This is a genomic window from Paenibacillus sp. A3M_27_13 (genome assembly GCF_024213315.1).
Taxonomy (GTDB): Bacteria; Bacillota; Bacilli; order Paenibacillales; family Paenibacillaceae; genus Paenibacillus; species Paenibacillus polymyxa_B.
This window is the reverse complement of sequence record NZ_JANAVE010000002.1, coordinates 1-461,373: the sequence shown is the minus strand read 5'-3', so window position 1 is coordinate 461,373 and position 461,373 is coordinate 1. Positions and strand designations below refer to the sequence as shown.

The 461,373-nt window shown below is 47.0% G+C and carries 367 protein-coding genes, 11 tRNA genes, 5 pseudogenes, 5 riboswitches and 1 other annotated feature (1 of these 389 only partly in view); of the genes and pseudogenes, 85 read left to right on the top strand and 298 right to left on the bottom strand.

Annotated elements, in window-relative coordinates; all coding sequences use genetic code 11:
• The 10 genes from NLX82_RS08585 to cobD form a co-directional block, all read right to left on the bottom strand.
• A protein-coding gene (locus NLX82_RS08585; RefSeq protein ID WP_254347808.1) for a cobyric acid synthase crosses the window boundary here: on the bottom strand, nucleotides 1–298 show its 5' end (the start). 1,316 nt of this gene lie to the left of the window's left edge; 298 of the gene's 1,614 nt are visible here — the first part of the coding sequence; it begins with the start codon at nucleotides 296–298; its stop codon lies off the left edge, out of view.
• Nucleotides 299–336: 38 nt separating this feature from the next.
• Nucleotides 337–1,206 (bottom strand): adenosylcobinamide-GDP ribazoletransferase, encoded by an 870-nt coding sequence (gene cobS, locus NLX82_RS08580; RefSeq protein ID WP_023987652.1) that lies wholly within the window; start codon nucleotides 1,204–1,206, stop codon nucleotides 337–339.
• Nucleotides 1,203–1,769: a bifunctional adenosylcobinamide kinase/adenosylcobinamide-phosphate guanylyltransferase gene (gene cobU, locus NLX82_RS08575; RefSeq protein ID WP_053324914.1), complete on the bottom strand. Its 567-nt coding sequence runs from the start codon at nucleotides 1,767–1,769 to the stop codon at nucleotides 1,203–1,205. The genes cobS and cobU overlap by 4 nt, the downstream gene beginning before the upstream one ends.
• Entirely contained in the window at nucleotides 1,766–2,836 is a 1,071-nt protein-coding gene (gene cobT / locus NLX82_RS08570; RefSeq protein WP_068939920.1) for a nicotinate-nucleotide--dimethylbenzimidazole phosphoribosyltransferase, read from the bottom strand. The genes cobU and cobT overlap by 4 nt, the downstream gene beginning before the upstream one ends.
• Nucleotides 2,837–2,879: 43 nt before the next feature.
• Nucleotides 2,880–3,713, bottom strand: coding sequence for an ABC transporter ATP-binding protein (locus tag NLX82_RS08565; RefSeq protein ID WP_053324912.1), 834 nt, complete (start codon nucleotides 3,711–3,713; stop codon nucleotides 2,880–2,882).
• On the bottom strand, nucleotides 3,710–4,756 hold the full coding sequence (locus NLX82_RS08560) for a FecCD family ABC transporter permease (RefSeq protein ID WP_023987648.1): 1,047 nt from the start codon (nucleotides 4,754–4,756) through the stop codon (nucleotides 3,710–3,712). Before NLX82_RS08560 ends, NLX82_RS08565 begins: the two co-directional genes overlap by 4 nt.
• Complete coding sequence (locus NLX82_RS08555; protein WP_023987647.1) at nucleotides 4,753–5,760, bottom strand: ABC transporter substrate-binding protein; 1,008 nt, start codon at nucleotides 5,758–5,760, stop codon at nucleotides 4,753–4,755. Before NLX82_RS08555 ends, NLX82_RS08560 begins: the two co-directional genes overlap by 4 nt.
• A gap of 207 nt (nucleotides 5,761–5,967) precedes the next feature.
• A riboswitch (cobalamin riboswitch) is annotated at nucleotides 5,968–6,161 on the bottom strand.
• 121 nt (nucleotides 6,162–6,282) lie between these two features.
• On the bottom strand, nucleotides 6,283–7,041 hold the full coding sequence (locus NLX82_RS08550; protein WP_370671146.1) for a histidine phosphatase family protein: 759 nt from the start codon (nucleotides 7,039–7,041) through the stop codon (nucleotides 6,283–6,285).
• Between the two features lie 38 nt (nucleotides 7,042–7,079).
• Nucleotides 7,080–8,051: an adenosylcobinamide-phosphate synthase CbiB gene (gene cbiB, locus NLX82_RS08545; protein WP_254347797.1), complete on the bottom strand. Its 972-nt coding sequence runs from the start codon at nucleotides 8,049–8,051 to the stop codon at nucleotides 7,080–7,082.
• Nucleotides 8,041–9,144 carry a threonine-phosphate decarboxylase CobD gene (gene cobD, locus NLX82_RS08540; RefSeq protein WP_053324909.1) on the bottom strand — a complete coding sequence of 368 codons (1,104 nt, stop codon included), beginning with the start codon at nucleotides 9,142–9,144 and terminating at the stop codon, nucleotides 8,041–8,043. The genes cbiB and cobD overlap by 11 nt, the downstream gene beginning before the upstream one ends.
• Before the next feature lie 159 nt (nucleotides 9,145–9,303).
• On the opposite strand from cobD, the gene lplA reads away from it, so the two are divergent.
• Both lplA and NLX82_RS08530 read left to right on the top strand, forming a co-directional pair.
• Nucleotides 9,304–10,305 carry a lipoate--protein ligase gene (lplA, locus tag NLX82_RS08535; protein WP_023987643.1) on the top strand — a complete coding sequence of 334 codons (1,002 nt, stop codon included), beginning with the start codon at nucleotides 9,304–9,306 and terminating at the stop codon, nucleotides 10,303–10,305.
• Between the two features lie 162 nt (nucleotides 10,306–10,467).
• Nucleotides 10,468–11,268: a Cof-type HAD-IIB family hydrolase gene (locus NLX82_RS08530; protein ID WP_023987642.1), complete on the top strand. Its 801-nt coding sequence runs from the start codon at nucleotides 10,468–10,470 to the stop codon at nucleotides 11,266–11,268.
• A 138-nt stretch (nucleotides 11,269–11,406) separates the two neighbouring features.
• On the opposite strand, the gene NLX82_RS08525 is transcribed toward NLX82_RS08530, so the two are convergent.
• Nucleotides 11,407–12,318 (bottom strand): DMT family transporter, encoded by a 912-nt coding sequence (locus NLX82_RS08525; protein ID WP_254347789.1) that lies wholly within the window; start codon nucleotides 12,316–12,318, stop codon nucleotides 11,407–11,409.
• 132 nt (nucleotides 12,319–12,450) lie between these two features.
• Here NLX82_RS08525 and NLX82_RS08520 point away from each other — a divergent pair, with 132 nt between their 5' ends.
• On the top strand, nucleotides 12,451–13,944 hold the full coding sequence (locus NLX82_RS08520) for an aminotransferase-like domain-containing protein (protein WP_254347787.1): 1,494 nt from the start codon (nucleotides 12,451–12,453) through the stop codon (nucleotides 13,942–13,944).
• Between the two features lie 14 nt (nucleotides 13,945–13,958).
• On the opposite strand, the gene NLX82_RS08515 is transcribed toward NLX82_RS08520, so the two are convergent.
• Together NLX82_RS08515 and NLX82_RS08510 are read right to left on the bottom strand one after the other, a co-directional pair.
• Nucleotides 13,959–14,729 (bottom strand): MBL fold metallo-hydrolase, encoded by a 771-nt coding sequence (locus NLX82_RS08515; protein WP_028543019.1) that lies wholly within the window; start codon nucleotides 14,727–14,729, stop codon nucleotides 13,959–13,961.
• A gap of 165 nt (nucleotides 14,730–14,894) precedes the next feature.
• A complete protein-coding gene (locus tag NLX82_RS08510) occupies nucleotides 14,895–15,956 on the bottom strand; it encodes a sulfate/molybdate ABC transporter ATP-binding protein (RefSeq protein ID WP_023987638.1) in 1,062 nt (353 codons plus the stop codon).
• Nucleotides 15,957–16,176: 220 nt separating this feature from the next.
• Between NLX82_RS08510 and NLX82_RS08505 the strand changes: the two genes are divergently transcribed.
• Nucleotides 16,177–16,578, top strand: coding sequence for a secondary thiamine-phosphate synthase enzyme YjbQ (locus NLX82_RS08505; RefSeq protein WP_023987637.1), 402 nt, complete (start codon nucleotides 16,177–16,179; stop codon nucleotides 16,576–16,578).
• 173 nt (nucleotides 16,579–16,751) lie between these two features.
• Here the strand turns inward: NLX82_RS08505 and NLX82_RS08500 are convergent, their stop codons facing one another.
• From NLX82_RS08500 to NLX82_RS08490, 3 genes are all read right to left on the bottom strand, one after another.
• Nucleotides 16,752–17,333: a TetR/AcrR family transcriptional regulator gene (locus NLX82_RS08500; RefSeq protein ID WP_023987636.1), complete on the bottom strand. Its 582-nt coding sequence runs from the start codon at nucleotides 17,331–17,333 to the stop codon at nucleotides 16,752–16,754.
• A 5-nt stretch (nucleotides 17,334–17,338) separates the two neighbouring features.
• Complete coding sequence (locus tag NLX82_RS08495) at nucleotides 17,339–17,971, bottom strand: YigZ family protein (protein WP_023987635.1); 633 nt, start codon at nucleotides 17,969–17,971, stop codon at nucleotides 17,339–17,341.
• A 148-nt stretch (nucleotides 17,972–18,119) separates the two neighbouring features.
• A complete protein-coding gene (locus tag NLX82_RS08490; RefSeq protein WP_068939914.1) occupies nucleotides 18,120–19,475 on the bottom strand; it encodes a glucose-6-phosphate isomerase in 1,356 nt (451 codons plus the stop codon).
• Between the two features lie 251 nt (nucleotides 19,476–19,726).
• Between NLX82_RS08490 and NLX82_RS08485 the strand changes: the two genes are divergently transcribed.
• Nucleotides 19,727–20,626 carry an NAD(P)-dependent oxidoreductase gene (locus tag NLX82_RS08485; RefSeq protein WP_068939912.1) on the top strand — a complete coding sequence of 300 codons (900 nt, stop codon included), beginning with the start codon at nucleotides 19,727–19,729 and terminating at the stop codon, nucleotides 20,624–20,626.
• Nucleotides 20,627–20,734: 108 nt separating this feature from the next.
• Here the strand turns inward: NLX82_RS08485 and ppnP are convergent, their stop codons facing one another.
• The 4 genes from ppnP to NLX82_RS08465 form a co-directional block, all read right to left on the bottom strand.
• A complete protein-coding gene (gene ppnP / locus NLX82_RS08480; protein ID WP_023987633.1) occupies nucleotides 20,735–21,049 on the bottom strand; it encodes a pyrimidine/purine nucleoside phosphorylase in 315 nt (104 codons plus the stop codon).
• Between the two features lie 214 nt (nucleotides 21,050–21,263).
• A complete protein-coding gene (tkt, locus tag NLX82_RS08475; protein ID WP_254347779.1) occupies nucleotides 21,264–23,309 on the bottom strand; it encodes a transketolase in 2,046 nt (681 codons plus the stop codon).
• A gap of 417 nt (nucleotides 23,310–23,726) precedes the next feature.
• Nucleotides 23,727–24,626 carry a formyltetrahydrofolate deformylase gene (purU, locus tag NLX82_RS08470; protein ID WP_023987631.1) on the bottom strand — a complete coding sequence of 300 codons (900 nt, stop codon included), beginning with the start codon at nucleotides 24,624–24,626 and terminating at the stop codon, nucleotides 23,727–23,729.
• A gap of 22 nt (nucleotides 24,627–24,648) precedes the next feature.
• Nucleotides 24,649–25,776 (bottom strand): deoxyribonuclease IV, encoded by a 1,128-nt coding sequence (locus tag NLX82_RS08465; RefSeq protein WP_023987630.1) that lies wholly within the window; start codon nucleotides 25,774–25,776, stop codon nucleotides 24,649–24,651.
• A 297-nt stretch (nucleotides 25,777–26,073) separates the two neighbouring features.
• Between NLX82_RS08465 and NLX82_RS08460 the strand changes: the two genes are divergently transcribed.
• Entirely contained in the window at nucleotides 26,074–26,988 is a 915-nt protein-coding gene (locus NLX82_RS08460) for a TIGR01777 family oxidoreductase (RefSeq protein WP_076294980.1), read from the top strand.
• A gap of 201 nt (nucleotides 26,989–27,189) precedes the next feature.
• Here NLX82_RS08460 and NLX82_RS08455 read toward each other — a convergent pair whose 3' ends face one another.
• The 15 genes and pseudogenes from NLX82_RS08455 to NLX82_RS08380 form a co-directional block, all read right to left on the bottom strand.
• On the bottom strand, nucleotides 27,190–28,992 hold the full coding sequence (locus NLX82_RS08455) for a DUF6382 domain-containing protein (protein ID WP_076294981.1): 1,803 nt from the start codon (nucleotides 28,990–28,992) through the stop codon (nucleotides 27,190–27,192).
• A 63-nt stretch (nucleotides 28,993–29,055) separates the two neighbouring features.
• Complete coding sequence (locus tag NLX82_RS08450) at nucleotides 29,056–29,568, bottom strand: A24 family peptidase (protein ID WP_028543024.1); 513 nt, start codon at nucleotides 29,566–29,568, stop codon at nucleotides 29,056–29,058.
• Nucleotides 29,569–29,662: 94 nt separating this feature from the next.
• Entirely contained in the window at nucleotides 29,663–30,658 is a 996-nt protein-coding gene (locus NLX82_RS08445) for a TadE/TadG family type IV pilus assembly protein (protein ID WP_254347778.1), read from the bottom strand.
• Nucleotides 30,627–32,843, bottom strand: a pseudogene (locus NLX82_RS27905) (hypothetical protein). Before NLX82_RS27905 ends, NLX82_RS08445 begins: the two are co-directional and overlap by 32 nt.
• A 40-nt stretch (nucleotides 32,844–32,883) precedes the next feature.
• Nucleotides 32,884–33,552: a TadE family protein gene (locus NLX82_RS08430; protein ID WP_023987624.1), complete on the bottom strand. Its 669-nt coding sequence runs from the start codon at nucleotides 33,550–33,552 to the stop codon at nucleotides 32,884–32,886.
• Nucleotides 33,552–33,743, bottom strand: coding sequence for a Flp1 family type IVb pilin (locus NLX82_RS08425; RefSeq protein ID WP_023987623.1), 192 nt, complete (start codon nucleotides 33,741–33,743; stop codon nucleotides 33,552–33,554). Before NLX82_RS08425 ends, NLX82_RS08430 begins: the two co-directional genes overlap by 1 nt.
• Nucleotides 33,744–33,756: 13 nt before the next feature.
• Nucleotides 33,757–34,641, bottom strand: a complete 885-nt coding sequence (locus NLX82_RS08420) for a type II secretion system F family protein (RefSeq protein ID WP_081326375.1) — start codon at nucleotides 34,639–34,641, stop codon at nucleotides 33,757–33,759.
• A gap of 6 nt (nucleotides 34,642–34,647) precedes the next feature.
• A complete protein-coding gene (locus NLX82_RS08415; RefSeq protein WP_053324906.1) occupies nucleotides 34,648–35,439 on the bottom strand; it encodes a type II secretion system F family protein in 792 nt (263 codons plus the stop codon).
• Nucleotides 35,436–36,683 carry a TadA family conjugal transfer-associated ATPase gene (locus tag NLX82_RS08410; protein WP_076158172.1) on the bottom strand — a complete coding sequence of 416 codons (1,248 nt, stop codon included), beginning with the start codon at nucleotides 36,681–36,683 and terminating at the stop codon, nucleotides 35,436–35,438. The genes NLX82_RS08415 and NLX82_RS08410 overlap by 4 nt, the downstream gene beginning before the upstream one ends.
• Nucleotides 36,684–36,698: 15 nt before the next feature.
• A complete protein-coding gene (locus NLX82_RS08405) occupies nucleotides 36,699–37,865 on the bottom strand; it encodes a P-loop NTPase family protein (protein ID WP_076158175.1) in 1,167 nt (388 codons plus the stop codon).
• A gap of 517 nt (nucleotides 37,866–38,382) precedes the next feature.
• Nucleotides 38,383–40,710 carry a histidine kinase gene (locus NLX82_RS08400; RefSeq protein ID WP_076158179.1) on the bottom strand — a complete coding sequence of 776 codons (2,328 nt, stop codon included), beginning with the start codon at nucleotides 40,708–40,710 and terminating at the stop codon, nucleotides 38,383–38,385.
• A gap of 219 nt (nucleotides 40,711–40,929) precedes the next feature.
• Nucleotides 40,930–41,817: a metal ABC transporter permease gene (locus NLX82_RS08395; protein WP_023987616.1), complete on the bottom strand. Its 888-nt coding sequence runs from the start codon at nucleotides 41,815–41,817 to the stop codon at nucleotides 40,930–40,932.
• Nucleotides 41,814–42,743, bottom strand: a complete 930-nt coding sequence (locus NLX82_RS08390; protein ID WP_023987615.1) for a metal ABC transporter permease — start codon at nucleotides 42,741–42,743, stop codon at nucleotides 41,814–41,816. The genes NLX82_RS08395 and NLX82_RS08390 overlap by 4 nt, the downstream gene beginning before the upstream one ends.
• Nucleotides 42,744–42,748: 5 nt before the next feature.
• On the bottom strand, nucleotides 42,749–43,513 hold the full coding sequence (locus NLX82_RS08385) for a metal ABC transporter ATP-binding protein (protein ID WP_023987614.1): 765 nt from the start codon (nucleotides 43,511–43,513) through the stop codon (nucleotides 42,749–42,751).
• A 14-nt stretch (nucleotides 43,514–43,527) separates the two neighbouring features.
• Nucleotides 43,528–44,499 carry a metal ABC transporter solute-binding protein, Zn/Mn family gene (locus NLX82_RS08380; protein ID WP_076158184.1) on the bottom strand — a complete coding sequence of 324 codons (972 nt, stop codon included), beginning with the start codon at nucleotides 44,497–44,499 and terminating at the stop codon, nucleotides 43,528–43,530.
• 236 nt (nucleotides 44,500–44,735) lie between these two features.
• Here NLX82_RS08380 and NLX82_RS08375 point away from each other — a divergent pair, with 236 nt between their 5' ends.
• Nucleotides 44,736–45,512 carry a DUF3153 domain-containing protein gene (locus tag NLX82_RS08375; protein WP_075153921.1) on the top strand — a complete coding sequence of 259 codons (777 nt, stop codon included), beginning with the start codon at nucleotides 44,736–44,738 and terminating at the stop codon, nucleotides 45,510–45,512.
• 192 nt (nucleotides 45,513–45,704) lie between these two features.
• On the opposite strand, the gene NLX82_RS08370 is transcribed toward NLX82_RS08375, so the two are convergent.
• The 3 genes from NLX82_RS08370 to NLX82_RS08360 all read right to left on the bottom strand — a co-directional run bounded on the left by NLX82_RS08370 (nucleotide 45,705) and on the right by NLX82_RS08360 (nucleotide 47,130).
• Nucleotides 45,705–46,130: a thiol-disulfide oxidoreductase DCC family protein gene (locus tag NLX82_RS08370; protein WP_023987611.1), complete on the bottom strand. Its 426-nt coding sequence runs from the start codon at nucleotides 46,128–46,130 to the stop codon at nucleotides 45,705–45,707.
• A gap of 130 nt (nucleotides 46,131–46,260) precedes the next feature.
• Nucleotides 46,261–46,587, bottom strand: coding sequence for a hypothetical protein (locus NLX82_RS08365; protein ID WP_025722703.1), 327 nt, complete (start codon nucleotides 46,585–46,587; stop codon nucleotides 46,261–46,263).
• Between the two features lie 123 nt (nucleotides 46,588–46,710).
• A complete protein-coding gene (locus tag NLX82_RS08360; RefSeq protein WP_013309264.1) occupies nucleotides 46,711–47,130 on the bottom strand; it encodes an organic hydroperoxide resistance protein in 420 nt (139 codons plus the stop codon).
• Between the two features lie 642 nt (nucleotides 47,131–47,772).
• Here NLX82_RS08360 and NLX82_RS08355 point away from each other — a divergent pair.
• Nucleotides 47,773–49,092, top strand: coding sequence for an Nramp family divalent metal transporter (locus NLX82_RS08355; protein WP_023987609.1), 1,320 nt, complete (start codon nucleotides 47,773–47,775; stop codon nucleotides 49,090–49,092).
• 79 nt (nucleotides 49,093–49,171) lie between these two features.
• Here NLX82_RS08355 and NLX82_RS08350 read toward each other — a convergent pair whose 3' ends face one another.
• The 6 genes from NLX82_RS08350 to NLX82_RS08330 form a co-directional block, all read right to left on the bottom strand.
• Nucleotides 49,172–50,062 carry a GNAT family N-acetyltransferase gene (locus NLX82_RS08350; RefSeq protein ID WP_053324900.1) on the bottom strand — a complete coding sequence of 297 codons (891 nt, stop codon included), beginning with the start codon at nucleotides 50,060–50,062 and terminating at the stop codon, nucleotides 49,172–49,174.
• 166 nt (nucleotides 50,063–50,228) lie between these two features.
• Entirely contained in the window at nucleotides 50,229–50,957 is a 729-nt protein-coding gene (kdpC, locus tag NLX82_RS08345) for a potassium-transporting ATPase subunit KdpC (RefSeq protein ID WP_254347772.1), read from the bottom strand.
• A gap of 19 nt (nucleotides 50,958–50,976) precedes the next feature.
• The gene (gene kdpB, locus NLX82_RS08340) at nucleotides 50,977–53,007 is read right to left on the bottom strand and encodes a potassium-transporting ATPase subunit KdpB (protein WP_254347770.1); all 2,031 of its coding nucleotides are present in this window, start codon (nucleotides 53,005–53,007) and stop codon (nucleotides 50,977–50,979) included.
• A 37-nt stretch (nucleotides 53,008–53,044) separates the two neighbouring features.
• Nucleotides 53,045–54,721 (bottom strand): potassium-transporting ATPase subunit KdpA, encoded by a 1,677-nt coding sequence (kdpA, locus tag NLX82_RS08335; protein ID WP_254347768.1) that lies wholly within the window; start codon nucleotides 54,719–54,721, stop codon nucleotides 53,045–53,047.
• Between the two features lie 151 nt (nucleotides 54,722–54,872).
• Nucleotides 54,873–54,950 carry a potassium-transporting ATPase subunit F gene (locus NLX82_RS27705; RefSeq protein ID WP_071559652.1) on the bottom strand — a complete coding sequence of 26 codons (78 nt, stop codon included), beginning with the start codon at nucleotides 54,948–54,950 and terminating at the stop codon, nucleotides 54,873–54,875.
• A 183-nt stretch (nucleotides 54,951–55,133) separates the two neighbouring features.
• Nucleotides 55,134–55,529, bottom strand: a complete 396-nt coding sequence (locus NLX82_RS08330) for a hypothetical protein (RefSeq protein ID WP_023987603.1) — start codon at nucleotides 55,527–55,529, stop codon at nucleotides 55,134–55,136.
• A gap of 115 nt (nucleotides 55,530–55,644) precedes the next feature.
• Nucleotides 55,645–55,817: riboswitch (cyclic di-AMP (ydaO/yuaA leader) on the bottom strand.
• Between the two features lie 466 nt (nucleotides 55,818–56,283).
• Here NLX82_RS08330 and NLX82_RS08325 point away from each other — a divergent pair.
• The gene (locus NLX82_RS08325; RefSeq protein ID WP_254347766.1) at nucleotides 56,284–56,769 is read left to right on the top strand and encodes a glutathione peroxidase; all 486 of its coding nucleotides are present in this window, start codon (nucleotides 56,284–56,286) and stop codon (nucleotides 56,767–56,769) included.
• Between the two features lie 145 nt (nucleotides 56,770–56,914).
• On the opposite strand, the gene NLX82_RS08320 is transcribed toward NLX82_RS08325, so the two are convergent.
• Nucleotides 56,915–56,997 (bottom strand) — tRNA-Leu (locus NLX82_RS08320).
• A 268-nt stretch (nucleotides 56,998–57,265) separates the two neighbouring features.
• Here NLX82_RS08320 and NLX82_RS08315 point away from each other — a divergent pair.
• Together NLX82_RS08315 and NLX82_RS08310 are read left to right on the top strand one after the other, a co-directional pair.
• The gene (locus NLX82_RS08315) at nucleotides 57,266–58,003 is read left to right on the top strand and encodes an urease accessory protein UreF (protein WP_028543043.1); all 738 of its coding nucleotides are present in this window, start codon (nucleotides 57,266–57,268) and stop codon (nucleotides 58,001–58,003) included.
• 296 nt (nucleotides 58,004–58,299) lie between these two features.
• On the top strand, nucleotides 58,300–58,548 hold the full coding sequence (locus tag NLX82_RS08310) for a hypothetical protein (protein WP_013309254.1): 249 nt from the start codon (nucleotides 58,300–58,302) through the stop codon (nucleotides 58,546–58,548).
• A 95-nt stretch (nucleotides 58,549–58,643) separates the two neighbouring features.
• Here the strand turns inward: NLX82_RS08310 and NLX82_RS08305 are convergent, their stop codons facing one another.
• The 6 genes from NLX82_RS08305 to NLX82_RS08280 form a co-directional block, all read right to left on the bottom strand.
• On the bottom strand, nucleotides 58,644–59,027 hold the full coding sequence (locus NLX82_RS08305) for a helix-turn-helix domain-containing protein (protein WP_013309253.1): 384 nt from the start codon (nucleotides 59,025–59,027) through the stop codon (nucleotides 58,644–58,646).
• A gap of 94 nt (nucleotides 59,028–59,121) precedes the next feature.
• Nucleotides 59,122–59,496: a helix-turn-helix domain-containing protein gene (locus NLX82_RS08300; protein ID WP_069079636.1), complete on the bottom strand. Its 375-nt coding sequence runs from the start codon at nucleotides 59,494–59,496 to the stop codon at nucleotides 59,122–59,124.
• A 185-nt stretch (nucleotides 59,497–59,681) separates the two neighbouring features.
• Complete coding sequence (locus NLX82_RS08295) at nucleotides 59,682–60,137, bottom strand: MarR family winged helix-turn-helix transcriptional regulator (protein ID WP_023987598.1); 456 nt, start codon at nucleotides 60,135–60,137, stop codon at nucleotides 59,682–59,684.
• Nucleotides 60,138–60,300: 163 nt separating this feature from the next.
• Nucleotides 60,301–60,383: transfer RNA gene (locus NLX82_RS08290), tRNA-Leu, on the bottom strand.
• A 15-nt stretch (nucleotides 60,384–60,398) separates the two neighbouring features.
• Nucleotides 60,399–60,474, bottom strand: a tRNA-Lys gene (locus tag NLX82_RS08285).
• Nucleotides 60,475–60,560: 86 nt separating this feature from the next.
• Nucleotides 60,561–60,632: transfer RNA gene (locus NLX82_RS08280), tRNA-Glu, on the bottom strand.
• Between the two features lie 244 nt (nucleotides 60,633–60,876).
• On the opposite strand from NLX82_RS08280, the gene NLX82_RS08275 reads away from it, so the two are divergent.
• Together NLX82_RS08275 and NLX82_RS08270 are read left to right on the top strand one after the other, a co-directional pair.
• A complete protein-coding gene (locus NLX82_RS08275; RefSeq protein ID WP_068939853.1) occupies nucleotides 60,877–61,638 on the top strand; it encodes a DeoR/GlpR family DNA-binding transcription regulator in 762 nt (253 codons plus the stop codon).
• A 69-nt stretch (nucleotides 61,639–61,707) separates the two neighbouring features.
• Nucleotides 61,708–62,583 (top strand): Cof-type HAD-IIB family hydrolase, encoded by an 876-nt coding sequence (locus tag NLX82_RS08270; protein WP_209941326.1) that lies wholly within the window; start codon nucleotides 61,708–61,710, stop codon nucleotides 62,581–62,583.
• Between the two features lie 178 nt (nucleotides 62,584–62,761).
• Here NLX82_RS08270 and NLX82_RS08265 read toward each other — a convergent pair.
• From NLX82_RS08265 to NLX82_RS08255, 3 genes are all read right to left on the bottom strand, one after another.
• Nucleotides 62,762–62,850, bottom strand: a tRNA-Ser gene (locus NLX82_RS08265).
• 1 nt (nucleotide 62,851) lies between these two features.
• Nucleotides 62,852–62,927, bottom strand: a tRNA-Asn gene (locus NLX82_RS08260).
• 44 nt (nucleotides 62,928–62,971) lie between these two features.
• Nucleotides 62,972–63,496: a SprT family protein gene (locus NLX82_RS08255; protein ID WP_068939849.1), complete on the bottom strand. Its 525-nt coding sequence runs from the start codon at nucleotides 63,494–63,496 to the stop codon at nucleotides 62,972–62,974.
• Between the two features lie 144 nt (nucleotides 63,497–63,640).
• On the opposite strand from NLX82_RS08255, the gene cmpA reads away from it, so the two are divergent.
• The gene (gene cmpA, locus NLX82_RS08250) at nucleotides 63,641–63,775 is read left to right on the top strand and encodes a cortex morphogenetic protein CmpA (RefSeq protein ID WP_007429337.1); all 135 of its coding nucleotides are present in this window, start codon (nucleotides 63,641–63,643) and stop codon (nucleotides 63,773–63,775) included.
• A 104-nt stretch (nucleotides 63,776–63,879) separates the two neighbouring features.
• Here cmpA and NLX82_RS08245 read toward each other — a convergent pair whose 3' ends face one another.
• The 6 genes from NLX82_RS08245 to NLX82_RS08220 all read right to left on the bottom strand — a co-directional run bounded on the left by NLX82_RS08245 (nucleotide 63,880) and on the right by NLX82_RS08220 (nucleotide 70,689).
• The gene (locus NLX82_RS08245) at nucleotides 63,880–66,102 is read right to left on the bottom strand and encodes a Tex family protein (RefSeq protein WP_254347764.1); all 2,223 of its coding nucleotides are present in this window, start codon (nucleotides 66,100–66,102) and stop codon (nucleotides 63,880–63,882) included.
• Between the two features lie 179 nt (nucleotides 66,103–66,281).
• Nucleotides 66,282–66,632, bottom strand: a complete 351-nt coding sequence (locus tag NLX82_RS08240) for a type II toxin-antitoxin system PemK/MazF family toxin (protein WP_007429335.1) — start codon at nucleotides 66,630–66,632, stop codon at nucleotides 66,282–66,284.
• 6 nt (nucleotides 66,633–66,638) lie between these two features.
• Nucleotides 66,639–66,920 (bottom strand): CopG family ribbon-helix-helix protein, encoded by a 282-nt coding sequence (locus tag NLX82_RS08235; RefSeq protein ID WP_007429334.1) that lies wholly within the window; start codon nucleotides 66,918–66,920, stop codon nucleotides 66,639–66,641.
• Between the two features lie 293 nt (nucleotides 66,921–67,213).
• Nucleotides 67,214–68,410, bottom strand: coding sequence for an alanine racemase (gene alr / locus NLX82_RS08230; RefSeq protein WP_028543050.1), 1,197 nt, complete (start codon nucleotides 68,408–68,410; stop codon nucleotides 67,214–67,216).
• A gap of 258 nt (nucleotides 68,411–68,668) precedes the next feature.
• On the bottom strand, nucleotides 68,669–69,946 hold the full coding sequence (locus NLX82_RS08225; protein ID WP_028543051.1) for an outer membrane lipoprotein-sorting protein: 1,278 nt from the start codon (nucleotides 69,944–69,946) through the stop codon (nucleotides 68,669–68,671).
• A 110-nt stretch (nucleotides 69,947–70,056) separates the two neighbouring features.
• Complete coding sequence (locus NLX82_RS08220; protein ID WP_053324896.1) at nucleotides 70,057–70,689, bottom strand: LysE family translocator; 633 nt, start codon at nucleotides 70,687–70,689, stop codon at nucleotides 70,057–70,059.
• Nucleotides 70,690–70,925: 236 nt separating this feature from the next.
• Here NLX82_RS08220 and NLX82_RS08215 point away from each other — a divergent pair, with 236 nt between their 5' ends.
• The gene (locus NLX82_RS08215; protein WP_254347757.1) at nucleotides 70,926–71,918 is read left to right on the top strand and encodes an ABC transporter substrate-binding protein; all 993 of its coding nucleotides are present in this window, start codon (nucleotides 70,926–70,928) and stop codon (nucleotides 71,916–71,918) included.
• A gap of 109 nt (nucleotides 71,919–72,027) precedes the next feature.
• Nucleotides 72,028–73,755 carry an ABC transporter substrate-binding protein gene (locus NLX82_RS08210; protein ID WP_254347755.1) on the top strand — a complete coding sequence of 576 codons (1,728 nt, stop codon included), beginning with the start codon at nucleotides 72,028–72,030 and terminating at the stop codon, nucleotides 73,753–73,755.
• Between the two features lie 24 nt (nucleotides 73,756–73,779).
• On the opposite strand, the gene NLX82_RS08205 is transcribed toward NLX82_RS08210, so the two are convergent.
• The 5 genes from NLX82_RS08205 to NLX82_RS08185 all read right to left on the bottom strand — a co-directional run bounded on the left by NLX82_RS08205 (nucleotide 73,780) and on the right by NLX82_RS08185 (nucleotide 78,864).
• Nucleotides 73,780–75,411, bottom strand: coding sequence for a formate--tetrahydrofolate ligase (locus NLX82_RS08205; RefSeq protein WP_023987590.1), 1,632 nt, complete (start codon nucleotides 75,409–75,411; stop codon nucleotides 73,780–73,782).
• Between the two features lie 212 nt (nucleotides 75,412–75,623).
• Entirely contained in the window at nucleotides 75,624–75,932 is a 309-nt protein-coding gene (locus NLX82_RS08200; RefSeq protein WP_013309242.1) for a hypothetical protein, read from the bottom strand.
• Between the two features lie 100 nt (nucleotides 75,933–76,032).
• Nucleotides 76,033–76,536 carry a DUF6933 domain-containing protein gene (locus NLX82_RS08195; RefSeq protein ID WP_023987589.1) on the bottom strand — a complete coding sequence of 168 codons (504 nt, stop codon included), beginning with the start codon at nucleotides 76,534–76,536 and terminating at the stop codon, nucleotides 76,033–76,035.
• A gap of 289 nt (nucleotides 76,537–76,825) precedes the next feature.
• Complete coding sequence (locus tag NLX82_RS08190; protein ID WP_193217074.1) at nucleotides 76,826–77,134, bottom strand: hypothetical protein; 309 nt, start codon at nucleotides 77,132–77,134, stop codon at nucleotides 76,826–76,828.
• A gap of 431 nt (nucleotides 77,135–77,565) precedes the next feature.
• Nucleotides 77,566–78,864: a DUF4990 domain-containing protein gene (locus tag NLX82_RS08185; protein WP_254347748.1), complete on the bottom strand. Its 1,299-nt coding sequence runs from the start codon at nucleotides 78,862–78,864 to the stop codon at nucleotides 77,566–77,568.
• Between the two features lie 566 nt (nucleotides 78,865–79,430).
• On the opposite strand from NLX82_RS08185, the pseudogene NLX82_RS27900 reads away from it, so the two are divergent.
• The 7 genes and pseudogenes from NLX82_RS27900 to NLX82_RS08155 all read left to right on the top strand — a co-directional run.
• A pseudogene (locus tag NLX82_RS27900) lies at nucleotides 79,431–79,703 on the top strand (tyrosine recombinase XerS); the annotation flags it as partial.
• Between the two features lie 354 nt (nucleotides 79,704–80,057).
• Nucleotides 80,058–80,765, top strand: a complete 708-nt coding sequence (locus NLX82_RS08180) for a response regulator transcription factor (RefSeq protein WP_023987588.1) — start codon at nucleotides 80,058–80,060, stop codon at nucleotides 80,763–80,765.
• 1 nt (nucleotide 80,766) lies between these two features.
• On the top strand, nucleotides 80,767–81,711 hold the full coding sequence (locus NLX82_RS08175; protein ID WP_254347746.1) for a sensor histidine kinase: 945 nt from the start codon (nucleotides 80,767–80,769) through the stop codon (nucleotides 81,709–81,711).
• A 108-nt stretch (nucleotides 81,712–81,819) separates the two neighbouring features.
• Entirely contained in the window at nucleotides 81,820–82,743 is a 924-nt protein-coding gene (locus NLX82_RS08170) for an ABC transporter ATP-binding protein (protein WP_023987586.1), read from the top strand.
• Nucleotides 82,736–83,431, top strand: a complete 696-nt coding sequence (locus NLX82_RS08165; protein ID WP_023987585.1) for a hypothetical protein — start codon at nucleotides 82,736–82,738, stop codon at nucleotides 83,429–83,431. Before NLX82_RS08170 ends, NLX82_RS08165 begins: the two co-directional genes overlap by 8 nt.
• Before the next feature lie 121 nt (nucleotides 83,432–83,552).
• Nucleotides 83,553–83,697: riboswitch (FMN riboswitch) on the top strand.
• Nucleotides 83,698–83,869: 172 nt separating this feature from the next.
• Entirely contained in the window at nucleotides 83,870–84,817 is a 948-nt protein-coding gene (locus NLX82_RS08160) for a DMT family transporter (RefSeq protein ID WP_254347744.1), read from the top strand.
• Between the two features lie 240 nt (nucleotides 84,818–85,057).
• Entirely contained in the window at nucleotides 85,058–87,088 is a 2,031-nt protein-coding gene (locus NLX82_RS08155) for a methyl-accepting chemotaxis protein (RefSeq protein WP_053324890.1), read from the top strand.
• A gap of 143 nt (nucleotides 87,089–87,231) precedes the next feature.
• Here the strand turns inward: NLX82_RS08155 and NLX82_RS08150 are convergent, their stop codons facing one another.
• Nucleotides 87,232–88,713, bottom strand: a complete 1,482-nt coding sequence (locus NLX82_RS08150) for a carboxylesterase/lipase family protein (RefSeq protein ID WP_254347742.1) — start codon at nucleotides 88,711–88,713, stop codon at nucleotides 87,232–87,234.
• A gap of 153 nt (nucleotides 88,714–88,866) precedes the next feature.
• The gene (locus NLX82_RS08145; protein ID WP_023987581.1) at nucleotides 88,867–89,430 is read right to left on the bottom strand and encodes a GbsR/MarR family transcriptional regulator; all 564 of its coding nucleotides are present in this window, start codon (nucleotides 89,428–89,430) and stop codon (nucleotides 88,867–88,869) included.
• 514 nt (nucleotides 89,431–89,944) lie between these two features.
• On the opposite strand from NLX82_RS08145, the gene NLX82_RS08140 reads away from it, so the two are divergent.
• Nucleotides 89,945–91,168 (top strand): quaternary amine ABC transporter ATP-binding protein, encoded by a 1,224-nt coding sequence (locus NLX82_RS08140; RefSeq protein WP_028543061.1) that lies wholly within the window; start codon nucleotides 89,945–89,947, stop codon nucleotides 91,166–91,168.
• Nucleotides 91,143–93,740 (top strand): glycine betaine ABC transporter substrate-binding protein, encoded by a 2,598-nt coding sequence (locus NLX82_RS08135; RefSeq protein ID WP_254347740.1) that lies wholly within the window; start codon nucleotides 91,143–91,145, stop codon nucleotides 93,738–93,740. Before NLX82_RS08140 ends, NLX82_RS08135 begins: the two co-directional genes overlap by 26 nt.
• A gap of 96 nt (nucleotides 93,741–93,836) precedes the next feature.
• On the opposite strand, the gene NLX82_RS08130 is transcribed toward NLX82_RS08135, so the two are convergent.
• From NLX82_RS08130 to NLX82_RS08105, 6 genes are all read right to left on the bottom strand, one after another.
• Complete coding sequence (locus NLX82_RS08130; protein ID WP_254347733.1) at nucleotides 93,837–95,060, bottom strand: ABC transporter permease; 1,224 nt, start codon at nucleotides 95,058–95,060, stop codon at nucleotides 93,837–93,839.
• Nucleotide 95,061: 1 nt separating this feature from the next.
• Nucleotides 95,062–96,426 (bottom strand): HlyD family secretion protein, encoded by a 1,365-nt coding sequence (locus tag NLX82_RS08125; RefSeq protein WP_023987577.1) that lies wholly within the window; start codon nucleotides 96,424–96,426, stop codon nucleotides 95,062–95,064.
• Between the two features lie 23 nt (nucleotides 96,427–96,449).
• Complete coding sequence (locus NLX82_RS08120; RefSeq protein ID WP_023987576.1) at nucleotides 96,450–97,034, bottom strand: TetR/AcrR family transcriptional regulator; 585 nt, start codon at nucleotides 97,032–97,034, stop codon at nucleotides 96,450–96,452.
• 255 nt (nucleotides 97,035–97,289) lie between these two features.
• Complete coding sequence (locus tag NLX82_RS08115) at nucleotides 97,290–98,654, bottom strand: ABC transporter substrate-binding protein (RefSeq protein WP_254347731.1); 1,365 nt, start codon at nucleotides 98,652–98,654, stop codon at nucleotides 97,290–97,292.
• A 124-nt stretch (nucleotides 98,655–98,778) separates the two neighbouring features.
• Complete coding sequence (locus tag NLX82_RS08110) at nucleotides 98,779–99,600, bottom strand: carbohydrate ABC transporter permease (protein WP_023987574.1); 822 nt, start codon at nucleotides 99,598–99,600, stop codon at nucleotides 98,779–98,781.
• Nucleotides 99,597–100,562: a carbohydrate ABC transporter permease gene (locus tag NLX82_RS08105; protein ID WP_023987573.1), complete on the bottom strand. Its 966-nt coding sequence runs from the start codon at nucleotides 100,560–100,562 to the stop codon at nucleotides 99,597–99,599. Before NLX82_RS08105 ends, NLX82_RS08110 begins: the two co-directional genes overlap by 4 nt.
• A gap of 192 nt (nucleotides 100,563–100,754) precedes the next feature.
• On the opposite strand from NLX82_RS08105, the gene NLX82_RS08100 reads away from it, so the two are divergent.
• Complete coding sequence (locus tag NLX82_RS08100; protein ID WP_023987572.1) at nucleotides 100,755–101,075, top strand: hypothetical protein; 321 nt, start codon at nucleotides 100,755–100,757, stop codon at nucleotides 101,073–101,075.
• 116 nt (nucleotides 101,076–101,191) lie between these two features.
• Here the strand turns inward: NLX82_RS08100 and NLX82_RS08095 are convergent, their stop codons facing one another.
• Nucleotides 101,192–101,566: a PH domain-containing protein gene (locus tag NLX82_RS08095; protein ID WP_254347730.1), complete on the bottom strand. Its 375-nt coding sequence runs from the start codon at nucleotides 101,564–101,566 to the stop codon at nucleotides 101,192–101,194.
• 371 nt (nucleotides 101,567–101,937) lie between these two features.
• Here NLX82_RS08095 and NLX82_RS08090 point away from each other — a divergent pair, with 371 nt between their 5' ends.
• Entirely contained in the window at nucleotides 101,938–102,726 is a 789-nt protein-coding gene (locus NLX82_RS08090; RefSeq protein ID WP_023987570.1) for a polysaccharide deacetylase family protein, read from the top strand.
• A gap of 238 nt (nucleotides 102,727–102,964) precedes the next feature.
• Here the strand turns inward: NLX82_RS08090 and NLX82_RS08085 are convergent, their stop codons facing one another.
• The 3 genes from NLX82_RS08085 to NLX82_RS08075 form a co-directional block, all read right to left on the bottom strand.
• Nucleotides 102,965–104,293 (bottom strand): prolyl oligopeptidase family serine peptidase, encoded by a 1,329-nt coding sequence (locus NLX82_RS08085; RefSeq protein ID WP_254347728.1) that lies wholly within the window; start codon nucleotides 104,291–104,293, stop codon nucleotides 102,965–102,967.
• Between the two features lie 100 nt (nucleotides 104,294–104,393).
• Nucleotides 104,394–105,275 (bottom strand): AraC family transcriptional regulator, encoded by an 882-nt coding sequence (locus NLX82_RS08080; RefSeq protein WP_076158212.1) that lies wholly within the window; start codon nucleotides 105,273–105,275, stop codon nucleotides 104,394–104,396.
• Between the two features lie 1,038 nt (nucleotides 105,276–106,313).
• Nucleotides 106,314–106,736, bottom strand: a complete 423-nt coding sequence (locus NLX82_RS08075) for a MerR family transcriptional regulator (protein WP_068939836.1) — start codon at nucleotides 106,734–106,736, stop codon at nucleotides 106,314–106,316.
• A 173-nt stretch (nucleotides 106,737–106,909) separates the two neighbouring features.
• Here NLX82_RS08075 and NLX82_RS08070 point away from each other — a divergent pair, with 173 nt between their 5' ends.
• On the top strand, nucleotides 106,910–108,031 hold the full coding sequence (locus tag NLX82_RS08070) for an NADH-dependent flavin oxidoreductase (RefSeq protein WP_254347726.1): 1,122 nt from the start codon (nucleotides 106,910–106,912) through the stop codon (nucleotides 108,029–108,031).
• 462 nt (nucleotides 108,032–108,493) lie between these two features.
• Here the strand turns inward: NLX82_RS08070 and NLX82_RS27550 are convergent, their stop codons facing one another.
• On the bottom strand, nucleotides 108,494–108,739 hold the full coding sequence (locus tag NLX82_RS27550; RefSeq protein WP_028543071.1) for a WGxxGxxG family protein: 246 nt from the start codon (nucleotides 108,737–108,739) through the stop codon (nucleotides 108,494–108,496).
• Between the two features lie 151 nt (nucleotides 108,740–108,890).
• Between NLX82_RS27550 and NLX82_RS08060 the strand changes: the two genes are divergently transcribed.
• Nucleotides 108,891–109,412, top strand: a complete 522-nt coding sequence (locus NLX82_RS08060; RefSeq protein WP_028543072.1) for a DUF3231 family protein — start codon at nucleotides 108,891–108,893, stop codon at nucleotides 109,410–109,412.
• Nucleotides 109,413–109,583: 171 nt separating this feature from the next.
• Here NLX82_RS08060 and NLX82_RS08055 read toward each other — a convergent pair.
• The 6 genes and pseudogenes from NLX82_RS08055 to NLX82_RS08030 form a co-directional block, all read right to left on the bottom strand.
• Nucleotides 109,584–110,998 (bottom strand): annotated as a pseudogene (locus NLX82_RS08055) (transcriptional regulator).
• Between the two features lie 218 nt (nucleotides 110,999–111,216).
• The gene (locus NLX82_RS08050) at nucleotides 111,217–111,408 is read right to left on the bottom strand and encodes a hypothetical protein (RefSeq protein WP_226887785.1); all 192 of its coding nucleotides are present in this window, start codon (nucleotides 111,406–111,408) and stop codon (nucleotides 111,217–111,219) included.
• Nucleotides 111,408–112,169 (bottom strand): M15 family metallopeptidase, encoded by a 762-nt coding sequence (locus NLX82_RS08045; RefSeq protein ID WP_305953830.1) that lies wholly within the window; start codon nucleotides 112,167–112,169, stop codon nucleotides 111,408–111,410. Before NLX82_RS08045 ends, NLX82_RS08050 begins: the two co-directional genes overlap by 1 nt.
• Complete coding sequence (locus tag NLX82_RS08040; protein ID WP_254347724.1) at nucleotides 112,141–112,632, bottom strand: phage holin family protein; 492 nt, start codon at nucleotides 112,630–112,632, stop codon at nucleotides 112,141–112,143. The genes NLX82_RS08045 and NLX82_RS08040 overlap by 29 nt, the downstream gene beginning before the upstream one ends.
• A gap of 77 nt (nucleotides 112,633–112,709) precedes the next feature.
• Nucleotides 112,710–113,357 carry a CD1375 family protein gene (locus NLX82_RS08035; protein WP_069080999.1) on the bottom strand — a complete coding sequence of 216 codons (648 nt, stop codon included), beginning with the start codon at nucleotides 113,355–113,357 and terminating at the stop codon, nucleotides 112,710–112,712.
• Nucleotides 113,358–113,371: 14 nt separating this feature from the next.
• Nucleotides 113,372–114,139: a phage tail protein gene (locus tag NLX82_RS08030; protein WP_143758218.1), complete on the bottom strand. Its 768-nt coding sequence runs from the start codon at nucleotides 114,137–114,139 to the stop codon at nucleotides 113,372–113,374.
• A 407-nt stretch (nucleotides 114,140–114,546) separates the two neighbouring features.
• Between NLX82_RS08030 and NLX82_RS08025 the strand changes: the two are divergent.
• Nucleotides 114,547–115,520, top strand: a pseudogene (locus tag NLX82_RS08025) (tyrosine-type recombinase/integrase); the annotation flags it as partial.
• Nucleotides 115,521–115,619: 99 nt separating this feature from the next.
• Here NLX82_RS08025 and groL read toward each other — a convergent pair.
• The 7 genes from groL to NLX82_RS07990 form a co-directional block, all read right to left on the bottom strand.
• On the bottom strand, nucleotides 115,620–117,248 hold the full coding sequence (gene groL, locus NLX82_RS08020) for a chaperonin GroEL (protein WP_013309215.1): 1,629 nt from the start codon (nucleotides 117,246–117,248) through the stop codon (nucleotides 115,620–115,622).
• A 73-nt stretch (nucleotides 117,249–117,321) separates the two neighbouring features.
• On the bottom strand, nucleotides 117,322–117,603 hold the full coding sequence (groES, locus tag NLX82_RS08015) for a co-chaperone GroES (RefSeq protein ID WP_007429271.1): 282 nt from the start codon (nucleotides 117,601–117,603) through the stop codon (nucleotides 117,322–117,324).
• 360 nt (nucleotides 117,604–117,963) lie between these two features.
• Nucleotides 117,964–118,731, bottom strand: coding sequence for a twin-arginine translocase subunit TatC (tatC, locus tag NLX82_RS08010; RefSeq protein WP_023987474.1), 768 nt, complete (start codon nucleotides 118,729–118,731; stop codon nucleotides 117,964–117,966).
• A 111-nt stretch (nucleotides 118,732–118,842) separates the two neighbouring features.
• On the bottom strand, nucleotides 118,843–119,094 hold the full coding sequence (locus NLX82_RS08005; protein WP_013309213.1) for a twin-arginine translocase TatA/TatE family subunit: 252 nt from the start codon (nucleotides 119,092–119,094) through the stop codon (nucleotides 118,843–118,845).
• 103 nt (nucleotides 119,095–119,197) lie between these two features.
• A complete protein-coding gene (locus NLX82_RS08000; RefSeq protein WP_013309212.1) occupies nucleotides 119,198–119,680 on the bottom strand; it encodes a MogA/MoaB family molybdenum cofactor biosynthesis protein in 483 nt (160 codons plus the stop codon).
• Between the two features lie 113 nt (nucleotides 119,681–119,793).
• A complete protein-coding gene (gene moaC / locus NLX82_RS07995) occupies nucleotides 119,794–120,282 on the bottom strand; it encodes a cyclic pyranopterin monophosphate synthase MoaC (protein WP_254347723.1) in 489 nt (162 codons plus the stop codon).
• 38 nt (nucleotides 120,283–120,320) lie between these two features.
• On the bottom strand, nucleotides 120,321–120,974 hold the full coding sequence (locus tag NLX82_RS07990; RefSeq protein ID WP_254348191.1) for a 5-formyltetrahydrofolate cyclo-ligase: 654 nt from the start codon (nucleotides 120,972–120,974) through the stop codon (nucleotides 120,321–120,323).
• A gap of 270 nt (nucleotides 120,975–121,244) precedes the next feature.
• Between NLX82_RS07990 and NLX82_RS07985 the strand changes: the two genes are divergently transcribed.
• On the top strand, nucleotides 121,245–123,209 hold the full coding sequence (locus NLX82_RS07985) for an ABC-F family ATP-binding cassette domain-containing protein (RefSeq protein WP_254348189.1): 1,965 nt from the start codon (nucleotides 121,245–121,247) through the stop codon (nucleotides 123,207–123,209).
• A 547-nt stretch (nucleotides 123,210–123,756) separates the two neighbouring features.
• Here NLX82_RS07985 and tsaD read toward each other — a convergent pair.
• From tsaD to tsaE, 4 genes are read right to left on the bottom strand one after another with little or no spacing between them, the layout of a single operon-like run.
• The gene (tsaD, locus tag NLX82_RS07980) at nucleotides 123,757–124,821 is read right to left on the bottom strand and encodes a tRNA (adenosine(37)-N6)-threonylcarbamoyltransferase complex transferase subunit TsaD (RefSeq protein WP_254347721.1); all 1,065 of its coding nucleotides are present in this window, start codon (nucleotides 124,819–124,821) and stop codon (nucleotides 123,757–123,759) included.
• Complete coding sequence (rimI, locus tag NLX82_RS07975; RefSeq protein ID WP_071639897.1) at nucleotides 124,818–125,333, bottom strand: ribosomal protein S18-alanine N-acetyltransferase; 516 nt, start codon at nucleotides 125,331–125,333, stop codon at nucleotides 124,818–124,820. Before rimI ends, tsaD begins: the two co-directional genes overlap by 4 nt.
• A gap of 17 nt (nucleotides 125,334–125,350) precedes the next feature.
• Nucleotides 125,351–126,187: a tRNA (adenosine(37)-N6)-threonylcarbamoyltransferase complex dimerization subunit type 1 TsaB gene (gene tsaB / locus NLX82_RS07970; RefSeq protein WP_160789053.1), complete on the bottom strand. Its 837-nt coding sequence runs from the start codon at nucleotides 126,185–126,187 to the stop codon at nucleotides 125,351–125,353.
• 3 nt (nucleotides 126,188–126,190) lie between these two features.
• Nucleotides 126,191–126,670, bottom strand: coding sequence for a tRNA (adenosine(37)-N6)-threonylcarbamoyltransferase complex ATPase subunit type 1 TsaE (gene tsaE / locus NLX82_RS07965; RefSeq protein ID WP_068938648.1), 480 nt, complete (start codon nucleotides 126,668–126,670; stop codon nucleotides 126,191–126,193).
• A 134-nt stretch (nucleotides 126,671–126,804) separates the two neighbouring features.
• On the opposite strand from tsaE, the gene NLX82_RS07960 reads away from it, so the two are divergent.
• The 5 genes from NLX82_RS07960 (at nucleotide 126,805) to NLX82_RS07940 (ending at nucleotide 131,287) form a co-directional block, all read left to right on the top strand.
• Complete coding sequence (locus tag NLX82_RS07960; protein WP_075153900.1) at nucleotides 126,805–127,335, top strand: cysteine hydrolase family protein; 531 nt, start codon at nucleotides 126,805–126,807, stop codon at nucleotides 127,333–127,335.
• A gap of 613 nt (nucleotides 127,336–127,948) precedes the next feature.
• On the top strand, nucleotides 127,949–129,133 hold the full coding sequence (locus tag NLX82_RS07955; protein ID WP_028543085.1) for an acetyl-CoA C-acetyltransferase: 1,185 nt from the start codon (nucleotides 127,949–127,951) through the stop codon (nucleotides 129,131–129,133).
• 54 nt (nucleotides 129,134–129,187) lie between these two features.
• Nucleotides 129,188–129,928 (top strand): acetoacetate decarboxylase, encoded by a 741-nt coding sequence (locus NLX82_RS07950; RefSeq protein WP_254347719.1) that lies wholly within the window; start codon nucleotides 129,188–129,190, stop codon nucleotides 129,926–129,928.
• Between the two features lie 40 nt (nucleotides 129,929–129,968).
• On the top strand, nucleotides 129,969–130,634 hold the full coding sequence (locus NLX82_RS07945; protein WP_023987464.1) for a CoA transferase subunit A: 666 nt from the start codon (nucleotides 129,969–129,971) through the stop codon (nucleotides 130,632–130,634).
• Nucleotides 130,631–131,287 carry a 3-oxoacid CoA-transferase subunit B gene (locus tag NLX82_RS07940; protein ID WP_023987463.1) on the top strand — a complete coding sequence of 219 codons (657 nt, stop codon included), beginning with the start codon at nucleotides 130,631–130,633 and terminating at the stop codon, nucleotides 131,285–131,287. The genes NLX82_RS07945 and NLX82_RS07940 overlap by 4 nt, the downstream gene beginning before the upstream one ends.
• Nucleotides 131,288–131,526: 239 nt before the next feature.
• On the opposite strand, the gene NLX82_RS07935 is transcribed toward NLX82_RS07940, so the two are convergent.
• Nucleotides 131,527–131,706, bottom strand: a complete 180-nt coding sequence (locus NLX82_RS07935; RefSeq protein WP_023987462.1) for an H-type small acid-soluble spore protein — start codon at nucleotides 131,704–131,706, stop codon at nucleotides 131,527–131,529.
• 56 nt (nucleotides 131,707–131,762) lie between these two features.
• The gene (locus tag NLX82_RS07930) at nucleotides 131,763–132,002 is read right to left on the bottom strand and encodes a hypothetical protein (protein ID WP_023987461.1); all 240 of its coding nucleotides are present in this window, start codon (nucleotides 132,000–132,002) and stop codon (nucleotides 131,763–131,765) included.
• Nucleotides 132,003–132,815: 813 nt separating this feature from the next.
• Here NLX82_RS07930 and ku point away from each other — a divergent pair.
• Nucleotides 132,816–133,730: a non-homologous end joining protein Ku gene (gene ku / locus NLX82_RS07925; RefSeq protein WP_013309197.1), complete on the top strand. Its 915-nt coding sequence runs from the start codon at nucleotides 132,816–132,818 to the stop codon at nucleotides 133,728–133,730.
• Between the two features lie 22 nt (nucleotides 133,731–133,752).
• On the opposite strand, the gene NLX82_RS07920 is transcribed toward ku, so the two are convergent.
• The 8 genes from NLX82_RS07920 to NLX82_RS07885 all read right to left on the bottom strand — a co-directional run bounded on the left by NLX82_RS07920 (nucleotide 133,753) and on the right by NLX82_RS07885 (nucleotide 142,608).
• Complete coding sequence (locus tag NLX82_RS07920; RefSeq protein ID WP_254347718.1) at nucleotides 133,753–135,558, bottom strand: ABC transporter ATP-binding protein; 1,806 nt, start codon at nucleotides 135,556–135,558, stop codon at nucleotides 133,753–133,755.
• Between the two features lie 142 nt (nucleotides 135,559–135,700).
• Nucleotides 135,701–137,197, bottom strand: coding sequence for a nucleotidyltransferase domain-containing protein (locus NLX82_RS07915; RefSeq protein WP_254347717.1), 1,497 nt, complete (start codon nucleotides 137,195–137,197; stop codon nucleotides 135,701–135,703).
• Between the two features lie 54 nt (nucleotides 137,198–137,251).
• Nucleotides 137,252–137,713 carry a lasso peptide biosynthesis B2 protein gene (locus NLX82_RS07910; RefSeq protein WP_069080884.1) on the bottom strand — a complete coding sequence of 154 codons (462 nt, stop codon included), beginning with the start codon at nucleotides 137,711–137,713 and terminating at the stop codon, nucleotides 137,252–137,254.
• Between the two features lies 1 nt (nucleotide 137,714).
• Nucleotides 137,715–138,017, bottom strand: a complete 303-nt coding sequence (locus tag NLX82_RS07905) for a lasso peptide biosynthesis PqqD family chaperone (RefSeq protein ID WP_053324868.1) — start codon at nucleotides 138,015–138,017, stop codon at nucleotides 137,715–137,717.
• Nucleotides 138,004–139,047 carry a dephospho-CoA kinase gene (locus NLX82_RS07900; protein WP_254347716.1) on the bottom strand — a complete coding sequence of 348 codons (1,044 nt, stop codon included), beginning with the start codon at nucleotides 139,045–139,047 and terminating at the stop codon, nucleotides 138,004–138,006. Before NLX82_RS07900 ends, NLX82_RS07905 begins: the two co-directional genes overlap by 14 nt.
• Before the next feature lie 189 nt (nucleotides 139,048–139,236).
• Nucleotides 139,237–139,365: a paeninodin family lasso peptide gene (locus NLX82_RS07895; protein ID WP_023987454.1), complete on the bottom strand. Its 129-nt coding sequence runs from the start codon at nucleotides 139,363–139,365 to the stop codon at nucleotides 139,237–139,239.
• A gap of 52 nt (nucleotides 139,366–139,417) precedes the next feature.
• Nucleotides 139,418–141,343: an asparagine synthase-related protein gene (locus NLX82_RS07890; RefSeq protein ID WP_254347715.1), complete on the bottom strand. Its 1,926-nt coding sequence runs from the start codon at nucleotides 141,341–141,343 to the stop codon at nucleotides 139,418–139,420.
• Nucleotides 141,340–142,608, bottom strand: coding sequence for a sulfotransferase family protein (locus NLX82_RS07885; RefSeq protein WP_254347714.1), 1,269 nt, complete (start codon nucleotides 142,606–142,608; stop codon nucleotides 141,340–141,342). The genes NLX82_RS07890 and NLX82_RS07885 overlap by 4 nt, the downstream gene beginning before the upstream one ends.
• A 213-nt stretch (nucleotides 142,609–142,821) precedes the next feature.
• Between NLX82_RS07885 and ligD the strand changes: the two genes are divergently transcribed.
• The gene (gene ligD, locus NLX82_RS07880; RefSeq protein ID WP_254347713.1) at nucleotides 142,822–143,724 is read left to right on the top strand and encodes a non-homologous end-joining DNA ligase; all 903 of its coding nucleotides are present in this window, start codon (nucleotides 142,822–142,824) and stop codon (nucleotides 143,722–143,724) included.
• 69 nt (nucleotides 143,725–143,793) lie between these two features.
• Here the strand turns inward: ligD and NLX82_RS07875 are convergent, their stop codons facing one another.
• Entirely contained in the window at nucleotides 143,794–144,738 is a 945-nt protein-coding gene (locus NLX82_RS07875) for a YitT family protein (RefSeq protein ID WP_013309188.1), read from the bottom strand.
• A 195-nt stretch (nucleotides 144,739–144,933) separates the two neighbouring features.
• On the bottom strand, nucleotides 144,934–146,364 hold the full coding sequence (cls, locus tag NLX82_RS07870; RefSeq protein WP_254347712.1) for a cardiolipin synthase: 1,431 nt from the start codon (nucleotides 146,362–146,364) through the stop codon (nucleotides 144,934–144,936).
• A gap of 146 nt (nucleotides 146,365–146,510) precedes the next feature.
• On the opposite strand from cls, the gene NLX82_RS07865 reads away from it, so the two are divergent.
• Both NLX82_RS07865 and NLX82_RS07860 read left to right on the top strand, forming a co-directional pair.
• Nucleotides 146,511–147,542, top strand: a complete 1,032-nt coding sequence (locus NLX82_RS07865) for a M23 family metallopeptidase (RefSeq protein WP_075153895.1) — start codon at nucleotides 146,511–146,513, stop codon at nucleotides 147,540–147,542.
• 45 nt (nucleotides 147,543–147,587) lie between these two features.
• On the top strand, nucleotides 147,588–148,049 hold the full coding sequence (locus NLX82_RS07860; RefSeq protein ID WP_254347711.1) for a bactofilin family protein: 462 nt from the start codon (nucleotides 147,588–147,590) through the stop codon (nucleotides 148,047–148,049).
• A 39-nt stretch (nucleotides 148,050–148,088) separates the two neighbouring features.
• Here NLX82_RS07860 and NLX82_RS07855 read toward each other — a convergent pair whose 3' ends face one another.
• The 16 genes from NLX82_RS07855 to NLX82_RS07780 all read right to left on the bottom strand — a co-directional run bounded on the left by NLX82_RS07855 (nucleotide 148,089) and on the right by NLX82_RS07780 (nucleotide 165,085).
• On the bottom strand, nucleotides 148,089–149,174 hold the full coding sequence (locus NLX82_RS07855) for an AI-2E family transporter (RefSeq protein WP_023987447.1): 1,086 nt from the start codon (nucleotides 149,172–149,174) through the stop codon (nucleotides 148,089–148,091).
• A gap of 243 nt (nucleotides 149,175–149,417) precedes the next feature.
• Entirely contained in the window at nucleotides 149,418–150,200 is a 783-nt protein-coding gene (locus NLX82_RS07850) for an ABC transporter permease (RefSeq protein ID WP_023987446.1), read from the bottom strand.
• Nucleotides 150,193–151,113, bottom strand: a complete 921-nt coding sequence (locus NLX82_RS07845; RefSeq protein WP_254347710.1) for an ABC transporter ATP-binding protein — start codon at nucleotides 151,111–151,113, stop codon at nucleotides 150,193–150,195. The genes NLX82_RS07850 and NLX82_RS07845 overlap by 8 nt, the downstream gene beginning before the upstream one ends.
• Nucleotides 151,114–151,222: 109 nt before the next feature.
• Nucleotides 151,223–151,714 (bottom strand): hypothetical protein, encoded by a 492-nt coding sequence (locus NLX82_RS07840; RefSeq protein ID WP_075153894.1) that lies wholly within the window; start codon nucleotides 151,712–151,714, stop codon nucleotides 151,223–151,225.
• Between the two features lie 131 nt (nucleotides 151,715–151,845).
• Nucleotides 151,846–152,823, bottom strand: coding sequence for an LCP family glycopolymer transferase (locus NLX82_RS07835; RefSeq protein ID WP_075153893.1), 978 nt, complete (start codon nucleotides 152,821–152,823; stop codon nucleotides 151,846–151,848).
• 14 nt (nucleotides 152,824–152,837) lie between these two features.
• Nucleotides 152,838–154,178 carry a UDP-glucose dehydrogenase family protein gene (locus tag NLX82_RS07830; protein WP_075153892.1) on the bottom strand — a complete coding sequence of 447 codons (1,341 nt, stop codon included), beginning with the start codon at nucleotides 154,176–154,178 and terminating at the stop codon, nucleotides 152,838–152,840.
• Between the two features lie 51 nt (nucleotides 154,179–154,229).
• Nucleotides 154,230–155,039: a WecB/TagA/CpsF family glycosyltransferase gene (locus NLX82_RS07825; RefSeq protein WP_081365946.1), complete on the bottom strand. Its 810-nt coding sequence runs from the start codon at nucleotides 155,037–155,039 to the stop codon at nucleotides 154,230–154,232.
• Entirely contained in the window at nucleotides 155,017–156,258 is a 1,242-nt protein-coding gene (locus NLX82_RS07820) for a glycosyltransferase family 4 protein (protein ID WP_075153891.1), read from the bottom strand. The genes NLX82_RS07825 and NLX82_RS07820 overlap by 23 nt, the downstream gene beginning before the upstream one ends.
• Nucleotides 156,255–157,487 (bottom strand): glycosyltransferase family 4 protein, encoded by a 1,233-nt coding sequence (locus NLX82_RS07815; RefSeq protein WP_254347709.1) that lies wholly within the window; start codon nucleotides 157,485–157,487, stop codon nucleotides 156,255–156,257. Before NLX82_RS07815 ends, NLX82_RS07820 begins: the two co-directional genes overlap by 4 nt.
• 741 nt (nucleotides 157,488–158,228) lie before the next feature.
• Nucleotides 158,229–159,491, bottom strand: coding sequence for a hypothetical protein (locus NLX82_RS07810; RefSeq protein ID WP_068938666.1), 1,263 nt, complete (start codon nucleotides 159,489–159,491; stop codon nucleotides 158,229–158,231).
• Nucleotides 159,478–160,821 carry a flippase gene (locus tag NLX82_RS07805; RefSeq protein ID WP_023987437.1) on the bottom strand — a complete coding sequence of 448 codons (1,344 nt, stop codon included), beginning with the start codon at nucleotides 160,819–160,821 and terminating at the stop codon, nucleotides 159,478–159,480. Before NLX82_RS07805 ends, NLX82_RS07810 begins: the two co-directional genes overlap by 14 nt.
• Nucleotides 160,822–160,898: 77 nt before the next feature.
• Entirely contained in the window at nucleotides 160,899–161,888 is a 990-nt protein-coding gene (gmd, locus tag NLX82_RS07800; protein ID WP_023987436.1) for a GDP-mannose 4,6-dehydratase, read from the bottom strand.
• A 21-nt stretch (nucleotides 161,889–161,909) separates the two neighbouring features.
• Nucleotides 161,910–162,848 carry a GDP-L-fucose synthase gene (fcl, locus tag NLX82_RS07795; protein WP_023987435.1) on the bottom strand — a complete coding sequence of 313 codons (939 nt, stop codon included), beginning with the start codon at nucleotides 162,846–162,848 and terminating at the stop codon, nucleotides 161,910–161,912.
• A gap of 36 nt (nucleotides 162,849–162,884) precedes the next feature.
• Entirely contained in the window at nucleotides 162,885–163,583 is a 699-nt protein-coding gene (locus tag NLX82_RS07790; RefSeq protein WP_028543104.1) for a sugar transferase, read from the bottom strand.
• 85 nt (nucleotides 163,584–163,668) lie between these two features.
• Nucleotides 163,669–164,355, bottom strand: a complete 687-nt coding sequence (locus NLX82_RS07785; protein WP_023987433.1) for a CpsD/CapB family tyrosine-protein kinase — start codon at nucleotides 164,353–164,355, stop codon at nucleotides 163,669–163,671.
• On the bottom strand, nucleotides 164,336–165,085 hold the full coding sequence (locus NLX82_RS07780; protein WP_023987432.1) for a YveK family protein: 750 nt from the start codon (nucleotides 165,083–165,085) through the stop codon (nucleotides 164,336–164,338). The genes NLX82_RS07785 and NLX82_RS07780 overlap by 20 nt, the downstream gene beginning before the upstream one ends.
• Nucleotides 165,086–165,412: 327 nt before the next feature.
• Here NLX82_RS07780 and NLX82_RS07775 point away from each other — a divergent pair, with 327 nt between their 5' ends.
• On the top strand, nucleotides 165,413–165,781 hold the full coding sequence (locus tag NLX82_RS07775) for a helix-turn-helix domain-containing protein (RefSeq protein WP_023987431.1): 369 nt from the start codon (nucleotides 165,413–165,415) through the stop codon (nucleotides 165,779–165,781).
• Between the two features lie 53 nt (nucleotides 165,782–165,834).
• Here the strand turns inward: NLX82_RS07775 and NLX82_RS07770 are convergent, their stop codons facing one another.
• From NLX82_RS07770 to thpR, 24 genes are all read right to left on the bottom strand, one after another.
• Complete coding sequence (locus tag NLX82_RS07770; RefSeq protein WP_025720481.1) at nucleotides 165,835–166,017, bottom strand: hypothetical protein; 183 nt, start codon at nucleotides 166,015–166,017, stop codon at nucleotides 165,835–165,837.
• Between the two features lie 311 nt (nucleotides 166,018–166,328).
• Entirely contained in the window at nucleotides 166,329–168,623 is a 2,295-nt protein-coding gene (locus NLX82_RS07765) for a PD-(D/E)XK nuclease family protein (RefSeq protein ID WP_254347708.1), read from the bottom strand.
• A gap of 48 nt (nucleotides 168,624–168,671) precedes the next feature.
• Nucleotides 168,672–170,252 carry a glycosyl hydrolase gene (locus tag NLX82_RS07760; RefSeq protein WP_254347707.1) on the bottom strand — a complete coding sequence of 527 codons (1,581 nt, stop codon included), beginning with the start codon at nucleotides 170,250–170,252 and terminating at the stop codon, nucleotides 168,672–168,674.
• A gap of 13 nt (nucleotides 170,253–170,265) precedes the next feature.
• Nucleotides 170,266–170,346: riboswitch (cyclic di-GMP riboswitch) on the bottom strand.
• A gap of 155 nt (nucleotides 170,347–170,501) precedes the next feature.
• Nucleotides 170,502–171,878, bottom strand: coding sequence for a sugar phosphate nucleotidyltransferase (locus tag NLX82_RS07755; protein ID WP_013309163.1), 1,377 nt, complete (start codon nucleotides 171,876–171,878; stop codon nucleotides 170,502–170,504).
• 666 nt (nucleotides 171,879–172,544) lie between these two features.
• Nucleotides 172,545–173,873, bottom strand: a complete 1,329-nt coding sequence (locus tag NLX82_RS07750) for a UDP-glucose dehydrogenase family protein (protein WP_053324852.1) — start codon at nucleotides 173,871–173,873, stop codon at nucleotides 172,545–172,547.
• A 5-nt stretch (nucleotides 173,874–173,878) separates the two neighbouring features.
• Nucleotides 173,879–174,979, bottom strand: coding sequence for a glycosyltransferase (locus NLX82_RS07745; RefSeq protein WP_023987424.1), 1,101 nt, complete (start codon nucleotides 174,977–174,979; stop codon nucleotides 173,879–173,881).
• A 28-nt stretch (nucleotides 174,980–175,007) separates the two neighbouring features.
• The gene (locus tag NLX82_RS07740; RefSeq protein WP_028543108.1) at nucleotides 175,008–176,156 is read right to left on the bottom strand and encodes a glycosyltransferase family 4 protein; all 1,149 of its coding nucleotides are present in this window, start codon (nucleotides 176,154–176,156) and stop codon (nucleotides 175,008–175,010) included.
• Complete coding sequence (locus NLX82_RS07735) at nucleotides 176,153–177,340, bottom strand: glycosyltransferase family 4 protein (RefSeq protein ID WP_023987422.1); 1,188 nt, start codon at nucleotides 177,338–177,340, stop codon at nucleotides 176,153–176,155. The genes NLX82_RS07740 and NLX82_RS07735 overlap by 4 nt, the downstream gene beginning before the upstream one ends.
• Nucleotides 177,327–178,166 carry a glycosyltransferase family 2 protein gene (locus NLX82_RS07730; protein ID WP_023987421.1) on the bottom strand — a complete coding sequence of 280 codons (840 nt, stop codon included), beginning with the start codon at nucleotides 178,164–178,166 and terminating at the stop codon, nucleotides 177,327–177,329. The genes NLX82_RS07735 and NLX82_RS07730 overlap by 14 nt, the downstream gene beginning before the upstream one ends.
• A 22-nt stretch (nucleotides 178,167–178,188) precedes the next feature.
• Complete coding sequence (locus tag NLX82_RS07725) at nucleotides 178,189–179,568, bottom strand: lipopolysaccharide biosynthesis protein (protein ID WP_013309157.1); 1,380 nt, start codon at nucleotides 179,566–179,568, stop codon at nucleotides 178,189–178,191.
• A gap of 5 nt (nucleotides 179,569–179,573) precedes the next feature.
• Nucleotides 179,574–181,016 carry an O-antigen ligase family protein gene (locus NLX82_RS07720; protein WP_023987420.1) on the bottom strand — a complete coding sequence of 481 codons (1,443 nt, stop codon included), beginning with the start codon at nucleotides 181,014–181,016 and terminating at the stop codon, nucleotides 179,574–179,576.
• Nucleotides 181,017–181,021: 5 nt separating this feature from the next.
• Entirely contained in the window at nucleotides 181,022–181,792 is a 771-nt protein-coding gene (locus NLX82_RS07715; RefSeq protein ID WP_028543109.1) for a WecB/TagA/CpsF family glycosyltransferase, read from the bottom strand.
• A 4-nt stretch (nucleotides 181,793–181,796) separates the two neighbouring features.
• Nucleotides 181,797–183,134 carry an O-antigen ligase family protein gene (locus tag NLX82_RS07710; protein WP_068938670.1) on the bottom strand — a complete coding sequence of 446 codons (1,338 nt, stop codon included), beginning with the start codon at nucleotides 183,132–183,134 and terminating at the stop codon, nucleotides 181,797–181,799.
• 10 nt (nucleotides 183,135–183,144) lie between these two features.
• A complete protein-coding gene (locus NLX82_RS07705; protein ID WP_013309153.1) occupies nucleotides 183,145–184,080 on the bottom strand; it encodes a glycosyltransferase in 936 nt (311 codons plus the stop codon).
• Nucleotides 184,080–184,778: a sugar transferase gene (locus tag NLX82_RS07700; RefSeq protein ID WP_013309152.1), complete on the bottom strand. Its 699-nt coding sequence runs from the start codon at nucleotides 184,776–184,778 to the stop codon at nucleotides 184,080–184,082. Before NLX82_RS07700 ends, NLX82_RS07705 begins: the two co-directional genes overlap by 1 nt.
• A gap of 16 nt (nucleotides 184,779–184,794) precedes the next feature.
• Nucleotides 184,795–185,688 carry a UTP--glucose-1-phosphate uridylyltransferase GalU gene (galU, locus tag NLX82_RS07695; RefSeq protein WP_013309151.1) on the bottom strand — a complete coding sequence of 298 codons (894 nt, stop codon included), beginning with the start codon at nucleotides 185,686–185,688 and terminating at the stop codon, nucleotides 184,795–184,797.
• Nucleotides 185,689–185,727: 39 nt separating this feature from the next.
• On the bottom strand, nucleotides 185,728–186,366 hold the full coding sequence (locus tag NLX82_RS07690) for a CpsD/CapB family tyrosine-protein kinase (RefSeq protein WP_028543111.1): 639 nt from the start codon (nucleotides 186,364–186,366) through the stop codon (nucleotides 185,728–185,730).
• Nucleotides 186,350–187,093, bottom strand: coding sequence for a YveK family protein (locus NLX82_RS07685; protein WP_023987416.1), 744 nt, complete (start codon nucleotides 187,091–187,093; stop codon nucleotides 186,350–186,352). Before NLX82_RS07685 ends, NLX82_RS07690 begins: the two co-directional genes overlap by 17 nt.
• Nucleotides 187,094–187,374: 281 nt before the next feature.
• Complete coding sequence (locus tag NLX82_RS07680) at nucleotides 187,375–188,013, bottom strand: response regulator (RefSeq protein WP_013309148.1); 639 nt, start codon at nucleotides 188,011–188,013, stop codon at nucleotides 187,375–187,377.
• A 116-nt stretch (nucleotides 188,014–188,129) separates the two neighbouring features.
• A complete protein-coding gene (locus tag NLX82_RS07675) occupies nucleotides 188,130–189,767 on the bottom strand; it encodes a sensor histidine kinase (protein ID WP_028543112.1) in 1,638 nt (545 codons plus the stop codon).
• A gap of 321 nt (nucleotides 189,768–190,088) precedes the next feature.
• Entirely contained in the window at nucleotides 190,089–194,687 is a 4,599-nt protein-coding gene (gltB, locus tag NLX82_RS07670; RefSeq protein ID WP_068938671.1) for a glutamate synthase large subunit, read from the bottom strand.
• Between the two features lie 463 nt (nucleotides 194,688–195,150).
• Nucleotides 195,151–195,834 carry a metal-dependent hydrolase gene (locus NLX82_RS07665; RefSeq protein ID WP_071559048.1) on the bottom strand — a complete coding sequence of 228 codons (684 nt, stop codon included), beginning with the start codon at nucleotides 195,832–195,834 and terminating at the stop codon, nucleotides 195,151–195,153.
• A gap of 155 nt (nucleotides 195,835–195,989) precedes the next feature.
• Nucleotides 195,990–196,802 (bottom strand): cell wall hydrolase, encoded by an 813-nt coding sequence (locus tag NLX82_RS07660; protein WP_053324848.1) that lies wholly within the window; start codon nucleotides 196,800–196,802, stop codon nucleotides 195,990–195,992.
• 111 nt (nucleotides 196,803–196,913) lie between these two features.
• Nucleotides 196,914–197,480: an RNA 2',3'-cyclic phosphodiesterase gene (gene thpR / locus NLX82_RS07655; RefSeq protein WP_254347706.1), complete on the bottom strand. Its 567-nt coding sequence runs from the start codon at nucleotides 197,478–197,480 to the stop codon at nucleotides 196,914–196,916.
• Between the two features lie 227 nt (nucleotides 197,481–197,707).
• Between thpR and NLX82_RS07650 the strand changes: the two genes are divergently transcribed.
• Nucleotides 197,708–198,664, top strand: a complete 957-nt coding sequence (locus NLX82_RS07650; RefSeq protein ID WP_254347705.1) for a D-2-hydroxyacid dehydrogenase — start codon at nucleotides 197,708–197,710, stop codon at nucleotides 198,662–198,664.
• A 4-nt stretch (nucleotides 198,665–198,668) separates the two neighbouring features.
• Here the strand turns inward: NLX82_RS07650 and NLX82_RS07645 are convergent, their stop codons facing one another.
• The 21 genes from NLX82_RS07645 to NLX82_RS07545 form a co-directional block, all read right to left on the bottom strand.
• Nucleotides 198,669–199,655 (bottom strand): TRM11 family SAM-dependent methyltransferase, encoded by a 987-nt coding sequence (locus NLX82_RS07645; RefSeq protein WP_028543117.1) that lies wholly within the window; start codon nucleotides 199,653–199,655, stop codon nucleotides 198,669–198,671.
• 13 nt (nucleotides 199,656–199,668) lie between these two features.
• Nucleotides 199,669–200,613 (bottom strand): MsnO8 family LLM class oxidoreductase, encoded by a 945-nt coding sequence (locus tag NLX82_RS07640; protein WP_254348187.1) that lies wholly within the window; start codon nucleotides 200,611–200,613, stop codon nucleotides 199,669–199,671.
• 69 nt (nucleotides 200,614–200,682) lie between these two features.
• Complete coding sequence (locus NLX82_RS07635) at nucleotides 200,683–202,098, bottom strand: deoxyguanosinetriphosphate triphosphohydrolase family protein (protein WP_028543119.1); 1,416 nt, start codon at nucleotides 202,096–202,098, stop codon at nucleotides 200,683–200,685.
• A gap of 242 nt (nucleotides 202,099–202,340) precedes the next feature.
• Nucleotides 202,341–203,252, bottom strand: coding sequence for a nickel transporter permease (gene nikC, locus NLX82_RS07630; RefSeq protein WP_023987407.1), 912 nt, complete (start codon nucleotides 203,250–203,252; stop codon nucleotides 202,341–202,343).
• 35 nt (nucleotides 203,253–203,287) lie between these two features.
• Entirely contained in the window at nucleotides 203,288–204,292 is a 1,005-nt protein-coding gene (locus NLX82_RS07625; RefSeq protein ID WP_053324844.1) for an ABC transporter permease, read from the bottom strand.
• Between the two features lie 29 nt (nucleotides 204,293–204,321).
• On the bottom strand, nucleotides 204,322–205,977 hold the full coding sequence (locus NLX82_RS07620) for an ABC transporter substrate-binding protein (protein ID WP_023987405.1): 1,656 nt from the start codon (nucleotides 205,975–205,977) through the stop codon (nucleotides 204,322–204,324).
• Between the two features lie 452 nt (nucleotides 205,978–206,429).
• A complete protein-coding gene (locus NLX82_RS07615; RefSeq protein WP_254347704.1) occupies nucleotides 206,430–210,299 on the bottom strand; it encodes a non-ribosomal peptide synthetase in 3,870 nt (1,289 codons plus the stop codon).
• A gap of 4 nt (nucleotides 210,300–210,303) precedes the next feature.
• Nucleotides 210,304–221,619, bottom strand: coding sequence for a non-ribosomal peptide synthetase (locus NLX82_RS07610; RefSeq protein ID WP_254347703.1), 11,316 nt, complete (start codon nucleotides 221,617–221,619; stop codon nucleotides 210,304–210,306).
• A 33-nt stretch (nucleotides 221,620–221,652) separates the two neighbouring features.
• Entirely contained in the window at nucleotides 221,653–222,900 is a 1,248-nt protein-coding gene (gene fabD, locus NLX82_RS07605; RefSeq protein ID WP_068938674.1) for an ACP S-malonyltransferase, read from the bottom strand.
• Between the two features lie 13 nt (nucleotides 222,901–222,913).
• Nucleotides 222,914–230,047 carry a non-ribosomal peptide synthetase gene (locus NLX82_RS07600; RefSeq protein ID WP_254347702.1) on the bottom strand — a complete coding sequence of 2,378 codons (7,134 nt, stop codon included), beginning with the start codon at nucleotides 230,045–230,047 and terminating at the stop codon, nucleotides 222,914–222,916.
• A 36-nt stretch (nucleotides 230,048–230,083) separates the two neighbouring features.
• Nucleotides 230,084–231,718 (bottom strand): carbamoyltransferase N-terminal domain-containing protein, encoded by a 1,635-nt coding sequence (locus NLX82_RS07595; protein WP_053324839.1) that lies wholly within the window; start codon nucleotides 231,716–231,718, stop codon nucleotides 230,084–230,086.
• A 41-nt stretch (nucleotides 231,719–231,759) separates the two neighbouring features.
• The gene (locus tag NLX82_RS07590) at nucleotides 231,760–235,794 is read right to left on the bottom strand and encodes a type I polyketide synthase (protein ID WP_254347701.1); all 4,035 of its coding nucleotides are present in this window, start codon (nucleotides 235,792–235,794) and stop codon (nucleotides 231,760–231,762) included.
• A gap of 3 nt (nucleotides 235,795–235,797) precedes the next feature.
• Nucleotides 235,798–237,822 carry a non-ribosomal peptide synthetase gene (locus NLX82_RS07585; RefSeq protein WP_254347700.1) on the bottom strand — a complete coding sequence of 675 codons (2,025 nt, stop codon included), beginning with the start codon at nucleotides 237,820–237,822 and terminating at the stop codon, nucleotides 235,798–235,800.
• Between the two features lie 5 nt (nucleotides 237,823–237,827).
• Complete coding sequence (locus NLX82_RS07580; protein WP_028543127.1) at nucleotides 237,828–239,039, bottom strand: pyridoxal phosphate-dependent aminotransferase; 1,212 nt, start codon at nucleotides 239,037–239,039, stop codon at nucleotides 237,828–237,830.
• A 31-nt stretch (nucleotides 239,040–239,070) separates the two neighbouring features.
• Nucleotides 239,071–243,990, bottom strand: coding sequence for a condensation domain-containing protein (locus NLX82_RS07575; protein ID WP_254347699.1), 4,920 nt, complete (start codon nucleotides 243,988–243,990; stop codon nucleotides 239,071–239,073).
• On the bottom strand, nucleotides 243,987–251,600 hold the full coding sequence (locus tag NLX82_RS07570; RefSeq protein WP_254347698.1) for an amino acid adenylation domain-containing protein: 7,614 nt from the start codon (nucleotides 251,598–251,600) through the stop codon (nucleotides 243,987–243,989). The genes NLX82_RS07575 and NLX82_RS07570 overlap by 4 nt, the downstream gene beginning before the upstream one ends.
• Before the next feature lie 83 nt (nucleotides 251,601–251,683).
• Complete coding sequence (locus tag NLX82_RS07565) at nucleotides 251,684–252,832, bottom strand: archaeosine biosynthesis radical SAM protein RaSEA (protein ID WP_028543130.1); 1,149 nt, start codon at nucleotides 252,830–252,832, stop codon at nucleotides 251,684–251,686.
• Nucleotides 252,833–252,834: 2 nt separating this feature from the next.
• Entirely contained in the window at nucleotides 252,835–254,241 is a 1,407-nt protein-coding gene (locus tag NLX82_RS07560; RefSeq protein ID WP_254347697.1) for a condensation domain-containing protein, read from the bottom strand.
• A 13-nt stretch (nucleotides 254,242–254,254) separates the two neighbouring features.
• The gene (locus NLX82_RS07555; RefSeq protein ID WP_069081230.1) at nucleotides 254,255–255,286 is read right to left on the bottom strand and encodes a class I SAM-dependent methyltransferase; all 1,032 of its coding nucleotides are present in this window, start codon (nucleotides 255,284–255,286) and stop codon (nucleotides 254,255–254,257) included.
• Nucleotides 255,283–258,198 carry an excinuclease ABC subunit UvrA gene (gene uvrA, locus NLX82_RS07550; RefSeq protein WP_254347696.1) on the bottom strand — a complete coding sequence of 972 codons (2,916 nt, stop codon included), beginning with the start codon at nucleotides 258,196–258,198 and terminating at the stop codon, nucleotides 255,283–255,285. Before uvrA ends, NLX82_RS07555 begins: the two co-directional genes overlap by 4 nt.
• 38 nt (nucleotides 258,199–258,236) lie before the next feature.
• On the bottom strand, nucleotides 258,237–261,332 hold the full coding sequence (locus tag NLX82_RS07545; RefSeq protein ID WP_254347695.1) for a cyclic peptide export ABC transporter: 3,096 nt from the start codon (nucleotides 261,330–261,332) through the stop codon (nucleotides 258,237–258,239).
• A gap of 577 nt (nucleotides 261,333–261,909) precedes the next feature.
• Between NLX82_RS07545 and NLX82_RS07540 the strand changes: the two genes are divergently transcribed.
• A complete protein-coding gene (locus NLX82_RS07540; protein ID WP_254347694.1) occupies nucleotides 261,910–266,403 on the top strand; it encodes an amino acid adenylation domain-containing protein in 4,494 nt (1,497 codons plus the stop codon).
• Between the two features lie 117 nt (nucleotides 266,404–266,520).
• Here the strand turns inward: NLX82_RS07540 and NLX82_RS07535 are convergent, their stop codons facing one another.
• The 19 genes from NLX82_RS07535 to NLX82_RS07450 form a co-directional block, all read right to left on the bottom strand.
• On the bottom strand, nucleotides 266,521–267,486 hold the full coding sequence (locus NLX82_RS07535; RefSeq protein ID WP_023987388.1) for a glycoside hydrolase family 25 protein: 966 nt from the start codon (nucleotides 267,484–267,486) through the stop codon (nucleotides 266,521–266,523).
• 158 nt (nucleotides 267,487–267,644) lie between these two features.
• Nucleotides 267,645–268,091, bottom strand: a complete 447-nt coding sequence (locus NLX82_RS07530; RefSeq protein WP_023987387.1) for a phage holin family protein — start codon at nucleotides 268,089–268,091, stop codon at nucleotides 267,645–267,647.
• A gap of 87 nt (nucleotides 268,092–268,178) precedes the next feature.
• On the bottom strand, nucleotides 268,179–268,445 hold the full coding sequence (locus tag NLX82_RS07525; protein ID WP_069081224.1) for a hypothetical protein: 267 nt from the start codon (nucleotides 268,443–268,445) through the stop codon (nucleotides 268,179–268,181).
• Between the two features lie 59 nt (nucleotides 268,446–268,504).
• On the bottom strand, nucleotides 268,505–269,116 hold the full coding sequence (locus tag NLX82_RS07520) for a hypothetical protein (RefSeq protein WP_254347693.1): 612 nt from the start codon (nucleotides 269,114–269,116) through the stop codon (nucleotides 268,505–268,507).
• 12 nt (nucleotides 269,117–269,128) lie between these two features.
• Entirely contained in the window at nucleotides 269,129–271,690 is a 2,562-nt protein-coding gene (locus NLX82_RS07515) for a hypothetical protein (RefSeq protein ID WP_254347692.1), read from the bottom strand.
• 1 nt (nucleotide 271,691) lies between these two features.
• Nucleotides 271,692–272,366 carry a YmfQ family protein gene (locus tag NLX82_RS07510; RefSeq protein WP_034094989.1) on the bottom strand — a complete coding sequence of 225 codons (675 nt, stop codon included), beginning with the start codon at nucleotides 272,364–272,366 and terminating at the stop codon, nucleotides 271,692–271,694.
• Complete coding sequence (locus NLX82_RS07505) at nucleotides 272,359–273,510, bottom strand: baseplate J/gp47 family protein (protein ID WP_254347691.1); 1,152 nt, start codon at nucleotides 273,508–273,510, stop codon at nucleotides 272,359–272,361. Before NLX82_RS07505 ends, NLX82_RS07510 begins: the two co-directional genes overlap by 8 nt.
• Entirely contained in the window at nucleotides 273,510–273,980 is a 471-nt protein-coding gene (locus NLX82_RS07500) for a DUF2634 domain-containing protein (protein WP_081047455.1), read from the bottom strand. The genes NLX82_RS07505 and NLX82_RS07500 overlap by 1 nt, the downstream gene beginning before the upstream one ends.
• The gene (locus tag NLX82_RS07495; RefSeq protein WP_071559063.1) at nucleotides 273,967–274,374 is read right to left on the bottom strand and encodes a hypothetical protein; all 408 of its coding nucleotides are present in this window, start codon (nucleotides 274,372–274,374) and stop codon (nucleotides 273,967–273,969) included. The genes NLX82_RS07500 and NLX82_RS07495 overlap by 14 nt, the downstream gene beginning before the upstream one ends.
• Nucleotides 274,367–275,344 carry an XkdQ/YqbQ family protein gene (locus NLX82_RS07490; RefSeq protein WP_053324821.1) on the bottom strand — a complete coding sequence of 326 codons (978 nt, stop codon included), beginning with the start codon at nucleotides 275,342–275,344 and terminating at the stop codon, nucleotides 274,367–274,369. Before NLX82_RS07490 ends, NLX82_RS07495 begins: the two co-directional genes overlap by 8 nt.
• Nucleotides 275,341–275,985, bottom strand: a complete 645-nt coding sequence (locus tag NLX82_RS07485; RefSeq protein ID WP_254347690.1) for a LysM peptidoglycan-binding domain-containing protein — start codon at nucleotides 275,983–275,985, stop codon at nucleotides 275,341–275,343. Before NLX82_RS07485 ends, NLX82_RS07490 begins: the two co-directional genes overlap by 4 nt.
• Before the next feature lie 36 nt (nucleotides 275,986–276,021).
• Nucleotides 276,022–278,034, bottom strand: coding sequence for a tape measure protein (locus NLX82_RS07480; RefSeq protein ID WP_254347689.1), 2,013 nt, complete (start codon nucleotides 278,032–278,034; stop codon nucleotides 276,022–276,024).
• Nucleotides 278,035–278,210: 176 nt separating this feature from the next.
• Nucleotides 278,211–278,645: a phage tail assembly chaperone gene (locus tag NLX82_RS07475; RefSeq protein WP_007429164.1), complete on the bottom strand. Its 435-nt coding sequence runs from the start codon at nucleotides 278,643–278,645 to the stop codon at nucleotides 278,211–278,213.
• 76 nt (nucleotides 278,646–278,721) lie between these two features.
• Nucleotides 278,722–279,129, bottom strand: coding sequence for a phage tail tube protein (locus NLX82_RS07470; protein WP_013309122.1), 408 nt, complete (start codon nucleotides 279,127–279,129; stop codon nucleotides 278,722–278,724).
• Nucleotides 279,130–279,251: 122 nt separating this feature from the next.
• On the bottom strand, nucleotides 279,252–280,718 hold the full coding sequence (locus NLX82_RS07465; RefSeq protein ID WP_068938510.1) for a phage tail sheath family protein: 1,467 nt from the start codon (nucleotides 280,716–280,718) through the stop codon (nucleotides 279,252–279,254).
• Nucleotides 280,719–280,720: 2 nt separating this feature from the next.
• Nucleotides 280,721–280,939: a YqzN/YkzM domain-containing protein gene (locus NLX82_RS07460; protein WP_068938509.1), complete on the bottom strand. Its 219-nt coding sequence runs from the start codon at nucleotides 280,937–280,939 to the stop codon at nucleotides 280,721–280,723.
• Nucleotides 280,940–280,949: 10 nt separating this feature from the next.
• The gene (locus NLX82_RS07455) at nucleotides 280,950–281,810 is read right to left on the bottom strand and encodes a hypothetical protein (RefSeq protein ID WP_028543150.1); all 861 of its coding nucleotides are present in this window, start codon (nucleotides 281,808–281,810) and stop codon (nucleotides 280,950–280,952) included.
• The gene (locus NLX82_RS27545) at nucleotides 281,807–281,941 is read right to left on the bottom strand and encodes a hypothetical protein (protein ID WP_256026575.1); all 135 of its coding nucleotides are present in this window, start codon (nucleotides 281,939–281,941) and stop codon (nucleotides 281,807–281,809) included. Before NLX82_RS27545 ends, NLX82_RS07455 begins: the two co-directional genes overlap by 4 nt.
• 339 nt (nucleotides 281,942–282,280) lie before the next feature.
• Nucleotides 282,281–282,757: an ArpU family phage packaging/lysis transcriptional regulator gene (locus tag NLX82_RS07450; protein WP_013309118.1), complete on the bottom strand. Its 477-nt coding sequence runs from the start codon at nucleotides 282,755–282,757 to the stop codon at nucleotides 282,281–282,283.
• Nucleotides 282,758–283,088: 331 nt separating this feature from the next.
• On the opposite strand from NLX82_RS07450, the gene NLX82_RS07445 reads away from it, so the two are divergent.
• The 4 genes from NLX82_RS07445 (at nucleotide 283,089) to NLX82_RS07430 (ending at nucleotide 287,010) form a co-directional block, all read left to right on the top strand.
• Nucleotides 283,089–283,562, top strand: a complete 474-nt coding sequence (locus tag NLX82_RS07445) for a helix-turn-helix domain-containing protein (protein ID WP_028543151.1) — start codon at nucleotides 283,089–283,091, stop codon at nucleotides 283,560–283,562.
• 11 nt (nucleotides 283,563–283,573) lie between these two features.
• Nucleotides 283,574–283,999: an ImmA/IrrE family metallo-endopeptidase gene (locus NLX82_RS07440; protein WP_068938508.1), complete on the top strand. Its 426-nt coding sequence runs from the start codon at nucleotides 283,574–283,576 to the stop codon at nucleotides 283,997–283,999.
• Nucleotides 284,000–284,193: 194 nt separating this feature from the next.
• The gene (locus NLX82_RS07435) at nucleotides 284,194–286,095 is read left to right on the top strand and encodes a 5'-nucleotidase C-terminal domain-containing protein (RefSeq protein ID WP_053324815.1); all 1,902 of its coding nucleotides are present in this window, start codon (nucleotides 284,194–284,196) and stop codon (nucleotides 286,093–286,095) included.
• A gap of 243 nt (nucleotides 286,096–286,338) precedes the next feature.
• Nucleotides 286,339–287,010, top strand: a complete 672-nt coding sequence (locus NLX82_RS07430) for a 3'-5' exonuclease (RefSeq protein ID WP_023987369.1) — start codon at nucleotides 286,339–286,341, stop codon at nucleotides 287,008–287,010.
• Between the two features lie 40 nt (nucleotides 287,011–287,050).
• Here the strand turns inward: NLX82_RS07430 and NLX82_RS07425 are convergent, their stop codons facing one another.
• The 3 genes from NLX82_RS07425 to NLX82_RS07415 form a co-directional block, all read right to left on the bottom strand.
• On the bottom strand, nucleotides 287,051–288,034 hold the full coding sequence (locus NLX82_RS07425; protein ID WP_023987368.1) for a helix-turn-helix transcriptional regulator: 984 nt from the start codon (nucleotides 288,032–288,034) through the stop codon (nucleotides 287,051–287,053).
• A gap of 71 nt (nucleotides 288,035–288,105) precedes the next feature.
• Nucleotides 288,106–288,873 carry a hypothetical protein gene (locus NLX82_RS07420; protein ID WP_069081218.1) on the bottom strand — a complete coding sequence of 256 codons (768 nt, stop codon included), beginning with the start codon at nucleotides 288,871–288,873 and terminating at the stop codon, nucleotides 288,106–288,108.
• A 223-nt stretch (nucleotides 288,874–289,096) separates the two neighbouring features.
• Entirely contained in the window at nucleotides 289,097–289,252 is a 156-nt protein-coding gene (locus NLX82_RS07415; RefSeq protein WP_023987366.1) for a hypothetical protein, read from the bottom strand.
• Between the two features lie 314 nt (nucleotides 289,253–289,566).
• Between NLX82_RS07415 and NLX82_RS07410 the strand changes: the two genes are divergently transcribed.
• The 6 genes from NLX82_RS07410 (at nucleotide 289,567) to queF (ending at nucleotide 293,868) form a co-directional block, all read left to right on the top strand.
• Nucleotides 289,567–290,007 carry an SH3 domain-containing protein gene (locus NLX82_RS07410; protein ID WP_076157825.1) on the top strand — a complete coding sequence of 147 codons (441 nt, stop codon included), beginning with the start codon at nucleotides 289,567–289,569 and terminating at the stop codon, nucleotides 290,005–290,007.
• 25 nt (nucleotides 290,008–290,032) lie between these two features.
• Nucleotides 290,033–290,737: an AIM24 family protein gene (locus NLX82_RS07405; protein ID WP_013309110.1), complete on the top strand. Its 705-nt coding sequence runs from the start codon at nucleotides 290,033–290,035 to the stop codon at nucleotides 290,735–290,737.
• 79 nt (nucleotides 290,738–290,816) lie between these two features.
• Nucleotides 290,817–290,860: riboswitch (PreQ1 riboswitch) on the top strand.
• A 134-nt stretch (nucleotides 290,861–290,994) separates the two neighbouring features.
• Complete coding sequence (queC, locus tag NLX82_RS07400) at nucleotides 290,995–291,678, top strand: 7-cyano-7-deazaguanine synthase QueC (RefSeq protein WP_013309109.1); 684 nt, start codon at nucleotides 290,995–290,997, stop codon at nucleotides 291,676–291,678.
• Nucleotides 291,671–292,162: a 6-carboxytetrahydropterin synthase QueD gene (queD, locus tag NLX82_RS07395; RefSeq protein WP_023987364.1), complete on the top strand. Its 492-nt coding sequence runs from the start codon at nucleotides 291,671–291,673 to the stop codon at nucleotides 292,160–292,162. Before queC ends, queD begins: the two co-directional genes overlap by 8 nt.
• Nucleotides 292,155–293,018 (top strand): 7-carboxy-7-deazaguanine synthase QueE, encoded by an 864-nt coding sequence (gene queE, locus NLX82_RS07390; RefSeq protein ID WP_254347688.1) that lies wholly within the window; start codon nucleotides 292,155–292,157, stop codon nucleotides 293,016–293,018. The genes queD and queE overlap by 8 nt, the downstream gene beginning before the upstream one ends.
• A gap of 352 nt (nucleotides 293,019–293,370) precedes the next feature.
• Entirely contained in the window at nucleotides 293,371–293,868 is a 498-nt protein-coding gene (gene queF / locus NLX82_RS07385) for a preQ(1) synthase (protein WP_013309106.1), read from the top strand.
• Between the two features lie 112 nt (nucleotides 293,869–293,980).
• Here queF and NLX82_RS07380 read toward each other — a convergent pair whose 3' ends face one another.
• The 6 genes from NLX82_RS07380 to NLX82_RS07355 form a co-directional block, all read right to left on the bottom strand.
• Complete coding sequence (locus NLX82_RS07380) at nucleotides 293,981–294,814, bottom strand: helix-turn-helix domain-containing protein (RefSeq protein ID WP_023987362.1); 834 nt, start codon at nucleotides 294,812–294,814, stop codon at nucleotides 293,981–293,983.
• Between the two features lie 214 nt (nucleotides 294,815–295,028).
• The gene (locus NLX82_RS07375) at nucleotides 295,029–296,408 is read right to left on the bottom strand and encodes a glycoside hydrolase family 32 protein (protein ID WP_254347687.1); all 1,380 of its coding nucleotides are present in this window, start codon (nucleotides 296,406–296,408) and stop codon (nucleotides 295,029–295,031) included.
• Entirely contained in the window at nucleotides 296,401–298,656 is a 2,256-nt protein-coding gene (gene bglX / locus NLX82_RS07370) for a beta-glucosidase BglX (RefSeq protein WP_254347686.1), read from the bottom strand. Before bglX ends, NLX82_RS07375 begins: the two co-directional genes overlap by 8 nt.
• An 18-nt stretch (nucleotides 298,657–298,674) precedes the next feature.
• A complete protein-coding gene (locus NLX82_RS07365) occupies nucleotides 298,675–300,081 on the bottom strand; it encodes a sucrose-specific PTS transporter subunit IIBC (protein WP_023987359.1) in 1,407 nt (468 codons plus the stop codon).
• Nucleotides 300,082–300,350: 269 nt separating this feature from the next.
• The gene (locus NLX82_RS07360) at nucleotides 300,351–302,120 is read right to left on the bottom strand and encodes an acid phosphatase (RefSeq protein ID WP_023987358.1); all 1,770 of its coding nucleotides are present in this window, start codon (nucleotides 302,118–302,120) and stop codon (nucleotides 300,351–300,353) included.
• 210 nt (nucleotides 302,121–302,330) lie between these two features.
• Nucleotides 302,331–304,322, bottom strand: coding sequence for a stalk domain-containing protein (locus NLX82_RS07355; protein WP_254347685.1), 1,992 nt, complete (start codon nucleotides 304,320–304,322; stop codon nucleotides 302,331–302,333).
• A gap of 354 nt (nucleotides 304,323–304,676) precedes the next feature.
• Between NLX82_RS07355 and NLX82_RS07350 the strand changes: the two genes are divergently transcribed.
• On the top strand, nucleotides 304,677–305,945 hold the full coding sequence (locus NLX82_RS07350; RefSeq protein ID WP_075153862.1) for an MFS transporter: 1,269 nt from the start codon (nucleotides 304,677–304,679) through the stop codon (nucleotides 305,943–305,945).
• Between the two features lie 102 nt (nucleotides 305,946–306,047).
• Here NLX82_RS07350 and NLX82_RS07345 read toward each other — a convergent pair whose 3' ends face one another.
• Nucleotides 306,048–306,962: an EcsC family protein gene (locus NLX82_RS07345; RefSeq protein ID WP_023987355.1), complete on the bottom strand. Its 915-nt coding sequence runs from the start codon at nucleotides 306,960–306,962 to the stop codon at nucleotides 306,048–306,050.
• 133 nt (nucleotides 306,963–307,095) lie between these two features.
• Here NLX82_RS07345 and NLX82_RS07340 point away from each other — a divergent pair, with 133 nt between their 5' ends.
• Nucleotides 307,096–307,572 carry a GNAT family N-acetyltransferase gene (locus NLX82_RS07340; protein WP_048481495.1) on the top strand — a complete coding sequence of 159 codons (477 nt, stop codon included), beginning with the start codon at nucleotides 307,096–307,098 and terminating at the stop codon, nucleotides 307,570–307,572.
• Between the two features lie 66 nt (nucleotides 307,573–307,638).
• Here NLX82_RS07340 and NLX82_RS07335 read toward each other — a convergent pair whose 3' ends face one another.
• Nucleotides 307,639–308,064 carry an Lrp/AsnC family transcriptional regulator gene (locus NLX82_RS07335; protein ID WP_023987353.1) on the bottom strand — a complete coding sequence of 142 codons (426 nt, stop codon included), beginning with the start codon at nucleotides 308,062–308,064 and terminating at the stop codon, nucleotides 307,639–307,641.
• Between the two features lie 158 nt (nucleotides 308,065–308,222).
• On the opposite strand from NLX82_RS07335, the gene NLX82_RS07330 reads away from it, so the two are divergent.
• Nucleotides 308,223–308,975, top strand: coding sequence for an MBL fold metallo-hydrolase (locus NLX82_RS07330; protein ID WP_068938497.1), 753 nt, complete (start codon nucleotides 308,223–308,225; stop codon nucleotides 308,973–308,975).
• 119 nt (nucleotides 308,976–309,094) lie between these two features.
• Here NLX82_RS07330 and mmsB read toward each other — a convergent pair whose 3' ends face one another.
• The 11 genes from mmsB to NLX82_RS07275 all read right to left on the bottom strand — a co-directional run bounded on the left by mmsB (nucleotide 309,095) and on the right by NLX82_RS07275 (nucleotide 321,014).
• Nucleotides 309,095–310,258 (bottom strand): multiple monosaccharide ABC transporter permease, encoded by a 1,164-nt coding sequence (gene mmsB / locus NLX82_RS07325; RefSeq protein WP_023987351.1) that lies wholly within the window; start codon nucleotides 310,256–310,258, stop codon nucleotides 309,095–309,097.
• Complete coding sequence (gene mmsA / locus NLX82_RS07320) at nucleotides 310,242–311,792, bottom strand: multiple monosaccharide ABC transporter ATP-binding protein (protein ID WP_254326577.1); 1,551 nt, start codon at nucleotides 311,790–311,792, stop codon at nucleotides 310,242–310,244. Before mmsA ends, mmsB begins: the two co-directional genes overlap by 17 nt.
• 32 nt (nucleotides 311,793–311,824) lie before the next feature.
• Nucleotides 311,825–312,910, bottom strand: a complete 1,086-nt coding sequence (chvE, locus tag NLX82_RS07315; protein ID WP_025722459.1) for a multiple monosaccharide ABC transporter substrate-binding protein — start codon at nucleotides 312,908–312,910, stop codon at nucleotides 311,825–311,827.
• A 459-nt stretch (nucleotides 312,911–313,369) separates the two neighbouring features.
• Entirely contained in the window at nucleotides 313,370–314,419 is a 1,050-nt protein-coding gene (locus NLX82_RS07310; RefSeq protein WP_254347684.1) for a hypothetical protein, read from the bottom strand.
• Between the two features lie 363 nt (nucleotides 314,420–314,782).
• A complete protein-coding gene (locus NLX82_RS07305; protein ID WP_254347683.1) occupies nucleotides 314,783–315,016 on the bottom strand; it encodes a DUF255 domain-containing protein in 234 nt (77 codons plus the stop codon).
• A 120-nt stretch (nucleotides 315,017–315,136) separates the two neighbouring features.
• Complete coding sequence (locus NLX82_RS07300) at nucleotides 315,137–316,861, bottom strand: P-loop NTPase family protein (protein ID WP_254347682.1); 1,725 nt, start codon at nucleotides 316,859–316,861, stop codon at nucleotides 315,137–315,139.
• Nucleotides 316,858–317,244 (bottom strand): hypothetical protein, encoded by a 387-nt coding sequence (locus NLX82_RS07295; RefSeq protein ID WP_254347681.1) that lies wholly within the window; start codon nucleotides 317,242–317,244, stop codon nucleotides 316,858–316,860. The genes NLX82_RS07300 and NLX82_RS07295 overlap by 4 nt, the downstream gene beginning before the upstream one ends.
• A gap of 201 nt (nucleotides 317,245–317,445) precedes the next feature.
• Nucleotides 317,446–317,955 carry a dsDNA nuclease domain-containing protein gene (locus NLX82_RS07290; RefSeq protein WP_254347680.1) on the bottom strand — a complete coding sequence of 170 codons (510 nt, stop codon included), beginning with the start codon at nucleotides 317,953–317,955 and terminating at the stop codon, nucleotides 317,446–317,448.
• A 1,429-nt stretch (nucleotides 317,956–319,384) separates the two neighbouring features.
• Entirely contained in the window at nucleotides 319,385–319,750 is a 366-nt protein-coding gene (locus tag NLX82_RS07285; RefSeq protein WP_254347679.1) for a hypothetical protein, read from the bottom strand.
• Nucleotides 319,751–320,073: 323 nt separating this feature from the next.
• On the bottom strand, nucleotides 320,074–320,400 hold the full coding sequence (locus NLX82_RS07280; RefSeq protein ID WP_254347678.1) for a nucleoside triphosphate pyrophosphohydrolase: 327 nt from the start codon (nucleotides 320,398–320,400) through the stop codon (nucleotides 320,074–320,076).
• A 74-nt stretch (nucleotides 320,401–320,474) separates the two neighbouring features.
• Nucleotides 320,475–321,014 (bottom strand): hypothetical protein, encoded by a 540-nt coding sequence (locus NLX82_RS07275; RefSeq protein WP_254347677.1) that lies wholly within the window; start codon nucleotides 321,012–321,014, stop codon nucleotides 320,475–320,477.
• A 452-nt stretch (nucleotides 321,015–321,466) separates the two neighbouring features.
• On the opposite strand from NLX82_RS07275, the gene NLX82_RS07270 reads away from it, so the two are divergent.
• Nucleotides 321,467–321,814 carry a helix-turn-helix domain-containing protein gene (locus NLX82_RS07270; RefSeq protein WP_023987345.1) on the top strand — a complete coding sequence of 116 codons (348 nt, stop codon included), beginning with the start codon at nucleotides 321,467–321,469 and terminating at the stop codon, nucleotides 321,812–321,814.
• A gap of 41 nt (nucleotides 321,815–321,855) precedes the next feature.
• On the opposite strand, the gene hcp is transcribed toward NLX82_RS07270, so the two are convergent.
• The 4 genes from hcp to NLX82_RS07250 form a co-directional block, all read right to left on the bottom strand.
• Nucleotides 321,856–323,148, bottom strand: coding sequence for a hydroxylamine reductase (gene hcp / locus NLX82_RS07265; protein ID WP_028543172.1), 1,293 nt, complete (start codon nucleotides 323,146–323,148; stop codon nucleotides 321,856–321,858).
• Between the two features lie 142 nt (nucleotides 323,149–323,290).
• The gene (locus tag NLX82_RS07260) at nucleotides 323,291–324,592 is read right to left on the bottom strand and encodes a response regulator (protein ID WP_254347676.1); all 1,302 of its coding nucleotides are present in this window, start codon (nucleotides 324,590–324,592) and stop codon (nucleotides 323,291–323,293) included.
• Complete coding sequence (locus NLX82_RS07255; protein ID WP_413465551.1) at nucleotides 324,543–326,501, bottom strand: cache domain-containing sensor histidine kinase; 1,959 nt, start codon at nucleotides 326,499–326,501, stop codon at nucleotides 324,543–324,545. Before NLX82_RS07255 ends, NLX82_RS07260 begins: the two co-directional genes overlap by 50 nt.
• Before the next feature lie 37 nt (nucleotides 326,502–326,538).
• Nucleotides 326,539–327,546 (bottom strand): substrate-binding domain-containing protein, encoded by a 1,008-nt coding sequence (locus tag NLX82_RS07250; protein ID WP_075153854.1) that lies wholly within the window; start codon nucleotides 327,544–327,546, stop codon nucleotides 326,539–326,541.
• 218 nt (nucleotides 327,547–327,764) lie between these two features.
• Between NLX82_RS07250 and NLX82_RS07245 the strand changes: the two genes are divergently transcribed.
• Complete coding sequence (locus NLX82_RS07245) at nucleotides 327,765–328,991, top strand: acyltransferase (RefSeq protein ID WP_075153853.1); 1,227 nt, start codon at nucleotides 327,765–327,767, stop codon at nucleotides 328,989–328,991.
• A 205-nt stretch (nucleotides 328,992–329,196) separates the two neighbouring features.
• Here the strand turns inward: NLX82_RS07245 and NLX82_RS07240 are convergent, their stop codons facing one another.
• The 4 genes from NLX82_RS07240 to NLX82_RS07225 form a co-directional block, all read right to left on the bottom strand.
• Entirely contained in the window at nucleotides 329,197–329,661 is a 465-nt protein-coding gene (locus tag NLX82_RS07240) for a copper amine oxidase N-terminal domain-containing protein (protein ID WP_075153852.1), read from the bottom strand.
• A 338-nt stretch (nucleotides 329,662–329,999) separates the two neighbouring features.
• On the bottom strand, nucleotides 330,000–330,239 hold the full coding sequence (locus NLX82_RS07235; protein WP_053324794.1) for a hypothetical protein: 240 nt from the start codon (nucleotides 330,237–330,239) through the stop codon (nucleotides 330,000–330,002).
• A gap of 266 nt (nucleotides 330,240–330,505) precedes the next feature.
• On the bottom strand, nucleotides 330,506–330,691 hold the full coding sequence (locus NLX82_RS07230) for an aspartyl-phosphate phosphatase Spo0E family protein (protein ID WP_025723187.1): 186 nt from the start codon (nucleotides 330,689–330,691) through the stop codon (nucleotides 330,506–330,508).
• A gap of 226 nt (nucleotides 330,692–330,917) precedes the next feature.
• The gene (locus NLX82_RS07225; RefSeq protein ID WP_075153851.1) at nucleotides 330,918–332,318 is read right to left on the bottom strand and encodes a helix-turn-helix domain-containing protein; all 1,401 of its coding nucleotides are present in this window, start codon (nucleotides 332,316–332,318) and stop codon (nucleotides 330,918–330,920) included.
• Nucleotides 332,319–332,516: 198 nt separating this feature from the next.
• Here NLX82_RS07225 and NLX82_RS07220 point away from each other — a divergent pair, with 198 nt between their 5' ends.
• The 3 genes from NLX82_RS07220 (at nucleotide 332,517) to NLX82_RS07210 (ending at nucleotide 334,678) form a co-directional block, all read left to right on the top strand.
• Nucleotides 332,517–332,963 carry an AbrB/MazE/SpoVT family DNA-binding domain-containing protein gene (locus NLX82_RS07220; RefSeq protein WP_226887788.1) on the top strand — a complete coding sequence of 149 codons (447 nt, stop codon included), beginning with the start codon at nucleotides 332,517–332,519 and terminating at the stop codon, nucleotides 332,961–332,963.
• A 213-nt stretch (nucleotides 332,964–333,176) separates the two neighbouring features.
• Nucleotides 333,177–333,632, top strand: coding sequence for a MarR family winged helix-turn-helix transcriptional regulator (locus NLX82_RS07215; RefSeq protein ID WP_075153849.1), 456 nt, complete (start codon nucleotides 333,177–333,179; stop codon nucleotides 333,630–333,632).
• A gap of 167 nt (nucleotides 333,633–333,799) precedes the next feature.
• The gene (locus tag NLX82_RS07210) at nucleotides 333,800–334,678 is read left to right on the top strand and encodes a (Fe-S)-binding protein (protein ID WP_254347675.1); all 879 of its coding nucleotides are present in this window, start codon (nucleotides 333,800–333,802) and stop codon (nucleotides 334,676–334,678) included.
• A gap of 56 nt (nucleotides 334,679–334,734) precedes the next feature.
• Here NLX82_RS07210 and NLX82_RS07205 read toward each other — a convergent pair whose 3' ends face one another.
• Nucleotides 334,735–335,247, bottom strand: a complete 513-nt coding sequence (locus NLX82_RS07205) for a hypothetical protein (RefSeq protein WP_025723192.1) — start codon at nucleotides 335,245–335,247, stop codon at nucleotides 334,735–334,737.
• 448 nt (nucleotides 335,248–335,695) lie between these two features.
• On the opposite strand from NLX82_RS07205, the gene NLX82_RS07200 reads away from it, so the two are divergent.
• The 4 genes from NLX82_RS07200 (at nucleotide 335,696) to NLX82_RS07185 (ending at nucleotide 338,462) form a co-directional block, all read left to right on the top strand.
• Nucleotides 335,696–335,881, top strand: a complete 186-nt coding sequence (locus NLX82_RS07200) for a hypothetical protein (RefSeq protein ID WP_483312058.1) — start codon at nucleotides 335,696–335,698, stop codon at nucleotides 335,879–335,881.
• A gap of 82 nt (nucleotides 335,882–335,963) precedes the next feature.
• The gene (locus NLX82_RS07195) at nucleotides 335,964–337,037 is read left to right on the top strand and encodes a polysaccharide deacetylase family protein (protein WP_071559093.1); all 1,074 of its coding nucleotides are present in this window, start codon (nucleotides 335,964–335,966) and stop codon (nucleotides 337,035–337,037) included.
• Between the two features lie 177 nt (nucleotides 337,038–337,214).
• Nucleotides 337,215–338,150 (top strand): hypothetical protein, encoded by a 936-nt coding sequence (locus NLX82_RS07190; RefSeq protein ID WP_254347674.1) that lies wholly within the window; start codon nucleotides 337,215–337,217, stop codon nucleotides 338,148–338,150.
• Between the two features lie 75 nt (nucleotides 338,151–338,225).
• A complete protein-coding gene (locus tag NLX82_RS07185) occupies nucleotides 338,226–338,462 on the top strand; it encodes an NHLP leader peptide family RiPP precursor (protein ID WP_013309068.1) in 237 nt (78 codons plus the stop codon).
• Nucleotides 338,463–338,561: 99 nt separating this feature from the next.
• On the opposite strand, the gene NLX82_RS07180 is transcribed toward NLX82_RS07185, so the two are convergent.
• Both NLX82_RS07180 and NLX82_RS07175 read right to left on the bottom strand, forming a co-directional pair.
• Complete coding sequence (locus NLX82_RS07180) at nucleotides 338,562–340,451, bottom strand: sensor histidine kinase (protein ID WP_023987329.1); 1,890 nt, start codon at nucleotides 340,449–340,451, stop codon at nucleotides 338,562–338,564.
• A 132-nt stretch (nucleotides 340,452–340,583) separates the two neighbouring features.
• Nucleotides 340,584–340,871: a hypothetical protein gene (locus tag NLX82_RS07175; RefSeq protein WP_023987328.1), complete on the bottom strand. Its 288-nt coding sequence runs from the start codon at nucleotides 340,869–340,871 to the stop codon at nucleotides 340,584–340,586.
• 183 nt (nucleotides 340,872–341,054) lie between these two features.
• Here NLX82_RS07175 and NLX82_RS07170 point away from each other — a divergent pair, with 183 nt between their 5' ends.
• Nucleotides 341,055–341,315 (top strand): hypothetical protein, encoded by a 261-nt coding sequence (locus tag NLX82_RS07170; RefSeq protein WP_069079713.1) that lies wholly within the window; start codon nucleotides 341,055–341,057, stop codon nucleotides 341,313–341,315.
• 91 nt (nucleotides 341,316–341,406) lie between these two features.
• Nucleotides 341,407–341,586, top strand: a complete 180-nt coding sequence (locus tag NLX82_RS07165; protein WP_028543186.1) for a hypothetical protein — start codon at nucleotides 341,407–341,409, stop codon at nucleotides 341,584–341,586.
• A gap of 89 nt (nucleotides 341,587–341,675) precedes the next feature.
• Here the strand turns inward: NLX82_RS07165 and NLX82_RS07160 are convergent, their stop codons facing one another.
• The 3 genes from NLX82_RS07160 to NLX82_RS07150 are packed head-to-tail and all read right to left on the bottom strand — an operon-like array spanning nucleotide 341,676 to nucleotide 343,920.
• The gene (locus tag NLX82_RS07160) at nucleotides 341,676–342,347 is read right to left on the bottom strand and encodes a hypothetical protein (protein ID WP_028543187.1); all 672 of its coding nucleotides are present in this window, start codon (nucleotides 342,345–342,347) and stop codon (nucleotides 341,676–341,678) included.
• Between the two features lie 24 nt (nucleotides 342,348–342,371).
• A complete protein-coding gene (locus tag NLX82_RS07155) occupies nucleotides 342,372–343,043 on the bottom strand; it encodes a GNAT family N-acetyltransferase (protein ID WP_023987324.1) in 672 nt (223 codons plus the stop codon).
• Nucleotides 343,044–343,059: 16 nt separating this feature from the next.
• Complete coding sequence (locus NLX82_RS07150; RefSeq protein ID WP_028543188.1) at nucleotides 343,060–343,920, bottom strand: carbon-nitrogen hydrolase family protein; 861 nt, start codon at nucleotides 343,918–343,920, stop codon at nucleotides 343,060–343,062.
• A 161-nt stretch (nucleotides 343,921–344,081) separates the two neighbouring features.
• Nucleotides 344,082–344,353 (top strand) — a binding site (T-box leader).
• 87 nt (nucleotides 344,354–344,440) lie between these two features.
• Here NLX82_RS07150 and NLX82_RS07145 point away from each other — a divergent pair.
• Together NLX82_RS07145 and NLX82_RS07140 are read left to right on the top strand one after the other, a co-directional pair.
• Nucleotides 344,441–345,523 carry a bifunctional 3-deoxy-7-phosphoheptulonate synthase/chorismate mutase gene (locus tag NLX82_RS07145; RefSeq protein WP_013309063.1) on the top strand — a complete coding sequence of 361 codons (1,083 nt, stop codon included), beginning with the start codon at nucleotides 344,441–344,443 and terminating at the stop codon, nucleotides 345,521–345,523.
• A gap of 237 nt (nucleotides 345,524–345,760) precedes the next feature.
• A complete protein-coding gene (locus tag NLX82_RS07140; protein WP_075153843.1) occupies nucleotides 345,761–347,383 on the top strand; it encodes a DUF1593 domain-containing protein in 1,623 nt (540 codons plus the stop codon).
• Nucleotides 347,384–347,469: 86 nt separating this feature from the next.
• Here the strand turns inward: NLX82_RS07140 and NLX82_RS07135 are convergent, their stop codons facing one another.
• A complete protein-coding gene (locus NLX82_RS07135; RefSeq protein ID WP_023987321.1) occupies nucleotides 347,470–348,330 on the bottom strand; it encodes a TrmB family transcriptional regulator in 861 nt (286 codons plus the stop codon).
• A 155-nt stretch (nucleotides 348,331–348,485) separates the two neighbouring features.
• Between NLX82_RS07135 and NLX82_RS07130 the strand changes: the two genes are divergently transcribed.
• Nucleotides 348,486–349,388: a DMT family transporter gene (locus NLX82_RS07130; protein WP_028543190.1), complete on the top strand. Its 903-nt coding sequence runs from the start codon at nucleotides 348,486–348,488 to the stop codon at nucleotides 349,386–349,388.
• Between the two features lie 117 nt (nucleotides 349,389–349,505).
• Here the strand turns inward: NLX82_RS07130 and NLX82_RS07125 are convergent, their stop codons facing one another.
• Together NLX82_RS07125 and NLX82_RS07120 are read right to left on the bottom strand one after the other, a co-directional pair.
• Complete coding sequence (locus NLX82_RS07125) at nucleotides 349,506–349,685, bottom strand: aspartyl-phosphate phosphatase Spo0E family protein (RefSeq protein ID WP_025723205.1); 180 nt, start codon at nucleotides 349,683–349,685, stop codon at nucleotides 349,506–349,508.
• Nucleotides 349,686–349,835: 150 nt separating this feature from the next.
• On the bottom strand, nucleotides 349,836–351,068 hold the full coding sequence (locus NLX82_RS07120; protein ID WP_023987318.1) for an MFS transporter: 1,233 nt from the start codon (nucleotides 351,066–351,068) through the stop codon (nucleotides 349,836–349,838).
• Between the two features lie 131 nt (nucleotides 351,069–351,199).
• On the opposite strand from NLX82_RS07120, the gene NLX82_RS07115 reads away from it, so the two are divergent.
• Together NLX82_RS07115 and NLX82_RS07110 are read left to right on the top strand one after the other, a co-directional pair.
• Nucleotides 351,200–351,457 (top strand): YqkE family protein, encoded by a 258-nt coding sequence (locus NLX82_RS07115; protein WP_023987317.1) that lies wholly within the window; start codon nucleotides 351,200–351,202, stop codon nucleotides 351,455–351,457.
• Nucleotides 351,458–351,787: 330 nt separating this feature from the next.
• Complete coding sequence (locus NLX82_RS07110) at nucleotides 351,788–352,465, top strand: peptidylprolyl isomerase (RefSeq protein WP_023987315.1); 678 nt, start codon at nucleotides 351,788–351,790, stop codon at nucleotides 352,463–352,465.
• A 225-nt stretch (nucleotides 352,466–352,690) separates the two neighbouring features.
• Here NLX82_RS07110 and NLX82_RS07105 read toward each other — a convergent pair whose 3' ends face one another.
• On the bottom strand, nucleotides 352,691–353,362 hold the full coding sequence (locus NLX82_RS07105) for an MgtC/SapB family protein (RefSeq protein ID WP_023987314.1): 672 nt from the start codon (nucleotides 353,360–353,362) through the stop codon (nucleotides 352,691–352,693).
• 122 nt (nucleotides 353,363–353,484) lie between these two features.
• Nucleotides 353,485–354,858 (bottom strand): hypothetical protein, encoded by a 1,374-nt coding sequence (locus NLX82_RS07100; protein ID WP_048481526.1) that lies wholly within the window; start codon nucleotides 354,856–354,858, stop codon nucleotides 353,485–353,487.
• A gap of 258 nt (nucleotides 354,859–355,116) precedes the next feature.
• On the opposite strand from NLX82_RS07100, the gene NLX82_RS07095 reads away from it, so the two are divergent.
• A complete protein-coding gene (locus NLX82_RS07095) occupies nucleotides 355,117–355,908 on the top strand; it encodes an SDR family oxidoreductase (protein WP_023987312.1) in 792 nt (263 codons plus the stop codon).
• A 112-nt stretch (nucleotides 355,909–356,020) separates the two neighbouring features.
• Here NLX82_RS07095 and NLX82_RS07090 read toward each other — a convergent pair whose 3' ends face one another.
• The gene (locus NLX82_RS07090; RefSeq protein WP_053324780.1) at nucleotides 356,021–356,803 is read right to left on the bottom strand and encodes a YwaF family protein; all 783 of its coding nucleotides are present in this window, start codon (nucleotides 356,801–356,803) and stop codon (nucleotides 356,021–356,023) included.
• A 140-nt stretch (nucleotides 356,804–356,943) separates the two neighbouring features.
• Between NLX82_RS07090 and NLX82_RS07085 the strand changes: the two genes are divergently transcribed.
• A complete protein-coding gene (locus tag NLX82_RS07085; protein WP_013309048.1) occupies nucleotides 356,944–357,156 on the top strand; it encodes a hypothetical protein in 213 nt (70 codons plus the stop codon).
• Nucleotides 357,157–357,249: 93 nt separating this feature from the next.
• Here the strand turns inward: NLX82_RS07085 and NLX82_RS07080 are convergent, their stop codons facing one another.
• From NLX82_RS07080 to NLX82_RS07050, 7 genes are all read right to left on the bottom strand, one after another.
• On the bottom strand, nucleotides 357,250–358,521 hold the full coding sequence (locus NLX82_RS07080; protein WP_023987309.1) for a methyl-accepting chemotaxis protein: 1,272 nt from the start codon (nucleotides 358,519–358,521) through the stop codon (nucleotides 357,250–357,252).
• 263 nt (nucleotides 358,522–358,784) lie between these two features.
• The gene (locus tag NLX82_RS07075) at nucleotides 358,785–360,125 is read right to left on the bottom strand and encodes a hemolysin family protein (protein ID WP_025723741.1); all 1,341 of its coding nucleotides are present in this window, start codon (nucleotides 360,123–360,125) and stop codon (nucleotides 358,785–358,787) included.
• 141 nt (nucleotides 360,126–360,266) lie between these two features.
• On the bottom strand, nucleotides 360,267–360,926 hold the full coding sequence (locus tag NLX82_RS07070; protein ID WP_254347673.1) for an SGNH/GDSL hydrolase family protein: 660 nt from the start codon (nucleotides 360,924–360,926) through the stop codon (nucleotides 360,267–360,269).
• A gap of 168 nt (nucleotides 360,927–361,094) precedes the next feature.
• Nucleotides 361,095–362,012 carry a PD-(D/E)XK nuclease family protein gene (locus tag NLX82_RS07065; RefSeq protein WP_254347672.1) on the bottom strand — a complete coding sequence of 306 codons (918 nt, stop codon included), beginning with the start codon at nucleotides 362,010–362,012 and terminating at the stop codon, nucleotides 361,095–361,097.
• 131 nt (nucleotides 362,013–362,143) lie between these two features.
• Nucleotides 362,144–363,439 (bottom strand): galactokinase, encoded by a 1,296-nt coding sequence (locus NLX82_RS07060; RefSeq protein ID WP_069079708.1) that lies wholly within the window; start codon nucleotides 363,437–363,439, stop codon nucleotides 362,144–362,146.
• A 189-nt stretch (nucleotides 363,440–363,628) separates the two neighbouring features.
• On the bottom strand, nucleotides 363,629–365,152 hold the full coding sequence (locus NLX82_RS07055) for a copper amine oxidase N-terminal domain-containing protein (protein WP_023987305.1): 1,524 nt from the start codon (nucleotides 365,150–365,152) through the stop codon (nucleotides 363,629–363,631).
• A gap of 101 nt (nucleotides 365,153–365,253) precedes the next feature.
• On the bottom strand, nucleotides 365,254–366,918 hold the full coding sequence (locus NLX82_RS07050; RefSeq protein WP_028543198.1) for a PucR family transcriptional regulator: 1,665 nt from the start codon (nucleotides 366,916–366,918) through the stop codon (nucleotides 365,254–365,256).
• 245 nt (nucleotides 366,919–367,163) lie between these two features.
• On the opposite strand from NLX82_RS07050, the gene ald reads away from it, so the two are divergent.
• Complete coding sequence (gene ald / locus NLX82_RS07045) at nucleotides 367,164–368,294, top strand: alanine dehydrogenase (RefSeq protein ID WP_254347671.1); 1,131 nt, start codon at nucleotides 367,164–367,166, stop codon at nucleotides 368,292–368,294.
• Between the two features lie 91 nt (nucleotides 368,295–368,385).
• Here the strand turns inward: ald and NLX82_RS07040 are convergent, their stop codons facing one another.
• From NLX82_RS07040 to NLX82_RS07025, 4 genes are all read right to left on the bottom strand, one after another.
• A complete protein-coding gene (locus NLX82_RS07040) occupies nucleotides 368,386–368,922 on the bottom strand; it encodes a mismatch-specific DNA-glycosylase (RefSeq protein WP_028543200.1) in 537 nt (178 codons plus the stop codon).
• 14 nt (nucleotides 368,923–368,936) lie between these two features.
• Nucleotides 368,937–369,800, bottom strand: a complete 864-nt coding sequence (locus NLX82_RS07035; protein WP_254347670.1) for an aldo/keto reductase — start codon at nucleotides 369,798–369,800, stop codon at nucleotides 368,937–368,939.
• A 13-nt stretch (nucleotides 369,801–369,813) separates the two neighbouring features.
• Nucleotides 369,814–371,055 carry a beta propeller repeat protein gene (locus tag NLX82_RS07030; protein ID WP_075153837.1) on the bottom strand — a complete coding sequence of 414 codons (1,242 nt, stop codon included), beginning with the start codon at nucleotides 371,053–371,055 and terminating at the stop codon, nucleotides 369,814–369,816.
• Nucleotides 371,056–371,200: 145 nt separating this feature from the next.
• Nucleotides 371,201–372,655: a PstS family phosphate ABC transporter substrate-binding protein gene (locus NLX82_RS07025; RefSeq protein WP_068938477.1), complete on the bottom strand. Its 1,455-nt coding sequence runs from the start codon at nucleotides 372,653–372,655 to the stop codon at nucleotides 371,201–371,203.
• 99 nt (nucleotides 372,656–372,754) lie between these two features.
• On the opposite strand from NLX82_RS07025, the gene NLX82_RS07020 reads away from it, so the two are divergent.
• The gene (locus NLX82_RS07020; RefSeq protein ID WP_023987298.1) at nucleotides 372,755–373,027 is read left to right on the top strand and encodes a hypothetical protein; all 273 of its coding nucleotides are present in this window, start codon (nucleotides 372,755–372,757) and stop codon (nucleotides 373,025–373,027) included.
• Between the two features lie 58 nt (nucleotides 373,028–373,085).
• Here NLX82_RS07020 and NLX82_RS07015 read toward each other — a convergent pair whose 3' ends face one another.
• From NLX82_RS07015 to melA (NLX82_RS06980), 8 genes are all read right to left on the bottom strand, one after another.
• On the bottom strand, nucleotides 373,086–373,850 hold the full coding sequence (locus NLX82_RS07015) for a class I SAM-dependent methyltransferase (RefSeq protein ID WP_023987297.1): 765 nt from the start codon (nucleotides 373,848–373,850) through the stop codon (nucleotides 373,086–373,088).
• 207 nt (nucleotides 373,851–374,057) lie between these two features.
• The gene (locus NLX82_RS07010) at nucleotides 374,058–376,154 is read right to left on the bottom strand and encodes an ABC transporter permease subunit (protein ID WP_068938476.1); all 2,097 of its coding nucleotides are present in this window, start codon (nucleotides 376,152–376,154) and stop codon (nucleotides 374,058–374,060) included.
• Nucleotides 376,129–377,031 carry an ABC transporter ATP-binding protein gene (locus NLX82_RS07005; RefSeq protein WP_068938475.1) on the bottom strand — a complete coding sequence of 301 codons (903 nt, stop codon included), beginning with the start codon at nucleotides 377,029–377,031 and terminating at the stop codon, nucleotides 376,129–376,131. Before NLX82_RS07005 ends, NLX82_RS07010 begins: the two co-directional genes overlap by 26 nt.
• On the bottom strand, nucleotides 377,024–377,413 hold the full coding sequence (locus tag NLX82_RS07000; RefSeq protein WP_023987294.1) for a GntR family transcriptional regulator: 390 nt from the start codon (nucleotides 377,411–377,413) through the stop codon (nucleotides 377,024–377,026). Before NLX82_RS07000 ends, NLX82_RS07005 begins: the two co-directional genes overlap by 8 nt.
• Nucleotides 377,414–377,574: 161 nt before the next feature.
• Nucleotides 377,575–380,250, bottom strand: a complete 2,676-nt coding sequence (locus NLX82_RS06995; protein ID WP_023987293.1) for a PAS domain S-box protein — start codon at nucleotides 380,248–380,250, stop codon at nucleotides 377,575–377,577.
• A 164-nt stretch (nucleotides 380,251–380,414) separates the two neighbouring features.
• Nucleotides 380,415–381,350: a nucleoside hydrolase gene (locus NLX82_RS06990; RefSeq protein ID WP_076157728.1), complete on the bottom strand. Its 936-nt coding sequence runs from the start codon at nucleotides 381,348–381,350 to the stop codon at nucleotides 380,415–380,417.
• A 174-nt stretch (nucleotides 381,351–381,524) separates the two neighbouring features.
• On the bottom strand, nucleotides 381,525–383,678 hold the full coding sequence (locus NLX82_RS06985; protein ID WP_081327418.1) for a glycoside hydrolase family 6 protein: 2,154 nt from the start codon (nucleotides 383,676–383,678) through the stop codon (nucleotides 381,525–381,527).
• A gap of 544 nt (nucleotides 383,679–384,222) precedes the next feature.
• Nucleotides 384,223–385,722 carry an alpha-glucosidase/alpha-galactosidase gene (gene melA / locus NLX82_RS06980; protein WP_068938525.1) on the bottom strand — a complete coding sequence of 500 codons (1,500 nt, stop codon included), beginning with the start codon at nucleotides 385,720–385,722 and terminating at the stop codon, nucleotides 384,223–384,225.
• Between the two features lie 263 nt (nucleotides 385,723–385,985).
• Between melA (NLX82_RS06980) and NLX82_RS06975 the strand changes: the two genes are divergently transcribed.
• The 5 genes from NLX82_RS06975 to NLX82_RS06955 all read left to right on the top strand — a co-directional run bounded on the left by NLX82_RS06975 (nucleotide 385,986) and on the right by NLX82_RS06955 (nucleotide 392,549).
• Complete coding sequence (locus tag NLX82_RS06975; protein ID WP_023987289.1) at nucleotides 385,986–386,831, top strand: Cof-type HAD-IIB family hydrolase; 846 nt, start codon at nucleotides 385,986–385,988, stop codon at nucleotides 386,829–386,831.
• 334 nt (nucleotides 386,832–387,165) lie between these two features.
• Nucleotides 387,166–388,164: a sugar-binding protein gene (locus NLX82_RS06970; RefSeq protein WP_254347669.1), complete on the top strand. Its 999-nt coding sequence runs from the start codon at nucleotides 387,166–387,168 to the stop codon at nucleotides 388,162–388,164.
• Nucleotides 388,161–389,609, top strand: coding sequence for a sensor histidine kinase (locus tag NLX82_RS06965; RefSeq protein ID WP_068938474.1), 1,449 nt, complete (start codon nucleotides 388,161–388,163; stop codon nucleotides 389,607–389,609). The genes NLX82_RS06970 and NLX82_RS06965 overlap by 4 nt, the downstream gene beginning before the upstream one ends.
• Nucleotides 389,584–390,921, top strand: a complete 1,338-nt coding sequence (locus tag NLX82_RS06960) for a response regulator transcription factor (protein ID WP_160789131.1) — start codon at nucleotides 389,584–389,586, stop codon at nucleotides 390,919–390,921. The genes NLX82_RS06965 and NLX82_RS06960 overlap by 26 nt, the downstream gene beginning before the upstream one ends.
• A 227-nt stretch (nucleotides 390,922–391,148) precedes the next feature.
• Nucleotides 391,149–392,549, top strand: a complete 1,401-nt coding sequence (locus NLX82_RS06955) for a sugar porter family MFS transporter (RefSeq protein WP_076295048.1) — start codon at nucleotides 391,149–391,151, stop codon at nucleotides 392,547–392,549.
• Nucleotides 392,550–392,657: 108 nt separating this feature from the next.
• Here NLX82_RS06955 and NLX82_RS06950 read toward each other — a convergent pair whose 3' ends face one another.
• From NLX82_RS06950 to NLX82_RS06870, 17 genes are all read right to left on the bottom strand, one after another.
• Nucleotides 392,658–393,569: an AraC family transcriptional regulator gene (locus NLX82_RS06950; RefSeq protein WP_076295049.1), complete on the bottom strand. Its 912-nt coding sequence runs from the start codon at nucleotides 393,567–393,569 to the stop codon at nucleotides 392,658–392,660.
• A gap of 149 nt (nucleotides 393,570–393,718) precedes the next feature.
• Entirely contained in the window at nucleotides 393,719–394,378 is a 660-nt protein-coding gene (locus NLX82_RS06945; protein WP_068938470.1) for a TetR/AcrR family transcriptional regulator, read from the bottom strand.
• Nucleotides 394,371–395,570 carry an MFS transporter gene (locus NLX82_RS06940; protein ID WP_028543215.1) on the bottom strand — a complete coding sequence of 400 codons (1,200 nt, stop codon included), beginning with the start codon at nucleotides 395,568–395,570 and terminating at the stop codon, nucleotides 394,371–394,373. Before NLX82_RS06940 ends, NLX82_RS06945 begins: the two co-directional genes overlap by 8 nt.
• Before the next feature lie 143 nt (nucleotides 395,571–395,713).
• Complete coding sequence (locus tag NLX82_RS06935; RefSeq protein WP_023987280.1) at nucleotides 395,714–396,370, bottom strand: DJ-1/PfpI family protein; 657 nt, start codon at nucleotides 396,368–396,370, stop codon at nucleotides 395,714–395,716.
• Nucleotides 396,371–396,582: 212 nt separating this feature from the next.
• A complete protein-coding gene (locus tag NLX82_RS06930; RefSeq protein ID WP_068938469.1) occupies nucleotides 396,583–398,421 on the bottom strand; it encodes an ABC transporter ATP-binding protein in 1,839 nt (612 codons plus the stop codon).
• Nucleotides 398,402–400,138 (bottom strand): ABC transporter ATP-binding protein, encoded by a 1,737-nt coding sequence (locus NLX82_RS06925; protein WP_254348185.1) that lies wholly within the window; start codon nucleotides 400,136–400,138, stop codon nucleotides 398,402–398,404. Before NLX82_RS06925 ends, NLX82_RS06930 begins: the two co-directional genes overlap by 20 nt.
• A gap of 244 nt (nucleotides 400,139–400,382) precedes the next feature.
• Complete coding sequence (locus NLX82_RS06920; RefSeq protein ID WP_071559108.1) at nucleotides 400,383–401,519, bottom strand: homocitrate synthase/isopropylmalate synthase family protein; 1,137 nt, start codon at nucleotides 401,517–401,519, stop codon at nucleotides 400,383–400,385.
• Entirely contained in the window at nucleotides 401,497–402,261 is a 765-nt protein-coding gene (locus NLX82_RS06915; RefSeq protein WP_023987276.1) for a HesA/MoeB/ThiF family protein, read from the bottom strand. The genes NLX82_RS06920 and NLX82_RS06915 overlap by 23 nt, the downstream gene beginning before the upstream one ends.
• A 92-nt stretch (nucleotides 402,262–402,353) precedes the next feature.
• Entirely contained in the window at nucleotides 402,354–402,743 is a 390-nt protein-coding gene (locus tag NLX82_RS06910) for a NifB/NifX family molybdenum-iron cluster-binding protein (RefSeq protein ID WP_028543220.1), read from the bottom strand.
• A complete protein-coding gene (gene nifN / locus NLX82_RS06905; RefSeq protein WP_254347668.1) occupies nucleotides 402,740–404,047 on the bottom strand; it encodes a nitrogenase iron-molybdenum cofactor biosynthesis protein NifN in 1,308 nt (435 codons plus the stop codon). Before nifN ends, NLX82_RS06910 begins: the two co-directional genes overlap by 4 nt.
• Nucleotides 404,037–405,398, bottom strand: coding sequence for a nitrogenase iron-molybdenum cofactor biosynthesis protein NifE (gene nifE / locus NLX82_RS06900; RefSeq protein WP_254347667.1), 1,362 nt, complete (start codon nucleotides 405,396–405,398; stop codon nucleotides 404,037–404,039). Before nifE ends, nifN begins: the two co-directional genes overlap by 11 nt.
• A 71-nt stretch (nucleotides 405,399–405,469) precedes the next feature.
• Complete coding sequence (nifK, locus tag NLX82_RS06895) at nucleotides 405,470–406,999, bottom strand: nitrogenase molybdenum-iron protein subunit beta (protein WP_028543223.1); 1,530 nt, start codon at nucleotides 406,997–406,999, stop codon at nucleotides 405,470–405,472.
• Nucleotides 406,996–408,444, bottom strand: a complete 1,449-nt coding sequence (gene nifD, locus NLX82_RS06890; RefSeq protein WP_254347666.1) for a nitrogenase molybdenum-iron protein alpha chain — start codon at nucleotides 408,442–408,444, stop codon at nucleotides 406,996–406,998. The genes nifK and nifD overlap by 4 nt, the downstream gene beginning before the upstream one ends.
• An 88-nt stretch (nucleotides 408,445–408,532) precedes the next feature.
• Nucleotides 408,533–409,399: a nitrogenase iron protein gene (gene nifH, locus NLX82_RS06885; protein WP_023987270.1), complete on the bottom strand. Its 867-nt coding sequence runs from the start codon at nucleotides 409,397–409,399 to the stop codon at nucleotides 408,533–408,535.
• Between the two features lie 6 nt (nucleotides 409,400–409,405).
• Nucleotides 409,406–410,905: a nitrogenase cofactor biosynthesis protein NifB gene (nifB, locus tag NLX82_RS06880; RefSeq protein ID WP_023987269.1), complete on the bottom strand. Its 1,500-nt coding sequence runs from the start codon at nucleotides 410,903–410,905 to the stop codon at nucleotides 409,406–409,408.
• Between the two features lie 271 nt (nucleotides 410,906–411,176).
• Nucleotides 411,177–414,434: a glycoside hydrolase family 32 protein gene (locus NLX82_RS06875; RefSeq protein WP_254347665.1), complete on the bottom strand. Its 3,258-nt coding sequence runs from the start codon at nucleotides 414,432–414,434 to the stop codon at nucleotides 411,177–411,179.
• Between the two features lie 93 nt (nucleotides 414,435–414,527).
• Nucleotides 414,528–414,728 (bottom strand): GH32 C-terminal domain-containing protein, encoded by a 201-nt coding sequence (locus NLX82_RS06870; RefSeq protein ID WP_254347664.1) that lies wholly within the window; start codon nucleotides 414,726–414,728, stop codon nucleotides 414,528–414,530.
• A 499-nt stretch (nucleotides 414,729–415,227) separates the two neighbouring features.
• On the opposite strand from NLX82_RS06870, the gene NLX82_RS06865 reads away from it, so the two are divergent.
• A complete protein-coding gene (locus tag NLX82_RS06865) occupies nucleotides 415,228–416,277 on the top strand; it encodes a substrate-binding domain-containing protein (protein WP_068938462.1) in 1,050 nt (349 codons plus the stop codon).
• 331 nt (nucleotides 416,278–416,608) lie between these two features.
• Here the strand turns inward: NLX82_RS06865 and NLX82_RS06860 are convergent, their stop codons facing one another.
• The 25 genes from NLX82_RS06860 to NLX82_RS06740 all read right to left on the bottom strand — a co-directional run bounded on the left by NLX82_RS06860 (nucleotide 416,609) and on the right by NLX82_RS06740 (nucleotide 454,495).
• Nucleotides 416,609–419,101, bottom strand: coding sequence for a rhamnogalacturonan lyase (locus NLX82_RS06860; RefSeq protein ID WP_076295051.1), 2,493 nt, complete (start codon nucleotides 419,099–419,101; stop codon nucleotides 416,609–416,611).
• Between the two features lie 236 nt (nucleotides 419,102–419,337).
• Entirely contained in the window at nucleotides 419,338–420,699 is a 1,362-nt protein-coding gene (locus NLX82_RS06855) for a YfcC family protein (protein WP_254347663.1), read from the bottom strand.
• On the bottom strand, nucleotides 420,696–421,916 hold the full coding sequence (locus NLX82_RS06850; RefSeq protein ID WP_254347662.1) for a M20 family metallopeptidase: 1,221 nt from the start codon (nucleotides 421,914–421,916) through the stop codon (nucleotides 420,696–420,698). The genes NLX82_RS06855 and NLX82_RS06850 overlap by 4 nt, the downstream gene beginning before the upstream one ends.
• 195 nt (nucleotides 421,917–422,111) lie before the next feature.
• Nucleotides 422,112–422,999, bottom strand: coding sequence for a LysR family transcriptional regulator (locus NLX82_RS06845; RefSeq protein ID WP_254347661.1), 888 nt, complete (start codon nucleotides 422,997–422,999; stop codon nucleotides 422,112–422,114).
• 194 nt (nucleotides 423,000–423,193) lie between these two features.
• The gene (locus NLX82_RS06840; RefSeq protein WP_254347660.1) at nucleotides 423,194–426,490 is read right to left on the bottom strand and encodes a DUF5704 domain-containing protein; all 3,297 of its coding nucleotides are present in this window, start codon (nucleotides 426,488–426,490) and stop codon (nucleotides 423,194–423,196) included.
• A 4-nt stretch (nucleotides 426,491–426,494) separates the two neighbouring features.
• A complete protein-coding gene (locus NLX82_RS06835) occupies nucleotides 426,495–427,445 on the bottom strand; it encodes a copper amine oxidase N-terminal domain-containing protein (RefSeq protein WP_254347659.1) in 951 nt (316 codons plus the stop codon).
• Between the two features lie 437 nt (nucleotides 427,446–427,882).
• Nucleotides 427,883–430,183, bottom strand: a complete 2,301-nt coding sequence (locus tag NLX82_RS06830) for a glycoside hydrolase family 127 protein (protein WP_254348184.1) — start codon at nucleotides 430,181–430,183, stop codon at nucleotides 427,883–427,885.
• An 86-nt stretch (nucleotides 430,184–430,269) separates the two neighbouring features.
• Nucleotides 430,270–431,493: an NAD(P)/FAD-dependent oxidoreductase gene (locus tag NLX82_RS06825; RefSeq protein WP_254347658.1), complete on the bottom strand. Its 1,224-nt coding sequence runs from the start codon at nucleotides 431,491–431,493 to the stop codon at nucleotides 430,270–430,272.
• The gene (locus NLX82_RS06820; protein WP_028543232.1) at nucleotides 431,490–431,825 is read right to left on the bottom strand and encodes a (2Fe-2S)-binding protein; all 336 of its coding nucleotides are present in this window, start codon (nucleotides 431,823–431,825) and stop codon (nucleotides 431,490–431,492) included. Before NLX82_RS06820 ends, NLX82_RS06825 begins: the two co-directional genes overlap by 4 nt.
• Nucleotides 431,822–432,136: a (2Fe-2S)-binding protein gene (locus NLX82_RS06815; protein WP_068938458.1), complete on the bottom strand. Its 315-nt coding sequence runs from the start codon at nucleotides 432,134–432,136 to the stop codon at nucleotides 431,822–431,824. Before NLX82_RS06815 ends, NLX82_RS06820 begins: the two co-directional genes overlap by 4 nt.
• The gene (locus tag NLX82_RS06810) at nucleotides 432,129–433,565 is read right to left on the bottom strand and encodes an aldehyde dehydrogenase family protein (RefSeq protein WP_254347657.1); all 1,437 of its coding nucleotides are present in this window, start codon (nucleotides 433,563–433,565) and stop codon (nucleotides 432,129–432,131) included. The genes NLX82_RS06815 and NLX82_RS06810 overlap by 8 nt, the downstream gene beginning before the upstream one ends.
• A 15-nt stretch (nucleotides 433,566–433,580) precedes the next feature.
• Entirely contained in the window at nucleotides 433,581–434,468 is an 888-nt protein-coding gene (locus NLX82_RS06805; protein ID WP_028543234.1) for a dihydrodipicolinate synthase family protein, read from the bottom strand.
• A gap of 63 nt (nucleotides 434,469–434,531) precedes the next feature.
• Nucleotides 434,532–435,533, bottom strand: coding sequence for a proline racemase family protein (locus tag NLX82_RS06800; protein WP_076295057.1), 1,002 nt, complete (start codon nucleotides 435,531–435,533; stop codon nucleotides 434,532–434,534).
• Nucleotides 435,530–436,738 carry an NAD(P)/FAD-dependent oxidoreductase gene (locus NLX82_RS06795; protein ID WP_254347656.1) on the bottom strand — a complete coding sequence of 403 codons (1,209 nt, stop codon included), beginning with the start codon at nucleotides 436,736–436,738 and terminating at the stop codon, nucleotides 435,530–435,532. The genes NLX82_RS06800 and NLX82_RS06795 overlap by 4 nt, the downstream gene beginning before the upstream one ends.
• Nucleotides 436,739–436,784: 46 nt before the next feature.
• The gene (locus NLX82_RS06790; protein ID WP_068938456.1) at nucleotides 436,785–438,308 is read right to left on the bottom strand and encodes an Ig domain-containing protein; all 1,524 of its coding nucleotides are present in this window, start codon (nucleotides 438,306–438,308) and stop codon (nucleotides 436,785–436,787) included.
• Between the two features lie 69 nt (nucleotides 438,309–438,377).
• A complete protein-coding gene (locus NLX82_RS06785) occupies nucleotides 438,378–439,487 on the bottom strand; it encodes a M24 family metallopeptidase (RefSeq protein ID WP_254347655.1) in 1,110 nt (369 codons plus the stop codon).
• A 166-nt stretch (nucleotides 439,488–439,653) separates the two neighbouring features.
• Nucleotides 439,654–440,580, bottom strand: coding sequence for a carbohydrate ABC transporter permease (locus NLX82_RS06780; RefSeq protein WP_254347654.1), 927 nt, complete (start codon nucleotides 440,578–440,580; stop codon nucleotides 439,654–439,656).
• On the bottom strand, nucleotides 440,577–441,482 hold the full coding sequence (locus tag NLX82_RS06775) for a carbohydrate ABC transporter permease (protein ID WP_053324749.1): 906 nt from the start codon (nucleotides 441,480–441,482) through the stop codon (nucleotides 440,577–440,579). The genes NLX82_RS06780 and NLX82_RS06775 overlap by 4 nt, the downstream gene beginning before the upstream one ends.
• A gap of 33 nt (nucleotides 441,483–441,515) precedes the next feature.
• Nucleotides 441,516–442,871: an ABC transporter substrate-binding protein gene (locus NLX82_RS06770; RefSeq protein WP_254347653.1), complete on the bottom strand. Its 1,356-nt coding sequence runs from the start codon at nucleotides 442,869–442,871 to the stop codon at nucleotides 441,516–441,518.
• Between the two features lie 123 nt (nucleotides 442,872–442,994).
• Nucleotides 442,995–444,587, bottom strand: coding sequence for a response regulator (locus tag NLX82_RS06765; RefSeq protein ID WP_254347652.1), 1,593 nt, complete (start codon nucleotides 444,585–444,587; stop codon nucleotides 442,995–442,997).
• Between the two features lie 16 nt (nucleotides 444,588–444,603).
• A complete protein-coding gene (locus NLX82_RS06760; RefSeq protein WP_254347651.1) occupies nucleotides 444,604–446,430 on the bottom strand; it encodes a cache domain-containing sensor histidine kinase in 1,827 nt (608 codons plus the stop codon).
• Nucleotides 446,431–446,443: 13 nt separating this feature from the next.
• Nucleotides 446,444–447,742: an alpha-glucosidase/alpha-galactosidase gene (gene melA, locus NLX82_RS06755; protein WP_069079686.1), complete on the bottom strand. Its 1,299-nt coding sequence runs from the start codon at nucleotides 447,740–447,742 to the stop codon at nucleotides 446,444–446,446.
• Between the two features lie 136 nt (nucleotides 447,743–447,878).
• Complete coding sequence (locus NLX82_RS06750) at nucleotides 447,879–451,904, bottom strand: DUF5695 domain-containing protein (protein ID WP_254347650.1); 4,026 nt, start codon at nucleotides 451,902–451,904, stop codon at nucleotides 447,879–447,881.
• Between the two features lie 670 nt (nucleotides 451,905–452,574).
• Nucleotides 452,575–453,315, bottom strand: coding sequence for an SDR family oxidoreductase (locus NLX82_RS06745; RefSeq protein ID WP_023987242.1), 741 nt, complete (start codon nucleotides 453,313–453,315; stop codon nucleotides 452,575–452,577).
• A gap of 46 nt (nucleotides 453,316–453,361) precedes the next feature.
• Entirely contained in the window at nucleotides 453,362–454,495 is a 1,134-nt protein-coding gene (locus tag NLX82_RS06740) for an NADH-dependent flavin oxidoreductase (RefSeq protein WP_254347649.1), read from the bottom strand.
• Between the two features lie 176 nt (nucleotides 454,496–454,671).
• On the opposite strand from NLX82_RS06740, the gene NLX82_RS06735 reads away from it, so the two are divergent.
• Nucleotides 454,672–455,154 (top strand): MerR family transcriptional regulator, encoded by a 483-nt coding sequence (locus NLX82_RS06735; RefSeq protein WP_023987240.1) that lies wholly within the window; start codon nucleotides 454,672–454,674, stop codon nucleotides 455,152–455,154.
• 346 nt (nucleotides 455,155–455,500) lie between these two features.
• Nucleotides 455,501–456,352: an aldo/keto reductase gene (locus NLX82_RS06730; RefSeq protein WP_023987239.1), complete on the top strand. Its 852-nt coding sequence runs from the start codon at nucleotides 455,501–455,503 to the stop codon at nucleotides 456,350–456,352.
• 362 nt (nucleotides 456,353–456,714) lie between these two features.
• On the opposite strand, the gene NLX82_RS06725 is transcribed toward NLX82_RS06730, so the two are convergent.
• Nucleotides 456,715–458,013 (bottom strand): collagen-like domain-containing protein, encoded by a 1,299-nt coding sequence (locus NLX82_RS06725; RefSeq protein ID WP_302055775.1) that lies wholly within the window; start codon nucleotides 458,011–458,013, stop codon nucleotides 456,715–456,717.
• A 332-nt stretch (nucleotides 458,014–458,345) separates the two neighbouring features.
• The gene (locus tag NLX82_RS06720) at nucleotides 458,346–458,732 is read right to left on the bottom strand and encodes a TetR-like C-terminal domain-containing protein (RefSeq protein ID WP_226887793.1); all 387 of its coding nucleotides are present in this window, start codon (nucleotides 458,730–458,732) and stop codon (nucleotides 458,346–458,348) included.
• Between NLX82_RS06720 and NLX82_RS06715 the strand changes: the two genes are divergently transcribed.
• Entirely contained in the window at nucleotides 458,713–459,102 is a 390-nt protein-coding gene (locus NLX82_RS06715) for a Rossmann-fold NAD(P)-binding domain-containing protein (protein ID WP_023987236.1), read from the top strand. The genes NLX82_RS06720 and NLX82_RS06715 overlap by 20 nt on opposite strands.
• 497 nt (nucleotides 459,103–459,599) lie before the next feature.
• Here the strand turns inward: NLX82_RS06715 and NLX82_RS06710 are convergent.
• The 6 genes and pseudogenes from NLX82_RS06710 to NLX82_RS06685 all read right to left on the bottom strand — a co-directional run bounded on the left by NLX82_RS06710 (nucleotide 459,600) and on the right by NLX82_RS06685 (nucleotide 461,371).
• A pseudogene (locus NLX82_RS06710) lies at nucleotides 459,600–460,062 on the bottom strand (phage tail protein).
• Nucleotides 460,063–460,959: 897 nt separating this feature from the next.
• Nucleotides 460,960–461,029, bottom strand: a tRNA-Gly gene (locus tag NLX82_RS06705).
• A 10-nt stretch (nucleotides 461,030–461,039) separates the two neighbouring features.
• Nucleotides 461,040–461,113 (bottom strand) — tRNA-Pro (locus NLX82_RS06700).
• Nucleotides 461,114–461,120: 7 nt separating this feature from the next.
• Nucleotides 461,121–461,200: transfer RNA gene (locus tag NLX82_RS06695), tRNA-Leu, on the bottom strand.
• Nucleotides 461,201–461,212: 12 nt separating this feature from the next.
• A tRNA-Arg gene (locus NLX82_RS06690) sits at nucleotides 461,213–461,289 on the bottom strand.
• Between the two features lie 7 nt (nucleotides 461,290–461,296).
• Nucleotides 461,297–461,371, bottom strand: a tRNA-Gly gene (locus NLX82_RS06685).
• Nucleotides 461,372–461,373: the final 2 nt, after the last annotated feature.

Sequence of the window (461,373 nt, the reverse complement as noted above, 5' to 3'; positions counted from 1 at the left end):
CAATTTGTGAGTGCATATCTTTGACTGGCTTAATCAGAATCGGATTCATGTCAGTCGTGGCCTCAATACCGCAGGCCTCAGCCTGCACCCCCTGAGCGCGTCCAATTTCCTTGCCGTCCTCGGTAACATAAGAGTTTAACGCCATATTTTGCGACTTAAACGGTGCGGGACGATATCCGTCCTGCGTAAAAATACGGCAAAGCGCAGTTGTCACCACGCTTTTGCCCACATCCGACGCTGTTCCTTGAAGCATCAATACGGCTGCCGGGTTCGTGCAGGACGGTTCGAAAGTTGACAATTGCCTCTTCCCCTTTAACGAATTCATTTCAAATCTGGTCACAACCCGTACAAAATTACAATAAACAACAATAAAACAGTCTCCAGCAATTCGTTTAAAGTTCCGTATATATCTCCCGTAAGTCCACCCAAGCGGCGGTTAATACGGTTTGCCGTGAAGGTTCCAACACCGTAAGCCAAGACCGGAATCAACACAAAGCCTATCGAGATTGGAAGGCTCTCAGAATATGAAAGGAACGTCTGTATGGTTGATCCTGCCAACGACAGATTCCCAGTATCCCTTGTTGCTGTAGCCAAACCTGCCAGAAGATATTGTCCTACGGCAGCACTCAGGGTCACTAATACAGCCCAGAATACGGCTAACCCTACGCGGCCACCACTCATATCAGCAAAACGCGCAGCCAGCCCATCATCATTACGGGCTTTAGGCCAGCGCTTCATTGCATGTACCATAAACCAGCGGCTCCAAACCATCGGAAGCAGCAGTAAGCCAGACACATTCCGTTCAACCAACACTGTATACAGCAAAGAAGCCTTGAGCATGAGTAGCAACACACAAGCAATAACGCCCATTGCTCCTACACGGCTATCCTTCATAATCTCCAGCATCCGCTCACGGGATCGGTAGCTGAACAAGGCATCAGCCGCATCCATCCACCCGTCCAAATGCAATCCGCCCGTCAACCAAACCCAGACAACAAGCGTAAGAATCGCACACGGCAACGGCGGCAACACCATAGAAGTAAGCGCCGCAAAGCCCCAGACAATGATGCCAATAACCACTCCGACCAGCGGATAATAACTTGCACTGCGTTTAAGCAAATCCGGGGAAAAATCCAATTCCGCCTTCACCGGAAGACGCGTTAAAAATTGAAAAGCCGCAGCAACAGCCTGACGTTCGCGGCTCATAGCTTATATTCCAACTGTTTGAGTTCTACGGGAATGCCCGCCGTCACCAAAAATACTTCATCACAAAGACGGGCAATCCGCTGATTCATTACCCCACTCAAATCCCGATACAGCCGACCAAGCGGATATTCGGGCACAATACCGTCACCAACCTCGTTGGTCACGATGACGAGCTGCCCCGGATACTGCTCCACAGCTGCCGCCAGTTCATTAATGGCAGCTCTGGACGCAGCTTCGCCGTCCTCGCCTGCGGCCAGCAGCACGTTCGACAGCCACAGGGTCAGGCAGTCGACTAGCACCATAGGCGCGGGTGATGGCTGCGACGCTTGATCGCCGCCAAGCCGTCGCAGCAGCTCCGGCAGCGCCTGCGCTTCCTCCAGCGTCTGCCAGTCGTATCCGGCAGACTCGCGCTGGACCCGATGAAGGGCGATGCGCTCCTTCATCTCCATGTCATAGGCTTGCGCCGTTGCAATGTAGCAGGCGCCAGGCGCGCGCGACATGCATAATCGCTCGGCAAAGCCGCTTTTCCCGCTGCGTGCCCCGCCAGTCACGAGCGCTTTCATCGCTGCGCGGCTCCCTGACCGTCCGATACGCCTGCATCGGCAAAGGTCGCCATTTCGCGCATAATGCGGCACGCCGCATCAATCAGGTGCAAGCTAAGCGCACCGCCTGTGCCCTCCCCGAGCCGCATGTCCAAATAAAGCATGGGCTCCAGCTTGAGCTGGCGGAGCACCGCCGCGTGCCCGCGCTCGTCCGAGGCGTGCGAAGCGAGCATGTACGCAGCGCTAGCAGGCGCAAGTGCACGCGCTGCGAGGGCGGCTGCGCCTGAAATAAAGCCGTCCAACACGACTGGACAGCGATGTGCGGCTGCCCCGAGGATGACTCCTGCCAAGGCGGCAATCTCCAGACCGCCGACCTTAGTGAGCACGTCGAGCGCATCATTTGCATCTGGCTGGTTCACGTCCAATGCGCGGCAGACAACCGATATTTTACGGGTAAGCCCAGCCATATCTACACCCGTCCCCCGGCCTACGATAACTTCCGGCTCCAGTCCGGTGAGAGCACATACGACCGCAGCGCTGGCTGTCGTATTCCCGATGCCCAGCTCTCCGGTAACGAATAGCCGTGTGCCACCTTTGACCGCTTCTGCTACGGCTTCTGCTCCGGCCAAAACCGCCTGTTCCGCTTCTGTACGCAGCATCGCTGGCCCTTTAGCTATATTCGAAGTACCCATGCGTACCTTACGGTCCACCAGATTCGCGTGAGCGACATCCGCATTCACGCCAACATCTACCACCTTGACATCTGCGCCCGCATGGCGTGCCAGCACATTAATTGCCGCGCCACCTGACAGCATGTTATACAGCATTTGCTGTGTAACCTCAGCCGGAAAGGCACTGACTCCCTCTTCACACACCCCGTGATCCGCAGCCATGACCATAACCGTTTTACGATCAAATTCAGGCTTGTCCACTCCTGTAATTCCTGCTAGCTTGATGGCCACACTTTCCAACTTTCCAAGACTTCCCGGTGGCTTTGTTAATTGGTCCAAATGGGCTGAAGCTGCCGAGGCCGCCACCCCATCCGGCTGGGCAATGCTATCGATCAGCTGACGCAGCTTGTTGTTCATAACTTCCACTCCCTGCTCTTTTTAAGTGTGTTTCATCGTTTATTTAATCTGCTGTATCCGAAGCACTCCTGCGCAGCAAGAGCTGCGGCACACCGCTATCGGGATGCGGAAGCATCACAGGCTCAACACCGTATACTCGTCGAATCCGATCCTCGGTTAATAACTTCGATGAAGCTCCCAATCCTTCAACCATTCCATCTTTGAGTACAAGCAAATCTTCGCAAAATTGGGCTGTCAAGTTAAGATCATGCAAGACCGCAATAATCGTCACACCCGTTTCTTGGCGCCAATCTGCCAACAGTTCCATAAATTCAAGCTGATAGCGCAAGTCCAGATAGGTCGTAGGCTCGTCCAGCAGCAATATTCGTGGCTCCTGCACCATTACTTTTGCCAAAGCTACACGCTGTCGCTGTCCCCCACTCAAGCGGTCCAATGCTCTGTCCGCCAGCGTGGTAAGACCCAATCGCTCTAGCACGCGATCCGTGATCGCCTCCACATCAACACCCTTTTCCCTGCCTAGCCAGTCCTGATGAGGAAAACGTCCCATTTCTACGACTTCCCTGACGGTGTATCCCACTGGAGGAAGCCCTTCCTGTTGGAGTACGGCTATGAGTCGGGAAAGCTCTTTTCTGCTGTAGCTACCGACCTTTTTGCCATAGATATGAACGTTTCCCGAAGTTGGCTGATCTACACCGGAAAGCAAATGCAGCAAGGTGGATTTTCCACTGCCGTTCGGACCAATAATCCCCCACCAAGTTCCTTCGTCGACGCTCCAGCTTATATTCTTTAACGCATGGAACTCTCCATAGGCACGTGTTAGACCCGCTACCTCTAACGCCCGATCACGTACCTTCTGTGATTCACTTTGTTCTGTCACAGCATTTCCCCCCTGCGCAGCTTCTTGTTCCGGTACAGGAGATATGCGAAGAACGGTGCCCCAACAAAGGCCGTCATCACGCCCAGAGGAATTTCCGTGGGGGCTAACAACGTGCGAGCCGCCGTATCTGCCCAAGCCATAAAAATAGCTCCACCGAACGCAGATAATGGAACAATCATCCGGTAATCAGGCCCTGTCACCAGACGAATGATATGCGGTACAACGAGTCCCACAAAGCCAATCACTCCACATACCGAGACAGCGGCTGCTGTCAGCAGCGTGGAAATGATCAGAACAGATAGCTTCGTCGCATCTACATGAACTCCCATGTGAGCCGCCTGACGTTCACCCAAAGCCAAAATATTCAGCACACGTGCCCGGTTCCATAGAAATACCAGTCCTATGACCACATAAGGTAAAAGGATTCCTGTATATGACCAACCGCGCAGGCTAAGACTTCCCATCGTCCAGTACAATATTTCATTGACCGTCTCCTTCGACATGGCTGTCAGAAAGGAAACAACCGCCCCCAGAAAGGATTGCATCACCACACCCGACAAAATGAGACTTTGTGTCGGAATTTTTCCACCTTCCCGTGCCAACGTCAGCACCATCCACAGCGTCAGCATTCCGGTCGTAAATGCCACTAGCGGCAGCGTCCATATGCCAACAAATGAAAATTGAAGGCCCCAATAAATCAGTACTGCCGCTCCTACTGAAGCCCCCGAGGATACCCCCAGTGTATACGGATCAGCCAAAGGATTACGCAGCACACCCTGAAATCCGGCTCCAGCCAGCGCCAGCGCTGCTCCTACCAACATTCCCAGTAACACTCGTGGCAATCTAACCTTCAAAATAATCTGCTCTGAGGATGTATTCCAATCCGGTGTAAACGTATCGCCTAACCATGGAAGGTGGTTAACCAGAATGCCCGTGATCTGGCTGACCGGAAGCTTGGCCGAGCCGATGCCAAGACAGAGCAGTAGCGTCAGTAACAGCAGGACAAGACCTGTTCCTCCAAAGCCGATCAGTTTACGGTTCATTTGAAAATTTCAGGATACACGCCCTTGGCCACTTCCTTGAGACCTTCCGTTACGCGTGGACCCGGACGACTAATCAAATTATCATCCACGGCAAATACCCGGTTGTGGCGAACAGCCGATATTTGATCCCATCCACTGCGAGCTTTAATGATTTCGCCGAGCGTTTGACCAGTTTTGTCGTCCTTGACACTTTTGCTGTACAAAATCACGTCAGGGTTCGCAGCAATAATATTTTCCTCACTAATTTGGTACCACCCCTTCTGCGTGGCACCTACATTTTCGCCGCCCGCTAACGTGATCAGCTCGTCCATAAACTCGCCTTTACCAACTGTCCAGCCTGGTGAAAACTCGACGTATACCCGCAGCTTCTGACCTTTACCGATATTTTTAATTCCTTCTTTCACTTCAGCTACATCTGCTCTCATCTTGTCAGTCACCGCTCTCGCTTCTTTCTGATGATCGGTGATTTTCCCATACAATTCGATGTTAGCCATGACATCTTCAACTGTCTTCGGTTCCGTTTTAAAAATCATAATTCCCATGTCGCGCAGCTTGGTCGTAGCCTGTTCACTAAGTGATATCCCTGCAAAAACGACTTCCGGGTTAGCAGCAATGATCGCCTCTTCGTTCGGTTTCATAATACCGCCCACTTTAGGCTTTTTCGTAGCTGCTTCCGGGTAATCAGAGTAGTCGGAGACGCCAACAATTTCCTTATCCAGCCCGATGGCGAACAGCGCCTCGGTTTCTGCCGGGGAGACGGAAACGATTTTATCCGGCGCTTTTTTGAATGTAAATTCCTGTCCTGTTGTATCCTTAACCGTGAGTGGGTAAACTGTTTTGCCCGGAGGCTCTTGTGCGGTTACGGTCTGTCCCGGCTGCTGTGAAGAATTCTGGTTCTCTTTATTTTCAGCATTTTTCCCATTAGCTCCACATGCACTCAGCACAACTGCCAAAATCAGAACCAATAGACCTGTTGTCCAAACCTTTATTTTTTTTCCTGCCATGATTTGCACCCCTTCATAAAAAATCGTTAAGAGCGTTACTTGAACATCATCAGATATCTTCTAAATCCAGCCTTCTTTTCCTATCAAAAAAACCCCGCATCCTCATATCAGGACACAGGGGCCACGTTAGCGCAGATCGTGCGCAGGCGGCAGCTTCTTTCCGCATGGACAGTCACTGCGAACACGTCATCCTTTCCTCGAAGGACTATGGTGACAGGCGGACGGGCAGGTATCCTGACTTATGGTAAAATGCATGTCCTGAAATTCTTTCATATGCTTAGTAGCACATAAAGCAGGACTAACGGGCATGTTTCCATTTACAGTGGCGGGACCGCGCCGGACTCACACCGACTTCCCTTTTAACAGCGCAGGCAAGGGAAACCATAGTTTCATCACGCTGCGCCGACCTCGTCTGCTGGATATTTGATAAGTGGTAGTCAAGCCGTTCTTTTACTTGATGATTATAGGTTAAAAAGAGGCGGCTTACAACCCAAACTGCCTCTTTATCCGCAGGTGTCTAACCTAATGAGGAAGCATTTCTGCTATGTAATTGTGCCGTCCTGCCAGCCTCAATTGAATCCTAAATGCTTCTCCCGGCTTCGGATTCAAACTCCAAAAATCATGGCCCGGTATCAGCATGCAAGCTAACTGACGAATTACGCCACCATGCGTAACGACCAAAACAGAGGGTGGCGCAGCAGTCAAATCCATGGGTTGAACTTCCATAGCAACACGCCATTCATACAGAGAGTCAAGAAATTTCCGTAGACGATTCACAAAATCTGCCCAAGACTCTCCTCCAGGAGGGGTTATCCGTTGCGGCTCATCAATCCAAGCGCGATACAACGACACATCCTTGAGCATGTCATACGTTTTTCCATCCCACTCACCAAAATGAAGCTCTCGCAGACGTGGTTCCATCATAGGAGACATAGTAGATAGGGAACCTCCAGACGTCAATTCTGATTCCGGCACAATGATCTGCAAGGTCTGGCGACATCGCATTAAATCGCTGCAATAGATTCGAGCAAAGGACTGCCCTTGCAATTTTTCTTGCAAAGGCTTTAATTCCTGCTCTGCTCCCGGTAGCAAACCTAAGTCGGAGTGTCCTAGATATCGACGTTCCTTGTTCCATAAGGTTGTGCCGTGACGAACTAACACAAGTTCCATGTCCCAATGCAGATCTTCTTTAGCATCATACGGCACCTTATCCTCCTGTGAGTTCGGACTTTGTGCGTATTCTACTGTCCTTTTTGCTGCTATATCTTGTTTCAAGATCATGTCACTTCCTGCTCGATCATTATTCAGTGTGTCACTCCTCACCGCACCCATCCCAAGGCAAAACAACCTGCGGCTCCTAACAAACACAATCCTACAAACATACTGGACACGGCGAACATCAGCTGGATCGTATGCCGTATATCTTTCGACTCTAGCGGTCGTATCCAATCGCCCATGTATGCACGAAAGGAGCGCACGCCATGATACACATTATAGCCTCCAAGACGAATCCCCAGTGCACCAGCAACAGCCGATTCCGGGAAGCCACTGTTCGGGCTTGGGTGCAGACGAGCGTCTCGCTTGACTGTGCGCCAGCTTCTTGCAGCATCTCGCTTGTACATCCACGCCGCTACCACAAGCATTGCCGCTGTCAGACGTGCCGGAATGTAGTTAGCGACATCATCCAGACGTGCTGAAGCCCAGCCTAAATGCAGATACTTTTCATTTTTATAGCCAACCATGGAATCGAGCGTATTCACAGCACGATAAGCCAGCGCCAAGGGTGCTCCCCCGATCAGGGCATAAAAAAGCGGGGAAATAATCGCGTCCACGATATTTTCAGCGACCGTTTCAACCGTACCGCGTACAATCTCAGGCTCATCAAGCTGTTGCGTATCCCGCCCAACTATCATGCCCAGCTCCCGCCGTGCCGCAGAAAGGTCATCCGCCTGCAACGCTCGGTATACTGCCATTCCTGCGTCCTTTAGTCCTTTGGAAGCAATCGTTGTCGCAATCAGCACCATTTCTACGCCGACAGACAACCACGGATGAATCCAGGCAAGCAAGTGCAATAGCGCCCAGGCGAGCGTAAAGGAGCCTCCCGCCACAATGAGTGGAAGCAGTATACCCGCACGTTTCAACCCCCGGTCACTTCGGGCCTGGCGGCGAATCGCTTTTTCCAATGCTGAAATGGCATGTCCCATACCGATGACTGGATGCGGCAACCACCTCGGGTCACCGATCAGCCTGTCCAAAAGATAGGCTACCAGGATAATCAAGCTAACTGTCACGCCGCTGCTCCTCCTCCAGCACTTCACCCAATACAGACAGCAGCCTGTCGTTGGCTTCTGCATCCTTGACCGCAATCCGAAAATGACTCGTCGTCAGTCCCGGATACATAGCACAGCTACGTATAAGAATTCCGCGTTGTCCAAGCGCCTGCTGAATCGCCGATGCGCTCCACGTACCCGGCGCCCTTGCCAGCACGTAATTGGCTTCGCCGGGAACAACACCGCAGCCCCATTCCGCCAAGGCGGTCAACAGGCGGTTGCGCTCCGTAGCAATCAGCTCCTGTGTTTGGTGCTCATATGCTTGCCCACTTCTCAAACACGCCTCCCCAGCCAGCAACGCCAATCCATTCACACTCCAGGTCACCTGTTTGGCCGTCATTCGCCGGATATAGTCCGGATGAGCAATCGCATAGCCCAATCGCAAGCCAGGAATGGCATAAAATTTGGTCATTGACCGGATCAAAATCACATGAGGATAGCGATCCAGCACAGGCAGTAGTGAGATTCGCCGTTCCAGCGGGATAAAATCAATGAATGCTTCATCCACCACCAGCACGGTACCCGTTTTGCCAGCCGCTTCTGCCAGTTCGCACAGCTCCTGCTTACCATATTGCACACCGTTTGGATTATTCGGCTGCCCAAGGAACAAAACATCTACCTGCTCCATGAGCTGAAGGATGTCCTCCACGTCCGCCTTCCATTGAAGCGAGGCCTTCCCGTACACCCGGTTGACCTCAGCTCCGAATTTGCCAGCCAGCTCCGCATATTCTGAAAAACACGGCTCCACTGTACCCACACGCTTAGGAGCCAGTCCCAATAGCAGGAGCGCCATACTTTCAGCCGCTCCGTTTCCGATACTTAACGACTCCGGTGGAACATGCAGTCGCCGTGCGAGCATATTTTTAAAATTCCGATGCCCAGGGTCTGGATAGCGAATCACAGTGTCAAATGAGTGTTGCAGCGCCTCAAGCACCTCCGGTGGTGGACCAAGCGGATTAATATTTGCACTAAAATCTACAAAATCCGCAGCAGCTCCGCCGAATGTCGCCGCAGCTGTTTCCCTGTCCCCGCCATGACCGTAAACCTCTATCATTACCTCTCATCCTTTCCGGCCGTTTCCAATCATTTAGCTCCATTATGAGGCTGCTTTTTGCGTCCCGTCAATGCAAATGAGCTTTTGTACATGGCTCACTTGGGTTACAATAGAAGGAGGCACACATAAATTACACAGTTTATATACGGAGGAATGGACATGCTGTTCATCGACAACCAGGGGATACACGATCCAGCCATTAATCTTGCCATTGAGGAATACGCGCTCAAGCATCTACCGCTGGACGACAGCTATTTGCTGTTTTACATTAATCAGCCTTCTATTATTATAGGCAAGCATCAAAACACTATTGAAGAAATCAACGCCGAGTTTGTCAGAGATAACAATATTCAAGTCGTTCGTCGCCTGTCCGGCGGCGGTGCTGTATATCATGACCTCGGTAATTTAAATTTCAGCTTTATTACCAAGGATAACGGGGAGTCCTTTCATAATTTCCTCAAATTTACGCAACCCGTGATTGATGCTCTGCGCCAAATGGGAGTAGAAGCTGAAATGACAGGCCGCAACGATCTACAGGTCGGAGAACGTAAAATTTCAGGAAACGCCCAATTTGCCACACGCGGACGGATGTTCAGCCACGGTACATTGATGTTTAACCTGAATCTGGACAATGTGGCTGCATCGTTGCATGCCAATCCCGAAAAATTCAAATCCAAAAGCACTAAATCCGTCCGCAGTCGCGTGGCTAACATCAGCGAACTGATGGACCGTGAGATGACCATAGAGCAATTTCGCGAGGAACTGCTGCGTTTCATATTCGGTGCAGAATTGGATCAGGTACCTCAATATAAGCTCACCGATACCGATTGGGCCAAAATCCATGAAATATCCAAAGAACGCTACCAATCGTGGGATTGGAACTACGGTCTATCCCCCGAGAGCAATATCAAGCACACACGTAAATTTCCAGTCGGCATTATTGATATCCGCATGGATCTTAAGGAAGGCTATATCCGTGATATTAAAATCTATGGGGATTTCTTCGGCGTGGGTGACGTTGCTGATATTGAAAATATCCTGCGTGGCAAGCGCTATGATGAAGGTGAGGTACGTCAAGCCTTATCCTCTCTCGATTTGAAGCACTATTTTGGTAATATTGAGCTGGACGATTTTGTTGGACTTGTATTTTTGGAAGACTAACCGTTACTTTTTCCCATCGTTTCAAGCCAATACTTCAGTGGTTATAAGGGGACAGGCTCTTATAGGGGCCGTCCCCTTTTCATTGCGATATTGTCATTTTGAATATTATAAGATACAATTTTAACATTGCCCCATGATAGAGATAAAGGAGAGAATACCGATATGTATAAATTAATTGCCATTGATATTGATGATACACTCATTAACGACCAGAAAGAAGTTACACCAGCGACACAACAGGCATTAGAAGCTGCTGTAGCGAAAGGTGTGGTGGTTACCCTCGCTACTGGACGAGCTTATGCCTCTGCACATAAAATTGCTCGTCAGACTGGTTTGAACGTGCCAATCATTACGTACCAAGGAGCTTTGGTTAAAAACCTGCTGGACGAAAACGTGCTGTATGAGCGTTATGTTCCACTCGTGGCTGCACGTCGCCTGTATGAATTCTGCGTAGAACGCAATCTGCATCTGCAAACGTATATAGATGACAAATTGTACACACGTGAAGATAATCAGAAAATCAAAGATTACACGGAACTGAACAACACGGAATATTTTGTAGAGCCTGTATTCAGTAAAGTTATAGAGCAGCCGGCTCCTAAACTGCTGATCATCGACGAGCCGGAAGTGTTGGATGAATTAATTCCTGAACTTCGCGAACTGCTTGGCAATGAAGTTCACATTACAAAATCCAAGCCTCATTTTCTGGAAATTATGCATCATGAAGGCACCAAGGGCCATGCGCTTACCTTCCTTGCAAACCATTTTGGCTGTGAACTGTCGGAAACGATTGCTATCGGCGACTCTTGGAACGACCATGAAATGCTTGAATGTGCTGGTCTCGGCATAGCGATGGAGAATGCCATTCCTGATTTGAAAAAGCTGGCTGATTACATCACTCGTAGCAATAACGAAGACGGTGTTAAGCACGCCATCGACAAATTCGTACTCAATGTTGAATAAGCAAAAAGTGCCTGCTCCCATAATACTTAAATAAAGTAATACAACAACAAAGCCTCCAAACGTCGCATGATCAGTAACATACGACAGTTTGGAGGCCTTTTCTGTCAGATCATATAATAACCTGACCGCTATAAAATATCAGGCAGCAGAACGTACCTTGCGCCTGTTCACCAGACGGATAATTCCATTGTTCATAAGGATTAGTCCGGTCACAATGAGCAGCACCCCAGCCAGCATCCACCAGCTTACATGCTCTCCATACAACAACGCTCCCAAGCCCACCGCAATCGGCGGTGATATATACAGCCACGTCATCGGAAACAGGGGATTTGTACGCTCCATGAGCCAGTAGAACAGTGTATGTGCAATCATTGAACCAAACAGGATCAGATAAAGTAAAGACCCCATGGCAGGAAGGTACTGCCACCCCTCAGAACTCCACGGTTCCGTGATCGCAGACAGTAACAGCAGCATCCATCCCCCATGGATCATTTGCGCCGCATTCAGGGCAATTGGGTTCGTTTCACGAAATACATCCATCACTCGCTTGGAATAAAGAGCTCCCCCGGAATAACACAGCTCCCCCAGCAAAATGACAAGGCATCCCGCCAGCCACAGACCACTGATCTGAACCGCCAATCCGGGCAGCACAACCAGTACCACACCAAGAAAGCTGATCATGCAGCCAACGACCGTAATCCGTGACGTTTTTTGCCGTAGCAGTACAGATTGCAAAATGACGATCATCATCGGCCCGGTAGCTGACAAAATAGCTCCGATCCCCGAGCTGACATATTGCTCTGCCCAATACAAGGCTGAAAATGTACCGAAGGTCGTTCCTGCTCCAATCAGCAACATTTCCTTACGCCATAATAACGACCATCGTACTTTTCCGGTCAGCTTCATAGCAATGAACAATATCGCCCCTGCCGCGAAAAAACGTACACCTGCCGATAGGAATGGTGGAAGTCCGGCTTCCACTCCCACTTTTATGGCCAAAAACGTTGTGCCAAAAATAATACACATTACTGTAAACGCGATACCTATCATGATACGTCCCTCTCCCTTCAGTTGCTTTTAAGCATACAGGGGGACGAACAGAACAGATGTATAACTACAGAACAGTTGTATACGTTTTTAAAGTGCTATATAGTACAATACACAGAAAGGAGCGTGGACAGCATGGGTAAGAACAACAGCGAACTACTCTTTCCAGCCGATCATGCCTTAAAGCTGTATGAGCAGGTTATCCATTATGTAACTGTGCGGATTGATCGCGGGGATTGGCAAACAGACATGAAGCTGCCGTCCGTACGAAGCTTGGCTCAGGAGCTGGGTGTACATCGGCTAACTGTTTTCCGGGCATATCAGGAGTTGAAGCAACAGGGACTGGTCTATGTAAAAGACAAATCAGGATATTACGTTCATGCTTCCCAAGCGACTGGGCATGCAAAATATGCTGGCTACTCGGGACATTCGTCCATTGACCTCACGATTCACTCCGAATCTGCCCATGCGGCAGATGATCCGTCAGTTTCAGCCTGGAGAGGAATGGATGGACTTAGCCGCGTTCAATCGGTAAATGCGAATTTCCAGTTTTCCAAAGCGCTGATTGACCCCTCGCTCCTGCCCAATCGATTTTGGGGAGAGCTGATGATGCAGGTATTTGAAAAGCATCCGAAAGTAGCGGCCACCTATTCCGCTGTGCAGGGCGATGCCGAGCTTCGGGAGGCCATGGCGCAGCATTTTAGCGTGGATAAGCATTTTGCTTTATCACCGGATGAAGTGCTGATTACCTCCGGAGCACAGCAAGCCATTGATTTAATTGCCCGATCTCTGCTCCGTACAGGAGACCGTGTATTGATCGAACGCCCTGCCTATGGCCCCGCTATGGAAATATTCCGTAGACTAGGCGCACGTCTGACTATGACTGATATTCGACCAGAAGGTTATGATATGGACCAGATTGAGTGGTGCATGAAAACGGAAAAACCACGCCTCTTTTATATGAATCCAACATTCCACAACCCGACGGGCTTTACGGTCCCCGATGAGCAGCGCAAACGACTGCCTGAACTAGCCGAGCGCTATGGCTGCCTTATTGTTGAGGATGACAGCACCTATGACATTAGCTTTGGGCAAAAGCCCCCTTCTCCGATTTTCGCCTATGATGTTTCGGGAAGCGTCGTCTACATTCGAAGTTACAGTAAATATGTCGCACCCGGTCTACGAATCGCAGCCGTGACCTGCCGACCACAGCTCATGAACAGCCTACTGAACGTCAAAGCGTTAGTGGACAATGGATCGCCACTGCTGAATCAAAAGCTGTTTTTAGAATACTTTCAATCTCCACGTATGCAGCAGCATATTAAAAAGCTATGTATCGCGCTCCAGATTCGTAAGGAAACGATGGAAGACAGTCTCCGCGACTCCGGTTGGACGTGGACCAGCCCGGCAGGGGGACTCAACCTGTGGCTCCAGCTGCCTTCTACGTTGAAACCTAATGAATTACTTGCCAAAAGTTTACAAGAGTCTGTATCCTTTGTCCCCGGCAATGTATTTGATCCCATCTGCGCAGAGGGTAAAACGCATATACGGCTGTCTTATTCATACGCCAACGAGCTACAAATCAAAGAAGGAATCTCCACACTTCTACGTATCAGTCAAACGATGTAAAGGTAAGGGCACCTTTATTCTAACGGCAAACTCATGCCGGTGTGTGCCAAGCTAATCCCTTCCAGAAGCCCATAGTTGCGTGTGACATCCACATCATGGGACATATGTGTAAACACTGTGCTTTCGGGTTTAAGCCTTCCTATAAGCTCCTGAGCCTCCAGCATGTCATATACGGAACGGGTGGCATACTCGGCCTCCTCATGATAAAAACTCGTTCCCAGGACGAGCAAATTCAGATTGTGCAAGGGCAGAATTTCCACCTCATTCAATCCAATCGAATCCGAACAGTAAGCCCACGAGAAGCCGTCCTTTTCCAGACGATAAGCGTAGGCATATCCGTTCTTCCCGTGATTCACACGCCATCCCCGGATATTCCATCCGCCAAGTTGGGCTCCCTGGTCTACTGGAATAAGATCCAAGTTTCCAGAGAGCCAGGAAAATTGACGCAAGATCGTGTCAATCACTTCCTGTGGCGCGTACAAGCGACCTCTGTTCCCAGTCCAGCGACAGGCATCTGCCCATTCTGGTAATCCTCCAATATGGTCAAAATGTGCATGTGTCACAAGGATCGTAGGGATATAACGCAGACCGCGCAATTCTAGCTGTCTGCGCCAGTCCGGGCCACAATCAATCATAAAGTCCTCCGTCTCGCTTTCGATCAGCACAGACGATCTCAATCTTACATTCGCCCCTGTCGTGCGAGCTTCTGTGCATACGAGACAATCACAATATACACGCGGAACCCCCATTGCATCCCCCGTGCCAAGAAAAATAAGCCGATTCATGGTTTAACTCCTATCTATCTGGGTCTTTTTACTACTATTATAACGAACAGACCGATTCTACGTAAATCATCTGCGTAAATCCTTCCAGCGTCCAACGCCAAAAGGAGCATGCCCAAAGCCGTGAAATCCGGCTAGACATCCCCTCATGCGTGATCGTATTTATTTTCAAATGATGATAGGCATTGGATCTTCCTTCAGGCGGTTTTCCACCATCCAGCTGGACTGGTCATTATAGAGATAGGCTCGATGCACCAACACTCGCACCTGCTGACCAGGTTCCAGCGTAGACTTCTCCAGTGAGCGGTATGTCATGAGACGATGATCCCCGACCTGTACTTCAACCATCCACTCACTTCCACGAAAATGCAAATGCTTCACTATGCCTTCCTCGGTCGCCGACAGAAGCGTAAATTCCTCGCTTGGCCCGACATCAATATACTCCGGACGGATCAAGGCACGTGTTCCCACTCCAGCAGCTTCTTCGAAGCCTCTAAGACTGCCTGCCTGTTCAATCACTGTAGATTCCCCAATAAAGGAAGCCACGAACGGGGTACCCGGTTTTTTATAAATATCCCAAGGCGTTCCTTTCTGCTCCAGTCGTCCCTGATTAATCACCATAATTTCATCCGCTACTTCAATCGCCTCATCCTGATCATGGGTGACAAAAATTGAAGTAATGCCCACCCGCTCAATCAACTCTCGCAGCCAGGTGCGCAGCTCCTGACGAATCTTGGCATCAATAGCCGCAAAAGGCTCATCCAGCAGCAACAGTTGAGGCTCTGGTGCCAAAGCACGCGCAAAAGCAACCCGCTGTCGTTGTCCACCTGACAACTGATGCGGATAACGATGCTCAAAACCTTTGAGCCCCGTTAGTTCGACCAACTCTGTGACCCGTTCCTTGATGCGGGTTTTGGAGCTTTTTTTCACTTTCAGGCCAAAGGCAATATTGTCGTAGACGCTCATGTGCTTGAACAAAGCATAGTTTTGAAATACAAATCCGATTCCACGTTCCTGCGGGGACAGCTCGTTTACCCTTTTTCCATGAAAATGAATTTCTCCCGCATCCGGTTGCTCCAGACCCGCCAAAATGCGAAGAATGGAAGTTTTCCCCCCACCACTTGGACCGAGTAAGCCAATAAGATGGCCCGCCTGAATATCAAAAGATACGTCCTTTACTGCATGAAAATTACCGAAATGCTTGTTTAATCCTCTTACTTCCACATGCATATTCGTACACTTCCTTTCCGCTTCTGGACCTGTTCAGGCACAGCAGCAGCCTTGCTTACCGCAAAGCACGTACCTCATTTGAAACATTTAATTATTCCAATGCATATACTTTGTTTTTTCTTATGTGATACTTTATCAAAGGAAAGTAATTTTCGTCAACTCTATATATTATCTTAGGAATTAAAAGGGTAAAGTATTAAGAAGAAAGGAGATGGAGTCATTGCTGCATACTTTAGAATTATCCACTACACGGCGAGATGAAATGCGCGATATTACACGAGAGGTTGCTTCATTGATCGAAAAAAGCGGGGTACAACAAGGAACCGCACTTGTTTATTGTCCACACACGACAGCCGGCATCGCCATTAATGAAAATGCAGACCCAGATGTCAAACATGATGTGATGTTAAGACTAGATGAAGTTTATCCGTGGGAGCATCCCCAATATCGCCATATGGAGGGAAATACAGCGTCCCACTTAAAATCCATTACGACAGGCCCCTCACAAACAATCATCATCCATGATGGAAAGCTGTTGCTCGGACGATGGCAGGGACTTTATTTTTGTGAATTCGACGGACCACGCAGACGCCAATACCATGTAAAGATCATGGAGGGCTAAAGGACCGGGTAAAAAAAACAGACCATGATGTTTTCCTACTGGATGCATCATCGTCTGTTAAATCCTTAGTCGCTTTCGCAAAGTACCGTAATGATAAGTTACCGTCATGAAGTGCATACACCCAGAAAAGCGCCCTACATGTTCATGGCTGAAGCGTGTGAATGCAGGTACGCTCATAGGTGTCTGCACAGCAGCTTTACATGTGCTAAAGCAGCGGGCCTAATTTCTTCAAATGTTAAACCGTCCTGAATATAAAAGGATACAAAGCCATGCATGGATAAAAACAGGCTTTTCGGTACCCTTGAGCAATCTTCCTCCGAGTGCCCCTGACCACTCAATTCTTGACGGATCATAGACGCAAATAGTTCCACACAACGATTTTGCTCTGTGCGACAGTATGCAAATAGTTCTTCATCGTGCATCATAAACATAATTTCGTACTGATATGGATTTTCCAAACCAAAACGGATAAATTCCAGCATCAAGTACTCCAGTCTGCTCAAGCCATCATCAGACGTACCTGTTGCTGCTTGCAGTAGAATCCCACGCAATGTATTAAAATCTTCAATCACAATGGCATAGAACAGTTCAGCCTTCTCTTTAAAATGATAATATAACGAACCATGACTGTAACCCAGATGCTGGCCAATGCTGCGCATTGAAATCGCACGGTAGCCCTTGGTAATAAACAAGTGCCTGGCCGCTTCCAGAATCCGCCCTCTTGACAACTCCTGTTCTACTGCTCTTCTAGCCATATTATTTATTCCCCTTCAATAAAGTAAAGCTGCTCTCCCTCCGACACAAGCGATTGCCCCTGCGTCAAGTCTGTTATCCAGTTGCTGAAGGATTCCGCATCACCAGCCAGCGGCAGACAGGTTAAGGTAACTTTATCCGTAAACATTGTTTCTCCAGTGCGGATGCTGCGATTGCGTAATTCATTTTCCACTTTGCCCAACCAGGTATAATCCAATTCTACAAAAACTTCGCGATGCAGCACACGCGTAATTGCATCCCCTGCCTCGATTGCTGCAACAGCACCATCTGAATATGCGCGAATCAGACCGCCTGCTCCCAGCAAAATCCCACCAAAGTAACGGGTAACAACAATAGCGACATTTTTCAGCTTCTGGTTGCGGATCACCTCCAAAATAGGCTTTCCAGCCGTACCACTCGGTTCTCCGTCATCCGATTGCTTTTGGATTTCGTCTCTTTCCCCAATCATGTAAGCAGAACAATTATGGGTAGCGTTCCAATGCTCTTTTTTGATACGTTCTATGAAAGCAGTTGCTTCTTCCTCAGTTTGAACAGGCTGAATATGACCGATAAAACGGGATTTTCGGATCACAATTTCCTTGTTGCCGGCACCGCGTACGGTTCGGTATTGTTCCAACATACACGTATAACCTTCCTTACTTCATTTTACAAGAAAGCAGTCCCCCGCTTCTGGCAGCTGGTGAACTGCTTTCCTGTACTTTAATTGATGCTATACACTATAACACTTCTGACCGAAATCCTGTTTCGCATCAGAGATTACAGCACTCTTATTCAGACAATCTCGCTTCAAGCTCAGCTTTTTCTTTTTCGAAGCCTGGTTTGCCAAGCAGCGCAAACATGTTCTTCTTGTAAGCTTCTACGCCCGGTTGATCGAACGGATTTACGCCCAACAGGTAGCCGCTAATGCCGCAAGCTTTTTCGAAGAAATAAGCAAGATAGCCGAAAGAGTAAGGGCTCAAGTCAGGAATATTTACAATCAGGTTCGGTACTTGTCCGTCTGTGTGAGCCAGCAATGTACCTTGGAATGCTTTTTTGTTTACAAAATCCACAGTTTTGCCTGCCAGGAAATTCAGTCCGTCCAGATCATCCTCATCTGCTTCGATGGTGATGTGACTAGGTACATTTTCAACTTGGATTACCGTTTCGAAAATGTTGCGGCTGCCTTCCTGAATGAATTGTCCCATGGAGTGCAGGTCTGTCGAGAAATCAACAGAAGCAGGATAAATGCCTTTGTAATCCTTGCCTTCGCTTTCTCCGTACAACTGTTTCCACCACTCGGATACAAAATGAAGAGACGGCTCATAGTTTACGAGAATTTCAATTGCTTTACCTTTGCGGTACAAAGCGTTACGAACGGCTGCATATTGATAAGCCTCGTTCTCAGCTACATTCGGGTTGCTGTACTCTTTGGAAGCGTCTGCCGCCCCCTGCATCATTTCCTCGATGTTAATGCCTGCAGTAGCAATCGGCAACAAGCCTACTGCTGTCAGCACGGAATAACGACCACCCACATCATCAGGAATAATGAAGGATTCGTAGCCTTCCTCGTTAGCCAGTTTTTTCAAAGCACCACGTTCTTTATCCGTCGTTGCATAAATACGCTTGCGTGCTTCTTCTTTACCGTATTTTTTCTCCAGAGCTGCACGGAATACGCGGAATGCGATAGCTGGCTCTGTTGTGGTACCTGATTTAGAAATGACGTTCACTGAGAAGTCTTTTCCTTCAATCAGTTCCAACAGATGATTTACATATGTAGAGCTGATGTTGTTGCCTGCAAAATAGATAGCTGGACCCTTGCGTTGATCTTTAGGCAGCGCATTGTAGAAAGAATGCGACAGCATTTCGATCGCAGCACGTGCTCCAAGGTAAGAACCGCCGATACCGATTACGATCAGTACTTCGGAATCGCTTTGAATTTTAGCAGCAGCCTTTTGGATGCGCGCAAACTCTTCTTTATCATAATTAGTAGGCAGGTCAATCCAACCCAAGAAATCGGAACCTACACCGGTTTGGTTGTGCAGTTGCTCATGAGCCAACTTGATAGGCTCTGCAAGATAATCAATTTCGTGCTGACCTACAAAGGAGAGTGCTTTAGTGTAATCAAAAATAACTTTTTTAGACATGTTTGGAACCTCCTGTTTGGTATTACTAAGACCATGAATACGAACATAAGGACTTAGGAATAGGATACTTTAATTTGCTGGGCCTGACAAGCTTGCGTTACCTGTGTATCCTGTGCTTGACAGCCCTTCTTGTAGATAGGGTAGCATGCCCATGCTACAATTAACTGAGATCAACCTGTTTCAATATTCAATTCAAGCCGAACTCGCAATCTGCATCGGACGGCAACTTCCAACAAGAAAGGTGATTAGCAATGAAAAACATCGGATTTATCGGACTGGGCACCATGGGCGCCCCGATGGCATCCAATCTGCTAAAGCAGGGATTCGGAGTCACAGTTTATAATCGTACCGCTTCGCGCTGCGAACCACTGGCAGAGCAAGGCGCACGTACAGCTTCAACTCCTCGTGAAGCAACTGAAGGTCAGCACTTGGTCATTACCATGGTCAGCGATGATCACTCCATTCGTGACATCTATTACGGCGAAGACGGCGTGTTTGCCGGTCTTACGGCTGGCATGACTGTGATGGACAACAGCACGATTTCACCTGAGCTGGTTAAACAACTGGCCGCCGAAGCGGACAAGCTGGGCTGTTCCTTCATTGATGCACCCGTAACAGGCAGTAAGCCCGCCGCTGTAGACGGCACACTCGTGTTCATGGTTGGCGGTAATGCAGAAGCCATTGCGGCACAATCAGATGTTTTTGATACGTTGGGCAAAAAGGTACTTCATATGGGACCTAATGGCAGCGGAGCCGTAGCCAAGCTCGCTCATAATACGATGGTTGGTATTCATAACCTCGCTCTGGCTGAAGGCTTTGCTATCGCGGCTAAATCCGGTATCCCGGCAGACAGCTTCCTTGAATTGGTACAACTCGGATCGGCAGGCAGCAAGGCCGCTGACCTGAAAGGGCGCAAAATCATTGAACATGATTTTAGCAACCAGTTCTCACTTGCCTTGATGCTTAAGGACTTGAAGCTTGCTTCCTCACTAACAGACAGCCTGTCCATCCCTGCACCTATGTTATCCATTGCCAAAAGCCTGTTTCAAGCCGGGCAAACACAAGGCTACGGCGACGAGGATCTATCCGCTGTCGTGAAGACATACGAAGCATGGATTGGCCGCACCATTGGTGGTCAACCTCTCGAATAAGCTGTACCTTTCTTTGTAACCATACGGCTGTGCTTGTGTACATATGGCATAGCTTTAGGGTAAGCACACTTGGCTTGAAAGCTGAGTGTGCTTACCCGTTTTGGCTTATTATTCGGGATAAGAACAGCAATAATCAGTTACACTTCGTACTTCCAGCTTAAATGATGACTTTGCAGGTACGTGAAAGGTTGCCGCCCCTTGTATTTCCAGCCATTCTTCAGTACCTGGAAGCAACACTCTCAAATCCCCTGCCAAAATCTCCATGATCTCACGGGAATCCGTGCCGAACTCATACGTTCCTGGCAGCATAATACCCAGTGTAACCTTACTTCCGTCACCCAGGATGACTGTACGGCTTGTAACCTGACCATCGTAATAAACGTTTGCTTTTTTAACTACGCTTACTCCATCAAACTGTGTCATTCGTTATCCCCTCATCTGCTCTCAATGGTTGAATGAATATTTGTGCATCATAACATAGATTTGATTCCAGCTTCAGTATGAAAATACACACTGTATCACCGTATGCTATACACTGGAATTCAATAGTGATTTTTTTGCAAAACATCAACTGTATGAAACAAACAGCCGTAAGCCTTTCTCAGGTTACGACTGTCTGTTTTAGATGCTCTGTGTTTTATTTCAACAAAGCTTTCACACGGCTAACAACATTCTCTACTGTAAAGCCGTATTCCTTAATCACGCGGTCGCCAGGTGCGGATGCGCCGAATGTGCTGATACCGAGAATGTCGCCTTGGTCGCCAACATATTTTTCCCAGCCCAGTGGATACGCCATTTCTACAGCCAAACGAGCTTTCACTTCTGGCAGCAGAACGGAATCTTTGTATGCTTTGTCTTGTTTTTCGAACAGATCCCAGCTTGGGAAGCTGATAACACGTACTTGGATACCTTGTTCTGCCAGTGCTTCCTGAGCTTTAACAGCCAATTGCACTTCGGAGCCTGTAGCCAGAATTTGAGCAACCGGTTTGCCGTCAGTTGCATCTGCAACCACATAAGCACCGCGTTTGATACCTTCGCGTGAATGCTCAGCACTAGCAGCCAGGATTGGCAGGTTTTGACGAGTCAATACCAGAGCAACCGGGTTTTTCTTGTTTTCCAGCGTGTAAGCCCAAGCAGCAGAAGTTTCGTTACCGTCCGCCGGACGAATTACTGTCAGGTTCGGGATAATACGCAGGGAAGCCAATTGTTCGATCGGCTCATGAGTCGGACCATCTTCACCCACAGCAATACTGTCGTGAGTCAGAACGTAAGTTACAGGCAATCCCATCAGAGCTGCCAGACGAACGGCTGGACGCAGATAGTCTGTAAATACGAAGAATGTACCGCCGAATACTTTTACACCTTGGTGCAACGCCATGCCGTTCATCGCAGCAGCCATACCAAATTCGCGGATACCGAAATAGATGTTACGGCCGGCGTAGTCTTCTGGCGTAAAGTTCGTCAGGTTGTTCAAATGTGTCATCGTGGAGCTCTCCAGATCGGCAGATCCGCCTGTCAGGAAAGGTACGTTTGGAGCCAGTCCGTTCAGAGCATTACCAGATGCTACACGAGTCGAAACGGCTTTGTCTCCAGTCGTGTATTTCGGAAGATCACGATCCCAGCCTTCTGGAAGATCGCCGTTTACAGCTGTTTCGAACTGCGCTGCCAAATCAGGGTGAGCAGCTTTGTATTTCGCGAACTGTTCATTCCATGCTTTGTTCGCCGCGATACCGCGCTCTTTTACTTTAGCAAAATGCTCGCGAACCTCTTGTGGTACGTGGAAGTCCTCTTCGTATACCCATTTGTAGAAATCTTTAGTCAGCTTGGCTTCTTCTGATCCCAGCGGGGAACCATGAGTACCACCGTGTCCGCCTTTACCTTGTTTGTTCGGGCTTCCGTAGCCGATAACTGTTTTCACTTCAATCAGCGTAGGGCGTGTCGAGTCGCCTTGCGCTTCTTCAATGGCTTTTTGGATGGCTGGAAGGTCGTTACCATCTTCTACGCGCAGTACTTGCCAGTTGTAAGCTTCAAAGCGTTTGGCAACACTCTCGGAAGAGGACAGATTAAGCTTGCCGTCCAGTGTAATATCATTGGAATCAAACAATACAATCAGCTTGCCCAGTTGTAAGCGACCAGCCAGCGAAGCAGCCTCGTGGGAAATACCTTCCATCAGATCGCCATCGCCGCAGATTGCATACGTGAAGTGATCTACAACTTTAAATTCGTCTTTATTATATGTTGCACCCAGTTGAGCTTCAGCCATTGCCATACCTACGGACATTGCGAGACCTTGTCCCAGAGGTCCAGTTGTAGCATCTACACCAGCAGTGTGCCCAAACTCAGGGTGACCCGGTGTAAGGCTGCCCCATTGACGGAATTGTTTCAGTTCTTCCATAGGAAGATCATAGCCGCTCAGGTGCAGAAGGCTGTATAGCAACATGGAACCGTGTCCTGCGGACAATACAAAACGGTCACGGTTAACCCATGTAGGTTGATCGGGATTATGATTCATCGTTTTAGCAAAAAGTTGGTATCCCATTGGCGCGGAGCCCATCGGCATCCCAGGATGTCCCGAGTTTGCTTTCTCGATGGCGTCAATTGCCAACGTACGAATAGTTGTGATGGACAAATTGTCGATCGTGGAGTTTTCATCCTTTTGAATCGCTTGGTTCTGGTCAGTCATGGTTTGCCTCCTCATATTGTATAAAGTATGTCAATTGCATTCGGTCATACTCTCCAAATCACCGTCCGATATAGAAACGATGTCTATTGAAGTGAGTGAATCTGCTTGAATGTTTCAATATGACTTATACATTCTTAAGTATTGTACCATCTGCCGTGAAAGTTTGCCAGATCGTTTATAAAGATGATTGTGGAAATGTAGTACCGAGTCCTCATATAAATATACCCGTAATGTATTAACCTCATTTAAAAAATTATAAAATCACAAAAAAATATTATGTACTGACTGTTTATTAAGGCAAGTAACTCACATGAGGATTTTGCAAAATCCTTACATAAAAAAACAAAGCCCGTTATGCGACAGGCTTTGTTTAACCAAAAATATATACTCACAAATTTATTTTCTAAAATTTTAAAATTAGTTAAAAACGACCGTTTTGTTCTCATGAACCAGAATACGATCCTCTGCATGCCACTTCACGGCTCTTGCCAAAACGACCCGCTCTATGGTGCGACCGATCCGTTTTAGCTCATTTACATCATCTCCGTGGCTTACACGCTGCACGTCCTGCTCAATGATCGGTCCGCCGTCCAATTCTTCAGTTACATAATGCGCAGTAGCACCAATAATTTTCACACCGCGATTATAGGCTTGGGCATATGGCTTCCCACCCACGAATGCCGGCAGAAAGGAATGATGGATATTGATAATCCGGTTGCGATAATGCTCAATAAACTTGGGAGAAATAATCTGCATGTAACGGGCCAAAATGATAACGTCAATGTCTTCGCCAATGACCTCTAGTTGGCGGCGCTCCGCCTCCGGTTTGGTATCGGCTGTTACCGGAATATGGTGATACGGGATGCCAAATGATTCCACATACTCCTTCATATCCGGATGATTACTAACCACCAATGAAATATCCGCGTCCAGATCCCCTGCCTGCCATTGCCACAGCAGTTCTACCAAACAGTGATCTTCTTTAGAAACGAAAATAGCCAGTTTTTTCTTGCGGCTAACCGCAGAAATCGTCCACTCCATACGGAATTGCTCAGCAACAGCGGCAAAATCCTGCTCCAACTGTGGCTGGGTTGCACTCAAATTCGGCAGATCAAATTCAATCCGCATAAAAAACATACCGCCGGACGGGTCCATTGTATATTGATCAGATTGAACGATATTGGCCCCATGCTCGTACAAAAAACGGGACACGGCCGCTACAATACCTGGTCCGTCTGGACAAGATACAAGCATACGCGCGCGGTTTTCATGGGCAGACAGAGTGCTATTTGGCTGATGTTTTACGTGAATTTCCATGTGGCTATTAATCCCCCTTAGCTTATACCGTCACTGGCAAATGACTGCCGGCAAACCAGGCAATCAACCGTTGATTAATGTGTTCTTCGCTCAAATCTGGAAATAGTGCCGCTTCCGTTATCATGTCATACAGACGCTCCAACGGCTCACGTGGATCGGCTTTTCTTGCTTTGGCATCATTTTTTAGCAGAGCCCAGGTGTCCAGCACAAATTTACGGACATCCACATCCTGTTTTTTGAAAAACGAATGCAATTGCTCTACCTGACCCACAAACTCATCCCCAAAGCGCTCCTTTACATTTCCGCGAAGCAAGGCAATTTCAACCTCATACATCGGACGCTGAGTTTTGGCTTCCTTGCCAATCCATGGCGTCTCCAAAATAAACGGACGCCCTTGAAGTGCTTCATGATGCACCACATTATGAATGGTCTGATAGCCAATCCAGCCTGATCCGATAGGAGTATGTCGGTCTTTATGAGCGCCAACTGGATTTTTACTATCATTGATGTGAACAACTGCGATGCGATTCAAGCCGACAATACGGTCGAATTGCTCCAATACACCGTCCAGATCATTTACGATATCATAACCCGCATCGTGAATGTGACAGGTGTCCATACAAACCGTAAGACGCTCGTTATGCTCTACTTTATCTATAATGGAGGCAATCTCCTCAAAGCTACGACCCATTTCCGTTCCTTTGCCTGCCATCGTTTCAAGCGCAATGTTAACATCTGTCTCCTTCACGCCGTTTAGTACCTCGTTCAAACCATCAGCAATACGCCCGATTCCGTATTCTGCATCCTTATCGGTAAAAGCGCCTGGATGCAGCACGATATTTTTCACACCAATCGCGTGTGTGCGTCGAATTTCCTCCTGAAGAAAGCTGACTGCAAGCTCATAGGTATTTTCTTTGTAAGAGCCAAGGTTGATGATATACGGGGCATGCACCACGATATCTTCCATTCCCTTCTCAGCCATTAACTGCTTGCCTTCCTCCAAATACATGGACTCCATCGGCTTACGACGCGTGTTTTGCGGTGCTCCCGTGTATATCATAAAGGAGCTGGACCCGTAAGAAGACGCTTCTTTTGTAGCGCTGAGCAGACCTTTGTCCGAGAAGGACACATGAGAACCAATTTTCAGCATGATCCTGATTCATCCCCTTATCCTGTTATGCTTGTCTTATTTTAATTTAATCATTTTAACGTGATTATTGAAATCAAACAACATAGCTTTTATGGCAGCTTTCTTAAATGACTCTATTAAGGGAACACGTAGATAAAGTACACATCAGAATTTATGTTAGTCAAACGAGGGTAAATAAAATCATGGATTGACATCCTTAACCGTATAAAGGTACATTCATATGAAGTTTTTTTCTCAAAAAGGGTTATATTCTATAACAGATGTATTTTTTTGTGAATCGGAAGGAGAGCTGGCTCCATGAACATCATCGTATGTGGAGGAACTGGATTGGTGGGGAGTGCACTGGTCAAAAGCCTGCTAGACGACGGATACACCGTGAAAGTCGTTACCCGCAAGCCACTGGTAGGACACGAAGCGAGCCCCCGCTTGCAATATATGAGTTGGAACGAATTAAAACAAAAGCCTGAAGTACTGGAAGGCACAGATGCGGTCGTTAATTTAGCAGGCGAAACGCTGAATCAGCGCTGGACGGATAAGTCTAAACAAAGAATTCTTCAATCACGACTGCTATCTGTTGCCCGGTTGGCTCAAGCATTGAATGCTCTACAAAAAAAACCGAAAGTAATCATTCAGGCTTCGGCTGTCGCCGCCTATGGTACATCCCTGACCGAAACATTCGATGAAACGAGCCCGCGTCGTTCGGAAGATTTTTTGTCTCAGGTGGTTGAGCAATGGGAGGAAGCCGCCAATGCCTACCCTTCTGATGCCCGTTTAATTAAGTTACGCATTAGCCTTGTGCTGGACAGAAAAAAAGGGGCATTCCCACTCATGAAGATACCTTATAGCTTCGGATTCGGCGGCAAAATAGGCAGCGGTCATCAATGGATGAGCTGGATTCATATTGAGGATATCGTTCGTCTGATCACGTACTGCATCCATACGACGGAAATCGTCGGGGCAGTGAATGCTTCATCACCACATCCCTTGACGAACGACCAGTTTGGGAGGACAGTAGCTATGGTATACCACCGTCCGCATTGGTTTCCCGTTCCAGGCATTCTCGTTCAAAAACTGCTCGGTGAGATGAGCACCCTTGTCTTGGATGGCCAAAAAGTACTCCCGCACAAAGCGCTGGAGCACGGATTTAAGTTTAACTATCCTTCACTTAAGGACGCTCTAGAGGAACTCCATTCTTCCCAAAAACAGCATTGAATTCAAAAAGAGGAACTCCAGGCTGGTAGGTAGTGTCACTACCAGCTTAGGGTTCATTTTTTAAGTCAGACACAATCTATCGAGCAGACTGCAAGTTTTTAAGATGCCTCATTTTATTATTATTAATAGTCCACTATTCATAAAGAAGGAAGCCCTAAATCTAACAGGCCTCTTCTTGACATCTATCCATATAACCTTCATTTATGATGCATTGGAGGATTTAGAAGAGTCCAACCGATAAGTATAAGAGACTCCAGCGATTTTAAAAGTGTCTCCCTCATTCAGGATGTACTCCTTATAAGGCACCATAGGCTCTCCATTCAGAGCAGTTCCGTTCGTCGAGGATAAATCCTTAACAATGTGGCTATGTTCTCCTGTAACTATGCAAAGCTCAATATGAGAACGGGAAGCTCCATCCGTATGCTCCACAAACTGGACCAATTGCGGATCTCTCCCGATGATAAAGCTGCCTGCAACGAATTGGTCTGGCTGCAACCGGATGCGCTCGGTCCCTCCACTACCTAGTGGCTTGCGTTCCAGGCAAGCAATCGGTGATTGCTGAACAGGTGAAATCTGTATCTCTTGATCTGGACGAAGCAGCATCGTTTCCTGCTTAGATGCAGCATTTAGCAGCTCCGTTACCCCGGAGAGAGACTTATAATAAGCCTCACTGGTATCACTGGCTTCCAATTCATTTCCCCGTCCCGCACCTTTCCACGATGGCTCGTGTAGGTCATAGTTTGCTGAAGTGTTATCCCTATCTTCCGTAACTCGGTTTCCCGCGCTTTTAGATTCTGAGTTTGGAAAAGTCCATCTCCAGCTCTCCTGCCCTTGATCACTCGAATCGGAAGATTGCTTGTCTTGATGATGACGTCCCGCTACAAATCCGGTCAGCTTATCTACCTGATAACGATCATTTTTCCGCTGTGCTGAGGAAGAAGTAGTTCCTAACCATTCCGAATCCAATACAGGTACTGAATCGCTGTACATATGAGATGAAGCTCGATTGCGCTCCCATTTCCCCGTCCAGCTTATATAAGCAACAGCGGCAAGTACCAAGGTCAGCACCACGGAAATGATCAACGGTACCGTCTCTGGATGATCCAGATAAATATAACGCCACACGATGGCCGAAGCGAGCAGACATCCGAGAGTAATGTAGGTTTTATATTTTTGCAATCCAGGCTCCACATCTTCTACTTCGTTTTCTGTTACAAGCTCAGAATTCTCCTCTGGTTTCACGGACGGTTTGAGCCGATTGATCCGTTTAAGCTCCTGAATCTCCTGCAGAGTCTCCCGATGCTCTTGCCCGTATGTTCCGCCACGATCAGTATAGTTCCCCTGTGAGGTATGAGCAGATATGATAGGGTCGGCTGATGAAAAAGCTCGCCCTTCCATACTTTCTCCCTTCACGCTAGCACTCTCTGTACCAGCCTTCATTCCTTGCAATAGCAGTTCCTTTAGCAATCCCAATTCAAATTCATTTCTATCACACAGATCGAGTATGCGTTGTATATATTCTCCCTGAAGGTGGGCCACACGAGTCATTAAACGAATAACCATCTGCTTAAATTGACTGCCTGTTTGCCCTGCATACTGTAAACTGCGTAAAGGAACATAGGTTAAACTGGCGGTTTCCCTTGTACCTGAACCACTTAGAAAAATATAATCCTCGTGCAAAATAAACTGGCGGATATCTAACATATATTGCGGGCTGCGATGGAGGGCATCTGCCACTTCAAAAAGAATCCGGTAGAAATCAGAAGTCGACACGCTCCCACCTTTCCATAACTGGGAAAGCATGCGTTGCCCCGAAATATCGTAATGTAACTCTATCTGAAAATCGACTTCCTTTATTCTAAGTTCCAGCAGACCGGGAATCCGATTACCAGTCATCATGCCGGTCTGTACGGAATTTAAATCATCGGTCTTGAGCCCGTCTTCCTTGTTTAGAATCATAAATGTCCCGCCGTTCCGGGCAAAATCCCTGCTTAAACCAAACAATTCATGACCTCCTTAACAATTTCCTATCTCCGTGAGGTAGCATGATCTCCCCCAGCGGACATGTCATGGCAAGAAGTAAAGATAAGCACTGATCGCTCCCGGAATGACTGCCGTCATAAAAGGAAACCTGAGGTGCGCTTCATTTCCACCGGTCAGCGCTTTGCCGCTGCGAAATAGAAAAAATCCTCCTAAATTAAAAGCCACGCGCCGCAGTCTCATGATGGTTTCCCTCTTCCACAGCAAAATTCCTATGCCAATAATACCTGCAAAAAAAATCGAATATAAAGCTGACTGCCATGCAAAAGCGGCACCTGTCCATGCTCCAATCAAGCCGAACAGCTTTACATCTCCTGCACCAACAGCTCCCATCCAGTACAAAATCAGCATGAACCCAAATCCGGTACCCAGTCCAGCAACAGCAAATAAAAAACCGTGCCACCCTCCAAACAGAGTATTGAACACCAAGCCTACCACTATGCCGGGCAATGTAAGCTTATTAGGGATTTTCATGCTACGTAAATCCGTAACTAACGCGATCGCGAGCAGAACTCCGCATACAATATACATCCACGTCAATGCGATCTTCCCCCTTTATAAAATAGAACTAGCAGACTACCAAATCACTTTCCATCGTAGGTATTCCTGTCCGTCTATGTCGAGTCGATTCTATCTATCCATCAGCTGGCTTTTCCACGGTAAACGGAACTTCTATACGTTGACCGTCCTCTGTTTCAATCACAAAGCTCCATTGACCGGGTGTTGTGTTCGTTCCCACAAACCAGTTCCATTCAATAATCCCGTCCGCATTGGCAGAGGTCCAGCCCAAATGCTGGGCCGTGCTTTGGCCCGACTTATAAAGTACAGAAAGATTAGCATTCGTCCCAGGCTCAACCTTGGCCTTGATCAAATTGTACACACCCTTCACAGCAGGTTCAGGCTTAACGAGCAACTGTATGGAATGCTGCGCATCCTTATCCGCTGTTGCCTCTCCTGTACCTGTCCCCTCCCCTGTGTTCCCAATCCAGAGACGTTCCTCTGCCGCCGCTTGAAGCACAATGCTGCGATACAAAAAGGGGACCTTCATCGGCAGTTCATACGATAACTCTACTCTAAAATAAGGGTCCTTAGTTCCTGTAAGAGCAGGTACATGTACACTCGTTATATGAATACGGTCATACTCCAGAATGCTTTCCTCCATAAAAGGCTTTAGCATCGGCTTCAGAACAGGATCGAGTGCAGCTTCCGTAAATCGCCCCCTCAGCTCCTCCATCGGCTTTTGACCGCCCTGAACAGCGCGTTCTACCCAATCACCAATTGGAGGTGGCAACTGGGCAGCGAATTGGCTTGCATATTCACTCACAGATAACTTAGGCAATTCATCCAGCGGTTCACGGACTGCATCTATTTTCGCGGACGCCGCCTCCACAGCTAGAGACACCGGGTAGATTTTAGTCGAAACCTGCTTAACCGCTTCTGAAGCGGTGGTCTGCAAGGCCGTGGATACCAGCGTCATCTGAACCATATAAATGAGAAAAATAATAAAAAACAGAAACATTGGCAACACCAGTGACGCTTCTAAAACAATACTTCCTTGTTCACATTGCTTCTGCCCACAAACTTTCCGTAAACACCGATTAATAGGAAAAATGCGCTGTTTTCGTGACATAGTACACACTTCCCTTAATACTCTCGCCTTCTTTTGAGGCGGTCCCGAGCATCTTCATTACCCCAGGTAGAAACCACAGCCTCATCCCATTCTTGACCTCACCCGTTGCATACGTTTGCCGCTCAGCAGGATTGACATCTGTATTCAGGCGGATCAGAGCAAACATACGGGACATTTTTCGTTCATTATTGCTATGGAGCATCAGGAACAATCGCAAATGATCCTTGTATGTCATTCGAAATTTCAGAAAATCAGACAATGGCACGTCTCCCTTTTGTGCCAGCATAATCATATCTTCTATCGCTTTTTCTACTCCATATAACAAAGCTGCCGCCAAAACGACCAGCGGATTACCTTTTGAGCTGTTTTTAACCAATCCCTCCATTGTTCGAATGGCAAGTCTCATAGCAAAAATTTCTCCATAGGCGGATGCCAGATTACCCGTCGGATTATGGAAGCCATACAGGATATACTCAACTTCCTGATTATTCACCTCCAGCTGATCTCCCAAAATCTGTGCAGCATTTCCCACATTTCCACCCGATCCGGCCAAACTGCCAAAACGGCTAAAATCCACATGATGGAAGTAAGAAAGTGCGTATTCATTCTGGTAAAACTCGTCTCCCAGTTGAGTCAGTAAATTGGATGCCGACCCGTATAGACCATCCATACTATCCATGGAAGCTCCCGCAGCATCATAGGTGTCATAGGGCAAATCAGCGGATACAGATGGACTGGATGTAGACTGGTTAAACGAAATACTTTAATTGTAATACCGCTCCAGATTTTGGAATTGTTCTGCACTTTGTTTACTTTTGGAAAGAACCTCAATGATCCGATAGGCTTGTTTAAGCTTGTTTTTCGCCTCTTTTTCCATTTTCTTGCGTTCTTTGTCCGGTCCACGTCGCGTATCCATCATTTTGGCTTCACCGTCGAGTACATTGGCAGGTCCCACCCAAGCATACGCATTCAAGTATTTATCTATCTCTTTGAGCGTTGATGCGACTTCTTGCTTGAGCATGTCTGCATTCAAAAATGGATCTGTATAAAAAGATAAGGTACGCATCATGCTCGTTATTCTATTGTTAGCAGTATTTATAGAAGTCCGTTGCTTTTCGATTTCTGCTTCCCATTGCTCAAATTCCTTGTCTGAAATCAACAAATCCTCTGCTTTTTGCCGTGCGCTTCCTACCGACGGATCTGCGTTGGAGCCTGCTCCGCTTGGAGTAGGGGCTGCTGAAACCTCATCGTAGCCTGCATTGGCCGCCCTCTGCTTATATTGGGCAATGACTTTGCGCATCTCTTCATTAATCTGTCGGGCCTCACTTAACGGTTCCTTGGCTTCCAGAAGCAGCTTATCATGTTCTTCTCCAGCCTGAACCATGATCTGACGCAGGCGATCAAGCGCTGCCCTCGCTCTACGTGCATATTTTTCCATCTGCATGATTTTAACATCGTCCACACTCTTCTTATTGTCTTCATATACATGTACGTAATGCTTATATTGAGCGGCAATATCGGCTACAACCTCAAGCGGGTCCCATATATACTGATTGGGCATATAGGTGCCCCTCTGTTTAATAATCCGCTTGCGAACCTCTTCCATATAAGCTCCTGCCTTACGCTGCTTCTCCAGCATGTCATCCAGTTTGGCCTCTCGTCTGTCGTACAGCTTTTGCAGCCTTTTCAGCAAATCTACCGTATGAGAAGCCTCTTTCATATTTTGAGAGAGCGGCTTAAGCTTTTCGAGCACTTCAAACGTAAAATCGACAGGTGCTTTATACTTCATCTCTTCACGGATCTGCTCGTTAAATATGGCATATTTACCAAGCTCCCTTTCCATTTGCAGGGAACTAGAATCCAGCTTCATATTCATAAGCGGTAGCGTTTCTGTGCGTGCCGTACGCCGCGCGCTGTCATTCAGCACTTTGACCATAATTTGTTCTCCGCCGCCTTCGCCATAAGCAAACAAACCGTACTCCTGTTGTAATGTCGGATCATAAGCAGACATCACTGAACGAACCGCCGCATGGGTCAGCCGTTCGGTCTGCACATGCAATGCAGCAATTCTCGCGTAATCAATAAATACAGCAATAAAACCGAACATGACCGCCAAAATCAGAATTAAAAAGACCGTGACAGCACCTGATTCCCCGTCCTTTGTGTTGTGTCCCTTACCAAACACCCGCTTCCTCCTTTCCAGTTACATTCCCGTTACTTACTTCTCACTGACCGTTTTGACCATATTGCATCAGTACTTTCCCTACAACTGCCGAATCTACCTTTTCACCTGATCCTCTGCCCATAAACTTCGCACCATAATAACGGACCAACTCCACCGTACGAATCCATTCCACAGGTTCGACCACGCCAGAGCTCATTTCCCCTTGCAAATCTGTCTGATCTAAAAACTGATTCAACAAAGGCACCTTCACTATCTTATTTAACTTTGTGGTCACCTTACGGTGAATCATACTGTTCTCATATGTCATCTGCCCCTGCATGCCCGCAGGCATTCTATTTTCTGCATTGGACAGCTTCTGAGCAGGTAACGAGCCTCCCCCATTGCCGCCCGGAACCTGTACACTTTCCTGATTGTTGGCTCCGGTCCAGCCAAACAGGGCTCCCAGCATAACATCATCCTTCAGGCGCCAATAGAGAGAATCCCGTTGCCCTTGTGTAAATGCTCCCGTACGTGGGTCCTTGAAGCTGTTATCCCAACTGTAAGCGGCCCTTTCCGAAGCAGTAGCAGCGACCTGCACCAATATAGATTTTTGATATATGTACAGGCAAAAAAATAACATCACAAAAATGACCAGCAGTAGAATGGGAAAGACGAGGGAAGCTTCCAAGGAGAAGCTCCCGTCCTCTTTTTGTGCTAATTTACGCAGCATTATGAATCCATAAAATCGTTACTTTTTTTATCCGCCTTTTTCAAAAGCCCTTCTACAATTTTCTTGATCTGATCCTTAAAAATAATTGCCACCGCAATCAGAATGGCAATGATCAGGATCATTTCTAACGTACCCAGACCATCCTCATCCTTGTACAACTTACGAATACTGCCTGTTACTAATATCATCATCGTTGTATTCCTCCTACATATTCATCATCATTAAAGCCGGAGCGCCCACCAGCACAATTACCGTTAGCAAAATCAGCGCCATCGGGAATACTAGCTTAGATGAAGCCTGCTCCCCTCTTGTGCGGCTAATTGAAGTCCGCTTGCCCCATAACGTCTGGGATAACTCACGTAAAGCCATCACGAAATCGCTCCCGCCGCGCCTCATATTCAACAAAACTGTCGTCGTAAATACTGTCATTTCCTGAATACCACAACGTTTACTCAGGTGCTCAAATGCCTGTTGAAAGGAATAGCCACTTTCCCATTCCGCCACCGTCTGCCTCAGTTCTCGATACAACGGATGTTCCGTATCCGCCCCTTTACGTTCCACGCAATGTAGCAATGCCCGTTGTACCGTCTCACCTGCACCTACTAGAAGCATCATTTTACTCAACAGTTCAGGCAATTCCATTAAAATTTGCTGCTCCCGCTTCTGTACTTTCCCATGCAAATCCTTGATCAGCGCGATGGGTACCAGAATACCAAGTCCCAATCCGAGCACCAGCCCGGTCGCATCCCCGCCCAGCATAAGCGATATTAAAGCTCCACCAGCAGCCATTATATATCCGTAACCCAACATTTCTGTCAGAAAAAGCATCGTTTTTTCTCCGCTGTTGCGCATACCATACAGCTTCTGCACCGAACGCTGGAGCTTGAACATCAGCAAAGGCAGCCTGTGAGTAGCACGTGAAGCATGAATCATGTGTACAAATGGGACTGAAAGTCTTTGCAGCCGCAGTCCCTCCAGCTTCATATGGCGGAAATGCGCATACTTAGCACCATGCATCTGGTTCAGCACCACCCAGCCTCCCACTTGCAGAACCAGCATGACCAGACAAACCAACATCACCACACCCATCTCTCCTTACACTTCAATCTTCATAATGTGATTGATCCACACAAGACACCCACCAAGCACCAATAAACAAAAGGTTGATAAAATCATACCTGTACCGCTGTATAAGGGCATCATGTAATCACCCGCTGTCATCGTCATAAACAATACAAACAAAAAAGGCGCCGCAAACATAACCCTCGATTCAAAACGTTTCTGCGCAATCATTACACCGATCTCCTGCTGAATTTCCAACTTCTCACCAATGACACTTGAAGCTCGTCGTACAACTTCCACCAGATCACCTCCGGTTCGCTTGCAAGCCGCAAATACGTCCGCAAAATTCGTAATATCCTCCATTTGCGCCCGACGGGCCAAATCCTGCAAAGCAGCCTCTACAGGCTGTCCGATTTCGAGACAGGCGGTAATAATGTTAAATTCAAAAATCAGGTCGTGATCTCCATCCGGACTAAGCAACCTCAAATCCTCTACAGCCTCACGAAAACCATTCTCCACCGACCTTCCCGCTGAAAGAGAAGACGAGAGTGAATATAAAGCCTGCTTGAATTGGATGCTTAGAGCAGACCTGCGTCGATGCAGCAAAAATTGCCTAAAATAACGAGGCGTCACCCCAGCCCCGGCAGCGCACAGCAACGATAATATCCATTGGTGATAAAATAGATAGCCGATCATCGCAAACAGCACGCCACTAAACAATATGCACAGACTTTTTTGTACTGTCGATAATGTATACACCGTATAATCTGGCAGAGAAGGGATCTCATGTGATACTTGCTTGGCAGTCGTTTTTCCTGGCTTCACGCTGATACTCCTCCCCTGTGCCAGCTTTCCGGATTGATCCCGGCCATTTGCAGCTTCAAAGTATGTTGCAGACCCTCGCCACAACGTTCCAGACCTCCTACGATTCGCCCCTTACTTTCTCCTCGTTCCTGAAAACGATAAAGGGGATTAAGCGTCACCTCACCATTTTCAAAACCAATCACTTCGCTAATTTCCAGTACTCGTCTGGATTTGTCGCGCATCCGTGACAGATGAACGAATATATCAATGGCCGAGCTGATCTGCTGCCGTACTACTCCAAGCGGAAGCTCTGCCCCTCCGAGCACCATCGTTTCCAGCCGGCTGACCATATCGCGGATATTATTCGCATGCCCAGTTGACAAAGATCCATCGTGTCCTGTATTCATCGCTTGCAGCATATCCAATGCCTCACTTCCCCGGACCTCACCCACCACAATGCGGTTGGGCCGCATACGCAGGGAGGAACGAATCAGATCACGAATTGTGATTTCTCCCTTCCCCTCGGTGTTCGCATTCCGTGTTTCCATGGAAACTAGATTAGGGACCGTCACAATTTGCAGCTCTGCTGAGTCTTCAATGGTAATAATCCGTTCAGACGACGGGATAAACTGGGATAATGCATTCAGAAAAGTTGTTTTACCAGACCCCGTTCCTCCGCTTATAAAAATGTTGTACTTGCTACGTACCAAGTCCTTGAGCATAGCAGCGGTTTCTGCATCAAGCGCACCCATTTGTATCAAGTCATCCATCGTCATAGGACGCTCGGGAAACTTCCGTATTGTCATCGTCGGACCCTTGAGAGCAACTGGAGGCAACACAATATTTACGCGTGACCCATCCTTTAACCGGGCATCCACAATGGGGGAAGCCTCATTCACAATTCGGTTTACCCCGGCTACAATCGTCTGGATTAAATCCTCCAGCCGCTCGCGGGACTCAAATTGATCAGGTACCTGCATCACTTCACCAGCCCGTTCCACAAAAATTTCCCGGTGACTGTTAATCATAATTTCCGTAACGGTCGGGTCATCAATCAATGGCTGGAGTACATCCAGCCCACGGAAAGAGTTAAAAATCTTGCGGACGAGTGCATGCTTCTCACGGGAAGTTAAGCCCACCAGCTCTACATCGTGTAAAATTCGATTTTCAATATGCCGTACCAGATCTGCATCCTTTACCGAAGACGTTACGTCCAGCCCGTTTCGGATATCTGCTCGCAATGCCTTAAACCGTTCCTCATTCATGTTCATCAGCCCCTTTTAAGACCAAACGGCGGGCGGATGTGTTACACTGTCCACATTCAGCAGCTCGTGGCACAGATGACGAATTTCCCGCTGATAAATCGGTGAACTAAGCAGTAGCTCATGGTGCTGCATCTGCTTCCATGAAGGTATATAGGGTAACGCTCCGTTTAGCTCCATGAAGTCACGAGGTAATGAGTTGATCATAGTTCCCATATAGCGGTTCACCACAAAGCTGGTTTTGCATATCATGTCTTCAAGCCCTTCAGGCTGCGTGGTTTCTAAAACATCCAGCCATAATCCGCACTTGTGCATGCTCATTAAATCGTCTGCCAGCAGCCAAATCAGCTTATGACTAGCTTCAAGCACGGCTTGAGCCCGATCACCTTTTTCAGAATCGCCATCTACGATCACTACATCATACTGCCCACTTTCGGCAACCGTTCGAATCAGCTCTTTCGCTTCATCACAAGTCATGTCCGTCAGCTCCTTGCGATTATAGACAGGCTGAAAAGTATCCGCCTGAATTTCAGGGCGACGAATACAGTAGGAAGCCATGGATAATGGAATGTCCTCACTCCCCTCCGCCTTGAGATCATAGAGCAGCCTGGACAGCCCTTCTCCTTCTGCTCCGCTAGCACTGCCTGAACCAGTGAACAACGAGCTTGAATCCACCGTCTCCAGATTCAGATAGAATACCGAATATCCCTCATTCCCCAGCTGTTTGGACATATTGAGTGCGGCCGTTGTCTTGCCTAGTCCACCGGAAGCTGCTACGATGCCGATAATCATTCCACCTTCCCGACTGTTTACACTTTTCCGACCGTTCGACCTCTGTCTAGCCGTTTCCAAAATAAAACCGACCAGCTCAGATAAAGGCTGATACTTTAATAAAGGCTGTCCATATTCGCTCACTTGTTCTCCCTCATGCAATACCAAACAAGGAATATCAGCAGCTTCCCTGTCTGTCCATAGATTCAAAAAAGCCGCTTCACCTACCACCACATCCGGTCTTTTCATTCCACTGGTTTCCATCATGTATTGATGAAATGCCTCCGGTTGCGAAAAAGCCGTGATTCTCAGCCTTCTGGCGTACTCGCTTCCGTGAACATAATTCAGCAGCGGCTCAATATAATCCCGGCTTTCTACGGCCAATACCACTTTCACTGGAACTATAACGCTCATCCCTTTCCCTAACACAACAACGCAAAAAAGCACCGTTCATCCATCCGTAAGTACATACGGTTGGTGAACGGTGCTTCCGTCACGTGCAATCTATTTACTGGTAGAATAGCATAGCGCTTATATTAGAGCAAGTATTTTTTGTGCAAGTATCTTCCAAAATCCTCGTACTAGGAGAAGGCGGGCAGTCTAGCCCCGCCTCCTAGCATCTTCATCTTAGTAGAATTTGTGGTGACGACGATGACAGTCATGATGACGATGATGGCGGTGATGGCGACGTTTCCGGCAATGACATTTCTTATCAAAATCTTCATGTTTCCGGTGATCATGTTTAAATTTAGGTTTAAACTTAATGACAGTCACCTTAATGATCTTCTTAAAGATACGTTTTTTTGGCTTACGCAAATGACAATGTTTAAACATTTTTAATTCGCCTCCATTTCTTTGAGATAGAATATACTATGGAAGCAGCGAACCATCGGTAACCATCATATGACTATTTATGAATTTACTGGGCGAATTAACGATCTACCTCCAGCTTAATATCCGGATCATAATCCGCCACAATTAGAACATCCATATGACGTGCTTGACGGAGAATCCTCGGCACAACCGCAGCCTTCCCCCAACGGCTACTTAGGGAAGACTGCCCCACGATGAGCTGCGTACCTGAATATCCTTCCACTGGAGCAATCAAAATGTCGGCAATCTCGCTTCGGCTGGAAACAAGCCGTATCTCAAAGGTTCCCCCCAGTCGGTGGGTCAGCAACTTTAGTTGTTCCAGACGAGGGTTCAGTCTCTCGGGCATACGCTCACCGACATGAACATAAGTCACAATCCACACAGCCTTCAGACGAAAGGCGATACGAAAACCGCGGCGAATCAGCCTTTCAGCATTTTCGCTTAGCGTCACGCCTACGAAGATCACTTCCTCCCTGCGCCAAGGTCCCCGAAGTGATTCGTGTCGATCCCAGGATTCCAGCCGCTCATCTACGTCATCTGCCAATTCCCGCAAAGCAAGTTCACGCAACGCAATCAGATTGCCCAGTTTAAAAAAATGGCTAAGTGCCTGTTCCACCTTCGCAGGATCGTATATTTTGCCCTCACGCATACGCTGCTGCAACGATTTGGGAGCCACATCAACAAGCTGTACTTCATCGGCCAGACGCATCATATGGTCGGGAACAGTCTCTCTCACTCGTATACCAGTAATCTGTTCTACCGCATCATTCAAGCTCTCCAGATGCTGTACATTCATTGTGGATATCACAGAAATACCTTGTTCCAAAATGGTAAGCACATCCTCATAGCGCTTAGATCTCATACTTCCGGGAACGTTGGTATGTGCCAGCTCATCAATAAGCACCACCTCGGGATTACGCCTGAGAATGGATTCCGTGTCCATTTCTTCCAAGTGTGCGCCATGGCGCTCGATGGACTGACGGGGTATCATCTTCAGAGATCCTACCTGGGCCAGTGTTTCTGCTCTTCCGTGCGTTTCCAGCAATCCGATAACTACATCGATCCCACTCTCCAGCAGATCATTCCCCTCTCTCAGCATCGTGTATGTTTTGCCGACCCCCGGAGCAGCGCCAATGTATACCTTGAGCTTGCCCCGCAGGATTTTGGCTGCCTCAGCCTGTGCTTCCTCAACGCTCAAACGATGATACGGATCGTTATCTCCCTCCTCCTGTCTCATTGTTGGCAAAATCCGCTCACCCTCCTGCTCGGCCCGGTCCGCAATCAGCAGCAAATCCATATTTTTCATTCGTTTTAAAATCCCGTTCACAAGCGATCCTTTCATCAGCTCCTGCCACGGCGTCTGCCGAGAATGCCCCATAACAATTCGGGTAACATTGTGCGTCACCGCATAATGAATCAGTTGACGAGGCAACCTTCTGCGGGAAAAAAGCGGGATTTCTTCAAATGTTGATCCGATCTTGTCAGCCAATTTCTCAATTGAACGCTTGAAGGCAGCTGATTCCTTGGACAGTTTGCGCTTCGAGCTGACAAAGGAGACCACTAGCATATCTCCACCCAACCGCTTGGCGACCTGTTCCCCCCTACGTACATAAATGGACCCATTCCAATGATATTGGACAGGTACCAAAATACGCTCTGCGGCTCCTGACGCCCCGTGTAAGCCTAACTCCTCCCGGTGCCGTTCCAGCGAATCGTTCACATCCTCTGCTACCAATCGCAGGGCAAGCTCACGCAATTTACCCAGATTTCCCCGGTGAAACATCTCAGGATTCGGCGTATGCATGTAGCCTTTCGCCAGCCGTTCCAAAATCATTTCCGGGGTAGCATCAATCAGACGAATTTCATCCGCCAGCTCCAGTGTATCAACCGGAACCGTATATTCCGCTTCAAAGCCTGTCAGCTGATACACCCACTCCGTAATTCCCTCGAGTTCATAAACATTGACCGTCGTAATGACGCTAATTCCCTGCTCCAGCAAATACCGAATATCCTCCAGCCGTGTTGGAAATAGGGCGTCTTTCCGGTTATGATGTGCCAAATGATCCACCAGTACCACCTCGGGATTTCGTGCCACCAAAGCCTCCACATTCAGATCCTTTTGCTCCTCACCATCTTTTATCCAATGAATGCTAGGCACTCGCTCCAGCGTGCCGACCTGTTCCACGGTCACAGGCCGCTGCATGGTTGAGACCGCACAAATCACAACATCAATACCTTCATGCTGCAGCGATTGTCCCTCCTGCAGCATATGATACGTCTTGCCCGAGCCACTGACCGCACCCATGTATATTTTGAGTCTGCCTCGATGCAGTTTGTTAATCGAATCCAGTATTTCCTCTGGTGATTTACGTTTGAAGCTCTCCACTTTCGTTCCTCCCCACAGCGTGCCGCTTGTTTGTTCCGTCCATTCTTATATGGTTGTAATGAATGTACTCCCGTGTCCCAATCAATTCAAGATGATCAATCAAGCTTGCCCCAAAAAAAGCCGCACAGGGCAGTATAAGCGCAAAAAAACGTGCATTCAGGTCTCTTATGCCTGAATGCACGCTATTTTGGGTAACTCATATGGGATCACTTCCTACAATCACTTGCTATCTTCGCCAACGATCCCCCGTTGTTGAAATAACTTTTGCCATACCACACCGTGAGACGGGGAAAAGAGAAAAGCTAAAAGCAGCAACACACCCGATACACACAGCATACATGCTGCAATAGAAGCATCCAATACACTTGCTGTGTAAAAGCCTACGACCGAACTGATCGCCCCAAATCCGACGCTGTATACAATCATATGGGACAACTTCTCCGTCAGCAAATAAGCGGTAAGAGGCGGTACAACGAGCATGCCAACCACCAGAATTGCACCCACGCTCTCAAATGACGCCACCGTCGTTAGTGAGACGAGACTCATCAGTAGATAATGAAATAAAACAACTGGAATGCCTAATGAAGCTGCCAAGGCGGGATCGAAGGAAGTGATTTTAAATTGCTTGAAAAAGCCCCCTATCACGAGCAAATTGATCAAAAACATCGCGCCCGTAATCCACACAGCCCTCGGACCGACATCGAAGCCGGCTATTTCTAACGTATTCCACGGCACATAAGCAATTTCCCCATACAAAACGTGATCCATATCCAGATGGGCATTGGAAGCAAACACACTGATCAGCAAAACACCGATAGCAAACAATGTCGTAAACACCACGCCAATGGCAGCATCACTTTGCAGACCGCTTTGTTGGAATAGCTGAATCAGGTACACCGTTAGAAGACCCAGCACAGCCGCACCAAACATCATCCACACCGAATCCCTCGATCCGCTGATGAGAAAGGCAATGACAATCCCCGGCAATACCGCATGACTGATTGCATCACCGATCATAGCCATTTTTCGGAGCACGAGAAAGCACCCAACGATACTACATCCCCCTGCCACTAACATTCCCGTCAAAATTACATAAAATGAACTCATAGGGCACGCTCCTCCCTTGGCTGTGTTCCGACTGTCTGCTCCAGATTTTTTCTGGCGTTCAACCGAACGATAGCCTTGGAGATCATCCCGCGCTGCGGCGCAAAAATCAAGCTCACTCCAAACACCACAGTCGCACACAACACGCATAACGGTCCTGTAGGCAGATTTTGTCCCAGAGAGCTAATGACCGTCCCACCAAGGCCTGCTATAGCACCAAACAAGCCTGATAGGCATACCATGACACCCAGCTTCTCTGTCCAGTATCTTGCCGACACGGCCGGGGTAATCAGCAGGGCAGCCATCATAATGACTCCCACGGCCTGAATGCCAGCAACCACCGCAATGACAATCATTAGCATCAACAACTTATCCAGCAAACCTGCCGGAAAACCAAGTCCGCGGGCAAAGCCGGGATCAAAGCTGAGCAGCTTAAATTCCTTGAAAAATAATATACATATTCCGATGAGTACCACCGAAATTACCGCCATCGTATAGACATCAGACAATACCATTGCCGCAGCTTGACCAAATAGAAATTTATCCAATCCGCTTTGGTTGCCTGCGCCACTATGCTGAATTTCGGTCAACAACATAATGCCGAAGCCAAAAAATACCGACAGCACCGCTGCAATCGCGGAATCGCTTTTAATTCGTGAATACCGGGTTAATGCACTGATGGCAAAGGTAGCAACAATCCCCGCAATAGCGGCCCCAATCATAAATCCAAACACTGATTTTGTACCTGTGATCATAAAAGCCACACATACCCCCGGCAAAGCCGCATGTGCCAAAGCATCTCCCATGAGCGACTGCTTGCGCAAATACATAAAACTGCCAATCACCCCGCTGCTTAAACCGAGCAAAATGCAGCCCAGCAAAATCCACTGCATGTTTGGGTCGGTCAAAAGCGTTGCCAAGCTTGTCATACTGCTCACCTCACTCCGAGTATCGTACCGGAATCCGGGCCTGTTTTGAGTATACTCAGACGCCCGCCATACGTACGCTGCAGATTTTCCTCGGTAAAAATATCTGTCGTCTCTCCAAACGCCATAAGATGCCCGTTCAACAGCATAACCTGATCAAAATAATCCGTGACTGTAGATAAATCATGATGAACGACAAGCACGGTTTTGCCCTGCTGTTTCAGATCATTGAGCAATGAAATAATGGCTTTTTCTGTTGCAGCGTCCACACCGACAAACGGTTCATCCATAAAATAAAGCTGAGCATCCTGCGCGAGTGCTCTGGCTAAAAAAACACGTTGTTGCTGACCGCCAGACAATTGACTAATCTGCCTGTCTGCATATTTGCTCATTCCAACCTTGTCCAAACTCTCCATCGCAGCCTGACGATCTGCTGCTCCCGGACGCTTAAACCAGCCCAATCTGCCATACCGTCCCATCATAACCACATCCAATGCGTTCGTCGGAAAATCCCAATCCACCGACTCCCGCTGTGGTACATAGCCAACCTTGAGTAGCTGTTGCTTATAGGGCTTGCCGTAGACCAGCACCTCGCCCCTAAGCTTTGGAATCAGTCCAAGCGCTGCCTTGATCAGTGTAGATTTCCCAGCCCCGTTCGGACCGATAATACCAATCAGCTTGCCTTCCGGCACCTCAAAGGAAACATCGAACAAAACGGGCTTTTTTTGATAAGCTACCGATAAATCACGAACGACAAGTGGTGAATGCCCCATGTATCTCTGCCTCCTTATTTAAGAGCTTTAACAATCGTATTAACGTTATGCTTGACCATTCCAATATATGTTCCATCTTCTGTGCCCTCTTCACCCATGGCATCCGAATACAGCTCGCCACCAACCTTAATTATATGACCTTGCTGAGCGGCCCCCTGAATAACCGCATCTATGGCCTTTCTCGGAACACTAGATTCTACGAATATAGCCTTGATTTTATGTTCGACCAGATAATCTCGCAGCTTGGTCACATCTTGAGAACCCGCTTCTGATTCTGTGCTCATACCTTGAAGTCCTCTCACTTGAATGTGGTAGGCATCTCCGAAATAGCCGAAAGCATCATGTGCCGTGACAAGCACGCGCTGGGCTTCCGGTATACTGGCAATCTGCTCTCTCGTGTAATCATCCAGCTCTCGCAGCTCAGTAAGATAGCTTTCTGCGTTGGCCTTATATTCCTCCGCATGAACAGCGTCTAGCGCCGACAATTCATCTCTGACGGTTTCTACCGCAGACATCCAATTCTGTACGTTAAACCAGATATGTGGATCATGCTCAGATCCCATTTCCGGGCTACCTGCACGCAAGTGATCCTGGGCGATGTTTTTGGACACGGGTATGACGGGTTTTTGCTTGCTGATTTTCTCCAGAATGTCCTGCATTTTTCCTTCCAGATGCAACCCGTTATAAAAAATAACGTCGGCCTGATCCAGCTTGCGCATATCTCCCTGAGAAGCCTTGTACAAATGCGGGTCAACGCCTGACTTCATAATTCCCGTGACCTCCACATGATCACCGCCGACCTTGCCGACAATGTCAGAGATCATACCGATGGTAGCCGTAGCCTTTATTTTTTGTCCCGCCTCTCTCGCAGTTCCCTGCTCCTTCTTCTTAGCATCGGTACATGCAGTCGCTAGAACTAGAGCTAGAGACAACACTCCAACCGTCGTTACCCATCGCGGCAAAGCCTTCTTAAACTGCTTGTTCATGTTTTAAAATCCTCCTTTGAATATTCGTTTTGGGACAAACTATTTCCTTGATTCAATTATTTTTTATCAATACTATATTTTAGAGTATACACTAAAGTTTTTACCTAGGGAAACATTTTATAAAATATAATTCTTATGTATTTCGTTATACCGTTCGATTTTCGTTCTCCCAATGTGTAATATATAGAAGATATCCAGTCATTAAACCAAAGAATACATATAAAGAGGTGCAGGTCATGGAGCCAACAGGATACAGCCCTTATCGGAACAAACGTCGGCAAGTTCGGATACGAAAAATACTGCTCATTTTTATGCTGGTGTGCTGTCTGCTTGCCCTAACTTCCTGTGCTCGAGGTGACATCCATGTAGATGTTCATCTCGATCAAAGTGTAGATATGGATGCAACGTTCAGTGTAAACAACCAGACACTGATGATGTTGGACAATCCCGGGCTGCTAGATCGATTAGTCAAGCGTATTCAAAGCAACAATGTAGATGTACAGCCGCTAGCTGAACAGGGAAGAAAGGGATATCAAATCAAGGGACATTATCAAGGAGATTGGAGCACAAACAAAAAAAATCCCAGTCAGGGATTAAATCTACCTGAGGGATTAGAAATAAAGCGTGCTGTGAGTCAACATTTTTTCACAACGAATATTGATCTTACCATGAAGCTCGATCTACCACGGATGCTTCCTAAAGAAGCTCAAGGACTGAGTGACAAATTTGAGCAAATGAATGTGTTTGCGCGCAAATTACTGGAGCGGCAGCTGGATCTTAACTTCAGCCTATCCTTACCCATCCAACCTGCTACCAATAATGCGGACCGTGTGTCGGAAGACGGAAAAACACTATATTGGGACATTGCTCCTTTGGAATCTAACGAGCTAAAATTGTCTGTTAACGTACCCAATGTACGACATATCGTGTATGTAGCTGTTACGAGCCTGATACTGATCGTGATCGCTGTGATCTTACTAATTCGTAGACATCGCTCCAAAAAAGAAACTTAAAAAAGCAACTAAAAGTGCGTGTTCAAAAAGTCGGCTTTTCAGGACCGAGAAGGTTGGATGAAGCTAGGGACTGAGTAGCGGAGCGTAGACAGATCTACGTGAGCAACGGAAGGTCCGGCTGAATTCAAGATTCGACGTCGAATCCGCTTCTTGATTAGCTTCGTTATGGAAAGACGACTTTTTGAACAACCTCTAAAAAAATCGTTGTCTAATTTCTGGTGGGGGGATCTGACATTGATCCTCTTCATCCTTGCCAAACCAACGATATCGGTTACGCGCCACCCAGTTATAGACGGCATTGCGCACAAAGCGGGGAACCAGGATGAACACATAGGCCAGCGGATATGGAAAACGAAGACGTTTGGCAATTCGCAAAGCTGCGGTTGACCTTGTATAATACGTACCGTCTTCAATCAGCACGAACGTATCCAACTGATCTGTAGATAGTCCTCCTGCACGTAATAGTTCTTGTCCTGCCTCAGATTGCAGGGAACCAAAATGAAATGTTCCCTTAGGGTCACGCTTGATAATAAAGCGGGCCGCTCCCTGACAAAAGTGGCATACCCCATCCACCAACACAATGGAATGATCTGAATGGGCATGATCAGACTGGTTCATAAATGCATTTCACCTCCAGAGAAATCAACGGCATGAATACCAGCAACGCAACCATATGAATATAAACAAAAAAACGCCGAAAGTATCCGACGCTTGTTTAGAAATGTATAGTCTTTACCTGTTCGAAAAACTAGCTCAATGCTTTCTCAAACAGCTGTTTCGTATTAATTTGCTCTAAAAACTCCTCATGGAACTTATCCATACACTTGCAGATAAAATCCTTATGGCATACCGGGCAAGGCGTCGTTAGCAGTCGACTAATATTCGTCAAGGTCCACTCCGGATTACGTTGAGAAAAAACGCGGCACTCCGTTCCATCGGCCAAACTCATTTTAAACTCATAAAGCCCTTCTTTTTCGTTGCTGCCAGCCAGCGTGAAATTAACAATATTCGGTCTGTAAGACATCATATCACCCGTATTTTTCAAATTTGTTTCGTACCTGATGACCAGAATCACCTAAGCCATCTTAATGAATTTTGGCGATGATGTCAAATGGTCGCGAATCTCAGCTAATCAAGATCTATGTGCAAAAGCCGCCAATAAATCGGCGGCCAGAGTGTAAAAGTTATAGAAATGCAGTCAAATGACATTGAGCTCGACATCAATGTTACCGCGTGTTGCTTTGGAGTATGGACAAAAATCATGTGCTTGGCGTGCCAAATCTTCGGCCTGGGCGCGTTCAATACCAGGTATTTTCACATCCAGACGTACCGCCAGCTGGAAGCCGCCATCGCTTGGGTCCTTGCCGATAGATACGTGGCTGGTGACCTCAACATTATCCACCTTCACCTTAGCCTTTCGGGCCACGTTAGCCAATGCGCTCTCATAGCAGGCACCATAACCTGCCGCAAACAATTGCTCCGGATTCGTAGCTTCTCCACCTGCGCCACCCAGTTCCTTCGGCGTACTGAGCTTATGCTTCAAAACCCCATCAGATGAAGCGACTGAACCGTCTCTTCCACCATGTACCGTTGCTGATGCTGTGTATAATGCTTCCATGATTTCATCTCTCCTTCTCTATATTATTTGCATTCCGCAGGAATCTATCGTCATGTTAATACATGATTTCCTTCTCGTATGTACTTTAAACGAACTACACAAAATGAATCATTTAAAACATGGAAGTTAACTGATTTATTTACCGTTTAATTCCACCTGAAACGCGTAAATTCGAAGAAAAAGGATTGCACTGGGCTATTTATCGTTTCAGTCCGAATGACTACAAGGAAATTGATAAAATATGGAACGGCGTTCACCCGGAAGATGGACAACCTTTGTATGTTAAAGACGGTCCTCCCGAAGGAGCTCCATCCCCGATTTGGAGGAAAAGCCAGAAATGTTCTCCCCAGGACTATCCTCGGAAGAAATTGAGGAACTGGCTGCACGGCTCTCCCGCAATATTTAAAAGATGTAATTTAAAAAAAATCCAAAACGACCAAGCTGCTCCCATCAGAGTGATATAGCTTGGTTTTTCTATTGTTCAGCTTTATACGATGGCTATATTGCTTCAAAAATACGATTAACTTGCTTGACCACACAAAAGTTGCACTAGACAAAAACTATTGTGGGTGTACAATAGGGATAACACAATCGTTATGTCACTAATAATATATTTCAACATCAATAAAGAAGGTGAAGCGTATGAAAAATACAAAGGGCAACTTCGCGGAAATCGCTTCACTGTCGGAAGTGAATCGTTCCTTGAGCGTCCCGAAAGACGGGACCTGGTTTCGGAAGTTTCTTGCCTTTGCTGGACCCGGCTATATGGTCGCAGTCGGCTATATGGACCCCGGCAACTGGGCCACAGACATCGCCGGCGGATCGAAATTCGGCTACACGCTGCTTAGTGTCATTCTAATCTCCAACCTGATGGCCATCCTGTTACAAGCCTTATCTGGCAAGCTTGGCATCGCCACAGGTAAAGATTTAGCTCAAATGTGCCGTGATGCCTATAGTCGTCCTGTCGCGATCGGCTTATGGCTATTGTGCGAAATTGCCATTGCAGCCATGGATTTGGCCGAGGTCATCGGTTCAGCCATTGCGCTGAAGTTGCTGTTCGGTCTACCGTTACTATACGGAGTTATCATTACAGCATTTGATGTTATGCTCATTTTACTGCTGCAAAACAAAGGTTTTCGGGCATTGGAAACACTTGTCATTGTGCTGATGGCGACGATTGCCGGCTGTTTTGGCATTAATCTCCTTTTGGCACAACCGGAATGGGGCGGCGTATTGGGCGGCTTTGTACCTGACTCGCAAATTTTGACGAATCCAAGCATGCTGTATATTGCCATCGGTATTATGGGCGCTACGGTAATGCCGCATAACCTGTATCTGCATTCTTCTATTGTACAAACTCGCAAATTTGAGCAGACTTCAGCAGGTAAACGGGAAGCTATTACATTTGCAACTTGGGATTCCAGTATAGCGCTGATGTTCGCTTTATTTATTAATGCCGCCATCTTGATCGTGGCAGCTGCTGTATTCCATACGGCAGGAAGAACAGATGTAGCCGAAATTAGTGATGCCTATTATCTGCTTTCGCCACTACTGGGAACCACACTGGCGAGCATACTATTTGGGGTGGCGTTACTCGCCTCAGGTCAAAATTCAACCGTTACAGGCACTTTAGCTGGACAAATCGTGATGGAGGGCTTTCTCAATCTTCGTCTTTCACCTTGGTTGCGTCGTCTGGTGACCCGACTCATCGCGATCATTCCAGCGGTTATCGTCACTGCAATCGCAGGTGAAAAAGGTGCGGAGGAACTGCTTGTGCTGAGCCAGGTCATCCTGTCCATCCAGCTTCCCTTTGCCATCATTCCATTACTGCTCTTTACCAGCGACAAAAAGATTATGGGTGAATTCGCAAATAAAATGTGGCAAAAAGTATTAACCTGGATCGTGACCGCTGTTATTATCATCTTGAATGTAGTGCTCATCATCCAAACGATTTCAGGTTAATCGGTAGCCAATATATGAATATATTAAAAAGGTATCTCACTTGCCCCAATGGCAGCGAGATACCTTTTTTTTGTTCATCCTATTTTATTTGTCCTGTATAAATTAAATTTTGTATAGCACTCACATAATAATGAGACTCGGCAGAAATCTCAAACCCTATTGACCGATAGAGGTTCAAGGCACGCTCATTTTGCGTAACTACTCCTAGTCGAATCTTAGTGTACTGCTTGGCAAGCAAGATTTTCACCAAACAAGCAAGAATTTCACGGCCATACCCTTTGCCTTGGTATAATGGATGTACACAGAAATCATGAATAACAGCTGTATCCGTATGAACATGATTGACTCGAATCATTCCGACCGGTGTCAGTCTATCTACAGCGAGGTAAGTTACACGTTCTGGTTCTCTCGTATGCTTAAAATAGTTCTTTGTGCAAGACTCGGAATCACCAAAAGCTTGCGATGAACATTCAACCATAAAATCAAAATCCTGATCTTCTTCTAGCCGCAAAACTAAGCCGGATTGATGTAACCTATCAGATTGGAACCGATTTAAATTCATGGAGAATTCAGACGTACTAAAGTTGGCCCCCAAGTGCTTCACACAATCTATTCCAGGTATTGAATTGGACGGGATTCTGATGCGACATGCTTTGATGCCTTGTAATTGTATCTCAGCTGCAGCATTGTACATTAAGGTGCGGAATACACCCTGGCGCCGATAATTAGGATGAACCATAGCGTTAATATTAGCTTCGATTTCATCTGATGTATACCAACTGAGATAGCCAATCAACTGGTTGCCCAATTGGCAAAGGATCGCTTTATCTCCACCATTTTCTTTAAGGCTTTCTATGCCCACTCTTAAACTTGATCCGTCGAAATTCTTGCATAGTTGTTCCAACATTCGTATTCGAGCAATCTGATGATCTGAAAAATCATTCATTTTAAAAAATTTATAATCTTGCATATTATTGGTTACCCTCATCAAGAAGAAACCACGCAGTTTATGGACGAGTAGGCGCTGTCCTTCTATAGTCTGTCCGCTTATTCATCGTTACCATTTGGACCGCCTCCTTGATCATATATGAGTACTATTTTAACTTAATTATCAGACAAATCAATTTATTATATTCTCAACGCTTGGCAGGCTCTACCTTCATTTGCTCCTTAAGCGCGTGATTCAGCTTGAGCACGTTCACACGTGGCTCGCCGAACACCCCTGCGCTGCGGCCTTCTGTCTGCTCCTGCACCAGTGCTCTCAGTCGATCCTGCGGGATACCCGTCAAGCCACTAATGCGCGGAATTTGCACCCGTGCCGCCTGTGGCGAGATGTGCGGGTCCAGACCGGAGCCGGAGTTCGTAATCAGGTCCACCGGAACCTGACTGACGGGTACATCCGGGTTATGCTTCTGCCAATCCGCAATAGAGTCCTTGACTCGCTGTATCAAGGCTGGATTCGACGGCGCGTAGTTACTTGAGCCTGAACCAGCCCCATTGTAATCAACGCTCGATACCCGACCTTGAAAAAACGCCGAATCGGCAAAGGACTGCCCAATCAGTTCGGAGCCGACCACCCGCCCCTCCGCGTCACGAAGCATACTGCCGTTTGCTTGCTGTGGAAACAGAACCTGTGCTACTCCTGTACTGGCTAGCGGATATGCCAAACCGCACAAGAGAATCATCAGCACTGAAGTTCGCAAAGCCACTCCAATAACTGCACTTCCTCGCATCTCTTGTCTCTCCGGTTGTCCTTCTGACACTGTCCCGGTCCCTGTACGTTTGTTATGACCTTGCCCGCCAGATTCGGCTTTTTCGTGCGCAGTAAATCTGCGTCCAGACATCATCCGATAAAAACCACTCATGTCGCTCACCCTTTCTGCGCTAAATCCACAAATGCACCAGCAAATCAATGGCCTTAATGCCGACAAACGGTACGACCATACCGCCCAGACCGTAAATCAGCAAATTCCGTCCCAGCAGGCGATCCGAGCTCATCGGCTTATACTTCACGCCCTTCATGGCCAGCGGAATCAGAAGCGGAATAATAACCGCGTTAAAGATCAGCGCCGACAAAATAGCGGACAGCGGGGAGCCAAGCCCCATGACGTTCAAAGCGCCCATTTGTGGAATGGCCAGCATGAACATCGCCGGGATGATGGCAAAATATTTGGCAACATCGTTTGCAATGCTGAACGTTGTCAATGCTCCGCGCGTCATAAGCAGCTGCTTGCCGATCGCGACCACCTCAATAATTTTGGACGGATCGGAATCCAAGTCCACCATATTAGCCGCTTCTTTGGCCGCGACTGTGCCGCTATTCATGGCAAGACCGACATCCGCTTGCGCCAGCGCAGGTGCATCATTGGTGCCGTCTCCGGTCATAGCAACCAGCTTACCCTGTTCCTGCTCACGTCGGATAACCGCTATTTTGTCCTCCGGCTTGCTCTCAGCTACAAAGTCGTCCACACCCGCTTCTCGTGCAATTGTAGCTGCTGTCAGTGGATTATCTCCGGTACACATGATCGTACGGATACCCATTTCCCGAAGCTGATCAAACCGTTCCTTCATGCCTGGCTTCACTGTATCCTTCAGATAAATAATGCCGTATATCTGATCATCCAGCGCGACTGCCAGCGGTGTACCTCCTTCAGAGGCTACCTGATTCGCTTTTTCCTCCAGATCAGCTGGAACACTGCCGTTTTGCGAGACGATCCATTGCCGAACAGAATCCACCGCGCCTTTGCGTACCTTTCGTCCATCGGCCAGATCCAGACCACTCATCCGGGTCTCCGCCTTGAATTCGATAAAGGTTCCACCTGCTGCCAAGGATGCATCCAGCGTATGCTCCTGTTTGCGCATCAATTCGAGAACCGAGCGACCCTCTGGCGTCTCATCCTTCATAGAGCTAATCGCTGCCCACTTCACTAACTTTGCCTTCTCCACGCCCTCTACAGGCACGAATTCACTCGCCATTCGGTTCCCGAAGGTGATTGTACCTGTTTTATCCAAAATCATCGTGTTGATATCCCCAGAAGCTTCTACCGCCTTGCCTGACATGGCCAGCACGTTAAACTGGGTGACCCGGTCCATACCGGCAATCCCGATGGCTGACAGCAGTCCTCCAATCGTGGTTGGAATCAGACAGACTAGCAACGAAATCAGCACAGGAACAGGCAAATCAATGTTAAAATGACGGGCAATCGGCGCTAGCGTAACCACTACAATTAGAAAAATAATCGTTAAGCTAATCAGCAAAGTGTTCAGTGCAATCTCATTCGGCGTTTTTTGCCGCTGTGCGCCTTCCACGAGCGAAATCATTTTATCAATAAATGTCTCGCCCGGCTCTGTCGTAATCCGCACCTTAATCCGGTCACTGACCACTCGCGTCCCGCCGGTTACCGAGCAAAAATCACCACCCGATTCCTTGATGACCGGAGCCGATTCGCCCGTAATTGCAGATTCATCCACCGAAGCCAGACCTTCAATGACCTCACCATCGCTTGGGATCATTTCGCCCTGGGAGACAATAACCACGTCCCCCTTACGCAATTCGGTTGAGCTAACCACCTGAATGTCATTTCCGATGAGCTTGTTAGCTTGCGTATCCTGCTTGGATTTTTTTAAAGAGGCAGCTTGTGCCTTACCCCGCCCCTCCGCGAGCGCTTCGGCAAAATTAGCAAAAAGCAACGTAAACAACAGAATAACAAACACGGCCAGGTTAAAGCCCAATTCCTTGCCAGTTCCAAAATAACCGGGAAACAGTAACATTAGCAGCACGACCAATGTACCGATCTCCACGACGAACATGACAGGATTTTTCATCATAATCATCGGATTTAATTTTATAAAGCTATCCTTGATCGCATGCTTCAAGATGCTTCTGTCCAGCATGTGTTTGCGCTGTTCCTTCATGATCAAACACCCCGTTCATCCATTCTCATTTTCTTCTTCACATGGTCAAAAATTCAGCAACAGGTCCCAATACGATGACGGGTAAAAAGGTCAACGCACCAATCAGCAGCACGACCCCGATCAGAATGGCTCCAAATAACTTGTTGTCCGTACGCAGTGTCCCCGTCGTCACCGGAGTCGGTGCTTTGGCATTCAATGAAGCCGCCACAGCAAACAATGCAATCATAGATACATATCGTCCGAAGAACATAACCAGCCCCGTTGTCATGTTCCAGAATACGTTGTTATCCGAAAGACCTTCAAATCCCGAACCGTTATTTGCAGCAGATGACGCATATTCATAGAGCACCTGAGTCAACCCGTGATAGCCAGGGTTAGTGACCGCGTCGTATCCCCAATGACTCATAAACGCAAGCGCAGTTGGGGCGAGAATGAGGAACGGATGTACCAAAATGGCAATCGCGATCAGCTTCATTTCCTTGCCTTCAATTTTCCTTCCCATAAATTCCGGAGTTCTCCCGACCATCAGTCCGCATATAAACACACCCAGAATCGCATACATCAGCATATTCATCAGCCCGACACCCTTGCCGCCAAAAATGACGTTTAGCATCATTTCTCCCAAAGCAGCCATGCCACCCAGTGGGGTTAGTGTATCATGCATATTATTGACCGAACCTGTCGTTGCCGCTGTTGTGACCGCAGTGAATAAAGCCGATTGTCCAATGCCGAAACGAACCTCTTTCCCTTCCATGCTTCCTTGAGAAGCATCCACACCCAGTGTCTGGATTAACGGGTTACCTGTCTTTTCAGACACGTACGTAATAGATAGTAAAATAAGAAACAATACCATCATGGAGCTAAAAATAATCCAGCCCTGCTTACGATTACGGGCAAACAGTCCAAAGGTATACGGCAACGAAGCCGGCATTACCCACATTGCCAAAATTTCCAGCACGTTCGTCCAAGGACTTGGATTTTCAAAAGGATGCGCAGAGTTAGCTCCCGCATAACCGCCTCCATTCGTCCCCAAATGCTTGATGGACTCCAGAGAAGCAATGGGCCCCATAGAAATCTGCTGCTGTGTTCCGCTCAGCGTCGTAAGATCCGCCGTAGGCTGTAGCGTCTGTGGTACCTTCAATCCAACCAGCACCAGCGTAAGCACAAAGGCCAGCGGCAGGAAAATCCTTATAATGGCTTTAATAAAATCTTGAAAGAAATTGCCCATCCCTTCACCGCGCCGCGTCAATCCTCTCATAAAAGCCGCAGCAACCGCAAAACCGGAAGCAGCCGAAGTGAACATCATCATCGTGACGAACGCCATCTGTGTCAGATACGTAAGCCCGCTTTCTCCGCTATAATGTTGGAGATTCGTATTCGTCATAAAGCTGATTACCGTATTAAAAGCTAGTGATGCTTCCATATTACTGTTTCCAGCCGGATTACCAGGAAGCATTCCCTGTAAACGCAACAGCAAGTAGCTGATCGCCACAAGCACGACATTCGTTGCAATGAAACTCATAACATACGTAGTCCAACGCATGCTTTCTAGCTTCTTCAATCCTACTATCTTATAAATCAGCTTTTCTGTTCCGCCAAAAATCCGATCCGTCCGATTGGGTTCATTCGAGAATACATGATACATATAGGTGCCCACTGGCTTTACCAAGAGCAGCAATATGACGATCACAATTCCAATTTGAAGCAGCTCCATCCTTTATTCCTCCTTCAAAATGCTCCTGCGTTTGGAACAACAGACCTGCTTCCAGAGCACCAATTGTGTGCACACGTTTGCGAAAACCCGCTACCTATGATGCTTAATATTCAGATCTGTTGTTCCCGCCCGCTCTATCCCCTATAGCTGACTAGAACTTTTCAGGGTTCAGGAGTGCGTAGATTAAATACATAAACACAATAGCCGTAAGCCCAAGTATAACGATCATCCTCTTCGTCCTCCTTTAGAGGTCTGCGCATCACACCAGCGTACAAACAGCAGTATCACTCCATAACTCACAGCCATGACGAGCAGCATGTATATATCCATCATGTTTATACCCTCCGTATCGGTCCTCAGATCGCCATTCTTATTTGATCATAAAATCATAAAACAACTATGTTATAAGTGCTTATCCGTTCAGCAGAAAACCCACCTCTCCGTTCAATGTGTAGATCACATGATCCGCTCCCAATCCCCGATAAATTCCTTGTGGATTACAGCCGTGCGTAATAACATAGATCGATTCCGATGTTAGCGGCCGACATATTTGCAGGAAACGGCACGTCAGATTCAAGCTGTTCTCGAACAAATACACACTACCAATTTCTTTTTTTGGAAAATTCCATTTTCCCGCTTGCATGGTATTGATGCGGACAATGTGCTCCACACCCATTTTTTTGAGCTGTCGTTCCTCCTGGGCGCTATTCGTGAGAACTGCAAACGCCAATTTTTTGAAAATAAGCAATTTCACAAAACTTCTGCCCGCTTCATTCGGTGCAGTGACAATAATTAACCGACCTTCCATCAGTAGCTCCTCTCCCGGTATAAAAAGACAACAAAAAGAAGCCGAAGGAAAAAGGCTTTCCTCCGGCTTCTTACATATCCATGATAAAATAAACCATGGCTGCACACGGCGGTTTGTTGCCTCTCCCTGTACGCTTACGAGGTTAGCTGTCGGATTCGGACGTGAGAGTCGCCCTATTTCTGGCACTTGACCTGAAAATTCACCCCATGAGACACACGGCTTCCGAAGCCGTACAATCTCGATTGGTTCCCCCGCTTTTGCAACTGCAAAATTCAGCGCTATAGACATTTCGTTGTTACTTCATTCAAGTTAATTTGAAATTACGTCTTGAATCATACACCCGCGCATGGAAGACTGTAAAGCTCAACTGCGGGGTTATAAATCGGCCTTTAGAGCCTAGGATATTAATAATAGCGCTTACAATGCAACTATGCTTCTCACAGCTCCTTCAATCTCTGTTTTTCATCCCTTTTCGAAAATGACAAGCATGTCAATATTGGCGTAGGGTAGAGCGTTTTTGGCCTTTTTTTGTAAAAAGAGAAGAAAATACGCTATATGTACCAGCTAAACACCGATTGAACCCGCTTTTATAAGAAGAAACACCTTAATTCGCTCCATTTGCGGTGCGATTTACTGTTTTGAACAAAATACGATTTTACAGCGGCTAAAGGCTTGATATAGCTTTTCCAAACTTGCAACCTTGCTTTTAATTGCTTACAATTTAATTGCTGAATATTGAATAAGGAGAGATACTATGACCGTTTATGAATATGATGCGCACACCCTGCAAGGGAAAAAAATTCCGTTATCCACATATGAAGGGAACGTTCTGCTTATCGTGAACACTGCCAGCAAATGTGGGTTAACCCCCCAATACAAAGCGCTACAAGAGCTATATGACCAGTACCATGAACAGGGGCTCGAAATTTTGGGATTTCCCAGCAACCAGTTTGCCAAACAAGAGCCAGGTTCCAGCGAGGAGATTTCCGAGTTTTGCCAGATCAATTATGGTGTTACCTTTCCGATGTTCGCCAAGACAGATGTCAATGGCGATCAAGCGCACCCCTTATTTCGTTACCTGACCCAAACTGCTCCGGGGGTATTAGGGTCCAAAGCGATCAAATGGAATTTTACTAAATTCTTAATTACACGAGAAGGTAACGTATTTAAGCGCTATGCACCGCAAACCACTCCAGATAAGCTGGCGGGAGATATAGAGAAGCTTTTGCAGCAAAACTGACATCCTTCTTTATCACAGTTAATAAACGACCGGTTGTCTACCGTTGTTCTGTGGCTAAAGGATATAACGAAAAATGCTTAACAAAAAAAGCATCCCTTCACGTAAACCGTGTCAGGATGCTTTTTTAACTGAGTATTGCATATAATGCGGTCGAGAGGACTCGAACCTCCACGGGCGTACGCCCACTACCCCCTCAAGATAGCGTGTCTGCCATTCCACCACGACCGCAAATCATAATGTAATGAGGCAACAGATTTATTATACTCTCTCATCAACTATTTGTAAACAAAAATATAATAATTATTTTATTTGTTATTTTAACTAACATATATGAGCGATAAGAATATTTAATTTGACACAAAAGCTATTTAAATGTAAATATATATTACATATATTTCGAATATTTTTCGTTATCCCCAAGTAAAAAGTAAAATAACATAACATAACATAAGGATTCACTTCGAGGAGGCGAACCACCTTGCATAAAGGCAACCGCTTGCTGAACTATGCATTATTGTTGGACCCTTCCCTACCTGTTGGTGGCTTCACCCGTTTTAACGGACTGGAGAAACTATCGCGTAACGGACATTTGAACAGTCTACAAGACCTGGAACATTACATGCTGGATGATTTGTATCCTCAATTTACAACCGTTGACGGCATGGCTATCAAAAGTCTGTATGTCGCCATCCAGCAGAATGACAGTTGGCGGATCGCCCTCATTGATAAGATGCTGCATACCCAACGTCCCTCCTGGCAGCATGTGAAGGAGTTTCGTCTATCCGGTCAGCGTCTGCTCAAGCTCGCTAAGGCTCTTTATCCTTGGCTTGAATTTGACCAGTTGGAATCTATACTCATTCAATACAATGCGATTGGCACACTCGCTACCGTTCACACCTGGATTAACTTCCTCCTCGGAAACGATGTAGAACAGACCGTTCACGGCTATCTTAGCGCAGCAGTGTCCTTCTGTGTGGAAGATGCCTTCAAACTACTCAATCCTCCTTATGAGGAAAAGAACCCTCTTATGGAGCGTATGACAAGCGAGCTCCTCTCTGCCTGGAAGAAGCTTAACCAACCTGAGCCAACTGCATCTCAGCGTCGCTTTCTTCACAGACATTGGTCCAGCTCCTACATCACTCTACCTCTTTATATGAGCCATAATAACCAATTGGATGAACCTAGACTGTTTTCCTCCTCAGGTCTATTCAAACGCCTTCCAGCATCCCCCTGATGCGTCGTTTCGCCAATGTGGTCACAACACCAAAAACACTCTGTCCCTTTCCTCAGGTGGCAGAGTGTTTTTTATCCACATATAATCGCAATTCACAGCATTAGCAGACTCTAGACGGATTATCAGAACCACCTAGCACTTAATTAAGTAATTAATTCAACAAAATGACGCATTTACGATTGTAAAAACACGTATAAAAGTGTATCATAGTGTTAGATGGTTAATTCTAACATGTTTACTGATGATTATTATAACACACCAATTATTCCGCAAGAATCCGTAAGGGGCGATTTCTCTTGAATAACAAAATGCCTGTCACCTCCTTCGGGTGGGCCATCAAACAACGGCTTGTCGAACTTCGACTGGATCAGAAAACATTTTGTGAGACACACAATATTCCGCCTTCACGCTTGTCCAATCTGATTCACGGCACCCGCAAAGCACAAAGGTACAGAAAACAAGTTGCTGCAATTCTGAACATCGACGATAACGATTATAAGGAGGCACCGCACTCTAAACCTAACAAGCATTCCAGTTACATATAGGTCATTCCATATCACCAAGAAACCAAATAGACCCGTAAAGCGAACCCCTCCAGTTCGTTTACGGGTCTTCAACCCAGACATCTTTAGCCAAAAAATTATTCCGGCTTTGTTTTATCCTTCTCACTTTTTTGCTTACGGTATTTTGCAAATTCAACATATTCTAAAATAAAATTCTGTTCTTCCGTCTCAAGATCTTCTGCCTGGCAATTCAGTGGCCCCATCACTCCAAAAAAATAAGCAGCCTTCTGCTCCTGAAGCACGCCTTCTCCTGGCTTAATCCCTTTCATTAACCAATCGAGCGATACATTAAAAAAGTCCGAAATCTGAATCAAATGGGTGGTACCCGGCGTTGTTTTACCCCTTCTCCAATCACCGAGATTCCCTGAACTGATTTTAAGTTTTTCACAAAATGCCTTCTTGGTCATTCCGCGATCCTTAATCAAAGCTTCAATCCGCTGATAAATAGTTTGATCTCCCAAAATGTTTCCCCTCCGACACAGTAACTTTTTCTGAAATAATTTTCATTTTTCAAGCCTTACTCATTAGTAATCCTCATCAAATCCTAAGCAACCATTACCTCATAGTAGAATTGCGCTGGTTTTTCTCTTTACGAAAGCGGGTAAATTCAATATACTCAAGTATAAAATTTCTTTCCGCCTCACTAAGCGGTTCCCCCTGGCAATTCAGTTGCCCTGAAGCGCCAAAAAAATAAGGGTCTTGCGACTCCTTTAGCACCTCACCCTGTACATCTCGACCCAGCATGATCCAATCCAGACTGGCATCAAAAAACGAAGCAATTTCAATGAGTTTATTCGTGCCCGGCGTCGTTTTTCCTCTTTTCCAATCCCCGAAGTTCCCTGTACTAATGCCTAACTGCTGGCAGAACGCCTTTTTCGTCATTCCCCGTTCCTTGATGAGTTCCTCAATGCGATGGTAAATAGATTGCATAGAAGTTCCTTCCTCCCTAGCAGGCTCTCAAATAACGATATCATGTTCTCTGTTCCCATTTCAAAGATCACGTATGCTAAAATTACCGAATTATGTATGTTGGTTTCCATTATACCACAACACGCAACAAAAACCGCCTGTTTTCCGAAGAAAGGGCGGTCTTTAAGCCAGTTCACTTACGCCAATCACGTAGCAGAGTTGTCGATTTTAAGTAAGATATGCTTCAATTCATTCAAAGTTTCACTCAGATGCAATAAATCTTCTTCTGGCAAATACACCAGTCTTTCTTGAATTTTATTGGAGAAGGTATGAAATACCTGTTCACAAAAAGCATCGCCTTCCTGTGTAATCGCCACATTCACGACTCTGCGATCCGAATCACACGATTGGCGGTCAGCCAACCCATGCTCCACCAACTTATCCAGAAGAGGAGTCATGTTTGGACGTGAGACATTAAGTTGTTTGGACAAATCGGATACTGTAGACGAACGCACTTCACGCAGAAGCATGAGCACTTGAAAGTTATTAGGCGACAAGTGTAATGGGAAATCGAGCGGACCGTAGGTGAAAAATTTCTTCTTCACAATCGGAAACAAGCCCAAAATATTTTCTGATATATTTCCTAACAGTTGAGTGTCCATATTTTTCACCGTCACTTCATAAGTTTATACTTATCATTCTATAACATTATGGCATTATATTATACTATGGAATCATTATTTCATCATAATCATTACTTTATTACATCACTACACAAATAAAAAAAGCCTCTACCGCGAGAGACTTTTCCGTTTATTCCATTGATGCGGTCGAGAGGACTCGAACCTCCACGAGCGTACGCTCACTACCCCCTCAAGATAGCGTGTCTGCCATTCCACCACGACCGCATAACAAAATATAAATGGTGAGCCATGAAGGACTCGAACCTTCGACACCCTGATTAAAAGTCAGGTGCTCTACCAACTGAGCTAATGGCTCATGCTGTTCATCCAAGCTGTCCGCCATTAGACCAGACCTCAGGAATTTCCCTTAAGCATGCAACATGTAGTCTATAAAGACAACAATGACCCGTAGGGGATTCGAACCCCTGTTACCTCCGTGAAAGGGAGGTGTCTTAACCCCTTGACCAACGGGCCTTATTATTATACGCCAACTTGGCGACAAGAAAGAGTATATCAAATAGAATAACGAATGGCAATACTTATTTCTAAAATTTTTAAAAAAGCAGTTTTTATAAGCACAAAATTCGCATTTACTTACAATACCTTATCTAAAATCACTAAAATCCTGAAAACAGCGATAAATGATTGCAATATCACTTGTATTTACTTATAATCACTTACGAGATACCGAAATAATTATATATCAGAGGAGCTTTTTATGTATCAGGAAGAACGAATGTTAAAAATCGTTGATTACTTACAGCTTCATAAGCGTATTTCGGTGGATGATATTTGTGAATTTTTTAATGTTTCACGAGATACGGCCCGTCGAGACCTCGTAAAACTTGAAGAGCATCAAAAAATTATTCGCACCCGCGGCGGCGCTCTTCTCCCTACACTTCATCACGATCCAATTGGAAATTATAATGAAAGACTACTTACTGTATCCGAGGAGAAACAAGTGATCGGACAGCTGGCTGCCAGCATGGTACGAGATAAGGATCGTATTATATTGGATTCCTCTACCACCGTACAGGCGTGTGCAGAAAGACTGAATGTGCAGGAATGTTCGGTCATCACCAATTCAATCAATCAGGCTGACGTGCTATCTGGAAAAGACGGTGTCTCCATTCATCTGCTGGGAGGCCGCCTGCAAAAAGAACACCGATATGTATATGGCTCCTCCGTGATCGCCACTTTGTCTCACTATTTTGTAGACAAAGCCTTTATCGGGATTGGTGGTATATCTGCCCACGGACTAAGCCTGATTCATGAAGAAGACGGCATGCTGAAGCATCAAATGATGAAACAGGCAGATCAGGTGATCGTCCTTGCAGACCATTCGAAATTCGGAATCAATTTTCCATATCGTTTTGCCGATCTGTCTGAAGTTAATATCGTGATCACCGACAGATTGCCAGAACCAGCGATGCTGGAAATTTTGCAACATTATGATGTGGAAGTTGTTGTACCCTCATAAAATACGAAACCGATTAGCTAGAACTCAAGACTTATCACAGAGATATCGAAAGACAGGAGCTGGGGAGAAATGAAACTGTTTGCGATTGATATGGATGGAACACTGCTGAACGAGGAAGGAAAAATAAGCAAAGTGAACGCGGAGGCTATACGCCAAGCACAGCAGCAAGGCGTTCAGGTGACAATTGCCACTGGTAGAGCCGCTTATGACGCCTGGACAAAGCTAGAGGAAGCAGAGCTTGTAACTCCCGTCATTGGAGCAAACGGCGCAACCGTACACGATGTGCATCGTCGTCAGTTAACCTCTACTCCTATGGGCCGCAGTGAAACGTTTGAAGTGCTGAGCTGGCTGCATGACAACGACTTTTACTATGAGGTCATGACAGACCGCGCTATTTATTCTCCACAAAACGGACACCAGCTGCTTGCTGTTGAAATGGACCGCTTGCTGAGCTCCAACCCGGATATTTCGCTGGATACTTTATTACATGCAGCTGAAAAACAATATGAACAGACCGGACATACCCGCATCGCTTCATATGAGGACATTCCACTGGATGTAGAGATTTATAACGTGCTCTGTTTCTCCTTTGATCAAGCCAAATTGGATCGGGGCCGTGAGCGTTACCGAGGTTTTCAGGGCCTGAACATGGTCATCTCTTCAGACCGTAACTTTGAAGTCGAGCACAGGGATGCGTCTAAAGGTAATGCATTGCGTTATCTGGCGAATCATCTGAGCATTCCCATGCAGGAAGCCGTAGCGATTGGGGACAGCTACAACGATATTTCCATGCTGACGATGGCAGGAACAGGCATTGCCATGGGCAATGCAAAAGACGACATCAAGGCCGTCTGCTCCGAAGTGACTCTGACTAATGCAGAAGATGGCGTCGCTCATGCTCTGTTGAACATACTCAAGACAGTCGAGGCTGACAGCGTGAAATAGAAGTTATTGGCTGCGTACAAGACAGGCTAACGTCGCTTCATGCTGTACGCAGCACGTCCGCCTCTCCATTTAAACGATTTCAGTCCACCGTTATTCTCAAAGCAGATATAGATGAAAAGGACGCTCGCAAGCATCATTACAATGCATACGAGCGTCCTTTTTCTGCTTAAAATACCAACGGAGAGAGAGGGATTCGAACCCTCGCACCGCTTTCGCAGCCTAACCCCTTAGCAGAGGGTCCCCTTATAGCCACTTGGGTACCTCTCCATGGCTCCCCGAACAGGACTCGAACCTGTGACAACTCGATTAACAGTCGAGTGCTCTACCAACTGAGCTATCAGGGAACATTACTGTAAATTATCATACAGTATGGTTAATTTACCATGATTCAGGGGGTGCCGTCAAGTGCCAACAGGCGAAGCTTACCTCCACACTTCCCACAGCGATACCGCTGAGGATTCATCTTACGCTTGCGCATATACTCCTGTTTACAGGAAACGCATACTAGCTTGTAACGATAAGGCTGAGGCTTACGTTCCGTTCTTCCTGGCAGAGTCTGACAATGCCTGCTCCCTCCTACACGGGCAAGCCATGCTTTGAAGTCAGCATCTCGATGCTGATAGCCCATCCCTCGCAAATGTAAATGATAATGGCACAGCTCATGCTTAATAATTTTCTCCACCTCAGAACGTCCGTAAGCTGCGAGTTGATGTGGATTAATTTCAATATGATGACTTTTCATAAAATACCTACCGCCTGTGGAAGACAGGCGCGCATTAAAGGTGGCTTGATGTCGAAACGGCACGCCGAAGCTCTCCAGCGAAATGCGCTCTACCCATTCTTGAAGCTCTTCATTACTCATAGAACGGTTCATAGAATGGTTCATTGAATTGCTCAGGGACTTAGACTCCATCCTTCCGGTCTCTCCTCCTTTGCTCCTTACTGACAAGCATATTATAAAATAACGGCCGAAGTCTAACCCCCAATTCATAAGCACACTTTAGGTACCCACCCCATATGCTAAACATACAGAAGTAACGCAGAGGAGGAGATCGGCTTGCCTCAATGGCTCAGCAACCAGCTCATGCGGGCCTTTTACAAAAAGGACCGGCGCCAAATTAAACTGTTGAACGATTGTTGGTTTTTTTATCATAAAGCACCTGGCGTGGAGTTCGATGCCAACAACGGGTAGAAGCTAAGGCATCCAAAAATGAAAGCCGGAATCTCCGATGCAGTTCGGAGATTCCGGCTTTTGTTATACCTTCACAAGAAGGTTGTACAGCTTTATTTAAAGTATTATGCCTGCGATTGCGCCTCTGCAGGAGGTTTCATCGTCAGACCAACCCTGCCTTTTTTCAAATCAACATTTAACACCCACACCGTCACGTTATCACCGACAGATACGACATCCATCGGATGCTTTACGAAGCCACTGCGCAGCTGTGAAATATGAACCAACCCGTCACTTTTAATACCGATATCGACAAATGCGCCGAAATCAATGACATTGCGGACGGTTCCCTGAAGCTCCATACCTGGTGAGAGATCCTCGATCTTCAGCACATCCTTGCGGAATACAGGCAACGGCAGCTCGTCACGCGGGTCACGGCCCGGACGCTGGAGACTGTCCAGAATATCCTTCAGTGTTGGCACGCCGACTTCAAGCTTTGCAGCCAATTCGTCAATGTTGGACACGCTCAGTGCTTCCATTGCAGTCTTAGTACCCAGATCGTGGGCGCTGATGTCCAGTTCCGCTAACAGGCGGTCTACGACAGCATACGATTCAGGGTGAATCGGTGTACGGTCCAGTGGATTTTCTCCACCCGGTATACGGATAAAGCCTACAGATTGCTCGTAGGTTTTTGCACCAAGGCGCGGCACCTTCTGCAACTGACGACGGCTGCTGAATTTACCGTTTTCCTCACGGTACTTAACGATGTTTTTGGCAATCGTCGCATTGATCCCCGCTACATAGGATAACAGCGCAGAGGAAGCCGTGTTCACATCCACACCGACATGGTTAACGGCTGATTCGACAACATCCTTTAAGCTTTCATCCAGATGTTTCTGCGACACATCATGCTGGTATTGGCCTACACCAATAGCCTTCGGCTCAATCTTGACCAGCTCAGCCAGCGGGTCCTGCACACGACGTGCGATGGAAGCCGCACTGCGCTCAGCCACGTCCAAATCGGGAAATTCCTCCTGTGCCAGCTTGGAGGCAGAGTATACGCTCGCGCCCGCCTCATTGACGATCAGATACGCTAGACTGCTGTCACCAATGTCCGCAATGACTTCCGCTACAAATTGCTCTGTCTCGCGCGAAGCGGTTCCGTTACCAATGACAATCAATTCGATACCATATTGGGCAATTAGCTGCTTGAACTTTTCAGCAGCCTCGCGCTTCTTGTTATTCGGCGGTGTCGGATACGTCACAGCCACTTCGAGCAGCTTGCCGGTGTCATCGACAACCGCCAGCTTACAGCCTGTCCGATAGGCCGGATCGACACCGAGCACACGTCGGCCCTTGATCGGAGCCTGTAGCAACAGGCTGCGCAAGTTGCCTGCAAAGATGGAGATGGCCTGCTGCTCGCCCTTCTCCGTCATTTCAGCGCGTACTTCACGCTCGATAGATGGCGCGATAAGTCTTTTATACGCATCCTCAATGACACTGCGCAGCAGATCTTGCACGACAGACGATCCTTTAATCACTTGGCCAGCCACGTAATTGTAAATGGAATCTGGCGCCACCTCAAGACCAACCTTAAGAATGCCTTCCCGCTCCCCGCGATTAATTGCCAGAATACGGTGAGGTGGCATTTTCTTAGCGAGCTCACGATAGCTGTAGTAGTTCTCATACACGGATTCTTGCTCCGCGTCCTTCGCTTCGGAGGTCAACATACCATGGTCCAGCGTATATCGGCGTACCCATTGGCGAATAGCCGCATCATCCGCTATATTTTCAGCTAAAATGTCCAAGCCTCCTTGGATGGCCGCCTCGGCGCTGTCCACTCCCAGTTCCGCATTAACATAAGACTCGGCTTCTTTCAGAGCATCGCCCTGTTTCGGCTGGCTCCAGATCCAGATGGACAGCGGCTCCAGTCCCCGTTCCTTCGCTACACTGGCGCGGGTTTTGCGTTTTTGCCGATACGGACGATACAGATCCTCCACTTCCTGAAGTTTAACCGCAGAGGTGATAGCAGTCTGCAGGTCTTCCGTCAGCTTGCCCTGCTCATCAATAATGCGGATGACCTCTACCTTACGATCCTCCAGATTACGCAAATACACCACACGATCTTCAATTTCACGCAGCTGATTTTCATCCAGCTCTCCTGTCATTTCCTTACGATAACGCGCGATAAAAGGAATTGTATTCCCTTCATCCAACAAACTGATCGTTGTCCGGATTTGCTTGAGTGCCAGCGACAGCTCTCTCGCCACTTGTTTGACAATCCGCTCTTGGCGTTCTGCTTCGTTCGGCTCCTGCCGGATTTCCGTCTTCGTTTCCTCGTTAGACAAACCTATCCCTTCTTCCTCACAGCTCTTGTCTTACACCATGTCTTTCATTATCACAAAAAAAGATTCAAAGCGCCAGCAGGTGATGTTAAAGCAAGCCCTACCTGCATTTTTCATTGGACACGCAAAAGGGCAGCGCCCAAGCGCTGCCCTTTTCCCGTTTCACTCGTCGTTCCATCACGCTAAAAATCAATCAAACCGAGACTGATTTGTAGCGAATCGCTCACTTTGCGCATGGTTTCTTCATCTAAATGGGTGATTTTGTCGGTAAGCCTTTGCTTGTCGATCGTCCGAATTTGCTCCAGAAGAACAACAGAATCACGATCAAAGCCATGCGTCGCCGCGTCGATTTCCACGTGTGTAGGCAGCTTTGCCTTCTGAATCTGAGCGGTGATAGCTGCTACGATCACAGTAGGACTAAACCGGTTGCCGATATCATTTTGAATGATCAGCACAGGTCTGACGCCACCTTGCTCGGAACCGACTACGGGTGAAAGGTCTGCAAAAAAAACGTCGCCGCGCTTTACGATCAATATGGATTACACCCCGCTAACTGTACGGCCCAAGGTGCTGTTTGCATCTTCCTCCGCGTGAAAGGCTTCGGATGCCATGGTTAAGTTGATTTTAGCCATTTCCATGTATCCACGCTGCATAGCTTCACGAATGTAACGTTTTTTACGTTCGCCTACATACAGCTTCATGGCCTGCCTGATAAATTCACTGCGGTTGGAATTTTCCATAGCTACGATCCCGTCCACTTCCTGCAAGAGATGATCTGGCAAACTGATCATTATTCTTTTGGTGTTCTGCAAATTGGCCAACTTCTCTTCCACCCCCAAAACCTTGTCGCCATTGTACCATTATAACGTTATTCCCGGTAATTTATTCAAACGGAATACAAGAGAATGTATATGATATTCGTATATCATCTATGCTGCATTCCATTATAAACTACGCAGTTCGTTTTCGTACAGGCGTTTGATCCCCGAAATACAAGTGTCAGCGGAGCCTGATGCGTCTTTTGACAGTTATAGCGCTCTTTTCTTTCCTTTGTACATATTTCGGGACGTTCTGCGAAAACTCCTGCTTTTATTCGGTAATTTGCGTTATGAAATTAATTCCAGCGGGTTGGAAGAAGCGAGTTCACTCGAACAACAGGAACATGACCTCGTGTGTATACACGCGGTACCCTATCTGCGATCATGCAGATCACCTCATAGTGGATCGTACCAAGCTTGGATGCCAACTCATCCGCCGCGATAGTTTCGCCGGACTGCTGGCCGATGAGAACAACCTCTTCGCCGGTTTGGATTTCTTCCGCATCTTCTGCGAAAGATTGTAAGGATACCATACACTGGTCCATGCAAATCGTACCGAGTACCGGGACGCGGCGACCGCGTATCAACACTTCGATCTTCCCACTCAGCATGCGGGAGTATCCATCCGCATAGCCGATTGGCAGTGTACCGATCCGTTCTTCACTGGAGGTTACATACCGGGTGCCATAACTAACTCCCCAGCCGGGAGGAAGCGTTTTGGTGTAAACCACCGCCGTCTTCAATGACAATACAGGCAGCAGCTCAATGGCTTGCCGATTAACCTCATCAGACGGATACAGACCGTATATACTGATACCAATCCGCACCATATTGGGGGAAAGAGAAGGGGTATCAATGGTGGCGGCGCTATTGCCCGTATGTATAATGGGAATGGTAATACCTTGTTCCCTTAGCGCTTCCGCCACGCCCCGAAACCGATCATATTGTAGCAGTGTATAGCTTTTGTCTTCTTCATCCGCGCGGGCAAAATGGGTGTACATGCCTTCCAGCAGCACCTGCTCTAATTCGTGAGCCTGCCGGACAAAAGCCATAGCCTCTTCTCCAGGCAGCAAACCCAGTCTTCCCATGCCACTGTCTATTTTGATGTGCACCTTCAGCTTGCGTTCGTTTCCTTGGCGGTCCAGTCTGCGGATACCCTCCAGCACTTCTTCACTGAACACAGTCAATGAGATATCATGCTCCCAAGCCGTTTGTACAGCTTCCGGTGAGGTATAGCCGAGTACAAGAATCGGTAGCTGAACCCCCGCATGACGAAGCTCCAACGCTTCATCCAGAAAAGCGACGCTCAAATAATCCGCACCAAGGCGTTCCAATTCCTTTGAAATTTCCACGGCACCGTGTCCGTAGGCATTAGCCTTGACACAGACCAGTATCAGCTTATCCGCTGGCAATGCCTTGCGAAAAGCTTCATAGTTGGCGCCAAGGTGATCCAGGTTGATTTCGGCCCGGGTCGATCTGTATTGTGCTTGCAAATCCAGTCACCTTCTTCAATTGTTAGCCTGTAACATAACCTTTTACCATTCGGAGTGTGGCAAAGTTCTTGCTTCCAAAGGTTAATGGTAATGTTCAAAAACGTGGCTGTCAATGGCAGGAGACGTTTGCCTGCATCCTCTACAATGAACACGACATACAAGCGGTGCACATCCTAGACCGCGAATGAACAAAAGACGGATACGGGCGGCAGCAGAGCATTTTTACACTCTAGACCGTCTGCATCCGTCTATAAAGTTTTATTTACCCGATTGATCCTGTATAGAAGCGGCAATTTGTATCATTTCGCTCACAGGCAGGTCAGCACTGGTGATTCTGAACTCGATTCCGTCATTCATCCAGGTCATCGTCTGCTGTTCGCCTCCGGTCAGAACGGCAAAGCTTCCTCCAATATCAACCAGTTCGCCTGCGGCTAGTGCGACTGCCCGATCTTTTGGACGCGCCTCTACAATGGTATAATTATACGTCCCACTATACCGCAGCATCACGGCATGTGTACCATTATCCTCCAGCTCCGGCGTATCCTTGATCTGTACTCCGGCTGGAGTGTAGGACGGTTCGATTAAGCCGAACTCACCCATCACAGCTTCTGCCGCATCTGTTCCCGCTGACGTTCCGTTTGCGGCATCCGATGTGCCCGGGGTTTGTTGCTGCGCATCTGCGTTGGCTGCTGCGTCCGGTTTGGACGTATCATTTGTGGCAGTACCGTCCACCTTCGCTTCCCCTGACGGCTGCTGGACTGCATCCCCTGCTGTTCCCTGCTCTTGTCCGGGTTCGCCAGACGTCACGCCAGTCGTCCCATCTATCGCACCGGAAGGATCAAGCTGACCGCTGGGCTCCACTGCTCCGGAAGATGGCGCCCCTTCGCTACCCGTACTCGTCTTACCTGAAGCCATGTTCCGCTCCATATCAAAAGAGTCCTTGTCAAACTTCGTATCAAAAGCAAATTGATCGAATTTCAGATCAACAACTACCTTGGCATTCGCATCAGACACCTGTACCTGAGTCGGTGCATAGTCATTTTTGGACAGCCATATCTTTTGTCTCACCAGCGCATGGCTGTTGTAATTCGCTGCCACATCAAACACATAGGATTTATCGTCGGTAGCCAACTGACGGGAGGCATCGCCGATAATGCTGCGAACCAACGTTTCATATAAATATACTTGACCCTGATTGTTTGGCCAGTCGCTTTTGAAACGGAAGCTTTTGTTCAGGCTGGGTGTCAGTACAAATACACCCTCATCATTACGAAGCACAATTTGCGTAACATCCTTTTTCTCGTTCGTCATGGCAATTCGGTAATAGGACGGCTTGCGGTAGGAAATATCAACCTTGTATTCCTGCGGCGTGTCGCCGGTATGCAGCGTCATCAAAGCTGTACCGTGGTAGCTGTTCAGGTCGCTCACCACGTCACTCAAATCTTTAACCACATCGTCCGCGCTCTTCTTGCCGCACCCGGCCAGTAGCAGCGTTACACACATGACCATGGCAAGCATCCATGAAATCCGGCGCATGTCATCAACCCCTTCAGCACATGTTTTAAATGAATTAGTACATGTCTATGAAGGACTTGTTCGATTTATGCAGACTGGCATGACAAGCTTGAACGTATCCTTGTGTAATGCTATAAAATCTTTTGGAGAGTGATCATAAATTCATACAGGAAATAAAAAGAAAAACCGATCAAGACCACACCAGCACTGATCGTGACCCACTTGATGGCGGTTCGATTCATCGCTTTTCGTGTTGTCGCAACAAGGGCCATCAAGCCTAAATCATGGATAAGAATACCAAACAAAATACCTAAGCCAACAACCAAGAATTGACTTGTATTTGACTGATCAAATGAGCTTGCCAGCACAGTCCCAAAAACACTCACCCAGAACACTAAATTCCCCGGTGAAACAGCTACAAGCAGTCCATTTTTATAGGAAGAAAATAATGATTTCGTCTTTTTTTCTCCTTCCAGTGCAATATCATGATCCGCATTTTTAATGCTGTCGTACCCCACGTAGCACAAAAATATAGCTCCAATGAGCCACATGATCACCTGTACAACAGATAATGACAAAACAGAGGCCAGACCAAAATATAAACCAATGATTAATAACAAATCGACGGTCATCCCCCCAAGGCCCACAATCCATCCATGCATGAATCCATTCTTTAGCCCTTGCTTCGTCATTTCAACCGTAATTGTACCTACAGGTAGTGCTATAGAGAAACCTAGTAAAACATATGTAATAAACAATGCCATTTCAAAACCCCTTTCAAATGTATAAAAACGATATTCTATACCATAAAAAATGACAAATCAATAAAATTTGAAAAACCTGAAATGAGCTAAGAACACATGAGACTTATTTTGTACAAAATCGGATTCATTGACCAAGTTTGTCCATTGAGTATTGAGGGTCCAGCGCTTATCATTGCTTTTGTGATAATAATTCTCATTTATAAAATTCTGAATCATTCTATTATACGGAGGTTGCTATGACCAACAAGAACTCGACAATCAACAAAAATTCTACTCGACAATACACTGCTCTGATCTGCCTTTTCTTTCTTATGGGGGCATTGCTACTGGGATGCGGCGCATCTGACAATCAGACTGCAAGCAGCAACACAACAGCATCTACAAAAACATCGGAAGCTGCCACAACTCGTGACTACACAGACTATAAGGGACATACAGTGAACATTCCCACGACTCCTGGGCGCATTGCTTACTTCGGAGAAAACTATGGGGATCTATTGGTTTTAGACGTACAAGCTATAGGTACATCGACTTCTATGATTGAAGGCAAGGTTTATGAGAAGCAGGTTCAGAACGTGGCCGATCTGGGGTTCCCGATTAATTTGGAAAAAACCTTGGAACTACAGCCTGACCTAATCATTACCGCCGATACAGATGAAAAACAATACGCAGCGTTAACAAAAATTGCACCTACAATTATGTTCGATACCTTTGCCCCGTTAAACGAACGTTTGCTGCATCTCGGAGACATTGTGAACAAGAAAAAGGTTGCTGAAGATTGGCTTGCCCAATATAAAATAAAGGAAGCGGAGATGTGGATCAAGCTTCACGCAGAGGGTGTTAAGGCGGGGGAAACTGCTTCAGTGTTTACCTACTATCCTGGCGACCGTTTATTCGCAATGGGACGGACAGGACTGTCACAAATACTGTATGAAAAGAATGGTTTCAAGCCTACTCCTCTTATTCAGAAAGCACTGGATGAGGACAAAGGATTTGTACAAATATCTCAGGAAGTGATCGGACAATACGCTGGAGATCGGATTTTCATACTAAGAACACCAAGTTCAGAAGCCCAACAATCCACCGAACAGTTAATGAAAAGCAAGCTGTGGCTCCAGCTTCCTGCTGTCAAACAGGGACGTGTGTACACTCAGGATATTGGCAAAACTGAAAGTGATGCTTCCACTCGAGAATGGCTGCTGGAGGAATTGCCCAAGCTCATCAAATAAAAATTGGAGAAGCTTATCGACACTTGTTGATAGGCTTCTTTTTTGTTGAACCTAAAGGAGGTATACTTATACATACATGATAACCATTCTCAATAAAAGGAGCAATACCGTGAACCAGTCTCCGTCATCCGTATATCCTCCCCCGTTCAGCTCACTGCTTTTTCATTTTAAAGAAATTGCGTTGGTTGGTGAGCCTACCGATGAATTATTATCACGTCCCAATTCATATCACTGTCTTCTTATATTCATCGGTGGGACAGGTATGGTGGACATTGGCCCAGAGCAGTATCTATCCCATACAGGTCATGGGTATTGGCTAGCTCCAGGTGAATCCTATCAAATCGCTCCCCTGAATGGAACTGTACCCGAATACTACAAAATCACGTTTGAGGTCATCGCTTTGCCATCAGAACCACAAGCGGACATGGCCTTGGCTGAACACGCAGCACGTATGCCATCCCTATATCATGAACCTGTCCTGCCGGGACCGCGCGAATACATTGCCTCTTCTTCTTCCAAACTTATTCAGTTGACTGAAGAGTTATTTCATAGTACCCAACAAACGGTACAGCCGCATAACCAAACATCTGTATTACGGCAGCAAATCATGTTTCAAGAGTTGCTCTTGCTGTGGCAGGAAGACCACACCCATATTGATCAAAATAATACCTCTAATCCGGCATTGCCAGCATCGGTGGAAGGTACCCTTTCATATATGGAAAACCACTATGAAAAGCCCATTACCGTCAAGCAGCTCGCTGAACAAGCGAACGTTTCCATATGGCAATACTCCCAATTGTTTCGTAAAATTACAGGCAAAAAGCCGCTGCATTACCTCACTGAGCTGCGCTTGAACCATGCCAAGCGGCTGCTGCTGGAATGCAAACGGCCTTTACGTGAAATTGCCCGTCAGGTTGGTTTCTCTGACGAATATTATTTTAATCGACGGTTTAGGCAAATGACCGGGATTCCCCCTGGCAAGTACGCACTTTCTGTCTCCGGTTCTGTGCGCGTCAAGGATTGGACGGGTCACCATATTCACATTCCGCGCCGAGCAAGCCGCATCATCTATCATGGAGAAACGATGGGCGATCTATTGGCATTAGGGGCCAAAGCCATCGGTGGAAGTCTGCGACTCAGTGAATACAGCGTCTATAAACATCGTCTTGTGAATGTCGCCGATGTGGGCCTTCCACTGGATATTCGCTTGACCAGCGCTCTTGATCCCGATCTAATTATCATCGCCAATTCGGATGAACAGGAATATGAGCGCATTGCTAGTATCGCTCCCACCGTCACCTTCAACTCCTTCGCCACGCTGGAGGAACGGATGCGTACACTTGGCGTCTGGCTCGGTAAGGAGCGGGAGGCCGAACGCTGGTTGTCTACCTTTACAGCCCGCAATCTGGCAATGTGGCAGCAGCTCGGTACGCAAATCACAGCCGGAGAAACGGCCTCCGTCTTCATCTTCGATCATGGTGATCGGCTCTTTGTCATGGGGATGTCCGGATTCTCGTCGGCCCTCTACCACCCACAGGGCTTTCAGCCCGTTGAGCTGATCCAAAAGGTGCTCGACGCGGAACAAGGCTTCGCAGAAATAGATCCGAACGAATTGCCTGATTACGCCGGGGACCGCATTTTTATGCTTGTCCCAACAGCTCCAGAATCCAAACGTACGCTGGAACGTATGATCAGCAGCCCTCTCTGGCGCAGCCTTCCTGCTGTACGTCAAGGTCGGGTATATTTCGTAGAAGCTGACCGCTGGAACTGGAGCGATGCCATGACCCGGCAAAAACTGCTTACTGCACTGCCCAAACTGCTTGGCACTCCATCCTGAGAAGCTGCCATTTTTCTAAAGATACTACATTAGACCTTGAATGCTCCCATCTGCCTCCAGCGACATATGCTCAGCTGCTGGGGATTTGGGCAATCCTGGCATCGTCATAGTATTGCCTGTTTCCACGACCACAAAGCCTGCCCCTGCGGACAAAGAAACGCGGGACACGTGAATGGTAAAGCCCTCCGGTGCACCTAGCAGAGAAGGTTGATCTGAGAAAGAATACGGCGTTTTGGCCATGCATACAGGCAGTTGTCCAAAACCAAGCTGCTCCATACCGGCCAACGCCCGTTTGGCCGCAGGAGTGTAAGCTACCTCTGCCGCACCGTAAAGTTCCTTCGCAATGACACTAATTTTCGCTTGCAAATCAAGTGTATGCTCATACAATGGTGCAAAATGGGCTTTGTCCTCCTGGAGCAGGTTGAGCAGGCTTTGGGCTAGCTTTTCTCCCCCTTGGCTTCCCTGTGCCCACACCTGTGACAGCTCTGCGGGTACACCCAGCTTGCGGCATTCCGAGAATATTAGTTCCAGCTCGGCCTCGCTATCTGTTACAAAATGGTTGACCGCTACCAGTACTGGCACGCCAAACTTTTGCAAATTCCGTACATGCCGGTTCATGTTGGCTAATCCAAGTTGCAATTGCTCCAGATTTTCTGCGTCCAGCTCATTTTTAGCTACACCGCCGTTATATTTCAGCGCTTTGGCGGTTACGACCAACAAAGCCGCATCTGGCTGCAAACCGGATTGACGGCACTTGATGTCAAAAAACTTTTCTGCCCCCAGCTCAGCCCCGAATCCAGCCTCCGTAACGACCACCTCTCCCAGCTTCAGGGCCAGCTTCGTACCGATCAAACTACTGCATCCATGCGCAATATTCGCAAAAGGTCCGCCATGCACAATAACTGGAGTTCCCTCCAACGTTTGCACCAGATTGGGTTTCAATGCTTCCCGAAGCAGCACAGCCATACCTTCCACCGCATGTAGTTCCTCAGCTGTTACCGTTTCGCCATCTACGTTATAACCAATCACCATCCTACCCAATCGCACTTTAAGATCGTCCATATCTTCACTTAAACATAATACCGCCATCACTTCTGAAGCCGAGGTAATCAGAAAGCCACTTTCTCTCACCGCTCCATTACCTGACCCCAATCCGGTCACAATATTTCGTAAACTCCGGTCGTTCATATCGACAGCACGTTTCCACACGATCCGCTCCGGTTTCAACCGCAAAGCATTTCCATGAAACAAATGGTTATCGATCATCGCTGCCAGCAAATTATGCGCAGCTGAAATCGCGTGAATATCACCTGTAAAATGCAGGTTAATGTCTTCTGCCGGAACAATCTGGGCTTGTCCTCCCCCGGTTGCTCCTCCTTTCATGCCGAAGCAAGGGCCAAGGGACGGCTCACGCAACGCAGCAACGGTTTTATGCCCCAGCGCATTCAGCGCCTGTGACAGCCCGATGGTTGTCAGCGTTTTTCCTTCTCCCGCCGGTGTGGGATTCATCGCCGTAACCAGCACCAGCTTTCCATTCGGGCGATCCTTTAACTGCTCCCACAGGGACGGATTCAGCTTCGCTTTATATTTTCCATACGTCTCCAAATGTTCTTCTTCAATTCCTGCTTCTTTGGCTATATCAATAATCCTCTTCATCTTTCGTTATGTACCCCCCGTTTTATAAGTCTGACCGATGGTGCCAAACCCTGTATCGTTTTATTTTACCAAAGTGTGCCGCTTATTGCGCTATGATTCATTTCATCGCAAGCGTTGCTATCATGTGAGTTATAAAAAAAGAGCATTCCCCGCCCGCATGGACTTTGGTGGATGCTCTTTTGATACGTCTCGTTTAACAAGCAGCTCTCAAATTAACCTGCAAAGTTAGCAGCGTAATTTTCAGCAATAAATCCCTTAGAAATCAGGATAGCTTGGGATTTCTTAGTAGCAGGACCATAGCCTTGGGACAGCAGATCATTAATATGTAAGCGGTTATAGATGAAGCAAAATACAAAGTTGGACGCCCCACTCGTAAGGATCGACACCAGAAAAATAATAACTGCCCACTTCCAATCCCCTCTAAACAACGCAGGGAAAAAACCGAAAAAGAGCGTAGTCCATGAAAAACCTACTTTGCGTTCCTTGATCATTCCAGTTTTATTTCTTAATTTAATTTTCATTTACCCCTTACCTCTCTTTATATAGTCTTTTAGAACTATATTAGATTATATAGGACAGAGGGAATAAATGGAACTTAATTTCGGTAAAATCATAAATTTCTCAAATACTCTCTAGTTTATAATGCTTTTCTAGCATTTCTTTAAAAACATCAACAGGGTACTTGTATTCAACAGTTTTGAAAACAATCCGGTTATTCCACTGGTTTTTTTCCAGCTCGCACCCATGCTCCATATCCAGTTCCTTCATGATAAAAATAATCTCATCCAAGGTTCCCATTACACTATGACTATTCGTCGTCGTAGCCAGCATCTGCTCGCCTTCCTGTGTGTATGCCTTTACAATCTGCTCATCAAAGCCTTCACTGATCATTAATTCCTTCAAAGCTTGCACAAAAAGAACTGGCAGGTTGTTGTACTGCGATTTTTTGATCCCAAAAAGCGTGATGCTTAAGCGGGATATATCATGCATAAACACTATATTTTTTCTTCGATTAAGTAAAAACAAGCTGGCATGCCAACTATTCAAAGGCGGATAAATATCAACTTGAAGTGGTTCAGTCTCCCATTCCTTCAGCAGTTTTTGTGTTCCTCGTATAACAAACATCGTTGCTCTCCTTTATTGACGGTCCTGTACCGCAGCGTGATTCGACATACCTAGTCTCGTACATGAGGCATGTCCCGGATATTATAACACCGTATTCCAAACATCCGATTATAAACTCTTTCAGTATAATATAGGGGAACTGTAACTGCTAGTAATTTGATTACATCTTGTATTAGGGTTGAGTTGACCTCGGTAATCTCACTTACTTCTCATGAGCGAATTTAAATACTATCTTATGTGGTGGTTTAAACATCTTTGAATTTACGAAAAAGTCCAATATTCATCAATTTTAATAATCATATGTTGCAGTTAAAGCCACTACTTCTACATCCCTATGCGGCCATTTAAGCAATTTCAATACATCTCTTGTTAACACAAATAGGCTGACAGGCGTCCCTACAGCCCGCTTTTTCATCGAATCAGGTTGTACTTCCCGTTTCCGATCGAAGCTACACGTTATCATGTATGTATGACGATGAGAGCTATAACTGCGCTTCACAGCAGCTCCATGTACGAACTGACGCCGGAAGGAAAGATTGACGTACATGGCACGTATGGAGGTTATTGTTACCAGGGCTATCGCCATAGCTTGTGCCATGGCTGGGCATCGGCTCCGACGGCATGGCTCTCAGAATACGTGTTGGGTATCCGTCCGGTTAAGCCGGGTTGCAGGACCATAAGTGTTAAGCCGTAGCTTGGCGATCTGGAGTGGATGGAAGGCACCTTCCTAACGCCGCTTGGTATCGTAAAGGTGATACATGTGAATCTACCTGATGGAAAAGTACAATCGGATATCGTGGTACCAGATGGTAGTTCTTTGAACGTAGCAATTGTAAAATATTAAAATCATTAAAAAGGTGATGTCTGTAAATATACTGGACATCACCTTCTTTTATCTAGAGCTATCGTTAGATCAAATTACACAAATTCATTATTATCGTTTCTTTCATTTGGAGGCTGTTAGCAATTCTATCATTGTACATTTTTCTTCTAGGATGCCTGAAATTGATGTAAGGATAAAACAGAATTTTATTTGTCAGCAAGGTAGCCTAAATCGTATTTGTAAAGAGTACTAGAAGTTACAGGAAGCATAAACGTAACATCAGGTAAACTGCCGTCTGGTTTTCTTGGTGCAGACAATTGGGCCGTATCCAGACTTACAAAATCTTCTGCCGTGATTTCAAGTCCTCCGTTGATGGTCCAAGAATTATTAGATACATTTTCCGGCAAATTGTTGTCATTAATAATTGCCCGGCCCATAAAAGCGATGTTGTTATGTAAAACTTCTCTGTAGCCGGGAATATTGGTTATGTCCGTTGGACTAACACGTTCCAGCATATCGAAATTGGCTCTACTATTATTATAGGCCGTGTTATTGGTCCAGGTAGCTGATTGTCCAGGCTGATGATTCGCATAAAAGCCATTAGCACCGTTATTCACAGCTAAAGAATATTTTACGGTATGAACGGGCAAAGAATCTGGAATTCCCGTAATTCTGTACGCATATCCGCCGACTTTAAACCCATTTTTGTTGCCGATACCGTTCTGATTACCCTGATGATCAAACGACCAACAATGGTCATAAGTCACCGGGCCTTTTGAACTAATACTGTCAAATCCGTCATCGCTGTTATTCCATGCACGGGAGTTAATGAAGGTAACAGCCCCTCCATGAGCACCAAAACCATCTGTATTACCAGCTGATATTTGTGTTGGTCCAATATTGTTATAAGAATCCGAATTAAGAACAGTTCCTGATCCATTTCCAGTATAGTAAAAACCAATGGCCTCATTATCATGAGCAGCCATATTCACGAAATCGGCTTGTCCTCTAATATTAAAAGCTTCTGATTGCGCTTGATCACCTACTTTAACGCCGATCACATCAAATCCTTTAAAAGTGATGCCCGTTACATTATCACCAACAAAAAATGCTGCCACACGTAGATTCGTTGGTACATTTTTAAAATTAAACGCAGGTCTTTCCCCAGGATAAGCCTCATAGGTAATCCCATTCTTATTAAAGGCATTTACATAATTATAATTACTATCGGTTTTTGCAATATCAAAATCATCATAAACTCCCTCACGAATATAGACTCTATCCCCAGACGAAGCTACTGATTGTGCTTGCATCAAGCTCTTAAATGGCTCACTTTTAGTTCCTGCATTTTTATCACTGCCAGTTGGAGAAACGTAATAGCTTGTCGTACTTGTTGCTGTCTCTCCCTCCACATCTAGAGTGTTTTTAGTTGCATAAACAGAACTTGTCATAAACATGGCTACAAGCATGCAACAGATCATAAATAAACTTCCAAATTTCCTCATAAATCATTTCTCCTTTTGTCAATCAATTGTTTGATGCTGTGCTAACACCTACAAGGATCTTTAAATGAAAAACAAAATTACATGTAACCTAAATCAAATCATTGAATTTCCTCGCCTCTTCACGCCCAAGTTTATCCCTTCCAAAAGAACGGGATCATTTAGCTTTATTTCTTGACCGTCATAGGTAAATCGATAGATGTTAAATCTGAAGTTTTCAGGGTCGGGTTTCAGTAAAATCCAACTTACAATAGTATTGGAAAGCGCTGCGTGCAGCCACGATTCCACGTCCTAAATTTTCCGTCATTCGGGACCTGCAGCGGCATTAACTGTGTTCGATGAAAAAGGTAGTGATATACTAATCTTTTCATTAGTGATTTGTGGCTAATCTCCTGGTACAAAGAAGACCTCCTTCCATATTATTCCGGCGCCATGAATTTCATCGGCTCAAATTATAGAGATATGTATAACTCAATTATTAAATAATTCTTTTGTATTACATTTTTAGGCATAAAGTCATGTAATATAAAAATATATTTTTACAATATTATGGTGAAAATAGGTAAGAAATGAAAGTCTATTACATGAATCGAATTGATGAAAAATTGTCCGATCTTCCCTGGTTTGTAACGGAGTTTATTGAAAGCAGGAAAAGAAAACTATCTCCCACAACACTTCTTAACTATTGCCATGATTACGTTATATTTTTTGATAGATTAGTTGCAGAAAACTTTCTTTCATTTTTTGGAGTACCAATTAGGAAATACTAAACTGACCATTAATCGCAAGTTGCCCTCACTGAAATCCTTATTGATTACTTACAAAACAAAGCTGAAACAAGTGTATGTTTTCTGATTGCAGTCAAGAACGTTTGTAACCCTTGTGGCTCTAGGAGATTTACTACTTCATACATTTATGCGGTTGGGAAAAACATACTTACTTGGGGTCTATAAAGGCATACAAATTCCCCCTAATCTATGCCTCTTCCTTTACAAAAGCCAAATAAATACTATAGGACTCGCGTGCGCCTGAACGCGAATGATGCAAACGACTGATTACGTAACTCCCTAGGGCAATCCAGGAGTTTTCATTTTCCCTTTGGATATTTTTTATGGAAATCCCCTCCACTGCTCTATATAATTCAGGTACAGTTCGTCACGCGAGCTTAATCTAAAAATTAGGGGTGTTCCACACCTATGTCACAACATATTTTACTTATTGAAGACGATCTATCCATCGCCGAAATGCTACTCAAAGCACTCACTAAGGAAGGATACAGTCTAACCACTGCCTATGACGGGGAAGAGGGGCTTCTTGCCTTTGAACGTCATACCTATGATCTGGTACTGGTGGATTTGATGATGCCGAAGGTGGACGGTATGGAGGTGATCCGCCGAATCCGTACCCACAGCGCCGTACCTATTCTGATTATGTCAGCCAAGGACAGCGATGTGGATAAAGCGCTTGGACTGGGCTTTGGGGCAGACGATTATGTTGCCAAACCTTTTTCAATGCTGGAAATGACCGCTCGTATTCAGTCCGCGATCCGCAGATCTACTACATATGCCCGTCAGCAACAGCAGGAGGAACAGCCGCAAGCACAAGTTTTGACCTACGGCAGTCTGCGCATTGATTTTGATCATTTTACAGTCATACGCAATGAAAATGAAATTCAGCTAACAGCCAAAGAGTCCGATATTTTGAAGCTGTTTGTAGCCAATCCGAATCGAGTATTTACAAAAGCACAATTATACGGATTTATTTGGAAAGACGATTATATGGGCGACGAGAACGTGATTAACGTCCATATTCGCCGCCTGCGCGAGAAAATCGAAGAAGATCCCTCTCATCCTGTCCACATTAAAACGCTATGGGGCATTGGCTACAAATGGGAGAATGGTTGATATGAACATCGAAAACATTTCTCAATGGATTATCGTCCTCATCATGTCAATCGTTATAGTATGGCTTTGGCGGGAGCGTGTGGCCTATAAGCGCAAAATAAAGGATATCCAAACCCTACTAGAGCGGATCGTGACGGTGAATCATGCTGAAAAGCTGCTATATGTCACAGGTGACGTTGAACTGCAACGACTCATGACGGAAATTAACCGACTACTGGACTTGAATCTCAGAGTGTCTGCAGATTACAACCGTAGCCAAATCGCTATGCGCAAAATGATTTCGAACATTTCCCACGATCTCAAGACCCCGCTTACGGTTGTGCTTGGATATGCCGAGATGCTGGATGGCGATCCGACTATTTTGCCAGAAGAACGTATAAAGCTGCTATCCAAAATTCATCAAAAGACAAGCGAGGCGATTGAGCTGATCGGCAGCTTTTTTAGCTTGGCGAAGCTGGAGGCTAATGATACGGATATTCCGTTGACTCGACTAGAAGTGGGAGAACTGTGCAGACGCAGTATTTTGGAGTTTTATGACCTGCTGACCGCACAGGGGTTTACTGTGCATATTGAGATCCCAGAGCACCCCATTCATGCCTTGGGGAACGAAGGAGCGATTGGGCGGGTACTGAACAATCTGATCTCGAATGCCATTCGCTACGGGGCAGACGGACGGACGCTGGGTCTGGCTCTATCGGAACAGCAGGATACGGTGTGTATCGAGATATGGGATCGTGGGAAAGGCATACAGGAATCTGAGCAGGACAAGGTTTTTGAACGCATGTACACACTGGAGGACTCCCGCAATAAGGCGGTACAAGGCAGCGGACTGGGCCTTACGATTGCCAAACGCCTGGTTGAAGCGATGAACGGAGAAATTCAATTAACTAGTAGACCATATGAGCGGACGGTCTTCTCTTTTACATTGAAGAAAATCAACTATTAGTCGAACTAAACATGCTCAACTTAATAAATTTGTAAGAATCACGAAAGAAAATTGAACATTTCGCCCTTTATCCTTGAATTATCAGCAGTATACGAAGGGAGAACACCCATGACTTACGTAATACGTACACATCAGTTGACAAAGGCCCTGAAGGGCAACGAACTTGTAGCGGGAGTCAGTATGAATGTGCGCAAGGGAGAAACCTATGGCTTTCTCGGTCCTAACGGGGCAGGCAAGACGACGATAATGAAAATGATTACGAATCTGCTCAAGCCGACATCGGGTGAAATTGAATTATTCGGTGAAAAATTAACGCCGAAGTCGTATCATCTGCTCGGACGGATGGGTTCAATTATTGAATACCCGATTTTTTATGACAGGCTGACGGCACAGCAAAATCTCGAACTTCATTGTGAATATATGGGCTACTATAATAAGCAGGCTGTTCGGGATGCCCTGGAATTAGTGAATTTGCGAAATGCAGATGACAAGCCGGTAAAGGATTTTTCGCTAGGAATGAAACAACGTCTCGGGATTGCCCGCGCTATTGCGACTAAGCCAGAGCTACTCATTTTGGATGAACCCATTAATGGTCTGGACCCAGTGGGAATCAAGGAAATCCGCCAACTATTCCACATGCTATGCAAGGAATATGGGATGACTCTGCTCGTGTCCAGTCATATTTTAGCGGAAATAGAGCAGATTGCGGATACGGTAGGCGTGATTAATCACGGACGACTGATTGAGGAAGTATCGATGGAGCAGGTGCGGGAAACCAATACGGAATACATCGAATTTACGACCAACGATTGTAAGAAGGCGGCCTACGTCCTCTCCCATCATTTGAGCCTGAATAATATAAAGGTGATAAATGAACAGAGTATACGTATTTACGATACAAATGTACCGCAGAAACAAATTACGAAGACGCTCATCTTAAATGATATAGAGGTGGATTCCATTCATCAGAAAAGCAGCACGCTGGAAGACTACTTTTTTCGCCTGTTAAACGGAGGTGATCTCCATGCTTAAATTGATGCAGTTGGAGCTGAAAAAATTTCATCTGACGGGTTATATCCGTTCAGCACTGATCGCCAATGCATGCATTCTTGGGCTGCTCTGTGTTATTGCGCTGGAAAGTCAAAGTGAAGGAATACCTGAATTCACACAGTACACTCAACTATTGGATCTAATAGACAATTTTGTAAGAGCTACATTTATTGTGTTTGCTTCCGTTCTCCTATGCCGCTTTATCGTCGGGGAATTTAAGTCCAAATCGATTACGATCTTGTTCATGTATCCGATTCATCGTCAAAAGCTGATGATCGCCAAACTCTTGGTCGTATTACTGTTCACGTTCTTGTCCATTATTATTTCGGAAATAATCATTACGGCTGCTATTCATCTGCTCAACCAGTTTGTTTTGATTGTACCGGATAACCTTACTCTTTCCATACTGGGGCAACAATCAGCACGGACGTTAATCAATGCCGTTGCTGCCAGCTTTATGGGACTGGTTCCGCTGTATATGGGGATGCGAAGATACTCTGTACCCACCACCATTGTGACCTCAATCCTGATTGTAGCATTGCTTTTCTCCAATAATAACGGCGCTACACTTAGCTCCATAGCCCCCGTGCAAATCGGCTTCTCTATACTAGGAATGCTTGTGGCTTATGCGGCGATTCGAGGTATTGAGTATAAGGATATTACCTCGTAATATGTAATTTCGTAGAGCGCTTTCAAAAAACAGATGAAAATCATTGTTCGATATACACACATTTTTCACTGGACTTCATTCTAAAACAGGTATATCCTATAGGAGAAATTAAAAACGGAATAAGGATCTTCGGGGTAGGGTGAGATTCCCAACCGGCGGTATGGCTCATGGAGCTAAGCCCGCGACTCTGTATCTGGCAACAGGATACGGACTGATTTGGTGAGATGCCAAAGCCGACGGTAAAGTCCGGATGGAAGAAGATCGAAATATCAACATGCCGCGAAGTGGATGAATACTGCGTTATTGGTTTTGCAGTAACTTCATTTAACTTGCATAAAGCGGCAAGTTTATTTGATCAACCCCCGTCTTGCATGGCCATTCGCCATGGACGGGGGTTTTTGTGCCACCGGTCCTGTATTCGCAAGGAGCTAATTGAGTATGAGTCAATCTTCTACTGTACTAACATCCAAAGGTTTTGATCGTAGCTCCCACATGAAAAGCGGTTTTTGGCTGGTCGCAATTGGAGCGGCCTTGTGGGGCGCAGACCCGCTGTTTCGTATTATTTTGTTAAAGTCATTTACTTCAACACAAATTGTACTAATGGAGCATGTGCTGCTTTTCCTCGCTCTGACACCGATGCTGTGGAAGCATCGTGAGGAACTCAAAGCGGTACGGCTTCGTCAAGTTTTCGCTATTTTGTTCGTCTCGTGGGGTGGCTCGGCTCTGGCCAGCGTAATTTTCACCATGGCACTCAGCAATGGTGATTTGAATGCTGTACTCTTACTCCAGAAGCTTCAACCCTTGGTCGCTATTATTCTAGCTCGTATTATTTTGAAGGAAATGTTGCCGCGTCATTTTGGATTATTAATTGTCGTCGCTCTGTTCGGGACGTATCTTCTGACCTTCGGTTGGTCGCTCCCATTCGGACATGTTCGTGATTTTGTCCAGGTCGGTAGTCTACTTGCACTCGGTGCAGCAGTTCTGTGGGGCGGTTCGACAGTCATGGGAAGTTACTTGCTTCGTTCAATGAAATATGAAACGGTAACCTCCCTCCGCTTCATGGTCGCGCTCCCTCTGCTGATTGTCCTCACCTCTGTAGAGCATGCGCCATGGAATATGCCTTCCGGTACATGGGCGGGCGCAGCTGTGATTATCAATCTGCTATTGCAGGCATTGCTTCCGGGTCTTCTTAGCTTATTGTTGTATTACAAAGGCTTAAGTACGACCAAAGCGTCTTATGCTACGATGGCAGAATTAAGCTTTCCCATGGTTGGTGTCGTGATTAACTGGATCGCATTTCAGCAAATTGTCACTGTAGCGCAATTGACTGGTTTTATGCTCATCTGGATTACGCTCTTTATGATTTCACGTCAGCAAAAAAATTAACAGTTCAATGTCCCTTTCATGACTCACCCAAGCCAAATCGTGAAGATGCTTTTGCATCTCTGATTTGGCTTTTTATGTATTCGTATTCATATAAATCATAGTTCTTTAGACCTATTTTCCGAAAAAAGTGTCTAAAAAATGCAATTATTCCTCGTTTCTCAAAGATTACATCTATAAAATTCGTCGGTTTCTGTCGAATAAAACAATGTAGTGATCATCAGACACAGAGGAGCAATAACTATGACTAAAACAAAACAAACAGTTCCGTGGTGGAACAGGTTTCTCAAGCAGTTTTATTTAATGAGGACAAGATTAATAATATCTTTTTTGGCTGTGTTATTGATTCCGAGCGTACTTATCGGGTACTTTTCCTATCAGGGGGCTACGACACAACTCAGTCAGCAAATGGGCGGTTCCGTATACACGAATCTGTATCTGATCCGAAGCAATGTCAATCAGTATGTAGCGCCCATTATGAAAGACCTGGACGTGCTTACCACTGAAATCAAATCTGATTCCATTGGTACCAACCAAGAGGCCCTTCAGAAAAAGTTGGATGTCATCGTCAAGGCTCATCCCGAGCTAGATGCCGCGCTTCTCGGCAATGCGAAAGGGCAATACATACGTTCGCCGAAAAAACAGGAGGACGATTATGACCCCCGGGAGAGAAAATGGTACAAAAATGCAATGCTGGAAAAGGGCAAGGTATTCGTCGGTGTTCCAGTTGCCAGCGTCACGACAGGGAATTTAGTCGTTAATATATCGGGAACGCTGGAGGACGGTGAAGGAGCTGTTTCATTGGCTTTGAATCTGGACAAAATGGGTGAAAGTCTGCAGTCTGTTAAGATTGGTGAACGCGGAGGACTCATTATTGTTGATTCTGAACATAAAGTTGTATCTGGGACTGGAACAGCCTTTAACAAGGCAGGCAAAAAACCTGCTGACGCCATAGAGGGACTTCCCGAAGTGGCGACAACCGTCGAAAATGATACTCCTTCCATGTCGCAAATTCAATTTATGAATCGAGATATGCTGGCCTTTACACTTAAGGACCCTCTCACCGGTTGGAGCATTGTCGCACTGTCGGATCTGGAGGATTACAGTGATGCAGCCCAACCGATTCTGAAGCAAAGCCTGATTGTGATTGTCATTTCCATACTTGCCGCTGCAATCATCATTGTGCTTATGGTCCGCTCGTTCTTAATTCCGCTGCGCAAGCTGCAAGCAGGAACACGCATCGTCCGTGACGGAAATCTGACCGAACGTGTTAATCTATCCAGCAAGGATGAGTTCGGCGAACTGGCACAGAATTTTGACCAAATGACGCATTCCTTGCATACGATGGTTTCCGAGGTCAATCAAACGTCCTCCCGACTTGCTTCCTCTTCTCTGATGATCAAGGAAAGCACAGAGCAAACGACGGAGTCCGTACAACACGTAGCGGAAACGGTTATGGAATCCGCAGAAAATGCAGCCACCAGCGCCGAGGCATCCGAGCAAACCGCTAATGCCGTTGAAGAAATGGCGAAGGGTGTCAGCACCATTGCCGAATCGGCAAGCTCCATCGTGGATTCAGCAGGACAAACCGAGCATGATGTGGCTCAAGGCAGTCAAATGATCAGCCATGTGCGGACACAAATGGACCGTATTCTGGAAGCTGTAAGCCAAACAGCTAGCCTGATGGATGAGCTATCCCAGCTCTCGGACGATGCGAAGCAGATGAATACAGCTATTGCCGCTATTGCCAAGCAAACCAATTTGTTGTCTCTGAACGCGTCTATTGAAGCTTCCAGAGCAGGCGAAGCCGGGCGTGGATTTGCCGTAGTCGCTATAGAGGTACGCAAGCTGTCTGAGCAATCCAAGGAAAGCGCGGATTCCATCAGTCAGATCATTACTCAGATGCTCGATTTGATTCAACGCTCCACCGCTACCATGAACGGTAATGTTCGTAACCAGGTAGGTGAAGGATTACGTATTAGCCAAGATGCAGAAGGTGCATTTACGAATATTGAACGCTCTACATCTCATATCGTGGAACAAATTCAAAGTGTATCCGCTGCAGCTGAACAAATCTCAGCCAGTACAGAGGAAGTTTCCGCTACTGTCACCCATTTGGCAAGTCTGTCTCGCAATTCAGCGGACAGTTCGCAGACAACATCTGCTGCCGCTCAGGAGCAAATGGCGGCCATGGAGGAAATCGCATCTTCGTCTCAGGAGTTGTCCAACATGGCGCAGGATTTGCAACAGCTGGTTAAGCGATTTAAGATTTAACTTACACATTGCAGCGTTGCAATTTCATGCAAGTAAGAATGAACAGCAATACATCTTATGACTAACAAAAGCCTTCGTCCGTATACAAATTACGGGCGAAGGCTTTTTCCATGTGAGTACTTGGGGTGATCTCTCTTGTTTACTTATAGGGTCATCTGACCGATTAACTGACGGCGTCTATCTCCTTCGGGGTCGTGCTCTACCTTAATATCCTGATGGAAAATAGCTGTAGTCCGCTCTTCCCTGTCGTACATTGGCCAAGCCCCCTCCGACAGCACAGGCTTCCCATCACGTGCAAAAGCAACCCATGCCTGCTGCATAGCTTGAGCCAGCTTCTGCATCGACGGTTGAATCTCTAATCCAAGCTTACCTAGCAGCTCCAGATTATCGAAAACAAACGCAATTTCGGCACCGTGAACCGCTTGTCCAAAGGTAGGATGCCCCGGCAATGTCCAATCAAAACGATACATCCATACAGGCGTATGCGCCGACTGCGCAACAGCAAGAGCCAACGCAGGACGCCAAAAAAATAGATCAGTCAACATTTGCGCCTGTCCCTCAATCGTAACCGGAAATGGTTCTATCAGGTCGCCGATGTCTGACATGCCCGTCATCATCTCCAATGCCTGACTCGCTGTTGACTTGTTCATTAGATGGGATTCTTTTCGGATGAAATAGGCCCCCTCATGCAAGTTCGTTCCAATCAAAACGGATACCTGCTTTGCTGAACCTTGCGCGATTGCAGACAGCGGTACATCTGGCAAGGTCACACCGTCCACGACAGGTTGATAGATCATCGCCATCCCTGGTCCGATGACTTCATGCGTCTTCGCCATAGCTAGCATCAGCGCATCTGTCGGCAGCGTAAACAACCGTTCTGGATGCTGAGTGTCCACACCCAGCTGCTGCAGATACACAGCCGTCACTTGTTCAGCCTGTGAAGTTGACAATACCTGCGACGCACCACTCTGCAAAATCGCACGCTGGAACAGTCCCTCAGCTGCTGGCATCGCCAATAAAGCGGCAATACTCATCGCCCCTGCCGATTCACCGAACACCGTTACTTCATCCGGGTTACCGCCAAAGGCAGAGATGTGATCCCTAACCCATTCCAGCGCAGCGATCTGATCCAGCAGTCCCGCATTAGAGGTCAGGCCATCTCCCTTTGGAGTCAGATGCAAAAATCCTAACGGCCCTAATCGATAATTGATCGTAACAACCACAACATCGCCATTCTTCGCCATGCGTTCCCCGTCATATAAAGGTATAATCCCGGACCCCGTGACAAAGGCACCGCCATGAATCCACACCATCACTGGGCGTCCCTTCTCAGGTGCCTTCGAAGCAGGTGTCCAAACGTTCAGGTATAAGCAATCCTCTGACTGCTTAGGCGGTTCCACCAGATTTCCAGTCATGCTTTCAGCGGATGGCATAGGTTGCGGACAGATTGGCCCAAAACTCGTCGCAGCCCGTACACCCTCCCAAGACTCCAAAGGCTGGGGCGCGTGAAAACGTAGTTTTCCAACAGGAGGCTGTGCATATGGGATACCTTTCCATACATGATATCCATTCCTCGTTTCCCCACGTAATTGACCTAAACGAGTATGTACTGTAATACTCTCCATCATGAAGCCTCCTTTATTTCGTATCTTCAACACAACGGTATAATATCAATCTTTACATATCTCTATTATACCCTTTGCACACGGCCAAACCAAAAAATACCGGAAGCACTTTTGCGCTCCGGCATTTTTATAAACAAGATAGAGAAATAGCGATTAATCCCGAACTTCTTCTTTGGGAATCAGCTTGTAAATTTCTTCGCTTTCCATAGAGTCAATTAGTCGGTCTAGCCACTTATAATAAGCGACGGCCTGCTTCATTTTCAATCGGTCTTGCTGAAGAATCGCCTTAAATTCCTCGTACTCTTCACCCTGATTCATCAATCTGTCCAGCTCATCTATGGCTTTGCGCAGCACCAGTAAATTTGTTTCTACCGCTTTTCTCCATTTAATAGCGAAGAAGTCAGTGAATGTTTGATGCCAGTCATATTCGACTTCATACAAGTCTTTGCGTGAGCCCTTGCTCCATACCTTATTTACCATTTTCAGATCCAATAATGTTCGAACTCCTGTACTCATGCTCGTTTTGCTCATTTCCATTTCACGGCCCATCTCGTCCAGCGTCATCGGTTTATCCGCAAAAAAAAGCAAACCGTATAAATGCCCCGCAGACAAAGTGATCCCATACAGGTCCATGTTTTTACCTATAGCTTCTATAACACGTTTGCGAATTTTTTGCAGCGAAGCCTGCTGCTCATCACCTAACTGGTACAAGCTCATGCTTGCAACCTCCTAATTTTAGAGCATTTTGCACAACTTAGTATGAACGATTTACCCGTAAAAGATTAGCTTTGACGCAATGTATGAAATCTTTCAATATAAATGAAATGTTTCAAAAACAAAGCTTCTGTCTATATTACAACAGCATGGATCGTTCAAAATCATAATTCGCAAAATTGCTAATGATAGTAAACTTTTAAAATTATGGATATACATAAATCTTTTTCTTATGGTTATATTTCATTGTCTATTTTAAAAAAAGCACTATCGGTTGTAAAGTTCCGAATGTTTGAGCATTCTATAGAACGAAGGAGCATATCAAAGGAAACTTTGTACAGTTTTTTCTGTACGTACTTTATGAACAGTTTTTTTGTTTGAAATGTAAGCGATGCTTCTGTTACAATTAATTTTGTCATTAACCGTTCAGGATGTTCAGAATTATGATTTTTATACTCAATCCTTAATGCAACAAGGGGTTAATACCAAGCAAAGTATAGAAAGAAGAGGTGTATGTATGACGATTTTGGAAGTCAAAAATGTCAGCAAACTCTTTGGTCCTCACGCAGAGCAAGGTGTTCCGCTCCTGGAGCAAGGCTGGGGCAAGGAAAAGTTGGCCAAAGAAAAACAGATTACTGTTGGTGTCAATAAGGCCAACATGGAAATTAAGCAAGGTGAAATTTTCGTAATTATGGGGCTATCGGGCAGTGGCAAGTCCACCTTGGTGCGAATGCTAAATCGCTTGATTGAGCCTACCTCCGGTGAAATTCTGGTCCACGGCAAAGATCTCCGTAAGATGAACAAAGAACAACTTCGCGAAGTTCGTCGTAAAACCATCAGCATGGTTTTTCAAAAATTCGCCCTGTTCCCACATCGGACTGTATTAGAGAATGTAGAATATGGTCTTGAAATTCAAAAGGTAGAAAAAGCACAGCGTCAGGAAAAAGCGCAACAAGCGCTGGAACTAGTTGGTCTTAAAAACTGGGGCGATAAAATGCCCGATGAATTGAGTGGCGGTATGCAGCAGCGTGTCGGTCTGGCACGGGCGCTGGCTAATGACCCTGAAGTGCTCCTGATGGATGAAGCGTTCAGTGCATTGGACCCTCTTATTCGCCGTGACATGCAGGATGAGCTGTTGGAGCTTCAAGATAAAATGAAGAAAACAATTGTGTTTATCACCCATGATCTGGATGAAGCGTTGCGGATTGGTGACCGGATTGCATTGATGCGAGACGGTGCGGTCGTACAAATCGGTACACCGGAAGAAATTATGATCCAACCGGCTAACTCTTATGTAGCCCGCTTCGTCGAGGATGTGGATCTGTCCAAGGTATTGACGGCTGCTCATGTCATGCTTCGTCCAGAAACCATTACCATGGATCGTGGTCCGCGTGTGGCTCTGGAATTGATGCGGGAGCGTGGGATTTCCAATTTGTTCGTCATTGACCGCACCAAAAAGCTACTGGGTGTTATTAACGCCGAGGATGCTGTGCATGCACTGCGCAACAATTTGAAGATTGAAGATATTTTGATCACTGACGGACCGCAGGTTCCTGCCGAGACTGTCATTAATGATTTGTTTGAAATTACAAGCTCGTCCAAAGTGCCGCTGGCTGTAGTCGATGATAAGCAGAAGCTACTGGGCGTTATCGTCCGTGGAGCATTGCTCGGCGCACTTGGTGGAGATGTTACCACTATGAAGGAGGTGAATGCCCATGATACCGAAACTGCCAATCGCTGAGTGGATTCAATCCATTGTCGACTGGATGGGTATTCATCTGGCTGGATTGTTTAATGTTATTTCTTCCATTATAGAAGCTGTAGTAGGCTTTTTCTCAGGCCTGTTCATGCTTCCGCACCCTCTGGTGTTCATCGTGATTATCGGGATTATCGCCTTTATGATCGGGCGGGTTCAGCTTACGCTGTTTACTGTCATCGGCTTCCTGCTAATTGATAATCTCGGCTATTGGAGTGAAACAATGAATACGCTGGGACTGGTCATCACGTCTGCGCTCGTATCCATTGTTATCGGGATTCCCATCGGGATCTGGTGTGCATACAGTAAATCCGCATCACGCATTATCACGCCTTTACTTGATTTTATGCAGACGATGCCTGCGTTCGTGTACTTGCTCCCAGCGGTTACCTTTTTCAGCCTAGGTGTTGTACCAGGTGTTATCGCTTCTGTTATCTTTGCTATCCCCCCAACCATTCGTATGACCAACTTGGGTATTATGCAAGTATCGGGTGAGCTGATCGAAGCCTCAGACGCTTTCGGTTCAACATCTGCGCAAAAGCTGTTCAAAGTTCAGCTTCCACTGGCTTTGCCTACCTTAATGGCTGGTATTAACCAGACGATTATGCTGTCACTGTCCATGGTTGTTATTGCTTCCATGATCGGTGCAGAAGGCATCGGTGCTGTTGTGTACCGTGCTGTGACACAGCTGCAAATCGGTAAAGGTTTTGAAGCCGGCCTAGCTGTTGTCGTTCTGGCTATTGTGCTTGACCGTTTTACGCAAAACCTGTTTAAACCTACGCAAAAAGGCAAAAGCCGCGTATCCAGCAAGCAAAAAGTATGGATTACTTCTGCAGTTACAGCTGTCATTTTGATCGCTGGTGCATCTCAATATTTTGTTGGTACGGATCATTCCGCATCTGGCAAAGGTAACGCTGCTGCCAACCCGGTTGGCGAAGAAGTCGGTTACAAAATTATCGGTATTGATGCCGGGGCAGGCATTATGAAATCGACTGCCAAAGCAATTCAAGACTACAATTTGTCTGATTGGAAGCTCGTTGAAGGTTCCGGTGCAGCCATGACGGCCACACTGGACAAAGCCATTAAAGCGAAAAAACCGATCATTATTACAGGTTGGACTCCTCACTGGATGTTCAACAAGTATGATCTCAAATATTTGGAAGACCCTAAGAAGTCTTATGGTGAAGCCGAGGGTATTCATACGATTGCCCGTAAAGGATTGCAACAGGATGCTCCTATCGCTTATGAGTTTCTGAAACGTTTCAAATGGACACCAGAAGATATGGGTGAAATGATGGTCGCCATTCAAGCCGGAACCAGACCTGAGCAAGCTGCCAAGGATTGGGCGGAGAAACATGCCGACAAGGTTCAGGAATGGACTCAAGGACTGCAACCTGTCAATGGTGATACCTTCAAGCTAAGTTATGTGGCTTGGGATTCTGAAATTGCCAGCACGAATTTGCTGAAATATATTTTGGAAAACAAACTAGGTTATAAAGTAACCGCACTGCAAGTGGAAGCAGGTCCTATGTGGACGGGTGTCGCTAGTGGTGATGTAGATGCTTCACCTGCCGCATGGCTGCCGTTAACCCACGCGGATTACTGGGCTAAATACAAGGATAAGCTCGACGATCTTGGGGCTAATATGAGTGGTGTTAAAACCGGATTGGTCGTTCCAGCTTACATGGATGTTAAATCGATTACTGATTTGCAGGATAACGGAGCCGAAGCGGCTCCGGCTTCCGCCACAACTGGGGACTTTGGCAAAGAGGTCGGCTACCGCATTGTCGGTACCGACCCTGGAGCCGGACTAATGAAGCTAACCGCTAAAGCTATGAATGACTATGGCTTATCCGACTGGAAGCTGCTTGAAAGCTCTGGAGCTGCTATGACCGCTACACTGGATAAAGCTATCAAAGCCAAGCAGCCTATCGTCGTAACAGGTTGGACTCCTCACTGGATGTTTAATAAATATGATTTAAAATACTTGAAAGATCCTAAAAAAGCATACGGTGATAAGGAAGAAATTCATACCATCGCCCGCAAAGGCTTGAAGCAGGATGCTCCTGTGGCTTATGAATTTCTAAGCCGATTTAAGTGGACTGCTGAAGATATGGGTGAAGTGATGATCGCGATTCAGGACGGTACCGCCCCACAGCAGGCTGCTAAGAACTGGGCTGATAAACATCCTGACAAGGTTCAGGAATGGATCAAGGGTCTACAGCCCGTCAACGGTGATCCTTTGAAGCTGAGCTACGCTGCTTGGGATTCTGAAATTGCTAGTACGAACGTATTGAAATATGTATTGGAACAAAAATTGGGCTATAAAGTAACAGCCCTGCAAGTGGAAATCGGCCCAATGTGGACTGGCGTGGCCGGCGGAAGTGTAGATGCTACTGCTGCTGCTTGGCTTCCATTGACGCATGCTGATTATTGGGCTCAATACAAGGATAAGGTGGATGACATCGGAACCAGCATGACTGGCGTTATGTCCGGGCTTGTCGTTCCATCCTATGTACCGATTGATTCTATCGAGGATCTTAAGCCGCCGCAATAATATTTTTTCCACTTTTAAACCATATGAATAAGCAAAAGGCAGATCAGGGTTTACTCCTGATCTGCCTTTTTACGATATCCATATTTAAAGTTGCTCTCAGCCTTTTAGCGTGAATCCTTCTTGAGCAGGCACATCGGCATGCTGCCCTGTCGTCTGGTGCTGTCTAAAGAATAACGGATAGATCGCGAAGGACACCAGCAGACTCACACAACCAATGACGCCCAAGGCAATCATATCTTTGAAGATGTATGTGATATCCAGTCCTTTGAGCGTGATATTCCGTACAGCATCCAGGTAATACGTCAGTGGCAATATTTCAGCAAGCCCCCGCAAGAAGCCGGGCATTGCCTCTAATGGCCACGTATAGCCTGATAGCATAAAGGAAGGAACAGCAATCAACATCAGGGTTTGGGTCGCATCCACTCTAGTCTTGGAAAAGAGACTGAATAGGAATCCTAACCCGCACAGTGCAAAGTTAAAGGCCAGCGACACTAAAATCAACGGTAATACCTGTCCCCTAAACGGAATATCGAAGCATAAAGCGCTGATACTGAATACAGTCAGCACATTGAAAGCTCCCGCTGCATAATACGGTGCCAGTTTGGCAATAGCCATACGCCAAGGGGTATTTCTCCATGCACCAAATCTCCCCCAAGTCCCTGCTTCCTTATCACGCGTGCAAGACAACGCAATACCAAGCAGCAAACACTGCTGGAGAGCCGCAGAAATAACCCCTAGTGGCATGAAAAGTTTATAATCATATACCGGGTTAAACAACACTCTGGACCGGAACGGGATGGTAGTCAGCGTCGCGGCAGCCTGATCGGAGTTCATTCCCTTTTGCTTCATGGAATTGACCGATACTCCGGCACTCACGCTGCTAATAACCTGATTCGCAATCCGACTGGCGCTGTTGGAATACATCATATTACTGCCGTCAATCAGCGTGAGCACGGGTGGATTTTCCCCATGCTTAAGCCGAGTCGTAAAGTTGTCGGGAATGACGATTCCGACCTTAGCTTCCCCGGTCTCTACCTGACGGACAACATCTTCCTGATTGGTCGCTTGCCGTGTAACGGCAAATGAATCGGTCGAATCAAACGCCTGAATGATCTGGCGACTGAGCTGCGAATTATCTCCGTCGTACACTGTGACAGGCATCTCGGTAATCCGCTGATGTGAATACAGGAAGCCAAATAGTATCGTATACACAATCGGCGTAATCAGCAGAATAACCATAAAGCGGCGGTCCCGGAAGATGCTCAGCCATTCCTCGCGAAACACATCGCGGATACGAAGTCTTTCCTGTGAATCCTGCATATTACTGCGCCCCTTTGCCTGTAAACAGAACCGTGGAGCCTGTTGGAACCGAAGCAGCAAGGTCTGGCAATGCTACTTTAACACCGAAGGAACGGACATCCTTGTCACCGGAGCTTTGGCTCGGTTTTTGAATGGCAAAGTCCGCAGCCGATTCTAACAGAATGACTTTACCCTTCAGCTCCTTACCGCCAGACAGCAATTTAATTTGGACTGTATCCCCTGCTTGAAGACCGTTCAGAGACGTTTCAGGTACATAGAATTTAGCCCAACGTTGTGTCGAAGTTTCAATGGTATAGACCGGGAATCCTGCGCTAGCCATTTCACCTAAGCTAAGCGACTTGGATTTTATGATTCCATCTTCTGACGCATATAGCGTAGTGTAGCTCAAATAGGTCTGAGCCTCTTGAAGCGCGGCTTCCGCTTGGGCTACCTGAGCATTGGCACCTGCAACCGCAGATTGAGCCTGCTCAACTGTGGATTGCGCCGCCTTCACAGCGGATTGCGCTTGCTCTACCGAAGCCTGAGCAGCTTTGACATCTTCCTGTTGTACAGCAACTTTGCCCGCTCCTGCCTGTGCTTCCTTCACCGCAGCCAAGGCTTGACGGTATTGAGCTTCAGCCGCCGTAATTTCCTCCTTGCGGCTTCCCTCCCGTGCCATATCCAATTTTTGCGACTCTGCATTATATTTGGCCACTGCCTGTTGATGTTCCAATGTCGCTTGATCCAAAGATGCCTGAGTTGCTGCTCCGGCTTCTTGAAGCTTTTTGGCACGCTCCAAATTTTTAACGGTCAGGTCCAGCGTTTCCTTAGCTATCTTCACAGATACTTGCAATTGCTCAAGCTCCTGCGGTCTTGCCCCGCTCTTGAGGGCATCCAGTTTTGCCTTGGCGGCGTTCGCAGCCGCTTTGGCCTGTTCAATCTGGCTGGAGGAAGCCTCTGCGGTCACACTGACCGATGTCGTACCTTGGCTTTTCTTGGCCTGAGCAGCACTCACAGTGGCCTGTGCCTGGCCTACTCCTGCTTGAGCCTGCAACACTCCAGCTTTTGCTTTGGATACATTACTCTTGGCTGCCAGCAATGCCGCCTGTGCCTGCTTCACCTTATCTTCCAACTCGCGACTTTCCAGATGGGCTAACACCTGCCCCTTTTTAACCTGATCGCCTTCTTTGACGAGCATCTGGTCAATCCGTCCTGCCATTTTAAAGCTGGCATTGAGGGTATCCGACTCCACATAAGCCGTAGGAATGGAAGAAGACTGATCCGCAGACAAGCTGCTTCCACCCCGTGGAAAAGCAGTCAAGGCATATATTCCAACCGCGATTAAAATAATAAGTACGACGTAAATCGTATATTTTTTAGCTTTCATGTTCTCATCACTCCATCTGTCTATTAATGTTGCATGCCCAATGCATTACACACAAATACTTCAATACTTTCTCGAACCTCTTGCAGATTCATCGTTTCGCCCCAAACCATAGACCGCATTGGAGCAAAAATATAAATCCCAAATAAGCAATTGGCTGTTGTTTTGGCATCCAGCTTACTTGAAATTTTCCCATATAACTTACCGGAATCGATCTCTGCCTCCATAAAATCAAAATAATCAGCCAGCACCTGCCTAATATTAAAATGCTGCTCTTGTGAAACCCAGCCCTTACTGACCAATAGACGGCAAAAGTCCGGCTCTCTCACAATAAACTCAATATGTACTTGGATCAGCTTACGAACCCTAAGCTCCACCTGATCTTTAGGAGTATGAGCCATTGCTTCATGGATATCCCGGACAAAACGCTCCATCCCCATCTTCAAAATGTAAATGTACAAATCTTGCTTGTTTTTAAAATTGTAATACAGGGTGCCCTTGGCTATGCCGCATACCTTGGCAATCTCCTCCATATTTGTTTCATTAAAGCCTCGTTCGGAAAAAGCTTTGAGTGCGCCGTTAAAAATAATTTCCTTTGTCTGCTGTTTCATGCTTCCTCCTTTTTTGAACTGACCGTCCAGTACAAAAATTATGTATTTATTATAAGCCCATTTTTAGTTATCCAGCAATAGGAAAAATGAAAATAATTCATTTTAGACATTTCGTCTAAACACTCATTCTAAAAATGAAAATGCAAAAACGGATCGAATAAGTGAGGGGGTCACTCATTCGATCCGTTATGTCATAAAATCGGATGATAAGGGGGCCATTCTACAGATTATCAACCGATTTTAAGGGAAGGCCGACTATTTTTTTACGGTTTGATTGTATTGAGCAATTTTGCCTGTAATTTCTTGTGCAGCTTGATCCAATGCCTGTTTTGGCTGTTGCTGGCCACTCAGAACGGCCTCAATTGCACCTTCTACGATTTGACGCGCTTCTGGAAATACGCCCATCACCGCGCCCTGTGTAGCGGTGGATTGTGCCGATGCGTGCAATTGGTCAACCGCCGTCTGGAATTGCGGATATTTTACCATATTATCTTTGAGTACCTTCTCGTCATAGGCTGCTTTCGTGATCGGGAAGTACCCGGTATTTACACTCCATTGTGCCTGTACAGCTGGGGAAGCGACGAATTTAATGAACTCCCATGCTGCCTTCTGCTGGGCTTCGGGCTTGTTGTTCATGATGTACAAGCTTGCGCCGCCTACAACCACGCCGCCTTCTTTAGCTTCATTGGCTCTTGGCAGGAATCCTGTGCCTACTTCAAATTTATCGCCAACCTGCTCCACAATATTACGCAGCGAAGCGGTGGAATCCAGCGTCATCGCAATTTGTCCTGCGGAAAAAGCCTTTGCCGTGTCGTCCGAGTTACGTCCCAGATTGGATACAACCTTTTCATCGATCATTTTCTTCCACCACGTCAGCGTTTTTACACCGGCATCCGAATTCAGCATGGATTCCGTTGCCGCTTGATCACGACCATTGCCATTATTCACATAATCCGCGTTCTGATTGGCAAACAGTTGCTCCATGAACCAGCCGTAGATGGCAATGGAAGCACCGGATTTACCATCCTTGCTCAAGGCTTTTGCAGCCTTTTCGAACTCAGCATACGTTTTCGGAGGATTAGCTGGATCAAGTCCTGCGGCTTTGAATGCGTCCTTGTTGTAATATAAAATCGGGTTTGACGTATTGAACGGCATGGCGTTCAATTTACCATCTATCGTGTAGTATCGTGTAATATTCGGCTCTAGCTGCGACAGATCGAACTTATCTGCATCAATAAATTGTTGTACGGGTGTGATCATTTTGGAGTCGATCATAAATTTACTGCCGATTTCGTATACCTGAATGATGTCCGGTCCGCTGTTGGAACCAAGCGACGCTTTCAGCTTGTTCAAGCTGTCATCATATTTGCCTTGATATACTGGCTCTACCTGAAGGTCCTTATGACTGGCGTTAAAGTCAGCAGCGATCTGCTTGATTGCTTTTTCACCGTTACCGGACATCGAATGCCACCAAGTCAGCTTCACTGGAGAAGCCGCTGCTCCCCCATCACTACCATTACTCGGCTTCTCTGCAGCAGTATTATTGCTACAACCTGCTGCAACCACCATGGCAGTCAGAATAAGCAGGGTCAATGCACTTTTCAGACGAAAAAATCCCATAATCTCTCTTCTCTCCCTTTGATTAAATGATTCTTGAATTGGCATTCTCTTGCGTATTCTTGTGTGTTGAAGCTCTGTATATGGGCTGCTTGCGCAGGTGTTGCTTTTCATTTGACATATGTGATCAGCCTTTAAGCGCGCCCGCTGCCATTCCACGAACCAACTGTTTTAGTCCAAAGATCAGCAGGAGCAGAGACGGTAAAATGACAAGGGCCGTACCCGCAAATACCAAATTCCATGAAGTCGATTCCTGAAATTCGAGCATGGATATTCCGATCTGTACCGTACGCATATTTTCACTATTGGTGATCAGTAAAGGCCAGAGGTACGAATTGTACATATTCAGGAACGAATACACAGCCAGTGTTCCGAGCGCAGGGCGCGATAACGGAAGCACATGGAACAGAAAGTAACGGATATGCCCGCACCCATCCATACGAGCCGCCTCAAACAGTTCCTTGGGAAGCTGGAGAAAAAATTGCCTTAATAGGAATGTCCCGAATGCCGTCGCCAGAAAAGGGACCGTCAATCCTTGATACGTATCAAGCCAGTTCCAGCTTCGTACCGTCAGGTAGTTTGGAATAATGGTCACTTCCCAAGGGATCATCATCGTCGCTACAAACATGCTGAAAATGAAGTTTTTTCCCTTGAATTCCATTTTGGCAAAAGCGTAGGCCGCCAAGCTAGCTGTAATCAGCTGCCCAATCATGGTCAGACCCGAAATGAGAAATGTATTTCCAATAAAGGCTGCAATCGGAACAATTTCAAACACTTCAGTGAAATTCGCCAAATGAAAAGAATGTGGAAGAAAGCTTGGTGGATAAGCGCTTGCTTCCTCCGGCGACATGACTGCCATAAAAAACGTATATATAACCGGATACAAAATGAGAGCAGCTGCAATCGTAAGCAGCACATACAGCAATGTTGAATTCAGGTGTCTTTTCATTGGTAATGCACCTTTCTTTCCACCCATTTGAACTGAATCATCGTGAGCAGCAGAATGACAGCAAACAAGACAATCGCCTGCGCGCTCCCCGTTCCGAACCGGAAATTAACGAAAGCTTCCTGATAGATGGAATACACGAATACATTCGTACTGTTCACCGGGCCGCCTTTGGTCAAAATGTTAATTTGAGCAAAAGACTGGAAGGCTCCAATGATGGAAACTACTGTTACAAAAAAGATCGTCGGTGATAACAGTGGCATGGAGATACGCCAGAACGTGACGAGCGGGCCAGCTCCGTCCATTTTGGCACTTTCATACATGTCATCTGGAATCCCTTGAAGTCCGCTTGATAAGATAATGTAATTGAAGCCTAGATTCATCCAGATGGTCATCATGGCTACTGAGAACAGCGCCCAATCCGGGCTGGTCAGCCATGGAACCGGATTGATATGTAGTAGGGAAAGCACATAGTTGAACATCCCCAGTGTCGGATGAAAAAGAAATTTCCAAATGACCGCAGATGAACCGACCGACAACACCATCGGCAGGGAAAAGGCAAACTGGAAGATACGCATTCCCCGTAATTTACTGTGTGTAAGTGCAGCCAGTACCAGCGCCAATAAAATACCTACTGGTACTGTTAGCAGTGCAAACAGGAGTGTCACCTTAATCCCTTGCAGAAACAGTCCCGAGCTGAAAAGTGTAGTGAAATTATCTAACCCCACATAAGCTGCAACGTTTCCTGCGGGATCTGTAGAATGCAAGCTGAGATAAACGGACTTGATCATCGGATAAAACATAAATACAGCAAACAAAATAAGCGATGGAGCCAAAAAGGTATACGCCAGCGCGTTTTCGCGCAGTCTTTGAATTTTTAGCGAACCCGTGCGTATGCGGGCTTTAGACGAAGTCTGTTGCTGACTCCTCGTCCCCAGTCCCATAGATTTGTTAAGCTCACCCAAAACGGATCGCCCCTTTCTTTTCAAACCAACCTCAGTAAGTGTATCGTTTCGATGTAAAGGGAACGTCAAGTGGGCTGGAGTAAAATGTTAATGTTTTTTCTTTTTGTAAAAGCAACTCTCTATAGGTATGAGCACAAAGACATAGACTCCTGCGTACGATGCATCATTACATGGTATGGAGGTTAGAGGCGAATGCCGTACAACACCGTCAGTCCGCAAACTTTATATCAAGCTAGACCGGAGTTACAGGCCGAACTCAAAAATATCCGCGATCATTTGCATTATCAATTAAGTCCCTACATGAATCACACGGTCAGGGTCCAAACGATGGATCATCAAGTATATGAAGGAACGATTGTGCACATCGATGCGGATCATTTGTATCTGAGAGTCCCTCAGCAATATCACTCCCCCTTCTCAGGCACCACAACCCCTGATCGCTCCTATGCCTACAACAATGTCATTCTGCCGCTGGTATTATATAATTTATTGGTTATAACCCTGTTGAGTTAGCGCTCGATCTCTATATCTCTCTAATTAAAAGACAAAAAAACCTCCAAATTCTGTAAGGAGCCTACCCTTGGCACATTACGAAGTTGGAGGTTTTAGTTATTTGTTTTCCATAATCATTAGTTCTCACAAGAGATACCTGCTTCTTGCTCTAGTACAGCTACAAATCCCTCTATACAATCTCCACTCGGCAGGCGGGTGAACACCTCGTTCACACCCTGATTGATCAGCGTGATGTTCCCCCTAGAATCCGACAAATCCTTATCTAGCTTAGCCAGTGAAATATGGTGATAATTGATGAACTTGACCCAAGGAGTACCCATAGTGCAGGAATAAAAGATGATTCGTTCGGACGTCACTGCCAGCATTCCATGAAGCGATATCTTCTGGGAGCTCTGTTTCAAATCATACGTACACCCCATATATGATCGGATGTGTTCGCCCGCTTCTAACGTCAGACTAATAGCTCGCAACTCTTTTTCATTTGTTTTCATCCCGTCTCATCTCCTGTTCGAAGTTCAGGAACGAGTCGCAGCTCCTTGACCTCAGATCAGCTTTTGCGGCTTGTCCCGTCGACCTCTTCATTTTTCGTTAGATTAAGACTCTCACGAACTGGACAATGACCTACCTCAACTGCACATTGAAACCAAGGATGGATATGTACAACTTATCATGGGTACAGGATGTTATCAACAAGCAAGCTATCACTCTTTTTGAGCATAACTCCGTAATCTGCGCCTTGCTGAAGAAGCAATTAGATCTAATTTTAAGTGATTGGAATGGATGAATTTCAGAAACGAGGAATGGTATATGCTTCTTCTTGGCAAGCTAATGTGAGAATACGTTAGAACGGAGAAGAAGCCTTATGAAATATAACCGTTTGCTGTGCGCTGGAATCGCTGTTTCTTTACTGTGTATCAGCTCTTGCCCCACTCCATCTACCAATGCACAAGCCACATCATACGCCTCCCCTGCTCCTACAAAGGGAAGGGCCTATTACGAAGAACGGGGCGACATTGTATGGGAAGTTCCTACCCATCGTAAGCTTATCGCTCTCACATTCGATGACGGACCTGACGAAAGCAACACGCCTGCCATTTTGGATTTGCTTAAAGAATATGATGCTAAAGCGACCTTTTTTGTCGTCGGCAGTCGTGTCGAAAAGCTGCCTCACCTTGTCAAACGGGAACGAGAAGAAGGGCATGAAGTTGGCAACCATACCTTTCTTCACTCATCCTTTCAGTACATTTCCCGCAACAAAGCTCTGTCCGAATTGGATCAAGCTCAGGCGAGCATCGTTCAGGCAACTGGTACGGGAACCCATCTTTTTAGGCCACCCGGCGGCTCCTATACCGATTCGCTGGTTAAGCTCTCCAAGGAGAAAGGGCTGAAAATTATTTTATGGTCCTGGCATCAGGACACCTTAGATTGGCGAAAACCTGGTGTGCATCGCATCGCTAATAAGGTCCTTCGCAACGCCCGTAACGGTGACATTGTCCTCATGCACGATTATGTACATCAAAGTACACAAACCGTTGAAGCCTTGAAAATTATTCTACCCGAGCTCAAGAAGAGAGGATACACCTTCGTCACGGTATCCGAATTACTCTCTAATCGGGAAAAACCGGATGGGCTGATTGAAGTGAATAAGTGAAAGAGAGCAATTAAACTCCGTCAATTATTTGTTGACGGAGTTTTACACATGAGGATTTTGCGAAAACCCAATAAGGAACTGATAATGCCGAGCGATAACGTGTTGTTAACGAATGACTCAGAGAATGTACGGTAAAGCTGGCTTCCCAAAAGCATAATCTATTTTTCAATAGTTTTTCATTGAACTTTAAAGAAGCCTATTACATCATATTGCTATTTTCATTTGCTAGCTATACCTTTCAGTCCAATGTTTTGGAGGCCAGCCATTGCATCATGGTTGTTTTCTTTCCGTCAATCACCTTCGATACTTCGTTGTTATACACGTAAATCCAGGACCAGTGGCCGTTGTATTCATACGGTGTTTGGTCGCTCTTCTTGTACAAACCAGAGGTATCCACTACGTTATCAAATAACGACATATGAACATCCTTTGCTCCGGCATTCACTAAACGGTTGTAGGTCGGAATCGCATAATCGTTGGGCGGTACTACGGTGTCGGTTTTGGCAGCCACAAACCAGATCGGCAGGTTCTTCATTTCGTTTATTTGTTCATCGGTAATAAGGCTGTCCTTTAAGGCTTCACAGGCCACCACAGCTGCTGCAAAATAATCTTTATAATCACGGATCATCAGCATAGTCATGTAACCGCCGTTGGAGTCTCCGCCAATATAGATTCGATCTGTATCAATGTCTTTGTTTTTGGCCACGTACTCCTTAATTAAGGACATCAATGCTTGCTCGTACTTGGAGGTTCCGTCCCCAAAGCCTGTAGAGCCATCCATCCAGTAGGTTGGGGTCTGAGGTGCCAACACATAAGCCCCACCAAAATAGGATTGGATATCCTTAGAAGCAAAATTCGCTGCTTTATTTCCGGAAATCGGAATCGTCGGATCGGTACCTCCCTCACCCATACCATGCAGCCAGATCACCAAGGGGTTTTTCACTTTGTCTTTTGACGGTGCATAGTCCGCATAGGTTAAAGTAATCCCGTCAAAAGTAGCTTTGCCGGTTGAAAATTGATCAACTAGCTTCCGTATCTGACCTGCGGAAGTATCGATCTTCAAGCCGGAAATCGTTCCTGATTTGGTTTTAATAGCTTTTTGCTGCGTGATTGTGTATTTGTTATCATTCCATGCATTAAACCCAGAGCCTGCCGCATCATAATGAATAGCGGAGCTTAGTGTTAAGGTCGGGCCGATTTCCATTTCCAATACAACGTAGCTTCCGGTTTTATTTACAGGGTTGCCACTTTTGTCCGATACATAGGCCTTGGTGACTTTCCGGTTGCCATTCTCAATAAAGGGATTTACCAGCCTATTGTCGCTTCTTCCCACATGCACCTTAAATGTATCCTTTGTTATCGCATCTTTAGGTACTGGCTTACCCAGGTTAACAATGATCTTCGTAATGGCTGCTCCCCAATCCTTAACCTCCGCAACCGTCCGGTACGAGGTGGGCTGTATCTTTACATCCTTGGCCCATGCACCGGAATTGAAAGCAAGGGTCGTACCGATAGCTAAAGTGAATAACATAGTTGTTTTAGCAGCCTTTTGAAACCGTTTAAACATGATGTCTTACCTCCCGGGTCCATTAATAAAACGCTTACATTATTTATTTTAATGATTTTTTTATTTGTATCCTGTCTTTTATTAGCCTAATTCAGGTCAATTACTGACTCCTTGCTCCAGAATACCCCTTGTTCTCTTTTCGATATTGATGCGGTGTTGCCTGATAAACCTTTTTAAATACCCTGGCAAAAGACTTCTCGTTCGGAAATCCGTGCTCCAGCGCAATTTGTATGATGGAATGATCCGTATTCATGAGAGCTCGAAAAGATCTCTCCAGACGGATGGCATTGATATATTGAAATAAGGTCATCCCTACATGCTTCACAAAAAACCGGGACAAATATTCGGGAGACAACCCAAAAACCTGAGCTATCGAATCCAAGGATAAGCTTTGATCGTAATTCTTTTTGATATAATCGGTTATCAACGTCAGCCGCTCCAAATATTTATCGGAGTTAAAGCCACGGATAGATTCATGATCCATTTTAAAATGCATTAATAACAGATACACCAGTTTATAAGATAGCGATGTTAAATGGATATGTGCTAAAGAGTCATTATGCTGGTTGAGATAAGCCACAAATAAGGTGTTTAGCAAATCACGCAGCTCCGCAAAATGCTGTAATCTCTGCTCGTTAGTTTCGAAAATGGATATACAGTCAAATGAAATGGGGTTACTGCCGTTAACATTTGCTCTAATAAATTCAGAAGGAATCAGAACGGTTATAGCCTTTCTTCTTTTTCCCTTAGTTACAGAAAAGGAATGAATGGCATTCGAATTAATAAGCACAATATCTCCTTCTTTGGAGCTATAACTCGCGCCATCAATATAGATGTTATCGATTCTTCCTGAAAGCACATAGGATATTTCGATGCTGTCGTGCCAATGCCCAGGTATGTACGCTGGTTCATTTGAGGAATGAACTATAATTTTTAACGGAAAATGATTGTCTGCCTGGACCAGCTCATATTTGTATTCCAAGTTTGTCGCTCCTCTCAGATGTGAACATATAAATAGAAGAAAATGGCTTCAGCAGAGTGCCGAAACCACTTGTATTTAACCTTCCTCTCTCTATAAACAAAAAAACCTAAGATAACAAAATACATAAGATCCTTGGATCTTAACATTTTGTTCCTTAGGTTTTGCCCGCGTAACAGTAACAATCCTAGAGCTATTCATTTAATTAAGCTAAGTATATAGCGGGTTGAAATACATGTCAACGCTTTCATTTTAAATGTAATGAACCGAAAAACCCTTATAGATCATGTGTAAATCTATATAACACTGCATTTTGGATCATTAAAAAGGCTGATTATGAGAGAGTCCATAATCAGCCTTTTGTTTTACGCTATGTGGTCAAACAGGGCGTCTAATCATAGAAGCCCTTGATGCATAAGTTTTTTTCAAACCTATTACATCATGCCGCCCATCTTTGATTGATTCTCGCAGAGGAACGTCGTAAAACTTATCATCTATTGTATAGCTTGTTTGGGCTTATCTTCAGAAAGTTTTATTCATCTACATCCGCCCTCATTCGCCGGAATTGTGATTTTTCATGTGATTTTTTGTGATTCAAATAACCATGTTGCCCCCCACATAATTCATTCTAATCAACAACTTCCTTACAATTGTATAATGGGGTATACAAAGTAGCAATGATATTTCTGAGAATTTAATTTTCTAAAATATCTCACCTTCTCTTGGCCGCATAGGTATGCTCTATCCCGCTCCCAACTCTCCAGAATGACGATATCTCGTAGTGTAGACTTATCCGGCCCATAATATAGTTATTTTGCTCTAAAGCAAACAAATAACTTTTATGTTCTCTGTACGCCTCCGCGTCTTTATCTCCAGTTCCTTCATGGTGGGCATCCGTCGAGAAGGAAAATCGTGAGCCAAAATAAAATGAGTATTAGACTCTCCCTAAAATTGAAACAGCGGCAGCCATGGACGAGAAAATAAAGCCCTAGACCACCACTGTTTTTATTTAAGCTAACGTGTCCCGTTAGCTTAAATACATTAATTCACTATTTTACTCTCCATACCGTGACATTTAAAGTTATAGTCGGGATTTTTCATAACCTCTTCTTTCTGAAGTTCATACATGGCTATTTTATAGTTTATTTCTTCTAAGTGTTTAAAACTTTCGTCAATTTTCTTCTGCACTTCCAATTTATGCTGCATCAACATTTCTTCTCTTTGTAAATAGGTAGTATTTCCCGATTCATAAAGTTCCTTGTAATTCTTTATTTTTGAAAGAGGCATGCCTGTCTCTTTGAGGCAACGAATAAAAGAAATCCAATCTATTTGTTGTTTGCTATAAACTCTACGGCCTTTTTCGTCACGAGATATATTTGGTAATATCCCTTGCTCTTCATAAAATCGAAGCGTCTTTGCAGATACATTTAAATTCTCCACTACATATGTCATTGAATACAACATCTACTTGCCCCCCTTTTTTTTAGTTATAGTTACTGTAACTAAAAAAATATCATAAAGAGAATGACAACGCAACAAATCTATATTTAATCATATAAAAATAAATACTTGACTTGCCGTTACAGCAACCAATTAAACTGAAATAGAAAAGAAAATATGAGAGCGAGGTTAATGAAATGAATCAGAAATACAGTAGGTTATTTGAATCCTTCACATTCAGAAATGGAATAACAATTAAGAACAGTATCGTTATGGCACCTATGACAACCTGGTCAAGTAATGACGATCTTACCATTTCGGATGACGAAGTAAAGTATTACAAACAAAGAGTGAATGGAGTAGGACTCGTCATTACAGGGTGTACTCATGTTACACCTAATGGGCAGGGTTTTACGAATGAATTCGCTGGGTACAATGATGAATTTACTCCAAGTTTACGAAAATTAGCTGAGGCAGCGAAAAGTGGAGGCGCTCCTGCGATCCTACAGATTTTCCATGCTGGCAATAAAGCCGTGCCTGGATTGGATGTAGTTAGTGCGAGTGCATTGCAACCCGAAGTTACTAATTTAGGTTCAACTTCAGAAACAAGAGAACTATCACATGAGGAGATCTTGTCGATTGTACGTGCTTTTGGGGACACAACAAGACGAGCAATTGAAGCCGGATTTGATGGCGTCGAAATTCATGGGGCTCATGGATTTTTAATTCAGAATTTTTGGTCGCCAGCGACAAATCAACGGACGGACCAATGGGGAGGATCACTTGAAAATCGCTTGCGTTTTCCGTTGGCGATTATTGAAGAAATCAAAAATGTCATTGAAAAACATGCTACAAAACCATTCATTATAGGATTCCGACTTTCTCCTGAAGAATCCTCCAAAGTGGACGGATTACGTATGAAAGACACGTATGAATTAATTGATTTCCTTGTTGGACAGGATTTAGATTATATACATGCTTCATTGGATAATGTGTCTTCAAAGCCAGTAGATAGTCAAGATGAAAAAACACGACTTGAATTAATTCTTGAAAGAGCAAACGGTAAGGTACCTGTGATGGCTGCTGGTTCCATAATAACACCGGATGATGCTCTTAAAGCTATGGAATTAGGTTTGCCGCTAGTCGCCATTGGGCATGCGTTAATTATGGATCCTAATTGGGTTGAAAAGGTCGCAAATGGACGTGATGCCGAGGTAGATTCTGAATTGAACGTTTCGAAACTCGACCAGCTTAATATTCCAGAAAAACTTTGGAATGTATTTCAATTAATGCCAGGTTGGTTTAATATTAGTAAATAAAGAGTAGTCCTAAAGGCTACTCAGATTGACGAGAAACCCAAGTCTTTTATGAGACTTCGGGTTTCTTTTGCTGATTCTAAGGTGCTCCGTCCATCCGTAGTTCGTAGGGCAATTCTTGCTGTTGCGGACACACATACCGCGTATATTTCGATCTTGAAGGCCTTTGCAAATAGAGGGCGTTAAATAACCTGAATCTAAGGCTACCGCTCCAGAATATTGTTGCGTTAAAATGCCCGTTAGCTTAATGACGTATTCGTTATTCTAAGACTTCATTTCCTCAGAACAGATGCCACGTACTGGGGATGGTTTCAGAATACACGTAAAGCGCCTTACAAAAAGGTGTACAATAAACGACTTTCGACATATTCAGACTTAGCAGCAAATAGTTTAATTAAAAACAATCCCCGCCGACCAGTTAAGGTTAGCGGGGATTGTTAAGGTGTTTTTGAGTTGTATTTACGATTATCTTTTTTTGTGGTTTTCATGGTCGCGACGTCTTAAGCCTGCCAATCCAATTAATCCTAACAGACCAAGCCATCCCCAATTAACATTATCGTCATCATCATTATTATTAGTGGTCAGCATTTGTGTTCTACCATTGTCGTTTGTGCCCATATTGGTTTCACTGTTTTCAGCAAATGCTACTACCGATCCAAAACTTGAAATCATTAATGCAACAACAACCATTATCTTCATTTTTTTCAACATACCTAAACCACTCCTTTAAATTTGTGTTTCCAATCAGTTTTTAATGTATTTAATATGCCCAGTAGAACATATTTGGTATACACACATTAAATCTTCACTACTGGGAATCATAAATTTGTACACCATTAAAATAAGCAAGGAGTGGTTTTTTATAACGGGTATCCTAAGCGGGAATCCAAAAGACGAGCCCATGCATTACGGAGAAATTTATAGTGTGTGGCAGTTTTCAGCGTTAGCGAAAGGAAGCGTTTCATTTTACCAAGCATGTTTAAACCACGCTGGAGACAAAGAACTCAAAAAAATACTGGATGATCTTATTGATCAAGCTAAACTGGAAATCCAAGAATGCGATGCAATGCTTACTGATAATGGTATTGCCCCAGCTCCTATTTTGCCTGAAAGACCCCCTGTGAAACTTGAGGATATCCCGGCTGGTGCAAGGTTTACTGATCCCGAAATTGCAGCTAAAATAGCATTAGATACCTCTGTAGGATTGACATCTTGCAGCCAAGCTATGGGTCAATCCATTAAAGAAGACATCGGGGCTTTATTTGCGAAATATCATCTAACTAAGACTGCTTTAGGAGTTCGTATTCTAAAAATGAACAAAAAAAAGGGTTGGTTAATACCTCCCCCTCTTCAATTAAAAAGACCTGAACCAGTTAAAGCCTAAATTTACTGTACGATTCTTCAACACACTGTTCCTTAGATTGTTCAACAAAAATCCCCGCCGACCAATTAAAGGTTAGCGGGGATTTGCTTTGCTTACGTTTAAGCACCTCCATGCTGTACTTGTGGCTGTATATCATGCGAGTGAACAGGTACAGTAACAATAAACAAAAAGCTAGCCGCGACGATCAGGAGAACCATTTTTTTTAACATTGTTCATCCACACCTTTTCAATAAGATTTAAAAAATCTGCTTTGGTTTCAGGAGCCGCATAATCCTTGAAATGCAAAAACAAACCCATACAATTTATAAAATAAGTCTCATTATTTAGTGTATGATAACTTACCAATGAATACATCAAATGTTTAAAACCATCACTGTAAATGCCCTGATTTAAGTAATAGTAGGCTAATTCGTAACCACACCACGCAAAATAATCAGGTACCACTTGTTGAGTATACATATCACTTGATGAGTGTTGCGATAATGATGCAATGTCTGTTTCAAACCGTTTAATTATATCATTAACGTTGATCTTATATCGGTTCGCCGCTATCATAATATTCAGCAGTTGAATAACCCTATCTTCTTGAGTTGTATCCTCCGCCGCATCAATATATTCAACATAATCTTGTAACACTTTTATATCTCCAGATAAAAGCTTATTCACAATAACGTTAGCTTGCACCCAGTGTTGAAACAACTTGACCCAATGTTGGGTGTTCTCATCTGTCTCTTTGACCCAATCTAAATTAGCATAGGCGTATGTATATTGTAGAGCTTGTTGATAATCGCCTTGGGCTTCATAGACACTTGCACACAGCAGGTCAGAATAGGAAATGTATACAAACAAGGGACGAGTTAGTTTCTTAGTAGATTCATTACGCTCTCGACTCTTCTGTTCATGCTTCAAAGTATATTGAATTTCCGCTTTAACTCTCATTATTCTTGCTACTTCCTCAACCTTGTCCCATTTACGCAAAGACCTGTACACGTTAGCTAAATCCTTCAGTGCGTCAAGCTGTTCTATTTCATCCAGACGTTCCACGAAGGGTTCAAATAGCGTTGCTGCCTTGAGATTACGGCTTTGATCGTCTCCAACTTGAATCGTAAATATACGATACTGACAGACTGCCAATCGTTCTGAATGTTGATATTTTTCCGCTTCAGCTACCCCCTCATAGAGCAGCAATGCAGCCGCATGTCGTTCCTGCGACAACAATTCTTCTGCAATTTCAAATAGTTTGGGCGAATACAGTAGATTGTCCATGATAGCTCCCACCACTCTACGGATCACACCCAGCTTGTCCAATTCCGCACAGCGATACAAAAATGGCTCGATTCGCCTCATATTCGGAGGATGGTCGATGATGTAGTTTTCTATGAACAAGTCATAAAAGTGACCTTCCGGTAAACCCATAGCCTCAGTAATTCGATCCAGTTGGTTAACAGACAAAGGCTTGTTTCCTGTCACGATAGCACTTACTGCTCCCCTATTCATATCCGCAATATGACCAAATTGGTTAAACTCAATCCTTCTTGTTGTAGGTATCTGTCTAATTCTGCTCGAATCGTAGGTGTATGCTTCATATCATAGCAACCCCTCGCATAAAAATTCCAGTATTTTATAATCATTTACTATTTTTGTCCAGCATTTAACAGTTGTCAATCTTTTTTTGCGAATCATGTGGAAAGCCACGTTTGTCATAAGAGCACTCCTACAAACAAAAAAACACCCCGCCGGCATTAAGCCAGCAGGGTGTTTCGTATTCCCAAACGCCTGTAATTATTCCTCATTAGTTGGACTGTCAGTCGACTTGCCATCTACATAAGCCTCCGCCAGAATGTAAGCAATCACTGCGCCGAATGCACCGATAACGCCGGGTTACTTGAATAACCGTGTCATTGTTTGCACCAAAAGCAGTGAGCAAGCTCGTGAGCAGTGCGGCCAGCAACGCCCAAAACTTACGACTGGACAATTTACGTTTCCAATCTGTCATTATGCGACACCTCCCCTTTTGAATACTCCAGCTCGGTCAAGCAGCGTGACCATGCGATAAAAGTCGTAGCTACCGTCATTCGCCGTGTCCAGTACCCCTACGGCCTTGGCGTTGATACAGGCTTGCTCTGCCCATGCAGGTACTTTAGGCTGTTTAGCTGTTGTCTCTAACGTCTTGATACGGTCAGCTTGCTTCTGTACAGTGTTTTGCAACGCTTTAAACGCTGCTTTTTCTTCTGCTGTCATAGGTTCATCCTCCAATTTATTAAACTTAGCTAAAGCTGCATTAAGCTGCGCTTGAGTTGGGTGCTTGCCCGCCCGAAATTGAGCCGTCGTGATTCCAAAGACCATCTGCAGGTGGGGCATGTCCTTAAAGCTGCGCCAGTCTCCTCCCCACTCAAGCCCTAGTTTCTTCACTTCCTCAACCACTTCCGACCAGTCTGGAAGGGAATCCTTATCATCATCCTTCAGCGTGTCCCAGGAAACTGTGCGGCCATCTCGTAACAGCAGAGCGAAATCGGCTGCAAACCCAAAGTTATGATTGCTATATCCGCCCCTGGCTTTTGTTACTTTGGGACGCTTATCTCCATTCCGTCCTTGGGCATAGAGTTCGTCCTGTTCCGCATACGTGCGGAATCCTTGAGTAATTACTATCCAAACACCACGGGCATAGCAGCGCTCAATTAATTTTTCCATTACAATTTTAAAAACTGGATTCAGCCCGACAAGTCGATTAAGAGACTTTTTTTGTATCTGTTCCATCGTCAGCACCTTTGTCATCTCCTTTCTCTTTCAACTGTTGCAAGAAATTTTTAAGCTTGAACGGCAATGGAATTCCCATTGCTCCCCAGTTCTCGGCCAAGGAAAGTCCTTCACGGCCAGCGTAGAAGTAAATAGCCGCCGTCCGGAAGATCGGTGCGCCTGGTTGTAGCCAATTGTCCAATTGTGCAGACAATCCCACCACCGTCAAAACCGTAGCCTTTCGAATGCCTCCCCAAAACATCACATCGCTGTCCATTTTTTTGTTTCTAATAGCTGCGGCTACTCCAAAAATATAATCCAATACCATCATCGTAAGCAGCACCTGAAACGGCTTGTCCCACCCACCCAAAAATGTAACAATCAGACCAGTCAGCGCAGTCACTCCCCCTGCCGCCGCTTCCTTTTCCGATGCCCCGACCATTGCGGTCCATACGGTGCTGCCAAACATTTTAATTTGGCTCACTACCTTTTCCCCCTTAAAAATAAAGCCCCCGACCACTCCGAGGGCAAAGAAATAGCGCATCCGATTGGATACGCCCCTTACGCTTCTAGTTCTGTTGATTGTTCTGCCGCCTGTGTAGCTGCTGGAGTCACATGCGCAGGCTCAGTAATGCCCAAGTCTGCTTTAACCTGATCCTGCAATCCGGCTGGTACGTCCTCGATTGTACGACGGCCAGCGAGGATAAGATGTACAAGTGTGGTCGCAAAAGCTTTTTTAATCTGCTCATTCATGCTATCACCTCCCTTCATGAGCTGCATGAGAATAAAAAATAGAACCCGATCCCGGATTCTAGGTAACATTGCTTTGTTCCATAACGAGCTGGATAAGATAAGCCCGGCTATGGCTTCTTTGTTGTCCAAATCAGCCAGTTTAAGTTCTGCTACCCGCTCCGTTAAGGGCTTTTGAAAAATCGGTTCTGTGGTAGCACTATCTTTGTATTTAAACTCTAACTTTTGAGTAGCGGGATTGACCCAATAAGATATGGCCTGTTCGAAGTCTTGTTTGTGCTGTTGATACCCGAGTTGGATCACGCCTAGCTTATCGAAATCGTAATCGCGCAACTGCGGATAGAAAGCTGCATCATCTTCCGCAGTTGTTACAACTACATCGCCTGCCGACTCCGGTGTTACAAAAATCACTTCGCCAGAGGCCTTGCACCAGAATACTTTTGAACCAATTTCAGCCATTATTATCCCTCCATTTATTCGTATGCAAACCATTCATGAGCCTCAATGTATGCTATTGGTGAACCCCCAGCGTATTCTCGTATGTTGCTAGTTTCTACCGTAGCAGTAAAACCGCATGGCTGTTTCGTTAAATTATACATACTAATATAGTTGTTAAAACGTCCGTATAGAGCCCATGTTCCGTCTGATTGTGGTACGGATGCGGTTGAAAAACATTCCAAATACAAAACGTTTCCGTTGTCTTTCAGTTTAAAGCGAACGAATATACGACTTGGAGAAAAACCCATATTATTAACGGAAAGACTCATAGTAGCTCCACTACTATAATTGGGCGCCCCTGCCGATTGACCGTTAAATGAGCCTCTTGCGAATCGTTTTACAGATGCATTTGTGATTACTGCCGCTATCTGATCGCTGTTCATGTCGGGACTGGCGCCTCCAAACTTGCCGTTGATCGCGCCCACAATTTTATTTTTAAGATCAACGGCTTGCGTAAAAGCTTGGTCTGCCAGGCTGTATGCTTCATTCGCTCGGTCATACGCCTGTTTAGTAGCGCTTGGTGTAGACGCCCGATCTTTAGCATCACTGGTTACTGAAGTATCGAGTATTGTAACGCCACGTGCTTGCGTAGTAGCGGAAGGCAGATCGGACGCAGAATGTGTATGATTCTTGCTGGCTAATCCGTCCCAAGGCAGCCACACTCCAGCGACTGTTCTAACCCGTTTGTATACCCCGCCAGTTTCATCAATATAAAGGTGGACGAGTGTCATGCCTTCTTCCACTGTGACAGATCCTACAAAAAGAACGCCTTTAGGGTTAGCCCCCGGCGGACTGTGATCCGAAGCTGGGTTTAAAGAAGCGACGTCAATCCTGTGCGTTCCGGGCAGAATGATAAAATTCCAGTCGACCGAAAACGGTTTGCCTCTGTCTACGAAAGATATGCTGTAAAGATCGGAAAGAGCTTTGCTGGTCGGTACAGTCAAAGGAGAAATTGATTTATAATCTGCGCTAAGTCGGACGATACCCTTAACTGTAGTGGTGGCTTCGTCTACCTATATTTTTAATAGCCTCGTCCAAAGCCTGATCGTTTTCGTAAAGCGTACATCTACAGCCCACATATCATAATGTTTGTTGATCTGGAACACATTCATATGTTCGTCCCAAAACAGCACATGATTTTCAACCTTGGGACTGGCTGAAGACCTATTCAAAAGGCAAGGTAAAGAAAAACACCGTGAGAGTTAGAGAAAAAGAGATTAAGATCCTACTAAGATATATTGCTAAGGTCATAATAGACAAATTTACACATAAACAGTATCAGAATATCTTAAACGATTTAGATGATAAAGAATATGCTAGGACAACCATTGAGGGCGTACATGTAACTGCAAATATGATTATGAAATATGCAATAAAAAACAAAATGAGATTGGATAATCCATGTTCGGGTGCAATTATTCCGGCGAAAATGCTGACGGTAGAGGCATTGAAAATAGTACAATCGAGGATGGTTACTTAGAAAAACATGAGCTGGCTGAATTTTTAAATGCAGTGAAAGAACACGGTTTACCTTGTGACATTGAAATCTTTCACTTGCTTGCCTTTTCAGGGATGCGATCTGGGGAACTCTGTGCTTTAAAAGATACGGATTTTAACTTTGAGTTAAATGAGTTACGAATAACCAAAACACTTTACAATCCTGATAATAACATGCGTAAATACACTCTAACTCCACCCAAATCTACAGGATCTATTCGTAAATTTAATGTAATTGATATTGTTATGAATTTGCTTCAAGAACACATTGTTAAACAGCGAACGCTCAGACTTGAATACAAAAAATTATTTACTGACTATCATGAAAACAACTTTGTTTTTGCTCACAAGAATGGCTACCCGCTCATTCAGAAAAATATATTAATCCGAATGGAACGCATTCTCAAGAAGACCTCCATTACAAAGAAAGCAACTCCTCACATTTTTCGGCACACCCATATATCAATGCTGACTGAAGCTGAAGTCGATCTCAAAACAATCATGAAGAGAGTTGGCCATGATGACGCAAAAACTACACTTAAAATCTACACACACGTCACAGAAAAAATGAAGAAAGATGCCAATGAAAAGATTAAAAATCACTTTTCCGACATCCTTCAAATCTGACTCCGTGCAGAGAATGTGATTTTTATGTGATTTTATAGAAAAGGGCTCCCTTTCGGGAGCCTTTTAAATAGCGGTATTACAGGGTTTTGATACCCTTTGTTACATCATGCCGCCCATTCCACCCATTCCGCCCATGTCAGGCATTGCAGCCTTTTCTGGTTCTGGCTTGTCAGCGATAACCGCTTCGGTAGTCAGGAACATTGCTGCTACAGAAGCAGCGTTTTGCAATGCATAGCGAGTTACTTTTGCAGGGTCCACGATACCAGCGTCGATCATGTTTACCCAGTCGCCAGTAGCTGCGTTAAAGCCTACGCCAACTTCTTCGCGTTTCAGACGCTCAACGATTACAGAGCCTTCTTCACCTGCATTAGCAGCGATGGTGCGGATTGGAGCTTCCAGAGCGCGCAACACGATGTTCACGCCTGTTTGCTCGTCGCCTTGCAGTTCAACAGCTGCAACTGCTTTGTATACGTTCAGGAGCGCTACACCACCACCGGATACGATACCTTCTTCAACCGCAGCACGGGTTGCGTTCAGGGCATCTTCGATGCGCAGTTTGCGTTCTTTCAATTCTGTTTCAGTTGCCGCACCGACTTTGATGACTGCTACGCCGCCGGACAATTTAGCCAGACGCTCTTGCAGTTTCTCTTTGTCGAACTCAGAAGTGGTTTCTTCCAGTTGCGTACGGATTTGGCTAACACGAGCATCGATGTCGGCTTTGTTTCCAGCACCGTCAACCACAATCGTATTTTCTTTTGTGATACGCACTTGACGTGCTGTACCCAGTTGGTCTACGGAAGCTGTTTTCAGGTCCAGACCCAGTTCTTCCGTGATCACTTGACCGCCTGTCAGGGCAGCGATATCTTGCAGCATTGCTTTACGACGGTCACCAAAGCCTGGAGCTTTAACAGCTACAGCGTTGAATGTACCACGCAGTTTGTTGACAACGAGCATAGCCAGCGCTTCGCCTTCGATGTCTTCAGCGATCAGAACGAGTGGCTTGCCTTGTTGTACGATTTTTTCAAGCAATGGCAGGATTTCTTGTGTGTTTGTGATTTTTTTGTCTGTGATCAGGATATATGGATTGTCCAGTACAGCTTCCATTTTGTCCGTATCTGTAATCATGTACGGGGAAATGTAGCCACGGTCAAATTGCATACCTTCAACCACTTCCAACTCTGTTGCAAAACCGCGGGATTCTTCAACCGTGATTACACCGTCTTTGCCCACTTTTTCCATAGCTTCAGCGATCAGTTCGCCTACTTCGTCATCAGCAGCGGAAATACCAGCTACTTGAGCAATGGATTGTTTGCTTTCGATTGGTTTGGAGATGGCTTGCAGTTCAGCAACAGCTGCTTTAACTGCTTTGTCAATCCCTTTACGGATACCGATTGGGCTTGCGCCCGCAGTTACGTTTTTCAGGCCTTCTGTGATGAGGGCTTGAGCCAAAACAGTAGCAGTAGTCGTACCATCACCAGCTACATCGTTCGTTTTGGTTGCTACTTCTTTAACCAGTTGAGCGCCCATGTTTTCAAACGCATCTTCCAGCTCGATTTCTTTTGCAATCGTTACACCGTCATTGGTGATGAGCGGGCTACCGAATTTTTTCTCCAGTACAACGTTACGGCCTTTCGGTCCGAGAGTTACTTTAACAGCATTAGCCAATGCGTCAACCCCGCGCAGCATAGAGCGACGAGCGTCTTCACTAAATTTAATATCTTTAGCCATTTGTGATAAACCTCCCTATGGATTATGAATGATTTGTTTCAATTCCTATATTCAGGTCTTGTCCGGGTTCCGGTTAACCGATGATCGCGTGGATATCGCTTTCTTTCATAATCAAATATTCTTTACCTTCATATTTGATTTCCGTTCCAGCGTATTTAGAGAAAATGACACGGTCGCCTTCTTTTACTTCCAGAGGAATACGGGCACCGTCTTTCAATGCGCCTGCGCCAACCGCGATAATTTTGCCTTCTTGCGGCTTTTCCTTGGCAGAGTCAGGAAGTACGATCCCGAAGGAAGTCGTTGTCTCTTGCTCAATTGCTTCCACCAATACGCGTTCACCCAAAGGTTTGATCATGAAAAAATAGCCTCCTTATTAAGTGTTTTATCCTGTAATTTGGTTGTTATGTTGTATGTATTAGCACTCGACAGTCGTCAGTGCTAACAACCAACTTTATGATACTCAACTTGAGATTGAATTTCAAGTCCCTAATGTATTTTTTATGGGAATTTTTATGGACAGCCCTTCTCGATTATTTCCATCTGACTTAAAAATAACCGCTGACCCAAGGCTAATGCTTATTTTTAGGGCAGCTAAGCTGCTGCTGTTCATACTCTGTAAATAGTTATGATATACAAATGCTATTCATCATGTGCAAGTTGCCATGTAGCGCGGACCCGAATAAATTGTTTACTGAGCCATTCAGGTCCTGCCTTATTATTCCGAAGCTACACGCAACTGGGCCTCACGTTCCTCCTGCGCACGCAGCTGCCTGCGGTACACGACCGAAGACAAATACACGCTCACTTCATATAGCACCAGCAACGGAATCGCCACCAAAAAATCGGAAATAAAGTCCGGCGGAGTAATGACAACCGCGACGAACACAAGCAGAAAATAAGAAATCTTCCGCCATTTGCGAAGCCGCATTGGTGTTATAACATGAATCCCCGTCAGAAACATGATAAGCAGTGGGAGCTCAAACAACAGCGCTACAGGCAGTACAATATTAAACATAAAGGTGAAATATTGTGCGATCCCGTACGTTTCCTGTAATCCCATACTTTTGGTGACAGACGATGTAAACTGAATCGCCATTGGGAAAATAATGAAATAAGCAAAAGCTGCCCCAATGATGAACAAAAGCAGCACATAAGGCACATACCGCAAAGTCGCACTCCGTTCTTGCGGTCTTAAGCCCGGGCTGACAAACTTCCACAGTTGGTAGCAGGCAAACGGTAGCGCCACCGCAATCCCGATGATCATGGCGATCTTCATGTAGATACCAATCCCGTCCCAAAAGGAAAACGCATTTAACTGAAAAGCTTGCGCCGAACCGGAGCGAATAAGCCAGTCATAGACAGAACCCGCCGCGAACAGACCACCAGCCAGTGCCAATACAAATACAATTAGCACATAAATAATTCTGCGGCGAAGCTCTCCCAGATGTTCCATTAACGGCATTTCATGCTCTGATGGGGTCAAGTCCATTCCTCCTTTCTGAACGGAACGCAGCAGCGCCTCCTAAAAAATAAAGCCCTTCACTGAAGAAGAGGCTCTTGTTTATTGTACAAGCATCAAGAATTATAACTAAATCTATGACAAGCGTTTATCCTCAGGCTGAGGTTGAACTTCTGAAGACGTCGTTTGTGATGCTTTGACCACACTATCTTTGCTGTCTTTACGCTCAGTCCGTTCATCTTCTGATAAAATATCGCGTGCCCCGTTTTTAAACTCACGGAATGTACGCCCTACAGCTCGACCCAGCTCAGGCAGCTTGTTCGGACCAAATAACAGCAGCGCCAGAATAATCAACAAAATATAACCCGGTGCTCCAATATTGGGCATGTGTAGTAATCCTCCTTATGTTGACGGACAAAATAAGAATCTTTGCCCGTATACGGCCTTATAAATTCTTATAGGTATCATACCACACACGATGTGCTGCCTTCTACCGGAACTGGCCTGTCACCATAAGCAACGCTTCTGGAAGTTGGTCCATTATCGCCGCCAAATTTTCATGCACACCTTTGGGCGTTCCTGGCAAATTGACGATCAGTGTACGTCCGCGTATTCCCACGATTCCACGGAATAGCATAGCCGCTGGATTTTTCTGCATCACGATCATTCTCATGGCTTCCGCCATGCCTGGCACTTCCCGTTCCACTACCCGCCTAGTCGCCTCGGGTGTCACATCACGGATCGCCAGCTCAGTTCCGCCCGTAGTTAGTACCAGGTCTGCATGAAAATAATCGGTCATTTCGATTAAAGCTGCAATAATTTCATCCGGTTCATCGGGAACGATCCGGTATTCCACAATCTCTCCGCCCAGTTCTTCTTCGATGAGTTCCCGGATGACCTGTGCGCTTGTATCCTCACGCTCTCCCCTTGCCCCTTTATCACTGGCTGTTAGGATCGCCGTTTTCCACACCATAAGATCACCCTTCTCCTATCATGAAAGAATACTTTCTCTTCTGAAAATCAGAAACAGCCACGCTGCATCCTCCATCACATCACAGTACCCTCTCGGCGACAATGTTGTCTATGTCAAGGTTCCCGGTGGTCCTCCCTTTGAAAATCCCCATGCTTGCCACCTGTTTTGGATTGCAGCATGGTAGGGCCGATGATCATATCTTTTTGCAGCGCCTTGCACATATCATACACGGTTAACGCTGCGGCTGAAGCCGCTGTCAAAGCTTCCATTTCTACACCTGTCTTACCTTCGGTCTTCACTTCAACTTCAATATGAAGCACATCATGTTCATTATCGGAAAAAGTAATGTTCACGCCTGTCAGGGCCAGTGGATGACACATCGGTATCCAGTCTGACGTTTTTTTCGCACCTTGAATCCCTGCGACCTGGGCCACAGCAAGAACATCACCCTTGCCGATTCTTCCTTCTTTTACAGCCGTCAATGTAGCCGGATTCATCGTAATCTGAGTCACGGCAACTGCTGTACGAATCGTAGACGTTTTACCCGAAATATCTACCATCCGAGCCCGTCCCTGTTCGTTAAAATGAGTAAAGGAATCCACGACTCCCTCACAGCTCCTTTCACATACCCAACTTTACTTCATTCATCATTTGTCAATTTTGCATAATCACAATCTAAGCGTCCATCCAGAGTAAACAGCACGTCCACTCGCAAATCCCTTGGCTCCATGGGCACCTGTGTCAGCAATTGTCCCGGCAGCAGCAGCGAGACATAAAGCGGACCTACGTGGCTGTTGTTACGCTTCTCTGCCTCTACCTGTACGGTAAAGCGGTCATAATAGCCTCCGCCGTAACCAATCCTGCCCCCACGACGATCAAAGGCCAAGCCAGGCACAACAACCCAGTCAATTCCCGCCCACATTTCAGGCGACCATTCCTTGCATGTCAAAGCAGGCTCAGGGATGTTCCAGATACCGGGTACAATATCTCCGTACTGATCCATCTCCCTCAGCTCCATAGTCCGGGTTACCGGATCCACTCTTGGGGCCAGGACACGATCTCCCTGTGACCAGCAATGCTCAATGAGGGGAGCCGTCGAAATCTCGCTGCCAAAAGAGAGATAACTAAATAATGTTAGCTTATCTCCGTTTCTGTCTATTCTAAGCTGCTCCCATGCCTCGATTGCATGCCGACAGGCCACAGCCGATGCCTTCTGCCTTGTCAGCGGGTCCATGGAGTCACGCGCTTCCCGTTGCTGCAAACGCAGCGCGTTCTTCACATTACAGACATCCATCACATCCGCCCTCCCGCACAATCGTCGATAATCTTTAAAACGTTACTATTGTCCCATTTGTCAGTAAGTGCTGTACGTTGCAAGTTTTTTTCATTCTTTTTCACTTCTCGTTTAAGTTTATCATTGTTTATACAAATTGACTACACGCGGCTCAAGGGTTTACAGGGTGAAAGCAGTGCAATAGTGGGTAATTTCATGTAAACTGGAAGGAAGGTACCTGCGAAGAAAGCAGGTAGAACTGTGCAAAATGTAATGGAGGAACGATACGCTATGCTATTGCAAGTAACCGGAATTACTAAATCCTATGGAATTGAGCCCGTTCTGGACGGGATTAACCTTCAAATATTGGAACGTGAACGTATTGGACTCGTAGGTGTGAACGGTGCAGGCAAATCGACCCTGCTCAAAATCATTGCTGGTGAAATATCCTATGACAGTGGACAAATTTTCAAGGCGAAGGAGACCAGCATCGGTTATCTGGCGCAAAACAGCGGCTTGAATTCTGATCGTTCTATCTGGGGGGAAATGATGCTGGTGTTCACTCCCCTGATTGAAGCGGAACGGGAACTGCGGCAAATGGAACAGGACATCGCTGACCTGGCCAATGCTCAAAACGAAAAACGCTACGCAGATCTGCTGGAACGCTATGCACGTCGTTCAGACTGGTTCAAGGATCACGGTGGTTATGAAATGGAGACCCGTATTCGCAGCGTGCTGCACGGCATGGGCTTTGGTTCATTTGCACCTGAGACGCCTGTAGCTACTCTGAGCGGAGGACAGAAAACCCGGCTTGCGCTAGCACGCATCCTACTGCTCGCCCCAGATGTCCTTATGCTCGATGAGCCTACCAACTATCTGGATATTCAAACACTGACCTGGTTGGAGGACTATTTGCGCGGCTACTCCGGTTCTCTGCTGGTTGTATCACATGACCGTTATTTTCTGGACCGACTGGTAACGACGATTATTGAAATCGAACGCCATCGTTCTACCCGATATACAGGCAACTACAGCCGCTACATGGAGTTGAAGGCTGCCGAGTACGAAACGAACCTGAAACATTACGAAAAGCAGCAAGGAGAAATTGCCCGTTTAGAAGCATTCGTACAACGTAATATCGTACGGGCTTCCACGACCAAACGCGCTCAAAGTCGGCGCAAGCAGTTAGATAAAATGGAGCGTATGGATCGGCCCATGGGAGACTTGAAAAAGGCTCATTTTTCCTTTGAAACAGCCCATATGTCAGGTAAGGAAGTGCTGGAGGTACGTGACCTCTCTGTGGGGTATGAAGGTAAAAAGCCTTTATTCCAGCACGCATCGTTCGACTTAAAACGTGGAGATACCGTGGCACTGATTGGTCCGAACGGGATCGGAAAATCGACGTTGCTCAAATGTCTGACCGGATCACTTAAACCTGTTGCTGGCTCCATCCACTGGGGCACAAAAATCAAAATCGGCCTGTATGACCAGGAGCAGACGAACCTGAACCCCGCCAATACCGTACTGGAGGAGTTGTGGAGCGAATACCCTCATATGGAAGAAGCACGTATTCGTACAGTGCTGGGTAATTTCCTGTTTAGCGGTGACGATGTACTGAAAAAAGTAGCTGCATTAAGCGGAGGGGAAAAAGCCCGCGTTTCTCTGGCCAAGCTCATGCTGCGCGAAGCCAACGTATTAATTCTAGATGAGCCTACCAACCATCTGGATTTGTTTAGCAAGGAAGTGCTGGAAGCAGCTTTGATGGACTATGACGGTACACTGTTGTTCATTTCCCATGACCGTTATTTCCTGAACAAAATGGCGGAACGTGTCATCGAGCTGCATCCTGAAGGGATAGAACATTTCCTGGGGAATTATGATGACTATGTAGCCAAAAAGCAGGAGTTAGAGGAAATTGCGCTGGAAGCTCTGGAGGCAAATCAGGCCACACGCGGCAAAACATCGGCTGCCTCTGCATCCGTGACAGACGAGACCACGTCCAAATCACGCGCCGCCACCTATGCGGCGGACAAACAAGCCAAAAGCGAGGAACGCAGCCGTCAACGCAAGCTGGAGGCATTGGAAAACCAGATTAAAACGCTGGAAGAACAAATTTTAGGGCTGGAGGAACAAATGACCCTGCCTGAGATCTATCAGGATTACACAGCGCTTCAGAATATTCAGGCACAACTCGACACCCATAAACAGGAATTGACTGAAACCTATACCGCTTGGGAAGAGCTGTTAGAAGAATAAACACTACTGCATAAAATCTTAGCCTTAAAAAATTCACATTTTCCTCTTTTGTATTTTTGTACACAAGATTATCCACAGCTTATGTGTATGAATGAGATTGAAAAATGGCCTTTTGGGCCATTTTTTTATTGATAAAAAGCCGTTTTCAAATGAAAACCAAATTTATCCACCCTTTTGTCCACATTATCCACAGATTTCACAAGAACTAAAGGTGTTACATATCCCCCAACTTGCTATCTCCAAAAAGTCTTATCCTGCTTGCTTCGGGCTCGGTTATCCACATTCAAAGCGGTATATGTGGATAACTTTGTTCACAACTTGACAAATCACATCATTATTCGGGCAGTATCAAAATTCCAGATTTTTTTGATGAATCATGAAAAATCGTGAACAATTGTGACGAATAATGTGAGGGAATGAGATACTGCCATTCATTTGCTCAAACTCCTGTATTTTATCCTCTTGAATTTATATTTTTATGATAATTATGGAGCAGGACAAAAAAGACACGACTCAACTGTGCCGTGTCTTGCTCATTCTTCTTCAATTAAGTTTGGACAGACCATTCTTCCAGAGACAGTCCTGGATCAGCCTTCATATCCAATGAGGTAAATTCTCCGCGCTTCCATTTGGCGTAGGCCGCAGCACCGATCATCGCTGCATTATCTGTGCAATATTTCATCGAGGGTACAAGCAGCTCAATTCCTTCGCGCTCACAGCGCTCCCGCAATGCTGTACGCAGTCCGCGATTAGCAGCCACACCGCCACAAAGCAGGAGCTGTTTCGCACCGTATTCACGCATGGCACGAATCGCCTTTTCCACCAGCACCTCGACGACCGACTCTTGAAAGCCTCTTGCGATCGCTCCGACATGAACAGTTTCTCCGCGCATTTTCGTCTGGTTAATTACATTCAGCACTGCAGATTTCAAACCGCTAAAGCTAAAATCATAAGAATCCGGCTCCAACCATGCACGCGGCAAAGTAACCACTTCCTCCGATTCATGAGCCGCACGATCCACATGCGGACCGCCGGGATACGGAAATCCAATGGCTCTCGCTACTTTGTCGTAGGCTTCTCCAACCGCATCATCCCTTGTACGACCAATGAGTTGAAAATGACCTTCGGACTCCATCAGCACCAGCTCTGTATGTCCTCCTGACACAACGAGAGCAATGCACGGATATACGATATCATGCTCCAGCTGATTGGCATAAATATGTCCCGCGATATGATGCGTCCCGATTAACGGCTTGCCAAACGCCAAGGCAGCGCTCTTAGCGGCGACAATACCAACCAGCAATGCACCAACCAGTCCTGGTCCTTGTGTCACGGCAACCGCCGAAATCTCGCGTGGGGTAATTCCCGATGTTTGCATGGCCTCGTCCAGCATGTAGGTGATGCTCTCCACATGTTTGCGTGAAGCCACCTCTGGCACAACACCACCAAAGGCTTTGTGTGTTTCAATCTGACTGGAAATCAGATTCGAGAGCACCTCTGTGCCATTTTTCACGACAGAAACAGCCGTCTCATCACAACTCGTTTCCACTGCCAGTATATAGCAAGGCTCGCCGGAGGCGGAGCCTGTACCTGCTTTTTCCTCTTGCATCATTGCTTCTGCACGCTTCCTTCCTGTTCACCGGATGCCCCATGCGCGGGAAGATCCGCCCACATGATCACAGCATCCTCGTTATTATCCGAGTAATAGCCTTTGCGCACACCTGCGGGCTTAAAGCCTTTTTTCTCATACAAGCCTTGAGCGATCCGGTTCGTTACCCGCACCTCCAGCGTCATACGTTCCATCCCTAAATAAGAGGCGGTCTGCATCAGCTCATCCAACAGCTTGTCTCCAAGCTTACGTCCGCGATAAGCCTCACGAATCGCAATATTCGTAATATGGGCCTCATCCATAATCGTCCACATGCCTGCGTAACCAATGGCTTGTCCGTCTAGTTCCATAATCATATATTTAGCGAAATGATTCATCGTCAGCTCATTGCGGAATGCTTCCTCTGTCCACGGTAGCGTGAACGCTTCATGCTCAATCTCCAGCACATCGGGAATATCATTCAGTTGCATCAAGCGAAACTCAAGTTTCTCTTCCCGCTGTATGTTCTTTGCCATGTTGTTCACCGCTCTCTTCAGCGCTGGCGAAGCAGATTGGCTTCCGCCTCCGCCAGCTGGGTATAATTAGGAACCAGCGTATGTAGCTCGTCATGTTCTTGACGAAGCAGCTTATCCGCCCCAAGGCGGCCAACCCATCTTCCTTCCAGCTCATAAGGTACGATACGAAGCTCGCTCCAAGCACGCAGGCGCTCGGCTGTTTCGGCGTGAACCGCCGTTTCACCGACTAGCCAAATGACTGGAGGACGCTCTTCAGAGGGCAAAGCCTCCAGCCGTTGCAGCAGGTCATCGGTCCAAGCAGTCATCAACCGGATTGCATCTGGCTCCAGCCGTTGCGGACTCTCGACGTCGTCAACTGTACTCACGTCGAACAGCCCCGTGTAAACCTGACCACGGCGCGCATCCAGCACGGGCACAATCCAGTCTGCTGCCTGCGCTCCGGACGAACCGTTATTCACAGACTCATTTTTATCTTCTTGTCCCTTCATCTCGATGCCGCGATTCCACCCCCCCCACGCCAAAGCGTGCAAAGTGGATATGGACGTCACCGGGATACCCCAGGCCCAAGCGAGTGTTTTGGCTGCGGTCACCGCAATCCGGATACCGGTATAAGACCCCGGTCCAACACCAACTGCAATACCGTCTACATCATCTCGTGTCAGCCCTTCTTCATTCAGCAGTCGTTCCAGCTCGGTAATCACATGCACGGAATGATTACGTTCGCCATAGACGTTGCTTTCTCCCAGCAATTCTCTTCCGTTCATCAGAGCGGCCGCCATCACGGTCGTCGCTGTATCTAACGTCAAAAACCGCTCACGCGGCTTTACATTCACATCTGTATGCTCTCTTTGCATGGTTCAAACTCCATTCTCCCGCAAACTGCGGCACCATTGTTCATAAGGCTCGCCGTACCCGGTCAGGTGAATCAAGCGCTCCCCGACATCCGTTGTTTCTATATGCATGTGAAGCCGCTGCTCCGGCAATATATCCGGTATAATACTACCCCATTCCACCAGACATACTCCTGTCCCGTAAAAATATTCGTCCAGCCCGAGATCCTCCGCCTCGTCCTGGGAAATCCGGTACACATCCATATGATACAAAGGCAATCGGCCCTCGTACTCCTTAATGAGGGTAAAGGTTGGACTATTTACGATACCCGGCACACCTAAATGGCTGGCAAAAGCCTTGGAAAAAGCAGTTTTGCCCGCTCCCAGATCTCCATCCAGCACAATCACCGTTCCGGGGACCGCTTTGGCTGCCAAAAAACCTGCCAATGCCCCGGTCTGTGCCTCTGAGACAGAACGGAACATAAACTGCTCCTGCGAAATTGTCATATATTTTAATCACCTTTCGTCCGAAACGGACCGTTCCAACTTGTTCTTTATTATATAGTTCACCTTATGTCGCCGCAAGGCATGAAGACATGCTATTGTAAGTTAGATGATACACACAGGGAGGGATTGAAACGATGGGGCAAACCGTTTTACTCATGATTGATGTTCAGCAGGCTATGTTCATGTATGATGAGAAGCTGTATCGTGAGCAGGAAGTTGTAGCACATTTGCAGCAGCTTTTGGACAAAGCCAGAGCTACAGGTACACCAGTGATTTTCGTACAGCATACCGATGAAGCGGATGAGGATTTCCGGGAAAACAGTGTAGGCTGGGCCATCGCCGATGTGGTGCGTCCTCTTCCTCATGAACGAATTGTTCGTAAATCATCCTGGGACAGCTTCTATCAAACCGAATTGGGCCATGTGCTGAAGGAACTGGGAGCCGATCAACTCGTAATCGCGGGGATGCAGACCGAGTTTTGCCTCGACACGACTTGCCGAAGCGCCTATAGTCTGGGATACCATAACAACGTGCTCGTATTAGATGCGCATAGTACATTTGATAGCAAGGTGCTGAGCAGTGAACAAATTGTAGCGCATCATAATGGGATGCTTGGCAATCGTTTTGTGCGTTTACTCGCGACAGCGGATGTACATTTTTCGTGAGTTGTTGAAGTTTTATGTTCCAAGCCGATTGCTTTCAAGCAAGTCGGCTTCTTTTATTGTTCATACGAAAAAACCGCCCTTTCAAGTGACACCGTTAACAAGAAGCAAGCTGGCACAATATAACGAAGATTATGAATATTGAAAGGCAAATCCGTCTTCAGAACATTCTGGAGGCTTTTTTTTATTTCCCAGCGATGAGTTAGATGATATTTGCGAGGAAAACTTTTTCACGTATGGATTGTAACTTTCATTTTTAACAGAAAATTCAATTTATGATCATGATTTTCAGAAAAATTAAGAAATTAACAGAAAACGTTAGAATGGCCTAATTATTGTGGCCTATATGGCTCTATAAACATCTGTACATAGATATGTGTATATTTTTGAACATTGAGCAAAATCTGCATTAGAACTATGATGAAACTGGTTTTAATTTCCAACGAGAGAAGGCGATCGAACCCTCACACTCACTGTCTTAGGCACCATGATATGCCCGCAAGCAAATGTATCTTGCAGTCGCTACATCTCGTAGGTTAAGAACGGAAATTACGAATTGAAGTGCAATCATGGATGTATTGTGTCTTGAACACAACGAAAGGAATGTGAGTTTTTAATGAAAAAAGTAGCTTTAGTAAGCCCGTTGAGAACAGCGGTCGGCTCTTTTAACAAAACCCTTGCGCCTCTAAGCGCTCCTGAACTGGGAGCAACTGTGATGACAGCATGCCTTCAGCAAAGTAAATTAGAGCCTTCTTTGATTGATCAAATTTATTTGGGAAATGTTCTTCAGGCGGGCAATGGCCAAAATCCTGCCAGACAGGCGGCACTAAAAGCCGGTATCCCTATTGATGTACCCGAAACAACGATAAACACGGTTTGCGGTTCAGGACTCCATGCCGTTGCTTTAGCCTACAATTCAATATTGGCGGAACAAGGCAACATCGTCTTGGCCGGAGGCATGGAGAGCATGTCGAATGCCCCTTACCTGCTAAGGAATGCAAGAAACGGCTACAAACTTGGCAACGGTGAGTTGGTAGACTCCCTGGTGGCCGACGGTCTTACGTGCCCGATCAACCATTACCATATGGGAATTACCGCAGAAAATGTTGCAGAGAAATATGGAATTTCAAGACTTGAGCAGGATGAATTTTCCTATCAAAGCCAGATAAAGGCCGTAGAAGCTAAAAACAAGAAGCTTTTTGAAGAGCAGATTGTTCCAGTCATGATTAAAAATAAAAAAGAAACTATATCTTTCACGGAGGACGAACACATAAGAGGAAATACAACGAAAGAAAAACTTTCTCAATTAAAACCTGCGTTTAAGGAGAACGGAACAGTTACCGCCGGAAATGCTTCAGGAATCAATGATGGCGCAGCGGCTATGCTTGTAGTGTCGGAAGACAAATGTAAGGAACATGCGTTAAAGCCGTTGGCATATATCAAGGGTTATTCACTTGTTGGCGTTGACCCTGCATATATGGGAATGGGACCGGTGAAGGCCATTTCGTCACTTCTGAAGCAACAGGGAATGTCTATTGATGACATCGATCTTTTTGAAATTAATGAAGCGTTCGCCGCACAAGCACTAGCGGTATTGAAAGAGCTTGGAATCAATCCTGAGAAGGTGAATGTCAATGGCGGCGCGATCGCGATCGGGCATCCTGTCGGAGCAAGCGGTGCTAGGGTATTGGTTACGCTGGTTCATGAAATGGTGCGAAGATCTTCACGTTACGGCATCGCCTCGTTATGCATCGGAACGGGAATGGGAATAGCGATGCTAGTTGAAAATGCACTCATTTAAAGTGCGAGTTCAGGATGACTTTTAGAACTATCTCTTAAAGGAAGGGAGATCGCTATGAATCAAAAAGATGTACTTTCACTCCAATCCATGCCTGCGGCCAGCGGCAGTTATGGGCGCCCGCCATGTCGCTTCATCAACCGGGAATTTTTCATCATTACCTATGAATCCGATCCCGCTGCGATTAGACAGGCGGTCCCGGAACCTCTTCAGCCGGATGGAAGCAATACCGTTTCCTATGAATGGATCAAGATGCCCGATTCATCCGGGTTAGGAAGCTATGAGGAAAGCGGTATTGTCATTCCGTGTACTTTTCATGGAGAACCCTGTAATTTTGTTGCCCAAATGTATTTGGATAACGCGCCTGCTATTCTGGGAGGACGTGAAATCTGGGGATTTCCGAAAAAATGGGCGAAGCCTCGCTTGATCGTTGAGGAGACGGAGACGCTGACGGGTACATTGCATTACAACAACGTCCTGGTGGCCACGGGAACCATGCCTTTCAAATATAACATTTTTGATGAAAAGGAAACGGCTAAAGCCATCGCAAAAACGCAAGTTAATTTGAAATTAATTCCTGATGTTGACGGTACCCCTAAAATTGCTCAGTTGGTAGCGTATAATCTCGAAAACATTACGGTTAAAGGCGCCTGGTCAGGGCCTGCGAGGTTAAGCCTGATTCCCCATGTCAACGCTCCTGTGGCAGATTTGCCGGTAAAAGCTTATATTGGCGGAAAACATTTTATTGCCGATTTAACGCTTCCATATGGAAGCGTCCTCTATGATTATCTCCAATAAAGTTGCTTTCCTAAAAATATATATATAAGGAGAAGGAACCATGAATAACAAAGTAATCTCCGCTGAAGAAGCAGTTAAGCAGATCAAAGACGGAGACACGGTGATGGTCGGAGGTTTTCTGGCAGGAGGCTTTCCGGAGGAACTTGTACGTGCGCTTGTCGACACCAATCCCGCCAGCAATCTTACGATTATATCCAATGATACAGGCACACCGGAATTATCTATCTATAAGCTTGTAAAAAGCGGCAGAGTAAAGCGGATTTTTGCATCCTATATTGGCTCTAATCCGGAAACGGGAAGGCTCCTGATGACGAAAGAAGCGGAGGTTCAACTCTTCCCGCAAGGTACGCTCGCTGAAAAAATACGTGCAGGAGGAGCAGGCTTGGGCGGTGTTTTAACGCCTGTAGGTGTAGGCACCATTGTAGAGGAAGGAAAAAAGAAAATCCAAATTGACGGGAGAGAATATTTGCTCGAACTGCCGCTCAAAGCAGATGTGGCGCTAATCAGAGCTCATAAGGCTGATGAAGCGGGAAATCTTGTCATCAACGGCTCTTCACGTAACTTCAATTTGGTAATGGCTACAGCGGCAGAGTATGTAGTTGCTCAGACAGACGAATACGTAAAGACGGGAGAAATTGACCCCAATCATGTCAACGTTCCCGGAATATTTGTCGACGCAATTGTAAAGGTGGGTGAAAACGCATGAATAACAGAGAATTCATTGCTCGAAGAATAGCCCAGGAATTTAAAAATGGCGAAGTTGTCAACCTTGGTGTTGGAATGCCTACAATGGTGGTAGACTATATCCCCGAAAACATTCATATTATGCTGCAGGCTGAGAACGGAATCCTCGGTGTAGGCCCAAAAGCGACTCAGGGGAAAGAAAGACTCGATTGTATCGATTCAGGCGGAAACTATGTTACAACTATGGAAGGAGCTTGCTTTTTCGACAGTTCGCTTTCATTTTCTATCATCCGTGGAGGGCATGTGGATATCACCGTGTTGGGCGCCCTGGAGGTCGATGAGAAAGGCAACCTTGCAAGCTGGATGATCCCAGGGAAAAAGGTTCCGGGCATGGGGGGAGCCATGGATTTGGTGGTCGGAGCCAAGAGAGTGATTGTAGCCATGGAGCATGTGAACAAAAATGGAGCGCCGAAAATACTGGAACAATGTAAACTGCCCCTCACCGCTGTAAATGTTGTAAAGACCATCGTAACCGAAAAGGCTGTCATCGATGTTATTCCAGGTAGTGGACTGATGCTGAAGGAAATTGCGCCGGGTTTATCGGTGGAAGACGTTCAATTGGCAACTGAGGCTAAACTGATGATTTCACCACATTTAAAGGCCATTGCAGTATAAAGTCATGTAAAGGAACCAACTCCACCTTCAAATTAACTTGTCTGGCGTTTAACTTGTTCCCTCGACTGCATTTATTATTACAAATAAGGTTCGCTAATTGCTCATTGAGCAATTGCGAGCCTTTTAGGGTTGAAGCGGGATCATTCAAGCAGCATTCTACGATGAAAGCCTACAGCTGTCCAAGATCTTTCTAAAGCTATACCCCATACTATGGGAAAAATCTGGTTTGGTGCCCTCTTCTATTGTTCTTCCAGACGATCCACACGGACGGTTTGGGTATTGCCGGGTCTGCTACCTATCTGTACCGTTGCCATACCGTTTGCTTGGTCTACATGCTCAATCCAGATCGGTTTACCATCCAATTGTACGGCAATATTTTCAGATGAATCATAAATAGCTTTTGCTCGTTCCACGTTCATGTTATTCTTCCCCTCCTGTTTGTTGTTGTGTGCATTCATTCAGAAATATAGTTCACCTAGTCTTCATCTATAATCCGTTCAACGTCTAATGAAGGGATGCTATGAGAAGGCGAAGTTGAGACTACAGCCTCCAAATCCACATGAGCCACAGCTACGGGAAAAGGCGGACGAATTCCATGTGAAAGAGCAAACTCGGGCGGCAATGCATCCTGTTCGCCTCCAGCTGGGCCCCGAAAGGCGATTTGGCTTTGACCCACACGATGCCTGATTTGCTGAGGATAGGATTTTCCGGACATAAATTGTGTACCCCCTTTTGAATCGGATATGCCTTACTATGCACCAAACTTGCTGTAACCATGCGCACGCGGAAGCAATTCGCAGTCTTCATTCACAACTCATACAAATCCTTTGTACGAAACATAAAAATGATTTGCTCACAGCCAAGGCGTTGGAATCGAAGGATGCAGATGCGGATAGCTCGTCACTATGGGATGCTCGGTAATCGTTTAGTGCGTTTGCTTGCGACGACGGATGTACATTTTTCGTGAATTTAAACATAAAACAGCCCCAGCTTCTCACGAAGACCGGGGCTATCTATGATTCCATCCCATAAATGAGGTGCGTATTATTTTTATGCTTTAGCTGCCCAAATTTCAATTTCAATTTTTATTTCAGGCAATCCTAGAGCAGTAAGGTAGTCATTTTTAAATTTTTCTACCGTTTCTTCTAACCATTTTTAGGCAGACTCCACCAATAAAAATGATTTTAGAAAAAAACAGCAGTAGAGTATCCATATCCAAAAGATATAAAGTTTAATGATCTTTTCTTCATGACATGAACACTCCTTTCTTTAAAATGTCAAAATCGTTGGTTATCCCTTATCTTAATATAACTAATGTAACTTAACAATTTTATATCATTGTGTTATGCGATGTAGTCACACCTCAGAATAGCAGATTAGTTGGCTTGCTCTTTTCTTTACACCTCATACATTCCTTTCTCCGAAGCATACTAAGTGAAAAATCTAAGTGAAAAATGGATATGCTCACAGCCGAGCGTTGGAATCGAAGGATACAAAATGCGGATTAAAGAAAAGGAGGAGCGGCGGTATGCATACGGTCTGGAAAGGCGCGATCAGCTTTGGGCTGGTTCATGTGCCCGTTAAAATGTTTTCTGCGACTGAGGATAAGGACATTTCCATGCGTTATATTCACAAGGAGTGTGGAAGCCCACTTAGCTATGTACGAAAGTGTCCCGTTTGTGACAAGGAGGTCGAATGGGAGGAAATTGGAAAAGGATACGAATATGAAAAAGGAAAATTTGTCATGTTCGACAAGGAGGAACTGGAGCAAGTTAGCGGACAAGCGGATAAAAATATTGTTATTTTAGATTTTGTGGATTTGCAGGAAATTGATCCGATTTACTTTCAGAAAACGTATTATCTGTCCCCGGATCAAGCTGGCTCCAATGCGTATAAGCTGCTCATGAATGCGATGAAGGATACCGGGAAAATCGGGATTGCCCAAATCTCCATCCGCTCTAAAAGCAGCCTGGCGGCTATTCGGGTGTTGGATGAATGTTTGGCGGTGGAGACGATGTTTTACCCCGATGAAATTCGCCCCATTGCTCAAGTACCTAACTTACCGGGGCAGGAGGAGGTTAAAGAGAAGGAGCTGACCATGGCAAAAATGCTAATCGAGCAGCTATCTACACCTTTTGATGCAGCAAAGTATACGGATCAGTACCGCGAGCGTCTTCTGGATCTCATTCAACATAAAGTGGCTGGTGAAGAGGTGCGAATCGCCCCAACACAGCCTCAGACCAATGTAGTAGATTTAATGGCCGCCCTTCAGGCCAGCATCGAGGCAGTGCAACCTGTCGTTACCGATCCCGGCCCTGCTGCGAAAAAACGCCCTGCGCGTAAACCAGCGGCCCCAACAGCACAGCAGGCTGTTGCAGGCGAGAACATCTCTCCGACTCCAGTCAAAAAGAAAAGAAGCACTGCCAAACGTAAAGAAACTTAAGCTGAGTTACAGAAAAGTCTGGTTAAGGGGTGGCGGTGACACTGCTTTGATACGATAGTAGCTGACTGAACGCCCCCCGCTCCTCTTGTTCCAGTTGGTGGTAGTTCCCCTGCTGTATGACCTCGCCTTGATCCAGTACGACAATTTGATCCGCATGTCTGATGGTTGACAGGCGGTGAGCAATGACGATCAACGTCATTTGACCTTTCATCCGTTCCAGTGCTGCCTGAATTGCGGCTTCATGCTCACCATCCAGCGCACTTGTCGCTTCATCTAGTATAAGTACCGAAGGATGATGCAAGACAGCCCGTGCTAATACTAGCCGTTGACGTTCTCCTCCAGACAGACGAATCCCGCGATCTCCAATTACTGTGTCCAGCCCTTCGGGCAATCTGGATACAAAGTTGTCTGCGGCGGCAAAATGTAACGCCTCCCATAGCTGCTGCTCACTAGCATCCTTATCTGCCAGCATCAAATTTTCGCGGACAGTCGCGTGAAATAAAAATGGGTCTTGTGACACGTAGCCAAACGACTGCCGCCACTGGAGCAACAATTCGTCGTCCAGAACAAGCCCGTCTATTGTAATCTGCCCCCCAGTTGGACGTAAAAAACCCATCAGGACATCGACCATTGTACTTTTACCTGCTCCCGATTTCCCTACAATGGCTGTCATTCCCCGAGCGGGTATGAACAAGTTAATATGACGCAGCGCAGACTCTGCTGCACCATCGTAGCGATAATCCAGATGGCTGCATTCGATCCCATGACGAAGGGACAGGGGTTGCCGTACAAATGCAGATACAATCAATGACGGATCTGTGAAAGCTTCGCACTCCTGTTGCACCTTGGTGACACTTTCAAAAGCGGAGATCATAGACATGATGTATTCCAGACTCGCTTGAATAAGAGCAAATCGGGGCCATAAGCGGGAAAATATAAGAATCAGCACAATCAGTTTTTCAGGAGTAACATGCAGCCACTGCAGCGATATAAATATGACACAAGCGACAAAAACAGCTGCCGCTGTACGATGAAAAAACTGTGTGGTCGCATTTTGCCGGACAAATTGGGTCGTATTATCCTCCATGCGTTGTGTCAGGGAGCGAAACCAATGGATATTCGCCGCTTCCAACAGATTGCTTTTAATATCTTTCATGCCGTTCATGTGATCCGTAATCCCAGCAAAATAAACCTGCGACAGCTCAGTGGTACGATCACCTAATTGTTTGGCATTTCGAATGGAGCGGCGGAACACGACAAACAGCCCCAATCCACTCAGAAATACCAGCCCGGTTAAAGAGGGGGATAACCAAAAAGCCAACGCAATCTGGATCATCGTAAACATGACAGCAGTAGTCAGTTGAAGAATCAAATTCGTTCCCTGACTGACACGCGCCAGCTCGGTCGTCATCACATGGCTAAAATCAGATTTACGCTGACGCAAATAAAATGCCCACTGCGCCTTCATAAAGGAAGTGTACACGTCTATTCGCAAAGAGCGCATAAAACGCTGCTGAATCCGCGAATTCAGGATGGATTGGTAACGCTGAAGCAAAGCCTGCCCTGTAAGCAGCACTATAAAAACCATCAACATCCCCGGCAACAGCCAGCTTTTAGGAATGAACGGCAAAAAATGTTCCAATCCACCAGACAGAAATGGCATCCCTGAATGACCAACAAATACGCCGATAGCCGCCAGCATAGGAACAAGCATATAAATGCCAAAACCCTCCAGCAGGCTGACAATGATCATACATCCAATATTGAGAAATAACGCACCGCCGTTCACGCTATACAGCTTTGTCATATATAATCGCAGGTGAACCATAATGCACACTCCTTATCCAGGATTTTGAAAAATTCGATTCCAGTCGCTCCAAAGTGCAATATATAGACGAACTAGACCATTTCGATCTATATATTGTTCATTGAAAGTCGCTTATTGGATTTTTACAAAATCCTCTATCGAGTCAGTGCTTTGAAAATCGCCGCTTCAGCCAAAGAAATGGACGTAAAGGGATATACAAAAAATGCAGCTGGCGAGGCAGTGGAAAAACGGCCGAATCCCCCGTAGAAGGAAACAAACGGCTGATGAGGTACCATAGTCTGTGTCTTGGCTCTTTTAAGGAAAGCAAGTAAGTGCGGCTGACCGGCTGATGGGCAGCCGCCGTGTTTCTGGTCATGACTTGGCTGGAGGCGACAGCTGGAGTAATGGGGGCACAACTGGTAGCAGTGCTCATCGGGCTATGGTCGTCGTTACTGGCATCTTCCGTGATGCTAGTAACGCCACTGGTGGCAAGCATGGCTGCTTCGCCACAGGTACCGCATACTGAAGCACCGCCATCCGGAGGGGCGGCTTCCGCTTGCTCCGCCAAAGCTCTGCTATGCAGCAGCTCAGATGGAGCAAGCCTACCTGTACCCGACCCGTGGGCAATCGGGTACGGTGCGGGAACGCTGGCCTGCATGAAGGCCAGCGCGCTCAGCGCGAGCCTGTGCGCCTGCCGGGTAGCCGATACCGGACGCATCAACTCCGGTATCGGCGTACCCAACAGCGCAGCGGCGAGTGCCCAAGCCTGCCCCCCAGCAGGCAGGCCCCCGTAGCGGCGCATCATCGGCAGTAGCGCCTCCCAATCGACAGCACATACCGCAAGCCTGTCGATGTCAACCAGCCAGCGCAGCCTGAACCAGCCGTGACGCGCACCATGCGCACTCAAGTACAGAAATTGATGCTCGCTGCCAAGCGTATACATACAGGACGTCATCACAGTCCTGTTGTCGGCAGGTCCCAACGGTACCTGCCGACTGGTTCCTGCAGCTTTGCCCATTTTCCGGCAGTTCCACAGCTCGTCAAAAGAGGGTTCCCCACCCCCATCCGGGTGAAGCCGCCAATGCAACTCAATCTCTACCCGTTTTTGCGGATGGAGGTAGGATGCATGGTGGTCCTTCCATTTCCAACTACCAAGGACACGCACTTCTCCGCTCTTGGACGCATATCCGGCTTCCTTCATCCAATGCTCAGCCTCATCCATATCGTCAGGGGCAATGAGTAAATCGATATCCTTGGAGGTACGCAGAGAAACATCCCCGTACAACTGCTGCGCCAGAGCAGGACCCTTCAACATAAGCACACGAATTCCATGAGCTATGAGCAGCCTGGTCAGACGCTCGGCTTCTGCTTGAAGATGGAGCATGCGAAGCGTGTTTCGATGATACTGCGCCTGAAGGTTTCGCAACAATTCTGCGGGAACGAACGGATGATTCAATGTTTTCAGTTGGAGATACACCGTAGGTACCACTCGATGGTGCTCGGTCAGACGTAAAAAGCGGACCCAATCCATCTCACGCAGTTGGGTAGCAGCAGTCTTATCCTGCCAATGAGAAACGTCTTTCCCCAATAGAGAGAGTAACAACGTTAATTCTTGATCCTCATTCCAATTCGCAAGTTCCAAAACAGACTTGGTGGGCATGCATTCTTCTCCTTCTTGTCTCATCGCATTAAAGCAAAGAACTGCCTTTATCTTTCATTTTTTTGTATTTGTAGCCATCACAGCACGTCTCCCGAATATCCCCACCACCGTAAATGCTTCCATCTCCCGTTTCCCCGTAACATAAATCGGTCCGCTACGTACCCATGCATGTGCGGCCAAGCGTCCAGCGGCATTTTTGGCTGTGCCCAGATACAGCGTGCAGTCCAGTTTTCTGCGCCCCAGCAACGTCATCGCCGCAGCGGCTTGTACAAGACAACTACTGCGCCAAGGAGTATAACGGCTTGCCAGCTCCACAGCGTGCGAAATCTGCTGAATGGACTTCTCCTGCCTGACATCACACTGCCATGGAGTTTCTTCCATACATATGCCCCAAACCCTTGAGTAATCCCCAAAAGAACGACGCTGGCGCAGCCTCGCCCATCCCAGCTCCAGCCAGGCTTCCGGCAACAATTTCCTGACCTCTGGAGACAGGAGAAGAAGCCGTTGTATCCGCATGTTATACCGACTCCCGTAGAAGCTTTAACAGTCCTTCCCGCTCCAACTCAGCCACAAAGGTATGTACCTGCTGTCTGCACTGTTCCTCGTCCACCTCATATTCATTCGTCAGGACAGTTACGATATCGCCAAGTGAAGGACCGGATTCTGCCAGTTCCCAGATTCGTCCTCCTGTGAAGCCTAAGTTATAATATTTACCAGTGTTAATGCTCATCATCACTTTTTCTCCGTCCATATCACTGACATAGACCTCTTCACCGTAAATGACGCGATAATGGTCCTTAGCTGAATTAGTGGCTGCCATAACTCTTTTCCTCCTTACGAATGATATCAAGTACCCGTTGTACAACCTCGGACGCAGTAAAGACGGAACTATCCCTCAGCAGCCGCCAGCCCTCTACTTTACGAGCCATCCTAGCCGCTGTATCAAACGACCATTCACTCAAACCCATTCGCGGAATAATCACCCTACGATATGTATGTTGTAGTAATGTATGCAAGCACTCCAGAACGTTCAAGGGCTGTTCCGTAACCGCCACTAGCTCCCCTTCGCGCATCAACGCACGGATTGGAGAATCTGCCACAAGCTCGAATACGCCCCCTAAGGGCAGCGGATCGTTAAAAAATTCATCTACGGCGGGTACAGCATATTTATTCAGCTCACCTGCAAGCATACGCAGATCACTGTATTGTGGCATTACAGAATTGCCATCAGTTAGGGACCGTATGTTATTTCTTTTGCGTGCATGCTTGTTCTCCCGTAAAGCCTCCAGTTGGAGCAAGCTATCCAACCCCAGCTTTTGCTGCGGATAAGCTGGATACACGATGGCTGAGGAAGCCGTAGCTTTTACAGCAATCACGTCATCACTAACCATCTGATAACCTGCCTGCCTAAAAGCAGCAGCCAGTGTCGATTTGCCCGTACCCGATTCACCCACAAATGCATAGGCCCTCCCCCCGATGACGACCGCACTTCCGTGAATAGGTAATATTCGTCTTTGCATCAGCAGAACACCCATGCATGTACCCAGCACAAACAGCCGCACGGTGTCAGGATCGGCCCCGGAGAATATGCTTACTTCGATCTCCTTGCCTTCCCTGACGGCATAAATGGCCGTGCCTGGTATTTGGAACATAAATCGCTCATCTAGCATCACAAAATTGGCCTGCTCCAGCTGACCACTCCATGCAGTTAAATCAGCCTGCCGAATGACTACATCCTCTACTGCTTCCGGTGCTGCCAGGATCAGCTCAGGCAGATTCAGCTCACTGGCAATTCTGAGTCCAAAGGCTATATATTTCGTCCAACTGACATTTGTACTCCTGTCATGCACGATAGGACTCACTCCTCTGTCCTTAAAAATCCCGTCTTTATTTCTTGGGCAGTACCTCTAACCCGAAGAAATAAAGACGGCTTTGTATTGAATACGAGTCCAATGGATTATGCTATTCTCGTTCATTCAGTCGTTATCGGACCAGTTTTTTGCTTCCAGCCCAACATCGGCTGCATGTATAACCATGTGTTAGCTTGGATTATGAAGATCGGCATCGTGGTCAGACACCCAGTCAATCTGTTTCCAGCCTTTACCCGCCATAGTCTGGTTAATATCCAGCACCTCTATCGTCGGTTCCTGCCATTCTTTTTTACTCATCTCATCACCTCCCCTCCAACGAATGGCGAACTGTCTGACCGGATAGGTTCGATCAGTTCAATCTACAGAGAAAACGGTACACGATCAGGCTATGCATTAGTAGTCGTATATTCGGATCAGACGCCTGCTCAGGGCGGGGGTGGTGAAGTTTCGCCATAGCCGTCTTAATAAACTCAATATTGAGATATTCGGCGGCTCGTAAATCATGACACATCAGTTGAAGCTCTCCCATAAACGTATCCCAGCAAGGAAGCATTCGATGTAGCCAATCTGCAGGCTGCACACCGCGTACCCGCTGGTTCAATCGAACATCATCAGGTAGATGATCACGCATGGCCGTACGAATGAGGGCACGGTCCCGACCGTTTTGCACATACTGTTCAAAAGGCACCGATAAGCAAAAGCGAATCACTCGGCTGTCTCCGGTCGGATCACGTTCCCACAGGCCATACCGTAGTGAAAGTTTGGTCGCGACCACACCATTTTTGTTAGCAATCGCCAAATTCGAAAATTTCTCTTTTCTCGTCTGATCGGCGTTTTTCATCCAGCCTGTTCCGCTCAATACAGGAATATCTTCTACATGCATCCGTTTGGCAAACTCCGGGTGAATCAGTGAAGGAACGGGACTTCGATTGCTACGCCGCAGCCATGAACGAGATTCAAGCGAAGTCGCTTTTTTCAACATCACAGGGAGTAGATGAGACATACGCCTGCCCGTAAGTTTGCTGTACCGCCACAATCCCTGAAAGGATTGCAACCAGTGCAAACGACGAAACTGCCGGGCATAATAGTCTAGTGCAGGGCCCCACGATACGGTAAAATTGCCTCGTGCCCCGGTCAACAGTACACCGACATTGTGCTCCTGTGCTTTTTCATAAAAACCTCTGATCCAGAAGGAGTTTTCAAAATATTTGTAGGGTGCTTCCATGAGTTCCAGCCAAATATCAATTTCAGAAAACGGACTTTTCCCCTCAAAATCCATATAATTTTCGTGAATGTTGCCTACATAGCGAGCCGTAGACTGAATATAGCTTCGTTCGTTCGCCAGCAATGTAGGCGGTGTCCAGTCTGTAAAATCTTGAACAGGCACATAGCTGTAGGCATGCAGCGGCTTTTGTTGCAAGTGCAGCGATGGTGCGGCAAAGCTGGCAACCGCTCCGGAATCCAGCCCTCCGCTCAAGGCAGCCCCTACAGCGCGATGCGTCCGTAGTCGGGCAGTGACCGCCTGTGTGAACACCTCGCGGAAAGCTTCTATGTACTCGCCCCCTGTTTTGAGCCGCAGTGGCTCTACCTCATCCAGACATGCATATTTATGAAGGGTTCGCTCCCCCTCCTCCATAGTGAACCAATGTGCAGGAGGAAGCTGGTTGATATGCTTGTATGCGGTCGTTCCGATATCGACGGATTCCTGCATGGCACGGATGGACAAAAATTCGGCCAGCCACGGTTCATGCAGTTCTTTTCGCAGAGAGGATAGGGCCAAAAGTGGAGCGACTACCGTGCTAAACGCGAATCCTCGGTCATGTTGGTAGATGTACAGCGTACGATTTCCTGTCACATCTCGAGCACCATATAATCGATGTTCCTTGGCATCCCAAATGACAAAGGCAAAATCACCTATCAGATAACTGGCTGCTTCCACTCCCCATTTGTCATATGCCAGCAAAATCAGCTCGCTGTCCGTGATATCTTGCCGCCGTTCCTGCTCAACTCCCAGCCGTTCAAACAGCTCGGAACGATTGTCAATAATCGCATCCGCCGTGATTGCCAAATCTCTTAGCTCATCATAGAAGGGAAGACGCTCATGAACAGATTCCGGGGTCACATGCTGGGCATGACAACCCAAAAAAATTGAGCCTTCGCACCAAGCGCATACGCGGTCAGCGGGATATTTTCGCAGGGCTTGCATCATTTTCCCGCCTTCTTCGGTGCTTACGGACTCATGCCCAAAGCTATAGATTCCGGCAATCGCACTCACGTTCTTCCCCCTTTTTCTTTTCCTATGCTTGATAACGCTACAGACGCCAAGCGCCCGAGCTTACGGGCAAAGAGGCTGCGAGATCGGAGACTTTGATTTGGGCGTTGATAGCTTTGGAGCTGAGCGATAAGACGGTTCCGCTCCTCATAGCTATGTGCCAACCTGTTTTCCAGTGATTGGATCCGCCGATCGTTCACGATCTGGTCCACCTCCATCCTTGCCAGATCTTGAGGTACAGTATGATGGGTTGCATTTATCACAAGTTCTCTGTTATCTGCATCTTGGTCTTCCAGCATCCGATAAGCTGCCTTCCATTCAAAGCCGCTTTGTTGGAGAAATTGTTGTGTACGTTGACTCAGCAGCTCTATATCCGGCTCATCTTCAAAGCGGACTCCAGTCATCTGCTCAGCCTGCTCCAACGCTTCCGCGTACCCAAGCTGCCTAAACATGCGGGACCCAATGCTTCTGCAATACAGCTCAATTTCCGTTTTACTCAACAAATGTTGCCAGCTATGTACCGAATCCTGATGCGCCTGCTCATGCTCTCCTACGAATGGATCACCCGCTCCCATACTATAAAAAAGACTGGATTTGGGCGTATCCGCAAAGTCTCCGTACTTTTCCATCCCCGGCTCATACTTGATCCCCAGAAAACCGCACAGCTTCTCGATCTCCATCGTTGGATTGGATACGAGTTGTTCATACCTAAGCGGGTATGCAAGTGGATGAGGTGTAGCAAAATAATGAGCATAACGGAACAAACCAACCGTAATATCCGTCATTTTCATATTAAAATGCGGACTCCCCAGTTCCTCCAGCAGTTGAAAACGTCCATTCCGTAGCTGATTGACCTTTTTGAATGAGGCCACAATGGCCAAAGGATTACGGATAAGCCACAGCCTGCGGGCAGCAGGGAATAAACGGTCTATAAATTCCAGCACCGTATAGTAACGCGGGGATTTGTCGATAAGCATATCTGCTGTAGTTCCTTGAAGCAGACCATTATATATTTCAAGTGCATACGAACGGGAGGCCTGCTCCAATACGTCGGAGGGAACCATGCCTTTAAAAAATTGCCGGAGTATCCCTGTTCCTCCATATGGCCGTGCCTGTGACTGAGGAAGATCATATAAACTGAGCAGAAACCACATTTCCTGTGTGGCAAACAGGCGGGAATGGTTTTGCAAAATGGCGGTAAGCAGCGAGCTTCCACTTCGAGGGACACTCAACAGAAATACCAGCCCTCCGCCTTGCTCTTCAATCAAGCAAACTCCTCCTCTACCTCTGCTCAAGTCCCTTTAATAGATACATATCGTATTTTTATTATAAATTTATGATACATATTGTATCTTGTCAATCCCTTTGATGGATAAATTCAGCACTTCACGTTCATGTTAAACCATATGTAGATCTATAAGTGCAACAATCAGCCTGTAAATAAAGATTTTGCTGCATGTTAGCCCAAGGAGGATAGCATTATGGGACAAGCTGTTAAAGGTACTATTACCATTGAAGGTCAGGAAATTCCTATCACCAACCCGGATAAACCACTGTGGTCTGAAGCAGGCGTGACTAAGGCGCTATATCTTCGCAAGCTCGCGGTATTGGCTCCCTTCCTGCTCAAATATTGCCATCATCGTCTGCTGACCGTCATCCGCTGGCCACATGGGATTCACGGTGATTTTTTTTATCAGAAAAATGCCCCACGTCCTCGGCCGGACTATATTGAAACCGCTCTGCATGATGGTATTGAATATATCGTGCTCGGCAAATTGCCACAACTTCTCTGGCTTGGTAATCAAGCTGCGTTGGAATTCCACCCCTCTCTGCATGAAGCGGGAAGCAAGCTGCCCTGTGAATGGATGATTGACCTTGATCCATCCAGAGAGGTGGAGCCACGTATTATGGAGGCAGCCTCTATTGTCGGTGAAGTACTGGCTTCGCTTGGTTTGGATTCCGTCCCCAAAACTTCCGGGGCCACAGGTGTACAAATTATCGTTCCCATCCGTACAGGCATAACCTTCGACGAACTTCGCAGCATCGGGCTATTAGTTGGACAGTTTGTGACAGAAAAGCACCCGCATCTGTTCACACTCGAACGGTTAAAGAAGGATCGGGGAACAGCCATCTATTTTGATTATTTGCAGCATTATCAAGGGAAAACTCTGGCCGCTCCTTATACCCCGCGGGCACGCCCCGGCGCTACGGTCTCCACTCCGCTAACATGGGAAGAGGTACGGCAAGATGTATCACCACTTGACTACCATTTGCTGAATATTGAGGAACGACTAAACCAGGTAGGCGACTTGATCGACAAGGTTCCTCCCCAGCCCGTAGAAGACGTCCTCAAGCATATGCGCACCAAGGCACACCGAACCTGATCCATGCTTGGAAGAACAAAAAAGGGGACGAACCCCGCAGCCATTAGGCTGAGAAATTGTCCCCTTGCGCTAGTGTATTCCTTTTTTCTTAAAGCGTCCGCCCTTCACATCGTGAATGTTACCGATCGCAACGAAAGCGTGCGGGTCCCAATCTTCAACGATGCTCTTCAGCTTCGCTTCCTCCAGTCGGGTAATGACGACGAAAATCACTTTCTTGCTTTCGCCCGTAAAGCCGCCTTCACCTTCCAGATAAGTTACGCCCCGTCCAAGACGATCCGTCAGGGCATCCCCAATATCACGGTATTTTTCACTAATAATCCAGACCGATTTGGACTGATCCAGACCTTCAATCGTAATATCAATCATTTTCATGGCGATATAATAAGCAATCATGGAATACAGGGCATTCGGCCAACCGAACACAAAACCTGCACTTCCCAGAATGAAGATATTAACAAACAGTACGATCTCACCGACCGAAAAAGGAGTTTTTTCACTGACGAGAATAGCTACGATCTCTGTTCCATCCAGCGAGCCGCCGGACCGAATCACAAGACCCACCCCAACGCCGAGAATGACGCCCCCAAAGATAGCACCCAATAGTGGTTCGCCAGGAGTCAATGCACTTACATTGTGAAGTAACGCGGTACCGATGGACATCACGATAATGCCGAATAATGTGGATAAAGCGAAGGTTTTACCGATTTGTTTGTATCCGATAAGTAAAAATGGAAGGTTCAACAGGGTCAGGAAAATACCGAGTGGATAGCCAGTAATCTTGGAGGCCATAATGGAAATACCTGTGACGCCTCCGTCGATAACGCCGTTAGGAACCAGAAATATTTCGAGGCCCACTGCCATAAGCGCCGCACCGAAAATAATCATGGCCGCACGCTGAAACAGGCGTTTTGCTTTGTTCTTCGGATTAGCTGGAATTTTGCTGATCTTGGTCAACTCTCCGGTTACATCTGTGATTTCAGACAGATTTTGAACTTCCTTGCTCACTACACTCATATATAAATCCCCCCGTTACAGTATGGTATATTGGACCGAAAAAGGGGCTGCTATCCGCAGTCCCCTCTCCTTTACCGCGCTTGTGTTATATGAATAGTATACCATAAAACTGTGATTTTGCGCAAAAAAGTTAGCAAAGAGCACATAAATCACAATAAAGCGGGATTATATCGATAAAAACGGCGAAAACCGCCTTTAAAGGAGTGGGGAGAGCATGCGAGTTAGAATTTCAGCTATTTTCTGAAATCGAGGCCGTCTGCGGAACACGTTTAAATCTATGCGTGAGGAGTTGGAAATGTCCTCTACAAAATCTTCCGAAAGCCGTTCCAGCGCTGAATTAGCAAAAACTATAGCGGTCAACTCAAAATTATAGAAAAAGCTGCGCATGTCCATATTGGCGGTCCCGACCGAGCCGAGTAAATCATCGACAATCACCACTTTGGCGTGAATAAATCCTTTTCGATATTGGTAGAACTCCACCCCTGCCTCCAGCAGTTCTTGCACATAGGATAAAGACGCCAGATGAACCAGCTTCGAATCGGATTGGTAGGGAATAATAATTTTCACATCTACACCACTGACTGCTGCCAGCTTGAGCGCCTCATAAATCCCCAGATCGGGAATAAAATACGGCGTCGTAATCCAAATCCGCTTTTTGGCAACTGTGAGCGCTCCAAAACACATTTCCTGAATCGTATCCCAAACCTGATCGGGACCGCTGCTCAAAATCTGTACTTCCTCATCCCCAGTGCAGGTATGTGGAGGAAATAAATTCACATCCATCAGCCTTTCCCCTGAGGCCAGCTTCCAGTCGCTAAGAAATGCATTTTGCAGAAAATAGACGCTATCTCCTTCAATCTGCAAATGCGTATCCCTCCAAAATCCCACTTTGGGGTATTTTCCGAGATAATCGTCGCCTACATTAATCCCCCCCACAAATCCGATCATGCCGTCCACTACCACGATTTTCCTGTGATTGCGATAGTTAATCCGGCGGTCCAACGTGGCGAAAAACGGAGGTAGAAAATAATGAAATTCCACTCCCGCCTCACTACAGGTACGAATAAAGGAATAGGGCAAATGGTAGCTTCCTACACCGTCCACAACGAATCGTACCTTTACTCCCTCACGTGCCTTGCGGATCATGACCTCTTGAAACTTTCTTCCGATTTCGTCGGCCCGAAATATGTAAAACTCCACATGGATATGATGTTGTGCATGTTCCATCGCTGTCAGCATAGCCTCGAAGGTTTCTTCACCGTTCGTCAGCACACGTGTGCGATTACATCCAGTCAACGGGTTTTCCGACATACGAATTAACTGGTTAAACAGACGCTCCTGATGCTTGAAATGAGGATTATGCATTTGCTCCACCTGTTCAATCACTTTGGATTGCGCCCACAGACGCTCGCGAAATTCACGAAACAGCTGCGATCCCCCTTTTCGAACCATTTTGCGCTTCTGATAATCCTGTGCAACAAAGTAGTACACGACAAAGCCAATGAGCGGGAAGCAAAACAAAATAAAAAGCCAGGCTACCGCTTTGGACGGCTTGCGAAATTCAAAGAGCAGGATCGTCCCGGTCTGAAAAATAAAAACAATTAAAACCAACAGCAACCACAGCATGTCTAAGCCTCCTTATATATCTCAGGATTTTGCAAAATCCTCATCTACGTTTTATACTAAGCTCCAATTTTTTTGACATGTTTGCCTCTTAAGCTGAATAGATAGTAACCAAGCACTATAGGAGCGATGTCCGGAAAGGAGCGATTATGAAAAAAGGAAGCCTAAATCGCCGGATGACCCTGCTTGTTATTCGGGATGCACAGCAACCGCCCAAGCAGCTACAATGCTCTACAGCCGCTGTCATTCTCGTCCCAACTCTTGTGATCGCGTCTATCTCTACACTCGTGATCGGGCTGCAAATCCGTTCTTCCCATATTATCTCCCAAATGGAAACGAATCTTGCTGTCCAGAGTTTGCAGATGGAGGTCACGGTAGCGGACAAGGATGCAGCCATTGGGCGACTACGGCAGGAAGTCATGGAGCTGACGAATCAAGCCACCAATATTCGTGAACGCCTCCAGCGTGTAACGGAGCTGGAACAGCAAATGCAGCAATTCATTCGAAAACACGGAAACTCATCTGCCACAAGTAACCATAAAAAGACCATGACGCCGCTCTCCTGGGATGCTTCCGGCCATATCGGGGGCGAGCTGATCGCAGTGCATGAAAATACTGCCCTCCTAACTCGCCAGGCAATGGATGATTTTCAGGAGATCGAATCTCTGTTGGACACGGTGGAACGTACGGTTCCCCGCTCTATTCAGCAAGCAAATGCCGTACAGCAGAATCTGGAGCGCAAACAAGCCGCACAGCTACTCCAGACTCGTAGGCTGGCTCTTGCCGAGCAAGGGAATCCCTCCATTTGGCCTGTAGGTTCACGGCGAATGACCTCCAGCTTCGGCTATCGCAGCGACCCTTTTACAGGCAGATCTGCCTTCCATTCAGGCGTGGACATTGCCGGACAAACCGGTGATCCTGTCTATGCAGCAGGAGCTGGCACCGTCTTGGAGGCTGCTTCTAGCGGAGCCCGCGGCAAGTGCATCATCATCCAGCATCCTGACGGACTCCAGAGCTGGTATATGCACCTGAGCGGCATGCAGGTGGCTCCGGGGGATCGTGTCCACAAAGGACAGACCATCGGTCTGCTGGGAAGTACCGGAAGGAGCACAGGACCTCATCTTCATTTTCAGATCGTCAAGCATAACCAACCTGTCGATCCATTACTGTATGTACAATGAGGATTTTTGAAAATATTCACAATAAAAGATTGGAGGAAAACCATCATGTTCAAGGAATCCAAAAAAAAGCTTTCCGCCCCAGCTATGGATACACTGCTCGCTAATGGCACCAGCTTTGAAGGTACAGTTGAGGCAGAGGCCAATATTCGGATTGACGGTCATTTTCAGGGCGATATCCGCAGCACTCGTACTGTCGTCATTGGAGAATCTGCTGTTGTACGTTCGGATATCATCGCACAAGACGTCATTCTTGCCGGTAAGGTGTTTGGCAGCATTACTACAGAAGGACGACTGACCATTACGCCGACAGGTGAACTGTACGGAAATACCGCGACCACTGCATTGGTCATTTCTGAAGGCGGTATACTGGACGGCACAATTCAAATGAACCGAACAAAGGATGTAGAGTTGTCAACTTCTACGAATGAGTCAAACGACGAAACCCAATCTAGTTTCAGCAAAAACAAGGAGGATAGCCAAGCCGCTCTGCAATCCGAAGCAGGATAAAGTCAGTATATACTCCTTTAAATCCAGTGCATTCTCCATTCATTCCATAATATCCTCCACTCTGCGTTCCAAAAATAATTGGTACACCTTGCGTATGACGATTTTTCCGCACATATACAATGGAATCACCAAAATGATACCCAGAATCCCGAGCAGGTCGCCACCAACTAACAGTAAAATAACGACAGTCAACGGATGAATATCCAGCTGCTTGCCAAAAACTATAGGTGACAGCCAATTATCCTGAATTTGCTGTGCAGCGATCACCACGACCAGGGACCAGAGTGCCATCGAAGGTGATTCGAGTAATCCAATAATAACCACAGGTATAGAAGCAGCCACTGCCCCCACATAGGGAATAAAATTAAGAAAAATCGAAATAACGGCAAGCAGCAAGGCATAAGGCAAGCCAATAATTAAAAATCCAAGAAACATCATCACACCCAACGCGACATTAATCAGCACCCGACTCACGATAAAGCTGCTGAGTGCACTATCGATATCTTCCATAACCTCCAATGCGTCCTTGTGATATTTTTTTGGAAAGAAGTTTAGCATCTTAGGGCCAAACTTGCTCCCTTCCTTCAGCATGTAATAGAGCAATATTGGAAAGGTAGCCAATACAATAAAAAAGTAGGACACGAACGATACCAGCTTTACCGAATAATCAGACAGTGTCGAAAAAGCTTCGTTCAACGTATCTGACAGTTGTGACAGCGGGTCTTCACCCGGAGGCAGCACTTGTCTCAAGGATTGATTATGCCGCCATTGGCTCAATTGATCAACCAGACTTTTAATGAGCTTCGGCGCATTTTCAAATAAATTGGTAACTTGATCACGCAGCGTAGGCCACACACCCCATGAGAAAACAAACAATAACACTCCAATGACCAAATAAATCAGCAAGATGGAGATAGATCGTTTGATTTTTCTCCGTTCCATTACATCTACAATCGGCCTCAATAAATAATAGAGGAAAAAAGATAGCATCAACGGTACAACCAGCAAGCTGACCAAAGATACGAGAGGACTGAATATAAAGCTTACTTTGGTGCCCAAGTAAATGATGAGTAATAGCATGACAATACCCGTAGTCAGACGAAAAAAACGATTATTTTGCAGCATATCATGCGGCCCCCCTCTATTCTGTTTCTCTCTACCTCTTTAAACGCAAAATGACCCTATTGATTGATTCTTGCTGAAAATAGATTACAATATACCCCTGCACGCAGAATGTGTAGTAAAAAATGACATAGATACAGCATAAAATAGTCTTAAATGAGGATTTTGTAAAATTCTGAAATAACAAAAGGACGTCCAAATGCTAGGCATTTGAACGTCCTTTGTGTTACTCTATGGCACTTCGATTTAGGTCGAAACATCACGTTTTACGAAAACCACCCAGGCAATGGCGATAAAAATCACATAATATGCGGCCAGCACGGTGAGCGAAAAGGTTAGACTGGAACTTACCGTACCCGGCGGCATATCTAAATATTTTTTCAGATCCATATGCGTAAATAGAACGTATTTGGTCCATTCAAAACGATCTGTGCTGAACAAGCCAATCGTGTTATAAACTGTTTTGGTGAACATCATGAACAGTGACAGCCCAATCGCCAAGGCACTGGAACGGAAAACAGCGGACAGCATAAAAGCAAAGGCCATCGTCACGAACAAGGCGATATAGCTATACAAAAAGTTCAGCGTTACATAAGATATCGGATCACTGAACAGTGGAACAGAACCCGCTGGTGCATCCTTGGACAACATCAGCCATGAGGACAGCGTAACCATCAAAATCAAAATGATCGTTCCGAGCAAACTGAACAAAATCACGGATATATACTTGGACAACAATATTTTGCTGCGAGTCCAAGGTCGGATGAGCAGCAGCTTAATCGTTCCCCAAGTAAATTCACCAGCCACCGAATCAGCGGCTACAATGACCGTAAACGTCGTATTGAGGAAAAATGTAAACAACGTCGTCAACGCAATCCCATCCCACACACTGACCTGATCGGAAACCAGGGAAATCAGCATCGGAATCACAGCAGTGATGACCGCCAGCAGCCCCAGCATAATCCATGTGCGCACACGCAGGTAAATTTTCAGATTTTCGTTATGTACCAGCTTGAAGAAATCACCCAATGACCCCGCCTCCCGTCACTTCCAAAAATTGATCTTCCAGCGTACGGGCAACCGGGCGAATCGCATATACTTTAATGCCATTTGCAGCCAGCAGGCTGTTCATCTCTGCAATCTGTTCCCGCTCCAGGTGAAGCAGCAGTTGATTACCTTCGACGCGCCCTGCTCCAGCAAGCGCATAAGCTTGTTCGGCATCATTTACCTCAAAAGCAATTTCCGCCTTCTGCACTTCCTCCCCTGTATTCTTCAGTTGCTTGATATCAACCAGCCGTCCGCTCTGAATAATAGCTACACGGTCGCACATCAGCTCCATCTCGGACAACAAATGGCTTGATACGAATACAGTAATTCCTTCCGTACGGGTCAATTGACGCAAATAATCCCGCAGTTCACGAATACCCTGCGGGTCCAAGCCATTGGTCGGCTCGTCCAGCACGAGCAGCTTCGGTCGATGCAAAATCGCCTGAGCTACCCCAAGTCGCTGCCGCATCCCGAGCGAATAGGTTTTTACTTTATCGTGAATCCGGTTTCCGAGTCCCACCAGACGAATCGCTTCATCCACGCGCTCTTGGGTCACCCCAGGAGACATTCGCGCAAAATGCTGCAAATTTTGATAACCTGTCAAAAACTTGTACATCTCTGGATTCTCAACAATCGCGCCGACATGGGCAACAGCCTTTTCAAAATCGGTATTGATGCTGTCTCCACAAATATGAATATCGCCCTTGCTGATCGAAATCAGGCCAACCATCATACGGATGGTGGTCGTTTTTCCCGCACCATTGGGTCCAAGGAAACCAAATACCTGCCCCGCCGGAACCTCCAGCGTCAGATCATCCACGATCGCTTTTGAGGAAATGATTTTACTCACACCCTCCATACGTATGACGGGAACCTGTCCTGTCGCTTGCTGCATGCTTTGAAACTCCTTCCATCCGGAGTGAAGCTGTGATCCATTTTACTGTACATTTCCGGTTTTGGAAGTATTGTACCATATTTAACCTTTTAGAAACACCACGCAACCTCTATTCCTTGTCCTTATATATCCAAAGCACCCGCCACTTCTCATCTTCCTGCGTCACATAACAAGGCTGTACGATATCAAAATTACCGAATCGGGTCTTGTAATGCTGAGTGACCGTAATACGGTAAACTTTCCCTAACTCTTCTCCATTCTGATCGGTACGAATGTCATATTCAGCCTGCGGCTCCCCCAGTTCAAACGTGAACGTATCCGTCCCCATATCCTGCATAAAAACGTGCGCACGCTGCTGTACATACGTGGACTTCTCGAATTTCTTTTTCATTTGCAAATGAAAAAGCTCCCATGAGCCTCCGAAATTTCCCGATTGCTCCATAGTGTAGAACTCGTTCAGTGCTTCTACCGCTTGATCGCCCTCGCCTGTATACATCACCCCATGCAGACCCAGCCACAGCAGCCATAACAATCCACATATAATGGCAAAATATAATAGCTTACGGACGAACGCCGAAGCCGCTCTCCTTCTAAACAGCACACATTGCCCCTCCCTCTGTTGGACTATACCGAATTCTCTACAGATGTATGTGGGACAAGCCTTTTTTAGAAGACTTTATAAGAAAATAACGGGTGACCTCCCAATAGGGCACCCGTCTACATAAGGCTTACCTAAGGCGATATGGCCTCGGTAAGCATGTGCTTCTCCAGCACTCCATGGATACGCTGGCGTTCCTGCTCATCCACAATGTAATAATACACGCCGTTGATTTTACGCCCATGTCCCTTCAGCTCAACGGTATCCATCTGCTTGAGGGACGGACCGATCCGGGTCAGGAAGGTGGTCATATCGTCAAAGGTAATGTCTGTGCGAATCTGCTCCCCCGCTGCCTCCAGTATCGGTTTTACCCTCAACAGCCCTTCCTTGCTGATGGACTGGGCAAGAATTTGCTTGAGTAGCTCCCGCTGGCGAGCATTTCTTCCGAGATCCCCACGTGGATCATCAAAACGCATACGGGCGTAGGCCAACGCCTCAGCCCCGTTCAAGTTCAAATTACCCTGCGCAAAATGATGGCCCTCATATTGAAAATCAAGTGGGTTATGAACCTCGACTCCCCCCACAAGGTCCACCATTTTCGCAAACCCTTCCATGTTCATCTGTACATAGTAATCTATCGGATGGTTCAAAAAATGCTCTACCGTACGGATCGACATATCCACGCCCCCAAAAGCAAAAGCGTGATTGATTTTGTCCTCACGCCCCCTGCCGATCAGCTCTGTTCGCGTATCACGTGGGATGTTGAACATCAACATAGAGCCTTCGGCAGGGTTAACAGACAAGACGATCATCGTATCCGATCGTCCTGGATCGTGAGGCCGCCGATCTACGCCCAGTACCAGCACGGTGAACGGCTTGAACTGGGAGATGGCTGCCGGATTGGGTGTACTTGATCCAGAGTCTGTATCTACGGATCGCCCTGCTCCGCCCGTTGCAAGGGTAGAAACCGCCCCAGGCTGCACGATGCTGCGCGGATGATACATCGCATTCGCCGCTGTTTTAAAGGAATGATACACATAAGCGGTGTAGGCAGTAGCCCCTACGACCAATAACGCCGCAGCCCCCAATGTCATCTTCAGCCATCGTTTCATATGCAGCCTCCCCTTTACGGATTTACTACAGACTGATAACGATCTACATCCAGATTGTTCATCTGTGGCCTACCGACAGAATAGTATGCAAAGGCGGATTGTCTGATCTGCTCCTCGCTGTACACATTGCGTCCGTCAATCATAATAGGATACTTCATAAGCTCATTCAGCTCACCCAGCCCGATATCACCAAACTCCTCCCATTCCGTCAATAGACACAGTGCGTCGCATCCCTCTGCTGCTTCCCGTGCGCTTTCTGCCCACGTTACTTCCGAGCTGTCCAGCAGTCTGCGGAAGTTAGCGGTAGCGATCGGGTCATATGCACGAATTTGCGCCCCTGCTTCCAGCAGCGAATGCATAATATCCAGCGCCGGGGCATCTCTTACGTCATCTGTATTCGGTTTAAAGGCCAGCCCCCATATGCCAATCGTGGCTCCTTCCAGATCACCCAGCGCCTCTTTTAGCTTACGAATCACGTTAAAACGTTGCCCCTGATTCACTTCCACCACAGATTTCAGCAGCTTGAATTCATAGTCCACGTTGCCAGCAATTTGGATCAGAGCTTGTGTATCCTTGGGAAAACAGGAACCCCCATAGCCGATACCAGCAGACAAAAAGGAGGAACCGATCCGCTGATCCAGCCCCATACCGTGTGCCACGCGTGTAACGTCTGCGCCCACCTTTTCACAAATATTTGCAATCTCATTAATAAACGAAATTTTGGTCGCCAAAAAAGCATTCGACGCGTACTTGATCATCTCCGCCGAACGGATATCCGTGGTTACGATATTTGTCGTCAACGGTTCGTGCAGTGTAGTCAGCACAGTGGACACATGCGGATCGGAAGCTCCGATGATGATTCGATCTGGCTGTAGGGTGTCTATGACTGCTGAACCTTCGCGTAAAAATTCAGGAACCGAAGCCACACCAAAAGGATAGTTTGTGCGGCTCGCAATCCAATTTTGAATACGTTCGTTCGTTCCGACAGGCACCGTGCTTTTGGTGACAATTATTTTGTAGCCATTCATGGCGTCTGCCACCTCGCAGGCGGCTTCTTCAATATAGGACAGGTTCGCTTCTCCGCCTGGCAGCGAAGGCGTACCGACCGCCAAAATAACAATTTCGGCTGCCTTCACCGAAGCAGCCGTATCTGTTGTAAAGCTTAGTCGACCTTGTTCTACATTATCTTTAATTAGAGCCTTTAATCCCGGTTCATAAATCGGCACCCCACCTGCACGCAGCTGATGAATTTTGTCCTCATTCTGATCTACACAGACGACGGTATTCCCGAGTGCGGCAAAGCAGACCCCCGACACCAGCCCGACATACCCTGCACCAATTACACATAGCTTCAAAGCAACTCCCCCTTTTACATGCTGTCTCATTGCATCCTGCTTTTACCGACTTCACTTCTCTATATCTCTTCCTGCAAGCCGATTATGATAAAGCGTAAGCCGTTTGTTTTGCCGATAAGATTTTAGAAAACGGTATACATACATCGGATTGTTATAGGCATACCTCTTCCATAATCGCTTCGGTTCGCAGATCAGACGATACAGCCACTCCAGCCCCAGCTTTTGTATCGCTAGTGGCGGTCTACGAACCTTTCCAGTGATATAGTCAAAGGCCGCCCCTACTCCAATCATCACGCCATGAATGCGGTCTTTGTTTCGATGCATCCATATTTCCTGCTTCGGGCAGCCTAAGCTGACGAATATGATATGCGCGCCGGACGCATTGATTTCATCAATGATCCGCTCCTCCTCATCTGGGTGAAGCTCACGAAATGGTGGTGAAAAGCTGCCCGCGATGCGGATTCCGGGGTAATCCTGTTCTACTCTTTCTTTTAAGCTATCCAGCGTATCCGGCGTACTGCCGTAAAAATATATACTCACCTTCGTCTGTGGCGCACGTTCGCACAACTTGAGCATCAGACTGGGACCATCTACCCGATCCTGACGCTCAAATCCGTACAGCTTAAGCGCCCATACCAACGGCATACCATCCGGAGTACACAAATCGGCTTGAGTGAGCGCTTTGTGGAACTCGGAATGATTCCCGGCTGTGACAATGGAATGTGTGTTGCAAATACATACATAGCCGTCCTTTCGTTCGACTGCCCATTGTTCCAGCATGTGTACCGTCTCCTGAAACGTAAGTGCTGCAATATCTGCATCCGCAATCCTTCCGACTCTATATTGGGGCAGCTGTTTCATAATCACGCTCCTCCATCGCCTCGCTATATATCGCCATCAGCTGCTTTACATTCACTTCTTCCGTATAGCGTGCAGCATAATTTTCCGACACCTTCTGTCTCATAGCTGCATAGTTTTCATAGGCTACTGCACAGCGAATCACAGTCTTTATATTTTCCAAATCATCATGTTGAAAATGGAAACCCGTCACCCCGTCCTCCACGACTTCCTCCAGTGCGCCGAGCCGGCTGCATAATACCGGGGTTCCAACAGAAAAAGACTCTACAATGGTCATGGGAAATCCTTCATACCAAATGGAAGGCACCATGACATACATGGCTCGGCTCATGCAATCCAGTACCGTGTCTCCATCCTGCTTACCGAGAAACCGAACATCTTCCTGCGGATAAGCAGCGGCCAATTCAGCCTTTTCCGGACCATCCCCAATGATGACCAGTCTAAATCCCCCCCGATCTTCCAACTGCGACCAGGCTTGCAGCAGATTGCGAACCCCTTTTTCAGCAGAAATCCGCCCCACGAACAACAAATAACGATCATTCGGGTCATACTGGGTTTTCACTTTTTTATGATGGATAAAATTCGGCTTTACCGCGATACGATCCAGCGGAATACCGCTTTCGGCAAATTTGTCCCGTGCAAACTCCGTCAGCGCAATATAGCGACTTACCTTGTGCTGCCATGTGCCGATCAGATCGTTGAACTTAATCATCGCCGCCACCGGAATCGTCTGAAGCTGTGAACCTCGATAGCATCCATGACGGATGGAGTGCAGCAGCGTGCCGTGAAGGCATTTTTCACAAACCTTATTCCCTCGCATAAAGGTTGCCGCCGGACAAATCAGCCTGTAATTATGCAGTGTCTGGACAACCGGAATCCCCAGCCGTTCACAAGCATGATAGACCGAAGGAGATATAACTGGGAAAAAATTATGCACATGCACCACATCCGGCTTCACCTGTAAAAGCAGCTTCTTAATTCTTTTGAATTCCGGCAGGGACCATGCCGCCTCTACTGCCAGCTTTGCCATGTTCGCTAGCCCTCTGCTTTGAATGCTGTCGTTGTGCACATAGTAATGCTCTGTCTCTATTCCTCTGGAACGCAGCATAGCCGATTCTTGCTCGACAACCTTGTCTTCTCCCCCGCTTTGCTGATAAAAGTTATGGATGATCAGCACCTTGCTTACAGGAGGGTTCATCTGTCTGCTGACCTGTTGGCTCACGTGGCTGCCCCTCTTTCCTGCGTTGATTGCAGAACGTGGTTAGAATTCCCGGGCTTGATCCCTTGATGGCTTACTATTTCATCTGCGATGCGATCCCACGACATACGCTCGACCGTAAGGAAGGCCTTCTCCGCCATACTTCGTCTCAGCTCAGCATTATCCAGCAAAGCGCCTATTCGACCAGACCATTCCTCTTCTGAAAAGCTTCTCAGCATGACTCCGCTCACTCCGTCCTCAATCAAGGTAACCGAGCCCCCGTTTACCGAAGAGATAATCGGAACGCGAAACAGCATGCTTTCCAGCAGCACCATACCAAAAATATCGTATTGGGTTGGAAACAGCATCACATCCGCCGCTCCATAAACCTGCCACAGATGACGTTGCTCCACTCTTGAAAAATGTATAATACTGTCCGTTATTCCCAGTTCATGAGCATATGTCCAATAGCGGTCTGTGTCCGTCTTCCGTCCATTCCCGACCATTAACAAAAGGCAGCTAGGATGCTTTTGGAGTACCCTTTTGAACGTACTCAGCATAAAACGTATATTTCTCCGTTCCTCCAGTACACCAACATACAGTAGCACCGGACGATCTCCGATTCGACGCAGCTCATTCGCGACCTCACGGTTTTCCTCACGTTCTCCGCTTATGTCTTCACTGTTGTTACTGGTGTCACTGTTGAATGCTCTCTCTACTTTACTGCGATCCAGTCCGACTCCAATCGTAACCACGTTGTCAAAACCTTTATTCTCCAGATAGCGCTTGGCGAGATCGGATTTGACATAGGTACGGCTTAGAGATTTTGCTACCTTCGGCAGCAGCATAATATCGTACAGTTTGCGGATCAGCGCGTGCGTGTTATCCCGGTATGGGCCGTGATACAATGCCAGCTTATCAGGACATTTGCGAGAAAGCAGATAGGTCATGATCTGGTTGTATTCTGTAGTAATGACCAGACCATAAGCATCCAGAAAAGAATCTTTGAGAACATCTCTGTAGATGCTGTTGCTTAAGAACTTAAACCCATGGAGCCAGATAATACGCAGGGTGCATCCTTCGTGACGGTAGACCTGTTCCAGATGGGTTTCTTTACGATCGTTGTAGTAAACAATATCGCAATCATAGCCTTTTCGAACGAGTGCTTTGCCCAAACCGACTTCCTGTAAATTGTATGAGTCCCCGTTCACCTTGCTAGCAAAATTGCGGAGATACAATATTTTTTGAATCATCATCAGGGCTCCTGCCATTTCATATTGGGTGAGTTATGGAGCACGGAGGGTTCAGAGAACGCTGCGCGTTCCATTTGATCTTCCGATCGCTGTTGCAGTGGGATTCCTGGATATATAAAACATTCCGAGGTAAGAATCCCACTGCAAAGGCGAACGCTAGCGCTTCTTCAGATTCAAATGGACCGCTCCGCTGCTGACCGCCGTTTCCATAAAGTCACCCCATTTAAAAAAGGGAATGCTGGGCATGAAGTGCCTTCGCTGCGCGGATATACGCGAGCGAATGCATGCAGCCGTTGACTACGCTAACTTGTATACCGGTCACATAGCGATAAACGATTGAACAGCATAGAGCTACTACCGCAGGGCTGACCACGAGACCTTAGCTAGGCTTGATTGTTGCCTGCTAAAAGATTGATATCCACTGAACGCTGTCACTTTGACAGAGAACTGTGCTGAGTGTGCCCTATACGGGCATGCATGCCCGGCGTTCGCGGCGATAAGGCGAAGCTATCGCCAGGCGGCTCTTACCTTCCCCACCTTATGGGCTGGGGGAAATTCTTTTTGGCGGCGGTGGGTAGCGGAGGGTAAGGGTTTGAATCTGAAGAAGCGAAGCGGTCGCCTTTGACGAGGGATTCCGCCCTCTGTAGGGCTTTATTCAAACAAAGGAATCCCACGTCAACAGCGATCGGAAGATCAAATCCGTCCCGAAGCGGCCTTCCATCCACAATAGTTGCTCCAGGATCAAACCCGCCCCGAAGCGGCCTCTCCCCTCCAACTTGAATGCTCACGCTGCCTTTCCTCCATCATCTGCATATTAAAATGGTCTGCCCCTTTGAGCTGGGCAGCTGCCATATCCGCCACTAGAGTCACACTCGATTCCATCGGCACAAAGCGGTATTTGTAGGCTGTAAGCCGATGATCCGTTTCGTGAAATAAAATATCCTGAGCGTAATTCCCCCATCGGTCCTTGGGCATCAAATCAATGGTCATGCCAGCATGCGCAGAGGGCAGCAGCATATTAGAGCCGTGGATGCCGATCACTAATCGGCTGGCTGCGTATACCTCGCAGACCCGCAGCTCACTTTCCCGGTCAAAGCGTGTGACACGCTCATCAGAAATCCATGCCGGGAAGCTCCCGGTACGCCCAAGTCCAGCGACTGTAAAACGATGATCTGGGAAGCTTTCTCTCAGCCTGCGGAACAGTCGTATGATTTTACTGCGCTGATGATAAATTAGCGGTTTTAGCCCACGTTTGAGCTGCGGAAATTTCTGTACCGCTCTTGCGATATGATGGCTGCCGCTCCACAAGCGATCTTCCCTCCATACGAAGGTAATGCGCGGCTCCGACTCACGCCTCTCGTCATAGCGGGAGACACCTGTAAACTGCTCAATATCAAACTGATTGGGATGTGAATATGCCGGGCTGACATACACCTCATCAAAACGCATCAGTTCCTCAATCATCCGATGATGTAGCACAGGATAAAAGTTTCGTGCCCTGCTGAACGGCACATCAACCGTCCAAATTTCAGACACATATGCTGGCACCATCCATTCCAGCGACTTTTGCACAATGACGATGATGCCCAGGTCCGGCGATTGCTCGTATTCGCGTTGCACATTGAGCAGCTTGAGCAAAGCATGGCCATACAAATAATCCATTGTGTTGATGATAATCACACGTGTAGAAGCTTTCATTTTATGCACAGTCATGCCGACTGCTAAGTCATAGGAAGGATTCATCAACGATTGCCGCAAAGGCTCTCCGAGCCATTTTCTCGACTTCGCATCACCTGTCAGAATATAGTCAGGCATTTCTACACGATAAGGTGAATACGTGGCATGACCGACCCTCATGTCCTCGAGATATTCGCGTCCGCACCCCCCACACACAGTGCTGACACATACATGGATTCCCTGCCACAGCACCTCTCCACCACGTACCTTACCTCCACAATGCGGGCACTGTTCCTCATGCCGAACAAACGGTTTAATGGGTATCATGATTGTTCTCTCCAACTTTCGGTACTGTAATATGAACACGCCAGAAGGTCAGGATGGACTTCATCATCCAACCCAAATTAGATTTAACTTCCTTAAATAGCAAATCTAATAGAAATACAGATATCGTAAAGGACAAGATCGTCGCCACTAACGACCCTCGGACACCAAGCAACGGGATTAGCGCGTAATTGAAAGCGATATTCGTAACCGCACCCACCACCGAGGTCAGCAGCGTGTATCTGAACAAATTTTCATTGGTAATAAACAAGCTTTTAGCAACACTGAAGTTGGTGAAAAACAGACGAATCGCAAACAGAGACAACAGCGAACCTGCTTCGGTAAATTCTTTCCCATACAGCACAACCACTACCCATTGGGATAGAAAAAATAAAGGTACCGAGGTCACAAGAAAGCATATAAACATCAGGCGATACACCGTAGACAATGTCTGTCTGTATTCGTCGCTTCCTTTCTGCTTGGAGCGGGTTACTACTGGAGCATAGGCCGTTGTCAGAACAACCGGAATGAAGCCCAGCACTTCGATGAGTCGGAGTGCAACGGAGTATTGCCCAACCGCAGCGTTCCCCAGCAGTTCACCGATAATGACTTGATCGATCCGTGCCTGTACATATACAGCGGAGGATGACAGTATAAGCGGCCAGCTGTGATTCATAATTCGCCGAGCTGTGGCTAAGCGGAACGTCCATCGCTTCACACGTCGTCCTTCCTTACGGAAGAAATACAGCAGCAGCAGGCTCCCCAATAGAAACTCTCCATGAGCACACAACGCCACCACCCATATCGGAACACCGGACAACAACAGAATGATTTTGATGGTTGAGCCGAGAACAAAGGCGGTATTCTTGGCAACGACCGTGTATTTGGACAGCATCTGCGCACGAAACCAGTAGTCGATGATATCAAACAATTGAAATACCGAGGCCGTAGCCAAGATCAGATTGATCAACCGCACCGAACTGTCTTCCGGTCTGAGCAGTGAAATGAAAGAATAGGACAGTACAATGGCTATCAGAGTACCTACCAATTTCAGCAGAACCGCCGTACCCAATAGCTCATGCTCATCCTTGGGGTCTTTGACAAGATCGCGTACTAATATAGAATCAAAGCCAAGGGTCGTGAAAATCAGAAACATCCCGAAAAAGGATTCCGCATAATTCCACTTTCCCAGTTCCTCTGGTCCCAACACTCTCGCCATGATGATGCTGACTGCCAGGCCGAACACCATGCGAATCATTTTGTCACCGAACAGCCATGATGTATTCACCAGCAAACTTCTGCGCGGTTTGGCGCGTTTTTCGACTAATGTCATAGGTTTTACTCCATCTTGAAAAATGACCTTGCGTACAGCGAAGAGACCCCCGCCCAGGCGGATGGCCTCTCCATCTCTTACACGACGACAGAAGCTTCAACTGCAGCCTGCCTTTTTACCCGCTCCAAGTCTGTATCCACCATCATATGAATGAGCTGCTCGAAGCCTACTTCCAATCGCCAGCCCAGCTTTTCTTTCGCCTTGGCACAATCGCCGAGCAATAGATCTACCTCTGCCGGACGGACAAACTGAGGATCGATCACGACGTAATCCTCGTAATTTAGGCCTACATGGGAAAAGGCAATTTGCAGCAGTTCACGCACAGAATGCATTTCTCCCGTGGAAATGACGTAATCATCCGGTTGATCCTGCTGAAGCATCAGCCACATCGCCTTTACATAATCCCCTGCAAAACCCCAGTCTCGCAGTGAATCCAAATTTCCCATGCGCAGCTCCTGCTGCAACCCCAGCTTGATACGAGCTACCGCATCCGACACCTTACGCGTTACAAATTCCAGTCCTCGGCGTGGGGATTCGTGATTGAACAGAATGCCAGAGCAAGCAAACATATTAAAGCTTTCGCGATAGTTCACTGTAATCCAATGGCCGTACACTTTGGCGACACCATAGGGACTACGTGGGTAAAACGGAGTCGTTTCTGTCTGCGGTGTCTCCAGCACCTTACCGAACATCTCGCTGCTTGACGCCTGATAAAAGCGCGCTTCCGGTTTGGCAATTCGAACCGCCTCCAGCATATTGGTGACAGACAGCGCTGTAATCTGACCTGTAGCCAACGGCTGCGGCCATGAGGCCGCTACGAAGGATTGAGCAGCCAAGTTGTAGACCTCATCCGGGTCGGACTGACGGACGGCTTCGATCAATGAAGCCAGATCAGTCATATCACCGGAAAGCCAGTGGATGTCATTCTGGATATGCGCTACATTTTCAAAGTTCGGTGTGCTGGTTCGTCTGCGCACCCCGTACACCTCATAATCCTTGGACAGCAGCAACTCAGCCAGATAGGACCCGTCTTGTCCGGTAATCCCTGTGATCAGCGCTTTTTTCATTCCCATTCCCCCACCGTTTTTTTATTGTTCAACCAGATCCAGACCTTGAAATGCCTGATACACAGACTTTAATCCCTCTTCTAGTGAAATACGCGCCGACCAACCCAGCTCGGAAATTCGGGATACATCTACCAACTTACGCGGCGTTCCATCAGGAGCGGAGGTGTTAAAGGTAATTTCTCCCTCATAGTCGACTACATTCTTCACTCGTTCAGCCAGCTCACGAATAGAGATATCCTCACCTACGCCGATATTTACAATTTCATTTCCCTCATAATTGTTCATCAGGAACAGACAGGCTTCAGCCAAATCATCAGAATGAAGAAATTCTCGCCGCGGCGTACCTGAGCCCCATACTTCGACAGTCGGGGATTGATTCAGCTTGGCTTCATGAAACTTGCGGATGAGCGCAGGCAGCACATGAGAGGTCTGGAGATCAAAGTTGTCGCCCGGACCGTATAAATTCGTCGGCATCACAGAAATAAACCGGGTTCCATACTGACGGTTGTAAGACTGACACATTTTAATCCCGGCAATTTTAGCAATTGCATAGGCCTCATTAGTAGGCTCCAGTTCACCTGTAAGCAGATATTCTTCCCGCAACGGCTGCGGAGCAAATTTAGGATAGATACAAGTAGAGCCGAGGAATAACAGCTTGCCTACATTCGCCCGGTATGCCGCATCAATCACATTCGTTTGTATAAGCAGATTGTCACGGATAAAATCAGCCGGATATTCGTTATTCGCCAAAATCCCACCAACCTTGGCCGCTGCCAGAAATACATAATCCACAGGCTCTGTTTCAAAAAAATGATCTACTGCCTCTTTATTGCGTAGATCCAGCTCACGGCTTGTGCGAGTAATAATATGACGGTAACCCGCATCCTGAAGCGCTCGGACAATAGCGGAACCCACCAGTCCGTTATGCCCTGCTACATATATGTTGGAATGAAGATCCATACTTATCCCCTACCTTCTTCGTGAAAATGAAAGACTTTAATACGCATCCTTGGAGCCTAGCAGCACACGAAATGTTTTCAGCATAATGATCATATCTGTGCGGAAACTGCGTCTGGATATGTACTCCAAATCCAGTTCTACCATCTGGTTAAAGCTTAGATGATTACGACCGCTGATCTGCCATAGACCAGTGCAGCCCGGTGTAACCGTCAGACGCAGCTTATCCCTCACTGTGTAATCATGGACTTCTCTTGGCAATGGGGGTCTGGGTCCTACCAGACTCATCTGCCCACGTAGTACATTGAACAGTTGTGGCAGCTCGTCGATGCTCGTTCTGCGAAGAAAGCGACCCACACGGGTAATTCGGGGATCGTCCCGCATTTTGAACATCGCACCCTCAATTTCATTTTCCACCAGCAGTGCAGACAATCTGGCTTCGGCATCAGACACCATAGAACGAAATTTGATCATGCGAAACGGCCGCTCGTTTTTTCCAATACGTACTTGATAAAATATTGCACTTCCTTTTGGGTCCTCCAGCTTAATCAGCAAAACGACAAGCAGAAATACCGGGCATAGCACGATGATTCCAATGAAAGACAATATAATATCCATGCTTCGCTTCACGAACGGGTATACGTTCCATCCTTGCCGCCGTTCAAGCCCATGAGCAACCGAATAAACATCCACTGACGCGCCCAGCACTTCGGCCTCGTTCGAGCGGGAAGAAGACACGTCTCATCACCTCGCTCCTTATTGATAAGTATTATTTATACATTGTTAAAAGAATTTTATATACTATCATTTTCCTCCTTTTTATTCATGTCAGATTGCGTTCCTCCATCCCCCGCTCGGCGCGGGTATTCGAACGCTTCACATTATTAAGTACTACACCCAGAATGCGCGCCTTTACTCTTTCCAAATTCGCTTTTGCTTTCTTGACGATATCCTTTTTGACCTTCCCTGCCTGCACCACCAGAATGACTCCGTCACACATAGCGCTTATAATTAAGCCATCCGGAAAGGACAGCAACGGCGGCGTATCCATTAAGATCACGTCATAATGTTCTTTTAGGTCAACCAGCAGAGCATTCATTCTGCGGGAACTGAGCATCTCGGACGGATTGGGCGGGTTCGGTCCGGCTGTAATTGCATGCAGATGGTCAATCCCGGTTTCCTGAACCACATCCTGCCATGCCTGTTGATTGGCAAGCACCCGTGTCAGCCCCGTGTGATTACGCAAACCAAACATATGGTGCAAAGAGGAACGACGCAGATCCATATCCATAATCAGCACCTTTTTCCCCTCTTGCGCATAGGTTACAGCCAAATTGCTAATCGTGACCGTTCTACCTTCACCCGCCTGAGCGGACGCCACCATCATAACCTCAATCGGCTCGTCTATAGAAGAAAACTGGATGTTAGTACGAAGCATGCGGTACTCCTCCGAAACGGAAGACTGAGCATGTAGGGATGTAACGAGCTGATTATTGATTAATCGCGGCATATTGCCCTTCACCTACCTGTTTAGGAGTTGTAGTGGAGCTGTCGGAGCGTTTATCTTCTTTTTTCATTTTCGTAATCAGGGATAGGGTAGGCAGACCGAGTTCTTTTTCAATATCCTCTTCATTCTTAAATGTATCATCCAGTACCTCCAGCAAAAACGCCAAGCCTATTCCCAACAATAAAGAGGTGGCAAAAGCAATAAATATCTGTATAGCGGGATTACTGTTCACGGGAACTGCTGGATCATTCAGACTGGCTTCGCTTAGGATGGTGACATTGTCCATTTTCATGATAGAGGGGATTTGCCGTTTGAATACTTTGGCTACCGCATTGACGGTTTTCACAGCCTTCGTATACGATAAATCGCGGATTGTTACATCCATGACCTGTGAATCACCTGCGGTGTTCACTCTTAATTTTGACGCCAAAGCTGACGGAGTGACCTTAAGGTCGGGGAAGCTGGCGACCACCTGATCCATAATCGCCGAGGAGATCATAATTTGCTTATAGGAGTTCGTTAAGGCTATATTCGTTTGAACTACACTGTAATCAACGACACCTGCACGATCCGGTCGTGGCGTCTGGTTGATAATGAGCTTTGCGGTAGCTTCGTAAATCTGCGGGGTAAAATATACATTTTTTATGCCCACTACAGTACATACCAGCAATACGATGCTACCAATCAACCACATTCTTTTACGGATCAAACGGATGTACTCTTTCAACTGCACAAGACCAGTCCTCCCTGATTGACTTGTTTTCGATGCAATAACGCTTGTACTGATCCTCTGCATAACGGGGAAAAGAACGATGCATGACCCTCTAATCTATAGTAAAATGTTGTATAATAGCGCATAGAAGGTCCAGCCAGCGAATAAGCACAAAATGCTCAATCATCGGTGGCCTCTTAGGGTATATAAACGAAGACATAAGTGAAAACTATGAAATAAAGATACGTTATGTAACTTACATAACTAATTTATGATACAAAACGTATCTTGTCAAGCGTAAAATTGCTTTTTTACCTTTCTTAACCTTGCCTTCAGGAGGAAAAACAGATGAATTATGGCACCCGCATCGCTGAATTACGAGAACATAAGGGATTAAAACAAGAGGAGCTAGCGCAATCCCTCGGAATTACGCGGGCAGCTCTTTCTCACTATGAAAAAAATAGGCGCAAGCCAGATTTTGAGATCCTGACCAAGCTCGCTGATATTTTTGGGGTAACGATTGACTACTTGGTGGGACGTACGAGCCATCCGGCGGCAATATTGGATTCAGATGTGAGGGAATTTGTGGACCAGCTTGAACTGTCCGACGAGGATATTCTGCGACGTTTCAACCTGACCATTGACGGACGCACCTTGTCTGAGGAAGAAGCCAAACGTTTTATTGCATTTGTCCGAATGGAACGAATGATGGAATAAAGAACGCGGCCGACTGCCTTACGTCTCGCTCAAGTAAGACCAGCCGTTGGAATTTACACGCGCTTGTCCTTCCGGTATGTGGTTCCATCAGCGTCGCTTTCTAGCCATTCTGGTATCGTGATACCACATTGGAGCAAGATGTCCCGGATGTCCAAGTGGATGGCAGCTTTGTCTGCTTTCTGTACGTTGTTTCGAAAAAGAGGGTTGTTCACCCCTAATTCTGTCTCCTTGTTCATTCAGCACTAACCTCGCTTTATTATTCTTGGTCACCGGAAAGAGATTTCCCACAAACCATGTATGTATAGTCATGAACAAAACTATTATATATGAATACATACCTGCAATGTTGTCGTCTTATGACGAGAATATAAAAGGATTTTCTTATTTTTTTCTTCATTATACGTAAAGTATTGGCAAATCAGAACGATTTTCCAACAAAAAAGAACCTGTCAGGTCCTATTTTCTCCTGATAGGTTCTTTTTTGTTTTAATTCGAAATGATGTTAGGTATTCGTTATCTAAGGTCCTATATACATTCCGATCTAATATTAAGCGACCTCGGCTGCCTGGGAAACCTGAGTGCCTCCGGTCGCCCGAACTTTGTAGACATAGTGACCTCCGGCTTTTACCGTCCGATCTGTATACGTGCTTCCCGCTACTTGCGAGGCAATCACCTGATAAGCCCCGTCGGTCCCGTCAGCACGCAGCACATCATAGGAAGATACGCCTTCTGCCTGAAGCCAATTAATCTTTACTGCCCCATCCTGAACAGAGGCTGCCTTCACCCCTGTTGGAGCTGAAGCTGCGGTTTGATCTGTACTTTTTAATTCCAAAATATATTGTACCGCTTCACCAGGACCCAGCTTTTCTTCAAAATCAAGGGCAGGAGAAGCCTTGAGTCCTGATATGGAACGTTGTGCCTGACTGTAAGTAGAACCCGCTCCAAAACGTTCACCCGTGTACAAACCGGCTTTCGGCATCGTTACCCGTACACGAACTGTCTGCGTGGTAGCTTCGAAATTCACTAGATTCACCAGCAATTTGTCTGAAGTAGCGCCGCTACCTGCCAGCGGTTTAAGCTTGGACGTATCCACCGCACGAACATACACCATCTTATCCTTGGTATCCTCTGGATTCAGCACTGTATAAGTCAGAGGTTTTCCATGGGTGGCATAGGCTAAGCTCAAGCGTCTCATGATCTTAACGCGGGTGTCCTGTCCTTGCCCGAACGGATAAATTTCTGTGTTGGCCGGGTTATGACTTTGCAGATCGAAGCCTGTTTTAAACAGCGTATAATCTTTATAAAAAGCAGCGTGCTGGATAAACATATCGGCAAACCCAATTTGCGAACGCATAATCCGGTCGAATGCAGCTGCTTGTGGCTGACTAGCCCCGTAATCTGGATTGTCTCGATGCGTATCATTGGTACCGAACTCTGTGTTCAGCATCTTTTTCGCCAGTCCATTGCTCGAACCGCCGAAGGTTTTCAAATTTTGGACGAAGCTGCCCCCGCCCTCTTCATTATACGATTCACCATAGGCGTGTCCATTGGTCAGGTCGGTGACTTCCTCCAGCTGTTTACGTTGCGCCGGGTCCCGTTCCCATCCATCTGGGTCACCGCATTTTTGCGTACCACTGGTTTGATTTTTGCATGCCTTGGTAGAGTACGTTGGCCAGTAGGCCCAGCCCGGTGCTACGGTTTTGAGATGCGGTGCCAATTGCTTGCCTTCTGTATTCAACCACTTGGCCACAGCCAGATTTACCGCCTTGGAGCGATTAAATAATCCAGGTTCATTATCTACTTCATAATATTGAAGATAAGAACCGTATTTTTTTACATAATCGCGCAACTTTTGCTTGGCCGTCTCTGGTAGAGAACCATCTTTTTGCAGCTTAATATCACCTGTATATAAATACAAAGCAGACGATTGCATATTATACTGCTTTAACGTTTGATAGTAATCATCCACGTCTGTACAGGCCTTACCCACATTACTGGCACAGGTGACCCTCATGACGTTGCCACTATAAGCAATGCCCAGCCATTTGAGAACGTATGGTAAATGCTTAACTGCACCCTGATCATAATAAAATTCTTTATTGTTCACATTTGTTCCGGTCAGTATATATTTACCATGTACCGGTTCGGTCGCAGGTGAAGCTAACGTCTCCAAGCTCAAGTCATCCCAAGTCCACCACACATTTTTATCTTCTGCAGAGGAGCAGTATAGGCAGCGCGCTGTCTTTAGCTTGAGTACGTTAACACCGCTTTGCAATTGCTCTTTGGGTATATACAGCTCGTAGTTGTTTTTGAAATTATAAGTACTCCCAGTACCGGAAACCCCGGCAATCTGAATAATACCGGACAGCTGATGATTTGAAAATACAGCCAATTGCGGGACTGCTTTGCCCGCATCCAAAATCCGAACACGGAATATCATACCATTGGGAGGAATCTGATTCAGCTTATACTGGAGTGTCAGTTCTGGGTTCGTGGACGCATTCAAACCGGGAGGAATATCTCCACTGCTGAGCAATACCGGAACTGTTGTACTCTCTGCTTCCGACAATGCTGACAATGATCCTTTAGCAGATGATTCGGTAGAGGCAGCTGCTGTAGAAATATCGATATTATCCCTACCGACCACACCTTTGAATTCCGCTGAAGAGTCATCCCTCTGACCCAGCTTCCATACTGGACTGGCAGCCGCTACTTTATCCGTCTGCAATTCTGCGCTTCTTGAAGGCGTGTATATAAACCAAGCGATCATCGCTATAGCTACGACCGCTAGTAGTCCAGATAAAACTACTGTATACCTATGGGATAACCATTTTTTTATCATATGATCCACCCTCTCTCCTCAAATTTTTTGACCGGGAAAGAGTATCAATCAAGGAAGAAACAAAGCGTTTCCGGGAATCACCGCTTTCGCTTCATGCTGACTTTCCCACATTAGACGTGCCATCGCGTCGCCTTTTTCATCATAGTATTCCACTTTTAAATCTACCATTTTGCCTGCTTCCAAAGTAATACTACCTTTACGCTCTGTCCAGCTTTGTTTGAACCAGCTGTCAATAACCAACTTGCCGTCTACCCATACACGGATACCGTCATCGGATATCGTTGTGAACGTATAGGTCTCGCTATATTGCGGTTTGATTTTACCCGTCCAGCGAACCGAGAACTGATCGGCATTCACCTTTGGATCAGCTGCATTGGCACGCCAGTTGTAGTCCAGCTTGCTATCTGTACGGATCAAAGCAGGACTTCCGCTCAAATTCATATTGTTAAAATATTCGCCCTGCAGCCCGTTCACATATACCCCATCAGGAACGGAAGGAGGAGTCGGAGTCGGAGCCGGGATAGGCTCACTTTGCCCCTCGTCCGGTAAGGTCGGTACGTCTGTCCCAGGTTGTTCGATTGCTGCCAGCCCATTTTTCACATCATCCCGCGTCAAACTCTTCGAATCATTCATATAATCCTGAATTTGATTTGTTGTGTTATTCTCAGTCAGCATCTTGCCCCAAGTCATGGAATATACCCATTTAGGTTGAGCCTGCAATACCTCAGAACTAGGCATCTCACCGTGCTCCCCAATGGCAATCGGCTTATTCCGTGCCAGCCCGAGCAGACCTTCGTAATGACTTTGCTTAAAATCATTGTTGTAAATGTCTACTGCCAAAATGTCCACTTTGTCATCCCCCGGGTATTTTGGGGTATACGGGACAGTATACGAATTGGGCGCATTCGGACTCCATACCCACAGCAGATTGTTCAATTGATGTGTGTTTGTAAAACGGTCATACATGATATTCCATAGCTGATTGAAATTAGTTTTGTTTCCCCACCAGAACCAGTCACCATTCATTTCGTGGTAAGGTCTCCACAAAACCGGAACCCCTGCATCACGAAGCTGCTTTAACGATACAGCGACCTTATCCAGATCGGCAATGAGGAGGTTATACTGCGTAGTACCTGGGGTCACGTATTTGTTGAACTCCGCCTGACTTACTTTCGCCTGTACATTGGCCCAAGTCAGTGGCCTACCTGGTAGCGCTTCATGAAAAGTCATCGTCACAATTCCACCGGATCTGTCCCAACGGATAGCACTATCGACGACATTTTTACGTTGTGCTGCTTCCGTAGCGTCAGATTGACCAGAGATAGCTCCCATCTCATAGCCGTGTACACCAACATATGCCTGACTGATTTTTTGGACCTTGTTACTTAATTCATCTGGACTTTCCAAATAATCATGCTGACCGGTGACTATTTTTTTCCCTGAGATGTTGAGTAAATAATTGTATAGTTCACGGGCCTGAGTAGAAGCGTCCGAATTAACAGGTTGTAATGAAGCGGCATTCGCCACCGACAGAGAATCTCCAAAACCGACGGGCAACAATGAAAAAAGCATAACAACGGGGAGTACATGACGTATCAGTCGATACAGAGGAATAAAATTGAATCTCACTTTCGCTCTTCCTTTCGGTAGCCAGGCTGCCATCCTTGTGGAAGGCCCTTTAGCTTTGCGTACCTGCCTTTCGACAGGGCTGCGTTTATCGTTGGAAGGAGTTTGGATTCCTTCTTACCCTAAGTATCGACTTTTTTTTACCAAAATTTAATAGGTCATGTTCATGAATTTACAGGTTTTCGCCCAATTTCGACAGTTTAGGCTATGAATTTTCATGAATTCGTCTTTTTTTCGTTTTTACGAAAATAATTAGGAGATAAATTGGTGACGGGAAATTTCATTCCAATCCATACAAAAGCGGACAATATCCTCTTCAACCAACTCAGAGCCAGTCTGCACCTCAATAAAATCCACATCGGTCACTGCCAAAATGCTATGCTTCGTCCCTTCAGGGATACGTACTACGTCACCAGCCTTCACTTTGTGCAGCTTCTCATTCAAAATAATTTCCGCTTCACCGCTAATAATGGTCCAGATTTCACTTCGTTTGAAATGAAGCTGATAGCTGATATTTTTGCCTTTCCGTACGCGGATTCGTTTGGTCAATACCTCGTTACCCTCGTCATACTTGACATAATCCACAACCCGATACTGTCCCCAACGACGTTCTTCATACATTGGACGCTGATCATGAGCCTTGAGCACTTCCTTAATGCGAGGACTTTCTGCCTTATTGGTCACAAGAATGCCATCCGGGCTAGCGGCTACGATCAGATCATTCGTTCCAATGATCGCCACAGGAATGTCTAACTCGTTAATAAGGCTCGTATTGACGCAATCCTCCGTTACTACACCTCTGCCCACTTGTTGATTAGACATTTCTTCTGTGAGCGTATTCCAGGTACCCAAATCCTTCCAAAAACCATCATACGGAAGAACTACGATGTCCTTTTCCTTCTCGACTACTTCATAGTCAAAGCTGATTTTTTCCAGAGATGCGTATTGCTTTTGCATTTCTTCATAATTAAGCGGCAACCCCTTGGATGCCAAGATATCCAGCAAATAACTTAATTTGAATGCAAAAACCCCGCAGTTCCATAGAGCATTGCGTTCAATCAGACGCTCCGCCTGCTCCCGGTCGGGTTTCTCTTGAAAATGGCTCACTTCGCGGTAGCCTGTGCTACCTTGGGTGGCATCGTTTTTCGGAATAATGTAACCATATTTCTCTGAAGGATAGGAAGGGACAACCCCGATTAAAGCAAGCTTGCCTTCACTCTCCTGAAGCGTATGTTCCAGCTGGGCTACGGAAGCGAAGAAAGCATCCTCAACATAAGGATCTACAGGCAATATAGCTATAATTTCATCAGGTGAAACACCAGCAATGGAATATAGATAAGTCGCTGTCAGCGCAATCGCAGGAAAGGTGTCTCTGCGTTCCGGCTCAACAATGATGCGCGTATTCGGCCCGACCTGACTCTGGATCATTTCGACCTGTGCTCTCCCTGTCGCAATAAACGAGGATTCTGATAATCCGTTGTCTCCCAATTGTCTCCATACCCGCTGTACCATGGATTCCGAAATCCCCTCCGGGCTCTCCAGTACCTTCAAAAATTGTTTGGAACGGGAATCGTTGGACAAAGGCCATAATCTTTTACCGGAACCACCAGACAAAAGTACGAGCTTCATAACTCTCCACTTCCTCTCTATATTGGTTGGATGATCGTTCTGATGATGAGTTGACTACCCGCTACGGTATGAATTTAATCTTATGATCGCTGTTGCCGTGGGATTCTTTGGATTGTATAAAATCGTATATAGGTTTGAATCCCACTAAGCTTATGCTTCCGATGCGAGCTTTCCTTTGGAAAGCTTTCAGGCGAACGCTCCGCTTCTCCAGATTCAAATCCATCCCTGCGCTACTCAAAAATGCATCATGCCGATCATACCGTTTATTGCAAAAGGCACGACCGGACATTATTAAGTCCGGTCAGCCTGTAAAATCTCACGCTTGGCGTTTACCTGCCTTGCTTCACAGGAGCGGCGCCGGGGTACAGCCGCATGGAGCTTTGATCGGAAGGAGCGGCATCAACCGCGCCGCTCCTTCTGATCTGCCCTTCTACTCCCCCCATAAGGTGGGAGTTTAAAAATTGTGACTCCACGGCGAAAAGCAGCGGAGCGGGCAGAATTGTTCTGGAGAAGCGTCAGCGTTTGCCTTTATCCCCGGATTTTAACCTTTGAATGTTTTATATAATCCAGAAAATCCGGGGGTAACAGCAATCGGAAGAACAATCTGCACGCGCAGCGCCTTCAGCGCCTCCAACACCGCCACAGTCACTTTTTAATCTGTCACTTTTAAACTTCCACTTTATCCCGATTCCACCCACTCATCCGCGGACGACCCACGGAATAGTATTCCAGCCCGGAGCCTTGGATCTGTTCCTCACCGAATACGTTACGGCCGTCAATGAGAACCGGCTTGCGCAAAATGGAGGCCAGTTGTACGAGGTCGACTTTTTTGAACTCTTCCCAATCGGTCAACAGGCACACAGCGTCGCTACCTTCAGCAGCTTGCTGTGGGGATGAGCACCACACAATATTCGGGTGATCCACGCGCTCCTTGAATTTATCCATCGCAATGGGATCATACAGTTTGACAATAGCGCCTGCCTGAATGAGCGTTTCTACGATTTCCAGTGCTGGAGCTTCGCGGATGTCATCTGTATTGGGCTTGAAGGCGAGGCCCCAAATGCCAATCGACACACCGTTCAGTTGACCCAGCGATTCGCGCAGCTTGGATACAATCATAAAGCGCTGGTCGGTATTCACCTCGACCACCGATTTCAACAACTTAAATTCATAGTCTACATTACCTGCAATTTGGATAAGCGCATTTGTGTCTTTTGGAAAGCAAGAGCCACCATACCCGATCCCTGCTTGTAGAAAAGAGGAGCCAATCCGTTTGTCCATACCCATACCGTCAGCCACACAGGTTACATCGGCGCCAACCTTTTCGCAAATATTAGCGATTTCGTTAATGAACGAAATTTTAGTTGCCAGAAACGCATTGGACGCGTATTTGATCATTTCAGCACTACGGATATCCGTCACATAGATTTTATCCGTGAAGACCTGATGCAGAGTGACCATGGTTTCACGCAATCCTGTATTGTCCAAACCAATAATGATGCGATCCGGATGAAGCGTATCATTGATGGCTGAGCCTTCTCTCAGGAACTCCGGCGCGGAGACGATATCGAAAGACAAGCTCGTGTGACGAGCCAACACGTCCTTAATCTTTTCGTTCGTTCCGACAGGTACAGTACTTTTGGTCATAATAATCTTATACCCGTTCATGGCTTTCCCAACATCAGCGGCCGCCTGTTCAATGTACGACAAATTCGCCTCGCCGTTAGCCAGAGAAGGCGTACCTACCGCCAAAATTACGATATCCGAGCGGCGTACCGCATCGGCCAAATCCGAGGTGAACTCCAACCGGCCCGCTTCCAGATTCAACGCGATCAATTCCTCAATACCCGGTTCATAAATCGGAGATTCTGCCCGGTTCAACATGTCGATTTTGTGCTGCTCCAGATCGACACAAATCACCTCATTACCTTTTTGCGCAAAACATACACCCGAGACGAGCCCAACGTATCCAGTACCGATTACAGCCAGCTTCATTCCGTTCATCCTCCTTTTAGAAAGTTCACATAGGCTTGTTCTACATACTTTTTTAATTGATCCTTGAAGTTTTCTTCATCAAATTTGCGGGCATGGGTAATGATATCGTCCACATTCCATGCATGTTGCTCAACCTTTTCGACGGCCTCCAGCACATCCTCTACTTGATGCTTGCGGAAAAATACGCCGTTCACATGAGGAACAATCGTATCCAGCGCTCCCCCACCCTGAAAAGCGATGACAGGCCGTCCGGCCGCATTCGCCTCCAAAGGCGTAATACCGAAGTCCTCTTCACCCGGAAAAACGAGCGCTCGGCATTCTGCCATCAGCTTGTTAACCTCTTCATCCTCAAGCCTGCCGAGGAACTCAATGTTCGGGGCAGCCATACCTTCGAGTCGTTTACGGTCTGGTCCTTCACCCACAATGCGCAGCTTGAGACCGTTACGTTTGAATGCTTCGATCGCGAGATCGATGCGCTTGTAGGACACCAATCGGGATACGATCAGGTAATAGTCACCGATGTTTGTAGCGCGTTTAAAACGGGATGTATTAATAGGTGGAAAAATCACATCCGAATCCCTTTGGTAATAGTGCAAAATTCTTCGTTTAACAACCGAAGAGTTGGCAACAAACTGGTCTACGTTGCGAGAAGTTTTGGCATCCCATGTTTTCAACCGGTTCATGTACAGCTTGAGCATGTTTTTGAGCAGGTTGGATTTGGACTGCCGGGCCATATATGTATCGTAATCCCAGGCAAACCGCATCGGTGTGTGACAATAACAAATGTGAAACGTATGTTTGGGTACCTGGATGCTTTTCATAAATGCACTGCTGGAGCTTAAAACAATGTCGAAATCCCTAAAATCAAAATCACGTATAGCAATGGGATACAGCGGCAGCACTCCTTTGAAGTTGTCCTTCACCCCTGGGACTTTTTGTAGCCAAGTGGCTCTAATATCCGCATCCTTCAAGTTACGCGACAGGCGGTCGTCGCTGAACACCGTTGTGAAGATAGGAGCCTCCGGATACATATCGTGGAATACCTCTACTACCCTTTCCGCTCCGCCCATTTGGATTAAGTAATCGTGTGCTATCGCTATTTTCATCTGAATCATCCTTTAACGCGAATGTCGGTCAGACTCCTGCCAACAAACCCTTATAGTAATGAACTATATCCTTAACTGTGTTCTCGATGACAAAATGCTTTTTGACCCGTTCCATCCCTCTCTCACCCATCTGCTGACGTTCTTGTGGATGCTCCAACATCCAGCGGATGGCTTCTTCCAGCTTAGCCGGATCACCCGGTTCAATAAGCAGCCCGGTTTCATGGGGTACCACCGTTTCCTTGGGTCCACCCTCATTGGAAGCAATCACTGGGAGACCCGCAGCCATGCCTTCAATAATGACCTGACCGAATGGTTCTGGTGTAATAGAGGTATGAATCAGCAAATCACAACGCTGCATCAGGCCTTGAATGTCATCGACGTGTCCCAGCAGATTGACGTTAGCCAACCCGTATTCGCGCATCGTGGACTCTAATCGTTGCTTGTATTCCTCTTCTCCGAACAACGCATCTCCAGCCAGCCAGAATTTCACGCGCTGATCCGGTAAAAAGGAGCGTGCCGCTTCCAGTAAAATATGCTGTCCCTTCCATTCCGCCAATCTGCCGACCAATACGACGTTAAACGAGTCATCACCACGTGAATCCGCAGCCGTGTCACGTGCTGTAATTGCTTTGGCAAAAGCAGAGTAAACGACGAGCGTCTTTTTGTCCGGGGGTAACTCCAACGCACTCAGCGTGGATTTGGAATTTGCAATCACTCCGTTGGGCAAAAAGCGGGACATCAGCCGAATCCCTTTGGCCACAATCGGCTTCAGATACGGCGGACCGATGTGGTCACGGATATGCCAGATCAAGGGCAGCTTCGCCGATTTGGCGGCTACTGTACCATACAGTGCAGACTTGAGCGAGTTCGTGTGAACGCACACGACCTTTTCCTCACGCAGCAAGGGCGCAAGTTTTCTACCGTAAGCCAGCAAACGAAAAGCTGCTGCAGGCGCACCTAGATTCACGGCATTCCGTCCCCGATTGCGAATCGAATCGTCCAATGGAACGATGCGCACATCAATATCACGCTGCCGAAGCCGATCTGCCAAATCGCCCTCCTCTGCCAAAATAACGAGCGGGTCGATATGTTCCCCGATATTCGTCAGTATGTTATACAAAGCGACTTCGCCGCCGCTCCATCTTGCCGTATGGTCAATATAAGCTACTCTCATCATTTCGCCGCCGCCTTTCTATCAAGGACCTGTCGGAACACCTCTTCCACCTGCTCCGCTACATGTCCCCATGTATATCTGCTCAGGACATGGTCCCGGCATTCCCTTGCATTCGGTAGAAGTTCACGATGATCCAGCACACGCAGCAACCCTTCAGCAATGGCTTCACTATCCGTTCCCTTGAACAAAAGCTCGGGACGGAATCCTCTTAAAATCTCCTTATTGCCACCCACAGGAGTCGCCAGCACCGGCAGTCCCGAGGCCATCGCCTCCACTGTGATCAGACCGAAACCTTCCAGTGCCTGTGTAGGTACAACGAACAAATTCGATGCTTGGTGGTACAGTGGAAGCTCCTCATCTGACACATAACCGAGCAGCCTTACATGGTTATGAAGATTGTATTCCGCCACCTTGGAAGCCAATTCCTCCATCAAGGGGCCCTTCCCTCCAATCAGCAACACATGATCAGGATGACGCTCGGTTACTCGTCGCCATGCTTCCAGTAGCTGTAGCAGTCCCATTCGATTAACAAGACGACGAACGGTGAGCACAATCGTCGCATTTTGCGGCAAATTCAGGCGCTTCCGCACCGCTTCTTGATCCTCTGCCGGGTGGAACCTTTCTACATTCGCCGCACCAGGAATAACATGAATTTTGCTGAGTGGAACCTTATAGTGCTCATGCAAAATATCCCGAAAGGTTTCGCTTAGCACTATAAATTTATCCGCCAATCCGTAGGCCTTCATTTCAATGGATTTAGCCAACGTCGTTTTTAGCAAATGCTTGATGCCCTGTCCTTCAATCTTCATTTCCTCCGTCCACGGTCCGTGAAAGGTGGTAACTACCGGAATTCCTCTTTTTTTCGCCTCCAGCGCCGGTCCGACACCATAGGGAGCAAAATGGGAATACAGTACATCCGTCGGTTGCTTGTCAAACAGCTCTGCTGCATATTTTTGCATTAGCTCTCGACGCTTCCACATGGATTGCTGCTTGCTGCCAATCGAATGAATCCGAATACGGTCGGGCGCCTGCGGCTGCTCGTCACTACAGATTAGAGCATCCAGCGTATTGCGCTCTAACGTAAGCTGCTCACAGATGGATTTGAAATATGTGTTGAGGCCTCCTGGCTGCAAGGACGGCCAGCTAAGCCCCGTTGCCGCAATACGAAATCCGTTATTGTACGACATAGCTGGTTTCTCCTTTCTGCTCGGTATGTCCGTCATCCACGATTTCTATCTTTTTTCGCCGCTTGGTTAGCTCATAATGCTTGAAGCAGACGAGAAACTCATACATCACCCAGAATACTGCTACGGCAAAACCCGCCAATCCCTTGCGGTATAAGCCTTGGACAAAATACTTCTGCACAAAGCGGGCAGGAGGCCGCCACAACAGTCTGGTAATCCGAAAGGATCTTCCTTTGTTAAATGCCGTCTCTGCTTCCAGATCTGTATATTTGTTAAAACGGGTCATATGATCACTGATGCTGCGGAAGCCGTAGTGCCATAACACGCCCTCCAGATTGACAATCTGGGAAGAGGCTACATCCGGCATTTCATGAACAAGACTATTCGTAATGCCATAAATACGCCGATTGTACAAACGAACCAGGTATTCGCCTTTGTTCATCCATTTGCCGAGAAAATCTCCAATCCGGAATACGGAATATGCTTTGGCCGGATCGTGGAGCGTTTCCTTTACTTTCAACAAGTCTCCAAGCAACTCTGCATCCACTACTTCGTCCGTATCAATCAGGAATATCCAATCAAATTCCGCTTTTTCAACACCAAACATGCGCTGTTTGGCATAACCGGGCCACGGGTTGGAAAACACCCGACAGCCCAAGGATTCAGCTACCTGAATCGTATTGTCCTTGCTCCCTCCGTCAATGACGACGATATCGTCCGCAAAGGGCTTGCAGGATTTAATGGCGGCTGTGATTCGAGTGCCATCATCCTGAGCGATAATAACTACGGATATCCGGTTGTCCGCGGGAACGCTAGACATGTGGTTCATTAGCGGGTGCCTCCTTCTTTATCTAACCGTTAACTGGCTTTTTCCGGATGTAGTGTGACATCGTTGATCGGAGCCATTGAAAATCTTGTTTGGAAATAAGCAGTCTTGGAATCTTCATTTTTAGAACGAATTTAACATTACATAAAATGAAAATGAACCGTAGAATCCCCGAAGACAGCATTGCTATCCCTGCACCCGTCAATCCATATTTCGGTACGAGTATGGACAGCAATGGAATGACGAGCGCCAATCCGACACCCTGTAGAATGGTAACCAGTTTGGGCTTACCCAACGCCATAAATTGTTGTGCCAGCACCATGGTTCCCCCACTGATAGCAACCTCAAGCACCAGGAACCGGAATACCGTAAGCGCTTGTTTAAACTCTTGACCATATAACAATGTAAATACGAACGGAGCAATCAGCATCAGCATCACCGCAGCCAGAAAGGTTGCCGTTGATGTCACTCGAAATGCCCGAAATGTTATGGCCACCGCCTCTTCCTTATTCAGACCGGAGGCTTTGGGAAACAGCACGACAATGATCGAGGTAGAAAATACATTCACCATCCTGGCCAAGCTGACCGCTACTGCATATAAACCGAGATCAGCGGGTCTGAGCAGACCCGCAATCAAAATCTGATCAATATAAGTGGAAACCTGCCCCATGAGATCATTTCCGTATGAACCCATACCGTAGGTAAAGAGATTTTTAAATTGCGTCCAGCTGTTCTTTACCTTTGGTTTGTACAGCCGAATCATTCGTATCGTGACACCAATATAAATCGGCAAGCCCGGCAGTAAATAGGCCAATGCCGAGGTGTACGGATTCATATTTCCGGTTAAGATCAGAATCGCCAGACCCAGCAGTGTACTTAGCGGTACCAGATACCGGAATAAATTGTACTGCTTATATTCCGAGCGAACTTGAAGCAATGCATTATTGATCTGTGAAATCGCTATGAGCGGACACATCATCATGGAGCACTGCGCGAAAAGTATGACCGATGAAGAAAAAGAGCGCAGCCAATAAGGAATTAGAAAAACTCCGACGAGTGTCGCCAAGCCCCCGAACATGGTAGCCAGCAGCAAGGCCAGACCATACAGCTTGCCCGTTTCCTCCGGTTTCCTTTTCGCATTGTAAATTAATGCAGATGGGACACCGAAGCTCATGCAGAAGGCGAGAAATTGGGACCAGTTCACCATCGCTGTCTGTTCCCCGCGTCCAGTAGGACCCAGGAATCGTGCCGTTAGCACACCAGTCAGCATATTCACGACGAGAATCAGCATACTGAATATCATCGTTTTTACTGCTGCAGAGCTGTTATCCTTGCTTTTGGCAAACCGAATCACCGTGGACCATAGTGTCCGGACAGGTGCGGATAATGCTTGTAAGTTTTGCACAGCCTTTACCTTCTTTCCGCGATGACATCTTTTGCCCATAGTCCTATTCCGATCATCATCCAGATCAGATAGCCGCGCATACCGGGGAAACCATTATCTGATATGAGACTGGCTACAGCTCCGGCCCACGTAGCCAACGCCAGTCTGATATAAGGCTGACTGGCATCTCGTGCGGCAATACGGGCGAGAAGGCGCTTGATGATAACGAAGAGACCACCGAAGAAAAAGAATGCCCCGAAAATACCGAAGGTGAGGAAAATGGCGATATATCCATTATCCATAATCCCAAGTTCGCCGAGATCGCCGCCGTTATCAAGCTTGGTTCCGATTCCTACACTCCCAATCCCCTGCCCGACCGGATTGCCAGCAATCGCCGGAAGCATCGTATGCAGTAAATCCAAACGTTCATTGTACGAATGATCCTGCTGAATATCCGTCAGCGTCTGCATGCGAGCCACCAAACCTTCTGCCCCTGGAAGTTTTGGAACAATGATGTAGAGAAGAAGGCCAACTATAGCTAGTTGAAACAAGGTTTTCCACTTTCCCTTGGAAGATGAACTGAGAATGTAAGCCAGTAACATGACGAATGCAATTAGCCAGGCTGAACGTACCAGCGTGATTAAGAGACAAACGACCGTCAGCAGGATTCCGATCCATCCCAAAGTGCCACGCCAACGTTTTTCCATTAGCATGGGTACAAGTGCCATCGCCAGGAAAATAGCGCAGGGACCGGGCGAGTTCATGGAAGAAAATACTCTGATTTGAAGTGGTTCTGGAACACCAATGGAATTCATTTCTACATGATTCATCCAAAATGCATCCCACGGAGGCACCGTCAAGTACTGAATAATGCCGTAAATTGCCACAAGAACAGCAATGTTGGCATATGAATACAGCAGTCGGTCCAGCTCCTTCGCCTTCATGGGCTTAATCGCAAGATAAGGCAACAGGATCAAAGGAACCACATAATTGGCTAAATCATAAGCAAAAACAATACCATTTTTGAATAACCCGACCACACTTCCGTAGGCCAATTCTATGCCGAAAAATACAGCAATTCGGGTCAAGGGTTTTTCCGCCTGATGAATGCCTCGCAACACAGGAATAATCAACATACTGCTTACCAGCAGCGGTGCCACGCTCAACAAGGAAACCGAGTGATACGTTCCCTCCATCCAATCCGCAATGCGGCGGATTTCCGGGCCTACTGCCCACACTGCCAGTGTGTAAGGAATCAGTAGCCGCGATTGCAAGATCGCCAGCAGGAAGGCCGGAAAAACGAGCGCCAGCAATATGGCTCCCTGCTGGCTCATGGTGGGATTCATCTTGGCGCTGACAAATCCGATGGCGAGTGGCAACATACAAGCCAGCAACCCCATGCCGATCATGCTGATTCCACGCCGATTTCCTAGCCAAACGGAAATCTGCTGATCTGCCAACCGACTCATGTTTCTCACCCCTGACCTCCCTTCATCCGCTTCCGCTTGAACATCTCCTTAAACAGCAGAACGAGAAATTGGGAATCCTCAATCAAATATCTTTTCCACAATCGTTTAGGCTCCTGAGACAACCTCCAGAACCATTCAAATCCCGTCTTCTGCATCAGCTCCGGTGCTCTTTTCACATTTCCCGACAGGAAATCAAAGGTCGCTCCCACCCCAATCGAAATCGGAGCGCGGTAAGTCTCGTAATATCTGTAGATCCATTTTTCCTGTTTAGGGGCGCCTACACCTACAAAAACGATGTCCGGGCGAGCCTCTTGAAGCAGTTGGATAATGTGCCTATTCTCCTCCTCGTTTTTCTCAAAACCATAAGAAGGAGAGTAACAGCCCACCACATTCATGTTCGGATAAGATTCCTGGAGATTGAGCATAGCCTTCTCAGGAATACCGTCAGCTGCACCCAGAAAAAATAAACGATAGCCTCGATCCTCAAAAGCCTCTCCCAGCCGAGTGAACAAATCTGACCCGGACACCTTTTGTTTGAGGGGTTTTTTCAGTAACTTGGACGCCCATATGATAGGCATCCCATCGGCCACTACAGCTCCGGCATCCGAATACACCTTGCGGAATTCATCATCCTTGCGAAGCTTGATCACATGATCGACATTACAGGTCAAAATGTAGGAATGACGCTGATGTTCAATAGAAGTATCTATAAATTCGAGTAGATCATTAAAATCGTAATTATCAAAGTTGACATCGAACATGTTCACTCTGCTCATCGTATCACTTCTCTTTGCGAAAATCGGTTTGAGTAGATGTCTGGTATAACGCGTTCAAATACCAGCAAAATGGAATAATCATCTGAACCGTCGACAACGTATTATCTGAAAACGAGTAGATCAGAAAGCCTGCAATTAAGCTTACAAAATAAGGTTTGATAGACTTGGCAAGCGACCGGTAAATGAGAGCGAACACGATCAGCAATGAAAGCATTAATAGCCCGCAACCGATATATCCCGTGTCAAAATAAAAGCGTATATACTCGTTATGCGGTACAACAAAGCCATTGAATAATGTCCCATCGTTCGCGACCGTTACCGCGCCAAGACCTCTCCCTGACCAAGGGTAATCATGTACTCTGTTCAAAAAATATTCCCATGCCTCCGAGCGTCCCGACAGGTCAATGCCTGTATCGGTCTCCCGTTCGAAGGAGCGTTTTTTTAAATTGTTCCATTGCAGGGCCACCGCCCCCAGAGCAACCAAAAACGATCCGGCCAGCGGTAGCAAATAATTGACTTTCCCCTTGAGGTACTGACGGGCAATATCAAACAGATATACAGCAAACATTAATAACAAAGCCAGAATCGGTCCACGTGTACCGGTAGCGATCAGAATCAGAAAGTTCAGTGCCAACACAGTGTAATAAAAAGCGGCTTGCTTGGGTCTGCGCTTGACCTCAATTAGAGAGACGGCAATTCCGAGAAAGGAGAGCATTGCCAGATGCGGCGGTATATTCGCTCCTTGTACTCTGACTGCGCCCGTAAATTCTACATCCGTAAACGAATGCAGCCCTAGAACCTGCAAACCCAATCCAATGACCACACTAATAATTGGCAACAGACTGATCAGTCGGATATGCTTTTCTGCTACATCCTTTTTCCACTGGATCAGTAAAAAAAAGAAAGGGAGTGATAAACCGACGAACGCCTTAACGGCAATCGAGGTCGTTAACAAAGGCAGCCATGCTGAAAATCCAAATGTGATCCCCAGCATGATCACCAATGCCCAGACCGGATAGCTGAACTTGAGACGTATGCCATACACGAGCATGCACGGCACCAGCAGAGCCAAAATGCCCAATTTGTACAATGACAAAATCTCAATACCGAACACGCCACCCTGATACAGAGAATCGACTGAGACTGCTGTACTTAGCAAAACAGCGTAGCTGATGCGCTCTGGATGATGGATAGAAACAGCCAGCAAGAGCAGTAAACATACCGCCGCAATACTGACCACCGGCTGATAGGTAGCCGCAATTCCTACAGCAAGAGCGCCCAGTAGAAAAATAAAAACATGCTGTATGGTGTTTATTCTAGTAGTCCAAGGATAGTTACTCATGTTCCATCTTTCACCCCGCAGCTGACTCGCTTTTCCGGTTGCGCAGTGTATCCAGTGTCCCACGGATACTTTCAAGCCTGCACCGGTTCAACAGCTTCCTGCCCTCACTACGTGCCAGCAGGGAATCCAAAGTGATGTATAACACTTTGGCTGCCGTCTTCGCCATCAGCATCGCGTTGCCGCGCAGACCTACGGCCTGAGCAGCGTTAGACATGCCCTGACAATAGTAGCGGTTCATGATCCATTCTTTCGTTAACCGTGAAGCCGGCACAAAATGTTCCACAGACATGTGTGGATGATACATAATCGTTCCACCATTTTTACGGATTTGCTCGAATACCCACGATTCTTCACCTGATAGAAGGATATCTCCCTTTCTGCCTAGATGAAGCGGGAACATAACGGCGGCAAAAGCCGTTTTGCGCATCGCCATATTCGCTCCAAATGGATTCAGTCCAGACGGATATTCACGAACGGCTTTGCCCAGATCAATAATCGTGTAAGGCAGTTCAAGCGGGCCTGTTAGCCAACCCGGTCGTTCCGTCTCAAACATAGGGTCAATTTTCCCACCCATAGCCGTCAGCTCAGGATTGTTCCCGAATGCTGACATAATCGTTTGCAACCATGTAACACACGGAATTGCATCATCATCGAGAAAAGCAATGACTTCCGCTCTTGATAACGTAATGCCTGCATTGCGAGCAGCAGACAGTCCTTGTTCGCGCTCATAATGATATCGGAGATGGATATTCTGACCATGGGCGACGGTGAACCTTTTGATCGTCGCTGCTGTATGATCGGTGGATCGGTTATCGACCACAATGATCTCAGCCAGTGCAAGGTCTTCCAGCTCCAGCAGGGACATTAACGTTTTCTCCAGCAGGTCCGCCCGGTTATAGGTGCAAATAACGACGGACACTGCGGGACATCGCTTGAATGCATCCATCAGTAAGCATCCTTGGAGAACAGCATTTTAACGCCTGTTTTCATGATGATTTTCAAATCGAGCCACGTATTGCGAACATGAATATACTTCAAATCCATTTGCACCATTTCTTCGAAGCCTACACTGTTACGTGCGCTCACCTGCCAGTAACCCGTACATCCCGGTGTTACAATCAGGCGTTGCTTATCATAATCAGAATATTGCTCGACCTCGCTGGGCAACGGCGGACGCGGACCGACTAAAGTCATGTCGCCGACCAACACGTTCCACAGCTGCGGAATCTCATCAATACTCGTCTTGCGCAGAAAACTGCCAATTTTCGTGATCCGAGGATCGTTTTTAATTTTAAACATGGCGCCGCTCACTTCATTCAGCTCCATCAAGTCCTTTTTCAGTTCCTCTGCATTGGACACCATTGAACGGAATTTATACATATCGAATAACTTCTCATTCTTGCCCACCCGAGTTTGCTTGAAAAACACGCTTCCCTTTGGGTCTTCGAGCTTAATCAAAACGCCTACCACTACAAAAAGCGGAAGCAAGACGATCAAGCCCACGAACGACAGCAGCATATCAAGGAGGCGTTTTGTGACCAGGTAGGACGTTTTATCCTGAATTTGTGTATTTCCGTATGGCATGTAAAACGCTTTACCTGACATGACAGCCTCGCCGTCCTCCGGTAAATTTTCCATGCTCATGCTGACGTACCCCCTCTCAACCTGCCGTGGTTGCTTTCTCGGTCTTTTTCAACCATTCATTCATGGCCTCCATAACCGGATACTTCAAATCATCGCTGGCAAGTGCAAATTCAAGTGTGGTTAAAATATATCCAAGACGCTCACCCACGTCATAACGAGTGCCTTCAAAATCATAGGCGTACACACGCTCACTCTGATTCAGCTTTTGGATCGCATCCGTCAACTGAATTTCGCCGCCAGCTCCTTTTTCCTGAAGATCAAGATATTTGAAAATTTTCGGCGAGAACACGTAGCGACCCATAATAGCCAAATCAGATGGCGCTGTGCCTGGAGCCGGTTTTTCTATAAAATTATTCACTCGGTACAAGCGTCCGTCCTGCTGATCCGGTTCAATGATGCCGTACCGGTTCGTAAATTCCTGCGGTACCCGCTGCACACCGATAACCGAATTTTGAGTTTCCTCATACTGATCCATCAGCTGGCGCAGGCAAGGTTTTTGACCTGTTACGATATCATCGCCCAGCAGCACACCAAACGGCTCGTCCCCGATAAAGCGTCTTGCGCACCATACCGCATGTCCAAGACCTTTGGGTTCTTTTTGGCGAATGTAGTGAATTTCCACTCCCGAAGAACGCTGTACTTCCTCCAGAAGTTTCAGCTTACCGTCCTCGAGCAGTTTGGATTCCAGCTCAAATGCGTTGTCAAAGTGGTCCTCAATGGCACGTTTGCCTTTACCCGTAACGATAATAATGTCCTCAATACCCGAAGCAATCGCTTCTTCCACGATATATTGAATCGTAGGCTTATTGATAATTGGAAGCATTTCCTTAGGCATCGCTTTTGTGGCAGGGAGGAAGCGCGTACCTAACCCTGCTGCTGGAATAATGGCCTTTTTCACTCTTTTCGTCATCGCACTCATTCTCCTTGCTTCATCGAATTTTGGTGTTGCTTACTTCACCTGATTCATCACAATTCCAACCAGCGTCGCACTGGCCTGCTCCATGAGTTGCTTTGTTTTGCGTAGATCTTCCCGTTTGGTACGACCATGTCTAGCAACGAGAATCACACCATCCGTCAAGCCTGCAATCAAGCGAGCATCCGTATAATTCAACGCCGGAGCCGAATCAAGCAAGATGATGTCATATTCACGTTTGAGCTCTTCCAGCAGCTCAGCCATACGTTCGCTACCGAGCAGATCTGCTGCGTTGTACAGGGTGTCTCCACCGGGAACAACCGATAGCTCCAGCCCACCATGCCTAACGATAGACTTGGAAGAAGCCCCACCGCGCAAATAAGCCGATAGACCTGCGGTATTCTCCATTCCGAATATTTCGTGCAGCGCTGGTTTATGCAGATTGCAATCCACCAGAGCCACCTTCTTGCCTTCTTGTGCAAAGGAAACTCCGATGTTGGCGAGCAGTGTAGTTTTACCCGCTCCGCTTTCCGGCGAGGTCAACAATAGAACCGTGCCACGGTCCTTTTGCCCAATCACCTGCTGCCGGATGTATGTACGGAGGGATCGAAATGATTCCGAGATATACGATGATGGATTACTTTCTGTAATCAACATGTCATTCAATCGCAGCATATTTACGCTCCCCTACCCGTTCTTTGGAATTTCCGGCTGCTCCATCGACGTCTTTCTTGCGAATGACTGGAATCGATGCGATTACCGGAATACCGATGTCCGCGTCCGCTTCTTTCTCCGAGCGCAGCGTGCCGTTAATGCTTTCCAGGAACACAATCGTGCCCAATGCAATCATCAGCGATACGAGAAAACTAATCGCAATATTCATGAGCGGGTTCCCATTAATCGGGTCAGGATTGGCCTGAGGGTCCGCTTCATTTAAAATTTTCACATTATTCAATTCCATCAATCCCGGAACTGTCTGTACGAATTTCTGGGTTACCGCGTTTACTACCGCTGCGGCCTGTGGATAGCTCCCTGCCTCAAACGTCAAACCGATAACCTGACTTTTATCCGAGGATTTAATCTGCAGCTTCTCTGCCAACTTCTGCTGCGTCAAACCGAACTCGGGATGAGCCGCTACAACAGCGTCCATAATTTTAGGTGAAGTGAGAATTTGCTTGTAGCTTTCCACCAAATTAAGACTTGTGTTGACGTCGTTCAGATTGTTACTCCCCTGCTTGGCGGAAATATGATTAACCAGCAGTTGGCTTGAAGCGGAATAGACTGGCTTCACAACATTGTCGCTCACAAAGTATGTTGTTACACATGAGAGAATGACAAAAATTGCGATCAGCCACAATCTTCTTTTGATCAGGACTAGATAATCCAAAATGGTTTTCTCCACAAAAATCCTCCCTCCTATACAATTTCTCTTCATATTTAAGTATGACTTTATTGTAACAATTGGCTCTGTGAACGACATGGAACCGAATGGCACTTTCTCCCTCACTATGGGGGGAGGGAAATGTATACTTTCGGATACGGCATGGTATACTTTTGTACCATGCTTTGTCGATTATGGAAAAAGAAATCGAAAAAAGCCTCAAAATCACAAAGCTTGGTGATTTTGAGGCTTTTCTTTCCACTCGCATATAAAAGTGCAGCGCAGCTTATAGAGTCAGCGCATCATACCATGTTTGTTGGCTCGTACTTCGCCAGACCAATGGCATTGGCATACAATGCTGCCTGCGTACGATCCGCCAGCCGCAGCTTGGCCAAGATCTGACTGACATGCTTTTTGACTGTGAACTCACTGATAAATAACCGCGATGCAATTTCACGATTGCAGGCTCCTTGTCCCAGCTCGACCAGCACTTCCTTTTCCTTTGGCGTCAGGTCGTCCGACAGATTGCCCGCATCTTCACGCAGCTTGTTTTCGAGAATAGCCGGATCATAATATTTGCGTCCTTTGTTGACAAGATGAATCGCGTAAATTAATTCCTCAGGCAATGCTTCCTTAAGCACATAACCATCCACGGAAGCTTCCTCTGCTTTCAGAAAATCTTCACGTGTTGCGGAAGAGGTCAGCAAAATAAATTTGCTTCTGAAACCACGTCCGCGCGCTATCTTGATAATATCCAGCCCCGATTCATCAGCTAGTTTCAAATCCAGCAGCACCAGATCCGGATCTGTTTCCTCGATCACCACAAGTGCTTCCTGTTGATTCTGGGCCTCTCCCGCAAACTGAACATTGGGCTGCATGGATATAACCGCAGCGAGTCCTTTCCGTACTAAAGGATGATCATCGACAATGACAATTTTCATGATTCGGCCTCCTGTCTACAGTTCAGGATTTGCATAATCCCTATGTATCCGATTGTTACCGCAGATTTTGTATTGCAGAATGTTCACGCATTTTATTCGAGGATTTTGCAAAATTCTCATTCATAAGCATTTACCGGAATGGACAATCGGATCTGTGTTCCCTCTCCGATTCGACTTGAAATATCAAATTCGCCTCCCATCGATTGAGCTAAATATTCCATATTCATCATGCCCAGGCCCCCGCCTGCACTGACCGCCTCACCTCCTGCTACCATTCTCGCCGTCTCAAACCCTACTCCGTCGTCATGAATAGACAGTCTAATCACTTGGGGCGTCAATTTTAACTTCACATCAATTCGCTTGGCCAATCCATGACGGATTGCGTTCCCCGCCGCTTCGGAAATGATGCGGAACAAAGCTTTTTGGTACAAATACGGAAGTGAATAATGATCACCATGAATGTCAAAATCAATTTGTACATGGTTCAGCTTGGAGAGTGTATGGAGATGACTTTTCACCGTCCCTAACCAAGTTGAGCCTCCGCTTTTTTTCGAGCTTAGACTATGAATCGCCCCTTTCAGCTCTCTAACCGCTTGGTTAGCAGATTGCTGAATTAGATCAATTTGCTCCTCCACCTGCTCCTTTGGCTGATGACACCAGGTTTGCCGGAGAGAATGCGTTGCGTACACAATACCAAAAAGACTTTGAGAAACATTGTCATGCATTTCATTTGCAATTCGGTTCTGCTCATTCGTCACAATCAGCTGATTTTCAATACGCTCCAGCTCATAGCGCTCCAAGAACACAGCGCTCAGCTCAGCCAAGAATATCAGTTGTTGCACGAGCCAGCGTCTTCCTGTCAGACTTTGATCCGGGCCCAGCTTGAGGCCAATCGTCGCTACAAAACGGGTCGTCATCGGTACTGTGATCATGAGGAAATCGCCCCATTCTGGCAGATGTCTGAAAAATGGTTCACGCTCTTCCCTGAATTCCTCCCGATAATTCCCCAGCTCCTCAAATAGCTGCTCCTCCTCCTCTACCGTCCAGCCTGTCTGGCTACTTTCCGGTGCATCCTCCTCCTGACTATCCAGCCAGAAAAATGCACGGCTCTGCTTTGTTAGCTTGACAGTATAGTCTGAGATGACCTGGCCGAGATTTAAAGCCTCATTGTGGCTGGTCGTCTCCATGATGTGGTAAATCGACTTGATATGATCCATCGTCTCATTGGCTTGTTCTTTAGCCACCTTCAGTTCGTCCTTCATGACGCCGATAACCTGCATTGCCATCGTAGTTACGATCAGTACCAGAAACAAATTGATATTCTGCAATATAAGATCCCACAAAAAATATTGACCTGGTGTAAAAAAGATATAACAAAATGTAAGCACCAAGCCGATATAAGAAAGGAGGAGTGTCCAACTGTATCTCATAGACAGATGAGCACAAGCCACCAGCATGGGGGTAATCACATACCATTTGAACGGGCTATCCATCCCTCCGGTTGGGAATAACAACAAAATGATCCCTGCTGTTTCTAGTGCAATGCTGCATTTCAATACCATATCATGAAGTCTGTATTTACGGTAAATCCAAGTAAATGCTGTAACGGATAAAAATAGAAAACCAATCAGTAATAGCTTCTGCCACACGATTAACCTAGATGATTCGAACAGAAAAACAAGTGACGTTAAAGATAGTGATACATAACGGTATAAAAAAATCATTTTGTCTTCTGCTGACTTCCTCAACTTCATCCTGTCACCCTATTCTGTGTTTTGAAGGGACGATGGGCATATTAGGTTTGTTTGTGTACTCTAAAAAAATCATAACCAATCCAAAAATAAATAACAAGACATAAACTCTTACGTAAACGGTTACATTCCAAAAAATTTGGTACTTTTTATAACATATTTACCGTTTCAGGAAAACATTTTGGGGGTAATGTCAGAATTTATGACGTTTGTCAAGGAAATGAATCACATTTTTAGCAACCTAAAAAAGACTTGCTGGTACCACCGTGATTATAACAGCGGTATTCAGCGAGTCCTTTTTTAGTAAATTTGGTAGTCTACATTTTAGCCCCCGGCACGCGCCAATTCACGCATATTGGCTTCAAATGCTGCCAACAGAGCTTCATCTCCGCTCAAACCAGTTGCCTCTTCTTTTTGGATCTGTTCAACCATACGCTTGTAATCCTTTGGAATCACCCGTACAAACTGCTGAATCGCAGTCTGCCAATCATCCAAAATACGTTGTCCCGCTTCACTACCCGTGTAAGTGACATGGCGTTGAATCAAGCCGCGCAAATCCGCTGCTTCTGCAGGTTCTTCCACACCTTCCAGCAACACCATTTCCAGATTACAACGGCTCAGGAACGTCCCCTCAGGGTCATAGACATATGCAATACCTCCGGACATTCCGGCTCCAAAATTCCGTCCGGTTCCACCCAATACCGCTACACGTCCGCCCGTCATATATTCGCAACCATGATCCCCAACGCCCTCAACTACAATACGTGCGCCGGAGTTCCGAACGGCAAAGCGCTCGCCTGCGATTCCGCTAATGTAAGCTTCACCGCTGGTCGCTCCATACAAGGCTGTATTTCCGATAATAATGTTCTCTTCTGCCTTAAAGGTTGCTTTGTGAGACTTTTTCACTATAACCTTACCGCCAGATAGCCCTTTACCGACATAGTCATTGCTATCGCCTTCCACGCTCAGCGTGATGCCTTTCGGAATAAATGCCCCGAAGCTCTGACCTGCCGATCCAATAAAGTTAAAGCGAATCGTATCCTCTGGCAGACCCGCCGCTCCATACTTACGGGTGACCTCGCTGCCCAGAATCGTTCCTACCGCCCGATTTACGTTTGTAATAGGTAAGGTACCCTCAACAGGCGTTCCGTTCTCCAGCGCTTCCGCAGCCATCGGTACGAGCTGCTGCATGTCGAGTGTTTCTTCCAGACCGTGATTTTGGCGTTGTACGCGGTAACGTACACTACCTTCTTCCAACTCAGGAACATGCAACAGCAAGCTCAGGTCTACGCCCTTCTTCTTCCAATGCGAATCGGCGTTCACGGTATCCAGACAATCCGTACGTCCAATCATTTCCTGAATTGTACGGAAGCCCAATTCCGCCATAATTTCACGGACATCTTCTGCGATGAAACGCATAAAATTCACCACATGGGCAGGATCGCCCATATAATTTTTGCGCAGCTCCGGATTCTGCGTAGCCACACCAACCGGACATGTATCCATTTGGCATACCCGCATCATAATACAGCCCAACGCCACGAGCGGCGCTGTAGAGAAGCCGTATTCTTCCGCGCCCAACAGGGCAGCTACTACCAAATCGCGGCCAGACAGCATCTTGCCGTCTGTCTCCAATACCACGCGGTCGCGCAGGTTGTTCAACATCAGCGTCTGATGCGTCTCCGCCAGACCCAGCTCCCAAGGCATACCTGCATGGCGAATGGAGCCTTGCGGGGAAGCGCCTGTACCACCGTCGTAACCGCTGACCAGAATAATGTCAGCACGGCCTTTTGCTACCCCTGTAGCAATCGTGCCTACGCCTACTTCTGACACCAGTTTCACGTTAATGTCAGCACGCGGATTGGCGTTTTTGAGATCATAGATGAGCTCTGCCAAATCCTCGATAGAATAAATATCGTGATGCGGCGGTGGTGAAATCAAACCTACTCCTGGCGTAGAACCACGTACCTCAGCAACCCAAGGGTATACCTTACGTCCTGGCAGTTGTCCACCTTCGCCCGGCTTCGCGCCTTGCGCCATTTTGATCTGAATTTCGTCGGCATTCACCAAGTAATTCGATGTTACACCGAATCGGCCCGACGCTACCTGCTTAATCGAACTGCGACGAGAATCGCCATTGGCATCCGGAATGAAACGTGCAGGGTTCTCCCCACCTTCACCCGTATTGCTCTTGCCACCGATCCGATTCATCGCAATCGCCATATCTTCATGCGCTTCCTGACTGATCGAGCCAAAGGACATGGCTCCTGTCTTGAAGCGACGCATAATGGATGCAGCGGATTCCACTTCTTCCAGCGGCACAGGCTCACCCGTAGGCTTCAACTGAAGCATCGAGCGGATCGTTAAATGCTGTTCCGTTTCGCCCTGCACCAGCTTGGCGTATTTCTTGTATAACTTGTAGTCTCCAGAGCGAACCGACTGCTGGAGCAAATGCACCGTTTGCGGGTTAAACAAATGCTCTTCCCCGTCGTTACGCCATTGATAGTCGCCGCCCGAATCCAGCACTTTGTCGTTGCCGTCCTTGTCGGTGAAAGCACGGTTATGATGAACGAGCGCTTCCGTAGTCACTTCCTCCAGACCGATACCGCCAATGCGGGAAGGTGTCCAGGTGAAATAACGGTCAACAAAATCCTGTTTCAGACCTACAGCCTCAAAAATTTGTGCTCCACGGTACGACTGAATCGTGGAAATACCCATTTTGGACAATATTTTAACGACACCCTTTGTTGCCGCTTTAATATAATTTTTAACTGCCTTTTCGTGCGAGATGCCGCGCAGCAAGCCCTGCTGAATCATGACATCCAGCGTTTCAAAAGCCAGATAAGGATTAACCGCGCTCACACCGTATCCAAGCAGCACCGCATAATGGTGAATATCCCTTGGCTCCCCGGACTCCAGCAAAATGCTCACACGTGTACGTGTACCCTGCTTAATCAGATGGTGATGCAGGCTGGAAACAGCTAGCAACGCCGGAATGGCCGCATTTTCCGCATCCACTCCACGGTCGGACAAAATCAGGATGTTATGACCTTTGTCAATGACACGGTCAGCCGCCTCAAACAATCCTTCCAGCGCCTTGCGTAAGCCCTCAGCACCTTCCTTCGCTTCAAAGAAGATCGGAATTGTCATTGATTTGAAGCCCGGACGGTGTACGTGGCGAATTTTGGCAAACTCCTCATTCGACAACACCGGCGAATCCAAACGAATCTGACGACAGCTTTCCGGTTCTGGATGCAGTAAATTGCGCTCTGGCCCAATCGTAGTTGCGGTTGACGTTACAATCTCTTCACGAATGGCGTCAATCGGCGGGTTCGTGACTTGGGCAAACATTTGTTTAAAGTAATTGTACAAACGTTGCGGACGATCAGACAGCACCGCCAATGGTGCGTCGTACCCCATTGAGCCAATCGGTTCTGCACCTGTAAGTGCCATCGGCTCCAGAATTTTGCGCAGTTCTTCAAACGTATATCCAAAAGCGAGCTGAAGCTGATTTACATTTTCATGTTTAGGCTCCGGCTGTTCTAGTGCTTCTGGCAGCTCATCCAGATCAACCAAGTGCTCATCCAGCCATTGCTGATAAGGTTCCTCGGAAGCGATACGTTCCTTTAACTCTTCGTCAGAAACGATACGGCCTTCTTGGGTATCAACCAACAGCATACGACCCGGACGGAGACGATCCTTATAGAGCACATTTTCAGGAGCAATATCCAATACACCCGCCTCTGAAGACAGTGCGATCAGATCGTCCTTGGTCACATAGTAACGTGCAGGACGCAGACCGTTGCGGTCGAGAATGGCTCCGATTTGGATACCGTCTGTAAACGCCATCGCAGCAGGTCCGTCCCACGGTTCCATCATGGTGCTGTGATATTCATAAAATGCTCGCTTCTTCGGGTCCATGGTTTCATGCTTGTTCCAAGGCTCCGGCACCATCATCATGGCTACATGAGGAAGGGAACGTCCGCTCAGATACAGAAACTCCAGCGTATTATCAAACATGGCTGTATCGGAGCCATCTGGGTTAATGACTGGTTTTACCTTCTTGATATCTCCACCAAACGCTTCGCTTTCAAACTGCGCCTGGCGAGCATGCATCCAGTTCACGTTGCCGCGCATAGTATTGATTTCACCGTTGTGAATCATAAAACGATAAGGATGCGCACGGTCCCAGCTCGGGAACGTATTCGTGCTAAAACGGGAATGGACCAGCGCGATCGCCGATGTCACCCGCTCATCCTGCAAATCCAGATAAAATTTGCCTACCTGCTCGGTTGTCAGCATTCCTTTGTATACAACCTTGCGACATGACAAACTTGGAATATAGAACGACTCACCGTTCTCATCCTCTTGGTTATAACGAATAGCAAGCTCTGCACGTTTGCGAATGACATACAGTTTCCGTTCGAAGTCCAGCTCTTCCTTCAGATCGCTACTGCGACCAATGAATACCTGACGCACGCCCGGTTTAGCTGCTTTTGCCGATTTCCCCAGCATTTCGTCATAAGTTGGAACATCGCGAAAACCCAAACAATTTTGACCTTCGTCCACGATGATATCTCTTAGCTTCTGCTCATGCACCTCACGAACTTTTGGATCATTGGATACAAAAAGCATACCAACGCCATAATGTCCGGCCTTTGGCAATTTGAAACCCAATCGCTCCGCTTCCTCTTGAAAAAACAGATGAGGGACCTGAATCATAATCCCTGCTCCGTCACCGGAGTTTGGTTCACTTCCCTGACCGCCCCGATGCTCCATATTCACGAGCATGGTCAAAGCCTGACTTACAATATCGTGCGATGGTTTTCCCTTGATGTGGGCAACAAAGCCCATGCCGCAGGCGTCTTTTTCGAATTGGGGATCATATAGTCCCTGTTTGGGTGGTAAACCTGTCTGTCTCATGGAACGCAACCTTTCTGTTATAAAGTCATGCTGGCCTGAAATACAGGCGGCCGAATAGAAGACAGTGGCAACAAGAGGTAACTCAAAGAACAACTACGAGGAATGGGGGACAAAACATGTGACGTATTCAAGGCGGTACGGTCCGCTGAATGCGTATGTTTTTCAATAATTATGCAATGGCTTGACTTGAAAAATACGTCGATTCCACTGATGAATCTAATTAGTTCTATCATTTTATCATTGACCTATCATGTTAGCAATTCAAAGTTTTTATGATTGTGATAATAAATCTTTTACATTACAGCTTCAACGTATCAATGCAAAAATATCTCATTTTTATGTATAAATATTCACTTTTAAAAAACAGCCTTTCCTATTCCTCTAAGGAACAGAAAAGGCTGACAAAGGAGATTTGATGAGTTTATAGACCATCAAGTGTATTCCCGCAAATCAGATATCCGTATTAAAATTCGAGACTTTCGCCGGGCTTCAATGCTTTCCCTTCAATGCCTTCTTTGTGTAGACGATCACAGAAGCCGTCTCCGTCCTGCTCAATACCCGGGAACGTATTGTAATGCACCGGTATTACGCGGCTTGCACGCAGCCATTTTGCTGCCAGCAGTGCATCCTCCGGTCCCATCGTATAACCATCTCCGATCGGCAATACCGCAGCATCGATGGAGTTAGTTTCCCCAATGAGACGCATGTCGCCAAACAGGCCAGTATCCCCTGCATGGAAAAAGGTTTGGCCTCCCATGGTCAATAAAATCCCCGCCGGCTCTCCCATGTAAACGGTTTGTCCGTCCACCGTCAAAGATGAGCTGTGGAACGCAAGCGTGAATTTCACATGGAAACCGTCAAAGTGGTGACCCCCACCCAGATTCATACCGTGAGCTTTGGCTCCCAAGGATGAACAATATTCAGCCAGTTCCGCGACCGCGATTACTGGACAATCATTGCGCTTGGCAATTTCAACAGCATCTCCAAAATGATCAGCATGACCGTGTGTCAACAACACGGCATCCACCTGAATATCATCAGCTTTTACGGTTGCCTTAGGATTTCCCGTCAAAAAAGGATCAATAATAATCCGTTTCCCCTCTGCCTCTACCAGTACAACTGAATGTCCATAATATGTGATTTTCATATCATCTACGCCTCCTTTGTCACTTTCATTATTTTGGTTACTTTCCTTTACCTATTATACCTCTTTTGCATACTGGCTTCACCTGTACCACAAAATCCGTTCACAAAGCTGAACCCTATTGTTTAGAAAGGGCTGTTATTTGTAGAAGGCTGCCTTTATTTATAAAAGGTATGATGACCGATAGTTTTCACCTTGGTACGCGAATGATGAACCGTAAGGTCCTGGGCTAACGTAAGCGACAGGAAAAAACAGGTGTTATCAGGCACGGCTTTATGGCCGTTCAAAGCAGCAGTAACCGCACGGATGCTGTCCTGGTTGGGCTGAACACGACGAAGACGCCCGTTCGCGACCGGACTAAATTGCGCTTTTTGATAAATCACTGCCTGAATCGTATCGGGAAATGGGGCTGACCGCAGCCGGTTTAAGACAACGTTGGCAACTGCCACTTTGCCTTCGTACGGTTCGCCTTCTGCTTCTGCCATCACTATTTTTTGCAGCAGGAGCAGTTCTTTAGCGGAGACAGGATAGCTCCAGGTAGACAACGCCTTGTCATCCTGAGTGAGCATTTTTGTCTTCGTAAAGTAGATGGTTGTAGGAGGGGTTAGGATTGCGGACTTGCTATGCTGGACCTCAGGCTTTTTCTTGCCTGTAGCAACGTTATTCCGAGCTTGTTCCGCCTGCTTCATCTGGGAAGCGGGTAACGGTGTCGGCATGATTTCTTTCCAGCTTGGCTGCCCATGAGCAGCGACAAAGATGGGGCTTGTCCTGTTTGACCCGTTATGGGTCCCCATCCTGTCGCCATATGAAGGAGCCGAAGAGTTCCCTGACCAGCTCAGAGATTGCATAGGTGTATTTTTATGATTTTTCTGTGTTTGCTGAACCTCAGCGTAGAGGCCTATCCCCAATATACAAACAAGCAGCACACTCAAAAGAGGTGCAAACCAACGATGTTCTTTAACGATTTCCATAATGTTCCTCCCGTTAACTTTAAGCACATTCCTCAGATATGTAACCCAAAATGCGCCTTTTGAATAACGCTGAAACACTATATCACTAAATTCGCTGATAGATCAAGGCTTTCACCTCATTAATGGGAATGTTTGAATTATTTGGTACATTGGTTTTTGACCCATTCGGGTTGCATATAAAACAAATTCTCCCACTTCCCACGGCTCGCTGCATCGGTCATTTGACTGCCAAATAGACGGTGGAATAGGCTTTTCTCCTGTGTACGAACGTGCTAGGGTGATATGAGGTCGATAAGGTCGTTCCTCGGGTTTAAAACCCAGCGGTTCCGTAGCCTGGAGTATGGACTGGTACAGTTGATCCAGTGACTCACGCTGCCCGGTCACTCCCCTCCACAGTACACGCGGAAATTCTTCACGGCCAAAAAAACCTGCTTCTCCAATGCCGAGTGTGAACGGGCCGTGCTCAGCTGCAGCTTGAACTAAAGCCTGCTCAAGTTTCGGTATAACCGAGGTCTCCACATCACCCAAAAACTGAAGTGTCACGTGGTAATCTCTGAAATCACTCCATTTGCGAAAAGTCAGGTCTTTTAAATCCTGCTCCACCCAATCATGTAATTTCTTCTTATGCTCATTTGGGAGAGCAATAGCTGTAAAAAGTCTTTGCGATTCATTTTTCATCAATCTATACCTCCTTTCCTAATAGATATTTGTGGATATCTCAAAAAGTAGCTGTTTGGATTGTCCCTAATCAGGGTAAAGCCATTTGTTGTTATATATAGTGACACCGCGAGCTCGTTTTTACCCTAATTATGCAATTTTTTCGGCAATCTGTTATTCTTGAAAGGATGGTTCGCCAGAATATATTGGAAACTCCAAGGAATCAAAAATCGAGGAGGCTATGAACTATGGGAAACATTTTAAGCTTACATCAACTTACGGAAGAGCAAAAAAAACAAGTTCGTGCAACAGCTCCGGGCTACGAATTGATTATTGGCAAAGCTCAGGAATTGGAGCCTAAACAAATCCGGGAGGCCGAGGTTATTCTAGGCTGGTCCAAGCATATTGCCAAAGAGGCGTTACACCCAGACAGCAAACTGAAGTGGATACAAACCTGGTCGGCTGGAATTGACAAGCTACCGCTTACCGAATTGGAAAAGCGTAACATTTTACTCACGAATACGAGTGGTGTGCATGCAATTCCAATTACAGAGCAGATCTTTGGCATGCTGCTATCGCATACACGTTATTTACAGCAAGCAGCTCTCTTGCAACGTCAGAAAACATGGCAGCCACCGAAAGGCCAACTGACGGAATTACGTGGCAAAACGCTGTTGATTACAGGCGTTGGCGAAATTGGCCGTGAAACAGCGCGGATTGCAGAAGCCTTTGGCATGCGGGTGATCGGAGTCCGTCGTTCTGGCAAGGAAGCTCCCCATGTAGAGCATATGTATACTAACGAACAACTACACGAAGCATTGGGAGCAGCGGATATCGTGGTAAATATATTGCCATTCACCAAGGAAACCCATCACTTCTTTGACGAAAAAGCATTTGCAGCTATGCGTAAGGGAGCCTTCTTCATTAATGTAGGCCGCGGTGGCACCGTTCATACGGATGCGCTTGTACGCTCTTTGGAGCAAAAGCATATTGCCTTTGCCGGACTGGATGTATTCGAGGAAGAACCGCTACCTGCTTCACATCCGCTATGGAGTCTGGACCATGTCTTGATCACACCGCATATTGCAGGCGATACGGACCGATATGCCGAACGGGCAGTAGATATTTTTCTTACTAATTTGAATGCCTATGCCGCTGATCAGGAACTGCCGCTGAATTTGGTTAACTACAAAACTCAGTATTAACACACTACTTACAGATCCAAATTTCCCGACTCATACCTGTCTTATGTATGCGGCATTGCTCCGTAAGGGTCCAATCTGAGTCGGATAACAATGTTTCCATCGGCTCCGTGCTCACGACCACTGCCCGCGCGGCCAAGCGTCTCAGACTGCGCAGCATCTTCTTTTGTTCATCAGCCGGGAGCACGGAGCACAGGTTATAGGGCATATCCAATATGGCTGCATCGTATGTGCCTTCGAGCATATTCATATCCCCGAGCTTCACTAGATCTTCTTCATATCCAAAATGACGCAAATTCACTCGTGCCCCACGCACCGCCAACGGGTTGATATCACAACCGCGAATATCCTTTCCCATACTCAATGCCTCAATCATTACATTGCCCATACCACAACACGGGTCTAGCAGTTTCAATGAGCCTGACTCTCCCTTTGCTGCTGTTAGATCAGTTGCTGCCAAATTCACAAGTGCTCTGGCAACCAGAACGGGTAGTCCAGTAGAATAATTTTGCGGCTTCTGACGACGCTCCTGCCACGATCTGTCGCTATACTGACACGTGCCCAGTAGCCACCGTTCTCCTATCCGAATAACACCAAGGGTGATATCCGGTGTCTTCATTTGCGCCTGCCCATGAATGCGTGCACCCATTCGGCGTTCGATCCCGCGCCGCTCGTCATAGTCAGCCTCATGGTCACCTTCTTTAAGGCACAACACCTTGAAAGTCTTTCCTTCCTCAAGTTGTAACATAGAAGCTGCTTCGCATAGCTCTTCCAGCGTTCCCGCATCTGTCATTACATCCAGCCTAAGATGAATAAACGGGCTCGTCCCCGGCTCCAGACGCCGATGGGACAATAGGATGGAGTCCTGCACGGGCGGCTGACCGAACAAGCATTTTAATTCCAAAAAACACAACTCACGCTCTGTTTCATGACACGCATAGGTATATATGTAGCTTGGTTTCATTTCTTCGATATTCGTTTTCTGTTTATTCATGTCATATCTCTTTTCATTTGGAATCAAGGTTAGAATTTACAGCCTCCGCTATTAGACGGTAGGAGTGAAGCCGCTGCTCATAATCGGGAATCGGTGTGACCAACAGAAACTCATCATTATCATATTTAATCTGCAAGCCGCGTAACCGTTCGGCAATATCCGACGGCGTTCCCACCAGCCAGCTGGCTCGCATTGCCGGGTCGCCCAATGAAATCTGACCAGCCCATTGCTGCGCCAGTTCATTCGTCAAGGCACATACTGCTCCTACAGCAACCATGGTACGTGGCTTGTCCATCCGGTTGGATGGCTGAAAGCTGGAGCGGTAAATGCTTAGCATTTCTTCCGTTTGCTGTTCACTCATAAACTGACCGAATACATAGCCTGTTGAATACTGGGCGGCATATTCGGCACTTTTTCGGTTTGTACCCAGCATCCACACTGCTGGCGGCTGTTCAGGCATCGGCCGGGCAAACACAGGCACCTGTTCATATTCGTATGTACCTTCCAGCAAAGCCAATAGAGCTTCCATCGTCTGTGGCAGCTCCGTCACATGTTGAAGAAAATTACCGCTCAGTGCCATTGAAGCATGAGGTCCACCACCAGGTGCTCTCCCCAGGCCCAATTCGACTCTGCCAGGATATAGAGCAGCCAGCAAATGAAACCATTCCGCGACCTTGACTGGACTATAATGCGGGAGCAAAATAGCACCCGCACCCAGTTTGATTGTCTTCGTCACCGCCCCGATATGAGACAGCAGCACTTCCGGGCTGGAGGAAGCCAGCCCCTCCATATCATGGTGCTCCGAGGTCCAGTAGCGTGTATATCCCCATGCTTCTGCCTGTCTCGCTAGTTCACCAGCTCGTTGAACCGCCTGCTCCGGACGGTTACTGGGCAGCAACGGCACCATATCGAGCACACCGAGATTCAACCTTTTCGTAGATAAAGACTGAGATTGCATAGACACATTCCTCCCTCCTGCTATCCATTACAAACCAGTTCCTTCTACTATATAGGGGTAATTTAAAGGTCAATCCAGATCATAAATCGAACCCACCTTCAGGCCGTATAACTCATTATAGATTTTTTCAGCAAAAGCATCGGTCATGCCTGCAATATAGTCTATGACCATATGCTCCCATGTCCAGATCGGTTTCGCCTTGGCTTGGTCGCGCTCATAGCGCTGGAGCCAGTCGCTTGGAATAATAGATTTGGACGTTTCCGGGTCTAGAAAAGCTAACCACAGCCGTCTGAGCATCCACTCACTCCGTTTTTGCAGTCGCTGTACGCGCAGATCGCGGATCATCGTAACCCAAGCAAAGCTTTTCAACACACTCACAGTGCGCAGCATATCCAAATCTTCGCTTCCATCCCGTACGAAGGTCACCTTTTTCCAATTTCCATCCTCAATTACACCCAAGCTGCTGACAAACAGGCTGACCCAGTATGCCTTCACTTCACGGCGGGTACGGGAATAATCGTGTTCACACATCGGCATCTTGCCGTTCCACACCTTCAAAAATTCGCTCAGCACAGCCGCTACCTTCTGCTCAATCTGAGCCAGTTGCCAGCCTTGCCAGAAGCTATCCTCCAACGTGGTGATTTTCTCCGTAATCAGACGAATTAAATACGGATCATATAAGAAGTGCTCATGTACCTCGATTTTCCCAGCCTTAATCCCGTCCTCCAGATCATGCGCAGAATAAGCGATATCGTCGCACAGGTCCATAAGCTGGGCTTCCAACGTTTTTTTACCATCAGGGATACCCCAATCCTCGCGGATGGAACGTATGTATTCCCACTCATGCAGGTACAACCCTTTTTTGTTCAGAATCCCCGGGTACGGGTATTTGTTGATCCCCAGTAACACAGCGTCCGACAAATTCAAACCATCCACGTTCTCACGCTTCTCCAAAAACATAATCAGCCGGAAATTGTGCGCGTTCCCTTCAAAATGCTCATAAATTCGTCGCTCACGCGCATAGGCCTCCTGTCCACGCTTAGACTCCGGTGTGAAGCCTCCGGCAGAGGATATCTTTTCTACCTTTGTTTCAATCAGTTGATCCAAAATCCCGTCCAGCACCTCTTCCCCCTTGTGTCCGAACGGTGGATGGCCAAAGTCATGTGCAATGGAAGCACATTCTACCACCTCAGGGTCAATGATCAGTCCTGCGTTATCTGCTTGTTCCAGCTCTACTTCGGGATGGCGGCGCAGCAAGCTTCGGGATGCCTCACGCGCAATTTGCGCTACCTCCAAAGAATGCGTCAGTCGTGTGCGGTAATAATCGCCCGTGCCTGCGCCAAACACCTGTGATTTACCCTGCAACCGACGGAAAGTCGGTGAATGGATCAAACGGGAGTAGTCCCGTTCATATGCGGCCCGTGAAGCGTCGCTTCGTGTCTGTTCCGCAAATTGCCGATGCTCTCTCTTGTCCTGCCATGTCATAAAGCCCACTCCCTACGTACTCAATTGGAGTGATTATACATTTTTTTCGCGCCTCAGGAAAGCTCACATGACTTTCAGCTGTAAAAGTTACTTTTAGCGTCACTGCGCAGTCGGATTGTGCTTTCGAAGCGAGTATCCTACGGAAAGCTCTTAATGTCATATAAAAAAGGTGTTCCCCAGCCATTTGATTCAGGCCAGAGAACACCCCTTTACTCAACTTTATATACCTCACCACTTTTGCTCTAACGCTTCGCCCTCGGGTCAAGCACATCCCGCAGGCCGTCCCCCATTAGGTTAAAGCCCAATACGGTCAGCATGATAGATACCCCCGGAAAAATAACTGTCCACGGCGCGTTCTGGATATATTGCCGCGAATCGGACAACATTTTACCCCACTCTGGCTCAGGAGGTTGTGCACCCAAGCCCAGAAATCCAAGCGCTGCCGCTTCAATGATGGCCGTTCCGATCCCCAACGTTCCCTGTACGATGATCGGTGTCAGGCTGTTAGGCAAAATATAACGGAGGATGATTCGTGTATTATTGGCTCCAAGCGCTCTGGCAGAAGTGATATACTCCTCCGTTTTGACACTCAGCACCTTAGATCGAACCAACCGTCCATATGTTGGCACATTGACAATGGCAATGGCATACAACGCATTTTCCAATGAAGGTCCTAGAATGGCCACAATGGCAATGGCCAGCAAAATCCCCGGAAATGCCAGTAAAATGTCGAATAGCCGCGAGATGACCATATCTGCCCATTTTCCGTAAAATCCTGCGATTAAACCTAAGGCTGTTCCTACAATCATTGAACCAATAACAGACAAGAAACCGACCCACAACGAGATTCTGGCTCCATACAGCGTGCGAGTCAGTAAATCTCGACCGAGATCATCCGTACCGAACCAATGCTCCGCAGAAGGAGGCTGCAAACGGCTCACCAAATTTTGCTCTTTATAGTCAAAAGGAGCAATCCACGGCGCGATCAAAGCAATGATGACAAAGAAGATAATAATGCTCAGGCCGACGAACGCCATTTTATTGTGACGGAAAGCCCTCCATGCGTCTCTCCAAGGGCCAGTCACGACAGGCAAATGCGCCAATGTGCTGCGTGTCGTCGGTATGTTGTTGGGTTCCATTGAAAATTGTGACATCGGACAAGCTCCCCCTTGAACAATTGGCGACTTGATTACTGATAACGGATACGCCGGTCGAGCACCGCGTACAGCAAATCGACAATCAGATTAATGATGACGAACAGGAACGCAATGATCAGAATTCCGCTTTGAATAACCGGATAGTCACGCGAGCTGATCGCTTCAAAAATGTACCGTCCGATGCCAGGCCAGGCAAAAATGGTTTCTGTCAGTACCGCGCCTCCCAGTAGTGAGCCAGTCTGAAGACCGATGACAGTAAGTACGGGGATCGCAGCATTTTTAAGCGCATGTTTGTACACGACTTGAAAAGATGCCAGCCCCTTCGCCCGAGCTGTACGAATATAGTCCGCATCCATAACCTCCAGCATGCTGGAACGGGTAATGCGCGCAATGACCGCCATTGGAATTGTTCCAAGTGCGATACTGGGCAGGATCAAATGCTTGATGACGGTCCACACCTGATCCATACGTCCACCTATGAACGCATCAATCACGGCTAAATGTGTCACAGCTTCCACCGGATCACGAGAATTCATGCGTCCGATGGAAGGAAGCCAATGCAGTTTATTTGCAAAGATCCATTGCTCCATCAAGCCCAGCCAAAAAATCGGCATCGATACTCCGACCAGGGCAATGACCATACTGACATAGTCAAACCAGGAATTTCGCTTCCAGGCACTCACGATGCCGGCGTTCATTCCGACTACTACAGCAAAAAACATGCTTGCTACTGTCAACTCCAGCGTAGCCGCCAGATAAGGAAGCATTTCCCGGGCAATCGGCTGCCTGGTGCGAATGGAATCGCCCAAGTCCCCTTGTGCCAGCTCACCTAAATAGGTCCCATATTGCTGTAACCACGGCTTATCCAGCCCCAATTGCTCACGTAGCGCCTGCTTGGACTGTTCCGTAGCCTTATCTCCCAGTATGGTTTCCGCCGGATCTCCCGGAATGGCATGAATAATGGAAAAAACGATGAGCGTCATGCCCAGTAATACAGGAATCAATATAGCCAGTCTTTTTACAATATATGAGTTCATATCCTATTCACCGCCTGCTTGCGTTTGGGCTATTCAAAATAAATATTTCCGTACGCTTCAATACCTGCCGGAGAAGGTACAAAACCCTTGAGGTTCGCTTTACCTGCCATCAGCGGTGTGCTATGAACCAATGGAATCCACGGCGCATCCTGTTTAATAATCACTTGTGCTTGTTTATACAGTTCCCCACGCTTGTTCTGGTCGACCTCAACCTGAGCCTTCACCAATATTTTATGAAGTTCCTCATTCACATAAAAACTGCGGTTATTGCCTGGAATCGTATCCTTGTCCAGCAATGTATAAAGAAAATTATCCGGGTCACCATTGTCCCCGTTCCATCCCAGCATATACAGATCATCCTTTTCCCCCGCCTTAACATCATCCAGATACGTAGCCCATTCCGGGGATTGGATGTTTACTTTGACGCCTATTTTTTCAAAATCGGCTTGAATGGCCTCTGCCACCTTTTTGCCGTCAGGCATATAAGGACGAGATACGGGCATTGCATAGAAGGTTAACGGCTCGGGAAGCCCGTTAGGAAAGCCCGCTTCCGCTAGCAAAGATTTAGCCTTATCCAGATCATAGGCGTAGTCCTGAATACTATCGTTGTACCCCCATAACGTAGGTGGCATCGGATTGACCGCAGGCTTAGCCTGCCCTGCAAACAATGCATCAATAATGGCCTGCTTGTTCACTGCGTGATTCAGTGCCTGCCGCACCTTGGGATTATTGAAGGTTTTTTTCTTTAAATTAAAGCCAATGTACGCCACATTAAAGGAGGGACGTTCAATTTTCACCAACTCGCTATTACCGTCTAACTGCTTTGCATCATCCGGGTTCAAATCCTCCATCAGGTCAATTTCCCCGTTTTGCAGAGCATTAAATCTCGCGGTATTGTCGGGTATGGAACGAACAATGATCTTAGCCAGCTTCGGCTGCCCCTCTTTCCAATAGTTTGGATTCTTCTCCAGCGTGATGGTATCGTTCCGTTTCCATTCCTTAAATACAAAAGGACCCGTGCCGACCGGATTACTCTTGAAATCAGCCTTTTTCTCCTGAATAGCCTTGGGACTTGAAATACTAAAGGATGGCATAGCGATATTTTGTAAAAACGGCGCCTGCGGCTTGTTTAGTGTAAACTGGACGCTGTTCGCATCTACCGCTTTAACCTCCTTAATCACCCTACTTCCTTCAGGACCGAACATAGAATCATAATAGTCAAACGAGTCACCTTCAAATTTGTATGGACTTTTCGGATCAGCCCAGCGGTCAAAGTTAAACACAACCGCTTCTGCGTTAAAGTCACTTCCGTCATGAAATTTTACACCCTGACGCAGCTTGAACGTATAGACCAGTCCATCCGGTGATACTTCCCAGCTCTCTGCAAGCCCCGGTTGGATCTCCGTTGTGTTTTGCTTATATTCCAGCAGTGTGTCGAACACTTGCATTCCGATTTTTAGCGACTCGCTTTCAGTCACAATGGCAGGATCTAGCGCCACGGAATCTCCGCCGCGTCCATAAATAAGCGTGTCCTGCACGCCCTCTCCTGCTCCACTTGGTGTTTTCCCTGCCTCTGGCTTTGCTCCTTCACCTGATCCCCCACAACCGGAAAGCGCCAAAACAGCTCCTAGCGCAAGCACCAGCAGAACGGTCCAGATTTTGTGTTTTGCATACTTTTTGCTCATGCAGCAAACCCCTTTCACACCTTATATATTGTTAATTCGTTGATACCGGATGAATGCCAATTCCTTTGGATTGACATGACAAGCTTGTCCTCAAGCTGTGGTCCCAGGTTCCGAGTTCATCAAATAGGTGTAGTAGGACAGAAGTGTTCATAATCTAGTGGTGTAAGAGATGCTGTAGGGTAATGAATAGATGTGATGTAATAAATAGAAAGAGGAGTATGTGAGGTCGTGGTGAAAGTGTGATATATACTCACAAACAGTGAATATTATGTTCAAACAAAGTTGATTATTGGATACTTTACTATAAAATCTGGAAGCAGACAAGGGGGTTTTTCATACATTACGATATGTTTTTATACATCATGTCAATTAATATTACAAACCAACTTACACGATCATATCAAATAAATACTCCTGCTTGGGGTCTTCAACCTCCAAGCAGGAGCATAATCTTACCTCAAAAATGTATTCAGCACCAAACCTACAGACACGGCTTGGGCTCCTTTTACGATAGAGAAATGATCGCCAGGCACTTTATGCGTGAACATTTCCCCCTTACAATACAATTCCCATCCTTTATATCCTAATTCCCAGGTATGTTCTGAAATAAACAAACATACAGGGGCCTTTACAGCTCGATCGGGCTGGTAGACATGCTGCATTTTCACCCAATGATTCACACTTTTAAAGCGTTCTAGTAATTCACTTCGTCCCAACTCATTAAATTCTGGTAGCAAGGGGAGTACACTGGCTGGAAATGCTCGCTTCCACTGCGAAAAATCCAACGTTTCTTCCATCCTCTCCAGTTCCTGAATATGGTGGTCCCAGTGATCTTCCTTGCCATACTTCAAAGGTGGCAGTGTGTCCAGAATGGCCAAAAGTTCGACACGTTCTTCTTGTTCTTCCAATTGTCGCGTCATTTCGAAAGCAAGCGTTCCCCCCATACTCCACCCCGCAACATAATACGGGCCTGTTTTCTGAATACTTTTCAATTGATTCACATATCGGTGTGCCGCTTCCTTCATCCCGGCTGTTTTATTTTCAGCAAGAATCGAAGCATCCATTTTTATGCCCCAATAATTCCAAGTAGCTGTAAGTCCGTTGACCAATTCCATGTAGCAACTGACATCCAAGCTTCCATCATGGATGAAAAAAAGGTGCTTATCCTGCGCTGTGCCGGGCTTTAAGAGAACAAGCGTGTCTGCTCTGGCTGGAAACACACTTCTTTCCTTTCCCTGCAATGCACTTGCCAGTAGGCGGATAGTAGGAAAAGTAAATAATTTGGTGAGCGGCAGGTCTATCCCTAACTCACGCAAAACTAGTGAAACCAGCTTGGTAGCCTTGAGCGAGCTTCCTCCCAGGGTGAAAAAATTGTCCGTTACACCAATGCGTTCCGTCGGCAGGTTCGTGGGCAGAACCATCGACCAGATGCGAACCAGCTCCTGTTCCAGTTCATTGCAAGGAGGGACATATTCATTCTCCCGCAGTGCTTCAAGATCAGGCTCTGGCAACGCGTTCCGATCAACTTTGCCATTCACATTCAGTGGCAAACGCGGAAGTCGGATCAGACAGGCAGGAATCATATAATCCGGCAAATATGTAGCCAGCTCCAGCCGGACTTCTGCCTGTGACATTTCAACGTCGGAAACAAAGTAAGCACAGAGGTATTTGATCCCGTCGCTGTGCTGACGAACAAGCACGACTGCTTCCTGAATCCCCTCTATATGTGCAAGCCGTGCCTCAACTTCGCCGGTTTCAATACGAAAGCCCCGAATTTTGACCTGGTGATCCATGCGACCCAAAAATTCAAGCGTTCCGTCAGCCAGCCATCGGGCACAATCTCCAGAACGGTACATACGCTCTTCTGGGAGCCAGGGATGAGAAACAAATTGGGCTGCCGTTAATTCCTCCCGAGCCAAATAGCCACGCGCCAATCCTTCACCTCCAATGCACAGCTCACCCGGTACTCCAATGGGCTGAAGTTGATTGGACGCGCTCAGGATATAGACCTGTGTATTGGCGACAGGCTTGCCAATCGGCACGTTATGGTCATAGTCCTCCTGAATCGTATGGAACGACGTAAAAATAGTATTCTCCGAAGGACCGTAGGCATTGACAATCGTTAAATCCGGCTGGGCGGCGCGAAGGAGCTTCATATGCTGCGGAGACAAGGCGTCTCCCCCGGTCATGATCAATCGAAGTCCAGTAAAGATGGAAGGTTTCTCATCAATCAGCTGATTTAGCAAAGGAGCCGTGAACCATGCCATCGTGATTCCATACTGTGCCATCCTCTTGCCGAGTATGTCGGCAGATAAAAGCTCTTCTTTTTCAATGAGATACAAGGTTGCCCCGCTCAGCAGTGTTCCCCACAGTTCAAAAACCGACACATCAAAGGCCAGGGAACACGTCTGCAATATTCGATCCTCTTGCGTAATAGCCAACGGCCCTGGCTCTAACACTAGGCGAGCAAAGGATTGATGCTCAATCATTACACCCTTTGGTTGTCCTGTAGACCCTGAAGTATAAATGATGTACATCACATTGTGCGCCTGATTGCTGTCCTCCAGATTACGGGGTTCTCCCGTATAGAGACTCGGGTCTGTGAGCAGTAACATGTCCACCCCAGGAAAGCGTCTGGTGCTGGCAGTCGGTAGAAGGCATATTTTCGCCTGACTATCCTGTAATAGATATTGAATCCGTTCATCTGGGGAGAGCGGATCAATCGGTAAATAAGCGGCCCCGGCCTTCAAAATAGCTAAAATACCAACAATCATCTCCAACGCAGGCGTAGCTAAAATACCGACGACATCTTCTGCCTGAACTCCCTTTTGCCGTAAAACCCGCGCCAATTGATTGGCACGTTCATTTAATTCATCATACGTTAGTTGCTTTTCTTTCCACCTCACGGCTGGATGGTCAGGCGTCCGTATCACTTGCTGTTCGAACAGTCGATGGATGGTTACCCCATGCGAATTTTTTTCGTATGCATTTTTGCTGTGGGTCTGATTAAAAGTATGAAGTAAAACGGTGCGCTCTTCTTCTGTAACCATATCAATGTCTTCGATCCGAATATCGGGTTGTTCGCCAATGATTTCGACAATTCTGGCAAAATGCCGTAGCATACGGCGGGAGCTTTCCTCCGTAAACAACGCTTTGCGATATTCCAGTTCCAGTCCGATACCCTCCTGCATTTCGTATGCATACAAGGTGATATCAAATTTAGCGATTTTATGTTCAAAAGTATAAGGAGAAAACGTGACCTCTGTTGCCTGCACGACAGGCTGCGGTACATTTTCCAATACAAAGCAAGCATCAAATAAGGGATTACGACCACTGATTCGTTCAGGATTGACCTGCTCCACCAGCATATCAAAGGGGTAATCCTGATGCTCAAACGCAGCAAAAGTTCGGTCTGCCACTTCTTCCAGAAAATCAGAGAACCGCTTGGTTCTCTGCGGTTTTTGGCGCAAGGCGAGCGTGTTCACGAACATGCCCACAATCCCTTCAAACTCGGAATGAGTCCTTCCGGCGACAGGTGTTCCGATGACCAGATCCTCCTGTCCGGCATATTTGGACAGAAGGATGCTGTACACAGCGAGTAGAACCATATACAACGTAACATTGTGCTGCAAGCATAATGCACGCAAGGAGTGAGCCGTGTTAGCTTCAATCGAGTACGATACGATCCCGCCGCTGTAATCGGACCTTAAGCCTTTTCCATCTGTAGGCAGCGACAGCAGAGGAACATCCTCTGTAAATTGGTTCAGCCAAAATTCACCCTGTTTCTGAATATGAATATCGCTTAATTGATCGTTTTGCCAGATCGTATAATCGACATACTGAAACTCTAATGGAGCAAGCTCCTGTCCCTGATATAGAGCCATCAGCTCTTCAAATATAATGTTGATGGTTACCGCATCCGCGATGATATGGTGGATATCAAACAGGAACAGAATCTCCCCATCAACCAAAGGTACAAGCTCAGCCCGCCATAGAGGGGCCTCGTTCAGATTGAACGGACGGATAAACTCGTTAACAAGCTTATCCGTACTCTGATCCGAAAGTTCTCTATAGGGAATCGATACATCGATGGATTCATGGACGAGTTGTAAAACCTCGCCGTCCTTTTGAATAAAGGACGTTCGCAAGCCCTCATGACGTTCTGTCAGCCTACACCATGCTCTGTACAGCCGCTCTGGCTCCAGCGCTCCTTTGATGATTCGAATGCTGGGCATGTTATAGATAATGTTAGGTCCGAGAAGATCATGAATCAGATATAGCCGTTTTTGCGCCGAAGATGTTTCATATCCTTCATAATGCATGATGCTAAATCTCCCTCCGTCGGCGTTCTTTTTTCTCTACTTTTACTGATGACAGTGCATGCTGCTGAACTGGGATGACTTCTCTCATAAGCTTTCCATCGCCCCGAAGTATGTTGCTAATCTCGGTTTCCTCTGTTCTGAAAAACTCAATGGCAAACGGAACAGATTCATGAATAAGCTGAACAATCTCGCCGTCGATCACATCAAATGTGGTCCTAAAAGCTTCGTGACGCTGAATAAGCGCTTGGAAGGCTCCCTCAAGTCTGGCCAGGTCCAGTTCTCCTTCCAGCATCATGGCGCCCGGTAGATTATAGCTTAGATCCTCTGGATTCAGCTCGTGCATCATAAAAAGACGCATTTGAGCAGACGAGGCCGGATAATGGGCGCTTGGAGTCGCAGCAGGGATCAAGGAACGGACTGTCGCTTCATCCTCGTGATGACACTCAACTCTTCTGGAGCTTATGTGATCTGAAAGTTGTCGAATAGTCGGAGCTGCAAAAAGTTCCTTTAAAGTAATCTCGATGGCCAACATTTGACGCACACGCAAAATGAACTGGTAAGCGAGCAACGAATCTCCGCCAAATTCAAAGAAATGATCATCTATACCTACTGCGCCTGTTTTGAAAATGTCCGCCCACAACAGGAGCAGTTGCTGTTCCATTTCGTTGCGGGGCGGTGTATGTTCTTTGCCGGAAGGCAACTCTACCCCCAAGGTATTTAACGCCTTACGGTCCAGCTTTCCGCTTGAACCAAGAGGCATCGTCTCCACCTTCATAAAACGTAAAGGAATCATATATTCCGGCAATCGTTCCAGCAAAAATGCCCGCAGTTCTCGAACTGTACAGTTGGTTTGCACAACCAGATAAGCGCACAAATACTTGTTGCCCTGCTCATCTGTCAAATCAAGTACAGCTGCCTGCTGAATGTCGTTATTTTGCAAGAGGGCTGTTTCAATTTCACCTGTCTCAATCCGGTAGCCTCCGATTTTCACCATTTGATCCGACCGTCCCAAGTAAACAATCTCGCCGCTAGGCAGCATCCGGGCAAGATCGCCTGTCCGATAGATTCGCTCACCTGGTACAAAAGGATTGGGGATAAAACACTCTGCCGTAAGTCCATCCAGATGTACATACCCACGTGCCAGATGGCACCCTCCCAGACAAAGCTCTCCTACCTGCCCCAAACTAACCAACGCCAGCTCCTGATTTAAAATATACGCCCGGGTGTTGCCCACAGGCCGTCCGATCGGAATCGGACCTTCGGAAGATACAGACGTACACGTATAGGCTGTTGCAAACACACTGGCTTCCGTAGGCCCATACAGATTAAGTAATCTCGCTTCCGGGAACTTCAGATTAAAACTTCGCACCTGCTCCTGGCCTATCTGTTCGCCACCCGACATGACCCAACGCAAAGTGGCTGCTTGGATTGTATCCTCGACTGAAAGCTCTGACAAAAACATTTGCAGCACAGTAGGAATGAAGAAAGCCACTGTAACCTGATGCCTGTGAATGGTATCCAGCATTTGACGGGTATCCGTTTCTGCACCTGCCTCCAATAACACCAATCGTCCTCCGCCCATGAACCAGCTGAAAAGCTCGACGATGGAACCATCAAAGGTATAGGATGCTTTTTGCAGCACCGTGTCCTGCTCCCTTAAACCAAGCTGTTGTGCCAGCCATACCACTCGCGCACTAAAGGCGTGATGCTCCACCATCACCCCTTTGGGCTGCCCGGTTGAGCCGGAGGTGAAGATGACATAAGCCAGATGATCAGGCTGGATGACAAGCTCTGGATTGTCTCGTTCTTGCTGATCCTGACACAGTAAGTCGACGTCGATGACCTGCTGGATTTCTTCATCTATCCAGTTGGCGTGGCATTGCTGATGGGTCAGAATCCATTCGGCCCCAGCGTCTGCCAGGATGTAGCGAATCCGTTCCTTTGGATCGGCTGGATGAATGGGGAGGTACGCCGCCCCTGCTTTTAACACACCCAATAAAGCAACAATCATTTCCGGTGAGCGCTCCATGACAATAGCTACTACTTGCTCTGGCCGGGTACCGGAGTCCAGTAGGCTATGTGCGACCAGATTCGCCCTTCGATTTACTTCTCCGTAGCTGATCTCCTGTTGACCGGAAATGAGAGCGATCTGCTCAGGGTTACGGCTTGCTTGATCCTCGAAATATTGATGTAACAGCTTTACGGACCCCGGGTCCATATCTGTTTGATTGAAATCATGGACGAGTGTCTTCCATTCCGCCTCGTTCACCGATTCCGAAGCTGCTATAGCAAGCTCACTCACCCAGTCCTCTTCCTTATGGACGCTTGCTGACTCAGGTACTTCCTCTCTGTCCCGCTGATTCGGGTCAACTGCCACCTTTTCTATCCGAAGCTCTCCAATCTTTTGCTGTGGATTGACAAGGACAGTGTGTAAGATTTGAAGGAATTCCCGGCTCAAGCGTTCCACCGTCTCCCCGGTAAAGAGATCTACATCGTATTGAAAAATACATTCGATATGCTCGTCGGTCATGGCTGCGGTAAATGTTAAATCGAATTGTGCTCCTGTATACTCCGCTTCATCACATGGAGTCAGTTTCAGGCCGGGTAATTCTACGATGGTACGGGAAGATTCGTTCAATAATGCAAACATGGTATCGAACAGCGGATTGCGGCTTGTTTTGCCAGCCAAATTCAACTTCTCAACCAGTTGCTCAAATGGATAGTCCTGATGCTCAAAAGCCTGGAGAGAGCGTTCCTTTACCTGCATTAAAAATTCGTGCACTGTCATGTCCTTCTTCGGCGTGTTGCGAAGGGCCAACGTATTGACGAACATGCCGACAAGAGGACTCAGGCTCGCATGAGTTCTGCCGGATACCGGAATGCCGACGATAATATCTTCCTGCCCACTGGCTTTGGCCAGCAATAGGTTATAGGCCGCCAGTAGAACCATAAATACCGTGACATTTTGTTGCAGGGCAAAGCGTTTTAACTTCCACGTCCATTCCTGATCCAGCTCAAAATGAACGGCTTGCCCTTCACCTCTTCTCACATCGGGACGTGCATAATCCGTAGGCAATTCCAGCTCTGTAATTTCCCCTTGAAAAAGCTCCAGCCAAAACTGCTCCTGCTGACGGAATTCCACACTGTTCAAAAACTCACGCTGCCACACGGCATAGTCTTTATACTGGATCGTCAATTCCGGTAAGCTCATGCCCCCGTATAAACGAGCAAATTCCTCGACGATTATCTCCTGGGAAAGACCGTCCGTAATAATATGATGCATATCAATGAACAGCAAATGACGGTTGGCAGGCTGATGAATAACCTGAACGCGGAACAATGGCTTTTGCCGGAGATTAAAGGGCTTGATTAATCCGTCCTGTTCCACTAATATTCCACGTTCACGGCCCGATTGAATTTCTTCTATCCAGGTCGCTAACCCTTGAACCGTACCTGCCCGGAAGAAATCGCGCAGTGTCAGATTTACATTCCATTCCTTGTTAATAAGGTAGACCAGCTTGGTTGCCAGCAAGGATTGACCGCCCAGCAGGAAGAAGTCATCCTGTGTGCCAATCTGCTCCCGGTGCAGGATTTCCGACCAAAGCTCAACCAAGCGCTCTTCCAGGGGTGAAGCTGGATGTACATAGGCCGTACCGACCTTGATACTTTCATTAACCTGCGGTAAAGCATGACGGTCGATTTTTCCGTGATGTGTTAACGGGATCTCATCGACTCGAACAAAGTAAGACGGAATCATATATTCAGGCAAGGTTACCGACAGATGGGTCTTCAGTTCTGCCACCGACAATTCCTGATCTGTAACGATATAGGCGCATAGCTCATGCATACCAGGCTGGACTTCCTGAACCAACACCACTCCATCCTGTATACGCGGGTGCTGGAGCAACGATTTTTCAACCTCGCCCGGCTCAATGCGGTAACCCCGCACTTTAACCTGCTGATCGACTCTTCCTAAAAATTGAATTTGCCCATCTTCAAGATATCTGCCCAGATCACCTGTTTTGTACATCCGCTCGCCCGGTATCCACGGATTTGCTACAAACTGCTGCTGCGTCAGTTCGGGGCGGTTCATATAGCCGCGTGCAACACCCCAGCCTGAAATGCATATTTCACCGGGTACCCCGATAGGCATAACATCCGTACCCCTGCGATTCATGATGTATACCTCAGCATTGGCTACAGGCCGTCCGACAGGCAATGGATGGACAGCTGGAATATCCGGCACACAATAATAGGTAGCACAGACAGTCGCTTCTGTCGGTCCGTACGTATTGTAGACCTTTGCGGAACGCAACAACTGGGTGACATATTCGCTTTTCAGCACATCCCCCCCGCTAATATAAGTGCGAATATGCGGGAAAGGGGGCAGTTGATTCAGCTCATTTAAAATAAACGGCGAGGCGCTGACCACGGTCACTTGCTGCTGGCGAATGAATTGGTTCAGCAATTGGATGTCCTTCAGTTCATCCCGTGAAACCATAGCCAGCGTTCCCCCTGCTGCCAATGTAGGGTATATTTCCTCCACGGATGCATCAAAGGTAATGGCTGCCTGCTGGAGCACTACGTCCTCAGCCGTTAGATGGAACTCATGCTGGAAAGCCGTGATGTAATTCGTTACATTTCTATGCTCAACCATGACTCCTTTGGGCTTACCGGATGATCCTGACGTGTACAAAATATAAGCCAAATGGTGAGATGCCACAGACTCCTTGCCTGCAAGTGCAAAAGCTAGATTATCAGCATCTACGCTGTACAAGGCCGGATCACTTACATCCATGACAGACCCTGTAAAGCGAAGCGTGTCGATGCTGACGGTGTCCGTAGAAGTTAGGAGCAGAGACACGCCGCTGTCCTCCAGCATGTAGGCCACCCGCTCCGTCGGATGTTCCGGGTCCATAGGGACATAGGCTGCTCCTACTTTGAGTACGGCAAGCATGCTGGTCAGCATATCTAGCGAACGGGGGACCAGGATACCGACAGCTTGGTCCGGTACCAAATGATAAGTTAGCAAGTGCCGGGCAAGCTGATTAGCTCTGATATTCAATTGGCTGTAAGTCAGCGAATGCTCTCCGTAGACGGCAGCAATCCGCTCAGGTTGCTGTTCGGCCTGTTCTTCAAACCACTGGTGAACCAGCTTTTCCTGTGGGTAATTCACCCGGGTTTCATTCCACTCGTACAGGGTTCGCTGCTGTTCTTCCGCCTGATTCATGGAAATGAGGCCAATCGGCCGCCAAGCATCAGCACAAACTTCTTGTAAAAGATTCTTGTAATAGCTCGCAAGCCGACGTATGGTCTCTCCCTTGAACAGTTGGGTCGCATACTCAAAGTGAAAACGCAGCTTGCCTTCATTTTCAACCCATATGACTGTCAGATCGACTTGGACAGCCTCCATCTTAGCTTCCAACGGAGTAAAGCGAAGCCCGTTGATGCTCATCGGCTCCCCCCGAAAGTTCTGGGAAATAAACTGAACATCAAAAAGTGGGTTCCGGCTTCGGTCTCTCGGTACGTCAAGCTGATTCAGCAGCATTTCAAAGGGATAATCCTCATGCTTATAGGCTTCAAGCGCGTGCTTCTTAACCTCCTGCAAATATGCTGCGAAAGGCTTATCTTCAGCTGGCGCAGTTCGTAGGGCAAGCGTATTGATGAACAGCCCAATCATGTGCTGGACCTCTTCCGACTGGCGACCTGCGCTTGGAATGCCAATAATGATCTCTTCCTGATTCGCATATTTGGCCAATAAAGTGCTATAGACAGCGTACAGAAGCATAAAGAGCGTAACCCCATGCTGTACCGCTGTTTTTTTAGCCAAAGCTGTTAATTCCTCACTCAGATCAAATGTATAGACATCCCCGGCATTGCTCATTTGCGCTGCCCGCGGCTCATCTGTAGGCAAATCAAGTACAGGCAGCGTCCCCTTAAATACGTCCAGCCAGTATGCCTCCTGCTTTTTCATTTCGGCACTGTCCAAACGCTGATTTTGCCACAATGTAAAATCGGTATATTGCATACGCAGTTGCGGTAGATCCTGTCCAGAATAGCCCTGTATCATTTCACTTAATAAAATACCAATCGAGGCTCCATCGGCTGCAATATGGTCAACATCGCACAGAAAGAGGTGGGAATCGTCCTTCAACCGGATCAGCTTCGCCTTTAACAGCGGCGCACGATTCAGGTCAAAAGGACGGATAAATTCATCCACATACGCTTCCAGCTCGCGCCCGTCCCCTTCGCTATATTCCAGTGAAAAATCTACCTCCGGGTACACTCTCTGTACCAGTTCGTTATCCCGCAACTCGAAAGCGGTGCGCAGCGAGCTATGACGACGAATTACCGCATATATGGCTTTCTCCAACCGATGATGATCCAGATTACCAGTGATGGTCATCGCACTGCATAGATTGTTCAAGGTGCTATATCCTGCCATTTGACGCATCATATAAAATCGACGCTGCGTCGAGGAAGCTGGGTACACCTCACGTTGTTCCACCGGATGAATGATCAGATTTTTGTCAGCTGATTGGGGTGCAGGCAGCTCCGTTTTCGTCAGAAGAGGCTGCTTCGCTTCTCCATCCGTATACAGAGCTAATTCGCTGACCGTCATATAGTTGAAGATATCGCTCATATCCACTTTTTTGGACAAGCTTTGATTCATCTGTCCCACCATTTTACTAGCAATCAGGGAGTCTCCTCCCAGCTCATAAAAGCTGTCATAGATGTTCAGCTCATCAAGCCCCAGCACTTCCGCCCATATGCTTGCGATCACCTTTTCAGATGAGCTATATTGTTCTGTTGCCCGACCACGCAACTGCACAGGACGGCGCACGGCAGCAGATGACGTGACCGCATGGTCATGCAGAAGCCGACGATGACGGTCCAGAATAGCCCGCATTTCATGAGAAAATCCGAAAGGAATGGCAGCGGAATCCAGCGCGGCCACCTGAGCGTAATTCAAGCTACCCACAATGACACGGGGAACGGGATGAAGCAATAATTGTTCAAGAGCGGCCAGTCCCTCTTGTGTGGATAGAGCCTGAAATAAGCTCTCTTGGAAATCAACCTTATGCTCAAAAGCCATCCCAACTTCCTGCCAAGGAGCCCAGTTGATGGCAAGCGTACGTCGGCCGGAGTGATTCCGCCACTCGGCAAAGGCATCCAGATAGGCGTTGGCTGCCGTGTAGTCGCTTTGGCCTGGTCCACCCATCAGTGAAGTCACAGATGAAAAAAGAATAAAAAAGTCCAGTGTATCCGCAGTGGTGATTCGGTCAAGCACATGTGTGCCTGTTACCTTTGGAGCCAGTACCTCGGTAAAGCGGTCCTGGCTCTTGAGAGCCATAAAACCGTCTCCAGCCACACCCGCAGCATGGATGATACCGTGAATAGCCCCATACTTGTGGCGAAGTTCATTCAAGGCTTGCTTCATAGCGGTCTCGTCAGCTACATCGACAGCATAATATTCTACCTGCGCTCCCTGCTGCTCCAATTCCAGTAAGGCGGTAACCATATTCAGCATCCTTGTATTCATATCTGGCTTTAAGTTCTGTCTTACGTTACGGCTTCCGTTCGAATCAGCGTTTGCAATGGCCTCCCATTGCTCCTTGGGTGGCAAAGGCTTGCGACCTATCAATCCCAGTGTGACCTGACCTTTAGAAGCAAGCCATTTACCGATTGCCAATCCCAGCCCGCCAGTACCCCCAGTTATGACATAGGTTCCCTGCGGTCTGATCGTAATCGGGTCAGCTTCGCTTTCCGTCAGATCCACAGGTTCAATCTGCTCTACATAACGTTCGCCGTTACGCCAAGCGACGAGAAATGTATCATCATCGTGCCGTAGGGAATGAATGAGTTCTGAAGGCTGGGTGCTTGTATCTATATCGAGACAACGGCAGCTCAGATCAGGGTATTCCTGACCGATGACCCGGGCCAGCCCAAACAAGCCCGCATGTTCTGGTTTTAATTCATTTTCCAATTCATTCACTTTATAAGCCTGCTCAGCGATCACCGTCAGTTCCTTAACAGCTGACTTGCTCTCTGCGATTGCCTTAGCCAGATGAAATAGCTGAACCATAGACTGCCCGTTCCAGAGGTATATCAGTTTCTTAGCATTCTGACATTGCATCTCTGTCAACAAGCGTCTATGATCTTCCTCGGAACCCGTAGAGAAGTAAGCATGGTCTGACATTTTAGTAAAGGTGACTCCCCGCTTCACTTCAACCACATCATACCCTTCGTGCGCTAACAATCCACGTAGCGTTACACCGATCGGACGGTTATCTGTGAATAATAAAACTGTTTCCAGCGGTGTGGATAACACTGAATCATTTGCGGTCCGGGTTACTGTATCTTCTTCATATTCGGAGGGTGCTTGTTCTTGCTTTTTCCATACAATCTGATGATATTTATGATGTTCTGTATAGCGGGTTCGTTTAAGATCCGCCTCGTGTACACGTTTGACTGCATAATCTTCAATTTCTACCAGTACCTGACCTTCGGCACCCAGAATGAGCACATCTACCGTTAAAATTTCTCCACTTTCCCTGACCTTGTTTTTTTTGCGCAGATAGCTGTAGCAAAGCCGTGGGAGGGAGTCGTAAATGCGCAGCTTGTGATATGAAAATGGCAGGAACAGGCCATTTCCTAAACTCTGGCTTGCTACCCCGACGGCCACATCCAACAAAGCGGGATGCAGCACGTATTGACTTACATCCATTTGATAGGCTACGGGCAGCTCCAGCTTAGCCAACACTTGATCTGTTCCAATTGCAATCGCCCGCAGCGTCTCCCACCGCGGCCCGAATGAAAATGCAGCTGCTGCTTCGGCATGATTCTCACCGACTACTACTTCCTGATCGTTGCACTCAGTCCGAATATCGCCCAGACTCATAACAGGATGGGCTGCCTTTACAAATACCGCGCGCCCCTGTGCATGCCTTACCCAATTCTGCTCCCACGGCTGAACTGAGGGTCCCGTCCGGCTTAATACCTTAAACGAAAACGTCTCACCCTCCCGTTGCAAAACGGTGTGTACTTCTCTTTCTTCCTCTGCATCCACGATGAGCGGAGAAATAAACTGGATATCATATAGCTCCAGCACCTTGCCTGGACGCTTGTATTTTTCCAACCCTGCCCTAACCATTTCCAGATAAGTGGTTCCTGGTACAATACAGTTTTCCATAATCTTATGCTCGCTTAGTACCCAATGACGCCCAACAGAGAAACGGGTCAGGTAAATATCCTGATCCTCGGTTTCTGCCAAACAATAGTCCAAAAGCGGATGTGTCTTTTCCATCTCTGTGAAATCTCGAACTTGGGAAGCCTGAGAAACGACTTCTGCCTTCTCCTCTACCTCCACCCAGCATCGCTTAGGCTCAAAAGGATAGGTGGGAAGGCTTCGTCTGCGGCACGCTTTGCCTTCATACAAGCTCTCCCATTCCACATCTGCTCCCTCAACATACATACGGCACAGAGAATCCAGCGTATCGAACTCGAATGAAGACTGGGTCAGTTTCTCTTTGGCTGATGCTGTCAGTCTTCTGGATTCCTCCAGCGTAAGCTCCCCTGCTTCTTTTTCCTTCTGCGCAGATACAACCTTATGACATCCAAAATACACACCCGGTATGAACTCTTCTTGTTTCGCTTGTCCGCTGAAGCCTGAGGTCTGAATTTGAGTCAGCTTTGCTCCTAGATCATCCCAATCCCGGCACAAAATCGCTAGACGAAAGCCGTACTGCCCTCGTCCGGTATTGGCGGTATAACAAAGATCGCGTAACGGATAGGTTTTGGGTTCCATGACATATTGCTGATATTGCTTCACATAGGCTGCAAGCACTGTTTCATTTTTAGCAGATAACGTAAAAAGCTGAACCGTTTCCGGTGTTTCCTGCTCCAACTGGCCACCATCCTGCATTTCAGCCCACACCGGGGCCTCTTCCAGAACGACATGGCAGTTCGTACCGCTGAGCCCGAAGGAACTGACTCCGCAGCGTCGCGGAAAATCCTCCTTGGGCCAAGGCTGCAGCTTGTCATTCACATATACAGGCGAATCAATAAAGCTAATATCCGGGTTTGGGCAGGTAAAATGTAGGCTCGCCGGAATTTCTGCATGCTCCAAAGCGAGCACTGCCTTTAAAAAGCCCGTGATTCCCGCACTGTTATCCAGGTGACCTACATTGGTTTTGACCGAGCCTATGGCACAAAATTGATTCCGGTCGGTATACTGCCGAAAGGCTCTCCGTATACCATCAATCTCCACTGGATCACCCAGCTTGGTGCCTGTCCCATGAGCTTCAATATATGTAATGGTATCCGGGTCAATCCCAGCATCCTTCCAGGCCCGTACAATGACATCCTCTCCTGCCAGCGAATTGGGAGCCGTAATCCCGGCTGAAGTCCCGTCATTGTTCACAGCACTGCCTTTAATGACAGCATAAATATGGTCCTGATCCTGAATGGCCCGCTTCAAGGGTTTGAGCAGAACAGCGGCTACACCTTCTCCTCCACCTGTGCCATCTGAAACGCTATCGAACGTTCTCGTCCGGTCATCCGAGGAGCCTACACCCAGCCCCCCGCCCTTTCCCTCTTTTATAGGTACGAGTGTGACCTTTACCCCGCCGGCAATCGCCGTATCGCAATCGCCGTGCCGCAAATCCCGGCAGGCCAGGTGAATGGCCACCAAAGATGAAGAACATGCGGTATCCACCAACAGACTGGGCCCTTTTAAATCCAGCAGATAGGCGATCCGACTGGCAATCATGGAATGAATATTACCTGGAATCGCCGAAGAAGCTGATGAAGGAGCCATTTCTGCTATAAACCGCTTGTACTCCTCACCAAAATCACTGCTGTAGCCGACATAGACTCCTGTCCGACTACCGGAAAGCTTTTTACCACCGTACCCCGCATCCTCAACTGCCGCCCAGGCAGACTCCAAAAACAGTCGCTGGTTTGGGTCCATCAATCGCGCTTCAGCCGGAGAAAGTTGAAAAAAGGGATAGTCGAACTTATCAATTTCTTCTAGAAATCCACCTTCATTTAATGCCGTTTGTTCATTCAACAGCCCGGCTTGGAAGAGGCTCTCCAGCTCCCTTTTTCGTCGGGCAGGAAAAGGGCGTATAGCGTCCTGCCCCGCCCGCAGAAGATCCCAAAACTGAGCCGCATTTTCACTTTCGGCAATTTCACAGCTAATCCCGATGACTGCAATATCCGAATCTCGCAGCTCATTAACCGCGATCGGACCCGCGTCCTGAAAATCCTGTTCATTGAATTGAAGAGCCGCCAGATTGAATCCTGTTTTTGTCATCATCGTACTCCCTTCCGTTCCTCGTGTTCGCTGCGATTAGCTGACCTGAAACGCGGGAAATAATTCGCGTGTATGCGTATTGCTGAAAATCTGCTCAAACCGTTCAGCCCGTAGTTCCGTTGGTGTTAATTTGGTTGCAAAAATGGACTTTAGCTTGTCCAGAGCTTGCTGCATTTGTTCCAACGTTGGTTCTGTTCCGGTTGTGATCAATTGTTCGCGCAGGTTTTGCAATTCTTTGTATGGAACGACTACACCCTGCTCATACTCATCGTTATTCCAGTTCCGGTTCTGGGTTGAAACCGCAATCGCAATACAGGAGGTCACCAGACCCAAACCATCTGGTTTGCTCTCGATATCAGCATTCCGCAGCAATTCCAGAGTGGAGGGATGCTCAAAAGCAAAGGAATGAGCCGTAGAGGTGATACCAGCCATTAAATTTCTCAATACGGTTTTGGGGCCGATTTCTATAAAATGATTCACACCCTGATTCAGCATGTATTGAACGCTTCTGTGCCATTGCACAGGCCGTGCCATCTGGGACGTCAGGTTAGATAGGATATAACGACGATCCGCATAGGGTGTCGCTGTAACATTAGAGAGCACAGGCCATTGAAAACGGCCATAATCATATCTCTCCAGCTCCTCCCGAAATTTGCCCGCAGCGCTCCGCATTAAATTCGTATGGAACGGAAAGCCCACCTTGAGGCGAATCGTTTTGATTCCTCTACGGTTCAGTTCCTCTTCTGCCTTCTCCAGTGCAGGAGTATGACCCGAAATGACGAGCTGCTCAGAGGAATTATAATTCGCAATGCCGACCGATACACCGGCTGTCGAGGCTTTCTGGCACACCTCATCCACCTCACGCTCATGACTCCCGACTACCGCCAGCATCGCTCCTGTACCGGGAGCAACAGCTTCCTGCATCAGAATGCCCCGCTGACGTACTATTTTCACCGCATCCGAAAAAGCAAGCGCCCCTGTACTGACCAATGCCGAGAATTCTCCCAGACTGTGACCCGCTACCAGAGATGGAGCAAGCTTCAATTCCTGCATCAGTACACGAAAAGCTGCGATGCTCACGGTCAAAATGGCAGGCTGGGCATTAGCGGTCAGAGTCAGCTCATCCATGGAACCTGTGAAACAAAGCGTCTTTAGATCAAACCCTAGCGCATCCTCGGCCTCTTCAAAGGTTTCTCTTGCTACTGAATATTCATCGTATAAGCTTTGACCCATGCCTACATATTGAGAGCCTTGCCCCGGGAATAAAAATCCTAATTTTTTCATCGTTCCATCCTCCTTATAGTAGGTCTGCAATCTTGTGCAGTACGTGGACATAGGCCTTCATCATCTGTTCCGCCCAAGTCTTCTTCAGTTTTCCAGCTTGATATTCGCATAGGAACCGTACCTGCTCCGCGCGCACATCCATATGAAGCACCCAGTCAAATTGTCGGGTCACCTCATGTCCCGCCGGCGTATGATTCAAAAACACACAAGGGAGAAAAGCAGATGGATTGGCGTTTCCTGTCCCATTTGGCAACATAACTGGGATCGGGTAAAGGTCGGTCTCTTTCGCTTTTTGACGATGACCAGCAACCTCTATGCACAGGGCGCTAAAATCATCATTTTCCGTCAATCGTACACGTAGCGGATACAAGCTCTCCCCTGTCAGTTGTGATGCGAGGAAAGAGGACTGTCCATGGTGTATGAACTGTTTATGTGGTAATGGGTGTCCTTCACCGATGAGCAATACCAGTTCGGACTGACCTGTCATTTGTGACAAAACATACGTATAAACGGCTAGTAACAAGTCTGTTAGGGCAAAATCCTGACTCCAGACTGCTTTCTGTAACGTGGTCAGCAGGTCCGCAGGTAAGGTAAAGGTGAACGTAGCCTGCCCTTCGGCTCCTCCATCTGTCCGCATCGCCTCATTCCACGGAATAAAAGATAGCGATTCAGCCAAGTAAAGACGCCAGTATTGCTCCTGACGCTCATATCGTTCCTGTTCCGCATCCGTCCATGCTTGTTCTCCTTGCTGCTGCTCCAGAAAACCGGAAAGTCTCGCAATCGTCGGATAGGCAAAGCAGTCTGCAACGCTGATTTTCCCTGGAAAGATTTGCTGAAGACGAACATTCATTTGAATGAGCAGAACCGAATTGCCCCCCAGCTCAAAGAAATTATCGTGAATGCCAAGCTCACTTCTGTGCAATACCTCTTCCCAAATTTGGCTGACCTGCATTTCCACCTCTGTAGCAGGTGCTGTATACTCCACTCCAAGAAGAGGACGGCTATGATCCGGCTTGGGCAGCATTCGACGGTTTACTTTTCCGTTCGGCGTTAAGGGCATCTCCGACAAGGTAATAAAATGCGAGGGAACCATATATTCTGGCAGTCGGGCAAGCAAATGATTACGTAGCTCACTCACTGATAAAGTCTGCTGGCCTACCCAATAGGCACAAAGGGAGTGGTTCTCCTGTTCATCTGATCGGTCCTGTACCACCACAGCTTCCCGAATGGAAGGATGATTCAGCAGCGCCTGTTCAATTTCCCCCAGCTCCACCCGATAGCCACGGACCTTGATCTGATCATCTATCCGGCCCAACACTTCAATCTCACCGTTAGGCAGCCACCGCGCCAAATCTCCGGTCTTAAACATTCGCTCACCGGACCGGAACGGATTGGCTTTGAACTTCTCCGCTGTCAGCTCAGGGCGCTTGTCATAACCGGATGCAAGTCCCTTGCCTCCAATCCAGAGATCACCCGCTACAAGATCCGGTACAGGCTGGAGCTGCCCATCCAGAATATATACTTGTGTATTCGCTATCGGCGTACCCACTCTCACCCGCTCATGCTGGGTAAGCTCCTGCACAGTTGACCAGACTGTAGTTTCGGTTGGGCCGTACATGTTAAAAATGCGCGCAGTGGTCACGTCCTGCGTCTGACGAAGCAATGACTCTGGTAAAGCCTCGCCTCCCACCATTACGACCTGCAACGTGCGCATACTCTCTTTTGCTTCCGGGTGCATAAGCAAAAGCTGAAGCCGCGAAGGAGTTATTTGCAGCAAGTGCGGACCTGTTCGGCGAATGGCTTCCAACAGCAGTTCAGCATTCGCCTGCTCTTCTCCCGTAGATAACACTACCCGTAGCCCCTTCGCCAAAGGCAGTAGCGTTTCCAATACAAAAATATCAAATGCGGCAGTAGTTACTGAGAAGAAGGTTTGACCTTCAGGAAACGGTATTCGCTCGGTAATCCCGTAGATCAGGTTAACGATGGCTTCCTGACGGATCATCACGCCTTTCGGACGTCCGGTCGAGCCTGAGGTGAAAATCATATACGCCAAATCATGGGGTCCCGGCTGTGTGATCTCCAGCCTTTTTCCATCCTGAAGGTATATACTCTCGTCATTCAACGAAATGACTTCGCCTCTAAAATCCAGTCCATCCAGCAGTGTGTCCCGACTAATAAGCCAATGCGCTTCACTCTCTTCCAGCATGTAGGAAATACGCGCCGCAGGATAGTCGGGGTCGATCGGCAAATAGGCAGCACCTGCCTTTAAAATGCCGAGCATCGCCGTCAGTAAATCTACCGACCGTTCCAGCAGCAAGGCAACCACCGTATTCACGTCCGCTCCTTTGCTGCGCAATGTTCTCGCCACCCGATTGGACAGGACATCCAGCTCGCCATAGGTCAAACACTGGCTCCCACATTCTACCGCTATGGCGTCCGGCATCCGTGCAGCCTGTTCTTCGAACAGGTGGTGCATCAGCTTGTCAGCCGGAAACGCAAGCTCAGTCGCATTGCGGTCGACAAGGATGCGTGATTGCTCCGCAGGAGTCAGCAGGCTGGCAGCATACAGGAGGCGGTCTGGCTGCGAAGTCAGTTGGGCCACCAGCTCTATGAAATGCTGCGCCATCTGGCGAACCGTATGCTCGCGGAACAGTTCCGTGCTGTATTCAAAGGTACAATGCAGACCATTACGGCTAATATTACTTGCACCTTTCTCAGTCGGCATCTCAACCACGGTCAGCATCAAATCAAATGAAGCAAAAGGATTTTCCAACGGATAAGGCTTCACCTGTAAACCCGGCACTTCCCTGCTGCCATCCATAAAATTTTGCAGCCGAAACATCGTGTCAAACAGCGGATTACGACTCAAATCCCGCTGGAGATGCAAGCGGTTGACGAGCATATCAAAGGGGTAATCCTGATGCTCAAACGCATTCAACGCATTGTCTTTGACCTCGTCCAGAAACTGTCGGAAGGTCTTCTCCTGTACGGGAGCATTTCGTAACGTAAGTGTATTTACGAACATACCGAGCATCCGCTCCAGCTGAACATGCGATCTTCCGGCTACTGGCGTACCCACCACGATGTCCTCCTGCCCACTGTAGCGGGACAAGAATACATTGTATGCTGCAAGCAAAACCATGAATAACGTGGCACCACTCTCCGTTGCCAGCTTCCGCAAACTTGTTGCACAGTCTGACGACAGACTAAATTCCAGCGAGCCCCCGGCAAAGCTCCGTTGTCTTGGTCTTGGATAATCTCCCGGCAGATTCAGAAGTGGAATTTCCTTTCCAGTGTGCTGTTCGTCGAACATCTTCAGCCAGAACGCTTCCTGTTCTTTCAGATGTTCCCCGCTGAGCTGTATATGCTGCCAGGCGGCAAAGTCTTTATACTGAATGTGCGGTTTTTCCAGAGCGCTTCCTTCCATCAGGGAGATAAACTCATCAATAAGCACTGTCGCAGAAATTCCATCAAAAATAATATGATGCACATCCAGCAGTAGAACATGGCTCTGCTCCGCTAATCGAACCAGCATTACCCGTAAAAGCGGGGGCAGTTGCAAATCAAAAGGACGCAAAAATGATTGCTGAATCTGCGGCATATCGGCCGCCGTCCCTTCGGTATATTCCATTTTCCAAGCTACATCCGAATGAATCTGCTGTACTACTTCATCCTCCAGCAGGGTAAAGCCCGTTCGAAATACTTCATGCCGGAGCAGTAATGTTCGAAACAGACGTTCAAGCTGCTCTCGTTGGATACTGCCTTCCAAATGCCATGCAGTGAACACGTGATTGCTCAGGCTTTCTCCTTCCAATTGATGCAAAACAAATAATCGTCTTTGAGCGGCGGAAACTGGGTAATACTCCTGCTCAGGCAACGGTTCGATAGAAGCTGCATGAACAGAGGTCTTTTGACGAAGCAAATCTGCCAGCTCACGAATGGTTTGATGATCAAAAAGTTCTTTGAACGTCACTTTCACCTGCAAGCGCTCCTGAATCCGGTAAATCATTTTTGCCATCTTGAGTGAATGTCCACCCAACGCAAAAAAGGGGTCCTGTACACCCACTTGCGCTATATCCAAAATTTCTGTCCAAATGGTGGATAGCTCCTGCTCCATGCCGTCCCTTGGAGGTACATATTCTGTTCCTGCAAGACTTCTTCCCTCAGGTTTTGGCATATGTTTACGGTCGATTTTACCGTGTGGGGTCAAAGGCATGGCTTCGAGAGGGACCAACAGACCGGGAACCATATAGTCGGGAAGCCGTTCTTTTAGATGTTCGCGTACCCCTTCTGACGTCATTTCCGGCGACTGCAATGTGTAGTAGCCGATCAGCCCGGTTAATCCCGTTTCCTCCACATGTGCAATCACCGCTGCCTCACGAATAGATGGAAGACTGACCAGCGCCTGCTCAACTTCCTTCATTTCGACGCGAAATCCCCGCACCTGAACCTGATCGTCCTTTCGCCCAAGATACTGAAATTGCCCGTCCGGGGTCTGACAGCCTAAGTCTCCCGTTCGATAAAGCCTTTCTCCAGTCAACGGATGCGTAGTGAAGGCTCTGGCTGTCAAATCCGGCTTGGCCCAATATCCGCTCGCCAGTCCTGTCCCGCCGATACAAATCTCGCCTTGCACTTGGAATCCGGCAAGCTGTCCATCCTGATCCAGCACATACACATGAGTATTCGCAATCGGCAGCCCCAGAGGAATACGTAACGTTCCTGCATCCGGCTTGTGCTGAATGATATGCTGGGTCGCATAGATGGCCGATTCGGTCATGCCGTATAGATTGGCGATTTTCGCTGTGCGAAAAAGAGTGTACCATTCCTGCACGATATTCACCGGAAGCGCTTCGCCCCCGTTAAAAATCCACTTTAGATCAGGCAATGGATAAGATTCCCCCGCATTTCGTACAGCACTTAGGAAAACATTCATGAGCGCAGGAACAAATTGAGTAACCGTCACTTTTTCCCGCTCCATAAATGGGTATAGCTGTGCAGGGTCTTTGACGATATCCGCAGGTACAATCGTTAATTTGGCTCCCTCCATCAGCGGCCAGAACCATTCCCACACCGAGTCTGTAAAGCTGGTAGACGTCTTCTGCGCGATGACATCGTCTGCTCCCAGAGCAAAGGTATCCTGCAACCAAAATAACGTATTCAGCACAGCCTTATGGGTCATCATCACCCCTTTGGGCTGTCCCGTGGAGCCAGATGTGTACATGATATACGCTAGGTCTTTTTCATTAGGAATATTTTGCAGACTCAGCTCATTCGTAGACATCCCTTGTGCTTTGACAGGAATAAAATAAGACTCATCCCCTCGCATCTCCCGCAGTCTAACGATCCATTCCGACTCTCCCCATACCGTTTCATCCAGACAAATGACAGTTTCAATACAGTCTGGCAAATGATCTAACGTCCGTCCGAAATAACGTAAATTCGTAACAAGCACGCGGCACGAACTGTCGTCAAGCATATATTGGATTCGGGATTGCGGATAATCAGGATCAATCGGTACATAGGCACCACCAGCCTTCATAATCCCTAAAATAGCGGTAAGCAATGGGACATTCCTATCCCCCATAATGGCAACCAGCGAGTTCGGACGAACTCCATAGCGACTGAAAAGCTGTCCCAATTGGTTGGAGCGAAGGTGCAGCTCCTTATAGGTGACAGCCATGTCGCCGTCCAGAACCCCCACTGCATCAGGGGTACGGAGCGTCTGCTCCTGAATACGAGACGTAATTGTGACTCCAGCCGGATAAACCTTCTGCGTATCATTAACACGATGGATGACCGCGCGTTCCTCTGCCCCCATGTAATCCATTTTCCACACAGACTGCTCCGGGTCCTGAATGGCACCCGCAATAATGTTACGGAAATACGCTCCGATCCTGGACATCGTTAAGGCTGTAAACAAATCTGTTCCATAGCTAAGCGATATGACCAATTCGTCATTTACGGATTCCACAATTACGGTCAAGTCAAACTCGTTCGCGTCGGCACCATTTCCCAGCTTGATTCTTTCCATCGGGATTCCCCCGAAGTTCTCCTCATTTTTGGAGCCGGCTGCAAAATTAATTAGAACGTCAAACAGTGGGGCACGATTTAGGCGGCGCGGACGGTTCAATACCTGCAATAGCTTGTCAAAAGGATAGTCCTGATGGGCGTATGCTCCTGCGCACTCATCTTTAACTTGTTGTAACAATCGGGAAAAAGAAATGTCTCGGGAAAGTCGATTCCGCAGCACGAGAGTATTCACAAAAAAACCCATCAGGTTTCGAACCTGCTTTTGATTCCGTCCCGCCACAGGAGTACCCATAATAATGTCCTCTTGCTGAGTAAGCCGGGCTAATAACACATTCAGACTGGCAACGATCGACATGAACATGGTGGTTCCGTACGTGCGGTTCAACCGCTCCAAGCCCGCGCATAATTCCGCATCCAGAATGACCTTTTCCACCGCCGCCGGAGCATTTCGGATGGTCGGACGCGGAAAATCCAAAGGCAATTGAAGACTTGGCAATTCACCATCCAATCGGGATTTCCAGTATTGCTCCTGCGAGCTTAGTTTTCCAGTAAGCACCTGCTGATTTTGCCAATGTGCATAATCAATATACTGGATCGGCAATTCTGGCAAATGGGGGCTTGTTCCTTGCTCCAACGCCTGATAAATATGAAACAGTTCTTGAAAAAACAGATCCATAGACCAACCATCTTCAATGATGTGGTGCATACAAATATGAAAAACATAGTCGTTTGCCGCCAGCATGTAGATCTGTGCCCGCCATAATGGACTCTGCTCCAGATCAAAAGGCTGATTCATCACAGTCTGTATTTCTTTTTGTACCTCTGCCCACGCTGTTTCTTCCCCTGTATCCGATACATCCACAACAGGCACGTTTAAGGTCAATTGCTCCAGCACCACTTGCTTCGGTACACCTTCGACCACCGTGAACACTGTACGAAGGATAAAATGTCTTTCAACGATGGTATGGAGGGCCTGCTGTAAATACGCGGTATTCACAGCTTGTCTGATTCGAACGGCTACCGACTGATTTAAGGCGCTGCTCTGAGCGTCCAGCTGGGACTGAACCCAGAACCGTTTCTGCCCATGAGACAGATCATAGGTCTGCTTCTCTCCCATGTGTAAACCTCCATCTGTACATTATTCGAGGATATGCTACTGCTTTTCGTATAACGTTTCATTGCACCAGACATACCGGGTTCCGTTCCATTCGGTTGCAGAACGTACATCCGGGAAAAAGCCGCTGCCGAGCAGATTGGCGCTGGTATTGCACAGCACTGGAATACCGCTCAAATTCTCGTACGCATGCAGCAATTCATAGATCAGCGGATTATCCTCCCGACTCACCGTCTGCAGGCGTGCCGTTCCATCGAGATGACGGATCGCAGGAATGCGTTCCACCCATTCATCACGCAACATATGATCAAAAAGCATATACGGATCACGGGTTCCCGGTGAAAAAATAGCAGGCGCATGCTCCTCCATACAAATCGGTGAGACCGGACGATAGTCTTCCCGCTGCTTGATGGCATTCAGGCGGTCTTTCATATCCGGTTGAACGGCAGCTGCCAGTATACTCCGGTTGCCCAATGCACGTGGTCCCAGTTCCGCCCGATCATGCAGCACCACGACTGGATCATCTGTCGTATGCAGCAGTTCCGCGAGCTGTGCTACCGTACAAGCACGTGATTCCCAGCCTTCTGCTGGCTCATTTTGAATGACCATGGGTCCGCTGTACACAGACCAATTCAAATGAGGATGACCTGTCTGATGAATCATTTCACAACAGGCAGCACCAATAGCCGAACCTGTATCGTTGGTGAACGGAGAAACAAACACATCGTCAAATAATCCGCTTTCCCGAATCGCACTGTTCCATTTGATATTCAGAGAACAGCCTCCTATAAAGCAAAAGTTTCGTGTTTTCCGTCCATGCTTGGTCACACTCGCCTCCAGCGAGGTTACGAGAAGCTGCTCCAAATACTGATGGAAAGACGCCATGGCGTCTGCATGCGGAATATGATGCTCATCTACATATCGCTTGATTTCCTGGGAAAAGGTCCAGTTAAACTCCAGCGAGGGTGAAAAATGCCGTGCATACGTTAATTCAAACTGTTCGAGCAGCTCTGGACGTACCTGTCCCTTGGCAATGTAGGCCATGACCTTGCCCGCTACCGAAAGATCATCCACACGTGGTCCTTGCCCTCCGCGCAGAAATGGCTCAAAGTGCAGCGAAAACAGTGAATAAATGTTGCCAATGTACATGAAGAGAGGACCCAGATTTTCTAATTTTCCGTTCGCTGGATCAAAGTAATAAAAACGCGGATACATGCCGCCATCGTACACAAGCGCGTAAGACGGCTCCTTGGTCACCGCATAAGGACTTGCACAATAGGTGCTGGCGATATGTGTGGTTGAATGCATATAGCTGGTATAGTCGTAGGTTCTTCCGCCAATGGCAAGACCAATGCCCGAATAGGCTTGGAGCGCGTCGGCTGATAGCGATACTTCGCGGTAAGGTGCAACCGTGAGAGACAGCTCCTGTCCATGGGAACGCGTATCCACCTTACTTTCCTTCAATCCGGCCCAGCCGTCGATGACAAACCGATCCACATCTGCCGAGGTATAGCCATGCAGGTTAAGCACTTCCTCGACAAAATCCAAATCAGGAATTTCGCTGTAGCGTTTGTTGTTATTGAATTTTTCAACCTCGTAGCTGAAAATAAGCTTGTTATCCTCAATCAAGGCCACACTACCATCATGCGTTAATTTCAGTCCGCAGAATAACATGTTCCTTCACTCCTCACCTGTTAGCCCAACACAAAGCCGCTTTATTGTTCAGCCTCAGCAAAATGACGTGGTAATACCGGAATGATATCGGATTCCTCGGAATCGACACGATTGGATTCATCTATCCAGCTTCCCAGCCCGGCCACCGTTGGCTCCTGAAAAAAGACCTGAATCGGTACATCTATGGCCAGCTGGTCTTTAATTTTAGCAATGACACTCATCAGCATCAGCGAATCTCCATTTTCAAAAAAGTCCTGGTGTATGCTAATTTCCTCATGCCCCAGTACCTCGCCCCAAATCTGACCTAGCTGCCGTTCTGTTTTCGAATACGCATCTCCATCACGGCCGATCAAGGTCACTTGAATGTGAGAGTTCATGTGCACTCCAGTGTCCGTAGCCTCCGACTTGGGCTGTAGCGTACGAAACAGCTCTTCCTCGAAGGAGACAAATTTAGCACCCAGTTTCACATTTCGCTGGATCATATCGTTCAGCGCTTCATTAGAGGTAATGAACTGCTTCAGCTCTTGATAGGACTCCAGCAGATGACTGTAGGCTTCAGATTCTTGATCGTTGTGCCCCTGCGCTTGCTCTGTAATTTCCTTTGTTAAGTCTGGGGAAAAGCGGACCTTGAGCAGCGTCAACACTTGAGCCAGCTCCTGGCTGCGAATGTTGGCAATGACCGTTTGGGTCAGTTTATATTGCAAAAGCCGATCAAACAGCTTGCCATAGTCCTCCGACGAAATCGGCTGAGATAACATCCGTTGATCCATCAGCTCGTCCGATGTAGCCCCCATCTCCAGATGCGACCAGTTGATCGCCATCATCTCCATGCCACGACGGCTCTGATAGTGGGCATACTGATCCAGAAATGCATTTGCAGCAGCGTAGCTACCCAAGCCTACACCTCCCAGCTGCGAAGCCACTGACGAGAAAAGAATCCAGAAGTCCAGCGTTTGATCCTTAGTCACCTCGTTTAACACCCATGTTCCTATTACCTTGGCTCCCATGGTTCGCTGGAACCCCGCTGCATCCATCTGCTCCAGACGAATTTCCTCCAAATGCATCGCGGCATTCATGACCCCATGAATCGGGCCATAACGTGCATGCACATCATCCACGACCTTCTTCATTGCATCCAGATCCGTGATATCTGCCGCATAGTAGCTCACCTCGGAGCCGAGCTTTTCAATCTCCAACAGTCCACGGATTTTCTTCGTAATTTCAGAGGTATCCAGCCCCGCAGCTCGTTCCTGCCAGCTTTCCCGGTCCGGAAGCACAGTACGGTTCACCAGCACGAGCTTAACCTTCGCCTGCCGGGCAAGATAGCGGCAGGTTTCCAGTCCAACTGAACCGGCTCCCCCGGCAATCAGATAGACGCCACCCTCACGGATTGTAATCTTCCGATGTGGATGAGCTGTAAGCTGCATCCGTTCCAGCTGCTGCGTATACCGCTGACCGCTTCGCCATGCTGAACTTTGATCTGCTTCGTCCCGATCCAATTCCAGCATGATTTCCTGAGCAATGTCGGAATTGTCACGTCCGATCGTTTCTACATCCATACAGCTACAACGATGCTGACTATATTCCTGCGAGATGACCTTCATCAATCCCCACAGAGGCGCTTTTTCCGGGAACACATATGTATCCTCCGCTACGACCAGCTGTGCGTAGTTCGAGACGACTTTGATTTCCAACAGGCGATGAATCGAGCTTGCCTGAACAGCCTTCATCAAATAAAAAAGACTTAAAGCCCCTTGCTCCTGACTTTCATTCAAATCATCGAGTTGTCGCATGCGACTGCGAATTTCGGTGCAGGTCCACAAGTGGACGATACCAGAAAGCTCTGCTCCCCCTCGCGTCTCAACCTCGGTCACGGCTGCAAGCAGCCTGTTATAATCCTCCGCATAGCCGGGACGAATCTGATAATGGCTCGGATCTATGGCAGCATAATCAGATGCAGCCTCTACGATAATAGGTGTGAGTCCTTGATCCTTCATAAACTCGCTTAGTGAAGCAGCTACGCCTTCTTCATCCGCCAGAATAAGCCATGACTTGCTGGTAACCGACCGTTCTTGGGAGGCAGAAGCCGTCAACGGACTGGCTACCCAATTCAGTTCATAGAACCACTGGTCAACCTGCTTCTCCGGTACCGATCTCAAGGCTGGGGAATCTGTTTTATGCTCCATCGCATGCTCCGGGATATAATTCACCCAATGTCGTTTGCCTGCAAATGGATATACAGGTAAAGGAACACGATGTCTTTGATCCAAATCATGCAGAGCTGTCCAATTGATCTCGCTACCTTGCATATATTCATCCACAACCCGATCTAGGCTGGTGTCAGGCTGTACCTTGAAGCTTTTCTCCTCACGGGTCGTTAGGCGGGTATAATATATCCCCTCTCCCGCTAAAGCTGGACGTGCAGCTTCATCTGCATTTGCAAAACGCTCCAGCCCTTCCTTCAATTCTTCAAGACTTGTAGCTACAATCGCAAGCCGATAAGCATAGTGCCCCCGTCCCTGATTGCTTGTAAAACAAATATCTGGCAGCGCATGAGCCGTGCGATCCAAAAACGTACGATAACGGTCAACCAAAGCATCAAAGGAAGCTTTACTCTTGGCAGACAACGTAAATACATACGGTACGTTTTCTCCACTGGCGGACTGGCTCTGCTCGTCCTGCTCATATTCCTCCAATATGACATGACAGTTAGTTCCTGCTAGACCAAAAGCACTTACTCCTGCCCGCCGTGGCACTCCTGCCTCCGTCTCCCATGGAACCAACTCTGTATTCACATACACAGGCGATTCAATGAAATTAATGTGCGGATTCGGCTCGTTAAAATGGAGGGTTGCCGGAATCTCCTTCTTTTGCAATAACAGCACTGTTTTGATTAGACCTGCAATACCGGCTGCGGTGTCCAGATGACCTATGTTCGTTTTCACCGCGCCCAAGGCACAAAAATGCCGCTTGTCCGTGTAGCTGCGGAAGGCGTTGGTAATGCCTTCAATCTCAATTGGGTCACCTAGACGAGTTCCTGTACCGTGAGCCTCAATGTAGGTTACCGTTTCCGGAGAGATACCCGCATTACGCCAAGCTTCCTTCATTAGCTCCGTCTGAGCCAAGGCACTTGGCGCGGTAATGCCGTTGGACTTTCCGTCCGAATTCATGGAGCTGCCTTTAATGACAGCGTAGATATGGTCCCGATCCTTTTTAGCCTTTTCCAGCGTCTTCAGTACGATGACCCCGAATCCCTCGCCCCATACCGTCCCATTCGCTGCGGCATCGAAGGTGCGCGCAACAGAGTCGGGAGAAGCAATGCCGATATCGACCAGTCCTTCATCTACAGGAAACAGGGTCAGGTTCAGCCCGCCGGCTACAGCCATGTCACAATCGCCAGTAATCAGTCCTTTGACCGCATGATGCACAGCAGCCAAAGATGCCGAGCAGGCGGTATCAATCAGATGGCTGCCGCTGGCGAGATTCAGCAAGTAGGCCACCCGACTGGCTACGACTGAAATGGTATTGCCGGGTAAGGCATACGGTTCCATGTTCTGAATCAGTTGCAAGTAATCGGCATCCGTATCCCCTACGTATACCCCGGTTCGTGAGCCGTACAATTCCTTTTCGGCATAGCCGGCATCCTCCAGTGCTTCCCAGGTAACTTCAAGGAAAATGCGCTGCAAAGGGTCCATACACCGGGCTTCTGCGGGAGTAATGTTAAAATATTCCGCATCAAAACGATCAATATGGTCCAAATAGGCTCCTCTGCGATACTTGATCTCCGGCGCATATCGTTTACCTTTAAAATAGTCCCGAATAGGCTGGTCCACGTCAGCCTTGCGGCTTTCCGGGAAGTCCCTCACGGCATCCATGCTGTTCACAAGATTATCCCAAAACTCATCTGTTCCATTTGCGCCCGGAAAACGACAGGCCATCCCAACCACGGCAATATCATCAACCTTCACCGTTTTGGCCTCATTTTCGAATAGCTCTTTTAGCATCGGCAGAGCTTCTATCTTGGAGAGATGTTTTGCAGCAACCTGAGCTAGCAAATACTTCTGAACCCGTTTCATATGTTATCCCTCCTTCAGATGGTCCAGCGCCCGTATAGACTCGCTTACATCCAGTGAGCCATCTTCAATTTGATCCAGCAGGCTCATAAGATCCTGATCCAGCTGTTCGTCATCCTTGGACTGATTTTCAAAGTGATTCATATACGCTGCAATCGTAGGATAGGAAAACAGCTCGGCTACTGTTGCCTCACTGCCCAGTGCGTGCTTCATCTTTCGATGAAGCCGAACAATCGAGATGGAATTGCCGCCGATTTCAAAAAAGCTGTCATGGATGCCGACGTCCTCCGGGCTTATATTTAAAATTCCGGCCCAGATTTTCGTCAGCATATGCTCTCTTTCATTGCGAGGCGCCACATATGCGGTTGAACGGTGAACTCGGCCCTCCGGCTGTGGCAGATTTTTGCGATCAATCTTCCCGTTCGGAGTTAACGGCATCTCCAGCAGTTCCATGAAAAATCCCGGAATCATATACTCAGGTAATATTTCACGCAAGTGTGTTGTCAGATCATCCACTTCGAGCCCTTTTTCCAGCGAAGTAAAATAACATAAGAGATTGGTTACACCAAACTCATCCGTTTGGGCAATCACAGCGGTTTCCTTGATCCCTGGAAAAACGGATACGGCCCGCTCCACTTCTTTGAGTTCTACGCGATACCCCCGCACCTGTACCTGATCATCCTTGCGGCCGCTATACTCTAGAATGCCATCCGGCCGTAACAGGCCCAAATCACCTGTACGATATAGCCTTTCTCCTGTTTTGGGATGCTGAGTAAAAGCCTTGGCAGTTGCCTCTGCCTTATTCCAGTACCCCTCCGTCAGACCAATCCCGCCGATGCATATTTCGCCTTTGACCTCAAAGGGGCACAACTGCCCCTCCTTGTCCAAAATATAAACATGCATGTTCGCAAGGGGCCTTCCCAACGGAATGCTCAATTCTCCCTCTGCCGGAGATGCGTCAATCAGGTAACAGGTTGCATAAATAGCCGACTCGGTCATACCGTAAATGTTGGCAATCTTGGCTTGCTGGAATGTGCTATACCAGTCCCGCACCCCATTGACGAGTAAGGCTTCGCCTCCATTGAATACCCATTTAAGTTCCGGTAGCGGATGATCCGTCTCTTCGGTCGGAACCGCATCCAGAAAGAGACTCATCTGGGCCGGAACGAACTGGGTAATGGTAATCTTGTCATCCCGTAGCTGTTCATATAGCCGTTGAGGATCTTTGACCGCATCCGAGCTGAATATAGACAGCTTGGCTCCGTATATCAGAGGCCAGAAGAATTCCCATACCGAATCGGTAAAACTGGCAGAAGTCTTCTGCGCAATCACATCTTCTGCGGTCAAACAAAAGGTATCCTGCAACCAAAAGAGCGTATTCAGCACAGCTTTATGCGTCATCATGACTCCTTTGGGATCTCCCGTAGAGCCTGAGGTGTAAATCAAATACGCAAGATCATTTTCACTGGCAGGACACGCCCATGAGCCCTGCTCCTGGCGCTCCCAATCCGACCGCTGATACACCGTCAGACGATCTGCTCGCATCTTCGTTTCGTCAAGACAAACAACCGTCGTCATGCTCTCCGGCAAATCTCCCAGCATCGTTTGCAGCTTGGCAGACTCGGTGATCAGCACACCGCAAGCACTGTCGCGCAGCATATATTGAATCCGCTTTTTCGGGTAGTCCGGGTCAATAGGCACGTAGGCTGCACCTGCTTTTAATACGCCGAAAACAGCCACTAAAAGCTCAATTCCCCGTTCCGCTACCACTGCTACCCGCTGGTTAGGCCGCACACCTGCTGCGTGCAGCAGGCGGGCCATTCGGTTCGCTTGTTCCTCCAATTGGGCATACGTAATGGAGGAGCCGTATTCATAAATAGCGGTTTGCTGTGGTGTGATTGCGACCTGACGGGCAAACAAATCAGGAATCGTAACATGATCCTCATAAAGCTTTGCAGTCTGATTCATCTCCGCAATGACGCGTTCCTCTTCTGCCGATAGAATTTCAAATGCATCAAAATCCAGATCCATAGGGTCTACTCCCGAACCGGAATTGCAGCAGATACAGCCGATTGACCTACCAAGCTGTTTGTGAAAAAGTCCACTAAGCGATCTATGCCTTCGTTGTATCGCGTTGTAGAGTAGGACAGGCGCAGCATTTTCGGCAATCCAAAATCAGAACCTGGCACAGTCGCCACTTGTTTGGCTCTCATAATTTGTTCAGCCAGCTCCAAACTCGTTTCGATGCCGTGCTCGTCCATGTACTTTTCACAATCGAGTGTGAAGTAAAAGCTACCTTGTGCAGGGATAGCACGTACGAGCGGAACCTCATTGAATCGCTCCACCGTATAATCCCGTCTTGCTTTATACAGGCTGACCAGCTGCTCAATCTCTTCGGGATGTGCCAATGCTTCCAATGCGCCAAATTGCACGACAGGGTCGGCTGTCAGCAATGTGTGATGCTGTATGACCGTGAGCGGTGTGACTAGCTCGTCAGGAACGATACAGTAGCCCACGCGCCGACTGTACATCCGGTACCCTTTGGAGAAAGCATTCGTTGTAATAAAGGCTGATTTGGTATCCTTCAGCTCCAGTACCGAAGTGCTTCGTTCATCAAAGCAAACATTGGCATAAATCTCATCATTAATGACCACTGCCTGACCGTTGATAATTTCATCAATGGCATACAGCTCGTCTTTCGTTAAGATGTTGCCTAGCGGATTACCAGGCGAATTAATGACTACAATTCTGGTTTTATCCGTGAAATTTTCCTTAAAGGAATCCAGATCCAGTGCTAACGTCTCCAAATTGATATCATAGTAGCGAACATTCGCCCCTACCAATTGGGCGCAAAAATGATACAGAGAATAGTACGGACGCGGTAAAAGAACCTCATCCCCCTCTTTTGCCAGCAAATAAAACAGATTTCGGAATAAGGCGCTGGTGCCTACATTAATCAGGATATTGTTAGGGTTAATGTCCAGATCATATGTTTTCTTGTATTCCTCCGCGAGCGCTTCCTTTAATTCCGGCAAGCCCGGCGGAAATACAAGCGAGCTTTTTTCAAAGGTGTCCAACGCATCCTTCATCGACTGAATGATATCCTCATGCAAAGGTAGCTCGGATTTTCCCAAGGTCATTCGAATGACCTCTTTGGAGCCGTTTTTCTCAAATTCATAAGCCATTTGATCCAGAACGAACATTAAAAACCGATTGTCATAAAATTCAATAGATGATCTTAATTCCATTTGTAATTGCCTCCTTTGAATGAACCGCACGTTAATGGGATACCTTAGACAGATTGGACACACTACTAGCAATGGTCTTGATTATTTTGTGATACCTTTCCAGCATAGAGTGGACATAGGAAGATTCCAGCAAAGCGGTATTCCACCTCAGGGAACAGGTCAGTCCGGTTGTTGATTTCACGACTGACAGTTGCAGTGCTGCTGGCTCTGAGGGGTATACACGCAATCCCACTTCCCCTCCCTCGGGTAAAGATCTCGTTCCATCCTCTGTGCAAAAGACGACGTTATAACGTGATGAACCCTCCCTCCCGCTCTTCAACTCATTAGGGTCCAGCAGCAAATGAAACGGATATAAAACAGCTTGAAGCGCAGCTTGATGTTTGTCCTTCACTTTTTCTAGCAAAGGATTAAACGACGAAAGCCCCTCCATCGAAACTCTGACTGGCACAGGATGCTGGATACATAAAGGTACTCCGCTGCCCTGAACTGGATGTCCTTCGGGATGCATGACATAGATCAAAAGCTCCTCCGCATGCGTTAATTGCCGCAGCAGCAGGAAATAACAGGCGAATAGAACGTCCGTAACAGAACCTTCATGACTGGAGGCAAAAGCTTTTAGAGCTTCAGTCTCCTCTGTGGCGAGAGGCACTTCAATAGAAGTCCACTCGGGTGTTACAAAAGCTTCTTCCCCGCGTTTGAACGGCAATCCGATCGGAGGAAGCGGCTTTTGCAGTGCCTCAGTCCAATACGCCTTTTGAGGCTCCAAATATCCTTCCTGCAGCAACCGTTGTTGCCAATAAGTAAAATCAATCTGCGAGATGGACTGAAATATGTGGTCTGTATCCACTGCCGAATCCGTAACAGCAGCGGAATAGCGAATAAACAGTTGTTCCAGCCAACCTTTCAGATCGAGGCACTCCGTTAGTAATGGATGAACAGCGACGATCAATTGGCATCGTTCGTTGCTGTCACAACCCAAGCGTATCCGGTACAGCGGACCTTGTCGTAACTCGAACGGGTTTTGATACTCCACAGCCACACGGTGTTCCGCCCAAGAAGCTGCATCCCCCTCTATTACATCTGTGAATTTGTAATCCAACGGAAGATACGCCTGCACCTGCTGAGTCGGCCCAGCTGTCTCTTCCCTGAAGGTTGTTCTGAGCGTGCTGTGTTCGGCTTGCAGTTCTTCCAGCACTCTGACAAATAACGTCTGATCCACCTTGCCTTTCCACACTGCATGAACGATCACATGAGGAGTTGATCCTCGATGTCGCCATATCTGCTTTTGGTAAAAAGACAAAGGGTGCTGCTCAGCCTCCGGTGCCGGGCAGATCGCAGGAAGCGCAAAAGTAGAGTCCTTTCCCTGCCGTTTCTGTTTCATCTTCTCCGCTTCCTCAGATGAAAAAATCCGGTACTCCGCTAAAGCTTGCTCAGGCTGGTCCACAATCTGGTCGATCAGGCTGAGCAAATGTCCTGCCAGCGCAGTGATCGTCTGTTCATGAAACAAACAGGAATAATACTCAAAGGTACATTTCAGTTCCCCTTGCATTCCCTGAAAAATGTCGAGCTTTAAATCCATGGTTGAACTGTGCTTGGCCCAGTCCAACATGTTCAGCTTCAAATCTCCCATCGTAAATTGGGTTCTCTGCATCCCCTGATTATGTAAAATAAGCATGGTGTCAAAAATAGGGTTGCGTGAAAGATCGCGCTTCTGATCCAGATGCTCCACCATTTTTTCAAATGGATAATCCTGATGATCATACGCGGCTATGGTGCGATGAGCCACCTCCTTTAAGAAGTCCGTAAAGCGCCGCTCACCCGCTGGAGTATTACGAATAGGCAAGTAGTTGGTAAAAAGTCCTATCGTATGCTCTACACCCGCATAACGTCTGCCAGCAATGAGGGAGCCTACAATGACATCCTCCTGCCCTGTGTATTGATAAAGCAGCACATTGTATACAGCAAGAAGCGTCATATACAGCGTAGCGCCATGCTCCTGTCCCATCGCTCGCAAGCGTTCAGCGACCACTTTGTCAATCGTGAACGAGTACACCCCCCCTTCAAAAGTCATCACAGGCGGCCGGGGATAGTCACTGGGCATTTTCAGAACAGGCAATCCTGACTCCAGTCCTTCCGTTAACGTCCTCAGCCAAAATTGCTCCTGTTGCAGCATCTGCTCACTTTGCAGAAAAGCATTTTGCCATACCGCATAGTCCTTATATTGGATACGCAGCGGCGGCAGGTTCTGCCCGGCATAAAGACTGGTAAATTCCCGAATGAGGATCTCCATGGAAACGCCATCCGAAACAATATGATGCATATCAAACATCAGCAAATGCTTGTCCTCTTCATCACATTCCTCCGTTAATGGCAGCAAGCGTACCCGAAGTAAAGGAGCCTCTCCCAGGGAAAACGGCTGGACAAATTCCTCCATCAGCTTTTGTACATCTGCTCCCTTTGGAGCCACACCCAGCGATATAGCAAGCTCAGCCTGCGGAAGAACACTTTGCACAATTTCATCCTCCGCAACATCAAACACCGTCCGAAAGGATTCATGGCGACGAATGATCGCAGCAAAAGCAGCTTTAAAGCGTTCCACATCCAAGCGTCCCGTGATCGTAGCCGCTCCGGGCATGTTGTAACTCAAATTGCCTTCTGCCAGCTGCTTCAAAATAAACTGACGGCGCTGCGCATTGGATACGGGATAAAATGCTTGTGGAGACACAGGTTCAATGGACTGGTAATCCGATTTTTTTTCACCTGAAATAAGCTGGGCAAGCTCACGAATGCAGGGATGCCCAAACAAATCAACCAATGTAATTCGTGTATGGAATACCTGGCTTATGGCAGTAATCAGATCTGTTGCCAACAGAGAGTCCCCGCCAAGTTCGAAGAAATCCGCATCCACAGACAGCTCGTCAATGCCTAAAATTCGGCCCCAGATACGTGCCAACCTGTCTTCTGTTTCCGTCGGAACATATCCGTCACCAAAGGAAACGCGTGCTTCGCTATAAGCTGACACCTGTTCATCGCGGTTGCTGCTTCTACGTTGGATCGGCGGCTCCACCCAATATCGTTGCTTCTCCCAAGCGTATGCAGGCAAGGGTACTTTGACACACCCACCTACCGGATAATCCTCCGCCCAGCGCCTGTTCTCCCCGGCAACATATCGCCGGGCAATCATCGGGGCATCATCTGTATCCAGCGCCATTTCTACCAGGGACTCGCTGCACATGGAACAGAAAATCCCCTGCTGCTCCAGCCCTGTTCCATCCTGACGAACCAAAGCATCATAAGCCTGTTTGAGCTTTGTCCAAAGGCTGCGTCGATCCGTGACCGGAATCGCCAGCCGATAAGCATGATGCTCTCTGCCCGTATTCAGGACGTAACAGATATTTTCCAAAGGCGGAATATCGTCATTCTCCAAAAAATCAATATATCGGGCAGTCAATCTTCGCAGTGAATCCTCACTGTATGCCGAAAGGGTAAATACACGCTCCCCACCGCAGGGTAGATCGGAGGACGAAGAAAGGGAGGGCCTGCTTCCCTGATAATCCTCCAGTACCACGTGACAATTTGTACCGCTTAATCCCCATGAACTGATACCTGCCCTCAGCGGAATTCCATCCTCACTTCGCCATTCGGTTAGCTTCGTATGGATATAGACCGGAGAACTATGCAAGTTCATCAACGGATTAGGATAAGCAAAATGCAGGGTGGGTGGAAGCTGCTTATGCTGTAAAGCCATGATCATTTTGATTAATCCTGCCATGCCTGAAGCGGAATCAAGATGACCGATATTGCTTTTGACCGAGCCGATACCGCAAAATTGTCTGTTTTGCGTATACCTGCGAAAGGCATTCGTAATCCCCTTAATTTCAATCGGATCTCCAATTTTGGTCCCCGTTCCATGGGCCTCGAGGTAAGAGATCGTGGAAGGGTCAATGCCCGCACGCCTCCACGCCTCTACAATCACTTCTTCCTGAGCTCGGGCATTCGGGGAGGCCAATCCGTTGGAGGCACCATCCTGATTGATGGCACTTGCTTTAATCACGGAGTAAATATAATCGTGATCCCTCTCGGCTTGCTCCAGTGGCTTGATCAGAACAACACCACAACCTTCGCCCCATCCCGTACCGTCGGCATCCGCGTCGAAGCTGCGTGATTGTCCTTGCGGAGAAGTAATCCCAAGCCCGCCAGGCTCCATCCTGGTGGGTAACGCACCAATGGCTACTCCACCCACCAAAGCCATGCTGCAATCTCCAGCGCGTAATCCCTCACATGCAAGATGCAAAGCAACCAGGGAAGACGAACAGGCGGTGGCTACACTCAATGCAGGACCGGACAGATTCAGCGCATAAGCGAGACGGCTTGCGATAACTGGCGGGAAATTCCCGACAAAGGCGGTGGACGACTCGCTTTCGATCAGCTCCTTGTATCGCGCTTCACTATAGCCGACATATACCCCCACTCGTGAGCCACGAATGCGTTCACCACCATACCCTGCGTCCTCAATGGCCTCATAACCGGTTTCCATGAACATACGCTGCTGCGGGTCCATGTATTTGGCTTCACCCGGAAGAATATTAAAAAATGCCGCGTCAAACGTATCAACTTCCTCCAAATAGCCTGCCGGCATATATGGCCCTTGATTCTCCTCATCCAAAAAGGGACGAATCTGCTCCAAACGTGAGCTAGGAAACGTTCGTATCCCATTCAAACCGTTGACCAGATTACTCCAATATTGTTCCTTGTTATCTGCTTGCGGGAACCGTCCGGCTACGCCGATGATGGCTATATCCCTGTTGCGGTTTATTCCATCGTGGGCTGCAGACGATGAAGCAGTTTTGAGCCGAACCTGATATTGCTTGATCAGAGAATACGCATGCTCTTCGGATAATTCCTGTTTGGCTACAAGCTGCAAAATGGCTTCAACAAACGTATCCCTCATATGCTTTCATATCCTTTCATAGCTTCATCCACTGAAATAGCGTCCTCCTTTACACGCTTGATCAGGCTTCGTAAATCCTCGTCCGCGCCGGAAACTTCGACCTGTAAGTGCGGTGCTACGTCCGTCACTTCTCTCGTGCTGGCGGCATGCCTGTTTTCCATAAATTGCGCCAGCTGTGCAACTGTACCGTACGAGAACAAATCCCCAGCCTCCACTTCGGGATCAATCCGTTCATTCAGAAGACTCAGCACTTTCAAAATAAGCAAGGAATCCCCGCCGATTTCAAAAAAATGTTGACCTACATCAATTTCCTCGTATCCCAGCACCTCTGCCCATATTTGAGCGATCTGCTGTTCCAGCTCTGTGTAAGGCTCTGTTGTTTTCCCTTTCAGACTGACCTTCACATCTGTCACCAAACGGTTAGGCTCGACAGATGGCAGAGCTCCTGCTTCCTTGGTGGATTTAGCTACAGCTCGGCGTCGACTCGTCAACATATCCGGCGCAAGCTGAATTTTCATCATCGGCGCCCATTCACGCAGCTTCTGTGTATCAAACTTGCCGATGGCCACCTGATCCAGCGGATAAGACAAGCTCATGCGGAAAGCAGCCAGCGCATCTGATACAGGCATATAGTCCATGCACCCTGGTCCAGTGAGTCCCTCCCACGCATACCAGTTGATCGCAAGCGTCGTTTGCCCCTGCATGTTACGCTGTGCGCTGAAGGCATCCATAAACGCATTGGCAGCCGCATAATCTCCACCGCCAGCTCCGCCCCATAGCGAGGCTACCGAGGAGTACAGAACAAAGAAATCTGTCTCTTGTTCCGCCAGAAGCTTATCCAATACCAGCGTTCCGTGAATTTTGGGGCGAAGCACCTTGCGAAAATCACCCAAATTCTGAATCTCCAGCGGACGACTGGTGTCGCCGCTAGCTGCCGCACAATGAACAACTCCCTTAACGGGGCCATAACGAGCTTGTACATCGTCAAAAATGTGTTGCATCTGCCTATAATCAGCCACATCTCCCGCGTAATAATGCACCTTTGAGCCGTGTTTTTCCATGTCTGCAAAGGCCGAAAGCTTACGGTAAATTACGGTATCAGCCTTCCTTTGCACCGGATCATTTATGATGTGTGACCATTGCGATTTTTCCGGCAGCTCCGTTCGGTTCAGGATGACTAGATGGATCGGAGCTTGCTCGGATAAATACCGGCTAACCTCCAGTCCTAATCCCCCTGCGCCTCCAGTCACGATATATACGGCACCCGGACGAACGGTGATGGAACGCCGGGGTGGAATACCCGGATGATTCCGATTATCTGGAGTGCTTACCGTATCCGATTCGAGACGAGACATACCTTGGATGTAACGCTCCTGACGGATGACAACGAATGAATCCGTTTTGTTTTCTTGCAGCTCGGTCATGATCAGATCCGCCACTTGCTCGTTGGTGTGGTGGAGCGTTTCGACATCCAGTCCGAAGCATTGCAATTGTGGATGCTCCTGAGAAATAACTTTGACCAAACCGTGAATCGCCGCTTTTTCAGGTGATACTTGTTGCTCGTCCGATATCCGCTGGGTAAAGTTCGAAACCACCCGCAAGTCCAGCGTTTCATGCAGACCCTGATGAAGTAATGCTTTAGTCAGAAAATAAAGACTATAGACACCTGACTCCAAACCTGCATCCACTGTTTCAATGTTCACTTGGGTTGACGGGGTGGCTGTGCAGGTCCAGAGATGAACGATACCGTTCAAGCGCTGATTACGTTGTCCCAGTTCATTCATGAGTTGAATATAATCTGCTTCTACACCCGGCTGGATGGTGTACTGATGATCGTTCCGTTTTTCAAACCTTTGCCCAGCCTCTACAGTCACCACAGGATGACCGGAGCGCCTCATGCGTTGCACCAGTTCCTCACCAATCCCCAGTTTGTCTTTGAAGATTAGCCAGTTTCCTTGAGCCAACACGCCTTCTCTTGTCTTCTTCAGTTCTTTTTTAATCCACCGAACACGGTACATTAAATCTTCAACCCTGCTCACTTGTTCTTGCTCGCTCATTCGACCGATAATCAGCGCGGTTTCGGCCTCGGCACGGTTTGGCAAATGCATAGGAAAGGTTCGTACCTCCGTGAATCGCTCCTCCTTCAACAACTGCCCCCATGTTTCCGTCGTAACCAGCGGAGAATCCTTTCGTATGTCCTGATCCTCGAACAGCCACCATCCCTCCGTCATTCCCCAGACGAGATTTTCCGCAGGCTCGTTCTGCACTTTTTCGATCATAAACAGGGCTCCACCAGGAGCAAGCACCTTTTTCAACTGGGACAAGGCCGTCCGCAAACAGCTCGTGGCATGAACTACATTCAGGCCAATAATGATATCAAACTGTTCTGGCACAAAGCCTTGTGCCACAGGATCTTCTTCAATATTAAAAGTCTGATATCGAACAAACGGGTAAGCTGCAAACTGCTTTTGCGCTTCCAAAATGATGCCCCGGCCCAAATCGGTGTAGCAATACTCGACTTGACGATTTGCTATGGCTGGGAAAAGAACCTTGCCCACCGTTCCCGACCCAGCCCCAACTTCCAGAATGCGGAGCCGTTTTCCCGCTTGCGCTAAAATATGCTGCTTTAATGCGTCCAGCGCCATCGTCTCACACAGATCGCCCAGCGTACGTCCCTGATTGGCAAAGCCCGCCAGGAATTGCGATGTACCATCGGGAAACAGCACACTCAGGGGTGACCTTTTCCCGGTCAGCACAGCCGGATAGGCGTCCAGACAATACTTCAACACCTTGAATGTTCCCGCAAATGCCGGATATTGTTCCACGTATTGGGTGTATAAGGCCGACAGATCGGGAGCTGACCCTTCAAGGGTTAGCGTGATATTATCACCGTCAATACAGATGTAACCCTGTTCTTCTACGAAACGCAGCATGAACCGAAATAGACGATGATATGTGGAAGTAATCCCTATCGTATGCAACATTTCTGGCTCTTTATATACTTTTCCGGGTTCCGTGAGCGTCCCCCATTGTCTAAATAATCCGATAATAAGCTGGGCCGCAAATTCATCAACCGCCTTTTTATAGCCCTGTACTACCGCAAAGCCGCTCTCTTCCAATAACCGTTCACCAAATTGGAAAACCGCCTCGGTAGCCTGCCAGAAGTCAAGAGCTTTCTCCTGCGTGTCAGGGGTCAATTCCGCACTGTTTCGTACATGCGGTGGTTGCTGAACTTTGGGTTCAACCCAGTAGCGCTTCTCTTCAAACGGGTAGCCTGGAAGAGGGACTCGCACCCGATTTTGCCCGTGATAATAGTCCTCCCATTTCAGATCCCTTCCTTGCATATACGCCTTTGCCATATGCTCCAGCGATTCCGCAGGCTGTACCCTATACGGCTCAGGGCTGTTCCCTGTTTTTGCTGTCGTATTTACGTATATTCGTTCGCGATCCGGTAATGCCGAAGCTGCATCATGATCGCTCTGCTCCACGAACAGCATGAGCTTACGCCGTAATTCTTCCTGCGAGCCGACGACGGTAGCCAAACGGCAGGCGTCGTTTCCACGGCTGATATTGGTACAGTAACAAATGTCTGCCAAAGCTTCGTTGGTATTTCCCAGATAAGCTGCAAACCTGTCGGCATAAGCGTAGAGCGCTTGTTCAGTCCGGGCTGACAAGGTGAATACATATTCCTCGCCCAGAGAATGAACTTCTCTTTGAATCGCATATTCCTCCAGCACAACATGGCAGTTCGTTCCGCTCAAGCCAAAGGAGCTTACCCCCGCACGACGAATTCCGCAGTCTGGCGTCCATTCCTGAAGTGACCGAGCAACATAAACCGGAGAATTTGCAAAATCAATATGTGGGTTAGGCACTTTAAAATGAAGGGATGCCGGAATCTGACGCTTGGTGATGGCCAGCACTGCTTTTATAAACCCGGCAATCCCTGCCGCTGAATCCAGATGCCCGATATTGCTTTTGACGGAGCCTACCGCACAGAACTGCTTACGATCTGTGTACCGTCCAAAAGCCCGTGTAATGCCCTCCATTTCAATAGGATCACCTAGCTTGGTGCCTGTCCCGTGCGTTTCGATATAAGAAACCGTCTGCGGATCAATCTCCGCACGCTTCCAGGCCTCTTCAATCACTTCAGCCTGCGCTGCCGCATTGGGAGCTGTGATCCCGTTGGAGCGACCATCCGAGTTAGCTGCGCTTCCTTTGATTACTGCGTAAATATAATCACCATCAGCCACCGCCTGCTCCAGTGACTTCAGTACAACAGCGCCAACCCCTTCGCCACCGCCTGTACCATCTGCCGATGCGTCGTACGCCTTCGTCTTTCCATCAGGTGAGGCGATTCCCATATTGAAGAGATTTTCATCCACCATCGACAAATACAGATTGACACCACCAGCCACGGCCATTTCACAACCGCCGGACGTTATCTCCTGTACCGCATGATGTACGGCGATGAGTGAAGAGGAACAGGCTGTATCAATAACCTCCGCCGGGCCTGTCCAATTGAAGGCATAAGCAATCCGTCCGGCAATCACAGCCTGCAAATTCCCCGGAATTGCGGAAGGCTCTACCTGTTGCATAAGGTCCATATATTGCGGTGTGCCTGTCCCTACGAACACTCCTGTCTTCGAGCCGTACACCTCTTTTTCCGAGTAACCCGCATTCACCATCGCTTCCCATACAACCTGCAACAGCAGACGCTGCTGCGGGTCCATCATCCGTGCTTCATTAGGGGATATTTGAAAAAATGATGCATCAAAGCCATCAATTCGATCCAGATATGCCCCTTGTGGCAACGATTTTGACTGCCCGACTACATCATCTGAACCCTGAGCAATATCCTGTAACCGATGGGCCGGAATGTCGCGGACGGCATCCACCTCGCGACACAGATTGTCCCAGAAGTCATCGCAATTGTCCGCCATAGGGAAACGGCAAGCCATGCCAATCACAGCAACATCACCGTTTCGCCCCTTGCTTCCAAGCTCAGGTCTGTGGGTATGTAGTCGTTTTGTTTCCGTTTTGCGAAGGGCTTCGGTAGGTTGCTCTACACCGCCGAACTGAATGATTTTAGCCTGCATGGCGATCGTATGATGTGTAAAGAGCTGCGGAATCGTCAGCTGAACTTTCAGCAGATGGTGGATTCTGCTTTGCAGTCGCACGATAGACAACGAATTTCCACCTGCTTCAAAAAAACTTTCCTCCACACTAACGACAGGTACGACCAGCAGCTTCTTCCAGATCTCCGCCAGCTGTTCTTCCAGCTCATTACGTGGTGCCACATATGCACGGGTTTCGGTAATTCCAATCTGGTGCAGAGGCAACGCTTTTTTATCCACCTTGCCGTTCACTGTGACGGGCATGGACTCCAAGCAGACGATATGAGCCGGGACCATATAGCCCGGTACATGCTGCTTCAAGTACGACTGGACATCGCTCGTTCCGACCGGAGATTCTTGCCTGGCTCCCGATTTTTTCAAGGTATAAAAGGCAGCAAGATCCTCGGTTCGTTCCTCTGATCCATGCGGAATGACCACGGCTTCTTTGATGGACGGATGACTTCTGAGAACAGACTCAATCTCCCCCAGCTCCACACGCATCCCCCGGATCTTAACCTGATCATCGGACCTGCCGACAAACTCCAGATTGCCGTCAGACAGCCATCTCACCAGATCGCCTGTTTTATACATCCGTTCTGTTTCGGTACCAAACGGATTCGGCACAAAGCGTTCTGCCGTCAAGCGTGGATTGTATAAGTATCCGCGCGCCAGTCCAGCGCCAGCGATGAACAGCTCTCCAGTAGCTCCGAAGGGCAGCAAGCGTTGCTGTGGATCCAGAACGTATACCTGATAATTCAGCAGAGGCTTACCTATGGGTAATGTTGCTCGCTGCTCTACAGGCAGACATTCATACAGAGTTGTATTAATAGCCGCTTCCGTCGGGCCGTAAATGTTGAGCAGCTTGTCTATGTTCAGCTTATCGCGTAATTGCTGTACCAGCTCGCCGCTGCAAACCTCACCTGCCACCATGATAAAAGCAAAGTGATGTTCGATATCTGTCACCTGTTCCAACAGCACTTCCATCAGTGAAGGTACGGTATTCAACACGTTAATCCGTTCCTTCCGTACCAGTCCCCAAAAGGCGCTTGGATCGGTTTTGGCTTCTTTTGGAATCAGATACAGTGTCCCGCCTGTAGCTAACGGTAAAAAAATCTGCTGCACAGAGGGATCGAATGTGAACGGAGCCATCAAAACATGTCTCAACTGTTCATGGAAGTCATAGCTGCGTTTCAGTCCAGCCAATTGATTGACAATATGACGATGCTCTATCACCACCCCTTTAGGCGCTCCCGTCGAGCCTGATGTGTATATGACATACGCTGTATGATCAGGTCTACCCTCAAACGGTAGATTGGACGGCTCCCCCGCATATAATGCAGGATTGGATAGATCGAGCACTGTTCCTTGAAAAGCATGGGTATCCACATGCTGTGGAGGTGAGATCAACAACTCCATCCGACTATCCGTTAAAAGCTGCTGTACCCGCTCTACTGGAAACGTCGGATCTATCGGACAATACGCCGCTCCAGCCTTTAATACCGCTAAGATGGCAATGATGACCTCCGTCGTCGGCTCAGCCATGATGCCCACGATATCATCCGATCCCACTCCGTGACGTTGTAAAGTATGGGCCAACTGATTTGCCTTCGCATTTAGCTCTCTATAGCTAATGCGATACCCTGCCTCGACCACAGCAGCTTGTTCAGGCGTTGTCATCACCTGTTCTTCGAACAATTGATGCAGCAAGGTCACACCCGGCAGCTCTACAGCCGTCTGATTTAATCCATGTACCAGAAGCTCTCGTTGCTGTGGAGCCAGCATATTTGCCCCATCATCCTCCAGAGAGACCGCCGATTTCTCAGGCCATTGAGCCAGAACATACAGCAAATTTACAGCAAAGGATTGGACTAGCGACAACGAATACACCTCAGGCCGATAAACCAGTTGCAGCATTCGGCCTTCTTCGTTTGGTACAAGCTTGATCATCAGATCAAACCGATCCAGGTCCTCAGTCACCGTTTGTAATCCCTCATCCACACATGCCATTTGCCACAGTTCTTGCAGTTCTCTCCCGTGAACGGATGTCCATTTGTTATAGAGAAGGGGCACAGAAACATCCTGATGATTCATCGTTCGAGAAAACTCGGCCTTCATGTCTTCGTTAAGCTCACGCCAGGTTCGGCTTCCCTGAACCCGCGGCTTGAGAAAAAGCACATTTCCCCGCTTGGGTTCGGACTGTATAAGCGTCGTCGTGCCGATACAAATATCCTCTGACTGCGAATAGCGATAGACCAGCCCTGACAGCGCCGTCAGGAACAAAATAAAACGTCCCAACTCCGAGCCCTTCGACATTTGATCCAATTGACGAATCGTTTCCCTGGGAATAACCATTTCGAGCGTTTCCTTGCGAGCCTCCGGCTGATGGTTAGACTTGCTTCTGCTTGCAGGCAGTAACTCCCTCGGCAGGTCTTGAGACCATTTTTCCATCCAATATTCTTCAATGATCCGGCCTTTCAAATGTGTACTTTTGTCCATACACACTCCCCTCTCTGTCAACCGTTCCAGGCCTTCATGAGCTGACGAATCTACCATATCTTCCAGTTGATAATCTCAATGAATCACTTAATTAATTCACTATTCAAAATGCTCAGTCTTTCCTCAAAAGGAGGATGCACGTGATTCAGTTCCTTCTTCCATTCAGCCTTGCAGCTGCAATCCAGATGGTCCAGAACGCTCGGATCAAGAGTGTGATTATACTCCTTCAACGCCTCCATTACTCGATCACTGCAATGCGGACAATTGTAAGGCACCCCGACAGGAGAAGGATAGAATTGGAACAAACCGACGATGATCTTGCCCAAATGCGCCGTCCGTTTTACCACCTCAACGATGCTCCAGAGCCATGCCGGTTTATAGGCGCCCTGGTCACTTAAATATTGCACCAGTGTATAATCCTGTACGGTACAGCTTTCCAGTGAAACGGTCGTCGTACCGAGCTCAAAAGCATGCTCAATCGTTTGTACGGCATGTTCGATAGCCTCTTGTTCCGTAATAAAGGGCGGCTTCAGCAACACATAGCTACGTAAATTCAGCTCCTGGGTCACCAAGCGGGCGGCCTTATCAAATTGCTTTAAGGAAAAGCCTTTGTTTATGCATACATACCGCAAAAAGTCGTCAATCATTTCGAGCCCCATGGCGACTTCCACATGCTTATCCGGTAAAAGGCGCTTAATTTCCGCCATATTTTCTTTCGTTACAAATTCGGGTCTGGTTTCGATGACCAGCATTTTGATCTCAGGCTTTTCTCCAACCATGCGTATGATTTCCCACAGCGCTTCAGCCGGAACTTCATTGTCGTTGAGAATGGAGCCGTTATTATATAGATTGAGTAAAGGATATTTGCTAAAATCAATCCGCTTAAATTCCTCACTAAATTGCTCCAAATAATAATGGGCAGAGAGAGGGCCGTCTTTACGTGTTTGCTTGGCCAAATGACCGCACATGGTGCAGCCATTTCCGTTTTTCAGGGCCCACTCACATCCGTTAGACATTAAATACATGACTGCGCGTTGATAGTTTTTTCCCTGAAAGTTTTCCTCACGAATATCCGTTTCTGTCGCTACTTTGTCCAAATGATACTGTTCATCTGGAATTTTAGCGTGAATCTCCTTCATTAGATTGGCGATGAGTCGGTAATAGTGGGCGGTTTCTTTCGTGGTCATCCATTGATAGGAATCCATTTGTTCCCAAGCTTTCGGCTTCTTCATCTTCATACACTCCTTTTCAAAGTATCCGGGCTATAGTCAAATTCAATCGCCCAAACCTCTTCCAGTCTCTTTTCCATCTCCGTCAAGGAGTGAATATTCTGAATGGCACAATCTCTTTCTGTAACGATCAGCCTGAGTAAAGCGATATAACGTTCACATAACAGTTCAATCGCGGACGGATCATATTTTGAGGGCTGATACATGATTTGGATGGCTGTTTGCTCCATTTGATGAATGCTCACCAGAAGTGAATAATCCGTAAAGCTATGGCCAGAAAAGGATTCCAAGATCAATTCACTCTGTCGATTGATCTCCAGCGGATAATTTTCAATCACAAGCAACGTATCAAAAAGACGCTCTGTGCTTCTGAAATTGCCGTAAGACTGTATATCCACAAGCGGTGTTGTTTCGTAGGGCTGTCTCGCTACGCTGGCTTGCTGAATATCGAGCAAGGCTTGTTGCAGCGTATCTCCATTGCCTGACTGTAACCGTACAGGAACCGTGTTCATCAAAAGCCCCACTACCCGTTCAATTCCAGGCAGGCTGCTGGAGCGGCCAGATACCGTCGTGCCGAAAAGCACATCCTGACGTCTGCTAACCTTTTGCAGCAGAATACCCCAGGCCGCTGTAAAAAGGGTACCTACTGTCACGGATTCTTCCTTCGCGACAGCTTCAAGCCCCCTCACCAGCTCCGATTGCAAAACATACGATTCGCAAGCCGTATCGCTTATTTCCGAGCCAGAAATTGTATCGGGTAAACACAGGGGCTGAACCTCATATCCAGTCAGGTAAGCTTGCCAAAATACCTTGCTTCCGCTTCTATCCTGCATCCCAAGCCATTTCACGTACTCTCGAAAACGCGGCTTGGCTAATCGTTCTGGCTCCCGGCCTGCACGCAGCGCATCATATGCCCGGATAAACTCACCCAGCACAATGCCATTACTCCAGCCATCCATCACAATATGGTGGTTGCTGACCATCATGATATGACGATCATGCGCCAGCCTAAACACCGTAATCCGCAGTAGGGGGCCCTCGGACAGGTCAAATCCTACAGCACGGTCTGCCTCGCGCAGCTCCTGTAGTACCGTCTCTTGCTCCACATCTTCCATTCCTGTGAGGTCATGGAAAGTGAAAGATAGGACGCGTCCTTTCAGGACAATCTGAACCGGGTTCTGGATCTTTTCCCAGCGGAATACGCTTCTCAGCACTTCATGCTGTTGAATCGTCCATTTCCACGCCTCACAGCAGACAGATAGATCAAGCTGACCCTGCAGCGTATAGCTGTATTGCTCAAAGTAAGCTCCTGTATCCTTGTCCCGTAAATAGTGGTAGAGCATTCCTTCCTGCATGGGAGTCAAACCAATGACATCCTCCACACGTGTTTTGTTCAATGGACGGTGGCTCATGGTTGTCTCCCCCTTACAATTGAATGATAGTGCCAATCCCATACGCGAACAGTCCCTCTTGCGGGTGACGAATAAACGGCTCTCGACAGCCCGTTGGGTCTACAAATTCCTCAAAGGAGGGATAACTTTGTTTCACTTCATCCCAGAAAACGCCAACATCATAACCTCTTCCCCACGTTTCAGGCCGCATGCTGATATCATGAAAAGCAATCATGCCGCCCGGTGCCACCAGCTCTTGATACATACGAAAATCCGAACTCACTCCACCGTAGGAATGATCACCATCGATAAACAGAAGATCAATCTGCCGTTCTCCTAGAACCTTTTTCAAGTCCTGTTTGGTGGAGCAGTGAAATGAACGGTCTCGAATAAAAGAAAACTGCTGCCCCGTGCTGCCAAAGCTGGAATAGAGCTGCACCTCACTGTCATCCTGACCCCCTCCATACGGTCCACCCGGATAATCAATACTGACGAGCAACGCGTCCGGATCGGCCAGTTGACTCAGGCAATAAAATACACCGCCGCTGGCTGTCCCGATCTCAACGACTGTTTTAGGCTTTTGGCTCTTCACGACCTCCAGAAAACGACGCAGCTCATAGGGATTCTGAATGGCTGGAAAAACAGGTACATGCTCGGCGACACGCTCCAAAATAGCTCTTAACCGGATAGATTGCGGACTGGTCACGTCTTCTTGAAGATTTTCCGGGGAAAGCAGTTCGAATAACTCGGGCACGATGACCTTAGCCAAGAGTCCTTCCACATCAGGTTCATCTTCTCCGTCCAGTAGCCATGCTTCCGGTAACCGTGGAAGCTTGTCCTCTGGGTTTTCGCCTTTTTCAATGGCTGCTTTGAGAAGATTCGCCTGTTCCCGTGTTAGCTTCACATACCCAGGCTTCCATGCATGAATGAGTATAAAATCCCCCTTTACCTTGATGTGATCCAAGCCAAACTTGTGCACCCATGGCAGATCGTTGTATCGCTTTTGCAGATAATAATTTAGGGGGCCTGTCGGGAGAATGCGTAAATGTTCCAATCTGTTGCTCATGCTCTCACCTCGTTCTCGTCGTAATCCATTCCTAAGTTACGTAAAAAAGATCCGGTATGGGAGTGCTCACAGGTCGCAACCTGCTCAGGCGTTCCAGCTGCCACTAGCTGTCCACCTCGGGTGCCCCCTTCAGGGCCAAGATCTATCACATAATCTGCTGTTTTGATCAAATGCAGGTTATGTTCAATGATGAGTACGGTGTTGCCCTCATCCACGAGCTGTTGAAGGATAGTTAGCAGTCGCTGAATATCGTCGGGATGCAAGCCTGTGGTCGGTTCATCCAAAATGTACAACAGGCTGCGCCCTTTTTTTAACTGACTTAGCTCCTCTACCAGCTTAATACGCTGGGCTTCCCCGCCAGATAATGTCGTGGCAGACTGACCCAGCTTCATATAACCAAGACCCAATTCGTTCATTAGCTTCAACTTGCCGTAAATATCCGGTTGGTCAGCGAAGAAAACAGCAGCTTCTTCAATGCTCATCTCCAATACATCCGCGATATTCTTCTCGTGATATGTAATTGCCAGTATATCCTCGCTGTAGCGTCTGCCCCGGCACGTTTCGCAAACCATTTCAACGTCAGACATAAACTGCATTTCAGTGACGATCACCCCGAGTCCTGAACAAACTTCACAGCGTCCACCCGGTGAATTGAAGCTAAAATGTGCACTCTTTCGTTGGAGTTGCTTAGCTATTTCTGTCCTGGCAAACAGCTTTCGAATGGCGTCAAACACCCCCACATAAGTAGCCGGAGTGGATCGCGATGTCCGTCCAATTGGCTTCTGATCGATACAGATCACCTGATCAATCGACGCTTCTCCTTTCAGCTCTACATCGTGCTTCAGATATGCAGATTTACCCTCCAGGCGAGAACGTAATTTCTCATATATAACGTTATGAACTAGCGTGGTTTTCCCTGATCCAGAGACCCCTGTAACACAAACCAAACAACCCAGTGGAATTCGTATATTCAGGTTCTGTAGATTGTTCTCCCTGGCTCCCAGCACCTCAAGATATTTCCCGTCACGCGCCTTTCTTCGTTGGGTGGGAACAGGAATACCTTGCTTGCCACTCAAATATTGTCCTGTCAAAGACTTCGAATTGCTCATGACTTCTTCCACCGTACCCTGTGCTACAATTTCACCACCGAGCAATCCTGCGCCAGGTCCAATATCAACAAGATAATCCGCTTGGGCCATAATCTCCTCATCATGTTCGACGACCAAGATGGTATTTCCCAAATCCCGTAGTCTGTGAAGCATAGCTATCATTTTCCCGGTATCCTTCGGGTGTAATCCAACACTAGGTTCATCCAAAATGTAGATCATGCCCATCAGCCCAGAGCTTAATTGGGTCGTCAAGCGTACGCGCTGTGATTCACCACCCGAGAGCAGGGTCACCGGACGGTTCAGATTTAAATAGTCCAGTCCCATATCCAGCAGCAGCGTCAAACGAGTCTTGATTTCCTGTAAAATGGGCTGGGCCACAGCCGCAAGACTCTCGAAAACTTGAGGTGCCATTCGCAGTAGTTCATCACAGCCTGCATACAGCTCAACCAACGGCATGTTCGAAAAATCGCGGATCGTTTTGTCCCCCACACGATATAGCAGTCGTTCTGCCTTCAAACGTGCTCCTCCGCAGCTCGGACATACTTGTTCCCTCATCACTTCCTTGTCTTCCGCTTTCATGGCGCTCATTTCATCCTTGGCATTAGCGTTAAAGCGCTCATAAATAAGATTCACAATACCTGCAAATCTTTCGTGCATCAGCTTGCCACCTGTAGCAGGATTCTCAATTGCAATCTTTTCCCCTTGAGTACCGTATAGCACAGCGTATAACGCCTCATCTGGCAGATCCTTTACCGCCGTGCTCAGTTCAAAATGATATCGGGTCGCTAGTCCCTCCAAAATTTTTCGATTTTTATGAAATTTCTCTTGCTCACATTGCCAGCCAAGTAGCTGAATCGCTCCTTCAGCTAGACTTTTGGATCGATCAGGAATCACACGTTCCAGATCTACTTCATAATGAGTGCCCAGTCCTGTACAAGTCGGACAAGCACCCAAAGGACTATTCGACGAGAAAGCCCCTGCCGAAATTTCACTCGCCACCATACCACAACAGGAGCAACCGAAATTTGGATTCCATACGAATCGTTTATCAACCATAGGTCGAATTTGAATCCAGCCATCTCCTAAGTCCAGTGCTTTATCCACCATAGCTTGAATATCTTTGCGTTGCTCCACGGAAGCTGAAATCGTAATTCTGCCAACCAGTACCTCCAGCTGACTGTCTCCTTTTCCTAGACGTACTGCCTGTGGAGACATACTGGAAAACAAAACCTCAGCTTGCTCTACATCCAGCATTTTTTGATTCCAGCTTAATTGGGTGTAGCCTTTTTTTTGTATTTCCTTCAGCAACGCGACAGGCCCTTCATGTGGCATGGAAAGGATTGGCGCATAGATTTCTATTGAAGTGTCGGGTGAGCATTGGAGTACCTGCTCCGTGATTTTTTTCCTTGTCTGCACAGGCAGTGCTTCCTGACAGTAGGGACAAACCGCCCGACTTGTTCGTGAAAACAACAACCGGACAAAAGAGGAGATTTCGGTCAATGTACCCACGGTTGACCTCGGGTTGCGCGACACCGTCTTTTGCTCCATCGCGATTGCCGGAGACAACCCTTCGATCAAGTCCACATCCGCCTCTTCCGTTTTTCGCAAGCCCATTCGTTCATATGCGGACAGCGACTCCATTAAGCGTCGTCGCCCTTCCGCATATAGTGTATTGAAGACAAGCGATGATTTACCCGAGCCGCTAACTCCCGTGAAAACAACCAGTTGATCTCGCGGAATCCGCAAGGAGATATTTTTCAGGTTGTGCTGTCTTGCACCTTTGACAACAATGTAGTTTTGCATGCTAAGCCCACACTTTTTCATGAATTTTAATGGATTGGTTATGAGCCACTGACTTCAGCACTCAGCACCTCCAGCTCCTTCATCTGCCCCATTTCCATCTTCAGCAGTCGGTCTGCGGTATGGAAATAATGGTCATCATGCGTAATGGCGAAAATAATTTTACCCGCCGCCTTCATTTCAGGCAGAAGTGTATGGTAAAAGAACTTGCGGAATTCCGGATCTTGATCGGCAGCCCATTCGTCAAACAAATATACGGGTCGATCCTCCAGATAACAGATCAAAAGCGCAAGCCGCTTTCGTTGTCCACCTGATAGCTTGAGCGTACTGAAATATCCATCCTTGACCCTTACTTTTTCCTCCAGTCCCAGTTTTTTCAGATAACGCTCAATGTCGGACTGCTTTTCCTTATAATCAATGTCGTACAAGCGCTCAAACAGATGAAAATCAGAGAAGACGGTGGAAAAATACTCGCCCGACGTGCGGGCATCAATGACTTCTCCATTGATCGTGATGTATCCCGTTTGTGGAGGATAGAGGGCAGTCATTAATTTAGCAAGCGTCGTTTTACCACTGCCGTTGCCGCCTGTGATGAAAATGGTCTGTCCTTTAGCCGCTTCCAGTGTAATAGGTCCGACCAGAAAGCTGGACTCTCCAGTCACGTTGCTGTACTCGAAGCTAAGATTATGAAAACCAATTCGTTCCACAGCCACTTCTTCATCCACCAAACTCGCAGTATCATACACTTCTCCGCTGTCATCAGTCGGCATTTCCGCAATAAAGGCTTTAATTCTTCGCCAGGAGGTCCGAATCTGGAACAGCTCCGGCACAGCCTGCAACAATCCGTTGATGGGTCCGATCAAGTAGAGGAACACGACAACAAATTGAATTAATGTGTAATCCTTAATGTTCGGGAAAATCGTCGGGAACACAAAGGTAACTACACCTAAAATTAAAATCAGCAGCGTCTCGCCCAGCACCAGTGCATTGGTAAATTTAATGCGGGACACGGAGCGTTTTTGACGATACTGTTCACAGCTATCCTGAATATCGCTGCTAAACTCCGTCTTTTTGCGTCCATGCATACTAAGCTCTTTAAAGCCCTTGAGCATGTGGTCGATGAACCCCAAATACACGTTTTGGGTATCCCTCGCCTCTTCCCAATAGCGGTTAGCCGTACCGCTGACGATGCTATAAAATGCGGCAATCACCGCAATGACAACAAGGGAAAGTATCGTGCCCCAAAATGAAATCGTACCGAGATAAACAAAGCAGCAGATGACTGTCAGTAGACTGGTCGCGAACCCCACCGCCACATTGGCCGAGAAGCCCACCATCTCTGTATCATTATTTAAAGTGGCTAAAATTTTGCCATTGTCCATGCGTTCTAATTTGTCATAAGAGCTGTGTAGCACACGTTGAATCAGTTCCATTCGTTTTCGATAAATCATGTTGTAGGTAATCTTCACTAATTTGGTTTCAATCAGCTTGCGACCGAAAATATAAACCGCCAGCGCTAATCCGAAATAATACAGCAGATATTTGAGCGGTATTTCGCTGCCAATTGAGAAATTGACGATAAAAATGACAAAGGCATTCGCCGCCCCGCTTAGCAAGCTCATCATTACCAGTAAAGGAAGCGAGCGTTTATTTTCGTCTGTGTTCGGAAAAAGCGTACCCAACACCAGGTAGCCAAAGCTCAAGAGCAATCCCAGCCCCAAGGCTGCAATCGCAAACGGAAAGCTAAACGGAGACCAGACAATCGCGGTTGTCCATGAAACGCCCTGCATGGCAGTAGGAACCAAATAAACTCCATACAAAAACGGTGTACTGCAAAGTAAAAATAGCAGCCATGTGAGCAGCTTTTTTGGATTCAAAGGCTTCAAAACACGTTGTTTGCGGATGATATCTCGTACCACCGTAATCAACAGGACCCCTACCGCCAGCACATAACATGCCAGCATGATCGTAATAACGGACCACGCATTGTCTGTTTTCTGATCTGGCTCATACGGAGACACAGGCTGACGATCTCGTAAAATGTCCATAAGACCATGCCCGGTGATATACGTTAACGTGGTACCGTTGTTTGCCATAATCCCTACAGCCAGCTGATCCTGAGGGCGAAAAACCATATAAGCAGAAAAATTCGGATTTAATCCAGCCTTGGACACCTCTCCGTTTCCACTTTGGTAGTCAGCCCAGCCCATAGCATAAGACGACATATCAAACTTGCTGGGGGTAACGGTGCGGTCAGGCGCATGAGTTTCCATAATTAATGGAGTCATGGGAGATTTCAGGCTGCCCAACTGATATTTGAGCCAAGTGGCGAGGTCATTTCCGTCCATCATGATATAACCAGCGGGACGGTTTCCTCTAAAGACAGGGGATTGATATTCACGTGCTTGAAAAAAGCCGTTCTTGTAGCCTGTTGCCATCGTGGGTGCGGCTTCTGTGGGATAAAGAGTAGTTTTATTCAGACCTAAAGGCTGAAAAATATGGGTCTTCATATAATCTTCGTAAGGTTGCCCTGTGACCTTTTGAATGACAGCCCCCACGATTGCGTAGTTAATGGTGGCATATTCAAAGCGTTCGCCAGGACGATTATGTAATTCCAGGCCATTCACATTTCGTACAACCTGTTCCAGTGAATCGGGACGGTTGGAGATCGGGATGTCGGTAATTGTGTACCATGGAATGCCACTGGAGTGATGTAACAGCTGCCGCAGTGTAATCTTGACATTTTGGTGCTTATACTTGGCTTGAAACCATGGAAAAAACTTTGAAACGGGATCATCCAGCTTCAACAACCCCTGCTGCTGTAGTTGCAGCACGGCAAGTGCTGTAAATCCTTTGGAGCAAGAGGCAATTTCAAAGCTTGTCTCGGGTGTTACAGGAACCTGCTTGTCCACATTGGCGTACCCAAAACTTTTGAGATAGGCCGTTTCCTTTCCACGAACCACAATAACTGTCATTCCAGGGATATGACCTTCCTGCATCTTCTCATGAATAAATGCTTCCAAACGCTGAGTGGTGTTTGCATCCAATCCTGCTGCGGCCTCCGCACGACTGGGCGGAATACATGTAGCCACTAAAGCGAAAATCAGGATAACCGCTGCCATTTTTCTCATGATCATCTTTTTACATTCCATAATCGCTCCAGCTTTCTTTGTAATATGTAATCAAAGCTTGCTTGACCAATATATGTAAGACTATTTATCTAGTAATTACATAAAAAAACTAGGATAAACAGTATTCAACATCATGAATAAATATACACAATTTGTATATTTAATTTATGGATAATTAAATAGTTTAAGAGTAAATATATGTTAAATAGGAATGGATTTATTTAAAGGAAAATTAAGGAAGAATGCCAGGATATTGATTGCGAAATCGGAGAGTCAATTACCAGAAATACTTAATAAATTAATATTTATCAATATTATCGAAATTGTATTAACACCTTAACATTTCATCCATATCGGATGTAGTGAGCTAATTCACACTTTTTTAAAAATTCCATTGTAAACCTACGGAAACCTTTTAAAGGGAACTCGCCTTTTTAAATTGGAATAAAATTGTCGAAAATCCGTTTTATTTTTTGTTTAAAAATACATTTTTTCTGCTTGATTGTTTTTATTGGGTGGGCTAGGATCATTTTTATGTAGACTCTATGTTTTTCAATATCTGCATGTATAAGGAGGCTAATGGATGTTCTATGCACTAACACATTCTCAAAAAAGAGTTTGGTATAACGAGAAAATATATGGTACGACAGCCATGCACAATCTGACCGGACTTGTACGCATTCAAAAGGAACTAGAGTTTGACGCGCTGGAGAAAGCGATTCAACTCTTCATTTCCAAAACGGAAGGCCTCCGCATCCAGATCGAAGAGCAAAATGAAGAACCCGTACAGTACGTGAAGCCCTATGAAAAGGAGCAGATCGCATGTATTGATTTTAGTCATGAGCCTGATCCGTTACTTCATTTTGAACAATGGCTGAAGGCTGTGAGTGGACAGGTTATGCCTCTGTTGAATGCCAAACTGTATTCTTTTGTTATTTTTAAACTTGGGCCTGGTGATGTTGGTTATTTGGGTCAATTTCATCATATTATTGCAGACGGTTGGGCCTTACATATCGTGTCTGAACGAATTTCGCAGTATTATACACTACTGGTTAACCACAGCCCCCTGCCTGCTGATGAAGAATATTCCTACATACCTATCATTGATCAAGAACAAGCCTATTTAACATCTGAGCGTTTTATTAAAAATAAAATATTCTGGCATGAAAAATTTCAAACCTTACCCGACATGATACCTATCAACAAAAGCAAAGATATTTCGGCCGTTCGAACGTCCTTTGCCATCGACAGTGAAACTTCACGTATAATTCAGACCTTTATCCAAAGCTCCAAACTTTCTGTAAACGTATTATTCGTATCCGCCCTTCTGCTTTACATCTACCGGACGACTCAAGAAACCGATGTGGTGATCGGGACTCCAGTCCTAAACAGATCGGGCAAAAAACAAAAAAATACGTTTGGTATGTTCACCAGCACCATGCCGTTTCGCATCCAACTGGATGAAGCTTTAGATGCCTGCTCTTTGATGAAGCATGTGGGGGCAGAGCTGATGAATTTTTATTTTCATCAAAAATATCCATATGATCTTCTAGCTAGTGACCTGGAGCTTGCTCAAAAAGGATATAACAGTCTGTTTGGTATGTGTGTTAATTATTACAATATGAAATTTAGTCCCCAATTTGATGGGTGCCCCTATGAAGTTCAGGAGGTTTTCAGTGGTTATCAACCTTATGCGCTGCAACTGGTTATTCGTGACTGGGAGGGGAGCGGAAGAATTACGCTGGACTTTGACTATAAAGTGAATTCTTACAGTGAGACGCAGATCGCAAAAATGTTTGAGTATATCATTCATATCGTTCGCGAGATGATCGAGCAGCCACAGACCCCGATTGCGGAAATTGAAATGCTATCTCCGCAGGAACAAAATGAGCTGATCTATGGGCTGAATCAAACACGTTCTTCCTATCCCTCGTCCCTAACCATTACTCAGTTATTTGAGCAGCAAGTCGTTGAAAAAGCTACTAATATTGCCTGTTACTTTGAAGAGCACACGTTAACCTATCGTGAGTTAAATGAACAAGCTAACCAACTGGCGAGGTTTTTAAAAAGCCGTGGTATTGGGCAAGAGAGTATCGTGGGGATCATGGCTGGGCATTCATTTGAGCTTATCATTTCGGTCTTAGCTGTGTTGAAATCAGGTGGGGCCTATCTGCCTATAGATCCTCACTATCCAGCTGACCGTGTTAGCTATATGCTGGAGGATTCCGGGGCTGCTTTGCTTCTTACCGATGCACCTTTGAATGATGATATTTCATTTTCCAGAGGAGTTTATCGTATAGACGATGCATCCCTGTACCATGGAGATTGCTCGAATTTGAAGCCACAAAGCGGACCGAACCAGCTCGCTTATGTAATTTACACCTCCGGTTCCACAGGCAAACCTAAAGGAGTGGCAGTTCCGCACAAGGGACTTGTGAATTACATATGGTGGGCGAATAAAACCTACTTGTCCGCAGCTCACGAGGTCTTTGCTTGTTATTCGTCAATAGCCTTTGATCTGACTGTCACTTCCATATTCACCCCATTAATCAGCGGACATGCCATTAACCTCTACAGAGATGATGATCCCGGCGAATTTGTATTGTTCCGCATTATGAAAGACCAACGTACAACCATTGTAAAGCTAACTCCCGCACACTTGTCCCTTCTACAAGAGTCGGACATTCGTACATCGAGCGTCCGCAAATGCATTGTAGGAGGAGAAGATCTCAAAGTCAGTCTTGCTCACAACATTCATGACAAGTTTGGCGGAAGTATTGCCCTGTTCAATGAGTACGGACCTACGGAAACCGTCGTAGGCTGCATGATCCATATGTATGATGCAGACCGGGATAGCAGAAGATCCGTTCCCATCGGTGTGCCTTCCGATAACGTGGCTGTATATTTGCTGGATACGCACTTAAAGCCTGTTCCTGTGCAGGTAAAAGGAGAAATCTACATTTCCGGTCATGGAGTGGCAAGAGGATATCTGAACAGACTGGAACTCACAAAAGAAAGGTTTCTCGATAATCCTTTTGTTCCTGGAGAACGAATGTATAAAACCGGTGACATGGGGATACGGCTGGAAAATGGCCTGATCGAATACCTTGGTCGAAATGATCACCAGGTTAAAATCAGAGGCTTTCGTATCGAGCTGGGTGAAATTGAAGGAGCTTTATCCTCCTATCCTGACATCCAGCATGCTGTCGTAAACGTTGTGGAAACAGGCGATGTGAATAGATATCCCCTTTTGTGTGCCTATTATGTATCTGATCGTGCTATCTCTCCCAAGCTTCTCAAAGATTATTTACATGCTTGTCTTCCCCATTATATGGTACCAAGCCACATACTCCAGCTGGAAATCATTCCGCTTACATCCAATGGCAAGGTGGACAAGCAAAAGCTTCCTGTACCAGACGTGTCCTCTGGATTAACTGACATATATGAGGAAGCCCATAATACGGTGGAAAGCATTCTCGTGCAGGTTTGGGAAGAGCTGTTCCATACGTCTACCATAGGTATCCACGATAATTTCTTTGCACTGGGCGGAGACTCTATTAAAGCGATCCAGATGACTTCCAAATTAAATAACTATGATTTGGAAGTGGGTGTACAGGATGTCTTAGCGCATCCCAGTATAGCAGAGCTTGCTCATTACACACGCCAAAAGAGCCGACTGTACGATTCTTCAGCTCCCGTCAGCGGAGAAATTCAGCCTACACCGATCTCCTTGTGGTTTATGGAGCAGTCATTTCATAATCCTCATCACTATAATCAATCGGTCTTGCTTCTGCTGAAAAATGAAATGGATTGTTCTGCTCTAGAAAAGGCATTTCACAAAGTAATTGAACATCACGATGCTTTAAGGATGAGCATACACCCGGATGGCAAGTTATTTTATAACCCGGAACTCACTGCAATCCCGTTCAAGCTGGATTGTTATGACATGACGCCTATTTCAGCAGAGGCTTGGCAGCATGAATTCAATAAGCTGGTGCATAGCTTGCAATCCGGTTTCGATCTGTCCCACCGTCTTCCTATTCGAGCAGCTATATTCGATCACGGACAAGGAACCTGGGAATTGTTCATCACTGCGCATCATCTGGTTGTAGATGGAGTTTCCTGGAGAATTATATTGGAGGATGTATTGGAGGCTTATCATGCCTTAGAAGAAGGCAAGGAGGTACATTTTTCAAGAAAAACAGCCTCTGTTCAAACCTTTGCCAAGGAGCTTCATCATTATTCCACTACTGCGGATCTACGGGAGGAGCTTGATTTTTGGAATGAAATGGAGGGCGGCAACGACCATTTTCCAGCATTCATCACAAGCCAGCCATCCACTGACGTAAACTATGCTTCATGTGCAGTCGTCGAAGGAGAACTTTCCCCTGCCCATACGCACAAACTGCTCACCAAGGCGAATCAGGTCTATCATACTGAGCCTGTGGATTTACTGCTAGCTGCCTTGTCTTTAAGTGTAAAGGAATGGATTGGATTAGAAGATTTCACTTATGAGGTTGAGCATCACGGAAGGAGCCTGGATCACGTAGACGTATCTAGAACGGTTGGCTGGTTTACGGCGTTACATCCCTTACGTATTCAAGTGCCAGGTACAGAAATAGGCAGTGTCATTGCATATGTCAAGGAACTGCGCAGACGCATTCCCCAACAGGGTATCGGTTATGGCATTTTAAAATACATGCTAGGAGCTATTGAAAAAAGTAAAGAGATTCGTCCCCTACGCTTCAATTATCTGGGACAGTTCGATCATGAAAGTCAGAGTTCAGACTATGTATATAAGCATACTCCAGGCCTTCAAGATGTGGACTTCGTCAATCATCTAACGGCTGGCATCGATATCAACAGCCTGATTGTTAACGACCAGTTGGTGGTCCATATGATGTACAGCACGGAAATGTTTGAAAAAGAAAGTATAACTGAATTTATGCATATGTATGTCCAAACTCTACACCGTGTGATTGATTTTACACTTAGTCAGCAGAATGTTCACTTCACTCCTTCGGACTTTGAATCTGCTCGGATTAGCCAAGAGGATATTGAATTGCTTTTCGAATAAGGGTGCAATAAGGGCAGGCGGTTGCCTTCAACCGCCTGTCTATTTAGACTTCGGGCGTAACTGCTTTACTCATTTCATATAAAAGTGGGATTGGCAGTGAATGAGTTCTTTCGAAGATCATTTGGTTGTTTTAAACACACCCAGACGGTTCAGTACGACCAGTAAGCGATAAAAATCGTAACTGCTTGGCAGTTTCGCATCCACAATCGGGCTTGCCGGATTAAATGCAACAGCGGCAGCCATCGCTTCCTTCGCCCAGGTCGGTACTGGCATAGCCTGATGCGCCTCCAGTTCAGCTACTCGCTGATCCACTTTTTTAATATAAGCGCTCTGTTCATTCAACGTCTGCTTGAGCACATCTTTGCTGTTTTCAAGGGCAGCGACCTGCTGCTGCAGGGCCTTAAATGCCGCTTTTTCCTCTGCTGTCATTGGCTCATCCCCCTCTTCTCCTGCAAATGCTTGGCGTAGCTCGGCCTCTGTTCCGGCGTATACATTTAGGTCAACCGGCCCTTGAATTCCATCAACCCGTCCACTATCGCTGTATTGCCAAAAGTCCCAGCGCTTCCATGCCGTGGTGTCGCCGGGCACCCGTGTACTATAACGCGCAATCCACAGCTTATAACTACCCAATGGCGCTTTGAAATGGGCAGCAAAAGCATTCCCTGTATATACCATCGGCTTACGGCCACTTACCCGTTCAAATTCCGTTACAAATGCCAACGCAACCTCATGAATCGCGGCCGAGCTAAGCCCCCCCGGATTATTTTCATAATCCATCACCGCTGGCAAGTCCAGCGCTTTCGCACCCCCCACCTGATCCAGCACCTCAGCAAAATGCCTGGCTTCCGCTTTTGCTGCGTTTACACTGGTGGCATCTACAAAATGGTAAGTTCCCAGTAAGAGCCCGGCTGCCTTGATCCCTTTTGCATTCGTGATAAATGTCGGATCAACGTAACGCTGTCCTTGACTCGCTTTAATAAAGGCAAACGATTTACCATCGGCTCGTACACGCTTCCAATCAATCGTTCCCTGATATCGGGATACGTCAATGCCTTCGGCAGCGTTAGGGCTGCGATTCTGCATAAGGCGTTCCCTCCTTATCATTCATAATGTTGTAGCTCACTTTGTCTCTGTTATCCATATGCTTGGACCATCCATACGGTCTGGGCTTTTCCACTTTTACACCGAAAAAAGGGCGAAAAGGTAGTCTGCCTATTTTGGTAGTGGCCACTAGTGGCACTTTATGAAGCTTTATTTTCTTTGTCGGAAGGGTCGGTTGGCTTTATTTTTTCTCCACTCGACTTGGACTCAAAAATAGCTACCGCATTCCGCAAAATATCCGGCATCGGCACTCCCATTCTGCCCACATTTTCAATAATGGACAACAGCTCGTTCGCTAAATAAAAGAAAACGACGGCATCCCGGAAGTAATGTGCATCCCCGAGAATACCGTCGATTAGATGAGCTACCGTAATGAGCAAAAACACGGTAACCTTGCGAAAAATACCGTAATACCCCTGGCGGCTTTTTAGCTCCCCATTAATCCAGGCCGCTGCCCATCCGGTGAAAAAGTCGATCACGACCATCCACCACAGCAACGTCAACATTGTGGTCCACCCCCCAAAAAAATAACCGATCAAGGTCCCCGTGGATAGCCCCAGCCAAATCTGATCGATCTTTTCATGCATATTTGTTCCCCCTTTTGAACCAAGGTGTAAAATGAATGCCCTTGAACTGATCCAAGGGCATTTAAACAATTATTTTTGTTTTGTTCTCTATACTGTTTTTTTACGGAAAATAGAGTTATACCATTTAACCGTTTCTTCCTGTTCATTCAGAGCATCAGTTGATGATGAATCACCTACGTTGCCCGTTACCAGATCAGAACGCTTGGATAAAATAATCTTCATTACTTGTTCACGTTGTTCTTCATCTAAAATGTAGCTTCCCATGATCGTTGCTATATCGCCCTCTCCCCGCTCATAGCGGGTGATGCAAGCATGAGCACAAATACGCAATTGAGCCTCTGTTAAAGCAGTCATAGTTATGACTTCACCTCTTTTATATAAAAATTTCTACTATATATAATAGCCTGTACACGTTATTTTCCTGTGCTACCAAGCATGAGCTGGGTCAGCGTCACTTCGAGATCTGCAATACGCTGCTTCAATTGGTCTGTCTCACTTGGCTGTTGCTCTGCCTTTTGTGTCAGTTCCTTAATCGCTTCGGCACTCAATCCTTCACTCCAGAATGTCGTTGGGTCTCTTCGTTCTGGAGCCGTGAATGTCTGAGCAAAATATACAGGTTCATCCCCGCGTTCATTTTCCGGTTTGTTTCGCCATTCATCATGCTGCTTCTGAAATGCAGCTTGAGTTTCCTTGCTGAGCTTCTCGTATGCGTTTTGTGCTTCAACTTGCTTTTCTGCGTATTCCGCTTCATAGGTCAGCCAGCCTTGGATATCAAAATGAGGTTGGTATAGACCGGGTGGTACGGGAATTCCTACTGTGTAACCAGCAAGGATGCTTTCTGAACTTGTTCCATCTATGGTACTAGAGCTACTGTCAATAAGCTGATAGGTATCTAACTGCTGGCTTGTATCAGATATCGTGAGTGAAGATGGGGTATAAAAAGGGACGACACCCGAAAAGGCATCGTCCACCAGTTCGTCCTCCAGATAGAGGCCATCTGTATTTACTTTAGGTACTACTTTCATATGCCTGCCCCCCTATTGTTCAGCCAAAAAGCTGACTTGATCTAGTCCGATGTTAACGCCAGAGATAGCATCTACCGTTACACGCCCATCTAAGTTGACGGATATAGTGGCAAATTTGAGTGTCGTCCCTGCTCCGCCTGTGTCGTAAACCACAAACATTCCTCTTTGCTTAGGACGATATCCCACCGGAAGAGTAAAAATAGTGGTGGCCTGAGCGGTTACCCCGCCCGTTACCCATCCTCTCATGTGGACGATGCCGAGGCTATCTTTGTAGTAACTTGCCGTGTATGGCGCCCCACCAACAACACTGACCCATCCATTGACCAACGTTGGTATAATCCATGCAGGATTGTCTTTGTCCGCCTTCTTGTTCTCGACTACAGACAGTCGTGTATTAGCTTGCTGTACGGTATCTACCAAGTCAGCCAACAATGTCTTTTCGTTTGCTGCGTAGGAGCCAGTGAACGGTGCGACAGGAATGGAGTCCTGAATGAAGTACGTGACACTGTATACTTCGGACGTAATGTAATTGTAATTTGAAGTATAAGCAATATCACCAGACGGATCAGTTGTGGAGACAATCCTAAAAGTGGTGTCTCGTTTCGACGATCTGAACACATGTAGTATTTTCTTGACTCTATTCTTTAGCAGCGACTCGGGCAACCCGCTGCTATTTATCTGGTAGTTGATACCTACAGATTCAAACTGAGGTTTCGCACTCTCACGCAGTACAATCCCCGTGCCTACTTCAACCTGATTATCACCCTCAACGAAGGAGAACTGCCCTTCGGAAACAATCGGCTCTACCGTAGGTGTAGCAAGTTGGTATACAAGTCGGTACGGCGTATAGCCTGCATATGATGTTTGCGGAAAGGATTGAGTGAAATTAGCTGCACCGACACGCTGAACCCAGTACTTTGTACCAGTACCGGACCATGTCGCTGTTGTTGCCGCTTGCGCTTGTGCTGGCGTTATGGTATTAGCGTCATACGCTTTATACCCGTAAAAGTAGGCTTTAATGTCTTCCTGCGTTGGATAGTACCCATCTGCCCATCCACTGTCTGCAACAGGAATAGATATATAAACGTCTCCAGCTGGGGTGATGGCGTTTGTGTCGGGTGTACTACCCGTAGTCCCCTGAGGCAACAACTTACCGTCAAACTTTGTACCGATGCCGCTTCCAGCTACTGCACCCGCCGCCAGCCCTACCACTTTTACCTGTTTAAGTCCAGCAGCAGAAGTGTCGCCATTCACCCATGCTCTACTTCCGTCCAATATCAGACCTTGAAAGCGTTTGGATTTGAAGTACTGACCGTCTCTCTCATAGACTGTATCGGCGTTAGCCCCTGTAACTGGATCGGCATACAGGTCTGTTTGCAATGCCAACATGGAGTCTTCGCGAGGTTTGAAGGGTTTAGCTGTGCTGCCGATGTTGAGCATTAAGTTGGAAAACGTAAACGTCCCGGTCGAAGTGTTCCCATTATCTATTGTCACTCGTAATCTACTTGCATTAGCTGAAGCTGTGAATGTTAAAGGCAGAGGCGTTGAAGTGTTGTTCCCTCCTCCCACCACGTTCCCATTGGCATCCTCGAAAGCCATGTACAAAATCCCAGTTACCTCTCCGCTAATTGTGTATGCTTTTCCTGACACGACAGGAACGTACACATTTGCCGCCTGGAAAGACGCTGTAGCGGCGAGTGATAAGGAATAAGGGCCTGCCGCTTTCATATTGGCGTGTAGCCCCCATTCATAGAAGCTCGGCAACAGGTTTTCCCCGTACCGTATCGCGTACGGATTACGCACAGGCGTTACGCTGTCTACATATGGATATTTGGCAGCTACCTGTTCAGCAACCATGCTATCCAGCGCAGCATATTCTGAGGCGCTAACTTCATAGAGACGAATCGCGTCTGCATAAAAAGCTTGACCCGTTGCTGTGGAAATCGCTGAAACTTCCAAGTTTATCGCAGTATCGTTTGCCGGTGCACATTTTGTATAGATCGTTACAAATTGACTCTTATCTATGGACTGCTTGAGCGCCTTATTACCACCCGTAGAAAAGTTTACATAAATATTATTTGAAGCATTGATGTTTTTAACATCAGCCAGGGCGATATAGTACCTTCCGCCAGTAAGCTTTAATCCGCTACTGTACACGTTATACACGCCGGTGGCATTCTTTGCAGTGACCTTGATTGATCCCATACCCTGCGCCTTATTAGATGTATCAACTGCAAGATCAGCTTCCCAACCTAAAAGGCTACCGATTTGATCGCCAGAGCCTGCGCGCCCAAGCAGGTTAACCAGCATTCGTCCGGTTATTCCGGACAAAGAAAATGGAGCCGCCTTAACAGCGTTAAGAATCTGAACCCCAGGTTCCAAAGTTACCGTCTTACGCTCTGTCGTATCCAGACGCTTCTTGATCTCATTTACACCATTATTCACGTCACCTGCGAAATCGTCTACAGCACGCCAGTTTTGATCCAAATACTTCTCCAGATCAAAATACGTTGTTTTGGGTGATGTGCGGTCAATTTGATTTAAACCAAGATTCGGTGTTTTTTCGCTTGCCATGTTATGCGCCACCTCCTAAATATCTATCCTGTGTTGTATGTTCGTTTTCATAGAGGGTCATAGACTCAACTTCAGCAATGGTCAGGTAGCGTAATTTGTACTCTACTGCCATGTGAGCGGGCTTGATCTCCTCAATGGCTGCTTTAAGATCCTCCACGTTGGGCGGAATCCCGATGGTATCGATAAATTTGACGGTGAATCCCCATTCGGCGGGATGAAAAGTGACATCTACCGTGCCTCCGTCATACGCTTCAGCTACATTTTTGACAAGCCTGCCAGAAAAAGTTCCTGCCCCTCGCAGCTTCGATTCCACCACCGCACGCCGTTGGTCCAATGGCTTCGTCGGATCGGTTTCGATACCCAGCTCCATTTCCCAGCGTTCCAACCCCCATGTGGCGGTACGTACGAAAAACTGTCCCACCGTTGCATCCATTGCAAGATACAAGGCATCCAATTCGCTTCCTTTAGCATCCATATCGGAACGCATCACACGTGAGGTTTCATAATAGGCAGGCAAATAGGAAAGCAGCTCGCGTCCCCGCTCGCTGCTCATTTGGCCCACTGTATCTCCCGCTATAGTTACCCGATTAACAAAATTGTCAATACGGTTTGCACGTTTTTCCTGCTCTGGATTGTTCAATAAATCTTCAAAACTGTTCGTTCCATTGTTACTCACTAACGCTCACCGTCCCCAGCACTGCCACCTGACCTGATCCAATCTCAATATTCTGATTGCTCTGTCCATTGATTTTCAGTTCAGAAAAATCAATAATGATCGGAATGTCCAGCAGCACAGCAGAAATCCGGGTATATCGTACCAACGGGTCTTCCTTGTAAAAAGCAAGCTGCTTCAAATACGTCCGCACACCGCTTTCGATCAGCTTTTTGATTTCATCCAGTGTGGACGGCTTCTCTTTGGTACGCTGTACCTTGACTGAGATGTTAATCTCCACTTCTGCCGCTGGCATAACCGTCACCACAGGGCCCGCTGGTGCCAGCCCTTCTCCTTGCCCATCCTGCGTCGGATCAATATACTTTTGCACCGCAGCCACGATATCCGGGCTGGCTGCTCGTTTGTCCGTATCCAGCACATATAACCCTACTGTTCCCGGCCCTTTCCAGAGCGGAACAACTTCTACGCCACCAACTCCAGCAATCTCATTCGCCCACTGGGTATACTGCGCCTTGTTGCCGCTTGTGCCTTGGTTCCGCACCTTGGCATAAAAACGCTCCAGCAACAGCTGGTCGCTCTCAACGTCTGTACCGCTTTTTGTTACCTCCGTATTGATCACAGAGGCAACCCCGCTAATCGGGGTTGCCATCACTTGGATGACACCTGCAGGCACATTACCGCTGCGCCCGGGATTGACCGCCTTAATAGTCGCTTCCCCGGCACCTTGTTCATCCAGCGTGACCGATGCCGTAGTCGCATACTCAATAGAAGCTTCCCCGGATACATCATCTGCCGGGGTCGCCACCAAGGTTCCTGCCGGGACGGTCGTTCCCGCTGTGCCCGTGAATGTGACCATACCTGAGGCAGCAACCGCTTCTCGCCGTGTTACCCCATGCTCTGCTGTACGCAAATCCAGCTCCGGCGAGCGAAAATCCGGGTTGTCGCTGGCTGCGGTGCTGGCAAAGCCACGTCGCAGTAGCTCCTGCGCCCAGATTGCCGCTTCGGATAGCATAAACGCTACCGGCGCCTGTGCATCCCAAATAAAAGAGCCCTCGGACTTATCCATGTCCGAAGGCACTTTTTCCAGCATCCGATTTAAAATTTCCTCTTCCGTCTGGTCTACCAAATATTCCGGCAAGTCTGCCATTAGATCACCACACTTTCCACAATTTCCGTTTCATCTCGCACGTTCGTAATCTGGCAGCTAAAATGGCATGCCTCACCTTCCCAGCGAAACGTGAATTGATCCACACTAGCCGTACGTGCATCTGCTAATAACGCCTCTGTGACCATACGTTTAATTTCACTTTCCTGCACACCGTGCCCATAGCTGCTGCCAATCAGCTCCTCCAGCTCACTCCCATAGTCAGGCGAATAGATCACATGCCGGTAGCGAGGAGTGCGAATCGCTTTTTCACACCACTGTACCCACGCTTCCTTCTCACCTGTAGTCACGATTTTACGACTAGGGCTCATAACAAACTCACCGGCTTCAAAATCAAACCGCCAGCTTCGCCCAAATACTGCGCGATTATCCTCCAGTACATCCGGGTCGGTCATATCCGTGTCTGTCCAGATCATATCATCCGTTTCGGGAAACAAATTAGCCACGTCCATTCACCACCTTGCATACGACTACCACATCATTGCCGCTATTCACCCGAACCGCCAGTACACGATCTCCGGGCTTGAGTCCTTCGTTCAAACTGAGATTCACATCCTCCAGCTCGTCTTCCCCGATATAAAAGGAAGTTTTCAGCTCTTTGCCTTCCCAATTTTCCGATTCCACTGCGGTTGAGGTACCTTTGTACATATGGCGTGGTACAGATAGCAGTCCCGGCAGCTCCGCGATCAGATAATCCTGAAGCTCATGTTTAAAATCGTCCAACTTGAGTCCCGTGGAGGTGATCGTGCCTAGTACCGCGCCCACTCCACTCAGCGCTTGCTTGGTATGCTTATGAAATGAAGATTGCAGCGCAGTAGCCAAATGCCCGTAGGGGTCCTTATTCAAGGTAAAACCTCCTTTTTACATCGTCATACGTTCCGAGCTCCAGCGACATACTGCCGGGGTTACCTAATTCCCTGCTCACCGAAATGACCAATAACTTTATGGAGCCTAACATTACCGCGTCTCCTGCTCGGATCGTATTCATATCCGGTGCATTTACTGATATCGTTTGTTGTATGCCTCTCAGCTTACTTTTGGCCAACTCACGTGCTGCTGCACCAGACTTGACCTCGTCATCCTGCACAATCACCTGAAGTGTCCCATATTTGGCAATGTCCTTCTCCTCAAGCGCCATCACCTTGGACGGTACCTCATTGCCTGATTCACTGGCAGCCGTAGCCAGTACCTTCACTCTTGTGGCCGCACCTTCCAGCGTACGGGACTGTGTCGTATCAGTCACTCTCTCCAAAACATACACATCTTTGTTCGTTCCCAGCTCGTACAGCTCCAACCCGGAAGAAATCATCCGTGGATGATACAGCTTCCCTCCCGCCTTTGCCGTTTCGCGCAGATCTCCCAGCATCATAGAATAGATGGATTGTGTGCGGTATACGGCGCGCCCCAGCGTTTTTTTCGTATCTGGCAATGAAGCGATTTTCAGCTTCCAGTCCCTAGCATACTTCTGAAAACGCTGAGTAGCCGTCTGCTTAGCAGGGAGTAAATATTCATCCTCGGACTTGTCTAAATACACTGTACGGTCATATAACGTCAACGTCATACGTTTGAGCCCGTTGTTAGAGGTTTCTACTTCCCAGATCACCGCTGGAGACAGCAAGGGGACATAATCCTTTTTGCCATAAGGAATTCCGCTAACCCGAATGGACATCCCCGGGGAAATGGCGGGCATATCCGGAGTAACGACCAGATTGACCGTGCCCTGATAGGCGATTTGCTCCAGCGAATCCCTCAAATTAATGTTCTCCACAAGCGGCGACAAATCATATTTATCCTGTAAAATGACTTTATAACTCATGACAGCACCAGCTTTTGCCCCGGTTTAATTGCATTCGGATTTTGTCCAATGACCTTTTTGTTAAGCTGATAAATACGACTCCATTGCGAACTGTCGCCCAACTCCAGCTTGGCAATTTTGGACAAGGAATCCCCGGACTTAACCGTATATGTTTTTTTCTTTTCTTTCATATCTGTGCGAGGCTTTTTGTTGACCGCAGCCGTCTTACTTCCTGTGCCACCAGCTTTTTTGGCAACTTTCATATCACTCCAGGTCCGCAGTGACAGATCAAAATTCACATCCCCATACTCGCCGCCGCGAAAGATCGAATTATGAGATGCCACAATTACTGGCACATTCACGGCTGTCTCCGTAATAATAAAACGTAGCGGGTTCTTGGATAACAAAAAGCCATTCAACGTGTTCATGGCTTCCTGCGGATCAGGGATATCTTCATATGTGCAATACGCTGGATTGTATTCTTTCGGAAAAAAAGAAGAGAAGGAGATTTCCTTCACCTTCTCCCCTTGTGGGAAGTCAAACTCCCCATAGGATAAAATCGTCGTTGTATCAAATCCTTTTTGCCGTGAGATCGTCACTTCCTCAGGGTTTACTGGAAACTGAAACTTTTTCCCCTTACCATCCGTCAAACTAAATTCCATCTCTTTCCTCCTTCCCCATTGCTACCATCTACTGCACTACATAGCTCCAGCGCTCGCTGGCTTGGTGTTCTGCGTTGCACGCAAAATTTCAGCTTTGAGACGGTAGCCAATTTGTGTAATAAGCCCATCCACATCCAGCTTGTTCTCATGTACAGTGACCTGTACAGCCCCCGCAGGAAGATTGAATTGGTTGGTGGTTTCCGTTTTAAAATCCTTCAAAAAGCCAGACAGGGTTCCCATCTGTTCAGGACTGATCTGTACTACTTGAGGTGTCGGATTACCATTACCTTTGCCTTTAGCTTTGGCTCCATTGTTCGCATGAGCTGCAGTATTCAGTAGTGGGTTTGGATTGACTCCCTGGTTAGCTATAGCCATCGGTCCATAAGGATTAGGGACGCCTTTTGCACCTGGTTGCGGAGGTCCATACATCACTTGAGAGCCGGGTGGTAACCCCGGAAATGGTGGCATAGGTGTTAACGGTTTGGTAGCCACAGCTACAGCTGGTTGAGGTGGTATAGCAGGTTTAGGTACTTCAGGCGGCTTAGCTGGGGCTTTCTTGGGTTCATCTTTTTTACCAAAAGAGAAGAAGTTAGAGATGCTATCACCAAAGGCTTCGCTCTTCTCAGAAAGCCATCCGGTTACTTTGGATGCCTTTTCCTTTATTTCAGAGCCATGGTCTGAAATCCAACCGCCCACTTTGCCCCCTAAAAAGTCACCTGCTAAACCGCCTACATATGAGCCAACAGCAGTGCCGACACCTGGAAGCAAAAATGTTCCAATTGCTCCGCCTACCGTACTCCCAACCGCCCCACCTACGGTGGAACCAATCGCTTGTGCGCGTTCCTTGCCCGGAGCTGCTGTAGCTATGCTTGCTGCATCTGCCAGAACCCCCAAAGGCCCACTAATGAACTTTTTGCTTACGCCCAGGCCCTTACTCACTTTTTCAACTAATCCGCTATCGCTCACCATATCTAGGACAGAAGAAGCATCTATATCTGTTCCACCCGTTAGCAAGTCGCCGGCAAAGCTAAGAATCCCACCCGACTTGGAAGAGCGGCGATTACCAGGATTTCTCGGATGATTTCTTGGACTTGGAACTCTTCGGGCAGGGTTAATCCGAGGATTGGATTCTGCTGAACCTCCAGCGTTTTGTCGTCCACTTCTGTTTCCTCGTATCGAGTTCCGATCTCTAATATTAATTCTTGCTATCTCTCCGGCTCTTGAATTAAAATCTCTTTGACCACTCGAAGACCGACGACTACCGCCTCTATTACCAGATCTTCTACCGCCTGAACGTTTGTTCCTTCTTCCCGGGCTATTTGCGCCGCCACCGCCAAACCCGCCAGTAGATTTATCTGAGGTAACTTGAATTAATTTCTGAATTAATTCTTTAATCTCCGAAAGGTCTTTATTGCCTGACGTACCTTCCGTGTTGCCTTCAGCAGCCTCTTCTTTCTTATCCGGAAAAAAGAATTTTTTAAGTACTCCTTTTGCTCCGCCTTCCTTCCACGTTTGTCTGGTTTCCATAAAAGCAGCGGGCATCTTTTTAAACGTTTGAAGACTTAAATCTTCACCTGTAACCCCTTTGTATACTTCCTGAACAACCTTGGCAGGCTCATTGTATTTTTGTAGCGCCTCAGCCCACGCTGGAAGTTTACTTTCCTCTTCTGCTTTAGGTTTTGTACTATTTAGTATGTTTAAACCAGTGTTGCCTCTAACTGCCTTCGTATTGTTCTCCAACGCTGTTATAAGACCACTAATGCCGTCGATGGACACACTACTGCTACTCTTCACCTTTAAATCCACACTTCCCGAGGCGTTAATAATCTGGGATTTGACCCGGTTAATCTTGTTCAACAGATTATCCAATCCTTTGGAGGCCATATCGTTCAGTACAATTTCCGGGGCCATGCGGGTACGTCCAATTTTCAACACACGTCCTTGAATCCGCTCAAAATAGCGTTCCATTGCGCGCAATTCTCTGTTCGCCTTAATGACGTTTTTAGGATCAATCACAAGGTTCATGCGGTAATTTAATGCTTCTGCCATCTATCATGTTCACCTCCTTGTTTATGCTTTTGAAGCTGCTATGCTATCCATTTCCTGTTCGGCAAACGCCAGCAGCAGCATGCGCTCACCGCGGGGAAGCCGCCAAAAGTCTCCGGGGCGGAGGTGGTGCCGGACCCACAAGTGGTACAGCATCGTCGTCATTCCCCCGGAGCTGATTAGTTTTTTAGGTCAGCAATCTCAACACCAAAACCGGACAGTTCCAGCACCTTATCTCCTACTGCATCCAGTTCACCTGCCAGTAGCATACGGCGGACAGACTGTTCGCCACCGGACAGCTTTAAGCGGCTTGTAATCCGGGGATCGCCCCAACCGTTAAGGGACAAGCCTTTTACTTCCAGCTTTCCAGTAGCTTCCGAAATCAACAAGGCGTTGAACGTTTCGGTATCTACCTTTTCATCCACTGCACCTTTCACAGTCCGTCGAATTGTGCAGCGTTCACGAATGCTGTCCACCTTACTGGAGGTCAGGCCGTGCAGCACAATTTTCATATCGAGGCGCTTGATACGTACCGTTTCCTCTGGCAGTTTTTCAGCAGCTTCAAACAGGCTATCCAAAATTTGTTCTTCTGTCATATTCTCATTTAAGCTCATAAGTCATTCTCCCTTATTGTTCATTTGTATTTAGGGAATGGAACGCCTGGCAGCATCCCATCCCCCGTTAACCAATTTAGTTTGCTACAATCGGATCAAGCAGCTCATAGCCTTCAAAGGTGAAGGTCGTTTCTTCCTGTACTTCTTCACCTGCTGTCCAGTTGGCCAGTTGGATTTTGTCAGCAGTGCAACGAATGAGACGAATACTTTCATGTCCGAAGGCTTCTGGATCATCCAATTTAGTAATAATCTCAAAACGGTTAAAACCGCGACGAATCATATCGGATGTGACCTTGTAGCCACTCATTGTTCCCGTTCCCTTTTTGATACCGCGCTTGTGCACCTTCCACTCATTGCCCACGAGATTCAGCTCGCGTTTTTCCATTTCCACGCTGGCTTCCAGCTTGTTGATATTCGTCTGCCACACCCCGTCCACATGCGCCTGACCATACGTACCTAAAATGACTCTTGAAGCATCCAACATTTCTTTTTCCTCCTCAAAATGATCCATAATATAGTTCGGGATTTCACAAAATCCTCGTTGTTAACAAGCTACACCATTTCTGCTGATTGCCTGCGAAATGCTTGTACACGTAAAATGCTTATTTATTGCACGTAAAATGTGCCGAACAGTTGCTCCATCACGTCGGTAAGCTTCACGTTCCATTGCAGGAACACTTGATCCGGCTCCGGTTTGATGACTGGCGCATCGCCGTAGTAAGCCGGGTCGAGAATGACATCGTAGCCATCTGCTTCGATGACGTTGCTCAGCGACAGCTGTGCCAGGTATTCTTTGATCGCACCGATAAGCGCCAGACGACCTTCCACCGTGTTGTTGATTTTGCCAATGTAAGTCTCTTCGGCTGCACGCTGCAAGTCAGCATTAATAGCATCCATGACACGGATGGAACGAATTTTCTTCCATGCATTGTTTTGTCCAGCAGCCGGGTTCACCAAGCTGTTGATGCCACGCAGCGCTTTGACCTGACGACCGTCAAAGAACAACAGGAAGACACCATTACGGACTGCCTGCTCCTGCTCGGAACGTGTCCAGCGACGGGTCACATCCTCAAAAGGCGTAACCGCATACGTCGCCGATTGATTCAGACGTTGGCCTGCAATCAGCCCGGCTACATAAGCAGCCGTTTGGGCGGAACTGTAGTCCGTACCTGCCAGACGTACGCCTGTACCGACGTTCACGATACCTTCATGGTTCAGCGCCAGGGAACGTGCAGAGGCCAAGCTGACGGCTGTTTTGGACACATCATCTGCCGCAGAACCGCCGAATACAGCGATTACGCCTTTACCTTCGTTGCGGACACGCTTGATCCAGGCAGCAAAGCTTTGCAGCAATGCCAGATCAGCTGCATAATCCAGAGCCAAGACATTAAATTCCTGTCCTTCAAGTGCCTCCTGCATCGCGATGTAATCGGCATTAACCAGCTTGCTATTGCCGCTGTTGCCGCCAGTGAGGTGTACGCCGCTGACATCCACCGGAATGCCGCCGTCGCCAACAACCTCGGCCTTCACCCATACGTTTTCGCTGTTCTCGTTCATGGCCTTGGCAATAGAGGCTGCTGTACCGTCACTGCCTTTGTACGTGCCGAGTAGCTTGGTTCCTTCATAGAGGCGCACCTCACGAGCTTGCTCATCACCCAAAGTTGGCTGTACAGTTACAGCGAAACCATTACCACGGCTACCTGTGTACAAAGCCTTCAGACGCAGCACATCCGCCGGGGTCGCACCGCCGCTTTTCAGCGTCACAGATGCTTCAGCAGCTGTATCATCTGTCAAACGGTAGGCTAGCAGCTTTTTCGGACTGCCCAGCAAAGCCAGATACAGCGTCGAATACGCGGTCGCACCGTCCAGACTGTCACCCGAAAAGATTTGGCTGATTGCCGTTTCACTGCCGATCTCTACAAACTCACGTACAGGGCCCCAATTCGCCTTAACGGGTACAACGACCGTACCACGTGACCCACCTTGAATTGCTGAAGCTGCTGCTGCCTGAAAATTCATATACAAACCCGGCAATACCGGTTTATTCGTGTTTTCCCATGTTCCGCCTGCCATAATTAGTCCACCTTCGCTTTCATAAATTGTTCGATTTTAGTGTGTGCTTCTGCTACCGTAAACAGCTTGTCCTGTGTGCCAAAAAATGCGCCTGCCAGCACTTCTTCTTTCACGGAAAACAATGGTTCTGCGTGCTCCTTTAGCTCCTCCAGTGTATAGCGAGGGCCACTTGCTTCCTGCCCGGAATGTACCGGGGCCTTCTCATGGTTTTCCAAGGTCACTCGGACCACCTCATTTCAAAATAGGATGAATTTCCACTCTGCGAATCAACGCCGCTTCCTCAGCTGGGCGCATACGCCGCTGTACCAGCATCAGCCGAAGCTGACCATCTAAAATGGCATCCGCCTGCAAATCGGCTGAAGCTTCAGCTGTAGACATATAACGGCCTTTGTCCTGATCCAGAGGAAGCTGGATTTGAGCGGCAAAGCCCTCGATCAGTGCGGAAGCTGCGCGGTTTTCTTCAGTGGTGTCCGGGGCGGTAATATGCCCGATGAACCGTTTGCGCAGCTCATACATGGAGGCTCCCGCCATCCTAGTTTCGCAGCCGCTCATCCGCCACAGTACCGCGTGCCGTCCCGGCTGTGCGGGCCAAGCGTCGGCGTATACCGACCACGTTTCGCCCAGTTGCTTCTGCGTCCAGCGGACCAGCGCGGCCAGCCACTCTTCCGGCTGTGTAGCACCGTTTGCTGGAACGGCCGAACCACCTTCCGTCTCAGGCACATACACGCCAAAACGCAGCGTTCTATAGGCCTTGCCCGTAACAGTGTCCAGCTTTTCTGCATCCCGCACACCCAAATAGTGCGCGGTAAAAGCCGATGTGTCCTCACCTGCACCTGTCACTGGTTCCCGGTGCAGCCCGGCAATCAGGGCATTCGCCCATACATCAGCCTGCGCCAGCCCGGCTTGTCCTGCGTACAGCTTGATGCGAACAACCTGCCGATAGCCGGCCCAGGAAGACTTCCAGATTTCCTCGCCCAGCGCCATAACAGCATACGGCTCCTCTGCCGTCTGCGACGGTGGCTGAACATCGTATACACGCCCTTGTAGCGCTGGAATAATTTCAATGAGCTTTTGCTTAAAGGCTTGTCTCATCCTGCGGCATGCCACCTTTGCGTCCCCTGCGTTCGCATGTTGTGGCTATTCAGCCAGGCTTTTTTCCACTTTCGTGTTCTCATCCAGCGCAGCCTCGTACTCATGCATTGCAGCATCCCTTGCTTAGGCAACACGACTCCTCCTTTCTGTACAACGAATTCCCGGGAACCGACAGAGACGATCACCGCATGAAAAAACCGGCCCTAATGGCCGGCTAACGTTTGACTGTGTGTGTCTTCGGTATGTCCTCTTGTCTTGATTCCCGATGATATAATCTTACACCCTAATAACGAATGCGTTGCCGGGGAAATGGACGATAAAAGCAGAGACTAGGGATGATGTTGGGAGGTTTTTAGAGAACATGTGTTCCTATTATAAAAAAAGGCCTTGATCCCTGTTATTACAGGAAATCAAGGCCTTTTAGGAAACCATTTTAAAATAGAAATGAGAACAAGTGGATAATTATTACATTAACCCAGTTTTCGATCCGCGCCCTTCTGCAAGCCTGCCAAATTTAAAACGCCTTGGTCCGCCAGTGCAAGCGCCATTTTGTAAAAAGCACGCGTACGAAGCTTCGTGTACGTATCCTTGCTGACCGGAGGGTCCAGTACGTAATTGTAAACCTTGTAATCAAACACATCGTCATCCTTTAAATAACGTTCACGGATGAGCAGCTGTTCGCGTTCATTCAAGCGACTCACTACGGCATCCACCATTTCGCAGTAGGCCAAGCGGGCGGCAGGAGCATCTACATTATATACGGCTGTCCGGGCCGTTGGATCGCTTGTCACATTCGTTGGGCCGTTCGGGCGATCCGTATAGCCAGCCGTAATAAAGCTCTCCCGATCCATAAAAGTAATCGTTTTATAAATTCGGTATTTCTCAAACACACCCTCCAATGCATTCTGCGTTTTGCGACGGTCCAATTCGGGTAAGTTATTTCTCATGTAAAGCAACACTCCTTATCTTATGCCTTTTGACAATGATGTATTTTTAAATGAGGATTTTGCACTTCGGAGCAACTGGTATCGAATTTTGCAAATCCTGAAATAGAAAAACGTTCGTGTTTACATTGTGTTCCCCTTTTGTTCGTATCTTGAGTATAACATAACATTATTTAGGATAGGTATCCATCGTCAAAAAAAGCAGTATAGCTCTAAAAACAGGATATTCGCTTTATTTTCCTATGCCTTTTGGCATATTACGTGCTTTTACTATTTACCTAATGGTATAATAAAACTAGTATCTATGATTCTCTTGCAGAAAGGAGCCCCCATTGTGGAACAGCCAGCATTCGGAACTTACTTAAAACAGCAGCGTGAGCACAAGCAATGGAGCATCAACCAGTTGGCAGATGCTGCAGGTATAAGCAATTCACAAATTTCCCGCATTGAAAATGGACTGCGCGGAATCCCCAAACCCTCCACTCTCCGCAAAATAGCGGACGCGCTTAGCGTATCCTATACCGAAATGATGAAGGCCGCCGGATATTGGGGAGATGATGATTCAATGGAGCAAAATCCACATGAACTTTATCGTTCTACTGTGCCGGAATGGGCAACCTCCAAAGACCGCCGGGATTTTAAAAAAATGCTGGAGGAAGACGACGAATTAATGTTCGATGGCATTCCGCTGGATGAAAAAGACCGTCAACGGATCAAGGACGTGCTGACAGGTCTGTTCTGGGAAGCCAAGCAGATGAACAAACATAAAAAGCCCAAAGAGCCCCAAGCGGGCAAAGATCAGGGATAGTAGGTGAGCGTATGAACGAACTCATTCACAAACTTGTCCGAAAATACCGTACCAACTGCCCCTTCGATATTGCGAAAGCTTTGGGTATTCATATCCGATACTGCGATCTAGGCCCCACAACCAAAGGGCTGTATTACCACAAGCTGCGTAGAAGATTTATCGTTATCCACAATGGCCTCCCACCCGAATGGGAACGGTTCGTCTGTGCGCATGAATTGGGACATGACCGACTGCATAAAGGCATTAGCCGCTTTTTTATGGAGGAGCACTCCTACTTTTCTCCAGGAAAATTTGAACAGCAGGCCAATCGGTTTGCCGTGCTTTTGCTCAGTGAAGGAAAACCGCCACTAGCTGACGAAACGTTGGATCACTATTTACCCCGGATCGGGCTGCCCAAAGAGACTGCCCTTTTTTTTGACTACAAAACAGAACATTAGTTCCTATTCTATAAGTTGCTGTTTATTACTTCCTCTACAATATAGGTAACTAGACGATGGATTTAACAACCGATATCTCAAAAAATTTTAGTGCTTTGATATAAAATAGAAGTTATTTTTACAATCATCTGATAAAATGTGGTCGTAAGCGGTTTCTCTAATTCATTCATTTTATGGGAGGTTGAAGGAACAACATGAACTCATGGAAAAAACTCTCGTCGATCCTGACGACTGCCGCGCTTCTACTTGGTTGTCTCGGTACAGCAGCAGCAGACCCAGCAACCAATGTGGGAACAGCGGGAACGGCAACGGCTCCAGTCAGCGGTAAACACATCACCATCCTACATACGAACGATACCCATGCCCACGTGGTCGCGAACGACAAGGAAATGGGATTCGCCAAGCTGGCGGGTATCATTGATCAGTATCGGGCTTCCAATCCCAATACACTGCTGCTAGATGACGGGGATACCGTTCATGGAACGACCTTCGCTACTTTGGTTAACGGCGAGAGCATTGTGAAAGTGATTAACAAGCTGCGTTATGATGCTATGGTTCCGGGTAACCACGAGTTTAATTATGGTTGGAAGCATCTTGTTGAGCTAAGTAAGGAGATTCAGTTCCCTGTGCTCAGCGCCAATATTAAACAAACAGACGGAACACGTTTGTTCAAACCCTATGTTATTAAAGAAGTGGACGGCGTTAAAATCGGTATTATCGGTTTGACTACGCCAGAAACAGCATATAAGACTAATCCCAAAAATGTTGAGGGTATTCAATTCACCGACCCTGCGGCTGAGGCCAAAGCGGCTGTTGATGAAATCCGCAGCAAAGTAGATGTCGTTGTTGTTCTTGGTCACCTGGGGCAGGATGCGTCTAGTAAGGACACCAGCCTTAAGGTAGTTAAGGAAGTGCCTGGCATTGATATTTTCATCGATGGACACAGCCATACCGTTCTGGAAAAAGGCTTGATTAGTGACAATGGTACATTGATCGCTAGCGCAGGTGAATACACCAAGTATCTGGGTGTTGTGGACTTATGGGTCGACGGCGGTAAGGTTACACAAAAGCAAGCCAAGCTGATTGATTCGACTCAAGCAGTCGACGTTCAGCCCGACGCTGAGATTGCTGCATTGATCGCCTCCATTCAAAAGGACCAGGAACCTATTCTTAAAGAGGTTGTAACGCAAACGAGTGTGGATCTGGAAGGAGCACGCGAAAAGGTACGTGCAAGTGAAACCAATCTCGGTGACCTGCTCACCGATGCTATGCGTGATGTTTCAGGAGCAGACGTGGCTTTAACGAATGGTGGCGGCATCCGGGCTTCCATCAAGACGGGGACAGTAACCAAGGGAGACATCATCACTGTGCTGCCCTTCGGCAACCAGATCGTTACCCTGAAAGTGAAGGGTTCTGACATTCAGGCCGCACTGGAAAATGGTACAGCCTCCTATCCAGAGCCAAGCGGAGGTTTCCCACAGGTATCAGGTATCTCGTTCAAAATAGACACATCAGCAGCCAAAGGGAGCCGTGTTCATTCTATCCTGATCGGCGGAAAGACACTTGATCCTGAGGCAACATACACACTGGCCACCAATGATTTTACTGCCGTAGGTGGTGACCAATATACGATGTTCGCTAAATATCCACAGGCAGGTATGTTCGGCTCGCTTGACGAAGCGTTAATTCGCTACATGCAAAAGGTGGGCTCCGCTAGCCTGCAAGTACAAGCGGACGGTCGCATTCAAGAAGCCAAGGCTGATGGTAAAACTTCTGTCCCTGCCACACAAGCTGCGCCATCTGCTTCAACGGCAACACCCGCACCTGTGCAGGAAAAGCCGCAATCCGTACCTACACCGGCTGCGAAACCAGCACCCGCAAAACCGGCACCGGCAAAGTCTCAAACAGCCAAGCCACAGCAGACATCCGCTTCTGCACAAGTTACAAATAGCCATGTATATGTTGTGAAATCCGGGGATACGCTGTATGACATTTCCCGCAAACATGGTACCACCTGGCAACAGCTTCAGCAGTTGAATAAGTTGAAGAATCCTCACCGCATTTATCCGGGACAAAAGTTAGACCTCCCGGCCTAATTCAATAGCTAGCAAAAACAGCGTCCGGAATCCTAGTGGTTTCGGATGCTGCTGTATGTCAGGCGTTTTTAGATATGCGATAGTCCAAGCTCATTTGGACATCGCATATTTTTTTTAAAAGCAAACCTTTTAACCGCTGACAAGTTGTGAACCGAGAGGTATGATGGAGAAGAGTCATTCGGGCAGAGAACATTCGTCCCGATACCCATCGGGATCAGTTATATGTGTGGAAGGAGTCCAGAAATGCAATACATTATTTACGATCTTGAATTTACTGTTAGCCGTAACGCCAGATATTCCTCCGAAATCATTGATATCGGTGCCGTCAAAGTTGTTCAGGGAGACGATGGCCTATACGTTGCGGATACGTTTCACAGTTTTGTAAGACCCTCGAATCGGCCTGTACTCTCTACAGATACCGTTCAGTTCACGGGTATTACTCAACGAGACATTGATGCCGCCCCACTATTCCCTGAAGCTGTGAAGCAATTCATAGCCTGGCTCGGTACGGATTCCCCTTATTATTTATGCGCATGGGGCCCGGATGACCGTCAGAAGCTGGTATCCCATTGTCGTACCCATCATGTAGATCTCGGATGGATTCATAATACAAATGATATACAGAAGCAGATTTCCCGTCTGTTTAGCTCCAATGGAAAGTACCGTCAGTTGAGCCTGTCTCAGGCGCTGGAATTGTGCAACATTGACTTTGACGGTCAACAACACCGGGCACTGGATGATGCCGTGAACACCGCACAGGTTTTCATGTACCATTTTGATCGTATTACATTAGTTCATAATGCTGCTGACGATGAGGAAAGCCGCGGCTCGAAGCTCGTCTACTCCTCACCAGAAGAAGAACAGGAGCAGTACAGTCCTTTTGGCAATCTCGCCAACCTGTTTAAAGACCGTTAAACGGATAGCTCCCCGGCCCGTTCCGGGGGATCTCCCCCTGTTATTCTTGATTTCCTGCCTTTTTATCGAAATAGAATGCCCCCCAGGTCCGCAGCATTTCTTGCATTCGTTTGCGGTACCGTAAAGGCTCCAGGATCTCGGCCTCAGCTCCATAGGAAGTGAGCCAATCCAAAAATTCACGGTCATGATTGACCGTCACCTCAAACAACAAACTTCCATCCGGCAAATCCTTAAGAAAAGGCTTGATGAACAGCTCCTCTTCTTTGACCCGATATACAGACTCGGCAGAAAAACGTACCACAAACCGGATATTCTGATTTCCTTTGGTCACCGACCAGGTCCCTTTAAAAAACATTTCCATTTCAGTTGTATTTTTTTGAAACGTATACGGCAAAATTCTCATGTTCCGAAAGCGGCTGATCCGAAAGGTTCTCATAGCGGAGTGCTTGTGACAAAAACCAAGCATATAGAATCGCCGATCCTGCGGAACCAAACAATAAGGATCTACCTGAACTAGGGATACATTTTCATTTTGAGGCGAGCTGTATTCCGCTTCAATCGTCTGCTGCGTAAGACTCGCCAAAACAATCAGCCTGAGCAGATAGGGCTGGTTTTCCCGATCAAGTGTCGAGCCGAGCCGGATGATATTTTTCATTTCCTGCGCGAAGCTCGTCTGGTCCATCTTTTTTTTCTGACTAGAGGCCATCACTTTCTCATAAGCACTTTCAAAAGCTGGCGGTAAAAGAGGCTTTACCGTTTCCATAATCTCTCCCAGCTTGGTAAAAGCCTCTACCTCTTCTTCCGTCCAATTCAGAGGATACAAAGCAAAATTACTTATAAAAATGTACCCTTTGCCATGCCCCATATTCGTAATCGGAATATGCATAGCGCTTAACGCCTCCATATCCCGGTATATAGTACGTTCTGATGTTTCACAACGTTCGGCAAGCTCTCTTGCCAATATCCCCGGATTTGCCTGAACAATAGTAATAATCCGCATTAAACGTATCAACCGATCAGTCAAGGAAGTCTCTCCTTTACAAAAAGATAGTAAATTAGACTCACTATATTACACAAATAAACTAGCATAATTGCCTATCTTAAAATATCATTTTCAGTAAAATGAACATCTCCTACCGATATTGCTTTATTAAAAATGACCTTAGAACTATACGCTGTGAATGAGACAAAAGTACCACTCCATTTATTGCGTATGGCCAGAATTAACTCGGCTTCCTGCAGGTAGTCCATGTCATCGCTTCTTGCTGCAAGTATAAGTAATTCATCTGCTTGTCTGGTAAGGATGAACGCCCCTCGCTCATATTCCCCTTTCTCGTACATACGCAATGCTTTTTTTACAATAGGGGACGTCTCATTCAGCTTTATGTATTTTTCCACCTTCGGGTTGGATGGAATGCTCAGCAGACCAAGATGATGCGTGAAATGGATATAGAGCTGGTCTGTCCGGATCAGCGTTCGCTTTTCCTGCGATGGCTTGCGCCAGCTCCACTCCATCATTCCAATCGTATGTCTTCCGGACGAGTGAGCCGGTATAGAAAACGTTAAAATAGCCTGTCTATATTTTCCCCGCCGTACATCACCACAGTGAACAAACATGCTATCTCCGTTTTCTGAGCGTTTAAAACCGAGCCTCACCCCTTCAGCTTTTAATAGGCTTACCCCGTTTTCTGGAATGAACTGGAGTTGAAGGTCACATCCCGCTGCTTTCGGTATTAGATTTCCTTTTCTTTTACGTATAGCTCCATAGCCCCATTCTATCAGTAGATTTACTTGTTTGGACCCATTCGCAGATATAGACTCTTTGTCCCATGTGCACGTTACATTGAGCATTGACTTCACCACTGGTAAATTCCCCCTAAAAGAACATGTAACTCTAAATTAACAGTGTTATCTGACACTATATTGTCAGGGAACGTATGTTTGATTGTGAAAATTATACATGGGAATCTTTATGAAGGGGGACCTAGTTTGGTAAATAACATTTTAAACCATTTTAATTACATAAATGCGCAAAAATAGCCCGGCATATGCCGGGCTATATTATAGTCTACTTCTATATTTATACTTATGAGATTGTAGTTTCTGTTAAAGAAACTTTCGTTTTTGTGCAAATATCAGATATAGGAGCAAAAGTAGTGCTATCTACAACGAGATCCTTTGATAACGGCTTTCCATTTACAGTGATTTTTAAAGTTTTATAGTTTTGTTCTCTCTCATTCATCTTGCAAAATCTCCTTTTATATCAATTTTTAATATATTTCAGTTCATTTATTCAACTTAAGCCCCTGATCAGGTGCGGATCGTTCTTTACTCGTATGCTGGGAAAAATGCCGGAATGTTGCCGCTTCCTTGATATACCCGTTTTAAGGTACACTTAAACTAATATATCGACTTTTTTTGAGGACATTTTCTTCATATTTATCGTCCGTTTATTCTAAAATCTGCATCCGAATCGTTATATTATACGTAACCATGTCATATGGGTAATGATCTATATCATCTAACATCTTGGTTTATCAAAAGGGGGAACATCTCTTGGCACGACCAACTTGTCGTTTTGCTTTGTACCGCCGCATTGTCTGCGCTGCTATAGCACTTTTGTTTATTTTTGGGATAACTCGTGTACCCGAAGTACATGCTGCTTATTGGGATGATGTGTACCAAGGCTTCGAGCAATTTTCGCGGTTGCCCGGTGATGTGTATCAGCTCAAGGAAAGCTACCGACAAACACAGGAGGATCTGAAGAAGGCCCGTAACAGCTTAGAAGCCTATCAAGAGCAAAACGCTCAATTACTGGAGCAAAACCGCAAGCTGACTGACACTGTCACAGAATTAAAAAATCTTCAAACCCAGCGCGATCAGGCTTCACACCGAAATAAAATGCTCATCATCACAGCTATAATTCTGCTGGCCGGTTATTTTATCGGTATCCGACTGTTGCGTTACGGGATGCGTCGACGTTCGGGAAGATACTAACTGCCTGAAAGGATGAAAGGTCTGAATGGACATACAAGCAGGACAACACCATGATGAAAGCGTCGGTTCGGTCGTAACGCTCGATCTGGCGGAAGGAGAAAAGCTGCACGTTCTGCATCCGCAGCAAATCATCGCATACCGCGGACCCAGCTCAGGCCGTAGTGATAAACTGATGAATATTAAGGGCATGTATCGCAAACACAAACTGATTCAAGCCGATTTCACAGGAGCTTGTCGCCTAATTGCCGCACTTCCGCCTGGCTTTAGTCTAAAAATGATTAAGCTTGAAGGGAGCGATGATCTGTTATACGATTTTCGCAACCTGTTCTGGTACAGCTCCGGTATCCAAATGCGTACCAAGCTGCTAAGCATGAAAAACATGTTGTTTAGCCGCGATGTTATAAAAATGAAATTCGATGGTGTTGGTCAAATCGGTCTTTTGACGCAGGGATTGGTATGTCAAGAACAGCTTCATCCCACAGAGCCGATATATGTGGATGCAAGCAGCGTCATTGCCTATCCCGAAAACGCTAAACTAGAGTTGACCGTGTACGGCAACCATCTGGCCAGCCAGCATATGAACTATCATTTTAAAATGACCGGACAGGGTACCGTACTATTTCATGCTGGGGAACATCATCGGCGGCTTCAACAGGATATGAACGACGATGGCGTGATCAAGCGATTTTTACGGGAAGTCATTCCATTTGGTGGAGTGTTTATCAAATAGCCCTGCCATGCTATAATGACAATGCTATAGCCGTCTGTCCTCATGGCAGATACTAATGGAGAAAATCCATGCGTCATGCATGGGAGAGGTTCGCGAACTCCCTCTATAAAAAACTAACGATGCTTTGTCCTCCGCAAGAAAAATGAATTCGCGGGGCAAGGCCTGTTTTTTGTTGAAGTCGGTTCAAGAACTCTCCTTCTTCCAAGTGACAAGACTCCATGTCTTGCACCATTCCAAGAAGATCGAGAGGTTTTTTTATGTTTGCAAACGAAAAAGCAGTCGTCGTATTCAGCGGCGGCCAAGACAGCACAACCTGTTTATTCTGGGCAAAAAAACATTTTGCTGAAGTAGAAACCGTGACGTTCGATTACGGTCAACGCCACAAGCAGGAAATCGAAGTAGCCGCTGGAATTGCCCGCGAGCTGGGTGTTCCGCAAACGGTACTGGATATGAGCCTGCTTAATCAACTAGCCCCTAATGCCCTCACACGCACCGACATTGACATTACTCAACAGGAAGGCGAACTGCCTAGCACCTTTGTAGACGGTCGCAACCTACTGTTCCTGAGCTTCGCGGGAGTTCTCGCCAAGCAAAAAGGAGCGCGCCACTTGATTACAGGCGTTTGTGAGACGGATTTCAGCGGCTATCCCGATTGCCGGGATTCCTTTATCAAATCGCTGAACGTCACACTGAACCTTTCGATGGACTATCCCTTTGTGATTCATACCCCGCTCATGTGGTTGAACAAGGCCGAAACCTGGCACATGGCCGATGAGCTGAAAGCTTTTGAATTTGTAAGAACACGTACACTAACGTGCTATAACGGCGTCATTGGCGACGGCTGTGGCGAATGCCCTGCTTGCAAACTTCGCCGTGCTGGACTCGAGCAGTATCTCGCGGTGCGCGGTGCTTCATCCCAAGGAGTTGAAGGTCATGCGTGAGCCAGGTACCTTTCGCATTGTCGATAAGCTCCAGCAGTTCGGGACAGACATTGAGCACTCTCAGCTGCGTTATCACCGCAAACGTGTACTAGTCAGCAAACAATTTACATTCGATGCAGCACATCATTTGCACTGCTACGAAGGCAAATGCAAAAATCTGCACGGACATACCTATATCGTCGTGTTTGGCATAAGCGGTATACCGGGCGAAACGGGTCTAACGCTGGATTTTGGTGACATCAAAACGATCTGGAAAGAGCGGCTTGAGCCTTTTCTGGACCATCGTTACTTGAATGAGACGCTTCCTCCAATGAATACAACGGCGGAAAATATGGTCGTCTGGATCTTTGAACAAATGGAGTCAGCCTTGACCTCGGATGCATACTGCAACCGTGTCGCAGGTGGACGTACCGAGTTTGTACGGTTGTTCGAGACACCTACCAGCTACGCCGAGTTCCGACGGGAGTGGATGCTCGATGAGTAATACCGTAACGACTCACCAACCCATGACAGCCTCTCACGGCACCAAACTAGCCCCTATTCCCGTACTAGAGGTGTTTGGTCCTACCGTTCAGGGCGAAGGTATGGTCATTGGTCGTAAAACGATGTTTGTTCGCACCGCAGGCTGCGATTACCATTGCTCGTGGTGCGACTCCGCCTTTACCTGGGACGGCAGCGCCAAGGACCAGATCCGTCGTCTGAGTGCCACTGACATTTGGCAGGAGCTGAAGGCCATCGGTGGCGAACGGTTTTCGCATGTGACTCTTTCTGGAGGCAATCCTGCCCTGCTACCGCAGCTTGGGGAGCTAATTACCCTGCTGCGCAGCCAAGGCATTGCCACCGCTGTCGAAACACAAGGCTCCCGTTGGCAGGAATGGCTGTACGATATCGATGAGGTAACCCTATCCCCGAAGCCGCCCAGCTCTGGTATGACGACCAACTGGGACGTGCTGGATGATATCGTCGCCCGTCTGTCGAACCGGAAGATGGCGGGTGAGTCCCGAGCTACGTCCAACGTCCCAACCGCACCAGGCTTGAAGGAACCCTCTAATGAATCTGCGCGGCTCTATACCGGAGCTTGCAGCTTGAAGGTCGTCATCTTCGATGACACCGATCTTGCCTATGCCCGCATCGTTCACGAGCGCTATCCACACGTACCGCTGTTCCTCCAGACGGGTAATCCAGATGTGAACATGGAGAACACCGGACAGATTGCGGAGTCCCTACTCCATCGTTATGAATGGCTTATCGACCGTGTCATGGACGATTCCCGACTAAACGACGTAAGAGTACTCCCGCAGCTCCACACGCTCGTATGGGGCAATAAACGCGGCGTATAACACTTATATGTAATATATTCCGTATGAGCTGTATGTGATACACAAGATACACCAAATTAGTCGAAGTACACCCTCGACATCCAAAAGAGAAACCCTCGTCCGTAAGGGCGGGGTTTCTCGCAAAATAACGCTCCTTTCATATAGGAGCGAGCATTATTCACTTCTGCCCCAACCAATATGTAAACGGATAGGGACTTTATGGTGTTGACGGCGGTCGGTAGCGAAGCGGAGGATTTGAAGCTGGAGAAGCGATAACGATCGGAAGATCAAATCATTCGCGGAGCGACCTCCCCACCACCATAACTCCCTATCTCGTTTACCAAACCAAACCAAACTTAAGGAGCCCCATCCAATGACCGGAAGAACACCCGAAGAAATGACCGACGTTACCCTGCTTGGCAATCAAGGCACACAATACACGTTTGCCTATGATCCCGCCATTCTCGAAAGCTTTGATAATAAACATCCGTATCGGGATTATTTTGTAAAGTTCAATTGCCCGGAGTTCACCAGCCTGTGCCCGATTACAGGACAGCCTGATTTTGCAACCATCTACATCAGCTACATTCCTGATATTAAAATGGTAGAAAGCAAGTCCCTTAAGCTGTACCTGTTCAGCTTCCGTAACCACGGCGATTTCCATGAAGACTGCGTCAATATCATCATGAATGACTTAATTAAGCTGATGGACCCTCGCTACATTGAAGTATGGGGCAAATTCACGCCACGCGGCGGCATCTCTATCGACCCGTACACCAACTACGGCAAGCCAGGAACGAAGTACGAACAGATAGCGGAGCACCGCATGATGAACCATGATATGTACCCGGAAAAGATCGATAACCGTTAAGCTAATAACTCTTCTGACATAGCGTAAATATCAAGGGGTTGTCCTAAAGTCATCAAATGACAAGGGACAGCCCCTTGGTTGTACTGAAAGGATGCTGTGCATGCTCGTGGCGTTACACATCCAGATCAAATCTTGATTTTTTATATTCATACGGTGTTTTACCCATAACTTCTCTAAAAGCTTTTCTGAAAGATTTCTCGTTTGGAAACCCCACCTCGTAAGAAATTTCTGTAAGTGACTTATTGGTTGAATCCAGTAAATCGATCGCCTTCTCCAAACAAAGAATTTGCTTGTATTCGGTAAACGTCTGGCCTGTATATTCATGAAACATTCGCGACAAATAAGCCTCCGAATAACCGCAGATACGGGCCGTTTTGGCCAGGCTAATATTTTCAGTATAATGCTCTTTAATAAAGTCCATGATTGTCTTTATCTTTCGTTGCTTTTCACTAAATACTTCCGGTGGAATGTCTGTTGCCTGACTAAAATGATTGACAAGCAAATATTTCAGTTCAATAATTCGGCTTTGCTCTAAAATGTAGTCGTATTTGCTTTTGGAAATATGTAGATCATATATATCCATAAACAATCCTCTTAATTTAGAGATTATAGTATCTTCAACTTGTTTCTCTTGCGTGTTTAACTGTATGATTACTTGTTCATTGGCAAAGAAAGTGTCTGGAAATTGCAGCACAATGACTTGGTTCTCCGTAATGCTCTGCGTGGAATGCGGGACATTGCTGTTAATGAATAGCGCATCCTTTTCCATCAAAATAGTTATTTTTCCTTCATGCCACACCTTTAGACTTCCACTTGTACAGTAGATCAACTCCATATTGCTGTGAAAATGCATAGGAATGACTCTTTCTGTATCTCTGGATTGGAACATAAAAAGGTTAATCATTTTTTTTCTGTCTATTTCGATATGTTCATATATTTTTTTCATCACCACACCTCATCAGCCAGCCATGAGTAATCCATCTGTATTCTATATTAAGCAATAAACTCTTATACTAATACTCATACTATACCGATAGTAAAATGCCCGGACAAGCAGAATCTATTCAACGGACCAAAATAAAAAAGAAGGCAGTTCTTCCCGTAAACGGGATAATGAACAGCCTTCCTTAGCCTGCTTGCAACTCGGCAAGCAAAAAATGTTACCCTACACATTCCTGCAACTGATACATTCTAACTTCACCTACATTGTCTCCTGCCTCAAGCAATACATTGCGTTGGTCTGCATCTTCTATGAAATAACGCAGGGAAAACACTTCTTCGCCCTCGTTAACAAATAGTTCCAAACTTGAGCTTTCAATGAATATTTGCATTTCTGCAAGCTTATTATTTAATGTTGCTTTTCTGTACTCCCTCTCGCCAGTCAACCAGTTTGTTCTCCAAACTGTCAGACTATTTTGTTCCCAATCATAGTCAATTTGTACAGCATCCCTAATGATCATTTTAAAGTTTTCTGTGAGTAAGGAAAAATGAACAATGAGCTCCGCTTGTGTAGAAGGCAGTAACCACTCACTGTTATTTTGAATTTCCCCTTTGTAATGCATGTCATCCAGTCTTAACAATTGTAATTCCGACAATGGTTTCTGGTACAACACACCGTTCATCAATACCACTTCTCTAGGAAGTGTCAATGCATGAATCCAGCCCTCCTGAATGGTCGGAACAGCTCTCTCCGCTTCCTCATTCATGGCGCTCATCCATCCGAACATAATGGTTCTGTCATTAACCTTAAATGATTGTGGCGCGTAAAAATCAAATCCTCGATCAAGCTCTTTAAAATCGGAAAGGTTGCCGTTGAATTTGCCTGTATTCGATAATTTGCCAACAATATAACCCGATTGATTAGGATTTTTATAATATTCGCCTCTCTCCGGTAAACCCTGAGGAGAGAAAACAAAAACATCATTTTCGGCAAAATGAAGTACATCTGGACATTCCCACATATATCCAAATTGATGATCGTGATCAACAAATGATCCTTGGCATTCCCATTCGGACAAATTTTTAGATTTGTAGATAAGCGTATCTCCAGTCAAATCTTCTCTCTGAGCACCAACAATCAACCACCAGTTCCCGTGTTGGTCTCTCCATACTTTCGGATCTCGAACATGTCGGGTATAACCTTTGGGGTGCTCAAACAAGGGACCTATTTTTTGGAAATACTCGCCATCCTCCGAAATCGCGGCGCATTGATAGCTTTCTTTTATTCCATCATCTCGGATTACATTTCCTGTATAAAATAGATACAGCTTTTCATTATGAACAATGCCTCCGCCCGAATAAATGCCATCTTTGTCATACCATTCTGAAGGCTCCAGCGCGACACTTTTCCTTTGCCAGTGCACCAGATCGCTAGAAACAACATGGCCCCAGCATTTATTTTTATGCTCCGTTCCTTTTGGATTCCACTGATAGAACACATGATATTGATGATTGAAATAGGCAAGTCCATTAGGGTCATTGAGCAAACCGTAAGGAGGAGTAATATGATATTTCAGGTTATACGCGTCGCTTTTATTCATGCTCATCCTCCGGTAAAAAAACAAAACTAAAACTCAGCAAAATTTCCTGCGAGCTTGACCCGATATAAATATCAAATTCGCCGGGTTCACTTTTGTATTGCATTTCACGATCATAAAATTTAAGCATCTCTTCATGAATTGAAAATTCGACATTTTGGGTCTCGCCACTTTGCAAAAAAACTTTTTTAAAGTCTTTTAATTCTTTCACTGGTCTTGCAACACTTGCAAATTTATCGCGAATATATAATTGGATCGTTTCCTTTCCATCATAAATTCCAGTGTTGGTGACAGAAATACAGATATCAACTGACTCATTTTTTTTCATTTCTTTTTGGCTAATTGTTAATAGGCTGTATTCAAATGAGGTATAGGATTTACCATAGCCAAACGGATACAAGGGTTCATTCACTTCATCAATATATCGGGATGCAAACCGATAAGAACCATTTTCCTTTAAATTTGGTCTTCCTGTATTCAACTCATTGTAGGATATCGGAATTTGTCCAACGCTTCGTGGAAAGGTCATGGCTAATTTCCCCGATGGATTGACTTCCCCATACAGTATATTGGCCAGTGCTTCTCCGCCCATCGTTCCTGGATACCAGGCTTGAACAATAGCGTCAACTTTTCCGGCTACTTCGGTAAGAATCAAAGGTCTTCCGCTATAAACGATCAGAACCATCTTTTTGCCCAGTAAACTTAATTCATGGAGCAGTTTCATTTGCGGCTTAGGAAGCGTCGGGTTCGTTCGCGATCCCCCTTCTCCGCTCTGATAAATACTTTCTCCCAAGGCGAGGACAATGACATCCGCTTCGTTAGCATTCCGGATCGCTTCGCGCAGTAGGGCCTCTTCATCCACTGTTTCAGCAGCCAGCTTGTCCGCATATTTGCCAAGGGCTTCTCTTGCATTAGCGGGGAGCATATGCGCCCCTTTGCAAACCGAGAGATTGTCGGGATCAACATGCTTTAATAATCCCATTTTTAAATTGACGGTATCCGCCTCATCCCCCTTAATGGCCCACATGCCCAGGGTGGAGTTTTCATCTGCGTAAGGACCGATTAAAGCTACTTTGGTATGTTTAGACAATGGCAGTAGTTGATTTTCATTTTTCAGCAAGACTACGGATTCTTCAGCCAAGGACAGCGCGGCTTTTTTATGTTCATCTGACAGAATACTGTTTCTCGACCGCTGAACGGTTTCCTGTAATCCGCGGAACGGGTCCTCAAAAAGCCCCAAATCATTTTTTAGCTTTAAAACACGGTATACAGCCTCATTCAAAAGCTCCAGCATATGCTCGTTATCCGATACTACTTTCTCCAATTGATTGGCATATATCGCTGTCTTCATATCCACATCAACACCAGCCAATAACGAAATCCTTGCGGCTGAAGCCTCGTCTTCAGCATAACCGTGCATGATCAGTTCTTCTATAGCGGCGTAATCCGAGATCAACACACCATTAAAGTTCATTTCTCGTCTTAGCACGTCGCGGTTAAGCCACTCGTTTCCTGTCGCAGGGACGCCGTTCAAGGTATTAAAGGCCGTCATAACAAGCTTTGCCCCCGCTTCGATTGCAGCTTGATACCCTGGCAAATAATATTCTCGCAGCGTATGCTCCGACATATCCACGGTGTTATACTCACGTCCAGCGACAGGTGCCCCATAAGCGGCAAAATGCTTGACGCAAGCGGCAATTTTATTGGCTGATATGATACCTTCCAAGTTTCTTCCCTGTATCCCCTGAACCATGCTTTCAGCGTATTTCTTCGCTAGCAAGGTATCCTCTCCGGGCGATTCCATCACCCGCCCCCAACGGGGATCTCTAACGATATCTACCATGGGGGAAAAGGTCACGTGAACACCTTCGTCGTAACATTCCTGGGCAGCAATCGAACCCGCATGTTCTATACCCTCATAATTCCAACTACATGCTTGTGCAATCGGAATCGGGAAGATAGTTCGATACCCATAGATAATATCTGCCATGAACAGCAGCGGAATTTTATGAATCGATTTTTCCAAATAATCCGTTTGCAACTGGATAATTTTTTCTGGGTTAGTGATGTTCAATATCGATCCTGTGTTATATATATTGTAGCCGGCGTTTAACCCTAATTTTTTTAAAGGCCCTGTCACAACAGTGTCTATATCCCCTTCAAAAAAATCACCGGTCAGTTGGATGAGCTGGCCTATTTTCTCTTCTATTGAAAGGCTGTCCAATTTCTTAAGTAGTGTGTTGTTGTCCATGATTCTCCCCACATCATTTTATTTGTTATCTGTTTTTTCTTTAAACCCAAAGATCCACGTTAGCGAAAATGCTACAGCAAAGCCGATTACACAAACTAAAATGTAAAGAAATATCTGATTGTTCAGGTACAATAACATTCCAGGTAGGGCTGTAATCGACATCCCCGTTGCTTGAATATTAAATATACGTGCGAAGAAACCACCAACCGCTCCTCCAATCAAGCCCATCATGAACGGTTTGCCATATCGAATGTTCACCCCAAAGATAGCGGGTTCTGTAATGCCCAACAACGCTGACAAGGTAGAAGGATAAGCAATGGATTTGGTTTTTACATTTTTGGATTTTAGACCAACAGCTAGCGCAGCACCCGCTTGTGCGCAAATCGACGCCGAACTGATCGGGTTCACCATATTCCAACCATTGCCCACTAACATCTGTATTTCAATCAGGTTTAAGGCATGGTGTAGTCCGGTAACTACAATAATCTGATTGATGCCACCGTAAATAAATCCGCCGATGCCGTATGGTAATTTCAAAATGGCGGTAACAGCCATTAATATTAAAGCTTCCACCTCGTGAAAAATGGGACCAATTACGAACAATCCCAGTACCAGTGTTATTAATAATGTTAGAAACGGTGTTAGAATTAAGTCCAATGCATCGGGGACTGACTTCCTGATCTTCTTCTCCAGCATCGCCCCCACGACACCTATTATGAAAGCAGGCAGAACCGAGCCCTGATAGCCTGCAATTTTAATGAATCCGAAAAACACTAGTGGTTCCTGAACTTTTTGGGCGACATCCCAGGATGTAGGCAACGAAGGACTCACTAACATTAATCCAATCAAAATCCCCAATAGCGGCGATCCACCAAACACCCGGAAGGCCGACCAACATACCAACACGGGTAAAAATGCAAAAGCCGTATCGGTCAATATTTGTGTAAACAATATGAAATTCGCAGAAATATGATCAGGCGTAAGTCCAAATAACTGGAGCAGTGCAGGCTGAGTTACTAAGCCTCTAACTCCCATGAATAATCCTGTAGCTACCAATGCGGGCATAATCGGAACAAATACATCCCCGAAAACTCGGATCATTCTTTTGAACCGATTATCATCTTGGGTGGAGGCCATTTCTTTCAAATCAGCTTTTGATGTAGCAGATATGCTTTGACCAACCATGGCATCGTATACTTTATTTACAGTACCGGTTCCAAAAATAATTTGATATTGCCCAGAGGTAAAGAAAACGCCTTTGGCCTTATCAATATTCTCAATAAATTCATCATCAATAATTTCTCTATCTTTTACAATCAGCCTCAGCCGTGTGGCACAATGTGCCATGGAAATAATATTGTCTTCTCCGCCAAGCCCTTTAATGACATCTTGGGCTATTTTAACGTATTCCTTTTCAAGACTCATCAGTCTCTTCCTTTCCTCTGTTCCTCTTAGTTAGTCTGAATCATTTGAAAATTTGATCAAATATGCTTCTTAAGAATATCATGACTGCGCTTTCAAACAGCGGGATTATTTTACTACATTAAGGTCAAATTTTGACCTTTTTATACTTTTGATTAATTATGATGAAACAATAAAGTGCACCCTAGAATACATACTGGAATAACCTTCTGGTTTATCCCCATGTATTTTAAAGGTGCACTTCAATTGTTGTATGGAGAGTTAATTACGTTTTACTTAGTGACTTTCAACTGAGCACTGTCAGCTGTATAGATAACCTTCACTTTATAATTGCTTGGTAAACCTACTGTTTCAATCGAAGAAAATGCTCCATTCCGTTTACCATAAGTTAAGATCGTAGCACCATTGGCCGGTACATATTTGTTAGAAAAATTCAGACGTAATTTTCCGTTGAGTATGGCTGTTCCCTTCATTTTGAGCACATCATTTTTACTGTGCAGGTTAAGCTCAAGTGTTCCCTTGGCAGATTGTCTGTAATTTCCGCCAATAATCAGCTTTCCAGAAGCATTTTTAAGAAGAGTTCCCCCGTTATTCGTAATTCCACCACTTCCGAAAGCCGTTTCCGAAGTTCCTTCCAGAGTACCTTGTTCGATCTGTGTACCGCCGGAATACGTATTGTTGCCCATTAGCTTCAACGTACCTGTTCCCTTTTTAGTCAGCTTTCCAACGCCGGAGATATTGTTGCGCCAGCGATCCAGTGCATTGAAACCGCCTTTGGAAGCGTCCATATTTACCGCAACATTATTGGTGAAAGCACCGTAGCCATCCGCGGCGGAAAACAGGTTCAATCGTCCCCATCCCTCAGCATCATCAAGTACAGGATAGCCGGAAGGAATCCCTGTAGTAGCCAAAACCCAACGACGTTGTGTGCTATCCAGGTAAGGCAAGCGTGTCTCCAACAGTACCTCAGCTCCCTTAGGCACTGTCATTGGCGTCGTAGTTGGATTAACCTGACTGAATCCGTATGTTAATCGTTGATTATAATTTTTTTTGTTTGTGGCATAATTGCTGAATCGATCTGGAGCTGTGCCTTTTTGAGACAGCAGTTGTTTACGAGCATCCTGATAAGCCGCTTTCTTCAAACTGCTATTGGCCGGATCAGACAGGATAGCAGCAGCCATCGCCGTTGCCATGACACGTCCTCCCATAACATCAAGCGGGGAGTGCATACCAGCAACAACACGGTTATTGCCCAGCTCCGAAGCTCGCGTCAGCAGTTCCTGATAACGCTCCGGCACGGCGTAGGCCATAGCAATAGAACTGAGATACGCAGCATTGGTATGACCGCTAGGAAAGCCGCCATCGCTAGTAGCATCAGCTTTGAGAGCGGGAATAAGGCTCGGAACAACCACTGAGTTATCGCTCCAGCGAAACGGGCGAGGATAGCTAAAGTAAGACTTAGCCGGATTCGTCGTAGAGTATTCCCCGCGCAAGATATTTACCAGATTTACAATGTTGCCGAGATTGGAGCTTGTACTCCCTGCATTCGTTCCCTCATCTTCGTATTTCTTAGTCAGGGCATCTGCCGGAATGTCGTTGATCGTTGTCGTGGCACCTGCATTCTTTCGATATACATCAGTGAGCGAACCCAGACCGTCGATCACACTGTAGCTCTGGTTTCTGCGATCATCCAAATAAGCCGCATCGGCCTCACTGGAAGTGCGCCGGGCAGCTATATCAATCACTTTTTGAATATTAGCGTCCAGCACGCTGCTGTTTAGCTTGGTACCTGTATCCCAGGTAGCGCCGGGAGTCCAAAGCTTATTAAATTCGGAGAGCAACCCGAGGGTCGGATTAGAGCTTTCCGTCTTATTGGCAGAACTATTATTTTTATAATGATCTACGAAATATCCCCACGATGGTTCTGTTGGAGTTACCGTTGTTGGTAGGGTTGCCGCACTCGCATAACTTCCACCCAGGGAACCTAGAAGTAATGGTAAAGATAGTAATGCAACTGATAATGGTTTCCTTAGCGATTTCATTCTCAAATCAGATCCTCTCTTCTCTTGTGCTCTTCGTACTTTCTCTACGGAGCTATTATCTAAATAACAAGATGTATGATATAAAGAATCATATCTTAAGTTTATTAAATAAAGAGCTTAGTTTTGTTAAATGAAAAAAAGGCATCCCAAGAGCCGTATATACGACTCTGGAGACACCTCGTTCAAAGCGTTATAGAAAAACCAGCTACCCTACAGCCATACTTCTATGACTTTGCCATTCACGAAAGCTACCGCCTTGAAATAAAGACTACGGTTGCCGTATACCCAGGCTTCGACTTGAGTTCCGTTTGAAGCAGCCCCCTTTTCTCTGACTGTTGGGTTTCCCCATGCGAACTGCACCTGCGTCGTATTCATGCCCAAGCTTACCTCATTATTTTTAATCTTGTTCCAGATGGCTTGCGACCATTGGTATTTCTTGTACGGATCGTAAGTCAGAAATTGATCGGAATCAGACAGCATTTGTGGAATGCGTGAAGCTCCGATGATGGAATACGTGTCATAAGTTTCGCCATTGGCCCCCTGGAAAATAACTTCGTAAGATTTAACACCGTTCGGATCCGTGCTGACTTCGATATCTTTAACTGTTACCTTGCCAAATCGCTCTCCAGCGCTATAGAAGTTATTGACCCAATAGGTTTTGCCAATTAATTTGGACAGACTGCCCAGATCAATGGCTCTGATAATTTTTGCCGTTTCCGGCGTCTCAATGACCAGCTTGGTAGCGCCCACAGATAATTCTCCTTGCTGGCGGTCACGATTCCATTTGAATCCGCCCAACTTCAGATCGGTCAGTAATGTTCCCGGGAATACAACCTGTCCGTTAACCGTTTGAACCTTGCCCTTCAGTGCAACAGGTTTACCATTCACCATCGCGGTGGAACTCCCTTTTTGGAGTACGATATTGTTTTTACCCAGCTTGATCGTAAAGGTCTGGTTCGCCACGGTAACAGATCCACCCAGCGTCTTGAACACAGACTGCACAGGTAAATACACATTGCCGTTCAGTATAGCCGCCCCGGTCAAGGTTTGATCGGACGATACCTTTAGTGTAAAAGAAGATGGTATTCCTTCGGTCTGCAGAGCTACGGATGTGCTTCCAATGCCCCTTACTTTGAGTGTACCCGAACCATTCTGCTGTAGCTCGGCAACCTGCGGTTTCTCTACTTCAATCTCACTAGCTTCGGGATGACGTGTTAGTCGATAACCGTTCGAATATGTCTCTTGTACATTTAATTGAATCGTATCGCCGATGGCAGCCTCTTTGGAGGTCGTCAACAAGGACATACCCGTTAATGTAGGCAAGCTCAGCGCAGTCGTGATCCCATCCTTATAGCCGACCCAAGAGCCATCCTTTAATTGTGCAAAAAGCTCGTCAGGCGAATCAACCAACCGTGCAACATTAGATAACCCGCTAAGCTGCACAGCTGGATATTTCTTCATTCGGTCATAGCTCCATACAGTCCCATCATGATGTACAGTAATCAAGACATGTGTACCTTTTTCCCATAAAATTGAAGCAATATCACTTCCCACTTCGCGTGGGGGTTCATTGGTCAGCATATCCAGCATCGTGACATGGCCATCTTCCTTAAGTACTGCAGCATACGCCGTACTCATTTTGATATCAAGCGCACCATCTACATGACCTATCTTGCGGGGCTTAGATTCTGCGTACCCTGTGGAATACCATACATCACCGGATCGAGTAAGAACCGTAAAATAGGTACTTACCTTATCACCATCTATAGCATCCGATATTCCCTCAACCTGTTCTCTTCCCCAGGAGATCGTCCCATCGGTTTTAATAGCCAGACCCTCACCTGTAATTTCTTTAACTCCTGAGGATTGAGCCGTCACTTTTGGGTCGGAGTTATCATCCCAGATGGCTACCTTCCCGTCCTCAGTCCAGCCATAATAACCTTGGCTCTCGTTTTTGCTGCCTGTAATGCCTTTCAAATTCAATTTCTCAATAACTGGGCCATCTATACTCTTTCTCCATAAAGAACCGTCATCCAGTATGTAGTTATTCCGGTCGATCACGTCTATAATTTTAGCGTTTTTCCAAGTGTTGTTCGTCGTTACATTTGCCGCTACTGCTGTTTCTCCAGTGTTTAACGTAGTTCCCACCACCGCTCCACATACCATGGATACTGCCAGCAAAATCTTCGCTGCTTTTCTCATCGTGGTTCCCCTTTTCTATCTATATTTCCATATCAGTATTTTGCATAATTCCATTCCCAAGCTCAAAAATATAATATATAGACGAACTGGATCACTTCGATCTCTATTTTGCTGATTTGAAAAGCGCTCTTGGGACTTATGCAAAATACTCACATATATATCGGTTTTGAGGATGATAAACGTTTGAATTTCGATGTACCATTTTAGAAACCAACTAAATCGAGTAATAAAGAGTATCCAGCAGAATGGGCAAGCAGCGATGAGTAAAGGGGGACTTTATCCCACTTTCAGCCATTTGCTGCAAACGGATCGCTTCCTATATCTTAAAATATACATACATATTCGGAGGTTGCCATGACTAGTAAATCTGCTACAAAAAATGAAACGGGCCAATCGCTTCCCCTCCCGGGGCCGCAAGCGAAAAGCACCGTTTTTGCGATTCTGATTGCGATCAGTTTCGTCCATCTGTTCAATGACTCGATTCAATCGGTCATTCCAGCGATCTTTCCGATCTTAAAGGAATCTATGAGCCTGAGCTACACGCAGATCGGCTGGATTTCATTCGCGATCAATTTTACAGCTTCAATCATGCAGCCCGTGATTGGCTTGTTTTCGGACAAACGACCTACGCCAGCTATTCTTCCCATCGGTATGGGCTTTACGCTGACCGGCATGCTGCTGCTCGCCTATGCTGCCGATTATAAAGCGGTGCTGATCGCAGTCATCTTTGTGGGTCTGGGCTCGGCTGCCTTTCACCCTGAAGGCTCGCGCGTATCCCATATGGCGGCAGGATCACGCCGGGGCTTAGCACAATCCATTTTTCAAGTTGGCGGCAATGCGGGCCAATCGCTGGCGCCGATGCTCACGAGCTGGATTTTTATCCCGTTGGGACAATTCGGTGCGATCTGGTTCACAGGTATTGCAGCAGCGGGAATTGTGGTGCAATCGTTCATCGCCCGCTGGTACGGTAACGTCCTGCGTACAGAAGGCATTGCACGTAAAAAAGCGGTGGCACGCCGCATGAAGCCCGAAGTGCGTAACCGCGTTATGTTTGCCATGATTGTCCTCATTCTACTGGTATTCGTCCGTTCGTGGTACTCAACCTCGGTCGGAAGCTACTATTCGTTTTACCTGATGGAAGTATTCAAAATGCCATTGGCTGATGCACAGCTCTACATTTTCCTGTTCCTCGGGGCTGGAGCGCTGGGCACCTTCTTTGGCGGTCCACTGGCGGACCGTTTTGGTAAACGCAATATGATTTTTCTGTCCATGGTATTAGCTGCACCACTCGCGCTGTTGCTGCCTTATGCCAACCAATTCTGGACGGCAATCCTGCTGGCGATTATCGGATTTATTATGCTGTCTAGCTTTTCTGTCACAGTCGTATATGCACAGATGCTCGTGCCTGGTAAAATCGGGACCGTGTCCGGTCTCATTACGGGCCTGGCTTTTGGCCTTGGGGGTGTGGGCGCACTCGTGCTCGGCAACTGGATCGACAAAGTAGGCATCACCCACATCATGTTCCTGTGTGGCTTTTTGCCACTGCTCGGCATCTTAACCTTCCTGCTTCCTACAGATAAAACCCTGAACCGCTGGGCGGAAGAAAATGGAGCCGAAGTGTAACAGGCAAACGTGTGGCGGCCATCTTGGCCGCTGCACAACTTTATAGCCAACTCACGTGTTTCCTCACGAAAAAATATCCCCATTTACGCCTAAGTGTTGCAATCAGTTCTCTACTTCTGCCAAACGCATCAAAATACGACGCTTCCGATACAACATTTTCCCTGCTTCTGCTACGTCACTAATAGCGCTTCGATTCGCGATGGAGCCGAACAAAATGCCCGCAATCGGGACCATTTGAAGCAGCTTTTTCCATCCAAACTGATCACGATAGGTGTTAATGACCTCTCTCCATCCCTGCATCTGGGAAAAAACCTGTGCCTGACGTGAAGGATCATCGAACAAAGCCAACTCCTCTAATACAGCCTTTTTACCCACAATATCAGATGAAGCAAATTGCATACATTTAATAATAAAAATGCGTTCCTGCTTATCATGGGGATTAAAGCCATAACACAAGGCTATTTCCTGAAGCACTTTGAGTGACAAGCCGAGCAAAAGAGGAATATCCGCCGCAATCGTAAACACACCCCCAATCCCCGTTGTTGCTCCCTGAGCGGTGGCAAAGGTAATGCGACCCGCCGTCATCTCGTCAGCAGTCCGATCCATGATTGTTAGCGGGAGCTCAGCTGCCTGCTTCAACTCCCACATAGGTTCGGCACTATGTTCCGAATCAGCGTTTTCCCCGGCACGAGGCAGGTCCTGCGTATCCGACACGGAATCTGTGCCATTTTGCTGAATGACATGTTCATGGGCCGTCTTTTTCAGCCTGTTCAGAACCGTTTCTTCTTTCACCAAATATTTGCCGCCGTTCTGAATGAAACTGCCCATCTCATTAAGCAGTTGCTCTAGCTTGTCTTTAATGATTTTGGGCGTCAGCCGATCCAGCAGCATAAAAGGCCATCTGCCGATTTTTTCCCAGAAAAAAATGTCCTTCTGTTCCTTTTCCCATTTTTCAATATTCTTCAGCTCATGACGCAATACGTCCTGGCTTTCCCGATATTCTGCAAGCTGCTTCATAACCGTAGACGTCTCCTTTTGACTATGCTAGTTTATGTATGGGTAATACGTAAGCAAGGCGAGTTCAGGTTTCTTTTTTTAGCAAACTAGATGATATAGTAAGTTAAAAATCCGTACAGATCGGAGTGTAATGATGAATAATGTAGAGCTTGTCCCTTACCATTGTGGGCATGATGCCATTTTACATACCTTCTACTTACCTGAGGAGCAGAAGCAGTTTACTGGAATGCCGGATGAAATGCTAACACTGGCCAAGGAAGATCCGCACCGCCATCCTGTCGTGATTACGGCTACTAGAAGACCCGTTGGATTTTTCATTTTATACGATGGGGAAGAATTAGCGGACTATACGAATACTGCTGAGGCACTGCTGCTGCGCGCGTTCTCTATTCATTACGCAGATCAGGGACAAGGATTCGCTAAAAAAGGGCTGCTTTTACTACCACAGTTCATCGCCAGACACTTCCCACATATTCGCGAGATTGTACTGGGCGTCAATGCCCGTAATCTGCCTGCCCAAAATCTGTATCGCAAATGCGGCTTTATAGATGAAGGCAACACTAAAATGGGACAACACGGCTTGCAGCATATTTTTAAAATGAGCCTATAACGTTGACCTCGATAGCCCTCGCCCAAATAAAAAAGCTTTCGGCACAAACGCCGAAAGCTTTTATCGTTAAATCTCACCAATGGAAAAACTCAATTTGTAATTACCAAACTTCGTAAGCTCATCCAGCATGGTATTTAACTCTGCCTGTGATGACATGCGCAAGCGCATCCAATAACAGCCTTCCCCACTCACCCGATGGATTTCGACAATATAGGGATGCTCCCGTGCAAAAGCCTGGAAAGCACTGTGAGTTGTTCCTGAATTCAAAAAAACCGTAATAAAGGCATGAATCGTCTGTCCAATTTTTTCAGGGTTCCAGCGCAGCGTATAGCCCTCGATAATGCCCGCATCCTGCATTTTTCGAACACGTGCCCCTACGGCTTGGCCCGTCAAATGAACAAGCTGACCGATCTCCTTGTTCGATAAAGAGCTGTCTTCAATTAAATGATGAAGAATGCGCAGATCGGTGTCATCAGGTACGAATAGTTCCATAGTTATTTTTCCTTTCATGATGAAACGAGAATGCTGGTTTTCCTTTCAGCAAGCTGTAGCCTGTAGCTCCTTGCGTCAGATATGATTGTAACAGAAACAAAGAACCACCGAAAATACACTTGGTCCAAAAACATTCACTATCAAAGGAGCTTCCATATATGAAAATCACACTAATCCGTAACGCAACCTTATGGCTGGAATACGCTGGAGTAAAATTTCTGATTGATCCGATGTTAAGCGATGCTGGCGCAAATCCGCCAGTTCCCAATACGGAAAATGCCCGCCGTAATCCGCTGGTTCCCTTGCCGCCGCAATGGCAGGCACTCGGACAGCCTGACGTTGTGATCGTCACACATTTACATCCGGATCATTGGGACCCGGCAGCAGTACACTGGTTGGACAAACAAATTCCCGTCTTCTGTCAGCCCGGAAATGAAGAACAAATCACTGCTGATGGTTTTACACGGGTTACTCCGATTTGGGTGGCTGGTTCTGTGGGAGAAATTGAGATTATCCGTACAGCCGGGCATCACGGCACCGGAGAAATCGGGGAACAGATGGGACCCGTGTCCGGCTTTGTGTTTCAGGCTCCAGGTGAACCTGTCGTCTATTTGGCCGGGGATACGATCTGGTGCAGTGAAGTCGCGGAAGCACTAGATAAATACCGTCCTGAGTGGACAATTGTGAACGCTGGAGGAGCACGGTTTACGGTAGGTGATCCTATTATTATGACTGCCCAAGATGTAACAGCTGTTGCACAGCATGCCTCTTATACACAAATCGTGGCTGTCCACATGGAGGCAATCAACCATTGTCTACTAACTCGCTCTGAGCTTACAGAACACATCAACCGTGAAGGTTTGGAGGGACGCGTCCATATTCCGGCAGATGGAGCAACGGTTTCGGGATAATATGTGTTCTGGCATCTGATGACGGTTCCTACATTCCAGGCCAAACAAACAAGACACCTCCAGCATCCACATTTCAAGTGGGACTGGAGGTGTCTTGTTTTACGATATCGAATCTGAGCTTAAGCTGATCTTTTGTTTTTGTTGTAAATATCGAAGGCAACTGCCAGCAGCAGCACCAAGCCCTTGATACCTTGCTGCCAGTCAATACCCAGACCAATCAGAGACATGCCGTTATTCAGTACGCCCATGACCAAACCACCGATAATGGCTCCAAAAACGGTTCCGATCCCGCCGGATGCCGAAGCACCGCCGATAAAGCAAGCCGCGATGGCATCCAGCTCAAAGTTCGTACCTGCTCTCGGCGTAGCCGCATTCAGACGTGCAGCAAAGATCAGACCGGAAATGGCGGCCAGCACGCCCATGTTGACGAATACCCAGAACGTTACTTTTTTCGTTTTGACACCGGACAGACCCGCTGCCTTTTCATTTCCACCCAACGCATACACATGACGGCCCATAATCGTGCGGTTCATGACGAAGGAGTATACAACGATCAGTATGAACAGCAGTACAAGAATGTTAGGTATCCCCGCGTAGCTCGCGAGCATGAAGGTGAACAGATTGATAACCGCAGCCACCACAATCAACTTGAGTACAAATAATGTCTGTGACGGAACCTCGAATCCATATTTAAGCTGCGAACGACGTTCGCGAAGTTCGTTCACGATAAACCATACCGTGAGTGCAATGCCGACAATGATGGATACCAGGTTATACCCGGTAGATGAAAAATCCGGCAGGAAGCCTGAACTGATTTTCTGGAATCCCCCCGGAAATGGAGAGATAGATTGGCCTTCCAGCACGATCATTGTCAATCCGCGAAAGAGCAGCATTCCCGCCAATGTAACGATAAATGCCGGAATCCTCACATAAGCGACCCAGAACCCTTGCCATGCGCCGATTAACGCCCCGACCAGCAAAGATGCAATCACAGCGATCCATGCTGGAAGCTGCCAATCGACCATCATTATGGCGGCAACCGCACCAACAAAAGCAGCTATGGAGCCGACGGACAAATCAATATGTCCAGTGATTATGACCAGCACCATCCCGATGGCCAGCACGAGAATATAGCTGTTTTGCAGAATCAGATTTGTAATATTAATCGGCTTCAACAGCAGGCCGCCCGTCAGCACCTCGAACAAAATCATAATGACGACCAGCGCAATCATCATGCCATATTGGCGAATGTTATTTTTAAATAGTTTAGTTATGGTTTCCATGCTTCACGCCTCCTGACTTGGTCATATATCTCATCAACGTTTCCTGCGACGCGTCCTCACGGCTAACCTCTCCAGTGATCCGCCCAGCATTCATGACATAAATCCGGTCACATAAGCCTAGTACCTCTGGTAGCTCGGACGAAATGACCAGCACTCCCTTGCCTTCAGCGGCAAGTCGATGAATAATCGTATAAATTTCATATTTGGCGCCCACATCAATGCCGCGTGTCGGCTCATCCAGAATCAGAATATCCGGCCCGGCAAAAATCCATTTGCTCAGCACCACCTTCTGCTGATTGCCGCCACTCAAATTACCCGTTTTCTGTAAAATGCTCGGCGCTTTGATGTTCATGCTTTTTTTCATTTCCTCTGCAACGACGACTTCCTCCTGCTCATTGACGACAGCGCCCTTCGTCAGCTTGTTCAGGCCAGTCAGCGAAATATTACGCTTGATATCATCCATCAGAATGAGGCCATACTCCTTGCGATCCTCTGTCACATAGGCAAAGCCGTTGTTGATGGCGTCCGTAACCGTGTTGTTCTGGATCGGCTTGCCGTCTTTAATCAGCTGACCGGAAATGTTGCGTCCATACGACTTGCCAAAAATGCTCATCGCCAGCTCGGTCCGTCCCGCTCCCATCAGCCCGGCAATACCGACAATTTCACCACGCCGAATGTTCAAATTCACCTGATCCAGCACCTTGCGGTCTGCATGGTGCTCGTGATACACCGTCCAATCCTTCACTTCCAAAACGACTTTGCCAATCTCGGCATGACGCTCTGGATAACGGCTGGTCAGATCACGTCCAACCATGCCGCTAATGATCCGATCCTCCGTGACCTCATCCTTTTTCATATCCAGTGTCTCAATCGTCTTTCCGTCCCGCAAAATCGTAATTGAATCCGACACCTTTGCGACTTCATTCAGCTTGTGGGAGATGAGAATGCAGGAAATGCCCTGTTTTTTAAATTCCAGCATCAAATTAAGCAGATTTTCACTATCATCCTCATTCAACGCCGCTGTCGGTTCATCGAGAATAAGCAGCTTCACCTTTTTTGATAGCGCTTTCGCAATTTCGACTAGTTGTTGCTTTCCAACCCCGATGTTCGTAACTAATGTATTGGGATTTTCACTCAAACCGACCTTGGACAGCAGATCGCGTGTACCCACAAAAGTCTCTTTCCAATCAATCACGCCGCCACTGGCGCGTTCGTTGCCCAGATAAATATTTTCCGCAATCGAGAGATACGGGATTAGCGCCAGCTCCTGATGGATAATGACAATGCCCAATTCCTCGCTCTGCTTGATATCCTTGAACTCACACGTTTTGCCCTGGAAAACAATATCCCCTTCATAGGTTCCATGCGGATATACACCGCTTAGTACCTTCATCAGCGTCGATTTGCCTGCACCGTTCTCACCGCACAAGGAATGGATTTCACCTTCCTTGACCTTGAGATTTACATTTTCCAATGCCTTCACACCGGGAAAGGTTTTGGTAATTCCCTTCATTTCTAGAATGATTCCAGTCATGGGATACGCTCCTTTCGGTTGGATTCTTACTCTTATTTCAATCCGATTTGCTCTTTGGTGTAATAGTGACTGCCGACAATATCCTTCTCCACATTCGTCCGATCCACCGAGATTGGATCAAGCAAGTAGGCAGGAATGACCTTTTTACCGTTGTTATAGGATTCGGTGTCATTCACTTCCGCTTGTTTACCCTGTAAAATGCTGTTGGCCATCACGACCGTTTGCTCAGCCAGCTTGCGAGTATCCTTAAATACAGTTTGTGTCTGCTCCCCAGCCACAATCGACTTGATGGAAGCCAGCTCTGCATCCTGCCCTGTAATGATCGGCAGCGGCTTGTTCGCTGATCCATATCCGACCCCTTTTAGGGATGAAATGATACCGATACTAATTCCATCATAAGGGGATAGTACCGCGTCCAGATTAGCCCCCGAATAGTACGCACTCAGCAGGTTATCCATTCTCGACTGGGCCAATGCTCCGTCCCACCGCAGTGTAGCGATCTGCGCCATCGTCATCTGCTTGCTGCGCACGACCAGTTTGCCGGAATCCACGTACGGTTTAAGTACAGACATCGCACCATTAAAGAAGAAATAGGCGTTATTGTCATCCGGTGAACCACCGAACAGCTCGATATTGAAAGGGCCTTTGCCTTCCTTGAGTCCCAACTTTTTCTCAATATATGCCGCCTGTAGCACGCCCACCTTAAAGTTATCGAAGGTCGCATAATACGTCAGATACGGTGTGTTGCGAATCAGCCGGTCGTAAGAAATGACCTGAATGCCTCGGTCGTGTGCCTTCTGAATCACATCCGTCAGCGTGTTTCCGTCGACCGAAGCGATCACCATAACATTGACACCCTTGGTGATCATATTTTCGATTTGGGAGATTTGGTTTTCCACCACGTCCTCGGCGTACTGTAAATCCGTTTTATAGCCTTGCTCCTGAAACAACCGAACCATATTCTCCCCGTCCCCTACCCAACGCTCGGACGATTTGGTCGGCATGGAAATGCCCACATAGCCTTTTTCCTTGCTACCCGTTCCACTCTCCGCCAAATTACAGGCCGAAAGCATCAGGGCCAAAACCAGAAGCCATACGACAACAGCTCCTTTTTTCATATGAAGTTCCCCTTTCCTCATGTGATGCGGGTCAATTTGAAGGTAAGGATTTTGCAAAATCCTCAGGTCAGTGCTGATTAGAGTCGAAATGAGATAGCGCTTACATAAGTGAGGCAATGAGCGCCTCTCCTTTTTTTATGTGCAAACACATGGTATCATTCCAGGCCGGGAAAGGTCTTTGCTGGTTTTGAACTTTTTTTATAAAATTTTAACCTTTGTGGTGTGGAGGAAACGGGATTGGATTTGAGGGAGATGAAGATTGTCGGGAAATAGCTCATATATTTTGAAACACAAAAAGACTTTAGCCTTCTTACGATTGGCAAAGTCTCGATTTGTTGAATTATTAAATCGGCTATCTAAAGAGTTCACACTTTTATTTACAATTCATCAATGACAGGTACGTGTGGGTCAATAATTCTTGGATATACCCAAATGTATAGTGAACTAACTTACGTAGAGTTACAAATAGTCATCAAAAAGATTTATCCTCAATTTTTCAAAAACAAAGATTCGGAGAAAGTTTTTATTATAAATATCCGAAAAATTTCTTGCCTTCCTTATATAAAGCGAAAATTTAATAAATTGCATTTTCCTAGTCTCATCATGAATTAATCTATTAAAATAGTCTATATTATATGTTACTTTTAAGTCATATAACAGCACACATCTTGTAAGAAACTCCTCGATTTTCTTGAAATTTTTTTTCAAGTATAGGCTGTATATTATATCACTTAATCGCTTACAATGTTTTGAACTATTCACAAAATATGAAATAACAATCTTAGTTTGGTTGTTTTCAGGAAATATATTCAAATATATCTTATCACTAACGTGACCACTATACCTAAACTTAAGATAAGTCATTGGAAAAAAAGACAGACAAGAAATGAAGTTTGCTCTTTTGTCAAGAGTAATTACTTTGGTTTCTATACAATCCCAATTGCTATTCAAGTAAGCTTCTTGAAATTTTTTTAGAATTTTTTCACTACGCAATAAACCAATACTTGCACGATTATTAGCAAGCTCACTGTGACCTGTTTTTATTTCTTTATCATTTACATTTTTTTCATGAATATAATCAAAAATAAATGCTCTTAAAGCAAACTGAAAACATTGTTGCTTATAGTTCGCCCCGTTCTCATCCAACTTAATACCATTTTCTATCTTGTCAAATAGAGACTTATCATGCTTACCACATAGAATATTCCTAGTATTCGCTGTATTACTAATATGTACAGGAGCTAATAAATCTTCAAGTTTCCCCCTTTCCTCTTTTTCATAATACGATTCATGTCGGATGTTAAAAACAAGAACTTTATCATCTTTAGAAGCAATTCTGGATAGGTAATCTTTCTCTGATATTATATGACTCCCTATTGTCAATTTGTTTTTTTTATTGCCATCACATGTATGTTTAATGTCTTTAAATAGACAAGCTTGTTGTTTTTCCAGTCTTCTTAATATTTCCATATTTTTATATTTAGAATTACCAGTTCTTTTCTTACTCATTTATTTCCTCCTAAAATTTGTTTGAAGCGTCTTACTTTTTTTCAGAATAAGGTTCTAAAATTTCGTCCCTAGTTATTTAAACTTCCTTAGCTCATAAGATACTTCTCCGCTTTTGCGAGTAAAACGATCCGTCGTTACGCTTCGTGCGGGCAAGTGACGAATAATTCCTCATCCTTATTTGCACACTCTTCTATAATTGACATTAATGTTATCAGTAACCGATTGAATATCCATATTTCCAAAAACCTCGTAGACTAGCCCACACTGTTCATACCACTCCTTGGATATTCGAAATATTTTGCGTTGTTTGTGTGTTGTTGGTGTCAATTTCCGTTGAGCAGACGACTATTGGCAGTGATGATTTCATTCTGTTCGATTTCCTCCATTTTTTAAAAGACTACTTTTAAAAAATGACAGGTACGTGTGGGTCAATAAATAGCTGTACTCAATAGAAAGGAAGACAGGCTTTTTGTCGCGCTTCTCGATATCAAAAGCCTCTTCCGACCAAGGGAACCAATTCACCGAATTATGTGCGTGTTGCAGCAAATAAGGTGACTTTTCCTTGGCTAATCTATTGGGTACTTTGTGAGTCGTCATTGGGCATCACTAGGGTTAGTTTACCCAAAAAGGTGAGGGAAGGTGCAGAATATGAAAAAGAAGAACGACATCTCTGTCGTTCCACTAAATGATCGAGTAGCACAAAATTAATTACTCCTATCAATTAATAATATTCAGAGTTTCATCTAAATAAACTTCCATGCTACCATCATAATGAGTTAAAAAAGCGCGTTCTCTTACCCCTTCTCCTATACAAATCAATTTAGCCATTCCATTAAAATATTTTTTATTATATTCATGTATGCTTTTTTCATTTTCTTTAGTTTCTGCAATTGACAGTATTAATTGAGTATCATTCGGTTTATTTTTCCCAATAAACTCAATGATAGCATTTTTATTTGATTGCTCAATATCTTCCTTAAAAATTGCATCAAGCATAAAGGGAAAACGATGTATACCATCAGTCTTTTCTATTAATTTATTTAAAGCAAAGTTATATGCAAGTACTGTTTTATGAAGCTCAACCCCTTGAGAAGGAAATGCTGAAATGTTATATAACGATATATATCTATCTTCCTTTAAGGTCTTTACACCTAAATCATCAATATATCCTAGGAATAGACGCTCAAATTCTTTACTTTTTGATATTCTGGATTTTTGGACTTCTTCTTCTGTTTTAAACCCTTTAAGGCTATTCACAATAGTAATTTTTTCGTTACTTAATACCCCAAGTTTATATCTAATGTCATGAATTAACTGTATATTCACTTTATTATTCAACCAACTATCAAAAGAAATATTATACTTAAAATACCTTTTTAATATTCCATATGTTTTTAAGTTATTTTCTTTACGAACATTTATAAGTTTTCCTAAAGAATTAATTTCCCCTTGCAGCTTCTTTATCATCGCTTTACATTTTACCATTTCTTCCTCAGTGTCATTCTCTTCTTGAAAATACTTATATGACGAAGTAATACTAAATGAAAGTTCCCGATCACAAGCAGGACATGTTCCCTCTAAAGGGTTTTGTTTCTTGTGATGTCTTGACACTTTTCGCAGTAAAGACAATCGTTCTTTATAATAGCTCTGTTCATTGCATTTAGAAATATATTCTTCTTCATTTTCATTTAAAAGCACCTGATTATCACTGTGTAACTTAATATATTCTAATGACTCTTCAATAAATTCTTCATCAACTAGTTTTGTAATTTGGAACTCGTCATTACTATTTTCCAAATTTATATAAAATTTAATTTCATCTTCTTTACTTTTCAATTTTCTTTCCAATTCCTGCTTTTTATCCCTATCAACAAGTGATTCAATTCCCAAATAATAGTCAAGATAATCTTCTTTAAGATTTTTATAATACTCAAGGCTACTAAAGGATTTTCTAAGGTATACCCACCCTACTGACTGAGGTATATAATAAGGCAAAAACATTGCTTCGATTGGAGCAGCTTTGTACCCCTCCTTATTCTCTAATTTAAGTGTGAAATTAAATAATTCATGAAGGAATCCTTTAAGTTTAATATGTTCAGCAGACTGATTCGCTCTAATACCATTAAACCTCATAATAGGTTTATCTACCCTTTTAATGAATATCGTTTCATCATCTCTAACAAAAGTAATTTTTTCACTTTCTCCATTGTTAATTACTTGAAAGTCTACTCTTATAAAAGCACCTTCTTCAATAATTTCTTTCAAGTGGTCATTACTGTCATTTATACCCAGCGTGTATAAAAGCATCTGAAAAACCGTGCTTTTTCCTGATGTATTTTTTCCATAAATAATGTTTATACCTTGATCAAACTCTGTGTAAAAATATTTATTTTCACTCTCTGAATATGCAAATAGTTTGTTTATTAATAATTTTGTTTTCATAATTGTCCCCTTACTTCTATATATGCAGCATAAATAGCAGCTTTTATACTTAGCTCTGACAATTGAGAACTTATGTTTTTTCGAAACATTTGATATAATTCTAAAATACAATCAGTCTCGACAGTAAAGCGATACATTACATTACTATTCTCCTTAACAAAGGAGAGTATTTTTTTATGTTCAGTTTGTTGATAATCTTTAAATCTATCAAAGCTATTAATAAAATTCAGCTTAAACTCGCTCTTATCTGGAATGGAAATTTCCAGATTTATACAAACTTCTTTTTCCTCATTTCGCCACAATTCAAATGCCATCGTTTTTGTAGTAATTATATCAATAGCATCATTAATACTTGCAGAACTAACACGTTTTGATTCATCCATTAACTTTACAACATTGCCTTGGTTTAAAGTGTTTTCTACATCTCTAAATAGAAGCAACAGCGCATCTACAGCAGCTCTATGATCACTGACCTTTGCTCCAAATATTCTACTGAGCTGTCCAACTAGTGAATCCTTCTGCCCAGCGCTTTTCTTTGGAAAATCAATATAGGCTAATGAAACATTATTTAATTCCTTTAAACCTTATAGATCCTTACCTAGCAATTTCGTTAATTCTGCTTCAATTTTATTTGTAATCTCAGTATCTAAATCAGTAAATTTTAATCTACTATTACTCTCGTTAATAGTTATACTTTTATTCTTATTTTTTCCTCTAAGACCATTACTTAATTGTATAGAGTTGTTAGTTATGAACTCTAAGTTATGTGTATAGTTATTTACTTTAGGCATACTATCTGCATTCAGTGATAAGCCTACTCCAGTCATTTTTCTAAGTAATTCATATAAGCCGCTCATTTCCCACTTTTCAGAAGACTTCTTTGCTTGATAAGAGTCAATAGAAGAAATAAGCTCATCATTATTTTGATAACAAAACAAAAAATCATCATGATGTTCAATACAAATAAAGTACTTTCTATCTTTTAAATCATTATACTTATCGAACAAAAAGTATAATGCACAATGTTTTTGAAATTCAGTCCCCGTCGAACCATGAACACCAGCATTTACAGCAGCTTTACTTTGATTATTCATTGTCTATTCCTCTACACAAATTATTTATATAAATTTGCATTAATCCATTTCCTCCGTCACACCAGGGGTTATAGTATTAGGAATATTTCGACAAATATATTCAAATCCCTTCTATTTTATACATTTTTCTTCTTCAGTGGCTTTCGTAAACTGCCGCTGATTAGTTGATTTACCCGTTCTGCCATGTTCGAGGAAAAGGTTGCAATTCTGAGAAGCTGGTCAGAGTTGCATTATCTACAAGCAGACCAATCAAGTAATGATTACTTTTTGCAATGGTGTCGACCATACCAATATCTCCATTCATAGATTTTCTTACCATTAACTCAATATGTAATAATTTTAACACATATCGGAACGTATGTTTGCTTTATTCAGAAAAAACGCCATCTATGCCGTTTTCATTTAAGTTATACTGAGAACTAAAGTAATCAACCGATGACTTCTTACATACCATGAAAGCTGAGGCACGTCACCTGGAGACATAAACAATACATTTGAGCCGAACAATTATGTGATGACTCTTATGGGGAGAAGAGACAGTAGGAAAAGCAAGGCATAATTTACGGATGTATTTGAGTCATTTGCGAAAACTCATTAGGAACGATGAGTACCATTTTCTTAGGTTGGACAAGGAACATATTTACTTAAGCGGAAATATAGAATGTAACTTAACCGCATTTATTAAGCTGCTGGATGAGGCTTGGATTGAACAGGATTCCATACATAAACAGCAGCTTTAGCAGCTTTATAAGAACCCATTCAGACCATTGTCCTATGAATGGATATTAGGCTACCTGGTAAATGGGAAGACAAACTATTTATGCTTAGTCAGTTTATGTCTGAGGCCAGCTTGAATTCAGAGCAATTAAGTATAGCTATTAAGTACATAAAATGGGCGATTCATTCATTTCCAGCCGGATAATAATGAGATATTGGCGAGGATTGGGCATTTATAGTAAATTTGCTATAGTAAAAAAGCATTACCCAATTTAAAAACTCCCGTGCTTTTGGCTACGAGAGTTGAGTTGATTTCTATTTACAGCTGGTGCTATATCTCATTATGATTGAATGGGTCTTTATTTGAAGTATTTAATTAGAGCATTTTCTTTAGGATAGTAAATATAAAAATCTCCATCTCCTATCTTAGCAATATTAGAATTTTCACTTAGTACATGTCTTTCATTATCCAGCATATATAGCAAATATAAACCTTGTAAAATATCATGAGGTGTTTGAATTCGCTCAAGTTTATACATTTTTATTTCCGGTTTATTAAAGTACCTAAGAACTGACGGATAAAATGTTATCAAGATACAATGAAAAGCCACCAGAGCCAAAAAGGCAATAAACCCATAGATGTAATTCTCTTTAACTCCATTTAAGACTTTACTTTTGTTATAACATATTAAAATTAAAGGCATACAAAATGTTAATAAATAATTGTAAATATAGAGATATTTAGAACTTTACCTTTTACTTGCTTAAACCATGAACATACCCAATAAATTAAAATGATAATCAGAGTTATAAAATATAAAATAATATCAACCATCATTATAACATCAAATATTCTAGGATTTATTTCAGACATAAACATTGGAAGTAAAAACATAATTACCATTATCGAAGACAACAATATAATTTCAATAAATTTGTCCCACATATTCATGTTTCTTGGCTCTACCACCATATCCACAATGGTTTTATTCGATGTTCTAATAAATAATCTAACCCAAACTATGATCGTCCCTACAACAGTAATTAATGTAGGCAGTTTTTCAATAATTTCTTGCACTAAGGAACTCCCTTTCTTTTTTGAAAATATAATTTATTAGCACTAATTAATGGATTAATTACACATTACTATTTAAAGTTGTTTAACCAGGATATTTTAAGACTCCAAGGAATGTAATTTATCCGAGTATTATCATACTACAAGTCAGGAGAATATTACTTTTGATAATTCTGAAGCCTCAGATAAAAAGCTCTTGCTAATACAAGTTGTAAAAAATTGATTCACACGAACATCTCATCAATGGCATGTACGTAAGAATCATCAAACGTTATCTATACATAATATATAAGAAAATAGGTTTATTCTATGTGTACCACTTGACGTTAAGCTTCGTCGACATCAATTAAAAACACCCGCTCCTGGAATCCGCCCCGTGCCTCGGCTTTGTCTGCCCGCAGCTTGTCCAGCTCTTCTGCATTCGCCCCATATTCTTCTGCCAACGCTCGGATGACTTCCAGCATATCCGCCAGCTCTTCCAGCGCATCCTGATCTTTGTCCGCTTCAAAATATTCCTCAGCCTCTTCACGAAGCTTGGTTCTCAGCTCCTGCTTATATTCCTCTGGGTCCAAAATGCGTGTCCGACACTCCTTGCCTTGAGACATAATGATATGCGGAATCCGATCTCGTACCAGCTTGTTGTATGTAGGCATATGAATACACCCTTTCTGTTATAGAACTTTAAGTCGTAATCCAACATCTTCCTTTTCCTCATTATATCATTAGCTCAAAAAGAACCGGGTATTATTGATAAAAGATCTACCGATTCATTGAACGGACTTTCTTTATAAATAGATGGATACCGCTTAGACGGATCAGCTACGATCCGCTGTGACAGAGACTCTAGAATAGAGTCCGTTTTATAAAGCAACTTGTCTACTTCCCCCAGCTTCATCGGCTCTTTAGATACATCATCTTCTCCCGAAACCAGATAATGTACCGTACCGATAAACAGCACCATATCTAAATTGGGCTCAGCCTCTGTGTGAATTAAAGGGAACAGGTCAGTCACGGATAAACGGATATACAATGGAATGATTTGATTTCGATGAACATAAATGGCCTTAGCCATAGAAAACATCGCTTGATCACAAAGAATGAGGCAGTTTTGAAACTGATGATGGTCGCGCATCATCTGTGCAAGCTTGATCTGGTATTCGGCAAGCTTTTGAAAATCCATCATGCAATTGAATATGTAGGTGTCGCTGTACTTAGGCAATTTGAAATCGGAATCACTATGTAGGGGACTTAAGGAGTAATGTTTCAAGGGGAATCAACTCCTGAATTAAAATTTCATAAACGAGGATTTTGCAAAAATCCCATAAGCGACTTCCAATGAACAAAATATAGATGGAAATAGTTTAGTTCGTCTATATCTTGCACTTCGGAGCGACTGGTATCGAATTTTGCAAAATCCTGAAACAATGTGAGCAACGTAGCACAATTATGTAACCATCAAGATGTATAATTTTCTAGCTACCGGACAAGCTTCATAATAAATATTACTATATAGTAGTTTTTAATTCAATTTACTTACTAACACTTATTAATTAGATGTAACTCTTTCTCTACACTTCTAACTAGAGGATTTTGCAAAATCCAATAAGCGACTTCCAATTAATAATATATAGATTGAGATGATCTCGTTCGTCTATATATTACATTTTGGAGCGATTGGAATCGAATTTTGTGAAATTCTTACTATAGAGAGGTGTAATCATGTCAGAACTTTTAGAATTAGTCGGTACACGTATTCGAGATATTCGAAAGTCTAAAGGGCTTTCCCAAGAAGCTTTAGCCGAAAAAGCAGGATTCAATTCGAGTTATATTGGTTTCATTGAGCGAGCGGAGAGAAATATATCTTTGAAAAATCTGGAGAAAATAGCGAAGGCATTGAACGTGGGCGTCTATCAGTTGCTTACATATGTAAAGGACAATGATGAGCTTACCGAAGAAGATTCGAGTATAAAAACCATTTTGACTCTCCTAAGAACTCGTGAATCCAAAGATACTGAGCTGGCATTAAAGATTCTTACGGACATCTTTATAAGAATCGATGAACGATGAAACAAAAAAGGAACTGCGCTTTGCAGTTCCCCACCAACCCCTTACGACAACGCCAACATCGCTTTCATATCTTCCTCTGCGGTAGTAATTAGCTTCAAGCCAAACATCTCCACCAGTACATCCAGTACGCCAGAAGAAATGAACTCAGGCGGCTTCGGCCCAATGCGAATATCTTGGATGCCAAGGCTGAACAAGCCCAGCAGGATGGCAACCGCTTTTTGCTCAAACCAGGACAGAACAATGCTGACAGGCAGCTCGTTCACCGTACAACCGAAAGCATCCGCTAATGCCAGAGCGATTTTCACAGTAGAACCCGAATTGTTGCATTGCCCCAAATCAATATAACGCGGAATGCCGGTATCTCCAACGGTGCCATAATCCACGTCATTAAAACGGAATTTACCACAGGACGTGGTCAGAATGACCGTATCGTTCGGCAAGGATGTAGCTAGCTCGCGGTAATAGTTACCGCCTTTGCCTGGTGCGTCGCAGCCTGCAATGACGAAGAAACGGCGGATATGCCCGTCTTTAACTGCCTGAATAATCTCAGGAGCCAGCCCAATAACCGTCTCATGATGATATCCCGTTGTAAGCACCTGCTCCGAATCTACATCTGCGGCTGGCAGGGCTAACGCACGCTCGATCAATGGTGAAAAGTCGTCGTCCATGATCTTGGCTACTCCCTCCAGCCCGGCTACTTCATAAGAGAAGAAGCGGTCTGCATACGTGCCTTTAATCGGCATAACACAATTCGTCGTGGCGAGAATCGCACCTGGGAACTCCTCGAACAGTCGGCGCTGATCGTACCAGGCTTTACCGATATTCCCTTTGAGATGTGCATATTTCTTCAATGCTGGATAACCGTGAGCAGGCAGCATTTCCGAGTGGGTATAGATGTTTATTCCTTTACCCTCCGTCTGCCGCAGCAATTCCTCCAGCGCATATAAATTATGTCCGGTCACGACGATGCATTGGCCTTCGATTTTATTTTGGCTGACAGTAATCGGCTGCGGAATGCCAAAACGATCCGTATGCGCACGATCCAGCACATCCATGATCCGTACAGCCGCATTTCCGACCTTCATCGCCATTTCCAAATGCTCTTGTACATTAAAGTTAGAATTGGTTAAGGTCATATATAACGCTTCATGCGTGATGCGATCTACCTCAGGATCGGTATAGCCCAACTGGCGAGCATGTGTCGCATAGGCAGCAATCCCTTTTAATGCAAAAATCATCGTATCCTGCAAGCTTGCTATCGTCTCATCCTTCCCGCACACCCCAACTACTTTACACCCGCCACTCGGCGTCTGTTCACACTGATAACAAAACATATCGTTTTCCTCCAAATATTGATAGATATTTGTTCGTTATCCCCAGCGTAACAAACCCCTGAATGCGTAGGTGTGATTACACACACATTTTTTCTTACAGTTTATTATGAGACAGTGTGGGACTCATCCCCCGTGCCAATTCCTACTCCACCGTGCTTTCTTGAATTCCACCGCCTTTACGGTACTGCACAGGGGACACGCCCATAGTCTTTTTAAAAGCGGTGCTAAAATAGTGCTGACTGTCGTAACCCGTACGTTCTGCTATATCATAGATAGACAACGTCGTGGAATCCAGCAGTTGCACCGCTTTACGGATACGAGCACGCGTGACGAGGGTCACGAAGCTGTCGTTGAGCTCCTTTTTGAGCACACGGCTGAGATATACGGCGGATACTTGTAGCCGCGAAGCAAGGGCTTCCAGCGTTAATTCCCGATCGGCGTAACCTTCCTGAATGAGCTGCCGGGCCCGACGTACGATGGGAGACAGCTGCGATTCGCCATACACTCGATCCCGACTCACCCGGTACGCGTCAATTGCACCTTCTAGTCCACCCGCGTTGGACTCCACATGCGTATGAACCGCTATATTCAGGTAGCGTCCAATCGCCTGCTCCATGGAAGCGCCTATCGTCTCGGGTGCCTCCTGCCACAGGCATATGCCGATCAGCCCGTTCGCATCGCGGAACAACACATGCGGTCGGTCCTCCAGCAGTTCGCCAATAATATTTTCAGCGGCAAAAAGAAACAACTGGCGGTCATTCTCACGCATAATCGTCTGCCGTGCCTCTGCCGCAGGCCACCGTACGACACCGATCTGAGCAGGCGGTCGCGATGGAAGCCGTAAAAACGCCAACTGTTCCATGATGTCTTTTCCCGTGTGTTGCCCTTCCATCCATTCCAGGCAAAAACGCTGGCGCAGCAGCGGAATATTCCGTTCAATCTGTCCGGCGGCTTGTTCTACATAGGCGGCACGCTTATGCTCTTCGTCCATTCGCTGACGAAGCCGCAACAGCGCAGCATGAAGCTGATCCGCATCTACCGGCTTTAAAATATAATCCTCCACGCCAAGTCGGACAGCCTCCTGCGCATAAGCAAATTCATCATGCCCGGAAATGATCAGACAACGGCATTCCGGACGCTCTTCCCGCAGCCGCCGAATCAGTTCAATCCCGTCCATGAACGGCATATTCATATCGACCAGCACGATGTCGATATGAAGCTGACCCACCAACTCCAGCGCTTCTTCTCCGTCCTCCGCCTCTGCTGCAACTTCCATAGCCAAAGCCGCCCAGTCTATGCAATCTCGTATCCCCTCTCGGATGATCGGCTCATCATCTGCGATCAATACTTGGTAACGTTTTGCTGTGCCTATGGTCACTTCTGTTATGGCCTGGTCAATCAGACTCGCCGTTGTCGAGTTGTCTGTGGCCTTTGATTTCGTCATCCTGACCCTCTCCTTTTTCATAAGGCTTCTTCAGTTGTGCCCTATCCAGCAGCAACGGATGAGTGATCGTCACGCAGGTACCTGTCCCTTCTGTGCTCTCCAGTACAATTCCATATTCCTCGCCAAAAGACAGCCGGATACGCGCTTGTACATTCAGCATGCCATAGCTTCTGCCATGGGTACTAACTCCCTTTTGCTTCTGCTTTCCTTCCATCGCCTTCAGGGGGTTTTCCAGCCAGTCACGCAGTTCACGCAGACGGTCTGCCGTCATCCCTGCTCCATCGTCACGTACCGTCAGCAGCAGCTTGTCGCCCTCAGCTTTAGCTTCTACCCAAATCGTGCCTGGGCCTCGTCTGGCCTTGATGCCGTGATAAATCGCATTTTCCACTACAGGCTGAAGCATTAACTTCAACACGAACAGATCCTTTAGCTCGTCGGGTACATTCAATTCCCAGCGAAGTCGGTCACGATAGCGGGTTTGCTGGATTTGCATATAGCTCGATATGTGCTCAATCTCGGAGCGCAGCGGAATAAAGTCATCCCCCTTGCTCAGCCCGAGACGGAACAATCTCGATAGCGCCCCCACCATGTCGGACACGTCGTCTGCTCCATTTTTTCGAGCCATCCAGTGAATGGTATCTAGCGTATTGTATAAAAAATGCGGCTTAATATGCTCCTGAAGGCTGCGCAGCTCGGCATCCCGTTTTTGCCGTTCCCTCAGTTCGCTAAGTGACATGAGACGGCGAATTTGCTCCAGCATCCGGTTAAAACTCCGCCCCAGCATTCCAACTTCATCCCCACGGTCACTCCATTGGCGAACTGTAAGATCTCCTGTCTCTGCTGCTCGCATATAGGACATCAGCCGGAAAATCGGCTGCGCAATGGAACTCGACAATCGCAAGGATGCCGTTAAGCCAAATAGACATACAATAAAAACAAAACAGACAACATAGAACTTAATTTGCCGAACTTCCAGTGTAGATTCGCGTGCCGGGAATACCCCCACTGTTCTCCAGCCCGTGAATTCGGAAGCCCTGAACATGAACAGCAATTCTCTGCCCCCAGCTTCACGGGTAAACATCCCGCTGTCACCTGCCCCGAACCATTGCGGCGGAATGCGCTCAATCAAAGGCATATCTGGCCTGTACACGCTGCGCCCCTCAGCATCTGTCACCATTAAATACCCGCTTTTGCCCAAGGTTACATCTCTGGCAGCCTGCGATACAGCCCGCAGCTTGAGGTCAATCATAATCACGCCTAACACGTGTCCGGTTTCCGGATCCGTAACCGAACGAACGACGGAGACAATTTCGCTGTCCTTGTACCGGACATGAGTAGTCACATTACGGTGGCTCGGCTGTCCTAGCACAGTGAATATGCCTGCATGCTGCGCCGCCTGTTGGTACCAGCCTTCTTCCGTCAGGCTACGCGTGCTTCGAGCATACATTTCATTGCTGATATAGTCGCCTTTTTCGTTTACGATCAGAATCCCTGCAATTTCAGGATATAACGTAGTATAGCCCTGCAAAAATTGCTTCATTTCATATAGCGTATCCTGCTCCTGTACAGAACTTAATGCCTGCTTGGAAGTGAGAGTCTGGTTTTCCGGCGTTACTATACTCGCATGACCCGCGTGGCCGTCAGCCAGCGTCTTCCCTTTCCAGAACTCCCCGATATCGGGGTTAAAAGCAATCAGATACGTCATGTTTTGCAAATTTTCCATTTTGGTGTCCAGTGCTTCGTTCACCTTGCCAATCAATTGCATCGTATGGTCTTCCACCTGCCGCTCAATAATCCGTTCCACCGTCCCATTGACCAGCAGACCTAATCCCAGCGAAGGCACAATGCCAAACAACAGGAACAGCAGCATGAGCTGAAAGCGTAAAGGCATATTGCGCAAGCGAGGCATCGTTTGGTGCACCCTTAAGTGGATACGCTTCCAAAATTTATTTCGCATAATAATCATCTACATTCGCCCGGGTGACCACGGAAATCCCAGTATCTACCCGCACGGGCAGCGGAGTGTTGTCTCCAGAGGAAGAAGGTGCAGGAATCGTTAAATGATGATGCAGATGGAACAGATATTGAAGCGACCAATAGCCCATATTCCATGTTCCCTGGGCAATCGTTGCCGAGATTGTCCCACCACGAATCATATCCAGTGTCGCTTTATTCGTATCAAAAGAAATGATTTTCAGTGGATGGCTGTTTTTTTGGCTCAGTACCGCTTCACCCACACCTGTTCCTCCCGTTGCATCGGTCACAAAAATGCCCGCCAGTTTCGGATAAGCTTTCATCAGCCTTTGCGACTCATCCCGGGAGACCATCGCGTCTGCACGGCCATCTGCGACTTCCACCACCTTCATCGCAGGATACTGCCGTTGAATGGTATCGCGAAAGCCACGCGAGCGTTCTTCATGATTTTGCTGTCCAGGTAGTGTCAGAACAGCGACTTGGCCTTCTCGTCCCAACAGCTCTGCCATTTTATCTGCAGCAGTCACGCCCGCCTTATAATTATCCGTGCCCAAAAAGGAATACGCACGACTCCCCGGCGCTCCGGCATCAAACAGTACTACAGGAATGCCCGCATCCAGCGCCTTATTAATCACCGGAATCAGGGAGTGAGGATCAATCGCTGATATGGCAATCCCTGCGGGCTTACGAGCAATCGCCTGCTCAATAACGGTCGTCTGCTCCTGCGCATCATAACGGGTTGCTCCCCGATACTCCACAGTCACCCCCAGCGCATCCCCGGCATCCTCGAAGCCCTTAAGCCCGCTTTTCCAATACTCCAAACCAGACTGGAAGGTAATCATCATATAGGTTTCTCCAATGCTGCCTCGTAGCCCCTTATCCTCCCAAGTGCCATTCAACGGGCCAGATTGTTCATACCTGAACACATAGAGAGCAAAGGCCGCAATCAACAGCATATATACCAGCAGCGTTTTTTTCATCCTTCCTCTCCTCTTCCTGTGTGTATCCTTAAGTTATAAATTCACTTTAATTTATTCTGGTTTTACTTAGATTGTAAACGCAATCATATCAAATTGGAACTACTTCACTCTTCTTACTTTCAGGTGGCGTTAATCCTGCACTAATGTTTCTACGTTACAATACCTACAATTGTGCTAGGGAAAACATGTGCGTATCTTGAGGAAAAGGAGTGATATGGATGAGCAAGCCGCGTATCGCGGAGTGGACAGAACTACGGGGCCTTGCCTACCTCGCTGTCGTGCTTCAGCATTGCATTGGCGAATATATTTATCGCAGCGACATCCAACAGCCAGATTCTGTTATGCTCGCGATGCTGTATCATTTGACACGTTTTGGCACACCGACGTTCGTTTTCCTGTCTGCGGCGCTACTTTTTTATAACGGCAACAAACCGATTGGCTATCCTCGCTATATTGGCAGGCGGTTTCGAGATATTTATGTTCCTTTCCTTTGCTGGACTGTTATTTATTGGGTATGCACTCAAAACTGGTCAACGGCGCAGTGGGGAAATATTTATTTTTACAAAGGTATGTTCGAGGAAATGATCATCCCCGTCAGCGGATATCATCTATGGTTTGTAGTGATGATCTTTCAGTTTTATATTTTGTTTCCTTTATTTTCAAAAGCAGCCGGCCAGGTTCAAGCGTTTCTACGTCGTTACAGCGCGAAAAGACGCAAACAGCTTGTTTTGGCTATTATGCTGATTGCCGCTGTGGTTTATGCTTTGCTGTTACAATGGTCCTACTATGACATGTCGGCATGGAGCACTGGGTTGCCGTCCTTTTGGCAGACTCTGCTGGATTATCGCACCTACAACTTTGTCATGTACTTTTTCTATTTTATGCTGGGCGCAGTATGTGCTTACATGACAGACACCTGGCGTGGACTGGCCAAGCAGACGTTGCCGTGGAATGTATTTGTCTTTATTGGTTTGTTCATGCTCATGGGTCACACGATGCTGATCCAGTCGGGCGATACGATCAATCTTAATATTTCCACCTATTTGAAGCCAAGCACCTTTGTTCTAATCGTGTCGCAGTTGCTTTTATTGTACGGACTGCTGCTCCATTTGCAAAAAGATACGCGATCCGAGCCGTTTCGCCGTATGCTGAACTGGATCGGACGTTATTCTTTTGGAGGATATCTGGCCCATGCGCTCGTACTGGCCTTCATATCCTACTACACCCGCCCGCTTGCACTGGGCGATCATCATTTTACAGCTACGCTCATTACGTTTATCGTCGTGGCAAGTGTTTCTCTGGGCATAAGCTGGCTGTTTGCCCATCTGCCTGGCGGCAACTGGATTGTTGGCTCTAAAGGCAGACAGCGGTTGAACTGGCACTCGTTTCGTTTCCAGTTCCTTTCCTCCAAACGTGCTTCCAAAAGCACGCAGGAGCTTGGCTAATAGAAAAAAGATGCTACAGCACTAAAAAAGGACACTCCCGATTCATTCCGGGAATGTCCTTTTTTAAACTAAATTAAAAACAATTATCATATTACCTAAAGCTTTTATACAACAAGAATTCCAGACTAATGCGTTTACCATTTGATATTATTGAGGCCTCAACTAGAAACATCCTATCTATCAACTCAATAAGAAGACGGAATGATTAATTAGCCTTGGTGATATTTACGTACAGAGTCTCATCTTTCTTACTACTGTCTACAGTAGCACCCATAACTTCGGAAACAAATCTGAGTGGCACCATGACACGGTTAGGAGATATCGGCATTACAGGAGCGCTAGGCAGTATTTTCTGCTGTTCGTTCACATAAGCAACTTTGCTTCCAATTGTCAAGCGCACTGTCTTACCATCTTCCGAACGGATTGTAACCTCTTGCTTTTCTCTGTTCCAGTTTACAGTTTCACCTAGATTTTCTGATACAAATCTAATGGGAACATAAGTAGTATTCGTCGCTCTTTCAATATAAGGATTAGCATCGGATGTAACCTCAACATTGTTGACTTTAATCACAAGATTATACAAGTATTTAGGAAGAGCTGCTTTGGCCTGATCTACTGTCAAAAAGAAGATTAAGGAAAAAAGTAATGTGTTAACTGCTTTTTTTAACATAACGCATCAATCCTTTTCTAATCGAATTACATTCATTGTTTGTAAAAAGTATACTTCTCTACATGATTTGAATCCTTGACATAATCAATTCGTCCACCATGATTCCAAACATCATCACTCAAATTGGTAACATTTTCGGGGTACTTGGTTCCAGCACTATTATTAATTAGGAATCTCATATTGTTCCAAATAGCTGGCGAGTTAAATCCGTATGAAAAGGATGTATTAGGGGAACCAGCATTATTCATGGCAATTGCAGTAACTCTTTTAACCGATCTACCAGTCGTACCCAAACCATTAAATTTGACTACATAGATATTAGAATAGTTAATTTGTCTCTAATAGTTAATGTAAGGTTCATCCGATTTGCCAGCATAATAAAATACTTTGTAACCATTGTCATCTCCCTCATTCACTTGAATTTCTTGCTCAATAGCATCTTTAATGTACTGGTTAAATTCATTCGACGAAGGTTCTTGTCCTTGAGCATTTGCGGCCAAGCTCGGAATGGAAATGGTCATGAGTAGAATAGAAAGAGCAATCTTCTTTTCTTCAACATAATAATAAAACTCACTCATGTATACCTGCCATAAAAGTCTCTTAATATGTGTATATTATCCTCAAACTGCAATGCTCGCTTATTGAGCTCTGCTTTTTTTTGTTGCCTTAGTATGCCGTCCCCTCAAAAAAATGATTAACATTTTATGACATGAATATGTATTTTATTTTAAAATAAGTCATTATATAGAATAATAATAAACATTACGCGGGAGAAGTCATAGTTTTGCATAAAAAGAAGGGGGAATGAACCGAACATAACATCGTCGTTGTTAATGATCTAGCTCTAAACATAGTGAGGCAGCTTCTTGGTCTGAAACATACGGTTGTACTGATTAATCAGTTCATCCAAAAGCATAGACTGCTCAAGTACACAAGCATGTCCGAAGCCATACTCTTCGTAAAGATCATGCAAATGTTGTCTGGCGTGTTCCATCTGTTGAATTAACGTTACTGTTTCATACCTGTTCATCCTGCATACCTCCTAATGAATCTCATTTTAAGGAGGGATGTACAAATACGTCATAATCTTTTTTGAACCAAAAAATTACAAAATAATACAAAAAGAGACCAGCAATAAGCTGGTCCGTGAAAAATACTCAAAAATTGATTAAGCCGTGCCAACATGTCCTTGGACTTGGATTGTGTTAGAGCTTGGGATTCCAGTTGGAACTGGTAGTGCGAATACCAGTAAACAGCTAGTTGTTGCCAAAACTAAAGCCATCTTCTTGATCATTTTTTTCCCACACCTCCTCATAAGCAGAATAAAATTGTGCCTGCATTTCAGGAGCAGCATACTCACTGAAACGGAGAAATAAGCCTGCACAATTAGAAATAAGTAGTACATGGTTAATTATACCAGCTTTTTTCAAAGCTTCTATTAAGCATTCAAATCCTGAAAGATATCTTTGTTTAAATAGGTTGTATTTAGCTAACTTATACCAGAATCGTGCAGTTTCTTCGAGTATAACTTGCTGCTCTGTTAATGTACTCGTATATGCTTGATTTCGATAAGCTGATATTTGGGGCTTAAAGTTCTGAAGAATATGATCAATGTCGATATTGTACCGATTAGCTACTTCTATAACGTTTAAAAGTTCCGCAAATATATGTTGTTCTCCTGATATATGGTCAACGTAATCTGGTAGCACGCTAATATCTCCAGACATAAGCTTGTTAACACAGGTATTAATTTTTGCCCATTGCTCAAATTTACTTAACCAATGGAGTGTATCTGGATCATTTTCCTTAACCCAGCTTAGATCGGAATAACCGCGAAGATGTTCTAATGCCTGTTCATGTTCTCCTTTTGCATCATAAGCATTAGCACACATCAGTTCGGCGTAAGCTATGTATACAAACAGCGGCCTACTTAGCTTTTTTCGTGGCTCTGTTCCTTTTCGCTTGGAGTTATGAACCAAATTATATTGGATCTGTCCTAATTGACCCATTTGAAATGCAAATTCATACACCTTGTCCCACATACTTAATGACCTATACACGTTCGCTAAATCTTTTAATGCATCTAATTGCTCTATCTCGTCTAAACGATCAACAAAAGGGGCAAATTCAATGGCAGCCTGAAGATTTACAGCTCTATCTTGTCCAATATTGATTTGGAACAAACGATACTGGCAGACCGCCAATCGCTCTGAATGCTGCTGCTTCTCACTTTCAGCCACCTTTTTGTAAAGGTAAGCCGCTGCTTCATTATAACCGTCTTTGTATACATTTTCGGCGACTTCAAAGAGCGATGGCGGATAATTAGGGTTATCCAATAACAGAATTACAACTCGCTGCAAGCAATCCAGTCGTCCTAGCTCAATGCATCGGTATAGGAAAGGGCTGATTTTTTTCCAGTTGAGCGGAGATTCTTCAATACATTCTTCAATATAACGCTCGTAAAAATAATCCGGTGGTAAATTCATTCCCGCAGTAATACTATCCAGTTGGTGAACAGAAATAGATCGGTTACCGGTCACAATGCTACTAACTGTACCTACATTCAAATCAATCGTGTGACCAAACTTGGTCATCGTTAAGCCTTTTCGTTTCAAATAGGTTTGAATTTCTGCCTGTATCGTAGGTGTGATTTCCATGGATAAACCACCCTTTCAGCATTTTCATAGAATTTCAATTTCAATAAACAATATAGTTTGGAAACTAATAGTATAATTATAGATTTTCCTTCACGATAATACCATCTTTTGGAACAAACATAAATGCTTTTACTTTATTGATTTTTATATTTTTATTAGGAGATCATTGGATGTTGGACAATGGAAGGAGAGGATCATTTGAAAAATACAGGTATGACACGTCCCTTGGATACGTTAGGCCGGATTGTTATCCCTAAGGAGTTGCGAACCTCTATGGGTATTCAAGCTGGTGAGTCTTTAGAATTTTATTTAGATGTTGAAACAGGATTATTGAGTATGCGGAAGTATATTGGAGTCTGCTGTCACTTATGTTATTCGGTTCATGATTTAAGCTATTTCAGGGATTCATTTTTATGTAAAAAATGCATAAACGATCTGAAGGGAAATATAGGTGTAAGTCAAATACCTGTTCCTGTTGTTAAGGAACCATACAAAGAAAAACGAGCACATCGGTCGCCTTCACAACATTTGGTTGAAAAGCTAAGAAGACTTATGCGTGAGCATCCAGCAGCCAAGCAAGGTGAATATGCTGAATGGCTTGGCGTATCCCAAGGCCGTATTTCCCAGCTTAAAAAGCTATTATAGGTATCGCACGACTCATATTCTAGCAAAGCTAAATAACCAGTCGCTGGTTGATTTCGTGCGACTGGTTATTTAAACTTTTCATTATTAGGAAGGACTACAGGGGATAAATCATGATAGACCGACAAAGCTGACTGCTGTGACAAACATCTCTGACAAAACCTGTTATTTTTGAGATAGTGTAGATACACGAAACAGTACACGAATGGAGAACTTATGAAAACGACAGAAAAGAATAAGAAATCTCCGCAGGAGCAATCAGCCTCAGTTTGTACCTGCATTAATCTGCGCCGTTCCTCGATGGCTGTTACGGGACTGTATGACCGGTATCTGGCCCCGAGCGGACTCAATATTAGCCAATTCTCGCTTCTCAAGCACTTAACTGCGCTGGGACCGGCAAGTGTAAGCGAATTGGCGCTGGAGATGCGGCTCGACCGGACAACGATTGTGCGCAATTTGAAGGCGCTGGAGCATAGCGGATATGTGGAGGATACATCTGCTGAGGGCAGTCGCAACCGCTGCCTTACTCTGACGGAGAGTGGAAGAACGGTATACAACGACGCAGCCGAGCTTTGGGAGGAGGCGCAACGTTTTTTGCAGGAATCATTGGGAAACGGGAATCTGCAGATACTGACCTCACTCTTATCCAAAATTGAACATTTGGGTTTGTGATTAGCCGCCCACTCATACATGAAGTGTTGCTCAATTCGTGTATATACACGAAAAAAAGAAATGTTTCGCGGTATCAAGGCAGGTCAGTAATATATGTTAGCCCGCCACAAGACTTCTGAAAGGAAGCTTTGCTGTGAACAATAACCACGGAGAGGGATGTGGATAGGATGGTTGAATCCGTACCGGATATGAGAGAAATCATCGCAGCCGAGATGAAAACCTATGTGAGCGAAGACAAAGGCAATGTTTGTGAAGAACTACAGAGTCCTTATTACGAGGAGCCGATTATTCAATTTGCCGCGGGCAATGATCCTTTGTTTGAGGAGTACAAAAGAGTGGTCGGGCCCGACCACTCCACGCCGCAGGAAGCATTTGAACGTTCCTTTGGAATGGGGAGTTTTGATGGAGGTACCGTTATCAGCGTTGTGCTGCCGATCAGCGAGACGATCCGCAAGGCTAATCGGGCGCAAAAAGATAGAGCCTCAAGGGAATGGGCGCTGCTGCGGACCTTTGGCGATGAATATTTTGTACAGTCTGCAAGGCGGCATTTGGCGGGATACTTAACAGGCCTTGGTTACCGTGCAGTTGCACCGCTGGATACGGATTGGTACAGCATCTATGGTGCCACAGGGGGGCCGATCTCCAACTGGTCGGAGCGCCACATTGCATATGCTGCGGGTCTTGGCACCTTCAGTATCAACGACGGCTTCATCACCGAAAAAGGAATTGCCATCCGCCTGCTGTCCGTGGTGACCGATCTCAAGGTGCCGCCTGATGCCAGAGCATCAAAAGTCACAGGCCATACCGGAAACTGCCTGCTGTGTAGCAAGGGCATCTGCGGTGTGTGCATTACCCGCTGCCCTGTGCAAGCCATCAGCAAGGAAGGCGGACATGACAAGATTGCCTGCATGAAATTTGTGTACGGCCAAGCATCACGGGACTTTGCGGTTCTAAACGGCGGCGAGGCCAAATCAGGTGCCGGCTGCGGACTGTGCCAGACCAAGGTGCCCTGCGAGAGCAGGAATCCGATGCGGACCGCCCGGTGAATATGGAAACCTTGAGGACCGCCATTCTCAAGGTTTTTTAGTGCAAAAAGATACATTTAGTTTTCGTTAGTCGAGGTTGAGGGCGTCCCTGCCTCATGTTTTAATTGAGCTTCATTCGAAGCCCCGGACTTACGATCGAATGTAATCGGGCCTTTACGGTTCACAAGCCGTTTCAAATCCACGGTCATTTCATTCTTCAATTTATCAATGAGCTGGTCTTCTTGGATGCCTTTGCTTTTAGCAACCTCGGCCAATGACTTCCCTTGTCCCAGTTCTTTCTCTAATTGGACAGGAGTGATGCCCAGCAGCTTGGCTACTTTCTCGTTGAGATGGTGATTCAAGCCGCCAGGCCGTTTGCCGTGTCTATGTCTGTGAACATGCCCATGCCCGTGGTCGTCCTGTGGTTCAGCATTCCATTGGCGGGCTGCCCCTTGGATAGAGTCGTTGGGAGTGAGAGTTTGCAACGAATTACTCGGTTCCGTCCCGGAAGCTCCAGCTGCACCCGCAGTGCCATACATCATCACTCCTCCATACAGAATAGCAGCGGTCAATTTCCATTGTTTTTTCATGTTGCAGACCCTTCTTTCATCCTTTTTAAAATAATATTTTCTTTTCCCGCTATTTTTATTCATATTTTCGCCTGTTAAGTAACCATAAGACGGGAAAAAGAAATTATGAACATTGCTATCACAATTACACCCAACCTTCGATCTACACGCGCTCCTTGGGAACCCTATCCTGTAGAGTGAGCAAGAATGAATAACTATACTTTCTACAATATAACTTGAAATTTTTCAAGTTATATATTAAGGAAAATATGATAAAATCAAATTGTAAACGTTTACAATTTGATTTTTGGAAAGACATGTTGCATCAAGCTACTACAGAATGCACTGCATCATAGTGAGGCTCAGGAGGAAAGTCCAATGAAACAAAAAAATAAGGTTATTTTTATGGACATCCAAACGCACGAGCAAAACCATATCGATCAGCGAGCACTTCAAAAAGTGGGAAGACATGGACAAGATGTATGAAGTTTTACTTACTGTAGAGGGATACCAAAGCAGTCGGAGTGCCAATGTAACTAGTAATACAATTACGATTGGCGGCAATAATGGCACCAGAAACCAAGAGATCGAGCTCGTTGTAACAGCCGATGACGGGACATGGGATGATTATATTGACTATTTGGAGATCGACTAAAATTTCAAATCTAGTAAAGAGTTGAATCGGTTCGGAGTATCGGAACATCCATACTATATTAAAATAGCTAGGAGGTAGATCCATGTTTATAGCTAAAGCAGGAAAATGGACGGCGATTATGTCAATCACCTTGTCTTTATTCACAGGCTCGCTGGTGATCTCGAGCAACCAGGCGCTTGCGGCTGATTGCTCGAGCGGTTATGTAGCGTTAACCTTCGACGATGGTCCCAATCCCTCTAACACCAAAGCGCTGCTTAGTGCTTTGAAGCAAAACGGTTTACGGGCGACGCTCTTTAATCTTGGACAAAACGTGCAGAATAATCCTTCGCTTGTACGTGACCAGCAAGCAGCAGGCATGTGGATCGGTAACCATTCATGGTCACATCCGCATATGACACAACTGAACACATCGCAGATGTCATCGGAAATTACACGCACGCAGCAAACGATACAGTCCATTACTGGCACGGTACCAAAGTTATTCCGTCCTCCGTATGGCGAGACCAACGCAACCCTCAAATCCATTGAGACCCAAAACGGTCTTACCGAAGTATTGTGGAACGTTGACTCCCAAGACTGGAACGGCGCCTCCACCGCACAGATCGTAGCTGCTGCGGGCAAACTTAAAAACGGCGATGTGATCCTGATGCATGATCAGTACCAGACTACACTCCAAGCTATTCCACAAATTGCACAGAACCTCAAAAACCGTAACCTTTGCTCTGGTATGATCTCACCAAGCAATGGCCAGGCGGTAGCGCCTGATGGCGGAAACGGCGAAACGCCGCCAAACAAAGGCACAAAAGTGGAAGCAGAGAATATGACCAAAGGCGGTCAGTACACTTCAAATATCAGCTCGCCGTTCAACGGAGTGGCTTTATACTCCAACAATGATTCAGTGAAATTCACACAGAATTTTACCAGTGGCACCCATAGTTTTTCACTCCGTGGTGCTTCAAATAATTCCAACATGGCCAAAGTTGACTTGAAAATTGGTGGACAAACGAAGGGTACCTTCTATTTCGGCGGGAGCAGTCCTGCGGTCTATACTTTAAACAATGTCAGCCATGGAACCGGAAATCAAGAGATTGAGCTTGTTGTAACAGCCGATGATGGGACATGGGATGCTTATATTGACTATTTAGAGATCATCTAATTTTAAAAAAACAAAATCCCGGCGGGATCTTCCCAGCCGGGATTTTTGTCGATATCCTTTTTACAACATTCTCAATGTAAAAATAACAAAATCTTGAAAATTGCAATCTGTTGTATAATGGCGGTTAACAACTAGAAATCGCTATAAAAATATTCATAAGAGATGCAGGTGATAGCGATGGAATGGTATTTTGCATACAAAGACGAATTGGAAAAAGTATTTCGTCAAGCGGAGGAACGGACGTCCACGTTTCCAGCTCCCTTTCAGCAAGAGGGTTTGGACTATCTGGCGCGTTTTAATCCGTTGAGGGAAGACAGCACGCGTAATTACATATGCTATTTGCTTCCATTTTGGCTGCAAGAACTCACTGGACTCCCCCCCGAAACATGCCGCAAGCTGTCACTTGGCAACGTGTTCGTCATGGCTCACTATTTAATTCAAGATGATGTGATGGACACAGCAGCAGACAACCGTAAAACGCAACTCGCGTTAAGCCAGCTATTCTATACCGAGTGTCTAAGCGTATATCGGGACCTTTTTCCGGCAACCTCTCCTTTTTGGTCATATGCCCGAACGTATATTGATGAATGGGCCGTTAGTGTGATATCCGAAGGAACAGAGGACTATTTTCAAGGGGAAAGAAATAAGGTCGCGCTGAAAGCAAGCCCATTAAAAATGGCCGGAACGGGTGCTTTACTGCTTGCAGGCCGTGCCGATCTGATCCAGATCATTACAGATATGACGGACTTGGCGCTACTCGTGCTTCAAATGTCGGATGATTGGGCGGATTGGTCAGAAGATTTGGTCGAACATAGCTATAACTGTCTTTTGTCCCATATCAGTGCCGAGCAGAAGACGGCTTACTGTGAAGGATTGGGACCCAAACAGATTCAGGAAGCGATTTATGTACGCGGTGCGCTCGCCAACTATGTGAACATTGCCGATCAAGCAGTCCAACAGTTAGAGACCCTGGAGCCTTCTATCCACGGCCTACGTAGCTTTGCACATTCTATCGCAGCGGAGCTGGGCGAAGTGGCGGCGGAAATTGAAGGCGGACGCTCGCATTTGAGAAGAGGCGGACTTGATTACTGGATCTCCAAAAATATGAAATAATGCTAGATTTTTCTGAGTCTTTCGTGGTATACTGACTAGGTAAATATAACCAATTGAATGAGAGGGTGATTTTTGATGGCTACTGAAGTTCTTCAAACACAAGTCATTCAAAAAGCTTGGGAGGATGCCAGTTTCAGAGAGAAACTGATGACAGATCCCAAATCTGCAATTCGTGATGTGTTAGGAGTCGTGATCCCCGATCATATCCAAATCAAAACGTTAGAGGAAACGCCTGATCAGTTTTTTCTGGTAATTCCTCCAGACCCCTCCGGTGTACTCGCTGCATCCCAGAAACCTCGCTCGATGTGGTAAATTGGTTGTTAATGCTTATTTAATCTATATTCCTTAATCTCATGTGGGTGGGCTCAGCAAGCTTCCCTCCGTTTTCTCCGAATGCAAAAAAGCCGGATATTATCCGGCTACGGGGAAGCGGATGGTCGCTTCCGTTCCCACCCCTTTTGCACTTGTAAAAGTTATTTTTCCATTCATCGTTTCAATAATCCGAAAAGTCACCATCATCCCCAAACCCGTGCCTTTTGTCTTATTCGAGAAATAAGGCTCACCTAGTCTGGATAAAGTCTGAGCATCCATCCCTTCACCATTATCCCGAATATGAATGACAGCTTCTCCGTTGTCCACATAAGCCCATATATGAATATGACCCTGGTCTCGCAGCGCTTCAATGCTGTTTTTGATAATATTGATGAACGCCTGCTTGAACTTGGAGGAATTCCCGCGTACTTTGATTTCCTGGGGAATATCCAGTGAAATTTTTCCACCTTGCAAATTAGCCATTGGACTGATGATTCCTTCAATATGTTTGAATTCGTCCAATATGGTCAACGTTTTGGTTTGGTCAAACTCTGGCTTGGCAAAAGTCAAAAAATCAGTAATAATCGCGGACGCTCGATCCAGCTCCTCCAGAGCGATATGTAGATAGTCTTTGTTTTTACCATCCTCCTGCTTGCTCATCAACTGAAGAAATCCACGTGTAACCTGAAGGGGATTACGTACCTCATGAGCTACAGATGCAGCCAGATCGCTAATAATCTCCATTTTCTCCGAACGTTGAAGCTCATTATTGAACATCTCCAGTTCTCTGGAATACCGAACCACCTGCTTGTGCTTTTCTGCCAGTCTTCTGCCCAAAATCGCGATCAACGCCAGTACAAAACCGAACACGCCCCATTTCCACAAAAACATATTGTAGTGTCCGTCTAGAATGAAGAACCAGCTCAGTTCCCCGATAGAGATGACTGCAAAAAATGCAAAGCCTGTCGATAAAATGATCGCTTCGTGATCACCCTTAAGTGCCATGCGAACCGAAGCAAATACCAGCAGTATCATTAAGGCGACGAGTAATATACCCAGGATGACTACACTAAAAAAATAATATATATCGTTCAACCGCTCCTGTGCTCCTAAATTAACAATCATCATGGTAAAGCAGAACAAAGAGTAGGCGGTTAACACCTTTCTGAATTTGCGAATCAGTATAATCGAATTGATATTTTGCTCAAAAAAGTAGGCTAATGAAGGTAGCAGAATAAATAGTGCCACATCAAAAAGTTGTAAGTACAGCTTGCCATAGCCGCGATAGAATGTATACAAGAATGGTGAATACGTTACGATCATCAGACCAATAGACAATACAATCGCACTTAGGGACAGCCACATGGCCATACTCGGACGGAACAGAAAAAACGAGCAGATCAGTAATACCAGGGCGATAAAGATAAACGTACTGCCCAGTACAATATCTAAAACATCCATTCTGACCAAGGTTCCCAATAAATCACGATAATCACCGGTCATCACATTGCCGATAATGCCCAGTCTATTCTTACTGCTTTCCGTCCATATGTATAATGTTTTACCGCTGTCTTCCGGCTTCAGCGGAATCAGAATACGATTATTCTCATAATTGTACCCACGGTAGGATTCGTAAAAATTGGTCCCATCTTTATACAGCGTAATATGCCTGCCATAAATATTTTCAAAAAGTACCGCTGGCGTTTCATCATTTAACGAAGGTAACTTAATACGAATCCAGGCGGAGCCTATATTACCGGGCTGCCTAAGCAGTTGTGTATCATCTTCAATATGCATCCAGATCTTGCTGCGATCCTTTACCTCATCTAAAGAGCCATCCTCGTCTACCGCTCCCCATCTCATATCCCAGGAGGGTATTTTATAATCCCTTTCCGGGGTCATTTTGGCCGCATAGGCGGAGTGGCCCAGCGACAACAGCAACACAATGACCGCTAGCAGGGTGGCGACAGCTTTGGGCACATGCCTCATGTTAAGCACCTCAAAGTTACATAGTAGGATTTACAAGTTTGTATACGTTTTAACATTTTTTACGTCCTGAAATTATATTATTCTATACGATGATGTGCATACCTTCTTCATAAGAAGGGTATCATGTTCTTTTTACTCATTTTTTGTAAAATCTTCATATTGATTAATGATCATTTCCTGTTCGCGCCGCTCTTTCTGCTCTCTAAGCCCCAACCATGGTTCACAATCTTCATCTTCATAGATCGTCCAAATATCGGAAAATAAATAATCGCGTATTTCTACTATTTTTCCCGCTTGTCCGCCATCTGTCCAGTATAAGCCTTCCGGGCGCCGAATGAGGGTGCGGGAAAATCCCGGGGTAGATGCCTTTTGACCTACTCGGATACGACTAATCATCGGACCAAACATGTACCATTCCAATTCATATCCCTCCCTATCTTCTTTATCATATCACAGCAGTTACCAAAAAAACGCTAATTGAGAATGGGCATATCCCTATTCGCATGATTTTAACTTCCTACAGACACACTAACTCAAGGTTTAGCCGTTCTTCTGTTTGGGTAAGGTCGGAATAAGCAACAAAAAGTAAAGGAGCTGAGCAACATGGTCAATCGTGATGATCGAACTACTGAGCTACATGACAATGATTTTGAGCCTTCTCTGCAAAATGCAGAAACCAACTGGGAGAATCTTACGGAAGGGCCGGATACTCCTCTGGAGGACGTCCCAGATGCCGATGAACTGACACCGAACAGTCCTGTCGATCCTTCTGCTCCTGCTGAATTCCTGCATGGTACCGATTTGCTGAACGGTACGGATGGAGACGAAGAAGAGCAACTGGACAGCGACGATATGCTGGATTAACCACTTCATTTTATCGGGTGAAAGAAAACGGTTACCCATTCTGCTGTGCGGGTAATGAAGTGTATAACAGAAAGGAGTTGACTGATCTCCTATGTATAAAGATCCGATGTCTCAGGCCGATATGGAGTATAAGCGCTACAAAACCTTGAATCCTGTGGAAGCAGACGAACGTAGGACCGCGGACAAGACAACTACAGATGATATTTCGGCCGAAGATAACCCACGAGGAGTCGCATCTGCGAAGCCCGAACCCAGGGATCAAGGAAAATGAAAGGGTCAATTAGAGAATGCAAAAAGGGTGCAACCTAAGCCACGCAGATGATACATGGCTTGAGTGCACCCTTTTTGTACTTCATATGTTTACAATGGCAGCAATGCTACTGTCGATTTAGCTTCCAATCCATCTACCATTTCGTTCCAGACAGCAGGCTTGTTCGGCAATACTGTATAGTACCGACGTATGAAAGCTGCCACCAATTTGGCGCTCACTTCTTCCACGCTATCATCCTCAGGCATAAAGCCTAAATTCAGCCCTTCTACTGCTACACCATCGTTATTCCAGGACGGATGTACGTAGTCCAGATCCAAACGCTTATAGCCCAGATGAGATAGCACCTCACGTCGCACGTACGGGTCCATTGGCTTGACACCACCAAAGGGATGCTCGTTGCCACGGTAAGGGTCATAGATTTCAGCAAACATCCCCTGTAACTGCTGTCCGCTGGCCTGAGCAAGCGCGTGCAAGTCATTCTGGCGTCGTGTCCAAAGAAAACGTCCAATGCCCAGTCCCGGTTGTCCGATGATCGTAAAATCTGTCATAGCTACATTAAAGTCCTCATAATAACGATACTCTGTTGCACCAACTACCTTATCATCCTGTACCGCAACAAAGACACGAATACCCGGGTCTTCCAGCGGTTCCTTCCACAGACTGTACTCCAGCACTTCCTCTGGTGGAAATACTTCCTGCATTAGCTGATGCATGCTCGCAAACAAGGGGTCTTCAATATGAGTAATGCGATGATATTCCATAGGATAGGACACGCTCCTCTACAATTAGTGATGGGTATGAAACGGATTTCGCCATTCCATGAGGGCAGCATAATTACGCGATTGTTCATCATCCAAATAATTCGGCAGGATACAAACAGGCACCCGTCCGCAACGAAGCAGAAAAGTTAATACCGGGTCCTTCAGCTCACCAGACACTACGGCATCCACATACGCTTCTGCGCTCAATTGGTCGGCATGATGCTGATAACTAGGCATACGCCCCGCGCCCAGCAAACGATCCAGTCTCCGTTCAATCACAAGATGATATAAGGAAAAAATCAGCCATTTGCCCAGACCCAATCTGCGGTAAGCAGGACGTACCGCCAAATCAATCACATACAGCGCCTTGCCGTCCTCACAGTGCGTACGAATATAACCGTCATCTGCTACTTCCTCCCATGTATGCTGGGGATGTTCGGGGTTATAATGCATCAGTAGGCTGGTTACCGAACCCGCCAGTTCCCCCTCAATTTCCACACACAGCGCTCCATCTGCAAAATGCTCTGTCTGGCTGGCAATCTGCTCCCGGCTCCATAACAGCTCCTGCGGATAAGGTGGGGGGAAGCTCTCCTGCTGAATACGCAGCAATCCCTCATAATCGGCTGTAGAATAATTACGAATCACCGCCCGTAGCGGCCGATCGCCGTCAAAGATGAACCATTCTTTGCGATACATGGCTTATTTCCTTTCATTAGCTCCAGTCTGTGTATAAATCTGTTCTACGGTCACGCCAGGTTGTAACCGAGCCCCGCTCGCGCACATCGTACAACAGCTGCAAATCGAGATCTGCTGTCACAATCATATCGTTGTTCAGTTCACCCTCCACCATAATGCCGCGTGGCGGAAAAGGAATGTCATTGGGTGTAATGACTGCGGCTTGTCCATAATTGGCACGCATAAAATCAACCGTAGGCAAAGCGCCGACAGTTCCCGTTAAAACGACATACACCTGATTTTCAACCGCTCTGGCGTGGCTTGTATATCGTACCCGGTAAAATCCGTGACGATCGTCCGTACAGGAAGGACAGAAAATAATATCTGCTCCCTTGGCCTTCGCCATGCGAACGATTTCGGGAAATTCAATATCATAGCAGGTCAGCATCGCTATGGTGCCCTTGGACGTCTCAAACACATTCAGCCCCTCACCGGGAGCCATATTCCATTCATGCACCTCTGTCGGTGTAATGTGAATTTTGTCCTGAGTGGCCACACGCCCGTCCGGGTAAAACAAATGTGCCGTATTATATAAACGTTCGTTTCTCCTAACTACATGAGTGCCACCGATAATATGCATCCCGGTTCGACGTGCGAACGAAGTGAATAATTCAAGGTACCGGTCCGTAAAATCCGGCAGGTAGTTGATCGTCAGAGCTTTGCCTTCACTATCACCAATCGACATAAGCTGGGTCGTAAAAAACTCAGGAAACAGAACAAATTCCGCGCCAAATTCCTCCGCTGTTTTGATATAATGTTCCGATTGCAGGGCAAATTGCTCGAATGAGTCAATCGTATGCAGATGATATTGAACCGCCGATACTCTGATTTTGCTCATAATTCCTCCTCGGACATCACGTCTTTTAGATTGCAAGGGGGTCCCGTTGCTGTTCACATTATAACCGATTCAAAACGGTGCGAAAACTGAACCTGATAATCAGGGCTTGCCTTCTGCACCTACTTTGTTTAAAATAAGGTCAAATCTTTTGAATACCATGAACAAAGACAGTGACGGAGACAAGTAAACGTCTAACGGATTCCCACAGAAAGGTACGAATTGCTGAGAGCGTACCGCAATCCCGCGTTGAAATTCACTCCCGAGTCGAGCCTTGAACCGACAGAAGGATTCATTCCTTTGTCCGCAGTAGAGGTTTCCGGAAGCCCCCGTTACGGGCATCAAGCTCAGAAGTTACTGCCGTCGACTGAACGACGTTGACGATTCGTATGTATACTTCTGTAATTAGGGTGGTACCACGGCATTCGTCCCTTGCGACGAGTGCCTTTTTGTGTTATTTTCTGCAAGAAAAGTCCATGGGCTGACAGAAAAAACAAATTTAAATTTGGGAAGGGTGTACTGTATGTCTACAAATGAAAATTCTTTGGAGCTGCTGCGTGAACAGCTCGATGCTACAAATTTGCAATTGCTGGAGTTGCTGTCCCAACGCGCTGAACTGGCGGGACAACTTGGAAAATTGAAGGAAGCTCAAGGGGTACCTGACTTTGATCCGGTACGTGAGCAACAAATGCTGGACAAGCTGATCGCGGCTAACCGTGGGCCTTTTGACGATGCTACGATTCGCCAGCTGTTCAAAAATATTTTCAAGGCTTCTTTGAACTATCAAAAAGAAGAACACAAAAAACATCTGATCGTCAGCCGCAAAAATCAACCGGATAGCACAGTTATCAAGGTTAAAGATACGCTGGTGGGCGGCAAAGCCTCCATTATGGTCGCAGGTCCCTGCTCGGTCGAAAGCTACCAGCAAACTCGCGAAGTAGGTGCGGCTCTCAAGGAAGCCGGTGTGCCGATTCTGCGTGGTGGTGCGTTCAAACCACGTACGTCCCCGTATGATTTCCAAGGGCTGGGCGTGGAAGGACTGCAAATTCTCAAACGTGTAGGCGACGAGTTCGGGCTGGCTACAATCAGTGAAATCGTCGATCCAAGACATTTGGAGGAAGCGATCCAATACATCGACATTATTCAAATTGGTGCGCGCAACATGCACAACTTTGAATTGCTCAAAGCTGCGGGTGAAACCAGAACTCCGGTTCTGCTCAAACGCGGACTGGCTGCCACAATGGAAGAGTTCCTTCATGCTGCTGAATACATCGTTTCCCGTGGTAACACGCAAGTCATGCTGATTGAACGCGGTATCCGTACGTACGAAAAATGGACGCGTAACACGCTGGATATTTCCGCTGTTCCGATTTTGAAAAAGGAAAGCCATCTGCCTGTATTGGTGGACGTGACTCACTCCACAGGACGTAAGGACATCCTGGCTCCTTGCGCCAAAGCTGCCTTGGCTGCTGGAGCCGACGGTATCATGGTGGAAGTCCATCCAAACCCAGCAGTCGCTTTGTCCGATGCTCAGCAACAGCTGAACATTCCTGAGTTCCACAACTTCCTGTCTGAAGTCAAAGAATCCGGTTTATTCAAAGCGTAAAACTAATTTTATGCCGGGATTCATAAACCGCTTTCATTTTCTCGGACAATGATGTAAAATTGAATCAGGATTGTGACTGATCATGCAGGCAAAACCTAAATGTATGTATGCTCGACTTTTGTTGAGGCATATATATGTTTAGGTTTTTTTTATGCCTAATTCTTGAATAAAAAGAATACCTACATGGTTATAATCCTAAAAAAAACATCATAGGAACGTTCAGAGAGGGGAACAGAAATGAGAGAAAGAAAAGGGTTAAGCATTTTTTTATTAGCCATGATTTGTATTTTGATCATCAGTGGCTGTAGTAGTAAGGCTCCCGCCGTTGTGAAGGATGAAAGCGCTGCTCCAACAGAAAAACAAACGGAAAATAAAGTAGAAAATAAAGCAACCAAGGCCAGAACGGTAATCACTACCGATGGAGAAGTAGATGATATGAACTCTGTCATTCGCTTTCTTCTTTACTCCAATGAAATGGATTTGTCGGGGATTGTACTGACTAGCTCTGTATATCATTATGCAGGTGATGAAAAGGCTGGCATCAAGCCATTTAGATGGACCGGAACACAATGGGTAACGGACATGATTGATGCCTACGGAGAGATTTATCCCAACTTAATCAAACATGCCGAGGGATATCCAAAGCCTGAATATATCAAGAGCGTTACCAAAATAGGTAACATTTCAAATAAAGGTGAAATGGACAAAGAAACGGAAGGCTCCAATTTCCTTAAAACACTTTTCCTGGACGATGACAAAAGAGATTTGTACGTACAAACTTGGGGTGGAACCAATACCACGGCCAGAGCTTTAAAGTCCATTGAAGACGAATATAAAAATACAGATCAATGGGAAACGATTCGAAAAAAAGTAAGTGATAAACTCGTACTGTACATCATTCTGGACCAGGACGATAGCTACAATAATTACATCGCTAAAAATTGGCCTGACATCAGAATTATCAATGATCAATCTAACTTCTGGCATTTCGCTTATGCTTGGAAAATGCACACAGAAGAAGTAAACAGCAAGTTGCACGGGGAATGGAACTTCAAAAATATTAAAGATGGTCATGGCAAGTTGCTCAATATGTATGCCTTGATGGGCGATGGCAATATCATCAAAGGCGAGTTGGATGAAGAACAAAGAGGCAGTGAAGCCTACTTAAAGAAAAATCCACAATACGACAAGTATGACTTTATTTCTGAAGGTGATTCTCCATCCTTCTTCTATTTAATTGATAACGGATTGCGGAGTATGGAAAACCCAACCTATGGTGGCTGGGGAGGTCGTTTCGGTGTCGTTAACGATAAATTATTTAGAAATACCGTGTTAGATTATGATGTGCATACGAAAAAATTCGAAGCAGAGTATTCTCTGATGCGTTGGTTTGATGATATTCAAAATGACTTTGCTGCTCGTGCAGATTGGGCTATTGCATCCGACTACAAAGATGCCAACCACAATCCAACGTTGACCATTAAAGAAGGATTAGACCTAACCGCTAGTCCAGGGGAGAAAATAACCCTGCATGCAGAAGGTTCAGATCCCGACGGTAATCAATTGACCTATAAATGGTGGAGATATTTTGAAGCAGACACGTATGAGGATTCTAAAGTAAAACCAGCACAAGTTAAACCTGAATTGCTGGGGAAAATGCAGCTTGGGCTTCATCGAGAAGTAGCTAAAGGCGAGAAAGTAAACACGATTGACTTGCAAGGTAGTGATACGAATGCAGTTAGTTTCACAGTTCCTGCAGATGCTAAGTCAGGGAATACGCTTCATATCATTGCAGAAGTACAGGACAATGGAAAACATCCTTTAAAGCATTATCAACGTGTGATTGTAACCGTAAAATAATTGAACACAACATCCAATAAAATTAGGCTCATGGAATAACACTCCATGGGCCTGTTTATTTTTGCACATCGGAACTCAGACAATCTCTATACACGTTTAATGCTTTTTTCAGTCAAAGGAACATAATATCCTTTGCCATTCGGACCCATAGCAAATTTATTGCGAAGATGAATTAGATTAGGGCCGAATTTCGCCTCTAATTGTTCACGGAACTCATATAGGATCTCCATGATATAAATATCATGAATAATCACTTCTGTAATCGGCATCACCAGACCCGGATGCAACGTCCATGCAGCGCGGCTGTCATCACCAAGTGAAAGTATGCCAGCTACGACCTCCCGGTCGTCTACGCTAAGTACAATCCACCGACCACCAATTTCAGACGTAATCTCCTCACTCATATCATGGCGGTAAACAGTAGCGAAATCAAAATTAAGCTCCCCATACGCTACAATGATCACTTCAATTCCTTGTTGAGCGACTTGCTCTAAGGCATCTCGGAACACCTCGGCATCCTCTTTCCAAATTTCCAATAAAATTCGGTGTTTTGCTCCCTTTACCCCTTCATTTATGCGATTGATAATGGCTTCATACCCCGAAATATTCCAAATATTCTCTCTATTTTGAAATGATGCTGTGTACTGCTCCAAACTCTCTTGCGCCACATTGAAAATCTGCTCTGCTTTGCGTTTTCTCTGGGCAATCAATTCATGTGGCGGGAGCGGCACATACAGAGGCGTATTTTCTTGACTGACCATGATATCCCCACGGTTGACCATTCCAGACAAAACCTCGTAAATTTTGGATCTCGGTACCCCGGAATTCAATGAAACGGCGTATCCCGAAAGTGGAGAGCTTTCCAATAAGGTCACATAAGCCTTGGCTTCATATTCACTAAAATTCAAATCCCGTAGAATTTCTAATATATTTGGTTTTGGTTTCATGACGTCTTCTCCTCAATTCGTGTTCATCCTTACTATATCACTTCCCCTTGACAAAAACTGATATACACACTATCTTTTTAGTAACGTTTTTATAGTAGTCACTTTAGTAGCTACTATTATCATTTCACAGGAAATTACCTCAGGGAGGATTTAACTTGAACAAAGTCATAGCTCATCACAGCGAAAGCAGCCGGATTTACTACGGTTCTACGATTCTGGCCCTATTGATCTGGAGTACATCGTTTATTGCCACCAAAGCAGCCTACACGACGTTCCCCCCTCTTACCTTGGGTCTATCCAGATTTATTATAGCTTCCGTTGTGCTAGGTATCGTTTTGCTGATTAAAAAAGAACATATCAAAGTAAAGCCAAAAGATTTGGCTACGATTTCGTTTAGTGGTGTTTTGGGAATCACTCTCTATTTTTCAATGGAGAATATAGGGGTTAGCTTGACTACCGCTTCCAACGCAGCATTAATTGTTGCATCATATCCCGCAATTACATCGCTGCTTGAACTTATTTTGTATAAAGTGAAAATATCCAAATATAAAATTTGCGGCATAGCACTAGCCATGATCGGGGTATATTTCTTGACTTCAGTTGGCGAAAGTTCGGCTAATAAGAATCAACTAATCGGAAATTTAATATTGATTGGAACGGGTTTTGCGTGGGCGTTTTACACTTTCATGACGCGCAAGGTAGTGGACAAATATCCGCCTGTGACGTTATCTTTTTATCAAACTGTTGCAGGGAGTATCTTTTTTATACCGTTGGCTCTATTAGAAAAGGATAGTTGGCAGGCTCCGACAACAGGATCGTTTATGTTGTTAGTATATTTGGGCGTATTCTGCTCCGTTATCGCATTTTTGCTTTACAATTACGGATTAATCAAGCTGTCACCGAGCAGTTCCGTTTCTCTGATGAATTTGGTTCCGATATTTGGAGTCTTATTTTCTGTGTTACTTTTGCAAGAAACGATTACATGGCGCCAAATCATTGGTGGTTTGGTCGTCATTATAGGTGTCCTACTGAGTGCTCATCAAACGAACCGTACCTAAAATGATAGATTGCACACTAGTTATAAAAGTTAAGATAAGCATCGTTGTTATAGGTATTAGCGCTACAGTACAAGGGCGAGTGACCTCACCAAAAGTTTCTCGCCCAGTCGGTTGCATTTATGCAGTCGGCTTTTTTTCTTTTATATAAAAAAGGTGGTTATATTGATTGATGAGGTTATCCATAATTACAGACTGTCTGAGCACACTGGCATGATTAAAGCCATGTTTTGCTTGCAAAATATACAGCTTTTGACGAGCTTTCTCAAGCTGTTGACGCAAAATGTCGTCTCTTATCATAATATATCCCTCCTTGTCATATTATCAGTGTAGAGGGTTATGAATAAGTATACTAAAAGTAAAGGTTTGGGATAATTATCTAATAGCACAAAAAAAGACCTGCTCTATGAGCTCTAAGATTGTCCTCTTAGACAATCCTGTGTGATTCGCTTATCCGGCAGAATGAATATCCTGATCCGTTACGTTCTTCCTGGCTGAAACTGGGAACACGTTTTTTCCCTTCGCCCATAGCAACAACGCTGCAAGCAGCAGTATGCCACCGTTTAACACAAAGATCCAGCGGATTGGCATCCAGCTGCCAAGCATACCGCCAATCAACGGCCCCGCCATGGTCGCGAGTTGAGTGGCTGATTGGCTCAAGCTAAAGGCTCGTCCGCGAAACTCCGGCTTGGTGACCTCAACAGTCATTGCGTTGATAGCCGGCATGACGGACGCATAAAACAATCCATATCCAAACCGAAGCGCACCAAAACCAACAAAGTTGGTTACAAAAAATTGTAAGATGTTCCCGATTCCCGAACCGATCAGTCCAATCAGCAGCACGTGTGCAAATCCGGTCCGGCCTCCAATCCGTCCCCATCGGGGAGCCATGAGCACCGCCGCAATACCAACGGCTGAGAATACAATCCCGGAACTTAAAGACGCCCGGCTACGGTCAACTCCCATTTCAAGCACATATACCGTAATTAACGGTTCCAATATCATGACGGAAAAGGTACTTAATCCCGCCAGAATAAGCAAAAAGCACAAAGGCCGATTAGCAATAGCCTCCTTGATATCATCACGAACATGCGAGCGGGTACTGGTTCCCTTGAAGCTGTCCTCTCTAGCGCCAAAAGTCGCGATTAACGCAGATACCAGCACAAGAGCTGCAGAGAAAAAAAAGGCATTCCGATTGCCATAATAATGGCTCACTACACCGCCAATCAGCGGACCTATAATGCTGCCTGTCGCCCCAGCGGTCGCCATAATACCGAGTGCATAGCCGGTTTTCTCCTCAGGCGAGCCCGTTCCGACCAGCGCAATCGCAGCAGGAATAAACCCGGATAGAAGGCCTTGAAACAACCGTACTCCTACGAACACATACGGATCTGTCACAAAAGCACATATCAGGTACAACACCGCCAGGCTAAAGCCTGAACGAATCAACATCGGCTTACGTCCATACTTATCTGCAAGCGAACCCCAAAATGGGGCAATCAGCGCGCTGGCTAAAAAAGTGACTCCAAAGGCAATCCCCGACCACAGTTCCAGATGATCATTTACGCCCATTTCCGTATTCAGAAAAATAGGTAAAAACGGAATAGACACGGAATAGGCCATGCTGCAAAACAATACTCCAATCCACAAAATGACCAGGTTTCGCTTCCAATATAGATGCATGATGCCACACGTCCCTTCTGCTCATTCCATTATTACCCTCTAAATTAGAAAAGTCTACCGCCCAGCTCATCCTTCAATCGTGGAACAACCGTGCAGAAGCTGATATAATCGAATGGAATGGAGATGATGACATGGCTAAGAAGAGAAATTCGTCTTCCCCTGCTCCTGCGGCTCAGGACAAACCTGCTACGTTAAAAGATCTGTTGAGTCAGGATGTGCTGAATAAGCTTAAGGCTCAAGCCAATGAAGCCCAAGCAGAACAGGACAAGCGTAAAGAAGACGAACGGCAGCGTGCCGTCGAAGCAAAAAAAGCTGAACAGAAGAAGCTGGATAACAACTTCGAGCATCTACTGAATAACAGCAATTTGGACTGGCACAAATATAAATAAGCCAAAACCACAACGGTTTTGGCCTATCTTTACGCTTTATGTTATAGCCAGTCACGAATATGTTGTACTGAGTACAGCACCCCTACCCAAACCGGCAGACTGAACGCCATACCCCATATGAGACCTTTCGCCAGCTTTTTGTCTACCTCCATCATGATCCTGCCCCTTTCCTTGGGAATAGCAGCAGTATGGGTCAAGAATACGGCTTTCAAACCCGTATTTCCTTATCCCCAGCAAAAAAGGTATGATAGAAAATGGAAAAGTGTTCTGCGCTGCCCCCAAACTATAATTTAGGATGTTACACCATCCAACCTTTCAGGAGGAATATCAATGAACCGAAAAACGATACGCCCATGGTACACGCTGTGCCTGCTAGCCATCATGCTCGTGCTGGTTGCTGGATGCGGCACAAAAGCGGCCGATGTGGAAGCTGCCAGCCGGACAAGCACTACAACTCCTGCTGCGACTAAAGACAAAAGCAAGGCTGTTTCCCATCCGATTGTCACGATTGTCATGAATGATGGCAAGAAAATTAAGCTTGAGCTGTATCCGGAAGTAGCACCGAACACGGTTAACAACTTCATTTCTTTGGTGCAAAAGGGAGCCTATAACGGTACCATTTTCCACCGTGTCATCCCAGGCTTTATGATTCAGGGTGGTGATCCGCAAGGTAACGGTACAGGTGGCCCCGGCTACAGTATCAAAGGCGAATTCAAGAGCAATGGTGTTAACAATACACTCAAACATACACGTGGCGTATTATCCATGGCCCGCTCAGCGGATCTGGATTCGGCCGGATCGCAATTTTTCATCATGGTTGCCGATGCGGACTACCTCGACGGTCAATATGCCGCTTTCGGTAAAGTAACGTCCGGGTTGGATGTGGTCGATGCTATCGTCAATTCCAAACGAGATAGCAATGACAAACCGATCAAACCGGCTACGATGAAAAAAGTCACTGTGGATACGCTGGGTAAAAAATATCCAGCTCCAGTCAAAGTAAAGTAAGACATCAAATCAGTCTTTCAAAACGGGATAACAGCAACGACCTTGTGCATACGCATGAGGTCGTTTTTGCTTATCCCCTGATGCTTTCTAAGCTGCTGTCTCTGTGATGTAGTAAGAGTATATACACAAAAGGAAGCGTTTTCAATCATTATTTTTAAAGTTTTTTACTGTTAAATGGGTCTGTCAGCGTTCGACAAAAAGCTACTAAATAAGCAGTAAATTCGTCTAATTGGACTTAGTCTCGACTGAACGAATACCTTCCATCTCTTGCAGCAGTGACAGCAGTTCCTCCACTCCCTCTGACCGGGACAGCTTTACAAGCATATGAATAACCAACTGCTCACCGTTATTGATGCGCTCGGCGTGAAAGCTGTGAATCGTCAGCTTCTTGTGCTCCAGCAGTTCTTTGATCCGATTCAGTACGCCCGGCTCATTGTCGACCTGAACAACTACTTGTCGCGTAGACGGGGTAGCCATCTGATAAAAACGACTATGGAGCAAGGACTGAGCCGCTAAAATAAACAGCGTTACACCTGCACCAAGCCCATACATCCCTGCACCTACGGCAATACCGATTCCGGCGGTAGTCCAGATGCCTGCGGCAGTGGTCAGTCCTTTAATTCTATTTTTTTGTGTAAAAATCATCCCTGCGCCGATAAAGCCGACTCCACTTATAACCTGTGCTGCTATTCTGGAAGGGTCCAGCGACAGGTTCGACCAGACGGTTTGATCCTGAAAACCATATTTGGATACCACCATCATGAGCGCTGCGCCAATACCGACAATGAAATGGGTGCGAATGCCCGCTTCTTTCATGCGACTTTTGCGCTCATAGCCAATTAAGGCGCCGCATAGTCCGGCAAACATGACCCGAATCAGGTAATCCCAATCCCACATACTTTTTTCACTCCACTATCGTTTATGTTTTGAAAAGATGCTGCTCCTCAAAAATATACAATTCTAAAATGCTATGGCAAATGAGCCGTTTATACAGCTGTTATTTTGTTATTACCCAAATTTTAAGGAACCCTCACTTCATCCTCTGGCAGATTGCGATGTAGCTTCCTCCCCTTGAGCAACCACAGCTCCGGTGTATCCTGTACACCATCAAGGCGCAAGCTGAACGCCTCTGCTGGTAAATTGTGTATACGCAGCAATAGACGGTTTCCGTCTGCTACGGCATCCACAAGCTCCAGCAACGTTAGTGAATCGTTTCTTAGGTGGCGGCTCACCTCGCGTGTTGTACCTGCTCTGTCCTCCCGGCTCCAAATACGCAGCTCATCTACAGACGGTGTGGCAATCCGCTTGCTGAAAGAAATAACTACCTCATCTTCGGCTGAACGTTCCGCCTTAAGCGGTTTGGGCGGCTCATCGTACATGTAACCACCCAAATGGTATTCATAGGCGGTCCAGGCGTCGTAGCCGCCCTCAAGGGCGGTAGCCCCAAACCGCTGCGTCCACTCGCGGTCACGTACCATACGCGCGAGGGAGCCAATATCCGCCTGCACCCCGAGGGGCAGGCCCGGATAAGCGGCCCGTATCGACTGCGCGATGCGAGCATAGCCCCGGGTATACTGTGGCGGTAGACGGCGGCGCATCCAGTCCGGCCAATGGGTCTGGAGTACGTGCATATCCGGGGCGACGCACCCGATCATAGCTACCGCGTCCAGACCCTGCCATTCCCGCAGCTGGCCTGGGACATCGCCGCGTCCGCTCACAGCAAGCGACCATGTCGCCACGCAGATGTCCGGCCGGACATCACGTACACCGCCCGCGCCGTTCACCAGCTCGCTGATCAGGCCGTTCACGGCGTCCACACGCAGATCAACCCACTGCGCGTACAGCTTCGGAACCTTCCGGTAATAATTCCGCGCATGCTTGTCGCGGAAATCCGGAATGTCCTCACCGCTACGCTCGCGAAAGGCACGCTGTGCATGCGGCCCAACATCCCCGTACACTCCACTGCGCAGCCCGTTCCATTCGGGGAAATAAGGCTCCGCCACCTCGAACCCGTCGAACGGAATATCGGTGACGAGCCGGGCAGCGGCTTTCTTTTTCCATTCCACATACTCCTGAGCAAAATGCGAAAGCCGCTGAAATCCGTCGTTCGGTTCGCGCAGCAGCTCCATGCGCCATTCTCTCCACTCCGGCGGCAGCTGGGACACGCCAAAAGAACCGTTGCCTAGCACCATTGCCCACACCGCTATGCCTCTGCGTTGAAAAGCAGCAACAAGCGCTCCATCCACTTCATTTTCACGCACGACAAAATAATGAACGGTCTGGTAGCCCGCAAGGGCGATCTCATCTGCTATACTGTCCCGCGAACGGTTGGCGTAATAGGGAAACAACGGATCGATTTGAATACTGGGGCCGCTCAGTGCCCACGGTTTCATTTTTCCGGTCAGTGCTATAGCGTCTGTCGATTCGGGTCGGTCATTTGCGTTATAGCTCAATTCGATCCACCTCCGTCACTCGGTCTTCTCCATACTTGTTCCTGCTATATGTTTTTGCTATAAGTTCCTGCTGGTTCGCCTATGTTACCATATTTCGCAAATGGGATGAAATCCAGTGTGACTGTTTCACCATCAACGTACAGAGGTATGGAATAACGAGTCAGGTTTAGTTTATGAACGGAATGGGAGGAATAGTCAATGGCAGAGCAGAGATTGCAAGGGAAGATAGCAGTGGTCAGTGGTGGAGGTTCAGGGATCGGCAAGGCAACCGCGATCCGTTTTGCAGAACAAGGCGCCAAGGTGGTCATGCTGGATCGGACACCCAAGCATGCAGAGGAGACCAAAGCAATCATTGAGCAGGCTGGCGGCGAGGCGCTTGTGCTGGAATGTGATATTTCCAAGCCGGACATGATTCAGCAGGGGTTCGCTAAAGTCGTGGAAACGTACGGAAAGCTGGACATAGTATTCGCCAATGCAGGCATTAACGGCACGATGGCCCCTATCGAGACACTGGAACTGGAGGAATGGGACCGCACGATGAACATTAATCTTCGCGGCACCTTTGCTACCGTTAAATATGCCGTCCCTTACCTGAAAGAACGCGGCGGCAGCATTATCATTACCAGCTCCATCAACGGTAATCGAACCTTTTCAGGTATTGGATTCTCAGCCTACGCCTCCACCAAGGCAGCTCAGGTTGCTTTTATGAAAATGGCAGCACTGGAGCTGGCACGTTACAAAATCCGGGTCAACGCGATATGCCCGGGAGCCATCGACACGGAAATTGACGATAACACGTACCCTTCGGAAGACTTGAAGAAGGTACAAATTCCAGTCGAATTTCCGAAGGGCGGAGAGCATCCGCTAGAGGATGCCCCTGGTGAGCCAGAGCAGGTTGCCAATCTGGTCCTGTTTCTCGCCTCAGACGAGTCATCTCATGTATCGGGTACGGAAATTTATGTAGACGGAGCAGAATCACTACTGCGTTAAGTATTAGAATGGGGAACGTTATACCCATACTACTGTTTTGGCATTCTTAGCAGCCTTATCCCTAGTCATATACTTGTGGAATAGGCTGCTTTTGTATGGCTTTACAACGGCTTTATATCGACCTGTCAGCACCATGCAGAGCTCCTTTGCGAAAGCGGACATACAGCCTGCCTCCTGGAAGCACCTCGAACAACAGCATCAGAAGCGAAAAGAACAGCAGTGCAATGGCTTCTTCTGCCAGAATGTACAGAGGATATGGCCCCAAAACATCCAATATCGACGGTGTCGACGGCTTTCCAGCTAGAAACATGTAGTTAGCACCGAGAGCATCGTCTACGATCCACACCATCAGCGCCAAGCCATTCAGAAAAAGCATAACTCCTCCCACACTCTTCCATGTCGGTTTGAGTCCTTCTATCCAGCTCATATACAAGGCTGCCAAAATAATAGCACTATGAGCTACGAAAAAATGGATAAAACGATAATGCGGAAATGCATATGCCAAATTAGGCGTAAGTACGGCTTGGAGCGCCCCTCCAATTCCGGCAAAAAGGATGATCGGATATAACCAGCGGCTTCGAAAAATAAGCATCAGGATAGACAGCAGCAGTGTCACACTGCACAGTTCTAATGGCAATGAGGTCTGGACATCCCAAATATGCTGCATCACATACCAAATATTCAGAGTCACCTCTGACAGAATGAGGACTGTAATTAACAACCAGCGAATTCCCTCGCTTACAGGCTTGTTCGATCGAATCCATCCCCGAGTCAGCCACAGCATCAAAGCGCATACAATGAGTCCCAATATAGCCAACCCATGTGACGGAGTAAAAGCCTCGAACCCTTCTGGCGCATTGGCATCAAACCAAGGCCCTGACCACGACCTATCCATAGCTAGCCCCCTTTGATCTCTTTCTCTCTTCGTTGCATTCTATTTTATACCCAATAGCCGATTATGTTCTAGCCGTGTTTCTTGCTTGTTCAATACCTTACCTTTATGATAAAAGATATTATATTCAAAGGAGAACCCTCATGGCCATTAATCGCCGATTAATTACAGATCAGGATTTCAATGAGGCACTGGAACGTCATCTTCGTGTCCGAGTATTTCAGGATGACCAATTGATTGGCTCTGGCGGAATCATAATCCGTTTCGACGATCAAACCATTGTCGTGCAATCCAGCGTCAGTGATCTGGCTTACCACCCCAGAAAACAATGTGAGTTTTTTGAAATTAAAAAATAGCCACTACACACCGGGGAACCATTTTGCTTCGTTTTCCGGTGTATAGCGGCTATATTTTGTTTGTATATATCATGCCTCACATGACGGTTTCTGTTATAGTTGCATTCCCCGTGTTTTCATCATGAGTTTATTCGTAAGCACTTTCAAATCCTCGGAAGAAGACGAAATTTCCTGCATAATTGCTGTCTCCTCATGAGCAGCTGTATAAATTTTGTGAGCTCCTTCAGAGAAGGCCCCTGACATTTGCTGAATACGATGGATCTGCTCAAAGGTTTGATCTACCCGGTTCGTCTGCTCCGTCACGGCTTCTTCCATTAAACGGATGCTCTCGACAAATTCACGTACAATAGCGTTCAAACGGTTCAGCGTCTGATCCACAGAGCTTGTCCGTTCCGCCTCAGCACTGACCAATGACGTCTGCTGATGCATCAACTGCACTGTCTCTACGATTTGTGACTGGACACGGCTAACGATGGCATTTATTTGCTGCACAGACTCCGTACTTTGGGCAGCAAGTGCGCGAATTTGGTGAGCCACTACAGCAAACCCGTTCCCTTCTTCTCCCGCACGCGCCGCTTCTATGGAAGCATTTAACGCCAGCAAATGGGTCTGTTCCGCAATATCCTTCACGGTGCTTGTAATCGCTTCAATTTGGGAAGCTTCTTTTTCCAGTCGGGCAATTACCTGCTGCGAACGACCATGTGATGCTGTCAGCTCTCCCATTCCATCCATCAGGGATGAAAATACGGTCTGCGTCGAATCTACTGAATGCTCCATATGGCCTGACAGTTCCAGCATATGCCCCGATTTGCTACGCATCATTTTAAAATCGCCCAGCATTCGGTCTGCTGTTTTAATAGATTGGGCAGATGCTTGCTTTTGCTGCTCCACGCCATTCAAAATATCTTCTACCACCGAAGACATGGACTCAATTTGTGTGGTAGCCTGCACAATAGCCAAGCTCAGATTTTCCGCACTTTGCGAAGTTGTTCTGGTGCTGTACGAGATCTCGTTGAACATATCTTTAATGTTCAGCATCATATGCCGAAATGCATCATACAGAACTTTAATTTCATCCTCCGAACGACGTTCAGGAATCACAACAGACAGGTTCCCCGCCGAGGCTTCCTCTGCCGCCTTTGCCAACCTAACAATTGGCCGTGTGAGTAATTTTGAGATCAACCAGCCCAAAATGCCACTCCACAGAACACCCAATAACAGAATGATCGAAGTGTACACCCATTCTTGTGTACCTTGAGCAAGCCAGTCCTTGAGTACAAAAATAAAAAAAGCGCTTGTTCCATAGGTTATTGCAGAAATTGAGACAAATGCAGTAACCATTTTCGTACCTAGTGACATCTTCATGTACTGTAGCCCACCCCAAAAAACTCAAATTTGATTCCATTTTACCATAAAATTGCTACATTTCTAGTAGTATTTTTCATAGACAGATATATTCATGAGCATAAAGATACAGAGTCTTAAGTCCCCTATCCTAATCACAAAAAACAATATGTTACCAGGTAGCAGCTTGCATCTTAAAACGGACGAATCGCGCTGTCACAAGCTTTACAGGCCATTCGTCACATCTTAAGCGAGCTGTTACTCGACAAAGTCATTTTCCATTATTAAAAATCATTGTCATTTTTCTGTTCAACGACTGCTTTCTTAATCGCTTCAATTGTGTCTATTTGGTGACTGTTTTTTTCCAGTACGGTAAACTCCCATAAACCGATGGTCAGCTTCTCTCCTTGCTGGATATCAAAACGCTCTGAAAGCATCCATCCCCCAATTGTATATACGTCCCCGGCCTCAATATCCGTCTCCAAGCGTCGATTGACCTCATGAATGAGCGCCTGTGATTTGAGTATGTAACGATGATCATCTGTTTTTGTAATGAGTGGAGTTAACGCTGCGGGGGTTTCGGTGTCGGTATAGGAAGGAATGTCTCCAACAATCTCCTCCATAATATCCTCTAGTGTGACAAGTCCTGACGTTCCACCATATTCATCCACCAGCACCGCTACAGGAATGCGTCGTTTTTGCATCTGAATCAGCAGATCCCGAGCCTGAACCGTCTCGATAACCTGAAGCACCGGGTGAATATAAGAAGCCATCGTCGTATTCCCTGTGCTGTGCCCACGTGCCAAATCATGCAGGGCTTCCTTGACGCGAATCATCCCGATAATACGATCCCGGTCGCCATGTTCAGCTACAGGTAGAAAATTATAAACCTTGTCCTCGATCAGCTCCATAAACTCGGCCACTGTTGCCTGGTGGGAGATGGAACGGATGTGGATGCGCGGTACCATAATTTCCTGCGCCGCACGGTCGTCAAAATCAAATACATTGTTTAGATATCGATATTCTGTCGGTGTAATTTCACCACTACGAAAGCCTTCAGATAACGCCAAGCGAAGCTCGGCTTCACTGAGTGCCGCATCTTCTTCAGATACCCTTTTGAGCCCGAAGAGACCCGTAATGACACGCGATGAACGACTGAGCACCCAATTCAGGGGATAGGTCATTTTATAGAATATCGTGATCGGACGGGCAAAAAACAATGCCATCGGTTCCGCAATCTGTATGGCGAATGTTTTGGGTACCAGCTCCCCGATGACCACCTCGAAATAGGTCAAGATTAGAAAAGCCAGCAAAAAGGAGAGCACTCCCGTCAGGCCTGCTGGAATATGAGCCAACACAAACAGGGGATGTAGCAGATGTTCAACAGTAGATTCCCCTAGCCAGCCTAGCGCCATTGAGGTTAATGTGGTTCCGAGCTGACAAGCAGATAAATACTCGTCCAGCCGAGACAAAATGTTTTTAACGGCTTTCGCATTTTTGTTGCCTTCAGAGGCCAATTGATTGATGCGAGATACCCGCACACGAATAATGGAATACTCCGAGGCCACAAAAAAAGCAGTTAATGCGATAAGCAATATAACCAGAATGATATTTATCGTTTCCATAGCCCTCTCTTGCTCCGTTCATGACGAAGCAAGAAGCACCCCCTTTGACATTCATTTTTGGATGGAACCATAACATAAGTAATGATGTCCATAATCGTGTATTACCCAAAAATGACAAGGAGTAGACTATGTATGACCCTGTTAGCGAATCGCCAGCGGACTCTTTTGCACGATATCTATCCATTGATCAGCTATCAACTGATGCCCAACCGCTGTCGGATGAACCCCGTCATGCAGCCAATAGGAGGCGTCCGCCTGGGTAGCGGCTTCGTTCAACATGCTCTGGAGCGGCACAAACACGGTCCCAAATTCGTCCGCAAGCTGACGTACAATACGCTGGTATCCCGTTATTTTTTCTTGCCAAATGTCCCATCGCGCCTCGGTAGCTCCCGTTTTCAAAATAAACGGCTCGCACAGCACGAGTCCCAGATCAGGCATCACTTCACGCGTTTCTTCCAGAAGGTGGCGATAGGCTCGTTCAAATCGGTCCGTCACCCCGGACGGCTCCTGCTCCACGATCCGCCAGGCGTCGTTCACTCCGATTAGAATACTGAGCAGGTCCGGCTTCAGGCTAAACGTGTCCTCGTTCCAACGTGCATACAAATCCGAAACTCGATCCCCCGAAATTCCCCGGTTCACAAACTCTGGCTGCGTGGTAGTCAAACGGCTCCCCAACGCACCTGCGATCAGATACACATAGCTCTGACCCAGCCAATGGTTCGCATCCTCATTTCGTCCCCTTCCTCCGTCTGTTATAGAATCTCCCTGAAAAAGAATACGTGCGTGTTCTATACTCGTCATCTTCCTAACTTCCTCCTTCGCATTTTCCAATAATACCCTTATCATACCTCGCAGCTTCTAAATTATAAAGCGGTTTCAAAACATAGAAGAATTATAGATTTGCCATATGGCCGGATTCACTAGCTTTAATTAGGGTAGGAATCCGGGGGCAAAGGCGATCAAGTCATTTCACACCGCTCGGTACTTACACACCTCACGAAAATTACAGCCTCCGCACGCTCTGCGTGAAGGCATCGGAGTGAAGAAAGATTCAGGCTTGGGGCGATTATAGTAATCGTCATCGAGACAGGACTTCATTTCCTCGATGTATCGTCCGACATTACCAACCACTTTGTCGATATCCTCTTGCGCGGGACGATACACCTCATGCTCTCCTGTCATCAGATACTCCACACGTACCTCGATCTTCTCCAATGGAAGCTGATAGTGCTCCTGCACATAGGAAGCATACAAAAAAAGTTGGTCGGAAAAATCGCCTTCCTTGCCTGTTTTCCAATCCACGATGACCATGTCTCCATTGTCTCTACGGTAGAGCAAATCCATTTTGACATACACTTTCGTCTCGTGAAGGAGCATCGTATCCCACTTCTCCACTTCTACAATTCGGGCCTTTCCCTGTTGCAGTTCATGCCAAATCGCAGTACGGTATAAATTGTGTATCACCGCGTGCTGTCGCTCCTTAATAAGGGCGATCCGTTCCGAAAGCACCTCGTCGTCGTAATAAACCTCCGCCAGCATGACGCGATTTTTCGGATCTTGTAGCCATAGCTCACGGTGTAGCGATTCCTTGTAGCTGTCATTCAACATGTTCTTCATAGCTGTCTCGAGGTATGCTGTACGCGGGATAGCCCCTTTTTCCATCCATCCACGTATGACTGATTCACACATTTGATGCGTGATATTCCCGAATAAAATATATAAGTTGCTCAGTTGCTTGAGCCGATACAACGTAACTTGCTCTTCAGCGCCCTGTGCCGAATTCCAGCCATTATGCGAGCCGTAATAATGATAATAGTATTTGCGTAAGCATTCATCGAACGTTTGAGCCCTCGATTGCGAATAGGACCAGGACGGGTATATAGCCATGACAGGCCCTCCTTCATTAAAACTATCATCTCTTTATTATAACGCAAACCTAAGCTGTATCGGCGATAAAAAGGACAAAGACTTTAACCCATGGGTTAAAGTCTTCTACTGACTGACTAGTTTGTAAACTCTCAATGAGTCCGTTCAACATTTATCAAATCACTAACATTAACGGCACCGTCCTCACGGACGTTGACAACAAGTACCGGAGTTCCCAGCATTCCGCTGATCCACTCCTTATAATTATCCACATGATCATTCGGAAGAATCGTCAAGATGACACCAGCAAAGCCACCACCATGTACCCTGCATGCGCTGTTATCTATTGATTGTAAATACATTTCGGTTAAAGCCAGTGCAACCGATACGTCTTGTTCCCGCGCAACCCCACTTCTATATACGTTTTGGAGCCATTTCCATGAGGAATTACCAGATTCGGTAATGAGCCTCAGGAAATCAGTAAAGCGCCCCTCCTCCAGTGATTTCACTTGTTCATCCACACGCCTATTTTCTTCAAAAAAATGCAACGCCCGCAGTACTGCACGGTCTCCTGCTTTTTCCCTGACCATTTTAAGGTTGGCATATAGATCCTCTGGCAATAAGTCACGGCAAACCGAAGCGTCTAAAGACTGAGCCACTGCAAACATTTCGTTGGGCACCGCCGCGTAATCGTCCGTTAAATCAGCATGATTTCCGCCTGTATTTACAATAACAAGGGAATATCCGTTTTGTTCAAAATTCCAATGAACAGGATTTATGATCGGTTCCTTGGGATTTTCAAAGTCAATGGAAATCAAGCCGCCATACGCGCAAGCCATCTGATCGAGCAGTCCCGACGGCTTATTCCAATAGCTATTTTCCGCATACTGACCAATTTTGGATTTAGCAACTGCATCTAACGCTCCCTCGTTATAAAAATGATTTAATATCGTGCATATCAACATTTCAAAAGAAGCGGAAGAGCTTAAACCTGAGGCAGAGAATACATTACTTGATATATAAGCTTGGAATCCCCCGATACGGTATCCGAATTCAAGTAGACCAGCGGCAATACCACGAACCAGCAGCATCGTACTGTCATCCTCCGGTTTTGGCGACAAGTCGGTTAAATCGATGACGTACTTCGTCTTATAGCCTTCAGAAAAGAATGTAATTACAGACTCCTCCACTTTAGAAGCTGCAGCGATGGTATCGAGTGTTATACTGCCTGCCAGCACCTTCCCGTGATTGTGGTCTGTATGATTTCCACCAATTTCGCAACGTCCCGGAGCACTAAACAGTTCAATATCCCCTACACCAAAATGCTCCCGATACGCCTGTATAAGTGATTCATATCGAGTCGTTTGCTCAGAGATTTGCTGTTGACCGTACATTCGGGCAAGCACCATTTGTCCCTCTCTGGAATTCAATAGTTCCATATCTTTCATCGTATATCCCCCTAATTGTATGTGTTTTCCTATGCTGGAATGATACTATAATTATCTCAATTTTCCCTGTATAAAAGTATGGCACTTTTAAAATTTGTAAGCGCTTATTTTAATCGCTTTACTGAGCATTTTACCAATTTAACTAAAAAAGAACCAGCCCTAATTGGGCCGGTTCCTTGAATATCTTTTTTAGTCGCGTTTCAGTACATATTCCCCATCATTGTTACGAGTTACTGTGGCGCCAAGCGCCTCGGCAACTGATTTGAAAGGAACATACAATGTGCCATATTCATCCGTATATGGAGCTTGTGGCAGCGTCAATGTGCTTCCTTCCAATACAGCCTGTTTGGAGCCACTTTTCAGCTTAATCGTCTTACCTGTAATATCATCAATTACAGTAGTTTGTTTAGCAGCTGCATCCCATTTTAACTCGGAGTTCAGTTCGCTCGTCAGTTCACGCAATGGAATAAAGGCAGTGCCACCACGATTCTCCAAGACGTAGTAATCGTCTTTAGGATCGAAAATGGTTTCTACTTTTGTAATTTCCAAATCATTTTTTAAAATGTTGTAGATCGGAGAATTCGCTTCAAAATTGCGCAGCGTCGCTCCCGGAGTTAATTCAGCTTGTTTATTCAAATCAATAACACCGTTAGAAATATCCACTTTATCAGCCGTCACACTACCATTGACGTTCCAGGATTGAGTTTCGGTCAGAATTGTGAAGGACTTCACCGGAAGACCGTCCACATCTGGCAGAGCAACTGTCAAGTCTGTCGCTGCTTTGCGAACATTTCCTTTTTCATCAAAATACATGTCGCTTTTCAGAACCGTGTTAGCACTCAGAACCGTTTTGATTTCAGGGGACTGTGCATACATGGTGCTAACGCCTACATCATACTGATCAACGGCCAGATCCAAATACTTTTTAACTTCGGTATAAGCCTCATTGACCATTTTTTCTTTGTTAGCACTCAGTTCCGTTGTTACTTTATCACTACCTTCAATATTCATGCCGGAAGCAATCGTTTTAGTCATATCAATGGCTTGCCCGATCAGCTCTTTCAAGCCTGCTTCGTCCTTCGCCAGATTCGCCAGGAACGGTTTTACCAATGTTACCAGCTCATCACCACGAAGTTCAGCATGCAGATGGGTCAGTTTCACTTTGTCTTTTTCACCGTATACTTCCTCGGTTACAGACGTTGCAGAAATGGTAGAAGGGTTAGGCGCATGCTTGAGCATAAGTGCAGCGGCTGTTTTCGTCAGTTCTCTCACGTCTTTGGAATATACATATGGATCAAATCCAGCAGGCAGACCGCTCAAACTCTCTTGCGAGTTCAAAGATATGTAATAAGGTTTTTTGGCACCTTCCAGTTGAATAGCCAAACCTTGGCGGTCTAAAGCAAGTTCAAACGGCAAATTATACTTATCGATGTGCAATGTACCTTTGGCAGAAGCAAGTTCCTCCGATTGTACCTTGGCTTCATCCACAGTGACGGAAATCGAATTAATCAAATCTACGATTTCTTTATCTCCTTGCGTGATTCCTTCTTTTGGAGTCAATTTAAGAGAGATTTTCTCCGTTGTTTGCTGGGATTTCACATCAAGTGTTCCCAATAAATTTTTACTTACATCAAATCCACCTACTGCCTGGCAACCTGTCAAAGCTACCATTAACAGAATAAGAGGGACGGCGATCCATTTTTTTATATTCATATTAATCCCCTTTCAAGATATTTCCGTTATCTCTTCTATTATCTCAGTGTTAACACGCATTGTAAATGAGTAGAATGGAAAATAGAACTAGTTATTTAGGATCAATTTTCAGCCTGAAGCATTCGGTAAGCCAGTAGCGCCATCTCTAGGCAACGACGTTTGTCAGGGTCTGCCAGATTTCCCTCTATGATTTCATTAATTTTATCCAGCCGATTATAAAGGGTCTGTCTGTGAATGTACAAAATTCCGGCGGTATCACGCTTGGAGCCATGGGATTGAAAATAGGCATCCAGTGTATCCAGAAGCTGCATATGGTGCTCACGATCATGCGCAATCAGCCCGCCCAAATGGTCCTCTACGAACTCTTGTAGAAAAGGAATGCGGGGCACCGCCTTCAACAACTGATAGATTCCGATGCTGTCGTAAAATAACCGATCCTTCATGACTGGGACGCTTCGTGCCACTTCAATGACCTCATATGCCTCTTCAAAACTGCGATCCGTCCCCGTCATGCGATGCCTTACTTTACCAAAGCCTGCATGAATGCGCACCTTATCAAGCTGTCCTGCGGCATAATTCTGAATATATTGAACAGTATGGGCAAGCACTTTTTTCATTTGCGCTGCGGAACGCAGTGTTAATTCCTCCTTGGCACAAAGGATGTAGCATTGACTCCCCTTCATCATCAGCAGATTGTGCAACGTTTCTTTTTTCAACAATGAACGAAGCAGCACCAGCACATCCTGATTGATGGATTCCTTGCGTACCTGACTGGCATCCTTGTCCTGATGTTCTACCTCAATGACCCCTGCCCAAAATAAATACTGCCCCTTCGATAACAATCGCAGGCCCATTCGGGTCTGGGCCTGTTCTTCACTGGGAAGCTGTCCGCTCAATACATCCTGAATCAATTCATTTTGATTACGCAGCAATCGGTCTTCAAGAAACTGTGTTCTCAGCACCAATGTAGCGGCTGCCTTGGCAGTGTAATCGAGTAACAGCGACATTTCTTCCGTTGGCATTTCACTATGCAGCACCAAACCTACTGCGGAAAACACCTGACCGAAGCATACAACGGGCTGGAACAAGACGGCGGTGGATTCATTCAGGTGAAACAGCAGATGCCCCTCCCGATCGGCGGTCATACTAGATTCCACTTCATTGGCATAAAAATCTGCAATACGGTCCGCTAGATCCGGCTGGACGGAAGGTACGAATCGATTGGTTTCAATGGAAGACATGTAGATGACCTGCCGGGCTGCATAGTCATGAAGCACACGCAAGAGGGCGTTCATATCAGTGCTGCGCAGGGTCTCCTGCTGAAGCTGACGTGAAAATCGCTCCAGATCTTTTAGGAGTTCATGATGTCGGTTAATAAGTAGGGAATGAATATCTTGTGTAATTTCAACAAAACGCACTGGCTGCTCAAATACGATGACCGGGAAGTGATGTCGTTCCGCCAACTCCAGAATTTCAGAGGGGATTTCATGAATGCTCGTGCCCAGCTCCACGCACAATCCCGCAGCTTCCGAGCGGATCAGTTGCTCCATATACTCGGCACGCTCTTCCCCCTTCCGTGTGAGCCACAGGCCGGTCGTCAAAATCAAGTCATGACGGCTCACAAACGGAGAAACATTTGTGATTTCTAGTACATGTACCCAACCCACACGGCGATTTACGCCCTGTTCCCCCGCCGCCAGTTTTGCCCGCCGGAAAACGGGACGTTCCAGCACATCCGCAATGGTAAATGTTTTTTTACCGTTCATCGGCATTCTCCTTATGTATATGTCTTTATGTCATTTTATATGACATATATTCATCAAAAAGTCGAGCCTTTAAGTCAGATAATCCGACAAAATGTATGATGTCAAGGAGCTCCCCCCCCTTGTAAACTGTACCTAATCTAACATGAATTGCATTTATCGGCTTGAGTCCATGTAACTAATCGGCAAACTGCACAAAAATGATAGTGTAATTTTCTTAACAATTATTTTTAGGAGAGGTGAATGAAATGAAAATTGGGATTCCGAAAGAGATTAAAAACAACGAAAATCGTGTCGCTCTAACGCCAGCAGGTGCAGCTCAATTGATTCAACACGGACATCACGTATTTGTGGAAAGCCATGCAGGTGTTGAAAGCGGCTTTACGGATGGAGATTATGCCACTGCGGGTGCGACTCTTGTGCAGCAAGCTGCGGACGTGTGGTCCCAGGCGGATCTGATTATCAAGGTAAAAGAGCCGCTCCCCTCTGAATACGGGTATTTTCGACCAGGATTGATTTTATTCACCTATCTGCATTTGGCTGCCGAGCCAGCACTGGCCCGCGCTTTAACAGACAACGGCGTAGCCGCCATTTCCTATGAGACGCTAGATGTTGAAGGCAGCCTCCCGCTGCTTACCCCGATGAGTGAGGTTGCCGGACGAATGGCTGTACAAATTGGAGCACAACTGCTGGAAAAACCAAAGGGTGGCAAAGGCATCCTGCTGGCAGGTGTGCCGGGGGTCAAACGCGGTAAAGTGACCATTATTGGCGGAGGGGTGGTCGGCACCAATGCTGCCAAGGTCGCCATCGGTCTCGGGGCAGATGTGACACTGATCGACCTGAGCCTGCAAAGACTGCGCCAACTGGACGATATTTTTGGCAATCAGCTCCATACGCTGGTGTCCACCCCGTCCAACATTGCTGAAGCCGTGGCGCAAAGTGATTTGCTGATCGGTGCTGTCCTGATCACTGGTGCCAAAGCCCCGCGGCTCGTAACGGAAGCCATGGTACAGACGATGCAGCCCGGCTCTGTGATTGTGGATGTCGCCATCGACCAAGGCGGCATAGTCGAGACGATTGACCACATCACGACACACGACCAGCCTACCTATGTGAAGCATGGCGTCATTCACTATGCGGTAGCAAACATGCCGGGCGCGGTACCGCAAACCTCGACGCTCGCTCTGACGAACGCGACGCTCCCCTTTGCTCTCCAGCTCGCAGATTTGGGTGTGCAGGAGGCGCTTCGCAGAAGCAAGCCACTGCTTAGCGGCACCAATGTCCTGAACGGACATATTACCTACGAAGCGGTCGCACGTGATCTGGGATATCCTTATGTTCCCGTGGAACAGGCATGGCAGGCGAAAGCCTTACAATAGAAACAGCTCAAAGAACCACACACTCTTCCCAGCAGGGACTGGAGCGTGTGGTTCTTTTTGTGCTAGCTGTATTCACCATACTTACTGCATTTCAGACGATCTCTGACGAAAGGAACGTTTGAAGATGGCGATAAATATCTGTGATTTCTTCCAGCGACATGCGCACCAGTCCGCTAGACGAAGGTGCCACAAATTCATGCATCTCGGGAATTAGCGGTTCAGGCTGAAATCCCCAATCTACTTTGGATTTTTTACTGTATTCGGTGTACACGCCTTTGCCGACAAAGCAAGCAACCCTCGGGCGGTATTCCTTTAGCTTCTCGTATAGCTTCAGACGTCCTTCGGCGTATTCCTCGCGTGCAATGTCCTCTACTCCCCTCGTGGGACGGGAAACAATGTTCGTAAATCCGAAGCCCAGCTTCAGCAGCTCCCGATCTTCTGATGGATCGTACAAGCGAGGTGTCAAGCCTGCTCCCTCCAGTATGCGCCAAAAGCGGTTGCGCGGATTCGCATAATGATGTCCTACCTCGCCTGATTTCAAGCTGGGATTAAAGCCGATGAATACAACGGATAATCCATAATCCAGATGATCATCTACCTCATGCAGTTCTGTCTCTCGCTCTGTCATGGGCTCCTCCTTCCTCAAACCATATCCAGCGGCTGCTTCCGCGTTGGCGGAGGAAAAACTTCGTCTATTTGTTGAAGTTGTTCAGGAGTGAGCCGAATACTTGCTGCCGCTGCATTTTCTCGTACATGCGATTCCTGCACCGCCTTCGGAATTGCCCAGACATCACCGTCCCGTATGACCCAAGCGAGCGCAATTTGGGATGGAGTTACCCCGTGGCTGGCAGCAATGTCTACCATAACAGGATGCTCCAACAGCCCCCGTCGCAGGCGGCCACCTTGGGCAATCGGGCAATAGGCCATCACAGGCACCCCATGCGTACGACTCCAAGGTAGCAGATCATATTCGATGCCCCGCGAAGCTGCGTGATACAGCACTTGGTTGACAGAGCAGGCTTCGCCTCCACTTAGGCTCCATAGCTCCTCCATGTCGGACTTGTCCAGATTGGACACTCCCCAGCTGCGGATTTTGCCCTGCTCACGCAGTTTTTCCATACCTTGTATCGTCTCTTCCAGCGGAATATTCCCACGCCAATGCAACAAATACATGTCCACATACTCCGTTCCCATTCGGGTTAGGCTCGCTTCGCACGCTTGAGCCAGTCCTTGGCGGTCCGCATGATGAGGATACGCCTTGCTAACAAGATAGACATCATCCCGGCGACCCCGAATGGCCTCTCCGACGATCTCTTCTGCGCCGCCCTCCGCATACATTTCAGCCGTGTCCACCAGCGTCATGCCCAGCTCCAAGCCAAGTTGAAGCGCGCGCACTTCTTCCTGGCGGAGTGACGCTTTTTCACCCATATGCCACGTGCCCTGCCCGATTAGCGGCACATCACGACCGTCAGTCCAGGTAATCACACTTTTCTTATGTTGGCTCATATGCATTCCCTCCTTAGGAGCCTGATGCCACAGGCTTGTCAAATACATGGCTCTGCGTCCAATGCTGTCCACCATCCGAGGTGGTATACATGACTGGGGCCTGCTCTGAATCCGAGAAAATAGCCCAGCCTTCCTTGGCATTTGCCATCCCGATTTGCTGACCACCATAACCGTCAAAGCCTTGCTTGCCATTGTTCCACGTCTTGCCGCTGTCAGTCGTCCAGCCGATGGTATTGGGCTTGTCGCACGGTGCGCAGTAACCGCCCATCCATGCGGTACTGCTATTAACCGCATAGAGCATACCTGGTGCAGCCCCTTCATTTTTGGGAACCTGGTTGTCTTGCTGGCTAATACCTGGTGCCGGACCGCCGCCAGCAGTGGCATTCGCCAGCACAGCACGCCAGCTTTGTCCACTATCGGCAGTATGCCAAAGCGAATACGACGTCTGATTCATCCCCGTATCGCCAACCAGCTCGATCCATGCGTTGCCACGTTCTACCGAACGAATAATGGCTCCATTTAGAGGCGCCTCCGTTGTCCGTGACATGACAGTAGTCCACTTTTGGCCCCCGTTAACCGTGTGTAAAATCTGAAACGAACGGTCTGTGTCCTGCGTAACTGCCCAGCCGTTTTGCTGATCATGGTAATATGGCTGTCCTACCAAGTGGCCAGGCACGGGGAGCGAGGACCAGCTTTGCCCGCCATCCTTCGTATATTGGTTGCCACTGAACCCTTCCTTGGATGATACAAAGTGTAAAAAGCCCGCTTGCCCTTGCTCAGGTACAGTCCCGACAACCTCCCAGCGTTTGCCGCCATCGCGAGTGGCCAGCAGCGATCCGCTGTCTGCCATAACAGCCCAAGCCTGCTGTCCGTTCAAGGCAAAAATCTGCTGAACCGTACCTTGGCCCTGATATTGCACATTCCACGTCGATCCGACTGAATCGGATGCAATCGCGTCCGTACGGGCAATCCAGCCATTTCCGCCGATCCAGCCGGATTGGCCGTCGATCAAACGCAGCGCGGTAATATTGTCCATGCGGACCTTCGCTATCGTAGTGTCTGTGGTTGCTTGTCCTCCTGTTTTCGGTGTATCTACAGTGGTTCCTGAACCATTCGCTTGTGCCGAGGTGACACCCTTTTGCTCATTTTGAGCTGTTTGTCCTGTTTCCGAACTTGTTTGTGAGCCTGTTTCACACCCCGCTGTCACTATGGCTACGGCGAGTAAAAGCACCCAGACCGATGTTTTTTTCTTCATTTTCGTTCATCCCCTTATGTTGGTGATATACATGCTGTGCGGGTATTGTATTCACAGCAAAGCATATTCTATGTATTACCCTGCTGTCTTCGTTTCACTCTTAAGGTGAATATACGGTGACTGTATGCGAATCATCGTTACAGGATTACGAGTTTACAGGAACAAAGCCACCCTTTTCGATGGCCCGGGCTCCTGCTTCGCTTTGCAGCCATTCGAGTAATCGTTGCATCGAAGGGCTTGGTTTCTCGCCTTCCCGTGTGACCACGAACAGTTGAGCTGTGAATGGATATTGTTTCGAGCGAATGTGCTCTTTGTTCGGCTTCACTCCATCAATAGACAAAAATTTGACCTCTTGACGATTATGCATCACATTTGCAAAATAATAAAATGAATATCCGAGCGCGTTGTAATCCTTGTTAAAATCTGCGACCGCATTAATCATACCACCCATAATGCCAATTTGTAGTTCACGTGGCGGGTCAGCCATTTCATGGCCTCCCATCACTTTCTTTTGCATATATGTCTGACTGCCTGAATTTTCTTCTCGCTGGTAAGCAATAATCGGCTGATCCTTGCCCCCTACTTCATTCCAATTATGGATAGCCCCTTCATATATACGACGAACCTGCTCCGAAGAAAGTCCCTTAACCGGATTGTCTTGATGCACGAGAAAAATAAACGCATCCCACCCAATGGGCGTGAGCCTCATTTGTATTCCCCGACTTTTCGCCAGACGCAGTTCCTCATCGGAAGGACCGGCCACCAGAATCAGATCCGCCTTCTTTTCGATTAAATTGACATATGCCTGATGAGTCGTGTTGAATCTCAGCTCGTGCGCCGCTCGCGCCTTGCTCATTCCAGTCAGTTCATGCAGCATATCCTGCGCAAACGGAATGGCCGCCGTAGCCCCGTCAACTACCGGAAAATCCTTCTCTGCAATGTACGGGCGTTGAGGAAGCATCAGTGTAATCGTCAGCACAATGACGAGCGCAGCAGATATCGCGGCAACAATCCATTGCCATCTATGATCCACCTTACCATTCTTGTCGGTTAGCGCTGGATAACGATTCACCCCAACTCCTACTACCATGCCAGCTATCGGCAGCAGTGCTGCCAGTAGAAACCAGATTTCACCATGCTGTGTATATGGCCCCAGTACCTCCAACACAGGCTCTGCCCAGGCGTGATAGAGTGAAAAAAGTTCCCACGCCCCTCCCCACACTTCAGCAGGTTGACCACCAGACCCTTGTATTCCTATAATCCACAACCACAGCCCACATATTAATGATAATAGCCCGGTCAGCATCAGCGGAAGCTTGCCCATGCTGGACATACGTGCACTCAAGGCACCATAAGCTGCAAAGATGAGACCGATAATCCATGCATATAGAAGCAGTATTACAATCACAGTTGTATCCGTCACACCTTCATGCCTCAGCAAAAGCTGCACTTGGGGTGCCACAACCATACTCCAAACTACATTAAACATGACTGAAAACAATCCAAACATAAACGTACCGCCCAGCCATGGCCAAAACCATGCTATCCGCACAGACTCGTCCTTTTCCGGCTTGGTTATAACTCCCTTTGGATCAGACATGTACATCCCCCTATATCTAATGAATGAAATGAGACTGTAAGCCATTGCTTCTTCATTGTACAATTATGGTAAAGATTAGTATACGAGAGGAGGATAAAAATGTCCTTATCCGATCATCCGAATCATACATCTGATGTAACCTTGCTCCGAAAAGCACATGATGATCTATGGCATTCCTTACAGCACATTCCCAGCGATGAAGCACTCAAGCTACTTCACAGCTTTGCAAGCCAGGTAGCGTTCTATCACGAGAAAAAGGACAAGGAGGCGGACTGTAAAAACTACTTCCGAACTCCCTTGCCCTATATAGCGATAGCCGTTGGTATTTCACTGCCAACCGCCATGTGGCTTCTGATATTGTTCTTACCTTAATGCTTATGGCAAAAAAGGCCTCCCCCACGGGAAAGACCTTTTTGGTATCGAATCTTCTTTATATTGCTCTGGCATGGATCAAAAAACGGTGCTGCTTCACGTCCCAGTACCCATCACGTTGGATATCCAAATACAGACCATACAGCTGTTCTATATATTTCTCTGGCTGAAAGTCTGCAATCTGCCATTCAATGGCTTTTAAATAGTAGACAAGTGCTCCAATATCGTAAAACCGCTGTACTGGAAACTGCTCCTGCTGCTCTACAATTTCGAAACCATTGCTTTTCAAACCTGCAAGTGCTTGAGAGAGGGTCCAGTCCGCATACTCGTAATCAGGCGCTCCCAAACGGTCGTTGATGCCCGCACAATCCAGGCCCCCTACCTGTTGAGTCAAAAACGTCCCACCTGGTCGTAAAATACGTCGTACCTCCGTTGGCGAAAATGACTCATGCTTATTCAGCACAAGATCGAACCCGGCATCGCCAAACGGAAGGGAATTGTCATCCTGTATAGCCATAACGCGCACGCCCAGCGGCTCCAACCTTTCCTTGGCGATAGGAACATTCGGTGCATATGCTTCTGTCGCACATACGATCTCTGGAAAAGGGCGTAGCCGAGATAATAGCTCTCCCCCGCCTGTTCCCATATCCAGCATCGCCTTGGATGAATGAATAAACTTCATAGCCTTGCTGACATAAGACCAGTCCAAAGGCTCGCTCGCCACACGTCCCGTAACCGAGATGAATGAAAAATCCCATCCAGAAAATGACTGCTTATGATGCTCCAAGAACTGTAGAAATTCACGATCTTCTGTATATTTCATATTGTATTGCTCCTCCATCATTGAACTGTACGTTATTGATCTCTTCTCTCTGTTTGTTCTATGTTGTATCTCTCTATGCCTCTATTTACGTCAGTTCTAATGTGGAGGGGCTCTTGCCCGTCGATGAGGTTGTTATATGTCGTGTCGGAACCTTCCCATGTTCATCTACCTCCGTCCATATACCATCCAAACCAGACGCTGTCCCACTTAAGGAGCTGTCAGTAATGCCTTCGCAAGCTCTGGTGTGATGTCTTTTGAGGTTAATAAGTAATAAATTGTACGAAAGCCGGAACCGCTGATGGACTTGATTTTAACTTGGAACAGATAAGTGCCTTTCTCCACTTGTGGATCATAGCTGTAGTTATTTCGGTTATCCAGCACAGTATTCCAAAGTTTTGCATCTTTAATTGTGGTGACTTTATACTTCTGCTGCAATATCCTGAATAAATTCGCTGCTTCAATATACTCACCAGGCTGATACGGCTCCTTCTCTTGAGAAACCATTGGAATAGCTCGAACCGATATAATGTCTTTCGACGTGACAATCACCTTGTCGGCGTATCCTTTGCGTTCCAGCCAAGCATTCAGCTTGTGGAAGGATATGCGCCAATTAAAGGAGACGCTGCGAGCCCAATCTGGTTCTTCTACTAAAACAGATGAAGGTTTGTTCACAATATCAATATTCCCCAACGCGTAAGAACCTGCCTGCATTTCACTATAGCTCATGCCCAAAACTTCTTCTTTAAGTATAGCTTCAAATTCACGAATATCTTCCGGATCGGTCAGAACAACTCGCCGTTCATTATCATCTGCCGATTGAATGCTGATCGTCTCCGCTTTACCATTCAGCTTATCAAGTGAGTAGCTTACTGTTTTGTACGGCTCAGACATCATCACTTTTGCCAGCGCTGCCCGGAAAGGTTGCTCAGGAAATGTATAGCTACGAGTCATAATGGTACCATCATCCAAACGATAAGCAATGGATATCATTTGTTGAGGTTCTTTATTGGACCCGGACGTCTTTCCAGCTGAATGTACTCTTACAAGCTCACGCTGTAAATTCAGCACAGCAGCGATAAAAGCTTTATCTTGCGAAAAATAGAGATTTTTCTGTGTCGCTCCCCCGTCCAGATACAAATATTGCCCAGCATAGACTTGCTCGACTGAATGCGCGGTTGGAATCCGTTCCTCGTAGCCTATCCAACTAGACGTGGGGATGTACATTGCCAGACCCAAAACTGCCCCGTATGTAACCAGCTCCAGCAAAGCACGAATACGTACAATTTGCCATGTCTTGCGGATTACCATCTCCACAGCAATATAACCCAAAATAGCTCCAAGCACATACCCGAAGATCGACCAGTCCCTCCCCTGGCCTCCTGTGCTATAAAAATATTCTCCTATCAGCAGCATGGCACATAACATGACTCCTGCCTTAAAAAGGGGTTGGAAGAAAGTAAAGGCCATGGCCTGCGTTGCCTTCTCTACGAGCCGTTTGCGATATAACACATAGCTTAAAATCACAAACAGCAAGGAAACACCCATATAAATAAGCAGTTCCACATATGAAAATGCGCTACTCGACAAATCCATAATGCGGACGAACGGCGATAAACTATACCAAATATTATTGCTGCTGCGCAACTCCACGCCATTACTATTTTGAACAATGGTTCCAATAATCTGAGAGTAACCATATAGATTGTGCCCCAGAAAACGACTAATCATGGAATACAAAAAAAAGGGCAACAACAGCAAAGCATACACTACAACGGATTGTAACAGCGATTGTCCTACACAGATACCTACAAACACGGTAAAAGCAAACAGGAAAATCGTAAGAACCGATACGACCAAAGCCCATGATCCAATATCATTGATATGAAAAATAAAAGGCAGTTCAACCGACGTGTTTAGCAGGGCAGTTACTCCCGCGGTCAGCCATATAGGTACGAGTAAAAGGATAAGACCGCTAATTAAATGTGCCGTTAACAGATGCTCTCTGCGTAAGGGCAGACTGTGATATAAATCCGAGGAGCCCTGACGCTGAATAAAACGAAGCAGCACCACACCCGCCAGCACAGGTACGGCCAATAAAATGATATTTTGCATTCCATCGCCTGAGTTTGTACTATCGAACAGGCTTCTCAAAACCGTGGGCACTCGCTCGTTTCCAGTACTCATAAATAGTGGCAGTGGCACCGTAAATAATAATCCTACCAAGTACAATAGACCGATCCAGCCATGCTGTCTCAGGCTTTGGCGAATTACGCCGCCGCTACAGAAGAATCGGTTGGATGTCATAACCTGCGTCCTCCATTTCATAAATGAAAATTTCTTCAAGCGTCAACGGTAGCAAATCGAACACATGCGGCTCATACGCTTCAATCGTCTCTGCAATCCGCTCTCGCTCACCCCGGATAATAAGCAGTAGAACACTGCCCCTCCGCTCCTTATGTACAACCGAAAGTTGTCCACATACGGCTTCCTCATGCGTGCTGTCACGAAAGGCAACCTGTACCTTATGCGTATCAGACTTGAGGTCGTCGACCTCTTTTTCCAGCAGCATCCGACCCTGGTGCATAATGCCGACGTGATCACACATGTCTTCTATTTCACGCAAGTTATGAGATGAGATCACGACGGTCATCTCGCGTGCAGCGGTTTCCTGGAACAGTAAATTTTTGATCATTCTACGCATCACCGGGTCCAGCCCATCAATCGGCTCATCCAAAATGAGCAGCTCAGGCATACAGCTCAAGGCAAGCAAAAAAGCAGCCTGACGCTTCATCCCCTTGGAAAAACGGTGAAGCTTTCGTTTAGGATCTAGCTTAAAAATCTCCGTAAGCTGTATGTAGCGTTCCTCGCTCCAGCTCGGATAAATGGAGCGGTAAAACCGGGCCATCTGACGAATTGTCGCTTGCGGAAAAAAATAGGGGGTGTCTGGCATAAACAGAATGTGCTGCTTGACTTCAGGCTGCTCATATACGGACTGTCCGCCAATCAGTACCTTTCCTGCATCCGGTCGGTAAATCCCGGCGATGATTTTGAGCAGTGTCGTTTTCCCTGCCCCGTTCGAGCCCAGCAACCCAAAAATAGAGCCCTTCTTCACCGTAAGGGCGAGCTGATCGACAGCCTTTTCTTCTGTAAATGTCTTTGTGACTTCCCTTAATTCAATCAAGGGACATCCCCCTTTCCTTTGTTTGTATAGCTTCCACGTATATGTCGTCCACTTCCTGCTGCGTAAAACCGAAATGGACGGCTTCAATCATCTGTTTTAACAATGCCGCCCGAATCTCATCCCGCTTTATTTGCTGCGGCTGATGCTCGGCAGGTGTGACAAAGCTGCCTTTGCCTTGAACGGAATAAATGTATCCTTCTCGTTCCAACTCTCGATACGCCTTCTGAATCGTATTCGGATTCACCGTAAGCTGAGCGGACAATGTCCGTACGGAAGGCAATTGCTCATCCGGCTGAAGTGATCCGTACACGATCATTTCCTTTACCCTGTCCATAAGCTGTTCGTAGATCGGCTTGCGGCTGCGGATATCCAGCTCGAACATGGACTTCCTCCTTTCAAGACTTATTCTGATTCACTTGTATATACTGAACTGTTCTAACTGTACTATCATTAATAGTACAGTTAGAACAGTTTGTCAATCTTTTCTTTGGTTATTCCTTACAAAAATAGCCGTGATGCATCACGCATCACGGCTATCTCTTTTTAGCCTTCCTTTGACTCATAAGGTTCATCACGGCTTATATTCGCAAGCGTTGAACCTTCCGGCAGCTTAAGATCCAGCTGGAACCGGAACGTCGCTCCTCTGGCCTCATCGCTATCTACACCAATAGCCCCCCCCATCAGCTTGACCAAGTTTTTACAGATGGACAATCCTAGTCCCGTCCCTCCATATTTTCGGTTCAGTGCCGGATGAAGCTGGGAAAAAGGCTGAAACAATAGATGCTGGCGGTCTGCTGGGATACCGATTCCAGTATCCGTTACACTGAACTCAATCAGGCATCTATTTTTACGACGGCTGTAAGCCTTTCTCTCCACAAAGATATTTACACGCCCTCGCTCCGTAAATTTGATCGCATTGCTCACCAAATTCACCAGCACCTGTCGAATACGCACATGATCGCCGACCAGCATCCCCGGCATTTCCTGATCCACATGCCATTCCAGCTCAATGCCTTTTTCCATAGCCTGCGTCATGAATAGGTCAGCCACACTGCCCACCACATCATCTAGCACAAAGGACTCGTGCAGCAAAGACATTTTGCCAGCTTCGATTTTGCTCAAATCCAGTATCTCGTTCAATATCTGCATTAAAGCACCGCTGCTACTGGTAATAATGTCTATATAGCTACGCTGCTCCTCATCCAATTCAGTATCTGCCAGTAACCCCGCCATGCCTATAATGCCGTTCATCGGTGTACGGAGCTCATGACTCATCACAGAAAGAAACTCTGACTTGGCCCGATCGGCGCGTTCGGCAGACTCCTTGGCCCGAATGATCTCCTTTTCATTCGTCCTGTCTACAAAAACCATCACAGCCCCTTTTCGCTCGCCATTATCCATCAAAGGGCTGATTCGATAGGAGGCCAGAAAGCTGGACCCGCCTTTTTTCCAAAATACAGCTTCCTCTGCCTGATAAGAGGCTCCGCTTCGAATCGCTTGAAGAATAGAGGACTGTTCGTCCGGAAAATGACTGCCAATTTCGTCAGCATGGAGGATCATGTCTATGCAAGCGCCATTCAGCGGATTGGCAGATCCTACGCCAAACATCTCAACAGCTGCCGGGTTCATAAAGCGGACATGTCCTTCGGTACTTAAACCTACAATTCCTTCGGATACGGCATTCAAAATAAGCGAATGCTCATTACTGAGCTTTTCAATTTGAGCAATGTAGCTTTTAAGAGGGGTAACATTTTCTATAATCCCGTAGCAGCCTACAATTTCCTCTTGCACGAAAATCGGGATATTCGTCATCTTGATGAATAGACGCTCCCCCTCCTTATGTATAAATTCCGATTCATAGGTTTGCGTCTCACCCTGCTTGGCCAGCTCCATGTGACGCTTGATTTTGTCCTGTTCCTCAGAGGAAGCCATGATGAGTATGTCAGCCCCAAGCAGCTTATCCTTCGTATAACCCGTAAGCTCCTCCAAGCTCGGATTCACGCTCAAGATATGACCTTCCATATTCACGGCGCATATCCCGAGTGGATTATGCTGAAACAGTGACCTATAACGGTTTTCACTTTCGCGCAGACGCTGCTCCATTTCCCGGTGCTCTGTAACATCCTGGATCATTCCAACCACTTGAACGGGCTTGCCTGCATGCTCGTCCATTTCAGCTTCCCAGATTGAACGCAGTACCTTTTGTTCCCCATTCGGCAATACAATCCGGTAAAAGGTTTCTTCGTGAACTCCCTTTAATATAACGTTGGTGATAATCTGTTTCATGCGCTCTGTATCTTCTGGATGAACAGCCGCCATGAACGCGTCAATACTTGTTTCAACCGACTTGACACGATAACCAAAAATGCTGCGAAATTCCTTGGAGAAATGCATAACATTGTTGACCAGATCCCAGTCCCATGAGCCGAACATCGCCAACCGTTGAGCTTTTGCCAAATTCTCCTCGCTCTTCTGGCGCTCTGTGATGTTGCGTCCGATGGACAGTACTCGCTTGATTCTGCCCTGTTCATCCCGAATAATGCGGTACGATACTTCCAGCCACAAATAGTGCCCGTCCTTATGACGAACACGCCGCTTCATGATGCCTGTTTCCTTGAAGAGTCCATGTACACGCATATAATCGGCATCTTCAACATGGTAGAATTGGAGCCGCTTTTTGCCGAGCATTTCCTGCTTTGTATAGCCTAGGAGTTTTTCCACCGAAGGAGAAATATATTGGAGTATGCCGTCCGCCGTGCTATATGAGATAACATCCGGCGTATTTTCCGTAATCAGCATGTACAAATCCTCATTATCCGAGAGCACCTGCTCCATATCTTTTTTCTCCGTGATATCCATTGCATATGCAATCAAATAAGATTGTTCGGTAGCCTCATCATCAAATATGGTTAATTCCAGCGATAGCCAGACGGATGTTCCCCTTTTATGTTTCAAACGCAGCTCTGTCTTATAGACTTGATCCGTAGCCTTTAGCCAACCTGCGTAAGCCTCCCTCAACCCTCGCTGATCCTGAGCCTCTTTATACAAGAGATGGTAATATCGGATATCCAGTAATTCCTCCTGCTCATATCCGACCATTTTGCAAAAGGCGGGATTGACGTACAGGCACTTCCCCTCCCTCGACAAAATCACGATTCCTGTCGGGGCATGATTATACATATGTTCCAGCAAAGGCAGTCGTCGAGCAGCAGAAAACACAATGAATCTCCTCCTTTGTGGTCCGGCAGTTTTTCTAACTACACCTATTCTAACATGATATGGGATTTTATAGCAGTGAGTCCACCTTTAGATAAAGACCCTTAAAACATGTATGCACAAAAGATTGCCGATGCAGGTTCATCGGCAATCTTCGAATTATTTTTTTATACCACCCGGCTAAGAAAATGACGCAAAAATCGCTCCGCATCGACTTTAAGTGCCACATCAACCGTAGTCAGTGCTTGAGCTTCGTTCTCATTTTGCACCTCACGGGTGCGACCAACCTCGGCGGAACCCCCCACCTCAACGGCAATGTGCATTGGACGCGTCTCCACAAAGCTAGAATCTATCGCTAATCCTACAGCCAGTGGATCATGCAATGCACAGCCTGCAATACCAGGTCTGAAATTGCGATAGGCTTCCATATAAAAGTCTGTCATATCTGCCATAAACGCGCCCAGCTCGGTCCCTTGCTCACGCCATTTGTCCACATCCTGCTGGGGAAGCAGTGTTTGCATCGTGACGTCCAGCCCAACCAGCGTAAGCGGAAAGCCCGCTCCCAGCACATAGGCTGCGGCTTCTGGATCGGCATAAATATTCGCTTCAGCCGTCGGAGTTACATTCCCTTTCACTGTAACCGCGCCGCCCATGATGATCAGGCGGTCAAGCAATTGGGGCAATTCGGGACAGCGATCCAATGCAATCGCAAGATTGGTCAGCGGTCCCACAGCTACCAGGGTAAGTTTGCCTTCATAGCGACGAGCCTGTCCGATTATAAAGTCAGCCGCATCCCCAGACGCAGCCTGACGGGAGGGCGCCCCCTTCAATTGATTGCCAATACCGTCTTCACCGTGAATATGCCGGGAATAAGGTTTGAACAGCTCCCGAGCATACGGCTTGTGAGCGCCAGACACGACCGGAGCCTCTACCCCCAGTTTTTCCAGCAGAATCAGTGAGTTACGTGTTGCCTCCTCCACCGAGATATTACCAAAGGTGGTTGTAATACCGAGTAGCTCCAATTCCGGCGAATGGACCGCATACGCAATAGCAAGCGCGTCGTCAATGCCAGTATCTACATCTAAGATTAACTTTTTGCTCATGATGACCCTCCACAGTAGAACAGCATTCTTTTTTTCATTATACACAATTTCAATGCTTATTCCCTTGGTCATCAAATTCTTTATTCGAAGACGTAAAAAAAGACTACGACAGCTATGCCGTAGCCTTCTTTTAATACTTTTCAATCACTCAAGGGCACTTGTTCTGGCTAAATCCTAAGGCTCGATTCCCCACACCAGCTTATCATTGTGGAACAACGTTACTTTGTTCCATTCTGCATAAGAGGTTTTCGTTGGATCGAAGGAGTAATCATTGGATTCGTTCAGGTTAGACCAGTCGCTATTGTTCATGCGGATCTGAATATCACCTGTTTGCGCTCCAGCAGCAAGCGAGCCGGCAGCAGCACTGAAACCAATTTCAATATAGTTGTCTGTAATGGTACGCAGCACGTTATCATTGCCTACTTGCGCATAGTCTACTGCAGATTGCAGCTCTTGGCTGCCATCCTTCGTGAAGTAATAGCGGATTTTCAGCTCACTCAGCTTCACGGGTGTTGTACCTTTATTTTTCAGGTTAAGGAAAGGCTTGACTGCGTTATTAGCTGGGTCGGTGTCACCAGCCCGGTACATTACAACCAGATCACCCGCTGGTTCTGTAGGGTCGGTTGGATCAGTCGGTGTACCTTTAGGTTCAGCGCTTACCGTTGCGGAATCCTTACTTGTTCCTTTCGCATTCGTAGCACTTACAACATAGAAGTAAGTTGTTCCGTTCGTCAGCCCCTTATCCGTGTACTCTCTTTCCGTTACAAGAGGCGCAACGGCTGTAAAAGGACCTGCTTCGCTAGTGGCACGTTTTACCGTGTAGCTATCGGCACCAGTAGACGCATTCCAAGTCAGCGTTACTTGAGCATTGCCCACAACAGCCTTTAAGCCTGACGGTACAGCTGGAGCTGTAGGCGCTGGGTCCACACCACCAGTGGAAGGCACGATTGCAGGGTACGCATTTTGTACCAGCATCACAAACTGATCATGGAACCATGCTCCTGAAATAGGTGCATTCGGTAGAGCATCTGTTAATGTGCCATCCTTGGTTGTATAGGTAGGATCACACATACGGTCAAAGCCTTTACCCTCATCGTTCGGAATGAGTGAGCTGGAACCATCGGAATCACCCGGAGGTTTCGCCCATACATAAGCATCAATATGGCCAGCTGGAGCCGTTTGTGGCGGTGTTCCCATACCTGCTCCGCTGTTATTACACCAGTTACCACGGTGCGAGCGTTTGTCAACACGGCCTGAGTTTACATAGGAGTTAATATCATTGCCGACTGCGGAAGTCGGACGGTTAGGTCCGCCCCATCCGTTACGGCCTGTATCAATTAACATACCGAGTGAGCTCGGCCAGCCTGCGCTGACAAAATCTCTATGCAATGACTCTGCGAAATCCGATTCATCGAAATTAGGATTCCATTCATAGTACTTGGACGATTTGATCGGTTGTCCGCCGACATTCAGATTTGGATCAGGCAAATTAGGTTCTGTCAGCGGTGAAGTATTGGCTGTATTCGTGATAAAGCCATCTACACTGGACAGACCTTTGCTAGTGTCTTTGAAGATAGTTGTAAACAGGGATACCGTTGCTGCACGGTTGTTATCCCAACCTAACCAGCCAGAGTGACCGATATCTACGTATTTGTACACATTCGGAATCTCGTTCAGCTTATTCATTGTGTACTTAACGCCAGCTTCATAAATCCCTGTAGACTTGGCTTGCGCACATTTAGGATCATCCAGATTGGTTACCAGGTTTGGCAAACTATCTGGTTCAATGATCGCTACGATACGAATATCCTTATATTTGGGATTTGCAAAAATAGAAGCAATTTTGTCAACATAATCCTTTTTATATGTTTCCAGCCCTGCCTGAGTCAGCGGTAATTCACCATTGGAAGCCAAGGCATGACAATCCCGTCCGGGCAGATCATACACAATAAATTCCGCCGTAATCGGTGTGCTGCCTTTCTTTTGCGCCAATACTTGGTCCAAATGCGCTTCCAGGCCAAGCTTGCCTCCACCGCCGTTAATAGCAGCGATACGATCAAGCCATACGGCTGTCGGGAATGTTTTGACCGTTTGCATTTTTGCTTTCAGATTGGCATCCGTAATCTTGGCAATCGATGTATCAACACTAGCCGCATAATCAGGACTAACATATTTTGTCGCCCCTTGGTAAGGATTGTCCACATGGGATTCTGCATGTATTTTATCCGTAAATCCTGCACCTGGTAGAAAGCTGCTTGCGACGAGTGATAGCGCAAAAGCATACTTCATGCTTTTACGAAGCACTTGCTTTGTTTTCAATTGCTTCACCTATCTTTCCGTGGATTTTGTTGAATCTTCCTATGTCGGCACCTGATTGTTACATGATTAAATGTGAGTTACGCCTACTTTCTCCAAAAAAAATCGGCGTTCATAGTTGCGAAAGGTAAGCGCTTTCTATTTGTCCATGCGCTCACATTTTCCCCTTTTTGTCACCTCCTATGTTAGATTATAGTGAGCTGGAAATCTGCTGTAAATTGAATAAATTAAGGACTACATTATTAATTAGGCATATGAATTGCCACTCTAACGGTTCGTTGTGGCACCTCTTTTTCTGAAACCGGTTCCTTCATTTGTTGAACATCCCTGCTATGACAAGCTCTCAGGAGATTTAGGATCGACAGCAAAAGAGCGAATTCAAAAAAAGCAAGACTGTATTCTTTAATTTCCGTCAGCCTAAATCGACAATGATAAACTCCAGAACGCCAACTATGCCAAATCGTTATATCTATCGACAGCAAAAGGGTGTTTTCAGGCCACATGACCGTGAAAACACCCTTTTGTTGTTGTGAAGTCAATCTATGCTCTTGTTGTTCTACACTTTTTCGCGATCCTTGCCCTTGTCGGATTGCCCTGCATTTTTATTGGCGGCATCCCGATCCAGCTGCATTTCTTCAACCGTTTTCACCTTAAGTCGCGCTGCTCCCTCATAAGGTCGGGTTGGAATCAGATCGCCTGCAGCCAGACGTTGGCGCGCCTCGGCAATCGCTGCTCCGTATTGCGGCAGCCATGCTTCCTGCGCCACCAGCATTTCATCGACCATCTGCCAAATTTCTTTCGGATTACACACCGCGCCCACTAGCGGATCCATCATAAACGCTTGCCGCAGCAGCTTATCATCTCCGTGTACAGCCGCTTCGACAGCCAAACGCTGGACGGAAATACTTACATTACAGACGGCAGCAAGACCGAGCGGAAGGTCTCCTACATGTGGCATGGAGATACCATTTCGATCCACATATCCAGGCGCTTCAATAATCGCATCGTCCGGCAAATTGGAAATCACACCGTTATTTACGACATTAAAATGCCCCCGGTATACACGTCCGGTTTCTAGACCTTCGATAATGTATGAACCATGCTCTTCACCACGATTTTCCGCCTTGTACTCCAATGGGTCTTCTTTCATCCAGTTGGGGAAATCTGTTTCAAACCAATTACGTCCTTCTGTACATACACGCAGATAGCCGCCTGTTTCTCCGTTGATCCAGCTGCCTAGATCAATCCAGTCCAGAATTTCATTCGGACGCTTCCGGTACCAAGGTACATATTCACTTAGATGGCCATTCGACTCTGTGCTGTAATAGCCAAAACGACGAAGCATGTCGATGCGTACCTTTTCGGTGCGGCTATATTCGGGATGTTTTTCAAAAGCCTCCAGCAGTCCAGCTGTCAGGTCCTTGCCTTCATGTGACGCCTGAATGTACCACGTCTGGTGATTGATTCCGGCGCACACAATGTCCACATCCTGTTTCTCCAGACCATACACCTCAGCAATTTGGTGATGCCCATGCTGGACGCCGTGACATAGACCGATTGTACGCACACCGCTGTATTTGTTGCAGGCCCACGTAATCATCGCCATCGGGTTCGAGTAGTTCAGCAGCAATACATCCGGTGCACTTAGCTCGCGGATATCCTTACAGATGGCCAGCATTTCAGCAATACCACGCTGACCGTACATGATCCCTCCTGCACACAATGTATCGCCCACGCATTGATCCACGCCATATTTCAGCGGAATATCCACATCGGTTGCAAAGCCCTCCAGCCCGCCAACCCGGATGGTACAAATGACGTATTTGGCACCCTTTAGAGCTATCTTTCGGTCCGTAGAGGACTGTATCTGTATGGACAAACCATTCTCACGAATATCCCGCTGGCACAGCTCAGTAACCATATCCAGATTGTGCTGACTGATATCCGTAAAAGCCACTTCAATATCGTTAAATTCCGGCACCGATAACAAATCTCGTAAAATTCCACGGGTAAAACCGATGCTTCCTGCTCCAATAAAAGCTACTTTAAATGACACGGCATTCAACCTCCGGTAATTAGAATTGGTATATACCGTCATTGTAGCAATAGCTCTGCGGAAAGCGTTATCAAAATCATGACCAGTTTCGTATTTAGGTGTCAAAAATCCTAACTTTCGCTTTAGCAGAGGGTTGCCCATTTCCATTTTGCTCCATCCGTTTCTCTCTTTCTATCTAGTGTTTTTTCAGTTCAATATGTACTTTAAGTGCGGTAAATGTAGTAACATAAAAGAAAACATTGGAGAGCAAGGAGCAGCCTAAGATGAACAAAAAGATTATCTTTTTAGATATAGATGGAACGCTAGTGGATGATGATGGTATGATTCCCGAATCTGCAAAAACAGCATGTATCGAAGCGAGAAAGAACGGACATCTGATTTATTTATGCACTGGCCGATCCAAAGCGGAGATTTATGATTTTATCATGGAGGTCGGTTTTGACGGGATCATCGGAGCTGGCGGGGGCTTTGTAGAAATCGAAGGCGAGATGTTATATCACCACAAAGTATCGGATGAAGATGTTAAACATATGGTCGATTACTTTGATGAACATGACTTGGACTTTTATTTGGAATCGAACGGGGGACTGTTTGCGAGTAAAAACTTTTTGCCCCATGTGGAACGGCTTATCTATGGTGATGTGGACAATGATCCCGTAGCCAGAGAAAAAAAAGAACAACGTCCGCATCCGTTTATCACTGGCCTAACTATAGGAGAGGACAACCTGTACCGTAGTGACGTGAACAAAGCATGCTTTTTGGAAAACAAAAATGTTCCTTTCGAACAGATCAAAAAGGAATTTGCAGGGAAATTTGAGGTTATTCAATGTACTGTATCTGCTTTCGGGCAAGACAGCGGCGAGCTAATGGTTCCCGGTATTCACAAAGCCGTAGCTATTGAAAAGCTTATTGAGCATTTGGGAAGATCCCAAGAAGACACCATTGCTATCGGAGATGGGATGAACGATGCTGAAATGATTGAATATTGTGCGCTAGGAATTGCTATGGGAAATGCCAAACCGGGCCTCAAAGCCATTGCAGATGACATTACGGATGCTGTCGATGAAGATGGACTGTTTCACAGCTTTAAAAAGCATGGTCTGATTTAGTGAGGTTATTTTTTTATACTTAAGCCCCTGCAGTAGTTTCTGGACTTAAAAATGTCCTAATTCTACTGGTAGGGGCCTATCTCCAATGCTATCTTTCCACGGAATTCACTTAGTACTTGCTCGGCTTCCATCTCCTCACTACTTGTAAGATGGGCAAACCATTCTTCAAATATCTGTTGTTGCTTACCCTTCAAGATTTCTACTTTGGTCATGTACCTTGATTAAAATATGGAATTCCTCCTCAATAACCGCGCTTATGCTGACGATAGCTGCGTGCGGTTGTTTTGTTGCTGTATAATGAGTGAGTCTGTAAATATTTACAAAGGAGCAAGACATGTCAAACCGTAAATGGACATTTATCCTTATCCCAGTCTTCCTGCTATTTGCCTGGCTGCTCTTCCAGTTCACTCTGTCTTCTTTTCAAATTCACCAATTTGCAGAGTTATTGAAGACGGTTTCTCCAAAAGACGGGGTTTCCGCTACAAAAGTCGTACTGATATCCCAGGAGTTGGATAATTATTACTGGCGGTCAATCGAACAAGGAGCCCGAAAGGAAGCGGAACAGTACGGTATGCGGCTCGATTATATCGGGCCGGACCGCATTAATCCGTCCGAGCAGGTCAAACTGCTGGATAAAGCGATTGCCAGTAAGGCGGATGCAATTCTGGTTCAAGGGATAAATGATCCAGAGTATCGCCGATTAATCGACAAAGCAGCCGGACTTGGCATCCCCGTCATCACGATCGATACGGATGAACCAGATTCCCTTAGACTAGCTTACGTGGGAACGGATAACGAAGGAGCAGGAAAACGGATGGGCGCGCTGTTAGCGAAAGCCTCTGGAGAGCGTGGCGACATTGGAGTTATGATCAGTAGCGAGCGCGTCGAGAATCAGCGACTCAGGCTTGCTGGATTTCGTTCCGTGATCGGTCGCTATCCCAAGCTCCGCATTGTGGAGATTCGCTCCTCAAATATTTCACGGCTTCAGGCAGCACAGCAAGCTCAGAACATGCTCACCCGGTATCCGCAGATCCGCTTCATGGTCGGATTCAGTGCGCTGGACGGCCTTGGCATTCTGGAAGCCTCGGAGCGACGCGGAGCGCGGAATTTGCAGATTTTCGCTTTTGACGATATGGCCGAGACGTTGAAAGCCATCAGAGATTGCAAAATCGAACTGACCATTGTTCAACAGCCAGAGGAAATGGGGGCTAAGTCCATAAAATTACTGAATGATTATCTAAAGGGGAATACCCCCCAGGAATTAACATACACCAGGATATATGAGATGCATGCGGACACTCCCGACAACATGACCGGAGATGACAGACGATGACGATCAGAACGAAGCTGCTTCTGTTCATCCCTCTTCTAGTTGTGTTCGCCAATATCATCGCTTATTTTGTATTCCAAAGCGGAAAGGTCGTACAACAGAGCTACGATGAAATGCTTGGCCGCATTCTTCTCATCGAGCAAACCTCCGAATCGGCGGAGAGCAACTTAAATCTCCTATATGCCTATCTGCTTAATCCAAGAGGCGATAAGGCTGTGCAGGGCCCGACAGAATACCAATTGATGCAGTTGAAAGGCAGAATTCAGGAAGTCTCCTCCTCGACCGACCCTTCTTTCGCCGAGGAGGACTACGTGAATCTGTTGGCTACATTTCTTAAAGAGAAACAAGCCGCAGTTCTGGATGCAAAGGCACAAGATCCTCAATCGGCTTTTGAACATTATATTGAAGCGGAGAAAACCGTCAGCTATATTCATGAGGAGGGTCAGCAACTGATCGATGATGAACTGGCTTATTACCGGCCAATCATTGAGAACATCCGGAACAAGAATGAGCGAATGAACGGATGGGGAGTGGCGTTGTTCGGCATGAACGCGCTGATGGGGGTTTTGCTTGCAATCTGGGTCTCGCGCAGCATTACTGGCCCTGTCGGCAGACTTGTCGGACTGGCGAAGCGAATCGCCACAGGTGATCTGAATATCAAGCCCCAACCGCGACGGGATGACGAGCTAGGCGTACTGTCGGACGCCATTTCGCAAATGTCCGCCGATTTGAGTATCCTCATCGAGAAGGATAAACAGAGTCTGGAAATGCGGCGGCTTGTGAAGGAACTGGAGCTTCTGGCTCTGCAAAATCAAATTAACCCGCACTTTTTATTTAATACCTTAAATGTGCTCTCCAAGCTGGCGATTCTGGAAGGGGCGGAGAAAACCAGCGACCTGATCGTTTCGCTGTCCAATCTGCTACGGTACAGCCTGCAGAAGCTGGACAAACCCGTAACTCTCCAGGAGGAACTGGATCATATCCGCGAATACGTAACCATCCAGCAGGCGCGCTTCAGGGACAGAATTCGCTTTGATCTTCACTTTGACGCTTCCGTACTTCAGCAGCAAATTCCGGCCCTGACGATCCAGCCATTTATTGAAAACGCTTTTCTTCATGGTGTGGCAGATATGGAAGACGGAGCCATTATCATGTTAACGCTGTCGAGAGCGAACGAAGATGTACAAATTGAAATTTCGGACAACGGAAAGGGCATGACGGAGGAAACCCGACTGTCCGTACTCCGTCTTAAAGGCGAAGCCGAAAGCGGCAGTTCAACAGGACTTGGAATGCAAAATGTGTTTAGGCGGCTGCAGTTGTTCTACGGAAAGGAAGAAGAAATGGTTGAAATCAATAGCAGTATCGGACGAGGTACTACCATAACAATACGAATTCCAGTCAAGAAGGAGAGTGAGCAGACTGATGTATCGGTTGTTGATCGCGGATGACGAGGCTTTGGAGAGAGAAGGACTGGAATTGACAGTGGAACGGGCGATGCCGGGGATATTCCGGTTTATTCATGCCGGCAACGGCCGCATGGCGATTGAATGTGCGGAAGAGCACCGTCCCCATATTGCCATTCTGGATATCAATATGCCTGGAATCGACGGGCTTGCGGCGCTTCGTGAATTAAAGGAGCGGCTTCCCGATACCCGATTCGTGCTCGTCACTGCCTATGATTATTTTGCCTATGCCCGGGAGGCGCTCTCTTTGGGTGTGAAAGAATATATTCTGAAGCCAGCGAAGCGAGAACTGATCATCGGTACACTGAAACGACTGATTGAAGAAATTGAGTGCGAGAAGCGGGCACGTACGGAAGAATTGGAGCTTAGGCACAAAATCTCACAGCTGATGCCGCTCGCAGAAAATGAGCTGGCTTTAATGCTTATGGTCGACCAGACCGTGGATTCAAGCGCTTCCCAGCTATCGGAATGGCTGGACTTTCCTCTTGATCAGGGAAGCGCCATCATTGCCGCCTTTGACGGATATACGGACGAGCAGGATAAAAAGAAAATTTACGATCATTTCCGAAGCTATGTAAAAACGCATGGCCCGAATGCCATTGTAAGCTCCTTGATCGACCATCATGTAGCCACCTTTTTACGCAAGCCGCCTGTCACCGGCGAAAACGACTGGCGGCAGCTGGTTAAACACCTTGTTCAGCAGCTCTCTGAGCTTGCCCAGCAGCAACTTGGTATAAAGACGGCCATTGGAATCGGATCGCTGCATAGCGGCGAGGAAGGACTTCGCAAGTCCTATTTCGAAGCCGTTTTTGCCTCCACCCTACGCAAGCGGGATGGAGGTTTCTGCCACTTTGACGAACTGAAGTCATCAGAGGCTGGAAACGCTTCTTTGCTTGCCATCAAAGCGGAGAATGGAATGCTTCAGCAGACGTACGTCATGTCAGCACTGCAACGGATACGCGAACAGCGAGAGGTTCAAACACTGACTATGCTGGGTAGGGCGAAAATGTATATCGAGGAACGGTTCAACGATGATCTTTCGCTGGAAGAAGTGGCTGATTTTGTCCATTTGAATCCTCACTACTTCAGCAAAATTTTCAAACAGGAATACGGAGAAACCTTCATCGACTTCGTAACCCGGCTGCGGATTGATAAAGCCATCTCTCTGATTAAGGCCGGCAACCTTACTCTTAAGGAAATCAGCTTTGAAGTGGGTTATAAGGACCCGAACTATTTTAGCCGCGTCTTTAAGAAGATAACGGGCGTTCCTCCCACTGAGTTCAAAGGCCAAAAATAGTAGAGATTCATCCATGCCGACTATCGGCATGGATTTTTTTAAGCTCGAATGACAAGGTAATGCTAGGTTCAGCCCCTCTATCTCCGATTCGGGAATCGAAGCCAAAATCGTGCATGAAAAGGTCCGTTTATTGAAGACGATAACCGGCCTTTCTTTTATAAGCGCATGTTATACTTCTCCTCGAAGAACGGAATGAGGTTCCAGAGATCTGGAGGGGAGATGATCATATGGCAGTAATCATCAATAATGAAAGCGCTCAACAGAAAGCGCTTCAATCAGAAAAACCCAATATGCTTTTTGTGACGTTGGTATCCATCGTAGCTGCGCTCGGAGGTATCCTGTTCGGTTTTGATATCGCGGTTGTTTCGGGAGCAGTCGAATTCCTGCAGCAGCGTTTTTCGCTGAGCGAATTTCAGGTTGGTTGGGCGGTGTCAAGTCTGATTGTCGGGAGTGTCACCGGAGCGGCTCTCTCCGGCTACATGAGTGAAAAGATCGGCAGAAAAAAGGTATTGCTGGCCGCCGGATTTTTATTCATCGTCGGCTCGATCTGCTCAGCGCTTCAAGACACGTTCACCGGGTATGTTATCTTTCGCATGATCGGTGGCATTGGCATAGGGATCACTTCCACCGTTTGTCCGGTGTACAACGCGGAGATCGCTCCCGCTAAATACCGAGGCCGTTTGGTTGCTTTAAATCAGTTGGCGATCGTAACTGGGATTTTCCTGGTTTATTTTCAGAATTCGTGGATCGTCAGCCTGGGGGATGAAGCCTGGGGTGTCTCAACAGCCTGGCGCTGGATGTTCGGAGTGGGAGCCGTTCCGGGACTGATCTTTATGCTCTTGATGCTCTTCATACCCGAAAGCCCGAGATGGCTTATTAAACAGAATCGGCCTTATGAAGCGCTGCCGATTTTGCTGAAAATTCATGGTGAAGAAGCCGCTAAGCAGGAAGTGCTTGATATCAAGGAATCATTCAAAAATGAGAACAACTCATTGAAACAATTGTTCGCTCCTGGTATTCGGGTCGCTCTCTTTATTGGTGTTATGCTCGCCATTATGCAGCATATTACCGGCATCAATGCCATTTTGTACTACGCGCCGGTTATTTTTAAGGGAATGGGACTCGGTACGGACGCTTCTTTGACCCAGACCATTTGGATCGGGATGATCAATGTGTTGTTCACCATCGTATCCGTATGGCTGATCGACAAAGCGGGACGAAAAGTCCTGCTGATAATTGGCACCTCGTTGATGACCCTCTGTTTGGTCATTATTGGAGCCGCATTCAAAATGGGTTTGACCACCGGACCGCTTGTGCTCATCATGATATTGATCTACGTGGCCTCCTATGCTATATCACTTGGGCCGATCGTATGGGTTATGATCTCGGAGATCTTTCCGAACCGCATTCGCGGCAAAGCGGTCGCCATCGCTTCGATGGCATTGTGGGCCGGCGATTATCTGGTATCGCAGGCATTCCCTCCTCTGCTGAGTTCAGCCGGCCCGTCCAATACCTTCTGGTTATTCGGAGCCATCTCGTTGTTCGTCGTAGTCTTTATATGGCGCAAGGTTCCCGAAACCAAGGGGAGATCACTTGAACAGATGGAAAATATGTGGCTTGGGAAATGACCCCACTTTAGCTCTCAAGAAGCCCGGACACATGTTATAATGCTTCAAAACACACGTCCTCTGAGTCATACCGACCTAAATCGGCAATGGTTCAGAGGCTTCTTATTATCAGCTCCCATCCTCCTCCGCATAGTTCCTCACATTGCGCTCTACACCAGAGCGGTATTCAACAGGCGTCTTGCCTGTGTGCTTTTTGAACAACATATGAAAATACTGCCTGCTGGCCACGCCTACATAATCGGCAATTTCTTGAATGGGAATGTCCGTTTGCTGAAGAAGCATACGGGCCTTGTCCATTCGCAGCATCGTTAAATACGCGGTGAGTGTTAGCCCAGTATGCTTTTTGAAAATACGGTGCAAATAACCTGGGTGCAGATTCACGGCTGCCGCCATGTCCTTAACCACAATATCTCGGTCATAGTTCAGATGGAGAAATTCAATGCATCGTTTGATGTACATATCCGTTTGCTGCGTGTTGCTGCGCTCTGCCTCTTCCCGTAGACGTGCAATTCGTACTAGCAATTGCATAAAAAGCATCTCTGCCATTGCACCCGGCTGTTCTTTTCGTTGGTCCAGCTCCAGCACGAGACTTTTCAGCGCATAATATACCTCTTCCGGGTCCGATAATACCAGATACGGGAACGGACGTGACATGAGAGTCGTGACCTCCTGCTCCTCTGCTGCCATTTGTCGGATAGACGGCCCTACCCTCACTCCCTCCGTAAAACCAAACTCTACATTTAGCATCCGGCACGGTTGTTCTCCTTCCACCACTAGTCGATGCGGTACACCTGCGTCCAGCATAATAAACTCGCCTTTACGCAGCGTGATGCTTTCTTCCACATTCTCTCCCGTTTGTACATCTACCCTGCAAAAGCCGGAAATCATGTACATAATTTCGGTAGAATGATGATCGTGGTAAGACATGGTGTAGTCATGCCATTGCTTGTAATAGTAAGCAAAAAAACGGGGAATATAATCCCCGTCACGCAGCCGTGGCTCAAACAGACTTCCGTTCATCCCCGCACCTCCACAAAAATAGATAAGGCTAACACGACAACGTATCTGCAACCGCTCTATTTTCACAGTTTAACAGACTGAGTCCTGTACTTCTATTTCACTCCATCGGACGATCTGAAATCCTTTGGAATACGGCAGGCGACTCTTGCCTAAAAGGTTGAGGATTTATCACTTTTTGGACTTAAATACTGAATCAACATTCCCGCAAATCGGTTAGCAATTTCTATATCATCAAGTTCGTTATTCCAATCGTCCTTGGACGTCAGACTCATTTTCTGGAGTATACCCATCATAGACGTGAAGATAAAATGAGCAGTCTTCAAGGGTTCTGTGTCGGACTTTAATGATCCATCTTGGAATCCAACTTCCAGAGCATCCATCAGGAAATGTCGTTCCTTTTCCCGGCTAACAAAATTTTTGTACTGTTCTTTGAGTTCTTGATTTGAATCATAAGCTTCGTAATGCAGATCGAATAGAAGAATAAACTTGATGTATTCTGGATGTTGCCAAGCGTAATCAATCCATGCATCAAGCATCAAAGTAAGCATCTCCTTACCGCTCATTTCGGCTGAAGGTGCCCTTCTAACAAATTCGGTCATGCTCTCAAGGATTTCCATCTGAACCTCAAAGATCAGTTCGTTCATGGACTGAAAGTGCTTATAGAATGTGACCCGACTTACACCAGCCACGTTGCATACATCCTTAATATTAACTTTGAGAAAGCTTTGCTTCATAAAAAGTTCCTTGGCAGCCGCAATGAGTTCTTCCCGATTTTTGTTTTTCAAATTCTGGTGCCAGTTCTCAGTCATTAACAACCATCCGTTTCTCATTTTTCGATTTTTGTAAGGTTAAGAAAAGGGCAGATGCAAGGATAAGTGCACCAAAAATATAAGGAATATGAATGTGTTTGTCAAACATCAAACCCGCTAAAATGGGTCCCAATATATTGCCTAGGCTGGTATACGTCGTATTCAATCCGGCGGCATATCCTTGACGATCACCAGCTGAGTTCGCGATCATTGTACTTACGGTTGGCCTTAGGAAGGCATTAAAAGCAAAAAACAGCGCCGATACCGCCAGCAGATAACCTAAATTGATCTTAATTATCATTAACAGTAAAGCGATGGCTGTCATGATCAAAGAAAGACGTATAAGCTTCATCTCACCAAGTCTCTTGATGAGATAATCAAGTAGCCATATCTGTACTACGATGCCTATAATTGCACCAACCGTAATGATCATTGAGATTTTAGTGGCATCAAAACCATATTTTCGTTCCACAAAAAGAGCATACACCGTTTCATAATTCATCAAACCTAATGTCATGATCAGAATGAGGAGAAGATAACGAAAATAGGATGTCCGAAATGAATTTAGGATTTGGTTGCGAATTGGCTCCCGGCGGACCCATTGGCTAGCGGGTTTTCGTTTTTCCTTGGGTAGTGTCTCTGGCATATACAAGCTAAGCAGCGTAGCTACAAGTCCAAGTCCACCAGCAAAAAAATAGGGCACCCTTATGCCAAACTCAGCGATCATACCGCCTAACCCCGGACCAAGCACCATACCCAAATTCATGGAGGCACCCAAGTATCCCATTCCTTTAGCTCGGGTTTCAGAAGTGGTAATATCAGCGACGTAGGCCATATTAGAAGGAACCATTAATCCAATACCTATCCCCCCGATAAATCGGGCTATATATAGAAGAGGCAATGTCGTAGAAACAGCAAACATTAGATCCGAGATGACGGTTAAAAACAGACCGGTGATGATCATGGATTTCCGCCCCCATCTATCCGAAAGCTGCCCACCTAGGGGCGAAAAAATAAACTGTGCTGCTCCAAAAGCGGCAATAAGATACCCCGCAGCAGCTCCTGCCGCATTAAATTGTTTCAGATATTCAGGCAGAATGGGAATCACCATACCTTGACCCAATAAAGCAATAAACAAATTCAGCATCAGAATGAAAAGTGGAAATGTAGCAGACTTAGGTAAGCTGCTCATGTTTGTAACCCCCTTCAACCATTTACACTATGTAACCCTTTACTATGTGTAAACTATATTAGTTGAAATAGGGACCCTTGTAAATAAAATTACAAACCTATTATTCCAAGCTAATACCAGAAAGAGATCTTTTTATTCTTGCTTTACACATTAGGCTCCTGTTTTGCAAACTCTTGTAACATACCTCTTATTTGTTCTACCAATATAGCAGGTGCTTTCTTTGGTGAACCCGTGTCAAACGGAGGCTGAGGATCGTATTCCAAAATCAGCTGAACTCCTTTACTCATATCTTCTCCCAATTCCCATGCCAATAGCTGGAGTGCCATATCAATACCAGAGGAGACACCGGCTGCTGTAACGATTTTGCCCTGACGAACCACTCTCTCATCTGTTGGAATGGCTCCAAGAGATTGGAGCAGGTCTAAGGAACCCCAATGACTGGTGGCTACGGTTCCATTTAACAAGCCTGCGGCGCTCAAAATCAAAGAGCCGTTACAAACCGACGTGGTCCATTTCGTAGTTTCATGTATTTGGCGAATCCAATTTAACGTTTCTTCGTCATTCATTGGAGTTTTATAATTTGGCGGACTGCAACCTGGAACAACAAGAATATCAGCTGAACTAACTTCAGAAAAGCTGTAATCGGCATGCAAATAACCCATATTTGAGTCCAGCTTGATTAACCCTTTTTTCTTAGCGACAAACTTCACTTCACATTTCAGTGTAGCAGCAAATACATCGTATGGACCCATTGCATCTAATGCCGTAATTCCATCGAAAAGCATGATTGCGATTTTCATGATGATCTCTCCTTTGAAGTGGGATTTTATTCTTGCACATCCATACTAACATACATATACGGGGTATGGGTATATTTAATGGTGTGAAAGCAGTATCTTCATTTCAAACGCCTCTTTAAGAGTACGTACCTGTAAAAAGGCATACTTAAAAAGGGCCACCCCCGAGGTAGTCCTTTTAAGTATGCCTGTAAATCTGTTAATCGCGAGCCGGCTTAGGAGCTTTGCTTACTCAATTGACCATAATATAAATCACTGTAAAAGCCTTTGTGAGCCAGCAGTTCATCATGAGAACCCTTCTCCTCCAAACGGCCATCCTTTAAGACCAGAATCCGATCAGCCAGACGAATGGTATTCAGCCGATGCGCGATGACGAAACTTGTTCGCCCCTGCATGAGCCGCTCCAGTCCTTCTTGTATCTTCATCTCGGTAATGGTGTCGATGCTGCTTGTTGCCTCGTCGAGTACAAGGATGGAAGGGTTGGCCAAAATAGCACGGGCAATAGCCAGCAGTTGTTTTTGCCCTTGACTGATGCCGCTGCCGTTCGCTTCCAACACCTTGTCGTATCCGTCCTTCATCCGCATGATAAAGGAATGGGCGTTAGCCAGTTTCGATGCTTGTTCAACCTCCTCATCGGTGGCGTCCAGTCTGCCGAAGCGGATATTTTCACGAATCGTCCCCTGAAACAGGAAGGAATCCTGTAGCACAAATGCCATGCGGGAGCGCAAGCTTTCACGCTGTATGGTGGTGATATCGCGCCCGTCCAGCGTAATCGTTCCCTGGTCGGGGCTATAGAATCTGGAAAGGAGCTGGATCAGTGTCGTTTTTCCTGCCCCGGTCGGGCCGACTAGTGCGATCATTTCACCCGGTTTGGCTTCAAAAGAAATACCTTCCAGCGTAGCGCTTCCCTCATCATAACCGAAGGAAACATCCGTAAACCGCACCGCCCCCTCCACATGCTCTACCTCCACTGCGCCGCGTTCATCCTTGGACTCTTCATCTTCATCCAATATTTCAAATACTCGTTCAGCTCCGGCAATAGCGGACAGCAGGGTGTTCCACTGGTTAGCCAAATCATTCAACGGTCTGGTGAACTGGCGGGCATATTCTACGAATACAATAATTGTACCTATAGTGATGGAGCCGCGAATGGCCAAAATCCCACCGATCCCCGCTACAATAGCAAAGCTGAGATTATTCAGTCCGTTCATCAGCTTCGGTATAAAGCCTGAAATCGTTTGTGCCCAGAAGCCCGATAGCCGAATACGGTCATTACGCTCGCCAAAACCACGGATGACTCTCTTTTCCTGCGAAAATGCTTTAATAATCTGCTGCCCAGACAGTGTTTCTTCGATGTATCCGTTCAGTTCGCCTAAATTCTTCTGGCGTTCCTTATATAAGGGCCCGGTGCGACGTGTAATCCAGCGCATCCCGGCAGCCATTAGCGGCACCACGATAAAGGTCAGCAGGGTCATCAGCGGGCTTAACCACAGCATCACCGTGAGTGTACCGATTAACGTCAATATACTCGAAAAAATCTGAATGGCGGAACTGTTAAGCGTAGAACTGACATTTTCGATATCATTGGTCAGACGGCTCATAATCTCTCCCTGCTGACGTTTGCCGTAGAAAGGAATCGGTAGTCGATGCAAATGTGAAAACAGATCGAAACGCATGCGGTACACCGTCTCTTGGGCAATCTCGATCATCCAGATATTTTGCAGCCAGGAGGTCAGCGAGTTGAGCAGATATACAGCTCCTAATCCGATGAGAAAATAAATCCACGTGCGTCCACCCGGACCTTCGAGAAAATCATCCACCGCTACGCCGACCAGATATGGACCCAGCAGAGCCAGCCCGGAGCTGAGCAGTACCATGAACAGCACCAGCATCAGTTTGGCCTTACGGCGGGCCAGATAAGCCCATATCCGTCCTAACGTGCCAGACCAGTTCTTCGCTTTGGCCTTGCGGCGTCCTTCCGCTCCCACCGGATTTCGCAGCACACCGGACGGCGGTGTAGGCTGACGGAACGGTTCAATGAGTTCCTTGAACATGCGACTCCTCCTTTCCGTATTGTGATTCATAGATACGCCGATACAGATCCGAGCTATCCATGAGATGCTCATGACTTCCACTTGCCATCAGGCGACCCTCATCCAGCAGTAAAATCTGATCTGCTGAGGCCGTCGAGCTGATTTTTTGCGTAATGAGAAATGTCGTGCAGGACAGGCCATCGAGTGCATTCAGTAGTGCTGCTTCTGTCCCTACATCCAATGCACTTGTGCTGTCGTCCAAAATCAGCACTGTCGGCTGGCGCACCAGTGCGCGGGCAATCGAAAGCCGCTGTTTCTGTCCGCCAGACAGATTGACACCACGCTGCCCGAGCATCGTGTCATAGCCTTGCGGCAAGCGTTCAATCATATTATGGATTTGCGCCATCCGTGCAGCTTCCTTAATTTGCTCCAGGCTGGCATTCTCCAGCCCCCAAGCAATATTATCCCGAATCGAGCCGGTGAATAGCAGTACCTCCTGAGGCACATAGCCAATAGCCTCTCGCAATATGGACGCATCCAGTTCACGAGCGTCCTTTCCGTCAAAGCGCACATAACCTTCATCTTCTTCATACAGACGTGTAATCAACTGCACAAGTGAGGATTTGCCCGAGCCAGTGGCCCCCATAATAGCTATCCGCTCGCCCGATTGCGCCTTAAAAGATATATCCTTTAGGACAGCCAGATCACTGCCCAGATAATGAAAGCTTACCCGGTCCATTTCCACCTGTCCCTCAATCCGTGTATGATGCGTCGAAACAGGCTCCAGCTCTTGCCCATCTTCATTAGATGTTTCCAATACCTCTCGAATCCGCCCCGTAGATGCAGTTGCCCGGGAAAATACAACAACGATACCTGATAAGGCAGACAAGGCTCCAATTGTCCGCAGTGAATAATTGACGACTGCGACCACCTGTCCTACACTGGCATCCCCAGTGGAAATTTGGCCGCGTCCGAACCAAAGTACTGCAATAATCCCTGCATTCATCGTAAACAAAATGAACGGCATCGTCGTTTCTGTCCAGCGTAGAGCGGACACCGTCCCTTTCATCAATTCGCCTCCGTAATGGGCAAAACGTTCGATTTCATGCCGCATCCGCACAAAAACCCGGATGAGACGGATACCTGTCAGATTCTCCTGAATCACTCCGTTAACGTCATCCAAGCGTCGCTGGACACCTTTAAACAAAGTGACCGTCCTCCGCATCATCACCAACACAAACACGAACAGCACTGGGGCCATAACCGCCAATAGCAGCCCAAGCCTGAAATGTACAACCAGTGCCATCACAATACTGCCGATGACTACAAGCGGAACCCGTGTCATAAACCGCAGGCTCATAAACACCGTATCCTGTACTTGCGTGACATCCCCGGTCAGGCGCGTAATCAGCGACGAAGTGGCAAAACGTTTAAACACAGGATACGAAAAGGATTGCACTTTACGGTACAGCTTTTCCCGCAAATCATAGCCGAAGCCCTGACTTGCATGTGAAGCAAAAAAAGAGCTGGATATCCCCGCCATAAAAGCGATAACGGCACTCCCCACCAATACACTGCCCCATAACCAGACGACGGACAAATCCTGCTGTCGGATGCCCTCATCAATGATTTTAGAGATCAAATATGGCTGCGATAGCTCTACCGTCAATTCCAGCAACATCATCACGAGCGCTGCGATGGCTGGAACCCGATATTTTTTTAGAAAAGAAAACATCATTCCCACAAGCATTCCTCCAATTGCCCATAGCCGTCCTTCCAGATCAGCGTGTAATGGTTATAAGATTCGAACCTGTCTGCTGTAAAACCATATATACGCACTTTATACAGCACTATATTTTATTATACCCTTCTGAACGGCTTCGTTTAACCAGCAAATTGGAGACTCCGGTTGTGAAATTAAAAGATATGCAAGAAAGCGTTCCAGTCACGGTCACACTCACCGGACGGGAACGCTTTTTCGGTTATTTCGGCAGCTCTGCCGGATAATACTGCAGCCAGCGCCTTAAATCCGCGCTATGAATGACACGCTTGGGATCTTCACCGACTAGGCGAAGCCGCTCCAGCAGGAACTTGATTTCACCGGAGCCTGCCTCGATTCCTTCCTGCTCCAGCATATATTGAACTGCACTTCTGCCCGAATGCTTGCCGAGTACAAACGAATGGTCAGCGCCCAGCTCGGTCGGATCAAGGGCCTGATAGGCGGCGCGCTCCTTTAGCAGACCGTTGATATGTATGCCGGATTCATGGGCGAATACCATGTCTCCCACAATTGGCTTACCTTCGGGAATGATTCGGTTGGAGGCTTTGGACACCAGTGCAGCCAGCGGGTTCAGCAGTTCGGGACGGACACTGCAGGTTCCTTGATATAGGTCCCTCCACGACATCACCACTTCCTCCAGCGCCGTATTACCTGCCCTTTCCCCAAGGCCCGACACTGTGGTACTGGCCCAGACAGCTCCCGCCTGCAAAGCTGCCAAAGTATTGGCAAGCGCTAGGCCATAATCATTATGACAGTGAATCTCAAGCTCCACATCCTGCGGCACACGCGATACAAATCTTTCTATACGGGCAGCTATGGCAGCGGGATGGTGAACGGACAGCGTGTCGGCATATCTGAAGCGCCGGACACCATCCCTATAGAGCTGATTCGCCAACTGCTCAAGGAACAGGCCATCTGCCCTTGAAGCATCCTCAAAGCCTACGGAAACAGTCAATCCCTTACACAGACCGTAATCGACTGACTTGCGGATCAGCTCCGTCACCTGCTCAGGATTCATACCCAGCTTGGCCTTCATCTGCACCGTCGACACGGGAACCGAAATATGGGCCCAGCCGACACCTGTCGATTCAGCTGCATCAATATCCGTGAACACCGCGCGATTCCAGGTCATTAGCTTCATCTGAAGTCCGAGAGCAGCAATCCTGGCAATAGACCTGCACTCCGCCTCTCCCATTGCCGGAATTCCGATCTCAGCCTGCTCCACCCCCGCCGAGTCCAGCATGATGGCAATTTCAGTTTTCTCCTCGGCCGAAAAGGCAACGCCCGGAGCCTGTTCTCCGTCACGAAGTGTCGTATCACAAATATGCAATCGACTCATCTGTATTCCCTCCCGTTCCGCAGCACGGACAACGCGGATTGCGTTTGACCGCTATGGTGCAGCTGCTCATATCCAGCACATTCATACGGTACATGCGGTCAGTGAACAGATTGCCCGCATCTGTAATCCATTTGACCGCTTCCAGTGCAGCCATACAGCCAATCAAGCCAGAGGTGGCTCCCAGGACCGGGAATCCCAGAGGCTCCCAAGGCTGTCCGCCTTCTGGGTAGAGACATTCCAGGCACGCCGTCCTACCGGGATCAATGGTCATCAATGATACTTCATAGGCGTACATGGCCGCCTCTATCATCGGTCTGCCATGTCGAACACATAGTCTGTTCAGCGCATATCTTTCCGGAAAGTCATATCGTGCATCAATCACGATATCTGCCGCTTCTACCCATGGTCGAGAGGATTCTTCCGTGATTCTGTCGGCGTGGCCCTCAAGCTGGGTCTCCGGATTGATACGATGCAAATGCTGCAATGCCGTTTCCATCCGTTCCTCCCCGATTCGTCCGCTGTCCATCAGCACCTGCCGGTTCATATCGGGCAGATGGATTACGCCCTCATGGGCCAATATCAGCTTTCCCACTCCAGCAGCGGCCAGGTACATGGCCGCTGTCCCTCCCAATCCTCCGATGCCTGCAACCATAACAGTAGCCTGCTTTAGCCTGTTCTGACCTTCCACTCCCAGCAGCTTCAACTGGCGTCCGTATCTACTGTCTTCCAGCAGCTGTACCATTCGTCCACCCCTCCATGTGCGGCTCCCGCCTTTAAGATATTCGGTCCGCAGGATCTTGACATCATATACGGTTGCTCTTCCTTACAGAAGGCTCATGATTCGGCTTTGCCGCTGCCCTCCTCAGCGTGCAGGATTTTGGCAAGCCACATGGGCGGATTACGAGCCAGCATATTCTGGAGACGCTGGACCTGCTCCTCAATGGTGCTACCGAAGGCCACCTTCACAGGCATAATGGTCCGTTTGGTAACCTGGGCGGCGGCCGAAGCGCCAATCTGTACCAGGAAGATCAAGGCACAATCCTCGATCAGGCCAATGCGGCTGGCGATCTTGCCCGCCTCGTTCTCATCGCTCCCCAGGGCTATCCGCCGATGCTCCAGGAACTGGACGCCTGAGTGCCGGATTTCGAATACAGTGAACATGGGACTCTGCCCAAAATGAGCATTCACATGCACACCGTCTTCCGTCGCAAATGCAACCTTCACCCTCCTCTCCCCCTCTCGGCAAGCAATACATTACCCACCTTGTTCACCCACTCCATAGTTCCACGGTATCCGACGCTTACGGATGTGTGGGCGCCCAGCTCGTCATACACCGGCAAGCCTGCCGGTACGAATGAGGCCCCGGCCCGTGCCGCTCCCTTCCTTCCATGTGAATTGCTGATCCACAAATCAACGCCCTGCGCGCTCTCCTCTGCATCATCCAGATCACCGATCCAGACTTCCCGTTCTGTCTTTTGCAGTGCGGGCGTGCTGCAGGATGTAATTAGCCGCTTCAGTTCCACTCCCATCTCCTCTAGCCAGGCTGCGGTCGACAGCATATGATCCGGCTCTAGCGCCACTACGGCCGAAGCGCCAGAATAATAGAAATGGGCATCCAGCATGCTGTCCAACAGATTTTCACGCTGCCAGCGGAAGCGAACAGGTGCTGGCTCGCGGCTGATTTTCTGCAGAAAATGTATGAACGCATCGCTCGCGGTCAAGCCAGACAGACCCGTGAACAAGTGGTAGGGAATGCCTGCGGCATGAGTCAGCCTGCGCGCCGGACGCTCCATGCTCGCGCCAATGGCAATGGTGCAGGAAGACTCCAGCATCTGGCAGGCTGAATCCAGCGGAGTCCCCCCTCTCGTCAAAGGGGAAAAACCTGTCAGCAGGTGACCAGACAAGGAAGTGGAGATATCGGGAAGTGTGATAACCTCCAGGCCGAAGGAAGCGATAATATCCTTGATTTCCATGACATCTCCGGCAGTCAGATAAGAAGCCGGCAGCAGATTGACCTGCGTCCGGCGCTGTTTTTTGGGGGACTTGCCTCCGGCTAACCCGAGTACGGCATCCATTAGCGACTCTACTGTACTGCTGTAGCCCGTCTCCAGAGAACCGTGAAAATCAGGCAGCGATACAGAAAACAGCAGACTTTCCTTCAAGGCCCGCTCTCGCTTGAACGCTTTTACCCTGGACTGAAAATCAACACCTGCCACCTCAGTGAGGGCCGTGCTGATAACGCCGATGACATCTGGATGATGCTTAGACCAGATATGATCCAGCGCCTCCTCCAGATTCCGGTCTGCATCAAATATAACGTCCATTTCTTGCAGCGCAGAGGTCTGAACGGCAATCGGCTCTCGAAAATGGCGAGTCAGCAGCGCCTTGGAGAAGGCCGAGCAGCCCTGAGCGCCGTGCAGCAAAGGCATTGAGCGATACATCCCTTGCAGAGCCAACACGCCGCCCAGAGGCTGTCCTACCTTGAGCGGGTTGACACTGACAGGCTTCGTGGCGGATTTAATCGGCAAATTCCGTCTCCTCCTCCCATGGAGCCAATTTGGCGGTCAGCTCCCATACCGGATGCTGCAGCGTATGCACAAGCTGTTTCGCTAGAGACAACAGCCCGTTATAGCCCGCATAGGCTTTGTGCCGTTCTTGATTGATGTCCACAAAAGGAATCTGTTCCTTAAGCGCCATATACATGTTCCGGCCCCCGGCAATGACCATGTCTGCCTTGCGGCTCCGTACGGTCTTGAGAATCTGCCGGGCGCCGCCTTCCGGGATGTATTCCGCATCATCTCCGATACGGTCAGCAATCCGGGATACATCCTCGGCAGTACTCTTGTTCGTGCCTACACCAACTACCTTAATGCCCAGCTCTTGCAAAGCCGTAATGACAGACCAGCTCTTTACCCCTCCGGTATAGAGCACTGCCCGCTTTCCTTTCAGTTGCTTGCGGTAGGGTTCCAGCTCCAGCGATAGCCTCATTTCCTCCCGTGCGGCCAGCTTATCCACCCGTCGCTCTACATCACGATCTCCGGTCAGGTAAGCCATCTGCCGCAAGGAATAACTCGTCTCCTTTGCTCCATAAAATGAACCTTCAAAATAAGGAATGCCGTATTTACGCTCCATTTGGACTGCCAGGCCCAGCAAAGCCCGGCTGCATACGACCATATTGGCCTTGGCACGATGCGCCCATCCCACCTCACGGAACCGACCGTCCCCGGTAATTCGGGACAGGATACTCATTCCCGCCTGCTGCATCAGCCGCTCGATATGCCACATCTCGCCCGCAATATTGTATTCCCCAATGAGATTGATATCATGGGAGGTTGTCTGTTCCGGCTCGGTGCTGCCGATAATATGCTGGAACAGCACGTCTCCGGCCAGCCGGGTCCCGAGATTCTTGCTCCCCACAAATCCCGGACTGTTCACCGGAATGATCGGCGTCCCCAGCCGCTCCGATTCAGCCTTGCAGACCCCCTCGATATCTTCACCGGTGAGGGCTGTGACACATGTTGTATAGACAAACACAGCGGGAGGAGCAAAGCGGCTGACAATGTAGCGGATCGATTCATGCAGCTTCTGTTCACTACCAAAAATGATGTCCTGTTCTCCAAGATCAGTAGTGAAGCCATACGCCGACAGCTCCGGGCCGCTGGACAGGCTGCCTCTGCTCTCCCAGCTATTGCCGAGACAGGCAATCGGCCCGTGCACCAGATGAGCCGCATCTGCAATGGGGATCAGTGTAATCTGGGCCCCGTCAAAGGAGCAGCCACCCGAAGCCTCCCCCGGCACAGGCCGGGGACAGGGCGTGCTTTTGGGAATTTTGTTGCCGCAGGATACCTCCAGCCTTCCGTTAGACACAGCCGGCTCCATCCGCACACCCCCCTTATTTCAGATAGAATCCATTGAAATAGCTGCCAACTTCCATCTACGCGGTACAGCAATTAGCGCACCAGATCAAAGCTATGATCCGGAGCCTGCTCTTCCATGACATCCAGTACGGTATTCACGAATTGGGTAAGCAGATTCAGCGCACCCTGGTAGCCGATAATCGGATAACGATGCAGATGATGCCTGTCGAAGATCGGAAAGCCCACACGGAGCAAAGGAATTTTCGCCTCTTTGGCCGCGAACTTCAGGTGGGAGCTGCCAATAGCCAGGTCCACCGGGTCCTGGAACAGCAGCGAACGCATATGCCACAAATCCTGACCGGAATGAACCGTGGCTTCTGCACCGTAAGGGCTGGACTTCAGCAGAAGCTCTGCTTCCTTCTCAAATTTCCGGTCCCCATTGGAGCAAACAATATGCACCGGCTCCATGCCCAACTCCAGACAAAAGCCAATCAGGCCGATGAGCATATCCGGGTCTCCCGCCATAGCCACTCGTTTGCCGTGAAGATAAGCATGCGAATCCATCATGGCATCCACAATTCGGGCGCGCTCCTGCTTCAATGCCTCGGGAATTTCCTTTCCGGACAGACGGCTGATCTCTTCAAGCAAGCAATCAGTAGCGCGGATGCCCAGCGGCGTGGAGATGGAAGACACCTGCTGCCCCCAGGTTCGCTTCATATAGCCTAATGTTTTACGAAGAGAGTACTGCTGGATCGCCAACGTGCCGGCAGCATCTGCGGCCTCAGGCACATCCTTAAGCGGCGTTCCCCCGTAATAGTAGCTGTACTCTCCAGTGGCCCCTGAATCAAAATTACTGCTGTGGTCACCCAGAATGGTATACGTAGCGCCGAACATCCCCAGTATGCGCCGCATTTCCGCAAAATTGCCCGTATACCCGTCAAACCCGAGCAGTACATTCAGCTTCAATTCATGACCAGGCTGCGGCGTCCGGCCTGACTTGTTATACAGCGTCTCCAGTACAGAGCGCAGCATGGCGTCATAGCCTGTAATATGTGAACCGGAGAAGCTGGGGGTATTGGCAAAAGGAACCGGCATATCCTCGGGAAGGGCTCCCTCCTGACGGGCATTAGCCAAGAAGGCAGACAGATCATCTCCGATCACCTCTGCCATACAGGTCGTGCATACCGCAATCATCTCCGGCTGATACAAGGCAATACAGTTCTCTATACCGTCAATGAGGTTGCGCATGCCGCCGAATACGGCGGCATCCTCGGTCATCGAGGTGGAGACGGCAGGAACAGGCTCTTTGAAGTGGCGGGCAAGATGGCTACGGAAATAAGCCGTACAGCCCTGTGAGCCATGAATGAACGGGAGCGTTTTTTCGAAGCCCAGCGCAGCCATAACCGCTCCCAGCGGCTGACAAGCCTTGGCCGGGTTCACGACTACAGCTGTACGAGCGAAATTCTTATCCTTGTATTCCTTGGTCTTGGTGTACTCTAGGGTGGCGGTAACCTCCTCTGGCGAGCAAGGGGCCTCGAAGGCCCGTTTCTCCTCACGCTGGCGCACATATTTATCCTGCCGAAACAGCTGATTGTGATCGACAATGTTCAGACGCTCGTTCATACCGGCACCTCCGCAGTCTGCCGGGACGGCAGCAGGCTCCATACTGGACTGTTTATGGTCATATCCATATCACGTGCAAAAATCTTGAAGCCGTCAAAACCATGATAAGGCCCGCTGTAATCCCAGGAGTGCATTTGACGGAAGGGAATGCCCATTTTGTGATACACATATTTCTCCTTGACTCCGGCACCCATTAAGTCAATATTCAGCCGCTGGGCCAATTCCTCCAGCTCATAGGCAGTTGGATCATCGTACAGAATGGTGCCTTCCTTTACATCGGGAAATGTCTTTTCGTAATCATCCTTGTGGGCAAATTCATAGCCTGTAGCCACAATTTCCATCCCCAGGTCCTCATAGGCACCGATGGTATGCCTTGCCCGCAGTCCGCCAATCAGAAGCATTACCTTTTTGCCTTCCAGACGTGGGCGGTATTTACGGATGACCGCCTCCATCTGCGGCATATATTGGGCAATGACCTGCTCACATTTTTCCTGAATCGTCTCGTCAAAGCGGGCAGCAATCGCTCTGAGGCTCTCCATCGTCTTGGTCGGGCCGAAGAAGTTATATTCCATCCAGGGAATTCCGTATTCCTGCTCCATCGTTGTGCACATATAATTCATGGAACGATGACAATGGATCAGGTTAAGCTTGGATTTATGCGCAATTCCCAGCTCATTGATCGTACCATCACCCGACCACTGTGCTATAACCCGCAGTCCCATTTCCTCCAGCAAAATGCGCGAGGCCCAGGCATCACCGCCGATATTGTAGTCCCCGATAATGGAGACATCATGAGGCCCGCACTCCTTCAGCTCGCGGCGCCCCATCAGAAAATCGCGGATAGCATCATTGGCAATGTGATGGCCCAGAGACTGACTCACTCCGCGAAAGCCCTCACAGCGTACAGGAATGACCGGAATGCCCAGTTCCTCTGTCATCTTCTTAGCCACGGCCCCGATATCATCACCAATCAGTCCGACCGGACATTCAGATTGCACGGATATGCCCTTAGCCAGCGGGAACATCTCCTTAATTTCCCTGCAGATCACCTCCAACTTCTTATCTCCGCCGAACACGATATCCTTTTCCTGAAAATTGCTTGTAATCTGCATGGCGGTAAAATTATCGATTCCCAATACCCCATTCGCATAATTGCGTCGGGTACCCCAACTGTATTGCCCGCAGCCGATGGGACCATGGCTAATGTGCACCATGTCTTTAATCGGGCCCCATACCACACCCTTGGAGCCTGCATAAGCACAGCCCCTTGCTGTCATGACGCCGGGCCGTGATTTCATGTTGGACTTAATGGAACAGGTTCCGCAGTTCACAAGCTCCTCATCCGCGATCTCAAAATGCTTGGTCCGGTCCTTCTTGGCCTTCTTGGGATATACCTCCAGTATCTCCTCTACGATCTGCTTTCCCTTATCCACAATATTGCTCATTTGGCCTATTCCTCCCTCCTGCGAGCTACGCGTTCAGCTCCCTCCATCATCACACGTTGGTTCCGTCATTAAGCCTTCTAGCTGGAGCCTACTGCCCGGACGCCTCAGCTTTGTTAATTGCGGTTTCTTCATCCTCAATAATGCCGAATTCCATCAACAGATCCTCCAGATCTTCCATGGAAATGGGAGTGGGAACCGTTAGCATATCGTTATTCAAAATCTTACCTGCCAGCTCTTCATACTCCGCAGCCTGCTTATGTTCCGGGTTATATTGGGTAACGGTCATACGGCGCAGCTCAGCGTGCTGTACAACATTGTCACGCGGCAAAAAGTGGATCATCTGCGTGTTCAGTCTTCTCGCAAGCTCTGTAATCAATTCCGCTTCCAGGTCCGTATTCCGGCTGTTGCAGATTAAGCCGCCCAAACGCACCCCGCCGCTGTTGGCATACTTCAATATCCCGCGCGCAATATTGTTGGCAGCGTACATAGCCATCATCTCGCCTGAGCATACGATGTAGATTTCCTGAGCCTTCTTCTCCCGGATCGGCATGGCGAAGCCCCCGCACACAACGTCCCCCAGTACATCGTAGGATACGAAATCCAGCCCTTCGTAGGCGCCCTCTTCCTCCAGAAAATTAATGGCTGTGATGATACCGCGTCCTGCACAGCCGACACCGGGCTCTGGCCCGCCGCATTCCACGTTCAGAATGTCACCGAAGCCCTTCTGGACAACATCCTCCAGCTCCAAATCCTCTACCGTGCCCCTTTCAGCAGCCAGATGTAGCACTGTCTGTTGGGCCTTCGTATTCAGAATAAGACGGGTGGAGTCTGCCTTGGGATCACAGCCTACGATCATAATTTTTTGTTTGAATTTGGTCGCGAGCTGAGCCAGTGTATTCTGCGAGGTTGTCGATTTGCCGATACCGCCCTTACCGTAAAACGCAATTTGTCTCATATTTTCTCAGCCTCCAAAATGTTTAATGGGTAAATCCGAATGATTGCCCTTAACTCCCTTATTGCGCTTACTTCCTTTATTGCTCTGCACAGGATACATATAACGCAGAAATTTCACATATTCCAGAACCGATTCCTCAATATCCCCGCCGCATACAATAGGCAGCACGCCAGCTTCCTGCAATGCCTCTTTGGGGGCTTCGCCTATGCCGGACGACAGCAGCAATGCACAGTCATGCACCATGGAAAGTATCTCCTTCATCGTCTCGACCTTGTCCCCATTGCAATCGGCTTTCCCGTGGCAGTAGGATTGCACCTTACGAATGCCTATGAAATTTACGATGGTCCCGTCGCTTTCATAGATCATAAATTCCTTGGCACGGCCGAAATGCTGATTCACCTTCCCTCCGCCACGACTGGCCACTGCGATTAGGACCGGCTTTGAGGTGAAGCTCGCTTCAGGCTTATCTCCCGATAACGGGCAGCTACAGCCAGCCCCGGTTGACGGTTGTTTGTGGTGTGATTGTCCCTCCTTGCGTTCCATTCTCACTCTCACCTTCTCATCCAGTTCTTTCTGAAATTGTGCCCTTGCCCCTTCATCCATGGGAGGAGCAGCCGCTATGTTCTCCCATGTAAAATCCTGATTGCGATCCTCGCCCAGCAGTCCAATCGCATCCGCCCTGCACTGACGGCAATGGCGCATAATGACAGCCCCCGCTTCAGCACATTGCTCCTGCAGCTGCCGGACCAGACGGGGACGGGGAGCCCGCATCCCTTCCTGCTCATACCGGCTGCCAGGTGCGATGATGAGCGGCATAATGTTGTGCAGCACTGCGCCGTGCTCCTTGACCACCCTGGCTACCTCCGGCAGATGGGCATCATTGACTTCGGGAATCAGCACCGAGTTCACCTTGCACAATACGCCTCTCGAAGCCAGCATCTTCAAGCCTGCCAGCTGGCGGTCAATCAACAGCCGCGCGGCCTCCTCTCCTGCATAGCGTTTTCCTTCATCGTAGACCCATCCATAAATGCGGCTCCCCACCACTGGATCTACAGCATTGATCGTGATCGTGACATGCGAAATACCCAGCTCTACAATCCTGTCAATATGCCTGATCAAGGTAAGGCCATTTGTGCTGAGACAGAATATGACATCCTTAACTGTCTCACGGACCCGGCGGAAGGTATCGAAGGTTGCCTCCGCATTGGCCAGCGGATCTCCAGGTCCCGCAATGCCGACAACGGACAGCTGCATCAGCTGTGCCGCTACGCCATAGGTCTTGCTCGCCGCCTGCTCCGGCGTGAGCAGTTCACTAACAACGCCGGGACGGCTTTCATTGACGCAATCGAATTTGCGGTTGCAATAATGGCATTGAATATTGCATGCCGGGGCTACTGGAAGATGAATGCGCGCAAAATAGCGATGTGCCTCTTCGTTATAACAGGGATGTCGTCTGAGGGTTTCCAATGCTAAGGGGGTTTCCGAGAGATCAGCTAAAGAGTCCATTCATTCCCTCCTCTCCACGTTATATTCCCTTACACAAATCTCTGTTTTTGTCTGGAATATAATTACATCTTAGAGACAGGGACAAATCCAGTCAATTCGCTTCTCCATGAAATCTCTGACATTTATCCTCATTTCACATATGTGTCAAATTTTACGTTAGGTAAGATATCACACTCTTTACATGTGTGCGGTTACATTATATATTCTCAATAACATCAAGGCGTAAAAAAAGAGAGTCCGTTAAGACGGCTCTCCTTTTGAAATAAGAAATTCAAATTGGCTCGATCCTTACATGTTGGTAAAACGCCTGCCCTCCAAATACATTCACACCCACAAGTCCCTCGGTGAACGTACTATCTTCCAGGTCGATGACCTGCTCACCGTCTACATCAATGCGAATGCGCAGGCCCTCCGCCACGATTTTAATATGATGAAACATTTCCGGCAAAACGAATCTTGGCACCTTGGCAAGCACCTGTCGCTCCTCAAATCGACCCTCTTTTTTAAAAAATAGGCGAATCGATTTCAGATTGGGGTCCAAATTCAGATAATAGCCACTCGATCCGTCAGCATTGGCGCGGAAAATCATAGATCCAGCACTTCCATTTCCATGCAGCTTCATATCAGCCTCGTACGTAAAATCTTCCGCCTGCTCAGCAGCCATATAATTCGCATCGCTGATATAGCTTCCTCGTATCCCATCCGTTGTCACGATCCACCGCGATGCGGAAACATCCGGCTTCCAACCTGTAAGGTTGGTATGAAACACCCCACCGTGCACCTTAACCAAGGTACTACCGCGGACCTTATCCTCCGAATCGGAAGCCGTAACAACAGCTTCTCCCGGGGCAACCGCCTCCATTAACGCACTCCCGTCCTCGGACGCATTGATCTTTACAATCTCAGGATTGTTAGAAACCCAAATCAGCGAGATTTCTTTTTCTCCAGACTCATCCCCCACACTCGCGTACAGACGCTTCGTCTGCTCCCTCGCAAGCTCCACATAAGTGTGATCCATGATCACACTGGCAGACGAAGCATCTGGTAGCCTCCAGCTGTTCCGCAAGGCATAAACATGGAGGGAAACAACCTTCACCTCACCACCCTGGGTGTAAAAGCCCATCCCTCTTCGCGCCGAATCGGGCAAAATAATCTCCGAAAATACGACCTCTCCATCATTCCCAAACACCTCAACCGAGGATTCGTCCACAAATATACGCATTTGGATTCGATTTCCGATAGGTGCAAGTAATGCTTTATGAAGCGTTGAAAATAGAGTAGAGAAATCTGTAAGCCCTGAATCAGCACGGTTTACAAACATTTGTTGTATGTCTGTTGTATAGCCGACCGCCGTTCTTTGCTCACCGCCATCCCGCACGTAAAACCCGAATGCTGAAGCAGCCCCAACAGAAGGCAGTTCGAACACCGCTTCAATCTCATAGGCACCTGCATCCAAACCTTCCAGTATATTCGGAGAAGATTCCGTGACACTTTGATTTTCTATCGCAAATAAACGGGAACGCAGCGAAGTCAGCTCGGATATCGGATGCTGTATCAAACGGATGCCTTCACGAGTTGTTTTTAGCGATAACTCTCTCGGGATGCTAAACTGTCCCTTCCAGGGAGAAGTCGGAAAGCTGAACGGATAGTCCCAATTCGTCATCCATGCCAGCATGATACGCCGCCCGTCGGGTACATCGGAGAAGGACATTGAGGCGTAGAATTCCTTGCCCCAATCGGTTTTCAACACCTTCCCCGGTGAATGATCGTTTTGAAATTTGCCATCAGACGTCAGTTCACCGATAAAATATTCCGCATCCGAGCCTTGAGTGTTTGTGCTGGCTCCAGTGCTAATCATCAGCACCCATTTAGAAGTATTACCATCGTCTACCGGAAGCTGAAATAGATCCGGGCATTCCCATACTCCACCACGTATATAATCACCATAACCAAAGTTATCCGTCCAGCGCCAATCTATTAGGTTGGTGGAGGTAAAAAAACGGATATGATCGCCTCCCGACACTACCATAATCCAGCGCTGATAGACTTCATCCCACACTACTTTAGGATCACGGAAATCCCAATGGCCAGGATCGTTTTCACTTTGGCCCGGGTTCTCTATTACAATTGGACGGTCTTTCGGGTATTGCCATGTACGTCCCCGGTCTGTGCTGTAAGCAAGGCCGATTCTCTGGTTGCCCTTGAGCTGATCGGGATTGAAGGAAGTGTAATAGGCAATCAGCCCTGCTCCTCCGTAGTCACCGAACAAGCTGGAAGTATTGGTTAGATCGGCTACAGCCGAGCCTGACCAGATATGACCAAGATCATTCCACTTCAATGCAAACGGAAGCCTTTTCCAATCCAGCAAATTCTGGCTGACCGCATGCGCCCATTGTCCACCATCCTGATGGAACAGGTGATACTCCCCCTCGAAATAAACCAATCCGTTCGGATCGCTCGCCGAGCCTCTGGCAGGAGAATAATGATACTGCGGGCGATATTTTTCTGTATAGTAATTCGAGACAGAGGTAAGGTAGATATCCTGAAAATAAGCAGTTCCCCCGGTCACTTTCAAGCCTGCAAAGACGTTGGTATTGCTGCTATCCATGATATCAATTGCCGCAGGAGTATATCCATCTATAAATACCTGAATCCGCTCTCCATGAGCGATGATTTCCAAGTGGTGTTTGCTGCTGAACCCACCCGGATATGTCTGCGCCGACTTTGTAATCAACGTTCCGTCCGCCTTCTTCAGTTGTACGCGAACCTGATTGCCTTCGCCTTGCACAGAAGCAACATATCCATTTTCCCCATCCTGACTCCCTCTGAAAAATAGTCCTGCTTGCATTCCCGGTTCAGAAGGATTCAGCGTCACACCGCCTTCCAGCACCAGGTCTGTAGCTGCGGAGCCATATATTTTCAACGCATCTACTGCACTTGTTCCCTCAGCCCTTTGCCCCTTCAGGTCAGGTTGCCATTTTCCACGGATCAGAAGCGGTCCGCTTAGATTCGTATCCATATCACTGACTTGAATGTTCTGAAATAACGCCGATCCATTCCAGACATTCAGCCCCAAATATCCTGATGTATAAGTCGTATCGAACACATCTATAATCGGGTTATATCCCTCATCCCAGAACACTTTAAGATGGGAGCCCTCTACGCTCACCTTAAGATGATAAATAGCTCCTTTTTTTAAATTGACCTGACGTTCCTCTTTCAGTCTTCCAATATCCCCGGTAGCATCCCGCAACCGCAACAATCCGGCAGCCGGCACGATTTGGAGCATATAGGAAGACCACCCGTCCTCACTGGAACGGAATACTAGCGTAGCATCCGCCTGTGTGTCAGTGACCATCACATCCGCCTCAAAAGTAAAATTCTGAGACGTTGTTCCGGACATAGCCATCACATTTTCCTGCGGCTCCGACCTCAGCAAAAGTCCCTGGATGTTATCTTCTATGTGCCCCTGTCCTTTAATCTGCCAGCCGGTCAGGTTCGTTCGCGTGTTAGTAAACTCCACCTTCATCCCCAATCCCCTACCTTCTAGTACGGATCAACACCGCGCATCCACTACAAAATAATTGGAAAATCAGCTGTTTAGATCGTCATGGAGAACGTCTCATTTCAGCGGCGAACGATCCACATAGATATGAATGTCCAATCGGTTTTCTACTGTTTCCAGTGGGGCTGCGTGTCTTCCCGCAAAGTCCTCATGTAAATCCGAACAGCCTGACCGTGCCCGGTCTACATATACTTCCTGCGTATCAGAAGCATAACCGACGAGCATCTCCTGTTTTTCTGATACTCGCAATTCCCCCAATCTGTAATAAATCGCCTATACAACAAATTTGAAAAGGCTTACATTTCCCATCTTCAATTTACCAAATCGAAATGTCATTCGTCAATTATTTTGTAAAAAAATCATTGACATTTGACTAAATATAGCATTAATAAATTATGCTTTTGTAAGAAGAAATGATAACAGTCATAGTATATAATCCAACTTTAAAAGTTAACCATAAACAATGACCGCTTTACTTATACAGCATGGATCTGTCCTCTCTGTTTCCCATACGCACTTTTTTTGTCCAGCTTATATAAGATTGGATTTAAATTTATTTGTCGATCCGATGGAGATAAATATAAGTTACCAAACAAGATTTACAAATGTAAATATTATTTGTTCGTTTGTAATGCAAACATTGCTATTTCATGCGAACTATTATACATTTAAGATACATTTAAGGTCTAAACGGAGAGCTGTAAGAGGCAACTGTACCTCTCAGGCAATCCATTATTAGTGAAGGTGGAACCTGTCTATGAAGAAAGAAAAAGTCACCATTCAAGACATTGCTGACGCTTTGGGAATCTCTCGAAATACCGCGTCCAAAGCGATTAACGGTAATGATAGCATCCCGGTTGATACTCGGAACAAGGTCATTAAAAAAGCGATAGAACTTAAATATAAGCAATTTGCCTATGTGGAAACGGAGAGCATCATCCCGAAAAATCAAGGTAACATTGCCCTGGTCACATGCAATCTGCCGAACAGCTCACATTTTGGCTCCTTACTCATCAGTGGTTTGGAGAAAAGAATAAGCGCAGAAGGGTATAATCTGTCGATTCATATTGTGCGGGAAAATGAAATCCATGCAGGAACGCTTCCTAATAATTTTGAAGCCTCCAAGGTGGATGGAATTATTTGTATTGAAATGTTTGATCCACAATATAGTGAGCTTATTACGGATTTGGGACTGCCCACGATCTTTATTGATTGTTCTGTGGACATTTCTTATCCTGATTTGAAAGCGGATTTATTGCTGATGGAAAATGAACATAGCGTTTATTCTGTCACCAAAAGCCTGATTCATCGTGGATTTACGCGGATCGGGTTTGCTGGGGATTATAAGCATTGCAAAAGCTTCAATGAACGGTGGTTTGGATATAACAGAGCTTTAATCGAAGCAGGTCTAAATGTGGATTTATCTTGCTGTATCGTCGATCAGGACCGGAATTTTTTCTCCGAGTCGGATTGGATGGATAAACAATTGGAAGGCATGAACGTGCTACCGTCTGCGTTCGTGTGCGCCAATGATTTTATTGCCGTCAGTGTCATGAAAGCGCTCAAAAATAAAAACTTGAAAATTCCTGACGATATTGCTGTGTTTGGGTTTGATAACGCTCCTGAATCCCGGATTGTGGAACCTCATTTGTCCACCGTGCATATCTACAACAACGAAATGGGCATTACAGCGGCTGAGATGCTATTGGCACGGGTCAAAAATCCTTCTAGACCTTATCAGATCACGCATATCAGAACAGAGCCGATATTTAGAGAATCCACTCCAGTGTTACAAATAGAAAAGTAAAAAGGTGTTCTGACGACGCTACGTGAACGGAACGTTGCTCCAATCGCTGTTGTATCCGGATTTTATTAAATAGCCTAGTGGTAAAAATCCGGATACAAAGGCGACCGCTGACGCTTTTCTCAATCGTTCCGTCCTCTCCGCTACTTTCAGCGTTTCCCTCACTATTACGGCTTTTCTAACCATCAATACAGACCTTGGATAGAGCTACCTCTACTGTGAAAGCTCTAAGAAAGCAAAGAGGCAAACCCCTAAATCATCCAGAGGCTTGCCTTTTTCTAAATCCATTAACTAATTTATACGCCGAAATAGATCTTAGTCTTCAGCTATTGGTTTATAAATCCTCTGCTGGAACTACTGGAACTACTGGCTCTCCCTCTATTTCCTTCGCATCTATTTCCGCCCCATCGATTTTCGTTTCATCGACTTCTTTTTCATCTACCTCCGCTGTCTTTGCCTCATCCACCTCATCACTGCTCTCTTCCTCCATCAAGGCTTTTGGCGTGTAGAACTTGGGAATCGGTACATTCGCCCAATCCATATCGGACGCAAAGTAAAAGCTCGTATAGGAAGGTTGGTTATACCCGGTATTTTGACGCGCCACATCCGTGCGATATTGCGGATCATGCATCAACGTGTACAATTTATGCGTCGTAGGCTCTGTGCTCAGATAGATACGGATTGCCGAGCTATCCGCTGTGCGGACGAGCATTTCCTCCCGCCAATCTCCGAAAATGTCGGCTACCAGCGATGGAGTTCCTTTCGTATAGTTGTTCGTTTTGGTTCCAGTGGCGGTCATCAATGTACCTCGTTTCCAATCCTCAATGGTTGGGGTTACATCAATTGCACCGTTTACGATTTGTGTGGTCATATCAGCTGCCCATTTGATACTCATATTGGTACCTGGCATCTTCGTATCCAGCTGTTTACCCGCTGCGGTCCACAGGCCTATGGCCCACGTCTCCAGACCTCGCTGATCCGGATCTATGTCACCGACCATTCCCCGACCTGTATCCTTGCCGGAATATGCGCCGTAAATGATTTCACCCGTTTTGGCATCCCGCAAAGAATAGCCATATGGAGCGTAGGTGCCACCTTCATGTACCATAAAGATTTCTTTGCCGGGGCGATCCGGGTCAATATCGGTCACATGCAGCGCATCGCCATGTCCCAATCTGGCGGTTTGACCTGGAGTTGCGCTTTCAGGAGGCATGACATCAAATGAGCTGTACAACAGGCTGCCATCATGGTCAATCGTGGCGGAACCGTATACGATTTCGTCCTTGCCGTCACCGTCCACATCCACCACGCTCAAAGAATGCGCTCCCTGTGTGGTCAAGGTGCCAAATTTCGGGTCCGTTCCATCACGCCCGTGCGGACTATCGTTAAATGGATTGGTCATCGGTGTCCAGCCACTGTCCACCATCCAATGTTTTTGGAGATGGCGACCATCCCATGTGTAGGTGGCCAAAGTGGAACGCGTATAATAGCCGCGTGCAAATACAGCGTACGGCTTGCGTCCGTCCAAGTAAGCCACACCTGCCAGAAAGCGGTCTACACGGTTGGCGGGTTCAATGCGGGCCATGGCGTAATCTCCCCACATGAGGCCATCGTCATGACGCTCCGGCTCATAGCGGATGGTATCCAGCTCAGCTCCCGTTTTCCCTTTGAAAATCGTCAAATACTCCGGTCCATCGACGATGAAGCCCTCGAACTCTCTAAGCTTGTTTTTGTCGCTCCGTGAAGGCGCGTATACATCCATAAAGTAGTCTGTCAGGCTTTCCGCATCCTTTCGGGATAACGGATAATTGTACTTCGGAGCGATACCAAAGCATTCCTCCAGCGTAGCAGGCCATTGTCCCTTGACCACTTCTTCATGCTTCGTCCAGTTCATAAACATGTTCACCACATGCTCATAATAATCCGAGCGACTCAAACGGTAATCGTCCTCATGTGTAATCCCTGCTTTGCGATCCTCACGTGGCAGAGTAATATATTTTTCTTTTTTCGGCTTGCCCTTCTTATCAAAAGAAATCGTTTTGGTCCCTGGAGCCGTTTTGAACATCAGCTCGGCTTTACCATCGCCGTCAAAATCGTACACCATCATCTGTGTATAATGCGCACCTGATCGAATATTCACGCCCAGGTCAATCCGATACAACAGCTTGCCTTCGGCCGTATACGCATCGACATACGTATTTCCGGTATACCCCTTCTGAGATACATCTTTGGAGTTCGACGGGTCCCATTTTACAAAAAATTCATATTGCCCATCTCCATCCACATCTCCCACACTCATATCATTGGCCGAATAAGTATAGGATTCACCTGCTGGTGTTACGCCATCGGCAGGCTTTTGGAGAGGAAGTTCATAGTAACCCTGCTGCCATGGCTTCACTTTGGCGCTACGATCCTTTTCCCGCCCATTAACGACTGAAGCTACTCTGTATACCGATTTCCCATTCCCTTCCTTATCCACATAGTTGGTACTGTCGGTCACTGTCGCGATCTTCTTACCGTCACGATATACGTTAAAGTCCGCTCCTGTCAGCCCCGTTGAACCGTAACCGTTCACTTCTTGAGCCAATAACCGCCAGCTTAAAAATACCCCCTCCTGCGTTGCCGCAGCTACCAGTCCGCGATCCAGCTTTTCCAGCTGAATGCTGCCGCTACGGTTCTGTTCAACTGCGATTGCTGATTCCGCCTGCAGCGTCGGTTCGGACAAGTCTTCCGCAGCCACTCCTCCAGTCGTCCCCGTCATCGCCAGCATCGCTGCCAACGCGGCGGTCAAGCTTCCCTTTCGCCATGCGCCTTTCCCTTGAGCCATCCAGGTCATCCTCCTCGAATGTATTGTGATGACAAGCAAATACCTGAAATGATTGCGCTTACATAAATTAAATTCCCTATTATTATAGTTTTGCCGTTCCCCCAAACGCGTTTAAATATCCGAGGATTTCTCTACACAAAACCGTGTTGTTTACTCATTCCAAATAAAACAGCCCTCACCAAGCCTGTTAACGGCATACTGAGGACTCAATATATATCTAATTTTCCTTTTATATTTTAGTGATACCCAATAATTTGAGCTACAACCACGAATACTGCACCCAGTACGAACCAGGCGGCCAGTAACGGCCAAAAGAAGCGAACCCATTTCTGATATGGAATACCCGACACCGCCAAACTCCCCATTAAGGCAGAGGAAGTAGGCAAAATCATATTCGAAAATCCATCTCCCAACTGGAATGCAAGGACTGTGGTCTGCCGTGTAATACCCAACAGATCGGACAGCGGCACCATAATGGGCATCGTCGTCGCTGCCATCCCCGAACCGGAGGTAATAAATACATTCATGACATTTTGGAACACATACATACCCAGCACTTGCACGGATTCCGGCAGATGTCCCACCATGATAGCAAGGCTGTTAACGATCGAATCAATCACATTGCCGTGATCCAGCACGACGACGATGGAACGTGCAAAACCAATGATCAGGGCACCATAGGTGATATCTTTGGCCCCTTTGGCAAACTCTGTCGCAATGCGACTTGGCCCGTAGCCTGCACAAAAGCCGGAAATGACTCCCATCGAAAGAAACAGGGCAGCCAGTTCCTCCATCCACCAATCTTTTTTGGACACTCCCCAGATTAACATCGCGAAGCTTACTATAACGGTCAAAATGATCAGGATATGCTTAAGCTGTATGGAAGGCAGATTGGATAGATCCACCGGCTTGTCTTCAGCGCTCTTTTCCAATTCGTAAACGAGGCTGCTTTCCGGGCTTGTCTTCACTTTACTGGCATAACGCATAATATATAAGCTCGTAATAACGATCAGGATGACCAACAGGATGGCACGAAGCCACAGCCCTGAAAAAATAGGAATTTGCGCAATCGCCTGTGCCAATCCGACATTAAACGGGTTCAGCAGCCCGGCGGTAAACCCGCAGGAGGCTCCCAGCGAAATCATGGCTGTACCCGTCAACGCATCAAATTTCAACGCCCGGGCGATGGCAATACCAATCGGCACGAATACCATCACCTCAGTGGACATTCCCATGGTAAAACCACCTACGGAAAACAAGGTGATAAACACGGGAATGACCCATAACCCCTTGTTGGAAAAAGACCTCGCAACTCTTCCGGTCACCGCCTCAATTGTGCCCGAGGAAGTAATAATCTGAAAGACACCGCCAATGATTAGAATGAAAAAGACAACATCAGCCGAATCGACTAGACCGGATACGATGGATTTTGGGATGTCCCACAGCGTAACCGGATTCGGATCGACATGAGCGTACGAACCGGGAACGACATAAGTCAATATTCCAGCCACTAAGGTCAGGAAAATAAGAATGACAAAGGTGTGCGGCATTTTCAGCCATTTCTTCGGACCGCTCGGTACGGTCGTGTTGCTACTCATTCGGATGCTCCCCCGTTTCTCAACGCGTGCCATTGTTCAAATTCAGTCCGTACCTCTCTCAGAGCCACCGGATCGGTTACCAGATCATAAGCGGTCAGCGCCAGCGCTTTGGCGGCATAATTCATTTCAATCATGCCTTCCTCTGCTCCTGCAAGCCGGGCAAATTCTGGCGTATGCGTGGACGCGTCACCCAATCGGATATAAGGATGAATCGCTGCAGTAATCTGGCTGACATTGCCGATATCCGACGAGCCGATCCCTCCCTGCGCAGGCGGCTCGTGAACCTCCAAACCCAGCTGCTCCAACTTGCTCTGGAACAAAGCCGCCAGCTTCTTGTTGGTATTGCGCTCCGCATAAATAAGCCCCTCGACAATATCCACCGTCGCGCCCATACCTTCTGCCGCCGCACGAACAGCACGATACACCTTGTCCCTCACCTCAGCCAGACCGACGACGGTTTGCGCCCGTAAAATAAACACAGCCTCGCACAGCTCCGGCACGACATTGGGAGCATCCCCGCCTTTGGTAATAATGCCGTGGATACGTACGTCGCTGGTAACGAACTGGCGAACGGAATTAATCGCCACAAAGGCATTGATCATAGCATCCAGCGCGCTAATGCCTTTCTCCGGAGAGGATGCGGCATGAGCCTGCTTGCCATGAAACGTGAAGGTGGCGTCGACGCAGGCCAGTCCCCCGCGTAAAACCATCGTTTTGTTCTGTGGATGCACCATCATCACGGCGTCCACACTGTCAAACACACCGTGCTCGCACATCATGATTTTGCCGCCACCCTCCTCCTCGGCGGGTGTGCCCAATACCACAATACGTCCGGGTAGGTCCGGTATCGCTTCTTTTAGGGCTATGGCTGCTCCGACCGATGCGGTACAGATCAGATTGTGACCGCAGGCATGTCCGATCACCGGAAGTGCGTCATACTCTGCCAGCAAAGCAATTGTCGGTCCGCCGGGCTTCCCTTCCCATTCGGCGCGGAAGGAGGTTTCCAGTCCTGCAATCCCCTTTTCCACAGCAAAACCAGCTTGCTCCAGTGTACTCGTGAGCCATCCCTGAGCCTGATATTCATGAAAGCTCAATTCAGGATGGGTATGTATTGTTCGGGCAAGCTCCCGCAACTCATGATCCTTTGCATCTACAGCCTTCAAAATCTCTTCATGGGATGACGTTCTGCCATTATGTCCGTTCGTTGTTAAATCCATCAATGGAATACCGCCTTTCATTCGCAATAACGAATAATTATACAACCAATATTCAACATTGTATAAGCGAAGACCAGTGAAGTAAATTTAATATTTTTTGGCTTTATCCTTAAAATTATTTTATATATGATATATTTGTCCTTGATATACGCTATTTTTCACCATTAATTACGTATATTCAATGTATTTACAGCCTCAAGACTGGAGCATCCATTCTACAAATCTTTCCACTGCCATAGGACGGCTGGATTTATTTTTATACAACATCCATGTTCTACGCAGGACAGGATCTCCATTTTTACGAATCAAATTAAATGCATACAGTTCATCCTTGGGAGAGATAAATATTTCGGGTACGATTGAATATCCCAGTCCGTGCCGAACCATTTCCTTGCAGGTTTCGTAGCTATCCACCTCCATAGAAACTCGTGGTGCACGGCCTATTCTCTCACTCCACCATGCCTGTACCGATTCGTTGAACGAGGAATACATATGACCGGAAAGTTGCGGCTTCCCCGGGTCCTTATAACGAATCATTGGAAGCTCCGGCAATTGCTCAAGCTCTACAGCTTCTTTGGAGATCACGCAGATATGCTCCTCATGAAGAAGATGCTTTCCCTCAGACCAAGGGTAATCATTGCGGATAACACCCAGATGAATTTCATCCCCGCGCAGCATCTCATAGATTTCCGCACTGAGTCCGCAGGTGACTGAAAATTGCACGTCAGGATAAATATCTTTAAAGCTTTTAAGAATCGGCGGTAGCCGATAATGTCCGTAATAGCTTGAAATCCCCAAGCGCAGCGTACCTTTTACTTCCTCGCTCAGGTGAATGACAGCTTCTTTTAATTCGGTCAGTTCCCTCAAATTCCGTTTGGCATACTCCACCAGTCGCTCCCCTTCCATGGTCAGCTTCGTTCCTCTGTTCCCGCGTACAATGAGAGGTACAGCGAACTCCTTTTCCAATTGGTTCAGACGGTAGGTCAAGGCAGGCTGTGTAATATATAGACGTTCGGCGGCACGTTTCATGCTCTGTTCTTCTGCAATGTAGCACAACATTAAACAATCCTTTTCATCCACCATGATCACTCCTTCAATTCAATCATTCCTTTGTTTAGCCGTTCCTTTGTTCTCCGTAAAAAAAGCCCAGATATATCGGTCTATTATAACGTATGAAAAACTTAGGCATAAAAAAAACGGACAGTGGATTGTTCCATTGTCCGTTTTCGTATTTTTCGCGCTAGTTATGGATTAGGATTCGTCTTGATTACTGCAAGCTAGTGAGGGACAAATGAACTGAAATCGTCCCGACTGGACTGATCCGCATGATAAAATACTACATCCCCGTCCTGTAAATGAAAGATATGCCCGTACGGGTCTTTTATCTCTCGGCGGTAACCCTCCAGTTGCCACTGGTTCAATAGCGGACCATTTATATACTGTAAATGCGGATGCTCGGTGTCCCCCTGACGCAGTGACTCCACATTAAAGTTGACGACGATAAAGCCCGTTTTCTTGAATATATCTGTATGCTCGTTTAGCTCCTGACGGCGACTGACCTCGCGCAAATCCGTGCCTTTGGTGACTGCGTATACATCAGCAGGCAGGCTATATTCACCATACCAGCGCTGAATCGACGCATTAGCGCGATCCACGTTGACCCCATCTGGCAGGTCTGTCTTCGGACCAATCAAGGTACGCACAGCCGCAGGCAGTACCAGCCAGTCGTAACGTCCAATCCAGGTCTTGCTGCGTGCAATACGGTGGGCATACAGGGAAACATAACGTTCCAGTGTCAACTGGCTTTGCTGTGCTTCACTCAGCTCATGCTTGTATTGGTAGGCTGACGTGTCCTGCATTTCCTCCATCGGCACATTGCGTAGCCGTTCATTCAAAATAACATATCGCTTTTCCCGGTCCTCCGCCGATCCCAAACGGATAAATTTTCGACTGCCGGAATGTGTATACAGATCCACCTCTTCCCGCTGTCGCCCATCTTTGCTCACCCAATAGAACGATGGCGTGATGCGAATACCGTCCTTGGCGCTAAACATATTGCCTTTGGTTTTGAGGTCAAACTTGAAATGATAGCCTGTCTTGACCGCCACATTTGCATAACCTTCATATGGGTGACTGCCGGGACGAACGGGCAAGGTGAACGGCTCCGGGTTCCCTCTAGGCAACCCGCCTATATTGCCAAGCCCCGTCCAATAGGACAGGCCACTATGCGTCGGGCTTCCTTTTCGCTGTCGAAATACCCGCTCCCAATGGTAATCGGCAATATCCGTGATATGAAAATCGTACATCCGTCCGATGACCTCAATATTCACCACATCATTGGCAACATGATGGGCGATATCCGTGTTGGCATGGCGTTGTTCGGTGAACCCGTCCGGTGCATTTTCGGCAATGGTACGGAACTCAACTGTATACTTGCCTTCATCCACCCATACGGGCAAATAAAAGTCTGTGTCGAGCTGCTGCACCGGAATGTCGATCCAGGTACCCCGCGGATAAAATTGTGTCTTCCCTTTGTCGTAGACATCGAACGGAAATCGTACCTGCTTGGTTCGTACATATTTGGCATACTCCCGATCACCATAGCCAGGAATATTTAAATGTGGGCCTGCTGTCGAGATCGTCACCCGGAAAGGGCGCTCCAAAATAAGCGCGGATCGTCCTTTCGTAGGTTGGGTTTTCTGGTTATGAGCAGCATCGTCCGACACTTTAGACAGATTCACTACAGGAGTGTGGACAGTCACTGTATTAATTCCCTGTATCGGAAACGTTTTATCCGCACCTCCATTGATATTTCCTTTGAGAATGGCGTAAGTGATGTCACCGCTGCTGGGCGTATTGGACTTATTTATCTTATACTTATCAATCACATGATCCGGACTGTACAGCACATCCGGCCCAATCGCTCCAGAAGAGGGAATAACGCCTGGCCTAGGGCCATTCACCTTAACACGCACTGGATTCATAATGATCTTGTTTTCAAAGGTTAGAGTGTCGTTTTCCACTTCGATTTCCTTAACAGCCCCCTCTGCCTTGGATTTCAGTGCACTACGGTCATCAGGTACACTCGGCTTGCTGCTGCCACCGTTTTTGCTACGGCTACCGCCATCCACTGTCCCGGGTGCAGGGGGCGGATAAAAATTGCCCTGAGTCGCTGCAATATAGGAAGGGGGTGTATAAGATTGCGGACGCAAAGTGATTGTTTCATTAGGTAACGCATAATTTCGGAGCGTAGCCTCCTTAATGCCGTACACCTCCAAATTATCTATCGTCCAATATGAGTATGGACGGACGATTTGGTAAGTATAGGTTCGCTTCACGGTCTCACTCCGTCGAGATTTTTTCTTAGGCCGCCAGGTCAATCGATATTCCCGTTTTACGTTCACTGTATATGTACACTGGCCTGTCATGTTCACAAACTTATGTTGAAAAAGGTATCTCTTCGCTTGCACATGACCGTATAGGCTTTCAGATGTAGGAATACCTTTGGATACGTCAAATCGTTCCCGACCACGCTGGTCCGCTTTGATAACGGCAGATACTGTCGGGTCCAGTTCGGCAGTTTCCAAGCGCAGACCTGGAACGGGGCGGGAGCAGACAACACCTTTTGTTGGCTGTTCATTATCTTGGCAATCTGAGGGTGCTCCCTCTTGGCTTTCTCCAGGCTTAGGACAGCCCTGAGCTTCTTTGTAATACAAATAAGCGGTAAACTGCTCAAAAGAACCGTCATAAGTAAATCCGGGTACAATTCCCGGCAAAATATCTCCGCTTGGCGGTTTACCAGTCGTGCTTTTCTTATAACCCACATACTCATATTTCGGGTTGGTTGGCGGGGTAAAATCATACGGTTGATCAGCTTTTAGTTCATCTTCTATTGGTGTAAATACGTTGTTAAGTGATTTTCCATCAGTTGTAAAATGCTTGACGATTAGACTGCTCTCCAGTTCGATCTTAAACAGGATGGGTTGGTAGATGCGGTACGCTTCAACTTCTTTGGCACAGTTCGGGCAGCTCTCTTCCTTGATGTTTTTAGGTTGAGTTATCGCATCCAGTTTTATATTTACGGTGATTGGAATAATGGTTGTATCCGTTCCAACCCCCTTTATTTGATAGGGAAGAATGTCGTCTTCCTTCGTACCATCACTTACATAATCTACATACTCAATGTAATCATCAAACCGAGATTTTGAAAAATACTTTTTATAATCAGGATTATTTTTGTTGACCTCCGCTGCTGGATTATACAACTTTGCTTCAACGCTCTTAATCTTACGACCAGGAAAATTAAATTTGTACGTGAACTTCGCCTCACCGTGCATCCCTTTTCCTGGCTCTTTTCCACCGTCGGTTACCCATTTACCAGCGGTGTTCATCCACATATCGAAGTACATCATCCCAACAAAATAGCGGGCATTCTTGTCTGGATAGTAGGACAGCGGTGTGATTTCTTCTGAATCGGCTGCCACCTTATCGGTGGGAAAAGAAAAAGGTGAGAGCTGCAACAAAAGCAGTACCCCCACCAGCAATACGGCCAGAATTCGTTTGGTGTTCTTCATGTGCTTAATTACCCTTCCACGGGTTGACCATCATTGGAATATAACCATCGCCTTGCAAGCGAAATCCAATGTACTGAATGTCTGCCAGCTTGAAAGACTTATAATTTCTAATTCCCTGGAAAAGCTCATCAGCAGACGAATAGATCGGGTAATAAATCATTTTTGTACCATCACCATTGTCCTGCGTCAACTCATCCAGTGGAGGACGGAGGCGTGCATCCTTGTTCTTGGTCAGGTAAAAAATACTGGCCGCTGTACTCGAACTTGTTTTTTCTCTCACCCGTAGGTAAGGAACACCTTTAGGTGTCGTATAAGGCTCAACAGAATAAATTTCTCGTAGTAACTTAGTAGGCAGATCAGATTGTTTGAAAATAACCACTTTCTCGTATGTCGTACCATCAACAACGTTCTTCATGAGGTTGGGAATTGTACTAATGGCCTTCTTATACGGCTCAATACTCACCGCCTTATGCCCTGTATCCTCCAGCGCAGCAATTTCCTTCTTCCCAATCCAGACCCAGCGGCTGACCTTATCCCACTCCACCGTTTGCCCCAGGCCTTCACTTACCAACCGCAGCGGCACAAAAGTACGGTTTTGCTTCAAAATAATCTTCGTTTCATACGTTTTGGTCTGCCCATCCACGGTAGCGGTGTTTTGACCCACTGTCATGTTAACAGCATGTGCATCATTTTTAATCGACACAGCCAATTGACCGCCTGTTTTCTCCCAGCCAACCTTAGCCCCCAATGCCTCGGATACAAAACGAATCGGAACCATCACATAATCGTTGCTATCCTGAAAAGGTTTAGCATCTGGAAACTGTATTTTTTTCGCGTTTAACAAGACTTCAATCGGTTTGGTGCTGCTTGCTGCCTCCGTCGTTGGAATCGTACTTGTCGCGCCCCATAGCAACGTGACTGCGGTCAAACTCAACATCCATTTTTTCATACTCATCTCTCTATCCCCTTTGTCAGCTTAAACTTTAAACTATGTATATCATCTCTAATCTCATAAACTTATCGCATCCCCACTTTCGGAAAATACTGGATACAACTTATATATTATAGAGTTTCCCTATTACAAAATCTATAAGAAAAACTTCTAATACAAAGCATTCCTAACAAATAGACTCTATTGAGCAATCCCTCCCCCTAAATCATAGAACTGACTCTTTAAAAAAGTTTATATTTCCGCAAAATATCAACAAGAAAGGGCTGCCTCTCCCTATGAAGGAAGAAACAGCCCGTGTGCTTCACGCGCAACAAAACTATGAATATATCAGCTCATACCACCATATGGATTATTCCAGCATCATCCAATATTTCTTACATCATAAATCATACCGGACTAAAAATCAAACGTTACTTTTCTCTCACGAAACATTTCAAAGATCATTCATGTATACCTGAACTTCCAGCTTGATAGCGTTGCTCATACACGTCCTTGTTGACCATCCTCAGCCCAAACAATCTGCGGATACGCTGTCCCGGCTTGGCCTTGAAGGTCACCGTCGCTTGATCCTTACCCTCCAGATATGCAGCCGGAATAGCAGCATTAACGTTGTAAAACTTATCGGCCTCATCAAAACCTTCACTAAAATGCTCAAGCGGATGACCGTTAATCAAAATATCAAAACCGCAGTTAGGCATTTCCAGCGTAGCTGTGTAGGTAATGACCAACAGCATTGGAGCAGACGGATCTGTATTCAGATCAAAAGAAAACCAGCCGTCAATTCCCGCATTCCGGTAAGGTCGGTTATTCACATATCCGGTACGAGTCGAAGCATCTCCCTGGAAGTTATGGTCTCGCTCCGGCTGCATTTCTCCGGGTTGGGCAAAATCAATCGTGCACTGCTCCAGAATCGCCAGCTTTTCGCGTGCCGCTGTGTATTCCTGTTCCGCCTCCTGCCACGCTTCCTTGGTAAAAATGTCCCAGTATACGGAATACGTACGGTCATGCATTTTATACAGAGGAGATAATTCCACATCCCGGGGATGCCCTGCATTCAAGGTACGAAACGTATTGGTCTTGCCCTCCACGGGCTGAATCCAGGCATCCAGCTTTTCCGTTTGGGGGATGAATACTGGTGTGTACAGGAAATCCTTGGCTTTAGGATCTTCTAAGGGTCCAAGGTCGCCTGCCAGCACCAACGGTCCATACATGATAGCCGCCCGATCCGGGTTATCTGGCATCTGCTCCAGTCTCAGCGACATCGGAATCGTCACCTCTACAACGTCACCGTCAATCCACGTTCTGGCGATGGAGACAAAGCTGCCCGGTTCCGATACAACCGATTGCTCCTTGCCATTTACACGAATGGTAATTCCTTTTTCAGCCCAATATGGATAACGGATGAGCAGCATAAATGAGGCAGGTTGATCGCATTGAATCTCCAGCGTCGTATGATCTGTCTCTGGATAGGAAGTATTTTGATTTAACGTAACACCTGTGTCCTTCCATTCCAGCGTGGAGGCAATGAACTGATTGACATACAGCTTATCGTGATCGTGAAAATAAATGCCGCTGCCGTAGCTCGCATGGTTTTCCATCCCTGTGCCGACACAGCACGTGAAATCATCAAATTTGCTTTCAAAATGCTTGTGCCCACCCATCGCCAGCGACAGAAAATACGTTACGCCCCCGTGAACCGGGTCCTGCGAAGCCAAAATATGATTGAATAGACCTCGCTCATAAAAGTCCGCTTCCTTGGCGGAAACATTCCATTGAAACAGATGATTGGTCAGCTTAAGCATGTTATAGGTATTGCACGTCTCCGTCGTATGAGGCCCGATGCGATCATTCAAGCCATCTGGCGCGCCAAAATATTCTCCAAAGCTATTCCCGCCAATGACATACGAATGATGATCCACCACCCGCCCCCAAAAAAACTCCACCGTTGCCCGGCGTTTCGTATCATTGGTCAGCTCATATTCCTTGGCAAGCCCGATCAGCTTCGGAATCTGTGTATTGGCGTGAATGCCCTGCAAACAGTCTTCCTGCGAGCTAAGCGGGTCCAGCACCAGCTTGTGCCAGAAGCATTCAGCCAGCCACAAGTAGCGCTCTTCCCCGGTATCCGCATACAAATCGGCCAATACCTCATTCATGCCTCCATATTCGCAAAACATCATCTGCTGGAGCTGCTCATCGCTCATCGGCTTCATAATTCCTTCGAGCCAGTCCGCCAGCTTGCGCTCTACATCTAATGCCTTATCACACCCTGTCAAATGATGCGCATCCCGCAGGCCAGCGAATAACTTGTGCAGTGTATACAAGGGTGCCCAGGCACCGTTCAGGTCAAAGCCCTTCGAGCGAATATTTCCAGCAGACACCTCTTCAAAAAGTTCCTTCCCCCCTGGAATACCGGATACATATCCGTCACCATGCGCCGCCTGACAAACGGCTAGTTCATCCGTAATGTAATGAGCAATTTCTTTAAAACGCTCATCGCCCGTTGAAGCATACATCATGGAGCAAGCGGACAAGTAATGTCCCAGTGTATGACCGGAAATAGTCATCGCTTCCCAGCCTTCATACTGAGGCGCTTTGGGCGTAAGTCCGGCATATTCCCGAAAACGCGCCAGCAGGCGGTCTGGTTGAAGCTCCAACAGATAAGATCGGTTCAGCTCCATCGCCTGTTTGAAGGGACCTTCAGCCAATACCACCTCATTCAGTGCGAACGGCCTTGCTTTCATATGGGCTTTTGCTTTAAGAGTCACTTTCCGTTCCTCCTTTAAGGCGAATTTGGGATAAAAAAATGCATATCAAACACAATGAGCCGTTACGCGCCGCTGCCAGAGGTTTGCCCCCACTGCTGGTACAGCTGCGTTCTCGCCTCTGTAATGCCGGGATGAAACTGAATCAGCGCATGCTTGCGTGCAAAATGGACCTCACGGATCGCCTCCTGTACCCGCTGTTCCCCGCCTGCTCCGCCGAGTCCAGCGGCATGGAGCATGGAAGCGGCGGCTAATCGACCTTGGGCCATCGCGACCAGCCCGCTTTCGATGCCGGTAATATTGCCGGCAACGTACAGCCCTTTGAGCGAGGTTTCCATTCGCTCACCATGCAGTGGAACATGCCCGCCTAGCTCAGGGCTGTACACGAACTTGCACCCGGCTACCGCCGCCAGCTCAGCGAGCGGGTACAAGCCGCCGCTCAACGCCACGAAGTCGGCGGGTTCGACGCGCTCGCTGCCGGGAATAGGCGAGCCGTCCGGTTTAACGTGGATCAGGGTCACAGATTCGACCCGGTCCTGCCCGTTGACGGACAGCACTGCTGTCCGCAACCGGATCGGGATATCCCACAGACGGAAGCCTCTGTGGGGATAGCAGCACGCGATGAGTTTCTCCATCCGCATCGCAGCTGCGAGCCTGCCGCCTGCACGCATCCAGGCGGCAGGGGCCAGCCCCGACAGCTGAAGCAGCAGCTTCGCGGAGGCTGTCGGATCTGCCGCCGCACCAGCCAGCGGATTAGCGCACGGCAGTGTAATCGCCGCCACCTTCACCCCGGCGACAGACAGCTCGCGGGCAATCGCCATAGACAATACGTTCATGCCCACTATGATGCCTCGCTCTCCTGGCTTAACGTAATGAACGTTGGTCATCACCTGCGCGGCCCCGATGGACATCACGCCGGGCAGCGTCCAGCCATCCAGCGGAACGGGAATTTCAGCAGCTCCAGTCGCCAGCAATACGTAATCCGCAGTGAACAATCCACAGGAAGTGGAAATTTCCCACGTCGTTGTATATTCCATACCATGTACGGAAACGCCGCAGCGAATGTCCACCCCAAGTTCCCTGCAACGGGTAATCAGCTCATCCGAAACGTGTTTTCCAACCCACCAGCCTTGACTGCCTTCCTCATGATATTGCCCGGGCATACGTCCACCCGGCTCTGTAAACTCATCCAGTACCGTGACTGGCAATCCTTGCTCAGCAGCCGATACCGCTGCGGACAATCCAGCGGGACCTGCCCCAATGACGATGAGATGCGCCATTTCATTCATGTCACAATTCTCCCTGTGATTTCATTCGAAAGTTGCCGTCCGGTTTCCACCACCATACCTTCCTCCAGCTTGGTCAGGCAGGAACGGACGGTACCGAACGGATGAACCGTCAGGCGGCATTCGTTACAATGCCCAATGGCGCAGTATACACCTCTAGCCGTACCGGATTCCTCATGCCTTCTCAGCAAACGGACACCGCTGGCCAGCAGCGTTGCTGCCAATGGCTCTCCGGCCAATCCCTGCATAGGACGACCGTCAAAAATAAAAGATACCTGCCGCCGTTCCGGCTTTGGTCCCAAAATAGGGTGATTTACAATACGCATGCGGCTCATAAGGAACCTCCCTCTGCCAGCTGCCCGAACGTTACGGGACGCACGGGAGGCCTTTGGGATAACAGCTCCGCCTCCCGGCGGGCGGCAGGAACCTGATTGTAAAACCATGACTCCACCAATTGTCGGCATACCCTGCCCTGACATGCCCCCATCGTCACCCGCGTAGCCATTTTAAGCTGGCGCACGGTGTCCACGCCCATGCGGCAGGCCTGCTCCATCTGTGCGATACTCACTTCTTCACAGCGACATACGAGCAGATGACCTGATGCGCTCTCAACCGTCTCACTTCGTCCCGTCGCCCGCTTACTCATAGCTGATCGCGCAGGTTTTAATCGCTGAATAAAAATCCAGCGCCGCCTGGCCCTGTTCCCGGGTATGTGAACTGGATTGCTTCAGACCGCCGAACGGAGCCTGGTATTCGACACCAGCCGTCTCCTGATTAACCCGGACCATACCGGCGTTCGCCTCATCCAGAAACCGGTGAGCCAGCCGTAAATCGCGGGTGAACAGCGAGGCGCTTAATCCATAAATAGAATCATTGCACAGTCGAATCGCATCCTCAAAGTCGTCTGCCTGCACGACACCCATCACGGGTCCAAAAATCTCCTCCTGAATCAATGGATGGGACGAATCAAGTCCAGTCGCCACCATCGGACGCACATAATATCCGTTATCCGTCCCGGCGGCGGCTCCACCTTCGGCTAAAATATCGGCTTCCCGGCGGGCGAGTGATACATAGGACATGACCTTCTCATACTGACTTGCCGATGCCACAGGTCCAAGATACGCACTGGGGTCCAGTGCAGGGGCGATCTGGATTTTTTCCACCGCTTGGCGTAAGGCTTCCGTGAACGTCTCATAGACAGACTGTTCCACAATCACCCGGCTGGTGGCCGTGCATTTTTGCCCGGCTGAACGGAAAGCTCCGCTAACAATCATCGCCACCGCCTGTGCTACATCCGCGTCCTTCAGCACAATGGCGGCATTTTTACCGCCCATCTCGGTCTGGTACTTCATGTTACGGCGCGCGCATCGCTCGGCAATGCCCAAACCTGTAGCAGTAGAACCCGTGAAGCTGACCGCATCCAGTACCGGATGCTCCAGTAAGGCATCGCCAATACGGTTACCTTGCCCAATGACTAAGTTCAGTACGCCGGGCGGAAGCTGCACCGCCTCGAATAGCTCGGCGACCCGCACTGCAGTTAATGAAGCATGTTCGGCAGGCTTCCAGATGACCGTGTTTCCGCACAAGAGTGCAGGGGCGATTTTCCATAGCGGAATAGCTACCGGAAAATTCCACGGCGTAATGACTGCCGTTACACCCAGCGGAATGCGCTTCGTGTATTGGAGCACCCCCGGCTCATTCGAAGGAATGACTGTACCGATGGATCGTACGCCCTCTGCCGCGTAGTATCGGAGCAGATGGACACCTCGCATGACCTCTCCGCGCATCTCGGTAATCGGCTTGCCCATCTCACGGCTGGCCAGCTCAGCCAATTCAGGTAATGCTGCCTCTAGTAACCCGGCTGCTTTGAACAGATAAACTCCCCGTGCTGCGGGACTTAACGCGGCCCAACCCGCCTGAGCCAGCCGTGCCGCATCCCCGGCCTGTGTAATATCGCCCGTTTCTGAAAAATGGACGACTCCGACCTCCTCCTTCAAGGACGAAGGATTGTGAACCACCATTTCCTCGCCTGAAGGGTTCAGCCACTCACCGCCGATCCAATTTCGGCTCTCCATCGTCTTCACCTCCATTCAGGATGAAACTTCGCTTGGACGAACCGCCACCTCAAATGCTTCGCGAATACGGTCATAATCCGCCTGCGGCAGCGCAAGTCTGGGCGGACGTGTCGGACCGACCGGAAATCCAGCCAGCTCCATCATATATTTGATGGACTGTACCAATTGCGGGCTGGCATCATAGTGGAACAGCGGCAGCAGCCTGCGATACAACGCGGACGCTTCCGCCATGTTTCCCGCCTGCGCAAGTCGGAACAGCTCTACCCCTTCCTTGGGCAGCGCATTAGGTACCCCCGAAATCCAGCCTGTCGCGCCGAATAATGCCCCCTCCATCGCCAGATTATCTACTCCGACCATGACCTCCAGCTCTGTCTGATCCAAAATAGCGTGAATACGCCGTACATCACCCGAAAATTCCTTGACTGCTACGATATTTTCAATTCGCGACAAGTCCGCAAGAATATCTGGAGTCAAGTCAACCTTGTAATCATGGGGGTTGTTATACGCAATGATCGGCAAGCCCACCTCCGATAATGCTTCATAATGGGCCGTTACCTCGTGAGGCAGTGGATTATAATTAATGGGCGGCAGTGCCATGACACCCGCTGCCCCGGCATCCTTCGCATGCTGAATCCAATGCACCGCCTGTTTGGTGGACGGAGCCGCCGAGCCGACAACAACCGGGACACGCCCTGCCGCAGCGTCAATTACGGTATGCACAACCTGCGACCGTTCCTCCGGGGACAAAGCCGCATATTCCCCCAGCGATCCCGTAGGAACCAGTCCGCTAATGCCGCTTGCAATCAGATGCTCGCACAGCTCGGTCAGACGCTTATGGTCTACCTCCAGCTCTGCCGTGAACGGTGTAACCAAGGCCACATATACACCTTCAAAACGTGCCATATGCTTACCAACCCTTTCCCATCTTTATTTTCATATTCAGCATTCGGGAATGATGCAAAATGCTCACATCAGCAAAAAACCTTCTTTAAGCGGGTCCTCGGGGTCCAACACAAATTGATGATGTCCCGTCACCCAAGCCGAACCTGTAATTTGTGGAATGACTGCCGGATAAGGACCTATCTGCGTCTCGCCCACGATTTCAGCCCGAAACATGGAACCTGTGATGCTTTCATGTACAAACGGCTCATTTAAGCCCAGTTTTCCCTTGGCGTGCAGCACCGCTACCTTGGCCGAGGTTCCTGTGCCACAAGGAGAACGATCGATACCTCCCGGTGGGATGACGACGACATTGCGGCAATCGGCCTGTGGAGCCACAGGCTCCCCGTAAAATTCAATATGCGTCAATCCTTGAATAACCGGATTTTCAGGATGTACTACCTCAACAACAGCATTCACTGCCTCCCGAATCTGCACTGCTGTTCGTACAATTTTTGCCCCATTGCTCTGCTCCAGTGCAAGACCGATGGAAGCCGCCTCTACAATGCCGTAAAAGTTGCCTCCATACGCAATATCCAGCGTGACTTGACCGATATCCTCTACCTGGACCTCAACCTCACGGCGGTACACAAAAGAAGGGATGTTCGTGAACGTTACTTGTCGCACCTTGCCCGCATCCACCTTCAGCCGCACATGAACCGGGCCTGCCGGAGTGTCCAGCAATATTGATTTTTTATCCGCAGCAATCAGCCCGCCTTCCATCAGCGCTGTACATACTCCAATCGTATCGTGACCGCACATCGGTAAATAGCCGCCAGTCTCTATAAAAACCACACCGATATCTGCATCTGGATGACAAGGTTCTGTTAAAATGCAGCCCGACATCACCTCATGCCCTCGCGGCTCGAACATCAGCAAACGGCGAAAATCATCATGATGTGCTGCCATATAAGTCATTTTTTCCAGCATCGTATGACCTACCAGCTTAGGCGCGCCGTGAATGACCGTCCGCGTCGGATTGCCTCCCGTATGGGTATCAATGGTAGTAATTCTGCCCGGTACACTCATCCGGTTACCTCCCCGTGAACCTCGTGGCTGGTAAAAGCCTCCCCAAATCGGTCATATCGCAGCGGCTCCACCGGAATACAAGTGGATTCACTGCGTACCATTTCGGTCACCAGCTTACCCGTAACCGCCGCAAGACTAATGCCATCCCCCTCATGACCAGAAGCGATATACAGCCCCGGTACTTCGTCCACTGCCGATACAATTGGCAAATGATCAGGTGTCCATGGACGCAAGCCGGTATACGCCCGCATCAGCGGTATATTGGCTAAAGCAGGGAAAAAGCGAATGGCTCTGCGGGCGATTAAGCGAATCACTTGCTGATCGACACCTGTGTCCATACCGACAAACTGACGGCTGCTGCCGATCAGAATATTTTGGGATGCGGTTGGCTCGAACACCAGCGCTACACCGTATTTTTCATAAAGCTCATCCACACTCCGCTGACCGCCAAACTTGCTCATCAGATAGCCAAACTCCATTACCTTGCGGTTCCCAATGGAAGGCATTCGGGCAGACACCAGTATATGCCCTTTGCGCGGCATGATCGGAAGGTCCAAACCGAGTGAATGACCGATGCTGCGTGTCCACACACCTGTCGCCAATACCACTGCACCGGCATGGATAGCGCCATTAGGCGTCTCCACCCCGCGGACGTTCCCCCTTTCGTCCTGAAGGATGGACTGTATCGGCATGCGCGGTAATAACTTGGCCCCCATCCGACGCGCGGCCTCGGCCAGTGCATACGTCATCAACACCGGATTTACAGTGGAATCTGTCGCACACTCCAGCCCGCCCGGCAAATCTTTCGCTAAATGCGGCCATTCCTCTCGCAAATCCTGCTGATCCAGCATGCGAAATGGAAGTCCTTCCTGCTCTTGACGGGTTACCCATTGCTCAGCCGCTTGCATCTCCTGATCGTTTTCACAGACCAGAATACTGCCAGGCGCACGATACTCGAACTCATCCTCCAGTTCCCTAGCCAGCTCTGCCACCAGCTCCTGCGATACCAACGACATTCGACTGTCAAACCCGGGCTCTTTATCGATTGCCAATATATTTCCATCACAACGGGACGAAGTGCCTCCTGCAATCTCCCCTCGCTCAGCCAGCACGACCTTCATACCGGACTTAGCCGCATAATAAGCGATGGCTGTACCGATGATTCCGCCGCCTACAATGACCAGATCCGCGGCATCATGTTTCATTCGCTTCCCTCCCTTCGACCGTTTTAATCTGTTTGTGAGGTATTATTTACAGCTTGAGCGTAAAGCTTTGTTTCACAGGCTTGCTCAGCTCATCATAATCCCGTAACTGTACGGTGAACGTATACGTCTTGTTGCCTGCTCCGCTGCCTGCTGTTCCGCTAATCGTTCCTGTAAAGCGGTCCAGTGTGAACCCTGCGGGCAGTTGACCGCCTGTCACCGTCCAATCGTAAAACGGAACGCCTCCCTTGGCCTCCAGCTTGGCCGTGTACGTTTTACCTTTGACGGGTGCAGGCAATTCCTTCGTCATGATTTCTGGCGCGAGGAAAGGAGTCAGGTCCTTACGCAGCGGCCAGCCTGCTTTTTCTGCTACCAGCAGCGAAAGCTTCGTGTTCATCCAACGCCGGGTCGGAAACAGATGGCGCCAGCCTCCATTTTGACCGCTCAATCGGTCGACTTCTGCAAGCTCTCCGGAGAGATGATAGCTGTCGTCCAGCGCGGCTGGTCTGTGCTGATAAGCCATAATATCCGGGTCATTGCCCGCCGCTTCCTTCAGCGCTTTGACACCCGGGAATGTGTCGCTGAATACAATCGCATGACCGAATTCATGCATGATCAGCCCATGCACATCCGTCACTTTGGACAGATCGGATTGATACCATTCTTCATCGTCCACGGATGTAAATGGAATCGCATCATCATAGAAATCCAGAATCAAACTATAGGAACGGTTCAGGTTCCCCGGGACGGTCACACCGTTACGTGTATGATAATTGCCGTTCGTGGCTGGAAAGCCCGTAGAATAGGGTCCGTTCAGCCCTCTCATAAACACCCACATGCCTTTGTAGGGCTTATCATTTGTCACCTGTATTTCATTTTGCCAGTCGTCTCCTGGCAGATGGTTTACCTCAGCGTTGGCAGGAACCTCATCGAAAGGAGCCAGATCAAAGAAATAGAACCAGTCCTTTACCGCCAGCTCTGCGGCTTTTTTGGTAGCCGCATCATTGAAATAAGGCTTGATCGTATCGAAGCGGTAATCAAAATGGAGAGGGACTGTGGGCTCTTCATTATCGTCCTGATCCAACACGCGAATCGGAATGGACTGAGTAGTCGTGTGACCATCATTTCCGGCAACGGACATAGACAGCGTATAGTTCTCTATTTCACCGTTTCCTCCAATCCGGTCAGGATGGATGGCTAACCGAAAATCTTTTTCCTCCTGTGCATTGGCAAAAGTCAGCGTTTTGCTTGCACCTTGCGCCGACAACGTACTTGGCAGATCCATCATCAGCCGGGACGTGCCCTGCGCATTTAACGTAACCGTTAACGGAAAAGCGGCATCCGCTGGCGGCTTCACTTTTAGCTTCACATACGGGTTCGCCAGATATCCTTGCCAATCAACCAGATCTATACCATAATCGTTCACCGTCCGACTAAAGATGTCGATGACTTTTACATCCGACTCTGCCTCGGCATAAGCCTGTTGACCCGGAATAGCTGGTGTCAAAGCCACAATGAGAGAAGCCGCCAGTGCAGTCAGCCATATTTTGGTGTGCCTTTTATGCGTGTTCATTTGATCCCCTCCATCTCATTTTTGAATGACTTGCAAACTATGGACAGTTACCTATAACGCCACTGCGTTTTATAATAAAAGCAGTTCCTTAGGCGAAGAGGTCAGTACCTTGACACCGTCATCTGTGATCAGCACATCGTCCTCAATGCGAACCCCGCCGAAGCCTGGGATATAAATTCCCGGTTCCACGGTAATGACGTGACCCGGTACGAGCACCGACTTACTTTCGCGGGACAGCCGTACCTGCTCGTGAATTTCCAGACCAAAACCGTGGCCCAGCCCGTGACCGAACTGCTCCCCATAGCCGTAAGAAGCAATCACATCCCGCCCCAGACTGTCTCCCTCCCGACCGCTTATGCCGGGACGAAGTCCTGCAATCGTCTTCATATTTGCTTCCAGCACAATGGCATACAATTTCTCATGTCGTTCTGAGGGCTGGCCTACGAATACGGTACGCGTGATATCGGATAGATAACCACGCACATTTGCGCCAAAATCCATTGTGACGAACTCGTTCTGACCAATTTCCTTGTCACTGGCCAGTCCGTGCGGCAGCGCCGAACGCTCACCTGAAGCGACAATGAACGCAAAACCACCCGATTCCGCGCCTGCGAGCCGAAGCTGATATTCCAGTTCCGCCGCAATCCGACGCTCTGTAACTCCAGGCTGAATATAATTCAGCACCTCCGTGAAGGCGGCATCGGTAATACGAGCAGCTTCGCTAATGGTGTGAATCTCTTCTTCGTCTTTCACATCGCGCAGCCGTTCAATGACATCCTCCGTTTGTACGTACTCCAACGAGCCCAGCACGGCTTGAAGCTGTCCCGACTGTTGAAGTGAGACATGCCTGCTCTCCAAACCCAGTCTGTGGACACCCAATTTACTTGTGAGATCGGCCACGGTTTGGAAGATTTGCGCCTCATGCCGAATCACTGAATATTCCACTGCCTGATCTGTTGCCTGCATCATATAGCGGAAATCCGTCACTAAAAAAGCCTCTTCCTGCGTAACAAGTGCAATTCCAGCGGAGCCTGTAAATCCGGTCATATATCTTCGATTAGTCCCATGTGTAATAAGCAGTGCATCTATCCCTAGAGCCGGGAATTCCGAGCGTAACCGGGCCAGTCTGCCTGGAACACCCTGTAACGGTTTTGTCTTTTGACTCTCTTCCTCTTTCACTCGTACGCCTCCTTATTCCACATCTCTTTTCAGGGCATATGCCTTAGAACATACTCTCCACTTGCTTTTGAACACATGTATGCTCTTCTCGCTGCCGCTTTCCCGTAAGTCCTGCACCCAATTCTCCGTCTCTTTTTCAAGCATACCAGCGCGTCTCAGCTTCCTTTTAGCCTTTTATCCCTGTCAATGTGATGCCTTCGATAAAATAGCGCTGTCCGATAAAAAATATCAGGACGATGGGAGCCAAAATTGTGCTGGAAGCCGCCATCAGGTAAGGCCAGTTGGTATTGTTCAATCCCCGAAAAGTCGCTAGCCCCAGTGCTAGCGTAAAATGCTTTTCGTCACTTAAGTAAATAATCGGGCCCAAAAAATCATTCCACACATCAATAAATGTAAATATTCCGATCACGATCAATGCAGGCGAAGATAAAGGAATAATGACGCGCCATAGTACAGTCAGAGGCGTACCTCCGTCCATATAAGCCGCTTCGTCCAAATCGCGTGGAATCGTCAGCATGAATTGTCGCATCAAAAAGATGTTAAACGCCCCTCCACCGAACCATGCAGGAACAATCAGCGGCAGAAATGTATTCAGACCGCCCAGCTCACGCCACATCACGAAAGTGGGAATTAGCGTCACCGCGTAAGGCAGCATCATCGACCCGATCAGCAGAGAAAAGATCAGATTACGTCCAGGCCAGCGTAGGCGGGCAAAAGTAAACGCCGATACAATCGAGGTCAACATCACTCCTGCCAGCACACATACCTCAATGATGAACGTATTCATAAAATACCTGCCGAACGGTACTGAAGTCAGCGCTTCCGGGTAATTGCTCCATTCAAAAGGAGTGGGTATCCACTCTGGCGGGAACACGAAAATTTGAGATGTCCCCATCAGAGAGCTACGAATGAGCCATGCAAATGGCAACAGCATTAAAACACTACCTATCATTAAAACGACATACAGTACAACACGGCTGATTGGGAATGGTTTGGAACGGGTGGCGGTAGCAGGACTTCGGGAGCGTTCAGGCTGTGGAAGCGGATGTTGTGGTGTTTCTGAAGGATTGACAGAAGAAGTGACCTGATTCATGAACGTTCCCCTCCTTCATAGTGGACCCACTTTTTGGATGTGGAGAAAATCAGAACCGTTAGGACCAAGATGACGAAAAATAAGATCCAGGCCAGCGCTGAGGCGTAGCCGATTTTAGTCTCCGTAAAGGCCGTACGCCACAAGTAGAACACATAGAACAGGGTTGAATTGTTAGGCCCTCCGTTGGTCATAACATACGCCTGATTGAATGCCTGAAAGGTGCTGATTAAAGACATGACCAGATTGAAGAAAATGGTTGGTGTCATCGAAGGAATGGTAATGTGAAAAAATTTGTGCCACCTATTGCCGCCGTCTACCTCAGCTGCTTCATACAGATGGGTGGGAACCGACTGAAGTCCCGCCAAAAAGATAATGACCGTGTTCCCGATCCCCCAGGTGCTCATCATGATTAGCGAGGGTATTGCAGTGTTCTCGTCATAAATCCATTTGCTCCCCGGCAGTCCAACACCCTCCAGCAGCGAATTTAACAGACCAAAATCCGGGTTGAACATCCATAGCCACAGCATCGTGTTGGCAATACTCGGTACAATGGTAGGTAAATAATAAATCGTACGGAACACCGACAAACCCTTCACCTTTTGATTTAATAACAGCGCAATGATAAAAGCTGCCGCCAAGCCTAGAGGTACGCTACCCAGTGCATAATATGTGGTCACGAACATGGATTGGGAAAAGGTAGCATCCTCGGTCAAAATGGTTCGGTAATTGTCCAATCCGATAAAGGTCATCTGTCCGCCAATCGTCCAATCGGTTAAGCTGAATACGAACGAGGCCGCAATCGGTCCAATTGTAAATATCATTAATCCGAGGATGGCAGGAAGCGCGAATAGCAGACCCCAGTTTCGCTCCATGCGCATCATTCCTGATTTTGGTCGCTTCATGGGCTGTTCTCCTTTCGCAGCTGTCCCGCCGCATTATTCATCCGGGTATACTCCTTGAAGCAATGGCTGAATGATAGGTTCCAGTTCATCCAGCGCCTGCTGCGGCGTCTTCTTGTTCGTCCAAATCAGATCCAGCCCTGGGGTCAGCTTGGAACCGATATCAGGCCAGTTGCGAAGGGTCGAAGTTGACGGCTTGATCGCATAATCTCTGGCATACTCAATGCCAGCCTTTTGAAATTCCGGTGGATGTGCGGCATTATTTGTCCATGACTGGATGGCCTGCTCATCGGTATAATATTTTTCCTCGATAGGCATCCAAAGACCAGACTTGAACAGATCCACCTTTTCGGGATTGTTATGGTACAAATAAAATTCGAGCGCTTCCTTCGGGTGCTTGGTGCTCTGGAAAATGACCGTGGCTCCCGCAACAATCATCGTTTTGGGCTCTTTTAGCTTCGGCAGAACGCCGATACTCCATTGCAGCTGCTTGTTGTTCGAAAAATCGAGCAGGGACCATGTCCCGTCCACAACCATTGCGACCTTTCTTGTCTGAAGCCGAATCGTATTGGACGGCATGTCCTGCTGCTGGATCAAATCAGGAGAAACATGCTCCTTGAAAACCAGATCCTGCAACTTCTGAAAAACCTCCACCGACTCAGGACTGTTCAGGGTGTACTTCTTGCCCGTTTTGTCAGTCAAACCTCCACCGTTGCTCGCTAAAAGCGGCCCCCAGGAGCTGCGGTCATTGCCAAAGGCAAAGCCGTATTGCACAATATTTTTCGGATCAAATCCACTGTCTCCCGGATGCTTGCCGCTCTGATCCTTGGTCAGCTTTTTGGCAATTTCCAGAAATTCATCCCATGTCCACGCTTTTTGAGGATCAGCCGGAGGGACGGGTACCCCTGCTTCTGTAAACAACTCCTTGTTGTAAAATAACTGCATCACTTCCAATGCGGTGTAATTGCCGATAGACTTGCCGGGTTCGCTGTAGAGATAAGAGGATTTGAGCTTGTTTTTTAATTCGGGATATTCGTCATAATAAGAGGATAAATCCAGGAGACTACCTTCACTTGCCCATTTCATCGTGAGGGAATCGCCCAGGTAGGCGATATCAGGAAGCTGATTGGCAGCCATTAACGTGTTAATTTTCGTCGTGTAGTCACCAGGGACATGCTCGCCCTTCACCCGGATGTTCGGATGGGATGCATTAAAGCTTTGAATCATTTTTTCCATCGCCTGCTTCTCGTCATTGCTTCCCCAGTACATGAACTTGAGTTCGACCGCATTGGGATTAGCCGGTTCGCCAGCGTTACCACTGCAAGCCGTCAGCCCTGTCAACATCGCCGTCATCACGAGAGCCATCCATGTCCGTAACCTTCGTTTCAGCAAATCAACCGGCCCCTTCCTGAACTGGTTTCTCCTTACAAGCCTATTATGCGCCGAGAGCCCAGAGCCGACCACCCAACGACTCCAGACTCTCTTTGTTTTGGTATGATTTTTTTAACAGCGCGTTTACAAAAATGTTTTACGAAACTCCGTCGGGGTCAGTCCGGTATGCTTTTTAAAGGCAATGCTAAAATAGTTGGTATCTGTGAATCCCACAACCTCCGCTACCTCCGCCACCTTGCGATTCGCGTCCAGCAGCAGTTCTCGGGCTCGCTCAAAGCGAACACGCGTCTGGTAGTCTGCGAAGCTTTCACCTGTAACTTGCTTGAAACGGGCACTCAAATATTTGGGGCTCATATTCATGTACTCTGCAAGACGGTTCAGCCCACCATCCTCCTGAAGATGCTCCCGAATCCATTCCTTGGCCCGTTGGAATTTGCGTGGAATCCCCTTCTCACGTGATTCTCGGACATGACGACCCACCCGAACAAAATAGCGCGATACATAATCAATCATCTCGGGCCCATGCCGTAATCGGGACAGCTCCAACAACGGGTCCTGCTCCTGCATGGACGTTTGTCCTACAGATGCATCACTCTGAACGATCCGCATGACGAACAGCACGAGCTGAGTGACAATCATTTTCACCTGCTTGACGGGCAACCCTGCCAACTGTCCTGACCATTCCTGTAAAATCGCATGTACGGCAGCATCATTGCCTGCTCGAATTTCCGTAATCATTAGCAGTTCCTTCTCCAGTAATTGACTGCTGTTCGGCTCGGCCGCCTGAATACTCTCATAGGGGATGATCTGGCTATAGCCCACCCACCCCCGATGCTCTGCCGCTTGCACAGCTTCCTCATACGCTTCGGGAAGTTGCTCCATCCGTTGTACGGGACGGCTAATCCCGATGGACACGCCCTGGCTCAATCGTTCCTGCACGGCCTGCCGAATCTGCTGTGCCGTCCGTTCCGCCGCCCTGCAAGATGCCGTCGCCAGCAGCACAACATGCCGATCGCGGGAAACCGCCGCACCATGCGCCTTCGCCCCGGCTGCTCCCGCAGCCTCCCCCGTCAGTCCGGCGAATACATGGCTGCTTTTATGCATGGAACCGTGTGGCTTGCTAGTGGCGGTTGCCTCCTGCTGCGACGCCTCCTCCAGCTCGCAGCACAGCACGGTATAAGGCGGCCCATTCGTCTCGCCGAAAAATCCCAGCCCGTCCATGTCCCGAATGACCTCGGCTGCAGGACGCCGCTGCTGGAGCAAATCCAGCAGTAGATGCTCCCTGTACAATGGCTCCAATGAACGATGGCGGTGAATGGCTTCCTCCTCGCTTCTTCGCCATTGCGCAATGCGATCCTCTGCCCGGCTCAATGCCGCTTCGAAATCCTCGCTGGTCACCGGCTTGAGCAAATAATCGACCGCTTGAAGCGAAACTGCCTGACGAATATATGTCATAGATTCGTACCCTGTTAGAAATAATAACGGGGTCCGCTGATCCTTTTCCCGAATGGTTTTTGCTACGTCCAGTCCACTCATATCCGGTAAATTAATATCCAGTAAAATCATGTCCGGTCGCTGCTCCGTATACAAACGTAATGCCGTCGCGCCGTCCTCCGCCACATCACTGACTTCCACTGACAGGCCACTTTCCGCCACCATCAGCTTCAGTCCTTCCCGAATATGGTATTCGTCGTCCACAATCAGCAGCCGGTACATGCCATCCTCCCCTTTCTTATTCGGTTCGAATGGGTGCCAGTAAGGTAACCGAGGTGTATTGACCCGGCTCGCTTGTCACGGACAGTCCATATTGCGGACCATAATGCCGAAGACGTTCATGCACATTGCGCAGCCCAAAGCCAATAGCACTCCCCCGTTCCGCATCCAGCGACTTCCGGATATCGTTCAGACGCTCGGCTCCAATACCGCCCCCATCATCACTGACCGTCAAACGCAACATATCTCCTTCCCTTGTACCAGATAACATGATATAGCCACGGTCGGTGCGCCCTTTTAAGCCGTGATAAATAGCATTTTCGACGAGCGGCTGGAGGATTAGTTTGGGTACATAAAATCCGCAAATATCCTCCTCGACCTCGCAAATCCACTCGAACGAATTCCTAAACCTGAACTGCTGCACCTTCACATAGGCGCTTACATGCTCGACTTCCTGTCCCAAACTGATTTGCTCTCGGCCATAACTTAGCGAAATGCGAAAGCATTTTCCGAAGGCACCGATTACCTCTGCCATATCCCGTTGCCCATTCGCCAAGGCCATTCCCTTCAACGATTCTAGCGTGTTGTACAAAAAATGCGGATTAATCTGCGCCTGAAGCGCGCGGAACTCAGCCTGTTTACGCGACAGCAACGCTTCGTAGACCTGACCGTACAGTTCATGATTTTTTTGCATCATATGAAGAAAACGCTCCCCGATCTGCCCTACCTCGTCCTTAGGATTAAAAACAACGGAAGTAGGAGCTTCGAAAGCTTGGGCTGAGCCTGTAGCGCTCACACTCCCATCGACCGCCATTAATCGGCTCAATTGAAGCAGGGGGCGTCGAATCGTGTCACTCAGCCGATAAGACAGCATCCAGCCCAGCATCAGTGCAATCAAAAAAGTCCAGATGGTCCAGGCACCAATTTTCCGCGCATCCTCGAACAGCACAGACTGATCGACTTTTTGCAGCAGCGTCCATTGTCCTTCATTTAACGGGCCGTAAGAGATCATCGTCTGGCGGCCGTTCCATGTTCTCCAGTCCTTCGTAAGCACAGGCCTATCCACAGCCGATTTGGCAATCTGCCGCAATAGCGCTTGATCCGCAACACCCTGCTCCGGCAATCGGTATACAAGCTCGCCCTCCTGATCCAGCACCCACATCTGGGTATTGCCATCTGTTTCATGAAAAGCAAGCCCCCGAAACAGACTGGCCTTGTCGATTTCCAGCAGCAAAAATCCGAGTGGTGCATAATCTCCAGTCGTTTTTCGGAGCAGTTTCCCCACATAGATGCGATCCTCCGCCATTCCGCGTCCTGATTCAAACGGCGAATGAGCCATCCACATCATGGGCCGCTCGGCGAGTAGGCGGCGATAGTACACACGTGCTTCCTCTAATGTAGGAAGGCCGCCAAAACGGACCGAAACATTCCCCTGATAGAGAGAATGCTTGAGCCCGCCATTGGCGGCATATATGAGAGAGGACGTGATATACGGCTTGGTCTGGGTTTGCGTACGGACAACCATACTGAGTGTTTCATCGTTCCGTAAATATTCATAATCATCTTCCGGCTTGGTCTCCAGTGTGGACTGCACATCAGGACTGCTGAGAATGGCATTGGTTAGATCATTCAAATCGGAGAGCGTCGCATTGACGTAATTTTCACTCATTTGCCGGGACTGCATAGCCAGCGCTTCCGATTTCTCACCTAGGGAATGGGCCGCGATCCGGTAAAAGGTAAAGGTCAGTACCACCATCGGAATGACGGTGAGTACCAGCGTCAGTACAATGAATTTCCCACGGATTGTAGGAATCCCGGCGAACTTTTGACGACCACGGCCTCCCATTCATCTGCCTCCCTTACACATAGGCTGGGAGCCATGTCCCGTGGGCTGCAATTAGGTCATCACACAGAGAAACGATATCATCCATGGACAACTCTGCGGACGTGTGCGGGTCCAACATAGCAGCATGATAAATGTGCTCCTTTTTCCCGGTGATTGCAGCTTCAATCGTTAACAGCTGGGTATTAATATTCGTCCGGTTCAGCGCAGCGCATTGGGGTGGCAAATCCCCGACAAAGGTTGGCGTAACCCCGTTACGATTCACCAGACAAGGTACCTCCACACAGGCTTCCTTCGGCAGATTGGTAATTAAGCCTGTGTTCATCACATTGCCGCCAATGGCAAAAGGCTGATTCGTTTCGATCGCCTCAAATATATAAGAGGCATACTCGTTTGACCGTTCATGACGCAGATCCTGATTACCCAAAAGCTCTTCACGCATCGTTTCCCATCGTGCAATCTGGCTCACACAGCGACGCGGGTATTCATCCAAAGGAATATTGAAGCGCTCGATCAGCTCAGGGTATGCCCGTTTGATAAAATACGGATGATACTCCGCATTATGCTCGGACGATTCCGTAATGTAATAGCCGAATTTTAGCATCATTTCAAAGCGCACCATATCATGATGCTTTTCCTGTTGCTTAGCGGCGGCTCGTTTTTTAATCTCAGGATACAAATCCACACCGTCCTTGCTCACTTCGAGCAGCCACGCCATATGATTAATGCCTGCGATTTTTGCCTTTACACCTTCCTGCTCCAGCCCGAGGCTTTTAAACAGTTCCGGTATACACGCCTGCACGCTATGACACAGCCCTACCGTACGGACACCGCCATAAACGTTCATCACATTCGTCAGCACAGCCATCGGATTTGTGTAGTTGAGAAACCATGCATCCGGGCACACCTCGCGCACATCTGCCGCAAAATCGAGCATCACCGGAATCGTACGTAAATTGCGGAAAATACCGCCAATACCAACCGTATCGGCAATCGTTTGGCGCAGGCCGTATTTTTTAGGAATTTCAAAATCCGTAATTGTACACGGATCATAGCCGCCTACCTGGATGGCATTTACCACATAGGTCGCCCCACGTAGTGCTTCCTTGCGATCAGTGTAGGAGCGAATCACACAGGTACTCCCTGTTGTTTTTTTCAAATTGGATAAAATATTTTCTGAATCTTTTAGCCTTACAGGGTCAATATCGAACAACGCCAGTTCAAAGCCCTGCAAAGCAGGCGTCAACATACAATCGCCAAGCACATTTTTAGCAAATACCGTACTGCCTGCACCCAGAAATGTAATCTTGCTCATACTTTTTCCCCCATTCACCTTTTTGTTCGCGGTTTTGCACCTCAAATGCAAGGATACCCACCGCCACTCTCCCCTTTATTAGGAGGAAAGTGACGATGGGAAAGGTTAGTCATGACTATGCGTTGTTGCCTCCCATTCAGGATACCCCCGCTGATTTAGCGGAGCTAATAGGCCGAAGCGGTAAGGCAGATGTTACCGAGGGTGTCGTAGTTGACGAGGTTACTGAATTCTCCGGACTAACCGGTGTTACCGATGAATCCGCAGCCCCAGCCTCAATCACAGTTACCTTCGCAATTGCCTTTAACTCTGTCCCTTCTACTTTACCCTTCAACTCAAACGAACCTGGAGCAGCATATTGTGCAGGGTCTATATCCTCCCATTCCACAGCCACCCATTTGGTGGAGCCTTCTCCATACGTAGCTTCCACGACGCTTGGCAGTTCGGGTTTTTCACCTGCACGAGTCGTCACGTTTACTTCTTTTAAAGCCGTGATTTTCTCGGCTCCCGTTAGGTTTTGTGCTGTACCAGAGGCCAGTCCTGCCACCTCGGTTGCATTCAAAGCACGGCTGTAGATACGGAATTCATCCACCAGACCATTGAAGTACGGATCAGGGTACTGAGATTTGCCGATGAAATTATTTTTGGTCTGACCCAGACTGGTAGGATTCAAGGTCAGGTTGGTATTGCGTCCCACTTCTTTTCCATCCACGTATAAAATACCTGTGGAACCCGAAAGCGTGACCGCAACATGCTTCCATACGCCTGTTGGCAGTACAGGGCCTTCAATCGTCTGCTCCTGTCCCTGCCCGTTGCCTTGGTTGGTAATGGCAAACAGCATGGTATTTCCTGCTTTAGGCGTCAGGAACATATATTCATTCGTCCCGGAGCCGAAGTCAAAAATCCGCACATAATCGCTCAGGCTGTTCGCTTTGACCCAGCCGGATACGGTCAATTGCTGTGTCCGACTGACAATACCCGCCGGCAGCTGCACATAGCTGTCCTTGCCGTTCAGGCTGACAGCATTGCCTGTTTTACCCGCAGCCCATGCAGCCGTTCCCTTCACGGCAGCATCATTGCCACTGTCCGATGAATCCGCAACTACAGAACCGCTTGTTTCATCAAACTTGTAAACTGCAAGCTGTTCAAGTAACGGAGCCGCCGGTTCAGCTACCACCGTTACTTTAGCCTCCGCTGACAACTGAGAATCGCTGGCTGTCAGCTTGAACACATACGTTCCTGGCTCGGAAACGTCCACCTTCGTGCGCAGCGATGTTTTGTTACTAAATGTGACCTTCGCGTCCTGTGGTCCTTCGATCAGACTCCACTCGTTTGTCACCTTTCCTTGCGGAAGCCCATCATCCGTAGCCGTGCCTTTCAGAATGATCTGATCCGGCAGCTTTACCTTCGAATCTTTGCCGGCATCCACGACAGGCGCCTTGTTCGGATCAGGTGTGGTCGGTGTCAACTCTACCGTATAGGAGGATGCTGTACCAATCTCCAATTTAAGTTTGTTGGTGGTCGCATACGCATTAAACTTTCCTTGCGATTGACCGCCCACTTTAACCAGATACGTTCCTTTCTTCAAACCGTCAAATGTAACGTACGTGGAATGAGCTTGGCCCGGCGTTTGATTTTTCAGTTGGAACCATACATAATCCTTGGATGTTGCCAACTTGGCTTCTGTATATTGGTCCTTTTCCAGCTCGATATACAGCTTTTCCGTGATCAGATTGACCCGCTTGAACAGGCCGTCCAGCGGCTTGATCGTATACACGTTGCCGCTTTTGCTCACCTCTGCACCGTAGCCCGTCAATCCAAAAATAGGATCAATCGCGATATCAGCACTTAATGTTTTGAGCGCACCGAACAATCCGAGATCAGCCTCACCGCTCATGCCGCGCCAGCCGTTAAAGAGCGGAACATTTTTACCGCCGCCAGTGCCGTTCGTGCCGTTATTGCCTTTTTCCGCTTGATACGTCCATGCGACCGCCCCGATGTTTTCAGGGTCGGAGCTGATTTGCCCGGAGTTAATCGCTCCAACATTGGCAATTTTAGCTGCATAGGACAACCGCTGTTGTTCCTCACGGTGATTGTCCTCATGATGGCGAATCCAGTCATCCATCGCATATCCGGCAAGCGAAGTCGTGTACTGGAAGTTAAACCAGTTCTCCCCGGTAATCGTCACCGGATCGGTGTAGTAGTACCATACGGGCATATGACCGCGTGCCGCACGGGTTTTGGCATTAATTTTACTCATCATTTCCAGGGCTTTACTTTGCTCGCCCTCTGTATCTATATTCTGCTTGGCTAACGTATATACAGCCTCTTCCCCTGTATTGTCATAGCTATATTCAGAACCGTAAGGATACTTTGTATTTTTAAAATTGTTATATTTACGATCCATTTTTTCCTTGAGATCATTCGCTTCATCATCATAGCCTTCATCATGAAGTGCCTGAATAATATCCGGTGTGGTCAGTTCGCCCATCAAACCTGTTTCCCAGTTGTACGCGACTGGCCCTTCATACAATGCTTTGAAAATGTTATACGCCCGCAGCAAATAGGTTTCCTTTGGATGCTTGTAAGTGACAAGATCCGGGTATTCCTTGGCAATCTTGTACATGCTGAAATACGTGTTGTATACGTGCGGATACGCATACCCTCGATAGGTCGGTGTATCGTTAGGCTCTGGCATCAAGAAATCATGAATTAAATAATCCTCATGATGTCCGTTCATCAGATTTGTCCAGATCGCCGTCTCCAAATAATCGTCTACTGCCCGCACCTCTTTGGCGACTGGAGACAGTGTGTTTTTCTCAGCCAGGAACTGTCCGTGGGTCAGACCCCAATCGTCTCCCCAACCCCAATAGCCGTTAAAAATGTTGCGTTTGGATTTGGTATGCATCATCCAATCATCAAATACCTTGTCGCGCAGATCACCCGGTACATTCCATTGGGTTTTGTCGACCATAAATGTAGCATGCCGTTGCAACGCCTGATCAATCGGCTCGATGGCATAGAACTGTAACACCGTTTTGTTGCCGTTGCCGTATTCTACCGTTATGAAGTTCGGACCCAGCTTAGTAAATTTCAGTTCATAAATGTAATGTCCTCCGGCCTTGCTATCTGTCTGCGGAATAACGGTTCCGTCTGGATAGGTTACTTTGCTGATCGCCTGCTTGGAGCGCAGGTCCACCTTCGCTTTTTGATTCGTAGGCACGATCATGCCGGGTACGACTGTTGTATCCACCAAGTTTTCTTGGTACAACGTATCTTTTACATCATGCTCGTCCTTCACCGCCAGAAACTTGAAACCATAGTTTTTGCTTTGACCAGGATTCAGGATCAGGCTTGTATTGGGCAAATACCCCCGATTCGTGGACTTGATGACATTGGAATGAATATAAAATACATTGAGTCCTTCCAGCCATTTGCCTTCGTTGGCTGGATTCCAGGCCCATTTGCTGCCTGGATGCTCCTCATCCCGCCAGTGATCCTGATATTCAAAGCCCGCACCTGTTGTGGAATCAGGAATCAGCAGCAGGGAAGAACCAATGCCGCTGGGACGCCCAGCTGTAATATAGGAGCTGTTATTGCCGACAAAGGAATGCGTCACCACTCTAGTTTCGTAGATCGCATCACCGTTGGTCCACTGCTCATTAAAAGGCAGAGGCAAACCGAAATCACCAATCTCCAATTTTTTTCCACTTGTATTCTGCACCTGTATATTCCACAGCACCGAACCATTCGACTCTGCCGAATACGTTTCAATGACTTTAAAATTGCGTATGCCTTCTGCGTTAGTAGAATTCTCGTACGTGACAGTGACACGGTTACCACTGGTTGTGATCTTACGTGCGTCTGCCGACTTGTTCGTCCATGCCTTCGTCCAGCTGCCTCCATCCAAGCGGTACGTGAACATCAGCTCCCCTAGCCACTGATGATCTGCGGTGTTCTGCTCAGGTGTAACCGTTGCGTTCATCACGTACTCTGTCGGGAAAGCATCTCCCTTGATACGTATGGATGAAATTTCACCGTGCTCACCTGTCTGAATCGTCAGCTTGTCATTGGATAGTTCATGGGCCTCTGCCGTATGCGTCCCAAACAACACAGACGCTGTGGTTAAAAACAAAAATGCCGCCAATATTCCCTTAAATTTCATCAACACGGCCTCCTTTTGGATCTCGGGGTCCTGATTTGCTTGCCAATCACCTGAAGTCTCTTCATTTCGCCGCAACCTCCTTGGAAATGTAAGCGTTACAACTCTATTGTACAAATCCTTGTCCATTGGTAAAATCAACATTTTCAACCGATTTATATAGGATTTCAACCTAATAGAGGGATACTGTTAGATCGGCAATCAACCAAGCTACGACAGATTTATCTGAATTAAGATTACAGATGATGGAGAGAAAGAAATTTAGATAGAGAGCAAGGAGGCATTTTTAGATACATCGGGGTTTGAACAAATCATACAAACGGACACTATAAAATCGAGAATTTATTTTGAGCTGCTGTAGTGGGGAATCGATACGTTGGGTTTTCAGATGCGAGGGTATTTATTAAGATAGTTTCGCTCCTAAAGTAGAATTTGGAGTCTGCGTATGTAAAGAATTTTGGGGATAGGGTATGGGGAAAATCTGCTGAAAGCATCTATAAACTGGGCTGATTCCAATGGTATGCTTTGTATTGGTCAACCCCCATTTTATAGAGCTAACAAATCATATCTATCCCATAGCAATAGCAAGGGGCATGTAAACCGTACAAATATAAATACTGCCCCAAAATCTATTTTTAGGGCAGTATCAACATATCTCATTATTTTTCTATTTTTATAGTTCTTGAATTGTTGGACGAATAATCATCTCATTAATTGCTACATCGGCTGGCTGTTCAATTGCAAATGCTATGGCACGAGCAATGTTAGAAGGCTCGATAGCAATTCTCATATCCTCATTAATTGCTGTTTTTAACTCTGAGTTTGAAATTGCTGCTGTTAATTCTGTATCAATCGATCCTGGCGAGACAATAGTCGTTCGAATATTGTTGATACACTCTTCTCTACGAAGGCCTTCTGTAATGGCACGCACAGCAAACTTTGTACCACTATAAACTGAACTAGCAGGGAATACTAAGTGCCCTGCTATAGAGGAAACGTTAATGATATGCCCTTCTCTTCTTTCTCTCATGGTTGGAAGAACGGCAGCAATACCATAAAGTACACCCTTTATGTTAACATCCACCATCAAATCCCATACTTTGATTTTCTTTTCATGAACAGGGGATAACGGCATGACTCCTGCATTATTGACCATTACGTCTATTTTTCCAAACTCTTTAAGCGCATAATCCGCTAACTCTTCCATCTGCTCATGTGAGGAAACATCCGTCACTTTATAAACAGCTTGCCCGCCATTATTTTGAATTGCTTCTTGCAGCTTTTGCAAACGAGCTTCACGACGAGCGGCCAGTACCAGCTTCGCACCTTTAGAGGCAAGTTCTTTTGCAGTCGCTTCTCCAATTCCACTTGAGGCACCTGTAATAATGACAACCTTATCTTGAATATTTGACATATAATTCACATCCTTTCTTGATGAAAACGTGATAACAATAAAAATGTTATTCTTCGATATGAAACCATGGACCTGAAGCTTGGATGACACCCCAAAGTTTTTCCGGAAGTTCAAGCTCACTAACTTTTGAAGCCTTTATCGCTGTTTGGATTTCAGACTCTTGTCCACTTTGAACCTTTTCTACCCAGTCTGGATTCATGATTAACGTATGACCAATAGCCGCTAAGGACAGCCCCTTATCTAAAGCCGTTACAACGTCATCCGGAGTGTCCATAGCACCAGCTGCCATTACAGGCAATCTGCCATTTACATGCTCTACAATTAATTCAAGATATGTTTTTTCATCCTGACTATCGAACGGCTTTAACGAGAGCGCATTTACGAGTGAAGCATGCACATAATCAACACCTTCTTCAATCAGGTGATCAATTAATGTATAGGTATCTTTCATTCGCAGACCACCTTCAATTGGTTCATCAGGAGAAAGCCTGTAACCCAATATAAACGGTTTTGTTGCAAATTTTCGAATCACATTTTTCATTTCTTGAACAACCGCCAACGGAAAACGCAAGCGATTTTCTAAAGAACCTCCCCATTGATCCTCACGTCTGTTGAAGAATGGAGAAAAGAAGTTTTGCAGCAAAAATCCATGTGCACCATGAATTTCAACACCATCAAATCCTGCTTCAATGGCTCGTCTTGTTGTTTCTCCAAATGCACGAATTACTTCCATGATCTCATCATGTGAAAGTGCTCTCGGTAAAACGGAAGGAGCAAATGCCGTAGCTTCAGTCTGTACAGCACTGGAACTTACCACATCTCCATTTGGAGTTAAGGTCGGAAGTGCTTTGTTGCCTGCGTGGAAAACTTGAAGTACCGCAGGAGCTCCTCCACTTTTCGCCGCATCGGCTAATTTTCGTAAACTTGGAATAAAGGTATCGTCATAGCCTGCAAATTCATGCGTAAAACCTATACCGTTTGGTTGGACATGCGTACAGCCTGTTATAACCAAACCTACACCGTTCACTCTTTTTTTATAATAATTTACTTCTTCATCTGAAATCGTGTAATCTTCATTACTGGCCCAAGTTGTCATAGGAGCCATAATGACTCGATTTCTAAGGTCGATTCCATTTTTGAGTGTAAAGGATTCAAATAGTTTGTTATATTTTGCGTTCATTTTCTAACCTCTTTCTAGTTATTCATTTATAAACTGTAGTAATTGTTGTCTTAAGTTAAAGCATTTATTCGCATTCCCAGAGGAGATTACCAGTTGATGAGCGCTCACAACATTGGTACAATAACATCATAAAGTATTCGAGTAACTCGAAGTCAATAGCAAGGAGGTTCGAAATTTTGAATCAGACATTACATGAACCAAAATATACGGTAAAAGATGTATCTGAAATAACTGGCCTTACAAAACATACGATCCGTTACTATGATGACCAACAATTAATACCTTTCGTTTCGAGAGACGGCAGAAACAATCGCTTATTCTCTGAACATGATCTGGATTGGTTGCGAATGGTGCATTGCTTTCGTATTTCAGGATTGCCGATTTCAGAAGTCAAACATTACATTGCTATGTGTTTGCAAGGTGATGAGACGATTCCTGAAAGGGCTGAGCTTGTTGTAAAACAAGAAAAAGAACTAGAAGCGAAGATCCATGAGTACAACCTTCAATTAATGCACATAAAAGAGAAGAAGGCTTACTACGAAAGTGTTTTGGCTGGTCAATTAGACGATACCTGGAATCCAGTTAACAATAACCCAGAATGTGGAGAAAAGTACGATATACCGGAACATATCAAATCAGCGTCAAAAGTTCATGCTTGATCTTAGAAGATAGTCTACGGCTTCGAGTACACTCGAAGTCAATTTTTTTGTGTATTTAATTTTGACGGATATTGCACCAATCTGCCTGTTACTTCAATGAAAGAGGGAGCATTTGCCGCGGCAGTGTGCTCCCTGTTCTAAATTCAACTATCGTTTTCCGTTAGTTGAACCCCGAATTAAATTAAGTTGTAGGTGGTAGTGAGAGGATTAGGCAAACATTTGGCACGAACGGGATAACGATCGCTTTGTCATCTGGTGCATAATAAGGATGTGAAGTGGGTGTCTGTTATGAATATGGATTGTAGTTGATTTACACATAATAATTAAAAATACTGGAGGATTTTATATGCAAAAAGTAACTTTGAACAATGGGGTTGAGATGCCCATACTCGGTTTTGGTGTTTATCAGATCCAAGATGCAAATGAATGTGAACAAAGCGTTTATGACGCTATTATGGCAGGCTATCGGTTGATAGATACCGCTGCCTCTTATTTAAATGAAGAAGCAGTTGGCAGAGCGATTAATCGAAGTGGCGTGACAAGAGAGGAGTTATTTATCACTACGAAACTTTGGGTTCAGGATACTGGTTATGAGCGTACAAAAAAGGCATTTGAAAAATCACTGGAAAGATTGCAGTTGGATTATTTGGATTTGTATTTAATTCACCAGCCATATGGAGATGTGTTTGGTTCTTGGCGCGCTATGGAGGAATTGTATCGTGAAGGAAAGGTCCGTGCAATCGGCGTTAGTAACTTCCATGAGGATCGCCTGATCGATTTGATTATTCATAATGAAGTAGTTCCTGCCGTAAACCAGGTTGAAACGCACCCATTCAATCAGCAAATTGAAAATGCAAAATTCATGAAAGAGAATAACGTTCAGATCGAATCCTGGGCGCCTTTTGCTGAAGGGAAAAATAACTTGTTCCAGCATGAGATATTGGCAGCCATAGCTGAAAAGTATAATAAATCCGTTGCTCAGGTGGTTTTACGCTGGTTGACACAAAGAGAAGTTGTTGTGATTCCAAAGTCCGTTCGTAAAGAAAGAATTATCGAAAACTTCGATATCTTTGACTTTGAGTTAAGCCAAGAGGATATGGAGTCGATTACTACGTTAGATACGAAACAGAGCCTGTTCTTTTCACATCGCGATCCTGACATGGTGAAATGGATCGGTAGCCGTAAACTCGATATCTAACCCTCTTTCAAAAGATCACCCGTAGGTTTTGATTACGCCAAAAGAACCAACAATTTAACAATAACCGTTAGAAGTATGGAGTAGATGCCCTAAGGAAATCTACTCCTCTTTTTCGTTTGCGGTATCAATGTATTTATTGAACTATCGTTCCCCGTTAGTTTAATACATTTATCAAAGAAGGGACGTCCCCCATCACAGATGTCTGGAGAAACGCCCCTGTCGGCGGTGATCGCTACAAAGCAATACATTTATGTCGTAGGAGCACAATGTCACCGTACCAAATTATTGCACCGCAGAAATATTGAGGGCGGCCTCTATTTGATATTGGCATTATTATCGAAAAATACTGCATTTCTTTCCCTCTATGCAACCTGCGTAATAACAAGGTGCGCGGAAACTGGTCTTGTTCCTCCAGCTAATGGAGTGATCGTGAGTGCCGCGGCATTGCCAGCAGGATTTCGCACTGTGAGTACTGAATTAATGACCGTTGTTTGTACAAGAGCCATTCCTACTATTTGAGAAGTACCTGTTGCACGCCCGACCACCGTATAAGCCAGGTCAGCGCCGTTGAGTGTTAAAATGAGTTGACCCGGTTCGTTTACACCTACCTGAAACAAAACCTGATAAGTGCCAATTGTAGCCAAGTTAAAAGAACTCGCATTTATACGGGTAATTGCAGTCCCACTGATTGGACCATCTTGCGGAAAACTCACGTCCGTGTCGGGAGCAACAGTTGCTGCATTATCAGGAGGCATCAAGGCAAAGAAATCTGCAAAGCCTAATACTCCACCTGCTGGTCCTGCTGCTCCTGTTGCTCCTGCTGCTCCTGTTGCTCCTGTTGCTCCTGCTGGACCTGTTAGCCCTGCTGCTCCTGCTGGTCCCGCTGGCCCTGCTGGTCCTGCTGGTCCTGCTGCTCCTGCTGGTCCCGCTGGCCCTGCTGGTCCTGCTGGTCCTGCTGGTCCTGCCAATCCAGCTGCGCCAATTGCTCCTGCAATCCCTGCAAGTCCCTGTGGGCCAAGTGCTCCTGCAAGTCCTTCGGGGCCAAGTGCACCTATCGCTCCTGCAATCCCTGCAAGTCCTTGGGGACCAAGTGCTCCTGCAAGTCCTTGAGGGCCAAGCGCCCCAAGTGCTCCTGCAATCCCTGCAAGTCCTTGGGGACCAAGTGCTCCTGCAAGTCCTTCGGGGCCAAGTGCGCCTATCGTTCCTGCAATCCCTGCCAATCCTTGGGGGCCAAGTGCTCCTGCAAGTCCTTCGGGGCCAAGTGCGCCTATCGCTCCTGCAATCCCTGCCAATCCTTGGGGGCCAAGTGCTCCTGCAAGTCCTTCGGGACCAAGTGCTCCTATCGCTCCTGCAAGTCCTGCCAATCCTTGGGGGCCAAGTGCTCCTGCAAGTCCTTGAGGTCCTGCTTCTGCAATTGCTCCCGCAAGTCCTTGAAGTAATTGCTGACCTTTAGGTGGGGGACACGGTACCCGCACTATTTTTTTAATAACTAGAAGACGTCGTTTCTTTTTTTTCCCTTTTGGATGGCAAACAATTGCGGTTTTCTTTTTGCACGATTTTTTTTTATACAGAAAACTCAACAGTTTCTTTTTTCTTTTCTTTTGGATGGCAAACAATTGTGGTTTTCTTTTTGCACGATTTTTTTTATCCGGACAACTCAACAACGACACCTCCCTATAAAGATAGTTTAGTGTACGTGAGTTGTTTATTTTAGGCATGGACGAATAGCCGGTTATTCGCTAGACTAAAAACCATTTTTAGAATATTGGGTGTTTAGTAGGGTGCTGTTATTTCACAAACCACAACACTCTTTCAGTATGATTACAAAATTTAATCATCCTTCACTGCGTCAACCAAAATCACATTTGGGTCTCTTTTTGTACCTCACAGTGGCAGTGTGCTCCCTGTTTTAAATTCAAATATCGTTTCCCGTTAGTTGAATCATTTCTGTGATTGATCCACCTTGTAGATTCTTCTGGTAAGCGCCTGGTCATCATCTGTCCATAATATTTGGAGCTGTTTGCGGGTTTTTGAGTGCAGGCAGTAGAATGCCATCGATTAGCGCTGTGAAGAAAGGCTTGTCGAACGGTTTGCGCTGGATGAGTCCGCGAAAAGAAGCCACTGAAGTAATGACCTGACAAGCCATCTCAATGTCCGCGTGAGCGGGAATTTCACCGCGGACGACGGCTCGGTTCATAAGCTCGCGGTTCACAACAACCCATGGCTCGAAAATCCCGGCTGTTCCTGCTTCGGCAAATTCCGGATGCTGCAAAAAGGAGCCTAGGCCCGCTAGGACACGAAATTTTCGTTCAATCGTAGAGCTTTGTCCTTCGGTACACGGTGAGGGTGACACAGGATTTGTGCCGAGACTGATCAACATTGCCAAAACGAAGGGCTTCTCAGCCTATGTGGAAGAGGGGACCAACCGCTGGCCGGCTGTGCACCGCCTTGACGCCGCACATCTATACCGCCTTGCGTTAAAAAAGGCGCCCGCAGGTTCACGACTAAATGGGGTCGCAGATGAAGGAGTGCCATTTCGCGACATCGCAAGTGTTATCGGTAAACACCTGAACGTGCCTGTAGTCAGCATTTCCCGTGAAGAAGCAGACACCCACTTCGGCTTCCTCAGTACACTTGCAGCGCTCGATATCCCAAGATCAAGCGTTGCAACTCAGGAACTTCTGGGATGGCGGCCTGTGCAGCCTGCACTAATCCACGACCTCGAACAGTCTCACTACTTCAACAACTGATTGGAGGCGAGACCGAGAATCGATCATGGGCCGCTTAATAAAGCACTTGAGAAAAGCGAAGCAAGACATAGACTAGCAACAACATGTATGAAATAGAAGTTTGGATATTAAAACACGAGATCAACACGAATGTATACCACACTGAGTGTTGTTATCTTCATTCGCATCGAACTATTCTGGCTAATCGTATTGTTAGGTCACTTCCCCCAAGAAAATTTTTCGTCTTTACTTATGGTATGGTTCACCACGTTGGCTGAAGGGCAAGTTCTCGAAAAATAGCCTCCTTATCAGAGACTACCCGCGATCTTCCTGTATGATAATCATATGATAAGCGGTATCTTTCCCTATTATTTCTAGCATTCTCTCAATCAAAATTGCTTTTCATCATTCCTTCAAAGAAAGGGCCATCCTTTTGCGGGATAGCCCTTTCTTTGATTTCACATTTTTTTGCAAAGAGAATAAGGGGATGGATTCCTCCGTTTGCGCTTTTGCTTACTTTAATATTGTCCTTTAATTACAAAAGAAGCCCCGGATTGTTCCAGCTAGTTTAGACTCCTGCCTAGCAAACTTAAACTTCTCTTCTAACTCTTTTGGTACCTCCATCCCCTCAGAAAGCTTAAAACCAACGGCCCGCTTTTTAGAGTCATCCACCGAATACATGACATTGATTGCAAGACCATCCTCATAAAAAACGTAGGTGAATTGGATATTTTCCACTTGAAAACGCGACGTTTCTAAAGGTTTAGCCGCAAACGCATTATCACGTTCTTCTATCAAAATTCGGTTCACATAATCAAGGCTCTCCTGGCTTTCGCTAGCGGGTACAACCGTAAATTCATACTTGTATTTATTCATAAAATAACGGGCTTCATTAGCACGTAAACCCGCAAGCGCTTCTGCTACAGGTGAAGACTCTAAACCAACCGTAGACACATCTTTAAAATCAACCAGATACGACAATTTCTATTCCTCCTCTTCTCTCTTTACGCCCTAACAGCAGGAGTCCACATTTCACCAAAATCGATTCAAGAGAAGATTTGAATGGCGAATTTGTTAGTTAGTTTGTTAAATAGTGTTCACATAGACTGGTATTCACCAACACCGCTTTAAATATTCGACCAGCGAGACAATACGATGCTGCCTATAGTTCCTTGAGGTCGGGAAATTAAGGACTCAGAGTATGTCCTACCAAAAAAATCTCGGCCTGTGCCCTGTACTTCCATTAAGGAGGTTCAGATTCACAAGCCAAGACATTTTCATTCATGATGGTGGCCGTTAGGCCATGTTTGTTTTGGAAAACCCCTCTGCATGGAAGGGGAATACCCGCATACGTAAACCAAATGAGTACGAAGCCTATGTGCTCGGCACCACCCGAGCGACTTCTTCGTTACCCGGATCGGATATCTTCAACTGTTGAAGTAGTGACCCTGTTCGAGGTCCGGGATCAGAGCGGGGTGTACTGGCTGCTTCTCAGACGAAGATGACTCGGTCAGCGCTTCGCTCAAAGCCCATTGACCGATAGTTAAGCAGATTGAAGGTCTGGATCTGGAGCGGTTGCTTCTCTCGCCGATAACAAAGTTAGGTTGCGGGGTGCAGGAGGTGGGGCAATTTCTGATGAGATTTTCTGTCTGCATGCGAATATTTCCTTCAAGAACTGAACTGCGAACTGAAACTTAAGTATATGGAGGAGATCAGAAAATAAGAATTCTGGAAGTTGCCTATGTATGTTAATAACGCAAAGGAACGGAGGAGATTGCCTTGGAGTTTCTACTGGTTGTCATGTGGATAGGAATAGTTTAAAAGTAAAAAGAAGAGATGGCATAAAAATAAGCCATCTCTTCTTTTTCATCTATATAAAGCGGGTTATGGGAATCGAACCCACGCTACCAGCTTGGAAGGCTGGAGTTCTAAATTGAACTACACCCGCCATTAATTTATCGGGACGACACGATTTGAATACACGACCCCCTGGTCCCAAACCAGGTGCTCTACCAAGCTGAGCTACATCCCGAAATAGATGCCGGTGAGAGGACTCGAACCTCCACGGTTTCCCTCACGATTTTGAGTCGCGCGCGTCTGCCAATTCCGCCACACCGGCTTATGAAGTTAATGGCGTCCCCTGAGAGATTCGAACTCCCGACCTTTTGATTCGTAGTCAAACGCTCTATCCAGCTGAGCTAAGGGGACTAATAAGTGGAGCGGACGACGGGAATCGAACCCGCGACCCTCGCCTTGGCAAGGCGATGCTCTACCGCTGAGCCACGTCCGCAA

What these genes read in the sequence shown, in the direction of transcription:
- NLX82_RS06950 (WP_076295049.1), bottom strand. Translation starts at nt 393,569, where the DNA reads ATGAACGGAAGTCTGTTTGAGCCACGGCTGCGTGACGGGGATTATATT.
- NLX82_RS07915 (WP_254347717.1), bottom strand. Translation starts at nt 137,197, where the DNA reads ATGCCCACCAAGTCTGTTTTGGAACTTGCGAATTGGAATGAGGATCAA.
- NLX82_RS07155 (WP_023987324.1), bottom strand. Translation starts at nt 343,043, where the DNA reads ATGTATCGCAAAGAATGGTTCATCTTTGACGGCGATCGGCCGCTACGG.
- NLX82_RS07715 (WP_028543109.1), bottom strand. Translation starts at nt 181,792, where the DNA reads ATGAGCAGAGTGAACATGTTCGATGTCAACTTTGATAATTACGATTTT.
- queC (WP_013309109.1), top strand. Translation starts at nt 290,995, where the DNA reads ATGTTTGCAAACGAAAAAGCAGTCGTCGTATTCAGCGGCGGCCAAGAC.
- NLX82_RS07260 (WP_254347676.1), bottom strand. Translation starts at nt 324,592, where the DNA reads ATGACGAAATCAAAGGCCACAGACAACTCGACAACGGCGAGTCTGATT.
- NLX82_RS07985 (WP_254348189.1), top strand. Translation starts at nt 121,245, where the DNA reads ATGCTATTGCAAGTAACCGGAATTACTAAATCCTATGGAATTGAGCCC.
- NLX82_RS07935 (WP_023987462.1), bottom strand. Translation starts at nt 131,706, where the DNA reads ATGAACGTGGAACGAGCAAAAGCTATTTATGATTCATCTGAAAATATT.
- NLX82_RS07030 (WP_075153837.1), bottom strand. Translation starts at nt 371,055, where the DNA reads ATGAAGAAAAAAACATCGGTCTGGGTGCTTTTACTCGCCGTAGCCATA.
- NLX82_RS07940 (WP_023987463.1), top strand. Translation starts at nt 130,631, where the DNA reads ATGAATAACAGAGAATTCATTGCTCGAAGAATAGCCCAGGAATTTAAA.
- NLX82_RS07740 (WP_028543108.1), bottom strand. Translation starts at nt 176,156, where the DNA reads ATGATGAGAGTAGCTTATATTGACCATACGGCAAGATGGAGCGGCGGC.
- NLX82_RS07040 (WP_028543200.1), bottom strand. Translation starts at nt 368,922, where the DNA reads ATGACAGAGCGAGAGACAGAACTGCATGAGGTAGATGATCATCTGGAT.
- queD (WP_023987364.1), top strand. Translation starts at nt 291,671, where the DNA reads ATGCGTGAGCCAGGTACCTTTCGCATTGTCGATAAGCTCCAGCAGTTC.
- NLX82_RS08125 (WP_023987577.1), bottom strand. Translation starts at nt 96,426, where the DNA reads ATGAAAGCTAAAAAATATACGATTTACGTCGTACTTATTATTTTAATC.
- NLX82_RS07505 (WP_254347691.1), bottom strand. Translation starts at nt 273,510, where the DNA reads ATGGCAGACTTGCCGGAATATTTGGTAGACCAGACGGAAGAGGAAATT.
- NLX82_RS08300 (WP_069079636.1), bottom strand. Translation starts at nt 59,496, where the DNA reads ATGCAATCTATTTACCATCGCATTGAGGAACTCATCAAGGAACGGGGA.
- NLX82_RS07765 (WP_254347708.1), bottom strand. Translation starts at nt 168,623, where the DNA reads ATGATAAAAAAATGGTTATCCCATAGGTATACAGTAGTTTTATCTGGA.
- NLX82_RS08395 (WP_023987616.1), bottom strand. Translation starts at nt 41,817, where the DNA reads ATGAGTTCATTTTATGTAATTTTGACGGGAATGTTAGTGGCAGGGGGA.
- cls (WP_254347712.1), bottom strand. Translation starts at nt 146,364, where the DNA reads ATGCTGTGGTTGCTGTTGGTTTTAATTGTTTTTATTTTTCAGACCGGG.
- NLX82_RS07090 (WP_053324780.1), bottom strand. Translation starts at nt 356,803, where the DNA reads ATGGATAGGTCGTGGTCAGGGCCTTGGTTTGATGCCAATGCGCCAGAA.
- NLX82_RS07115 (WP_023987317.1), top strand. Translation starts at nt 351,200, where the DNA reads ATGGCTAAGAAGAGAAATTCGTCTTCCCCTGCTCCTGCGGCTCAGGAC.
- NLX82_RS07945 (WP_023987464.1), top strand. Translation starts at nt 129,969, where the DNA reads ATGAATAACAAAGTAATCTCCGCTGAAGAAGCAGTTAAGCAGATCAAA.
- NLX82_RS07405 (WP_013309110.1), top strand. Translation starts at nt 290,033, where the DNA reads ATGGACATACAAGCAGGACAACACCATGATGAAAGCGTCGGTTCGGTC.
- NLX82_RS07645 (WP_028543117.1), bottom strand. Translation starts at nt 199,655, where the DNA reads ATGAATAAACAGAAAACGAATATCGAAGAAATGAAACCAAGCTACATA.
- NLX82_RS07055 (WP_023987305.1), bottom strand. Translation starts at nt 365,152, where the DNA reads ATGAATATAAAAAAATGGATCGCCGTCCCTCTTATTCTGTTAATGGTA.
- NLX82_RS07210 (WP_254347675.1), top strand. Translation starts at nt 333,800, where the DNA reads ATGGTTGAATCCGTACCGGATATGAGAGAAATCATCGCAGCCGAGATG.
- NLX82_RS07805 (WP_023987437.1), bottom strand. Translation starts at nt 160,821, where the DNA reads ATGACATTAGTCGAAAAACGCGCCAAACCGCGCAGAAGTTTGCTGGTG.
- tsaB (WP_160789053.1), bottom strand. Translation starts at nt 126,187, where the DNA reads ATGCAAAGAGAGCATACAGATGTGAATGTAAAGCCGCGTGAGCGGTTT.
- NLX82_RS07475 (WP_007429164.1), bottom strand. Translation starts at nt 278,645, where the DNA reads ATGAGCTTAAATGAGAATATGACAGAAGAACAAATTTTGGATAGCCTG.
- NLX82_RS06810 (WP_254347657.1), bottom strand. Translation starts at nt 433,565, where the DNA reads ATGGAGAGCCGAAATTGGATCGGCGGTGAGTGGCTGAACCCTTCAGGC.
- NLX82_RS07095 (WP_023987312.1), top strand. Translation starts at nt 355,117, where the DNA reads ATGGCAGAGCAGAGATTGCAAGGGAAGATAGCAGTGGTCAGTGGTGGA.
- NLX82_RS08430 (WP_023987624.1), bottom strand. Translation starts at nt 33,552, where the DNA reads ATGCTGCGTAAATTAGCACAAAAAGAGGACGGGAGCTTCTCCTTGGAA.
- NLX82_RS08160 (WP_254347744.1), top strand. Translation starts at nt 83,870, where the DNA reads ATGAGTCAATCTTCTACTGTACTAACATCCAAAGGTTTTGATCGTAGC.
- NLX82_RS27550 (WP_028543071.1), bottom strand. Translation starts at nt 108,739, where the DNA reads ATGTTGAAAAAAATGAAGATAATGGTTGTTGTTGCATTAATGATTTCA.
- NLX82_RS07500 (WP_081047455.1), bottom strand. Translation starts at nt 273,980, where the DNA reads ATGGACGTGGCTAATTTGTTTCCCGAAACGGATGATATGATCTGGACA.
- NLX82_RS06800 (WP_076295057.1), bottom strand. Translation starts at nt 435,533, where the DNA reads ATGAGTGTACCGGGCAGAATTACTACCATTGATACCCATACGGGAGGC.
- NLX82_RS08375 (WP_075153921.1), top strand. Translation starts at nt 44,736, where the DNA reads ATGGAGCCAACAGGATACAGCCCTTATCGGAACAAACGTCGGCAAGTT.
- NLX82_RS07440 (WP_068938508.1), top strand. Translation starts at nt 283,574, where the DNA reads ATGAACGAACTCATTCACAAACTTGTCCGAAAATACCGTACCAACTGC.
- NLX82_RS07380 (WP_023987362.1), bottom strand. Translation starts at nt 294,814, where the DNA reads ATGAAAAAAATATATGAACATATCGAAATAGACAGAAAAAAAATGATT.
- NLX82_RS07775 (WP_023987431.1), top strand. Translation starts at nt 165,413, where the DNA reads ATGAATTATGGCACCCGCATCGCTGAATTACGAGAACATAAGGGATTA.
- NLX82_RS07060 (WP_069079708.1), bottom strand. Translation starts at nt 363,439, where the DNA reads ATGAAAGATATGGAACTATTGAATTCCAGAGAGGGACAAATGGTGCTT.
- NLX82_RS06860 (WP_076295051.1), bottom strand. Translation starts at nt 419,101, where the DNA reads ATGGCTCAAGGGAAAGGCGCATGGCGAAAGGGAAGCTTGACCGCCGCG.
- NLX82_RS07860 (WP_254347711.1), top strand. Translation starts at nt 147,588, where the DNA reads ATGTTCAAGGAATCCAAAAAAAAGCTTTCCGCCCCAGCTATGGATACA.
- NLX82_RS07230 (WP_025723187.1), bottom strand. Translation starts at nt 330,691, where the DNA reads ATGAACAGGTATGAAACAGTAACGTTAATTCAACAGATGGAACACGCC.
- NLX82_RS08380 (WP_076158184.1), bottom strand. Translation starts at nt 44,499, where the DNA reads ATGAACAAGCAGTTTAAGAAGGCTTTGCCGCGATGGGTAACGACGGTT.
- NLX82_RS08330 (WP_023987603.1), bottom strand. Translation starts at nt 55,529, where the DNA reads ATGGAAGGTCGGTTAATTATTGTCACTGCACCGAATGAAGCGGGCAGA.
- NLX82_RS08190 (WP_193217074.1), bottom strand. Translation starts at nt 77,134, where the DNA reads ATGGCACAAGCTATGGCGATAGCCCTGGTAACAATAACCTCCATACGT.
- NLX82_RS06865 (WP_068938462.1), top strand. Translation starts at nt 415,228, where the DNA reads ATGAAGAAAGAAAAAGTCACCATTCAAGACATTGCTGACGCTTTGGGA.
- NLX82_RS07470 (WP_013309122.1), bottom strand. Translation starts at nt 279,129, where the DNA reads ATGTTGGATGCTTCAAGAGTCATTTTAGGTACGTATGGTCAGGCGCAT.
- NLX82_RS07000 (WP_023987294.1), bottom strand. Translation starts at nt 377,413, where the DNA reads ATGTTCGAGCTGGATATCCGCAGCCGCAAGCCGATCTACGAACAGCTT.
- NLX82_RS08350 (WP_053324900.1), bottom strand. Translation starts at nt 50,062, where the DNA reads ATGCAAGATTATAAATTTTTTAAAATGAATGATTTTTCAGATCATCAG.
- NLX82_RS07570 (WP_254347698.1), bottom strand. Translation starts at nt 251,600, where the DNA reads ATGGACAAAAGTACACATTTGAAAGGCCGGATCATTGAAGAATATTGG.
- NLX82_RS08075 (WP_068939836.1), bottom strand. Translation starts at nt 106,736, where the DNA reads ATGTTGTATTCAATGACATATGTAGTGGAGAATTTAAATGTATCTGCA.
- NLX82_RS08195 (WP_023987589.1), bottom strand. Translation starts at nt 76,536, where the DNA reads ATGTTTGTTATACGAGGAACACAAAAACTGCTGAAGGAATGGGAGACT.
- NLX82_RS06850 (WP_254347662.1), bottom strand. Translation starts at nt 421,916, where the DNA reads ATGGATTTAACAACGAACGGACATAATGGCAGAACGTCATCCCATGAA.
- NLX82_RS27705 (WP_071559652.1), bottom strand. Translation starts at nt 54,950, where the DNA reads ATGATCGTTATACTTGGGCTTACGGCTATTGTGTTTATGTATTTAATC.
- NLX82_RS07435 (WP_053324815.1), top strand. Translation starts at nt 284,194, where the DNA reads ATGAACTCATGGAAAAAACTCTCGTCGATCCTGACGACTGCCGCGCTT.
- NLX82_RS07240 (WP_075153852.1), bottom strand. Translation starts at nt 329,661, where the DNA reads ATGTTAAAAAAAGCAGTTAACACATTACTTTTTTCCTTAATCTTCTTT.
- ppnP (WP_023987633.1), bottom strand. Translation starts at nt 21,049, where the DNA reads ATGACACAGTTTGATGGAGTAAGCGTAGTTAAAAAAGCAAACGTTTAT.
- purU (WP_023987631.1), bottom strand. Translation starts at nt 24,626, where the DNA reads ATGGAAATTCACGTAAAACATCAGCCAAATAGCACTCTGTCTGCCCAT.
- NLX82_RS08215 (WP_254347757.1), top strand. Translation starts at nt 70,926, where the DNA reads ATGACCAACAAGAACTCGACAATCAACAAAAATTCTACTCGACAATAC.
- chvE (WP_025722459.1), bottom strand. Translation starts at nt 312,910, where the DNA reads ATGAAAAAAGGAGCTGTTGTCGTATGGCTTCTGGTTTTGGCCCTGATG.
- NLX82_RS07205 (WP_025723192.1), bottom strand. Translation starts at nt 335,247, where the DNA reads ATGAAAAAACAATGGAAATTGACCGCTGCTATTCTGTATGGAGGAGTG.
- NLX82_RS08325 (WP_254347766.1), top strand. Translation starts at nt 56,284, where the DNA reads ATGACCGTTTATGAATATGATGCGCACACCCTGCAAGGGAAAAAAATT.
- NLX82_RS07110 (WP_023987315.1), top strand. Translation starts at nt 351,788, where the DNA reads ATGAACCGAAAAACGATACGCCCATGGTACACGCTGTGCCTGCTAGCC.
- NLX82_RS08130 (WP_254347733.1), bottom strand. Translation starts at nt 95,060, where the DNA reads ATGCAGGATTCACAGGAAAGACTTCGTATCCGCGATGTGTTTCGCGAG.
- NLX82_RS07640 (WP_254348187.1), bottom strand. Translation starts at nt 200,613, where the DNA reads ATGCAATCTCAGTCTTTATCTACGAAAAGGTTGAATCTCGGTGTGCTC.
- NLX82_RS06790 (WP_068938456.1), bottom strand. Translation starts at nt 438,308, where the DNA reads ATGAACACGCATAAAAGGCACACCAAAATATGGCTGACTGCACTGGCG.
- NLX82_RS07535 (WP_023987388.1), bottom strand. Translation starts at nt 267,486, where the DNA reads ATGCAGAATCGCAGCCCTAACGCTGCCGAAGGCATTGACGTATCCCGA.
- nifK (WP_028543223.1), bottom strand. Translation starts at nt 406,999, where the DNA reads ATGAACGAGCGTCTGAACATTGTCGATCACAATCAGCTGTTTCGGCAG.
- NLX82_RS07085 (WP_013309048.1), top strand. Translation starts at nt 356,944, where the DNA reads ATGGCCATTAATCGCCGATTAATTACAGATCAGGATTTCAATGAGGCA.
- NLX82_RS07835 (WP_075153893.1), bottom strand. Translation starts at nt 152,823, where the DNA reads ATGAAACGATGGCTGAAGATGACATTGGGGGCTGCGGCGTTATTGGTC.
- NLX82_RS07290 (WP_254347680.1), bottom strand. Translation starts at nt 317,955, where the DNA reads ATGAATAATCAAAGTAAAGCTGCTGTAAATGCTGGTGTTCATGGTTCG.
- NLX82_RS07710 (WP_068938670.1), bottom strand. Translation starts at nt 183,134, where the DNA reads ATGAGTAACTATCCTTGGACTACTAGAATAAACACCATACAGCATGTT.
- NLX82_RS07865 (WP_075153895.1), top strand. Translation starts at nt 146,511, where the DNA reads ATGAAAAAAGGAAGCCTAAATCGCCGGATGACCCTGCTTGTTATTCGG.
- NLX82_RS07195 (WP_071559093.1), top strand. Translation starts at nt 335,964, where the DNA reads ATGTTTATAGCTAAAGCAGGAAAATGGACGGCGATTATGTCAATCACC.
- NLX82_RS08550 (WP_370671146.1), bottom strand. Translation starts at nt 7,041, where the DNA reads ATGATCTTGAAACAAGATATAGCAGCAAAAAGGACAGTAGAATACGCA.
- NLX82_RS08155 (WP_053324890.1), top strand. Translation starts at nt 85,058, where the DNA reads ATGACTAAAACAAAACAAACAGTTCCGTGGTGGAACAGGTTTCTCAAG.
- NLX82_RS06935 (WP_023987280.1), bottom strand. Translation starts at nt 396,370, where the DNA reads ATGAAAATCGCAATCATGCTTTTCGATGGAATTACGGCATTAGATGCA.
- NLX82_RS07580 (WP_028543127.1), bottom strand. Translation starts at nt 239,039, where the DNA reads ATGGAATTAAGATCATCTATTGAATTTTATGACAATCGGTTTTTAATG.
- NLX82_RS07585 (WP_254347700.1), bottom strand. Translation starts at nt 237,822, where the DNA reads ATGGATCTGGATTTTGATGCATTTGAAATTCTATCGGCAGAAGAGGAA.
- NLX82_RS06965 (WP_068938474.1), top strand. Translation starts at nt 388,161, where the DNA reads ATGACGATCAGAACGAAGCTGCTTCTGTTCATCCCTCTTCTAGTTGTG.
- mmsA (WP_254326577.1), bottom strand. Translation starts at nt 311,792, where the DNA reads ATGACTGGAATCATTCTAGAAATGAAGGGAATTACCAAAACCTTTCCC.
- NLX82_RS07105 (WP_023987314.1), bottom strand. Translation starts at nt 353,362, where the DNA reads ATGTGGGATTGGGATTACCTGATTCGGGTCATGTTTGCCGGACTATGC.
- NLX82_RS08405 (WP_076158175.1), bottom strand. Translation starts at nt 37,865, where the DNA reads ATGAGCGTTATAGTTCCAGTGAAAGTGGTATTGGCCGTAGAAAGCCGG.
- NLX82_RS07250 (WP_075153854.1), bottom strand. Translation starts at nt 327,546, where the DNA reads ATGAAAAAAACGCTGCTGGTATATATGCTGTTGATTGCGGCCTTTGCT.
- NLX82_RS06780 (WP_254347654.1), bottom strand. Translation starts at nt 440,580, where the DNA reads ATGAATCAGGTCACTTCTTCTGTCAATCCTTCAGAAACACCACAACAT.
- NLX82_RS07650 (WP_254347705.1), top strand. Translation starts at nt 197,708, where the DNA reads ATGGGAAACATTTTAAGCTTACATCAACTTACGGAAGAGCAAAAAAAA.
- NLX82_RS08095 (WP_254347730.1), bottom strand. Translation starts at nt 101,566, where the DNA reads ATGAAAACAAATGAAAAAGAGTTGCGAGCTATTAGTCTGACGTTAGAA.
- NLX82_RS08185 (WP_254347748.1), bottom strand. Translation starts at nt 78,864, where the DNA reads ATGAGGAAATTTGGAAGTTTATTTATGATCTGTTGCATGCTTGTAGCC.
- NLX82_RS08200 (WP_013309242.1), bottom strand. Translation starts at nt 75,932, where the DNA reads ATGAAAATTAAATTAAGAAATAAAACTGGAATGATCAAGGAACGCAAA.
- galU (WP_013309151.1), bottom strand. Translation starts at nt 185,688, where the DNA reads ATGACGAAAAGAGTGAAAAAGGCCATTATTCCAGCAGCAGGGTTAGGT.
- NLX82_RS08275 (WP_068939853.1), top strand. Translation starts at nt 60,877, where the DNA reads ATGTATCAGGAAGAACGAATGTTAAAAATCGTTGATTACTTACAGCTT.
- mmsB (WP_023987351.1), bottom strand. Translation starts at nt 310,258, where the DNA reads ATGGAAACCATAACTAAACTATTTAAAAATAACATTCGCCAATATGGC.
- NLX82_RS07955 (WP_028543085.1), top strand. Translation starts at nt 127,949, where the DNA reads ATGAAAAAAGTAGCTTTAGTAAGCCCGTTGAGAACAGCGGTCGGCTCT.
- NLX82_RS07730 (WP_023987421.1), bottom strand. Translation starts at nt 178,166, where the DNA reads ATGAACCACATGTCTAGCGTTCCCGCGGACAACCGGATATCCGTAGTT.
- NLX82_RS07815 (WP_254347709.1), bottom strand. Translation starts at nt 157,487, where the DNA reads ATGATTCAAAAAATATTGTATCTCCGCAATTTTGCTAGCAAGGTGAAC.
- NLX82_RS06760 (WP_254347651.1), bottom strand. Translation starts at nt 446,430, where the DNA reads ATGGGAGGCCGTGGTCGTCAAAAGTTCGCCGGGATTCCTACAATCCGT.
- nikC (WP_023987407.1), bottom strand. Translation starts at nt 203,252, where the DNA reads ATGTCACAATTTTCAATGGAACCCAACAACATACCGACGACACGCAGC.
- NLX82_RS07185 (WP_013309068.1), top strand. Translation starts at nt 338,226, where the DNA reads ATGGCTACTGAAGTTCTTCAAACACAAGTCATTCAAAAAGCTTGGGAG.
- NLX82_RS07520 (WP_254347693.1), bottom strand. Translation starts at nt 269,116, where the DNA reads ATGAAAGTAGTACCTAAAGTAAATACAGATGGCCTCTATCTGGAGGAC.
- NLX82_RS07690 (WP_028543111.1), bottom strand. Translation starts at nt 186,366, where the DNA reads ATGCTGCGATTGAATGACATGTTGATTACAGAAAGTAATCCATCATCG.
- nifB (WP_023987269.1), bottom strand. Translation starts at nt 410,905, where the DNA reads ATGGACTCTTTAGCTGATCTCTCGGAAACCCCCTTAGCATTGGAAACC.
- NLX82_RS08485 (WP_068939912.1), top strand. Translation starts at nt 19,727, where the DNA reads ATGAAAAACATCGGATTTATCGGACTGGGCACCATGGGCGCCCCGATG.
- NLX82_RS06825 (WP_254347658.1), bottom strand. Translation starts at nt 431,493, where the DNA reads ATGAATGAAATGGCGCATCTCATCGTCATTGGGGCAGGTCCCGCTGGA.
- NLX82_RS06930 (WP_068938469.1), bottom strand. Translation starts at nt 398,421, where the DNA reads ATGTTCAAGGAACTCATTGAACCGTTCCGTCAGCCTACACCGCCGTCC.
- NLX82_RS08465 (WP_023987630.1), bottom strand. Translation starts at nt 25,776, where the DNA reads ATGCTGAAAATTGGTTCTCATGTGTCCTTCTCGGACAAAGGTCTGCTC.
- NLX82_RS08100 (WP_023987572.1), top strand. Translation starts at nt 100,755, where the DNA reads ATGCCGTACAACACCGTCAGTCCGCAAACTTTATATCAAGCTAGACCG.
- NLX82_RS08560 (WP_023987648.1), bottom strand. Translation starts at nt 4,756, where the DNA reads ATGAACCGTAAACTGATCGGCTTTGGAGGAACAGGTCTTGTCCTGCTG.
- NLX82_RS08090 (WP_023987570.1), top strand. Translation starts at nt 101,938, where the DNA reads ATGAAATATAACCGTTTGCTGTGCGCTGGAATCGCTGTTTCTTTACTG.
- NLX82_RS06975 (WP_023987289.1), top strand. Translation starts at nt 385,986, where the DNA reads ATGAACAAAAAGATTATCTTTTTAGATATAGATGGAACGCTAGTGGAT.
- NLX82_RS07345 (WP_023987355.1), bottom strand. Translation starts at nt 306,962, where the DNA reads ATGAAGCAGCTTGCAGAATATCGGGAAAGCCAGGACGTATTGCGTCAT.
- thpR (WP_254347706.1), bottom strand. Translation starts at nt 197,480, where the DNA reads ATGAAAAATGAATCGCAAAGACTTTTTACAGCTATTGCTCTCCCAAAT.
- NLX82_RS07750 (WP_053324852.1), bottom strand. Translation starts at nt 173,873, where the DNA reads ATGAAGCTGGCTGTAATCGGTACTGGATACGTTGGGCTCGTCTCGGGT.
- NLX82_RS06920 (WP_071559108.1), bottom strand. Translation starts at nt 401,519, where the DNA reads ATGAGTCGATTGCATATTTGTGATACGACACTTCGTGACGGAGAACAG.
- cobT (WP_068939920.1), bottom strand. Translation starts at nt 2,836, where the DNA reads ATGAACAACAAGCTGCGTCAGCTGATCGATAGCATTGCCCAGCCGGAT.
- NLX82_RS06925 (WP_254348185.1), bottom strand. Translation starts at nt 400,138, where the DNA reads ATGATGTTTTCTTTTCTAAAAAAATATCGGGTTCCAGCCATCGCAGCG.
- NLX82_RS07125 (WP_025723205.1), bottom strand. Translation starts at nt 349,685, where the DNA reads ATGATAAGAGACGACATTTTGCGTCAACAGCTTGAGAAAGCTCGTCAA.
- NLX82_RS07680 (WP_013309148.1), bottom strand. Translation starts at nt 188,013, where the DNA reads ATGAAAATTGTCATTGTCGATGATCATCCTTTAGTACGGAAAGGACTC.
- NLX82_RS07845 (WP_254347710.1), bottom strand. Translation starts at nt 151,113, where the DNA reads ATGCAGCAAGCGACAGGACAGGTTCCCGTCATACGTATGGAGGGTGTG.
- NLX82_RS08140 (WP_028543061.1), top strand. Translation starts at nt 89,945, where the DNA reads ATGACGATTTTGGAAGTCAAAAATGTCAGCAAACTCTTTGGTCCTCAC.
- NLX82_RS08500 (WP_023987636.1), bottom strand. Translation starts at nt 17,333, where the DNA reads ATGGCTAGAAGAGCAGTAGAACAGGAGTTGTCAAGAGGGCGGATTCTG.
- NLX82_RS07675 (WP_028543112.1), bottom strand. Translation starts at nt 189,767, where the DNA reads ATGAAGTTGAGGAAGTCAGCAGAAGACAAAATGATTTTTTTATACCGT.
- NLX82_RS08165 (WP_023987585.1), top strand. Translation starts at nt 82,736, where the DNA reads ATGCTTAAATTGATGCAGTTGGAGCTGAAAAAATTTCATCTGACGGGT.
- queE (WP_254347688.1), top strand. Translation starts at nt 292,155, where the DNA reads ATGAGTAATACCGTAACGACTCACCAACCCATGACAGCCTCTCACGGC.
- NLX82_RS08410 (WP_076158172.1), bottom strand. Translation starts at nt 36,683, where the DNA reads ATGAATGAGGAACGGTTTAAGGCATTGCGAGCAGATATCCGAAACGGG.
- NLX82_RS07755 (WP_013309163.1), bottom strand. Translation starts at nt 171,878, where the DNA reads ATGAAGCTCGTACTTTTGTCTGGTGGTTCCGGTAAAAGATTATGGCCT.
- NLX82_RS06775 (WP_053324749.1), bottom strand. Translation starts at nt 441,482, where the DNA reads ATGAAGCGACCAAAATCAGGAATGATGCGCATGGAGCGAAACTGGGGT.
- groL (WP_013309215.1), bottom strand. Translation starts at nt 117,248, where the DNA reads ATGGCTAAAGATATTAAATTTAGTGAAGACGCTCGTCGCTCTATGCTG.
- NLX82_RS07910 (WP_069080884.1), bottom strand. Translation starts at nt 137,713, where the DNA reads ATGCGGATACAACGGCTTCTTCTCCTGTCTCCAGAGGTCAGGAAATTG.
- NLX82_RS08045 (WP_305953830.1), bottom strand. Translation starts at nt 112,169, where the DNA reads ATGGAACAGATACAAAAAAAGTCTCTTAATCGACTTGTCGGGCTGAAT.
- NLX82_RS07305 (WP_254347683.1), bottom strand. Translation starts at nt 315,016, where the DNA reads ATGACGACTCACAAAGTACCCAATAGATTAGCCAAGGAAAAGTCACCT.
- NLX82_RS06845 (WP_254347661.1), bottom strand. Translation starts at nt 422,999, where the DNA reads ATGGTGGATGAAAAGGATTGTTTAATGTTGTGCTACATTGCAGAAGAA.
- gmd (WP_023987436.1), bottom strand. Translation starts at nt 161,888, where the DNA reads ATGAAAAAAGCGCTGATCACAGGGATTACCGGACAAGACGGGTCCTAT.
- NLX82_RS07485 (WP_254347690.1), bottom strand. Translation starts at nt 275,985, where the DNA reads ATGGAATTTAGTTTGACGGATGGTAAGGGGAAAAAGTTTCAGTTTCCA.
- NLX82_RS08145 (WP_023987581.1), bottom strand. Translation starts at nt 89,430, where the DNA reads ATGAGCTTGTACCAGTTAGGTGATGAGCAGCAGGCTTCGCTGCAAAAA.
- NLX82_RS07165 (WP_028543186.1), top strand. Translation starts at nt 341,407, where the DNA reads ATGTATAAAGATCCGATGTCTCAGGCCGATATGGAGTATAAGCGCTAC.
- NLX82_RS08070 (WP_254347726.1), top strand. Translation starts at nt 106,910, where the DNA reads ATGAATCAGAAATACAGTAGGTTATTTGAATCCTTCACATTCAGAAAT.
- NLX82_RS07025 (WP_068938477.1), bottom strand. Translation starts at nt 372,655, where the DNA reads ATGTCTGATCCAAAGGGAGTTATAACCAAGCCGGAAAAGGACGAGTCT.
- uvrA (WP_254347696.1), bottom strand. Translation starts at nt 258,198, where the DNA reads ATGCAAAACTACATTGTTGTCAAAGGTGCAAGACAGCACAACCTGAAA.
- NLX82_RS08120 (WP_023987576.1), bottom strand. Translation starts at nt 97,034, where the DNA reads ATGAAACAGCAGACAAAGGAAATTATTTTTAACGGCGCACTCAAAGCT.
- NLX82_RS08170 (WP_023987586.1), top strand. Translation starts at nt 81,820, where the DNA reads ATGACTTACGTAATACGTACACATCAGTTGACAAAGGCCCTGAAGGGC.
- NLX82_RS07600 (WP_254347702.1), bottom strand. Translation starts at nt 230,047, where the DNA reads ATGGGAGAGAAGCAGACCTATGATCTGTCTCATGGGCAGAAACGGTTC.
- nifE (WP_254347667.1), bottom strand. Translation starts at nt 405,398, where the DNA reads ATGGAGCCGGCTGTGTCTAACGGAAGGCTGGAGGTATCCTGCGGCAAC.
- NLX82_RS06730 (WP_023987239.1), top strand. Translation starts at nt 455,501, where the DNA reads ATGCAAAAAGTAACTTTGAACAATGGGGTTGAGATGCCCATACTCGGT.
- NLX82_RS07160 (WP_028543187.1), bottom strand. Translation starts at nt 342,347, where the DNA reads ATGGAATATCATCGCATTACTCATATTGAAGACCCCTTGTTTGCGAGC.
- NLX82_RS07340 (WP_048481495.1), top strand. Translation starts at nt 307,096, where the DNA reads ATGAATAATGTAGAGCTTGTCCCTTACCATTGTGGGCATGATGCCATT.
- tsaD (WP_254347721.1), bottom strand. Translation starts at nt 124,821, where the DNA reads ATGATGCAAGAGGAAAAAGCAGGTACAGGCTCCGCCTCCGGCGAGCCT.
- NLX82_RS07705 (WP_013309153.1), bottom strand. Translation starts at nt 184,080, where the DNA reads ATGGATGCATTCAAGCGATGTCCCGCAGTGTCCGTCGTTATTTGCACC.
- NLX82_RS06830 (WP_254348184.1), bottom strand. Translation starts at nt 430,183, where the DNA reads ATGAAAGCAAGGCCGTTCGCACTGAATGAGGTGGTATTGGCTGAAGGT.
- kdpA (WP_254347768.1), bottom strand. Translation starts at nt 54,721, where the DNA reads ATGGAGCTGCTTCAAATTGGAATTGTGATCGTCATATTGCTGCTCTTG.
- nifH (WP_023987270.1), bottom strand. Translation starts at nt 409,399, where the DNA reads ATGAGACAAATTGCGTTTTACGGTAAGGGCGGTATCGGCAAATCGACA.
- NLX82_RS08390 (WP_023987615.1), bottom strand. Translation starts at nt 42,743, where the DNA reads ATGACAAGCTTGGCAACGCTTTTGACCGACCCAAACATGCAGTGGATT.
- NLX82_RS07700 (WP_013309152.1), bottom strand. Translation starts at nt 184,778, where the DNA reads ATGAGCATGGAAAATTTACCGGAGGACGGCGAGGCTGTCATGTCAGGT.
- NLX82_RS06960 (WP_160789131.1), top strand. Translation starts at nt 389,584, where the DNA reads ATGTATCGGTTGTTGATCGCGGATGACGAGGCTTTGGAGAGAGAAGGA.
- NLX82_RS06720 (WP_226887793.1), bottom strand. Translation starts at nt 458,732, where the DNA reads ATGTTGATCAGTCTCGGCACAAATCCTGTGTCACCCTCACCGTGTACC.
- NLX82_RS08180 (WP_023987588.1), top strand. Translation starts at nt 80,058, where the DNA reads ATGTCACAACATATTTTACTTATTGAAGACGATCTATCCATCGCCGAA.
- NLX82_RS07135 (WP_023987321.1), bottom strand. Translation starts at nt 348,330, where the DNA reads ATGAAACCAAAACCAAATATATTAGAAATTCTACGGGATTTGAATTTT.
- NLX82_RS07620 (WP_023987405.1), bottom strand. Translation starts at nt 205,977, where the DNA reads ATGAGCAAAAAGTATGCAAAACACAAAATCTGGACCGTTCTGCTGGTG.
- NLX82_RS08420 (WP_081326375.1), bottom strand. Translation starts at nt 34,641, where the DNA reads ATGGGTGTGGTGATGTTGGTTTGTCTGGTCATGCTGGTTCTGCAAGTG.
- NLX82_RS07545 (WP_254347695.1), bottom strand. Translation starts at nt 261,332, where the DNA reads ATGATCATGAGAAAAATGGCAGCGGTTATCCTGATTTTCGCTTTAGTG.
- NLX82_RS07235 (WP_053324794.1), bottom strand. Translation starts at nt 330,239, where the DNA reads ATGAGTGAGTTTTATTATTATGTTGAAGAAAAGAAGATTGCTCTTTCT.
- NLX82_RS07255 (WP_413465551.1), bottom strand. Translation starts at nt 326,501, where the DNA reads ATGCCTCGCTTGCGCAATATGCCTTTACGCTTTCAGCTCATGCTGCTG.
- NLX82_RS07015 (WP_023987297.1), bottom strand. Translation starts at nt 373,850, where the DNA reads ATGAAATATACAGAAGATCGTGAATTTCTACAGTTCTTGGAGCATCAT.
- NLX82_RS08520 (WP_254347787.1), top strand. Translation starts at nt 12,451, where the DNA reads ATGGGTAAGAACAACAGCGAACTACTCTTTCCAGCCGATCATGCCTTA.
- ald (WP_254347671.1), top strand. Translation starts at nt 367,164, where the DNA reads ATGAAAATTGGGATTCCGAAAGAGATTAAAAACAACGAAAATCGTGTC.
- NLX82_RS06805 (WP_028543234.1), bottom strand. Translation starts at nt 434,468, where the DNA reads ATGGCACGTTTTGAAGGTGTATATGTGGCCTTGGTTACACCGTTCACG.
- tsaE (WP_068938648.1), bottom strand. Translation starts at nt 126,670, where the DNA reads ATGACAATTTCGCAGGAGCAGTTTATGTTCCGTTCTGTCTCAGAGGCA.
- NLX82_RS08425 (WP_023987623.1), bottom strand. Translation starts at nt 33,743, where the DNA reads ATGATGATATTAGTAACAGGCAGTATTCGTAAGTTGTACAAGGATGAG.
- NLX82_RS06855 (WP_254347663.1), bottom strand. Translation starts at nt 420,699, where the DNA reads ATGAGTAGCAACACGACCGTACCGAGCGGTCCGAAGAAATGGCTGAAA.
- NLX82_RS07990 (WP_254348191.1), bottom strand. Translation starts at nt 120,974, where the DNA reads ATGGATGTCTGTAATGTGAAGAACGCGCTGCGTTTGCAGCAACGGGAA.
- NLX82_RS07050 (WP_028543198.1), bottom strand. Translation starts at nt 366,918, where the DNA reads ATGAACGGTAAAAAAACATTTACCATTGCGGATGTGCTGGAACGTCCC.
- NLX82_RS07350 (WP_075153862.1), top strand. Translation starts at nt 304,677, where the DNA reads ATGACTAGTAAATCTGCTACAAAAAATGAAACGGGCCAATCGCTTCCC.
- NLX82_RS07190 (WP_254347674.1), top strand. Translation starts at nt 337,215, where the DNA reads ATGGAATGGTATTTTGCATACAAAGACGAATTGGAAAAAGTATTTCGT.
- NLX82_RS07595 (WP_053324839.1), bottom strand. Translation starts at nt 231,718, where the DNA reads ATGTTATTCTGCGGACTGAAATTAACGCATGATGGTAGTGTGGCCTTG.
- NLX82_RS08115 (WP_254347731.1), bottom strand. Translation starts at nt 98,654, where the DNA reads ATGGGATTTTTTCGTCTGAAAAGTGCATTGACCCTGCTTATTCTGACT.
- NLX82_RS07295 (WP_254347681.1), bottom strand. Translation starts at nt 317,244, where the DNA reads ATGGATGAATCAAAACGTGTTAGTTCTGCAAGTATTAATGATGCTATT.
- NLX82_RS07360 (WP_023987358.1), bottom strand. Translation starts at nt 302,120, where the DNA reads ATGAAATCGCTAAGGAAACCATTATCAGTTGCATTACTATCTTTACCA.
- NLX82_RS08525 (WP_254347789.1), bottom strand. Translation starts at nt 12,318, where the DNA reads ATGATAGGTATCGCGTTTACAGTAATGTGTATTATTTTTGGCACAACG.
- NLX82_RS07310 (WP_254347684.1), bottom strand. Translation starts at nt 314,419, where the DNA reads ATGAGTAAGAAAAGAACTGGTAATTCTAAATATAAAAATATGGAAATA.
- NLX82_RS07660 (WP_053324848.1), bottom strand. Translation starts at nt 196,802, where the DNA reads ATGGAAATCGTTAAAGAACATCGTTGGTTTGCACCTCTTTTGAGTGTG.
- NLX82_RS08110 (WP_023987574.1), bottom strand. Translation starts at nt 99,600, where the DNA reads ATGAAAAGACACCTGAATTCAACATTGCTGTATGTGCTGCTTACGATT.
- NLX82_RS07070 (WP_254347673.1), bottom strand. Translation starts at nt 360,926, where the DNA reads ATGACGAGTATAGAACACGCACGTATTCTTTTTCAGGGAGATTCTATA.
- NLX82_RS07540 (WP_254347694.1), top strand. Translation starts at nt 261,910, where the DNA reads ATGTTCTATGCACTAACACATTCTCAAAAAAGAGTTTGGTATAACGAG.
- NLX82_RS07215 (WP_075153849.1), top strand. Translation starts at nt 333,177, where the DNA reads ATGAAAACGACAGAAAAGAATAAGAAATCTCCGCAGGAGCAATCAGCC.
- NLX82_RS08355 (WP_023987609.1), top strand. Translation starts at nt 47,773, where the DNA reads ATGAAAAATACAAAGGGCAACTTCGCGGAAATCGCTTCACTGTCGGAA.
- NLX82_RS08035 (WP_069080999.1), bottom strand. Translation starts at nt 113,357, where the DNA reads ATGGCTGAAATTGGTTCAAAAGTATTCTGGTGCAAGGCCTCTGGCGAA.
- NLX82_RS07225 (WP_075153851.1), bottom strand. Translation starts at nt 332,318, where the DNA reads ATGGAAATCACACCTACGATACAGGCAGAAATTCAAACCTATTTGAAA.
- NLX82_RS07490 (WP_053324821.1), bottom strand. Translation starts at nt 275,344, where the DNA reads ATGAGTTATAAAGTCATTTTACAGGATAAATATGATTTGTCGCCGCTT.
- kdpC (WP_254347772.1), bottom strand. Translation starts at nt 50,957, where the DNA reads ATGAGTGGTTTTTATCGGATGATGTCTGGACGCAGATTTACTGCGCAC.
- NLX82_RS06940 (WP_028543215.1), bottom strand. Translation starts at nt 395,570, where the DNA reads ATGAGCAGCTTACCTAAGTCTGCTACATTTCCACTTTTCATTCTGATG.
- NLX82_RS07575 (WP_254347699.1), bottom strand. Translation starts at nt 243,990, where the DNA reads ATGAGGGATACGTTTGTTGAAGCCATTTTGCAGCTTGTAGCCAAACAG.
- NLX82_RS07415 (WP_023987366.1), bottom strand. Translation starts at nt 289,252, where the DNA reads ATGAATGAGAGAGAACAAAACTATAAAACTTTAAAAATCACTGTAAAT.
- fabD (WP_068938674.1), bottom strand. Translation starts at nt 222,900, where the DNA reads ATGAAAAAATTAGGATTTTTATTCCCGGGGCAAGGCTCTCAATATGTA.
- NLX82_RS07875 (WP_013309188.1), bottom strand. Translation starts at nt 144,738, where the DNA reads ATGAGTGTAGTGAGCAAGGAAGTTCAAAATCTGTCTGAAATCACAGAT.
- NLX82_RS06915 (WP_023987276.1), bottom strand. Translation starts at nt 402,261, where the DNA reads ATGGTACAGCTGCTGGAAGACAGTAGATACGGACGCCAGTTGAAGCTG.
- NLX82_RS07100 (WP_048481526.1), bottom strand. Translation starts at nt 354,858, where the DNA reads ATGAAACCGTGGGCACTGAGCGGCCCCAGTATTCAAATCGATCCGTTG.
- NLX82_RS07895 (WP_023987454.1), bottom strand. Translation starts at nt 139,365, where the DNA reads ATGAGTAAAAAAGAATGGCAGGAACCGACGATAGAGGTGCTGGATATT.
- NLX82_RS07355 (WP_254347685.1), bottom strand. Translation starts at nt 304,322, where the DNA reads ATGAGAAAAGCAGCGAAGATTTTGCTGGCAGTATCCATGGTATGTGGA.
- NLX82_RS07245 (WP_075153853.1), top strand. Translation starts at nt 327,765, where the DNA reads ATGAGCAAGCCGCGTATCGCGGAGTGGACAGAACTACGGGGCCTTGCC.
- NLX82_RS07120 (WP_023987318.1), bottom strand. Translation starts at nt 351,068, where the DNA reads ATGCATCTATATTGGAAGCGAAACCTGGTCATTTTGTGGATTGGAGTA.
- NLX82_RS06970 (WP_254347669.1), top strand. Translation starts at nt 387,166, where the DNA reads ATGTCAAACCGTAAATGGACATTTATCCTTATCCCAGTCTTCCTGCTA.
- NLX82_RS07450 (WP_013309118.1), bottom strand. Translation starts at nt 282,757, where the DNA reads ATGAGAAATAACTTACCCGAATTGGACCGTCGCAAAACGCAGAATGCA.
- NLX82_RS07785 (WP_023987433.1), bottom strand. Translation starts at nt 164,355, where the DNA reads ATGCCGCGATTAATCAATAATCAGCTCGTTACATCCCTACATGCTCAG.
- NLX82_RS08460 (WP_076294980.1), top strand. Translation starts at nt 26,074, where the DNA reads ATGAACATCATCGTATGTGGAGGAACTGGATTGGTGGGGAGTGCACTG.
- gltB (WP_068938671.1), bottom strand. Translation starts at nt 194,687, where the DNA reads ATGAGACAGACAGGTTTACCACCCAAACAGGGACTATATGATCCCCAA.
- NLX82_RS08005 (WP_013309213.1), bottom strand. Translation starts at nt 119,094, where the DNA reads ATGCCCAATATTGGAGCACCGGGTTATATTTTGTTGATTATTCTGGCG.
- NLX82_RS06745 (WP_023987242.1), bottom strand. Translation starts at nt 453,315, where the DNA reads ATGTCAAATATTCAAGATAAGGTTGTCATTATTACAGGTGCCTCAAGT.
- lplA (WP_023987643.1), top strand. Translation starts at nt 9,304, where the DNA reads ATGCTGTTCATCGACAACCAGGGGATACACGATCCAGCCATTAATCTT.
- NLX82_RS08205 (WP_023987590.1), bottom strand. Translation starts at nt 75,411, where the DNA reads ATGAAGAGGATTATTGATATAGCCAAAGAAGCAGGAATTGAAGAAGAA.
- groES (WP_007429271.1), bottom strand. Translation starts at nt 117,603, where the DNA reads ATGATCAAACCTTTGGGTGAACGCGTATTGGTGGAAGCAATTGAGCAA.
- NLX82_RS07825 (WP_081365946.1), bottom strand. Translation starts at nt 155,039, where the DNA reads ATGAAACAGCTGCCCCAATATAGAGTCGGAAGGATTGCGGATGCAGAT.
- NLX82_RS07375 (WP_254347687.1), bottom strand. Translation starts at nt 296,408, where the DNA reads ATGAATAAAAGCGACGCGTATAACCTGAAATATCATATTACTCCTCCT.
- NLX82_RS07455 (WP_028543150.1), bottom strand. Translation starts at nt 281,810, where the DNA reads ATGAGACAAGCCTTTAAGCAAAAGCTCATTGAAATTATTCCAGCGCTA.
- NLX82_RS07335 (WP_023987353.1), bottom strand. Translation starts at nt 308,064, where the DNA reads ATGGAACTATTCGTACCTGATGACACCGATCTGCGCATTCTTCATCAT.
- NLX82_RS07530 (WP_023987387.1), bottom strand. Translation starts at nt 268,091, where the DNA reads ATGCATGAAAAGATCGATCAGATTTGGCTGGGGCTATCCACGGGGACC.
- NLX82_RS06955 (WP_076295048.1), top strand. Translation starts at nt 391,149, where the DNA reads ATGGCAGTAATCATCAATAATGAAAGCGCTCAACAGAAAGCGCTTCAA.
- NLX82_RS08135 (WP_254347740.1), top strand. Translation starts at nt 91,143, where the DNA reads ATGATACCGAAACTGCCAATCGCTGAGTGGATTCAATCCATTGTCGAC.
- NLX82_RS07020 (WP_023987298.1), top strand. Translation starts at nt 372,755, where the DNA reads ATGTCCTTATCCGATCATCCGAATCATACATCTGATGTAACCTTGCTC.
- NLX82_RS08085 (WP_254347728.1), bottom strand. Translation starts at nt 104,293, where the DNA reads ATGTTTAAACGGTTTCAAAAGGCTGCTAAAACAACTATGTTATTCACT.
- NLX82_RS07635 (WP_028543119.1), bottom strand. Translation starts at nt 202,098, where the DNA reads ATGACATGGCAGGACAAGAGAGAGCATCGGCAATTTGCGGAACAGACA.
- NLX82_RS07145 (WP_013309063.1), top strand. Translation starts at nt 344,441, where the DNA reads ATGTCTACAAATGAAAATTCTTTGGAGCTGCTGCGTGAACAGCTCGAT.
- NLX82_RS06840 (WP_254347660.1), bottom strand. Translation starts at nt 426,490, where the DNA reads ATGAAGAACACCAAACGAATTCTGGCCGTATTGCTGGTGGGGGTACTG.
- NLX82_RS08000 (WP_013309212.1), bottom strand. Translation starts at nt 119,680, where the DNA reads ATGGTGTGGAAAACGGCGATCCTAACAGCCAGTGATAAAGGGGCAAGG.
- NLX82_RS07855 (WP_023987447.1), bottom strand. Translation starts at nt 149,174, where the DNA reads ATGCTGCAAAATAATCGTTTTTTTCGTCTGACTACGGGTATTGTCATG.
- NLX82_RS06740 (WP_254347649.1), bottom strand. Translation starts at nt 454,495, where the DNA reads ATGAACGCAAAATATAACAAACTATTTGAATCCTTTACACTCAAAAAT.
- NLX82_RS08385 (WP_023987614.1), bottom strand. Translation starts at nt 43,513, where the DNA reads ATGGGGCATTCACCACTTGTCGTTCGTGATTTATCGGTAGCTTATCAA.
- melA (WP_069079686.1), bottom strand. Translation starts at nt 447,742, where the DNA reads ATGAGCAAGATTACATTTCTGGGTGCAGGCAGTACGGTATTTGCTAAA.
- NLX82_RS07555 (WP_069081230.1), bottom strand. Translation starts at nt 255,286, where the DNA reads ATGAGCAACAGATTGGAACATTTACGCATTCTCCCGACAGGCCCCCTA.
- nifD (WP_254347666.1), bottom strand. Translation starts at nt 408,444, where the DNA reads ATGAGCAATATTGTGGATAAGGGAAAGCAGATCGTAGAGGAGATACTG.
- NLX82_RS07560 (WP_254347697.1), bottom strand. Translation starts at nt 254,241, where the DNA reads ATGAGCCACCGTCCATTGAACAAAACACGTGTGGAGGATGTCATTGGT.
- ku (WP_013309197.1), top strand. Translation starts at nt 132,816, where the DNA reads ATGCATACGGTCTGGAAAGGCGCGATCAGCTTTGGGCTGGTTCATGTG.
- NLX82_RS07170 (WP_069079713.1), top strand. Translation starts at nt 341,055, where the DNA reads ATGGTCAATCGTGATGATCGAACTACTGAGCTACATGACAATGATTTT.
- NLX82_RS07810 (WP_068938666.1), bottom strand. Translation starts at nt 159,491, where the DNA reads ATGATACCCATTAAACCGTTTGTTCGGCATGAGGAACAGTGCCCGCAT.
- NLX82_RS06945 (WP_068938470.1), bottom strand. Translation starts at nt 394,378, where the DNA reads ATGACTGAGAACTGGCACCAGAATTTGAAAAACAAAAATCGGGAAGAA.
- NLX82_RS06990 (WP_076157728.1), bottom strand. Translation starts at nt 381,350, where the DNA reads ATGAGCAAAAAGTTAATCTTAGATGTAGATACTGGCATTGACGACGCG.
- NLX82_RS06765 (WP_254347652.1), bottom strand. Translation starts at nt 444,587, where the DNA reads ATGTACCGGCTGCTGATTGTGGACGACGAATACCATATTCGGGAAGGA.
- NLX82_RS07270 (WP_023987345.1), top strand. Translation starts at nt 321,467, where the DNA reads ATGTCAGAACTTTTAGAATTAGTCGGTACACGTATTCGAGATATTCGA.
- NLX82_RS07010 (WP_068938476.1), bottom strand. Translation starts at nt 376,154, where the DNA reads ATGACATCCAACCGATTCTTCTGTAGCGGCGGCGTAATTCGCCAAAGC.
- NLX82_RS08490 (WP_068939914.1), bottom strand. Translation starts at nt 19,475, where the DNA reads ATGTCTAAAAAAGTTATTTTTGATTACACTAAAGCACTCTCCTTTGTA.
- hcp (WP_028543172.1), bottom strand. Translation starts at nt 323,148, where the DNA reads ATGTTTTGTTATCAGTGTGAACAGACGCCGAGTGGCGGGTGTAAAGTA.
- NLX82_RS08370 (WP_023987611.1), bottom strand. Translation starts at nt 46,130, where the DNA reads ATGAACCAGTCTGATCATGCCCATTCAGATCATTCCATTGTGTTGGTG.
- NLX82_RS08175 (WP_254347746.1), top strand. Translation starts at nt 80,767, where the DNA reads ATGAACATCGAAAACATTTCTCAATGGATTATCGTCCTCATCATGTCA.
- NLX82_RS08270 (WP_209941326.1), top strand. Translation starts at nt 61,708, where the DNA reads ATGAAACTGTTTGCGATTGATATGGATGGAACACTGCTGAACGAGGAA.
- NLX82_RS07075 (WP_025723741.1), bottom strand. Translation starts at nt 360,125, where the DNA reads ATGGAAACGATAAATATCATTCTGGTTATATTGCTTATCGCATTAACT.
- tkt (WP_254347779.1), bottom strand. Translation starts at nt 23,309, where the DNA reads ATGACTGACCAGAACCAAGCGATTCAAAAGGATGAAAACTCCACGATC.
- NLX82_RS07770 (WP_025720481.1), bottom strand. Translation starts at nt 166,017, where the DNA reads ATGAACAAGGAGACAGAATTAGGGGTGAACAACCCTCTTTTTCGAAAC.
- rimI (WP_071639897.1), bottom strand. Translation starts at nt 125,333, where the DNA reads ATGGCAAAGAACATACAGCGGGAAGAGAAACTTGAGTTTCGCTTGATG.
- NLX82_RS08225 (WP_028543051.1), bottom strand. Translation starts at nt 69,946, where the DNA reads ATGCGCCGGATTTCATGGATGCTTGCCATGGTCATGTGTGTAACGCTG.
- NLX82_RS06750 (WP_254347650.1), bottom strand. Translation starts at nt 451,904, where the DNA reads ATGAAATTTAAGGGAATATTGGCGGCATTTTTGTTTTTAACCACAGCG.
- NLX82_RS07920 (WP_254347718.1), bottom strand. Translation starts at nt 135,558, where the DNA reads ATGGTTCACCTGCGATTATATATGACAAAGCTGTATAGCGTGAACGGC.
- NLX82_RS08530 (WP_023987642.1), top strand. Translation starts at nt 10,468, where the DNA reads ATGTATAAATTAATTGCCATTGATATTGATGATACACTCATTAACGAC.
- NLX82_RS08495 (WP_023987635.1), bottom strand. Translation starts at nt 17,971, where the DNA reads ATGTTGGAACAATACCGAACCGTACGCGGTGCCGGCAACAAGGAAATT.
- NLX82_RS08255 (WP_068939849.1), bottom strand. Translation starts at nt 63,496, where the DNA reads ATGGAGTCTAAGTCCCTGAGCAATTCAATGAACCATTCTATGAACCGT.
- NLX82_RS07590 (WP_254347701.1), bottom strand. Translation starts at nt 235,794, where the DNA reads ATGAAACGGGTTCAGAAGTATTTGCTAGCTCAGGTTGCTGCAAAACAT.
- NLX82_RS07905 (WP_053324868.1), bottom strand. Translation starts at nt 138,017, where the DNA reads ATGGCAGCCACTAATTCAGCTAAGGACCATTATCGCGTCATTTACGGT.
- NLX82_RS07665 (WP_071559048.1), bottom strand. Translation starts at nt 195,834, where the DNA reads ATGAAAATCACATATTATGGACATTCAGTTGTACTGGTAGAGGCAGAG.
- NLX82_RS08295 (WP_023987598.1), bottom strand. Translation starts at nt 60,137, where the DNA reads ATGGACACTCAACTGTTAGGAAATATATCAGAAAATATTTTGGGCTTG.
- fcl (WP_023987435.1), bottom strand. Translation starts at nt 162,848, where the DNA reads ATGGATCTTCATTCCAACATATATGTAGCAGGGCATAACGGACTGGTG.
- cobS (WP_023987652.1), bottom strand. Translation starts at nt 1,206, where the DNA reads ATGAGCCGCGAACGTCAGGCTGTTGCTGCGGCTTTTCAATTTTTAACG.
- ligD (WP_254347713.1), top strand. Translation starts at nt 142,822, where the DNA reads ATGGGACAAGCTGTTAAAGGTACTATTACCATTGAAGGTCAGGAAATT.
- NLX82_RS07200 (WP_483312058.1), top strand. Translation starts at nt 335,696, where the DNA reads ATGGACAAGATGTATGAAGTTTTACTTACTGTAGAGGGATACCAAAGC.
- NLX82_RS07180 (WP_023987329.1), bottom strand. Translation starts at nt 340,451, where the DNA reads ATGAGGCATGTGCCCAAAGCTGTCGCCACCCTGCTAGCGGTCATTGTG.
- NLX82_RS07365 (WP_023987359.1), bottom strand. Translation starts at nt 300,081, where the DNA reads ATGAGTCTTGAAAAGGAATACGTTAAAATAGCCCAAGATGTCATTAAA.
- kdpB (WP_254347770.1), bottom strand. Translation starts at nt 53,007, where the DNA reads ATGAAGGAACAGCGCAAACACATGCTGGACAGAAGCATCTTGAAGCAT.
- NLX82_RS07615 (WP_254347704.1), bottom strand. Translation starts at nt 210,299, where the DNA reads ATGCATTATGAAGGATATGAAACATCTTCGGCGCAAAAACGGCTATAT.
- NLX82_RS07525 (WP_069081224.1), bottom strand. Translation starts at nt 268,445, where the DNA reads ATGACTGCTTTAACAGAGGCTCAATTGCGTATTTGTGCTCATGCTTGC.
- NLX82_RS06815 (WP_068938458.1), bottom strand. Translation starts at nt 432,136, where the DNA reads ATGAGTAAGCGGGCGACGGGACGAAGTGAGACGGTTGAGAGCGCATCA.
- NLX82_RS07930 (WP_023987461.1), bottom strand. Translation starts at nt 132,002, where the DNA reads ATGTCCGGAAAATCCTATCCTCAGCAAATCAGGCATCGTGTGGGTCAA.
- NLX82_RS07565 (WP_028543130.1), bottom strand. Translation starts at nt 252,832, where the DNA reads ATGAAGAAGCCGAAAGCTTGGGAACAAATGGATTCCTATCAATGGATG.
- NLX82_RS08510 (WP_023987638.1), bottom strand. Translation starts at nt 15,956, where the DNA reads ATGCATGTGGAAGTAAGAGGATTAAACAAGCATTTCGGTAATTTTCAT.
- NLX82_RS07080 (WP_023987309.1), bottom strand. Translation starts at nt 358,521, where the DNA reads ATGAAGATGTCACTAGGTACGAAAATGGTTACTGCATTTGTCTCAATT.
- NLX82_RS08360 (WP_013309264.1), bottom strand. Translation starts at nt 47,130, where the DNA reads ATGGAAGCATTATACACAGCATCAGCAACGGTACATGGTGGAAGAGAC.
- cobU (WP_053324914.1), bottom strand. Translation starts at nt 1,769, where the DNA reads ATGAAAGCGCTCGTGACTGGCGGGGCACGCAGCGGGAAAAGCGGCTTT.
- NLX82_RS07035 (WP_254347670.1), bottom strand. Translation starts at nt 369,800, where the DNA reads ATGAGCCAACATAAGAAAAGTGTGATTACCTGGACTGACGGTCGTGAT.
- NLX82_RS07610 (WP_254347703.1), bottom strand. Translation starts at nt 221,619, where the DNA reads ATGATGACAAAAACAGGATTCAATCTGGCGGCTCTTCAATTCAATGAA.
- NLX82_RS07330 (WP_068938497.1), top strand. Translation starts at nt 308,223, where the DNA reads ATGAAAATCACACTAATCCGTAACGCAACCTTATGGCTGGAATACGCT.
- NLX82_RS07280 (WP_254347678.1), bottom strand. Translation starts at nt 320,400, where the DNA reads ATGCCTACATACAACAAGCTGGTACGAGATCGGATTCCGCATATCATT.
- NLX82_RS07625 (WP_053324844.1), bottom strand. Translation starts at nt 204,292, where the DNA reads ATGAACTCATATATTGTAAAAAGACTGGCTATATTGATTCCTGTATTA.
- NLX82_RS07140 (WP_075153843.1), top strand. Translation starts at nt 345,761, where the DNA reads ATGAGAGAAAGAAAAGGGTTAAGCATTTTTTTATTAGCCATGATTTGT.
- bglX (WP_254347686.1), bottom strand. Translation starts at nt 298,656, where the DNA reads ATGGACAACAACACACTACTTAAGAAATTGGACAGCCTTTCAATAGAA.
- NLX82_RS07300 (WP_254347682.1), bottom strand. Translation starts at nt 316,861, where the DNA reads ATGAAAACAAAATTATTAATAAACAAACTATTTGCATATTCAGAGAGT.
- NLX82_RS06820 (WP_028543232.1), bottom strand. Translation starts at nt 431,825, where the DNA reads ATGAGCCGCATGCGTATTGTAAATCACCCTATTTTGGGACCAAAGCCG.
- NLX82_RS07720 (WP_023987420.1), bottom strand. Translation starts at nt 181,016, where the DNA reads ATGAGTCGGTTGGCAGATCAGCAGATTTCCGTTTGGCTAGGAAATCGG.
- queF (WP_013309106.1), top strand. Translation starts at nt 293,371, where the DNA reads ATGACCGGAAGAACACCCGAAGAAATGACCGACGTTACCCTGCTTGGC.
- NLX82_RS08555 (WP_023987647.1), bottom strand. Translation starts at nt 5,760, where the DNA reads ATGGCAGGAAAAAAAATAAAGGTTTGGACAACAGGTCTATTGGTTCTG.
- NLX82_RS07430 (WP_023987369.1), top strand. Translation starts at nt 286,339, where the DNA reads ATGCAATACATTATTTACGATCTTGAATTTACTGTTAGCCGTAACGCC.
- NLX82_RS07960 (WP_075153900.1), top strand. Translation starts at nt 126,805, where the DNA reads ATGGGGCAAACCGTTTTACTCATGATTGATGTTCAGCAGGCTATGTTC.
- NLX82_RS07150 (WP_028543188.1), bottom strand. Translation starts at nt 343,920, where the DNA reads ATGAGCAAAATCAGAGTATCGGCGGTTCAATATCATCTGCATACGATT.
- NLX82_RS07515 (WP_254347692.1), bottom strand. Translation starts at nt 271,690, where the DNA reads ATGGCAAGCGAAAAAACACCGAATCTTGGTTTAAATCAAATTGACCGC.
- NLX82_RS07950 (WP_254347719.1), top strand. Translation starts at nt 129,188, where the DNA reads ATGAATCAAAAAGATGTACTTTCACTCCAATCCATGCCTGCGGCCAGC.
- NLX82_RS07745 (WP_023987424.1), bottom strand. Translation starts at nt 174,979, where the DNA reads ATGAAAATAGCGATAGCACACGATTACTTAATCCAAATGGGCGGAGCG.
- NLX82_RS06795 (WP_254347656.1), bottom strand. Translation starts at nt 436,738, where the DNA reads ATGAAACATGATGCCGCGGATCTGGTCATTGTAGGCGGCGGAATCATC.
- NLX82_RS08515 (WP_028543019.1), bottom strand. Translation starts at nt 14,729, where the DNA reads ATGAATCGGCTTATTTTTCTTGGCACGGGGGATGCAATGGGGGTTCCG.
- NLX82_RS07480 (WP_254347689.1), bottom strand. Translation starts at nt 278,034, where the DNA reads ATGGCAGAAGCATTAAATTACCGCATGAACCTTGTGATTGATCCTAAA.
- NLX82_RS07465 (WP_068938510.1), bottom strand. Translation starts at nt 280,718, where the DNA reads ATGGCAGGCGGAACATGGGAAAACACGAATAAACCGGTATTGCCGGGT.
- NLX82_RS07065 (WP_254347672.1), bottom strand. Translation starts at nt 362,012, where the DNA reads ATGGCTATATACCCGTCCTGGTCCTATTCGCAATCGAGGGCTCAAACG.
- NLX82_RS08150 (WP_254347742.1), bottom strand. Translation starts at nt 88,713, where the DNA reads ATGGAGAGTATTACAGTACATACTCGTTTAGGTCAATTACGTGGGGAA.
- NLX82_RS07735 (WP_023987422.1), bottom strand. Translation starts at nt 177,340, where the DNA reads ATGTCGTACAATAACGGATTTCGTATTGCGGCAACGGGGCTTAGCTGG.
- cobD (WP_053324909.1), bottom strand. Translation starts at nt 9,144, where the DNA reads ATGATAGAGGTTTACGGTCATGGCGGGGACAGGGAAACAGCTGCGGCG.
- NLX82_RS08050 (WP_226887785.1), bottom strand. Translation starts at nt 111,408, where the DNA reads ATGACAGATTGGAAACGTAAATTGTCCAGTCGTAAGTTTTGGGCGTTG.
- NLX82_RS06875 (WP_254347665.1), bottom strand. Translation starts at nt 414,434, where the DNA reads ATGAAGGTGGAGTTTACTAACACGCGAACGAACCTGACCGGCTGGCAG.
- NLX82_RS08220 (WP_053324896.1), bottom strand. Translation starts at nt 70,689, where the DNA reads ATGGCATTGTTTATTACATATGTTTTACTAGGTTTCTCTATAGCACTA.
- NLX82_RS06835 (WP_254347659.1), bottom strand. Translation starts at nt 427,445, where the DNA reads ATGAGTATGAAAAAATGGATGTTGAGTTTGACCGCAGTCACGTTGCTA.
- NLX82_RS08445 (WP_254347778.1), bottom strand. Translation starts at nt 30,658, where the DNA reads ATGTCACGAAAACAGCGCATTTTTCCTATTAATCGGTGTTTACGGAAA.